The following is a 461,373-nucleotide window of genomic DNA, read 5'->3' as shown; positions in this document are numbered from 1 at the left end:
TGGGATCAATTCCTCGCACCGTATAAACAAGCAGTCGAAGAATTAAAAGTGAAACTAAAAGGCATTCGAAAGCTGTATGAATTCGAGGATGACCATTCACCAGTAGAATTTGTCACAGGCCGAGTGAAACCCGTTGCCAGCATATTAGAAAAGGCAAAGCGTAAAAACATCCCGATGCATGAGATTGAAACGATGCAGGATATTGCTGGGCTTCGCATTATGTGCCAGTTTGTAGAAGATATACAAGTCGTGAAAAAAATGCTCCAGTCACGTAAAGATTTTGTGGTTGTAGATAAACGCGATTATATTGCAGAACATAAAGAAAGCGGATACCGCTCTTACCACCTTGTTGTGTTATATCCGCTGCAAACGATCAACGGAGAGAAGCAGCTCCTTGTCGAAATCCAAATTCGTACGCTTGCGATGAACTTTTGGGCGACCATTGAGCATTCTCTGAATTATAAATATAGCGGGAATATCCCGGAGAAGGTCAAGCTGCGCCTTCAAAGAGCATCTGAGGCAGCATCTCGTCTCGATGAAGAAATGTCCGAAATTAGAGGGGAAATTCAAGAAGCACAAGTGGCATTTTCCCGGAAAAAGAAAAACGACAGCTGAGCCAGTTTGATCAAATATGATGCTGCCCTCTCATAGCAGCAAGGTGAAAAAGGAGAAGAATTCATGAAATTTGCAGTTTCTTCAAAAGGGAATTCTGTATCTGACACGCTCAAAAGTAAAATTCAGACCTACTTATTGGATTTTGGTATGGAACTAAATGAAGAGGAGCCGGATCTTGTCATTACGGTTGGTGGAGACGGCACCCTTCTTTATGCCTTTCACCGCTACAGCAGCCGTCTGAATGAAACAGCCTTTGTCGGTGTTCATACAGGTCATCTTGGCTTCTATGCTGACTGGGTGCCGAGTGAAATTGAAAAGCTCGTCTTAGCCATTGCAAAAACGCCTTATCATATTGTGGAATATCCGATCTTAGAGGTCATTGTCAGATACAACGACGGCGGCAGAGAAGAGAAATATTTAGCAATGAATGAATGTACGATTAAAAGCATGGAAGGGACACTTGTGGCAGATGTTGAAATCAGAGGCCAGCTGTTTGAAACATTCAGAGGTGACGGCCTTTGTTTGTCTACTCCATCAGGCAGTACGGCCTATAATAAGGCACTTGGAGGCGCCATTATTCATCCTTCCATTAGAGCCATTCAGCTGGCAGAAATGGCTTCAATCAACAACAGAGTGTTTCGGACGGTCGGTTCACCGCTTATTTTGCCTGACCACCATACTTGTGTGATTAAGCCGAGAAATGATGTCGATTTTCAGGTGACCATTGATCATTTGACGCTGCTCCATAAAGACGTCAAATCCATTCAATGCCGGGTGGCAGATGAGAATGTCCGTTTTGCTAGATTTAGACCGTTTCCGTTTTGGAAAAGGGTGCAAGATTCCTTTATCGGAAAAGGAGAATAAGAAAGAGGTTGTTCCCGCTGGAATACTTTACGTTAAACAAAACCATGACAGCCAAAGAAGAAGGGCTGCTTTTAAAGGAATATTTAATTGATCTTGGCATTTCGAAAAGAATGCTGACGGATATTAAGTTTGATGGCGGTGACCTCCTCATCAATGGAGAGCATGTTACCGTGAGATATGAGCTGCATGAAGGGGACAGGCTCACCATTTTATTTCCCGAGGAAAAAGTGAGTGAAGGGCTGAAGCCTGCACCGATTCCGCTAGATATTATATTTGAGGACGAGCATGTCCTTGTGCTGAATAAAAGGCCGTATATTCCATCGATCCCTTCTCGGGAGCACCCCGAGCACAGTATTGCGAATGGATTACTGCACCATTATGCTAAGCAGTCTGTTCGGCATACGGTTCATTTGGTGAACCGCCTTGATCGTGATACATCTGGCGTCATGCTTGTGGCAAAGCATCGCTATGCCCATAGCCTTTTATCAAAGGCGCAAAAGAGTGGAGCGGTTAAGCGCACATACAGAGCGTTTACACATGGCATGATCACAGAAAAACATGGAACCATCGCTGCAAAAATTGCCCGAAAAGGGGATAGTATCATCGAGCGTATGGTTGATGATACTGGGCAGGAGGCAGTGACGCATTATACCGTGCGAGCGGTAATCGCTGAGTTGAATATGTCAGATGTGTCTCTCTCGCTTGAAACCGGGAGAACACATCAAATTCGTGTGCATATGCAATTTCTTGGGCATCCGCTCATCGGAGATACGCTGTATGGCGGAAGGGCCGAGCGTATAGACCGGCAGGCACTGCATAGTGAGACCCTTGTGTTTCCTCATCCGATGACAGGTGAGCAAATGACATTTTCAGCTCCGCTTCCTGATGATATGAAATCATTGCTTTTTTAACAAGAGAAACCCGGTCACCTGCAGCGCAGGGCCGGTTTTTTATGATGTGAAATGCTGAAATCTTGACTCATCATAAGGCATGGATGAAGGAACGGATACCGTTTTAAGCTCAGGGTATGTGAGGGCAGACAGCTTGTTGCCAAATACGCAGCCTGTATCAATATTGACCGTTCTGCCAACGAATCGAGGCTCTTTCACAGGTGTATGACCGTACACAATCCACGGTTTTCCGTGATACTCCTTTGCCCAGTCCTTGCGAACAGGCCGTCCATCTGGCCATGTTTCTCCTGTGACGGCACCAAATAATAGATAGGACCGCATCTGTTTATTCGGCTTTTTCCCAATATCCTTTTCCTTCATCGCTGCATGTGCAATGATCAGCTCATCAGGAATGAGGACATCATAAAGCGGAGCCTTCTCGAATAACTGCCTAAATTCATGTGACAATTTGTTTTGTTCATGAATGGGCAGTTTTTTTATTTCGTTCACTGTCGTTTCGATGCCATGAAGCAATTTGACGGGATTTCCTTTTAAATAGCGATAAAGCTTAAAGCAATGGTTGCCAGGCACATAGCGGATTGCGCCGTGTGAATAGGCATGAATGACAAATCGCATGACGTCTACTGACTGAGGCCCTCGATCTGTTAAATCACCGACAAGGGCCAGCGTTCTCTTATCAGGATGGACGGGTAATCCCTGTTTGAGTTCGTATCCTAGTTTGTGTATGAGGGTAAGCAGCTCTTCGTAGCAGCCGTGGATATCGCCAATGATATCAAATTTCATAAGGTTTCCTCCTGATTTTTTTCATCCATTCGTCGGATATAAAGAAGTTTGAATTTTAGAAAATATAACGAATGGCTTTCATTTCATTTAGGCAATTGTTAGAATCAATGCTTTAACGTAAGACTTATAAAATTAAACATGAATGTTAGGAGGCTTTAGCCAATGGAGCATACATCTGTTTCATCACTCGTTGTCGTGATTATTGTCGCCTTTTTCACCCCTATTTTATTGCACCGATTTAAGCTGACCATTCCTGTCGTTGTAGCTGAAATCATCATGGGGCTCATCATTGGAAAAAGCGGTTTTCAATTGGTTGTCGAACATGATGCGTGGTTAGATACATTATCCATGCTCGGTTTTATTTTTCTGATGTTTTTAAGTGGACTTGAAATAGATTTTTCTTCTTTTGAGTCAAAGAAGAAAGCACGAGAACTTCCAAATGGTTTAAAAGAACCAAATACATTTAAAGCAGCCACCATTATTTTTCTTGGGGTATTTTGTATTTCTTTTATTCTGTCCTATGCGTTTGTACTCGCAGGGTTTATCCAAAATGCCTTTTTAATGACGCTCATTATCTCTACCATCTCATTAGGCGTAGTGGTTCCAACCTTAAAAGAGGAAAAGTTGATGCAGACGAATATCGGTCAAATCATTCTGCTTGTAGCTGTCATTGCTGATTTGGTCACGATGATTTTACTTGCAGTGTTTTCCTCCATTTATGGAGATGGAACAGGGAACATGTGGCTTCTGCTCTTATTATTTGCCGCAGGCATTCTTCTTTATTTATTTGGCCGCGTATTTAAGACAAAGTCAATTTTTCAGTCGATGTCAAAAGGAACCGTGCAAATTGGGACAAGGGCAATCTTTACTCTCATTATAGTCTTAGTTGCCTTATCTGAATCACTCGGGGCTGAAAATATTCTAGGGGCGTTTTTAGCTGGCGTGCTTGTGTCCCTTCTTTCGCCAAATAAAGAGCTCGTTCAGCAGCTGGACTCATTTGGCTACGGATTTTTAATCCCGATCTTTTTTGTAATGGTCGGAGTGGATCTGAATATATGGGCACTGTTTAAGGACCCAACGATTATGATCATGATTCCGCTGCTGTTTATTGCATTGCTTATGAGTAAACTCATCCCGATTCTTTATTTGAAAAAATGGTATGACATGAAAAAGGTCATTGGCTCCGGCTTTTTATTAACTTCAACGCTATCACTTGTCATTGCAGCTGCAACGATTGGTGAGCGGCTCGGTGTCATTGATCATAAAATGTCTGGAGCGCTGATTTTAGTTGCTGTGCTAACGAGTATTTTAACACCTGTTTGGTTTAAAGCGCTCTTTAAAAAAGAACAAGCGGCGAGCCATAAGAAGCGTGTGACCTTTATTGGCGCAAATCAGCTGACTTTACCTGTCACACTTGATTTGCATCAGGATGAATATGACATTCGGATTTTGCATGTGTTTCAAGAAAATAAGGAAGCACTGCTGGCAGACTCTATCTTTGAAGTCGAATCAATAGAACAATACGACGATGAGACGCTAAGAAAGGCAGGCGTCGGCCAAGAGGATGTCCTTGTCGTCGCAACAGGCAGTGAGACGAAAAATAAGGAAATTGCTTTATTTGCAAAAGAAGAAGGAGCAAAACAAGTCATTGCAAGTGTCAATAAAGCTGAGGCAGAGCTGACTTTGAAGGAAGCAGGTATTGATACGTTTTCTACTTTCCTTTCATCTAAAACGGTGCTAAGAGCTTTGATTGAAGCACCTGATGCGATTCGATTGCTAACAAATGAGGATTCTTCTTTGTATCAAATTCAAATGAACAATCATCGTTATCATAATGTCATGCTGAGAGAATTTCCTTTTACCGGTGATTTGGTATTTGTTCGGATTTTCAGAGGGGTAGACAGCTTAGTACCGCATGGAGATACGACACTTAGAAGCGGCGACCGTGTGCTTGTATCGGGCTCCCGGGAGTATGTGGCAGGACTAAGAGCCCAATTAGAATGATAATGAACCCTTGACCAATGAACAATTCCTGATTAAGATAGAGGTACAACATCATATATTTGATCCACTAGGGGAGTCCTTTAAAAGGGCTGAGATAAAAGTGTCGACTTTTAGACCCTCATTACCTGAACAGGTTCATACCTGCGTAGGGAAGTGGTGCGGTTTTTGACTATGCTTTTTACAAATTCCAAGCCACTTTCCACGCGGAAAGTGGCTTTTTTATATGGAAAAACAGGAGGAGAGGAACATGACGTTTTCAACAGAATGTAAAGAGGCTGCAGCAACATGGTGGAATGGAAGCTTTACGCATCCTTTTGTCAAAGGGATTGGGGATGGCACACTTTCACTCGATCGTTTCACCTATTACGTGATGCAGGATTCGTATTATTTAACTCATTTTGCAAAGGTGCAGGCATATGGAGCGGCGATTAGTGAGGACTTACATACGACGGGCAGAATGGCGTATCATGCACAGGGCACGTATGAAGCAGAGCTGTCGCTGCATAGGAAATTTACAGAGCTTCTGCAAATTTCTGATGAAGCCATTGAGAACTTTAAGCCTTCCCCCACTGCTTATGCGTATACCTCTCATATGTACCGGTCTGTAAAAAGCGGACGGTTTGAAGAGATTTTAGCCGCGTTATTACCTTGTTACTGGCTCTATTATGAGGTAGGTGAAAAGCTGAAACAAACAACACCTGACCATCCAATTTACCAAGAATGGATTTTGACATATGGAGGCGATTGGTTTAAGGAACTCGTTTTCGAACAGGTGAACCGCTTTGATGAACTAGCAGAAAAAGCACCAGAACATGTACGCGCCAATATGAAAGAAAATTTTGTGATTTCAAGCTATTACGAATATCACTTTTGGGAGATGGCGTATCAAAAAGAATTGTGGCAAACAGCATGCTTAGATGGGGTTGGTGCAAATGGAACTCCACGCAGTGACAAATGATTCGCTTCCTGCGGGTGAACTGATCAAACAAATAAAAGCCATTGCGTCTGAAGTGGATTTTATTCATATTCGGGAACGGTCTAAAACAGCAGGTGAGCTTGTTGATCTCGTGAAGAATCTCCTTTTAGAAGGTGTGCCGAAAGAAAAGCTCGTGATCAATGACCGAGTAGACGTGGCGCTGCTAACCAATATTCACAGGGTGCATCTTCCGGGCCATAGCTTTTCGCCGAAAGAGCTGCGAAGAAAATTCCCTCACCTTCATGCAGGGGTGTCCGTCCATTCGATAGAAGAAGCGAAAGCAGCAGAGAAAAATGGAGCAGAGTATGTCATGTTTGGGCACGTATATGCCACCTCTTGTAAACCAGGACTTCAGGCAAGAGGTGTACAGCTTGTGAAAGAACTGACTACTGCACTAACAATTCCAGTGGTGGCCATCGGCGGGATGACCCCAGAACGAGTTTCAGAATTGAAACACGCTCATGTGAAAGGAATCGCTGTCATGTCTGGGATTTTTGCTCATCATCAGCCGCGTATGATGGCACAAGCATTTTCTGAAAAGGTAAAGGAGAATCCTTATGAAAAAGCATTATGACGTTGCAATCATTGGTGGTGGAATCATAGGGATGTCAATCGCCTATCACCTTGCAAAAGCAGGAAAACAGGTGATCTTATTTGAAGCGAATGAGATAGGGAAGCAAACGACAAGTGCGGCTGCCGGGATGCTCGGTGCACATGCTGAAGGAGAGGGGCATGAGGATATTTTCTTTCAGGCAGGCAGAGCAAGCCAGGCATTATACGAAAAATTAAAGGTCGATCTTTTGCATGAATCAGGCATTGATATTCGGACTTCAGCAGGCGGCATCATGAAGGTCGCCTTTACTGAAGAAGAGAAGCAGGCCCTTTGCCGGATGCAGCATTTGTCTACATTTAAGTGGCTTGACGCAAGCAGCGTAAAAAAATGCATGCCTCAAGTAACAGATCACATGCTGGGAGCGGGTTTGATTGAAGAGGATGTGCATGTGGAGCCTTACGCTGTATGCAGGGCTTTGTGGCAGGCAGCGGTCCGCTACGGAGCAGATGTGAAAGAGTGTACACCTGTGATCGAAGTGAAGCGGGACAAAGAAGTGTTAACTGTCAGAACAACGAAGGGCACATTCACATGTGATGACCTGACAGTCGCAAGTGGTGTATGGTCTGGCCGTTTTTTTGAAGAGCTCGGATTATCGCATTCTCTTTATCCAGTAAAAGGGGAATGTGTGTCTGTATGGAATAATGGTCCGGCGCTCGCACACACCATTTATCATGATCATTGTTATATCGTTCAGCGAGATAGTGGAAAGCTTGTTATCGGTGCAACGATGAAGCCAAACGAGTGGCAGGCTGTTCCAACGCTTGGTGGAGTGGAAACTGTGATTCAAAAGGCGTCTCAGCTTATGCCTTCTATTAAAGAGATGCCGATTGAAGAGTGCTGGGCAGGCCTTCGTCCGGCGACAAACGACCGGCATCCCTATATCGGAAGACATCCAGAAGACAAGCGTATTCTTTTTGCTGCAGGGCATTACAGGAATGGCATTTTACTTGCGCCGATTACTGGAGAAATCATTCGTGACCTCATATTAGACAAACCGGTCAAAGAGGAATGGCTTCACGCATTTCGTATTGGACGAAAGGAGGCACTATTCGTATGAAGATTCAATTGAATGGCAGAATCGTTGACTTCGATCAAGAGAATGGAACGATCTATGATCTTCTATCAGCCTATCAGCTTGAAAACCGTGTGGTGATCGTTGAAAAGAACCAAGAAATCATTGATAAAGAAGCGTTTCAACAAGAAGTAATTCAACCAAATGACACGATTGAAATCGTTCATTTTGTAGGAGGAGGATGATCCAATGCTGCACATTGGCGGAAAAACATTCACATCAAGACTATTACTCGGAACAGGGAAGTACCCATCATTTGAGGTTCAAAAAGAAGCGGTGAACGTATCGGAAGCCGAAATTTTAACCTTTGCTGTCAGAAGAATGAACATATTCGAAGCATCTCAGCCTAATTTTTTGGAGCAGCTTGATTTATCAAGATATACGCTGCTTCCGAATACAGCTGGTGCAAGTACAGCAGAAGAAGCAGTGCGTATTGCCCGTTTAGCAAAGGCTTCTGGGCTGTGTGACATGATCAAGGTAGAAGTCATTGGCTGTTCAAGGTCTCTTTTGCCAGATCCAGTTGAAACATTAAAAGCATCTGAAATGCTGCTCGAAGAAGGATTTATCGTACTGCCATATACATCAGATGATGTGGTGCTGGCAAGAAAATTAGAAGAACTCGGTGTCCATGCCATCATGCCTGGTGCTTCTCCAATTGGTTCAGGCCAAGGCTTACTAAACCCTTTGAATCTCTCATTTATTATCGAGCAGGCGAAGGTGCCGGTCATTATTGATGCTGGCGTAGGTTCTCCGAAGGATGCAGCTTATGCGATGGAGCTTGGAGCTGACGCAGTATTACTAAATACCGCTGTCTCTGGTGCAAAGGATCCTGTGAAAATGGCAAAAGCAATGAAACTGGCGATTGAATCAGGAAGACTAGGCTATGAGGCAGGACGTATTCCGCTGAAAAACTATGGGACAGCGAGTAGTCCACAGGAAGGAATGCCTTCATTTTGAGCACTCGTTATTCACGCCAAGAGCTTTTTCAGCCTATTGGAATAGAGGGACAAAAGCGGCTAAATGACTCAAAGGCGGTCATTATTGGAGCGGGGGCACTTGGAACGGCTAGTGCAGAAATGCTCGTTCGTGCCGGCGTTGGATCTGTCACTATTTTGGACCGAGATTATATTGAATGGAGCAATCTTCAGCGCCAGCAGCTTTACACGGAGCAAGACGTGAAGGATCGGCTGCCAAAGGCTGTGGCGGCTGAAAAAAGACTCAAGCAAGTAAACAGTGACGTGCACGTCAAAGGCATCGTGATCGATGTGACTGCTCACAATATTGACGAACTGGTCAGCGGAGCTTCGATCATTGTCGATGCAGCGGATAATTTTGAGGTAAGAATGATTGCAAATGATGCCGCTGTCAAACACCAAATTCCGTTCCTTTATGGGGCCTGTGTAGCCAGTTATGGTATTCAATTTACTGTGATTCCTGGTGAGACGCCGTGTTTACACTGTCTGCTTGAACATTTACCTGCACAAGGTATGACTTGTGATACAGCAGGTATCATTAGTCCAGTTGTGCAGCAGGTGGCCGCATATCAAGTGGCAGATGCACTTAAATATTTAACAGGACATCAAGTGACGCCAATATTAAAATCCTTCGATTTATGGAAAAATGAACGGTCTGACATTCGGTCGACTGCATCTTTAAAGAAGAAGCAATGTCCAAGCTGTGGACTGAAGACGTATCCATTTCTTTCATATGACAAGAGAGCGAAGGCAGATGTACTATGCGGCCGCAATACGGTACAAATTCGCAGTGCAGCAGAAACCCCGCCGCCTTTACATGAAGTAGCTCTTCGGTTAAAGAAAGCAGGGATGGATGTGCTTGAAAATCCATATTTGCTTTCATGTCAAAAGGATGAATTTAAGCTTGTCTTATTTAAAGATGGCAGAGCGCTTGTTCATGGAACCAATGATATTGCCAAAGCAAGAACGATTTATCATCAATGGATTGGCTAATGAGAGGTGTGAAGAAATGACGATCAAAAAAGCATTCACAATCGCGGGTTCTGATTCTGGCGGCGGAGCAGGCATTCAGGCAGATTTGAAAACTTTTCAGGAGCTCGGTGTGTATGGAATGTCTGCAATCACAGCGATTACTGCGCAAAACACACTAGGTGTTCACGGGATATACCCGCTTTCAATTGAGGCGTTAGAGCGTCAAATAGATGCAGTGGCAGAAGATTTACTGCCAGATGCCGTCAAAACAGGGATGCTGTGGAGTGCAGACATGATCAAGATCGTAGCGGAAAAAACGGTTCAATATGATATGAAGCTGATTGTAGATCCAGTCATGATCGCAAAAGGAGGAGCCTCTTTATTAAATGAAGATGCGGTCGCTGCGATGAAAACACACTTGCTGCCTGTGAGCTATGCTGTAACGCCGAATCTTCCTGAGGCAGAAGTACTGTCAGGTTTACGTATTCAGACGAAAGAGGATCGCTATCTGGCAGCAGAGCGCCTTTATGAGCTCGGTACGAAACATGTCGTGATCAAAGGCGGCCATGGTCCATCTGAGGGGATGATTACAGACCTGCTGTATGATGGAAAAGGCTTTATTGAAATCACAAATGAACATATTGATACACCACATACACATGGCACAGGCTGCACGTTTGCAGCAGCATTAACAGCTGAAGTTGCGAAAGGTTATTCGATAAAGGAAGCCTTTGAAACAGCAGAAACCTTTGTCCATGAAGCGATCAAATTCCCTTTACGAATTGGATCTGGACACGGGCCTACGAACCATTTTGCTTATCAGCAGAACAGAATCAAACGTTAAGGGAATCGAACCGTCTTCCTTGTGAGGGCGGTTTTTTTGCGAAAATGAAACTTTCTTTCAGAGGAAATTGTCATTCTCTTATGATCTGTGATAATATTATGATCAGGTACTAATACTATGTCTTGAAAAAATAGGAGGCTTTATTACATATGAACTTTTCTTTAGAAGGCCGTAATATCGTGGTGATGGGTGTTGCCAATAAACGAAGCATCGCTTGGGGAATTGCCCGCTCACTTCATGAAGCTGGAGCTCGTTTGATTTTTACTTATGTTGGAGATCGTCTTGCTGAATCGGTAAAAGAGCTTGCAAGCACACTTGAGCGTGATGATTCAATTATTCTTCCATGTGATGTGACAAGTGATGAAGAAATCGAAAAATGTTTTGCTGAAATTAAAGAAAAAGTACAAGTCATTCATGGCGTTGCGCATGCCATTGCATTTGCAAATAAGGAAGAGCTTGTTGGCGAATACTTGAACACGAATCGTGAAGGTTTCCTTTTGGCGCACAACATTAGTGCATACTCATTAACTGCTGTAGCAAAAGCAGCACGTCCATTAATGACAGAGGGTGGAAGCATTGTGACGCTTACATACCTAGGCGGAGAGCGTGTTGTATCTAACTACAACGTAATGGGTGTAGCGAAAGCATCACTTGAAGCAAGTGTGAAATATTTAGCAGCTGATTTAGGCGCAGAAGGCATCCGCGTGAACAGTATTTCTGCTGGTCCAATTCGTACGTTATCTGCAAAAGGCATCAGCGGCTTTAATACCATTCTGAAGGATATTGAAGAGCGTGCACCGCTTCGCCGTACAACAACTCCTGAAGAAGTTGGCGATACAGCTCTATTCTTATTCAGTGATCTATCTCGCGGCATGACAGGTGAGAATCTGCATGTTGATTCTGGCTTCCATATCATTGCCCGCTAAACGAATACATGACTTGCAGCATACCGATGAAGGGTATGCTGTTTTTTTATTTTTCTTCTGATTTGAGCCCTCCGTTCATATATATAAGGAATGAATCATTCGGGAGGGATTAGTATGTCAAATAAAGGTGATGAGAATCAAAAGCCGCTGATGTATATTGTTCAGCCGAGCTATCATGAATCAAAGCCGGCCATGCAAAATATTGTGAGAAAGCGAAAAAAATCAGAAAAACAGTCAGAAAGTGATCACAATGCAAAAGGCGAGATCGAAGAAAGCACGCAGCAGGAGCCTGCGGTTCAAGAAATAGAGCAGAAAAAAGAAGCCGATCCGCCTGCACTTCAGCAAGATCGAGATATAAAACAAGAAGCCGAGTTTACAGAAGAACGAGAGATCGCACAAGAGGCTGAGCTTGCAGAGGAACAACAGAATACACAAGAAACCGAGCTTACACAGGAACAAGAGAACATACAGGAACCAGAGCTCATACAAAAGCAAGAGCCTCAGCAAGAAGAGGGGAACCAGCCAGAAGGTGTCTTTCATGAAACAAAAGAAGAACCAAGAAGAAAACGAGTGAAAAAGCCTTTAAGTCAGATGAGTATTGATGAAAAAGTCGATTTTCTCACAAGGCTGCCTCATAATATGCCAAGAGCTCTTTGTCTGATTGAAGCTGATGGTAAAACATATAGAGGAATCATTATGGATAGAAAAGATGATAATGTGATCATTCGTACAGCAGGCGGGGGGAATCCAGTCGAATTAGCGATTGCTGAGATTTCTTCCATCCACCCGCTTGGTTTTTAACAAAGAAAAAAAGTCCCATATAGGGACTTTTTTTGTTAGCAGTTACGGTTGATGAGTCTTGGGTTTAGGCATTCGATTGCGCAGAAGCAGTCAAGGTCTACTTCAATGCAATATTTTGATTTTTCTAATCGGAACACATCACATAAGGAATCTTTATCTGTAAAATCTAAAATATGACGGTCTTTGTCAAATGCGATAAGCAAGCTGAGAGTTGCGCAGTGATCAGAGATGTGTTCGACTCTGAAAAATGCAGTGCTGAAGCAAGGGCCTGGATCTACTTCTCCGACGTTTCCGAATGCGACGAATGGTTTTGATTTGGATGTAAAGAGAACAAATGGGACAGTGTCACCTAAAGAATGTGATGGAGAAAGGAGATTGCTGTAACAGCTGGTCGGGCAATCTTCTTCGACGGCATTTTGTAAGTCGTGAATGTTTTCAACAGCCTCTGCTACACAGTTCCATGAATGTTTGCGGCTCATATTCAACCCTCCTATACTAGGAAATTTGTTTGAGTGTTTGAGCACTGTTATCATCTACAAGCTATTTTTGCCGGTTCGTGCATCTACTTTTAACCAATGCGGAAGCGGCCGCTACTTCTGCCGACTGCTCCGCATAATTGGCTGTCATTCGTAAGGAAGGGGATGCTTTGACTCATGACAAGTTAGATGATCGGCCTGTTGATTTAGCCGTGGTGATGATGCTTTTTATCTTTCGATGGCATGACTCTGTCGACAAGCTCTGGGTTTAAGCATTGGATTGCGCAGAAGCAGTTTAAATCAACCTCAATACAAAAGTCCGTTTTTTCTAGACCAAAGAAGTCAGGGTCACAAGGGTGACACACGCTTAGCGTATGTCCGTGTACATCAACAGGTCTTAATACAGATAACGTAGCACAGCAGTCGTGTAATTTTTCAACCCGGAAGAAAATAGATTCGAAGCATTGGCAATCGTCAACGAATCCTCCAATGTTTCCGAAAGTAGAGAACAACCCGCCCTTTTTATCAAAAAGTAAAAACGGAATCGTATCTTTTCCAGAAACTGTTGGGCTTAATAAATTACTGTAGCAGCTCGTAGGACATTTATCTTCTACAGCTTCCTGCTCTGCTAAAATCTTATCAACCGCATCGCATACACAGTTTTCATCATGTCGGCCATGGTGTTTTCCGCAGCTCATGGATTTCAGCTCCTTTAACAAGGTATTTGACTTTAGTCCTTAACAACATATGTATGCGCCCTCTAGTTGGTGTGGGTAAATGACCATTTATATTTGCTGTATTTTTATAAAAGGAAAAGCAGAGCTTTTCGCTCTGCTTTTGGACATTAGAGGATACCGATTGCAACGATTGTCGCAACAAGAGTTTGTGTAAGTGTTTGGATTGCGATAGAGATGTCCGCATCGATTGTAGATACTGTAACGTTTCTTGAATTTTCGATGACAAGTTTTTGGCGGTTTGTTTGTTTGTGAGTAGCAGCTTGTAAGAGATCCTGCGTGACGCGGTCTGCCAAATCACCGTCTGCGATTGAGATGTTTGTAATGGTGATGATCGCTGTTTGAATCGCTACTTGGATAGATGCTGCAACCTGTGCATCGACAGAAGATACGTTAATGTCACAAGAGTCCCTAACGATAATGACCTCTTCAGATGTCTGCTTTGTGAAGCTTACTTGATCCAAATCTTGTAAGACATCTTCGTCATCATAATAATCGTCACAAAGTGCTTTTCTTTCATAGTTGCAATCGTCGTGGTATCTGTGGTGTCCGTGGTGTCCGTGGTGTGTACAGTTACGATCTAGAGCGACCCAAGAATATGGTTTAGAATCCATTTCTATTCCTCCTTCCGTTTACTTTATTAAATGCTGGAATGCGTTGTTTTGTCTCGGGCATTTACCCTAGCAGGCAACCCATTTTTATTTAATCGTTATTACGCTGCGCATTACGACGCTGCTGAATACGATTTCGAAGTGAATTTCGATTTGGACGTACTTTTGGTTCAGGCACTACTTCTTCTGGCTGTTTTGCTGCCTCAGCCTGCCTTTTTTTCTCCTGCTGCTGTTCTACGAAATCATTTGCTTTCTTTTGTAAGTCCTCGACTAATTTCAAAATCATTTTTCTCTGATCATCTGAAATTTTTGCTTTCTGATCATCAGTGATATTGTTTTTGTTTAACACATCACTGACAAGAAGACTTGTTAATGGATCAATATCCGTATTGATTTGAAACTCCTTTTTTTCGTTCTCTTCAGCCACGATGATTTCACCTCTTTCATACGTCATGTTAGAAAAAGAAAGGGTCAAAGAATGCCGGCTTCAACTAAGAGCACATTCAATGTTTGAGTGAGGATTTGGACGGAGTTCATAATGGATGCATCTGATAATGTAATCGTAATGTTATAGCAGTTGATGATTTGAATCACAGTTTTCTTTTGGACTTCCACTTGTTGCACAGCTAAAAGCTGATCTGTGATGTCAGCAGCCAATTCATCGTCTGGTACAAGAATTTGGATTAAAAGAGTAATGATTGTCGTTACGGTCGCTTGAAGGGAGAGTGCAGCTGTTACATCTGTTTTATGAATTGTGACATTTTCGGAATCTTTGATCTCAATGAAATCATCATAATTGCTGATTAATTCGTTTAACAGTTGTGTATATAATATTTCAGCACTTTCTTCAATAGACAATACTTTCACTCCTTTCTTATCTATACATTATTTAATGCAGCAAGGACTCAAGTTGGAATCAGAAAGTGTGAAAAAGTACAACCCAATTTTATTTCCGCTCGTTCATCATGACGGTCTTTTTTCTTGCATATATAAAGAAAGGACGGAAAAAGAAGAAAGAAGGAGGTGGAGGCTTCTGAGCGGTGCTTTGTCATTTGTCGTGTTTGCCCTCGCATCCTTTAGACTGACGAGACTGATTGTGTTTGATACCATTACTGCGCCATTCCGCCGTCTATTTCATGAAGAACAGGAAGAGGTAAATGAACAAGGTGAGGTCGAAACATATATCATCATTAAAGGTGAAGGACTGCGGTCCTGGGTTGGAGAACTGTTAAGCTGTTATTGGTGTACTGGCATGTGGTGCACTGCTGCCTTACTTCTGATATACATACTTTTTCCTGTCATCAGCATGTGGCTTAATTTACTATTAGCAATTGCCGCAGCAGCAGGCATCATTGAAACGGTCGTCTCGAAGCTTGTGAAATAAACAGGCATTCTGATCAGACACGCTTTCAATAAATGCATATACTATCATGGAACAGGAAAGGAAGGGTTGCGATGAAACCAACTGAAACGCCGTCACATATGCTTCAAGGTTATCCAGCGCAGTCAAATCAACAATCTGTATATACGAAAAAAATCAAGAAAACTGGCTGCGGCTGTGGAAACAAAAAGAAACCTCAATAATAGAAGAGAAAAACAAAAGCCGGATTTATCCGGTTTTTTTGTTGCCCTTTTTTTGAGTGGTGCATATGTAAGAGAGAAGGGGTGACCAGAATGGATGCATTCGAACAATTAATCGGTTCCTTGTTCACTAAACCCCATGATGGGAAAGAACAAGCGCACGAAAAGGCTGAAATGGATCTAACGGATAAAGCGCATGATCTTGAGGAGCACTTAAAAGCATTTGGCGTGAAGATGGAGGCTTTTGCAAAAGAAACAGAAACATTCATGATGCGTCATACAGAGGCAGATTACGTCTTTAAACAGCAGAAATAAAAATTCCGCACTTTTTTATGTGATCGTCCAAACCATTTCTTGCATTTTTCATACTTTGTAAGGGAGAAGAGGAGGTGCTTAAATATGAGTTACGGTTACGGTGGCGGTTCTTGCGGCGGCTACGGTGGTGGCTACGGCGGCGGATATGGATCAACATTTGTTCTTGTTGTCGTGCTTTTCATCCTTCTAATTATCGTTGGTGCTTCTTTCTTTAACTACTAAAAAGTAAGAAGGTGAGGGAAGCAAGGGGGAAGCCTTTTGCTTTCCTTTCTCTTTGGTCAAACAAGGTTTTAGGATAGGCACATATCCCGCCTATTTTCATATAGTAAGGTGATTACTCCACAAAGAGGAGGCAAATGAATGGATAATAAATTCTTTAAAAGCGTAGAAAACAAAACCGGTGTGAATATGAATGATGTGTTTAAACTTGCAGGTTCTTTGCAAAATGCCAACTTTAAAGATGAGAATACCGTTCGAGGTGTCATTAAAAAAGTAGCGCAACTTGCGAACAAACGTGTACCTAAAGAAATGGAAGACAAAATCGTTCAATCCATTACAAGTGGAAAAGAAAAGCTTGATTTCAATACAATCGCTAAAATGATGAATAACAAAAAATAAACAACAGGCTCTCCGTTTAAAGGGGGGCCTGTTGTTTTTGCGCAAATAATTCACGGTTTTTCTTTAGAAGAGGATACAAAAATCGAGAACGATGAGCCGTTTTTCCTCGTCTAAATGAAGGAACAGACAGATAAAGAGATTGTTCAGCTCTTGTCATGGCCACGTATAATAAACGGCGCTCTTCTTCCAGCGCTTCTTCATCACCGTTTCTGAGTTCATCCAGTGAGAAATCATGAGGCAGTGCTCCGTCGACTACACAAGTGATGTATACTGTCTGGAATTCAAGTCCCTTTGCGCGGTGGATCGTCATGAGCTGAACACCAGGTTCATCTGTTTTTTCCTTTTCAGCAGACTTCATATGTTCGGCATGTGCGAGAAAGGCTTCAATCGATTCAAAGCGTTTGGCAGCTGTTTTCACATCACGTACATCATCTGTCCCTTTTTCAAGTACATTCGTATCGTTCACCCGTTTTTTTAAGTAATCACCGAGTCCCATTTTTTGTTCGATAAATGTCACCGCGTCCGATGGCTTTAATGTTCGTAACGTTCGGAACAAAGGAACGATTGATTGCAGCTTTTTCCGTTGAAACGGCTGTATATCTGTCAGCTTTCCGAGCGCATCTACCATTGAACAATCCTCTGTGATGGTCAGTGCCTTTAGTGTATTCAGCGTTTGCTGCTTTAAAAAGAAAACCGGCAGCAGCTGTTTCATGGCGGCCACATCATCTGCATCCTGACTTAAGGAAAGAAAGGCGAGGAGTACCCGAACAATTCGTCTGCTGTAGAAGGCTTTGACGCCAGCATCCGTTTCATACGGAATGGCCGACTGATGCAGCCGTTCATAAATCGCACGGCCGCCTGTATTCGTTCGAAACAGCACGCAGAAGTCATTCGGATTTGCACCATTTTTAATTTTCTCCTGAATATCTGCGACAATCATCGTCGCTTCCTCTTCTTCATCATATGGATAAAAGAGCGTCGGCGGAATTTTCTCTGCTCGAACGGCTTTTAACGTCTTCTCATAGCGATGCTGATTTTTCTTAATAATCGCATCTGCACTTGCGACAATTGTATGATGAGAGCGGTAATTCGCATGTAAATGGACGATCTGAGCCGAAGGATAATCCTGTTTGAATTCAAGGATGAAAGCAGGATTGCTACCCCTAAATGCGTAAATGGCTTGATCATCATCCCCTACACAAAATAACTGCTCTGATTCTCCGGCTAAAAGCTGAATCAAGCGATATTGCACTGGATTAATATCCTGAAATTCATCCACTAAAATATACTGGAATCGTTCTTGATACCTTTTTAGCAGTTCAGGTTGTTCTGTAAACATATGTAAGCAGGCAATCGCCATATCATCAAAGTCAAATTGCTGATTGTCTCGTTTTTGCTGTTCATATGATTGATAGATCGTCCACATGTGTTTTTCCTTATCATCCTTCAAATCAGGAAGTTCACCTGGTAAAAAGGCATTTTTCCAATAGCCGATGGATTGCAGCACTTGATCAGTAGGGTAGTCTTTCTCATCAAGCCCTTCATTCATTATAGCTTTTCGAATGTATTGCTCCTTTTGCCAGTCAAACTTGATCAGATGCTGGCCGTTCCATTTATTTGCGTCATCGTGAAGCAGCATTTTATAAAAAAGACTGTGGAAGGTACCAGTCACCACTTGGCTGGCTTGTGAAGGATGAAGCTGGTATTGCTTGCGTAGTCTATCTTTCATCTCATTGCTCGCTTTTGTAGTAAAAGTTACGAGTAAAATATGGTGAGCAGGAATATGATGATGGGACATGAGATAAGCCGCTCTAGCCGTCAGGACTCTTGTTTTTCCGCTACCGGCACCAGCCAGCACAAGCATCGGACCATCTAAATGTGTGACAGCTTGGAGCTGCGGTGTGCTAAAGGTGATATGCGGGAAGAGGTCGATCGTATGAACTTGTTCATTCTCTTCTAAATGTAAGGCGTCGCTAAATTGAATCGACTTTGGTTCCTGCCAGTCATATGATTCGTTAGTTTGCGAGATGATCTGTTTGCCGGTTGGAAAACGGAAGCCGCCAAGTTCTTTATAGGAAGCCTTTTCCTCCTGTTCAGCCGCTTGATTATGATCTGCTTGCTCTTCAGCTTGTTCACAAATCTCTTGCTGAGACATATGTTTATGAATAAAGGCAGGTTCATCATGTATATTTAATCTAAAAAAGACCGGTTGTCCGCAATATGGGCAGAATAATTGTCCTTTTTTTCCCTCGTCATGGAGGAATTGATAATGTTCTCTCGAATACGTATGTAATGAGATCGTTCGATCATGTCGTCGTGCGCATTTCAAAGCTAGTCCTCCAATAGTCAATCAATCTTAAAATGAAACACATCTAATCATATCAAATAAGGCGTGTTTCAAACAGTCATAATTAGGGAATAGTAGAATAGAAGAGAAGCAAAGGAGGCGTTCTTGATGGGATATATAGCCCCGATTCAGCCGGATCTGTATTTTCAATATATCAATCGTCCAGCTCCTCAGGATAAAGAAGACTATGCGAAAGTAACCAAGGTTACTCGCACCTTTCATGACAAGATTTACAGAGAGCTGGAGAAAAAAGAGGACTTAATGACAGAAGCGGAAACGAAAGTACAGCAAAAAAAGCGGGAACGCTTTGTACGAGATATGTTTATGGAGGAAGGCAAGGGTGTTCATATCAATACGTATATATAAATGATTGCGCTTTCTTCCATTGTCGAACGATAATGAAAAAGAAAAAGCCAGGGCATCTTGAATGCTCTGGCTTTTCTTTTGGTCAAACAGACAGTGTTTTTGTCATTTTGACATGTGTGATTCCCGCTTCTTCAAAAGGTTCAGAAACCACTTTGTAGCCTTTCTTTTCGTAGAACGGAAGAGCATGGACTTGCGCATGCATCACCGCTTCTTTTGCCCCATTAGCAATTGCTTCTGATTCTAGCGCTTCTAATAGCTTGTGGCCAAGGCCGAAGGAGCGCGCCTCTTTTAACACACAAATTCGTTCAAGCTTTGCCTTTGATCCCTCATCAATGATCCGCAGTCTAGCAGCCGCCTGAGGCATTTTGTCATCATTGTAAATGACAAAATGGGTGGCTTTGTCCTCTAGTTCATCTATTTCGATCTCTACTGGAACTTCTTGTTCTTTGACGAATACTTCTTTTCGAACGTAATATGCATCTTCTCGTTGTGTTTGTTCTGTTGCGATGACTGTTTTCAAATGTCTTTAACCCTCTTCTCCTAAAATAAATGTTTCATAGACGGTCCAAGACCCGTTCTCTAATTGATATAAAAGGTGGAAGCGATCCACTGTTTCTTCATGGTCAATCTTTCTCAGCTTTAATGTGCCAAGTACGTCTGAATGCTCATCATCTGATAGTTTTTGAGCCACTGTCACATGCGGAACAAAGGCATATTCAGGTGTACCAGCAAGTGGCTCTGTGTACAATCTTTCATTGAGCGCCATGATGTCCTCGTTCGGTTCTACTTTCATATAAATGACGTTGTTTACAGGAGCGAATGAACTGAATTTTTTAATACGTAACGTAATAGGAGAAGCATTTTTTGCATAATCTCTTAACGTTGAGACGACCTCAGCCGCTTCTAGATCCGTTAATTCAAAAGGTGTTCTTAATGTTAAATGAGGCGGTATGAGTGCATAGTTCGGATCATAACGCTTCCGGTAAGAGTTCGCAATATCTTGCAATTTTTTCGATGGAAATATAACAACTCCGTATTTCATCATGTTCCCTCCTGAATAAGAAAGTATTTATTATTGTTTATTATAACAAAATTCAGTTGATTAACGAATATGGGAGCATTCTTTTTAACGAAGGCGCAATGAGCGGCTGCCAAAACGTCCATTTATGATCCCCTTCGAATGTCTCAAATAAATAATCTGCTCCAGATTGTTCAAGAAGGGCCTTTAAATCTTCGTTCGGCTGAACAAAATCAAGCACCTGGCCATCTGTTGTTTTTACAGCGGTCTCCTCCAGCCCAATTTGATGGATAATGGCATAATGAGAAAGAGCTGTCGACTGTTTGACGGCTTCTAGAACCGACTCGTCAACGTAAGGGGACTGCAAAATCAGCCCGCCAAATAAAGAAGGATAATAAATGGCTGTCATGAGGGAAATCGTCGCACCCAGTGAATCACCAATAAACGTACGTCCTGAACCAATTTGATAGGTTGGATAGTGTTTATCAATATAAGGAACCAGTTCATTGGCTAAAAAGCGTTTATACGCTTCAAACTTTGTGCCGTCTGGATGATACGTGTTCCGTCTTTCCGTGACATTTTCATAAGGGACACCAATGATAATCGAGCGTTCCATTTCTTTGTTCTGCATCAATTCTTCTGCCTGTCTGCCTATTTTGCCTAGGCGGAAATAATCATGACCATCCTGGGCAATGATGACATGATATGTATAAAGGGGGGAGTAATTGACTGGCAAATAGATCAAAATGGTCATGTCCGCCCCAAGTTCTTTTGACTGTAAGGTTTCTTCTTGAATGATTCCTGTTTTCTTCACCATAATCCATTCCTCCAGCTAACCAAATTCATCATAAAGTGAAACGTTTCCATTCATTGTAACACGAAAAACAGCGTTGTTCCTATATGCTAACATGCAATCAAACCGTATAATATCGATTCTGTTATAAAATACAGAAAATTTTAATTAATCATGACATTTCCCCTTGAAAAATGAGATTTAATGGGTTACAGTATTAAGAATTAGAACAGACTGACAACACATTCTTATCGTGAGAGGTGGAGGGACTGGCCCTTTGAAACCTCAGCAACCGGTATGCATCACTTCATGTGATGTACCAAGGTGCTAAATCCAGCAAGCAGCTTTTTTGCTTGGAAGATAAGAGGAAGCGATTAAACCCCTTCTTCTTATGAAGAAGGGGTTTTCTGTTTTGAAATCAGATTTTTACTTAGGATGGTGTCAAATGACAGAACATGTGGAAACGAAATTAGCGCAGATTGGAAACCGTAGCGAAGAGGTGACTGGTACGGTCAGTCCTCCCGTTTATCTTTCGACAGCATACAGACATAGAGGTATAGGGGAATCTACAGGATTTGATTACATTCGAACGAAAAACCCAACAAGACAGCTCGTAGAGGATGCAATTGCTTCACTCGAAGAAGGGACGGCCGGTTTTGCCTTCAGTTCGGGAATGGCTGCGATTCAAACGATCATGGCTCTATTTGAAAGCGGAGATGAACTCATCGTCTCATCAGACCTATATGGCGGTACATACCGTTTGTTTGAAAACGAATGGAAAAAGTACGGCTTGCGTTTTCTTTATGATGATTTTTCAGATGAAGACTGTTTACGCTCTAAAATTACGCCAAACACAAAAGCGGTCTTTATTGAAACACCGACAAATCCATTGATGCAGGAAGCAGATATTCAAAAAATAGCGAAGATTGCAAAAGAGCATGGCGCTTTGGTGATTGTCGATAATACCTTTTACACACCAGTCTTACAAAAGCCGATTACGCTTGGAGCAGACATTGTCATTCATAGCGCAACCAAATATTTAGGCGGACATAACGATGTTCTTGCAGGGCTTGTGGTCACAAAAGGAGAGCAGCTGTCTGAAGACATGTTCCAGCATCAAAACGCGATTGGAGCGGTTCTATCACCATTTGACTCATGGCTTTTAATGAGAGGAATGAAAACACTGGCTCTTAGAATGCGCCAGCACGAGGCAAATGCGAAGGAGCTGGCACATTTTTTAGAAAAGCAGCCAGAAATTCAAGATGTCCTTTATCCAGGAAAGGGAGGCATGCTGTCATTTCGAGTAGCTAAAGAGGACTGGGTCAATCCATTTTTAAAGCAGCTAAAAACGATTTGTTTTGCTGAAAGCCTTGGTGGAGTCGAAAGCTTCATTACGTATCCTGCAACGCAAACGCACATGGATATCCCAGAAGAAATTCGCATTGCAAACGGTGTATGTAACAAGCTGCTCCGTTTCTCTGTTGGCATCGAGCATGTAGATGACTTGAAAGCAGACCTGAAACAGGCACTATCACAAGTAAAAGAGGAGGTACACGCCAAATGACCACAGATTGGACACTCGAAACACAACTCGTTCATAATGCGTTTAAAACAGACCGTTCAACAGGTGCAGTCAGTGTACCGATTCAGCATGCATCCACCTTTCATCAAAGCAGCTTCGATGAATTTGGCCAATATGACTACTCGAGATCGGGGACTCCGACACGTCAAGCATTAGAGGATACGATTGCGGCGCTGGAAGGAGGAACGAGAGGGCTTGCCTTTGCATCAGGCATGGCAGCCATTTCAACTGCTTTTCTTCTATTATCTAAGGGAGATCACGTGCTTGTCACAAGAGATGTGTATGGCGGGACTTTCCGAATGATCACTCAAGTTCTGTCGAGATTTGGAATTGAGCATACCTTTGTGGATATGACGGATTTGAATGAAGTCAAAAGAGGCATTCAATCAAATACAAAGGTCATTTACATGGAAACACCGTCAAATCCAACACTAGGCATTACAGATATTGAAGGTGTCGTACAGATTGCGAAAGAGCATGACTGTTTGACTTTCTTAGATAATACGTTTTTAACGCCTGCCCTTCAGCGTCCGCTGGACCTTGGTGTGGATGTTGTTCTGCATAGTGCAACGAAATTTTTAAGCGGCCACAGTGATGTGCTGTCAGGCTTAGCTGTGGTGAAAGATGAGAAGCTGGGAGACGAACTCTATTCACTGCAAAACTCCTTCGGTGCGGTCCTTGGTGTGCAGGATTGCTGGCTCGTGTTAAGAGGATTAAAAACTCTTCAGGTTAGATTAGAAAAAGCTAGTCAAACGGCCTTCGAGCTAGCTTCATTTCTTAAAGAACATCCTGCGGTCAAAAAAGTATACTACCCAGGCTTAGATGATCACCCGGGTGCAGATATTCAGCGAAAGCAGGCAAGCGGAGCAGGGGCTGTTCTCTCATTTGAACTAGAAAAACAAGCGGCAGTCAAAGAATTGGTGGATGCCGTCACATTACCTGTATTCGCCGTCAGCCTCGGCGCAGTCGAATCGATTCTGTCATATCCAGCCAAAATGTCACATGCAGCTATGCCAAAAGAAGAAAGAGAAAAAAGAGGGATTACAGATGGGCTGCTTCGTTTAAGTGTCGGAGTTGAAAACGGAGAAGACCTCAAACGTGACTTCAAACAAGCACTCGATCAACTAAAACCTGTTCTTGTGAACCAATCATAAAGAAGGAGAGAAAAAAGCCGGCACAGCCGCCGGCTTTTTGACCTTTTTTAAACAAAACCATTGACGCTTTATTATGATGGTTATATAATAGAGACTGTCAGTAACAGAAAGCCCAGTACTGATACATAACCCGATTCCGTAGCTCAGCTGGGAGAGCGCTACCTTGACAGGGTAGAGGTCGCTGGTTCGAGCCCAGTCGGAATCATATAAAAGGACGTTGATACAGAGCCATTCTTGAGATAATCGAGAGTGGCTTTTGTATTTCTAAAAACAAAAATGTAACAAAGATGAAAGCAACGGCTGTAAAGCAAATTCAAGAAGCATTAGCTGCACTCTATTTTTACCCTGATAAAGGTGCTAAAAACAGATACTATGGAACGAAAACAGCTGATGCAGTAACCCGATTCCAGTCTATGCATGGTTTAGTACCTGACGGAATCTATGGTGATAAAACTAGAGCAAAACTTGCATCATTATTGAAGTAAATAAATAGTCCTCTTGAATTGATCGAGAGGACTGGCTTGTTTATTTAGACTTTTTTATATTTGTACATTAGGTGTGAAGCGAAATCATAAAACTCTTTTGAAGCCATAACTTCTTTAAAGAATTTTTGCACTTCTGGTGTTACCTGTATAGTAATCTTATAGTTCTCAATTGCTTCTTTTCTTCTCTTTGGTCTGTTTTCTTGCTGCTTGCTCATGTTGATCACCTGTATAAACAAGTATTTTCAGAGAGGAGAGAGACGTCTATATGTAAATGATGGAAACTCACTACTTTGTACCTTTGAATAAAACAATGACTTTTCCCTATTCACTGTAAAAAATAACCATGTATACTTTGTAGTGATGTGTTTATATAGGAGGATGAGTGATGAAGTTTTGTACAAGGTGGTTAATTAGATTATTAGTTTTAGCTTTATTAGTTAGCGTATTCCCATCTAACACTTTTGCAGAAGAAGTATCTAATGTTAATTATTATCCAGGTGAGAACAAGCAAGATTTAAAGGATCTTGAATTGACGCTTCTAATTGCAATGCCTGAATTTCAAGGAGTGACTAAGGAGCTCGATGGCGATATCCAAACAAAGGCTGGTCAAACTAAGGTAATAAAAGAAGCCGTTAGATATGCGCTTAAAAATAAGCACAAGTTATTTAAAACCGTTGAAATTTTCAGTAATAAGAGAACAGCTCGTTCTCTAGAGATTAGATGGAATAAATATGTTGAACCAGGATTGAAGGAACTTTTAAAATGGGATAAGCTCGTTTGGAGGTCTGTTAAAGATGCCATTTACAGAGCGTTAAGAGCTGGAAAACTTTCTGAAACAACATCTGAGAGTATTTCTTTTTGGGTAGTTGAAGCACTAAAATGGATTGCATAAAAGGAGAGATAAATAATGGCTGGAAATGATATTCATGACATCATTGCACAACAAGCTTTATTAACAAGTGCAGTCGTCAAACTATACGATAAACTTGCGCCAGATGAAATTAATACTGATATTGTCTATCTTAGACAAGGATGGAGAAATGATGAGATAGACGAATTCAGTAGCTATATTGCTAGACTGAAGATGGAAAAAGCATCACCAACACTTAAAGAAGCTAAAGAAAAAATTATAGAAATTAGAACTATAGAGCCTACTAATGATGAAATTAAAGCTTTGTTCCAAGCGTATAAAAATATTAGGATTGTTGGTGCATCAGAAACCAAAAACATATTGAAATAAACTGAGCTGCTTATGCGGCTCTTTTTTTGCGTTCAAAAACCACCTACACATAAATGTAAGTGGTCATTTGAACAATTTACTCAATAGCCTCCCTGTTGCCTTTCCTGCGGCTCTCCTAGCTATTCTCTTGCCTACTGTACCCTTTTGAACAGCGTTCACATCACCAAGTATCTTGGCTGATTTATAAAGCGCAGAACGGATTTTATTGATCTTCATGTACATTACCCCTTTGTTTGATGTACTTGAAAAACTTTTGCTTAAGAGTCATTAGAATCATCTTCTGTAATGTAAAGTAAATCCCCAATTAAGTGCTGAACGAAGGATGGGTGTATCGTTTCTGACGATGCAGGACAAGCCACAAGTATACGAACCCAATTTTGGGTTGGTTGAACCTGTTAGGGACACTTGACACTGTAGGCTTGTTTGGAGAATAACCAACGGCAAATAGGGTGACACATACGGATACCATAAGCTTGATACACTATCAAGTTAGTCAGTGGCCTGTCTGAGTTTGTTTATTTTTTTACAGCAAATTCAGGCAGACAACTTGTCCAGCCGTTGTCCATTGCTTTCAACCTATTAAGCCAAAAAGCAAACGACAAGTCAAGACTAACAGTGAAAGAAAAAGTCTAGTATCTTTACTTATTTGAAAGATAAATATTGTGATATTATGGAATTACTATGAGAAAAGGGGATTTGTAAATGACTACGGTGTTAGAGCAAAAAATAAACAATTTCACATGTGCTGTTATGAAAGCTATTCAAGATGAAAATTGGTATGCTGCACTTGCGATAGCTTTAACCTTACCTGATATATGCGGTAAGCTGCAAAATCCTAGCTTAGGATCAACAAAAAGGTATATTGGTTTCTTTAATGATTTTCTTAAGCCTAAATATGTTCATAAAATAGGTGCTTTAGAGAGGGAACATGAGTTTTTAAATGGAAATGATATGTATGCTCTAAGGTGTTCATTCTTGCATTCAGGAACTATAGAGATTTCAAGTCAACGGGTACAAGAAGTTTTAAACAAATTTGTTTTTTTGGCGCCTGATAAGGTTAATGGTCACATTGTTCATATGCATCAATTGGATAAAACATTACAATTGCAAATTGATATGTTCTGCTTAGAGGTAATTGCTGGAGTTGAAATATGGATAAAGTCTTATAAGAATGATGAAGAGATACAAGCGCGAGCAAATTCAATGATCGATATCATAGATCCTTCCAATGGGGTAAGAATATAGAGTATTACCCAGCTACATAAAGAAAAAATGATAAAATGGTAATGATTATATTGACTTTCGTGAGCAGAGGATGATTATATGAACACCGAAAAAGAAACAAAAAGTGCATCATGGGTTAACGACATAATTAAGATGAGTCCTAAATATCTTATTGCATTTATGCTTTTTTCTGGAGTGAGTTTGTTATTAGGTAATAGTCAGCTAGGTATAAGTCTAGGTTTGAAAGAATCAATTGATGAATATAAAGTTTATTTAGGTATTGTTTTTTTAGCGTCGAGTTGCTTCTTAATATCTCATTTTATTTATTGGTTATACTCCATTTTGAAATTTAAAATAGAAAACAAAGTACGCAACAAAGAAATGATTAATAGACTTAATAATTTAAATGACTATGAAAAACGAATATTGAGAACCTTTGTATTATATAATGAAAGATCGATTCAACTAGAAATTAATGATGGTACTGTTGCTGAGCTTGAACTTTTGAGAATTCTTTTTAGAAGTGCAAATATTAGCAGTGGTGGACTGGTTTTTCCTTATAACTTAAATCCTGTAGCAAGGGATTATTTAACAAAGCATCAAAACCTTCTATCTGATCCAATAGAGCGTGCTTTCTAGAAAAGGGGTTGTCAGTAAATGCTCAAATCAAAATTAGTTGTTTGGACGTTTATTATTGTGACTGGATTCTATATGCTGGTGAGTATATGGAACATTGCTGTATTTCCAGATAAGACATGGACAGATTACGCAGGACAGATTCTGATTGTCGTGTTTGGGAGTATGGTGAATGGTTTAATCGCTGCTTTTTTTATGTACGCAGCAGCTATGTTAGTGAAATATATTAATGGTGATAAAGCTTAAATTTATAGGCAGGCATAGGTTTAAAACAGGCGCATAAAAAGGTAACAAAAAAGGTAACAAAATTTTTGGTTTTTAAAAAATACGAAAGAACACAAGAGGGTACAAAAGGGTAAAGAAAGCTTATGTATCAAGGTTTATAAGTGAATAGAGGATATCGGTGATAATCATAGGATTCTATATATCTACCTTGACAGGGTAGAGGTCGCTGGTTCGAGCCCAGTCGGAATCATCGTTTAAACCCTTGCCTAGCAAGGGTTTTTTGCAGGTTGTTTTTTTAGGTTAAAACGATTAAAGTGTTCTGCAGTGTTAAATTCTAATTTGTTTGTGACATGATGATAAATATCTGAGGTTTTTTTAGCACTAGCATGTCCTGCTCTTTTTTGAATAGATGTACCCCACCTGTTTAGGATGGGGTATCTGCATCAATACATTCAATATTTGTCTGGTGTAATTTAAAAGAATAAAGTTCGTTTATCTTAATATTTAATAATGGTTCTTCCTAAATGTTGGCCATTTTTAATGGCTTCAATTTTTTCAGGTAACGTATCGAGCGTAATCTCATTGACTAGAGTCGTTTGGGAGATATTCCATTCGTTTGCTATCTCGTTCCAAATTACTTTGCGTTTATTGATTGGTACATTTACAGAATCGATCCCTAGAAGGTTGATCCCTCTTAGAATAAAAGGTAACACAGTTGTTGTTAATTTAATTCCGCCTGCATTCCCGCACATGCTCATGCTTCCACCATAAGAAATTTGAGGAATGATCACAGAAGCCACATCTCCTCCTACGGTATCTAAGACGAAGTCAAATTTTTGCTTGTTCAATGGTTTTTTTAGTTCTCCTAATTCGTTTGCAAAAATGATATCAGCTGCTCCTAAAGATTTTGCTATATCAACTTGATTATCTTTACGCACTAAAGCAAAAATATTGTTGTACCCAATTTTAGATAATAATTGTATAGCAATGCTACCAACTCCACCAGTTGACCCTGTAACGAGTATATTAGGTTGATTTTTCGTACTCATACCATTTTCCTGTAAAGCCATGATAGAAAGAGCTGCGGTAAAGCCTGCTGTTCCAAAAATCATTGCTTCTTTTAAAGTCAAGTTATTTGGCAAAGGAACAATCCAATCCGCAGGTACTCTAGCATATTCAGAAAAACCTCCAGTGTGGCTCATGCCCATAGCGAAACCTGTGACAATCACTTGTTGACCCTCTACGAAACGATGATCTGTTGTATGAACGATAGTCCCACTTAGATCAATTCCAGGAATCATTGGATAGTTACGAATAACACCTCCATTTTTTTGAACAGCCAGCATATCTTTATAATTGATTGAAGAATATGCTACTTTAATTAATACTTCTCCTTCAGATAAATCATTAACACTTACATTTTGAAGATCATAACTAACTTGATCATTTTTTTCTGTAACTAGAATCGCTTTAAATGAATCCATTGTGTATCTTCCTCTCTAAAAATATATTACAACAAAATATTTCTGCTCCAAAAGTATTTCAATTAAAAAACTACCATGATATTATAGGTGAAGTCAATGTGGGGGAGATAAAATGGAATTATCAGAGTGCATAAATTTTTTACTAAGTGTTAGTCAAAATAAAGTGTTCAAGTACTTTAGTAAACTTTTAGAGGAAAGTGATTTGACACCCGCTCAATATGGTGTGTTGAACTGTCTATGGAGAGAGGGTCAGTTATCTCCTAAACAAATTGGAGAACTTGTATATTTAGAAGCCTCAACCGTTTCTGGAATATTAGATAAAATGCAAAAAGCTGACTTAATTGAACGCACAATAGATCCAAACAATCGAAGAAATATTTTAGTAGAGGCTACTCAAAAATCTTTAGACATTAGAGATCAAGTTGAAGCAGCAACAATTGAGCTGAACAAGACAGCGCTACAAAACTTGTCAAATGATGATAAGGTTGTACTAAAGAAAGCATTAAGTACCATTATAAATAATTTTCAATGATGTACTTTTATAAAAAACTGAGAGATGGAGGAATCTCAAAACATATAGGCAAAATGAAAACAGACCATGTAGGGTCTGTTTTTTTATGAGGAATTATTTGAGGACCATCAGAAAAAGTATTGATGGAAGGAATCCTTTTTCATACTGATCACACATCTTTTAATAGTATCAGCATATCCAGTTAAAGAGGTTACTTACAAAATATTTAGAATTTTTTTGTAAGAATCCTCCTAAATGTAATACGGTCTTTAAATATTTTCATTTATAATTCTCTATTTGTCTATACTTTTCATATCGCTGTTGTAAAAGCTCTTCCGAGGATAATGGTATCAATTTTTTTAGAGATGATTCGATCACAGATTTAATCATTTGTGCCTGTGATTTTATATCATTTTGTGCTCCACCTTTCATTTCAGGGATGATTTCATCAATCATTCCTAACTGTTTTAAATCTTTTGCTGAAATTTTCATATGTTCAGCAGCTTCTGGAGCATACTTAGCGTCCTTCCATAGGATAGATGCTGCTCCTTCTGGCGAAATTACCGAGTACCATGAATACTCTAACATATGGATATGGTTACCGACACTAATGCCAAGAGCTCCACCACTTGATGCCTCTCCAATTACAATACAAACAATTGGCACTTTAAGCGTAGCCATTTCAAATAGATTTCGAGCTATTGCTTCAGAAATTCCACGTTCTTCAGACCCTTTCCCTGGATAGGCGCCTATTGTATCAATAAATGTAATAATAGGGCGATTAAATTTATCAGCTTGTTTCATCAGTCTTAGCGCTTTTCTATATCCTTCTGGATGAGCCATTCCAAAATTTCTTTCTATATTTTCCTTTGTACTTCTACCTCTTTGATGACCAATAACCGTAACGGGCATTCCTTTAAATTTTGCAATACCACCTATCATTGCTTTATCATCACCATATAATCGATCACCATGAAGTTCGAAAAAGTTTGTAAACAATAAAGGTATATAATCCAATGTCGTGGGCCGGTTACGTAGCCTTGCAATTTGAACTCGTTGAAAAGCTGTAAGATTAGAATAAATTTCATCTTGCATTTTATTTAAACGTTTTTCTAATAAATGAATTTCTGACGATAAATCTACATTATTTTCTTTCATCATTTTCTTTAATTCATCAAATTTCTCTTTTAGTTCAATAATAGGACGTTCAAAATCCAAACTCATTTTATCCTCCAAAGGTTATGATTTACCTCACTCTAATCAAAAGACTTAGAAATAGAATCAATAAATAATTCAAAACCATCCACAACTATTTTTTGTTCTGATTCTGATAAATTATTGAGGATACGTTGATAAAATGTAAGGGATTGTTCTCTTAAGCGATTAACAGTAATGTGACCCTTTTCTGTGAGGTGCAGAAAAAGTTCTCTTCTATTTTTTTCATTTACTTCACGATAAACAAGCCCCATTTTTACTAACTTATCTACCAACCTACTTACAGTTGAAGTCTCTAATCTAAGTTTATTGGATAGTTGCCAAACAGTTAATTTTTCCATCTCTAGTTCCTCTAACGCCATCATTTGAGAAGTTGGTAGAGGTTTTTCAAATGGTCCATTCGGCAAATTTTGAGATTCAAAAACCCCAGTTAATATAATCATTTTCTTAATATCTGTTCTTAGTTTTAAGGCATCTTCTCTTTTCAAAAGGTCACCCTCCTACAATTATTGCATCATACATCAATTGTATTATACATCAATATGGTTTTTTCACAAGCTTAACATAAGCCAATGTGACAACATGGACGAGATATTTCTGCTTGTTAAATGTGTCTAATTTGTGAAAATAACAATTTCCACAAACTAAAATATATGGAAGTTCAGTCTATAGTAGGTAACATAATACTCATTGTTATGGCGGGTACCTAGTCTCGTAAAAGTGACAAGACTAATCATTTTGCATGAATAGAAGGAGGTTTCGTGATTATTGCCATAACTGATGTTACATACGGTAGTAAAGTTAGAGAGCCACAAGGTGCTCTGCGTTACTACTATACACATGCCTTAGAAATCGAAAATTCTAAGGAAGAGCTTCTCATCCAAATGGACTTACAGATAAGCTCTCTAAAAAAATTACACGGAGGTAATAGGAAATGAGAATTAACCACAATATCGCAGCACTTAACACATTAAACCGTTTATCTGCAAACAATGGTGCGAGCCAAAAGAACATGGAGAAACTTTCTTCTGGTCTTAAAATCAACCGTGCAGGAGATGACGCAGCAGGTCTTGCAATCTCTGAAAAAATGCGTGGACAAATCCGCGGATTAGAAATGGCTTCTAAAAACGCCCAAGACGGTATCTCTCTTATCCAAACAGCTGAAGGTGCATTAACTGAAACTCATGCAATCCTACAACGTGTACGTGAACTAGTCGTACAAGCTGGAAATACTGGCACACAACAAGGAGAAGACTTAACTGCAATTAAAGATGAGATCACAGCGCTTGTTGAAGAGGTCGATGGTATTTCTAATCGTACTGAGTTTAACGGAAAAAAATTATTAAATGGTACGTTTAATGGAGTAGGTACACCTGGCACACCAGCAACTCCGCCGACAGATCCAGATGATCCAAGTACAGGTACACCTGCAGTCCCAGCAACTCCTGGTGATGCTTTAGTATTCCAAATTGGTGCAAATGCTACACAACAAATTAAAGTCAACATTCAAGATATGAGCGCTGCTGCTTTAGGCGTTACAGACGCAGATGGTGCAGTTGAGACAGGTAAGTCTGTTAAAGATATCGATGTATCTAAATTTGAAACAATTGCAGCTGATGACGATGGTGGATTTGATGATCAGTTAGCAATCGTTGATGGGGCTATTAAACAAGTTTCTGCACAACGTTCTAAACTTGGTGCAGTTCAAAATCGTCTAGAGCACACAATCAACAACCTTGGTGCATCTTCTGAAAACTTAACGGCTGCTGAGTCTCGTATCCGTGACGTTGACATGGCAAAAGAAATGAGTGAGTTCACTAAGAACAACATTCTTTCTCAAGCGTCTCAAGCAATGCTTGCACAAGCGAATCAACAGCCACAAAACGTACTTCAATTATTACGTTAATAAATCAAAAGCCCCTTTATAAAGGGGCTTTTTTTGTTTGTCTTTATTCGGTTCGATGCCTCATTTTATTGATCGTTCTAAAAGATGCTTCAACGCCAATAAATACGACAAAGAATATTACTATCCAACTGACCAAATATTCGAGAGTGGCTTTTGTATTTCTCAGTGTTGGTTATTATCTTGTTTTTAACAAACAGGGAGCTACATAAAGCAGCTCCCTGACAAGTAATCAATCTTTCTTTTTTTTGTAGTCTTTTATTAAGCTTGAAACAGTTAAACCCATTACACCAAAAGCTACTACATAAAATAAAATATTTGTTACAGGTGTATCAATTTTTCCTAAAATCAACACAATAGCGATAATAGCGGCGGGTAAAGTAATTAACAAACCTTTGGATGCCTTATTTTCCTGTGTCACTAGCCGAGCACCTCCTTGTTGTTTTCCATTTAGGTGTGTTTTAGTTCATTTTAAAAAACGAACAACATGATGGTTTTAGCAACCCACCATGCTGCATTTTCACTTCCAGTCACTTTAAGAGCGCCTAAGTAAATACCATGTTCAAGAGCGCCTGTATAGTGTTCGAGAGTGATTAGAATGGTTTCTAACCCTGTTACACCGCCTATCATTACTTTCAGTTTAGTTGGTAATTGGTCATAAGCTCCTTTTATTGCTTTTATAGCCGAAGTGAATTTACCGTGTAAAGTAGCTTCTCCGTATGTTTTTGACTGAGCTTCTTTTATTACTTTTTTGAACTTTACTGTTTCTTCTTCATTGAGTTTCCAATACTGTGCAATCTCATCTATTGTAGGCTCTTTTGATTGTTCAACAGATGAATAAGAAAAGGACTGTTCTTTTTCGAGAGCTTTAGTAGCATTTGCTTCTGCAAAAAGTGACAATATAAAAACAGAAATTCCTGCAACCGTTGATAAGATTAACCTTTAGGAGAACTTAGTTTTTCCATAATAAACTCCTACTTTTGAATATATTTTAGACATTAGGCTTTCAAGGAATGTAAGGCTTATTTAGTAATACAATATTTTGTTTTAGCTGTTAGAAATATTCCTCCTACTCTAATGAATGTTATCATTTGTAAATAAAAGAAGTAAATAGGTTATTTGTTATAAGGTTTGAACGGTACAATATGTATGCATATTGATGAAAAACATGATTAACAAAGAATCAACAAAGATTAAGAATAAAGAGGTAACATTTTTAGTTCTTAAAAAACGAAGGAATACCGGAGGATAAAAAGCTTCTGTAGTAACGGTAGAAGTGAATTAGAGGGTGTCACTGGTAATGACAGAATTCTATACCTCTACCTTGACTGGGTAGAGGTGACGGTTCGATCCAGCTTAATTAGAGACCATCGTAAAGAACTCTTCTCTGTTAAAGATTAAAGAAGCAAAAAGTAAAAAATATAAAACTATTTTATTTCCTCATCCATCACTTTCTTATATTTTTCAAATTCAGAATCCTTCATTTCTCCGTTCATTTGAAGCAGGAAGTTCCCTTTTGAATATGTGTGAGAGAAGAACATAGATCCAGCATTTCCTAATTCATCATAATAAGATTTGGCCTGGTTAAGGTCAGCTTCATTTCCAAATTTAAAAATCCTTCCACCAGCATTTTCGCCTAAAGAAGGAATGAGAATTCTTTTTCCTTCTTCTCTTATATTTCCAAACTCTTTTTGTTTAAGGTCAGTTGGTTTTTCTGCTTCAAGCCCAGCACTTTTGAAAGCTTCAATGATGTTGTCTGTGGTGAGCTGTTTTTTAGTAGATGCTGCACTGCTACAAGCTGTTAACAATAATAAACCTGTAAAAAATAATACAAAATATTTCTTCATAGTAGATCCTCCTGATTGATAGATGCATAAGGATCTTACACTAAGTAATTCCTGTTTACTATCCTTTCGACAAAAGTAGACAAATATGAAAAAATAAAGGAAGGGTAAAATGATAACATCCAGGTGAATATATATTTGATAAAATATTTAGCGAGGGTAGAAAGATATGAAGTCATTTTTACTACTTGGACAATCAAATATGGCGGGGCGCGGCTTTAAACATGAAGTGCCTCCGATTTATAATGAAAGAATTATGATGCTGCGAAATGGTAGATGGCAAATGATGACTGAGCCCATTCATTTTGATAGGCCGGTAGCTGGCGTAGGACTAGCGGCTTCCTTTGCGGAGGCTTGGTGTAAGGATCATGAAGGAGAGAAGATTGGCCTTATTCCTTGTGCAGAGGGTGGAAGTTCCATTGATGAGTGGTCACAGGATGGAGCATTATTTCGTCATGCTATAAGTGAAGCTAAATTTGCAAAGGAAAATAGCGAATTGGTCGGGATATTATGGCATCAAGGAGAAAGCGACAGCCAAGATGGGAAATACAAAGAATACTATGAAAAAATAATAAGATTATTTCATGAACTAAGAACTGAATTATCTGTACCTAACATTCCGCTTGTAATAGGAGGCTTGGGCGATTTCTTGGGAAAAACAGCATTTGGCGCAGGGTTTGTGGAATATCAACTGATGAATGAAGAACTAAAAAAATATGCACATCATCATGAAAATTGTTATTATGTTACTGCCAAAGGCCTTGCACCTAACCCAGACGGAATTCACATCAATGCGATGTCTCAGAGAATATTTGGTATAAGATATTATGAAGCATTTCGAAAAAAAGAACATATACATGAACCATTACCAAATGAATATGAGTTAGTGAATGAATGTCATAATAGAATGAATACCTCAGCGGAGAAAACATATATAGCACTAGAAAAATTCACGTTGGGCAAGATGACTTACGAAGAGTTGTTGAAGGTTTTATCGTAGGCTAAGTGATAGACTGAAATATAATATATCTCTTGAAAGGATGATCGTGGTGGTGAAAACAGATAAAGTCTCCTCCTGAATACAGTAAATCACATTCAGGAGGAGATAAAAAATGTTTAAAAAAATAGATGAAAATTATCCGAGAAAAGAACACTTCCATCATTATACGAAGGTAACCCGATGCTCATATAGCCTAGTTATCGATTTAGATATCACGAAATTGCATTCAATATTAAAAGAAAAAAAGCTAAAAGTATATCCTGTGCAAATTTATTTGTTAGCAAGAGCTGTGCAAAAAATACCGGAGTTTCGGATGGATATAGTGAACGATGAACTTGGTCACTGGGATCTTCTCCACCCTAGTTATACGATTCTAAATAAAGAAACAAAGACATTTTCAAGTATTTGGACGCCTTATGACGAAAATTTTGCTCGATTTTATAGAAGCTGTGTAGCTGATATTGAAGCTTATAGCGAAAGTAACAAACTATTTCCGAAACCTCATATGCCAGAAAATATGTTCAATATTTCAAGCCTGCCTTGGATTGATTTTACTTCTTTTAACCTTAATGTATCTACAGATGAAACTTATTTGCTGCCGATATTTACGTTAGGAAAATTTAAGGTGGAAGAAGGAAAAATCATCTTGCCAGTCGCCATTCAAGTACATCATGCTGTTTGTGACGGCTTTCATGCCGGTCAATATGTGGAATATTTGAGGTGGCTGATAGAACATTGTGAAGAGTGGTTAAACGAGTCATTGTATACTTAATTTTCAAAAGGTGAAAAAGGCAGACTTTTGCAGAGTCTGCTTTTTCTGTCGTGAGAAGAAATGTGTAAAATCACGTTATGTTACTCAACTGTTCTTTTTGCGGTTTCTTTTCGGTGATTTGTAAACTCATACATGTGATAATAAATGTAATATAAGGGAAATTAGTGGAAGGGGAATAAGGGATGGAGAAAGTTCTTTCTTCACATGTTGGTGTGAAAATAAATGAATGGTATAAAATGATTCGGCAATTCAGCGTTCCAGATGCAGAAATTTTGAAAGCGGAAGTTGAATGGGAAATAGATAGGATGGAAGAAGATCAGGATCTTCTTATCTATTATCAATTAATGTGTTTTCGACATCAACTTATGCTTGATTATATAAAACCTGCATTCGATCAATCAATTTCCGCGCTAGTCGATAAAATAGAGAATTCTAACCATCAACTGTCTGGAATGTTGCAATACTATAATGCCTTTTTTAGAGGTATGCATGAATTCAGTAAGAAAGAGTATGTACAAGCCATTCAATATTATAAGATTGCTGAGAGGCAGCTGGCGCTTGTTGTAGATGAAATTGAACAAGCAGAATTCCATTTTAAAGTTGCTGAAGCATATTACATCATGAAACAAACCCATGTTTCTATGCATCATATTATAAAAGCCCTAGAGATTTATGATCGTTATGATCTTTATAAGGTGAGAAAAATTCAAAGTCTATTTGTGATCGCAGGAAATTATGATGATTTTAAACGATATGAGAAGTCGCTCCCCCACTTACATAAAGCACTAGATCTAGCTGAAGAAATAAATGATCAAAGATTAATCGCTAAAACTTATTTGAATCTTGGAAATACGTATGACAGGCAACAGGATTATATTAAAGCTGCTTCCTTCTATAAAAAAGGGTTGGATAAGATGACTGAAAACAATGAAGATATTAAACCAAGATTATTTTTTAGTTTAAGTTGGACTTTGTTTAAAAGTGATAAAACAAAAGAAGCACTTGAATATATCGCTAAAGGAATAAAAAGTGCAACAGCAGAAAACAATCTGTTTTATAAAACATTGCTCAATTCATTAAAGACAATTTATGTAGATGAAGGTATTGAAAATATACGAAAAATGTTTAAAGGGTTAGAGGAAAAGAAGTTGTATCCTTATATTGAAGAGTTTGCTTTAAGCCTTGCAGATCTTTATGAAAAAAGGAATGATTCGGAGAGGGTAGCAGATTATTATAGAACTGCCATAGAAGCTCAAACCGAAATCCAAAAAGGGGAGTGTTTATATGAATATTAAAATGAAGATATTGATTAGCGCCACTTTATTGGTAGGTGCTGCTTGCCTAGGTTCTTTTAATTACTCACAAGAATCAACTGATCGAAATACCACTGTATTTCCTCAAAAAACCGATCGAAACACGACGATGATCGATCCAAATTCAACATTTGAAAACTAATAGGCAAAACTAAACAGACCTTGAGGGTCTGTTTTTTTTAAATGGGGACAGATTGGGGACGAACCCTTTCAGTTTTTTATCAGAAATTCACTTGCACATTATAGAACCTTATTAAATCAGTCTTTTTCAGAAAACGTCCGTTTGCTTCGGATGAGGTCATTCACCTTGATAGGGTAGAGCTGGTTGGAATCATCTTTGAAACTCTTACGTAGCAGGTTTTTTTTGTTTTTCTGTCAACGAATGTTCTGTTTCTTTTTATTGGCGACAAACTTTTATCTACTAAAATTGTTTTGAGTGTTTTTAGGAAGAGCTAGATATCACTTATTAAAAAACAAGTAACCATAAACACTAGAAAGTGCTCTAGGTCTTGTTTTTGTGTCTTTAATCCTATTTCATGACAAACCCTGTGTTGGTAAAATTGACCTTGTCAATGAATAGGAAGGAGTGAATTCTGCTGGGAAAGATACTTGATGCTAAAGCACTAACCAGTGCCATGGACACAAGGGCAAAACACTATCAGGAACTCCGCGAACAAATGGTAGATTTAAAAAAGGCATTACAAGGTGTGGCCAACCTCGGTGATGATTTTACTGGGAAAGGTGCCGATAACATTAAAAGCTTTTATAAAGAGCTCGCCGGAAATGTAGACATGTTTATCAGCTTAATCGATAAGCAAAAAGCCTTTCATGAAGGTGTTTCTGGGACACTTGATGATACGAGCTTTGGTGGCGATACCTTTGTAGAAGAACACTTTTTAGACAACGCAGTACATATGGGCATTAAAAATGCCAAAAGCATTGTAAAGGATCAAAAAAAGGCACTCAAAACGATTTTTCAAGACATTGATGATCTCATTTCACTAGAGGTATTTGATAGCCAAAACTTTGACGAAAAAATAGAAGATGCGGAAGATGAACGAAAAAAGACAGTCAAAGATCTAAGAGAGCTTGATCAAAATTTAAAAGATGAATATGCTTTGTCAGAGACGGAGCAGCAAGCTACAATGACATTGTACGCTGAAATGATGAATGCGACAAATGACGGAAAAGCGATTTCGCCTATGAATTTTGACAAGAAAGCGTATCAAAATAGCGAAATCTACAAGGCAAAAAGTGATATTGAAAAGCAAACTTCTGAATATCTGAAAATCAAAAAAGAACAAGAAGAAGCCCGAAAGATTGCGAAGGAACAAGAAGCGCTCGCCAACCGTCCTTGGTATGAAAAAGCGCTCGATTACGGTGGAAATATCGTCAATGAACTGACAGGTGTGAACGATGCAAAACGTGCCGCAACAGGCATTGATCCAATCACAGGCGAGGAACTCACCGCAGGACAGCGAGTCGCCGCAGGCGGCATGGCAGCAGCAGGCTACATCCCAATCGTCGGCTGGGCAGGCCGCATTTTCAAAGGCGGAAAAGCTGTCTATAAAACCACCCAAGCCACATCAGCTGCAGTCAGAGCAGTCGACATCTACAAGACATCACAAAAATCCTTTGACGCCCTGAAAACATCTCAAAAAGGCTTATATGGCCTCACCGCCACCAACGGCTTCAGCGAGGCAATCACAGGCCGCGATATGTTTGGAAACAAGATCTCAAAAGAACAGCAGGAAGCGAGTATGAATGTGGCGTTGGGGATGCTTTTGCCGTTTGGTACGAAAGGGTTTCATGGGAAGATGGGGGTAAACCCTCAAAGTCCAGAAGGATTTAATCGAAAAAGGGCATTGCGGCATGCAAAAGATTTAGGTGGGATACCTAGATCGCAACAGCCTACTCGTCAATGGCAAGTAGGAGATAATGTTTTTAAGAAGGGGCAAGAACATAGTAATTATGAGTACAGTTCTAACCATACTCATCATGGGCGATACTATGAATTTGATACCCCAAAAGGAAAAAGAGTTATAGTACAACATACTAATGACGGAAAATTACACACTCATGCAGGGAAACCAAAAGAGGGTGCCAATCCATTTAATTATGATTTTAAAAAAGAAAGATATTCAAATATTTATGGACCAAATGGTGATCATCATATCTATTACAATGAATAGCGGGGCATGAAAATATGGTATATCAAAATGAAAAAATACAGAAGAAAATAGCTTTAATGAATGCTAAGAAGAAAATAAATCAATTAGCGTATCTTGAAGTAATTGATTATGAAGATGATTCTTCTCAATGGCTGAAATTATGTGAAGCAGTACTAAAGCAATTTCGTCAAATAAACTCCACGCCTTCCGACATTTTAACAATTACAGACAGTGAATCTGTTATGGCTTGGTTAAAAAATTCTTTAGATTTTCTGAAAGAGAAAAAAGAATGGTTTATTTTGGTAGTGAATGACCCTTTTCCTGTTTGGGCTAATGTAAAAGCACTCGATTTTGATAAGGCAATTGAAGAGATTTGGCTATTTTCAGAGAATCACAACGTAATTGTAGCGGATAAAGTAACAGGTAAAATCGCTCAAATATATTCAGAAGAAAAACATTTTGAACTTCATATTGGAGAATGCCAAATTTAAATTAAAGTTGATATTAGATGTGGGATAGTATGAAGGATGATAAAATGAATGAGAGTTACAGTTATTTAGAAGAGTTAGAAGATTTTTTAGGTGGCACATTTCATCAGGATATCAATTCACCAGAAGAAGCGATAGATGAGTTTATTCATGAAGCTAGCAAAGAATGTCTGCTGTCTACTATAAAGGATTGTCAGGAATTTTTGAATAGTACTTTAACAATACAGGAAAAAGAAAGCTTTATTGAAAATAATGCAGAAATCTACTTTCCGGCGATCTCATTAAACCCTTTACAGTGGTTTAATAAAATAATAGAGGAAATGAAAGAAGCAGTGAAAATGAAGTAACAAAATGAACCTTGATTGGCTAATGCCTTTCAAGGTTTTTTGGGTCAATTGGTCATCAAATCGAGAAAAAGGGGATCTTTTTTCTATGCGGATCATCGTATGATTTAGATAAACAAAACGAACGTGAATATTTTGTCCAGAAGGAATAACATGCGGATGCTGGCATTGAGCACTTGAAGTGCCTGGTACTTGGCTGGCACTCCAGCCAGATCTTTTTTATATCTACTGATAAATTCTTTATTGGAGGAAGGAATTGAAGGGGTTTGTAATTTGAAGTTTTAAAATGGTAAATGAGTAGTTGGTCAATGATATACTGATCTCAATTAGAAAATAGGAGGTCCCCACTTTGAAACCATTTTGGGAGAAAGAAGAAGAGAGTCCTTTCACTTTAGAAAAGATAGATGAGGAACAAATTCGTGAAGCAGAGGGGACACTTGGTGTCACTTTACCTGCTACATACAAAAAGCTCATTTTAGATTGGAACGGTGGTTTTACAGTGCGTAATGCTTTTCCAACCGAAAAGCCGAATTCATGGGCAGATGATCATGTTCAATTTGACCATCTAAGAGGAATCGCCAAAGGTAATGGAATTATGACTAGCCCTCAGTTAAGTGATGAATTGGAGCTGCCGGAGGGGCTTGTGATCATCAGCGGAGAAGAAGATACATGGATCGCAATGGATTATCGACAAACGAAGGAACATCCTCCTATTCACTATTTTGATTTAGAGATGGGAGTCGATTTTAAACTGGCGGATACTTTCGATGATTTTATTGAGCAGTTATATACAGCTGAAGATGCGATGATCGAGGTTGTAGAGATTGATGAGGTATCTTCGGATTTGTATGTCAGTAAAGAAGAGCTTGAACAAATATTTGAGAGACAAGACCTTCGTCAGCAGAACCTCTTTAAAATGGCACATTATCCAATGGAAGACATTGAAGAGATTGAATGGTTTTTCGATCGCATGAAACAAAGCATCAAACATATAAAAGATCAGAATGTTTTGTATGAGGCGGCCACGACGGTTCACTCCATTCTTTTGTTAAATCCAGATATGCCGAGGAATGACCGTATCAATCAAGAGCTGAAAGAAATAGCGGAGTTTCTAGAAAATAGTGGTGAGTCTAATACCGCTTTTTTGGGAGAAGACATTCATCCAGTGAAAAAACGATAGTGAAAGAATAAAAGCCCCTCAAAAGGGCTTTTAAAACGTGGTTTAAGACCTCTTTTTATTTAAAGTTTTCATGATGAATAATGCTACATATGAAGCAATGAATGAGCCTAAAGTGTAAACAACTGACCACCCTAAGAAAGAGACATTAAAAAGTGTAAATGTCAGGATGAGCAAAATGATAAAGCTCACAACTGGCATAAAATAAACCTTTTGTACAAACAATGTGACGATAAAAGAAGCGATGATCATACTTACTGGAAGCAAGCCGAATGCGAATTCTAAATGAGTCATACCAATTCTCCCTTTAAATAACTTAGCTACATTTGATTTGTTCTAATTGCCTCTCATACACTCAAAATTCATAGTACATCGGGTTTTTGAGTTTAATAAATTTATTAGACAAAAGAATCAATAACCATATCTAAACACAAGTGAATACATTTATTATATTATATGTAATCCATTGGGAATTTAGATGATTTAAAATCCTTCTTTTTGTAGTCTTATTGAAAGTCATATTTAAATAAAGTATAGTAACTTTATATGACAAAGAGGAGGATGGTTAAAGATGATGCATGCAGGAAGATTACGCCAGCAAACTTTGAACAATCAGTAATTTCATATGTTCAAAGGCTCTGTTTTCATCAAACGGAGTAAACGGGGTAGTCTGCACATTTTTAATGATCTTCAGCGGGAAAGTATGCAATTTCACTAGAAGACAGGCAGATAATTGTTCTGTCTTTTTTGTATGTTTTTATAATACAAAGAAGGGCATAAGTCTAGCTTTGTTTACTCTGAACACATAAAGTAGCCTTTTGTGGATTTTTGTGATGATTTTGTTGATGCCTATTGATCATGACTAAATGAGCAATTGGAGGAATGGATATGAATAGACTAGAATTAAAGCAGTTAGCCAATCATCACGGATTAGAAATTTCAGAGAATACCATCAAAATAAATGAATCAGGTGTTGATTTCCGTGTCGCACATGTTGAAGATTCAAATGGTGTTAAATGGATATTAAGAGTGCCTCGCAGACCTGAATCAATGAAACATACCTTACAAGAAAAAAAGACATTAGATCATATTAGTAAGAAGGTTCAATTTCAGATCCCTCAGTGGTCAATCTTTACAGAAAGTCTGATTGCTTATAAACAATTAGAGGGGGTACCGGCGGCTAGTATTGATGTGGAGAAGCAATCGTATGTGTGGAGTTTTGACTCAACGAATGTACCGCAAGTTTATTATGAATCCTTAGGAAGAGTTTTAGCGAATGTACATTCTTTAGATCAACAGCCTTTTAAAACGATCGGTGTGGAGATGCTCAGTGCTCATGAATTAAGAGGATCAATGAAACAGCGAATGGAACTTGTCAAATCGCAATACACCATTAACAGCGGTTTATGGGAGCGCTGGCAAGAATGGCTAGCTAAAGATTCTTTATGGCCGCCTTTCGTGGGAGTGAAGCATGGAGATTTGCATCCTGGCCACATTCTGATTGATGAAAATCATTGTGTGACGGGGGTGATTGATTGGTCTGAAGTGGGGGTTGGTGATGTATCTGCAGACTTTTTGTCGCATCAACTTCTCTTTGGGACAGAAGGGTTAACAAAACTTATCCATGCGTATGAAAAAGCAGGCGGGAGAACTTGGCACGGAATGGATGAACATATAATAGAACTTCTGACTACAAGTGCGATCACTGTGGCCGAGTACGCACAGAGATCAGGATTGAAAGATATGCATGAAGCTGCAGCGTACATGTTGGCAAACGAGAGCTAATCAATCAGAACGAATCCAAAAAAAGCCTCTGAAAAGGGCTTTTTTTAATCTAATTCATGAAAAAAATGTTTGAGTTGATCGATCAAATGATCCATAGTCAAAGAAAATAAAAGGCATAAGCACCTTTATCTGTCTTGAGGTATGAGTTACAATCTATCCAAAATCCATTAGAATAAAGAAAATGGATAAAGGAGCAACCACATGAATTTCAATTTAAATGAAGCTTTGGATATGTTGAGTCGAACTCCTCACACGTTAGAAAGTCTTTTGTCGGGTTTATCGAAGGATTGGCTTCACAGCCGTGAAGGGGAGGGGACGTGGAATCCAGTTGAAGTCATTGAACATTTGATTGAAGCAGAGAAATTCAACTGGATTCCTCGATTAAATGTGATTCTTGCTGATGGAGAGAATACACCATTTCCTGCGTTTGACCGATATTCTCATTTGAACCAATCTGAAAGACAGATAGAACAAGCATTATCTGAGTTTCATCATGTGCGGATGGAGAATGTGGCATACATTCAGCGTATGACACATTCAGGCCTTGATTTAGAGAAAAAGGGCGTCCATCCGGAGTTTGGGGTCGTGAAAGTGAGCGAATTGCTTTCTGCGTGGGTTGTCCATGATTTCACACATATGTCCCAGATTGTTCGGATCATGGCGGAACGATATCGAACCGATGTGGGCCCATGGAGCGCTTATTTAGGGATTTTGAATAGGAAATAAATGTTTAGTGGTGCTTAGCGGCCCACTCAGATTGAAGAATGGCATATTGATATTCATCAACCCAATGTCCCTTCGACATATAATTTTGTAGCAAATGTCCTTCGCGTCTCATTTCTAAACGCTCCAGCACTCGAATGGATTTTTCGTTGCGCACATCTGTAAAGGCAATGATTTTATGTTTGTTTAGTGTCATAAAAATATATTCGAAAATTGCACTTAGAGCTTCGTGAATATAGCCCATTCCTTGGTATTCAGGCGCGAGTGTAAAACCTATTTCAACAATTCTCGGCTCACTGTCAAGTGTATGAATGGCGCAATCTCCTATCAGCTGATTGGATTCAGATAAGGCAATAGCGTATTGAAACCACGTCCCCGGTTGATTAGGTTTTTGTGTCATTTGATGTTGAACAAATGATTCAGCATTTTCGTACGTGTAGTTTTCCCAGGATTGAAATTTTGCAATAGAGGAATTTGCTCGGTATTGATAAAATGCTTCAATATCCTGCCTGTCAAATTGGCGAATAACAACCCGGTTTGTTCTTGTGAATATGCTGTTTGCATTCTTCATGTGTTAACCTCACTTTTTTTAGTTTGTTCTTGATTTGAAAAAGTCTATCAGCCATTCAGATAGCTGCTGTTGTGCTTTGCTGACAAATCGATCTGCATAATAAATTAATTCCAAGTGCCGGACAGGTGCTGGCTCAGCAATAGGAATCGAAACAATATTGGACCACGTCGAATGATGTTTTAGTAATCCTCTTGGCTGAATGGTTGCACCGATCCCGGCTTCAACCAGCTGCAATAGCGAAAACGCGGACCCAACCTCCATGGCAGTGTCTAGTTCAACACCCTGTTCTTTACATACGTCATCTACTAAATCCCTTCCTAGATATCCCTTCGGATACATGACCAACGAATGCTGAGTCAGCTCTTCTAAAGTCACTTCACTCTTTTGGGCTAAATCACTTTCTGAATGAACAAATAATTCGTAAGGCTCACTTCCAAGTGGAATTTGAACGAGCCGTTTATCCGCAGGACCTCGCAGCCCGATGCCGAGATCCACTTTATGCGAAAGGACTTCTTCACGCACGAAGATATTTGAATATGCCTTCAGATTGGTTTCGGGGTAAAGTGTTTTAAATTCTACAAAAAGTGGCACCAGCTGAAAATCAAGATCGGAGGGGAGTACTGCGAGACGAACGGTTCCTCGTTTTTCTGATAATAGTTCTTTCATCGCATTTTTTGCATCTCTTTCAGCTTGAAGCATTTTCATGCCATATTGATAAAGCAGCGAACCAGCTTCAGTAGCCACGACTTTTTTGCCGATTCGATCAAAGAGCGGCATCCCAACTTCTGCTTCAAGCAGTCGAATTTGCTGGCTAAGTGTCGGCTGTGATATGCCTAGCTGCTCAGCAGCCTTTGTAAAATGCAAATGATGATATACAGCCATAAAATAGGTAATATGCCGGGTATCCATTTGTCCTCCTTTCAGAAACGATAGTATTTTCCTATCATCATAATACGATTTATTGTATTGATCAATGGATGCAGCAGTTTTATACTCAAAGTAACCTTAACAAGATGAAAGAAGGGTATTGATGAAAAAAATATATTATTTAGCCGCTTTATTTTTAGCGGCATTAAACTTACGTCCAATCATTACGTCCGTGGCTTCCATGATGAGCATGATTCAATCAGAGCTTGGTGTAAACGCACTGACAGCAAGTCTTTTGACCACTTTGCCTGTCCTTTGTATGGGGGTATTTGCTCCTGTTGCGACGATACTCAGCCGGCGTTTTGGTTTAGAAAGAACTCTGTTTTTCTCAATTCTTCTTATCACGATTGCCACCGCACTGCGTGGTACAAGCCAATCGGTTGCTATCCTTCTCATGACTGCGTTTGCAGGAGGTGTAGGGATTAGCTTTGCGGGTCCTTTATTGTCTAGTTTTATTAAAAAATATTTCCCGAGAAATCCTGGTATTGTCAGTGTCTATTCAATTTCGATGACAATAGGTGCAGCGCTTGCTTCCGGCTTTACCATTCCGATTTATCTACGCAGTGAGCAACACCTTACGTTTGCTTTGTCCTGCTGGGCTTTTCTAGGGGTGATTGCTCTTATTCTATGGGTCGGTTTAGTTCGCAAAAATGAGCAGAGTGATCATGTAACCTTGCCGTTAAAATTGCCGCTGAGAAACAAAAAGGCGATTCAATTCACCTTGTTCTTTGGCTTTATGTCCAGTATGTTTTATTCTTTGACGGCATGGATTTCACCGATTGCTCTTAGCTTTGGAAACAGTCCTCAATATGCTGCCATGCTACTGACCATATTTACACTCATTCAGATTCCAGTGGCACTACTCGTTCCAGCGGTCGTTACTCGATTAGGAAAACCGAAATTATTTCTCATCTTATGCAGTCTGTCTGAACTCATTGGCCTTATCTTTCTTCTTCTGCCAATGCCGATCTTGCCAGCCGTCATTTTCCTAGGTATGGGTGCCGGAGGGTTGTTTCCTTTAGCACTTATGCTCCCGATTATGGAGACGAATACTCCAGAGGAAGCCGGAACCTGGTCTGCGATGTCGCAGATGGGCGGGTACATCGTGGGTGGATTCGGTCCGTTTTTCATTGGCTTGGTTTTCGATCTAAGCGGACATTTTTATGCTTCCATTGTGGCAATGCTTGTCATCGTCTCGTTAATGATTGGCGTTCAGTTATCAATGAAACTTGGAACAAAAGCAGGAGAAGTGTCAAGTTAAATAATGCTGCTTCACATTTCAATAAAAACGGGGGAATTCTATTGCTCATTCGAGAAGCAAAAACGATCGATTATCCACAATTAAGGCAAATCTATTTAGAATCAAGGCGCCAGAGCTTTCACTGGCTCAATCCAGAAGACCTCAATCTGCAAGATTTTGATCAAGATACGCAGGAAGAGCAAATTTTCTTAGCTTAGGAGAACAATAAAATCCTCGGATTCATTTCTCTATATGTACCCGATCGATTTATTCACCTCTTGTTTGTACATCCAGAAGCTGCTGGTCAAGGGGCTGGCGATCTGCTGCTCAAACAAGCGATCAACGTTTTGGGAACACCGGTCACCCTCAAATGTGTCTCCGAAAATCACAAAGCTTTATCTTTTTATCAAAAAAGAGGCTGGAAGGCTGTTGTAGAAGAAGGAGGACCTGGGACAGAATACTGGGTGCTTATTTATGAATAGAAATCATTTTATCTTATCGTTCACAAGGCCCTTTATAGGGCTTTTTTGCGGTTTCTTTTCGGTGTCGAATGGTTCATAAAATGATAATATATGTCATTATAGGAAAAATATAGGAAGTGGTAAGGGCTGATGGAGAAAGTGCTTTCTTCTCACGTCGGTTTGAAAATCAATGAATGGTATTATCATATTCAAAGATTTAACGTACCGGACGCCGAAGCATATAAAGAGGAAATCAAATCAATGCTTGATCATATGGAAGAAAATCAAGATTTATTATTGTATTTCTCACTCATGGAGTTCAGACATAAATTAATGCTTGATTACTTGAATCCTTTAGAAAATGGGAAAGAGCGGGCCAACTTCAAGGAACTCGCAATGAAGATCAAAAGGGACCAAGAGAAATTAACAGGACTGCTCGAGTATTACTTCAATTTTTTCTACGGCATGTATGAATTCGAAAACTATGAATACCTAAATGCGATTACCTTCTATAAACGGGCAGAAAAAAAGCTGTCTCTTGTCAGTGACGATATTGAACGGGCCGAGTTCAATTACAAGATGGCTGAAATCTATTACCACATGAAACAAACCCACATGTCCATGCACCATATCGCACAGGCGATAGAATGTTATCGAGAAAAAGATACATACACAGTAAGAGAAATACAATGTTCTTTTGTGATTGGATTAAACTACATAGATATGGGCTGCCCCGAAAAAGCAATACCCCATTTTCAACACGCACTAGAAAAAGCCGCCGACAACTCAACAAAACGATTAAAAGGATCAGCACTCTATAATTTAGGGTTGAGTTATTTTCATAACAAAGAAATAGCCCAAGCAATAATTCACTTTAATGACTCAATTCGAGCATTTAGAGAGCAGGGATACGAACATTTAAATAGAATCTTAGACCCGCTCATTATGTTGTCAAAAGCCTACTTCAAAAAGAAAGAACAGGATTTAGGTATATATGCTTTAAATAACGGCATAGAACTATCTGAAAAACTGAAAGACCATGTGCTGTTATTGATATTCAAATTTTTAAGATCGCTATACGTTGACAACAATTTTGAACAGTTGGAAAAAATAATGGAATTGCTAGAAATAAAGTCAATGTATCCTGATCTAGAAGATTTAGCAAAAGACGCTGCAAAGTATTATAATGAAATGGGAGATAAAGACAATGCGATGCTTTTTTATGAGAAAATTCTTTATTTCCAAACTCAAGTGAAGCGGGGGGACTGTCAGTATGAAATTTAAAACGTTATCAGTCGTATTTGTGATGATCAGCGTTATCAGTATTGTTGGTTATTTTACATCTGAAGTGACAGCAAGTCATGATGAAGCTAGGAGAGGTCATACTGCAAGTATCGGCTACACTGCTTAAATAAAAAGCCCTTAAAGGGCTTTTTATTTTAAGACGGAATATATGCTATGAATAAAGAATATTTTTTCCATAGAAAAGATATTAAGGAGGAAGTAAAAATGACAATGTTAAAATCAACATTATTTAGAAGGATTTTTATTATATTTTTTGCTTTAACCTTTATGATTAGCTTGTTTAATATGGCTGTGTTTCCGGGGACGCCAGTGTCTTATTATGTTGGCCTGGTTTGTAAGATGTTGTTTATCAGTTTTTTAAATGGTTTGTTTTTCGGAACAATCATCTATTTGATTGGCGTCTTTCTCGGTGCTAAATCTTCAAAGGAAAATCAATAACGAGTGAGCGGCTACAGTCCGTTTTTTTTTATTTTAAAAATGACAGAGAACATGTATGATCTAGATCGCATATTACATTATTTTTAATATCCTACTGCATTCTATTTTAAAGGATGTTACCGTTGTTTGGAAGGAATGATTGGCCAGTCTTCCAATACGAGTTGGAGGGAAATCATGAATTACAAAATTGAAATGTTAACGAATATGAAAATGGTGTATATGAGAAATATAGGATCATATGGTAGCAAAGAGAATTTTGAGATGATGAAGAGATTTAAGAAATGGATCAAGCAACATCAATTAAATGATGAATTAAAGGATTATGGTATATATGGTGTTCCTCAAGATGATCCTGGAAAAATTCCATCAGAAAAATGCAGATACGACCTCATGCGTATGACAAATAGAGATTTCTCAAATGATCAAATGGTTCAGACTGGTCATTTTGAAGGGGGAAAGTATGCTGTGTTTACAGTGACACATACAACCGAAAAAGTGAGGTTGTTTTGGAGACAATTGCCTCAAATGATCCAACACAATCAATTGAACACGCGTCAGGTACATATTATGGAGAGATATAGAGAAGAAGAAGGCGTGTGTGAGTTCTTACTACCTATCTTTTAAATATTTTATCAAACTTTAATGAAAACAGACCTCTTATGGTCTGTTTTCATGAATATGATATGTTTAAATATTCTACGACTCGTTCCTTTAAATAACGATACTGATCCTCATTCGTATCTTGAAATGCTTCTTCTCGATTTGAAGGTACATCCATATAAACGATTTCCTCAGAGAATTGTGAAGAAGTAAAGTCGATTCTTGTTCCATCCACTACGTTATAAAAGTGCCATCCGTTGGGTAGTGCGGTCTTGTTTATTTTCCCGCCTAAAAGATCATGGACCACTAAAGAAGTGACACCACATTGCCCGTTTGCTGGGTTGCTTTTACTCCACTTTGAACTAGATTGAGAGGACCATGCATTATAAAGAGCATCAATGATTTTGTCTGTCGTGTAGAGGTTCATCATAAAAATCCTTTCTATTTAAAGAGTGAAATGAATGGAGTATCTGTTTAGTCTATAGTAGTTTTTTTCTCAATCAAAATCCAGATGCTATACTATGATTAAACCAATATAACAATGAAGGGTTATGACAGGAGGAGCTGGAGTGATATTCATCATAGGCATTGTAATCGCTTTTATTGTTGCTATTTTAGGCTTTACTGTTTTCGTAGATGTAGGTAACGGGTTGGGAACGGTTTTTAGCATCATTGGCGCGATGGTCATTTTATGGATAGCGGGAAGGCTGCAAAGGCAAAAAGAAAAGAATGAGCCAAATATATTATTAGATAAAATGATGATGCTTTTTCAAGAAGACGGGTTTCAGGCTTCAACATACATCTTTTCGCAAAATGTGGATAAAGGCTTTGCGATTGATGATGAGCGAAAGGTCATGCGGTTTATTACCCATCAACCTAGCGGCTCATCTCGAAAATTCAGGTTTGAGGTTACTGAGCTTTCCTTGAAAGAGTTGAAACAAGTTGACATGTTAGAAGATGGTGTGCCGATTGAACAATCTTTTGAGAGTGATAATAATGAAGAGATCTCGACACTTGAATTGAGATTAACTATGAATGATCAGGAATCATCAACGATCACGCTCACCTTTCTGACATTTGATGTGCCTGTTCGTAAGAGCACTGCCGAATATTTGACTGAACGAGAAAATCTGGAGGAGATTTATCATGAAATTGATTCAATGATGAAATCTGCAGATTGACTAAATGACTGTTCATAAAGAAGAAATCACAGTTTAAGGTGGTTTCTTTTTTTATGTCAATCAAGTCAAAGCTGGTTCAGTCATTGCGGTTGAATGTTTTTCTCAAAAATGAATAAAGATAGACTAGACACGAAAACGAACATTGATATCGAAATGACTGGAGGAAACATACATGCAAAAGCTTTGTAGGGAAGTCTGGATCGAGGTCAATCTTGATGCGATTAAAAGAAATATCGAAGCCATTCAAGCGCATATTCCAAAGAAAAGTAAAATCATGGCTGTCGTGAAGGCGAATGCATATGGGCACGGTTCCGTGGAGGTTGCGCGGCAGGCATTAGAAAGCGGTGCGACAGAGCTTGCAGTTGCCAGCTTGGAAGAAGGCATTGTATTGCGGAGAGCAAAAATTGAAGCACCGATTCTCGTCCTTGGATTTACCCCGCTCGACTGTGTGAAAAGAGCTGCAACCTGGAGAATTGACCTATCCGGCCTTCGTGAAGACTGGATTGTTCAAGCAAATGAGATTTTAGCAGAAGAAGAAAGTCTGCCCCGGCTTGGGATTCATGTCAATGTCGATACGGGGATGGGCCGATTAGGTGTACGGACAAAGGAAGAGCTGTTAGAGGTGGTGAGAGCGCTTGAAGAGAGTGAAAACCTGAGATGGGATGGAATATTTACGCATTTTTCCACTGCGGATGAGCCTGACCCTGATTTCACACTGCTTCAGCACAGCATTTTTATTGATTTTCTCCGTTTCTTAAAAAAACAAGACATTACATTGCCCACGGTACATATGAACAATACAGCAGCTGCCATCGCGTTTCCTGAATTTAGCGCAGATATGATTCGGCTCGGCATCGGGCTATATGGACTGTACCCCTCGCAATACATTGAGAGTTTAGACGCTGTTAAGCTAGAGCCCGCTCTCAGTTTAAAAGCAAGAATTGCGTTCGTGAAGGAAATGGTGACAAAGCCAAGGACCGTCAGCTATGGTGCAACCTATGTAGCAAAACCTGATGAAGTTATAGCAACCATACCAATCGGTTATGCAGATGGGTACTCACGAGCCTTATCAAATCGAGGATTTATGCTTTTCCGCGGAAAACGAATGCCGATTGCTGGCCGAGTCACAATGGATATGACCATGATCAGTTTAGGAGAAATGAAAGCAAAGCAAGGCGAGGAAGTCGTTATCTACGGCCGTCAAAAAGGCGGAGAAATTTCTGTCGATGAAATTGCTGAAATGCTCAATACGATCAACTACGAGGTTGTTGCCACCTTAAGCCGCCGCGTTCCTAGGTTTTATCGTCGAGGCGGGAAGATTATTAAAATATCGACACCGGTGATGTATGTGTGAGGCTAAATAACAGGTACAATTTGAGGATATTTGTTCTGGTGTACAATGATAAAAATTAAATTTTATTACAAATATGTCGATAAAAGGAGGGACATTTAAGATATGGAGGAAAGAAACGATGAAAAAAGGTTTATTTTTAGTGCTTTTGACTATTTTTATGATGGTCACAATTCATCCGTTAAAAGCTCATGCAGCTGAGACAAATGGATGGACGAAGCGAGCAGACTTACCGGAAGAGCGTATCGGAGCAAGTGTAGGAGTAGTTGATGGGAAAATATATGTATTCGGTGGAGCAAGTCAACAGTCTAAATTCAATGATTCAACATATATGTATGATCCTAATACTGATTTGTGGACAGAAAAAGCAAGTATGCCTAGAGAAAGAACGGGCGCTGCTTACGCGACTGTAGGTAAAAAAATCTATGTTATTGGCGGTCTTACTGATACAACTAAAACAGTTCACAAAACCATCGATGTTTATGATACGGAACTAGATCAATGGACAGAAGAACCAATTAAGATGCCTGAGAAATTTATATATACATCTTATATAAATGGTTCCTTAAGAGCAGTTACAGTTGGAGAAAAAATTTATATAGTAGCATCTTTATCAAGCTCTCAAGTAAATTTTTATTCCTATGATACGGGAAGTGGAGAGTGGGAAAGCTTAGATAATTCTCAATTAGCTTCTCGTCAGGGAAGAAGTATTTCAGAGATAAATGGAAAGTTGTATATTGCTGGTGGTGAGGCTAATGTTAGCCGAGCGAATGATAAAGATATATTAGAATATGATATGACGCTAGGGAAGTGGCAACGGTTAAAGAATGTTCAATTAAATTCTTTTGCATATGAATCTGCTTATGTGACATACAATCATAAATTATTTATGATTGGCGGTCAGCGAATTGGAGATAGATCGAGTAAATTACTAAAACAAGTTCAGATATTTGATCCACAAACTAGTCAAGTCCAAGATTCTTTATATGAAATTCCTGAAGGTAGAGTTGGATCTGTAGCAGCTATTGCTGATGATCAATTATATGTGATTGGTGGAAGAGATTATGCTGAATCAATTGGTAGTCATTCTGTCAAAAATAATTTTAAATCTGTTATTTCTATTCCATTAAAAGATCTGCAAAAAGTGTCAAAGGATCAGGATGAAACAAAACCAGGTGATGGAACAAGCGAAGAACCGAAAGATCAAGATGGAACAAAACCAGGTGATGGGTCAACAGAAGAACCAAAAGATCAGGACGGAACGAAGCCTGGTGATGGGTCCACGGAAGAGCCAAAAGATCAGGATGGAACAAAGCCAGGTGATGGTACAACAGAAGAACCAAAGGATCAAGACGGAACAAAACCTGGAGAAGAAACAGCGAAAGGTATACTTTCTATAACCATGATCAATGGACTGCAAAAGGATTATCTGCTCTCAATGAAAGAAATCAACGATTTTCTTAACTGGTACAAAGAAAGAAGCTTTGGAATTGGTATGAACTTCTATGAAATCAATGATCAACACAATAAAGGTCCTTTCACAAGTAAGAAGGACTATGTCGTGTACCAAAATATCTTAATGTTTGATATCAAGCAATACTGATATTCATAAATTGTAAAGCTGCTGATAAGAGATCAGCAGCTTTTATTTTTATAAAAATGTTAAAATCAGGATTTACGTCATAAAAAAATACGATATTTTTTTAAAAATCTGCTAAACATCCTATAATCACATCCGATAATAGAATTGTCAGGGTTGATAAGCCCTAGAATAAAGGACTTTTTTCAGACAAGGACGTCTGTCAGGTCCCACATACACGGAGGTAATAGGAAATGAGAATTAACCACAATATCGCAGCACTTAACACATTAAACCGTTTGTCTGCCAACAACGGTGCGAGCCAAAAGAACATGGAGAAACTTTCTTCTGGTCTTAAAATCAACCGTGCAGGAGATGACGCTGCAGGTCTAGCAATCTCTGAAAAAATGCGTGGACAAATCCGCGGATTAGAAATGGCGTCTAAAAACGCACAAGACGGTATCTCTCTTATCCAAACAGCTGAAGGTGCATTGACTGAAACTCATGCGATCCTTCAACGTATGCGTGAACTAACTGTTCAAGCAGGTAACACAGGTACTCAGCAAACTGAGGATTTAACTGCTATTAAAGATGAGATGGATGCACTTGTTGAAGAAATCGATGGAATTTCTAATCGTACTGAATTCAACGGAAAAAAACTATTAGATGGTACTGAAACTACAGGTTTTACTTTCCAAATTGGTGCTAATGCAACTCAAAATATCAATGTTACAATTAGTAGCATGGATGCAACTACTCTAGGCGTAGATACTATTGATGTTGCGGCTACTGGTTTCAGTTTTGACACAGAAATCGCAAAAATCGATACAGCAATTAAAAGTGTATCTTCAGAGCGTTCTAAACTTGGTGCAGTCCAAAACCGTCTAGAGCACACTATCAACAACCTTGGTGCTTCTGGTGAAAACTTAACAGCTGCTGAGTCTCGTATTCGTGACGTTGACATGGCGAAAGAAATGAGTGAGTTCACGAAGAACAACATTCTTTCTCAAGCGTCTCAAGCAATGCTTGCACAAGCGAACCAACAGCCACAAAACGTACTTCAATTACTACGTTAATGAAAGGCCCCTTTATGGGGCTTTTTTTTATGATGTTTTTTCTTCGAATTTCCTCCACTCTTATGATTCTTAACTCCCTCTGATAAATCATGAAAAATGACCTTTAAATTTGACATACTCTAGCGAAACGATCATATTGAATGAGACTTAATCCTTATTTATTCCTTTTTTGTTAAACAAATTCCATTAAAGTTCGATAAATGGATTGTAAGGCTTACAAAAAAATTCTAATTTAGAACTTTTGGATAAGGACGTCCAATTGGTTCAAACACACGGAGGTCATTTAACATGAGAATTAACCACAATATCGCAGCACTTAACACACTGAACCGTTTGTCTGCCAACAATGGTGCAGGGCAAAAGAACATGGAGAAGCTTTCTTCTGGTCTTCGAATCAACCGTGCAGGAGATGACGCAGCAGGTCTTGCCATCTCTGAGAAAATGCGTGGTCAAATCCGCGGATTAGAAATGGCGTCTAAAAACGCACAAGACGGTATCTCTCTTATTCAAACAGCTGAGGGTGCATTAACTGAAACACATGCTATTCTTCAACGTATGCGTGAATTGACAGTTCAAGCGGGTAACGTTGGTACTCAACAAACAGAAGATTTAACAGCTATTCAAGAAGAACTCACTGCTTTGGTGGATGAAATTGATGGTATTTCTCAGCGTACAGCATTTAACGGAAAGAATCTGTTGGATGGTAGCGTTGAGGAAGGATTCCAATTTCAAATTGGTGCAAACATTGAGCAAAATATCAACGTACAGATTGGCAAAATGGATGCAGAAACTTTAACTGTAAAAGATATTGTAGTTAATGAAGAAGGCTTTAACTTTGACACTGAAGTAGCAAAAATCGACGCAGCAATCGGCGCTGTATCTAAACAGCGTTCAGCTCTTGGTGCAGTCCAAAACCGTCTAGAGCACACAATCAATAACCTGGGTGCTTCTGCTGAAAACTTAACAGCTGCTGAGTCTCGTATCCGTGACGTTGACATGGCCAAAGAAATGAGTGAGTTCACAAAGAACAACATTCTTTCTCAAGCATCTCAAGCAATGCTAGCACAAGCAAACCAACAGCCACAAAACGTACTTCAATTATTACGTTAATGAAAAAGCCCCATTAAAGGGGCTTTTTTTATTTCAATCAAATGACAGCAAGTACTCTAGACCAAAGTCAGGAACCGCTTCATGGAAAAAAGCTCGGTTGCCTTCATCGTTCTTTTGATCCCATTGCTTCCACCATTCAGCGATTTCTCCTGAGGTGTCAGCTTGAATCATGTCGTGCAGCTGTTCTAAGTTGATGATGTCTCTCGGTTCTGTTAAGAAAGAATGCATCCGGTGATACACCTCAAGACGTTCAGGCTGTTTTGTGACAATGGCGTATTGTACGTAGCGATTTAAAAATTCTTGTACGAACGTCAAGTGGGGGATGGTTGTTTCTCCTTTTAACTCAACACCGTCCCATGCCATATCAGCAATCGCACAAAGCCACCAGCCAAGTTCACTCGCTTGCTGCATTTGTTGTAATGTGTCCTTTTCAAAAGAGACTCGCTCATTTTTTTGTGCTTGTTTGAGCAAACGGTCAAGTGTTTGTGCCTCAAGAGCGGCCTTTGTCATTCCCTGACCATGTATTGGATCTAATGTGCACAAGGCATCACCCATGACCAATAAGCCGCTTGGCCAATCTTCCATTTGTTCATAGTGGTTTCTGACACAAGCCGGAACTCTAAATCCTTTTGGTTCCGTATAGGGAATTAAATGAGTGATGGCTTCTGCTATCGAGGGATTGGTCAGCCTAGCTGTCTCTACATCAAACTGATCAGCGTCCGTTGTTGGATAATGAGAGCCGCCAGCTGCTGAGAGAAGAACCGCTACTAAATCATGATCTACTCGTTCAAACAGTCCTGTTGGAATTTGCTTATTCGGTTGTCCAACGATGACCATTGGTTCCAGATTCGGTGCCTCAGGTGGTATTTGGTAGTATCTTGTGCTGTAGCCAAGAGACACGATTAGCTCATCTGTCTGCGGCAAGGTTCGTCCTGCGCTTTTCAGCCATTTTGGCAATTTAGACATTCTTCCAGACGTATCAATGACTAAGTCCGCACTCATTTTGTTGATGATTCCAGGCTTTATCCTCCGATCTTTGACCTGTAATCCACTCACTTTAGTCGTTTCTTCTTCAAAAAGAAGAGCGATCGCTTCATGTTTTTCTAAAAATTGAACACGTTCCTCGCGTAACATTCTTTGCATCAGCACCCACTCTAGCATGGCACGTCGTGTGACAGCTGTTTCTTCAGTATCGGTGAGTACTAACTCGCCATCTTTTGTCATAAACCGAGATGTCTGATGCCATGTGTTATACCCGCCCATTGCCAGTAACTCTTTTGTATAACCAGGAAATAGACGTTCCACTATTTGTTTGCCTAGTGGCAGCATTCTATGTGGATGAAAGGCTTGAGGAGTGCCGAGACGATTCTCAGGAGAGTCTGGCAGTTCATCCTTTTCAATAATCAAGACTTGATGATAAAAAGTTGATAAAACTTTTGCAGCGAGCATCCCGGTGATACCTCCGCCAATGACGATCGCCCGCTCATTTTTCATGGGTTGTGTCACAACATGCGCCTCCAATGAATACACAAAATGGTTAAATGACCATTTCATCATATGTTGATTCATTAATTATAGCAAAATTATGTTTGAATATAGAAAGGAAATGTACTACTTTTTACTAGTAAATATGAAGAATCTCTTCAATGATTATGATATTTTTTTAAAAAACAACTACTAATTTAAGTAGAACGACCGATAAACTTAATAAGGGGGTAGAGAAATTGGATATACTACAGAGCATTGTAACAGCAGCACCTTATATCATGCAGATTTTAAAAAATGAAGTGACGCTGGGCGTCACTGATCGAGAGAAATTTTTGCTTTATTTGCCATCGAAAGATCTTGATTTTCAAATTCGGGCTGGCGAACTCATTAAACCAGATGATCTAAATCTGAAAAAGGCGCTGAGAGGTGAGACATCAAATATATCTTTGCCTGAATCGGTGTATGGAACGCCATTAAATTCAATGTGCATGCCTATTATAGATGAAAATCAACAAGTAATTGGTGCATTAGCTTTAGGTTTTCCACTCAAAAATCAGTTAGAGCTTGAAGCGTACATGGAGTCATTAAGTGACATCATTCAAAGTATTCAAGAAAAGGTGCATGTCGTGGCGGCGCATTCAGAAGAGCTTTCTGCAACAAGTGAGGAAATGACCTTACAAACGCAGCAAACACTTGAAAGCTCGAAAAAAACATCTGATATTACAAAAATGATTAAAGGCATTTCGAAACAAACGAGTTTGCTGGGATTGAATGCGTCAATCGAAGCAGCCAGGGCAGGAAAAGAGGGGGCTGGTTTTAGTGTTGTAGCCAGTGAGGTTCAAAAACTTTCAAGTGAAACTTCACGTGCAACAGAAAACATTGAAAGCTCACTGCAAGGGATTTCCTCTAATATACATACATTACTTGAGAGTATGGACCATATGAAAGGTTCATCATCAGAACAGGCTTTACTTGTGACAGAGTTTAGTGAAATTGTAGAGCGATTGACTACGGTTAGTAAAGAGATGAAAGAATTTATGCAGCATGTGATGTCAACGTAAAAAACGAATCCAAGAGGGATTCGTTTTTTTAATACGCTATTTTCTTTTATTCCGATCAAAGCGATAATCGTATGTTTCTCCCTTTACCACATTTAAAAATTCATGCCCAATTTGAACAAGCTGTCCATTTTTCCATTTGATGAGAGGGTCTTTATCAGGGTATTTCCAGTAAATCGTTTTCTTTCGGTGGGTGAGTTTGTTTTCAATTTCTGCTCTAACTGCGTTCTCCTTTAGTTTCCCTCCGCTATGTCGATAGGTGTTGATGATATATGTTCCGTCAGGTGATGTCATCGAGCGGATAAAGGTTCCGTGAGATACGCCTTGAAGAGAAAAGCATTTCCAGTAAATGATGCCAGCGAAGCTAAGGAATAAGATGACAAGGGTGATGGTGGTTTTCTTTTTTAACATGAATTCCTCCAGATGTAGATCACAATATTTCTAATTTATGAGAGAGAATGAAAAAAGATTCATATAGTCCAAAAGTTCTATTCATTTCAATTATCGGTCATTTTTTCTCAAAATTCAACAGATAGCCGTAAAGATAAGGAAATTTTAAGGATGTTTCATCTCGATAGGTCATTCGAAATCCCTTTACAAAAGAATTTAAGATCAGTAGACTTATGCTCATATAGAGAAATGGGGAAGATGGAATGACGCAAATCATTGATACATATCAAAGTTATGAAGAGCTTTCCGCTCATGAAAGAGAAGGAATCGACTATCAAATTCTTCACGAGCGGAAAGGTGACCAGCTTTTGGTTTTGTCCCCTCATGCCGGGGGAATTGAATCTGGCGTAAGTGAGCTCATTCATGAAATCGCAAGTGATCATTCTATGTATTTATTTGAAGGCCTTAAAGTGAAAGGCAATCATGTGCTTCACATTACAAGCACACGTTTCGATGAGCCGGTCTGCCTTTCTCTAGTGCATACCCATCATTACACGTTTGCGCTCCATGGCTACGGTGAAACGGAGATGCTTCAAACATTAGTGGGCGGGACAGACAGAGAAAGAGCGGCGGAAACAGTGAAACGTTTAACGCTTAATGGCTTCCAGGCAGTGCTGCTATCTGAATCTGATCGTTATTCTGGAACACATCCTCACAATATTAATAATCAATGTCTGACGGGAAAAAGTGTACAACTTGAAATCAGTCAGGCGCAAAGAAGAGCATTCTTTCAAGATTTCAGACGGCGCTATCGCCGTGAAACGCAAAATGAGCAATTTTATCGGTACACAAATGTACTCAAGCAAGTATTAAACCTGTATGAATAAACGTCTGTTCCCCTATGCAAAGAGGCTTACGTTTGATAAACAGCTTCTTTTTCCGCGACCTTTTCAGCTTTCATTAAATAAGATGTAAACTCTTGTTGAAAGCGAATGCCTGCTTTCCGCTGTTCGAATAAGGCCAGCCGTTTTTCAGCAAAAGCCCAGGTGACGTGAAATGTTTGCGCAATGTGCAAAATGGCTTGATGCCGAAGGTTTGGAAGCTTCATTTGCATCAGCATAAAGGTCGGTACACAAAAGTGATACATGAATTGTTTAGCCTGAAACTCTTGCAGTTCTCGAAAGAGTTTGTGCATCTTGAAATGATTGCCTGCATGCTTCAGCACATGACAAAGCTCGTGGGCAAAATCCTGCCATTGTTCCTCTGACGATAGAGATCTGTTTAATATAATACTGTAAAGACCTTGATGTTTGATCATCATGCTGCCAGTATCCTCATAGTGGACCCATACATGAAATTCAGAAGCGATCCTTTGCATGTCTCTATAAGCAGGACCGCTTATTTGTAATTTGGCATATAACCGCTTAATCTCTTCTTCTAAATGGGTTAAAAAACCAGTCATTTAAAAACCTCCAAGCAAACGTATGTTCTGTTTTTGGTGTAAAAGAAAAGTCCATATAGGACTAAATAGCTAATGAAGCTATTGCTTACTTTTAATATCGGCTTATTTTTAACAATTTTAACATAAAATCAAGGAAAAATGGAATTAATTCCTGTTTTTTTCTTCATTTTTACGTTTTCCACTACTAAAATGAGTGATTGAATTCAAATTTTACCATAGTCTTATCACTAAAACAAACTCATGTTGTCTTACGAACGCCACCAATTGATGAGAAAGATCAATTCAATCTAGCAAAAGGGAGTGCAGAACATGGTAGAAATTTATCAAGATTTTATTCCAGTTGGAAACGGAAACCGCCCAGGATACGCCATGACACCGATGTATGTGACGGTGCATAACACAGCAAACACGTCAAAGGGAGCAGATGCGAAAAGTCATGCGGCATATGTGAAACGCCCAACGACAGCGGAAAGCTGGCACTTTACAGTGGATGATCATGAAATCTTTCAGCATCTGCCGTTAAATGAAAATGGCTGGCATGCAGGGGACGGACATGGAAATGGAAACCGAAAGTCGATCGGTATTGAAATTTGTGAAAATGAAGATGGGAATTTCCAGCAAGCGGTTAAACATGCGCAATGGCTCATCCAAAAGCTGCTGAAAGAACATAACATTCCACTAGCTAATGTGGTCACACATCAGCACTGGTCTGGAAAAACATGTCCGCGTCTGCTTCTCGCTACATGGGATGAATTTAAAAAAGGAATTGAAACGGCAGGAGAGCCTGAGACGGTCATCACGTATGTTGTCAAAAGCGGGGATACGTTAACGAGTATTGCCAAAGCTCATGACGTCACAGTTCAAGATCTTCAGAAGTGGAATAACATTAGCGACCCGAACAAAATTCAAATTGGACAGGTTCTCAAAATTTATCGAAATGATGGAAAAATGATGTATGAGCTGCCCGATGGGATTTTAAAGGTGACTTCGCCTCTAACGAAGGGAGAGCACGTACGCCTCGTCCAAAAAGCGCTTGCTGCTGTTTATTTTTATCCTGATAAAACGGCTGCAGATAAAGGCATCGATGGTGTTTACGGGGAAAAAACGGCGAATGCTGTGGCACGCTTTCAGCTGGTGAACGGGCTGATAAGTGATGGGGTATATGGTCCTAAAACGAAGGAGAAGCTGCTTAAACTTTTAAATCAGTGAGTGTTTCTGTTTGTATGATTGGATGGCTGTTTCACTTTTTTCAATTAATCGCCGAGTATATGGGGAAGGCTGATATTCGGCAAACTGAACATATCTCAGTTGTTTGATTTTCTTTTTCATTTTGGCACCTCAATTGTTGCAGCGTATGGTGTATTGTATGCAAGTCTATGTAAAAATGGAATCAGGACGCGGATTTCATTCCGCGTCCTTTAGTGTTATCAAGCCTTTTTGTTTTTATACTCATCCAGAAGCTGTTCATTCTTTTTAAAAATTCGCTCAGTATGGGGGCTTACCTTATAATCGGCCATACTGATATGGCGTTTTTTCTTTAAAATCTTAAAAGGGTTTTTCTTGCGATTGTTGTTATCCCCTTGAAGTGCGTGGTCCATCTTCATCACCTTCCTCTTCGTCAGGCAAGATTAGGTCATAAATTGTTGTAAGTGATGTCATTAATAAATAGTCGAACTCCGTGACAATCTCATCGGAGGTGAGTTTAATGACAAAATGAGCATCTGCTACAGAAAATGGGATGAGCACCAAATGACCGAAATCATCGTAATATACTTCCTGCCTGTCAAGCTTCGCCTGAATGAGAGCCCGCTGGTCAAGTGCCCGAAGCAGGTCATCTTTTTGTTCCTGCGTATCGTATGGACAAAGCACCGCTTGAATATTCATCTTGTCGGCAAAAGAATAAATGAGCCGCTCAATTCCCTCTATATATGCCTCTACACTTCCATAATATACATGGATCGGTTCATTTTTCAATAGGTATTGGTACGTTTTTAGTTTATTGAGGTAAGAATGAAGCAGATCGTTATTTTGTTCAAGGAGTTGATGGGTGTCGGTTTCCAGCTCATGATTTCCGAGTTTCTTAATATAGGAGCTAAGAAAGATGAAAGCATCGGTTAATGCGAAAAAAACGGCAATGATCAAGTAGTGCATCCAATCCGTGAAGATAGAAGAAGGGTCATTTGTCCAGTACACGACAGCACCCGCTACATAAATCCAATACCACGTTTTACGAATGGCAAACATCTTTTCTTTTACTTTTTGTTCAAAGCGCCATACCGCAAATACATACACAGCAAGAGCACCTAGCAATAACCAAACAGTCAATTGAAAAAATAATAGCATGTTCTTCTCTCCCATAGACAGATGAATACTTGTTTATTTCTATGGATATGATTGGAAACCCTGCTTCATGAAAAAATGTCCTGCGAGGAAAGGATATTTAAGTGTGCAGACAAATAAAAAAAGACCTGTCAGACAGGTCTTTGAAATTAAAGAATCGCATTTAACACAAAGTATATAAGAGCTCCTAGAGTTCCTGAAATCGGTAATGTAATCACCCAAGTGACAAGCATACGTTTTGCCGTACCCCAGTTTACCCCTTTGACTCTGTGTGCAGAACCTACACCTAGAATAGAAGATGAGATCACGTGAGTCGTACTAACAGGTAAGTGAATAAACGTCGCACCGAAGATAATAGCTGCACCCGTTAAGTCGGCAGATACTCCGTTTACTGGGCGAATTTTCATAATTTTACCGCCGACTGTTTTGATAATCTTCCAGCCGCCAATAGAAGTACCGAGTCCCATTGCAAGTGCACAAGAGAATTGTACCCAGAAAGGAATGTCGTCTGTTGTATGCAAATTACCTGCAATTAAAGCCATCGTAATAATTCCCATCGCTTTTTGCGCATCGTTTGTTCCATGGGTATACGATTGCAGTGCAGCCGTTAAAATTTGAACACGTCGGAATTGTTTATTTGTTTTTGCGAGATTGTTGTTTCTAAATATAATTTTGATAATGGTATACACGATATATCCCAATACGAAAGCTAGGATAGGTGAAAGCAAAAGTGCTTGAATGATTTTAATGAATCCCGAATAGTTTAAAGCGCCAAAACCAGCAGAGGCAATAACCGCTCCTGCAATTGATCCGATTAATGCATGTGAAGAACTACTCGGAATCCCGTAATACCAAGTAAGCAAGTTCCATGTGATGGCCGCAATTAAAGCAGCTAAGATCACAACAGAGCCGTTTTGAAGTGTAAATGGATCTGCGATATCTTTTGTAATGGATTTTGCCACACCTGTAAATGTCATTGCTCCTAAGAAGTTCATGAACGCTGCCATGATAATCGCATGTCTTGGCTTTAATGCCTTCGTTGAAACTGAAGTCGCAATGGCATTTGCTGTATCGTGGAACCCGTTAATGAAATCAAAAGCAAGTGCACAAATGACAATAAGTATGGTAAGGATGAGTAATGTGTCCATGTTTAACTAACCCCGTTACGCATTCTTCATAATGATTGTTTCTAGATTGTTGGCAACACTTTGACAGGAATCAGCGATTTCTTCAAGTGTTTCGTAAATTTCTTTGTATTGAATCACCTTAATTGGATCTGTTTCTTTTCCAAACAAGTTCTTTAATGATTTACGATGAAGATTGTCACAATTATGTTCAATCTCTTTAATCTTGATTGCGTGCGGATGAATATCTTTCAAGCGATTTTCAGCTAGTAAATCAATTGTGATTAAAATTTCTTTCGCACACTCTCTGATGTAGTGGCTGAATTTGTCGATATGTTCGTCAGAGCTTGTAATTGAGTAAATTTCTAATGTTGCGGAAAAATGCTCAATTCCATCTAAAACATCATCGAGGCTATTCGTCAATTGAAGAATGTCTTCACGTTCAATCGGTGTAATAAAGGCTTTGTTCAGCTCTTTAATCATGGTATGAACATGATTATCACCTTTTGTCTCATATTCCTTCAATGTGTCAGAAAATTCTTTCAGAGTGGTTTGATTTGTTACTTTATAGCTAACAAAATACTCAGCAGTTTCATCTAAATTTTTAGCAATTTCCGTTAACAAGACGGAAAACTTGTCTTTTTTCCTTTTTAACATGTAAAAACCCTCCATTGTATAAATGAGACAATGCACACATCAAATAATTATATATTCTTTTGTCGAAAAAAAACAGGTGTAGTCGAAAATTTCTTCACTTTTTCTATTTGATCTTATTCTGACCTAAAGATGTGATCTCAACACACCTTTTTCTAAAAGGGGAAAAGCAACGAAAAAAGCGGGCCATTTTTGGCACCGCTTATAGCCTAAGAAGCCGAATGAATCAGCTTAAACCGTTCACAAACAAGAAGCATATCCTCTTTAAAATCTAAACCGTATGATTGGAGTGCTTCTGTGAAAAATTCTTTATGTTCTCTGTACCAATAGTCATAAGATAAATCGCCCTCACCTTCTGCTTGTGCAAATGATACGGGGACTTCATTCATTGGCATGACATCTACATGTGTAATTTCAATGATGGCTTTTGGCTCTTCCTGGCTGTCTAAAATGACTGCATATTGTCCGGCTTTTGGAAGCGGCTCCTGTTCCTTTTCATAAAACAGGTGTCCAGAACAAGTGGCTGTTTTTTTTCCTTGCTTGACAAGATCAAGCAAATGATCAGGATCTGATCCGAATGCCCACGCCGAAACAAACGCGTCAGCAGGTGCTTTTTCTGATTTCTCTTTCCAATAGTTTTCCCAAAATAATCTGCTTTTGTTGTTCAATGTTTTTCCCCCTCTTTGATGTGTTTATTATACCTTGAAGCTGAGTCGTTGGAAATTCTGTGTCTTTATTCCTAATTATTGAGTGCGTCATATGTTTTGAAAAACAATGTTTGATTTGGGAAATGTAGGATGATAGGATGAAAATTTTTGAAATTTTAGAATAATCTATTGTATTCTGGTCAAGAAGTCGGTAAGGTCAAAGTAAGAATATGGAAGGGGTGTTGTTCATGAAACGCATTTCTCTAACTGTTTTGTCCATATGTCTGTTTGTTTTCTCGTTTTTTCTGCCTGTCAGCCAAGTCAATGCGAACGAATCTCATGGGAGTAAAGTAGCTGTTGGTAAAGATGGCATGGTGGCTACTGCTCACCCGCTGGCATCAGAAGTAGGTGCTGATGTATTGAAGAAAGGTGGAAACGCAGTGGATGCTGCTGTTGCCATCCAGTACGCACTGAATGTGACAGAGCCAATGATGTCTGGAATTGGCGGCGGTGGTTTTATGATGGTTTATGATGGAAAGACAAAAGAAACCTCCATCATCAATAGTAGAGAACGAGCACCACAGGGCGCAACACCTGACATGTTTTTAACGGACGAGGGAAAAGTCATCCCATTTGCTGAGCGGTCTACACACGGTAATGCGGTTGGTGTTCCAGGGACAGTAAAAGGTCTCGAGGCAGCATTGGATAAGTGGGGGACCCGTTCGATGAAGGAATTGATTGAGCCTTCCATTCAGCTTGCAGAGGATGGATTTGAAATCGATTCTGTCCTGGCACAAGCCATTGAAGATCATCAAGGAAAGCTGAAAAAAACGGCTGCAGCTCCAATCTTTCTTCCAGATGATCAGCCGCTTAAAGAAGGCGATCTGCTTGTACAGCCAGGTCTTGCCAAAACATTTAAGCTCATTGCGAAAAAAGGAAGCAAAGCATTTTATGAAGGAAAAGTAGCAAAGGCACTTGCAAATACAGTCCAAGATTTTGGCGGAACGATGACAACTGATGACATTGGTCGTTATGAGGTCAAGACTGACAAGCCTATCTGGGGGGACTATAAAGGATACCAGCTTGCAAGTATGCCTCCACCAAGCTCAGGCGGTGTGTTTATGCTGCAAATACTCAAAATACTAGATCACTTCAATCTATCACAATATGACCCCAAATCATTCGAAAAATATCAGCTGCTTGCTGAAACAATGCATCTCTCCTATGCTGACCGTGCTGCATATGCAGGCGACCCCGAATTCGTAGATGTTCCACTAAAAGGACTACTAGACGATGATTACATTTCAAAAAGAGCTTCTCTCATTCAATTAGATCAAATGAACAAAAACCCGAAAGAAGGAGATCCATGGGCTTATGAGGATGAAAAAAATCCATCCCCGATTGTCCCGCAGCCAGAAGATAAAACCATTGGGGAGACCACTCATTTTACTGTTGCCGATCAGTGGGGAAATGTCGTGTCATTCACAACAACCATTGAACAGTTATTTGGTACAGGGATTCTTGTTCCGGAATATGGCTTTTTCTTAAACAATGAACTAACAGATTTTGACGCAAGACCAGGCGGAGCAAATGAAGTCCAGCCGAATAAACGTCCATTATCCAGTATGACCCCGACGATCATATTCAAAGATAACGAGCCGGTCATGACTGTTGGCTCACCTGGAGGAACGACTATTATTGCTTCTGTTTCACAAACGATCCTGAACTTGCTTGAATATGAAATGGAGCTTCAGGATGCGGTGGAAGAGCCGCGGATTTATACAAACAGTACAACTTCTTATCGTTACGAAGTAGGAGTTCCCCTTGATGTGAGAACGAAGCTAAATGACATGGGTCACCGTTTTGGCAGTTCGCCTATTGATATAGGAAATGTGCAAGCCTTACTCATTGATCGAAAAGCAGGGACATTTACTGGAGTAGCTGACTCCTCGAGAAATGGAACCGCTGTTGGTGTCAATTTAAAGCTATCTGCCGATTAAAACCATTTCCCGGGAAAAGAAGCGCCTCTGCAAGATGGCGTTTCTTTTTTTGTTTAAATAAAAAACAGAGTTGACACCTGTGAATAGTTTGAATAATATATAGACTAACATCAATCATACATAGCTGATCGGACAACCGAAGGCTCTTGGCAATTTGAAGTACAGGACTGTAATGTATTTCAGGTGGCTAAGGGTCTTTTTTGCGCATGAAACGGCAAGGTTGGTGTCACTATTATTTGATAACAGGGGAGCGGGATAACGTGAAAAAGTGGAAATGGATCTCGGTTATAACCATCGTAGTGGTCTTGGCAGTGACGAGTGCATGCTCAAACGCAAACGAAGCCTCAAAGCAAAAGGGGAAGGTTGAGCTGTTAAATGTTTCGTATGATCCTACACGTGAATTGTATCAGGAATACAATCAAGCCTTTCAGACGTATTGGAAAGACAAAACAGGGGAGGATGTCACGATCAAGCAGTCTCACGGTGGATCAGGAAAGCAGGGAAGATCGGTTATTGATGGACTCGAGGCAGATGTGGCAACGCTGGCTTTAGGGTATGACATTGATGCGATTGCAGATCGCGGACTGCTTTCGAAAGATTGGCAAAAAGAATTTCCAAATCAGTCAACTCCGTATACATCCACCATTGTGTTTCTTGTGAAGAAAGGGAACCCCAAAAATATTAAAGACTGGGACGACTTGATTAAACCAGGTGTGTCCATCATTACACCAAATCCGAAAACGTCCGGCGGTGCGAGATGGAATTACTTAGCTGCATGGGCCTATGCCGATAAAACATTTCATGGGAATGAAGACAAAACAAAGGATTTTGTCAAAAAGCTATATGAACATGTCGAAGTCCTTGATTCAGGTGCACGCGGGGCCACAACGACCTTTGTTGAACGCGGTCTTGGGGATGTGTTAATTGCATGGGAAAATGAAGCCTATTTAACGCAGCACGAACTAGGCAAAGACAAATTTGAGATTGTCACCCCATCGATTAGTATTCTAGCAGAGCCGTCTGTTGCGGTCGTCGATCAAAATGTGAAACGTAAAGGAACAGAGAAAGTGGCAAAGGCTTATTTAGATTATTTATATTCTAAAAAAGGGCAGGAAATTGCGGCGAAAAACTATTATCGTCCTAGAAATCAAGAAGTCTTAAACAAATATAAAGACCAGTTTAAAAAGATTGATATGGTGACGATTGATCAAGCATTTGGCGGGTGGAGAAAGGCGCAGAAAAGATTTTTTGATGATGGCGGCTTATTTGATCAAATATACAGCGGACAAAAATAGGGGGCGATGTGATGAAGAAAACACATGCAGCCGCCAATAAAAGAAAACGTATATTGCCTGGATTTGGGCTAAGCCTTGGGGTGACGCTCGTTTATGTGAGTGCGATTGTCGTCATTCCTTTATCCATGGTATTTATTTGGACGGCTTCATTAGGAGCAGAGGGGATTTGGAAGGTGTTTACCGATGCACGAGTATTGAAGTCGCTCCAGCTGACCGTGACGACTTCCTTTGCAGCTGCTCTCATCAATGCAGGGTTTGGTGTACTGATTGCCTGGGTTCTCGCCAGGTACACATTTCCCGGAAAGAAAATTTTAGATGCTCTCATTGATTTGCCTTTTGCGCTCCCAACGGCTGTTGCGGGTATCGCCCTCACCACCCTTTATTCTCCAAATGGGTGGATTGGTCAATTTCTGCATTTAAAGGTGGCATACACACCGATTGGGATTATTTTGGCACTTATTTTTATCGGCATTCCATTCGTTATCCGAACCGTTCAGCCAGTGATAGAAGGGCTGCAGCAGGAAGTGGAAGAGGCTGCGGCGATTCTTGGTGCGACAAGGAGACAGACCTTTTTTCACGTGCTGCTGCCAGCCTTGTTTCCTGCGCTGATGACTGGATTTTCACTTGCGTTTGCAAGAGCGCTAGGTGAATATGGCTCTGTTGTGTTTATTGCTGGAAATATTCCGTTTAAAACAGAAATTACACCGCTGATGATCATGTCCAAGCTTGAACAGTATGATTATCATGGAGCAGCAGCGATTGCGTGCTTGATGCTGCTTCTTTCGTTTTTCATCCTGTTATTGATTCACGGCATTCAGTGGTATGTTGAGCGGAAAAAACAAGTATACGTGAGGTGAAACCATTGGAGAGAGAGCTTAGTCATCGGCATCATGTTCAGTATAAAAGTCCTGTAACCGAATCTAAAACGGTAAAAATCCTATTAATTACGGTGGTGTACGCTTTTTTGATTTTATTTTTACTCATACCGCTGATCGCCGTGTTTTCAAAGGCATTTGAGAAAGGGTGGAGTTCATACCTTCAGGCCATCTCACATCCAGATACACTAGCGGCGATCAAATTGACCGTTTTCATTGTCGTCGTTACCTTGCCGCTTCAAATGATCTTCGGAGTGAGTGCTGCATGGCTTATCACAAAATTTAACTTCCGCGGCAAACGTTTGTTGACGACTGTAATTGACCTCCCGTTTGCCGTTTCGCCTGTGATTGCTGGGCTTGTATTTGTGCTTTTATTTGGTTCAAACGGGCTTTTAGGACCTTGGCTTATGGAGAATGGATGGAAAGTCATTTATTCTGTACCAGGCATGATTCTAGCAACCATATTCGTTACATTTCCATTTATTGCTAGAGAATTAATCCCGTTTATGCAGCATGAAGGCATTCATGAGGAGGAAGCATCACTCACACTTGGTGCAAACGGATGGAAGACTTTTTTCCTTGTGACACTCCCAAATATCAAATGGGCTCTTTTTTACGGCGTTATTTTAGCCGGGGCAAGAGCGATTGGTGAATTTGGTGCTGTGTCGGTTGTATCAGGTCATATTCGAGGGATGACCAATACGATGCCGCTTCATATCGAAATTTTATACAATGAGTACCAATTTCAAGCCGCTTTTGCTGTGGCGTCTCTTATGGCATTTGTGGCAGTCATTACTTTAATCATTAAACAAATCATTCAGCAGAGGGATCACCGGCTTGGCAAGCGGTCAACATAAATGGAGGGATCGGCCTTGGGGATTACAGCAAAACAAATATCAAAACAATTTGGTCAGACAAAGGTTTTGCAAAACGTGGATTTATCGATAAGAAATGGTGAATTGATTTCTTTATTAGGACCATCTGGCTCTGGAAAGACGACGTTATTAAGAATCATTGCAGGTCTTGATTACGCCAATAACGGGCAAGTTTTATTCGGAGATCAGGATTACACACACATTCCAGTACGAAAACGGCAAATCGGTTTTGTGTTTCAGCAATATGCACTTTTTCGAAATATGACGGTTTTTGATAATGTGGCATATGGGCTGAAAATTAAACCTAGAGGAGAAAGACTGCCTAAAAAAGACATCAAAGAGCGGGTACATGAGCTTTTAGAGGTTGTTCAGCTTACGCAGTATGAGCAGCGGTATCCAGATCAGCTGTCAGGCGGGCAAAAGCAGCGTGTAGCACTGGCGCGCGCACTTGCCGTTCAGCCGAAGGCACTCCTCTTAGATGAACCCTTTGGTGCTCTTGATACAAAGGTAAGGAAAGAATTAAGGCATTGGCTGAAAAAAGTTCATCGTGACTTTCAAATGACCACCATTTTTGTGACACATGATCAAGAAGAAGCATTCGATATTGCTGATCGTGTCGTAGTGATGAATGAAGGAAGAATCGAAAAAATTGGTACAAAGGAAGAAATGGCAGTACAGACAGACAATCTATTTGTGTCTGAATTTTTAGATATAGGAAGCCACATTTAACAAGAAGTATAGAAGGCGAGTAGAGAAAGACGCAGCGATCACTGCGTCTTTTTTTATAAAAATTTCCCTAGGAACATTGACTTATAATTTAGAATATTATAATATCTTTACAAAGGTAACAACATTGAACATTTTTTAGAATGTATAATTGTAAGCGCTTTATAAAAGGTTCTATTCTAAAATGTTCATTCTTTTTGTTACATGTGTTCATATTTGTACCAAATGAAAGGGGTGGTTGTTTGAACAGCTTGTTTGAGTTAGATGAACAACTGATTAAGCTGCAGTTCGAAGCTTCTTCGAAAGAGGAGGTGACCACATATTTAGCAGAGCAGCTAGAAGCTGGAGGGTACATTAAATCGAGCTTTTTACCTGCAGTGCTTGAAAGAGAAAAAACATATCCTACAGGTCTCCCGCTTGCAGCCTTTGGGGTAGCGATTCCGCATACAGATCCTGAGCATGTGAACAAACCGGCGATTAGTGTTGCTACATTAAAGGAACCTGTCGTGTTTCATAAGATGGGGAGCCCCGATGAAACAGTGCAAGCCAAAATTGTGTTTGTCCTAGCAATCTCTGAGCCTAGCAAACAGCTTGTGATGCTCGAGAAGCTGATGACACTTTTTAGAAAAGAAGAAGTGATGACAAAGCTGTCTCACATGACCTCTTATGAAGAAGCGGCTCACTTGCTTCAACAAGAGCTAAACCAATAATCATTCATGAAATAATGTAAGCGCTTTATCTGAAAAATTCAGGAGGTGGATGTATGATCAAGCAAGCCGTCGATTTTATATTAGACCTTGGACCAACTATTATGCTCCCGATTATTATGACGCTTTTCGGTATGATTTTAAGACAGGGCTTTAAGAAATCCTTCAGGGCCGGTATTACGATCGGAATTGGATTTGTCGGTGTCAATCTTGTCATTAATTTGCTCGTGAGCGGTCTTGGGCCAGCAGCGAAAGCTATGGTTAATTCCCTTGGACTAAAGCTCGACATTTTGGATGTTGGATGGCCGATTGGCGCTGCCATATCCTTTGGTACACCTGTTGCCCCGCTCATGATTCCTCTTGTGCTTTTGTTAAATGTGATTTTATTGTCCGTAAACTTCACGAAAACACTGAATGTGGATATTTGGAACTTCTGGCATTTAATTTTCGCAGCCTCTGTTACTTACTACGCTTATCATAATATGTTCTTGGCTCTTGCTGTTGGCTTGATTGTTTCTGCGATCACGCTTAAATTAGCCGATTGGACAGCGCCGACAATCGAACACCATTTTGGATTAAAAGGCGTATCGATGGCTCATGCTGAAACGGTCAACTTCGCACCGCTGATGTATGCGTCCAACCGCGTCATTGATAAAATTCCTGGTTTAAACAAAATTCATGCTGATCCAGAAACATTAAAGAAACGCTTTGGTATCTTTGGTGAACCGCTTGTGATGGGTCTCATACTTGGTATCATTATTGGTCTTCTCGGCGGCTATGATGCAAAAGGCGTGATGACACTCGGGATTCAAATGGCAGCAGTTCTTGTCTTAATGCCAAGAATGGTTGCGTTATTAATGGAAGGACTCATTCCAATCTCTGAGGGCGCTCGTTCTTATATTCAAAAGCGTTTCCCAGGGAAAAATGTCTATATTGGTTTAGATACAGCGATTGTTATTGGTCATCCAGCGAATATGGCGGTAGCCCTTTTAATGGTGCCGATTACGATTTTGCTCGCTGTTGTTCTGCCTTACAATGGCATGCTTCCGTTTGCTGACTTATCGGTTCTGCCATTTACAGTTGTCTGGGCAGTAGCAGCCGCTCGTGGAAATATTATTCGCGGCCTTATTAACAGTATTTTTACATTAATGATTGTCTTCTTTATCGCAACGAACCTTGCACCACTTGCAACAACCATGGGGAAAGCCGTCGGCTTTGATTTCCCAGAAGGGGCAAACATGATTTCAGGTATTGACCTTGGTTCTCACGTCATTCCTTGGATCATGGTGAGACTTCTTGATCCGAGCAACCCTTACTTTATTGCAGCGATTATCTGTGCTCTGGCTTATGCGCTTCTATGGTACTGGGTGCGAAATGATATTAAAAAGCAGTATGCAAAAGAAATGGGCTTAGATCAGAAAGAACAATAAATGAGCTGGAGGGATTCTAATGGCGAAGAAAATATTAGTATCATGCGGAACGGCAGTTGCAACATCAACGGTTGTGGCTAAAAAGGTAGAAGAGACGTTAAAGGAAAAAGGATATGATGTCGTGGTGGAACAGTGTAAGGCATCTGAAGTCCCGCAAAAAGCAGAGGGCGCTGATTTAATTGTGACAACAACGCCTGTGAGTGATACAAAAGGGACACCTGTGATTCAAACATTATCCTTTTTAACTGGATTTGGCATTGAAGATGATATCGAGAAAATCATCGATCATATCAAGTAGAGGGCTATTTTCTGGAGGAGCTTTCGCGGCTCCTTCTAGTGATTTGAAAGGAGGAAGTCTCATGCAGCATCATGCTTATAGCCGAACATCTGCAGTGTTGTCTATTTTTCTTCCGGCGGTGCTCATCTGTCTGTTTTTTCTCTGGTCTCTTTATACGTTATGGTCAGCAGGACCTGAGCCGTTAGCTGTGCTGGGCGTTTATACACTGCCGATTCTCATGCTGTCTAGTATCACAGGACTGAACCAGCCGACAAATGTCGTCATTAGTGAAGATCAACTGAAGATAGGGGCTTTTGGCAGATGGCACACATATGCTGTTTCTGATATTAAAGGAAAGCTTTTTTTAAAGCCATATCCTCATATTGGAAAAGTCTATGTCAGGGTGGGACCAGCCCGGATATTCGGAGGGCGTTACTGGATATCAAGTGAGATGAGTGAGTACAAGCAGCTTGTGCAAACGTTACAGGATTTTGCGAAGGGTGATGAAAAGGAGGATGCCGCTACATGAAATCAGCTGTCTTTTATTCTTCAGAGGACATTCGGTATGAGGAGCGGGACCGGCCAGCCATCGGTGATGATGAAGTTCTGTTAAAGCTCCGAGCCTGCGGCTTATGCGGAACAGATATTTATAAAGCAACGCATGAGACAGTCCCTCCTGGAACGGTGCTGGGACATGAAATCGCTGGTGATATTGTCGAGACCGGCACACGCGTGACACATGTCCAGACGGGGGACAGGGTATATGTGGCGCATCATGTGCCTTGTTTCACCTGTGACTTTTGTCAAAAGGGGTTTTATACGATGTGTCCGCAGTTTACAGCCACAAATGTAGAGCCAGGTGGGTTTTCAGAATATATCCGTATACCTGCTTTGCATGTCAAGCACACGATGGGCAAGCTTCCAAAAGACGTATCGTATGAGCAAGGGGCGATGGTAGAACCGGTTGCCTGCTGCCTGCACGGGTTTGAACGAGCACCTGTTCATCCAGGAGATTCCGTCTTGATCCTTGGAGCGGGGCAAATTGGCTGTATTCAATTGCAGCTTGCCAAATATTATTTAGCTGGAAAAGTGATGATAACAGATGTGAATGAGAACAGGCTGCTGCAAGCGAGAAGTTTAGGTGCAGATGCCGCTTTTCATCCAGCCGCTGAGCCAGTGGAAAACCGGGTGATGAAAGAAACAGATGGTAAGGGAGCAGACCTCGTTATTATTTCTGTTGGGAGCAGTGCGCTTTTAAAAGAGGCGTTTCAGGCTGTAGCGCGAGGCGGGACAATTTTGGTATTTGCTCATTTTCCAAAGGGAGATGTGGCCATTCCTGCTGAACGATTTTTCAATGATGAAGTGAAGGTAGTAGGTGCCTATTCATCGCATCCATATCATTATCGTGAAGCTCTTGAGCTTCTGAAAGCAAAAGTGGTCAACACTGAAAAGATGGTGACGCACCGTTATCCGTTAAGCCAGCTGCTTCAGGCGATAGAATGCGCAAGGCATCCTGAGGGTGAGAGTGTCAAAATCATGATGTATCCAGATGAATGAGTGTATGAGATTAAAAGAGAAAGAGAAGTTCTTTGGAAAAGGGCTTTGCCTTTCTCTTTTTTTCTGATAAAAGATGAAACCGCTTAAAAATGAGAGAGAAATGCTTGACTTCGCTGACACTTAAACGTATGATAATTACAAATGTAACACATAAGAACAAATGTAAAGGGGAGAGAAGAAATGCAAAAACAAATCACTTTGCCTGAACAGATTAGTCATGAGAAATTAGCAGATTTATATAAACAAATGTGGTTAGTGAGATATTTTGATGAAAAGGTCGATCAATTCTTTGCAAAAGGACTTATCCATGGCACCACTCATTTATGTGTTGGACAGGAAGCGTCAGCTGTTGGATCGATTGCCGTGTTAAAGGATAAAGATAAGATCGTCAGCACACACCGAGGACATGGTCACTGTATTGCAAAAGGGGCCGAGGTCAATAAAATGATGGCTGAATTGTTTGGACGTGAAACCGGCTATTGTAAAGGAAAAGGCGGCTCCATGCATATCGCGGACTTAGAAAAAGGAAATCTTGGGGCAAATGGAATTGTTGGCGGCGGTATCCCGCTGGCAACAGGTGCAGCGCTCACATCTAAAATGAAGCAGGAAGGCTTTGTTGTTCTTTGTTTCTTCGGAGATGGTGCCACAAATGAAGGCAGCTTCCATGAAGCTTTAAACCTCGCATCCATTTGGGATTTACCGGTTGTGTTTATTTGTGAAAACAACCAGTACGGTATGTCTGGTCCTGTGAAAGAAATGATCAACATTGAAGATATTTCAACAAGAGCAGAAAGCTACGGAATGCCAGGGAAAACAGTTGATGGAAATGACATGGTTGAAATTATGAACACAGTTGATGAAGCAGTCAGCCGTGCGAGAGCGGGAGAAGGCCCATCACTTATTGAAATGAAAACGTACCGCTGGAAGGGTCACTCTAAGAGTGATGCGAAAAAATACCGTACACGTGAAGAAGAGACAGAGTGGAGACAAAAAGACGGCATCAAACGCTTTAAGTCTCTCTTGATTGAACTGAATGTTTTGACAGAAGAGCAGGCAGCAAGCTTACAGGAAGAAGCGAAGCAGGAAATTGAAGCGTCTGTAGAATTCGCCAAAAACAGTAAAGAACCGTCAATCGACACACTATTAGAGGATGTATACGCCTAATTAGGAGGGGAATCACGTGACAAAAACAACAGTGAGAGAGATTTCATATTTAGAAGCCGTTCGAGAGGCTATGAGTCAGGAAATGAGAGAAAACCAAGATGTCTTCATTTTAGGTGAAGATATTGGCGTATATGGAGGTGCTTTTGGGGTCACGCGCGGCATGATTGAAGAATTTGGGCCAGAGCGCGTTCGCAATACACCTATCTCAGAGGCTGCCATCGCAGGTGGGGCAGTCGGAGCGGCTTTAACCGGTATGCGTCCGATTTTAGAACTTCAATTCTCTGACTTTATTACAATCGCAATGGATCAGCTTGTGAACCAAGCAGCCAAAACGCGATACATGTTTGGAGGAAAAGGGAAGGTGCCGCTCGTTGTAAGAACGCCAGCAGGATCGGGAACGGGTGCAGCGGCGCAGCACTCACAAAGCTTAGAAGCGTGGATGGCCCATATTCCAGGACTCAAAGTGGTTCAGCCTTCAACAGCCTATGATGCAAAAGGTCTTTTAAAAGCAGCGATGGATGATGACAACCCTGTCATTTTCTACGAGCACAAGCTTTTATATAAAACAATCGGTGAAGTGCCTGAAGAGCAATATTCAATTCCTCTAGGAAAAGCAGATGTGAAAAGAAGCGGGAAGGACGTCACGATTGTAGCAACAGCGATTATGGTACACAAAGCGTTAGAAGCGGCGAAGGAACTAGAAGCAGAGGGAATCGATGTTGAAATCATTGACCCAAGAACACTTGTCCCATTAGATGAAGAAACGATTATCGAATCTGTGAAGAAAACAGGTAAATGTATCGTGGTTCATGAAGCGGTAAAACGAGGCGGCTATGGCGGAGAGATTGCAAGCATGATAGCGGAAAGTGAAGCCTTTGACTACTTAGATGCTCCAATTAAACGACTTGGCGGTCTTGCGGTTCCAATACCATACAACCCGACGCTGGAAAAAGCGGTCATTCCACAAGTGCCAGATATTATTGAAGCAGCAAAAGAGCTTGTGCGCTCTTAAGTAAAGGGGAGAAGATCATGCCAAAAGAGATATTTATGCCGAAGCTAAGCAGTACGATGGAAGTCGGCACCTTGCTTCAATGGTTTAAAGAAGAAGGAGATTCGGTTGAAATCGGTGAGCCTCTTTTTGAAATTATGACAGACAAGATCAATATCGAGGTGGAAGCCTATGATGATGGTATATTTCTAAAAAAATATTATGAAGCCGATGATCAAATTCCAGTCAATGCTGTCATTGGATACATCGGAGAGGCAAATGAACAGGTGCCAAGCGAACCGCCAGCACAATCAGATGAAGATTCATCCGGCAGCAGCGAATCGGCTTCATCTAGTTCTACTGAAGCCCCAAAAACACCTAATGAAAAAGTGCGTGCCACACCTGCGGCGAGAAAAACGGCAAAGGATCATCATGTAGCGATTCATGAGGTATCTGGCACAGGACCTAAAGGCAGAGTTCAAAAGCGGGACGTCGAGGCGGCTGTCCACTCTAATGAGAAAGATCAGCGCGTGTCACCTCTAGCAGAGAAAGTGGCTGCTCGTGAAGGAATCGATTTAGCGAATGTTGCTGGATCTGGTGCGCACGGAAAAATTATGAAGAGTGATGTAACGGCAGCAGCTGTAAAAACAGCTGAGTCTTCTCCAGTGAAAACACAAAAACTAGCTGGCATGAGAAAAGTGATCGCTGATCGCATGTCACAAAGTGCCTTTACAGCACCTCACGTGACAGTAACAAGTGAAATCGATATGACAAAAGCAAAAGAAGTACGCAAACAGCTATTGCCAGCGATTGAAAAAGAGACAGGCTACAGACTGTCGTTCACAGAAATTATCATTCATGCGGTCAGCAATGTACTCACGCGCCACCCGCATATCAATATGACGTTTGAACAAAATGAGCTCCATTTCCATGATGATGTGCACATTGGTCTCGCTGTCGCTGTAAAAGATGGCTTAATGGTTCCAGTCATTTCTCATGCGAACCAAAAAGGATTAAAACAGCTGACAAAAGAGGCGAAAGAAATCGGCCGAAACGCACGTGACCAAAAACTGCTGCCAGACCAGCTGAAAGGGTCCACTTTTACCATTAGTAACTTAGGTATGTATGCCATTGATACCTTTACCCCGATTATTAATCAGCCAGAAGTGGCGATCTTAGGCGTTGGGCGCATTCAAGAAAAACCTGTTGTGGTAGATGGAGAAATTCAGGTGCGGCCGATGATGGGCGTTAGTTTATCGTTTGATCACCGAGTGGTAGATGGCGCACCAGCTGCTGCCTTTTTAACAGACCTTAAAAAAGTGCTTGAACAACCATTTGAATTGCTAATGTAGGAGATGAATCGGATGACGAAAACGTATGATCTGACAGTCATTGGCGGAGGGCCTGGCGGGTATACTGCCGCCCTTCAAGCAGCTGAGCGTGGACGGAAGGTCGCATTGATTGAAGAGGATTTTCTTGGCGGTACTTGTTTAAATCGGGGCTGCATTCCTTCAAAGACACTGCTTAAACATGCAGAAGTCATTGAATCAATTGAGAAGGCGAAAAGCTGGGGAATTGAAACAGGTAATTTGGTCCTTTCCTTCGATAAAATGAGAAAGCGCAAAGACGACGTCATTGAAAAGCTCAGAGGCGGAATTGCCTTTTTATTAAAGCAAGGAAAGATTGATGTATATAACGGCAGAGGTACAGCTGTGACAAGACACCAGATTGAGATTGAAAAACAAGACGGTTCAGAATCGATTGAAACGAAAGAGCTCATGATTGCCACTGGATCTTCACCTGCCATTCCGCCAATACCCGGCCTTAAAGACATTCAATTTGACACAAGTGATACGATCTTTGACATCCCAGATATTCCTGCTTCTGTCGTCATCATTGGCGGCGGTGTCATTGGACTTGAGCTGGCTTGTATCTTCCAGAGCCTTCAATCAAAAGTCACGATTATTGAAGCAGCTCCGTCCATTATTCCGCAAGAGGATGAGGAAGCATCTAAGCTGCTAGAAAGAGAATTAAAGAAAAAAGGCATCCATATCGCGAAGAAAACCACTGTGACAGAGGTAACGGAAAGTGAAGGAGTCAAAGCGGTTCATGCATCAGACGATAAAGGGGAGACGCATATCTTTACGGCTGAAAGATTGCTTGTTTGTGTAGGAAGAAGACCTACTGTTTCTGCTGTCAGCCAGCTTGACCTGCAGCTGGATGGTCCTTTTATCAAGGTGAACGACAAGATGCAGACAAGCGTTGAAGGTGTCTATGCAGTTGGAGATGTTGCTGGCGGCTATCAACTGGCTCATGCAGCGATGGCAGAGGCAGCTGTTGCGGTCAGTAATATTTGCGGTGTGTCTGAAAAAATGAATGCTGATATCATGCCTAGATGTATTTATACATTACCAGAGGTAGCAAGTGTCGGTCTGACTGAGAAAGAGGCAAAAGCCAAAGGACTTAACGTGCGGGCAGAACGATTTGATTTAGCGGCAAGCGGTAAAGCACTAGCGGCAGGTGAGCAAACAGGCTTTATTAAATTGGTATACGATACAGCCTATGGTGAAGTGATTGGCGCGACGATGGTTGGCCCGCACGTCACAGAGATGATTTCAGAAGCTTCCTCCTTTATGTATTTAGAAGGAACAGCAGAAGAGATGGCGAAAATGATTCATCCGCATCCGACCATCTCAGAAGGTTTTTATGAAGCAGCACTTGATATCGTGAGTAAGCTGAGAAAATAATGGCCAAACAAGGGATAGGGAGGAGATACGTGTGCACGTCCAGCTTCATCAGAAAGCGGCACTTGTGACAGGTAGCACAGATGGATTTGGAGAAGCCATCTGCCTGGCTTTAGCCCGGGCAGGTGCACATGTTTTTTTACACACGTTTCATGATGAATCAAAGGCTAAAACCATTCGTGAAGACATTCAAAAAATGGGCGGTCAAGCGAGTATTATTCAGAACCCGCTGGAAACGCCGCGTGATGCGACACGGATGCTGAGGCAAGTGATTGATACATGCGGTAAACTGGATATTTTGGTCAATCAAGCAGAGCAAGGAGCAGGCGCAGAGCTTGATGACGTCAGCCCTGATGGGTGGGTAGATGAAGTGGAATCGGCTGTGAATACCGTCTTTCTTTCCAGTCAGGCTGCCGTATGGCATATGGTTGATCAGAAGCAAGGCTGCATCATTAATATATCGTCATCAGGCAGTATCACAGGAGATGGCGGGATCTCGCATGCTACTTCGAATTCTATGCTGAATGCCATGACAAAAGGGTTAGCGAGAGAATTTAAAGACAAAGGCATCCGGGTGCTTGCGCTGCTGCCGCCTCCTCTCCATTTGGTTCCTGATACAGAGCAAATCAAGGAGACTGTGGCCCATATGACGGTGTTTCTCAGTACATCCTATGGTGCATTTACAGATGGCGTGGCGATTATGCTTGATGGGGGTGAGAGCGCTGGCTAATGATCAAAAACCAGTTCTCATCGTTGGCGGAGCACAAGGGATCGGAAAAGAAATAGCTGAGCGTTTTTTAAAAGAAGGACAGCTAGTTGCTGTGTCAGATATAGATGAAAAGGGGCTTTCGCTCTTAAAGACACAGTATCCTCAGCTGCTGATATTTCAAGCTGACGTTTCATCGTGGGAAAGTGTTCAGCAAATGATATCAGCAGCTGAAAGGGAGCTGGGCGGTATTGCTCATCTTGTGTATTCAGCAGGAATGACAAAATCTCTGCCTTTTTTAGAAGTCGATTTTTCACTTTGGAAAAAGACACTGGCTGTGAACTTATATGGTCTTTACTATTGCATTAAAGCGTTGGCCCCCTATATGTGTGAGCGTCAGGAAGGCAGTGTTGTCATTATTGGATCGGGATCGGCCATCACCGGCTCAGGCGGCGGTATTCAATATTATGCATCAAAAGCAGGTGCTTTTGGATTGATGCGATCGCTCGTAAAGGAACTAGGCTCCCATCATATACGCATCAATGTGATTGCCCCCCGCGTAATTGAATCTCAAATGCTTGATACGCTCTATCCAACTGTAGAGGAGAAACGGCAGCTGCAATCACTTATTCCCATTGGAAGATTAGGTAAGCCTGAGGATATCGCAGGACTCGCTTTATTTCTCACACGTCGCGAGGGGAGTTATTTGCACGGACAAATTATCCTGTTAGACGGTGGGAGAACGTATCAACCGAAATATACTGAGGGAAAAAGAGCGGAGAGTTAATCGCTCTTTTTGTTATTTTCATAACAATTGTTCCAATTGGAAACGAATGTTTGGTATACTGGTAATCATAGTATATTAAAAGGATGATGTCACATGCTGAATTGGGAAGAAAGACGACAGCTCGTCAAAGTTGCTCATCTTTATTATACAGACGGGTGGACGCAGCAAGAAATTGCAAAAAAGCTCAATGTCTCAAGACCAGTCATTTCAAAGCTCTTACAAAAAGCAAAAGATGTGGGAATCGTTGAAGTGTACATTAAAGATGAAAGCATTCATACAGTGGAACTTGAAAAGCAGCTGGAAACAACCTTTCAATTAACAGATGCGGTCGTTGTCCCAAGTGTTGGGACAATGTCTGAGATGGTGAAGCGGGCAGTCGGTCAAGCAGGTGCCTATTATTTGTCTAAAAACATGAAAAATGCGGAGAAAATCGGGATTTCATGGGGGACAACACTTGCTGAGCTCGTCAAAGAATATCCGTTTGAACGAAGAAATGATGTGAAGGTTATTCCTTTAGAGGGCGGAATGGGCAGGCAGGCGGTCGACATTCATGCCAATCAGCTGGCATACGAGCTGGCAAAGAAAATGAACGGCACGTGTTCCTATTTATATGCTCCTGCGATTTTAGAAACAGAGGAATTAAAAGAACGGCTTATGGCGATGCAGGACATAGAAGCTGTGCTTGAAGAAGGCAGAAATGTGGATATTGCTCTCATCGGTATTGGCAACCCGCATAAAGGGTCGACTTTAAAAACAGTCGGTTATTTAAAAGAAGAGGATTTATCTGGTTTAAGGCAATCAGGCGCTGTCGGTGATATTGGTTTTCGTTTCTTTGATGGAGAAGGAAAACCTGTTCAAGATGAACTGAATCAAAAGGTCATAGGCTTATCGCTGGAACAATTAAAGGGCGTCAAGACGGTCATCGCTGTTGTAGAAGGAACCCATAAAGCTGAAAGTATTTTAGGGGCTTTAAATGGCGGCTTCATCCAAGTACTGGTGACAGACGAACTAACGGCGGCAGCCATTTTAAAGGAAGCATCCGTGCAATAAAAGGCTTGCAGCGTTCGAATGGTATAACAAGAGCAACATCAAACGAGAAAGGAGCTGTGTATCTTGAAGAAAACCGAAATGGAAGCAAACCTACATTGTACTCGGTGCCAAGAAGAGACCCTCCACAGCATCGTTTATGTGAATGATCAGATGAAAAGCGTTGAGTGTACAGAGTGTCATCAAAAGATCAGTGTGCAAGTCGACATCATGAAGGAATTTTACAAAGAAGTATACGAAAAAATAGCGACAAAGCCAAAGCGGATCACGCAGGAATATAAGTCGAACCTGAATGGATTTATCTCAAGGCTCCCAATCCGCGTGCTTAGTAAGCCATACCGGCTCATGAGATATTTAAACGAATCATACAAAGTAATCAAACAATATAAAAAATAAAGCAGAGCACTGCTTAGTGCTCTGCTTTATTTTGTGTTTTTTTCATATAATAATAAATAGGCAGTCCAGCCATTCCGATCAACATGGAGATCAGGCAGCTTTTCCAATCGGTGATCATGGTGCTGATTAAGACGAATAATGAACCGATAATCGCAATGATTGGTGTCAGTGGGTAAAGTGGTACACTGTACGCACGCTTCATTCCGCTGTTTTGTTTTCTCAGCTTAAAGACGGCGAAAAAGGCCATGACATAAAAGATGTAAATCATGAAAATCGATACTTCAGACAGCTTCTCGGGATTACTGACGATCATAAACACAATGGCGATCAAAATTTGCACAAATACAGCGATCCAAGGTGTTTTAAACGTAGGGTGAATACGGGAAATCGCGTTGGCGAAAGGAATCTGCTTTCGTTCTGCCATCGCAAAAATCACACGAGGGAATGAAAGAACCTTTCCGTTCAAACAGCCAAAGATGCTGATGATGATCCCAATACTAATGATTTTCCCGCCAATTGGTCCAAAGAGCATGGTAGCAGCAGTGCTCGTCGCATTTTCACCTAGCTGGACGATTTGATCAGCTGGCAGCACGTGCAAAAGTGCGACATTTATAAAGAGATAACAAGCCGTCACAATTAAAATTCCGCCTGCCATCGCACGAGGAAGCAGTTTCTCAGGGTTTTTCATTTCTCCTCCAAGCGCAGCAAGTAAAATCCAGCCATCATAAGCAAATAACGTAGCCAAAATCGCTGCACCGAAGTTCATTTGAGCGATACTATCGTTGACAGCCATCAAGATGTTTTCGTTACCCTTCCATATGCCAAACACAATTATAGCGGCAATTGGGACAAGCTTTCCAATAGTGGTCAGCCCCTGAACAAATCCGCCGTATTTTGTTCCCATGATGTTGATGATACATAAAAATAAAACGGTGATAATGCCGATCGTTGTAGACCACAAAGCCGAAAGGGAAAATAAATTGGCTAATAATGAACCAAAATAAAGACCAAGTGCACCAATGATGGCGGGTCCGTAAATAATAATCTGCACCCAGCCGCATAAGTAGCCCCAAAATTCACCATACACTTCTTCAAGATAGGCGTACAAACCGCCGGTTCTCGGGATTTGTGTACCAATTTCAGCGACTGTCAGTCCGCCTGCAAGTGTTAAGATTCCACCTAACAGCCAAGCGAATAATGCGATGTCTGAGCTCCCTGAATAGGAAAGGACGTTGCCTGGCTTCATAAAGACGCCTGATCCGATAATGGTCCCGATGACAAGAGATAGGGCGAAAAATAAGCCGATGTCTTGTTTTAACGCTGGTTGTACTTTGTTCATTACACACGACCTCCTGCATCACTTTCGTACGTTACTGTGACATGTATTTTGTTCATTGTAATACGATTTTAGGAAAACAAGAATTAAAAAAATTTTCTGATTTTCGTATTTGTAATTGAAAGTGTTCGTTTATTGGAGATATTAGGGTAAATGTAGTGTTAAAAACGAACAATGAAAGATTATTTTCGATTTAATGTTAATTTAATGACCGGAAACTGAACATCCAGTAAACGTACAGTTAAATGGTTGACTTTTCTTGAAAAATGAACTATTTTATTCATAAGGATATTATCTCGAATTCGAGATAATTTAAAATAGGAGTGAAAATAATGAAAATCAAAGGGATTCACCACGTATCTGCGTTAACAGCCAATGCTCAGAAGAATGTTGATTTCTATCGCCAAATTCTTGGCTTGAAACTTGTAAAGAAAACAGTCAATCAGGATGACCCATCTATGTATCATTTGTTTTATGGAGATGAGGTCGCTTCACCAGGAACAGAGCTTACATTCTTTGAGATTCCAATGCTTGCCCGCCGTTTGGAAGGGACAAATGCGATCACAAGCACAGGCCTTCTCGTTTCTTCTGAAGAGGCACTCACGTTTTGGGAAAAGCGGTTTGAAGATAAAGGCGTACAGCAAGAAACAGCTTCCTTGAGAGGCGGAAGACCTGCCTTACGTTTTAAAGACCCAGAAGGGCAGCAGCTGTTTTTAACAGTAGAACCGAACGCACAAGAAGAAGGATCACCGCCAGTGCATCTCGATATTCCTGCAGAGTATGCAATTAGAGGTTTAGGTCCAGTTGAATTAACCGTTGCAGAAGCTGATAAGACGATCCGTGTCTTAACAGACATCCTTGGTTTCACCGAAAGAGCACGTGAACAATCAAATGATGGTGAGATCGTGACCATTTTTGAGTCAGGAAATGGCGGTGCTGGAACAGAAATTCATGTGATTGAAAAAACAGAAGGGCCTTCTGAACGTTCCGGCAGAGGAAGTGTGCATCATGTCGCATTCCGTGTGAAGGATGCAGAAGAGCTTGAAAAATGGTATGAAAAAATATCAAAAGCAGGCTTTACGAACTCTGGTGTTGTAGAACGTTTTTATTTTAAAGCTCTTTACTTTAGAGAGCCAAATGGTATTTTATTTGAAATTTCAACAGATGGTCCTGGGTTTACAGTTGATGAAGGGGTGGATGTACTTGGCGATCAATTAGCCCTTCCGCCATTCCTAGAGCATAAACGAGCAGAAATTGAACAAAGATTAACGCCGATTCAATCGTCATAAAAAAACAGCTCATAACTGAGCTGTTTTTTCATTAGGAACTGATCTGCTTAGATTCAGATTGTGTTAATGTGACCTGTTTCGTTTCTTGTTTTCCGTTTCGAATGAGGGTGATGCTCACGGTGTCTCCTACTTTTGTATTCGTGTATAGCTCGTGACGTAATTCGCTGCCAGTTTTGATTTGTTTTCCATTGATGGCGGTAATGACATCCTCTGACTTTAAGCCTGCTTTGGCGGCAGGTGAGCCAGCGGCGATTTCTTTGACATACACGCCTTGATCGAGCTGACTGCTTTTAAGTCCGAGTGTTTCTTTCTGATACACATCTGGAACTTGTTCGAGATCCAGCATACTGATACCGATATATGGACGTTCAATTTTTCCTTTTGCGAGAAGCTGATCAGCGATTGGTTTGACATCATTGATTGGCAGCGCGAACCCAATGCCTTCCACACCTGTTTCAGAGATTTTCATACTCGTGATCCCCACAACCTTTCCGTCTGTCGTCAGAAGCGGGCCGCCGCTGTTACCTGGATTAATGGCCGCATCTGTTTGAATGACATTAATGCTGCTTTCGCCTGCTGATGTGTTCATAGAGACTGTTCGGTCGACACCGCTGACAATTCCTTGTGTCACCGTTCTTGAAAGGTCTTCACCAAGCGGGTTTCCGATTGCGATGACAGTTTCTCCAGCACGCAGTGAGGAGGAATTGCCTAATGCCGCCACCTTCGTCACATGACTGCTGCTAATTTCCACAACGGCTAGGTCAGTGAGCGGATCAGCTCCAACCAGTTTTCCTTCAATGGTTTTACCATCGTGTAAGGATACGGTGAGTTTGTTTGCCCCTTCAATGACGTGGTTGTTTGTTAAGATATAGGCTTTATTGCCTGATTTTTTGAAAATCACTCCTGAGCCTGTACCGGTTTTTTCCTCTTGACTGCTTTTGTTTTGCTGTGATTCATCGAAAGGGGTACTGAAATCGCCAAAGCTCGTGTCTGTTTGAGTTTGTGCTTGGTAGTTTGTAATGCCGACAATTGCTGGTGATACATTTTCGACCATGCTGGAAATGCTGTTTGATGAATTTGATGTTTGGACGGCTGTTGTTTTTGACGAATTCGTGTGATTTGTCGATACTGCTTCTGTTTTCGCTGCTGAATCATTTGCGTTGCTGGCTGATGAATGCTGAGCATATGGCGTAAGAACGTACACGCCTAACGCTAATGTACCGCCCACAACACCGCTGACGAATGGCTTAAACCAGCCATTTGGCTTCTTCTGTTTTTGAGGTTGTTCAATAGTTTGTTTGTCATCTTTGTGATGTGTCATTCGAATCACTCTCTTTCATTGATTTTTTCATGTATGTGTTCAATGTGTTTTACCTTATGTGGTGGTGACTGATTTTATCGTAAGAAAAAAGTGTGGGATAAAAATGAAAACATTGTGGGAAATTGTTAAAATAAGTAGTGAATCTTAGCAAATAGAGGAGTTTAAACTGTGGAGACAATCGGAATTATTGGATATGGAAGTATGGCTGATATGATGGTGCAAAAGTGGCTGGAAAATGGGGTACTAGATGCTCATCAAATCATGATCCATACAAGAAGTGAAACGGAACGCCTGCATCAGCTTAAAGAAAAGCACCAAGAAATCAGCATTTGTTCATTAGGTGAACTTTCTGCGTCATGTGATATATTGTTTGTCTGCGTGCCGCCGCTGGCTGTACTAGATGTTCTAGATCAGCTGCCTTCTGCAGCGAGAGCGTTACATATTGTGTCAGTAGCAGCAGCTGTGACATTAGAAAAGTTACAAGCGCATACAACACAGCCAGTGTCTAGATACATCCCAACACTCACGTCAGCTGTTGGCACAGGCGTATCCCTTGTTGCGCATGGTGCAACCGCAGGGCGTGAGGAAAAAGAGCGTTTACACCGTCTGCTTTCAGCTTTTAGCATCGTCAGGGAGGTAGAGGAAGACCGGTTTGATGCGGCGAGCAATTTGACAAGCTCATCTCCTGGTTTTATCGCTGCTCTGTTTGAAGAAATGGCGAAAGCGGCTGTGAGAAATAGCGATCTTTCCTTGGAGGAAGCGAATGAATTTTTAACGTATGCCCTTTTAGGGACAGGCCAGATCCTCGTAGAACGAGGCCTCACCTTTGCTGAAACTGTCGATAGAGTGGCGACAAAAGGGGGAATTACAGGAGAAGGTGCTGAGGTCATTCAACAGCAGGCACCTCAGATGTTTGATGATTTATTTACACAAACCATGAAGAAATATGAACAGCTGAAATCGCAGATCAATGAAGCGGATAAACACCACTAAAGACATAGTTAGTGGTGTTTTATTTGTTAAAAAAATCCTTTCTAAAATAGTCTTTTGACCTGTATTATCTGAGCCTAAATTCCTTATTTTCGGACATTGTATTGAAAAATCAATCAAGTTCTCATATAATTTTTTAGAAAATTTAGAAAAATATACACAAATTTTATGTTTAATTAAAGGGGGATGGGAATGAAGCTCTATCTATCTGTCGATATGGAGGGAATTACTGGTCTAGCTGATCATACATTTGTTGATTCACGCCAGCATAACTATGAGCGGGGCAGACGCATTATGACAGGTGAAGTGAATGCCTGTGTAGAGGCGCTTATTCAGCATGGTGCCACCGACATTTTGGTGAATGACAGTCATTCTAAAATGAATAATCTTTTGATCGAAGAGCTGCATGAAGAGGCAGTTCTCATATCAGGTGATGTAAAGCCTTATTCAATGGTGCAAGGGTTGGATCAAACCTATGATGCAGCTGTTTTTTTAGGCTATCATGCAAGAGCATCAATGAAAGGTGTGATGTCGCACAGTATGATTTTTGGGGTCAGACATTTTTACATAAATGATCATCCAATTGGTGAAATGGGCTTTAATGCGTATGTTGCAGGCTACTATGGTGTTCCAGTGATTCTTGTTTGCGGGGATGATCAAGCAGCACTTGAGGCAGAAAAGCTGATGCCTGGTGTGAAAACAGTAGCGGTGAAAGAAACCATCTCAAGATCTGCTGTGAAATGCTTACCTCCAGCCAAAGTCAATAAACAAATCTCGCAGCAAGTGGAAGCCGCGATGACACAGATTGATCAAATGAAGCCGCTGACGCCTCCTGATCAGCCGCTGCTTAAAATTGAGTTTGCCAATTATGGACAAGCTGAATGGGCGAATTTAATGCCGGGTACTGCCATCATAGAAGGAACAACGACGGTGACGTACCAAGCAGAGAATATATTAGAAGCCTATCAAGCGATGCTTGTCATGACAGAGCTTGCCGCACGTACAACATTTTGTTAAGTGAGGGGGAGACAGCAGATGGCCAGCTTTTTGCTCAAGCGTTTTATTGCGATGATTGCCACGATCTTAACGATTACGACTTTAACGTTTATTTTAATGAAGGTCATCCCAGGATCGCCTTTCAATGAAGAACGAAATACAAACGAAACCGTCCAGCGAAACCTCGAAAGCTACTATCACTTAGACGAGCCACTCTATGTTCAATATGTCATCTATTTAAAATCCATTGTTACCTTTGATTTTGGTCCTTCCATTAAAAAGCCTTCTGAAAGTGTCAATGATCTATTGGCGAGAGGCTTCCCTGTCTCATTAGAACTTGGTCTTATCTCAATATTGATTGCTGTCATCTCTGGCATTCTGCTAGGGGTCATGGCTGCCCTCCGGCATAATGGTTTGATTGATTACATCGCTATGACCATTGCTGTTTTCGGTATATCCATTCCAAACTTTATCTTTGCTACCTTATTAATTCAGCAGCTTGCTGTCAATTTGAAGCTCTTTCCTACAGCGATGTGGACAAGTCCAATGCATATGGTGCTGCCCACAATCGCCCTTGCTGTCGGACCAATGGCCATTATCGCAAGGTTAACGAGATCGAGCATGATTGAAGTGCTGTCGCAAGACTATATCCGTACTGCCAAAGCAAAAGGACTTTCTCCCTTAAAAATTGTATTTAAGCATGCGCTTCGAAATGCACTTTTACCCGTTGTGACCATTCTTGGAACACTTGTCGCAAGTATTTTAACAGGAAGTTTTGTCATTGAAAAAATATTTGCCATTCCTGGAATGGGAAAATATTTTGTCGAGAGCATTAACAACCGTGACTATCCTGTCATCATGGGAACCACTGTTTTTTACAGCATTATTTTAATCACACTTCTCTTCATTGTCGATGTGGCGTATCGTCTCCTTGATCCGAGGATTCAGCTGCATCAGAAAGGAGGAAAGGCATGAGTATACACCTTCAGCATGATCCACCGAACAGGCATCCTGAAGTCCCGGACGAATGGTTTTCTCCTCGAGAGCAAAAGAAAACGGAAGCCCATGCCATTAAAAGACCCTCTCTTTCCTATTGGGCTGATACATGGAGGCGGCTGAAGCAAAATAAGCTTGCGATGTTTAGTCTATCGGTCCTGATTTTTCTTTTTGTCATGGCAATCTTAGGCCCATTGCTTGCGCCAAATAGTGTGACAGAGCAGCGTCTTTCGATGCAAAATCTGCCGCCCTCGGCTGCTCACTGGTTCGGCACAGATGAGCTTGGGCGAGATGTGTTCACACGTACTTGGTACGGAGCACGCATTTCGTTATTTGTGGGCGTCATGGCAGCCCTGATTGATTTTGCCATCGGTGTGATTTATGGGGGCATAGCCGGCTATAAAGGCGGACGCTATGATCATGTCATGATGCGGATTGTCGAGGTGCTCTACGGACTTCCTTATTTACTCGTCGTCATTTTATTGATGGTGCTCATGGGGCCAGGGCTAGTCACCATTATTGTAGCGCTCACTGTCACCGGATGGATTGGAATGGCAAGAATTGTGAGAGGTCAGGTTCTTCAGCTGAAAAGCCAGGAATATGTCCTTGCCTCAAAAACCTTTGGTGCCAAAAGCCTGCGGATCATTCGCCGCAACCTGCTGCCGAATACGATGGGGCCGATTATTGTCCAGATGACCCTCACTGTGCCGACCGCGATATTTGCTGAAGCGTTCCTAAGCTTTCTCGGTTTAGGTATTCAAGCGCCGTTTGCAAGCTGGGGTGTGATGGCTAATGACGCTTTGCCGACTGTGCTGTCAGACAATGGACATTGGTGGCGTTTATTTTTCCCGGCATTTTTTATTTCACTCACGATGTTTTGCTTTAACAATTTAGGTGATGGCTTGCAAGATGCACTTGATCCAAAGATGAAGAGGTGAAGCGCTTTGAAAAAAGTTCTACAAATCATCGATCTGCACGTCAGCTTTCGGACATATGGCGGTTCTGTTCAAGCAGTACGTGGAGTGAATGTCGATGTATATGAAAAAGAAACCTTAGCCATTGTAGGAGAATCAGGCTGCGGAAAAAGTGTGACTTCACAAAGCATTATGAGGCTTCTGCCTGCATACAGCGCACATGTCGATCAGGGAGAAATCTGGTTTCAAGACCGCAACTTGCTGTCATTATCTGAAAAAGAAATGCGCGCCATACGAGGTGTCGATATCTCGATGATCTTCCAAGATCCGATGACGGCACTCAACCCAACCTTGACAATAGGGGATCAGCTGATGGAGGCGGCGAAGGAACATCAAAAGCTGACGAAAAAAGAAGTGAAAGAAGCCGCTATACAGATGCTTGATTTGGTTGGTATTCCGCAGCCGAAGGAGAGATTAAAGCAATACCCGCACCAATTCAGTGGGGGAATGAGGCAGCGGCTCATGATTGCAATGGCACTGATTTGCGAGCCAAAGGTGCTGATTGCAGATGAACCAACGACCGCACTGGATGTCACCATACAGGCACAAATTTTAGAGCTGTTTAAAGAGATTCAAAGGAAAACAGGTGTCACCATTATTTTAATTACACATGACTTAGGGGTCGTAGCCCAGGTTGCCGACCGGGTAGCGGTCATGTACGGAGGGAAAATGGTTGAAGTCGGAACAAGGCGAGATATTTTTTACAGTCCGCAGCACCCTTATACAAAAGGGCTCCTGCAATCCGTTCCAAGACTTGATATGAAAGATGAATTGATTCCGATTGAAGGAAGCCCGCCTGATTTATTTGCTCCGCCAAAGGGCTGTCCGTATACCGAACGCTGCCCGGTGGCCATGAAAGTGTGTGATCATATCATGCCGCACGAAACGCAGCGGTCACCTACCCATACAGTGCATTGCTGGCTCCAGGATGAGCGAGCGAACCAAGCGATTTTATCTTCAACACAAAGGGGGAGTTTTTGATGAGAAAAAAAGGGTGGATCATCAGTGTTTGTTTGTTCATCATCATGCTGCTTGCAGGATGTACAGCGAATGAGCAAGCAGGTAAAGGATCATCAAGTAATAAGGGTGAAAAGAAAATATTAACTTTAAATAACGAAAACGAACCGACCTCATTTGACCCGCCGATTGGTTTTAATAATGTATCGTGGCAAGGGCTAAATAACTTAATGGAAGGATTAACGAGACTGAATGAAAAGCACGAACCATCTCCTGCAATGGCTGAAAAATGGGAGATTTCAGAGGATGGAAAAACGTACACGTTTCATTTAAGAGACAGTATCAAGTGGTCGAATGGTGATCCAGTGAAAGCGAGTGACTTTGAATATGCGTGGAAGCGTCTGCTCGATCCGAAAACAGGCTCCTCTGCATCGTTCTTAGCTTACATGATTGAAGGAGGAGAGGCATTTAACAGCGGAAAAGGAAAGAAAGATGACGTAAAAGTCAGTGCTGAAAATGACAAAACGCTAAAAGTCACACTGGCATACCCGCAGAAGTCATTCTTAAATATGACCGCAAACCCTGCCTTTTTCCCTGTTAATGAGAAGGTAGCTGAGAAGGACCCAAATTGGGCAAAGGATGCCAAAACCTTTGTCGGGAATGGGCCGTTTCAGCTGACAGAATGGAAGCATGATGAGAGCTTCACCATGGAAAAAAGTGAGACGTATTGGGACAAAAAAACAGTCAAGCTGGATCAGGTAAAGTGGCTGATGATCAGTGATCGAAACACTGATTATCAAATGTATCAATCGGGAGATTTAGATACTGCCTTTGTCCCAGCAGAGCAAAGTGAAAATCTGTTGAAAAATAAAGATGTGCAAATTGAAGATCAGGCCGGACTGTTCTTTTATCGTCTGAATGTGAATATGGAACCTTTTCAAAATAAGAACATTCGCAAAGCCTTTCAAATGGCGATCAATCCGAAAGATATCGTGGATTATGTAACAAAGAATAAAGAGAAGCCAGCTCGCGCCTTCGTTTCACCGGGGATTCTAGATTCAAAGGGTGAAGATTTCAGAGAAGCTGGCGGCGATCTTGTCAAACAAGATACGAGTGAAGCAGCGAAGCTATTAGAAAAAGGGCTGAAAGAAGAGAACTATTCGAAACTGCCGCCCGTCACATTAACATATAGCACAAAGCCTGAGAACAAGAAAAAAGCTGAAGCCATCCAGCAGCAATTAAAAGAAGCGCTAGGTGTGGACGTAAAGCTTGCAAACATGGAAGCCAATGTATTTGCAGAAGATCAAAAGGCGCTGAAATTTCAATTCTCGCAAAGTTCATTTTTAGCAGACTATGCAGATCCGATCAATTTCCTAGAGAGCTTCCAAACAGGGAATGCGATGAACCGGACTGGATGGTCAAACGACACCTATGATCAGCTGATTAAAAAGGCGAGCCAGGAAGCAGATGAACAAAAGAGAAACAGCATCCTTCATGATGCAGAGGCACTTCTCATTGAAGAAGCACCGATCATTCCAATTCATTTTTATAACCAAGTCCATTTACAAAAAGAGGGCGTGAAGGGAATTGTCCGCCACCCTGTTGGGTATATCGATTTGAAATGGGCGCAAGTAGATGGAGAGTAGTAAATGAGAAACACGGACGCTTTGGAAAAAAGCGTCTGTTCCTTTATTCGTTCATGTTATGGAGAAGATGCCCATAGATTGAAAGAAACAAAGAGAAAGAGGGGATTGGCATGAACCAGCTGCCAGCAGCGCTTCAAACAGGGGATACGGTGGGGATTATTGCACCAGCAAGCCCGCCTGATGAATTGAAATTAGCAAAAGGGATTGCTTTTTTAGAAAGCCTCGGGCTGAAGGTGAAAAAAGGGAAGTATCTCGATTCTCGGTACGGGTATTTAGCGGGGCGTGATCATGAAAGAGTGGAAGATCTTCATGGCATGTTTCAAGATCCAGAAGTCAAAGCAGTTATTTGTGCCTGCGGAGGGTACGGAACTGGAAGACTTGCGGAAGTCATTGACTATGATCTCATTCGCAGGAATCCAAAAATCTTTTGGGGTTATAGTGACATTACGTTTTTACATACGGCCATCCAGCAGCAGACCGGACTTGTGACCTTTCATGGTCCAATGCTTTCCTCTGATGTGGGACTTGAAGAGGTTCATCCGTATACGAAGGATACTTTTTTGCAGCTGTTCACGCCGAAGGCCTTTACGTATACGCATCACTTTTCACCTCTTCATACCTTCTACCCCGGCACTGCTTCAGGTGACATCATAGGAGGGAATCTTGCCCTCATCGTGACAACACTTGGTACACCTTTTGAAATTGATACGAAGGGTAAGCTGTTGTTCATTGAAGATATTGACGAAGAGCCGTATAAAATCGATCGCATGATGCAGCACCTCACCTCTGCTGGAAAACTGGATGATGCGGCAGGATTCATCATTGGAGATTTTCATCAATGTGAACCAAAAAAGAAAGACCAGTCCTTAACCTTGGAACAGCTGTGGGAAACCTATATTGTGCCGCAAAAGAAACCTGCACTCGGCGGCTTTCGGATCGGTCATTCATCACCGAACTTTGCCATTCCGATGGGCGTTCAGGCTTCACTAGATGCGGCAGGGAAAAAACTGCACATTTCTCCAGGCGTTGCTGCGAAAGAGGCGATCAAATGAAAATCGTGGATGTTCGTACATGCAGAACGAGTGTACCGCTAAAAAAGCCTTTCAAAACCGCTTTAAGAACGGTGTATGACGCAGCATCTCTGATCGTCATCATCACATATGATCAAGGTGACGTCAGCTACGGAGAGGCAGTTCCCACGTCGGTGATTACAGGAGAAACGCTGGAAAGCATCGACTATGCCATCTGTGAAGTGATCAGACCCATTTTGCTCGGGGCTTCCTTGGCAGAGTATGAACAAATCTTTTCTGCTATGAACCGCGTGCTCGCAAGCAACACAAGCGCAAAGGCTGCAATCGATATGGCCATTTATGATGGGTTAGCAAAGCAGGCAGGGCTTCCGCTTTATCAATACCTTGGCGGATATCGTCATCAGCTCGAAACCGACTATACGGTCAGTGTAAACCGTCCGCTCGAAATGGCGGAAGATGCGAAGCAATACGCAGCCGAAGGCTTTCAGACGTTAAAGGTGAAAGTGGGGAAAGATGACATACACACGGATATTCAGCGTATCAAGCGGATTCGAGAAAAAGTCGGACCAGACATTCAGATCAGGCTCGACGCAAACCAAGGATGGACGTGGAAGGAAGCGATCACAGCCATTCGAAAAATGGAAGCACTGAATATTGAATTAATAGAACAGCCAGTGCCGAAAGAAGATATCGAAGGTCTGCGCCGTGTGACAGAAGCAACTGATACATTGATTATGGCAGACGAAAGCATTTTTAGTTTTCATGATGCAATCAAGGTGCTTGAAACGAGAAGCTGTGATCTCATCAATTTAAAATTAATGAAATCGGGCGGCATAAAAGAAGCACTAAAAATCAATGTCCTAGCTGAAGCATACGGTGTTCAGTGCATGGTTGGCAGTATGATTGAGTCAAAGCTTGGCATTACAGCAGCGGCACATTTCGCCGCAAGCCAGCCGAATATCACCCGCTGCGATTTTGATGCCCCGCTTATGCTGAAAGAAGACATGATAGACGGAGGAATCGTGTACAAAGGAAAAGACATATTGTTACCGCTGCATCATGGGTTAGGCATACAAGGGGTGAAAGGAGTCTCGTGATGATATATGAATCAAAGGTTCCAGTCGCTAACGTATGGACAGCACCGCAGTCTCCGCGAGAAATCGATCGAAAGGTACTTCAGGACTCCATCAACATCAAAGAGTGGATTGACCAGCAAACATATGAAGAAAAATTGGCTTTATGTGAAGAAAATTTGATTCAATCTCAAATACTGCTCGGAGAACGAGTGATTGGATTAGAAGAGACAGATGGCTGGATGAAAGTCGTCATACCTCAGCAGGCCAGCCGGAAACATCCGCAAGGTTATCCAGGCTATATACCTGTTGAGCAATTAAACCAAGTAACAGGGGGAAATGGATCAGCAGCATCTCTTATTGTTTCTCAGAAAAAAGCCACGCTCTATCAAAACGGGGAACCCGATATGGAGATTAGTTTTTTAACAGAGCTGGCAGCAGCTAAAGAAACAGATGATCAATTTTATGTTGTCACCCCAGTAGGAATAAGAGAAATCAACAAAGCGGATGTACGCCCAGTTTCACATGCTTACTCTTTGACCGGCAAAGATGTCGTAGACGCAGGAAAACAATTTATTGGACTTTCTTATTTATGGGGAGGTATGAGCAGCTTTGGATATGATTGTTCAGGTTTTGCTTACAGCATGTACAAAGCGTGCGGATATCTTTTGCCGAGAGACGCAAGTGACCAAGCAGTTCAAGGAACCCCGGTGGCATCAAGCCATTTAGAACCAGGCGATTTGCTGTTTTTTGCAAATGAAAACGGAAAGGGAGCGATCCGCCATGTAGGGATCTACGCTGGAGACGGGAAGATGCTTCATTCGCCTAAAACCGGCAGACAAATTGAACTGCTTTCCCTTTCTGGCACTTCATATGAAAAGGAATGGGCAGGTGCAAGGCGGTATTTACCAAGCGAGAGGAGGAGCGATCATGGTAGTTGAACCACTTTTACAAGTAAACAACCTCAAAAAACATTTTCACCTATCAAAAGGGAGAACGTTAAAAGCGCTGGATGGTGTCTCTTTTCAGCTGAAACAAGGTGAAACCTTTGGTCTCGTTGGTGAATCTGGCTGCGGCAAATCCACACTTGGAAAAGTGCTCATGCGTCTTTATGAACCAACAGATGGTGAAGCCTTATATGAAGGGAAAAGTCTTCACCACCTTTCTAAAAAAGAATCATTTGATTTCAACCGGCAAATGCAAATGGTCTTTCAAGATCCGTATTCCTCCTTAAATCCGAGACTGTCAGTAAAAGATATTATGCTAGAGCCAATGGAGATTCATCAGCTTTATGGCAGTCAAAAGAAAAGGATTGCCCGCGTAAAAGAACTGCTCGAAGCGGTAGGGTTAAGCTATGATTTTGCCACCCGCTATCCGCACGAATTTAGCGGAGGACAAAGGCAGAGAATCGGCATTGCAAGAGCACTTGCCTTAGCGCCAAAATTTATTGTGGCAGATGAGCCGATTTCTGCACTAGACGTTTCCGTTCAAGCGCAGGTGGTGAATCTGCTGAAGAAACTGCAAAAAGAGGAAGGATTAACATTTCTCTTTATTGCACATGACTTGTCAATGGTGAAATATATTAGCGACCGGATCGGTGTTATGTATTTAGGCCATCTCGTTGAATTGACGACAAGTGATGCATTATATCAAACACCGCTTCACCCATATACACAAGCCTTGCTGTCTGCTATCCCCATTCCAGATCCTGACGTAGAGGACAAGCGCAAAAGGTTTATTTTAAAAGGAGAAATTCCAAGTCCAGTCAATCCGCCAAGCGGCTGTGTATTTCGAACAAGATGTCCTGCCGCGATGGATGTATGTGCTGAAAAAAAGCCGACATTACAAACGGTGGAAGAAGGACATGAAGTTGCCTGTCACTTATATAATAGAAAATAGGACAAGCTAGACAAAAAGCCAGCAAGTAGACAAGCTGTTCTACACGCTGGCTTTTTTAATAGATGAACGCCGAATAGGCAATGTGCAGCATCTGAACGAGCCACCAGATTTAATAATTTCAGAAAAGTCCACTTCAATAACGGTGTATCCGTGAGCGGTTAACGCAGCATTTGTTTCTTGGTTGCTGGGCAAGCTGATCACTTTTTTCTGCCCAATGGATAAAACATTTGGTCCAAGTGTGAATTGCTCTTGTTCGCTGATTTCAATCAAATCATAATACGTTTTGAGCAGCTGGAGATCCTTTTGCTTGAACGCTTCAGGATAAATGATTATTTCGTCATGAGACAGAATATTCATCACACAATCAAGATGCAAAATGTGAGGAGGAAGGTGAATAGGAATGATGTCATGATCCGGCAGTTCCTTTTTTAGCTGGTAGATAGCGGCTGGACTAGTTCTTTTGCTCGTGCCAACAAACACACGCTTCTGATCCACAAGCACATCGCCGCCTTCAATTGTTCCGTCTGTCAAAGTGACAGCTGACCACCCTTTTGCCTGTGCCCAATCTTTTAGACACTGTTCTTCCCCTTGCCGAACCGGAGCGGCCATCTTTGAAACAAACAGTGTATGTCCAATCGTAAACCCAATATCCCGAGTGAAGACTTGCTCAGGGAAGCGGTCATTCGCTGGGAGCAGGATGGGCCGTACTTGATGATCTTTAAGGGTTTGGATCAATTGCTTATGCTGAGCGACTGCTCTCATTTGAGAAATATTTTCTTTCGCAAAATGTTTCTGGGTTTCGTTGATAATTTGTTTGATTTCCATATAAATAGGACTGCATAAAAGAACTTCTTCTAAATCGTCGTATTCACTCATGCATTGCGGCATTTTGTATAATTGGTCTGCTCTCATCGAATCCATCAAATGGCCTCCTTGTTCGTTCATAGTTCTATTATTCCTTCTTCTTGTCATGGTTGAAACATTTCCGAAAGAAAATCTCTCACATAAGACTAAAGCAAAAAGTTTAGACAAACCTAAAAGAATAGTGTTTAATAAAAGTCGTTCCGCATCTACGAAAACAGCAAGAAGGAGCTATGATGATGAGTGAAGAAAATTTCAAATACTGCAAGGAATCGAAAGTTGTTAAAACCAGCAGGGTATTCCCTCTCGATACGAATAACCACCAAACGTTATTTGGCGGGAAATTAATGAGCTATATAGATGACATTGCCTCCATCTCGGCAGCAAGACACAGCCGCAGTGAAACGGTCACAGCTTCAATGGATTCTGTTGACTTTTTAGAGCCGATTGGACAAAAGGAGTCAGTATGCTTGGAATCCTATGTCACATGGGTCGGCACGTCTTCTATGGAAGTGTTCGTCAAGGTCATTAAAGAAAACTTGATGTCTGGAGAACGCAGGCTCGCAGCGACTTCATTTCTGACATTTGTCTCATTAGATGAAAACGGAAAGCCTAAACGAGTCCCGCAGGTGATGCCGGAAACAGAAGAAGAGATCATGCTTCATCAAACAGCGAAGCAGCGGGCAGAGGAAAGAAAAAGCCGCCGAAAACATAGTAAGGCGCTTGCTGACGCACTTGGGACAGATAAACCTTGGGCGTAAAAATCACCCTTTAAGCGGTGATTTTTTTCTATGTCAGTATCTTGCATGGCAAGATAGTGTATGGTAAGATGAAACTATCTTGTGATGCAAGATACTGAAATCGGAGGAAGAATCATGACAACATCCACACAAATGCTAAAAGGAATTTTAGAAGGCTGTCTGCTGTCGATTATTTCTGAGGGCGAAATTTATGGGTATGAAATGACGAAGAAGCTCGCGCATTATGGGTTTGATCAAATAAGTGAAGGCAGTATCTATCCGATTTTGCTGCGTATGCAAAAGGAGCAGCTGGTGACCACCGTCACAAAAGCGTCAGCGAGCGGTCCGAAAAGGAAATACTATACGCTCACACAAGGGGGAGAACAAGCGCTCAAAGAGTTTATTGCCCGCTGGAATGAGCTCTCGAAAAATGTAAATCGCTTATTACAAAAAGGGAAGTGAGATTATGGTATCAAAAGAAACAAGACACATTCTACTAGAGCTGCAACTTTATCTCATATCAAAGGGAAAAAATCAGGATGAAATCGATGAGCTGATGGACGAACTGACAGCACATGCGGTTGAGGCTGAAAAAGACGGCAAAACAGGTGAGGATGTGTTCGGCGGAGATCCACGGAGCTATGCTGATGAACTGGCAAAAGAGCTGTCAGGAAACCATAAAGACTGGGTGCCATTTGTCAGTGCTTTCTTAATTGGATCACTTTTTTACATGATTTTAGCAGATGCAATCAGCCAAAACTTATCCTATTCTTTTTTTGCTTTGATTGGATATCCGCTCGTTTTAGTGGCCAATGTCATCATGATCATTTTGATGTTTAGAGCGTCCGCCTTTCAAACAAGCGGCCGGGTATTTCTCTACTTTTGGATGTTAGGAATCTTTCAGCTGACAGCGATGGTCACAATCAAACTATTGGATCAAAAACTTGGCACGCCATTACTTGTACTTACTTCAGGACAAAGATGGGGCGTCATTTTGCTTATGCTGCTATGTATCGTTGTATTCAATGCAATCTTAAAGGCGAATGTCGTTTCATTGATTCCGCTCATCTTTTTCGGACCGCAGCTCATATTCGAATGGATTGGCTGGACGTCACCAAGTGTTATTTTACTGCAAAGCCTGCTGTCTATTGTGATTTTAATAGGGCTTATGCTCATTGTCCTGCGCCGGGCAAATAAGAAAAATGAAAATACGAATGTAAACTGAGCACATCCGATCCGATGTGCTTTTCTTTTTCTAAAAAAATGTAGAAATGGAATTGTGTTTTTCATTACAATGGGGAGAGGACAAAAATGAAAAGGGGTTCTGTTTTTGGATATCGTATGGGGATATGTACTCGTTTTTGTATTGGCTGCTTTGCCTTTTTTTGAAGTGATTGGTGTCGTTCCATTCGCAATCTTAAGTGGACTGCATCCTGTGACAACAGCTGTGATTGGATTCATCGGCAACTTTCTCACAGTCTTGTTTCTCATTGTGTTTGTGGACCGGTTTAAAGCATGGTGGTTAAAGAGAAAAGAAGAGAGAGGTGATGAAAAAGGAGAGAAAAAGCAGCTGCGGGCGAGAAAAATTTGGGAACGATACGGTCTGCCTGGATTAGCGCTCATTGGTCCTTTTATCATCGGCAGTCATTTAGCGGCCTTGATGTGTATGAGCTTTGGAACGAAAAGAAAGCAAGTCGCGGTGTGGATGACCGTCAGTTTAATGATGTGGACAGCGCTGGCTGCTAGTTTAACCGGTGCCGGCTTCCATTACTTTGCCCCAGATTCAAATGGTTTGTTCGGAGATATTTTTAGCAAGTAAAAAAAGGGAGGGTCATCAATGACAGTTCAAACAAGGACAGTATTTGAAACAGAGCGCCTGAAACTGAGAACGATGAATGAACATGATGCGTCATTTTTATATACCAAGCTGTTCCAGGATGAAGAAGTGATGAAGTATTATCCTTCTTTGAAGGATGAACAGCAGACAAAAGAGTGGATTGCATGGAATCAAAAAAATGACCGCACGTACCACACCTCGCTATGGATCATTGAAGATAAAGAAACAAATGAGAGACTTGGACAAAGCGGAATTGTTCTGCAAAATATCGAAGGACAAACGGAGCTTGAGATTGGCTATATGCTTAAGAAAGCGGCGTGGGGGAATGGCTATGCTGCTGAGGCTGCAAAAGGCTGTCTCACCTATGGATTTGAAGAAATGAAGGTCAGACGGATGGTCAGCCTAATTCGTCCTGAGAATGAAGCGTCGGTGAAGGTCGCTTTAAAAATGGGCATGAAAAAAGAAAAAACCATTTCAAAATGGGACCAAATCATTGATGTATACAGCATCACCCGTGACGGAGAAAATGGCTCGCTTACTGAATAAGCAGAGCCGTTTTTTTCTTTTATGCACGTTGTTCTAACTGAAGCAAATATTTCTTTCGTTCAATCCCCCCGCCGTAGCCTCCAAGTTCACCACTTGTTTGAATCACGCGGTGGCAAGGAATGATAATCGCCAATTGATTCGCACCATTTGCATTACCAACGGCACGAACCAAATGCGGATCGCCCAGTATTGTGGCTAGATCACGATAGGATCTCGTTTCGCCTGATGGAATGAGTGAGAGCTGCTCCCACACCTTCATTTGAAAAGGGGTGCCATGTAAGGAAAGGGGTACAGTAAACTTTGTCAGCTTTTTCTCAAAATATAAGGCCAATTCCTTTGCTAATTGCTGATGGACGTTTGTTTCTCCAACTAAAATACGGGCATGATGCTTCTTTCTTAATGTTTCGATTTCTTTTTCGAGTCCCCTCCTGTCCATAAACTCCAGTAAATACACATGTGTGGCATCTGTCACGCTGATCATCCGCCCGATCGGTGTGGAAATAAAATTAGCATAGAGAATGTGAATCTGCGCTTTTTTAGGGGGATTTCCCATGATTTTCGTAAATGCATCATTGAAGGCGCTTGAAGATTCATAGCCAAAGGTGACCTGCTGATCGATTACTTTTTTTCCGTTCAAAATTTCTTTAAAGGCAAGTCCCATTCTACGTGATCTTGCATATTGAACAAAGGTCATGCCGTAAATGTCTTTAAATTTTCTTCGAGCTGTGGCAGAGTGAATCCCTAATTGACGGAAGTCCTCTTCCTTCCAGCGTTTCTCAGGATTTTTTTCTACTGCTGAAACGAGTGTTTTGACTTCTTCAGGGATGCTGTTAGGGTATGTTAACGGTGTGCAGCGCTTGCATGGGCGATACCCTGCCAGCAGTGCCTCCTCCGCTGTAAAGAAAAACTCACAGTTTTCATATTTGGGCTTTCTGGCCGTACATGTGGCATGACAGAAGATGCCGGTTGTCTTAATACAGGCAAAGAATGTGCCGTCATATTGCGGATTCTTGTCAACAAGTGCTTGATAAAATTCATGTTTTTGTTCATCGGTCATCATCATATGAATCCACCTCTTGATTTTCTATAAAATGTTTTTCAGCATTCTAAAGTTGAGCGTTCATCACATCAATCTTAATTCATTATATCAGCGATATGATCGTTGCCATACCCGCGCTTTAACGAAGGCGGAATGATCCTTCTTTCTCGTATGCAAGTATGATAAATATGTCGATCTCCTCCTGTTTTAGTTCATATACTTTAGTTACTTCTGTTTCATTTCTTCATAAAATGCTTCAACTTTTTGTTCGTAAAGTACGGCCTCCATGTCCTTGTATTTACGCTTGATCGTCAATGTCATAAAAAATAAATGGATTGTCATATACGCTCATTTCCCTTCAATCCGCAGCAAGCGAAACAGCCCACAAATCTTCTTGATCAGTTGACCTGTTTCTAACACTTAGTATACGGCGGTCCCATAAAAATTCTTTCGAAAAATGAACAAGTATATTTGCAAGAGGAAAGCAAAGTGATAGACCGGTATTTAGGGGTGTGATACAATTTTGGCACACAGAATCTGCTCTAAGTCAGATCTGCTTATCATGAATTGGTTTTCTAGGGTTCCGTGCGGGTGGCGCAGTCTGGACCGAGAGAAAACACATAGGGTCTAGACAAAAGACCGTATGACACGGAGGGATAAAAGCCCGGGAGATTTGATCAAACGATCGATTTCCGGGCTTTTTTTTGTTGGTTGGAATCGTTCAGAAAGGAAGGGATCTAATGAAATGGGGAAATGTTTTGATTGCGGCGGTTTTTGAAGTCGGCTGGGTGATGGGATTGAAATATGCTGACTCTTTATTCGAATGGGCCGCAACCATCGTTTGTATTGTCGTCAGCTTTTATTTACTCCTGAAAGCCACGACTGTACTACCAGTTGGCACACTTTATGCCGTTTTTACCGGACTTGGGACAGCAGGTACTGTCATAGTAGGTATGGTCATGGGGGAGCCGGTACAGCTAGTGAAATTACTTTTAATCATGGTGCTTTTAAGCGGTGTATTAGGGCTCAAACTGACCACAGGAGAAAAGAAAGGAGAGACTGAATCATGAGCTGGCTTTTACTCATTGGGGCAGGCATTTTAGAAATGCTTTGTGTCACCATGATGAATCAATTCCAGAAAGACCGGCATGTCAAATGGATTTTATTCATTGCAGCTGGATTTTCTCTGTCCTTTCTCATGCTCTCTCTTGCGATGAATACAATTCCGATGGGAACGGCGTACGCCATTTGGACTGGCATTGGAGCTGCTGGAGGAGCCATTGTCGGCATGCTGTTTTATGGTGAGTCGAAAGACGCAAAACGTATTTTCTTTATCGCATTGATTTTATCTGCGGCGGTCGGGTTAAAGATTATTGAATAAGAAAAGGGCTGGCATCTGTCTGCCAGCCTTTTTTACATCGAATGATGATTGGAATCGTTTTCATTTTTGCGGTAAAGCTGACTCACTAGCAGAAAACAGACACCAAATGTGAGCAAAGGAATGAGTCTTTCACCGGCCATAAATAGATAAATACCTGTGATCAGACATACGATGCCGAGCCAAAAGCTCACTTTACCAAACAAAGTCATGCTTTTCATCTCCATCACTCCTTTTGTGATAAAAGGTCTACTCACATTATATCACGCTAGGTGCAGAATTGAATGAATATTCAATAAAAAATGGACTCTTCATTGCTTTTTCTCTTTCCAGTCCAGTATAATATTTCATTAGAATGAAAACGTAAATGAGGTCATGATACATGAGAACATTGATTACAGAGAAACTTGAATTACACAGACAAAAGCACGAGCAAAAAGGCAGACTGCTTGTCAGCTGTCCGGATCAGCCTGGTATTGTATCAGCTGTTTCTTCCTTTTTATTTGAGCACGGAGCGAACATCATTGAATCCAGCCAATACACAACCGATCATGAAAGCGGCCGGTTCTTTTTAAGAATTGAATTTGATTGGAAAGACATTTCGGCGAATATGGATCAATTGAAAAATAGTTTTGAGCCAATCGCAGCATCATTTCAAATGACGTGGAGCATGTCGCGTGCAAGTGAGCTTAAAAAGCTGGCAATCTTTGTCTCAAAAGAGCTTCATTGTCTGCATGAACTTCTATGGGAATGGCAAAGCGGAAATTTAATGGCTGAAATCGCAGTTGTGATCAGCAATCATGAAACGGCAAAAGATACAGTAGAAGCGCTTGGGATCCCATTCCATTATGTAAAGGCGAACAAAGACATTCGCAAAGAAGCTGAAAAAGAGCAGCTCGCCTTATTAGAAGAGTACGATATTGATGCGGTTGTACTTGCTAGATACATGCAAATTTTAACGCCTGGATTTATTGAAGAGCATCCGAACAAAATCATTAATATTCATCATTCCTTCCTGCCGGCGTTTATTGGTGCCAACCCATACAAGCGGGCATATGAACGGGGCGTCAAACTAATTGGTGCGACTTCTCATTATGTTACAAATGATTTAGACGAAGGACCGATCATTGAACAAGATATTGAGCGTGTAGATCACCGTGATGATGCGGAAGCCCTAAAAAATATTGGCCGGACAATTGAGCGCAGTGTGCTTGCGCGTGCTGTCAAATGGCACTTGGAAGATCGAATTATTGTTCATGAGAATAAAACGATTGTCTTTAATTGACCGCTTGACTTTTCTTTAGCAATTGGTGATAATATAAAAAAATTAACGAGCGTTGAAAAGGAATAGTAAGCAGGAACTGGTGCGTAAAGAGAGCAAATGATATGCTGAAACATTTGCCGCAGACAGCTGCTGAACCTGCCCTTTGAGCCTTAGAGGAAAAATCTAAGCGCGTGCCTGGCGTTACAGGAGTTGAGTGGAATAAGCATTTCGTATGCTTATTCAATGAAGGTGGTACCACGGAAAATCCCTTTTCGTCCTTTACATAAGGAGAAAAAGGGATTTTTTTGTGCCTAAAGGTATAGCGGAGGGAATCAAGAATGAAAAAGCAAAGGATCGTCATAAAAATTGGCAGCAGTTCATTAACAGAGCAAAAAGGAGCCATTGATGAACAAAAGATGCAGGATCATGTAAGAGCCATAGCAAAGCTCAAAGAAGCAGGGCATGAAATCATTTTAATTTCATCAGGAGCCGTTGCGGCAGGATTTGGAAGCCTAGGCTATCCATCAAGACCTGTGACCTTAAAGGGGAAACAGGCAGCCGCTGCCGTTGGTCAGGGCTTGTTAATGCAAAAATATACAGAGCTTTTTTCACAGTTTCACATGACACCTGCTCAAATGCTTTTAACACGTAATGACTTTTCAGATCGAACAAGATATCGAAATGCTTACGCAACGATGATGGAGCTGCTGGAAAGAAAGATTTTGCCGATCATAAACGAAAATGATTCAGTCTCCATCGAGGAGCTTACCTTTGGGGATAATGACATGCTGTCAGCTCTTGTCAGTGGATTAATCCATGCAGACCAATTGATCATATTAACAGACATCAATGGTATTTATAATGCAAATCCAAATGAGCATCCTGAGGCTCAGCGGTTTGATGTCCTGACTCATATTTCAGAAGAATTGTTTTCATATGCAAAGAGCACTGGTTCAAAGGTTGGAACAGGCGGAATGAAATCGAAGCTGTCTGCTGCACAAACGGCACTTTCACTTGGTGTGAAAGTCTTCATAGGCACAGGCACTGGGGAAGACAAGCTGCTTCGCATTCTTGCGGGTCAAGGGGACGGAACGTATATCGGAGAACAGGACTTATCAGCCGTGAACAACCGCCGTCAATGGATTCAATTCCACTCACCGGTCTCTGGAAAGATCATGATTGATGCAGGAGCGGAAGCGGCGATTTTGCATAATGGCAGAAGTCTTCTTCCGGCAGGAGTCATTGATGTCGCTGGTGACTTTTCTAAAGGAGAGGTTGTAGAAGTCGTCGGGCCAAACGGATTAGTTGGTAAGGGACAAACGTTGTACGCATCCGATGAGCTTCTCGGCATTAAAGGAATGCGAAGTGACGAGCTTTCAAAAGAGAAGCCTGAGGTCATACACCGAGATCACTGGGTACAGCATGTACAAAACTGAGGAGGGAATACGATGAATGAAGTTCTTGAAAAAGCAAAAAAAGCAAGTGTAGCTAAAGATCAGCTGCTTCTAAAAACGACGGAACAAAAAAATGCTGCCCTGCACGCCATTGCGAGTGCACTAAAAGCATCTTCAGCTTATTTAATAGAGGAGAACCAAAAGGATGTTCAAGCGGCTGAGGAAAAGCAGTTCACGCCATCTGTCATTGACCGGATCACACTCACGGAAGAGAGAATTGAAGCCATTGCAGACGCGACTCTTCAACTCATTCAGCTAAAAGACCCAATTGGTGAAACGTTAGAAACCATTCAAAAAGAAAACGGTCTATTCATCGAAAAGGTCCGTGTACCGCTTGGAACGGTTGGCATGATTTATGAAGCAAGACCAAATGTGACAGTCGATGCTGCGACCCTTTGCTTGAAAACTGGGAATGCTGTTATTCTGCGCGGAAGCTCATCTGCTATTCATAGTAATAAAGCGATTGTAAAGGTAATTCATGAAGCGCTTTATACAACGGATATTCCAGTAGACAGTGTGCAATTGATTGAAGATACTGGCCGTGAAACGGCGAAAACGCTGTTCACCTTAAATGAATACCTCGATGTCCTCATTCCGCGCGGTGGGAAGAATTTAATTGATCTTGTAGTGAGAGAGTCTACTGTGCCGGTGCTTGAGACAGGTGCAGGAAATTGTCATATCTACATTGATGAAACAGCGAAAAACGAAATGGCTGAGCGGATTGTGCTGAATGCCAAAACCCAAAGACCATCTGTTTGTAATGCGATTGAGAGCATTGTCATTCATGAAACATGGGCAAAAACATACGGCGCTTCGTTATTTGAAGCCCTTCAATCAAATGGGGTAGAAATACGCGGTGATGAAGCTGTTTGCGCGCTTGCTCCTAGTGCTGCATTAGCGACAACTGAGGACTATGCAACGGAGTTTTTAGCACCGATTGTCAGCATTAAAATAGTAAAAAACATAGAAGAAGCGATTCAGCATATTCAAACATATAGCTCTAAGCACTCTGAAGCGATCATTACAGAAAATGATGAACATGCAGCCCTTTTCTTAACAGCTGTCGATGCAGCCGCTGTTTATCATAATGCTTCTACTCGTTTCACAGATGGCTTTGAATTTGGTTATGGAGCGGAAATAGGTATTAGTACACAAAAACTTCATGCAAGAGGGCCAATGGGTCTGCCAGCCTTAACGTCTGAAAAATTTGTCATTCGTGGACAAGGACAAATAAGAGAATAACGAATTCAAAAGAGAGTCTTGTGACAACAGGCTCTCTTTTTCCTTTCATTTTTGTATTTCTCCGGTCAAGTATGATAAAATATGGTAATGTTTTATATTTTGAGAAGATTGGAGAAGGCAACGTATGGCGAAAATCATTCCCTCTTCGGATATTGGAGTGAAAATCAACAAGTGGTATGAATTAATCCGCAGATTTGATTCAGAACAAGCAGAACAGTTAAAACAGGAAATTCGCACCTCTCTTGATTCAATGGAAGAAGATCAGAATTTGCTTCTCTATTTTTCTTTAATGGAATTTCGGCATGAGGTCATGCTCGATTATTTAAAGCCATTAAAGGAAGGAAAGCTTCGCGCCAACTTTTCCGAGCTTTCGAAAGAAATAGATGAGCATCAAACGCATGTCACAGGCATGCTTGAATACTACTATCATTTTTTCAGAGGCATGTATGAATTCGGACGTAGGGAGTATATTGCTGCCATATCGTCTTATCAAAAGGCAGAGCATAAACTTTCTTTTGTATCAGATGATATTGAACGTGCTGAATTTCATTTTAAAATGTCAGAAATATATTATCACATGAAACAAACACATATCTCGATGCACCATGCTAAACTAGCGCTGGATGTTTATGTTCAGCATGAACTGTATGCGCTTCGCACGATTCAGTGTGAATTTATTGTGGCCGGTAACTACGATGATATGAGAAGGCATGAAAAAGCATTACCACATCTCGAAAGAGCACTTGCGAGGTCAAGAGAGTTTCAGAATGTGCGTTTTATAGCCTCCTCTTTATTTAATATGGGCAACAGTTATTACCGAATGGGAGACTTAGGCCGCGCACTCGAATTAATGAAAGAATCCATCTCGTTATTTGATCAAAATCAATCCGATCATCTTCGTCGATCTATAGACCCTCTTTATACAGCCGCTCAGATATTATACAAACAAGGAAAACACGAAGAAGCATTACACTACAGAGAAGAATGTATGAAGCGAGCAGAAGCTCTTCAGGATGACATTCATATTCAGAAAACCATATTTCTAGAAGCATTGTATTTAAGACAAGATGCTGAGCATATTAAACGAATTTTCCATTTTTTAGAGTCTGCCTATGCATATCCTGATATAGAGGAGCTGGCATTAGATACCGCAAAGTATTATAATGAAATGGGGGATTATGAAAAATCTTCCATGTTCTATGGGGAAGCGGAACATGCTCGAATCTATATTCAGAGAGGGGATTGTTTATATGAATTTTAAAAAATGGGCAGTCGTCTGTACAAGCATCACCATCATGGCATTGTGGCTGGCAGCAGCAAATGCCGATCCAGATAACAGAAACCATACGCTAGAACAACTGAATCCGCAGCATGACACGATCTAAAAGCCCTTGTTAAAGGGCTTTTTTTACTGTCTAACAATTTACGGACATGCTCATAAAAAGAGGTCAGGGAGGAAAACTTAAAAAAGAATATTTATTGATTGACTCCACAATTTAAATTGTGTACAATTTAATTGTAGAAAATATTATTGGAGAGAAAGAGGGTTATATTCATGTCAGACGTTTTATTTACAGCAACGGTATCAGCTGTCGGAGGAAGAGAAGGAAAGGTTGTTTCAACAGATGGTGTACTTGAGCATGATGTAGCAATGCCTGGAACACCAAGAGCAAAAAAACTTGAAAAAGCAACAAATCCAGAGCAATTATTCGCAGCAGGCTACTCTGCATGTTTTGATTCAGCCCTTCAAATGGTAGCAAGACAAGAGCGTATCCGTTTTGAAAGTGAAGTAACAGCACATGTCAGCTTATTAAAAGACAGTTCAGATGGCGGCTTCAAACTAGGCGTTCAATTAGAAGTAAAGGGAACTGGCATTGAGCAGTCAGCATTAGAAGAACTTGTTCATAAAGCACACGGTGTATGTCCATATTCAAAAGCAACTCAAGGAAACATCGAAGTAGAACTAGTAGCTGTCGCACAATAATAGACATCAATAAAAGGCTGAGGGAATGTTCCCTCAGCCTTTTGGTTGTGTTAAATTTTGCAAAAGCTCATGTAAAGAGGCGCGCAGTATTTTTAGCTCTTCTTCTGATCTGCCTGTCCCAGTCAGCATGTGAAACGGAATCGCAGTGGCCTTTTCTTTTAGCTGTTCTCCATATTCCGTTAAACGAATTTGCACAGACCGCTCATCCTCTTTCGAGCGTTCTCGGATAATGAGTCCGTTTTGCTCCATTCGTTTCAGCATGGGTGTGAGTGTACCGGAGTCTAAATAGAGAAGCTCTCCCATCGTTTTCACATTTAATGATCCATGCTCCCACAATAAAAGCAGTGCCAAATATTGCGGATACGTAATGTTTAATTCTTCTAATAACGGTTTATACTGCTTCGTCATCTCTCGTGAACTTGCATATAACAAGAAACAAAGCTGATTTTCCAGCTTCATATGCTCAAATTCATTTGTCATGTCAGTCACCAACTATTTTTTGTCATACTTATCATTGTATAAGATTTTCTTCCTTTTTAAAATAAATACAGACGAAAAATGAAAAATTCTTCAATGTGCGATAAATGTTTGAGAAATGAATAGAACGTGAAAAGGATCAATAGATAAAGGAGGAGATGAAGATGAAACCATTATTCACAGCAAAAGTAAAGGCGCAGCATGGAAGAGCTGGACATGTTCGTTCAGAAGATGGTGTGCTCGATCATAACATTGTCATGCCTAACGCAAAGAAAGATGGAGAGACTGGTACAAACCCAGAGCAATTATTTGCAGCAGGCTATGCAGCTTGTTTCGGAGGAGCACTTGAACAGGTAGCCAAGAAGCAAGGGATAGAAATTGAATCGGAAGTAGAAGGACATGTCAGTCTTTTAAAAGATGAAAGCGACGGGGGCTTTAAGCTTGGCGTAAAGCTGATTGTGTCTGCGAAAGGTCATGATCATGACAAAATGAAAGAGCTTGTCCATGCTGCACATGAATTCTGTCCATATTCAAAAGCAACAAGAGGGAACATTGAAGTAGAGCTTGAAGTGGCGGAGTAATAGTAGAAGACACCTGCTTACGAGCAGGTGTCTTTTTTTAATATTCTTTCTTTTTATCGTATGCTTCCCATGCTTCAAATGGCGCAAGGGTTTTTTGAGGTGTCAGCTTGTAAAATGGTATATTTCTTGATTCGTATTCTTTGTTGATTTCTTCATAAATAAACGAGTCATCAAAACCAGCATCCGCTGCATCCTGATGTCCAGCAGCAAAATACACCGCTTTTGGTCTAGCCCAGTAAATAGCGCCAAGGCACATCGGACAAGGCTCGCAGCTTGTGTATAGAGTACAATCCTCTAATTGGTATGTATGTAGAGTTTGGCATGCTTTTCGAATGGCGGTGACTTCTGCATGTGCAGTAGGGTCATTACTCGTTGTCACATTGTTGCTTCCCTCTGCAATAATCTGACCATCCTTGACAATGACTGCTCCAAAAGGGCCGCCAGTACCACTATTGACTCCTTCTACTGCAAGATCAATTGCGCGTTGTAAAAAATCTTCGTGATTCATTGTCTTCCTCCCTTTGTTCGACTGACTTCTCTAGTATAAACGAATCATGCTAGAAAAGAAATCATCATAGTAGAAGATTGAACAGGCCAATTTGCACATAAAAACCCCTGCCACGTTCAGCAGGGGAGAGGTATTCAATTATGCGTGCTGCGCCAGCTTTTTACGAGCGACTTCAGCAGCTGTAACCATGTTTTTCAAAGCAGCAATAGTTTCAGGCTCTTGTCTAGTTTTTAGACCACAATCCGGATTCACCCAGAAGCGATCTGTTGGACAAACGTTCAGCGCATCATCAATGATTTCGCTCATTTCTTCAACAGATGGAACGCGCGGGCTATGGATGTCATAAACGCCTAGTCCAAGTCCTTTCAAATACGGGTGCTTTTCTAAGTAATCGAGGAATCCGCCATGACTGCGTGAATGTTCAATTGTAATCACGTCAGCATCCAAGTCTTCGATCGTATCGACAATATCCTCGAAGTTACTGTAGCACATATGTGTATGAATTTGTGTGTCATTTTGAACGGATGATGTGGATAAACGGAATGACTCTGCTGCCCAGTTTAAATATTCTGCCCAATCACTTTCTTTGAGCGGAAGTCCTTCTCTTAGCGCAGGCTCATCCACTTGGATCACTTGAATACCAGCTGCCTCTAAAGCTTCTACCTCTTTACGCAAAGCGAAAGCGATTTGGAAAGCAATGTCTTTTCGAGAGATATCCGTTCTTGGGAAAGACCAGTTTAAGATGGTAACAGGTCCTGTCAGCATTCCTTTGACTTTTTTCTCTGTTAAACTTTGTGCGTAAACTGTCTCTTTCACTGTCATTGGCTCTGTAAACTCTACATCTCCATAAATGATTGGCGGCTTCACGCACCGTGATCCATAGGATTGTACCCAAGCAAATTTTGTAAAGGCAAATCCGGCTAGCTTTTCACCGAAGTATTCAACCATGTCTGTCCGTTCAAATTCTCCATGCACGAGCACATCCAGGCCAATTTCTTCTTGAATATCAATCCATCGTTTTGTTTCTTTCTTAATAAATTCATCATACTCTGCATCTGTCCACTCATTTTTGCGCCACTTTTGACGAGCACTGCGCACTTCAGCTGACTGCGGGAAGCTGCCAATCGTTGTGGTTGGAAGAAGCGGGAGCTCAAGAGATTCGTTTTGGATACGTAGGCGTTCTTCAAAGGCAACTGGACGTTTAAAATCTTTCGAAGAAAGATTGTTGCGTTCCGCTGTCAGATCCGCATTTGTTCCTTTTGCGAACTCTTTTAAGGTAAGAAGTGCTTGTACTGCTTCGTTAATGTCGGCATCAATGGCAGCTGCTCCTTTTGTTAAACCTTCTTTTAATAATGTCAATTCAGCCAGCTTTTCAGTGGCATAAGACAGTCCGTTTAATAGTTTTTCTTCAAGCTGTTCACTTGGGTGTTTGGCAACTGGTACATGCAGTAAGCTGCTTGATGGCTGCAGCCACACTTCTTTAGGCTGAGCCTCAGCAATGACTTCAGAAATAAAGGATAATCTTTCCCCAAGATCTGATCTCCAAATATTTCTTCCATCAATGATGCCAGCTGCTAAAATTTTATCTTTCGGGAAGCCGTGCTTTTTCACTTGATCCAGGTTGCGCCCTTGATCGTGGACAAAATCAAGACCAATTGCTTCAACAGGATATGTGACAAGCTCTTCATACGCATCAACTGAATCAAAGTAGGTTTGAAGAAGAATGTTCAAGCCAGGTACGGCTTCTTTGATCGTTTGATAGATTTCTTTTACGGCTTTTACGTCTTCACTTGAAGCTGTGACAAGTGCAGGTTCATCAATTTGAACCCATTTGACGCCGGCTTCTTCAAGTTCTTTTAAAAGCTGAGTATAAAGCGGCACTAGACGCTGCTGAATTTCTTTCACTTCATTTGCTTCATAACCTTTAGAAAGTGAGACAAATGTATAAAGACCGAGTACAACCGGTTTTGTTTCAACACCAAACGCCTTTTTCACCTTTTCGTAAGCTTCAAGCGGTTTGTTGTGTGTGAGTTTAAATTCTGTGCTTTTTTCGTATTCTGGAACGATGTAGTGATAGTTTGTATTAAACCATTTTGTCATTTCACTTGAGACGGCATCTTTTGTTCCTCTTGCCATCGCGAAGTATGTATCTAGCGGGTCTTTTAAGCTGCGGAAGCGCTCTGGAATCCAATTGAACATAACAGCAGTATCCAGCACGTGATCATAGAAGGTAAAGTCTCCAGAAGGAACAACATCAATTTGTTGATCGATTTGTGTTTTAATGGCAGTTAAAAATTGTTCATCCAGTGTGCCTAAGAGGGTTTCGCGGTCTGTTTGACCTTTCCAGTAAGACTCAAGTGCTTTTTTCCATTCTCTGTTTAAACCAATTCGCGGAAAGCCTAGATTACTTGTTTTAACAATTGTCAATTCCCATTCCTCCTCTAAATATAAAAAGACATTTACGCTCATGATCAAGATTGATGAGGTAAATGTCTGGTTTAAAAGACAAAATGTGTGTGCGAAATAAGGCGTGAGTATCACTGACGCTTTTCCGACATCTCCTATCAACCGTAGGGGGTTTGATGTGATAGAGCGGCTGGTATCCTGGCTGGTGAATCTGCAAGCTTTTCATCCTTCCCATCCTAATGACAGTGGATTCATGAGAAAAGCTCTCCTCACTCACAGTGGCGGGACCGCGCCGGATTTTCACCGGTCTTCCCAATTAAAATTCGACGTGTAATCGAATTACCGACTCTCAAACTATGAATTTATTGTGTTCGATTATATAACGTTCACTTCATTTCGTCAAAGTAAATTTTGAATAATTTTAATTAAAAAAATCCTGAGAAAATTCTATCTTTTCTCAGGACCTCTATTTAAGCTATAGAGATAAAAGATCTGCTTCCAATGTTTTTTCTAAAAGGACATCAGGCGCAGTTAAATATAAAAATCCATTCCCCACAAGGGCTTTCGACTGTTTTAATGGAAGGGTTCTTCTGACAAGCTGAGCATAGATTTCAGGCTCTGTCAGCTTGCGCTGGAACGCTTCTTCTTCAGCATTTTTGATAATGGCTAGTGCACCGCTTACGTGAGGGGCAGCCATTGAAGTCCCTGTGAGTCTGCCATATTTATGGTTAGGGAGAGTGGATAAAATGTCTTCTCCTGGAGCGACGAGGTCGATTTCTTTATTGGCATTAGAAAATTCAGAGGATTCTCTAGCAAGGGAAACAGAACCGACGGCAATGACTTCATTGTATGCTGCTGGGTAGGAGAACTCTTCCGTACGCTCGTCCCCGTCCCCTTCATTTCCTGCTGCGCATACAACAAGCACACCGCTTTTCACCGCATTTTGAATGGCTTCCTGCAGGGCAGGCTCATTGCTTGGACCACCGAGAGACATGGAGATAATATCAACCTTCTGCTCTGCAGCATAGTTGATGCCATCAATGATCCATTCATATTTTCCGCTACCATTTTCACCGCCAAGTACTTTCACGATGAGCAGCTTGGCTTCAGGGGCAACCCCTAAAATTCCGCCATTTTGATCTGTTGCGGCAATCGTTCCTGCTACATGGGTACCATGCCCATTGTAGTCTTTGACATTTTCAGCATCTCCATTGTCATCATCGGTAAAGTTCTTTCCTCCGATAATCTGATCTTTTAAGTCGGGATGCTCTGTGTCACAGCCTGTATCAAGGACAGCAATGGTTATGCCTTTTCCTTTGAAGCCACTTGACCAAAGTTCGGGTGCTTTAATCTCCTGAATACTTTCCGGCGTCTCTTTCGCTTCCATCACATTGGCTTTTACTTCATACGGAATTAAGCGAATTTCACCTTTCATAAGAAAGCCCTCCTTATTTTGTTTTCAAAGTAGATTCAGGCTGCGTAATATTATTGTATAAAAGAAACTTTTGATCGGAAAGGGTCAATTGTAATAATTTTTCAAATAATCAATCTATTATCAAAAGTGCAGTTCTCCTCACTTATTGACGAAAGAGCTCACCTTTTGAAGAAAACTCTTGATATCATATGAAAAAGAAGGAAATGCTGCATAGTGAGGTTGCACCTGTTCAGATGAAAATGGGTGAATAGAACTAAAATAGGCAGATTGAAAAATAATCAATAGATGAAAGAAGAAAAGAAAATAGATAAACCATGAGAGCAGATTATTGCTTTTCAATGATAATTTATAAAGAGTAAGAAATGTAAAAAGTATTTGACATTTAAGGGGCTGATGCTATGATTATAAATGTAAAGAGTATTTGACATTTTATTTGGAAGGGGACTAAAGATTGGATTACGTAAAGGTTGTCTATTCAGTTATAATATTATTGATTGGATTGTTCATTTTGATCGCTTCGATGATTCAAAAGGGTGATGAACGAAAGAGATTTATTTACTCGAAAGCTCAATCTTATGCGTTTATTGTGGTTTTCGGTATGCTTTTATTAGAAGTCGCACAAAATATCTTTCTAACGATTCAAGGGAACTCAAATCAGGGCATTGGGATTTCACCTATCGCCTTCCTGTCTGTGGTTATAATAATATATGCATTCACATTCCTCATTTACAGAAAAAAATATGGTGATTAAATGCAGAATCATATTAGAGAACTAAGAAAATCTAATAAATTGTCTCAAGAAGAATTAGCTAAACTTTGTAAGGTGTCGAGACAAACCATTAATGCGATCGAAAATGATAAATATGACCCCACTTTGCAATTAGCTTTTGACATAGCTTTTGTTTTAGGAACTTCAGTAGATCAGCTCTTTGTCAGCAGACCTATAAAGAAGTAATCAACAGGCCTCAAGATGAGGTCTTTTTTTGAGTGGTTAGCCGTTTTATTTTCCTTTCAATTGATGTGCGGTTACTGTGTTAAAAAACAACTTCATTCAATATATTTCTTCTTTCATGAAAAAATAGATGTGAAGATTGTGACTGTTCCAAATGAGAAAGGCAACATATAATAATGGAAAGACAAGCTTGCCTTTCAGATAGGAGAGATAGAGATGAACAAAGGGAAGATACTCGTAGTCGAAGATGAAAAGAAAATCGCAAGGGTGCTGTCACTTGAACTTGAATATGAAGGATATGAGGTGACAGTCAAAGAGACAGGAATGGACGGCCTTCAGGCTCTTGAAGAAGACAGCTTCGATTTGGTGCTGCTTGATGTCATGCTTCCAGAGTTAAGCGGTCTTGAAGTGCTGAGAAGGGTTCGAAAGACAAATACAGCGACACCTATTATTTTGATTACAGCAAGGGGAAGTGTCCCTGATAAAGTAAGCGGGCTCGATCTTGGGGCAAATGATTATATAACAAAACCTTTTGACATAGAAGAATTATTAGCACGAATTCGCGCGCAGCTAAGGTTGAATATATATGCACAAGAAGAAAAGGAGACAGAGCTGAGCATAGCAGATTTAACGGTCAACGAGAAAACAAGAGAAATACAAAGGGCTGGGCAAATGCTTGAACTCACGCCGAGAGAATATGATCTGCTTGTCCACTTACTGAACCATCAGCAGCAAGTGCTCACAAGAGATCAGCTTTTAACAGCGGTTTGGGGCTTTGATTATTTCGGTGATACAAACGTGGTAGATGTCTATATCCGTTATTTAAGGAAAAAAATCGATTACCCATTCGAAAAACAGCTGATTCACACAGTGAGAGGTGTGGGTTATGTGATGAAAGGATAAAGAATGAGATTAAAAAATAAGATTCAGCTTTATACGTCGTTGTCTTTGTTTTTAATGGTGCTCTTGTTTCATACAGCCATTTATTTTATTTTTTCGATGACCTTGACGCAAAAAGATATGTCCCGTTTGTCTGAGGTGGCTGAAAATATTGCCATTGCTTTAAAAAAATCAGAGGAAGAAGGTCTTCCGTCCTCGGAGCTGCTGAAGGCGTACCTGCCTCAAAATGGCATGATCCGTGTCGTGACAGAAACGGGAGAGTCAAAGCTGACTGTCACAAAGGAATCAACGTTTAGCTCACTGCCTTTTACATACGAATCTGGCCAGACGGCTGAAATCAAAGACTACAATAAGCATATGGTTGCGTTCGCTGCTATTCCGGTCATTTGGACAAATGGTGAGATTATGTCGCTTCAAGTATATGAAGAAATCGAAAATACGGAAGAGAACTTAGCGTTATTAAAAATGATTTTAATCACAACCGGCGTTTTGTTTATTGTGCTTTCCTATTTTGCAGGCCACGTGTTAACAAAGCAAATTGTCCGGCCGATTAGCAGAATAACGAGTACCATGAAGGCAAGTATGAAAGAGAAGGCGTTTAAACGAATTGAATTAACAGGCGATTCAAAGGATGAACTATATCAAATGGGACAAACCTTTAATGAAATGTCCGAGATTCTCGAGAAGCATTATGAAAAAGAACAGCAATTTTTGCATGATGCCTCTCATGAATTGAAGACTCCGATTACCGTCATTATGAGCTACAGCAATTTACTCAAACGCTGGGGGCAAACACGTCCAGAGGTTGTAGAAGAATCCTCCCAAGCGATTCATGATGAAGCGAAAAAAATGAAAAGACTGACAGATCAATTACTGACATTGGCGAAAAACGGTCAGCCGTTATACTTGGATATGAAGCCGGTTGATCTTGGTCATTTGTGCAAGCAGCTATGTCATACACTTGAAGTGGCCACCAATCGAACGATTCAATCCCATGTGCAGTCAGATCAGCCGCTTATCGCAGAAGGAGACGAAGAGAAAATCAAACAGCTTTTGACCATCTTAATTGATAATGCGGTCAAATATAGTAGAGAGCCAGTTGATGTGACCTGCGGATGGGCAGGAGACAAGCCATTTATTTCAGTGATTGATCAAGGAATCGGTATAAAAGAGGAAGATCAGCCGAAAATCTTTGACCGCTTTTTCCGTGTGGATGAAGCGAGAAACAGCGAGACGGGCGGAACCGGACTTGGTCTTTCAATTGCGAAGCAAATTGCAGAAGAACATGGGGCCGAGCTGAAGGTAGACAGCCGTATCGGCGAAGGGACAGCCATGACCATTCTTTTTCAGAAATAAATGGGTCTTTTCTCATCAATTTCTCATTTCCTCCTTATAAAATAGGAAATAGGAAGGAGGCGCTGCATGTCTAGAAAAACGAAAATGGTGCTTGCGCTCGCAGGATGTCTTGCGATTCTTGCGGCCTTTGCAATGCTCATGATCCAAACCATTGATCATAAAATATTAAGTGAAGCAGAAATGAAAAAAATGATCTCAAAAGACTACAATGGAAACATTACACATATTGATTTAATCAATCATAAACAGGACTATACATTGACGCTGGAAAATGCAAATGGCATCTATCAAATCATTGCATCTTCTGCAAGCGGTCAGATGAAAGAAATTAGACAGTTAAAAAGCTATCAGAAGCCAAATGAAAAAAATGCTGAGCTCCAGGCAGAAGAGGCGGCTGTTAAAAAGGTGAGCGGAACCGTCATTCAAAAGAAAGAGACATCAGATCGTTTTATTTTTACCATCCAATCAAAAAAAGAATTATATCAAGTCGAGGTCGACAAACAATCATTTAAGGTGCTTGAAGCAGAAAAGAAAAAACCAACCTCTAAAGAAAAGAAGCTCACAAAAATCACCGTCGAGGAAGCGATCCAAATTGCCGTCAAAGAGGTTGGCGGAACAGTGGATGATGCCGATCTTGAAACATTCAGCGGTATGCTCGTATTTGAGGTGGAGCTGGATTTGCCTGACGGCAGAGAGGCAGAGGTGCTTGTGAACGCCTATACAGGAGACATTGAGGGCATTACGTACGAAAACTAATCCTTTTCTCATGATATTCTCATGTTTCTTTCCTTCCTTTATCATCTTGTTTTCTTAAGATATAGAAGAAATCAAAAAGAGGAGGAAATGAACATGATGAAAAAAGTACTAGTAGCTACAGCATTAACGGGAACTCTTGTCGCAGGTGGTTTCACACTTCAAGCGCAAAATACAAATCAAACAGCAAACGCCGAGCAAGTCGTGCAAAAGAAATCGTCTTTTGTTTCAAAGAAACAAGCTGAAAAAGCAGCCTTAAAAGTGGTGAAAGGCTATGTAGACGATGTGGATCTTGAGCGTAAAAAAGGAAAATGGGTGTATGAGGTCGAGATTAAAAAAGGCGGCTTTGAATATAAAGTATATGTCGATGCAAAAACTGGAAAAGCGCTGAATGATCCAGTCAAAGAAAAGAAACAGAATGTGAAGATCACGAAAAAACAGGCTGAAAAAATTGCTCTTGCAAAAGTAAAAGGCACAGTCACCGATTCTGATCTAGATAAAGAAAATGGTGTGTACATCTATGAAGTTGAAATCACAACACCAAGCGGCGAGGAAGTTGATTTTGAAATTTCCGCTAAAACAGGCAAAATCCTGAAGCAAGAATGGGATGATTAAGCCATCTCTAAACCTTACACTTTCATGTGTAAGGTTTTTTCATTGGGACAAACTACGGGAAAGGAGGCGAGAGAATATGAAGAAAAAAGAAGAAGAGCAGACAATGGATCATGCGGAATATGTTCCGCATCCTGATGGAGAAGGATATGCTTTGTTTTTGCATGATTCCTTTCATCTCCTCTCCCAAGAGGATATGAATCAGCCAGAAGAGGAATAAAAAGACATGAAAGGGCGATGGCAAGAGCTGTCCATCGCTCTTTTTTTAAAAAGTAAGCGAATACATAAGGATACTTGGCATCTTGCTTATTGACATCATTCCGCTTTTTCTGTAATCTCAGTGTGTTAACAATATGAGACTTCGTTAGGTGAGGCTCCTGTATGGAGATACGCTGCTGCCCAAAAATGTCCAAAGACGCCAATGGGTCAACAGAAATCATCGACATAAGGTGATTTTTAATGCAGCTGGATTTTATCCTATGCCATACAGTGCTAAAGCTCTACGATTGAAGGAGCAAGTGTTTATTTTGTCATGCTTACAAAGCGCCTTCATTTGGTTGAAGGTGCTTTTTTATGAGAAAAGGAGGTGTGGGGATGGATCATCCCGATTCGAGACACATAGAGAGTATGTCAAAAGATCAGATTGACGCATCAGACAGAGGAGATCCTGACCCCCGCACATTCTAAGGGATTCGGGTATCTCCTGACTTTGGGGAGGTAACAGCGATGATACAGAACATTACGTACGATGAACTCATTTTAAGAATCATTATTTTATTAAGAGATGGCAAACGCAAAGAATTTAAAAACATTATGGAAGAACTTCAGCCATATGATATGGCCTATTTATTTAAAGAACTTCCAGAAAAACACCGAGGCCGCTTCCTCAGCTTTTTAACAGTCGATGATGTGACGGAAATGATGGGTGAGCTTGAGCGCGAGTACCAAGAAATTGTGCTTGAAAAAGTAGGGAAAGACAAAGCCACCTTCGTCACAAACAAAATGGATAACGATGACCTAGCCAACTTGTTTGATGAAATGGATGATGAGCTGAAAGATCAGCTTTTGTCAAACATGGAGGCAGAGGAATCAAAGGCCGTCCAGCTTCTCATGAATTATCCTGCTGAGACAGCAGGCCGAATCATGACCAACCGGTACGTATGGATTCCTCAGCACTATACGGTTCAGGACGCAGTTGTAAAGCTGAAAAGTTTTGCTGAAATTGCTGAATCGATCAACTATTTATATGTCATTAATGATCAAAAGCAGCTTGTAGGGGTTCTTTCGTACCGCGATCTCATTTTAGGTGAACCAGATGAAAAAGTGCAGGATCTTATGTTTACAAGAGTCATTGCCGTTGGAGCCTTTCAAGATCAGGAAGAAATCGCAAAACTGATTGAACGGTATGATTTTCTTGCGATTCCTGTTGTGGAAGAGAACAATGTCCTGGTCGGAATCGTCACAGTCGATGATATCATTGATGTCGTCATTCAAGAGGCAGGAGAAGACTATGAGAAGTTCGCTGCCTCTGGTAAAGATATTACATTCGACACGCCCGCTTTTGTTGCAGCATACCGACGTCTCCCATGGCTCATATTGCTTTTATTCATAGGGCTGATTTCAGGCAGTATTTTAAATTATTTTGAAGATACCCTTCAGCAAGTCGTTGCTTTAGCCTTCTTCATGCCAATGATTGCTGGGATGACAGGGAATACAGGGACACAGTCACTTGCGGTCGTCATTAGAGGACTTTCAAAAGAAGAATTAACGAAAAAAACCATTATGCGCTTGATTTTTAGAGAGCTGCGAACAAGTATTTACATTGGGATTGTCTGTTCCATTATTATTACTGTCGTCGCAATGGTGTGGCAGGGCAATATGATTTTAGGATTTGTTGTCGGTTCCTCACTACTTGCCACACTGATTATTGGAACGATGGCAGGTACGATCGTGCCTATTATTTTACACAGACTAAACGTCGACCCTGCTATTGCATCCGGGCCGCTGATTACAACATTGAATGATATATTATCACTGCTCATCTATTTTGGAATTGCGACAGCATTCCTTCATACACTTATGTAGCAAGAATACTGTAAAAAAGGTAGACAAAGGACCATCCTTTGTCCACAACCTAAGACTGTAAAACATGATGTTTTACAGTCTTTTTTGTATAAAGATTGCATATAGCGCTTCCATCCTTTACATTTTAAGGAGAAGGTGGGAGAGAAATATGAAGAAGTTCTTATTCATTTTGATGTGTATGCTTTTGCTGAGTGCATGTCAAAGGGAAGACGAGGGGAAAGACCGGAGGCTAGTGGCGGCAGAGCATATGCTTGAAGCCATCACCGAAGGAAATAAAAGAAAAATGGAAGAAGTCTACGTCGAAGGTGCGGTCCCGAGCCCGAATGATATTCTGAAACTGAAAAAAGAATGGGGCATAGACACGCTTTCTTATGAGGATTTTCATTTGGAAGAAGCCAGCATTCATGTGTTCCATGCGAATTATGAAGATGCAAAAACCGGGAAGAAAAAGGCACTTGCCCTACGGGTGAAAGAAGACCCTGAAAGAGGCGGCGTGCTGATTGACTTTGTGGGGGTTGTTGAAGGAACTGAAGCTTCCTCTAAATAAAAAGAATCGTTCAAAAGAGCGATTCTTTTTTTGTTTAACGATTTTTATACCGAAAGTGTGCATTAATCTGGCCTTCCAGCATTTTTTTCTTAAATTGTCCGCTTTTAAGCGCTTGTTCTTTTTTCTTCATGTCTTTTAAAATTTCAGCTGTCTGCACACCGTCTTCCCGTTTATTGGCGATGTCCATCAAACGTTCAACATCTGCAAAAGAATATTTCCGTGTGCCTCTTGTTGAGCGCTGGGGGTAGATGAGTTTACGTTCCTCATAATATCGGATTTGCCTGACGGAAAGCCCTGTTAACTCACTGACAATCCCGATTGAAATGACTTTTTTATCTTTATAAGATACATCTTCCTGCGTCATATACTCACCCCTGCAAGTCTTTTCTTCATATTATATAGAACGAGAAGTAAAAAAACCTATCGTTTGTTAGAAAATATAACACAAAAACGAAAAAAATGAAAAAACTATGGAAGGAAAGATAACAGGGGGTGTGCAATACATCTAACGGCGGCATATAATCATGGTGAGTTGACTTAGGAGGAGGAGCATATGATGGAGCAAGCACAGATCATTCGTATGGCAAAAGAAATCATCGCATTAGATGTGAAGAGGGATGAATTGCTCGAGCAATTCATGCAGGCTGCAGGTCAGAATGCACATGCGCTTCTAAGAGCCATGCAAAATGATTTGTATAAGAGGTCTTCATGAGCACCCGATCCAAATCACTTGATAGGAGGGGATAATCGGTGCGGCGTATATTAAAAGAAGCTTTAGCAAAAGAAAGACATTATTATACGAAGCAGCTATGTTCATTAGGGGTTTACAGCCCTGATGCGGCCAAGAACATGACAATTAGTGACTTAAAAAAAGAGTATCATTTCTTTTTCAACAAAACAGAACGCTGTTTGTAAAAATCCCTTGAAATGTGCGTATGTCACATAAAGGGTTCTTTTTTTGTGTTTAATATTATAGCAATATTGAATTTTGTAGAAATTTGGCGAATGAAGTGCAAGAAACCATAGATTCTTTACAGATTATGTTAAAGTGTGTCGCATCTTGATGGTTTGCTGAAAAAGCTTTTTTTCGAGATGATTGTGAAAAATAAGAAGGATTTTAAAAGTTTATATCGAAAACTTATACATAACACGAATGGAGTCACTTATGTGGTTGAAAGGGTTTTCAAAACGTACTTCTATTTTTTACGAAAGGCTCCAACTGCACCGCAAGACAGCCTTGAAGTTAAAAAAATATTATAAGAGGTAGATATGTGATGAGACTATCGTTTAATGAAGAAGAAGTAGAACGCTCAATGACGCTTTACAAGGTTTTTGCAAGAGCATTTAAAAGCGTTTCAGAACACAGTATTAGAGACAGCAAAGAGCATGGGTTTAATCCAACTGAATTTGCCGTACTTGAATTACTGTACACAAGAGGTGCTCAAAAGCTTCAGCAAATCGGCTCAAGACTCCTGCTTGTCAGCGGGAATGTGACGTATGTAATTGACAAATTAGAACGAAATGGTTTCATTGAAAGAGAACAGGACCCCAAGGATAAACGGTCAGTTTATGCCCATTTAACGGATAAAGGGCGAAGCTATCTTGACAAGATTTATCCGATCCACTCTCTTCGGATTGCTCGTGCATTCTCTGGTCTGACGCGTGAAGAACAAGAGCAATTGATTAGTCTATTGAAAAAAGCAGGTATTCACAGTCAGCATTTATTATTTAGATAAAACGAAAAGGTGCCATGATTGGCACCTTTTCGATTGTTGACAAAGGGCTAAAGTGATCCTTATTTTAGACCTTTGTCTTCTTCTCAGCTCAGCGTGACAGAAAACCTTTGAAGTCTAGGAAGGACGAGTACCGGAGCGGAGCGAATTGAGCATTCGTAAGCACCAGCACGTAGGACTGACACCGAATGCGAGGGTTTGTCTGCACGCTGGAAGGTGCCATGATTGGCACCTTTTTTATGTATCAAGATGCGCCGGATAGGCGATGAATTTTTCAATATCGCTTGCTGGTAGCGGCTTGGCATAATAAAACCCTTGCAGGTCGTCACAGCCCTGGGCAGATAATAGCTGGGCCTGTGCAAATGTTTCAACACCTTCTGCTATCACTTCGAGAGATAATTGGTGTCCCATCGCTATAATAGCCCCAGTAATCTGTTCAGACTTTGAATCACTTAAAATATCCTCAATAAAGGATTTATCAATTTTCAGTCGATGAATAGGTAAATCCTTTAAATAGCTTAAGGAGCTGTGGCCTGTACCGAAATCATCAATACTAATGCGGACGCCAAGCTGTTTTAGCGACGTTAGCACTTGTTTTGATTGCTTGATATTGTCCATTGTCATACTTTCTGTGACTTCAAGCTCCAAGAGTGACGGTTTCAGGTCGTATTTTTTCAGTGTCAGCTTGATCAAATCAATTAAGTCTTCAGAATTAAATTGTTTCGCAGATAAATTGACAGCCACAGGGATCTTTAGCCCATCATCATACCACCTTTTTGCCTGCTTGCCAGCCGTATCAATGACCCATCTACCAATATCGATGATCAGGCCTGATTCCTCTGCCAGTTCAATAAAAGCCTCAGGTGACTTTAAGGAACCATCTGGTGCCTTCATTCTTAAAAGGGCTTCAACCCCAGTCATCTTTCTTGTTTTGGCACTGACTTGCGGCTGGTAGTGAAGGACAAATTGTTCTCTTTGAATGGCATCCCTCAGCTCCAGCTCTCGGTTTAACCTGTCCTCACTCAATCTTTCCATGGATTCGGTAAAGAACTCATAACGGCTTTGCTTATGTTTTTTGGATAAATACATGGCCATATCGGCTTTTCTCATCAGCTCCATTCCGTCTTTGCCATTTTGCGGAGAGATAGCGATCCCGATGCTGATCGATGTAATGAGCTGATGGTTCTGGATGAAAAAAGGACGTTCAAATTGATGGATGATATTTTTAGAAAATTGTTCGACTTTATGTGTATCATGATCCATGTGAGGAAAGATCATTAAAAATTCGTCGCCGCCAAGTCTTGCGATAAAGCCATTGTCCGGTAAACATTGTGTCAGTCTATTTGCGGCAGCTTTCAGCAGTAAATCTCCGATGTTATGCCCAAGTGCATCATTAATAATTTTAAAACGATTTAAGTCAAGAAACAGAACCGCTGTTGATGTTTTTGACTTGTCTTGAGAGGAGAGGACATCATTTAAATGATTGATGCCATGGCGGCGGTTAGGAAGCTCTGTTAATGCATCATAATGTGCCATCACATGAATTTCTTTTTCTGCAATCCGCTGCTGTGTTAAATCTTTTAAAACAAGATAAATGCTGTCGAGTGAATTATTCACATGAACAGGTATGTAAGTGACATGATAATAATAAAAACGATCTGCTGCTTTCAGTTCTGCTTCGCGTGTGATGGCTTTTTTTGACTGAGAAATAAATTCTTCCCACAACTCAGTCGGCATCACATATTGGCTGACATCATCACCAATCTTAGAATTGCACAACTCTAAGATTTGTTTACCTGAGTCATTTGCAGAAAGCACCTTTCGATCGACAGATAACACGATAATGCCGTCTATATTATGTTTAATGAGCGATTGAAACCGCTGTTCATTTTCTTTCAGCTGATCTGACTGCGTCATGATCCGGTGATCAATATAGGCACCAAATATCATCAGCGTTTGGACAATAAGTGTCATCAATCCGATGAAAAGCGACAGGCTAAATGGCGACATTTCAAGAAAACCACCTGCATCGGCCTGTCCATTTGAATGATAAAACATGGTAGAGGCAGCCATACCTGTATAATGCATACCTGCTATAGCACCGCCCATCAACATTGAACCAAGACCCTTTAAAAGATAATTCTCCCGTTTACTTTTAGTACGGTCAACACGAAAGAAGAGTTTCAATGAGAAGTAGGAGGTAATGGCAGCAATGAAAAACGAAAGAAAAAAGAGGGCTGGATCATAGCTTATTGAGACCTTGGCCATTGATTCCATTCCAAGATAATGCATGCTGCAAATAGCTGAACCCATGGTGATTGAACTAATGAGCAGCCGTCTTCTAGAGAGCTGCTTTTGAATGCATATTGAAAAAGCGATCAAGGATCCAATAAATGAGGCCAAAATCGATAAAATCAGTAAGGATGTATCATATGTGATGCCAACACGCATTTGAAATGCCATCATGCCAATAAAATGCATCGACCATATCCCCATTCCCATGATCATTGCACCAATGAGCAGCCATACCTTTTTCTTTGCACCGCTTGACTGTGCTACCCTGCTGGCTAAATGAAGAGCTGAGTAGGAGGCGACAGCGGCGACAGCGATTGACAGAAAGACAAGCCATCCATTGTAGCTTCCTGTTAAATGGGTCATGTAAGAAAACCTCCTGTATCTTAAAACAGACATATACTTAATATATCGGATCGAATGGCTTCTGTGTTCACCTTTCCTTCACTTAAATACAACAATCAACGTTTTTTTCACCCTTCTTTTATAGTAAAATCAAATTTAATGTAAAAAAACGATCAAAAGCGAATCGTTTCTTCGGTTTTATTCGTTTAATATATGGTGTGATTCTAAAAGAGATAGAATCAGTCAAATGATTATGTGTGAAAGGGATTGATAAACATCGAAGATTTTATTATTTCTTTAGCTGATGCCTTTAAGAACTTGTCATACTTTGGCATCTTCCTCGCATTATGCATTGAATTTGTACCTGCTGAAGTGGTTTTGCCTCTTGCGGGTTACTGGATCTCAAAAGGGGACATGGCCTTTATAGGTGTTGTGGCGGCCGGCTCCATTGGCGGCGTGGCTGGTCCTTTGACCTTGTACTGGTTAGGACGTTACGGCGGCAGACCCTTTTTAAATAAATATGGAAAGTATATTTTTATAAAACCTGAGTCGCTTGATAAATCTGATGCTTTCTTTGAAAAGCATGGCGGATTCGTCGCATTCAGCGGCCGGTTCATACCAGGAGTCAGAACGCTTATCTCCATCCCGTGCGGTATTGCCAAGATGAATGTGTGGGTCTTTTGCCTGTATACGTTTTTGGCAATTACACCAATTACGTTTGTGTATGTGTATCTTGGGTTTGTGCTCGGAGAGAACTGGAAAGAGGTTGGCGCCATCTTAGATCCATATCTTTTACCAATTGGCATCGGTGTTGTGTTATTGTTTGTTCTCTACTTATTTCTAAAACGAAGAAAAAGAAAAACAGAAACGCCAACTGCCTAATCAATGGATCGAAGCGAAAGTCACCTGTTGACAATCCAGTGTCTATTGATTATGATAGAAGTAATCTAAATATTCTAAATCCCGCCAAAGGGGAGTAGCGTCCGGTTTTTATCGGAAACAAAGTCGTCATTACATGGACTAATGTTCATCGGCTTTGTTGGCATGATTCTACATATCACATGTCTAGCAAGACCTTTGCCATTACAGGCAAAGGTCTTTTTTGCATTCATAAGCCTTTGTCTGTTGTGGGACAATAGATAAAAACAAGGAGGAATGATGATGGATGCAACCATTATTTTAGAGTACGGGTGGGTTCTGCTCGTACTGATTGGATTAGAAGGGATTTTAGCAGCTGATAACGCGCTGGTCATGGCCGTTATGGTCAAACACCTTCCTGAAAAACAAAGAAAAAAGGCACTGTTTTACGGACTTGCAGGTGCGTTTGTTATGCGATTTGGTTCTCTGTTTCTTATTTCGTTTTTAGTGGATGTGTGGCAAGTTCAAGCCATTGGCGCAATTTATCTTCTTTATATTTCCATTCACCATATTTTAAAATCGCACGTATTTAAGAAAAAGGAAACTGAAACAAATATGAAACAAAGCGGTTTCTGGGCAACAGTCGTGAAAGTAGAGCTTGCCGACATTGCTTTTGCTGTTGATTCCATTTTAGCGGCCGTCGCTTTAGCTGTGACACTGCCGAAAACAAGTCTTCCGCAAATCGGTGGACTCGATGGCGGTCAATTTATTGTCATTCTTTTAGGCGGTATAATTGGTCTTGTCATTATGCGATTTGCAGCAACGGTCTTTGTGAAACTGCTCAAAACAAGACCGAGCCTAGAAACAGCAGCATTTGTCATTGTCGGATGGGTTGGTGTGAAGCTCACGCTTTATACACTGTCACATCCAGCCATTGGGGTCGTATCGTCTCATTTTATCCATTCAGCATTATGGAAAGTGATTTTCTGGACAGTGCTTCTCGCAATTGCAGCATTTGGCTGGTTTTTATCAAGTCCATCAAGAAAAGGCGGGCAGGAAAAGGAGGAGAAACAAGAGGCACGCCTGGGAGAGTAGGTTTTTTGAAAGAAATATCATTTCATTTTCATAACACGTATATTACAAATAAGGGGGAGATACCCCCTTATTTCTTTGCTTTTAGACGAAACATTGTAAAGTAGATGATGACATACATGTCATAATTGAGTAACAGGAAATGAATTCCTCATTTCTTCCTTTGCGCTTCCCTCATAAATTAGCTATCATAAATGAGTAATATAGGGAGAACTGAGGTGAAACCATTGCTTAGCCTTTTGTTTAAAAAAGGAAAGAAAAAGCAAACATTAGAGCAGTCGGCTATCAGTATTCAACAAGGTGATATCGAACTGCAAAATGCATTAATAGAGCAATACAAACCATTTGTCGCTAAGACGGTTTCATCCGTTTGTAAACGATATATAGATGAAAAAGATGATGAATTCAGCATAGGCTTAATAGCCTTTAATGAAGCGATAGAAAAATACTCTGCCGAAAAAGGAAACTCACTGCTTGCGTTCGCAGAATTAATTATTAAAAGAAAAGTGATTGACTATATTCGAAAAGAAGCAAGAAATGCACCAACGGTTCAAATGGACCTGCAAGAAAGTGAGAATGGCGAATACTCTCAAAGCATGATTGAAGCAGAGCTCTCTGCAAATGAATATAGGCGTTTAATTGAACAAGAACATAGAAGAGAAGAGATTGAACATTTTAAAGAACGACTGAAAGTATACGGTCTCACGTTTCAAGAGCTACTTGAGCATTCACCAAAGCATGCAGATGCCAGGCAAAATGCCATTAAAGTAGCCCATACACTCGTTGAACACGATGAGCTGAGAACGATTTTATTTCAGAAAAAACAATTGCCGGTCAAACAGCTGGAAAAGCTAGTGGAAGTCAGCCGCAAAACGATTGAGAGAAATAGAAAATATATCATTGCAATGGCGATCATTATGACAGGTGATTATGTGTATTTGAAAGATTACCTTAAAGGGGTGCTTAATTCATGAGAAGAGGCATTATAGTAGAGAAAAACAAAAAATATGTCACGCTGCTGACCCCTGATGGACAATTTCTGCGGACAAAATATGAAGAGCAAAACTATGAAATCGGCCAAGAAGTGACATTTCCAAATGAATCACGTCTCGAAAGAAAAAGAGCCGGTTTTTTTGACCTGCTTCGTTTACGTCCGTTAAATGCAGGAATCCTATCAATAGCAGCGATTATTGTCGTGATTTTTACTATGATGCCATCTTTCTCAAGTCAAAAAGCATATGCGTATATGACAATTGACATTAACCCAAGCTTTGAGCTGAAGCTTGATCACGATTATCAAGTGATCGGTGTCACACCGCTGAATAAAGATGCGAAGCAAGTACTGGCGAGTATGAAGGATTTAGAAAAAAACGACATGACCAAGGTCGTGCAGGAAATTATAGATGACTGTGACAAAAAAGGATATGTGAACGACTCTAAAAGTATTTATATTTCAACCGTTTATGAAAACAAGCAGGACAATACATATAAAACAAACGTAAAAAGCAAAATTAACACCATTTCTGGTGAATATCAAAAACGCAATTATAAGCTGGAAACTGTCGAAAGTGACCTGGAAACAAGAGAAAAAGCTCAAAAGGCAGGCATTTCAACAGGAACCTATATTAGAAATCAAGAAATGCAAGACAAAGAACATGAAGATATCAAAAAGGATGAAGACGCAGCAGAGAACGATGCTGTGAAGGAAGAAGATCCTAAGAAACATGATGAAGAACAAGTAGATAAAGACAAACAAGAAGACGTAAAAACAGACGATAGCAAAGAGATGCAGCCAGATCAAGAGGCTCCAGAAGCTGAGGACAAAGAGCAGAAGGAAGCAGAGAGGGAAGAGCAAGGGTCTGTTCAAAAGCCTCAAAAACCTGAGGATGAAAGCAAAGACAACAAAATAAAGGAAGAAAAGGTTCCTTCTTTCGATAAAGAGCAAAAAAAAAATCACTCAACTGATCCTGATGAAAGAAAACACTGGAACGGCCCAAGACGTGGTGATGCGGAAAAACACGCAAAAAAAAACGGCAGGGATCAGAACAATCCTTCCGCTGAACAAAAAAGAGAACATGCGAAGCAAAAAGGGAAAGGTGCACCGTTTCCTTATCGTGAGAACAGGTATAAGCACACATATGAACAATAAAAAAACGCCAGAATAGCTCCGGCGTATTTCACCATGTCATGATTTAGATTGATTGCCCATTTGTGATTGAGCCTGTTGAACGAGTCTTTTTGTGATTTCACCGCCAACAGAACCGTTAGCACGTGAGACTGTATCTGAACCGAGAGTGACGCCAAATTCTTGAGCGATCTCGTATTTAAATTGATCTAAAGCTTGTTCTACTCCAGGAACAAGAAGTTGATTTCGATTTGCCATGTCCATTCTCCTCCTTTCACCTCATGTTTGTTGCGCCTTCTTATTTTGAAAAAAAAGCCGTGCATTTATGCTGGCAATTGCTGTACAAAAAAACCGAGATGATGAAGGTCACCTCGGTTCTTTTTTATCCCTTATTCAGTTGCAGCGTATTATACATCATTTCTTGAGCTGTACTTTGCAAATGTGAAGTAAAGACAGAGAAGACGGTAGAACTGATAATCCCTTTAATCAAATGCCATTGACTCTTCGCCAATTCTGTAAATTCGTCATGGAGCTTGTCTGTCTGCTCCTCGGTTATTTCTCGCAAATTTGTTTCCTTTAATGGGAATTGTGTATGGTGATAAATAAAATCAAGGACGTGCGCATATGCTTCATAAAAACGGATTGGACTAATAATATCATCTGTTCGATCTGTGATGGTGTTAAATAAGGCAGATAAGATCATACGAATGGTATCGAAGTCAAAAACTGATTTTAAATCCCTGACAATTAATAAAATAACGACCTGATCAATAGAGTATTTTTTGCCAAGCTCTGGATGGCCAATCATATCTTTAATATCTCGTTTGATCCAATTTTGAATCGCCGTCGATTTAAGAGAAGTCAGCTCACACAAGTTGCCAAGCTCAACAATTTCATTTGTAGAAAGACCATGCTCTGATTTTTGCTTCCGCCGTTCAAGCTTCTCAAAAAAAGACGGGATCTTTAATTCATCATAGTGATCCTTGCCATTTTTTACAGATAGTTTCAAAAGCTGAAGCGGAGTCAGATCTCCCTCTCCTTTTAGAGAATACAGAAGTCTTGTCATGTCAATTCTCGTTAATTTAAAAGTAACCATGTTCCACCTCATTTGTACGTCAAAACTTGATTATTGATCTAATTCAACATCATAGTCTCTTTTTGATGAAAATGCAAAATAAACTAAAAAGCAGGCCGGCACGTCACAATTTGTTCACTTTTCTGCTGGGGCAAATGTCTTAAATATTGATGTGACGGGGTTTTAGTCGTTATGATAAACAGAGGAAGTGATTCCTTTTTCCTTGCAATTTGAGACGTTTATTTTTATAATTTTATTAATAAGTTCATTTGAACTTAATATGACAGCGGAGGTTATGTATGGGTAAGAGAATATTTCTGTTTATATTAACGAACATTCTTGTTATCACTACGATTGGTATTGTACTGTCGGTTATTAGTGCAGCAACTGGTGTTGGTTCTTATATAGGAGCAGACGGAAGACTTAATATCCTTTATCTTCTTGTATTCAGTGCAGTAGTTGGTTTTGTTGGCTCGTTTATGTCACTTGCGATGTCTCGCTGGATGGCAAAAATGATGATGGGTGTACGTGTGTTAAATCCAGAAAAGGATTCATTAACATATGATGAGCAGCAGCTTGTTGACCGCGTGCACAGACTATCAAGAGCTGCAGGTCTTTCTAAAATGCCTGAAGTTGGTATTTATCAATCATCTGAAGTAAATGCATTTGCAACAGGTCCTTCTAAGAGAAGATCACTTGTTGCAGTATCAACTGGATTGCTTCATGAAATGGATGATGCAGCAGTTGAAGGTGTCATCGCCCACGAAGTTGCTCACGTTGCGAATGGTGACATGGTCACGATGACGCTGCTTCAAGGAATCGTCAACACATTCGTTGTCTTCCTTTCAAGAATTGCGGCATGGATCGCAAGCCGTTTTGTTTCACGTGAAGAGCTTGTACCGATTGTTCACTTTATCGCTGTGATTGTTTTCCAAATCATTTTCTCTATCCTAGGAAGCCTTGTCGTGTTTGCATATTCTAGACACCGTGAATTCCATGCAGACCGCGGCGGAGCCGACCTTGCGGGTAAAGATAAAATGATTCATGCGCTTCGTTCACTTGAGGCGTACACGTCAAGAATCAAAGATGATGATCAAACAGCAGTCGCTACGCTAAAAATCAGCGGTAAACGAAAAGCTTCTCTTTTCTCAACACACCCTGATTTAAACGAAAGAATCAGAAGACTAGAAGCAAAATAAGAAAGAGGAAAAGACATTCTTTTATTACTGGATGTCTTTTTCTTTTTGATGAAAAAGAAAATAAAGCATAAAATAGCTTTAAAATCATGTCTCTTTTCATTAAAATGATAAAGGTATTCGAAAAGATAGATAAAAGAAGGAATGACAATGAATCCTATAAAAAAGCTAATTGACCGGCTGTCAGCGTTTCAGTTGATTGCCCTTTATTATTTTCTTGCTGTAACCGTGTCGCTTATTCTTCTCAGCCTTCCAGTGGCTCATCAAGAGGGAGTCAAATGGACATTCATTGATGCCTTATTCACAGCGGTGAGTGCTGTAAGTGTCACGGGACTGACTGTTGTCGACACCTCACAAACATTTAGTGTGACAGGGATGTGGATCCTTGCGTTTGTTCTGCAAATTGGAGGCATCGGCATTATGACGCTCGGTACCTTCGTATGGCTTGTCATGCGAAAAAGAATTGGAATTAAAGAAAGAAAGCTCATCATGGCAGATCAAAACCAAAGCAATTTATCAGGAATAGTGAAACTAATGAAGCAGGTTTTATATTTAATTTTGCTGATTGAGTTTGTCGGCGGGCTGATTTTAAGCATGTATTTTCTCAAATATTACGATGTGCAAGGAGCTTTCTTACATGGCTTCTTCTCGAGTATTAGTGCGACAACCAATGGGGGCTTCGATATTACAGGAAGCTCTCTTATCCCTTACAAAGATGATTATTTCGTCCAGTTTATTACGATGCTGTTGATCATCTTTGGTGCGATTGGTTTTCCTGTGCTCGTGGAAGTGAAGGATTATTTGTTCAATCAGGACCGTAAGCACGCATCGTTCTCATTGTTTACAAAAATCACAACGCTCACGTTCGGCGGCCTTGTCGTTGTTGGAGCGATTGGAATCTATGCACTTGAAGCCGGTTTTAGCTTTGTAGGGAAAAGCTGGCATGAAATTTTGTTTTATTCTTTGTTTCAATCGACTGCAACAAGAAGCGGGGGGCTGACAACGTTAGACATTACGCAGCTGACCGAACCGACGCTTTTATTTTTATGTATGCTCATGTTTATCGGGGCTTCCCCAAGCTCTGTGGGGGGCGGAATTCGGACAACTACGTTTGCCCTTAATTTACTCGCATTGTTTCATTATGCTAGGGGAAATAAGTCCATAAAAATCTTCAAGAGGGAGCTTCATCAAGCGGATATTAATAAATCCCTTATGGTGACAATGATGGCTTTTATTTTGGTTTTTGGCGCTACGTTCCTGTTATCCTTAACACAGCATAATACACTTCTTGAAAATTTATTTGAAGTTTGCTCTGCTTTCGGAACAACGGGACTGTCGCTTGGGATCACCTCAGATCTCACTGTGTTTGGTAAATGTATCATCATGGTTGTCATGTTTATTGGACGGATCGGTATTCCAAGCTTTTTATATTTAATCGGCCGAAGGGAAAGCGAAGCAAATTATCATTATCCGAAAGAGCGCGTCATCATTGGCTAAACAGCATTCAATTTGAATGCTGTTTTTTTTATTTTTATTTCCATTATCTAACTGGCTAAATCACATGGGATGTTCGCAATCTATAGGTAAGAGGTGAACGAGACGTGCTGGATGTGTTATGGAAAGCAATTGTCATGCTGCTAGTTGGTACCTTGCTGCTGAGAATAGCAGGGCCTAAATCCATTAGTCAATTAACTGTACAACAAACAGTGATTATGATTTCAATCGGATCGATTATTATCCAACCCTTTATTGAGCATAATTTACTTGAAACCATTTCTGCAGCCGCTATCTTTATTGTGGCACTTGTTATTATGGAAAAGCTGTCAATTCAATCTGATTTCTTTGAAAAATTGGTTTCAGGGAAATCGGTCGTGATTTTACAGGATGGCCAAATGCTTGATCATAAGCTGAAGAAAACAAGGCTCACAAGGGACGAATTTAAAATGCGTTTAAAGCAGCAAGGCATCACTGACATCAGCAGTCTCAAAATAGCCACGCTAGAAGCCAATGGACAAATTGGCTATGAGTTAAAACCTGAGGAAAAGCCAGTGACGGTCAAGCAGATGAAGGAATTCCTTGACCAATTAAGAGAAGAACTAAACCTGTCAAAAAAGGACTGAATTCACATGAAAAGAAAAGCAGCGAAAAATGAAGCATTAACAAATAATATGACGCCGACTGAAAGCATGGCACATGATCAAGGACAAACCCAATTTGACGAACAATCAAGAGATCGTCAGGCAAATCGAAATTCTCATAAAGGGAAACAAGGGGGAGCATCTCGTGACTAAGAAGCATATGAAGAGCAAAGAGATGAAGGACCATAAAAAGCCAATGGACCCAGATATTTTAGAAGAGGAATTTGGCAGTGAGCTTGGAGATATCAACAGCAGCAAATGGATTGATACGTTGATGAAGCCAAAGAAAGATGCTGCATGTAAGCAGAATAAGAAATAGAAAAAACGATCCAATAAGGATCGTTTTCAGCGTGTAGACAAACCCTCGCATTCGTTGTCAGGTCTGCGCTCCGGTGCTCACGAATGTCAAATTCGCTCTGCTCCGGTACTCGCCCTTCCTAGACTGCAAAGATTTTCTATCACGCTGAAAGGAAGACAAAGGGCTAAAATAAAGATTATTTTAGCCCTTTGTCAACAATTTGAAACGATCTATTTGATATAACTCCCTTGCCTGCCGGTGATCGTTCGCATGAAGTTGTTCATTTTGAGTTCAATCACTGGCTGTGCAACGGTTTTAACAAAAGTGCTAGACAGTGTAAAGGTTAACAGAATGGTCAGCAGCAATAAAATGAGTACACTTGCTGCATTTAGTGCCCAGTCATCAAACCAAGTGGTTCTTAGCAGCTTGATCACAAAGCCATGTAATAAATAAACATATAACGTTCTTGTTCCCCATTTTGTAAAGAAGAAACGGCGTGTTGGAACTAATGCAAAGAAGCTGAATGTAGCGCCAAATGCAAGCAAGTACCATGCCATTCGTTTCATCGCCGCAATCATTCCTTCATCTCCTAGAGAAGCATACGACTTTGAACCAAATAAGAAGGAATAATCAAATTCATAGAAGTAGCAAAACAGGAAGACAGCCATTAATACAAAAAGTGCTGCCATTTTTCCTTTGCTTGTACGGATGAATTCAAAATGCTGCTTTTTCAAATAAAATCCAGCTAAAAACATAGGCAAAAAGACAAACGTACGTGATAAGCTGAGTGTATTGCTGATGCTGTCCACATAACCGACAAGTAATGCAATCGATAAACTGACGATCATCGCCCAGTGGAACGGCAGTTTTGAAAAAGGAATGAGCAGCAAGTTCCAAAAGAATAAACTAATTAAAAACCATAAGGACCATTGCGGATCAATTGGATTTAAATTGGCCATGCTTTGTTCCTGTAATAGGTAATAGTAAACCGAATAGATCACCTGAAAGATTAAATATGGGATGATCAGCTTAACGGCGACTTTTTTCATAAAGCCCGGTTTTCTAAACCCTTTTGCAAAAAAGCCAGAAACTAAAATAAAGGCGGGCATGTGAAAGGTATAAATAAATTTGTATAAATAGAGCATCCAATCATTATCATGAATGAATGATCGTAACAAATGACCAAAAACAACTAGAAAAATCAGAAGGAATTTCGCATTATCAAAATAACTGTCTCGTGAAGATGCCATAACATCACCTTTCCTGCTCGATTTCAAACATAAATGTTCTAAGTGCACTGTTCCCTTATTTGCCCCATTCTAAAATACATTTTTGCTTAATTCGCTATTTGATGTGAAATTGTAGAATGGTTGTAAAAGAAGCGTAAGAAAAGTGAATCGTTATACAATCCTGTCATCCAAATGAAATAAATGAGACAGTCTTCGTGTGAAAAGTTATCTTTTTTTATGAGTCGAATGAAGGAACAATGAAAATATTGTAGAAATATTGTAGAGGAATGAGGCTGGAAAAGGAGTGTAAGAGAATGACTGAAACGCTCGATGGCAATAGGTTAATCCCTGCGGGAGATATCAGAAAATTAGAAAAAGAGAACGAATATTTGCGAACTGAGTTGATGCAGCAAAAAATGCTGTTAAATAAGACGCTAGATGCCATTTTTATATTTGATCAGCACCTCAACATCATCCAAGCCAACGAAGCAACATGCAGGCTTGTACAGACACCGAAAGAAGACCTCCTCAATAAATCCGTTCTAGATTTCCTATACGGCATCCCGAAAGATAAAATTGAATGCTCACTCGATCTATTTTTTCGAAAAGGTACGTTAAAAAGAGAAATCTCCATTCAGCTAGAAAATGGCGAAACAAAATACATTGAATTTGTCGCAGAGCATGACACCATGAATCAGCAATATATAGTGGTCATGCGAGACATTTCTTCAAAGAAAATATTAGAGCGAGAACGTTCCATGAATGAGCAGCTGTTCAAAGATTTGTTTGACCGGGCCATTGACGGGATGGTCATTTTTGATCAGGATGGCTGCATGATTGATGCGAATCATTCTTTTTGTCAGAGCTTTGAACTGCAAAAGACTGATTTAACCGATCGATATTTACATGAATTTGTCGAAGAAGGAAATCTTCCCGCCTTGCAGCACCTTTTAACGTCACTTAAAGAAACAGGGAAAGCAAAGGGAGAGCTTCCTGTTACTCTTCAATCTGGCCAGCAAAAATTATTTGAACTCACCATTACATCAAATGTGATGAGTGGTTTTTATATGTCCATCATGCGGGATATTACAGAAAAAAGGCTGATGGAAGAGAAGCTGTTAAAAAGTGAAGAACGCTTTAGAGAAATATTCGAAAATGCAATGGATGCCATCATCATATGGGCGGATGATGGAGAGATTGTGAGAGCCAATGAATCAGCCTGCCGAATTTTTGAATTACCGATGCACTCGCTGATTGGCAAAAAACTCACCGATTTTCTCGTCAAATCTGATAAGAGATATAGACCAACAAGAAGACGTTATATCCGGAATCATGAAATAAGGGAAGAGTTATTGTTTAAAATGGCAAATGGGCAATATAAAGAGCTTGAGTTTACTTCAAAGCATGCGGTATTAGAAGGACAGCACTTAACCATTTTACGTAATGTAAGTGATCGAAAAAGAATGGAGCAGGAGCTGCGCGAAAGTGAGCTCAAATTCCGTAAAGTATTTAATGGGTCAATGGACGGCATTGTTCTTTTTGATAATCAATACCGAATCATTGAAGTCAATCCATCTGCAAGCGAGCTGCTTCAATTGAAGGACGATCATTTAACAGAAATGAATCTTTTCCACATCCTTGCCCCTTATCAAATTGAAAATTTGGCTCAGCCTGCCGAGGCGATGTCATTAGATGAAATGGACAATGAGGTTCCATTTGTGTTGAACCATCCAGACCAGCGTATACTGGAATTCTCTTTTAAACGCAACATTATCCATAATATGAATTTGGCCATCTTTAGAGATGTGACAGAGCGGAAGGAATTAGAAGAGCGGGTGAGAAAATCAGATACCCTTCATGTGGTCGGAGAGCTTGCCGCTGGAATTGCTCATGAAATTAGAAACCCGATGACAGCATTAAAAGGCTTCATTCAGCTGTTAAAAGGAAATATAGAAGGGGAGTATTCGCTCTATTTTAATGTCATCACATCAGAGCTGAAAAGAATTGAATCCATCATCACCGAATTTTTGATTTTAGCGAAACCGCAAGCTATTGTATATGAAGAAAAAAATGTGGTGCAAATTGTGAAGGACACGATGGATCTTCTGCACGCACAGGCGAATCTTGGTAATGTTCAAATGCATCTCAATGTGCTGGACGAGATTCCGCTCATTTATTGTGAACAAAACCAATTAAAGCAGGTCTTTATTAACATTTTAAAAAATGCAATTGAAGTCATGCCGCGTAAAGGAAATGTCTATGTGAGTATTCAGCGGAAGGGCGAGGAGCATATTGTCATTTCATTGCGTGATGAAGGCTGCGGAATGGCAGAGGATAAGCTAAAGCGTCTAGGTGAGCCTTTTTATACCACGAAAGAAAGAGGAACTGGACTTGGTTTAATGGTTAGTTATAAAATTATTGAAGAGCATCAAGGAACCATTGAGGTAGAAAGTGAGGAAGGCGTAGGAACCGTCTTCCATCTCACACTGCCACTTAGGCAGCAGAAACAAGAAGGAGAGCAGTAACGTGTATTATACCGTCTATCACGCACCCATCGGGGCACTATACATACTAGAAAAGGACGGTGCCATCATCGAGGTGATGTTTGATGATGAGCCGTTTTTAGCAAAAAAGCAGGCAGTAAATCTAAAGCAAGTAGATACCTCTGTCTTACAAGAAGCGAAAAAGCAGCTGGATGAATATTTTAAGGGTGAGCGTCAAGTATTCGATCTCCCGCTCAAGCAAACAGGTTCTCCGTTCCAAGAGCAGGTGTGGGAAGCATTGTCGGACATTCCATATGGTGAATCAAAAAGCTATGCAGACATTGCAAAAGCGATTGGCAATCCCAAGGCTGTAAGGGCGATCGGACAAGCTAACAGACGAAATGCACTACCAATTTTTATCCCTTGTCACAGAGTGATTGGAAAAGACCGCTCTCTGACGGGCTATGCAGGATCGAAGACAGACATGAAAGCGATCCTCCTTGAATTAGAAGGCATCCCATTTGTTCAAAAATAAATCGATTGACCTGTTCCAAATGTTTGTCAAGCGACATATCCTTTTATTAAGCTAAAAAAGTTGGTTGAGGGAAAAAGGAGGGCGCTGGGATGTTTTGGGGCAAAAAAGGTAAAATGTATGCCGTTACGTCACTATGTGTCAAAATGAACGTTTTGACGGAAGAACAAAAAAAAGAAATCTTAACAAAAACGAATCAAGAAACAAAAAAGCGCGGTGCTCTTAAATGACAAGAACACGGCGCCTTTTTGCGATTCATTGAGAGATGCTTTCGGCGAAAAGAGCATCAATCTCTTCTGCATAGTTCGATGTGATAATTCCCTTTTCTGTAATGATGCCTGAAATAAGATGATGAGGAGTGACATCAAAGGCGGGATTGAATACTTGAACATCGGGCGGTGCAATGGGGACACCATTTAATTCCTTTACTTCCAGCGGGTCGCGCTCTTCAATTGGGATATCTGACCCGTCGCGGGTGGATACATCAAAAGTGGATAGCGGTGCTGCTACAAAAAATGGAATGTGAAAATGCTTGGCTAGAACGGCAAGACCTAACGTTCCAATCTTATTCGCTGTATCTCCATTCCGGGCGATACGATCAGCTCCAACAATGACAGCAGAAATTTGCTTTTCTTTCATCGTATGGGCGGCCATGTTATCTGTAATGAGCGTCACATCCACGCCGCCTTGCATGAGCTCCCATGTTGTCAGACGAGCGCCTTGAAGAACAGGGCGTGTTTCACATGCATAAATGTGAAGATCAAGATTTTTCTTTTTGGCTAAATAAAAGGGAGCAAGAGCTGTTCCGTACCGGCTCGTTGCGATGGAGCCTGCATTACAAATGGTCATGATACGGTCACCTGATTTAAAGAGCTGAAGTGCATTTTGACCGATTTGTCTGCATGTTTCTTCATCTTCAATTTGAATTTGAATGGCTTCATGGACAAGGTCTGTTTTGGCTGCATTCACTGATGCTGCACGCTGAATGCGCTGTAGCAGCCGGTCTAATGCCCAGGCGAGGTTCACAGCGGTTGGACGAGCACTATTTAAATATTCTTTTATCCGAATGACTTCTTGTTTAAAAGCATCGATTTCTTCTGTCTCAATGGCTTGCGCACTAAGCGCCAATCCAAATGCTGCTGTAATGCCAATCGCAGGCGCTCCGCGTACTTTTAATGTCACAATTGCATCATACACATCCTCTTTCGTATATAAATGCTCAAAGACGGTTTCGGCCGGTAATTTTTGCTGATTTAAAATGTTAATACGGTTTTCTTCCCATTCGACAGAACGGGGGACTTCAAATTCTTTTGACAAAACCCGTCACTCCTTTACAGATGGCTGGAATAATGCGACGAGGTCAGACGCTGTTTCCACTGCATGATATTGTTTGATAAATGTTTTTCCAAGTGTCAGTGCTGCTTTTTTCTGCTGAATCCGTCTAGTTGGTGATGGAATCGCATCAAGATCAGCGGCATGAGCAAGACCGATTGTTCGGCGGACAAGCTCACAGCCGGCAAAGCCTGTCGCTTCTTTTAAAATCCGGTCAAACGTTGTTTCTAAAAAACTGTCCGATACACTAAACGCTTCAATGCTGTCCTCTTTCCAAGCTTTTGTGAACACTTCTTTGAATGTTGCCCATACATTGACGACATGGTCAAAAAGGTGCTGCTGTTCGTGTTCATTCTCGCGAGATAAAGCATTCAAGAACAAATTGGCGATAAAGTGGCCGATATCGAATCCGAAGGGACCGTAAAACGCGAATTCTGGATCAATGATTTTCGTTTCAGTCTCATTTGCAAAAATACTGCCTGTATGAAGATCTCCATGAACCAATGTTTCAGCTGATGTCAGGAAGATACGCTTCAACTCTGCTGCTTTGGCTTGCACTTCAAGGTCTGCCCAAAGCGCTTCTGCTGATTCTCTTAATTCTTCTTCGAAGTCATTTGTTTCACTATCAAAGAAAGGGTCTGTGAAGACGAGTTTTTCTGTGATATCACACAGGTCAGGATTCGTAAATTGCTTCACAAATTGTTTTTTGATTTTAGGATTTGTGGCAAAGTCAGATGTGTAAAAGAGTGTTTTTCCTAAAAATTCTCCGACATGATCAGATAAATGCGGATATTGTTTTCCGGCAATTAGCCCTTTTCTGACGATTTCTAAGTGTGAGAGATCCTCCATGGCTGTCACTGCAAGAGCTGTATCCGAGTAATAGACCGCTGGTACGAGATGTGGCGCATATTCTGACTGTTTGATCAGGGCAGCACTTTCAATTCTTGCCCGGTCTAATGTAAGAGGCCAGCTCTCACCAACCACCTTTGCATAAGGCAGCGCCTGCTTGATGATCAATCCTTTTTCTTGTTTGTGATCATAAATATGAAAGACGTAATTTAAATTCCCGTCGCCGATTTCAGTACAAGTCAAATGACTGCTTTCTTGGATTAAGCCAAGTCTAATTGCAAGTGCAACTGCCGAACTTTCTGTTAGTTCTTCATATGATGCCGTAAGTGTAACCAATTGCTTCCCCTCCAAATCATATAAAAAAGCCTCTTTCTCCTGAGAGAAAGAGGCTTGATGGTGTGTATGCTCAAAGCCTCTCTTATCTCTCAGCACATACGTCTGATGGAATTAGCACCGTGCCCTATAAGACAATTGTCTTGGCGCGTTACTTGCTGCGCCCCACTTCACAGTGGTATTAACGGTCGGTTGCTGTTGGGGTCAAAAGGCCAAATCCCTCGCCCAACTCTCGATAAGAGAAATCAATATGTAATTGTTTCGTGTCTGTTTGCATTTCTTAATTCAAGATATTATCAGAGCTGCGCTTTACATGTCAATCTTTTTTCAAAATTGCTTTACAATTCATAAAACAATCCATTACAGTGTTTGTATTGTCACGTAACTTGAATAGAAGGTGAAGAAATGGAATTCCAGCAATCAGAGGTGTTGAAACAATTACCGAAACAATTTTTTGCGTCCCTTGTCCAAAAGGTGCAGAAAAAAGTGCAGGAAGGGGCAGATATCATTAATTTGGGGCAGGGAAATCCTGATCAGCCAACTCCTCCGCACATTGTAAAAGCCATGCAGGAAGCGGTATTAAAACCTGAAAATCATCAATACTCCTCATTCCGTGGAACAGCGAAATTAAAAAAGGCTGCGGCCGCTTTTTATGAAAGAGAATATGGCGTCACGCTTGATCCAAAGACGGAAATTGCGATTTTATTTGGCGGGAAAGCAGGGCTTGTTGAGCTGCCGCAGTGCCTGCTGAATCCGGGTGATACGCTTCTCGTCCCTGACCCAGGTTATCCTGATTATTGGTCAGGTGCTGTACTTGCTGGAGCTCATATGGTGACCATGCCACTTCTTGAAAAAAATGATTTTTTACCTGACTACGATTTGCTGCCTGAGGATGATAAGAAAAAGGCAAAATTAATGTATTTAAATTATCCCAACAATCCGACGGGGGCTACGGCAAGTCGTTCATTTTTTGAAGAAACCGTTACATTTGCGAAAGATCACAAGCTATGTGTTGTTCATGATTTTGCATATGGCGGCATTGGATTTGATGGGGAAAAGCCGATCAGCTTTCTGCAAATAGATGGAGCGAAAGAGACGGGAATAGAAATTTACACATTGTCTAAAACGTACAATATGGCAGGGTGGAGAGTAGGATTTGCAGCAGGGAATCCGTCTGTTATTGAAGCGATTGAGCTTTATCAGGATCATTTGTTTGTCTCGTTGTTTAAAGCCACGCAGGATGCAGCAGCGGAGGCCCTATTAAGCGATCAAACGTGCGTACGGGTGCAAAATGACCGATATGAGAAAAGGCGGAATGTGTGGATAGCTGCCTGCAAAGAAATTGGCTGGGAAGTCAGTGCACCAAAGGGATCATTTTTTGCTTGGTTAAAGGTGCCAGAAGGATATACATCTGAAGCCTTCTCTGATTTATTATTAGAAAAAGCGCATGTTGTTGTAGCGCCAGGTAATGGCTTTGGTGCTCACGGTGAAGGGTACGTGAGAGTAGGGCTTCTAACAAGCGAGGAGCGGTTACAAGAAGCTGCTCAGCGCATCGCTGCCTTAAAGCTGTTTGAAAAAAAGCCATTGACAACATAAAAAAATGGTGCGATAATTCAGGCAATATTTAAGAAAATTGAATATTCTTATCAAGAGTAGGCAGAGGGACTAGCCCAATGAAGCCCGGCAACCGACTTCCATGAAGCACGGTGCTAATTCTTGCAGCAAGCGCTGAGAGATAAGATTCGGATGAATGACACGAAACAACCTCTTTAAGGCGCTCAAGAAGCACTTGAAGAGGTTTTTTTATTGAACATATGCATGACGCAATCGAAAGGGGATTCCTAGTGAGTGAATTACTGGCAACATACGTATTAACACATCGAGAGGATGAACAAATAAATCGAAAAGCGGAGCAGATCGCGCTTGGTTTAACAGTTGGATCATGGACGGATTTGCCGCAGCTCAAAAAGGAGCAGCTTCAAAAGCATAAAGGCCGAGTTGAAAAAGTATTAGAAAAGGCTGCTCCAGTCGAAAATGGTCTTTATCAATCAGAGGTGACCATTGCTTATCCTGATGCAAACTTTTCAGCAGATTTACCAGCTGTTTTCACGACGATTTTTGGAAAACTTTCACTAGACGGAAAAGTGAAGCTAGTCGATATCCAATTTTCTGAAGAATTTAAAAAAAGCCTGCCAGGACCGGTATTTGGAATTGATGGCATACGTAAAAAGGTAAATGTATTTGATCGTCCATTATTGATGAGTATTTTTAAAGGCGTCATTGGCCGTGATATGGCAGATTTAAAAGAGCAGCTCCGTTTACAGGCATTAGGAGGGGTTGACCTCATCAAAGACGATGAAATTTTATTTGAAAGTCCATTAGCTCCTTTTGAAGAGCGAATCAAAGAAGGAAAAGCGATTTTAAAAGAAACCTATGAAGAGACAGGACACCGCACGCTGTATGCTGTCAATTTAACGGGCAGAACCTTTGACCTGAGGGATAGAGCGAGAAAGGCCGCTGAACTTGGAGCAGATGCACTCTTATTCAATGTCTTTGCTTACGGCCTTGATGTCATGCAAAGCTTAGCTGAGGATCCAGATATTCCACTGCCTATTATGGCGCATCCCGCAGTGAGCGGTGCATTGACATCCTCTCCTGAATATGGATTCTCGCATTCTCTTCTTTTAGGCAAATTAAATCGATATGCTGGCGCTGATTTGAGCCTTTTTCCCTCACCTTATGGATCGGTTGCACTTCCGAAAAAGGATGCCCTTGGAATCTATGAAGCTTGCGTAAAAGAGGATACGGTTCAAAAAACATTCCCTGTCCCGTCAGCAGGCATTCATCCTGGAATGGTTCCAGTATTAATCAAAGATTTTGGAGTTGATCATGTGATTAACGCAGGCGGAGGCATTCACGGACATCCGCGGGGAGCCATCGGCGGAGGGAAGGCATTTCGTTCGATCATTGATGCCGTGATACAGGAAGAGTCCATCCAAGATAAGGCGGCTTCCTGCCAAGACTTAAAAGCGGCACTTGATCTTTGGGGAAGGGTAGCAGAATAAATGAAAAAACCAATTGTATGTTGTGATTTTGATGGAACAATTACGAAAAATGATAATATCATCCGTATCATGAAACAGTTTGCACCAAGTGAATGGGTGAAGCTGAAGGATGGGGTCCTGTCAAAGGAGAACACCATTCAAGAAGGCGTCGGGCAGATGTTTCAATTACTGACGAGTGATCAGAAGGAAGCCATTCAGTCATTTATTTTAGAGGATACGGAGATTCGAGAAGGATTCAAACAATTTGTGGATGAGGTAAAAAAAGCAGACATTCCTTTCTATGTACTTAGCGGCGGTATGGACTTTTTTGTCTACCCCATTCTCGAAGGTCTTGTTGATCGAGACGATATTTTTTGCAACCATGCGTCATTTGGGGAAGACCATATTCAGATTGAATGGCCGCATGCCTGTGATTCACAATGTCAAAATGGCTGCGGATGCTGCAAGCCCTCGATCATTCGAGAGCTGACTCATGAAAATGACTTCATCATCATGATCGGAGATTCAGTGACCGATGTAGAGGCAGCGAAACATGCGGATCTCACGTTTGCGCGAGATTACTTGCTCAATGAATGTAAAGAGCTTGGGCTCGTACATAAGGAGTATGACACATTTGTTGATTTACACACGCAATTTGTTCAAATAAAGGAAGTGAAGGAATGGCAGACGCAAAAAGCAAACGCTGGCAGGAGCTAGCAGACGTTAAACGTGAACTGGCACAAAGAGACTGGTTTTTCGGAACAAGCGGAAATTTATCGATCAAGGTGTCGGATGATCCAATCACGTTTTTGGTGACGGCAAGCGGCAAAGATAAACGAAAAGAAACAAATGAAGATTTTGTGCTAGTAAATGCGGCAGGCCAGCCCGATGATCCGAACGAGACGCTTAGGCCATCAGCTGAAACACTGCTTCACACGTACGTGTATGAGCGGACGAAAGCAGGCTGCTGTCTGCATGTCCATACAATCGATAATAATGTGATGTCAGAGCTGTATGGGGATAAGGGAGAGATTCGTTTTAAAGGCAACGAAATCATCAAAGCGCTTGGTTATTGGGAAGAGGATGCAGAAGTGTCGATTCCGATTATTGAAAATCCAGCTCATATTCCGCATCTTGCAGAGCAATTTGCAAAACACCTGACATTAGAGACGTCATCTGGTGCTGTACTCATTCGCAATCATGGCATCACGGTCTGGGGAAACACAGCCTTTGAAGCAAAACGAGTATTAGAAGCATATGAATTTTTATTTAGCTATCACTTAAAATTAGCGCTGTATCAACAGCAGCTTGTAAGATAAAAAGGAGGAAAAGGACATGGCGACGATTTTGATTCACAATGAAGAGAACACATTACTTGAGAACGAGCAAGAGGTTGCATCATATTTAGAAAACCAAGGGGTTATTTATGAGCATTGGGATATTGAAAAGCTGCCAAACCGTTTATCAGAAAAGTATGATTTAACCGATGAGGAAAAGGAAGAGATTTTGACTGTTTTCCAAAAGGAAATCCAAAGTATTTCTGAAAAAAGAGGATACAAAGCACAGGATGTGATTTCATTATCTGATGCTACGCCAAATCTTGATGAGCTGCTCCAAAACTTTAAACGTGAGCATCACCATACAGATGATGAAGTGCGCTTTATTGTGAGCGGGCACGGAATCTTTGCTATTCAAGGCAAGGATGGCGTCTTTTTTGATGTGAGATTGAACCCAGGTGATTTAATTTCTGTTCCGCCAAACATCCGTCATTACTTTACACTTCAAGAAGATCGCAAAGTGGTCGCAGTTCGCATATTTGTCACAACTGAGGGCTGGGTGCCAATTTACGAAGAAGAAACGGTTTAATGATAGAGCTGATCATTCCGCATGAGGCGGAAGATCAGCTTTTTTTTAGGAGATTAGACATAAAATGAGAAAGAAAATAGTTGATTTTGATCTTCTGTATAGGATAAAATTCTGTTTAATCAATGTGACAGTCCTGTCCAAATTTGAAGTTTACCCCCAAATTTGATTGGGTAAAAGGTCTTTAGGCTGTAAAAAATTAAATAAAATAAGCATATTTAATTTAATTTACAAATAAAGTATAATTTTGGTGTCGGATCATTTTGAGCATAGACAGTCGAATTCATTGCGGGAGCTGAGATCATGAATATTTATGTAAGGAAAGAACAATTGCTGATGTCCATTGATGAGAAGAGAAAACAAATGGTAGAAGCTGCTCAAGTGGAAGGGTACACTGGTGAGATGACAATTAAATATAGTCAAGAACTGGACAACCTGATGAATGAGTATCAGCATCTTCTTTTTCATGAGAAACAATCTGCCCCCTCCTTTCATGATCTTGTGTCTCAAATGAGTCTTTTATCTGTGAACCGCCCCTCTTTTTGACATGAAAAACCGGTCTTGCATAAGCAAAACCGGCTGACATCTTCAGCTATGCTGAGTGAGCAGAAGGAAGCATGATCATAACAGTCGTTCCTTTATTCACTTCGCTATGAATATCAATTGTTCCGCCATACATCGAAATGATTCGTTTACACACGACAAGTCCAAGACCTGTGCCTTTTTCCTTCGACGTAATAAAGGGAAGGAAGATGTGCTTTAACATCTCTTCTGGTATGCCTTCACCTGTATCCGCTACTTTAATGATGACATGTTCTTTTTCAGCTTCGATCACAATCTTCAAATGACCGCCGTTTGGCATCGCTTCTAAAGAGTTCTTTGCTACATTTAAAACGACTTGTTTAATATGATCCTTCGTGCAATACACGCCAACATCTTGAATCGTATTGATTTGTAAATCTACTTCGACATTATAAAGGTTTGCTTCTGAGAAAACGATCGGCATGATCTCACTTACAATTTCTTTTACAGAGTTATTCTGCCATTTTTCTGCTGTTGGTTTTCCTAATACAAGAAATTCACTGACGATTTGGTTGATCCGTTTAATTTCTTCCTCAATGACAGAAAAATAGAGCTGATCTTCTTCTGAATGATACTTCTTTTGCAATAGCTGGATAAAGCCGCTAATCCCTGTTAATGGGTTACGAATTTCGTGTGCTGTACTTGCTGCGAGTGTTCCGATCAATTCAAGCTTTTGCGCTTCGTTTTGATGACGCTCCTGCTGAGTTTGCCGCCTTAACACGATATATTGGACTAGTGTGAATAAAATATTTAATAAAATAAACGCACTGGATAAAGGGATGAGCATCACAGACAGCACTTCACTTGTTGAAGCACGCTGCGGAAAGACCTCCAGCTTCCAGCTGTTTTCATCTAAATATGTAGACACCGTGCTGCCGCCCTCGGGTACTGGCTGTGGACCACTTGTAAACACGACATGTCCATTTTGATTCAGCATCTTAAAATGAAGATCAGGGTTCAATACATTCATAATATTTCTTAAATAATCAATTTGAATGGCGGCAATCAGCACATTGGTGACTTCTTCGTTTTCATCGAGAACAGGCACACAAATGGAAAGAATCCGCTGTTTTGTAATTCGGCTCACATAGTTGTCTGTGATCACGGTCTGCTTGGTCACTTGAATGCGTTTAAAGTAATCTCTGAATGATAGGTTGATTTTTTCCTTTAACGGGGTGGTGCTTGCTGTTACATTTCCTTTTTTGTCTAGGAGATACAGACCTGAAAAACGAGGTTCTTGTTTATAGATTTTCTCTAGGATGATTTGTACTTTTTTCGTATCAAGCGGCTGGTCAAATCCCATAGCAAGGGAAGTTAATCTCGCTTCTGTTTCACTTATTAAATAATTCATTTGATTTTTGTGAATATTTAACATAAGTGTAGCGGTTTGTTTGTTCTTTAAATCAATTTTTTCAGTTTCTTTTTCGTAGATAAAATAACTAATGATTAGGGTTGGAATCATGACCAAAATAAGGTAAAGCCTGATCTTCTTCCAAAACCCTTTGAGTATACTCATCATTCATCGCTCCAACGTATTACCTAATAGACTTATTATAGCATTGAACCTATCTTTATTACGATGACTTGTGTGATTTTTAAAAAATTAGGTGATTCGTTCTGGTCTCATTTTCGTGCTAAAGATGGATCAAAATGTTGACATTTTACTTATTGTTTATTAATGTCACATTAGTGGGTTGCATTTCATAAAGGATGATAAAAAATGGAAAATCATAATGTTGAAAAATCATTGAAATTATTTATCGTATTATCACGTGCCTATCGCTCAATTAATCATCACATGAACAAACATATTGTGAAGCACGGGCTGAATCCGACTGAATTTGCTGTACTAGAATTGCTGTATCATAAAGGTGATCAGCCGCTTCAGCAAATCGGTGATAAGATTTTACTTGCAAGCGGCAGTATCACGTATGTGGTCGATAAATTGGAGAAGAAAGAACTCCTTAGCCGGAAGGCTTGTGCAGAAGACCGCAGGGTGACATTTGCGCATATTACTAAGCAGGGACGAGCTTTGCTTGATGACATCTTCCCAGATCATGCGAAAGAAATTCATGAGATGATCAGTGTCTTGAGCGAAGAAGAGAAAGATGCCTGCATCGATATGCTCAAACATGTGGGGCTGCGTGCAAAGCATTTATATGATCATCAAGAATAAATAAAAAGGAAGCCGCTGGCTTCCTTTTTTATTTCGCTTTTTTCTCAATCGGTAAAATGAGTACTTCTACACGTCGGTTTTTACTTCTGCCTTCTGCTGTATCGTTTGAGGCAATCGGTTTGAATTCGCCATATCCTTTTGTACTAAAGTTCTCTTGGTCTAGATTGCTGTTTTCAAGAAGAATATTTAAAAAGTTCACAGCACGAATGGCGCTTAAATACCAGTTTGATTCAAATTCTGAATTTCTGATCGGTACATTATCTGTATGTCCGCTAATGACAATGTCACGAGCGGGATTAATGACGAGCAGCTTTGAGATTTCTTTTGCTAACGGGACATCCTGAGAGCGAATAACTGCCCGCCCAGAATCAAAGAAGATACTGTCCTCAATCGTAATGAGAAGTCCTTCATCCGTAAGCTTTGTTTCGAGCTTGGAACCAAGTTTTTTATTTGCAATGAATGAATCGACCTGCTGTTTGACCTTTGTGAGAACCGCTTGGTCTCTAGCCTTTGCTTTGGCTTCTTCATCTTTCTCTTCCTCGGCTGCTTTCTTGACTTGGTTGCTGTGTTCAGTTTCTTCCGTGCTTTGCATGCTGGATTGATCCATGACACCAGTACCGCCAGTAAAAACAACATTAAAAGACTTAGCCATCTGTTCATATTTTGCCGCATCAATCGAACTAGATGCAAAAAGCACAATGAAGAGGGCGAGAAGAAGCGTCAGAAGATCGGCATAAGGGATAAGCCAAGATTCATCTACATGGTCTTCATGATCATGTTTTTTACGTTTCCTAGCCATTTTGATTTTCTCCTTCTTCAATGACAAGATTTGCACGTTCTTTTGCTGGTAAGTACATAAGAAGTTTTTGTTCAATGACTTTTGGAGATTGACCTTCAAGAACAGAAAGAATGCCTTCGATCATAATCAGACGAAGTTTTACTTCTTCCTTTGATTTACGCTTCAGCTTGTTGGCAAATGGATGCCATAATACATACCCGGTGAAAATCCCAAGCAGTGTGGCGACGAAGGCAGCACTGATTGCATGTCCAAGTGCTTCAATATCTCCCATGTTGGCAAGTGCGGCAATAAGTCCGACAACGGCGCCAAGTACCCCTAGCGTCGGGGCGTATGTACCTGCTTGTGTAAAGATTAATGCGCCTGACTGATGTCGTTCAGACATGGCGTCGACTTCTTCTGTTAAGACGTCTCGAATAAATTCAGCACTTTGGCCGTCAACTGCCATGCTTAACCCGTTCTTTAGAAAATCATCATCGACTTCCTCAAGACTTGCTTCTAATGCCAAAAGACCTTCACGACGCGCAATTTGTGCCCAGTTTGAAAATAGAGGGATCATTTCTTGAATCGTTGGAAGCTGGCTGTCTTTGAAAATTTTGCCGAACAATTTTGGTGTTTTCTTAATTTCACTAGAAGGGAATGCGATGACAACAGCTGCAACCGTCCCAACAATGATGATTAATATAGCCGCCGGGTTGATAAGAGCGGTTAGACTCACACCTTTCAAAACCATACCGACACCTAGTGCAATAAATGCTAAAATAATACCAATTAACGATGTTTTGTCCATTATCTCACCAAATCCTTTAACTATCTTTTTCTATAGTTAATATCGGTGTGTTCTAGAAGGGTTTTAGTCAGAATATAAAATTAAGACAGTTTCTGTGAAGAATTTTTGACGAAAGCGCTTTCTATATGTAAAAAGAAGAAACTCCCTCTCATATAAAGGGAGTCTCCATTTAATCGTTTTGCGCTGGTTCATCTAAATGAAGCAGCTCTTTTAATTTTTCTTCATACATGATTTTGACAAGATCGTAGCTCCAATTCATCATGTGATCCACCTCTTTTTCTTTTATCCTAAAGGAAAAGAGGCGGGGGAGCGTCAGCGTTCAGATGGAACTTAGACGCCGCAACATGATGGAGAGGCATATCATCCTGAAGATGTAGTTATCCTTTTTTTACAACGATTTCGTCATGTTCAACATCCACAGTAAATCCAGAAAGATGCTCCTCTTCAAGCAGGATCTCCGTCATTTGATCTTCAACATGCTCTTGGATGGTTCTTCGAAGTGGACGAGCACCAAATGCAGGGTGATATCCAAGCTCTGCGATTTTTTCTTTCGCTTCATTTGTGACATGGACTGTTAAATTCTGCTCTTTTAATTGCTCTGACAGCTCATTAAGCAAAAGATCAACAATCTTCACTAAGTCCTCTCTGTCTAGTGAATCAAATTGAATGATGCTGTCAAAACGGTTCAAAAATTCTGGTTTGAAGTAGCTGCTGAGTGAATCAATGAGTGATTGTTCCTCAATTGCTTCCTCCTGATCAGACTGGAAGCCGACCTTGACCGTTTTATCTGCACTGCCTGCGTTACTTGTCATGATGATGACTGTATCTTTAAAGCTGACCGTTCTGCCTTGACTGTCTGTTAAGCGGCCATCTTCCATGATTTGAAGGAACATGTGTTGTACATCAGGGTGTGCTTTTTCAATTTCATCCAGCAAAATGATGCTGTAAGGTTTTCTGCGCACTTTTTCAGTCAACTGGCCAGCTTCATCATGTCCAACGTAACCAGGAGGAGAACCGATGAGTTTGGACACAGAGTGTTTTTCCATGTACTCACTCATATCTAAACGTATGATCGCATCTCTTGAACCGAATAATTCTTCAGCCAGTGTTTTAGACAATTCAGTTTTCCCGACACCTGTTGGTCCAACGAAAAGGAAGGAGCCTGTCGGTCTATCTTTCGATTTTAATCCAGCTCTGCTTCTTTTCACGGCTTTCGCCACTTTATCAACCGCATGCTCCTGCCCGATTACTCGTGCTTTTAGACGGACATCAATTTCTTTCATTTTGGTTTGTTCGTCTGCTTGCAGTTTGCCGACAGGAATGCCTGTTTTTTGTTCCACAATGGCCTGAATGTCCTCTGCTGTGACGATATGCTCTTTGTCAGTTGTTTTGTTTTGAAGTCTTGCTTCAATAGCTTCTTCTTCATCGCGAAGCTTCGCTGCTTTTTCATATTGCTCTTCTTTTAGCGCAGCCTGTTTTTCTGCGGCAATTTGCGCTAGTCGGTTTGTCAGTTCATCTTCACTTGCTGCATCAATGGAGAGGTTCGCTTTTGAACCAGCTTCATCCATTAGATCAATGGCTTTATCCGGCAAATGACGGTCTTGAATATACCGCGAAGATAATTGAACGCACGCTTTGATGGCTTCATCTGAATAGGTGACACCATGATAGGCCTCGTACTTATCTTGAATACCTTTTAAGATGTCGATCGCTTCATCTGGTGTTGGCTCATCCACGATAACGGGCTGGAAGCGTCGTTCGAGTGCAGCATCTTTTTCAATTTGGCGATATTCTTTTAATGTCGTCGCACCTACTAGCTGCAGTTCGCCTCTTGCAAGGGCTGGTTTTAAAATGTTTCCAGCATCCATTGATCCTTCTGCAGATCCTGCGCCCACAAGAAGGTGGATTTCATCTACAAATAAGATGATATTTTTACGGCTCTGCAGTTCTTTAATTAACTGCTTCATTCTTTCCTCAAATTGACCGCGTACACCTGTGTTTGCGACAAGTGAAGAAACATCTAATAAATAGATTTGTTTGTTCTTTAATTTATTTGGTACATCACCGCTCGCAATTTTCAGTGCGAGTCCTTCTGCGATCGCTGTTTTCCCAACACCTGGTTCACCAATAAGAACAGGGTTATTTTTATTTCTTCTATTTAAAATCTCAATGACTCTTGCGACTTCTTCATCACGGCCAATGACTGGATCAATTAAGCCAGCATTTGCTCCATCTGTTAAGTTACGGCCAAGCTCATCGAGTAAGCCTTTTTGCTTTGATTGCTCCATGTTTGGGGCATGACCTGCCTGCTGAGAGAAGAATGAACTTCCTCCAAAAAGCTGAGGTCCCATTTTCATTTTTGACTGCTCCATCAAAGAGGTATAGCAGTCTTCACATAAAACCATTTGGCTCCGGGACGAATTTACTTGCATATTCAGGCGAATAGTTGCTTCATTTACTTGACAATGTTGACAACGCATTTGCCATGACCTCCTTAAAATAAAGTTTGACTTTATTTGACCAATGAATGTTAAAGAAAATGGTCTGTTGTTTGACCATCTTTGACTATAGTATACTCTGACCTATTTTGACTTTCAACTGTTTTGCTCAAAGACAGATAAAAATCCTTTTTTGCATTTAATCATGGTTTGTCCTTCTTTTCAAGGAACTTGTCTCATAGGATAAAAAAGAGACAATCGAAAGTGATGGGTGCGGAGGGGTCACATGAAACGTTCAAATGAATCCGCTTTTCAGCTTGCCTTTGTATATGTAGGAACAGTGGTTGGAGCTGGGTTTGCGACAGGGAAAGAAATCGTAGAATTTTTTGTTCGTTTTGGCTGGGTTGGACTATTAGGAATCCTGATTAGCGGTGTTATTTTTACTGGCCTTGGTGCAAAAATGATGCTGATTTCGAAACGAATCAAAGCAGAATCTTATCAAGATATGAACCGGTTTTTATTTGGCGCAGCTGCGAGTCGATATATTAATATTGTGATGTTTTTTATTTTACTCGGTGTTACCTCAGTCATGATTTCAGGCGCAGGGGCTATTTTTGAAGAACAGCTTGGCATATCGAAGGAGTATGGGATCTTTTTGACGATCATTCTGAGCGTCATTGTACTCTTTAAAGGTTCAAAAGGGCTATTTGGTGTTAACGTCCTTGTCGTTCCAATGCTGATTTTCTTTTCATTGATTGTGTTTCTTGATTCATTTGTTTTTAGCAGCAGTGAAAGTTATGTTCTTGCGCTGCAAATGGGTGAGGGCGAGTGGATACTATCAGCAGTGTCCTATGGTGCCTTTAATTTAGCACTGTCACAGGCAGTGTTAGTACCCGTTGCAAATGAAATGACCTCTGAAGCAGTCATTAAAAAGGGAGCGGTGCTTGGGGGCGTCATGCTGACACTCATTTTGCTTGCTTGCTTTTTATCTCTTTCTTCATTAGATATGCTGGAGGCCTTTGATATTCCAATGGCTCAGGTGGTGTATCAAGTCGCAAACTCCATTCATCTCATTTATTTATTTGTCATCTTCGGTGAAGTTTTTACATCCGTCATAGGCAATTTATACGGGCTGGAGAGACAAGTAAGGGCATATATCCGAATGAACAGCATCTTTACGATATCCCTTATTCTCATATGCTGCTATGTGATTAGTAAAATTGGTTACGGTACACTGATATCAACGGTTTACCCGGTTTTTGGATATGTCAGCATCTTTTTTATTCTCTTTCTTTGTCTAAAAAAAGTGCCTGAACCGCTAGGTAAGTAAAGAAAGGATAGCCTGCATGAAGAATATGTGGTACACTATCCTCTGTGAAAATTGAACAAAAATCCGTGAAGACGGGAGAGGTTCTAGCAAAACCCTCTATAAAAAACTAAGGACTTGCCGTATCCTTGGATGTGGCATTTTTTATTTTTTATGGCTGGGACACCTCATACACATGTAAAGGTGTCTTTTCTTTTGAGAAGAATAGGGGTTTTCAGGAGCCTTTCAGATGCAGTGTTGTACGGTTGTACGCATCTGCAAAAGGAGGAGAACAGAAAATGAAAAATGAAAAAGCAGTCGTTGTCTTCAGCGGGGGACAGGACAGTACGACATGTTTATTATGGGCACTTCAACAATTTGAAGAGGTAGAAACAGTGACCTTTCATTATAATCAGCGTCATCAAGAAGAAATTGATGTCGCCAAAAGAATTGCTGACAAGTTAGGTGTGAAGAATCATCTATTAGATATGTCACTTTTAAATCAGCTGGCACCTAATGCTTTAACAAGAGATGACATTGACATTGAGGAAAAAGAAGGAGAGCTTCCTTCTACATTTGTGCCAGGAAGAAACTTAGTGTTCTTATCCTTTGCCTCTATTTTGGCGTATCAAATTGGAGCAAGACATATTATCACTGGTGTTTGTGAGACAGACTTTAGCGGCTATCCAGATTGCCGTGACGAGTTTGTGAAATCTTGCAACGTCACAGTGAATTTAGCAATGGAAAAACCATTTGTAATTCATACACCACTGATGTGGCTGAATAAAGCAGAAACATGGAAGCTGGCAGATGAGCTCAATGCACTGGATTTTGTGAAAAATGAAACGCTCACTTGCTATAACGGCATTATTTCTGATGGCTGCGGGGAATGTCCTGCGTGTAAGCTGCGGAAAAACGGCTATGACACTTATATGGAAATGAAGGAGGCAAAATAAATGCTTTCTCAAATCTATCCACAAACCGATCATCCATTTTCATTTGAATTGAATAAAGACATGCATGTTTCGGCTGCCCATTTCATCCCACGAGAAGATGCGGGCGCATGCAGCCGTGTTCATGGTCATACGTATACCATCAATATCACAATTGCGGGCGACGACCTAGATGAATCGGGATTCCTTGTCAATTTCAGTACATTGAAGAAGCTCATTCATGGGCAGTACGATCATACGCTGCTCAATGATCATGAGGAATTCTCATCAAACAATCGATACGCGATGCCAACCACTGAGGTGGTGGCAAAGACCGTACATGACAAAGTCGCAGCGTATTTATCGACTTTAGCGAACAAGCCAACTTGTGTACAAGTCTTTGTCAGAGAGACACCAACAAGCTACTGCATTTACCGTCCGAAACGAGTTGAGATCAATGGCTAAAGCGATTCCTGTATTAGAAATCTTCGGTCCAACCATTCAAGGAGAAGGAATGGTGATTGGACAAAAAACGATGTTTGTCAGAACGGCTGGCTGTGACTATTCTTGCAGCTGGTGTGATTCCTCCTTTACATGGGACGGCTCAGCGAAGCATGATATTCAGTGGCTTGAGGCAGAAGACATTGTCAAAGAATTAAAAAGAATAGGCGGACAGGCTTTTTCTCATGTCACCATTTCAGGAGGAAACCCGGCGCTTTTAAAACAAATGGAATCCCTCATTGATTTACTGCATGAAGAAGGGATTGATACAGCGCTTGAAACACAAGGGACGATGTATCAGGAATGGTTTTTGAAAATTGATGATTTAACCATTTCCCCTAAGCCGCCAAGCTCGAATATGAAAACAGACTTTACGAAACTAACACGTATCATAGATGAGCTGAAAAACGGAAATAGATTGAAGCATGCAAGCCTGAAGGTCGTGATCTTTGATGATCGTGATCTAGCCTATGCGAAGGATGTTCATGCGAAATACCCTGAGCTTCCTTTTTATTTGCAGGTAGGAAATGATGACACGACGACAGGTGATGATGCGTACTTATTGACGCATTTATTAAAGAAATATGAAGCGCTTGTAGATCAAGTCGCACAAGATTCAGACTTAAATCGCGTAAGAGTGCTGCCACAGCTGCACACGTTATTGTGGGGAAATAAACGAGGCGTATAGAAAGGAAGAGATGTCATGACGACAAGAAAACCAGAAGAATTAGAAGGTGTCACGTTACTAGGAAACCAAGGAACCAATTATTTGTTTGATTACGCACCACAAGTGCTTGAAACGTTCCCAAATAAACATACAAATAGAGATTACTTTGTGAAATTCAACTGCCCAGAATTTACATCACTTTGTCCGCAAACAGGACAACCGGATTTTGCAACAGTTTATATCAGCTATATCCCAAATGAAATCATGGTCGAAAGTAAATCACTAAAATTATATTTGTTCAGCTTCCGTAACCATGGTGACTTCCATGAGGATTGTATGAACATTATTATGAACGACTTAATCGAATTGATGGATCCAAGATATATTGAAGTTTGGGGCAAATTTACGCCAAGAGGCGGTATTTCAATTGATCCGTATACGAACTACGGAAAACCTGGGACAAAATATGAAGAAATGGCATCGTATCGTATGATGAACCATGATATGTATCCAGAAACGATTGATAATCGCTAATAAATAGGAAAAGACATGCCAGATGCATGTCTTTTTTTATGGGATTGTAGCGATTCAATCATAAAAAAAGAGAAGAGTCATGTCACTCTTCTCATACGAATGGGAATAGAACTTGCTAGGACGGCTGGGGGCTACCAGCTCGTAAATATATTATACATGACAGAACGTATGTTTGTAAAGGTGAATCATGCTTTTTTTGCTTATCTCATTTGATTTAAGATAAAATAGGGGTATTGAATGGTAAATGGAGGCGTTGGATTTGGCAAACAAAGAAGAGCGGGCAGAGCAGCTGCTAATGGAGCTTAGAGAAGAGCTTCAAATGCTTGAACATCAAAACAAAGAACGGTATAAATGGAGTGCCTCCACATTGCTTGGAGTGATTGCCCTCTTGATTGATAAAGGAGTGATCACCCCTGAGGAAGTCGAGATGTACAAGATGAAGGCGGAAATGCAAACCTTTCATACGCAAAAAGACTGATGCTTACTGACATGGTGTATGGTGAGAAAAAGAAAAGGACATAACAAATTGATGACTCAATTGATATTATGTCCTTACTTCTGCAATTCGTTTTCACAGCATTAAACCAGCTTATACATTAAAACATCATCCCAGTATTCATGATCATTTATTTTAAATTCTTTTATTTTACGTCCTTCTTCTATAAACCCCATCTTTTTGTACAAAGAAATGGCCTTTTGATTTGTAGAGAAAACGGCTAAACTAACCTTTTCAATTGAAGGATTCTTTTCTGCCCAATGTAATAAAGCTGTTAGTAACTTTTCCCCTACGCCTAAACCTCTATAACTCTTATGCACCATCAGCCCGAATGATCCCGTATGAGAAGTTCTTTTTCTATTTGATGAATGTTCAAAGGCTATCCACCCAATGACTTTCTCATCAGTTTGAGCAACTATGTACGTCTCGTTTTCATTTTCAATTCTTTTCTGTATCCATTTCCTGTGTTCTATGAGGGTTTTTTTGTTTTCCTCAGGTGATGTAAGTAGATAATCTGATTCAGCAATAACTGATTTCTGTATTTCTAAAGTCATTTCAGTATCTTCCATTTTTCCAAAACGTACAATGATATCATTGGAATTTTGCATATTAGTTTCTCCTGTCTAGAGCTAATACGGCATCTTATCATTTTTTTAAAATGAAAAAGAAGGGTATTGAAATAGAAATCACCATATGGTCAAATCGTGATTAACTTTGCTTTATATATACGTATGTACCGATCGTCTGTATTGAGGATTGCAATTAATGTACGGAGTCTTTGATGATTTTATAGTTTTTATGATTAACGACTGTTAGTGAATCCAGTTCTAAATCTCTATAGTTGTCCATAATGGTGACATCCACAATGACAGAGTTTTCATTCACTTTTTCAACTACACCTGTTAAACCATTTCTAAATTCGATCACATTTCCAATTTTTGCAATCTTCAACCGATCCCTCTCCTTTAAAAACAGATTTCATTCCCTATTAAAAAGTATTTTGCAATATTTTCATACCAATGTAAAGGATAAAGACGTTTTTGTTTTGTTTTCGTTGTATGCTCTTCTAACGAATGGTATATTTAATATTTGATCATGGCTGAAAAGGAGCGGTTTTTTTGACTGAAGAACAAATCCTCACAATCATCGAATCTTTACGGAATGGGACGGAAAAACAGGTGACCATCCAAAAAGATGACTTTTTAACGTTTCGTTCTGTTTTGGTGAATCAAGATGATTTTAAACATTTTCGCGGAATCGCCAAACATGGTGGAGATGTTATTTTTGAATATCTTACAGAAGCAAGAAGCTAAAGCTTTTTCTCATTGATGAGAGAAAGCTTTTTTATTTTCGTTCTTTTGTCACACTTCAAACCACTTTGATACATATGAAAAGAAAATGTAATAACCCATAAACAGGAGCATAAGGATGATGATAGGTGAAAAAGGGACCTTTTTAAGCGCTAACAATTCCATTTTATGTGCGCAAAACTAGGACATGCCATTTAATGACGGAATTTGGACAGGCATGTAAATCTTTGTGCGTGAAAATAGAATGAGGTCTTGTTAGAGTGGACAAGTATCTTACAGCCTACTTTGATTAAAGGAGGAAAAAGGCGAATGATTAAAATTCATACAGCTCTTTTTGTCATCCTTATGCTGGTTGCAGCAATGAAGATGGACAATATACAAGAGCAGCAAGGCACATTAAGTCACGAACTTTCACAAGCACCTGTTAAACATCAGCTTTCATATATAGAGCAAGATCACGATCAAGTCATTCCAGCATTTTCTGAAGAGAAGCGTCAGCCAAAAGTGAAAATGCTAAGTACGTCAACAGAAGAAAAGTCTTCAAAACCGAAGCAAAAGAAAAAAGTAAAATCTGAAACGACGAATAAGGCAAGCGGCAAACAGTATTCTAATGTAGAAATGGACTTGCTTTCTCGATTGGTACACGCTGAAGCGAAAGGTGAATCTTACGAAGGGAAAAAAGCGGTGGCAAGCGTTGTTTTAAACAGAGTAGAGCATCGTTCTTTTCCTGACAGCGTGAAAGGTGTGATTTATCAGCGAAATGCTTTCCAGCCAGTATCGAATGGAAGTATTCATGATAAAGCAGATCAAGATTCCATTAAAGCTGTGAAGCAGGTAGTAAAAGAGCATGACAGAACAACAAAGGCTATCTATTTTTATAATCCAAAAACGGCAACAGATCATTGGATTCGTTCCCGCAAAATTGTAGAACGCATCGGACGTCACGTATTTGCCGTATAAAGAAAAAGAGCGATCAATGAGATTGCTCTCGGCGTGTAGACAAAATTTACACGCTTTTTTGTATAATATGGGCAATAACATATTTCTGTGGAGGATGAACATGCTATCGAAACGTGAAGAAGAAAGAAGAAATCAATTAGAAATAGTGGCCCTAGATGAATTAGTGCCTGAAGATCATTTGATTTCGTTTATGATCTTGTCAAAGGATTATTATAGTTCAGACAATGGCAGATAAAGTGTGGGTATTGTTGTCCTTATGAAAATGGTTTTGATCTAATATCTATTTGGCAGGACTATCTAGATGAAGCAGATCATCTGAGACTCACACAAATGAATAAGGACATCTATGCAAAAGGAAAGAGACAATAGAACGTGTTTTTGCAGATGCAAAAGAAAAACATGGTATGCAATGGGCGAAACTTCAAGACTGAAAAAAGTTTCAATGCAGGCGATGCTTACTTTCGCGGCCATGAATGTTAAGAAATTAGTCAAACTGGACATGGAAAGGACCATGTACAACGTAAGGTAACTTATCAATTTTATCAAAATGAAACCCCCACTTTTACTCGAAGTAAAGGTGGGGCTTGACTACGGTCTTAGACCCTAAAGGTCTGTTTGATTCATCAAGTAGATAACCTAGAATCACGTGTTCCAAAACGAATATCCGGATTTACACTAGAACGTGTTCCATTTCTTACAGCAAAATCGTTATCATGTTGAGATAAAGTTATAAGAGGAAAATCTTGAGTAGTAACGCTACTACCTGTAGCATTTCTTACAGTCAGATCAGTTGATTCTGGAGAAGTAGCATTTCTTGAATTCACATCAAAATTGACAGATGATAAAGAGATCACACCTAGCAATGCTGAAGCACTCAAAAAACCAGTAAGAACCGTTTTAAAATTCATATGAACAGTCGCCCCTTTGGATTTGTTTTCGGGCGTACATCACTATTTCATACATTTTTACAGATTCATCCATACGCCCATTCTCATTATAGTACCGAGCCGCTTCGAGCGCTAGGTCTTCCATGTATGGATAACCCCTCTCATTCTCTAATTTTTCCAACGTGCTCAAGACCTCACTTAGGTTTGCTGTTTTTAAAAATAAAATTTCCAATACCATTAGTAACGATAAAAACAGATCATTTTTTCTATTCTTCGCTTCTTCCAAGCCTCTTTTGAAAAATCTTTCTCCCTCAATAAATTCCTTTTGACTCAAATGAAATAACGATAATTCATAATAAACCAAAAGCAACTCTGTAGCATGAATAGGCTCTCCTTCAAGAATAACCTGATTAAAATAAGCTAGTGCCCTATTAAAATCACCTAATCCTTTATAACAACTACCAATATTAAATAATGACTTCACAATCATTGGCTTATTAGAAATTGCCTTAGATTTTTCTAAAGCTGACAATAAATGAGGAAGCGCCTTTTCTCTGCATTCAAAATCAATGAAATTACCTGCCATAACAGTTAGACAATTAATTTCTCGAATCATATAAAGTGAATTGCTCTTATGTGCCTTATAAGTATCATAAGAAAGACCAACGTAATACATAGACACGTGGGTCTGTTTCATGTGATAAAACACTTCTGATAATTTGTAATAAAATTCCGCTCTTTCTAACTCATCTCCTACTTGCTCCAAGCGCTTTTCCGCGCGCTTATAGAACACAATAGCTCTAATAAACTCACCATTTTTGAATTCATACATTCCTTGAAAAAAATTAAAATAGTATTCAAGAATGGCTGACATTTTCTTTCCTTGTCCTTCTACAGCTTTCAAGTAATCCGACTTTTCAAGTGGTTCTTTAGAAGGCTGCACATAGTCTGTCATCAATTGATGACGGAATTCCATCAACTGAAAATAAAGAACCGCCTGTTCATCTTCTTCCATGACATCGATATCTTTTCTAACCTCTTCTCTTAGCATATGGGCCTCTTTCACATTGAATCTTTTTATATGCTTATACCAATCATTGATCTTGATCGCTACAACTGGAGACGGTATAGACGCCATCTACAATCCCCCCTAGAAAACCAATTTTTAATAAATGTTAGCACAATAATTCCTAATAAAACCCTTTTTAACCATTTATGTGTAAATTTTCGGCATGTCGCAATCACTTTTTAAGCAAGTAGGACACAAGGCATATCTGTTTTTAGATGCTATCGTAGCAGTTAAAATGGCAAACGTTTTTAAATCCCATATAAGCGCACTTAAAGCGTCACACTATTAAAAAATAAACGTGCTTAGAATCGAATATAAACGCTATTGGTGGTGTTTTTGAAATAGGCGCCATGTATTTAAGAAACAAAAAAACAGGCTGAAGAGCCTGTTCTTTATTATCCAGTGATGACCATATTGATGAAAGGGACACTCAGTAAAAAGAAAACAACGGCAAAAAGAACTTTATACCCCATCTCTTTTTCTTTATTATTTTTACGTTTTTTCATATAAACAGCAAAATAAGAAGCACCGATTAACATCATCAATACTGGTACTACAGTCATCATAAATTCTCCCCCAAAATAAAAGAACCTATATTGCGGTCACCGCAACCCAAAAAGAAATTTTCCAATGAATTCCCAAATGTGAATCAATCAATGATAGGATGAAAACATGTCAAAAAAGGAGGGAGAACTATGACTTATGCTGTTTTATTTTTTTACGCCGCCACTTAATAAAAGTCACTGAGAACACAATAAGTAAAATCGCAATAAGCTTGAAAATAAAGCGAGTGAAGAAAGTAGCATCTTCGAACTCCGTTGCAAAAATACAAGCTCCTATGATTATCCCGATCATGCCTACTACCCAATTCCAAAACACATCAACCACTCCCTGATTACCTTTTTTTAAAAGAAAATCATTTTTTATCCATATGTATATTATCGCACAAAAAACAAGGGGGAAATATCCAAATTGAAAAAGTTCATAATCGTGCTTTTAGGCCTGACGCTATTTTTAATATTTCCATTACAAACCGTAGCCGCAGTAACCCATCAACCTCAAGAAATTAAAGAATCTTATCAAACCGAAATTGAAGGTAAGGTACATACTTTCAATTCTGTGACCAAAGGTAGCACTCAAACAATAACGATTGATAATGGCGAACGAGTAGATACCGTCTCTTTTGACCGAGCAAAAAAAGAACTTCGTATCAACAATGAATTAGTTGAGTTAGAGGAATTTGAAGAAGCTGGAAAAGAATTAATCAATGAAGACGGCGAGATTAGCACAAAGTCAAACAAAGATTACCAATGGAGACTTGTAAAAAACTATAAAAACAAATTCAACATCACTGTTGCTATTGTCGCTCTTGTGACAGGTGCTATTTTAGCATTACCAACGGGGACCGGTGCTATAGCTGGCGCAGTCTTGACACTGAAAGCAGTAGCCATAATTGCTACAGCAGTAACATCCGCTTCAGGATCAACAGGTCAAAAAGTCTTTCATTACACATTCAAAACGTACTACAGTCCGAAAAACGGCTACTGGAACAACAAATTTGTCTTATCTGTCTACAAAGATTCAAAGCGCAAAAAACTTCTAAAAAAGGTTAGCCATCAAACACGACTCGGAAAAAAATATTAAAAAAGGAGCAGGCTCCAGTAAGAGTCTGCTTCAGATTGTTGACAAAGGATTAAAATGTTGTTTATTTTAGTCCTTTGTCTTCTTAATTTGTGATATAAATTCCTTAAATTCTAGGAAGGACGAGTATTGGCGCGGAGCAAGTTTGACATTCGTGAGCACCAGCACGTGGGACTGACACCGATAGCGAGGGTTTGTTTACATGCTTAGAGCGATCAATGAGATTGCTCTTTTTTTGTCTTCAATTATTAAAATATTTTTTGGACTTGTCTCATAGAATGTGAAAAGAATTTGCTTTAGACAAGGGGAGGCTACATGAATCGATTTGTAAAAGGGGTCATTCTGCTATCTGTCGCAGCTTTTATTGCGGAGTGTATCGAGTTTTTAGTCAATATGATTTTAGCGAGAGAGCTTGGAGAACATGGAATGGGTTTATATATGAGTATCCTTCCAATCATCATGCTTGTCCTTGTGATCGCCAGCTTAGAGCTGCCAGTCTCCATTTCTAAATTCATTGCAGAATCACATGAGCGTCTCCACAAAAGTATGCTCCGTCATGCCTTTAAAATGACGCTAGTGGTGACAAGTACAACAACAGGTATAGCAGCCATTGTACTGCCTTTCATTCCAGTGTTTCAGTCGTATCATCCGCTTATGAAGGGCCTAGTGCTGTCACTTATCCCGATTATTGCGTTTACCTCCATTGCCCGCGGCTACTTTATGGGAAAGCAGCAAATGGGCAGAATCGCTCTAGCCAATATGATGAAGAAAACGATCCAGCTGATCTGCTTATTTTTGTTTTTTCATTGGTATTCGTTTGATATTGAAACAGCAGTTCTTATCGCCATCGGTGTCATTGTTGCGAGTGATCTTGTCGTCTTTATTTATTTATACTCCCAATACGTCATGGCGAAAAATGCTGTGAATGTCAGGTCTGTTGAATTAAGAGGGATTGATGTGCGAAAGCGCCTATTAGCCGTTTCCATACCGACAACGGGCATGCGCATCTTTCATGCGATCGCTAATGCGGTTGAACCATTTTTAATCAAAGGAGCGCTCGTTGCAGCAGGCATCTCTGGAACACTTGCTGTTGATCATTACGGCATGCTAGCTGGTGTCGCAATGTCGATCGGTTTTTTCCCAGCGTTTATCGCTCATTCCATCATGATTGTGATGATTCCGAGTGTCTCTGAAGCCTATGCTTTAGGTCAGTATGATCTTGTGAAAAAACGTGTCAGACAGGCGATTCTCATAACGTTTGGATACGGGGTGCCGGCAGTGATGGTTATGTATTATTTTGCTTACCCGCTCACACAGCTCTTTTTTGATTCACCGCAAGCTGCTGTCTATTTACAGCTGCTTTGGCCATACTTTTTATGCCACCTGTTTGTGATGCCGTTTCAAGCGTGTTTAATCGGTATGGGGCTCATCAAAGATGTGTTCCTACATAATATATGGGTGCATGTCGTCTCTTTTTCTATGGTGTATTTCCTCGGTTCAATGGAAAGCTTGAATATGATGGGGGTCATTTTAGGGATGAACACAGGCATGCTGCTTTTGACTGCGCTGCATTATGCGACGATTTGTAAGGAGCTCGGCGTTTCAATGTTTCTTACATTGAAAAAAGCTTGAATGTCATCGCCATCGAGAGGGCAAGCTATAAGAAAACTGGGAAGGAAGATCCTGATGAATCGTAAACGTCTACCCGCCAGTCTTCTGATGATGACCATGCTGCTATTTGTAATGAGCGCAGCAGCGGAAGCAAAAGAGCCTGTGATGGCGCCAAGAATAGAGGCACCGACATTAACTGGTGAAATGCAGATGGTTCCCGCAAAAGGGAAAAAGACCATTTTGCATTTTTGGACAACATGGTGTCCGTCCTGCAAAATGGAGCTACCCGAATTTGAACAGATTGTGAAAGAAAATCAGAGTGATGTTGACATCTTGACCGTGAATTTACTAGGTGCTGAACAAAGTAAACATGCTGTTGCCCAATTTGTGAAAGACAGAAGGTTTACATTTCCGATCATACTAGATGAACACGGAGAAATGATGAAGAAATATCAAATTATCACCATTCCAACGACCTTTTTGATTAATGAAAAAGGAGAAGTGGTGAAAAATCATGTAGGTCCACTGACGAAAAAACAAATCAAAGAGTGGACGAATTCGTAGAACAAATCCTTTCTGTTAAAGAACCAATTCTGTTGGTTCTTTTTTTGTGTTCATTTGCTTTTCATCTGAATACACTGTGCTCAGAAGAAGAAGGAACGGTCTATATCAATAATGATAATTATTATCAAAAAGAAATTATAATAATTATTAATTGAAAATTGTTCAGAACCTGTTATAATGAGTTACAGACCAATAAAAAGCTTGAAATAGCAGAAAATATAGATGGAATAAGAAACGGGTAACGATTGATAATATGAAAACGATTATCAATTAGAGAGGAGGAAACAATCATGAATGAGAATACAGCACTTTACCAAACGGCAAATCAAAAGGAATCGAAATGGTCCTTACATAAATGGGCACAGCACGGAGAATTAATTGCAGCAGGGATATCAGGGATTCTCATTTTAATTGGATGGATTCTAAAGGATGAGAGCATGTGGAGCATTCCTCTTTTCATCCTAGCATTTGTCATTGGTGGTTTTGCAAAGGCGAAAGAAGGAATTGAAGAAACGATTTCGTCTAAGACCTTGAATGTGGAACTTTTAATGATTTTCGCAGCAATAGGCTCAGCTCTGATCGGCTATTGGGCAGAAGGCGCTATTTTAATTTTTATTTTCTCACTGAGTGGTGCGCTAGAAACGTATACGTCAAATAAAAGCAAGAAAGATTTAACAGCATTAATGAGCATTGCACCAGATGAAGCAACTTTAATTGAAGAAGATGGTACGACCATTCAAATCGCCGCTTCATCATTAACGCCTGGTGACCGTATTATGATCAAAGCAGGGGAACGCATTGCAGCAGATGGTGTGATTTTAAGCGGGAGAACAAGTGTGGACGAATCTGCACTTACAGGCGAATCTGTTCCACAGGAAAAGGGGCAGGGGGAAGACGTCTTTGCAGGAACAGTGAACTTAAATGGTTCCTTAACAGTGGAAGTCACTAAACATAATGAAGAAACGCTTTTCCATAAAATTATTAAGCTTGTCGAATCCGCTCAAGAAAGTGTTTCGCCAAGCCAAGCATTTATTGAAAAATTTGAGGGTGCCTATGTAAAAGGTGTGCTGATCACCGTCGCGATTTTAATGGTTCTGCCTCATTTTGTACTCGGCTGGAGCATGAGTGAAACCTTCTACCGGGCAATGGTGTTTATGGTCGTTGCTTCACCTTGTGCTCTAGTTGCATCCATAATGCCAGCAGCACTGTCACTGATCTCAAATGGCGCGAGAAATGGAATGCTTGTCAAAGGAAGTGTCTTTTTAGAAAAACTAGGCACAAGCAGCATGATTGCTTTTGATAAAACAGGGACGATTACAAGCGGAGAGCCAGCCGTAGAACAAGTTATCGTGGCTAAAGGGCAGGATGAATCTACTTTTTATCAGGCACTCTATCAAATTGAGAGTCAATCAAACCATCCATTAGCGAAAGCAATTTCTGATATGGCAAAAGAGCACCAAACAGAAAGATCAGTCCATGTCACCATTGAAGAAACCTCTGGATTTGGTGTGAAAGCACAATTAAATGGGGAAACGTGGCGGATTGGGAAGAAAGACTTTGCTGGTAAAGCGTCAATCGACCGCGAGATGGAAGAGACAGGTGATGACCTTTCAGCGCAAGGATATACAGTGGTCTACGTTCAAAAGGGTGAAGAGGTTGTTGGCTGTCTTGGCCTTAAGGATCAAATCAGACCTGAAGCTAAAAAAATGATTCAAGAACTAAATGATTTAGGCATCCAAACCGTCATGCTGACAGGAGATCAGCAAAAAACGGCTGAAGCTATTGCGCAGGAAGCTGGCATCCAAACTGTTGTGGCTGAATGTCTTCCAGATGAAAAGGTACATGAGGTCAATCAATTAAAAAAACAAGGTAATTCAATCATCATGGTAGGAGACGGAATCAATGATGCGCCAGCACTCGCCTCAGCAGATGTTGGGGTTGCGATGGGCGGAGGCACAGACGTTGCCTTAGAAACAGCGGATCTCATCTTAATGAAGAACAATTTAAATAACCTAACAAAGATGATCCGTCTTTCAAGAAAAATGAATCGAATCATTAAGCAAAACATTGTTTTCTCATTAACGGTGATCTGTCTGTTAATTTGTGCGAATTTCTTACAAGTGCTTGATTTGCCTTTTGGCGTCATCGGGCATGAAGGAAGTACGATTTTGGTCATTTTAAATGGTCTGCGTCTGCTTCGTGCATCTTAATTCAATCATCAGGGCGCACTGGATCCATGCCAGTGCGCTTTTGTGCGAAATACAGCAAAAACTGATACAATAGACCAGTAGTAAAACGTGTGAGGAGGATCATGATGAACCGAATGAAGAGCTTGTCTTCCTGGCTTAAGAAAGAAGACATTCAAGGTGCATTTATACATACAAAGGAAAATGTGTTTTATCTATCTGGATACTTCACAGAGCCGCATGAAAGAGTGATGGGGCTGTTTGTGTTTCAAGAGGCAGAACCATTTTTTATTTTGCCTAAAATGGAAGTTGAGCAGGCAAAAAATGCAGGATGGTCCGGCGATATCATTGGATATGAAGATCATGAGAATCCATTTGATTTCATTCAATCAGCGATAGAAAAACGAGGTGTTCATGCCGCGCGTCTTGCGATTGAAAAAGAATCGATACCGCTTCAAAGAGCAGAGCAGCTCCAAGCTGTTACCGGGGCAGAAATGTTCGTCCGGGCTGAAGATGAGCTCAATCAGCTCAGACTGATTAAAGATGAATCTGAAATTGCTACACTCAAAAAAGCGGCACAATTAGCAGATGAAGGTGTAAAAATTGGGGTTAACGCCTTAAAAGAAGGAATCACGGAGACAGAAGTTCTCGCTGTCATTGAATATGAATTAAAGAAAAAAGGCATTCAAGGTATGTCCTTTTCCACCATGGTTCTCTTTGGTGAAAAATCAGGCGAGCCTCATGGAAATCCGGGGCAGGCAGCCTTAAAGAAAGGCGATTTTGTGTTATTTGACCTTGGCGTCATTGTCGATGGATATTGCTCAGACATCACAAGAACATTTATCTATCAGGAAGCTTCTGAAAAACAAAAGGATATTTATCAAACGGTCTTAAATGCAGAAATGGCAGCACTTGAAATGAGTAAGCCCGGCGTGAGAATCGGTGATCTTGACTTAAAAGCTCGCGGGCTGATCACAGAAGCGGGATATGGTGAATATTTCCCGCATCGCCTCGGACATGGGTTAGGGGTTTCTGTTCATGAGTTTCCTTCTATGAGTCAGGCAAATGACGACCTTCTGCAAGAAGGTATGGTGTATACGATTGAACCAGGAATTTATGTTCCGGGAGTCGGCGGCGTAAGAATTGAAGATGATGTTCTTATTACGGCAGATGGTCCAGTCACCTTAACCAATTATCCGAAAGAGCTAACGATCATCAAGTAATGAAAAAATCACGATGAACGTCCAGGTCTTGGAAGCGTCATCGTGATTTTTTATCACTCTTCTCGATCCTTATCAACAAAAAAATCATCAATTGATTGAAACGGTTTGATTTTATGTTCTTTTTCTAAAGGATGTAATGCAAAACGAGCAGAAAACAAAACAGTCATACATAATATAATCCATATGATGAAACCCATCTTGAATTCCCCTTTCCATCCAGTGATTTGTTCAGCTCACATACATCTTAAAGTATGAAACGCTTACCATATCAAGAGAAAGTAGGAGAAAAAATGGCAAACATAAGGGAGATTGCGAAAAGAGCGGGCGTATCTGTGACAACCGTATCACGTGTGTTGAATGAGCATCCTTATGTTAAAGAAGAAAAAAGGGAACGTGTTCTACAAGCGATGGAGGAGCTCAAGTATACGAGAAACATTCAGGCGGTCCATTTAGCGAAGGGCTATTCGAATATGCTTGGCATCGTCCTTCCAAACATTGAACACTCTTATTTCAGCGCACTCGTCACAGGTATTGCAGAAAAAGCACAGGCGCGCGGCATGCATTTTGCTTTATTTCAAACAGGATATGATCCATTAAAAGAAAAAGAAGCGTTAATGAGTTTAAAAGAGCGCCGTGTGGATGGTTTAATATTTTGTTCAAATGCGTTAAGTGATAGGCACATTTTAAAGTGGCAGGAATCAGGACCGATTATATTTTGTCATCCTGCGCCGCACGATCATTGCTCAACCGTGTCGATTGCGCATGATCATGCATTTAAGGAGGGCCTGCATCATTTGGCGGCATGTGGACATCAACGAATTGCGATCGTTCTCGCCAGAACAGAAGGAGCAAATAGTGAGTCGCGCCTTCAGGCTTATCAAGACATGATGCAATCGCTCGGGCAGTCTATTGATAAGGAATGGATCATCGAAGGGAAGTTATCCCTGCTTGATGGGAAGCAATTATTTGCAGAATGGCAGGAAATGAAAAATCGTCCTACAGCTTTATTCATTACAAATGACGAAGTCTCTGCAGGCTTTTTATTAGAGGCACAGCGCCACGACATAAAAGTAGGAGAATCACCAGCCATACTCAGCTTTCAAAATAACCAATTGAGTGAGGCGCTAGGGATTTCCAGTATTCATATTCCCCTCAAACAAATGGGGCAGGAAGCGTTTGACTTGTTTGACCGAGCATTAAAGGGAGAGAAATCAGAAAAAAGAATGCTGCCATATCGCCTGATTGAGCGAACAACTACCGTTTTGAAAAACAATCGTTGACGCACGTTTCATCTGTTTTGTACGATAAGAGGGATTGAAAAAGAAGGAGGTGGGGATGTTCATGGAATCCTTCACCGTTGATAAAGCGTTAAATAATAATGTCATCATCGCAAGGCACCCTTCTTTGGGCGAAGTGGTTCTGATTGGGAAAGGGATTGGCTTCGGTAAAAAATCGGGGGATGTTCTCGATCAAGACGTGTTTGAAAAAATGTTTGTGTTAAAAAATACGAAGGAACAAACAGAATATAAACAACTGCTTCATCATATTGATGAGAACATGATCGAGCTTGCCAATGACGTCATTTATCATATACGAGAAAAAATGGGACAACGCTTGAATGAGCATATTCATGTTGCACTGACCGACCATATTGCGTTTAGTTTTAAGCGGGTGCAGCAAGGCTATGATATCACGAACCCTTTTATGCTTGAGACGCAATCGCTATACCCGAAAGAATACGAGGTTGCAAAGGAAGTCGTTGAACTGATTAACGAGCGGCCAGATGTCAAAACGAAGCTGCCAGAAGGGGAAATTGGCTTTATAGCGCTCCATATCCATTCAGCTTTGACGAATCGGCCTTTATCTGAGGTGAACCGTCATTCGCAGCTGATTACACAAATGGTCCAAGTCATTGAAGATTCATTTCATATGAAAGTAGACAGAGAAAGTATTCATTATTTACGCTTATTACGCCATATTACGTTTTCAATTGAGCGTATTAAACGGGGAGAATCATTAGAGGAGCCAGAAAAATTGCTTCATCTATTGAAAAATGAATATCCTTTATGCTACAATACTGCTTGGAAAATGATCAAAATTTTGCAGCATGCATTGAAAAAGCCTGTACAGGATGCTGAGGCCGTCTACCTGACACTTCATCTGTACAGATTGACAAATAAAATTTCATAGTTTCCTTGAAACGTGTAACTGATTCGATCAGGCATGAGTGACTTAAGGTAAATACAGGATAAGATCCTGTTATTTGCGCAACCTTATATCACCATGTCTTTTTTGCGTTTGAAAGTGAAATGTAAACGGTTAATTATGAAATGTACGTCAGGGAGCAGCCCAAATGTATGTTGTAAGCGAAAACAAAAGGAGGTTCAACCAGTGTTTAAATCACTTTTTGGTGTGTTGCAAAAAATTGGACGAGCTCTTATGCTTCCAGTTGCGATCCTTCCTGCTGCCGGTATTTTACTAGCGCTTGGGAATGCGATGCAAAATCCGCAGCTGATTGATGTAGCTCAATTTTTAAGCAATGATACAATTCAGCTTGTTGCAAGTGTCATGGAGAATGCGGGGAACATCGTCTTCTCGAATCTTCCGCTATTATTTGCTGTAGGGGTTGCCATCGGTCTTGCTAATGGAGACGGAGTGGCAGGGATTGCCGCTATCATCGGTTACCTTGTCATGAACGTAACGATGAGTGCCGTATTAATGGCTAACGGATCTATTCCATCCGATTCAATCAAATTGGCGAAGTTCTTTAAGGAAAGCCATCCAGCATATGTGAATATGCTCGGTATACCGACCTTGTCTACCGGCGTTTTTGGCGGGATTATTGTCGGGGTATTAGCTGCTTATATGTTTAATAAATTTTACAAAATTGAGCTCCCGCAATATCTTGGTTTCTTTGCTGGTAAGCGTTTTGTTCCAATCGTCACTTCTATTTCAGCACTTATTTTAGGGCTTTTGATGCTAGTCATTTGGCCGCCAATCCAAGGTGCATTGAACTCATTTTCAACAGGACTGCTTGCAGCGAATGAGCCGCTGGCTGCCTTTGTATTCGGAGTCATTGAACGCTCATTAATTCCGTTTGGTCTGCACCACATATTCTACGCACCATTCTGGTATGAATTTTTTAGCTATAAGAGCTTATCAGGAGATATTATCCGTGGTGACCAGCGTATTTTCATGGCGCAAATCAAAGATGGTGTTCAGCTGACAGCTGGTACATTCATGACAGGGAAATATCCATTCATGATGTTTGGTCTTCCAGCAGCAGCTCTTGCGATTTACCATGAAGCAAAACCAAAGAATAAAAAGCTTGTAGCAGGAATTATGGGATCAGCGGCCCTTACTTCTTTCCTAACAGGGATCACTGAACCGCTTGAATTCTCATTCTTGTTTGTAGCACCGATATTATTTGCGATTCACTGTGTATTTGCTGGATTATCCTTTATGATAATGGATATTCTAAACGTGAAAATCGGGATGACCTTCTCAGGAGGGTTAATCGACTTCTTCCTATTTGGTATCCTGCCGAATAGAACCGCTTGGTGGCTTGTCATTCCAGTAGGTCTCGTACTTGCTGTCATTTACTACTTCGGATTTAGATTCGCCATTCGCAAATTTAATCTGAAAACGCCAGGCCGCGAGGATGAAGCAGCAGACGGAGCAAGTGAGGCGAAGTCTGAAAAAGGGAATGACTTGCCTTATGAAATCCTTGAAGCAATGGGTGATCAAGAAAACATTAAGCACCTTGATGCTTGTATCACGCGTTTACGTGTTACTGTCAATGATCAGAAGAAAGTGGACAAAGACCGATTGAAAAAGCTTGGCGCTTCTGGTGTTCTCGAAGTAGGGAACAACATCCAGGCAATTTTCGGCCCGCGTTCTGATAATTTAAAAACACAAATGCAGGATATCATTGCAGGCCGCACGCCTCGTCCAGCGAAAGACCCTTCTGCAAAAGAAGAAGTCAGCCAGCAGGTCGAAGAAGTCATTGCAAAGCCGCTTCAAAATGAGCAAGGGGAAGAAATTTTTGCTTCACCAATTACAGGGGAGCTTCATCCAATTACAGATGTACCAGATCAAGTATTCTCAGGGAAAATGATGGGTGACGGTTTCGCTATCTTACCAACAGAAGGAACGGTTGTTTCACCGGTAAGAGGGAAGATCTTAAATGTATTCCCGACGAAACACGCCATTGGCCTGCAATCTGACGGTGGACTTGAAATTTTAATCCACTTCGGAATTGATACGGTCGGCCTCAAAGGAGAAGGATTTGAAGCATTTGTACAAGAGGGAGATCAAGTAGAAATCGGTCAAAAACTTTTAGAGGTTGATATTGATAAAATTAAGTCTGAAGTACCATCTTTGATGACACCAATTGTATTTACCAACTTAAGTGAAGGACAATTTATTGACCTTCAAGAATCCGGTGAAATCAAAGCTGGACAAGAAAACATCATGAAAATTTCAAAATAATTTTCATAACTGCCGTTCTTGTTAGATGACAAGCTCGGCAGTATGATATAATATTGTGGATGTATTAATTGTATAAAAAGGAGATTGATAAAAATGGCTCAACAAACATTCAAAGTAACTGCAGATTCTGGAATTCACGCACGTCCTGCAACAGTTCTTGTACAAACTGCTAGTAAATATGATGCTGATATCAACTTAGAATATAATGGTAAAACAGTGAACCTGAAATCTATTATGGGTGTAATGTCTCTAGGAATTGCGAAAGGTGCTACAATCACAATCTCTGCTTCTGGTTCTGATGAAAATGATGCACTTGCTGCGCTTAAAGACACAATGAAAAGTGAAGGCCTAGGCGAGTAATGCAACAACTGAAAGGAATCGGTGCTTCAGCAGGCGTTGCAATTGCAAAAGCGTATCGTCTGGAAGAACCAGATTTAACAGTTCACCAAAAAGACATCAACGATCCAGAGACAGAAGTGAAGCGTTTTGAAGAAGCAATTCATGTTTCTAAACAAGAACTTGAAGCAATTAAAGAACATGCGCTAAAAGAGCTTGGCCAAGACAAAGCAGATATCTTTTCTGCCCACCTTCTTGTGTTAAGTGATCCTGAACTGCTTAACCCAGTAAAGGATAAAATTAGTGCTGACAAAGTAAATGCTGAATTTGCTTTAAAAGAAACAGCGACGATGTTTGTTACAATGTTCGAAGCAATGGACAATGAATACATGAAGGAACGTGCAGCGGATATTCGCGACGTCACAAAACGTGTTATTGGACATTTGCTAGGCGTTGACATTCCAAATCCAAGCATGATTTCTGAAGAAGTCATCATCATAGCTGAAGATTTAACACCTTCTGATACTGCTCAGCTGAACAGACAATTTGTTAAAGGCTTTGCGACAGATATCGGCGGTCGTACTTCTCACTCAGCGATCATGGCGAGATCTATGGAGATTCCAGCAGTTGTTGGGACAAAAGAAGCAACAAAAACGGTGAAAAACGATGATCTGATCATTGTGGATGGTATTACTGGAGACGTCATCATTCAGCCTTCTGAAGATGAAGTGAAAGCGTATCAAAAAAAGCATGAAGACTACTTAGCTCAAAAAGCGGAATGGGCGAAACTTGTTGACCAGCCAACGGTTACAAAAGACGGCGTTCACGTAGAGCTAGCTGCAAATATCGGAACACCTGAAGATGTAAAAGGTGTACTTGATAATGGCGGCGAAGCAGTCGGATTGTACCGTACTGAATTTTTATACATGGGCAGAGACCAGCTTCCTACAGAAGAAGAGCAGTTCGATGCGTATAAAACCGTTTTAGAGAAGATGGAAGGGAAAGCAGTGGTTGTCCGCACACTAGATATTGGTGGCGATAAAGAACTTCCATACTTGCAGCTTCCAAAAGAAATGAACCCATTCCTTGGCTATAGAGCTATTCGCCTTTGCCTGGAAGAGCAGGAGATTTTCAGAACTCAACTACGCGCCTTACTTCGTGCAAGTACATATGGAAACTTGAAAATCATGTTCCCTATGATTGCGACATTATCAGAATTTAGAGAAGCAAAAGCCATTTTACTTGAAGAAAAAGAAGCATTGGTTGCCGCCGGTACAGACGTTTCTGATTCCATTGAAATCGGAATGATGGTAGAAATTCCATCAACGGCTGTCATCGCAGACCAATTTGCAAAAGAAGTAGATTTCTTCAGTATTGGAACGAATGATTTGATTCAATACACAATGGCTGCTGATCGAATGAACGAACGAGTGTCTTATCTTTACCAGCCTTACAACCCAGCGATTTTACGTCTCATTACGCTTGTGATTGAAGCAGCGCATAAAGAGGGTAAATGGGTCGGCATGTGCGGTGAGATGGCAGGAGATGAAATCGCAATCCCGCTTCTACTTGGATTAGGATTAGATGAATTCTCAATGAGTGCAACATCCATTCTTCCAGCTAGAACACAGCTAAGCAAGCTATCTAAGGAAGAAGCTGCATCATTTAAAGAGCATATTTTATCACTTAGCACAACAGAAGAAGTGGTTGATTTCGTCAAGAAAACATTTCAACAGAACTAAGTGAATGAAAACCAGACAGGTGAAACTGTCTGGTTTTTTTGTCGAATTTTATCATATTGAGTCATATTGGGCAGTGAGAAGGGCACCCTATAATTAAAAAATGGAGGTGACCAGATTGCCTTTCTCAGACTATAAACCGGGTGATCAAGTATATGTCATTTATCGAAATCCACATGCTGCAAACGTAGCACAAATTAAAGAAGCAGAAATTGTTTCACATCCATACAACGAAGAAGAGCTTGCCCTATTTTTACTTGAAACGTATCATCCACTAGCTCCCGATGATGCTGTTTTTCCAACATATGAAGAAGCAGAAGCTCTTTATCAAGACTTGTTTGAATAAGGGAGATTTTAGAAAGGATAAAAGCCATCCTGTGCGGTTAAAGTAACGGTATGAAAACCTTAAAGGTAAGGATGTGCTTAATATGATCAAACCTTTCGTTCCTCAGCTTGTTTACATTGAACCACGGGCGTTAGAGTACCCGTTAGGACGAGAGCTGAAGGAAAAGTTCGAGGGTATGGGAATCGAAATAAGAGAAACGACCTCACACAACCAGGTAAGAAATATTCCGGGAAAAAATGACTTGCAAAAGTATCGTAATGCGAAGTCAACGCTTGTCATTGGTGTGAGAAAGACATTGAAGTTTGACTCGTCTAAACCATCTGCAGAGTATGCGATCCCATTTGCAACAGGATGTATGGGACATTGTCATTATTGCTATTTGCAAACAACAATGGGAAGTAAGCCGTACATTCGAACGTACGTCAATGTAGAAGAAATATTAGATCAGGCTGAGCAGTACATGAACGAGCGAGCACCTGATATCACAAGATTTGAAGCATCTTGTACTTCAGACATCGTAGGAATTGACCATTTGACACATACCCTCAAACGAGCGATTGAATACTTCGGGCAGACTGACTTAGGAAAGCTTCGCTTTGTCACGAAATTCCATCATGTTGATCATCTGTTAGATGCAAAGCATAATGGCCGGACAAGATTCCGTTTTAGTATCAATGCCGACTACGTTATTAAATATTTTGAGCCTGGAACATCACCGCTTGATCAGCGGATTGAAGCGGCTGTAAAGGTCGCTAAGGCAGGCTATCCTCTTGGGTTTATTATTGCTCCCATCTACATCCATGAAGGCTGGCAGGAAGGATATAAAGTTCTATTTGAAAAGCTCGATGCAGCCCTTCCTGAAGATGTGAGAAACGATATCACCTTTGAGATGATTCAGCACCGCTTTACAAAGCCCGCAAAGCGTGTGATTCAAAAAAACTACCCGAAATCAAAATTAGAATTAGATGAAGAAAAAAGAAGATACAAGTGGGGTAGATATGGGATTGGAAAATATATCTACCAAAAAGATGAGGAACAAGAACTAAGAGAGACGTTAGAATCATATATTGATCAGTACTTTCCATCTGCAAAAATTGAATATTTTACTTGAAACAAGCCATAACGGCTTGTTTTTTCTATTTAAATTTTCTTACAACTATTGAATGCGCTATCGATTTTGCCGATATATAAAATAAGGAATGAAAGTAGGATGTAGGGGTGAGGAGATGTTTAAGAAACTTCAAGTGAGAATAGCTGTTTTCATCTCAGTTATTTTAATTTTAACCGTTGTGGCTGTTCAAGTGGGATCCAATTTAGTATTAACACCACTAATTGAACGAGATGCAAAAACCACCGCAGCAGCAACTGCAGAAAGCATGAAAGACATCATTACAGAAAAGCTTGATAATTATGGCAATACTATTAATAAACTCGCAACAAGTAAAATGACTGAAGAATTTGCGCAAAAACAAACAAAACAAACATTGGCTTTTGAAAACGATGAACTAAAAAACCTGCAGGAACAGGATAAACTCATATCGTTTGCCTATATTGGAACAAGTGACGGCAAAATTTTTGGCTTCCCAGAGTTCGATCTTGGCGAAGGGTATGATCCATCTAAACAAGGTTGGTTTAAACAAGCAGCCGAAAAGCCTGATCAGGTCGTTTGGACAGATCCATATATTGATGAAGCAACGAAAAAAATGATTGTCTCAGCCACGAAGGCGATTGTGAAAAATGGAAAGGTTATTGGGGTCGCTGGACTTGATTTGAAGCTAACCTCGATTCAATCCTATATAAATGAGCAAGAGATTCCTTATAAGGGAACCGCTTTTTTAGTTGATGGCAAAGGGACAATTTTGGCGCATCCAACAGAGCAAGGAAAAAATATATCCAAGGTCGCTTCTGTGAAAAAAGCGATCGACAACTCAGGTATTGATGACAGTAAAGAACTGACGGTCACATCTAAAATCAAAGAAGCCAATTGGACGGTTGGTGTCAGCTTTGAGAAAAAGAAACTGCTTTGGGTCACAGAACAAATGAATCAGACAAGTATCATTATATCCGTCATTGCCATTATTCTTGCGATGATTCTCAGTTTCTTACTGGCAAGAAGCATTACAACACCAATCAAGCGTTTAATAGAACATGCTCGTAAGGTGTCAGAAGGAGATTTAACAAGCACGCTTGAAGCGAAGTCCCAAGATGAAATTGGTTTCCTCACGAAAAGCTTTAATCAAATGACCGAGGACATCAGGGAGTTAATTGAAAAAGTGAAAGGGGCTTCAGATCAAGTTGTGGAATCAGCGGATGAAGTGACCCAAATTTCAAATGAGACCTTGCTTTCTAGCGAACAGATTGCAACGGCCATTCAAGAGGTGGCCACAGGGGCGTCTAAGCAGGCATCAGATGCAGAAACGATTAATGAGAAATCAGAGCAATTGTATGAGAAAGTGCGCCATATGGGTGAGCTCGCCACACAAATGCAAACCAACTCAAAATCATCGGAAGATGCAAGCTATAAAGGACTTGATGCACTTGGTGTGCTCGTCCAAAAATCAACACAAGCGAGCGATGAATCGAAAAAGGTTGAGCAAATGCTGCTGGATCTTGAGCATAAAACGAAAAATATTGAAAACGTCGTAACTGCCATCTCTGAAATCTCTGATCAAACGAATTTACTTGCACTGAATGCAAGTATTGAAGCGGCGAGAGCAGGAGAAAGCGGACGAGGATTTGCTGTAGTTGCAGAAGAAGTCAGAAAGCTTGCTGAACAATCTGCACAGTCAACAAAACACATTAGTGAAACCGTCAAACTCATTCAAGATGAATCGAAGAAAGCGGCGGAAGCGATGACAGCAGCAAGTAGAATGAATGAGGAACAAGGTGATGCCATTAATGCAACAGGTGAGGCACTCAGCAGCATCACAATGGAAATGCAGGCACTTGTCGGTTCAATCGATAGCATTCATACACAGATCAATGAAATGACAGAAGAACAGCAGAAGATGAGTGAATCCATTCAAAGTATTGCTGCTATTTCAGAAGAATCTGCTGCCTCAGCTGAGGAAGTGCATGCGTCTACAGATGAACAAGTTCAAGCGTTAGAAAGAACGAAAACCTCAACTGAAATGCTAAACGAATCAAGCCAGGCACTGCGTCAGGCGGTTGACCGATTTAAGGTGTGATTCGCGGAAAGGAACCTTGCGACGTGAGCAAGGTTCTTTTTGTATGATAAAATAAAACTAGAGGAGGTGCTGACATGGATGTCAAACTAACTGGAAAAAAGCATTGGTCGCTGCAAGCAGTCAAGGTATCGGAAAAGCGATTGCCTTTGCTCTAGCAAAAGAGGGAGCGGATGTAATGCTCTCGGGAAGACATGAACAAACGCTGAAAGAAACAGTCAACGAGCTGTCTCCATTTGCCAAAGGACAGCTGACTTATCAAGTATGTGACGTATCTGACGCCAGTCAAATCAAGGCGCTTGTTCAAGCGGCGGCTGGCGATGAGCAGCGTCTAGACATTCTTGTGAACAATACAGGCGGGCCTAAAACAGGAACGCTTGACACCTTAACAGATGAAGATTGGATCGAATCATTTCAACTTCATTTACTCAGCTATATTCGGTTATTAAAAGAGGCATTACCGTATTTGAAAAAACGCGGTGCACGTGTGTTAAACATTGCGTCAATGTCAGTGAAAGAACCGATCCCAGGCTTGATGCTGTCGAATACATTTAGACCAGCTATAGTCGGCTGGACAAAAACAGCCGCTCAGGAGCTTGCAAAGGATGGTATTTTGATCAATACGTTAGCACCGGGAAAAATTGAAACAGACCGCGTCAAACAGCTGGAAAAGCACCGCGCACAAAGAGAGAATCGAACGGTTGAAGAAATCAAAGCACAGGCTGAACAAGCCATCCCGCTTGGCCGCTATGGACAGCCAGAGGAATTTGCAGCATATGCAGCTTTTCTTTTATCTGAAGCCAATACATATATGACAGGTCAAACACTGATCATTGATGGTGGATTGACAAAGTCTCTTTAAGGAGGAACAAGTGATGGCACAAATCAAAACGGTTGGTTTTATAGGAATCGGTGTAATGGGGAGCAGTATGGCAGGACATTTAATGGATGCAGGCTATGAAGTGATCGTTTATACAAGAACGAAAGCAAAAGCAGACGCATTGATTCAAAAAGGGGCGTCATGGAAGCCGGCAGTAAAGGACATTGCAGAAAGTGCAGATGCCGTCATCACAATGGTGGGATATCCATCGGATGTAGAAGAGATCTATTTAGGTGAAGATGGGCTTGTGGCACATGCCGCGCCTGGAACATATCTCATTGATATGACGACCTCGAAGCCTCAGCTTGCAAAAGAAATTGAGTTGAAAGCGAAGGAAAGAGGTGTATTTGCATTAGATGCACCTGTATCAGGCGGAGACATAGGCGCTCAAAATGGCACACTGGCCATTATGATCGGCGGAGAAAGGTCTGCCTATGAAGCCTGTCTGCCGGTATTTGAGCAAATGGGTGAAAACATTCAATACCAAGGACCGGCAGGAAGCGGTCAGCATACAAAAATGTGTAACCAAATTGCCATCGCAGCGGGGATGGTCGGTGTCGCAGAGGCAATGGCCTATGCCGAAAAATCAGGGCTTGATCCAGAGCAGGTGCTCAAAAGCATCACAACAGGTGCAGCCGGCAGCTGGTCTTTGTCAAATCTTGCACCAAGAATGCTAAAAGGCGATTTCGAACCAGGGTTTTATGTGAAGCATTTTATCAAGGATATGGGCATTGCACTTGAAGAAGCAGAGCTGATGGGGGAAGAAATGCCAGGGCTCTCACTTGCGAAGTCACTTTATGAAAAGCTGAGCGAACAGGGCGAAGAAAACAGCGGGACACAGAGCATCTATAAATTATGGGTCAAATAAAAAACTGCCCCGCCTATATGGAACAGTTTGCAGCGTGTAAACAAGCCCTAGCATTGCTGAAAAAGTAGACAAATTAAAAACCTGTCCCAAATAAGGACAGGTTTTTTTGATATTATTTTCCGATGAATTGCTGCGTCCAGTAGTTGCCAGATTTCACATAACCAACACCGATATGTGTATAGCTTTTGTTTAAAATGTTCGCTCTGTGGCCTTCACTGTTCATCCATGCTGTCACAACTTCTTGAGGAGATCTTTGACCTTGGGCAATGTTTTCACCTGCTGATTTGTAAGTGATACCGAATTGCTTCATTTGATCAAATGGAGATCCATAAGTTGGGCTTGTATGAGAGAAATAGTTTTTATCTTTCATATCTTGAGATTTAGCGCGAGCAGATTTGCTTAATTTAGAATCAACAGAAAGTGCCTTTAAACCTTGCTTTGCACGCTCTTTATTTGTAAGCTCGACCACTTCTTTTTCAAATGCATTTAAGCTGCTGTCTGCTTTTGATGCATTTGTGTCTTTTTGGTCAGCTTTTGTGTTGCTATTGCTGTTTGTGTTTTCTTTTGCTGGAGTGCTTGGTTTAGAAGCAGTTGGTTTTTTCACTGATTCTTGTTTTTGTTCTTGTTTTGCTTTGTTTACTTCTTTTACTACTTTTGTTCCAGTAACAGGTTGACCGCTTTTGATCAGCTTGTTTAATAGAGCTTCGATCTCTTTTTGATTTGACTTGCTTAGCTTGTTTACATCTGAAGAGATATGTAATTTTGCTGCTAATGTATGAAGATCAATGGCTTGATGCTGTACGTTTATCACTTGTTTCAGGTTAAGCTCCTTCGCATCAGCTGAATGTCCCCCAGTGAATGTGATGAGTGCAGCAGCTGTCAGCGCTGAAAAAAAGAATGATTTCTTCTTCATATTGTAACTCCTCCTAAAATCTTTGTTTTGTTTTCTCACAAAAAATCATACCATGGACTTTTTGTTATAAACGTACCAGCATCCTCCATTGACAATGCCAGTTTGTCATTTTTGTTAAAGTCATAGTAAGAGCCTCTTCATATCAAAGGATGGGGTATCCTTCCATTTAAAGAAAACGACATAAACATACCAATATTTTAAAGTGTTAGTATATTTTTTTGCAGATTAGGGATTGACAGCTTTTTTTCACTCGTTTCGCTGTAACAACTATTACAAAAGTGTTACAATAATGAGTGGTAATTGTAAAAGATTGAAAAGGATGAGAGGAGCTACATAAGTGGGAGAGAAACAGCATCAAGGTGCTGCCGAGCAAAAAAGATTGAAGCGCCGGAACGCCTGGAGGATTAATCTCTTTTTCTTCGCTGTATTTAGTTTATTTGCTGGACTTGTGATCAAGCTTGGTGTGCTGCAAATCGTCAATGGTGAAGATTATAAAAAGCAAGCCAACCGAACAGAGGTCAAAACGGCATCATACCCATCTCCAAGAGGAAAAATGTATGACGCGAGAGGAAGAGTCGTCGTTGATAACGAAAGTGTACCTGCTATCGTTTATACATCAGAAAGCGGTGTGAAAGCGGAGGATAAGATTAAGGTAGCAAGAAAACTTGCGACTTATATAAAAATGGATACTGATTTTTTGAGAGAGCGTGACATTCGAGATTTTTGGCTGGCGAGCCATCCGAAAGAAGCGGATAAACTCATTTCAAAAGCGGAGAAAAAAGATATCGATGCAAAGGATGTCTATCCGCTTCAAGTAGAGCGTGTCCCAAAGAAAGAAGTCAAGGCGATTGAAAAGGATGCAGAGGAAAAAGCTGTTGCGGCGATCTACCGTAGATTTACAGGCGGATATGCCTTTGAGCCTCAAATCGTGAAGGCAATGGACCCAAACGAAGAGAAAAAAGGGAACGAAAAAGTTGCTTTACTCGATGAAACGAAAGAATCAAAACAGACTTCATCCGTGAGTTTGACCTATGAAGAGATTTCACTTGTCTCAGAGCATCTTGATGAACTGCCAGGTGTGAACGTCATCAATGACTGGACAAGAAAATATCCGTATGAAAAGACCCTTTATAATGTACTTGGCGGTGTGACCACACCAGAGCAAGGAATCATTAAAGAGCGCGAAGATTACTATATGGCAAGAGGCTACTCGCGAAATGACCGTGTAGGGAAGAGCTATTTAGAATATCAATACGAGGATTTTCTAAACCCTGAGAAAGCGACCGTTCAATATACACAGGTTGGCGGGAAGCTGCTCGATGAAATCAATCGGACAGAAGGACGAAGAGGACTTGATCTTGCGCTGACATTTGATATGGAGCTGCAAAAGGAAGTCGACAAAATCGTTGAATCAGAGCTTAGATCCGCCAGCGCGAGAAACTATATGATGGATCGTGCCTTTGTCGTCATGATGGATCCTCACACAGGGGATGTTCTCGCCATGTCGGGCAAGAAAATGGACGGCAGAGACGTCACAGATTATGCGATCGGAACATTTACGACTCAGTATGAAATGGGCTCTGTTGTCAAAGGAGCCACAGTACTTGGCGGTTATCAGGACGGGATGTCACACAACCAAGCCTATATGGATACACCGCTCTATTTTGCAGGAAGTAATGGAAAGCCGAAACAGTCTTACAAAGTTCTTGGATGGGTTAACGACATTCAGGCACTCCAAAAAAGTTCCAACGTGTACATGTTCCAAGTAGCGATGAGAATGGCCGGCATTACCTATCAAAAGGATGGTCCGTTACCTGCAAGGCCAGAGCACTTACAAAAAATGAGAAACTACTATGCGCAATTCGGTCTTGGCGTGAAAACAGGGATCGACCTGCCGCAGGAATCAAGCGGGATGCAGACGCATCCTAAGACGGTCGGCGGACTCTTACTTGATGAAGCAATTGGTCAGTATGACACGTATACACCACTTCAAGTGGCACAATACATGTCGACAATTGCCAATGGAGGCAGCCGTATTCAGCCAAGAGTAGTGAAAAGTGTTCATCTTCCAACGAAGAAGGATGAAGTAGGCCCAGTCGTAAAAAAATATGAGCCGAAGGTGCTGAACACGATTAACAACTCGAAAGCAGATATTGACCGCGTAAAAACGGGTCTGAAAATGGTCACATCAACAGGCGGAACGGCCGCTGGCCGGTTTGGTCAGCATGATGTCGCAGGAAAAACAGGTACGGCGCAAACCTTCTACTATGGTGCCAACCGCAGCTGGTGGGGAAATTCAACGTACAACTTAACCTTTGGAGGATATTATCCTTCTTCTAATCCAGAGGTGGCGTTTAGTGTCGTGACACCTTATGTCTCAGATAAAGATCCTGTTATTAAAAACATCCCAAGTAAAATTGTGGATAAGTACGTTGAATTACAAAAGAAATATGAAAAACAATAAACCGCAGGGAGCACAGCAGCAGAAAGTGCTCCCTTTTTGCTGAAAATATGGACGTTTCCCTCGATGACAGAAGGAAAATACGGGTTTTCTAGCGAATCTTTTTTATACATCAATCTAAGGACAACCCTAAAAAATGAAAAGGAGGGTCGGACGACGATGGAACAACAAATGAAAGATTCGAATCAATTGTATTCGAACATCGATTTACATGCCGTTCTTTCTTCTAATGGCCGCTTTCTCTACATTTCTTCCAACTGTAAGCAGCTTTTGCTCTATGAACAAAAGGATTTACTAGGGTGTTTTTTGAAAGACTTTGTTCATACCGAAGATCAATTTCTCGTCGAAAGTTATTTTTACAATCAGCACATGCTAGAGGTTTGCCACTTTAGACTGCTAAGAAGTGATCTGACAGCTGTATGGATCGAAGCAAGCATTGACTTTGTTGCTTGCGATGGGTTAGACGACGAAGTAAGTAGAGAAATGATCCTGAAAATGAGGGTGCTGGATACTGAGCCCCAAAAAGCAGCATTTCAAGAAGCATCAAAAGTAGTAGAACAGTCGCTAGGCAGTCTGCCGGCTTTCCAAAATGTCGGTGAAGCTGAACAATTGATTGCCATGCTGCCAAATCCGTTATGTATTACGACTTTAGGGAAAATTGTGTATGCGAATGATGCGATGCTGCAATTAATGGGGATAAGTGCAAGAGATGACATGATCGGCAAGTCCGCGTTTGATTTTATTGCTGAAGAGTACCATGATATTGTTAGAAGCCGCATAACAAGGCTGCAGCAAGGCCTTCCAGTCGGAATGATTGAACAGATATGGAAGCGTCAAGATGGGAGCAGTATTCATATTGAGGTAAAGTCATCACCGACGATTTATCAAAATCAGCGGGCAGAGCTTTTGCTGCTCGTGGACATCTCATCCCGTAAAAAATTTCAAACCGTTCTTCAAAAAAGCCGGGAGCGGTATCAGCTGCTCATTCAAAACTCTATTGATACGATTGCAGTCATCCATGATCACAAATGGGTGTTTATGAATGAATCAGGCATTAAATTATTTGAAGCCGAGCATTACGATAAATTAATAGGAAAGGATATCTTTCATCAGATCCATTCCTGCGATCAGCAGAAGGTCAAAAAGAGCTTATCACGTATTATTGAAAGAGCATCAGATTCCGAGATTGTCACGATGAGCTGCCATACGTTTAAACATAAGCTGATTTATACAGAAATGGTATGTATCCCAACTACATTCTTTGGAGAAACAGCGGTTCAAATTATTTTAAGAGATATATCCGAACGTAAGCAGACAGAAGAGCTCATGCTCCGCTCAGAAAAATTATCGATCGCAGGTCAATTGGCGGCTGGCATTGCACATGAAATCAGAAACCCCTTGACCGCCATCAAAGGCTTTTTACAGCTCATTAAACCGAAAACAAAAGATCGAGATCAATACTTTGACATTGTTTTCTCTGAGCTAAGCCGAATAGAAATTATCTTGAGTGAGCTGCTAATGCTGGCGAAACCGCAGCAAACGTCCTCAATGCAGACGCTTGATTTGAAAAAAATCATCAGCGAAGTCACGGCCTTGTTAGAAACACAAGCGAACTTAAATGGCATTTTAATGAACACAAGTGAGATAGAGGATGGTCTTCTGATGAACGGGGATCAAAATCAGCTCAAGCAAGTGTTTATCAATTTAATCAAAAATGCCGTAGAATCCATGCCGGACGGAGGAAAGGTAGACATCACGGCCAAAGCAGAAAGTGATGGAATACTTGTCACCATTCGTGATGAAGGGGTCGGCATTCCTGAAACAGTTATGAAGCGGATTGGAGAGCCCTTTTTAACCACAAAGGAAAAAGGAACCGGACTTGGTCTCATGGTCACATTTAATATTTTAGAAAATCATAACGGGACGATCCGTGTAGATAGTCAGCCTGAAAAGGGCACCGTATTTCACATCATGTTTCCTGCAAAATAAAAACAACGGCAAGAGAGCCGTTGTTTCAATCTAGCGAATGAATGGAACGTTTTTCAAGTACAAATTGTTCTAGCCGGTCAAGTCCTTCTTTCAGCGTTTCAAGTGAATAAGCATAAGACAGGCGCACATACCCTTCGCCGAGTGGAGAGAAAGCAGAGCCTGGGACGACCGCAAGTCTTGTACTTTCTAACAGCTCCATGCAAAAATCAAAGGAACTCATCCCAAACGATTCAATGGATGGAAAAATATAAAAAGCGCCAGAAGGTTTAATCACCGGAAGCCCCATAGAAATGAGCCGATCATATACATAATCGAGTCTTTTCTTATATTGCTCTCTCATGATCAGTGCATCATCCACACCATTTGTCACAGCTTCAAGTGCTGCCTTTTGTGAGACAGCCGAGGCACAAGACACGTTATATTGATGTACTTTTAATACATGTTTAGCAATTGGAGCTGAAGCAAATAAAAAGCCAATTCTCCATCCAGTCATGCTATGAGATTTAGACAGTCCATTGATGACAATGGTCTGTTCTTTTAAGAAAGAGGCAATTGATTGATGCGGCCGGTCAAATGTCAGCTCGCTGTAGATTTCATCGGATAAAATAAAGATGTCTTTTCCTTCAAGGAGCTGGGCAATTTCTTTCAATTCGTCTTCTGAAAGCGTGACACCAGTCGGGTTTGAAGGGTAAGGAAGAACCACACACTTTGTCTTTTCCGTTAATGCATCCTCAATCAGCTTGGCATTCAATTTAAAGCCGGCATTCGTTGTGTCAATATGTACGGGCATGGCACCACACATTCGAATGATCGGTTCATATCCGGGGTATACAGGTCCAGGTAAAATGACCTCGTCTCCTTCTGTTAAAATGGTTCGAAACGCAGCATCAATTGCTTGACTTGCACCTGTTGTCACAATGATTTCTGACTCTGCATCATAATCAAGATTCACTTTCTTCTTGATATAATGCTGAATCGCTTGTCTTAGCTCTAGGAAACCAGCATTGTGAGTGTATGAGGTGAAATTCTCGTCAATGGCTGCTTTGGCAGCTGTTTTGACATGATGCGGCGTATAAAAATCGGGCTGACCTATCGTCAATGAAACGACATCCTCATATGACGATACGAGATTTGAAAATGTTCGAATGCCAGAAATTTCAATATCCTTTACTCTTGGATTCAGCAAATGCTCCATTTCTCATCACCTTAAAAATTTATGTTTTTATCCTATTTTACCATTCACTGCATAAATGTCACCTGCGAAAGGCACTGGATATCGTTATATGTAGTCTATTCTCCTATCCATCACCGCATGAGTGATATATTGAAGAAAGAGCAACATTTATTATAGCGTAACCTCAAGAGAAAATACAGGCTGTGATGAAGATGATTAGAAAACGTCAAAACTGAGTAAACTGAAAGAACGTGAGAATCAGGGTCATGGGAATGGCTTTCATAGACATACGATCTCCTAAAGGAGGACGATAGATGGAACAATCAGCGAAGACATCGAAAATCGCGTTTCTATCCGTGCTGAGCAACACATTTGTTGTCATTTTAAAAATCATTGTGGGTCTCTTAACCGGATCTGTTGCGGTTTTATCAGAAGCCATTCATTCGTTTCTCGATTTAATGGCGTCGTTTATTGCATTTATTTCTGTTCGTATTTCAAGAAAGCCAGCAGATTCTAAACATCCTTATGGACATGGAAAAGTCGAAAATATTTCTGGAACGATTGAGACCCTGCTGATTTTCGTTGCTGGCATTTGGATTATATACGAATGTGTTCACAAATTAATGCATCCAGAGCCAGTTAAGCTGCCCGTGCTTGGCATTGTGGTCATGCTGCTAGGCGCGCTCATCAATTTTGTTGTATCGAGGATTGTGAACAAAGAGGCTGAGCGAGTACATTCAGTCGCCATGAAATCAAATGCATTGCACCTTTTAACGGATGTGTATACGTCACTAGGGGTGGCATTCAGTTTATTGCTTGTAGCATTAACCGACTGGTATTTCCTAGACCCGATCATTGGAATGATTCTGGCCCTCTTTATTATGCGTGAAGCGTTTAAACTCATGAAGGAAGCCTTCCCGCCGCTTGTTGATGCTCGTTTAACACCAGAGGAAGAACAATCAATTGAAGCGATCATTCAAGGATTCAGTCAAGAATTCATTGAATATCATGACTTTCGAACAAGGCGGTCTGGTGCAGAGGAATATATTGATTTCCATTTGATTGTAGATGGAAAGACAACCATTGAAGATGTTCACCAATTATGTGATCGAATTGAAGAGAAGATTCAGCTCGAATTTCCGCATGCGCAAATCTTTATTCATGTGGAACCTGAAAGTGAAAGAAGCTCACAAACGTAAAAAAGGCGATCAACCTATTCTCGAGGTTGTATCGCCTTTTTTTACGCTTCATCTATGAAATGAAATCAATATCCATAAGCAGTATCGTAGTCTTCGTACCAAGAGATATAAACTGTGTCTTCGTTTGACAAACCATGCTTCATATCTAAATAATCAGCTTCGCAAATATCTTCAATTACAGTCATTTCGTTGTTCTTTAATAATACGACAGTTCCCATCATGAACACCTTTCTTTAAAAAATCCTTGACTATTGTACCATTTGAAGAATCATTGTCAACAGAAGAATGGAAACAAGACGAAAATATCACAAAATGTTAAAAAATCAGGAGGTAAAAGAACTAGAAGTGCCATGATTTTCACAAATTTTCAGTATTTATTCACATAAATCATTTAGATCAAACTGATCTAAAATGTATGTAAAAATGTAAAGCTGCATTGATCTTGCTATATTCATAGGATATAATAACGAATGATTATAAGAAATTTATAGAAAACATACATAATAAAGGAGAAATAGGATGGAAACCAACATAACAGAACCACACATTCTAGAAAAGAAGCATCCTGAGCTAGCAGGCGTAGGCTATCGTTTTCTTGCACATCTTTTGGACGGTATCATTATTAGTGTACCATTTTCATTCATTGTATTTATTCTGGCAACACTCTTTTTTGTCTCAAGCCCTGAGGCGGCATTTTTAATGTATGATGATAGCTATTACTATTCTTCAACGGTGATTACGGATGAAGAATGGGCAGTCATTATGGGCCTTATCTTTTTCTATGGCGTAACGATCTTAGTCGGTATCGCGGTGACTTGGCTGTATTATGCGATCATGGAATCATCAAAGCTGCAAGGAACTCTTGGCAAGATGGCTCTTGGAATCAAAGTGACAAAAGTCACGGGTGAAAAGGTCACGTTCGGGCGCGCGACAGGCCGCTTTTTTGCAAAAGGCTTTTTGTCTCCAATCTTATGTATTGGCTACATCATTGCGTTTTTCACAGAAAAAAAACAAGCACTTCACGATTTGATTGCAAGTACCATTGTTGTGAAGAAATAATCAAAAAAGCACCTCTGCTATAAGGGGACTGACCCCATAAAGTGAGACAAATAAAAAACACCTTCAAGTTTGAAAACGGATCGTTGTAATCCGAAATAAAACATGGAGGTGTTTTTTCTATGGGACAAGAATCAGTTATCCGGTTAAAGTCAAACAGAAGGCTGTAGACATGAGATTGGAAGGCGTATCTATGAAAGAGGTCATGGGAATTGGATATGAAGAATAAGACGCAGGTTCAGACATGGGTGAGGTGGCATAAGGCTGGGGATACACACCGGTTCGAACATCCTGTTGGAAAACAATATACTTATGGAAAGGATCCCGAGTACTCTTCCGAATTAGAGAGACTGCAGGCAGAAAATCGCTATCTGAGTCAACAGAATGAAGTTTTAAAAAGTACAATGAATTGGAAAGGAAGTTGATAAGGAAACGTCAATCAAACTAGTAGAAAAATTGTGCAAAATGATGACAGTACAGGACATTTGTGTCCATTTAGACAACTCATGCGCTTCGTACTATAGATGGAAAAATCTGACAAAATCATTCTAAAAAACAAGTAGAGGAACAAATCGGCATGTTGTGCGAGAGCACAAGTATCGATATGGATAACTAAACAACCAATTACCGATCAACTCTCGGCAATTGGCTGTATAAAGGTGTTTTGATCCCTGTCTCAAAAACGGGGGTCAGTCCCCCACTGGAGCCTGCTTTTTTATTTATTGTTGCTTAACAGTAATTTTTAAGGTATTTTTCAGTATATGCTAAATCAACAAACATAATATTTACGCCTACATCAACTTTCTTATATTTGTTTTTAACTGCCCATGCAACAGCACCAGAAGTTCCAGCAGTAATAGCCGCAGCGGCTCCAGCACCCCATGGTCCAGCAGCAGCAATTCGACTTGTGTACCAACCGATATATCCGGCTGCAAATCCACCTGCTACTATGGCATTCATGCTTCTAACTTTCGGTCCTAATTTGAGGTGTAAACCTACAAAACCTAATGTCTGCATGTCACCTTTTTTCTCATTCTCTTCAAAGCTAAATTCTTCTGATTTCATTGAAGTCATTAGTAGACTGTCGTGTTCTGAAATTCCCATTTCCATAAGGGTTTCTTTATCAGCTGTAAAATGAATATTTCCATCCTTATCTAATTCGAAGTAATTAGATAGTTTCTCTGCTAATTCCAATTGTTTTTTATCTATACTGACTGGATGGGTCTCATTATTACCTTGACTGGCATAACTAATCGTTGGAGAAGAGAAACCAAATGTAATAGTAAGCACACATAACACTACTAGAAATTTTTAAAACATACGTACCACTCCTATTTGTTTCTGGGGTAACGCATACATGATATTTCCTTCTATTGGGGTGGAATACTTAGAGGTTAAGGAGAGTAATAAAATGTATTTATTCTTATTCACTTTGATTTACTGTGTAATCACACATATTTTTAATTTGTCCTATGAGATTTCTTTTGGGGTGTATTTTATTGGTCTAGGTTTGATCAAAGGACTTTCCAGTGGGGAAATTAAAGACATCTTTAATTTCAAAAAGACAAGGGATGTGTTCAAAGAAAACAGATTTATAGATTCTTTGATGGAATTGTTTTCTTTGGTAATAGTGTTTATTAATGTATACATAATTGATTATGAACCATTCTCTCCCTTTGAGTTTGTTTATACTTTTTTCTTGATTGTAGTTCTGTACAGGTTCCTATTTTGGGGGATCATAAGAGAGTCTAAAAAATGGTTGCATAAAGAGTCGTAAGAGACATGGACTTATAAAAATCACTCACTTTCTTTGATATATTCCCATGCTACTATTTATTTCTATTTAATTGGTAATATTATGGAAAATTTATTTTTCAGTTGCGGTGTCCGCAATATTGGTTCTTTTAAATGATTCCTAAAATTTGATGGTGAGATACCGTCGAAAATTCAAAAGTGATTGCGAGATGCTGAAAATTTTCAAAATTGGAACGAGTATGGATTTTTTATATTGCAAATTATGCTAGTATTTAACATAAAAAGAGATGTTGAAAGGGGAGAGTTCTTGTATGAAATTTAATGCCTTACTGCTTTCAATCGTTTGTGCTAGTTTATTAATCGTTAGTGGGTCTTCTTTTGTCACCCAGCAAGATTCAAATGTGTCAGTTGCTTCAAGAAAGGCTACATGATGATAAGTCTTATGCGATTTGGTACATGAAAAATGGCAGACCTTTTTGGGTCTGTCTTTTTGTTAAATTGAAATGATACAAATGCGCTTTTACTCTAATGATAACAACATAAAATAAAAAGAAACAGGTCTAGCTGGGACTGACCCCATAAAGTGAGATAAATAAAAAACACTTTCAAGTTTGAAAACGGATCGTTGTAATCCGAAATAAAACATGGAGGTGTTTTTTCTATGGGGACAAGAATCAGCAATTGGCTGTATAAAGGTGTTTTGATCCCTGTCTCAAAAACGGGGGTCAGTCCCGTGTTTTTTTTCATAGATCGCTTGTATGGAAGAGGGAAACAGCACATAAAATAGAATGATAGTGAAAAATGAGGCAGGGAAGGGAGACAATCGATTGAGAACAGGAAAAAAGACCACTCAGAAAAAAGGGGCAGGCTTCGGGCTGTTTTTGACAGCACCTGTGTTAGCCTGGGCGTTTTATGATTTTGCAAATACGATCTTTTCATCAAATATGATCACCATTTTCTTCCCGTTTTACTTGCAGGAAACGATCGGGGACAGTGCGAGAATGGACCAGATCGCAAGTACCTTTATTTCTTATGCAAACGCATTAGCCAGCTTTTTTCTCGTCATTTTTACACCTTTATACGGAGTGCTGATTGATCGAACAGGAAAAAAGAAACGCTACATTACGGTGTTTACGTTCATATGTATTACTTGTACGGTGTTGATGGGGATTTTTGCTGGGATTGATTTCTCAAGTGAGTGGTTTGGGCTGCCTGTTTCTTTATTGGTCGTGGTCACCTTGTTTGTGATCGCAAAGTTTTTTTATCATTCTAGTCTGGTTTTCTATGACACCATTTTGCCCGATCTTGGGACAAAGGAAGAAATCCCGCTTATTTCAGGATTTGGTATCGCCATTGGCTATTTAGGAACACTTGTCGGTCTCTCTGTTTATTTACTTGTTGGCAATGACCAGTTTCATGAAGCATTTATTCCGACAGCTCTTTTATTCCTTCTCTTTTTTCTACCCTTTCTCTTTTTTGTAAAAGATCCTCATCCGCTGCCTCAGCGAGAGAAAAAGGCGTCTTTTTTCAGCGGGTATAAAGAGATTATTCACACGTTTAAAGAGATGAAAAAGTACAAGCCAGCTTTTATTTTTATGATCGCCTTCTTTTTTATGAATGATGCCTTACAAACAGCCATAGCGATGATGGCTGTTTATGCCAAAATCATCATTGGCTTTACCGCTGGGCAATTTATTTTGCTCTATCTTGTGTCGACCATTTCAAGTATCATTGGCTCCTTTCTGTTTGGTTATATCACAAAAGCGATAGGGGCAAAGCGATCGATTACAGTCGTGTATGTCATATTAATTGCTGCGCTTATCTTGGCTGTAACAGCGACAACCGAATGGATATTCTGGATAGCGGGCAGTTTATTTGGGATTTCACTTGGCGCAAGCTGGGGGGCATCACGAATCTTGATTATTGAACTGACACCGAAGGAAAAGAGGGGACAGTTTTTTGGCCTCTTTGCATTCTCAGGGAAGGTGTCTTCCATTATCGGACCCATTATTTATGGCTCAGTTACCCTTCTGTTTGCAGAGCACGGAAATCTCGCAAGCCGCCTTGCATTAGGGTCTTTGCTCATCCTTGCAGCGATAGGACTTGTGATTCATCAATTCGTTCGAGAGAAAGCGTAAAGAAACGTCAACTTTTTACCTATGCTGCCGATATAAAAAGTACAATCTTATATTGAAGAATAGAGGGATTTCCGTGGCTTTAAATAAACAAGAAATTTTACTTGACTCTGGTACCAATGAATTGGAAATTGTGAAGTTTGAAATTGGTGCAAATCAATTCGGCATTAACGTCATGAAAGTAAGAGAAATCATTCAGCCGGTTGAGGTGACGGTTGTACCTCACTCTCACCAAGATGTAGAAGGGATGATTAGTTTACGAGGCGAGATTTTACCAGTCATCAATCTATTTTCCTTTTTTAATGTCGAGTCAGATCAGTCAGAACAAGAGAAATATATTGTGACTGAATTCAACCAACGGAAATTTGTGTTCCATACAGGAACGGTATCACAAATTCACCGCGTCAGCTGGGAAGAGATTGAAAAGCCGACTGCACTCAATCAAGGGATGGACCGTCATTTAACGGGCATCATTAAGCTTGATGAAAAAATGATTTTCCTTCCAGATTACGAAAAAATCATTTATGATATTGAATCCGCTTCTGGTGTTGATACGTATCATATGTTTGACGGTGAGAAAGACGAGAGAAGAACAGGGAAGAAGCTGTATGTCGTTGAAGATTCTCCGCTTCTCATGCGTTTATTAACAAATGAACTAACCGAAGCAGGCTATAAAAACATTGTGACCTTTGAAGATGGCAAACAGGCATATGATCATGTCATGGATCTTGTCAGCAAAGGAATCAGTGTGACAGAAGAAATTGATATGATTATTACGGATATTGAAATGCCTAAAATGGATGGCCACCGGCTAACAAAACTGCTGAAGGACAATCCTTTAACAAATTCCATTCCGATTCTTATTTTCTCTTCGTTAATCACTGAAGATTTGCGTCATAAAGGGGAAACGATCGGTGCAGATGATCAAATCAGTAAACCAGAAATTCATCAGCTGATTGAAAAGGTCGATCATTTTATTATTTAAACAAAAAACCACTCGGCATGAGTGGTTTTTTTCTGTTTAAAAATAACTTTCCCCGAGTCGTTTGAAGACGGGTTTTGTGTAATGTGATTTTTGTTTTGTGGCGGCAGGTTTTTCTTTTAAACCGACATACGCTTGAAGTATTTGCTTTGCTCGGTTTAATGACATATTCGCTTTCGGATTGCGATATGATTGATTTAAATTTCCTAAGTGTGGCAAAAATTCGAAGTCTTCTTTCGTTGGTGGCAGGTGAAAATAATAATCTCCAATTTCAATCAGCACGTCGGACTGTTGTTGACTATACTTGGGATTGTTAGAGAAATGTAGGCCCACTTTTCTTCCTTTACCTTCTTGCAATAGTTTTTGCAGCGCGCGTTTTTTCAAAAGATAAAGAAACTTGGGGTTTGGTGCGGTTTTAGCATGGCGGTTAACAGTATAAATGGCTTTTGCGATGTTTTCTGCTGTAGGTTCTATGTCTTTAGTATGAGCATAATCGTCCATTTTTTCTCTCCTTTGTCTTTCGTCTTCCTGTGCTTAGTATAAATTATACGTTTTAATTAGTAAATTGCAAATAGAGTTATTGTAAAAAGCGATAGCATTCTCATCGCTTGTATTTACAATTGTTATTCATGATGGGTCTAAAACACCTTCTGTATTTTAGAAAACATGCTATCTTGCATTATTTTTCTTCTATCCGTTTTTTTGGAGAGAATCCAGCTGTTTTAATTTTCTATATGCTAAAGGTGTCGTATTTTTTATTCTTTTAAACATATTGATAAAATAGCTTGTGCTGTTGAAGCCTACTTGGTAGGCGATTTCTGTGATATTGAGATCCGTTTCTTGAAGCAGGATGAGGCTTTGCTGAATTCTATATTCATTTACATAATGCATAGGTGATTTCTTTAAAATGTCTTTGAAGGATCTGCAGCATTCTGAGCGGCTAAGCTGTCCTGCACGAGCAATATCTTGAAGAAGGATCTTCTCATGATAATGCTGATGAATCCAATTCAGCATATGTTTCATCCGTTCATTTTTATCGTGTTTACGCGCATCATGTTTCATTTGGAAGCCATTTTGTAATAAGCTTTTCCAAATGGTGATAAGCTGAATATTGAGTTCAAGTTCATAATATGCCGGAGTTTCACCAATTAATTGTTGAATGGTTTGAATACATTGATAAATCTGCTTTGGCCAGTGATCTTTTCGGTTGAATAAAATATAAGGTGTCTGGCTCGCATGCATATAAGGGTGGACAAATGTGGTGAATAATTCATTCGCTGTGATGAAATAGGGAGAGACATTTAAACAAACATAAGTACATGCCGTCCCATTCGCATCTTTTGCCATGTGCAGGCAGCCACTATTGATGAAAATGCCATCTCCTTGCTTTAAACATGATGTCTCTTCATTGATATGAAATTCAGCTTCACCCTCTAAAATAAAGACAAATTGAAACTCGTCATGCCAGTGAAAGAGGGATATAGTCGCTTCTATGATGACGAATTTTCGTATGATAAATAGCAATAGGCCATGTTGTCGTAGAATGCTCTGTTAATTCTTTCAGATTGTAGTCAATCAGAAAATGATGGTTGTGCATAATTCTCCTCAATATTCTTTTATTTTTATGTTCAATTGATATATCAATATGTAACAAAGTGAACTACTATCAACTATATTATCATGATTTGTTGAGAATTGAGGAGAATGAAAATGAATAGGAGAAAGGGAATTTTACTTGTACTCATAGGTGCTATCTGCTGGGGAGTAGGAGGAACAATTTCGCAAAAATTGTTTCAGCAATATGGGATTGATGTCAATTGGCTTGTGACGGTCCGGCTGCTCATTTCAGGAGGATTGCTTTTATTTGTTCATGTTATGACAAAAGAAAAAACACATCTGTTCGGTGTGTGGCAAAAGAAGATGACAGCGATGCAAGTCCTTCTATTTGGGCTAATGGGTATGCTGGCTGTTCAATATACTTATATGGCATCCATTCAACATGGAAATGCTGCTGTGGCAACGCTGCTGCAGTATACAGCCCCTGTCATGATTATCGTGTATTTGGTCATTCGCAGGCAATCAACCTTCACTAGAAGAGATTTGGTCACAGTGGTATTGGCTTTAGCGGGTATGTTTTTCTTATTGACAAATGGTTCTATTTCAACATTAACCGTTCCATTTGTGGCAGTGATTTGGGGAATACTATCGGCTGTGGCGCTCTCGTTTTATACGTTATATCCGATCAGCCTGTTAAAACAATTCGACTCTCTAGTGGTTGTCGGCTGGGCGATGCTTATAGGAGGAGGCGCCCTTAGCTTGATCCATCCTCCATGGAAGGTCAATCTCACTCATTTACCTTTTGAAGCGTATGTCTATTTATTGTTTGTGGTCATATTTGGAACGATGATCGCTTTTTGGTTTTACATAGAAAGTTTGCAATACTTATCACCAAAAGAGTCGAGCTTAATTGGAAGTGTTGAGCCCCTTGCAGCAGTCGTCACGACTGTTTTCTGGTTAAAAGAGCCATTCGGACTTTTCCAATGGATAGGGACAGCTTGTATTGTCTATATGATTTTATTCTTGGCATTGTATCAGCCGAAAAAATGAGCGGGATGGGTGATGAACAATAGAAGGAATGATAAGAAGAATTGACTGAATGAAATATAAACAAAGTGAACTATTAGTTCGTGATAACTACCTATTAATCAAAATGGGTAGCTTCTCAAATGATATTTTTTTATATATGCAGTCCACCATATGCGTGCGTATATGTGATGCATACAGGATAAATTATTTTGTATGAATAGAATAAGCGCAATAAAAACAACCATTAAAGTCAGTTTCATTCGTCATTTGTTTGGCTTCATCCATGGCGCTTTCACCATTCATGTGCAGGCCAATCAACGTACGGCTTGCAGCATCGCCTAAAAATGCACAATCTTCTGTATGTACAACAAACTGTCCCTGTTCATTTTTAGTATGAATAAAATAGTAACTTTTTAGCATTTCTTTCACCTCCAACCTGACTATCCTACTATAAAACATTTAAAGATGTAAAGGGATTTTATTGTGAAAAACAAGAAAAAATGGATCAACAAAACGATAATGGATGGAGGGTTAATGCAGCTCGCGGTATATGTGATAAAAGAAATGAATGTGTAGCTTTTTGTTTATTAGTCTTTACGCATGCTTCGAGCAAATTCTAACAACAGAGGAAATGCATGAAGGACGTTTCAGCCATGAAAAAAGGACTTTCCTGAAAAGAAAGTCCTTTTTGCTATTTACTTATTGAACTCCCTGCCCCTTTAGTTCACGCTGCACGTCTAAGTCGGCAGCTTCTCTGCTGAACTTTGGCAGTGTAATGAAGTAAAAAAGGAAGACGAGTAAAATAATAAAGCCCATTCCGTAATAAATATAAGAAACATTTGTGATGAGTTTTGGAAATAATACCGCAATCAGACCTAATGTCATCGATTGAGCAAACATAGTGAGCGGATCAACCCATCCTGACACACGGCCCATCAATCGAGGATGGACGATTCTAGGCAGCCAGCCGCCAATGACAATGTTGACTGGACCAATACATGTACCAATGACAAATGATGTGACATAAAACAGCCATAATGTATGGGTAGAACCAAGGACAAAAATCAAAATACCTGCGACCAGAATAGGAATCGACATGAGATATTGCATCTTTACCTTTTTAGCGAGGACAGAGCCCATTAAGCTTCCAACGAGCAATCCTGCACCAATCGCAATGGTAAAGAAGGATGTATGCAGTTCAAAATGGTCTGGTGAAAGTCCATATTTCATTGTAAACATCGGAAGAACGGCAAATGCACCATTGACTAGACCGAAAACAAAAAAGCCAAAAATTAAAGAAGCCAATAATTTATTTTTTAAAATATACAGTATGCCTTCTTTAAAATCTTTCAGAGACGTTTTGATGGTCATCCCTCTCCAGCCAGCTTGTCCATTTGGTTGACGCGCTTCAATTGGAATGTTACATGAACGAATCAGGATGCCTGAAATAATAAAGCTGACCAAATCAATTGTAATGGCACCGTGAAGTCCAATCGTCTTATACATAATGGCACCGAGTCCAACGCCAAATACCATAAATAAACTAAACAGCATTTGATTTAAGCCAGCGGCTTTTGCATATTGATCTTTATTTAAAATGGCCTGAACGAGAGAAGCTTCAGCTGGATAGAAGAACTTCGTAATGGCACTTCGAATGAACAAGATCAAGAAAATAAGTGGCAGTGAATTAAAATAAATAACGATAAATAATACAATCGTCAGCCCAGCTCGTATCCAATCACAGTTCTCTGCGACTTTTTTACGATCAAAACGGTCTGCGACCACACCGACCATAAAAAAGACAAAGACGGTAGGAAGAGAATACATAAGTTCAGCCAATGTGGCGTATGCGGGCTGATGACTAAAATGGTCGAGCAAATAAAAGGCAAACGCCATATTGCCGACTGTTGTCCCCATTTGCGAAGCAAGTGCCGCAAAAAAGAGACGAACAAAATTTCTGTTTTTAAAAATATCCATAAATACGCTCCTTAACCTGAAGATCCCACTTTATATCATATAAAATTTTAACCATTCGTACAATTGATTTCATCTACTGGCTAATGGTCACAGGTGTTCCGTTTGGAACGAGTGAAGCAAGCTCGATGACATTCTGATTATACATGCGAATGCATCCTCTAGAAACAGCTTTACCAATTGAAGACGGGTTATTCGTACCGTGAATGCCGTAATGAATTTTTGAGAGGCTCAGCCAATAAGCGCCAAAGGGACCTCCTGGGTTTGGCTGTCTGTTGACAATATAATAAGAACCTGTTGGTGTCATATTTAAAATTTTCCCTGTTGCAATCGGATACGAACGAATAAGCTGTGATCCAGAAAACAAAACGAGACGTTTCGTTGAAATCGAAACAAAGATGCGGTATGGGATCGTATTAGGATCTGGCAAACCAGGTATGATGATGACTTCATTTTGTTCAGGCTCGCGAGCTTGAAGTGACGGATTTGCAGCCTTTAAGGCATCTGTTGTTGTTCGAAAATCAAGCGCTATAGAAGCAAGAGTTTCTCCTCTTTTCACCGTGTATCGCAGCACCAAAGTACACTCCTTTTACTCAAATAAAAGAAGCCATGATGCCGTCACTTGACATACTATATGGACGGAATCAGGCCCAGTAAGGTTTCTCCTAACATTTGTCATGAGAAAGAACTTTGATTATACATATGCAGGAGAGGGCGGTTTGGCTTCTATTTATACGCGAGATGTAAAGGTAAAAAAGGTTAACTCGGGTTTGGCTAAAAACCGAAGCGGCAGCCGCGTTGTCCCAAGTCCACGGTTGACATAGATGCGTTGCTGATCGCTTTCGTATAAACCTTCTACATATGTACGGCCGTAAGGTGCTGTGAGAATCGGTCCATAGAAAGGCAGCTGCACTTGACCACCATGCGTATGCCCGGAAAGCTGCAAGTTAATAGGTGTTGTTTTCAGCTCTAATGCTGCATCAGGCTCATGGACGAGCAGCAACGTAAATAAATCTGATGATACTTCCCGTTTGATCAAATCGTAATCAGGCACGCTCATCATAAGATCATCCAGTGCAGCAATCTGAATATGTGCATGATCTTTTTCTAATAGAAACACATCATTTTTACATAATGTAAATCCACAAGCCTCCATTGTTTTCTCATAAAGCTCCACGCCAAATGGTCCGTAGTCATGATTTCCGTAGATGGCGAGTTTACCGAACGGAGCATGAAGCTTATTCAAATAAGCCTTCGCTTTTTCATGCTCTTGGGTGGATGCTTGAAAATCAACGAGATCACCTGTGAACACAATCAGATCTGGAGATGCAGCATTGATTTTCTGAACGATGGCTTCTAGGTCCTTCGCAGGAAATGTATCACTCAAATGAACGTCACTAAATTGAGCTATTTTAAACTGGTCAAATGAAGCTGGAAGCTGAGCATCTTGAATGGTCAGTGACACGGTATCGATCATGCGCGGCTCAATATACCTGGCATATCCATATCCACAACTTGTAGCCAAAAACCCTAGAATACTCGCACCAGCTGCTCCTTTTAAAAATTGTCTGCGGGAAAGCTGCTTCATATAAGACTCCTTTATAAATAAAATTAAGTATAGCATCATATTTGGATAATCTCCCATATGGTGCATCGAGGGTCAATCATGATATGATAGACAATAATGAATGAATAGTCATTCAAATGATACAGAGGGGGAGAACAAATGACGAAGCAAACAGTGATTGTCACAGGGGGATCAAGCGGTATGGGGAAGGCAATGGCTGCCCATTTGGCAGCTGAAGGCTGGAATGTCGTGATTACTGGTAGAACAGAAGAGACGCTGGAAAAGACGGCAAAAGAAATAAAGCAGAAGGGTGGATCAGTCGCTTACTTCCAAATGGATGTGAGAAACCCAGAGGATGCTGACCAAATGGTCAAGTTTACGGTGGATACATTTGGTGATGTCGATGCCCTCATTAACAACGCAGCAGGAAATTTTTTAGTGCCAGCAGAAAAGCTGTCTCCTAACGGTTGGAAGGCTGTCATTGATATTGTTTTAAATGGTACATTTTTTTGCAGCCATGCAGTGGGCAATTACTGGATTCGGCAAAAGAAAAGGGGAAGTATACTTAACATGGTGGCCACCTATGCATGGGGTGCTGGTGTAGGAGTGGCGCATTCGGCGGCAGCAAAGGCCGGCGTGTTGTCTCTCACTCGAACGCTTGCTGTTGAATGGGGAAAGCAATATCGAATTCGAGTCAATGCCATCGCACCAGGCCCAATTGAGAGAACAGGCGGTGCAGATAAACTATGGGAATCAGAAGAAGCAGCGCAAAGAACATTAGATAGCGTTCCTCTTGGCAGACTGGGCACACCTGAGGAAATTGCAGCGCTTGCGAGCTTTTTATTATCGGAGCATGCGTCTTATATAAATGGAGATTGTATTACGATGGATGGGGGACAATGGCTCAACCAATCACCATTTTGATTGACGATGTAAGACCTGCTTTTGATGTGGTATAATCACACAAAGAGAGAAGCAGGTGATGAAAATGGTCGATCCATTGGATATTTTAACGAATATTGAAGATGTTTTCCCGCACTATCAAGCAATATTCAGTGCGGAAGAGCAAAAAGTGATAGGCTATGAGATTCTAGGAAGAATGAAGCTTGAGTCAGAAACGGTCAGCCTAGGCTCGTTCTTTACGGATTCATCTATTCCTGACGAATATAAATTGGAAGTAGATCACAAAGTACTGACTCAAGCACTTGATCTCTTCACAACAGCAGATGACGATTTGCTCATTTTTATTAATCATGATGCCAATATCCTCATGCTAGATCACGGGGAAAGCTTTTTAGAACTCTTAAAGGAATATGAAGCAAGGGGCATTCAGCTTAACCGATTTGTTATTGAGTTTGCAGAGCATACGTTTAGCGGCGACATTGAACAGCTATACCATACGTTAACGTATTATCGTACATATGGGATTAAAATCGCCGTCTCAAATATAGGAAAGGAAAGCAGTAATCTGGACCGGATTGCCTTGCTTTCACCTGATTTATTAAAAATAGATTTACAGGCATTAAAGGCATCGGCTCCATCTCCTTCCTATGAATATGTCTTGTACAGCATTTCATTGCTTGCAAGAAAAATAGGAGCTGCTCTAATTTATGAGGACATTGAAGCAAATTTCCAGCTTCAGTATGCTTGGAGAAATGGCGGGAGATATTTTCAAGGGTTCTATCTTCATGAGCCTGCAGGAGAATTAATCGATCGAAGCCACCGAAAAGATCAGCTTAGAGAAGAATTCCAGCAATTTATTGCCCATGAGAAAAAGAAGCTGCAAGCTGTATACGAACATTCTGAAACATTTTATAAACGAATTCATCAAGCTGTTACGACTTTAAAGAAATCGTGCAGCACAAATGATGAGCTCATTCAAAAACTGGCACTTGAACTAACAGATTGCAGTTTTCGGATTTATATGTGTAATGAAGAAGGCTTTCAAATCACTGGAAATGTGTTCAAAAAAGAAGAAGAATGGTTGTTTCAGCCGGAGTATATAGAAAAAAACTGGAGTTGGCGTCCTTATTTCCTAGCAAATATTCTTCAAATGAGAATTAGCGGAAAAGGATTTTTCAGCGATATTTATAGTGATTTAGAAACAGGTGAGAGGATACGTACGTTTTCTTATCCTTTAGAGGGAGATATGTATTTGTTTATAGACCTTCCGTATGCCTATTTATATGAGCAAGATGGATTAATTTGAAGACGCGGCGTGAAGAGAAACCCTCGCATTCGTTGTCAGTCCTGCGTGCCAGTGCTCAGAATGTACAATTCGCTCCGCTACGGTACTTGACCTTCCTAGACTTCAAAGTTTTTCTATCACGCTGAAATATAAGCAAAAGAAATTTTAGCCTTTTGTCATCAATCTGAGCAGCCTTGTAGGCTGCTTTTTTTTGATAGAAAAAAGAAATAAAAAATGGTTGACAATGAAACTGATAATCATTATCATTTAGTTATAGAGAGAAGCTACTCTCTGTTCCCCAACCCCTCTATCAGATCAAGATCCAAAAAACTTGGCGCTACCCCCGCCAAGTTTTTTTTGTGCTTCAATCTCTCCCTTCATGCATAGGACAGCCCAAACTTTCCATACATCTTAAGTGATGATAGTTAGACGGTAGGAGGGAAACATCATGATCAAACGTGACACGCGGCTGCTCATTGATTTGCCAAGACCAGATCACCCAGATGCAAATGGTGCCGCTGCTGTGCAAGAATTACTCGGCGGAAAATTCGGTGAAATGTCCACATTAAATAATTATATGTTTCAATCCTTTAACTTTAGAGGAAAACGAAAACTCAAACCGTTTTATGACCTCGTATCCAGTATTACAGCTGAAGAATTCGGTCATGTTGAGCTTGTGACCACAGCCATCAATCTCATGATTACAGGAACCACCCATGGCGGGGACCCAGATACGACGCCGATGAAGGCAGCTGTCGATAAACGAAATACACAGCATTTTATTCAAACAGCCCAAACAGGTTATCCGTTTGATTCAATGGCAAAACCTTGGACCGGAGAGAATGTGTTCTCAAGCGGTAACCTCATTCTTGACCTCCTCCATAATTTCTTTCTTGAATGCGGAGCACGTACGCACAAAATGCGCGTATATGAAATGACGGACCATCCTACAGCAAGAGAGATGATTGGTTATTTACTTGTCAGGGGCGGCGTGCATGTTGTGGCATATGCGAAGGCACTTGAAGTCGCTACAGGAGTCGATGTAGGGAAGATGCTGCCAATCCCAAATCTCGATAACAAATACTTTGATTCAGCGAGGAAATTTGAAGATCAGAATGTTCATACAAAGCTGTATACATTTAGTGATACGGACTACAAGGATATCAATAAAATTTGGAAAGGGAGCCACCCGATTGATGGAAAGCCGCTGACAGTCATTGAGGGCACCCCGCAAGGTGCACCAGTGCCAGATTATAGAGAATTACCGGAAGAGTTTGCTCCAGGCATTTCCAAGGAGGATTTTGATGAAATTGCGAAACGGCTGATGAGATCTGCTGGTTTATAAAAATCATGGTGCATGAGATTAAAAAAAAGACTCAAACTAAAAAAACAGATTCTTTTTCTTTTTTTGAATTCAAGAGGAAAAATATCATCTGAGAACACTTTATGGTATGATGCTTTGTAGGACTTGTGTATAATCAATACGGGTTCATCTTGAGTTGTTTTTTTGAAAGGAGTCTTTTTTTAGAATGTCACAATTAATGGGTATCATTACAAGGCTGCAAAGTCTTCAAGAGACAGCAGAAGCTGCAAACGAGCCGGCACAGCGTTATTTCGAAGTGAACGGTGAGAAAATCTGTAGTGTTAAGTATTTCGAAAAGAATCAAACGTTTGAATTGACTGTTTTTCAACAAGGGGATAAGCCAAACACGTTCCCATTTGACAACATTGATATGATTTCGATTGAGATTTTTGAGCTTCTACAATCCTAAGCTGAATCGTATGAAATGTTTTTTCTGAGGATTCCTTCGTTTATTGCGGCAGCATACATGGATCATCATAGATGATATGTACAAATGGAAGATGATCAATCAGCGCATTTTTCGGATAAGAGACCATTAAAAAGGAGTTCCTTTCTGTGAGTGATTCTTTTTTCTACAATCTTTCTGAAGATCATTTAGCGTTTTCTGATGTCGTCATGAGAATGAAAGACTTTATTTTAAAAGACCCTAGATCCACCTATGTGTTATCAATTGGTACGGACTCTCAGGTCAATCAAAATGTCACAACATTTATGACTGCAATTCATCTCCACCGGATTGGCAAAGGAGCTTGGGGCTGTCTCACACAACAAGTGATCGAGAGGCCCGTGCAAAGTCTTAGAGAAAAAATTTCATTAGAGACAGCGTTTAGCCAAAAGGTATGTGCAGACATCCTTGAGGGGCCTTTAACAGAACTGATGGATTTGCTTCTTCCGTTTGCTGAGGAAGGGGCAGACCTTCGTTTTGAAGCCCATTTGGATATTGGCAAAAAAGGAAGTACGAAAGAGCTGATTCAGGAAATGACCGGAATGATCACAGCTATGGGAATTGAAGCAAAAATAAAACCCGACTCATATGCCGCATTTTGCTATGCCAATCGATACACAAAATAAATTCCGTCATTTTTCTCCAAACCTTGTCGAAACGTGCGGTTGACGATTCGATTCTAGTTCCTTATTCTAGCTGTATAGAGAGGAAGCAGACATTCAAAAGCCTGCTAATCAATATAAAAGCATATATGAAACAGGGGGCCTGATGTTGAATGAGCGTCATCGAAAATCGTTTTAATGAAGAAGAGAAAAAGCTATTATTAAACGTATTGCTGAATCAGGAATATGCTGTCGAATTACTAAGCAGTGAGATCAATGATATAGAATGTGGAACAAAAAATGTCGACGACAATACGTATAAGCAATTGATCACATTGTATGACAGAGTAAGGTTTGAGAATTAATATTGGTTTAACATTCTATTAGATACTCGGGGGCTGAGTATCTTTTTTATGCAGAAAAAATCTTTCGACAAAATTCGTTTTAGTTTATGCTTAATCGTAAAGGGGAATGTATGATTGATGATTGAGAGAAAAGGGGTCGAAGAAACATGATAGAGATAGAACCGACTCAATTGCTTGAGTCCACAGTAGCCGAGCATATGATTGATGCAGATAAAGTCGCACATGTTCAAATTGGAAATAACCTTGAGCATGCCCTATTGGTTCTAACCAAAACAGGATATACAGCCATTCCGGTATTAGACGCTTCCTATCATTTACACGGGTTAATTGGAACGAATATGATTATGGATAAAATCTTCGGTTTAGAACGTATCGAATTCGAGAAGCTCGACCAGTTGAAGGTTGAGGAGGTCATGCTGACGGATATTCCGAGACTCAAAACGACAGATCCTGTTCTAAAAGGCGTTCACGCCGTGACGAATAATGGATTTGTTTGTGTAGAAAATGAGGAGCAAGTCTTTGAAGGCATTTTTACTCGACGAGTTGTATTAAAGCGCTTAAATGAGGTCATTCATTCCGCAAAAAAATGAGCTGCAGCCCAGCTTATTTTTTTTGCCTTCATAAGTTAAAATTTATATAATGAGCATATAAAATAAGAAAAACTTATAGAGAGAAAGGGGACGCCCATGCAGCTTCAGGAGTTACATATGCTTGTTGTGCTAAGTGAAGAATTGAATATGAGGAAGGCCTCGGAACGGCTCTTTGTCTCTCAGCCTGCTTTATCTCAAAGATTGCAGACGATCGAAAAGGAATGGGGAACGAAAATCTTTTTTCGTTCACAAAAGGGGCTGACCGTGACTTCAGCAGGTGAACAGATTATCCAATTTGCAAAAGAGGTGACGGTTGAACAGGATCGAGTGAGAGAACGAATTGATGAACTTGAGGGTGACATTCACGGTACACTCAAGCTTGCGGTGGCGTCGATTATTGGACAGCACTGGCTGCCAAAGGTGTTAAAACGGTATGTCGAAAAATATCCAAATGCCAAGGTGTCACTCGTTACCGGCTGGAGCAGTGAAATGCTCAAAAGCTTGTATGAAGATCACGTGCACATAGGAATCATACGCGGAAACCCTGATTGGAAGGGGACAAAGGAATACTTGATGACAGATCATTTATATTTAGTCGATTCCGTGATCAAGGACGTAGATGAATTAATCAAGACAGAGCGGCCATTTATCCAATTTAAAAGCGACAGCACGTATTATCAGGAAATTCAGCACTGGTGGCACCAAAAGTTTAAAGTGTCTCCAAAGCAGACAATTTTAGTAGACCAAATTGAAACATGTAAACAAATGGCCTACCACGGCATCGGCTACGCCATTTTGCCTTCTGTTACCTTATATGACCACGAAAAAAGTGTTTATAAAACACCGCTTGTTGATGTGAACGGAGAGCAAATCGGCCGTGACACATGGCTGCTAGGCTATGAAGCGTCTTTTCAGTTAAAACAGGTACAAGCATTTGTTGGTGTGGTTAAAGAAATGCTTGAAAATGATGCCGTGTAAGTACCTTCTTGGAATAGAGAGGTACTTTTTTTTATGAAATCATTTGACAATGAAAATCATTATCATTTAAAGTGTACATATAATAATTGAAAATGATTATCATTTAGATGAGGTGACCGATAGATGAAAGCAATAATTGCATTTGCGAGTATGTCTGGAAATACGGAAGATATGGCAGCGATCTTAAAGCAAACACTTGAAGGAAATGGGATAGATACAAAGATGATGGAATTTGATGATACGAACGCAGAGGATCTTTCCACATACGATTACGTATTCATTGGTTCTTATACATGGGGTGATGGAGATTTACCTTATGAAGCGGAGGATTTTTATGAAGAGGTCTCTACTCTTGAACTTAGTCACATAAAAGCAGCTGTCTTTGGATCGGGTGATTACAGCTATCCGAAGTTTTGCGAGGCTGTCCATACATTCCATGACATGCTGAAATCAACGGGTGCATCTGTTTTTCCTGAAACATTAAAAATGGAACTTGCACCGGATACAGATGAAGATGTGGCGTGCTGTCAGGAATTTGCATCGAGCTTTTTAACGTGGGCCTCTTTGTCTGAGAAACGAGTTGAAAATCATGTTTCATAAAGGAGCAACGGCCGTTGCAGCATCTAAAAGTGGTGGATACTTTGTCGCTGTAAAACGTGAAGGTATTTTTCACTATAGTGTGGAGAGTGGATGGCAGCAGCTGTTTAAGCTCAAGCATAAAATTCATGCGATCAGCTATATTGGCCCTTATTTATTCGGTGTTGGTGAAAATGGCACAGTGATTAGATCAGGAGATGAAGGCAATACATGGGCGTTATCTTCATTTCCAACAAATGCAGTCGTCTGGTCTATTACAGGACGCAAAGATGGGTTTGTATGTGCGCATGGAAAACATAGTATCTATGTGTCAAATGATTTCGGAATTTCCTGGGAAATTATGAAGCCATTTGCTCATGTGAATCATCCGCCGGTCATTCGTTCTTTATGTGCTGCAGGTGACCATCTTTATATTGGAACACAGATTCATGAGGTTCACGGGGGAATATGGGTGTATGACTTGCAGAGTGAACAGATTTTTCTTCTAAACAGAGAGGAGCAGCGAATGACAGCTTCTATGCTGCTCTGTCATGAACATCTTCTTGTTTGTGCATTAGGTTCAAAAAAAGGTAAAAAAGGATCTGTTCAAATTTTAGATTTACATACAAATATTCTTCATGATATTCAATCACAGGCTTTTGCTAGAGAAGAATCATTTTTGGATGTATCGGAGGATAATGGCATTGTGTATGTGACTACCTCACAAGACGAACACGGATTTTCTAAAGTGTATCAGCTTGATATTGAGCAAAAAGAGCTCAAATGGTTTGATACGATCAAAGGACACGGTTTTCGTGTAGCCAATCAAAACGAAAACTTTTTCTGTGCGGGTTTATATGAAAGTAAGTTTGTCAGGCCATATGAGGAGCCTGCATTGATTCATTGATAAGGAGGAAGAAAAAGTGACAGAGAAGGTTTTATTAGTGTATGCCACGATGTCTGGAAATACAGAAGCGATGGCAGATTTAATTGAAAAAGGTATAACGGAAGCAGGAGCAAGCGTGGACCGGCATGAAGCGATGGATATTGATGCCGAGCTGCTCAATGATTACTCGCACATTATGTTAGGAGCTTATACATGGGGAGATGGCGATCTTCCGGATGATTTTATTGATTTATATGAAGAAATGGAAGAGCTTGATTTAACGGGAAAAGTATTTGCAGTATTCGGTTCAGGCGATACATCTTACGAACATTTTTGCGGAGCTGTTGACCTAATCGAAGAAAAAGTGAAGGAGCTTGGCGGTGACATTGTCCTGCCATCAGTTAAGATTGAGCTGAATCCAGAAGGAGAGGAAGAAGACGAATTAATTTCTTTTGGCAGACAATTTGTTCAGCTTCACCAGCAAGAAGCGGGATAATCGGTCCCGCTTGTTTTATTTTCCATTGTGGAGATGACTCTTTCACTTGTCATTAAAACACTCCTTTGGTACAGTAATGAAGTATAAATTAAGAGGAGGACATACATACATGAAACAAATGGACGCTAATGAAATTATTTCATTTATTCAAAATAGTACAAAATCAACACCTGTCAAAGTCTATATTAAAGGTGACTTAGAAGGTATTGAGTTTGGTGAACATGCAAAAACATTCATCACAGGAAACACTGGAGTTGTTTTCGGTGAGTGGAGTGAAATTCAAGAAGCGCTAGCATCAAACAAAGACAAAATTGAAGATGTTGTTGTGGAAAATGACCGCCGCAACTCTGCAATTCCGATGTTAGATTTGAAAAACATTAAAGCCCGTATTGAGCCAGGGGCAATCATCCGTGACCAAGTTGAAATCGGTGATAATGCAGTCATTATGATGGGTGCTTCTATTAATATCGGTTCTGTGATCGGCGAAGGTACGATGATTGACATGAACGTGGTGCTTGGCGGCCGTGCGACAGTAGGTAAGAACTGTCATATCGGTGCTGGATCTGTTCTTGCAGGTGTCATTGAGCCGCCGTCTGCTAAACCAGTTGTTGTAGAAGATGACGTTGTCATCGGTGCGAACGCTGTTGTTCTAGAAGGCGTGACAATTGGTAAAGGAGCAGTAGTAGCTGCTGGTGCGATCGTTGTGAACGATGTAGAGCCTTACACAGTTGTAGCAGGTACACCTGCTAAGAAAATCAAAGACATCGATGAAAAAACAAAAGGTAAGACAGAAATCAAACAAGAACTGCGTCAGCTTTAATCATATAATTCGCAGCTGAAGACAAAGACGTGGATGAGATATCCACGTCTTATTCGTATAGAAGAAAGGAAGCGAGTTCACTTGTTAAATCGTGAGCAATTAATATCCATTCGAAGAGATTTACACCAAATCCCTGAGCTTGGTTTCCAAGAATTTAAAACACAAGCGTATCTCATTCAGCATTTGGACACCTATTCAAAAGATCGAGTTGAGATTGAAACGTGGCGTACAGGCCTTTTTGTAAAAGTGAAAGGGACAAATCCAACGCGCGTATTTGCTTATCGTGCAGATATGGACGGCCTGTCTATACCCGAGGAAACAGGGTATCCATTTGAATCTGTGCATGAAGGGAAGATGCATGCATGTGGACATGACCTTCATATGACCATTGCACTTGGTATCATCGATCATTTCGTTCATGAACCGATCAAAGAAGACGTATTATTTATCTTCCAGCCGGCAGAAGAAGGTCCAGGCGGTGCCGAACCAATGCTTACAAGTGATGTTCTCAAAAAATGGACGCCAGACTTTATTACAGCGCTGCATATCGCACCTGAATATCCTGTTGGAACAATTGCTACAAAGCCGGGTTTGTTATTTGCCAATACGAGTGAGCTTGTGATTGAGCTTGAAGGAAAAGGCGGACACGCTGCATATCCTCATTTAGCAAATGATATGGTTGTTGCTGCAAGTGCTCTTGTAGGTCAGCTGCAATCGGTTATTTCGCGTAATGTTGATCCCCTTGATAGTGCGGTCATTACAGTGGGCACGATTACCGGCGGAACGGCTCAAAATATTATTGCGCAGCATGCAAAGCTTGACGGTACCATTCGCACACTTTCGCCAGAGTCTATGGACAAGGTGAGAAAGCGAATTGAAGCATTGGCAAAAGGAATAGAAATTGGCTACGAATGCAAGGCAACCGTTCAATACCCTTCGTCTTATTACGAAGTGGACAATTCAAAGGATTTGACAGAGGAATTTATGTCATATGTAGCTGAAGAAGGACTTGCGAATGTAATTGAATGCAGAGAAGCCATGACAGGAGAAGATTTTGGCTACATGCTGAAAAAATATCCCGGCTTTATGTTTTGGCTAGGGGTCGATTCAGAATACGGCCTGCACCATGCAAAGCTCCAGCCTGATGAAAACGCGATTGAAACAGCTGTGAATGTCATGACGGCTTATTTTAAAAAGCAAGCTGGTGAATGAATAATCGAGCTGCCTCCTGTACACCTTATGAACAGGAGGTGTTCTTGATTATGACAAGAATTGGTGTAGAACAATCTTTATCCGATGTAGAAGAACTATTGAAGCAAAAAGGGTATGATGTCGTACGGATTCAAAATGAACAGCAAATGGACCAGTGTGACTGTTATGTAGTCACAGGACTAGATTCAAATGTTCTTGGCATTTCAGACACAACAACAAAGGCATCTGTTATTACAGCATCAGGTATGACGGCTGATGAAATTTGCCAAGAAGTCGAACAGCGTGTTCAATAACAAGAAAAAGAACCGGTAGATTATGCTCCCGGTTCTTTTTGATCTTTTTCCAAATCGAGTACTTCTTTAATTTTTTTGCGCAAGATTCGTTCTACCCGCCATTGCTCCATTGTTTCGGTTTTCGCTATGATGCGCAGCACAAGGGAAGAAGAACCGAACGCCTCCACGCCGACAACCTGAGGACCTTCGATAATTTGAGGAGTTTCCTCCCGCACCTCATCACAGGCAGCTTGAAGGGCTGCGATCATCTGATCCACATTTTTATCTGGAGACAGCTCAATATCAACGAGTGCCTGCATCGTCCCTCTTGAATGATTGCTCACATTCAGTATGCTACGATTTGGAATGAAATGAAGAGTGCCATCAAAGCTTCGAAGCTGCGTGGTTCTTAGTCCAATTTGTTCGACAATCCCATCAAAGCCAGCGACTGTTATATATTCTCCTACATCAAATTGTTTTTCCAGTAATATAAAGAATCCAGTCACAATATCACTCACTAACCCTTGAGCGCCAAAACCGATCGCAAGTCCTACAACGCCTGCACCTGCCAGCAAAGCAGTTGGGTTATAATGAAATAAGTCGAGGATCATCACAACTAGAATAAAAATCAATAAGTAGGCGAAAATATTTAACGTTAGACTTTGCAGTGTCTGAGCTCTTGATAAAGAGACTTCATGCTTTTCAGCGAATGTGGAATAGGCTCGCTTAATCATTTTGTTTCCAATGGCTCTGATGATAAAGTAAATGGCAAAAATGGCGACTAGTTTTAGCAGAATCATACTGCTATTGAGGATAATGGAAACCCAATCCACTTGTTGAAATGCTCTCATAATCTTCAAAACCTTTCTATGTATGCTCTAAAAGAGAAGCTAATCATTTGTTCCCTTATGCAAGTCATGTTAAACTTTTGATAGGTGAAGCAGGAAATTGTGACAAATCGTTAATTAAATTTATTATTAATTAATATTGACTAAAAATCGCATAAGTATTATAATTGTAATTGTGAAGTTATTAACTAAATGAGAATTTTAAGATTTGATTCTCATTTTATATACAGCTAAGAAGCCTGTATAAAGATATTATTTTTTGGAGGGATTTACATATGGCAGAGCGTTTTGTAGGAAAACAAGCTCCACGTTTTGAAATGGAAGCAGTACTTGCTAACAAGGAATTTGGTAAAGTGAGTTTAGAGGAAAACATGAAGAATGACAAATGGACAGTTCTTTTCTTCTATCCGATGGATTTCACATTTGTTTGCCCAACTGAAATTACAGCAATGAGCGATCGTTATGACGAATTCGAAGATTTAGATGCAGAAATCATTGGTGTATCTACTGATACAATCCACACGCATCTTGCTTGGATCAATACAGACCGTAAAGACAATGGTCTAGGTGAATTAAAATACCCTTTAGCTGCTGATACTAACCACACAGTATCTAGAGAATACGGCGTTTTAATTGAAGAAGAAGGAATTGCTCTTCGCGGTTTATTCATCATTAACCCAGAAGGCGAACTTCAATACCAAACAGTATTCCACAACAATATCGGTCGTGATGTAGATGAGACATTACGTGTTCTTCAAGCATTACAAACTGGTGGACTTTGCCCAGCGAACTGGAAACCTGGTCAAAAAACACTTTAATTGATAACTGAAGAAACAGGAGGGTCTAACTGATGTTAGACCTTTTTGTTTCGACACATACAATGGATGGAGGCGCTTCATAATGAAATTACGTCAACCAATGCCAGAACTAACTGGTGCAAAAGAATGGTTAAATGGAGAAGTAACAAAAGAAGATTTGATTGGTGACAAACCAACATTAATTCATTTCTGGTCAGTCAGCTGTCATCTTTGTAAAGAGGCAATGCCTCAAGTCAATCAATTCCGTGATGAATACAAGGATCAACTAAACGTTGTGGCAGTTCATATGCCTCGTTCAGAGGATGACCTAGATCTAGAAAAAATCAAAGAAGTTGCGAAAGAGCATGAAATCACGCAGCCAATCTTTGTGGACAGTGATCATCACTTAACAGAAGCCTTTGAAAATGAATATGTACCGGCATATTATGTATTTGATAAAACAGGTGCTTTGCGTCACTTTCAAGCTGGCGGAAGCGGAATGAAAATGCTTGAAAAACGTGTGAATCGAGTGCTTTCTGAGTCTGAAAAGGCTGCAGAATAGGCTTTCCCCCATAAATGGGGGTTTTTTCATGGGCAAAAACAGGCGGCATATTGCACTGGACGAGCTTGTATATAGGTGTTATTCCTAAGAAAAGAGAAAATGAGGGAGTTTATTAAAAAATATCCCTGAAACAAAAAGGTATAACGACCTATTTACATTTTTGTTTTGAAATGAAAATGTAAAGATTTTAACTTTTTACTATTCAGAACGTTTTTGCACAAAAGAAATTTCAGTTAGGTAAATAACTATATAAATCAAGTAGTATAAGCGTTTATTCAATTTTTTTACAATATTTTAAGGTTTGTCAAAAGCCTATAGTGGCAATGAAATGGGTGCCGATTTTTCTTCTTTGGCAAAATTTTAGTTGAAAATACCTATCTGTTAGCAAACTGTAAAATGATAAAAAAATAGTTGATAAAATTAGTTTTCTAATCTAATATTTACTATAGAATATTTTTTATATGATGAGGGGGAAATCCATTGTTTAATGAGAGGGAAGCGTTACGTTTACGATTGGAACAATTAAACGAGGCAGAAGTAAAGGTCATCCGTGAATATCAAATTGAGCGCGATGCGATTTATGCAAAATTAAGAGAATTAGACCGTCAAGGAACAGGTCTAGTGTCAGATACAAAAAAAGAAGTACGTACAGAAAGAAAGACAGATTCACTGCCTGTATTAGCTGAGCTTGCTGCGCAAGAAATGAGAAGCTATCAGCAGCCGGCACAACCACAATCATCATCTTTAGCAACAGGACAGCTAAACGGTGCACCTGTAGGTATTCCTGAAGGATCGACAAGACGCAGAAGAGGCACAGCTCGTCCTGGCTCAAAGGCAGCGAAGCTACGTGAAGCTGCGATTAAAACGTTAAAACGTCATAATGCAGCGATTAAAAGCTCAGAGCTTCAAAAAGAGATCGAAAAAGAGAGCGGTCTTGAAATCCCAAATATGACAACGTTTATGCAAAGCTTAATTAAAATGTATCCTGAAGTGAAGAAGCCTTATCGCGGACAGTATATTTTAGAAGGCGACATTCAAACAGAAGACGAATAAATAAAAAAACTGCTGGGCGTCAAGCCAGCAGTTTTTTATTTCATTACTTCTTTTGATCAACTGTATAGACAATTTTGCGTTCCTTAGGCAGGTGATCACGTTGTTTTTTAAAGCCGTCGATTTTGACTGTCATGACTTCTCCATTACGCTGCACAGCATCGACTTGTTCCTGAAGTGTTTGAACTTGTTCGTTGAGTTTCTTCAAAATCGGTTCGATTTCTTCTGTCGTTTGCAGGATGCGGTCTCGTGAGAATGGCTGTGAATTTGTTTGTGCTGACTGGTCAATATCAGCAAAATGAGATGCGATCCATTCCTCGCTTTCTGCTAACTGTTTTTGATAGCTCGTGAGCGTTTCATAAAAAATCGCTTCTTTTGCTTTTTCAATTTGCAGTAATTTCTCCTGCGTTTCATAAAAACGCTCTTGAAGGTGTCTGACGCCTTCCTGTAATACATGGAGCTCTGCGTTTTTATCGCCCAATGTTTGCTGCAGCTTTTCAATCACTGCGGATAAAGTATTTCCTTTTTTCTCCTCTTTTGCAAGTCGTTTATCTTGATCTTCTATCCGTTCATTTAATTGTTGCGAGATTTCCTTATATTTGACAACTTTCAAATGCAGCTTGTGTTTTTCTTCGGTTTCTTTTCTTCTATGATAGGTTTCCTTTTGCAGCATCTCATGGAGAAGGACCATTTTATGTAACAATTCTGATTTGCTGTAGGAGAGATCCTGTATTTTTGAGGCAGCATCATGTTGATCATTGGTCATTTCATCCAATTGTTGTTTTAATTGCGTGAAATCCTTTTTCATCTCATGATATTCTTGAGTTAACTTCTTATTTTTAGAATACGTATATGAGGACTGTAAATCAGAGATCATTTGTTGATATTTCGCAGTTTCAGCTTTTAAGTATAAATTCTCTTGAGATAAATCATGGAATAGGGGAGAAGCATGGCGCCTGTTCATCGATAGACCCTCCTTATTCATGTTACCAATAAAGTATGCGAAAGGAGTGCGATTAGAACAACCATATCAAAGGAGGATGAGAGGATGCACGTAGTGAATGTGATTTTAGCTGGAGGAGCTTCCAGACGTTTTGGAGAGCCAAAGGCAAGCCATATGTTTCAAGGGAAACCATTATATGAGCATGTGAAAGAGCAGCTTTTAGACAGGCAGACTGTCATCATCAGTCATCCATCGCTTCTTCCTTTTTTCAAAGCAAGAGGTGAACAAAGTGTTTGGTTAGATGATGAAGAGGTGCGCGGATGCGGACCGCTTGCCGGCATATATACAGCGATGCAAAAGCAAGAAGCAGATTGGTATTTAGTGACGGCATGTGACATGCCTTTCATACGGAAGGAAACGGCGAAAGTATTATCATCCTATTGCAGTGAGCGCGCAGATGCCATTATCCCGCTTGTTCAGGGCAGATTACAGCCTTTATTTGCACTTTATCACCGCCGCTCTCTGCCGTTTATTTGCGCGTGTTTAAAAGAGAATCAATTAGCCATTAAGGATTTGCTTCAAAAGCTTCAGGTGCGCATCGTTTCAGAGGAAGAGCTGAACGTGACATCAAATGAATTTCGTAATATCAATAAAAGAAGCGATTTACCTGAAAACGGTATGATATGATACATAAAAAACGGTGAGGAGAGAACAGCATTGAATGATCGATATTCAAGACAAATTTTGTTCCCTCCGATTGGGGAAAAAGGACAGCATGCGCTGGCTGAAAGTCATGTTCTGATCGTTGGAGCCGGCGCACTTGGTACCGCTTCTGCGGAAGGGCTTGTCCGGTCTGGCATCGGTACGTTGACGATTGTCGATCGTGATTATGTGGAATTTTCAAATTTACAGCGGCAGCAGCTGTACACGGAACAAGATGCAAAGGCACATGTACCAAAAGCAGTTGCCGCAAAAAAACGTCTCGAGCAGATTAATCATGAAGTGACCATACACGCCCTGATTGAAGATGCAGGGGCGGAGCTGTTAAGACCGTTATTCCAGAGAGCAGATATCGTCATTGATGCAACAGATAATTTTGAGACAAGAATGGTGATGAATGATTTATCACTAGAAACGAAGACGCCGTGGATATATGGCGCTTGTGTGAGCAGTCAGGGGATGTATATGACCATATTGCCGGATAAAACGCCATGTTTATCATGTGTGTTCACGGCAATGCCTGTTGGCGGCTTGACGTGCGATACAGCGGGGATTATTTCACCTGCCGTTCAAATGGTTTCTGCTTATCAGCAAACAGAGGCACTCAAATATTTAACTGGTCATGAAGAGCAAATCGAGCGGAGGTTTGTCACGTTTGATCTTTGGCAGTCTACATCCTTTAAAATGGATTTATCTCGCACTAAAGAGAAGACCTGTCCAACTTGCGGCACGGCAAGAACCTATCCTTATTTACATGATCAGCGTAAAAAATCGACGGTCCTTTGCGGACGTGACACTGTTCAAATTGTTTCAAAGGATTTAGCAAAACTCTCATTTCGGCATATAAAAGAGCGTCTCTCATCTATATGTGAGGTGGAAGTAAACGACTTCTTAATCCATGTACGCTACGAAAATTACCGAATGGTCTGTTTCAAAGGGGGACGTGCATTAATCCATGGAACAAATGATGAAAAAGAAGCCAATTCATTACTAGCGAGACTGCTAGGGATATAGGAGTGAAGTGTGATGGAAAGACGGCAGCCAATATCAGTAGAAGAGGCCATAAAGAAAGTTCACCAATACGAAAAACATGGAGAAATAGAATGGGTCCCTTTAAAGGATAGCCTTGGAAGGTTTATTGCAGAAGATATTTTGGCAGACCATGATGTTCCGGCATTTGATCGTTCTCCGTATGATGGCTTTGCACTTCGGGCAGAAGACACAAAAGAAGCGTCAAGTGCGCACCCAGTTGAATTCGAGGTCATTGATCATATTGGTGCAGGAATGGTCTCAGCAAAAACCATCGGTCCCTTTCAGGCCATCCGTATTATGACAGGAGCAAAAATTCCAAATGGCGCAAATGTCGTCATCATGATTGAGCTGACGAAGACTTTCGAAAAAGAAGGCAAATCATTCATGTCACTGAAAAGACCGCTGAAAAAGGGAGACAATATTTCTCGTCAAGGAGAAGAGGTACTCAAAGGAAACGTGATGGTCAAAAAAGGAACAGGTGTCACTCCTGGCGTCACGGCTCTATTGGCGACATTCGGATATGCGGTAGTGCCAGTTGTCAAAAAAACGATGATTGGAATTATCTCAACGGGCACAGAGCTTCTTCAAGTAAGTGATGCCGTGGTGGACGGCAAGATTAGAAATAGTAATCTTAGTATGGTCTATGCGCAAGTACTTGAGGCCGGAGCTGAACCGCTAGATTTAGGCGGAGTCTCCGATGATTTTGACAAAAGTTATCATGCAGTAAAAGCAGCCATAAGCAAGGTAGACATTCTAATCACAACAGGCGGTGTGTCAGTGGGTGATTTTGACTTTCTGCCTGCCATTTATGAAAAGCTGGGAGCCAAGGTACTGTTTAATAAAGTAGCCATGAGACCTGGAAGTGTGACGACTGTGGCTGCAATGCCGAATGGTCAATTGCTGTTTGGGCTGTCCGGAAACCCTGCTGCCTGTTTTGTAGGCTTTGAATTATTTGTGAAACCGATCATTTATAAATGGTATATGAAAGACAATCCGTTTCCTGCTTTTGCTGAGGCGAAACTCACACATGATTTTCCAAAAGCCAATCCGTTTACTCGTTTTGTCAGGGCGGCTCTTCAATTCACTGGGAGTCAGATCAGTGTGACTCCGACAGGTCTTGATAAATCAAGTGCAGTGACCTCTATTGCAGAGGCTGACTGTTTCATCATGCTGCCTGGGGGAACAAGAGGTTTTCAAGCAGGTGATCAAGTTGATGTTCTGCTGTTTCAGCACAAAGGCGGTGGGTCTCCATGCTGGATGACAAATTAAGCATATTACAGGTAGTCGGTTTTCAAAATAGCGGCAAGACCACATTGATCGAAAAGCTCTGTCAGCTGGCCGAACGTGAAGGACTGAAGCTAGGCTGCTTTAAACACCATGGACATGGCGGGACACCAGATCGACTTTTCAAAGAAAAAGATACTGATCGATATATTCAGGCAGGTGCCTATGCCGCAGGTGTGGAAGGAGAAGGTGAATTTCACTTTTCGATGCAGGACTTCACGTTAGAGCAGCTGCTCAACATGTGTCAGCATCTTCCGTTAGACGCTGTGCTCATAGAGGGGTACAAACAGGCGCCTTATCGCAAAATCGTTTGTGTAAAGAATGAAGAGGAGCTTATTGACCTTTCCACTCTTTCCAATATACAAGCAGCTATTTATTTTTCTCAAGAGGATCAATTAACCGAAAATTACCCGTTTCCTGTGTTTTCAGCTTTTGATAAGCGCGGGATGACATTTGCTTTTCACTTATTGAAGGGAGGCGGCACGTTTTGAGCGAACTTTTTAAAATAACAAAAACGCCGATTGAGGTAAACGAATTGATTCAGCATGTGACAAGACGAAAGGCAGGGGCGATTACGACGTTTATCGGGACGGTCAGAGAATGGACAAACGGCAAGAAAACATTGCGTTTAACCTACGAAGCATACATACCAATGGCGGAAAGCATGCTAAGGCAGATTGGACAAGAAATCAAGAATCGATGGCCTGACACTGAAGCAGCAATTGTGCACCGGATTGGAACACTTGAGATAACGGATATTGCTGTTGCGATCGCCGTTTCGTCTCCTCATAGGAAGGCTGCCTACGAAGCCAATGAATATGCCATTGAACGAATCAAGGAAATCGTTCCCATTTGGAAAAAAGAATATTGGGAAGACGGAGAAGCCTGGATAGGTGATCAGCTTGAAACGGTTTCATATCCAGAAGGTAAACCTAGCAAACTTCAACTTGCAGAGAAAGAAGGTGATCAGCATGATTAATGTATTATTGTTCGCCGGCCTTGCTGAGAAGGCCGGTAAACAACAAATCATCATTCAAAAAGATCAAACAACGGTTGATGAGATTAAAATAGAATTACAGGAGGTATATGGTGTTGATGCTGCACAAAACGTAATGGTTGCAGTCAACGAAATATATATGAGGGAAAATGCTGAAGTGCGTAGCGGGGACACTGTTGCACTCATTCCTCCTGTAAGTGGTGGATAATAGATATTAGAGGATTTGGTTATGGCCACCCGGCTGTAACCAATTTTTTATGTGTGAAAAGTTTTTAGAGGTACTTGGGTGTGATCTTCGTAAATAAAACATCCCCTTCTTGCTTTAGAAATGTGAGGATCGAGCTGCTGAATGAGATCATACAATTCGCTGATTCGTCTCACATTGAAATCTGTTTGGGCTTGAAGCTGTTCCTTTAATTCTTTTGTGCTCACAATGCTTCCCTTTTTCTCTTTAATAATATCTACACATCTTGCAGCGTAGTATATTTTGTCATTAGAAGGTCTGCTTTCTTTCATATCAAGTAATTTGAGCTCATGATAAATCGATTCTCTTTCCTTTCGAAAGTATTGCCATGCTTCTTGTTCCTTTTCATACAGTAAAATCAATTGCATTTTCAATTTTTCTCTTAACATTCACTTGACTCCATTTCCACTATCATTTAACCTACCTCTATTTTACATTATATGAAAAAATAACTTTTGATCAAGTAAAATCCCTTTCTTTTTAATTTTTTAATATGAAAGTATTGATACTAAAGACTTATTTGTTCTATAAAAGAAACCAATCATAGTCCTATAAAGCCGGGATTTGTTGAAATTACTAGGATTATTTTAACAAAAAATTGTTGTGTCTATCTAAGTCCATGCGAATCCAAAAGAAAAGGATATTTATTCCGAAAGACATATTGTTTACTTAATAAAATGTTTTTAAGTCAGTAAAAGCACGATTCTTGATATGAATATGGTCGGATCATAGGGGCATTTGAAGTGTTTCATTCGTGAAAATAGAATAATAGATAAAAATTTTTCTCATTGAAAACAAGAAAATTAAATGATTGATCACTTTTTGGCAATCTTTTGATAAAATAGAAAGAAAAAGAGCGTCATTGTGCGTTTGCATACTTGCTTGACATAGAGAGGATGACATTTGATGAATGAAAACATGCAAAAACCCACGATCATTGGAGTGAGTACAAGACCATCAGAGCACCTGAAAAGAGTGTGGGAAAATCCAGTTGTTTGGTGGCCTTTATCTTGTGTGCTTATTTTAACAGTCGTTGTGACTTATTTGTCTGAGCTCGTAAATAAAGGAATGTGGGCAGATTTAAGTTTGCCGGTACCTGTTGTTTATGTGGTGACGCTCATTGGTCTGGTATTTGGAATTGTCATCAATGCGGCTATATATAAATTCATTGTATTTTTAGCGAAAGGTGATGCATCATTTCGGCAGCTGTTTTCAGCGGTTCTGTTCATTACACCCGTTACGATCATTGGGGCGATTATTTCTCATTTGGCAGTCATCCTTTTTCATGTTCCAAAAGACATCACGATTACCTCGTTAAATGCGCTCATTCGAATTTCTGGTCCATGGCAGGCGGTGTTAGCCAATATCGATCTATTTGTGATCTGGAATCTTGTTTTAACAGGCTTTTTATTCATCCAAGTTGGACGTATATCTCCGAGAATTTCTTGGGTGATTATAGGCGTTTTTTATATCTTATCATTAATTTTCCAATATGTAGGAACGGCAATTAACATATCAGTAAGCTGGGGGTAGAAGGTTTTTATGAGAAAGAAAATCATCATCGGATCAATTTTAATTATTGTGATTGGACTATTTATTGGATTTAATATTGCGAAAAACCAAGCAAAGCCTGCTTCTACAGCAGCGATTGAAACAGTCAAACTCACACCAAAAGAAATCACATCTACCGTGATGACACCCGGGACACTTTCATTCTCTGAAGAGCAGTTCATCTATGAAGAAGAGGAAAAGGGGAAATTGAAGGGAATTGCTGTGAAAGAAGGGGAAAAGGTAAAGGCTGGAACGCCGCTTCTTACATATGAAAATAAGGAACTGGAGCTTGAGGAGCAGCAGCAAGCACTAGCCGCTGAATCAAGTACATTAAAACTGGAACAATTGCAAAATAGGCTGATTGAATTAGATGAGAAAAAAGCAGGAGCTAATGACAATAGCGAGCGAGATCAGCTTCAATTAGAACTGAAAGCGGCTGAATTAGAACAAAAGCAAGCAGAGATCAGCCATGAAAAAGTAAAGGCTCAAATAGAAGATTTAACCGTACATAGTAAAATTGATGGAACAGTGATTTCCATTGAGCAAGAGACCGGGGCAGGTAAGCCGGAAGAAAGGCAGCCAATCATCCATATTGGTAATGAGAAAAAAATGATCGTGCGGGGTTTGATCTCAGAGTATGATGCCATAAAAATCAAAAAGAAACAAAAAGTGAAGGTAACGTCTGATGTCATTCGCGGGAAGAGCTGGCAAGGAGTCGTGAAAAAAGTAGGCGCTGTTCCTGTCCAGACGGCAGCCGAAACAACTTCGAGCGACCAAACGGTTCAATATCCTGTTGTAGTAGAAATAAAGGGAAAGAAACCTGAGGCGAAGCCTGGTTTTAAAATGATCATGGAAATTGAAACAGATAAGCGCCAAGCGCAAACGATTCCTGAAACAGCGGTAAAAAAAGAGACTGATGGACAATACGTTTATGTTGTTGAAAAAAATGAACTGAAAAAAGTAAAAGTGGTCATAGGGGAAACGTCAGGTCATGATCTTGAAGTGACAAAAGGTGTCAAGGCAGAGGATCAAATCATTGCTCATCCAACAGATGACATGTATGACGGAATGGAAGTGAATGCTGAATGATTCAGCTTTCCAACGTGACAAAAAGCTATGAGGTCGCACACGAAACATTTGATGTATTAAGTGACATGAATCTTGTCATTGAAAAAGGCGAGTATATGTCCATTATGGGCCCGTCCGGCTCTGGAAAGTCAACGTTAATGAATATTATTGGCTGTTTAGACCGCCCAACGACAGGACAATATCATTTTCAAGGTACAGAGCTGTCAGCAGCAAAGGATCAAGAGCTTGCAGTCATTCGAAATCAATCTATTGGGTTTGTTTTTCAGCAATTTCACCTGCTGCCAAGGTTAAATGCTAGGCGTAATGTGGAACTGCCGATGATTTACGCTGGGATCAGTCAAAAGGAAAGAAAAGAACGTGCGGAATTGGCACTTGAAAAGGTTGGTTTGGCAGATCGAATGAAACATATGCCAAGTGAGTTGTCAGGAGGACAAAAGCAAAGGGTGGCAATTGCACGAGCGATTGTCAATAAGCCTCAGCTGATTTTAGCAGATGAACCGACTGGTGCTCTCGACTCAAAAACAAGCATCTCAATTATGGAACAGTTTACACAGCTGAATGAGGAAGGGACAACGATTGTGCTTGTCACCCATGAAGAAGAAATAGCTGCGTATACAAATCGGACTGTCGTTTTGAGAGATGGACGGCTTGTTGAAGATAGATGGATACAAGGGGACGCTATGAATGAAACTCTTTGAAAATATAAAAATAGCGCTGAATTCGGTTTTAGCTCATAAATTACGTTCTATTTTAACGATGCTTGGGATTATTATTGGTGTTGGATCAGTCATTGCAGTCGTGGCGATCGGTCAAGGCGGTGAGCAAATGTTAAAAGGATCGATTTCAGGTCCAAACAATACCATTGATATGACATATACGCCTTCTGACGAAGAATTAAATGCAAATCCAAATGCCTTATTCGAAGCCGCATTTACTGAGGAAGACATAAAAAGCATTAGAACAATCGATGGGGTGAAGCAGGTCGCCTCCTCGACTGCACAAGGAATGCAGCTGAGATTTCAAGATACGACAGTTGATGCGACAGTTAACGGTATAAATGAAGGGTATACGAATGTACATTCATTACAAATCGCAGAAGGACAGAATTTAAGAGATATTGACTTTAGAAGCGGCAGAAGAGCTGCTCTCATCTCAGATGGCTTACAAAAAGAACTATTCAACGGACAAAAGGCATTAGGCGAACTGATTTGGATGAACGGACAGCCAGTTGAAGTCATTGGTGTGTTAGCAAAACAGAAAGGGATGTTTTCATTTGATATGAACGAAATATATGTCCCATTTGCAATGCTCACCTCCACATTTGGTATGAATGAATATGATAAGTTGTCTATTCAAGTAGCACATGCTGATCAAATGAAGGAAGTAGGAAAGAGCGCGGCTGCCCTATTAAATGAAAATCATCATACAGAAGATGCTTACGAAATGATCAATATGGAAGAAATCGCAGAAGGTATCGGGCAAATAACGTCCGTCATGACAACGATCATTGGCTCAATAGCTGGTATCTCTTTACTTGTCGGCGGCATCGGTGTGATGAATATTATGCTCGTTTCTGTGACAGAGAGGACGAGAGAAATCGGTATTCGAAAGGCGATGGGAGCAACAAGGGCTCAAATCCTCGTTCAGTTTTTAATTGAGTCTGTTGTTTTAACACTCATAGGCGGGTTGATGGGGATTGCACTTGGCTTAGGCGGTGCTTCGTTAGTATCACTATTTGCCGGCTGGCCGTCTCTTGTATCTTGGCAAGTAGTATGTGGAGGCGTACTGTTTAGTATGCTCATTGGTATTGTTTTTGGGTTAATTCCAGCGAATAAAGCAGCGAGACTAGACCCTATTGAATCGCTCAGGTATGAATAATTCAGAGAAGTAAAAAGCATACAAACGGTTTACATTCGCCTTCATTACCCATCAAAAGCTTTTATGCAAATCGCATAAAAGCTTTTTTTAGTTCCATTGAATGAAATAAAAAATGATAGAAATGCTAATATCATGACTTTCATCTTATTGTCACATATTTTTCAGTTTACAAATGGTACATATAAAGGTAAGATGACCATGGTGAAAGATTTTGATAGTTATTGAATGTATTTGATTGTTTTGTATTGATAATGTTGAAAAAAGCGATTACAATAAAGGTGCGCGCAAAATGAATACGTTTTCAAAAGGGGTGTTCTCATGTTAACACCGGAAAGACATCAACTCATTATCGACAGCTTAGAAGAAAATGATGTCATTAAAATACAGGACTTAACGATGATGACGGATGCGTCTGAATCTACAATTAGAAGAGATTTATCAGCCCTTGAAGAAAAAGGATTTCTTAAAAGGGTTCATGGAGGAGCAGCCAAGATTTCGAGTATTCGCCTTGAACCAGATGTATTTGAGAAATCTGCCAAAAACCTTCAAGAAAAGTCATTGGTAGCAGAGGCAGCGGCATCTCTTTTAAAACAGGGCGACTGTATTTATTTAGATGCTGGTACAACCACACAGCAAATGATTGAATATATCGATCCAGATCAAGATATTGTCGTGGTGACAAACGGTGTGATGCACATTGAAGCACTCATGAGAAAAGGCATTACCTTTTACTTGATAGGCGGCTCAGTGAAACATCGAACAGGAGCCATGGTGGGAGCCGCAGCTTTGACAGCGATGGAAAATTATCGTTTTGACAAAAGCTTTGTTGGGACAAACGGCATTCATCCCGAGGCGGGTTTTACAACACCTGATCCAGAGGAAGCACTCATGAAAAAAAGAGCCATGAAACAGGCGAAAAAAACCTATATCTTATCAGATGCCTCAAAGTTTGGCGAAATATCGTTTTCAACCTTTGCTAGTTTACAGGAAGCCACCATTATCACAAACGACGCAAAAGAAGATTCATTCGATAATTACCATGAAAAAACGGTTATAAAGGTAGTGAAAACATGATTTATACAGTTACTTTAAACCCATCAGTTGATTACATCGTACACGTGGAGGATTTTGCAGTCGGCGGTTTAAATCGTTCAACCTATGATCAAAAATATCCAGGTGGTAAAGGAATCAATGTCTCAAGGCTATTAAAACGTCACGGTGTTGAATCGAAAGCACTTGGATTCATTGGTGGATTTACAGGCAAATATATTCAAGATTTTTTACAGAACGAACAATTACAAACAGCCTTTCATGAGGTGTCAGAAGATACAAGAATCAATGTGAAACTAAAAACAGGTGAAGAGACAGAAATCAACGGACTCGGCCCATCTATTACTGAAGCGCAATTTGAGTCGTTTCTATCTCAATTTTCTTCATTGATTGAAGGAGATGTCGTTGTTTTAGCTGGCAGCATTCCTTCATCATTACCTCATAACACATATGAGCGTATTGCTGAAGTTTGCAGAGAGCAAGGTGTAAGAGTTGTTCTTGACATTTCTGGCGAAGCGTTAAAAAAAGCAGCAGACATGAAACCGTTCTTAATGAAGCCAAATCATCATGAACTCGGCGAAATGTTTGAGACGAGTATTTCATCATCAGCAGAAGCCATTCCTTATGGGAAAAAGCTGTTAGAACAAGGTGCTGAACATGTCATCGTCTCCATGGCTGGTGATGGCGCCCTCTTATTCAGTAAAGAAGGAATCTATCAGTCCAATGTTCCAAAAGGAACGCTCGTTAATTCAGTTGGAGCAGGGGATTCAGTCGTTGCAGGTTTTTTAGCCGGCGTTTCAAAAGGCCTTTCAATTGAAGAGTCATTTAAGCTTGGTGTCACTTCAGGAAGCGCTACAGCCTTTTCTGAGGAGCTTGGCACAAAAGAGCTTGTCGACACACTATTACCACAAGTAAAAGTCACACGCATTTAAAGGAGGAGTCATCATGAAAATTACAGAACTACTCACGAAGCATACCATTAAGCTTCAATTAGACAGCCAGCAGAAAGAAGCAGTCATTGAAGAGCTAGTCACTGTTTTAGATACAGCAGGCAAGTTAAATGATAAAGAGGGCTATAAAGAAGCTGTGATCAATCGCGAAAAACAGAGCTCTACTGGTATTGGTGAAGGAATTGCCATCCCGCACGCTAAAACAGCAAGTGTAAAAGAGCCTGCCATTGCATTTGGCCGCTCAACTGCTGGTGTAGATTATGAATCACTGGACGCGCAGCCGAGTCATCTTGTCTTTATGATTGCCGCAACTGAAGGCGCAAACAACACGCACTTAGAGGCACTTTCTCGTTTATCCACACTTCTTATGCGTGAAGAAATTCGAAAGCAGCTCCTTGAAGCGGCGACTGAAGATGAAATCATTGAGATCATAAATACACATGATCAAGATGATGAAGAAGAAGAGGAAGTTCAAGAAGAGCCGGCTGCAGAAGGAAAACCTGCTAAAATTTTAGCGGTAACAGCTTGCCCGACCGGCATTGCACATACATTTATGGCAGCAGATGCTTTGAAAGAAAAAGCAAAAGAAATGGGCGTTGACATTAAAGTTGAAACAAACGGCTCTGGCGGTATTAAACATGCCCTTACAGCAAAAGAAATTGAAGAAGCACCAGCCATCATTGTGGCAGCGGACAAGCAAGTTGAAATGGAACGCTTTAAAGGCAAACATGTCATTGAAGTCCCTGTAACAGCTGGTATTCGCCGTCCGCAGGAATTAATTGAAAAAGCCATCAATCAAGATGCGCCGATTTATAAAGGTTCAGGCGGCAGTTCTTCTAAAGACGAAAATGAATCATCTGGCAAAGGAAGAAGCGGATTTTACAAGCACTTAATGAGTGGTGTAAGTAACATGCTTCCATTTGTTGTCGGAGGCGGTATCTTAGTTGCGATTTCATTCTTCTGGGGGATTAACTCAGCAGATCCTAAGGATCCTTCATTTAATTCATTTGCAGCTGTCTTAAAAGGAATTGGCGGCGATAATGCACTTGCCTTAATCGTTGCGGTATTAGCTGGATTTATTGCCATGAGTATTGCAGATCGTCCAGGTTTTGCGCCAGGTATGGTCGGTGGATTTATGGCGTCAGCAGCAGGTGCAGGGTTCTTAGGCGGACTGATTGCTGGTTTCCTAGCAGGTTACATTGTTGTGCTGCTCAAAAAAGTATTCACATTCGTACCGCAGACACTCGACGGGATTAAACCGGTTCTGCTGTATCCATTGTTCGGTATTTTCTTCACAGGCATTATCATGCATTATATTGTCAACACACCAGTGAAAATGGTAATGGACGGATTAACACATTGGCTTGAATCATTAGGTACTGGAAACCTTGTTTTAATGGGTATTATTTTAGCTGGTATGATGGCAATTGATATGGGTGGCCCAATTAACAAAGCGGCTTACACATTTGGTCTTGCAATGATTGCTGCTGGCAACTATGCACCGCATGCTGCGATTATGGCAGGCGGAATGGTTCCACCACTAGGTATTGCACTTGCAACAACGATTTTTAGAAATAAGTTCTCAAAACGTGACCGTGAAGCAGGGATTACGTGCTACTTCATGGGAGCAGCCTTCATCACTGAAGGGGCGATCCCATTTGCGGCGGCAGATCCTCTTCGTGTGATTCCTTCAGCTGTTATTGGTGCAGCAGTTGCTGGTGGATTAACGGAATTCTTTAGAGTGACGCTTCCTGCACCGCATGGCGGACTATTTGTTTTCTGGGTAACAAATCATCCAGTTCTTTATATCATCAGCATCTTAATCGGTGCCGTTGTGACAGCGATTTTACTGGGTATTTTGAAAAAACCAGTCAGGCAAGAAGCGTAATGCAGAAGAGAAGCATCGTGAAAAACGGTGCTTCTTTTTGTTTAATCATCAGTGAATTAGGAAAAAATATCTAATTAAATGGTTGTCTTGTGAATTTTTAAATGACATATGATAAAGTAAAGTTATTCAATTCACGTTTCAAGTCTTTTAGCAGAAAGTCTTAGGAGGAAGCAGTATTTTGAACGAAGAAAACAAACAAAACGAAAATGAAATTCAATCTGATGCGAAGCAAGCCAAAACAGAGAAGAAAAGTTCACTGTTTGAATGGATCAAAGCCATTTTAATTGCACTTGCGCTCGTCTTGCTCATCCGTACATTTATATTTGAACCGTATGTGGTGGAAGGAGAGTCAATGGAACCGACACTTCATGACGGGGAAAAGCTGTTTGTCAACAAAACCATTAACTATCTCGGTGGTGTGAAACGCGGTGACATCGTGATTATTAATGGAAAAGATGGTCAGAAGATTCATTATGTCAAACGATTGATCGGCCTTCCAGGTGATACGATTGAAATGAAGGATGATACGCTTTACATTAATGGTAAAAAAGTAGATGAGCCTTATTTAAAAGAGAACAAGGCGCATGCGAAAGAGTATGAAGTGCATTTAACTGGAGATTTTGGTCCAGTGAAAGTACCGAAAAACGATTACTTTGTGATGGGGGACAACAGACTCAATTCCATGGACAGCAGAAATGGACTTGGCCTCATTGAAAAGGATCGGGTTGTCGGGACATCAGAATTTGTTTTCTTCCCGTTTGGCGATATTCGACAGACAAAATAAAAGCACCTTCTCAGAGGCAAGAGAAAGGTGCTTGAACGAGCGACCCTTACAGAAGGGTCGTTTTTAATTTGGCGTGAGCACTGTAACAATGATCACAATGGCTAGTACTGAAGCGAACACAGATCCGGTAATGGCTAAAACGGATCGAAACAATCCGATTTTTTGGTTTTCTTTTCCCCGCTTTTGTAAAAAGCGTTTGGAAAAGATGTGGACCAGTGTGTAAATGAGGACAAGCCCAATATAAAGGCCAAAGTCCTTCGCATTAAAGCCTGTTGCAGATAAATAAATGCCCATAAAGAAAATCAATAAACAGTATTCCATCAGTGTGAGTAATCTCAAATCGCCCGAACTCCTTCAATCAATCATTCCCGTTTATTATACCATAATGGACAAAAAGCCTTCGTTCTTAGCGAGAGACGTTTCTATCAAACGTTATTCATGTTATACTTCATAATGATGAATGAGTGATGGAGGATTAATAAATGATTGCAGTAAATAATGTTAGTTTGCGCTTTGCTGATCGTAAACTATTTGAAGAAGTAAATATTAAATTCACTCCTGGCAACTGCTACGGATTAATTGGTGCCAATGGAGCTGGTAAATCAACGTTTCTAAAGATTCTTTCTGGAGAAATTGAGGCTCAAACGGGTGATGTTCATATGAGCCCTGGTGAGCGTTTAGCAATTTTAAAACAGAACCACTTTGAATATGAAGAGTTTGAAGTATTAAAAGTCGTTATCATGGGTCACAAACGTCTATATGACGTGATGCAGGAGAAAGATGCGATCTATATGAAACCTGATTTCTCAGATGAAGACGGGATTCGTGCAGCGGAGCTTGAAGGTGAGTTTGCTGAATTAAACGGCTGGGAAGCTGAAAGTGAAGCAGCGATCCTATTAAAGGGTCTTGGCATTCCAGAAAGCCTTCAATCGAAGAAAATGTCTGAGCTTGGCGGTTCTGAAAAGGTAAAAGTCCTTTTAGCTCAAGCTTTATTTGGCAAGCCTGACGTTCTTCTTCTCGATGAGCCGACGAACCACTTGGACTTACAAGCAATCCAGTGGCTCGAAGAGTTCCTCATTAACTTTGAAAATACAGTCATCGTCGTTTCGCATGATCGTCATTTCTTAAACAAAGTATGTACACATATTGCGGACCTTGATTTCGGGAAAATCCAAGTATACGTCGGTAACTATGATTTTTGGTATGAGTCCAGCCAGTTAGCGCTGAAACTAAGCCAAGAAGCAAATAAGAAAAAAGAAGAACAAATTAAGCAGCTTCAAGAATTCGTTGCCCGGTTTAGTGCGAACGCTTCTAAATCGAAGCAAGCGACATCAAGAAAGAAATTGCTTGATAAAATCTCTTTAGATGACATTAAGCCGTCTTCACGTAAATATCCGTATGTTCATTTTGCGCCAGAGCGCGAAATCGGAAATGATGTCCTTCAAGTAGAAGGTCTATCAAAAACAATTGACGGTGTGAAAGTACTTGATAATGTCAGCTTTATAATGAACCGCGAAGATAAAATTGCGTTCTTAAGCCGTAATGAGCTTGCTGTGTCAACGTTATTTAAAATCCTTGCTGGTGAAATGGAGCCAGACAGCGGATCATTTAAATGGGGTGTCACAACGTCACAAGCCTTTTTCCCGAAAGACAATAGTGAATATTTTGAAGGAAACGATGTTGATCTCGTTGATTGGCTTCGTCAGTATTCTCCGAATGATCAAAGTGAAAGCTTCCTGCGTGGTTTCTTAGGACGTATGCTTTTCTCTGGGGAAGAAGTGAAGAAAAAAGCAAGTGTCTTATCAGGAGGAGAAAAGGTTCGTTGTATGTTATCAAAAATGATGCTGTCTGGAGCGAATATTTTGCTGCTGGATGAGCCAACGAACCACTTAGACCTAGAATCCATTACAGCGCTGAATAACGGCCTCATGAGCTTTAAAGGAGCAATGCTCTTCTCATCTCATGACCATCAGTTTGTTGAAACAGTCGCAAACCGAATTATCGAAGTGACGCCAAATGGCATCGTCGATAAACAAACAACTTATGATGAGTTCTTATCAGATCAAGACATCCAAAAAAGACTTGAAGAGCTCTACGCATAACAAAGAAAAGACATCCTATGGATGTCTTTTTTTGATTAAATCGCCCAGTTTCCATTTCGGAAGATCGGTTCGCGTTTCCCCTCTTTTGTGATTCCGTCAATATTCATTTCCTTTGAACCGATCATAAAATCAACGTGTGTAATACTGCTGTTCACACCCGCAGCATCCAATTCTTCTCGTTTCATTTCTTTTCCGCCTTCGATATTAAACGCATATCCGCTGCCGATGGCAAGGTGGTTTGATGCATTTTCATCGTAAAGTGTATTGTAATAAAGAATATTTGAGTTAGAAATTGGTGAATCATCTGGTACGAGGGCAACCTCACCTAGATAATGAGAGCCTTCATCTGTTTCAACGAGAGATTTTAAAATATCTTCGCCTTCTTTTGCTTTCACATCCACAATCCGGCCATTTTCAAAGGTTAGTGAAAATTCATCAATGATGTTTCCGGCATAGCTGAGCGGCTTTGTGCTTGAGACTGTCCCATTTACACCGTCTTTTTTCGGTACGGTAAAGACTTCTTCTGTCGGCATGTTGGCCATGAACGAGACGCCGCGTTCACTTACGCTGCCAGCACCTACCCAAATATGCTGCTCTGGAAGCTCAATCGTGAGGTCTGTGCCTGGTGCTTCATAATGAAGCTTGTGGTAGTGGCGTTCATTGAGTATTTTAACCTTTTCATTTAATAACGCATCGTGCTTTTTCCAAGCCTCAACAGGATCTGCTTGATCAGCGCGTGCGACTTTAAAGATTTGATCCCACAATAAAATGACAGCTTCTTCATCTGGATGATCAGGGAAAATCTTTTTCGCCCATTCTTTTGACGCAGCACCTACGACCGTCCAAGCGACTTTGTCAGATTGAACGTATTGACGATATGTATGTAGTGCTGAACCAGCAGCTTTTTGCTGTGTAGCGATTTTTTTCGAGTCAATGCCTCGCAGAAGGTCAGGGCTTTCTGACAGGATGGTAATAAAAGCGCCACCGCGTTTTGCGATGGTTTCCATCATCTGTGCTTCCCATTCTGGGAATTGCTCAAAGACATCCTGTGGCGCATGTTCATATTTTAAACGGGTGAGAACACCATCACTCCAGCGGATATGTACGTTTTTCGCCCCGCGCTCATACGCGTGTTTTGCTACAAGACGAACAAGGTGTGCAGATTCAGTAGATGCGGATACAACCACTTCCTGCCCCTTTTGTACATTCACACCGACTTCAACGATGGTCTTGGCATATTGATCTAGTTGTTTTTCAAATGAACTCATAAAAAACCCTCCTTTAGTCATGTTCATCATATCAGATTTATGACCGAAAAGGAAAATGGGAGCATGTTTAAAGCCAAAATAAAAAAGCCGCTTTCGTGCGGCTTTTTTAGCGGTTCAGTTGTTTCACAGGCTGTGCATTAGAAGGCGGCATATGTGAAAACGACAGGCTCATTCCTCCTAAAATAATACCCGTTAAAATGACTGTGACAACGACCCGTTTACCTAAATCAAGCAACATGTTCTTCCTCCTTCACGTTTATCCATTTCTCACGATATGATCGAAATGACGAAAAAAGAAGTAGAACAAGAAGATTATTTTAAAGTTTTTTGCAATTTGTCGATCACTTCTAATGAACGACCTGTTCCAATTGCAACAGATTCAAGGGGATTGGCTGCAATATGGACTGGAACAACAATCTCTTGAGAAAGCCATTCTTGAATTCCATTTAAAAGAGCGCCTCCGCCAGTTAAAATGACACCGCGATCTACAATATCTCCGCTTAGCTCTGGAGGGCTGTCCTCTAATGTGGCACGGATCGCTTCTAAAATATGAAGAAGTGATTCTCGCATGGCGCCTTGAATTTCATGAGAGACAAGTGTGATCGTTTTTGGCAGACCTGTCACAAGATCGCGACCGCGCACTTCTAATGATTCAGGCTCATGTTCAATAAGACCATACCCAATTTCCATTTTCACCTGCTCGGCAGTCCGTTCGCCGATTAATAGGTTATATTTCTTTCTGACAAACGTAATGATATCTTCATCCAGCTGATCGCCGCCAATTCGAATCGAATGACAAGAGACAACGCCGCCAAATGAAATGATCGCCACTTCTGTTGTTCCGCCGCCAATATCGACTATGACGTTCGCAACAGGCTCGTCTACCGGAAGATCAGCACCGATTGCAGCTGCAACAGGTTCTTCAATTAAATGCACATGTTTTGCTCCGCAGTTTTTTACAGCATCGCTGATGGCGCGGCGCTCAACAGCCGTTGAACCAGAAGGTGTACATACAACGACAGTTGGCTTTCTGAAGGTAAACCCGATATTTTTTCCTGCTTTTTTCATGATTTGTTTAAGTAAATCTGTTGTCATATCATAATCAGCGATGACACCGTCTTTCATCGGACGGATCGCAACAATTTTCCCAGGTGTTTTCCCGATCATTTCTTTTGCTTCTGATCCGACGGCAAGTACAGTCTTTGTTTCTGTATCGACTGCTACGACGGACGGTTCATTTAAAATAATTCCCTTATTTTTACTATAAACCAATATGTTAGCTGTTCCTAAATCAATTCCAATTTCGGCATTTTGAAACATGTTTTCACCCAATCTCTATTTTTGCTGTTTTAAACAATTTTACATTTAAAAGTTCAGAGGGGTGATGTCATTTGTGGGGGTTTGTGATCACCTTGAAATGAATCTGTAAAATTCAAGTATCATTTTGACAATCACAATAAATTTTCCCTTTATTTTTTCTATTATGAAAAAAATTTTTATAGAGGAGAAACCTTTTAAGAATCTCTTACGTCTACGATATATCAATTGGTGAAAAACAGATTGATCTTGAGCTAATGAAAGAAAGAGGGAACGTAATTGAAATCTATCGGAGTCGTAAGAAAAGTAGACGAACTAGGGCGTATTGTGATGCCAATCGAATTGAGAAGAGCACTTGATATCGCTATTAAAGACAGTATGGAATTTTTTATAGATGGAGATAAAATCGTCTTGAAAAAATATCAGCCAGAGGGCGTTTGTCTCATGACTGGTGAGATTACATCAGAGAACCATGAATATGGAAATGGTCAAATTACATTAAGCGCTGAAGGCGCAGAACTGCTGTTAAAAGAGCTGCAAGAAGCTCTTCAGAAGTAATTAAAATAGCCTGCTCTCTTCCTTTGTGCTGAGAACAGGCTATTTTTTCTTTAAAAAAGTTCCTTAAAAATGCCCTATCTCCCTCAAAAATTAAGTGGAAAATGGTACAATTGACAAAGAATCTCAGGGCGGCAGGTGGAATCATTTGAACAAAACATATCAAGTGCGGATCGTGTTATCTGTTCTTGCATTTATCTTAATCATAAGCTGGGATTTCTTTTATTATCTAGGCGGCTATCAAATTAATTGGCCGCTCGATCTAGCCTTTACAGTCGTTGTGTTAGCAGGGATCTGGGTTGTCTCAGGATATGTAGACCGCTTGAATTTACTTGTGTCAGATCTAAATAAGAGAGAAAAAGAGGCACACAAGCTGACAGAGCGGCTGAACCGAATTACAGATAACTTGCAAGAAATTGTCTTTGAAACAGATGAAAAAGGGCACATCATCTTCTTAAATCAAGCATGGAAACAAATGACCGGCTATGAAATAGATGAATGTCTAGGTACGATGTACAATCAGTACTTTGATCAAGAAGAAAGAGTTATTCAGCATTTGTCATCTGTTATCAAAGAGCATAAAGATTCAGGGCGGATCGAGCTGCAGCTTCTTCATAAAGAGGGGAAGAAAGTATGGGGAGACGTTCATTATAAACTCTACTTTGATGAAGAGCACCAGTTTACTGGAGGTATTGGAACAGTTGCAGATATTACAAAACAAAAGTTGGCAAAGCTTGAGCTTGAAAAATCAAATCAACAATTGCAAATGCAGGCGCAAAAGCTGGCCGTTGCAGGACAAATAGCCGCTGGAATCGCCCATGAAGTCAGAAATCCGCTGACCTCAGTAAACGGCTTTTTGCAGCTGATGAAAACGCAATATCCTGAAAGAACCGATTATTTTGACATTATTTTTTCCGAAATTAAACGGATTGATTTTGTTTTAAGTGAGCTGCTAGTACTGGCAAAGCCGCAGTCGGTCCAGTTTCAAGAAGTTCAGCTTCATGCACTGTTAGAGCAGGTCATTACATTGCTAAAAACCAATGCAGTCCTTTCGAATATTGATCTCAAACAGCCATTTAAAAAGCAGGATGCCGGCGCTATATTAGCAGACGCTAACCAAATGAAGCAGCTGTTCATTAATTTAATCAAAAATGCCATTGAGGCAATGCCTGAAGGCGGCAGTATATACATATCAACAGAAAAAGTGATGAATGAATGGAAAATTACCATTCAAGATGAAGGAAAAGGGATGTCTGAAGAGGATATTCAGAAAATATATGATCCTTTCTTCTCCACGAAAACAGAAGGGACGGGACTTGGCCTCACCATCTGTGCAGCGATTTTAAAAGATCATCACGGTAGGATGGATGTGGTCAGTGAGCTGGGAGAAGGTACAGCTTTTCATATCTATTTACCTGTGTGGCAAAAAAGCAGACAGCAGCAAGGCGAGAGGACGTGATTTCATGAAGGCGAAAGCTTTATTTGTATATGGGACGCTTCTGCAGCATGAAGAGCACCACAAGACGTATATGAAAGAAAGCAGGTCATTAGCTAAGTCAGCTTGGATCAGCGGCAGAATCTATGATACAGGTCAAGGATACCCTGCGTGCATTCTAGCAGAGAAAAGCACAGTATATGGAGAATTGTACGAGGTAACCGCAAGCACGCTGAATAAGATAGATTTACTTGAGGAAGGGTATGACAAGCAGGTCGTCGATGTCATGACAGACCGGGGGCTGGTCGCGGCTATTACATACACTTTACCAAAGCAGAAGGTATCAGCGCTGAAGGAAATCGAGAGCGGCTGCTGGAAGGAATATAGAATGTGGCAGCAGAAGCCAGCATCCTTCTATTATTTTGCCTATGGCTCCTGTATGGATGATGCAAGATTTAAGCTGGCGGAAGTCGATCATTATTTTAAACAAATCATCGGCGGCGGTGCACTGAACGGCTTTACAACTAGATTTACATTGGTAAGGGCTGATGGGTCAAGAGCCGATATGGTAGAAGACGGCGGAGAAACAGAGGGCGTTTTATATGAGGTTCCTTTTGATGCCATTCGATATTTGTACAAACGAGAAGGCGTTTATGAGGGCACATATCGTCCAGCTTTTGTCGATGTCAAAATAGGTGATCAAATATATGCGGACTGTTTAACCTTTCTAGTTCTTCAAAAGAGCGAAGAAATTGCTCCTCCAGGTCATTACCGCAGTGAAATTGAAAAAGGAGCAGATCTTTACTTAAGTGAAGCGTTCCGTAAAAAAATTCGCTCGCATATGGATTCATTAATCAAACCGTAGTAAAATGCATGGTAAGTGAGATAAAAGGAGTCTGAACATGAAAAAGGAATATGCAGTCATTGGTCTTGGACGCTTTGGCGGAAGTATTTGCAAGGCGCTCAGCGAAGAAGGACTTGAAGTCATGGCCATGGATATGAATGAAGATCGAGTGAACGAATACGCGAAAATTGCTTCACATGCGGTCATTGGCGATTCGACGGACGAATCTGTTTTAAAAAATCTCGGCATTCGCAATTTTGATCATGTCATCGTTGCGATTGGTGAAAACATTCAGGCCAGTATTTTAACGACGATTATGCTGAAAGAGCTTGGCGTCAAAATGGTCACAGTAAAGGCGCAAAACGACTATCACGAAAAGGTACTAAATAAAATTGGGGCTGATCGCATCGTTCATCCAGAGCGAGACATGGGCAGACGAATTGCACATAAAATCATCTCCAACAACGTATTAGATTATCTGGAGCTGTCAGATGAGTACAGCCTCATTGAAATCGTTGCCAACAGCAGGCTTGCAGGGCATTCTCTTTTAGATCTCGATATTAGAGCGAGATACGGCATTAATATTGTGGCGATTAAGCGTGGTAAAGAAGTGATTGTTTCACCGCTCGCAGATGAAATGATTCAAAAAGAAGATATCCTGATTGTCATCGGGTCAGTAGCCGATATCGGACGCTTTGAAAAACGAGAAATGCAGAACGATTATTAAACACTCCTGGGCGGGGTGTTTTTTTATGTGATTGTGTACACTTGAGGTGGACAGTGAAGAGGAAAGAAGACATTTAAAAGGGCTGTTTTGTTCTGCATAAACATTAAAGTCAATCATCATATTTTTCATGCAATTATCACTATTCGGAAATAAAAATCAGTCTTTTTATCTGGATGATTTTCTCTAAATGTCATTGACTGGGCAAACAGATTCGTTTACGATAAGAAACATTATATTGTTTACTTGGAGGAGGCAGTGTCGTTGGATAAGGAGCTTTTCAGACATCAAATTGAGGTAGCTGCAAAGAGAAAAAAAGCAGCCCTCGTGATTAAACATGCGAAGATTATGGACGTGTTTAACCAGGAATGGATAGACGCTGATGTCGCTGTTGAAAATGGACAAATAGTAGGGATTGGAGAGTACGAGGGAGAACAGGAGCTGGATGCAGCAGGTCAAATGCTTGTACCCGGTTTTATTGATGGCCATGTTCATATCGAGTCCTCTATGGTTACCCCTGCTGAATTCTCCAAAGCTGTCGTCCCGCGCGGTGTGACAACTGTCGTAACAGACCCACATGAAATTGCCAATGTTTCAGGGATCACAGGCATCCGTTTTATGCTGGAAGAAGCGAGAAAAGCTGCCTTAAATATTTATTTCATGCTGCCATCCTGCGTACCGGCAGTTAGTTTTGAGCGATCAGGTGCTGTTTTAAAAGCGAAAGATTTAAAGCCTTTGTATCAAGAGAAAGAGGTTCTTGGTCTTGCCGAGGTGATGGATTACGTCGGTGTGGAGCAGGCAGAAGAAGATATGCTTCAAAAGCTGCTTGATGCTCAAAATGAGAATAAATTGATTGATGGTCATCTAGCAGGCTTAACAGACCGATTAATAAACGTTTACCGCACAGCGAGTGTTCAAACAGATCATGAGGTAACAACAGCCGAAGAAGCCCTTGAACGTGTAAAACGAGGCATGTATGTCATGCTGAGAGAAGGCTCTGTTGCCAAAAACGTGAAAAACGTTTTACCAGCTGTGAATGAAAAGAATGTGAGACGCTTTTTCTTTTGTACCGATGACAAACATTTAGATGATTTAATGGCGGAGGGAAGTATTGACGAACAAGTACGAATGTCTATAAAAGAAGGGTTAGACCCATTTTTAGCATATCAAATGGCAAGTTTAAACGCAGCTGAGTGCTTTGGCCTCAAAACAAAGGGAGCCATTGCGCCAGGTTTTGATGCTGATTTTATGCTCGTCTCTGATCTTCATCAAGTCGACATCACCAGCGTATTTATTGCAGGAGAATTGGTGGCGCAGCATGGAGAGTACAAGCCAGGTGTCGAAAAAATTGCACCGAGTCCAGTCTTATTACAATCTGTTCATACTATAGATGTTCAAGAGCAAGATCTGGCTCTGCCTATCACAGCTCATCAAAAAATGAATGTGATCCGTATTATTCCGAATCAGCTAGAAACAAAATTAGAACAAGCCTCTCCCTCAGAAACGAACGGACAATTCACTAGCGATACAGAAAGAGATGTATTAAAAATGGTGCTTGTCGAACGTCATCAAGGCTTATCTGAAATGGGGATAGGGATTGTCAGCGGCTTTGGGTTAGAAAAGGGTGCAATTGCAACAACGGTTGCGCATGATTCTCACAATTTAATTGCGGTTGGCACAAATGATGCTGATATCGTGAAAGCCATTGACGCGTTAAAAGAAGCAGGGGGCGGTTTAACTGTTGTCAAAGATGGCCAGTCTCTTCATACGCTTCCATTACCGATCTCTGGTTTATTGTCAGATCAGCCGGCACATCTTGTAAATGAAAGCCTTCATGCGCTCCATGAAGCGTTAAAAGAAACAGGCTTTACTTTAGATTTTAATCCGTTTTTGACGCTGTCCTTCTTGGCACTCCCAGTCATTCCTGATGTGAAAATGACGACAAAGGGTTTGTTTGATGTCAGAAGCTTTCAGCATCTCCCAATTCAATCATAAAAAAACCGCATAGGTATATATGCGGTTTTATGAATGGTGAAAAAAAGAGACACAGCCAAGCGGCATGTGTCTCTTTTTGTGATTACACTTCCATAATAATCGGTAAGATCATTGGACGGCGTCTTGTTTTTTCATAAAGGAAAGGTGCAAGGGTGTCTGTAATTTCGTTCTTAATTTCAGACCACTGAGTTGTCTTACGTTCCATTACTTTTTCAAGATGCTTTGAAATTAAATCCTGTGCATCGTTGATAAGGTCTCCAGATTCTCTCATGTAGACAAAACCTCTTGAGATCAAATCAGGACCAGCAGAGATTTTGAATTCTTTCATGTCCATGCTGACAACCACAATAACGAGGCCCTCTTCAGAAAGAATGCGGCGGTCTCTTAAAACGATGTTTCCGATATCGCCAATACCGCTTCCGTCGATATACACGTTGCCTGATGGAATTTTGCCAGCGACACTTGCTTCGTCACCTTTCAGTGCAAGAACTTCACCGTTATCCATGATAAAGCAGTTTTCCTCAGGGATGCCGCAGTCATTCGCGAGCTTGATATGCGTTTTTTGCATGCGGTATTCACCGTGAATCGGCATAAAGAATTTTGGTTTAATTAAACGGAGCATCAGTTTTTGTTCTTCTTGTCCGCCGTGACCAGATGTATGAATATTATTAAGCGAGCCATGAATGACCTCAGCGCCTGCACGATAAAGCTGGTTAATGGTGCGGCTTACGCTAATATTGTTACCTGGGATCGGTGAAGATGAGAAGACAACAGTGTCTCCAGGGTTAATAGAAATCTGGCGGTGAGTACCGTTCGCAATACGAGAAAGAGCTGCCATCGGTTCACCCTGGCTACCAGTACAAAGAATGGTTACTTTGTTTGCTGGAAGGCGGTTGATTTCATTATGTTCAATAAACGTGTTTTTTGGACATTTAATATAGCCAAGATCTTGTCCAATATCAATAGCAGACTCCATACTGCGTCCAAATACAGCGACTTTTCTGCCGTTGGCAACAGCAGACTCAATCACTTGCTGAAGTCTGTGAATGTTTGAAGCAAACGTGGCAAAAATGATACGTCCATCGACTTTTCTAAAGATGTCATCAATGCTTTCACCTACGCGTCTTTCAGACATCGTAAATTCTGGGATTTCACTGTTTGTACTATCAGATAAAAGACAAAGAACGCCTTCTTTTCCGATCTCAGCCATTTTGGTTAAATTGGCAGGCTCGCCAACAGGAGTAAAGTCAAACTTGAAATCACCTGTATGTACGATGTTACCAGGAGGTGTCTTGACGACAATTCCATAAGAATCTGGAATACTGTGTGTCGTTCTAAAGAAAGACACAGCTGTTTTTCTAAATTTAATGGTATCTTCTTCTTCAAAAATGTGAAGTTTTGTTTGTCTCAAGAGACCATGCTCTTCCAATTTATTACGAAGTAGGCCGATTGCGAGTTTGCCGCCGTAAACTGGAATATTCACTTGCTTGAGAAGGTAAGGGATACCGCCGATGTGGTCTTCATGTCCGTGAGTAATGAAAAGACCTTTGATTTTATCTTCGTTTTTAACTAAGTACGTATAGTCAGGGATGACGTAGTCAATTCCAAGAAGCTCATCTTCAGGAAACTTAATACCAGCATCAATTAAAATGATTTCATCTTGAAATTGAACGCCATACGTGTTTTTACCGATCTCGCCTAAACCGCCGAGCGCAAAAACTGCCGCCTGATCATTTTTAACAAATTTCATTCCTCTCATAGCTCCAATACTTTAAAATTTTCACTTTCTCGTTCATAGTCTAAAAAAGCACCGTCTACAGGCTGAATGAATTCAATGTTGTAGTTATGTTTTTTCAACTTATCGCGTACGTCTCTTTCAGAAACCGCTTCAACGTATAGTGAATCTGTGTGTTCTCTTACAGGTACCTCAGTAGTACTTGCCTGAAAAAATACCTTATATATCATCCAAATCTCTCCTTAAATACCGTATGTTACACTCGCTTATTCTATTATATTAAAAAAACGCGCATAAGAAAAGTCTCTGAGAAAAAAGGACCTTCGGCGGATGTGCGGAAGATCCCTTTAAGCAATCGATTTTTTACGAAGCATGTCCTTCCATTGTCTTCGAATTTTCTTGCGCAGACGACGAAGCATCACATGCCGCCTCCTTTCGGTTTGAAGTAAGCTTAAACAGCGTATTCCGGTCTCTCTATATACTTGTATTATATGATGTTTCCAATGAATGTTACATGGATATATGTGGGAAATAGGCGTTTTCAAAAGGAATTGGTTTCGAAAGCGGAAATCTTTCTGTATGATGAAAGGGAGTGTGTATACATATAACAAAGGGCAGGAGGGCGAGATATGAATAAAAAAGTCATCTTTTTTGATATCGATGGTACTTTATATGATCATGATAAAAAAATACCTGAGTCAGCGAAGCGAGCGGTTCATTTATTAAAAGAAAAAGGCCATCATCTCTTTATAGCATCTGGGCGTTCTCCTTTTCTGATTGAGCCCATTTTAGAAGAATTAGGGCTTGACTCATTCATTGCTTATAACGGTCAGTATGTCATGTATGAGGGAGACGTTATTTACGGCAATCCGCTGAAGCAGGAGCTGATGGAGCGGATTTATGAGACAGCGGATCGTCATGATCATCCGCTTGTTTTTATGGGAGAAGAAACGATGAAGGCGTCTGTGCCGAACCATCCGTTTATCCATGAAGGAATCGGTACTTTAAAAACAGAGCATCCTGAGCACGATTTATCTTTCTTTAAAGAAAACGACATTTTTCAAATGCTCCTATTTTGTAAGGCAGAAGAGGAAGAGCAGTATAAGGCATTCCACGATGAAATTGACCTTGTCAGATGGCATGAGCTGTCAACAGATGTTCTGCCAAAAGGCGGATCAAAAGCTGAAGGGATCAAACGAGTCATCGAAAGACTTCCTTACGATCAAAAGGATACCATTGCCTTTGGAGACGGACTGAACGATAGAGAAATGATTTCGTTTGCTGGAACAGGCGTTGCGATGGGAAATGCTGTGAGTGAACTGAAAGCATTGGCTGATTTTGTGACAAAGCCAGTAGATGAGGACGGCATATTCCATGCAGTGACCCATCTTGGCCTTATGGAAGAATAAAAAAGAAGACCCTTAGATGCTGGGTCTTCTTTTTATGTTATGATCTGCCGATCGCAACAGAGTTTTCTGGCTCAGCGAATGGCTGATCCTTTTGAATATGATCATAAAACATAATGCCATTTAAATGGTCAATTTCATGCTGAAAGACAATAGCGGGGAAACCTTTTAGACGGATATCAATGTCCTCTCCTTCAAGCGTTGTGGCCTTGACCCTGATTTTTTGATATCGAGGAACAAATCCAGGGATGGCTTCATCGACTGATAAGCAGCCTTCACCAGTAGCTAAATAAGCTCTTTTGACTGAATGACTGACAATACGCGGGTTGAATAGAGCATAGCTATATTCTTCTCCGTCTTCATCCTCACAGTGAACTGCGATCATCCGTTTACTAATATTGATCTGCGGAGCAGCTAATCCAACGCCGGGTCTTAGGTCGTATTTTTCAGCAATGTCAGCATCTTGACTGTTTTTGACGAATTCAATCATATCAGCTAATTGCTGTTTTTCCTCTTCTGTTGGCGGGAGCTCGACCGCTTCAGCTGTTTGTCTTAAGACGGGATGTCCGTCCCTTACGATATCATCCATGGTAATCACAAAACTTCACTCCTATTTCCTTTGTATGTAAAGTATATAAAATGATACACAACATATGCAATGAAATAAAGAAGACCGGTCTATGAGACCGGTCAAAGGCTTATAACAGCCTTAGCAGCAGCCACCGCCGCCTAAGAATGCTGCGCCAACGATGATTAATAGGATGAAAAGCACAACGATTAAAGCGAATGTACGTCCGCCGCCGTATCCGCATCCGTATCCACCGCCATAACTTGGGTAACAACAGCCGCCGCCGTATCCATACCCGTAACCGCCGTATCCACCATACATACTTCCATGACTATAATTAGACATACTTTTGACCTCCTTTGGAAATACACTCAGCCTCTCATAAGTGAAGGCGAAGCGTGTAATATAAACTATGTATGAATGCACTATTTGTATAGTCATGAGCCTATTGCTTGAAAAAAATCTTCTCCGCCTCATCTGATTGACCTCTTTCCTTGTCACAAACGCCTTTAAAAATTATAGTGGTATGTGGAGATGTAAAGGGGGACCTTGTGATGAGACAGATGAAAAGAAGCATGAAAGCAGGTGCTGCTTTAGCGGGGATATGTACCCTTTTGCTGGCAGGATGCGGAGGTCAAAGTCCATTCAATGACATGCAAGATGCGATGACGAAAATGAGTGAAAAAGAAGCAACCTTTGAAAAAGAGCAAGGTACACTTCAAAGCTATGAGAAAAAAGAGCAGAAGCTGTATACAAAAATGATTCAAACAACAAAGGACCATCCAAAAACAGTATCAAACCTTTCTGATCAGGCGTTAGCATCGGCAGCGAAACGAGAAGAACATTTAAAAACAGAAAAAGACAGCATGGATGAATCAAAAAAAGAATTGAAAACGGTAAAAGAATCTGCCGCACGATTGCAAGATGCGGAGTTAAAAGAGAAAGCAGACCAAACGGTTAAATCGATCGAGAAACGATATGCGTCATATGATCAGCTTTACAAAGAGTATCAAAAGGCGCTAAAACAAGATCAGCATTTGTATCAATCTTTAAAGAAAAAGGATCTAGGATATGAAGAGCTGAAGTCTAAGTTGAAGACAGTGAATCGTTCATATAGCAAAGTAAGAAAAGAAAGTAAGAAGTTCAATCAATATACAGATCAATTGAATGATCATAAAAAGGCTTTGTATAAAGCAGCAGATCAAGAGTCAAAAAAGAGCTGAAAAACAGCTCTTTTTTTATTTTTCGACAAAAACAAACATTTTCTATTGTAGTACAGTAGTACACTCTATACTAGTACAGATTGGGTTGTTTGTTAAACAGATTGATACAGTTCACCATAAAAAGTAAAGCGAATACATTTATTTAAATAAAGCCGTTAAATCAATTGACGGACTATTTTTCTTGTTGTAAACTATTCCTTGTTAACAGAAGTTGTATTAGTTTTTTGTGAACTATCGTTAATACAGTTAGAAGGACTCAAAAACGAGTGGTCAACCAATGTTTCGACAACGATCTTAGTGGCTATTATATACAGGAGTCATATGAGTATTTTGGGTTATCCTATATCTGTATGTATAAATGGATTCACGACAAATGGACTGTTAAAAGAAAGGAAGAGGTGACTTTAGAATGGCTGCAAAAACAAAAAAAGCAATTGTTGATAGCAAAAAGCAATTTGATGCCATCAAAAAGCAGTTTGAAACGTTTCAAATTTTAAACGAAAAAGGCGAAGTCGTAAACGAAGCGGCAATGCCGGATCTTTCAGATGACCAATTAAAAGAATTAATGCGCCGTATGGTGTTTACACGTGTATTAGATCAACGTTCAATTTCATTGAACCGTCAAGGACGTCTTGGCTTCTATGCGCCAACAGCTGGACAAGAGGCTTCTCAGCTTGCAACTCACTTTGCACTTGAGAAAGAAGATTTCATTCTTCCAGGATATCGTGATGTACCACAATTAATCTGGCACGGTCTTCCGCTAACAAAAGCATTTTTGTTCTCTCGCGGACACTTTGTTGGTAACCAAATGCCTGAAGATGTGAATGCACTTTCACCGCAAATCATTATCGGTGCACAAATCATTCAAGCTGCTGGTGTAGCTCTTGGTTTGAAAAAACGCGGTAAAAAAGCTGTTGCAATCACTTACACTGGTGACGGTGGAGCTTCACAAGGTGATTTCTACGAAGGTATTAACTTTGCAGGGGCTTACAAAGCGCCAGCGATTTTTGTTGTCCAAAACAACAGATATGCGATCTCTACACCTGTTGAAAAGCAGTCTGCTGCACAAACAATTGCACAAAAAGCAGCTGCAGCTGGTATCGTAGGCGTACAAGTTGACGGTATGGATGCATTAGCTGTTTATGCAGCAACTGCTGAAGCTCGTGAGCGCGCTGTAAATGGTGAAGGTCCAACATTAATCGAAACTCTTACATTCCGTTACGGCCCACATACAATGGCTGGTGACGATCCAACAAGATATCGTACAAAAGAAGACGAAAACGAGTGGGAGCAAAAAGATCCATTGGTACGCTACCGCAAATTCTTGGAAAACAAAGGCCTATGGTCTGAAGAAGAAGAGAATAAAGTGATCGAAGATGCAAAAGAACAAATCAAACAAGCGATCAAAGAAGCTGACGAACAGCCTAAGCAAAAAGTCACTGACTTGATTGAAAACATGTACGACGTGAAACCATTCAACTTAGTTGAACAGCTTGAAATTTACAAACAGAAGGAGTCGAAGTAAGCCATGGCGCAAATGACAATGATTCAAGCGATCACTGATGCGTTACGCACAGAACTGAAAAATGACGAAAACGTTCTCGTTTTCGGAGAAGACGTTGGTAAAAACGGCGGCGTATTCCGTGCGACTGAAGGATTGCAAAAAGAGTTTGGTGAGGATCGTGTATTCGATACTCCACTTGCTGAATCTGGTATTGGCGGTCTTGCAATTGGCCTTGGACTACAAGAATTCCGCCCAGTAATGGAAATTCAATTCTTCGGATTCGTTTACGAAGTATTAGATTCTGTTTCTGGACAAATGGCTCGTATGCGTTACCGTTCTGGCGGACGCTGGCATTCTCCAGTGACAATCCGTTCTCCATTCGGAGGGGGAGTTCACACACCTGAGCTTCACGCTGACAGCTTAGAAGGTCTTATCGCACAACAGCCTGGTATCAAGGTTGTCATTCCTTCAACACCTTATGATGCAAAAGGACTTTTAATTTCTGCAATTCGTGACAACGATCCTGTAGTGTTCCTTGAGCATATGAAACTTTATCGTTCTTTCCGTCAGGAAGTTCCTGAAGAAGAGTACACAATTGAAATCGGAAAAGCTGACGTGAAACGTGAAGGTTCTGACCTTTCAATCATCACTTACGGTGCAATGGTTCACGAATCACTAAAAGCTGCTGAAGAGCTAGAAAAAGAAGGCGTTTCTGCTGAAGTTATCGACCTTCGCACAGTAAGCCCGCTTGATATTGAAACAATCATCGCTTCTGTTGAAAAAACAGGCCGTGCGATCGTTGTTCAAGAAGCACAAAAACAAGCTGGTATTGCTGCAAACGTAGTAGCTGAAATCAATGACAGAGCGATCCTTAGCCTGGAAGCACCAGTACTTCGTGTAGCTGCACCTGATACTGTATTTGCTTTCTCTCAAGCTGAGAGCGTATGGCTTCCAAACCATAAAGATGTACTTGAAACAGCGAAGAAAGTTCTTGAATTTTAATTAAATGACAGAGGGGAAAAGAATTTATTTCTCTTCCCCTTTATCAATTACATGACCGTGTAAATATACACAACAAGGGTTCAACAAAATCTAGGAGGCGAAAAACAGTGGCATTTGAATTTAAACTTCCGGACATCGGAGAAGGTATCCACGAAGGTGAGATCGTTAAGTGGTTTGTTAAACCAAACGACGAAATCAATGAAGATGACGTTTTAGCAGAGGTACAAAATGATAAAGCAGTTGTAGAAATTCCTTCACCTGTTAAAGGAAAAGTATTAGAATTAAAAGTTGAAGAGGGAACAGTTGCAACTGTAGGACAAACAATCATTACGTTTGATGCACCTGGTTACGAAAATCTTCAATTTAAAGGCAGCGAAGAAAAAGGCGAAGCAAAAACTGAAGCTCAAGTACAAGGTACTGCTGAAGCTGGTAACGAGCCAGAGAAGAAAGAAGTAGCACAAGAAGAAGCGGCAGCAGCAACTGGTGCAGGCGCACAAGAGCAAGTAGATGCTGATCCAAACAAACGCGTTATCGCTATGCCATCTGTACGTAAATATGCTCGCGAAAAAGGCGTTGAAATTTACAAAGTTGCAGGTTCTGGTAAAAACGGACGTGTATTAAAAGAAGATATCGACAGCTTCGTTAATGGTGGTTCTGCAGCTCAAGAAGCAGCACCTCAAGCAGCTGAAAGTGTGAAAGAAGAAGCAGCTCCTAAAGCGGCAGCAGCTCCAGTTCTTGAAGGAGAATTCCCAGAAACTCGCGAGAAAATGAGCGGAATCCGCAAAGCAATCGCGAAAGCAATGGTGAACTCTAAGCATACAGCTCCTCACGTAACATTAATGGATGAAGTTGATGTAACAAACCTTGTTGCACATCGTAAACAATTCAAACAAGTTGCAGCTGATCAAGGAATCAAGTTAACTTACTTGCCTTACGTTGTAAAAGCTCTAACTTCTGCTTTGAAAAAGTACCCAGTACTTAACACTTCTATCGATGATAAAACAGATGAAGTTGTTCAAAAGCATTACTACAACATCGGAATTGCAGCTGACACTGAAAAAGGCTTGCTCGTTCCAGTTGTGAAAAATGCAGATCGCAAAGCGATTTTCGAAGTTTCTAACGAAATCAATGAGCTTGCAACAAAAGCACGTGATGGTAAATTGGCTCCAGCTGAAATGAAAGGTGCATCTTGCACAATCACAAACATCGGTTCTGCTGGTGGACAATGGTTTACTCCAGTCATCAACCACCCAGAAGTAGCGATTCTTGGTATTGGCCGTATCGCTGAAAAAGCGGTTGTTCGTGATGGCGAAATCGTTGCAGCTCCAGTCTTAGCTCTTTCCCTAAGCTTTGACCACCGTATGATTGACGGAGCTACTGCGCAAAATGCCCTTAACCACATCAAGCGTTTATTGAATGATCCACAATTAATTTTAATGGAGGCGTAATGTCATGGTAGTAGGAGATTTCCCAATCGAAACAGATACTCTTGTCATCGGTGCAGGTCCTGGTGGATATGTAGCTGCTATTCGTGCTGCACAGCTTGGACAAAAAGTAACAATCGTTGAAAAAGGAACACTTGGCGGTGTATGTCTAAACGTTGGCTGTATCCCTTCAAAAGCATTAATCAATGCTGGCCATCGTTTTGAAAATGCTAAGCATTCTGAAGACATGGGTATCAAAGCTGAAAACGTAACAGTTGATTTCACAAAAGTTCAAGAGTGGAAAGCTTCTGTTGTTAATAAGTTAACAGGTGGAGTTCAAGGTCTTCTTAAAGGAAATAAAGTAGACATCGTCAAAGGTGAAGCTTATTTCGTAGACAGCAACTCTGTACGTGTGATGGATGATAATTCAGCACAGACTTACACTTTCAAAAATGCAATTCTTGCAACTGGATCTCGTCCAATTGAATTGCCTACTTTTAAATACACAGACCGCGTGATCAACTCAACTGGTGCTTTAGCGCTTAAAGAAGTACCTAAAAAGTTAGTTGTCATCGGTGGTGGATACATCGGTACTGAGCTTGGTACTGCTTATGCAAACTTTGGAACAGAAGTTGTGATCCTTGAAGGTGGAGACGAAATCCTTCCAGGTTTCGAAAAGCAAATGAGCTCATTGGTTAAACGTAACCTGAAGAAAAAAGGAAACGTTGAAATCCATACAAACGCTCTTGCAAAAGGCGTTGAAGAAAAATCTGATGGTGTCACTGTTACGTTCGAAGTAAAAGGCGAAGAGAAAACAGTTGATGCTGATTACGTACTTGTGACTGTTGGTCGTCGTCCAAACACTGATGAGCTTGGTCTTGAGCAAGTTGGTGTTGAATTGACTGACCGCGGAGTTGTCAAAACAGACAAACAATGCCGTACAAGCGTATCTAACATCTATGCAATTGGTGACATCGTTGATGGACCACCACTTGCTCACAAAGCTTCTTACGAAGGTAAAATTGCAGCTGAAGCAATCGCTGGAGAGCCAGCTGAAATTGATTACCTTGGTATTCCTGCTGTTGTATTCTCTGAGCCAGAACTTGCAACTGTTGGATACACTGAAGCAGAAGCAAAAGCAGAAGGAATCGAAATCGTTGCAGCGAAATTCCCATTCGCAGCGAACGGACGTGCACTTTCTCTTGATGCAACTGATGGCTTCATGAAAATGATCACTCGTAAAGAGGATGGTCTAGTTATCGGTGCACAAATTGCAGGTGTTGGCGCTTCTGATATGATTTCAGAGCTTAGCCTTGCAATCGAAGCTGGAGTGACTGCTGAAGATATCGCTATGACAATTCACGCTCACCCAACATTAGGTGAAATTACAATGGAAACGGCTGAAGTAGCAATCGGAAGCCCAATCCACATCGTAAAATAATGAAGCCTATGAAACCCTCTCCTTGATGGAGAGGGTTTTTTTGCGTTTGAACTCCATATGAAAAACCCCTCATGAGGTGAGGGGTTTTTTCATATGGATATATATAAGTGCAAGGTAAATATCATTAGTTTGTATTGACGCGGTCTAAAGCATGGCATAAAGGAGATAAGATTTCCTGTTTACTGCGGACATTTCCTTCCACCTTCACGATCACTTTTTCATCATTGACAAGTAAAATAGCCGGTAATTCGTCAACTTCATTTTTCCAGCCTTTACGATCTTCTTTCACAATCATTTTTGACATTTCCTTAGGATATTCATTTTTTAAATCGAGGACTGCATCATAATATGGGCTTTCTTTATCAAGGTTTTCTGCATCAGTAAAAAAGAGAATTCTCGGTTTTTGAATATGACTGACTTGGTCGGTCTGATTCGGTATGATATAAGCAAATGAGCATGAACTAAGTACAAAGAGCATGGGGAATATAATGAGAAGTGTCCTCAAAAAATTCAATCTATTCACCTCAAAATCATTTGGGGTTGTCCCAACATTTTTAGGAGCTTGTTCCCTGTTAGTCACTCTAGTGTATCATGTCCCTTTTGACAATTTTCGATTGTTACTCAATTGTTACAGAATTGATATGAAGCAAAATACAATTGAAACGTTCCCTCAATATGATGTGAAAAAAGCACATATTTATAAAAAATGATTAATTGTGTCATACAATTAACCGTTGACAACTTAAATGTGACATCATATTATAGAAATAAGAAATAGATCAAACGCTTTCAAACTATGAATGAAGAAAAGGGGAATGTACGTGGGTACAATTATTTGTCAAGATTGCAATGAAACCATTGATCAATTTGAAAATGAAAAAGTGACAACGCTATACGGAACGTGCGGTCACTGTCATTGCTGTGATGAAGCCTCTGAATAAATAAAAAAAGCATGCAGCTCCATTTGGGGCTGCATGTTTCTTTTTTATAAAATTGGTTTTTGTTCCTTAATCACACGTATCATTTCAAGCGTTGAATCTTCAGGTCCTTGGACAGGGAGGCCAATTTCAATATTTTTAAAGATATACGATATATTTTCTTCTGTGATAATTTCACCTGGTATAAAAATTGGAATACCTGGCGGATACACCATCACAAACTCTGCGATGATACGGCCGACTGCTTCCTTAAAAGGAACGACTTCTGTTGTGGCATAAAAGGCGTCACGCGGCGTCATAGCAAGCGATGGGATCTCAGGCAGCAGCACTTCCGTTACCGCTTGTTTGCCGCCGTCACGAGTAGAGACTGTGGCAATTTCCTGCATCGCCGTCACGAGCGTATTAATTGTCTCATCTGAATCGCCAGGGGTTACGATACATAAAATATTGTAAAGGTCAGAGAGCTCTACTTCAATTCGATAGCTTTCTCTCAGCCATTTTTCGACATCATGTCCGTTTAACCCAAGGTCTTTAATGGAGATAATTAATTTCGTTGGGTCATAATCGTAAGTAGAAGCTGAACCGAGTATTTCCTTGCCAATGCAGCTAATGCCGTCAATTTGATTCAAGCGGTCTCTCGCTGATTCAGCCAAACGAATGGCTTCATCAGCTAGTGCCTTTCCTTCAGTAGCTAATCTTTTTCTAGCGACATCAAGTGATGCTAAGAGCAAATAAGAAGTGGACGTTGTCGTCAGCATACTCAAAATCGATTGCACGCGGTCTTTTGAAACAAGCCCTTCCTTCATATTTAAAATAGAGCTCTGCGTAAGAGAGCCGCCGAGTTTATGGACACTTGTTGCTGCCATGTCGGCACCTGCCTGCATCGCAGAAAGGGGAAGATCATCATGAAAATGGATATGCACACCGTGTGCTTCATCGACAAGGACAGGCACATCAAATGAATGGGCAATGTCTACGATTGATTTTAAGTCTGCTGAAATACCAAAATACGTTGGATTAATGACAAGTAAACCTTTCGCATCCGGATGCTCAGTGAGCGCCTTTTTGGCTGATTCAGGTGTAATACCGTGAGAGATACCAAGCTCTTTGTCTATTTCTGGGTGAATAAAAACAGGAACTGCGCCAGAAAATACAATCGCGGACATAATAGATTTATGGACGTTACGCGGAACGATAATTTTATCTCCAGGCCCGCATACCGTCATCACCATTGTCATGATAGCGCCGCTTGTGCCTTGAATGGAGAAAAACGTATGATCAGCACCGAAGGCTTCAGCAGCAAGCTCCTGTGCTTCCTTTATCATCCCTCGAGGTGAATGTAAATCATCGAGAGGTTCTATATTAATGAGGTCAATGCTTAATGCATTGTCGCCAATGAATGCTCTAAATTCAGGATCCATTCCGGCTCCTTTTTTATGGCCTGGAATGTGAAATTGGACTGGATTGGTTGCTGCGTGTTTTTTTAGTCCAGTGTATAAGGGTGTATCATGTTGTGACAATTGCTTTCCCACCTTCATCGAAATACCTGCTATTATTGTGCCAATTACAGCAGATTTCATTGCATAAAACAAAAGAATTATATTATGAACTGATCGGAATGTAAAGCATAAAATCAATCGGTTTCTGATCAAACAGATGCTATAATAAAAGTTCAAATCAGAAATGAGTGTTAAAGTGAGGGACAAGTAAATGGAATATCAATATCCAATGGATGTCGACTGGACGACAGAGGAAAAAATTGCAGTCATTTCATTTTTTCAGGCTGTTGAAAAAGCCTATGAAAAAGGAATTGCGAAGCAGGAGTTATTAGACGCTTATAAACGATTTAAAGAGGTTGTGCCATCAAAAGCAGAGGAAAAAACGCATTGTGCGGCGTTTGAAAAGGGAAGCGGGTATTCCCCTTATCGTGCAGTGAAAACCGCAAGAGAGGCAGAAGAGACAGCCGTTATACGCATGTAAAAAACGAGCCTATAAGGGCTCGTTTTTTCATACAGATTCTTTCTGTGTAAAACGGTATAGATACGTCAGTGTGCGGAAGGCATTTTCGATTTTCGATAGGAATTCTTCATTGTTCATTTGAACGACTTCCTCTCTAGGCAGCTGAATGCCGCAAAGAAGCTCGGCTTTCTTGACTGTTTGGACACGTTCAAAAAGCGTTTTCAGCTGTTCGGAATCTAGTTCGCTGTGACGCATGACATCTGGTTTCATATGATCTTTAGACCAAACAAAATCTTGCGGTATTTTCTGCTGGATGGTGTCTAGCTCTTTTTCAAATAGCTGGCCGTACTCACCTTTTACTGGAGATTCATAAATGAGCGCAAACCAGACAAAGACATGTGTTTTCCAAAGCCCAATTTGAAAATGAGGGAGTTTTTTATATCCGCGCTTACTGTTTGCAAAAGCAACCCACGTATCATTTGGCGGGTTAACAGATCTTCTAGCATGCTTTGCGACGTGTACAAACATTTCGTCTCCTGTAATAGAAGAAAGAAGTGGTGCAAAATGTTCGCCAAGTGCCTCAAGCTTTGGACGGACTCTTTCTTTTAATACAGTCATTCGTTCATCTAAACCATCAACTGTGAATGTTTCAAAATCTTCATCTCTAAAACGCATTTCACTCATGTTATGCCTCCTGTATCTTTTCGCTGATCATATTTTATCATAGCTTGGGTCAAGCTCAAAAAAAGATGCACCGTCAGATTAAAGAATGTAAAGGACGTTGTGCAGCGTTTAAAACCTTTCATTTTGTGGTACATCATTAATAGGTAAAGACACAATTTTCAGAATGTCGTTGCGGTTATGCGATCGCTTCATACGATATAAGCAAGAACCATTTCTCTTATCGATTGAATTTTTTATCAATGAAAACTGACAAGGAATGAATCATTCTCTGGAAGGGGCGTTGACCAATGAAGCAAATCGTGAAGCAGGGGTATAGACAGGAGAAGAAAAATCGCATCGCTGTGTGGAGATTAGAGGTTGATTATGAGCTTTCTACGCTTCATGAAGCCATCGAGAATAAAGATGACATCCAAATCGAACGCAGCAAACGAAAGCTTGAGCGCCTAAGAAAAGAATGGGAGCAGCTTCAAGGGTAAAACAGCGTGAGGTAAAAACGAACCAATTCATCGGTTCGTTTTTGTATGAAGCTGCTTTTTTCTTGCTTTTACGTACATAATATCAGTATGCTATTACAAATAGGTCCTACATAGAAAAGAGGTTTACAATCTGATGACAAACTGGGTGGAAATTGACCGTCTTGCAAAGCTCTGGGTAAAAGAAGCAGGAAGCCGTATAAAAGCGTCCATGCAGGAAGGTCTATCAATTGAAACAAAATCAAATCCAAATGATCTTGTCACGAATATCGATAAAGAAACAGAACGTTTTTTTATTGAAAAAATACAGTCGACATTTTCAGATCACCACATTTTAGGAGAAGAGGGACAAGGGGAAGAGGTGACCTCACTCGATGGGATTGTGTGGATCATTGATCCGATTGATGGCACAATGAACTTTGTCCATCAAAAACGCAACTTTGCCATTTCAATCGGGATATTTGAAAATGGTGTGGGGAAAATCGGTCTTATTTATGACGTCATTCATGACGAGCTCTACCATGCCATCAAAGGAGAAGGAGCTTATATGAACGATATCCTGCTCCCTCCATTAAAAGATGTGGAGATTGAAAAAGCTATTGTGGGTATTAATCCGACATGGGCGATTGAAAGCCCTTATTTTGACGCCGAACCATTTGCCCGTCTTGTGCGTGACGTGAGAGGGACACGAACGATTGGATCAGCTGCCCTTGAGCTTGCTTATATTGCAAGCGGCAGAAGTGACGCATATGTCACGTTGAGACTTGCGCCATGGGATTATGCAGCGGGTTGCGTACTGCTTGATGAAGTAGGGGCTGTTTACTCAAATATTCACGGAGAACGTCTTACGTTTCTAGATAAAAACAGCATAGTCGCCGGAAATCGATCCATTTGTGAAAAAATCTTGAATGATTACATAAAAGGAAGCGGACATAAAAAATAAACGGAATCACTTCATGAGAATGAAGTGATTTTTTGTTTTTCCTGAAACTTTTTGGTAAGGCGAATGTCTTATTGGCTGAAATAAAAAACCCCCATCTGGATAAACCAGGTGGGGGTTTTTCTGAGCTTAGCTTAATTTTTCTTTTGCAATTTGAACTGCATCATAAAACGTTTTTAATTGCTCTTGAGGAATTTTCTTAAGCATTTGGTTGAAAACAAGTAATTCAGTAGAGCTGAATCCAAGACCTTTTGCGATTTTAGAATCAATCACAACGTTTCCTTTTTTGTCTAGAACAAGGGCATCACCAGCAAGATCAGCAATTCTGATCACTGATTTGAAAAGCTTTTCGAATTTAGCCGCTTCTTCTTTTGTAAGACCAAGTTCAACAGCTTTTGCTGCATCAAAAACCAATTTCCCTTTTTCGTTTTTAGTGATGCTTTCACTGAAAACGATTGTAAGAACAGCTGCGCGATCTAAGAATTTCTCAGCAGTCGCCGCTTCTTCTTCAGTTAGTCCGAGCTCAACAGCTTTTTTCACATCAAATGTGTAGTTGTTGTCTTCCTCAACAAATGAATTGATGAGAATGTTGATGACACGCTCGTTTTTCTCCAATAATTCTTTAATGATTTGCTGCTGTTCAAAAGGAATTCCTTTGAAAGTTGCAGCGCTTGCTTGCCCAGGAGCTACTGTTGTGAAAGTAAGAATGATAGCTAAAGCGAAAAATACAACAGAGCTGAGCGATTTGCTCAAAAACTTCTTCATGCTTCTTTTCTCTCCCTTTTCTGTTAAATTTTGTTGCAAGAAAAGCATACCATGAGAAACTTTGTGGAAGAATAGGAAAATTGTAACTTTATGTTTGATTTTGGAGAACTATAAAAGTTCTTGTCGAAAAATGGAGGGGTTCAGATTGCTTATTTTTGTCAATCTTTCAAGATACGTTTCGTCTGATGAATGGAGCTTTCATAGGTGAATTGTCTTGTTTTTACTCAAAATAAAAAGCCTTCTACATGTAGAATGTAAAAGGCTATTACCTAATTTTATGATTGCACGTTTAATTTTCTTTTTAATGTAAATCCTGTACCCATGAAAATCATGGCGAATACAATGCTTAGACATATACCCAGTATGTTTTTTTCTGCAAGAGTTACCCCAATAAACGCCATACTGACAACTGCAAGTAATGCACATAATAATAGAAGCCATTTGATTTGTTTCATATGTCCCCATCCCTTTTTTTAGAGTTAATATAAGTTTACAGAAAAACGATCGGCATTTAAAGGGGATTGTGATATAATATGAAAGTTATCTAATTATTTTAGGAGATGAAAATGTGAAACTTCGAAAAGACCTTCGCAACATCGCAATTATTGCCCACGTTGACCATGGTAAAACGACGCTTGTTGACCAATTGCTCCATCAAGCTGGTACTTTCCGTGCGAATGAAAATATCGCTGAGAGAGCCATGGATTCAAATGATTTAGAGCGAGAGCGCGGTATTACGATTTTAGCTAAAAATACTGCGATCCATTATAAAGATACACGCATTAATATTTTAGATACACCAGGACACGCCGATTTCGGTGGTGAAGTTGAGCGTATCATGAAAATGGTAGATGGTGTACTCCTCGTTGTGGATGCTTATGAAGGCTGTATGCCTCAAACACGCTTTGTGCTGAAAAAAGCACTTGAGCAAAACTTAACACCAATCGTTGTCGTCAATAAAATTGACCGCGACTTTGCTCGTCCGGCTGAAGTAGTCGATGAAGTGATCGACTTGTTCATTGAATTGGATGCAACAGAAGAACAGCTTGAATTCCCAGTTGTCTATGCATCAGCAATCAATGGTACAGCAAGTAACGATGCGAGCAAGCAAGATGAAAACATGGAATCTTTGTTTGAAGCCATTGTAAACCATATTCCTTGCCCAGTTGATAACCATGAAGAGCCGCTTCAATTCCAAGTGGCACTACTTGATTACAATGATTATGTTGGCAGAATTGGAATCGGCCGTGTATTCAGAGGAACAATGCAAGTAGGACAGCAAGTGGCCTTGATGAAAGTCGACGGCACTGTGAAACAATTCCGTGTAACAAAGATCTTTGGTTTCCAAGGGTTAAAACGAGTGGAAATCAACGAAGCGAAAGCGGGAGATCTTGTCGCTGTATCTGGAATGGAAGACATCAACGTAGGTGAAACGGTTTGTCCGGTAGAACACCAAGAAGCACTTCCAATCCTTCGTATTGATGAGCCGACACTTCAAATGACGTTTGTTGTAAACAACAGCCCATTTGCAGGCCGTGAAGGGAAATACGTGACATCACGTAAAATCGAAGAGCGTTTAGAGCAGCAGCTTCAAACAGACGTCAGTCTTCGTGTGGATCCAACTGATTCACCTGATGCTTGGGTTGTTTCTGGACGCGGAGAGCTTCACTTATCCATTCTCATTGAGAATATGAGACGTGAAGGTTTTGAATTACAAGTATCGAAGCCAGAAGTTATTGTAAAAGAAGTTGATGGTGTTCGATGTGAGCCTGTAGAGCGCGTTCAAATTGATGTACCAGAAGAGCATACTGGCTCTGTTATGGAATCAATGGGTGCAAGAAAAGGTGAAATGATTGACATGATCAACAATGGTAACGGTCAAGTTCGCCTAATCTTTACAGTGCCATCACGTGGTTTAATTGGATATACAACTGAATTTCTTTCATTAACTCGTGGTTTTGGTATTTTGAACCATACGTTTGACAGCTACCAGCCAATGCAGTCTGGTCAAGTTGGCGGACGCCGTCAAGGTGTACTTGTTTCAATGGAAACAGGTAAAGCGACTGCTTACGGAATCCAAGGTGTTGAAGAGCGCGGTGTGATCTTCGTTGAGCCGGGTACTGAAGTATACCAAGGGATGATTGTTGGGGAGCATAACCGTGAGAACGACCTTGTTGTAAACGTAAGCCGTATGAAACAACAAACAAACGTACGTTCAGCGACGAAAGATCAAACGGTTAGCATGAAAAAGCCTCGTATTATGTCACTTGAGGAATCTCTTGAGTACTTGAATGAAGACGAATACTGTGAGGTTACACCTGAATCAATTCGTCTTAGAAAGAAAATTTTAGATAAAAACGAACGTGAGAAAGCAGCGAAGAAGAAAAAGCTAGCAGGATTATCTTAATTCCATGAAGAATTAAAAAGATAGAACCCTGAAAGATAAGGGGAGGGAATCTTTTTGAATGATCAGGAAGTAAGTGAAAATCTATCCTTTTTCGCGATGCTGTTTCGTGTCGATGAAAATCCGCAAACAGGGATGTGGCTCCTATATGGCACCATCCTTGTTCTAGCGATTATTGTTTTTAAGCTCGGCTTTGCAAGACGTTTACCGATTTTAAAAGCGCTCGTGATTTATTTGTTTTTGATTTTTGGCTGCACGTTTCTCACATTTCTAGGAATCTTCCTGCCAGTAGCGGAAGGACTCGTTGTGGCAGCTGCCATTTTGATTATTTATAAAATACGGCTGCATCGTGCGAAAAAAGAAGGAACAGTCAATACGTAAAAAAAGACCTGAACATGTGTCAGGTCTTTTTTTATGTCTTTTGTTCTTTCTTTCCTTTTTTCTTCTTTTTCTCTTTCGTCGCAGGATCTTGATAAAGAGAGAATCTGCCAGTTTTGATGCGAGCTTCAGTCTTTATTTTAATGCGTTCTTGGCAGTCATCGCACATGTATGTATGAATGGGCCGGTTTCTTAACCGTTTAGCAACAAGTGTATCATCATCAATGGTTTCAAGTTTTTCACATAATGAGCACTTCACTCTCATTATTTTCACCTCACTTTATTGCATTTATTATAGCATGTTTTCCAGCCACTTAAAATCAGCGTAGAAAAAGGCTTATATCACAGGAGATATAAGCCGTTCTCATTAGTTCTTCTGATTCATATGATGGTTTGATTGGTCGTTTTGATTTTTTTCTAACTGCTTTTGATCATGTTCTTTGAGCTGATTATTCGGATCATTTGTCGGATCCTTTTCGTTACGCTCGATCTCATTTCTCGGCATCTCTGGCATCACGCGGCCGACAATGGCAGCTAGTTCATCCATAATACCGCTTACAGGACGGCCTGCTTGAATTTCTTTGCCCATTTCTTTTAAACGGCTGACTGTATCCGGATCAGCAACCACAACAGCATTTGCACCTTCTGGGTCATTTCTCAGCGCTTTTGCAACTGAATATTTAATGGTTTCTACTTTGCTTCTATCTAAATCATCTTTAACATCAATACCAACAACAGCATAACGGCCGATGACGATTGCTGTTGCATCATTGACATCTGCTACGTGCTCTGTCACATTGACAAGATGCTGCGCAACATCTGTGGATGGGCGGGCTTGATTTGTCTTTTTCTTCGATGAGTCTGATACCCGTACTAAGTGCTGGCGTCCATCTTGCTTGTCCAGCGCTTCTGGCTTTTCCTGCTGCTGGCAAGCGCCTAACAGAATGATCGTTTGAATCATGAATAATGTTAAAAATAGTCGCATTTATATTCCCTCCTTCACAAACTGCATGATTTATTTTATTGTTGAATTAACCTTCTAACTTTATTCATGAAAACATATATTTTAACAATCGTTTTGGGAAAGACAAGGATGAATGAAACCCCGATCAGGAGGCGAAGGACCTGAGTAAAATTTATGTATTAGACACAAATGTGTTATTACAGGATCCGAATTCAATCTTTTCATTTGAAGACAACGAGGTCGTCATTCCGGCCGTTGTGTTAGAAGAAGTAGACTCGAAAAAGAGATACATGGACGAGGTTGGGCAAAACGCTCGGCGCGTCTCACGTTTAATCGACGGTTTGAGATCGAAAGGGAAACTCCATGAAAAAATTACGCTAGAGTCAAAAGGGACGCTGCGCATCGAGCTGAATCATCGCTCTTTCCATGAACTTCAAGAAATTTTCATTGAAAAAACGAACGATAATCGGATTTTGGCTGTCGCGAAAAATTTGAGCTTAGAGGAAGAAACAAAGCCTCACGGCCGGCCAGTTATTTTGGTCAGTAAGGATGTCTTAGTCCGGGTAAAGGCAGATGCTATAGGCCTCCAAGCTGAAGACTTCTTAAGTGACCGTGTGCTGCAAAACGAAGACATTGATAACGGCTATCATGAGCTCTATATTCCGACGGAGCAATTGAATACATTTTATAAACAAAGCCAATTGCCGATAAAAGAAGTCACGAGTGTACCATTAAATCCTCATCAGTTTGTCATTATGAAGGGGAATGAAGGCGGCTCTGCTTTAGGAATGCTTGATCAAAAAGCAGAGAATGTGAAACGGCTCATTTATGATCAAGAGCATGTTTGGGGAATTCGTCCGAAAAATGTTCAGCAGACGATGGCACTAGAGCTGCTATTGCGCCGTGATATTCCCCTCGTGACATTGATCGGAAAAGCGGGAACTGGTAAAACACTCCTTGCACTGGCTGCCGGATTAATGCAGACAGAGGATCTCGGCATGTTTAAAAAACTGATCGTAGCCCGTTCAATTGTTCCTGTCGGCAAGGACTTAGGCTACTTGCCAGGTGAAAAGGAAGAGAAACTCAGACCATGGATGCAGCCGATCTATGACAATCTAGAATTTTTATTTAATACAAAAAAACCTGGTGAACTTGATGCGATTTTGGCGGGAATTGGTTCGATTCAAGTGGAAGCTTTAACGTATATCCGCGGAAGAAGTATCCCTGATCAATTTATTATCATTGATGAGGCGCAGAATTTAACGAAACACGAGGTGAAAACATTATTAACACGAGTCGGAGAGGGAAGTAAAATTGTGCTGATGGGAGACCCAGAGCAGATCGATCATCCTTATTTAGACAGCTTAAATAATGGACTTACGTATGTCATTGAGCGGTTCAAAGGACAGCAAATATCTGGACATGTCAAGCTTGTCAAAGGAGAAAGGTCTGGACTTGCACAGCTTGCAGCTGATTTGCTATAGTCCAGACCCTCTGTCTTATGTAATGATGAGCTCTTTGACACCTTTTATCGGCTGAGTGAGGTTGGACTGATCCGCGAAATAAACGTGGATTGGTCCTTCTTCAGTCATAGGCTTCCCATTTTGGCTGAAGTGTGCAATGCTTTCCATTGCCTGAGAAAGCGGAACAGCAATTGTTCCTGTTTCTGTGACAAATTCGCATGTATCTGCATGTTCAAGCGGTTCTGCATTTTTCAGCATATTACCCAGCTTCATTCCGAAGCTGCCTGTGACGAGCCTTTCCTTTTCGTACTTCTTCTCTGTTTTTAAAGTGGGTGGAAGTGTTTGCCCTTCTCTGATTACCCGCTCTTGGTCAAGCTCCTGGTCCAGCTGATTTTCTTCATTTGCTGCGCTTTTTTCAAAAAATGAATCCATTAAAAATTTGCGGTCATCAAAAATCCATACACTTGGATCAATGGTGATCTTGTACTTTACGTTCCCCTTAATTTGAATGATGCTCATGTTCAAGACAACCCCTTTCCACCATAAATTATAGAAGTTTTCGCCTGCTTTGTCACTTTCATAAACATGCATCTCCTTGTACACACTAATCTTACATGAAAGATAGGGAGGATATTGGGCATGGCATGTCGCGACAATGAAGAGCTTCAGCGATTTGTAAAAGAAGCAAAAAAAGTGGCCAAAGATGGCAAAGTAGCATCCTATATTCCCGCTCTCGCCAAAGCGGATCAGACGGATTTATCTGTGGCTGTGTACCATGTGAGTAATACTTGCCACTCGGCAGGAGATGTAGATAAACGCTTTACCCTTCAAAGTATTTCAAAAGTATTAGCCCTTGCGCTCGTGCTTTCTGAAGAAGGTCCTAGAAAAGTCTTTCAATTTGTTGGACAAGAACCAACAGGTGACCCGTTTAATTCTATGATTAAGCTGGAAACAGCAAGTCCGAATAAGCCGCTGAATCCAATGATTAATGCAGGAGCGCTTGCAGTCACAAGCTTAATAAGAGGCGCGACGCCGCAAGATCAGCTGAACCGCCTGCTTGGCTTTATTAGAGAGCTTGCAAATGACAAAAGCATTACATACTGCAAGGAAACAGCAGCATCCGAATTTGAGACATCGATGATTAACAGGGCTATGTGCTATTATATGAAGCAATATCATATTATTAGAGGGAATGTAGAAGAGGTCATGGACGTGTATACGAAACAATGTGCCATCATGATGAACAGTTTAGATTTAGCGAAAATTGCTTGTGTTTTTTCATTAGATGGCAGACATCCAGAGACGGGGCAGCAAATTCTTTCAAAAGATGTCGCTAGAATTTGTAAAACCTTTATGGTGACGTGCGGAATGTACAATGCAAGCGGAGAATTTGCCATTAATATCGGCATACCTGCTAAAAGCGGTGTTTCAGGCGGGATTATGGGAGCGGCACCATATGATTTTGGAATCGGAATTTTCGGTCCTGCGCTGGATGAAAAAGGGAATAGTATTGCTGGGATTAAGCTGCTTGAGCTCATGAGTGAAAAATATGAGATGAGTATCTTTTAATGAGGAATGTCTTCTTTTTATTTTTACAAAGCGAACTGTACAAATCTGCTTGCAATTTTGGGCGTTTCGCTTTATGATAAATAGAAGAATTAGGTACTCGCCTGGGGAACGGAGGGATACTTTTGGCGTCAGAAATTTTAGTCGATCATCGGCAAAAAGCACTGGCTTTATTAAAATTGGATGCAGATAAAATTTTAAAATTGATCCAAGTGCAAATGGACAACTTAACGATGCCGCAATGTCCTCTTTATGAAGAGGTTTTAGATACTCAAATGTTCGGATTATCGAGAGAAATTGATTTTGCTGTCCGGCTTGGATTAGTTGATCAACATGAAGGCAAAAAACTACTCGATAAACTTGAGAGAGAGCTTTCCGCACTTCATGATGCGTTCACAAAAAAATAATGATTAAAAACTCAAACTTCCACAACACAAGTTTGAGTTTTTTTGTCCTCTATTTTCTTTTGATGGATTGACGGCAAACGGACTTGATTCTTTCATGAATGACGAACAATATAAAAGAGGTAAAACGGGATCAAACGGAGAAAATGTAGTAGAATAAGAACAGCTAAGAAGATATCAAGCAGTAGAAACAGACGTTAGGAAGAGGATTATATGTTAAAGAGAATGCTAAAATCGTATGACTACTCATTATTGTTCGCCATTATCTTAATCAGCGCATTCGGTTTGGTTATGGTGTATAGCTCAAGTATGATTACATCTGTTATCAGATACGATGCCGCGCCAGATAACTTTTTTAAGAAACAGCTTTTATTTATGATTGTTGGAGCAGCCATCTTGATCTTTACAGCATTAGTTCCATATCAGCTGTTTTCAAATAAGAAATTCCAGATTGGTATGCTGCTGCTTTCAGTATTTTCCCTCATCTATGTGTATTTTGGCGGTCATATTGCAGGGAACGCAAGAAGCTGGATCAAATTAGGACCTTTTAGTCTTCAGCCAGCTGAATTTGTGAAGATTGTCGTCATCATCTATCTTGCTGCGGTGTATGCCAAAAAGCAGCATTATATTGATCATATTTTACGAGGTGTTACGCCTCCGATCGTGATTGTCTCTATCCTGTGCGGATTTATCATTTTGCAGCCAGACTATGGGACAGCCTTTATCATTGGCATGATTGCCCTTGCGATGATTTTATGCTCAGGTTTTAGCGGCAAAACGCTTGCGAAGCTGCTGGCGCTATTTAGTGCAGTGATGGTCGTCGTGACCCCATTTATTATTCTTTTTTGGGATAAAATTTTCACGCAAAATCGTCTCGGACGTTTTGAGAGTTTCCAAGATCCGTTTAAAGATGCAGGGGCTACTGGGCATCAATTGATTAATTCATATTATGCCATTGGATCAGGCGGCTTTTTTGGACTCGGTCTAGGAGAAAGCGTTCAAAAGTACGGGTATCTGCCAGAACCGCACACAGACTTTATCATGGCAATTATCTCAGAAGAGCTTGGCTTTTTCGGCGTATTTTTCGTTCTCGCTCTTCTTGGTTTCATCGTCGTGAAAGGTTTTTATATTGCGAGAAAGTGTGAAGATCCGTTTGGAAGTTTGCTTGCAATAGGAATTTCCTCCATGATTGCGATCCAAACTTGTATCAATTTAGGCGGTGTTTCAGGTCTTATTCCAATTACTGGGGTGACACTTCCGTTTATCAGCTACGGGGGATCGTCTATCATTTTACTTAGCATCTGTATGGGAATGCTGCTGAATATCAGCATGTTCACTGAATATAAAGAGCGTTACAAAAAGAAAAAATCAATGAGCAAACCATCGATTGAAAAAAATGGATTGCAGAAAACTTTGAATCTTTAGAAAACAAAAGTGTACAGTTTTCATTTCTTCCTTTATTATAGAGTACATATAAAATTTTAAGGGATATGGAGGAGTGAGAATGTCACAGAGAACAATTCAAAAGGTTCTAGTTGCAAACAGAGGGGAAATCGCTATCAGAGTCTTCAGGGCCTGTACGGAGCTCAATTTACGTACAGTGGCCATTTATTCCAAAGAAGACTCTGGCTCTTATCATCGCTATAAAGCAGATGAAGCATATCTAGTTGGAGAAGGGAAAAAACCGATTGATGCCTACCTCGATATCGAGGGGATCATCGAAATTGCAAAACGAAATGACGTGGATGCGATTCATCCAGGCTACGGATTTTTATCCGAAAACATTCATTTTGCAAGACGATGCGAAGAGGAAGGCATTCAATTTATCGGTCCAACTTCTCAGCATTTAGATATGTTTGGAGATAAAGTAAAGGCGAGAGATGAAGCGAAAAAAGCTGGTATTCCAGTCATTCCAGGAAGTGACGGACCAGTTGATTCGGTCGAAGAAGTCGAAAAATTCGGTGAAGAATACGGTTACCCGTTTATTATTAAAGCTTCACTAGGCGGCGGCGGCCGGGGTATGCGGATTGTCAGATCAAAAGAAGAGCTGAAGGAGGCCTATGACCGTGCGAAGTCAGAGGCAAAAGCTGCTTTTGGAAATGACGAAGTATACGTTGAAAAGCTGATAGAGAATCCAAAACATATTGAAGTGCAGGTGATTGGTGACAATCACGGCAATATCATTCATTTATATGAGCGTGACTGCTCTGTTCAAAGGCGGCATCAAAAGGTCATTGAAGTAGCGCCAAGTGTGTCTCTAACAGATCAATTGCGTGAAGATATTTGTGAAGCAGCTGTCAAGCTGGCCCAGAATGTATCGTACATTAATGCTGGGACTGTAGAATTCCTTGTTGCAAATGGAGAGTTTTACTTTATTGAAGTTAATCCAAGGGTGCAGGTAGAACACACGATTACAGAAATGATCACAGGTGTCGATATCGTTCAAACCCAAATTCTTGTTGCAAAGGGTCATAACCTTCACAGCAAAGAAGTTGGTATACCAAAGCAGGAAGATATCTTTACACACGGCTTTGCCATTCAATCAAGGGTCACAACAGAAGATCCTCTCAATGACTTTATGCCAGATACAGGAAAAATTATGGCCTACCGTTCAGGTGGGGGATTTGGTGTACGTCTTGATACAGGGAACAGCTTCCAAGGTGCGGTCATTACACCTTATTACGATTCACTATTGGTCAAGCTGTCCACATGGGCGCTCACATTTGATCAAGCGGCTGCTAAAATGGTACGAAATTTACAAGAATTCAGGATTCGCGGGATTAAAACAAACATCCCATTTCTTGAAAACGTCGCAAAGCATGAGAAGTTCCTAAAAGGGGAATATGATACGTCGTTTATCGACTCAACGCCAGAGCTATTTAATTTCCCTAAGCAAAAAGACCGCGGAACGAAGATGCTTACTTATATTGGTAACGTTACCATTAACGGGTTTCCGGGTATTGCGGAGAAAAAGAAGCCTCATTTTGACAAGCCGGATGTACCGAAGCTTCCTCTCAATCAAGAGATCCCGTCTGGGACAAAACAATTGTTAGATACGCATGGACCTGAGGGCCTTGCGAACTGGGTGAAAGAACAAAATAACGTCCTTTTAACTGATACAACCTTTAGAGATGCGCATCAGTCTCTGCTTGCAACACGCTTCAGAACACATGATTTAAAGAAAGCTGCCCAGCCAACAGCAGGTTTATGGCCAGAGCTGTTTAGTATGGAAATGTGGGGCGGGGCTACATTTGATGTTGCGTACCGTTTCTTAAAAGAAGATCCTTGGCAACGATTGAAAGAGCTTCGTCAAGAAGTGCCAAACACGCTGTTCCAAATGCTATTAAGATCATCAAACGCTGTTGGATATACAAACTATCCGGATAATGTGATCAAAGCATTTGTAAAAGAATCAGCCGAGGCAGGCATCGACGTGTTCCGTATTTTCGACAGCTTAAACTGGGTCAAAGGCATGACGCTTGCCATTGATTCTGTTCGGGAATCAGGCAAAGTGGCAGAGGCGGCCATCTGTTATACGGGGGATATTCTTGATCCATCTCGTCCAAAATATGATCTTGGGTACTATGTATCTCTTGCAAAAGAGCTTGAATCTGCCGGCGCACATATTTTAGGTATTAAAGATATGGCGGGGTTATTAAAACCGCAGGCAGCCTACGAATTAGTCTCTGCTTTAAAAGATGAGCTTACGATCCCTATCCATCTTCATACGCATGACACGAGTGGAAATGGACTGTTCACCTATGCAAGGGCGATTGATGCAGGTGTTGATATTGTGGATGTTGCCGTCAGCTCTATGGCAGGACTCACATCGCAGCCAAGTGCAAGCTCACTTTATTATGCTTTAGATGGACATGAAAGAAAGCCAGACATGAATGTTCAATCTGTCGAACGCCTTTCTCAATACTGGGATTCTGTCAGAAAATACTATCATGAATTCGAAAGCGGCATGAATTCGCCTCATACAGAAATTTATGAGCATGAAATGCCTGGCGGTCAATATAGTAACTTGCAGCAGCAGGCGAAAGGTGTCGGGCTAGGCGAACGCTGGAATGAAGTAAAGGAAATGTACAGACGTGTGAATGACATGTTTGGTGATATTGTAAAAGTAACACCATCCTCTAAAGTAGTTGGAGATATGGCACTTTATATGGTGCAAAATGATCTAACAGAAGAAGATGTCTATGAAAAAGGAGCAACACTAGACTTCCCGGATTCTGTTGTGGAATTATTTAAAGGCTATTTAGGCCAGCCGCATGGCGGCTTCCCAGAAAAACTACAAAAGCTGATTTTAAAAGGGGAAGAGCCTCTTACTGTCAGACCTGGTGAAAAGCTAAAGCCAGTGGACTTTGAAGACATTAAGAAGCAGTTCAAAGAATCTCATGACCTGGCGTTAACAGAGCAAGACGCGATTGCGTATGCCTTATATCCGAAAGTCTTTTCTGAATTTGTCCAAACAGCAGAAAGCTATGGTGACATCTCTGTTCTTGATACACCAACGTTCTTCTACGGGATGAGGCTCGGAGAAGAGATTGAGGTAGAAATCGAAAAAGGAAAAACCCTAATTGTCAAACTCGTATCAATTGGTGAACCGAATCCAGATGCTACAAGAGTTCTTTACTTTGAGTTAAATGGTCAGCCGCGTGAAGTGGTGATTAAGGATGAAAGCATCAAATCCTCCGTTCAAGAAAAAATGAAGGCGGACCGCTCGAATCCAAATCACATCGCCGCATCGATGCCAGGCACTGTCATCAAAGTACTCGTGGAAAAAGGGCAGAAAATTTCACAAGGCGAGCATTTGATGATCAATGAAGCCATGAAAATGGAAACGACTGTACAAGCCCCATTTTCTGCGGTCGTAGATGAAATACATGTGACAAATGGAGAACCAATTCAAACCGGTGATCTGCTCATTGTATTAAAGCCTGAATAAGAAGTGAGACACATCCACCGTGATGTGTCTCAGCGTGTAGACAAACCCTCGCATTCGCCCGCAGGTATGCGCGCCGGTACTCACGAATGTCCAATTCGCTCCGTTCCGGTGCTCACCCTTCCTATAGGATTGCAAAGGTTTTCTATCACGCTGAAAAGAAGACAAAGGTCTAAAAAAGATCATTTTAAACCTTTGTCAACTATCGGAGACACATCCACTGTGATGTGTCTTTTTTTTGAGCGCATTAAAATGTGCAGCAGCAAGTGAGAGTGATTACACTATAGAGTGAGGTGAAGAAGGTTGGACAAAATTGTTGTGATTTGGTTTCGCCGGGATATGCGATTACATGATCATATCGCCTTATCAAAAGCGATCACATATGCAAAAAAACACGAGTACAAATTATTTGCTCTTTATCATCTAGATCCATTTTTTACTGAAATGGACCTCGATTTAAACAACGAACATTTTTTTCAAAACTTGGCGTATTTCATCAGGGAAGCAAGAGAATCTCAAATGTATGTTCACCTTCTCCATGACGATGTCTTGCGCGCCTTTCAGCAAGTTATCGATGTGTATGACATCAAAGCTGTCTTTTTTAATGAAGATCAAGTGGGAATCGGACAAAGGCGTGACCATCACGTAACCGCTTTTTTAGAAAAGAAGGGCATTCATGTGTCAAAATGGCAAGATACTCATCTTCACGGGGCGCAAGATATTTTAAAAGCGGATGGCACTCATTATCAAGTGTTTACTCCATACTATCAATCATGGCGAAAGCCAGAGAAGCAGCCTGTGATAAAAGTTGACAAATCATTTCTCAGCAGCGCTCATACGATTTGTGATGAGTCACTTTCGCACAAAGGAAACGTCAAACTACGCAGCATGATCAAGAGATGCTCAAGGAAATTTGATCAAATTGGCTCACACAAAGCGATGAACACGCTGCATGACTTTATTCAAAAAAGACTAGCGCGTTACCATGAGAAAAGAGATATTCCATCTGTTTTTGGAACGAGCAAGCTGTCACGATTCTTAAAAACAGGGACCATCTCAATTCGAACGATCTTTCATGCGGTTCATGAGGAAGCGCTGTTTGAAGACGAGGGCAGAGAAACCTTTATCAAAGAGCTGGCATGGCGAGATTTTTACCATATGATTTATGCTCATTATCCAGAGATGAAAGAAAAAGAAATTAATTCGGCGTTTCAAGGAATGAAATGGAATGAAGATGAGACGCTGTTTAACGCATGGTGTAAAGGTGAAACAGGCTTTCCCCTCGTTGATGCAGGGATGCGGCAGTTAAATGAGGAAGGCTGGATGCATAACCGTTTAAGAATGGTCACCGCCTCATTTTTAACAAAGGACTATTTGATTGATTGGAGAAAGGGAGAAGCGTATTTTGCAAAAAAGCTTGTGGATTATGATGAGGCTTCGAATATCGGAGGATTTCAGTGGGCAGCTTCTGTTGGGACAGATGCCGTACCGTACTTCCGTATTTTTAACCCAACGACTCAGTCAAAGCGATTTGATCCGAGCGGGGAATATATTAAAAGATATGTACCAGAGCTTAAGCATGTCGATGAAAAATGGATTCATGAACCAAGTAAATTGCCGATCGATGAACAACTGAAATCGAGCTGTGTACTAGGGGATACATACCCGCTGCCAACAGTTGATCACGGGGAAAGACGCAAAAAAGCCATCTCGCTATTCGAAGAAGCTAAACAACAATAAAAAAATCCCCCTCTCGGCATGATTGGGGGATACAAATCTTATTTAAATGGCTCTTTGCTTTCATATTTAAACCGGGCAATCAGTAAGCAGAAGTAGCATAGTACCCCAAACAAACAAGAAATAAAGAATGAATGAGCCAGCGCGTAACCAAGTGCAAGCTGAGAATAAACAGACATCACACCTGAAATGGCTTGAAGTGTAATCAGAATGGCAGAGATGATCCATCCATAATACAGCTGCTTCTGTTCTTTATAATGTTTCATGGCATGGAACATAGCGACAAATATCCAGACGAATAAAAGAAGTGCTGCTGCTCGGTGAGACATTTGAACCCACTGATTAAAATACGTTGGAAGTGCACCGTCTTTTGAACAAAACGGGAAGACAGAACAAGCAAGGCTTGACTTTGTATGTCTCACATAAGCGCCCGTATAGACCACGATATACGTATACGTGATCAACCCATAAATATGGAACTGCATTTTTTTGCCAATATGAAGCGGCTTCACAAGCTTTGTTTCAGATCTGGTTGCTTCAAAGACAAGAAGGGCAAGCAGTAATACTGAAGCAAATGAAATGAGTGAAATACCGAAGTGCAGTGCCATCACAAGTGCGTTAGAACCAAATACGACGGCAAGAGCTCCTAACAGCGCTTGAAGCATTAAGAATATAATGGACATGATGACCAAAAATTTGGTTTCACGGAATACTGGACTGATTTTTTTCCAGCATAAGACCGCCAGTGCCAGAACAAGAATGGTGGAAACCCCTGTTGACATGCGGTGACTCCATTCGATGATGGAAGCGGGGTTCATTTCAGGAAAGAAACGACCGTGGCAAAGGGGCCACTGTCTACCGCAGCCAAGACCCGAACCGGTTTTCGTAACAAGCGCACCGCCAATCAGTACGATCAGCATCACAAACGTTGTGATCACGCTCAATAGCCTTAAAGCAAATTTCATCAAATTATTTCACCTTCTCTAAAAAACTTCTGATGTAAATGAAAACCTCACATGCTCTCAAGTTTAAGCCAAATGCGTGTTCTGTTGCAATTCATAATGACCAAAGTTCACAAAAAAATGATATGTTAGTTCACAAAGTTTACAGATTTAGAGTGCTTGATCTTTCTTTGACAGTCTGATAGAAATAGAGGAGAGAATATTTCATTTTGCACCACCTTCTGAAACACACATATATCCTAATAAATTCACGAAAAGTTCACAAATAACTTCAAGTTTGTCGTTTATTATTTAATAGGATGTTTTTTTACAGCTGTTTATCTTGTATGATAGAGTTGTAATGATTTTACGTGTCATTCGTTCGTTTGAAGGTTTGGGCAAGGGAGGTTATACACATTGGCAAATTCCAAAACAGCCGCGGAAGCAGCTATTCATGGACAAATAGAAGAAACAACAGCGTGGAAAGATTTTCTTGCTCTGATTAAAATGGGCATCGTCAATTCCAATTTCATTACGACATTTACTGGAATGTGGCTTGCTTTTTATTTTACAGGTATGAGTTTTCTTGGAAATCTTGATATTGTGCTGTTAACAATGATTGGTTCTTCTCTTATTATTGCCGGTTCATGCGCGATTAATAATGCGTTTGACCGTGATATTGATATATTAATGGAAAGAACAAAAACAAGACCGACGGTTACAGGTAAAATTCAGCCGGGGCAAGCGTATGCATTTGGCATTTTGCTTGTTGTATTAGGACTTATTATGCTTCTGATGACGACCATTACATCAGCAGTGATTGGATTTATTGGAGTCTTTACTTATGCGGTTCTTTACACCATGTGGTCTAAACGCCATTACACCATCAATACAGTTATCGGAAGTGTATCTGGTGCGGTTCCGCCATTAATCGGCTGGACAGCGGTCACAGGAACAATTGATACAACGGCTTGGGTTTTGTTTATGATTATGTTCATTTGGCAAATCCCGCACTTCCTGTCACTTGCGATTAAGAAAACGGAAGATTACCGTAAGGCGGGCATTCCAATGCTGCCAGTTGTTTACGGCTTTGAAGTCACAAAACGCCAGATCATCATTTGGACAGCATGTCTTCTTCCACTTCCATTTTTCTTAGGTGGATTAGGATGGCCGATTGTCGCACTTGGTACACTGCTTAATATTGGATGGCTTGTTATTGGCCTTATGGGCTTTAAAATGAAAGACATCATGAAGTGGTCAACACTCATGTTCGTTTATTCATTAAACTACTTAACTATCTTTTTCGTAGCGATGATTATTATTACACTATTCTAGAGTAAAATACACTTTGATCACATCAAAACAATGGCTATATCTTATAACACAACATTTTCTAACAACTATGAAAGCCGCCTGATATTCAGTTCTATTTAGGCGGCTTTCTGTTTATACATAGATGGTATTTTGAGTAAAAACATCATTTTTTTATGAAAAGAGGAAATGTAAGTGCTTTTATAAGAGGCGGGGGTTATCGATGGGTGAGAAGTGATTTTATAAATAAGAGGTAAAAAGCGAAAGGCAAAGGAGATCAAGCAAAAGGGGTTGGGACAAATTATGATAAGAAAATGGCGTGTTTATTCACTGTTTCTCTTACTGACGCTCGTTTTAGCGGGCTGTGGTGAACCATACTTATCAACACTCAAGCCAGTTGGGGAAGTAGCAGATAAACAGTTTTTCCTAACGGTACTGAGTACACTCATTATGGTTCTTGTCGTCATTGTTGTATCGATCATTTTCTTTTACGTCATCATTAAATTCAAACGTTCTAAAGTGGGAGAAGATACGATTCCAAAGCAGGTGGAAGGGAACCGCAACCTAGAAATCACATGGACAGCGATTCCGATTCTTCTACTCATTATTCTCGTTGTACCTGTTGTGGCATACACGCTTGAACTAGGGGATACAAGCGCTATGGATAAGAAAAAACGAGATCCTGAAAAGACACTTGTTGTCAATGTAAGAGCAAGCTTATATTGGTGGGAATTTGAATACCCTGATTATGGGATTGTCACAAGTCAGGAATTGATCGTACCAACAGATCAAAAGGTGTACTTTAAGCTGAAAGCATCCGATGTCAAACACTCATTCTGGATTCCATCGGCTGGTGGTAAAATTGATACAAACACAGAAAATGAGAACAAATTTTATTTAACCTTTGACTCGAAACGAACGAAAGATGCAGGGGAATATTTCTACGGGAAATGTGCGGAGCTTTGCGGACCGTCACATGCTTTAATGGACTTTAAAGTTAAAACGCTTTCTCAAGATGAGTTTTTAGGATGGACGAAAAAAATGGCTGATTACAAGAAGCCTAAATCCACAAAAGATCTCGCTTTAGAGGGTGAAAAGCTATTTAAAGAGAAAAACTGCTTGAGCTGTCACGCAGTAGAGCCTGGTGACGAACGGCCGGAAGCAGCAAGGACAGCACCAAACCTTGCGACCTTCGGAGAGCGGACGAAAGTAGCTGGAATCAAAGACATGAACAAAGAAAATGTGAAAGCATGGCTGAAAGATCCAGAAAGCTTTAAACCAGGGAATAAGATGACAGGAACGTACCCTAAATTAAATGACTCAGAAGCAGATGCACTTTACGAGTATTTAAAAGGTCTTAAAGTCGAGTAACAACTAGAGCAGATATGCAAGAGGGTATGTGATCGATGTGAAGTTTTTGTTAAGAGCTCCCGAATATGTCTCTACAACCGAGAAGTCGTCATCTGTCAGACATAGTCTGTTTAAAGGATCGTTAAGAAAGACATCTATATGAAAAGGGGCAAATGGGAGATAAGAGGGGGATTTCATGGTGAGTACAATAGCTAAAAAGCGGGGGTTTGGCGCTGTCTTATGGGATTACTTGACAACGGTTGACCACAAAAAAATTGCCATATTATATTTAGTGGCAGGGGGATTTTTCTTTTTGGTTGGCGGAATCGAAGCGATGTTTATCCGTATTCAGCTAGCCATCCCTGAAAGTGATTTTGTCAGTGCAGGGGTTTACAATGAAATCATGACGATGCATGGAACGACAATGATTTTCCTGGCAGCTATGCCGCTTTTATTTGCATTAATGAATGCGGTTGTACCAATTCAAATTGGTGCACGTGACGTAGCATTTCCGTTTGTGAATTCACTTGGTTTTTGGTTATTCTTTTTCGGAGGAATTTTCTTAAACCTTGGATGGTTTATGGGTGGAGCACCTGATGCAGGCTGGACTGCATACGCTTCGCTCACGCTGAATTCAGAAGGGCATGGAATGGATTTCTATATTTTAGGTTTGCAGATAGCGGGTATTGGTACGCTGATTGCCGGGATTAACTTTCTTGCAACGATTATTAATATGAGAGCGCCTGGTATGACGTATATGAGAATGCCGCTCTTTACTTGGACGACATTTGTCGCCTCCGCACTTATTTTATTCGCATTCCCGCCGCTGACAGCAGGGCTTGCGATGCTGATGCTTGATAGAATGTTTGACACGAGCTTTTTCAATCCAGAGCTTGGAGGAAATACAATCATCTGGGAGCATTTGTTCTGGATTTTCGGACACCCAGAAGTATATATCTTGATCCTGCCGGCATTCGGAATCTTCTCTGAGATCATTCCAGTGTTTGCAAGAAAAAGACTGTTTGGCTACTCGTCCATGGTGTTTGCTACTGTATTGATTGGTTTCCTTGGATTCATGGTGTGGGCGCATCACATGTTCACAACGGGGCTTGGACCTATCGCCAATGCGATTTTTGCCGTAGCGACCATGGCAATTGCGGTGCCAACAGGAATTAAAGTGTTCAACTGGCTGCTCACGATATGGGGCGGTAATGTGAAGTTTACAACGCCGATGCTTTATTCTGTTGCCTTTATTCCGTCTTTCTTACTTGGCGGGGTAACCGGGGTCATGCTTGCGGCAGCAGCAGCGGATTATCAGTTCCATGATACGTATTTTGTTGTGGCGCATTTCCATTACGTCATTATCGGCGGGGTTGTTTTCGGTATTCTAGCAGGTGTACATTACTGGTGGCCGAAGATGTTTGGAAAAATACTGAATGAGAAACTTGGGAAAATTGGTTTTGTGCTGTTTTTCATCGGTTTCCATTTAACTTTCTTTATCCAGCATTTTCTCGGTCTATGGGGCATGCCGCGCCGGGTCTTTACGTTCCTGCCAGGTCAGGGTCTCGAGCTTGGGAACTTGATCAGTACGATTGGGGCACTGTTTATGTTTGTAGCTGTTGTGATCATGCTGATTAATATCATCTGGACAACAGCAAAAGGGGAGCGTGTATCGAGCGATCCTTGGGGAGATGGAAGAACACTTGAATGGGCAGTGTCTTCGCCTCCGCCAGAATACAACTTTAAACAGCTTCCGCTTGTCAGAGGACTAGATCCATTATGGATTGAAAAAATGGATGGTAAAAAAGGAATGACAGCATCTGAACCGCTCGATGATATTCACATGCCGAATAACTCCATTTTGCCTGTCATTATCTCATTCGGTCTATTTGTGTCAGCGTTTGGTTTCATGTATCGTCAAGAGCACGACTGGGGGCTTCCAGTGATCTTCATTGGTCTTGGTATTACGTTTGCGACCATGCTCGTTAGGTCTCTGAAAGATGATCATGGATACCATATTCACAAAGAAGATTTGACCGACGACGATGATAAAGGGGTGAAAGCATAATGGAACCACAAAAAATGACGGCGGAAACCTTTCCGGCTTCTCCTGAGAAAGCCACGTTAGAAGGGAAGAATAAGTTTGTCGGGTTCTGGCTGTTTCTTGGAGGAGAAACCGTTCTGTTTGCATCGCTTTTCGCCACGTATTTGGCGCTGAAAAACTCAAATGCAGGCGGAGCAAAAACAACTGATATGTTTGACCTCACACTTGTCTTTATTGCCACAATGCTTCTATTAACGAGCAGTTTAACGAGTGTGTATGCCATGTATCATATGAAAAACTTTGCCTTTAAAAAGATGCAGCTTTGGCTTGGTATCACGGTCCTTTTAGGTGCTGGATTTTTAGGGGTTGAGATTTATGAGTTTTATCACTACGTGCATGCGTATGAATTTACGATTACCAGCTCAGCTCTTGGTTCTTCCTTCTATACACTTGTAGGAACTCACGGAGCTCACGTTGCCTTCGGACTTTGCTGGATTACCGCTCTCATGATCCGAAATATGAGACGCGGACTTGATTTATACAATGCGCCGAAATATTATGTGGCAAGTCTCTATTGGCACTTCATTGATGTTGTGTGGGTCTTCATCTTTACCGTTGTATATTTAATGGGAATGGTGGGATAAGAATGGGAAATAAAAACACAAATCAGTCCAAAGTCGACCTTGTATATCGTAAAAAGAAAAATGCCGAAGAAATGAAGCATCAGCTCATTTCTTTCGGCTTGATGATTGGATTAACATTTGTTGCGTTTTTAACGATCGCCTCAGAAGACGTTGGAAACTGGTTCGCTGTACCGTTTATTTTACTGCTTGCAGGCATTCAGGTGGCTTTTCAGCTTTATTATTTTATGCACATGAACCAAAAAGGGCATGAAACACCCGCCTTGTTTCTATACTCAGGTGTGTTTGTTGCGTTTATTACCGTATTAGCCTTTTTGACCATTATATGGTGGTAAACCCGCTTTGCCCTTGAAGGAGGCGCAGCAATGGAAAACTTAGAAATATTCGGATTTCGGGCATTATGGAGCCCTTATTATTTGACATGTATTGTGATAGCAGCTGCTCTTTATCTGCTTCTTGTGACAAAGGGGAAGCACCGTGCGACCGTGAAAGAGAAAACGTTATTTCTGACCGGGCTTGTTCTATTATATGCTGTGAAAGGGAGCCCAATTGATTTAATGGGGCATATTATGTTTAGTGCACATATGGCGCAAATGGCAGTGCTCTATTTAGTTATCCCGCCTCTCCTTATTACAGGATTGCCTGCAGCCATCTGGGAGCGGATCATTCAAACACCAGGTATTCAAGCCGTTTTCCGTTTGTTTTCCAAGCCTTTAATTGCACTGCTTGGGTTTAACGGCTTGTTTTCGCTGTATCACATTCCACTTGTGTTTGATTTTGTGAAAACAGATCCGTTTTACCATGCATTGATGACGGTTGTTATTTTTATCGCTGCCTTTTTCATGTGGTGGCCGCTTGTCCATAAAGTTCAAAGTCTGCCGCAGATCACAGGCATTTTGAAGCTTGGATATATCATGGCAGACGGGATATTGATGACTCCGGCCTGTGCACTTATCATGTTTAGTGAGGCTCCGATCTATGCAACCTATTCTAATGCAGGTGCATGGATACAAGCACTGCATTTATGTGTGCCAAGTGATATGCTTGCAGGCCTTGCTCTCACTGGCCCTGAAATGTTCCACACCTTGCCGCTGCTAGAGGACCAGCAGCTAGGAGCCATTTTGATGAAAATTATTCAGGAGATTGTGTACGGCTCTATTCTTGCTGTTGTCTTTTTTGACTGGGCAAGAAAAGAAAGGGCGAAAGATGCCGTACCAGATGCGCTTATTCCGAAATATGAATAAAAAAAGCACAGCCAGATGGCTGTGCTTTCATCTTAGAAAAAGGGCTAAAAGATATTTTTGCCCTTTGTTTTATGCTTCAGCCGTCATGGCTTCTAGTTTTTCCTTCAGCTGTGCAAGTGTTTTTTTGCTTGATTGGATGAGAGACTTAGGGAATTCTTCGCCTTCGCCATATTCAACGCCATGTGGATAATAGTGTTTTCCAAGTAATGGTGTTAGAAGCTGGATGTGTGCCTTTTTGGCACCGACATCTCCTTCGGTGGCGTAGCCGGAAATTCGTAAATAAAAGGTTCCTTCTACCATGCTGTACTTTCTGTCGTACGTCACACGCTCATAATCCCATTGATCGGCTCGTACAAATCCTTCACTTTCCATAATGAAATCTAATTTATTTAAGTCAGCTGATACCTCTTCAATCCCCGTACCTTCAAACTTCACCCAAAACCCCTCCTTATAAAATTTCCCTTTACTGACAATCATAGTATGAAAGCGTTAAACTTTCAACTGTGAAAGGTATGTTCTTTTATAAGCTGGTTACAGTAATAAAGAAAATAACGGATGGAGGAATCAACGTGAAAACGAAAAAAATCAAAGATATTATGACAAAAAAAGTAGTGACATGTCAGCAAGATGACAATACGTATGAAGCAGCAGTCAAAATGAGAGATGCTGATATCGGTGCCATTCCAGTGGTTGACGGAGATCAGCTCGTTGGAATAGTGACAGACCGTGACCTTGTGCTCAGAGGCATTGCAGAAAAAAAGCCAAACTCACAGGAAGTGGGCTCGCTGATGACGAAGGAAGTACTAACAGCTGAAGAAGATGCAACACTTGAAGAAATTGTCCGACTCATGTCAGAGCATCAGCTCCGCCGCATTCCCGTTGTAAAAAACGGCGCATTAACAGGGATTGTCGCTCTTGGAGATTTATCAGTCGAAGATTTATCAAATGATCGCGCGGGAGAGGCACTGACAGAAATCTCTCAACAGGATCAAAATCATGGGCAAGGATTTCTTCATTAAGAGGGGCATATTTTAAATTCGTGTTAAATAGGCTGTATTGTCGTTGATAAATGGAGCAAGTTTTGTTTAAATGACAGTAGAAGGTACTTTTTGTACCTTGCCAATTTAACGGAGGTGTTTATTTGAAAACTGTGCTCAAAACACTCCTCATCCTCCTGATTATATCTGGAACGTACGTTCTGTTTATTCAATATGGATCTTCACCAGAAAAAGAAAACAGCAATGAACCGAAGGTGTCTAATGAAGAAACATCTAGCGATAAGCCGATCAATATCCCAAAGAAGGGGCTCATGTCCTTTATGGGGAAATCTTCAAACGAAGTGCTTAAACAGCTGGGAGAACCAGATCGCATTGATCCTTCCGCATATGATTATGACTGGTGGATTTACAACCAATCGAAGAAGCACTATATTCAAGTAGGGGTAAAGGATAGTAAAGTGGTGACCTTGTTTGCAACAGGAGACGGACTGAATGTTGAACCATTTAAAATCGGTCAAGCCACGAGTGAAGTATTTAAGAAAACACAAATTGCACCTTACATTCATGTAGAGGATGAACAAAATTCATACCGCTTTGAATTCTCAGAAGATGATATGAATACAAGACCCACTGTGAAAGTGGGAGATGATGTGTATGTTCAGCTTTACATGGATAAGTTTGAAAGCACCCTTTCAAGTATCAGGGCCTTCAACGCAGATACATTTGTGAAACAAAAGCCGTATGAGGTGGTCTACCGAGGTCAATTGGTAGAACCTGAGCCGATATCAGGCGAAAAGTGGAAAGATATCGAGGCTTCCAGTCAAAAACAAATTTTTGATATGACCAATATTATCCGCCATAAGTACAACCTGCCGATCTTAAAGTGGGATGATGAAACCTCTGAAGTGGCTTTTATGCATAGTGAGGACATGAAAGAGAATCATTATTTCTCCCATGAATCTAAAAAATACGGTACGCTGAAAGATCGGTTAGAAAGAGGCGAGGTGGGCTTTCAGCTCGCAGGTGAAAACATTGCCTATAACTATGTCGATGGACCTGCAGCGGTAGAGGGCTGGCTCAATAGTGAAGGTCACAGGAAGGCGTTATTAAATAAAGATTACACGCATCTTGGCGTAGGGGTGAAAGAAAAATATTACACCCAGAATTTCATCAAGAAAACATCTTAAACGAAAGCAGCTGCATAAGTCGCAGCTGTTTTTTTGATGTTTAAAAAGAGGCTCACCAAAATAGATGCTGGTGTATATAGTATAGTAGGCATTTGTATGGGGGGTGAGGATATGACAAACAAGCAAAAACAAACATCCATTGATGAATTTAAACAATTCGTCAGACGCCATCCGAAGTTAATTCAAGAAGTGCAAACGCAAGAAAAAAGCTGGCAAAGTGTCTACGAGAATTGGGTCATGTTTGGTGAAGAAGATGAAATGTGGTCACCTTACCGGCAAACGAAATCTGAAGACGCTAAAGAAGAAAAAGCCTCTAAGCCAAGTGAAGCAGGAAAAGCAGATTTTATGTCTAAAATGGTTTCTGCTGTGAAAAAAATGGACGCTGATCAAATGAATGAACAGATTAACAAAATGAGCCAGTCTATTTCCTCTTTACAAAGCTTACTCGGCCAATTTTCATCCAATGGTTCAAAGAAAGGTTCATCTGGAGGCAGTCAGCACCCATTCTCCTTCAGGAAAGATTAAGTGAAAGGGGATGCTTCTGGTGCGAAAAGAAGTACAGGAATTTGTCATGGCCGAAGAGGATCGAATCAAATTCATAAGGCAGCGTCCTCTCTGGTACAGACAGCTGACGCGACATCCTGAAAATCTATCGTCCTTTGAATTAGATAAAATGAACTTTTACGAAAAAACCATTCCTCATCGTGTAAGTCAGTTGAGCAATAGCGTCCAAATGGCTGAAATGATGATTCAAATGTTCCAAGCAATGCGCAATCAAAATGGAGCCGGTTGAGGCTTTTTTGAGTTGATTAAGATGTCTATTTCCTGAGCATCCTATAAAAGTAGATGAAAGGAGAATCAGATGATGAAATGGATGCTGTCAATAGGCGCATTGCTTTTTCTTGTTACCGGGTGTCAAAGTCAACATGGAGAAGAGCAAGTGAACAAGCAAGACCCAGCATTACCAGTCATGCAGCAAACCCAAAGCGAAATGAAACAGCAAGGCTTTTTGAAATACAAAGTGCAGGGATCGTCTGTCTATATAGAAAGTACACTTCAAGATTTTCATCTTCAGCCAGAGCGTCTAAAAAAGAACGAGAAGGCGGGATATTTCACAGTGTATGTAGACGGGAAACGTGCAGGGAATGAGTATACTGCGGCATTTGTGGTCAAGCATCTTTCAAAAGGAAAGCATAAAATGACCGTTGTGCTGAATTCCCGTCATCCAGAATATAAACAGAAAAGAGAAACATGGGATGTATTTGTCACGTAAAAGCATTTTCTGATCCATAGGTTTCGTGGTAAACTATGAATTGGAGGTGCAACATTTATGTATGCGACAATCGAATCTGTGGAGCTCCAAGAGGAAGCAAATCAATTGGCTGCCATGATTCTTCAGTCGGAGGAGGCTGAACATTACCGCAACTGCTTTAAGCGTCTCCAGCAAGACGAAGAAGCCCAACAAATTATTGCCCATTTTACAAAAGTAAAAGAGCAATATGAGGATGTGCAGCGGTTCGGCAAATACCATCCGGACTATAGAACGATCTCAAAGGAAATGCGTGAGGTCAAAAGAAAGCTAGATCTTCACGATACAGTGGTTGATTTCAAAAAAGCAGAAACAGCGATTCAATCCATCTTAGATGAGATTAGTATTGAAATCGGTCAAGCTGTATCAGCATATATTAAAGTTCCAACAGGGAACCCATATTTTGATGGTCTATCATCATGCGGCGGTGGCTGTGGATCAGGTGGCAGCTGCGGCTGTAAAGTATCTTGACGAGACTTGAATGTCTCGTCTTTTACATAATGAATGAAAAGAATTGAAAAGCGGCAGGTGAAAAGATGGAAACCAAACGTCAAGGGATGGTCGTCTGGCTGCATTCGTTAAAGCAGTCAAAAGCGCTAAGAAAATTCGGGAATGTTCACTATATTTCAAGGAAAATGAAATATGCGGTGATCTATTGTGATATGAATGATCTTGAGCGCTATATGGCTAAGCTTAGCTCGTTACCATTTGTGAAACGTGTTGAGCCTTCATATAAACCTTTTATTAAGTTAGAGTACGAGTCCAAATTGGACAAAGCAAAAGAGTATGATTATAAGGTGGGCTTTTAAAGACACAAAAAAATCCCCGCGGCATCACCCGCGGGGTCCTTCTATTCTTAATGATTCATTAAGGAGAAGGCAAAGGGAGAGGAGAAACCGGAGGAAGAACTTATGGGGAAACGTAAGTCTTCTCCGCGGTTGGCAACAGCACCACATCAGATGCTGTTATAAGTAGTATGACCCCGGATTTCTTGATCTATACATAGAAAATGAATGAAAATCCGCGCATTGTTCCTTGAGGAGTGATGTGGTAAGATAATGTTGAATTTTTTGTCATCAACAATGACCAATAGAAGCAAGCAGAAAAAGTGGTGGAAAAATGAGAGTCATCTCTGGAACGAGAAAAGGCCGCACACTTAAAGCGGTACCAGGTCAATCAACACGACCGACGACAGATAAAGTAAAAGAATCGATATTTAATATGATCGGGCCGTATTTCGATGGCGGATGGGCCCTTGATTTATTTGCAGGAAGCGGTGGTTTAGGAATTGAAGCGCTTTCTAGAGGATTCGATCATTGCATATTTGTTGATCGAGATATGAAGGCGATTCAGACGATTAAAGGGAACCTGAATCAATTGTCGCTAATGGATCAAAGTGAAGTGTTTCGAAATGAAGCAAAGCGTGCACTCGCAGCTGTTGTGAAACGAGAGGAATCCTTTCAAGCCATTTTCCTTGATCCGCCCTATAAAGATCAACAGCTAAAAGCACTTCTTGAAATGATTGACGATCACGCCTTGTTAACAGATGACGGCGTGATCGTGTGTGAGCACGACAAAGATGTGAAACTGCCAGAGGAAGCAGGACAGCTCCACATTACAAGACAGGAACTGTACGGATTGACTGGTATTACGATCTATAGAAAGCGGGGAAATTAATATGGGGAACATAGCCGTTTGTCCGGGCAGCTTCGATCCAGTCACATTGGGGCATTTGGATATCATCAAAAGAGGTGCAAAGATTTTTGATGAAGTGTATGTATGTGTATTAAATAATTCATCTAAAAAACCATTATTTACTGTTGAAGAACGGTGTGAGCTTATTCGCCAAGCGACGAAGGAGCTGCCAAATATCAAAGTTGAATCCTTTCACGGCCTGCTCGTTGATTACGCGAAACAAAAAGAAGCCAAAGTTATTTTACGCGGACTAAGGGCTGTGACGGACTTTGAGTATGAGATGCAAGGCACCTCAATGAACAAAGTGTTAGACGATGAAATTGAAACGTTTTTTATGATGACCAACAATCAATATTCCTTCTTAAGCTCCAGCATTGTCAAAGAAGTAGCGAAATATCATGGGGCAGTCAAAGATCTTGTACCAAAAGAGGTAGAAGCAGCGCTGAAGGAAAAATTTAATGGATGAGTGCACCTGGCACTCATCCATTTTTTAATTTCCGATAGTATAGCGCGATATACACAATCAAGCTGCAAAGTGTGATTAAGGGCCCAGCTGTCACAAGCTGATTCCAAAGCACGCTGCTGAACATGACGACCTGCTGGCCTGCATCAAAGGCACCCGCCGGGAGAGCGATGTCTGATCGAGAGACATAAAGAGGCCTGAATAATAAAAAGGCAAAAACAGCTGCATAAATCCCGTGAAGCAAACGGGCGAAGAAAAACGGTTTAAAGCGGATATCGGTTGCCGCTAGAATGCCGGCGACTTGGGCTTGAACAGAAAACCCGCTGAATCCTAAAATAAAGCTGACGACAATGGTTTTAGCGAGAAGGGTGACTTCCTGTGACCCTGTCATCTGGCTTCCTAATGTGATTTCAAATAAACCAGCAATCATGGCAAGGTCTAATTCTGGGGGAAGGTGCATCGTTTGCAGCATATATCCGAGCCCTATGGATAAAAGGTCTGTCACATGGACAACTGACAGCATTTTGCTAAACACAGAAAATAAGATAATAAAGCCGCCAATCATAAAGAGTGTTTGGACTGATGACATGACTGCATCACTTAAAATTTGGCCGAGCGGTCTTTTCTCTGCGAGTCTTGCTGTATGAAGAGCATTGAAAGCCTCTTTAAACGGCGGGATTAAAAATTTCTTGCGGCTTCTTAGATGCGCATCATGCCGCGCTTTATATCCCCGCATCGTCACACCAACAGCAAGGTTCCCTAAATAATGTGCGCTTGCCAATACAATGCCTAAAGCTGGGTGATGAAAAAAACCAACAGCCACCGCACCGAAAATAAACAATGGATTCGATGAATTTGTAAAGGAAACGAGACGCTCTGCTTCGATCCGCGTCAGCTGCCTTTCCTGCCTCAGTCTTGTCGTTAATTTCGCACCGGAAGGAAACCCTGAAGCCATTCCCATTGCTAGGACAAATCCGCCTACACCTGGCACCCGGAAGATGGGGCGCATAAATGGCTCTAATAATACCCCGACAAATCTGACAATCCCAAAACTAATTAATAGCTCGGACAAAATAAAAAAAGGAAGCAATGATGGAAATACAACCTCCCACCACATTGCAAGTCCATTTTTCGACGCTTGCAAAGAGGCTTGTGGGTGTGTAATCACAGTGGCTGTTAAAAAAATAAAAAAAGCAGCGATGAACAGAGTGTTCCATTTTTTCATGGAGATTTCGCCCCTTGCCGTTATGATCTATTGGCGAGCTCGTGATTGTAGAAAAAGAAATTAGCCGAGCCTGTCTTCTATTACTATACGAGCAGTAGGGGCATGTTTAGACCTATAGATTCGTATATATGCATAGAAAGAGGAGGGTGGATTTTCATGAAGCGACCGATCATCGGGCTTGCACTAGGCTCCGGGGGTGCGAGGGGAATGGCGCATATCGGGGTATTGTCTAGTCTTGAGAAGCAAGGGATACAGGTAGATATGATCGCAGGAAGCAGTATTGGCGCACTTGTTGGGAGCTTTTATGCGGCAGGACAAGACGTAGAAAAAATGAAAAAACTTGCACTTGTCTTCAGAAGAAAGTATTATGCTGACTATACACTGCCAAAAATCGGTCTTTTAAAAGGAAATCGAATTTTGCAGCTGATTCACACGTTTACATATGGGAAAACATTCGAAGAATTAAGAATGCCCCTTGCGGTGGTTGCCTGTGACCTCGAAACAGGGGAAAAGGTTGTGTTTAAAGAAGGGTCTGTCTCACAAGCAGTCAGAGCAAGCATCAGCATTCCAGGCGTGTTTGTTCCTCACGAAATGGGCGGCAGACAGCTAGTGGATGGAGCGGTTGTTGACCGCATTCCTGTGTCTGTTTTAAAAGAAATGGGCGCAGACCTTATTATCGCCTCTGATGTATCAAGGGTGAAAAAAACAGAAAAGGCGACGAGATTATCGGATGTGATCATGCAAAGTTTGGACATCCTTCAAAATGAATTGGTCCGTCATCAAACCATTCATGCAGATCTCATGATTCGGCCGAGGCTTGAAACATTTAGCTCCAGTTCGTTCACACAGGTTCAGGAGATGATTGAAGCTGGTGAGCTCGCCGCAGACCAATTAACAGGTAAACTGAAAGATGTCATTGATAAATGGGAGTGTTAATCGAATGAAAAAATTGAATATTCGCTGGCTCAGCTTTTTTGTCGTTGTTCTTGTCTTATTTGGCTTAACTTTTGTCAAACTACCGTATTACGTGACAAAGCCAGGTGATGCAACAGAGATTGCCCCTCACATTCAAGTGGACGGTGGATACGGTGAGAAGGGCAGCTTCTCTCTTATGACGATTAAAGTAGGTCCAGCCAATCCGTATACGTATTTGCTTGCGAAAATGAATAAATATGACGAGATCGTCCCAGAAGAAAATATTAAAGCGGACGGAGAGTCGGATGAAGATTATATGAAAAGACAGCTTCAGCTGATGAAAAGCTCTCAAGAAAATGCCATGATTGCAGCGTATACAAAAGCAGGTAAAAAAGTAGATTATACGTTTAATGGGGTATATGCGAGCTACGTCATGAAAGGCATGCCTGCTTACGGTAAAATTGAAGTGGGCGACCGGATTAAAAGCGTTGATGGCAAGACGTATGACTCTGCTGATAAAATGGTGTCGTATATCAGCCGTCAAAAAGCAGGTACATCTGTCCGTTTTGTCCTTGAACGAAACGGCAAGGATATCACGCAGCAAGTGAAGTTAAAACCTTTTAAAGAAGAGCCGAATCGAGTCGGAATTGGCGTATCATTATTTACAGACCGAAATGTGAAAGTCTCGCCTTCTATTAAGGTGGATATTGAAAATATCGGCGGCCCGTCGGCAGGTTTAATGATGTCACTTGAAATTTATAACCAGCTAACAAAAGAAGACGAAACTCATGGCTATGCGATTGCAGGGACCGGAACGATTGACGCTGATGGTACGGTCGGGCCAATTGGCGGAATTGATCAAAAGGTCGTTGCAGCAGATAAAGCAGGAAAAGATATCTTCTTTGCACCAAACGATAAAGGTGATCCAAACTCCGACTACAAAAATGCAGTGAAAACAGCGAAAGATATTAAAAGTGATATGAAAATCGTTCCTGTAGACACAATGCAGGACGCACTGAACTATTTAAATAAGTTAAAAGAGAAAGCATCTTAAGTAAAAAAAGAGCAGCCCTTATCAAGGCTGCTCTCAGCGTGTAGACAAACCCTCGCATTCGGTGTCAGGTCTCTGCGCCGGTACTCACGAATGTCAAATTCGCTCCGTTCCGGTGCTCGCCCTTCCTAGACTTCAAAGGTTTTCTATCACGCTGAAAAGAAGACAAAGGACTAAAATAAAGATCATTTTAGCCCTTTGTCAACAATCAGAGAGCAGCCCTTATCAAGGCTGCTCTTTTTATCAAGATTGGAAGAGACCAGTCTCTTCATCATAGCGGATCGGTGAGGTTTTAAATTCTGCTTCTGTTAACTTTGTTTGCATTGGTTCGCTGATAGGAAGGCTGAAGACGCGGGAAGCGCGAATGTCAAGATCAAGGGCAGGGTGTGAAAAGGAAGACAGCTTGCTGATGAGCGGTACGTCCAATTCTTTTTTGACAAGTGATAAGTATTGCTGTCCTTTCTTTGACATACCAAGTAAACGAATGTATGGCGTGTGTTTCTCGTTTAGCAGCTCATGCATGACAGTTTTCTTTACCCTCATTAAAAGGTGCGTATTCATCCGCTGCAGCCTTGTCCAGGTATATCGTTTTGTTTTCAAAAGTGATAGATATTCCTCGTAGGAGGACGCATGTGTGATCGCCTTTTGCATGCGGTGTTCGATGCCTTCTTCGATTTCATAGATGCCTTCTAGTTCCGCTGTATCCATTGTGTGAAACACATGTTTTAAGAAGCTGAAATAGTCTTCTTGTGTATGTAAAAGATCATAAGAAGAATAATAGTCATGTAATTGCTTAAGCGAAGCTTCCGGGAGATAAGAGGCAACAGTCTCAAATGATCCATTCTCTTTTAAGGCTTTTCGGATGCTTGTTGCGCTTGCGATTTTCTGATGTTCAGGAAGCTCTTGATCATGATAGCCTGATGCAATTCTTTGAGAGGTAAAGGGCTCTATGTGAGGAGATCTCTCTAAGATGGCTTTGACATAATGGAAGCCTAAAATGTTATTGGGCTTAGACAAATCCAGTAAGTGTTTAGGATCAATGATCTCTTGAAACGCAGCGGCAGAGGCAGCTGGATAACTAAGCCCTTCTTTGACCTTTGCTTTTGTGAAAAGATCAATTTCTTCTTTTTTCTCATGCCAAGCGTGAGCTGTTCGCTCAAATGCTTTGATATCTCCGTCCTCGCTTCCGAAAAAAAGGGAGCGGCATTTTAAAGCGTCTAGAATGGACACAGCGCCGTTTGCAAAGGTTTCTGCCTTTTGCACTGCATATATGTATGGAAGCTCACATACGATGTCTACACCGTTTTGCAATGCCATTTTAGTACGTGCCCATTTAGAGACGATGGCAGGCTCTCCGCGCTGGAGGAAGGAACCGCTCATGACGGCAATGGCTACATCTGAGGAGGTATGTGTTTTCGCCTGACGAACATGGTAGGCATGTCCATAATGAAATGGATTATACTCGACAACGACTCCTGTTGCTTTCAATAGATGTTCCGCCTTTCTTGCTATGGTTAAATGGTCTATGCTACAGTAGCATAAGGGAAAAATGAAGCCCATTTTTTTCAGTGTAGGCATTCCGTGAACTGATGTCAAACAACGCTTTGACATCACAAAGGACTGTAAAGAAAAAATATTGACAAATAGCATGATGAAAGCTATAATCATGTTTGTTGCTCTTAGAGGTGATACAATTGAAATGGACAGTTTATCAGTTACATCAAAAAGCTAAAAACAGCTTCGATTTTCATGAGACGGTTGACTTAAATGAACTTACTAGCCTTCATTCAGATATACGTCGCATTTCACCAGTAGAGGTGAAAGGGACTGGAGTGATCGAATCAAAGCAAGTCGCATTTGATTTAACCATCACAGGTGAAATGACATTGCCTTGTTCAAGAACGCTTGTTGATGTAAATTATCCATTTGCGATTTCAACGAAAGAACTATTTGTACTTCATAAGACAGACGATATAGAAGATGAAGACGTATCTGTTGTAGAAGACGATATCATCGACTTAACGCCTATTGTCAAGGAAGAAATTCTTCTTGAAGTGCCGATGCAAATCTTTTGCGATCAAACAGACGTAAAAGGTGCTGCACCACAGGAAGGGAATGACTGGGCGGTCATTTCGGAAGATGCACATCAAAACCGAATTGATCCGCGTCTGGAAGGCTTGAAGAAGCTCTTAGAAGAAAATAATGAATCTTAACTCTTTAAGGAGGTGGGAATAATGGCTGTACCTTTTAGAAGAACTTCTAAAATGAAAAAAAGATTGCGTCGTACGCATTTCAAACTACAAGTACCTGGTATGGTAGCTTGCCCAGAATGCGGTGAAATGAAAATTTCTCATCGTGTCTGCAAATCTTGCGGAACATACAAAGGCAAAGACGTAAAAAGCAACTAATGCTTGATAAAAAAGCGTAAGGGAATCTTCCCTTGCGTTTTTTTATTTGTCTATTTTTTTAGGTTTCTCTCCTGCAAATAGTCTATCTACTCTAGTAAGCGCATATGATGTGGTATTCAGATTCAGGGGGGATGATCAATTGACGATTACAAGGCAGGATGCATGGACACAAGATGAAGATTTACTTTTAGCAGAAGTCGTCTTAAGACACATTCGTGATGGAGGAACGCAGCTTTCCGCATTTGAGGAAGTTGGGAAAGCATTGTCAAGAACAGCTGCAGCATGTGGATTCAGATGGAACTCATACGTCAGAAAACAATATCAGGCCGGCATTGAGCTGGCGAAAAAACAGCGAAAAGAACTGCGTAAAAAGATTGGGATTCATTCCTCGGGTTTACCACAGAATACGTTAACGATAGAAGAGAAGGCATCTTCAGATCAGGCTGAATTGACCTTGCGAGAAGTGATTCAGTTCTTAGAGCAGCTTGAAAAAGAACCTGCTGGCTCTGCTTATTTACGGGAAGAACTAGCGGATGCACAGCATCAACTGAAATCGCTCACGGAAGAAAATGAACATTTGAAGCGGCAATTAAAAATGACAGAAGAAGATTACCGGGCACTCATTGGGATTGTTGAAAGAGTCAAACAGAATATCAACTTAAAAGAATATGCTAAATAAGAAAACGCCCCTCACAGAGAAAGGAGGGGCGTTTTGCCATCAGTATTAAGCAGATTCACCTGTATTCTTCTGAATATGGGCAGGCTCCCAGATGAGTGGATTTTCGCCTTTGTCGCGTTCCATATCATATTTCACCGCTTCAAAGCCCATTTTATCCCAAAAACCGGCAGATTTGACGCGTGGATTGGTTCGGATAGGCAACCCGAAAGATTTGGCGAAATCAACAAGTGCCTCGCCGTACCCTTTACGCTGATACCCAGGAAGCACTTCCAGCTTCCATAGCTCTAAATAATCATGATTGTGGTCAAAATACGTTGTCGTCGAGCCGTCCACTTGATATAGGCTCATACGTGCGACCAGCTTATCTCCAAAATAAATCCCGTAAAATGGAGAGTTGCTGTCATTTTCAATCATATTACTTTCAAGGTCTTCAAGCATGGATAGTTCTTGTATCCCATATTCTTTAAATTGTTTAAATTCCTCTAAAGTTTTGTAATTGATTAGAAGTCGTTTTACTTGTGTCATATGATCTTCCCCCTTACACACATAATGTCGACAGTGATGTCATTGAAGGCGTTTTCAACCCATCCGCCTCAAAAAGTTTTTACACTTATTATTATAGTTTTTAAATTAAAAAAATTCAATCGCGGCGCGCCAACTGCTTTTTGCATCACGGCATGAAACTGTTAAAATGGTTGATATGATGAAGTAAACAGAAAAAGGGAAGTGCGGCAGTTGAACATTGGAATCATTGGCGGCGGTGCGATTGGTCTGCTTTGTGCCAGTTATTTATCACAGCATCATGACATCACTGTTTTAACAAGAAGAAAAGAACAAGCAGAGGAGATTCAAACATCAGGAATTAAGCGAATGGTAAAAGGAGAGACATTCCGGTCGGCTGCTCAGGCACGGGCAGGCATTACAGGACGATTTGATCTGCTGATTGTGACAGTGAAATATCATCATTTGCAAGAGGTGCTTGATGAACTATCGACATTACCTCGTCAGCGAATCTTATTTTTACAAAATGGCATGGCCCACTTATTAGATTTAGAAAACTGGAAAACGGCGCATACAATTTATATAGGTGTCGTAGAGCACGGGGCCATGAAGGTATCAGATCATGCAGTAAACCATACAGGGATTGGTGTCATCAAGTGGGGGGCTTTTCATCCTGAGGATGCAGCTGATGTGAGAAATGCTTTAAACGGAACGCCGGCTCATTTTCAGATGATTTATACGGATGAATGGAAAAAAGTGCTGGAGGAAAAACTGCTAGTCAATGTCTGCATTAACCCGCTCACGGCATTATTGCATGTGAAAAATGGGGAATTGATCGCAAATCCTTCATATGAATACATGATGAAATGTGCATTTGAAGAAGCATTGTCCATTTTAGGTCTGGCTGAAAAAGAGCAGCTCTGGTCACACGTCGTTTCAATTTGTAAGAAAACGGCCGCCAATCAATCGTCGATGCTTCAAGATATCGTCAAAGGCCGTGAAACCGAAAGAAAAGCCATCGTTGGCTATCTTTTAAAAAAGGCTCAAGCTCAAGAGATTCTGGCGCCTCATCTTACTTTCTTCAATCGAAGCTTGGAAGTATTGGAAAAAAAGCAAACAAAATCTTTTGAGTGAGCTCATTTACATGCTATACTTTTTTCGGGAAACTAACTATTTATTGAAGAAAGGAAGTTCTAAACATGCAATTGACTGAACTTTCCATCCGAAGTCAGAATTTATTCATACGTGATTATATAGAAGAAAAAAAAGAGATGACTGCTTTTTTTGATTATGATATACATTCTGAGCACACATGGAAAAAGAGATACGACGATCTCATGGAAATGAGCTTCCCGCGGGAGGCTTTAGCAGATTATATGAGCGCATACCACGCAAAGTTTGAATCGGCAGCGATGCGTCAGAACATTGAAAAGATCCGTGACAAGCGGAGTGTCATGGTGGTTGGAGGGCAGCAGGCAGGCCTACTTTCAGGACCGCTTTATACCATACATAAAATCATATCCATTATTCAGTTCGCAAAAGAAAAAGAATCAGCGCTTGGCGTTCCTGTGATTCCAGTCTTTTGGGTAGCAGGTGAGGATCATGACGTAGATGAAATTAATTTTGTCTACACATCTGGCGAAAAAGGTCCAGTCAAGCAAAAGCTGCCATTACATAACGTCAAAAAAACTGCTGCAAAAAGAACAGCGCTGCATCAAGAAAAAACAGAGAAATGGCTACGTGACGTGTTTTCAACGTATGAGGAATCTGCATATACAAATGGCTTGCTTGATCAGCTTCTTCGATGTTTACGCAAATCACAAACGTTTACGGATTTCTTTGAATGGATTGTATGCGACCTTTTTGAAGAAGATGGACTTCTTCTATTTAATTCAGGAGACTTAGGCGTTAAACCACTTGAGCGTACGTTGTTCAAGCACATTGTCGAGACAAATGATGCGGTCACAGCTCGTTTGAATGAAACGCAGGCTGCCATGAAACGAGCGGGATATCAGCCGATCATTGAAGCTGGTGACAATCAGGCGAACCTGTTTTACGAATATGATGAGGAGCGTTTCCTTATTGAAAAAGAAAACGGCCAGTTTTCTATATCAGAAGTGGGGCTTACATGGACAAAAGAAGAGCTTTTGCAGGAAATTGAGGAGCACCCAGAACGGTTCAGCAACAATGTGGTGACGCGCCCCTTAATGCAGGAAACCCTTCTCCCGACACTTGCTTTTATGGCAGGACACGGTGAAGTCAACTATTGGGGAGAGCTGAAAGGAATCTTTGAGCATTTTAAATTAAAGATGGCACCTGTTCTTCCAAGACTGCACGTGACCATTCTTGAAAGGCACATCGATAAGAAGCTGCCGGCTAGAGAACTTTCTGTAGAAGAAGTGCTCACAAGCGGAGTAAAAGAAAAGAAAGAGGCTCACTTTGAGCAGAGCCTTCCAGACAGCTTTGTTCAAGCCGTTGATCATGCAAAACGTGAATTAGCGAAAGTTCACGGTGTATTGAGAAAAGAAGCACTGGAGGTTGAACCAAACTTCGAGCAGCTGCTAGATAAAAATGCCAAATTTATCGAAGACCAGCTTCAATTTGTTTATCAAAAGGTGGCGCAGCGTGTGGAAGAGAAGGAAGGATATATCCTTCGGGATTTTGAACGGATTGAAAACAGCTTAAAGCCACTAGATGCCCCGCAAGAAAGAATTTGGAATATCATGTACTTTTTAAACAAATATGGTCCAGAATTCTTCAAAACGTTCAAAAATCTGCCATTTTCATTTCAAAACAAGCAGCAAATTGTCAAACTTTGAAATAAAGTTTTAATGAACCCTGACTAGTTCAGGGTTTTTTTTTATGTAGAAACAGTGTAAAATAAGTTTTGTGGAGAGAAGTGGTGGATAGTGGAGAGTAAGGGTGAGAAAGTGGGGCTCTGATTATCATGTTCATGGGTGAATACCAACATACGATTGATACAAAAGGGCGCATGATCATCCCTGCTAAATTTAGAGACGGTCTCGGAGAACAGTTTGTGCTGACGAGAGGGCTTGATCAATGTTTATTTGGCTACCCTATGAGTGAGTGGAAACTAATCGAAGAGAAACTCAAAGCACTGCCGCTAACGAAAAAAGATGCACGTGCGTTTACCCGGTTCTTCTTCTCCGGCGCAGTTGAATGCGATCTGGACAAGCAGGGGCGTATTAACATCGCATCAAACCTACTCCAATATGCAAAACTCGAAAAAGAATGTGTGGTCATCGGCGTTTCAAATCGAATTGAGTTGTGGAGTAAGTCGATCTGGGAACAATATACAGAAGAGCAAGAAGATTCTTTTGCTGAAATTGCTGAAAACATGATTGGGTTTGATATATAATAATCCCTTGTGCAGCAAGCTTTCTACACATTCATTTCTATTTGAAAAAGGTGGGACCATAACATCATGTTTCAACATGAGACAGTATTATTAAAAGAAACAGTTGACGGTTTAAACGTCAAAGAAGACGGTACATATGTAGACTGCACGCTGGGCGGAGCAGGTCATAGCTCATATTTACTATCTCAACTATCAGAAAAAGGTACATTGATTGGATTTGACCAAGACGATGCTGCACTGGATCATGCACGAGAGAAGCTCGCGGATGCTAAAGCGAACATTCTTTTCATAAAAAGCAACTTCCGATATTTAAAAGAACGTCTGAATGAACAAGGCATTACAAGCGTAGACGGTGTGATTTTTGATCTTGGGGTTTCATCTCCTCAGCTCGACACACCAGAGAGAGGCTTTAGTTATCACCATGATGCACCTCTTGACATGCGAATGGATCAAACAGCCGCATTGTCGGCAAAGCAAGTGGTGAATGAATGGCCATTTGAAGATCTAGTTCGGATTTTCTACAAATATGGGGAAGAAAAATTCAGCAAGCAAATCGCACGCAAAATTGAAGAAGCTAGAAAAAAAGCGCCAATTGAAACAACAGGTGAGCTTGTCGACATTATCAAAGAAGGAATTCCCGCACCTGCAAGACGAACTGGCGGACATCCAGCAAAAAGAGTGTTTCAAGCGATCCGAATTGCCGTAAATGATGAATTGAAAGTTTTTGAAGAAGCACTAGAACAAGCAATAGAGTTACTCAATCCGAAGGGGAGAATTTCTGTCATTACATTCCATTCACTTGAAGACCGGATTTGTAAAAGTACATTTAAAGAAATGTCTTCTCTTCCAGAACTTCCGCACGGACTACCAGTGATTCCAGAAGGACTTGAACCAAAGCTGAAGCTGATCACGAGAAAACCAATCGTTGCATCAGAACAAGAGCTGGAACATAACAACCGTGCCCGTTCAGCGAAGCTCCGAATTGCAGAAAAAAAGTAAAACGACACCATAGATGATGATAAAAAGGAGGTTTCTTATGAGTAATTTGGCTTACCAAAGAGAAGTAAAACAATATCAAACAGAGCAGCAAGGCCAATCGGTTGTTATTAAAAGAAGAGGTTCTATCACACTTGGTGAAAAAATCTTACTTGTCATGTTTGTCATGGCTCTTATGTGCAGCTCCATTCTCATCATTTCTAAAGCCTTTGCTGTCTATCACGCCAATATCGAGGTGCAGAAATTAGAGCAGCAAGTATCTTTAGAATCGAAGAAGATTACTGAGCTTCAAAAGGAAAAAGACTTGCTGAGTGAACCAGAAAGAATTATCGAAGCTGCGAAAAAAGCAGGCTTAAGCATTTCGAAAGATGTTAAGAAGGTCGATTAAGATGGCGATGCCTAAAAAGAATAAAATGATGAACAGAGGCGCGGCAATTGCGAGTATTTGCTTCGCCCTGTTTTTCTTTATCATCCTTGCACGTTTTATTTATATTCAGATTACAGGAACGGTCGATGGTCAAGTGTTAGCCGCAAAGGCAAATGAACAATATCAATCGAAGAAAACACTTGAAGCCAAAAGAGGGTCTATTTTAGACCGAAATGGGAATGTGATTGCCGAGGATACATCTGTCTATAAACTCATTGCGATCATGAGCAAGAAAATGACGGTCGATCCAAAGCACCCAATGCATGTCGTCGACAAAGAAAAGACAGCAAAAGAGCTGTCAAAAGTAATTGATATGAGCGAAAGCGAAATTTTAAAGCGTCTGAATACTAAAGGTGCGTTCCAAGTTGAGTTTGGTAAAGCTGGGAAAGACATCAGTTTTTCAACAAAGGAAAAAATTGAAAAGCTAAAGCTGCCAGGGATCGCATTTGAAAAAGACACGAAGCGATATTATCCAAACGGCATGTTTGCTTCAAATCTGATCGGTTATGCAAGATTAGATGAGGCGACAAAGGACATGTCAGGCGCGATGGGACTTGAGAAGGCGCTGAACAAATTTTTAAAAGAAAAAGACGGCTATGTGACATATAACAGTGACAGAAGTGGATGGGCTCTTCCAAATAGTAAAGAAGACATTGTCGCTCCGAAGGATGGAAAAAATGTCACGCTGACAATCGATCAAAAAATCCAAGCGTTCCTTGAAGAAAGTATGACGCAGGTTGCCAAAAAATATAAACCGAAGAAAATCATTGCTACAGTCGTTGACCCAAAAACGGGCAAGGTGCTCGCGATGGGACAGCGGCCAAGCTTTAATTTAAATGAATTAGACATTACGAATTATAACAATGATGTCATTTCATATGCGTTTGAACCAGGTTCAACGATGAAAATCTTTACACTTGCTGCGGCAATCCAAGAAGGGGTCTACCAAGGCAATGATAAATATCAATCTGGTACTTATAAAGTAGGCGGCGGCCTTGTAAGAGACCATAACAACGGAAATGGCTGGGGGAAAATTGACTTTCATGAAGGTGTTCTCCGTTCGTCAAACGTAGCCTTTGCAAAGCTGGCAAAAGAAAAGTTAGGCTTCACGCGCTACGAACAATATTTGCAGAAGTTCCATTTCTACGACAAAACAGGTATTGACTTGCCGAACGAAGCGTCTAGTAAAATCAATTACAGATACGAATATGACAAAGCATCGACAGCTTACGGTCAAGCGTCTGCTATTACACCGATTCAACAAATCGAAGCAGCGACAGCGATAGCAAACGGCGGAACGATGATGAAGCCATATGTCATTGATCATATTACAGACCCGAACACAAACAAAACGATTTTACAGCACGAACCAACAGTAGCTGGAAAACCAATTTCCTCAGATACAGCAAAGCAAGTACGTGACATTTTAGGTGAGGTTGTTTCATCGAAGATTGGAACAGGTCAGCCTTATCAAATCAAAGGCTTTGACGTTGCTGGAAAAACAGGAACAGGACAAATTGGCGGTGCCGGCGGTTACCTCCAAGGAAGAAATGATTACGTCTTTTCATTTATGGGAATGGCGCCAAAAGATGATCCAAAGCTGCTCGTTTATGTAGCTGTACAGCAGCCGCAGCTGTCTGACACAGAAACTGGCTCTGCCCCAGTTGCACAAATCTTTAACCCAGTGATGAAAAATAGTCTGCTATATTTAAATATTGCACCAACAAAAACAGACGATAAAAAATCAGGCGAACAAAAAGTGAAGCAAGAAACAATGCCTTCATTCTTAGATTTAGAAGTGAAGCAGGCGGAAACTGAAGCCAAAAACAAAAACTTAACGCCTGTTGTCATCGGCGACGGCCTCTCCATTAAACGACAGTGGCCAAGTGCAGGTTCTGAATTCTCTGAAAGCCAGAAAGTTTTCTTGAAAACAGCAGGAAAAACCATCAAAATGCCTGATATGACAGGCTGGTCGAGAAGAGAAGTCCTTCAATATGCATCCATTTCCGGTGTGCATATCGAAACAAAGGGACAAGGATATGCTGTCAAACAAAGTGTTAAAAGTGGAGCGGAGATTTCAGATAAAGTTGTCACTGTGACATTTAAAAGCCCGAATTAATTGCAAAACCTAGCAAACGACTTGCTAGGTTTTTTCTTTTGCCGAGCGGGATAGACGAGACGTTCTACATAAGGACGGGCCTGCATATGATGGAAACAAGCCATATGTATGTAAGGAGTGAACCGGGCGTGCGAGTATCAAGTGTAACAGTGAGAAAACGATTGCTTTTCGTGCTGCTGATTGGGGTGATCATTTTTTTCATCATAGATACTAGATTAGGATATGTACAGTTTATTATGGGTGAAAAGCTCACAAGCTTAGCAAAAGATTCATGGAGCCGGAACCTCCCGTTCGAACCAGAAAGGGGAGATATTTTGGACCGAAATGGGGTGGAACTTGCGACGAACAAAAGTGCCCCATCTATATTGGTCGTTCCGCGGCAAATTAAAGATCCCGCAGAAACAAGCAAGAAACTGGCGGCAGTACTGAATATGTCTGAGGAGAAAGCGTACAAGCATGTCACAAAGAAAACATCAATCGAACGAATTTCTCCAGAGGGGAGAAAAGTATCTCATGAAAAAGCAAAAGAAGTCAGAGAGCTTGATTTAGATGGCGTTTATGTTGCGGAAGACAGCATCAGACACTATCCCTTCGGCAGTTTTCTTTCTCATGTGCTTGGCTTCGCTGGAATTGATAATCAAGGGTTACTTGGACTGGAAGCCTATTATGATGATGACCTAAAAGGTGAAAAAGGCTCTGTAAAGTTCTATTCCGATGCAAAAGGGCAGAAAATGCCAGATGAAGCAGATGATTATACACCGCCTAAAGATGGCCTTGATATGAAGTTAACTGTCGATGCGAAAGTACAAACCATCATAGAGCGGGAATTAGACAACGCGCAGGCAAAATATAACCCAGACGGCATGATTGCAATTGCGATGAATCCGAAGAACGGTGAAGTGCTTGGGATGTCGAGCAGACCGGATTTTGATCCAGCGGATTATCAATCAGTTGACTCGAAAGTGTTTAACCGAAATCTACCGGTGTGGAGCACATATGAGCCAGGTTCAACGTTTAAAATAATTACACTTGCAGCAGCACTAGAAGAGAAAAAAGTCAATTTAAAACGCGATCATTTTTTTGACAGCGGATCTGTAACAGTAGATGGTGCAAGGCTTAGGTGCTGGAAAAAAGGCGGGCACGGATCACAGTCATTTTTAGAAGTGGTGCAAAACTCATGTAACCCTGGCTTTGTTGAACTAGGCGACCGTCTAGGAAAGGATAAATTATTTTCCTATATTAAAAATTTCGGGTTTGGCCAAAAAACAGGAATTGATCTTCAAGGGGAAGGGCGAGGCATTTTGTTCCCGCTGGACCGAGTTGGCCCTGTAGAGCAGGCGACAACTGCCTTTGGTCAAGGTGTATCTGTTACGCCGATACAGCAAGTAGCTGCCGTAGCCGCAGCGGTAAATGGCGGAACACTTTACACGCCGTACATTGCAAAAGAATGGATAGATCCAATCACAAAAGAGGTTGTGAAAAAGCAATCACCGATTGCCAAAAAGAAAGTGATTTCAGCAGAAACATCAAAAGAAATCAGATATGCGCTTGAAAGTGTAGTCGCTCAAGGGACTGGCCGAAATGCATTTGTTGAAGGATATCGAGTTGGCGGAAAAACAGGGACAGCACAGAAGGTAAAAGACGGCAAGTACATGGAAAATAACCACATTGTGTCGTTTATCGGCTTTGCGCCTGCTGATGATCCAAGTATCGTTGTATATGTGGCTGTAGATAACCCGAAAGGCACCATTCAATTTGGCGGGACAGTTGCTGCACCAATTGTGGGTCATATTATGCGGGACAGCCTGCCTGAAATGGGTGTGAAAAAAAGAAAAGGACAAATTGAAAAGAAGTACCAGTGGCTGGACACAAAAACCATTGAGGTACCGAATCTTGTAGGGGGATCTGTTTCAGACCTTGAATCCCTCCTGATTAATCTTAAGATCGATGCTTCTGGAACTGGCAGTAAAGTGGTGAAGCAATCACCTGCTGCTGGGACGAAGGTCAAAGAAGGCTCCACCATCAGATTATACTTAAACGATGAATAATAAAGAATGAACAGAGGGTAGCCGCACTCATTCGGCTGCCTCTTTTTGTTGAAAGAGAAGGTCTGTTTGAAAAAAAGAACCTAAAGTGTGTTTTTTCCAAGAGAAACTTAAGGAATACGCTGGATGTATCCTTTTTTTTACGATAAAATATAGACTGTGTGTTTTTTTCGCAAGACATGCACGTGAACGAATTTGAGAGGTTTGATATGAAATGAAATTACAAGAACTCCTTACATACTTTAAAAGTGAAAACAACGAATTAATAAACGAAAATCCTGATATCACTTCCATCGAAATGGATTCTAGAGAGGTGAAAAAAGGAAGCCTTTTTGTCTGTATAAAAGGCTATACAGTAGATGGACACGATTATGCTGAAAAAGCGGTGAAAAGCGGGGCTGCAGCGATTGTAGCAGAACACCCTCTTAACATAACAGATGTACCAGTCATTATTGTGAAACACTCTCAAAGAGCTCTTGCAAGAATAGCTGATGCGTTTTACGAACAGCCAACTCATAAGCTGAATCTCATCGGGATCACAGGCACAAACGGAAAAACTTCCACAACACACATGATTGAACAAATGATGAGAAAAGCCGAAAAGAAAACAGGCTTAATCGGTACGATGTATATGAAGGTGAATGATGACATTCTCGATGTGAAAAACACGACACCTGAAAGTGTCACACTTCAGAAGACCTTTAAACAGATGCTTGATCAAGATGTAGACATAGCCATTATGGAAGTATCATCACACGCACTGCATCTTGGCAGGGTACATGGATGTGATTATGATATTGCCGTTTTCACAAACCTTTCGCAGGACCATCTTGACTACCACAACACAATGGAAGAATATAAACATGCGAAAAGCTTGCTGTTTTCACAGCTGGGCAGTGCCTTTCATCACGATAAGCCAAAGCATGCGATTTTAAATGCGGATGATGATGCTTCGAGTTACTATGAAAAAGTGACAGCTGCTGAAGTCATGACATATGGCTTAGAGCAAAAAGCAGATGTCATGGCAAAGAATATTCAAATCAAGCCGAAGGGAACTCAATTTGATTTAATCACTCCAATTGGCACAAAAAATGTGACAGTTGCCCTCATCGGTAAGTTTAATGTGTACAACATCCTAGCAGCTGTATCAGTAGGGATCGTATCTGGCCTAACATTTGAAACGATTGTGAGTGCTATTGAAGAGCTGGAGGGAGTCAAAGGCCGATTTGAACTTGTGAACTGTGATCAAGATTTCCCTGTCATCGTCGATTACGCCCATACACCTGACAGCTTAGAAAATGTCCTGACAACGTGTAGAGAATTAACAGAGGGCAAAATTTTCTGTGTGATAGGCTGCGGCGGCGACCGTGATAAAACAAAGCGTCCTCAAATGGCCCAAATCGCTGTGAAGTATGCAGATGAGCCTGTATTTACATCAGACAACCCAAGAAGCGAAGATCCTTCAGCTATCTTAAAGGATATGGAAAATGGTGTGCCAGACGCATATTATCATAGCTTTGTGAATCGCAAACAAGCCATCTTTTTTGCAATTGCCAATGCGAAAAAAGGCGATACAGTCTTAATAGCGGGTAAAGGCCATGAGACATATCAAATCGTTGGCGATCAAGTGTACGACTTTGATGATGCAAAGGTTGCTATGGACGCTATTTTAGATCTAAACAAATCTTAAAATGATGAAAAGAGTGTAATGAAATGAAGCATTTTGTACAAAAACAACATACGAAGAACGCGAATGAATACCTTAATAATGAATGCAATTTTCTGATGGAAAACGGCTTTGGAAATTCGGAAGGAGTAAAGAACGATGCTTGAACAGGTGATATTGTTTACAATCATAATGGGATTTTTAATCAGTGTTCTTTTATCCCCGATTTTTATTCCGTTTTTAAGAAGACTTAAATTTGGTCAAAGTATTAGAGAAGAAGGACCACAGTCTCACCAAAAGAAATCAGGTACTCCGACAATGGGCGGAATTATGATTATCTTTTCTATCACAATTACGACGATTGTGATGATCAACAAATTTTCTGAGATTAGTCCAGAAATGTTTTTATTGTTATTTGTCACGCTTGGCTACGGTCTATTAGGATTTTTAGATGATTATATTAAAGTAGCGATGAAACGAAACCTAGGTTTAACATCGAAACAGAAATTAATCGGTCAAATTGTGATCGCAGTGATTTTTTATGCAGTCTTCCATTATTATCAGTTTGCAACGACGATTCGTATTCCAGGAACAGATGTCAGCTTCGATTTAGGATGGGCTTACTTTATTCTTGTTATTTTCATGCTTGTCGGAGGTTCTAATGCTGTGAACTTAACGGATGGACTGGATGGTCTATTATCTGGAACCGCTGCTATTGCCTTTGGAGCCTTTGCTATACTGGCTTGGAATCAATCACAGTACGATGTAGCGATCTTTTCAGTAGCTGTTGCTGGAGCCGTTCTTGGGTTTCTTGTGTTTAACGCGCATCCTGCAAAAGTATTTATGGGTGATACAGGGTCGCTTGCTTTAGGCGGAGCGATTGTAGCGATTGCCATTTTAACAAAGCTTGAAATTTTACTTGTCATTATTGGAGGAGTATTTGTTGTCGAAACGTTATCCGTTATTCTTCAAGTGATCTCCTTTAAAACAACTGGAAAAAGAATCTTTAAGATGAGTCCGCTTCACCACCACTATGAGTTAGTTGGCTGGTCTGAGTGGAGAGTAGTTGTCACCTTCTGGACAGCTGGTTTATTACTTGCTGTTTTAGGAATTTACATCGAGGTGTGGTTATAATTGAATAAGATGCAAATGTTAAAAAACGAACATGTACTAGTATTAGGTCTTGCAAAAAGCGGATATGCGGCAGCTTCAATTCTTCATGAGCATGGAGTGAATGTTATAGTAAATGACCAAAAGCCGTTTGAAGAAAATGAACCTGCTCAACTTCTTTCTGAAAAGGGGATTGATGTCATTTGTGGCAGCCATCCTCTTCGTATGTTCGATGATAATGAAATAACGATTTTAATTAAAAATCCAGGAATTCCATATGAAAATGTGATGGTTCAAGAGGCGATTCGACGCCAAATTCCAGTTTGGACGGAAATTGAATTAGCTTATCATTTAACCTCAGCTCCTTTTATAGGGATTACTGGATCAAATGGAAAAACCACTACCACGACTTTGATTTATGAAATGCTGAAACACGACAGTCAAAAAACTTTAGTGGCAGGTAATATTGGCACAGTTGCCAGCGAAGTCGCTGCAAAGGCAGCTGGCGATGAGTGGATTGTAACTGAGCTGTCTTCTTTTCAGTTAATGGGAACAGTTGATTTTAGACCTAAAATCAGCTTAATATTAAATATTTTTGATGCACATTTAGACTATCACCACACTCGTGATGAATATGAAAAAGCAAAGCAGAAAGTATACGCACATCAACTTGAAGATGACATAGCTGTCATTAACCTTGATGATCCATCAGTCGTAAAACTGGCCGAAGCTTCAAAAGCAAAAAAAGTATTTTTCTCGGTAAAAGAGCAAGTAGAACATGGTGCGTATATTAAAAATGGTGCGATCTACTACCTAAATGAACATATCATTGATTTAAAGGATGTTGTTCTTCCTGGTGAGCATAACCAAGAAAATATTTTGGCAGCTATTTGTGTTGTGAAAAATGCAGGCTGTTCAAATGAAGCGATCGCACACGTTCTCATGACATTTAGTGGAGTGAAGCATCGTCTGCAGTTTGTAGATACAATTCAAAGCAGAAAATTTTATAACGATAGTAAAGCCACCAATATACTAGCAACAAGTAAAGCATTGTCAGCTTTTAAGCAGCCGACCATTTTACTAGCCGGCGGGCTTGATCGCGGTAATGAATTTGATGAATTGAAGCCTTTTATGAAAAATGTAAAAGGAATCATCACATTTGGTGAGACGGCACCTAAGTTTGTGAAGCTTGGTGAAGAACTGGGAATACATCACGTAAAACATGTCGATAATGTTGAACAAGCAGTACCTGCGGCGTTTAACATTTCTGAAGAAGAAGACGTGATTTTATTATCCCCGGCTTGTGCAAGCTGGGATCAACATAAAACATTTGAAGAACGTGGAGACATGTTTGTAAACGCCGTGCATATGCTTAAATAAGGGCTTGTCTCTCATAATGACTGACAGCCCAAATGAATTATGCTTGGGGTGTCGGTCTCTTGACGAATAAGAAAACTTCTCCGGACTTTTTGCTTGTTGTCATTACGTTACTTTTATTGACGATTGGTTTAATTATGGTGTACAGCGCTAGTGCTGTGTGGGCATCGTATAAATTTGATGATTCGTTTTATTTTGCAAAAAGACAGCTTTTGTTTGCCGGAATCGGAGTTATCGCGATGTTTTTCATTATGCGAGTCGATTATTGGACGTGGCGGACGTGGTCAAAGATATTGATTGCTGTTTGTTTTCTCCTTTTACTGCTTGTACTTATTCCAGGTATTGGTATGGAGAGAAATGGATCAAGAAGCTGGATCGGTGTCGGTGCGTTTAGTATTCAGCCCTCTGAATTTATGAAGCTTGCGATGATTGCGTTTCTTGCAAAATTCTTATCTGAAAAACAAAAAAATATCACATCCTTTCGTAAAGGTTTCGCACCAGCATTAGGCATTGTGTTTTCTGCATTTGCCATCATAATGCTGCAGCCAGATTTGGGAACAGGGACGGTAATGGTTGGAACCTGTATTATTATGATATTTGTTTCAGGTGCGAGAATTGCTCACTTTATATTTCTCGGTCTTTTAGGGCTCAGCGGATTTGCTGCACTCGTCTTATCAGCGCCCTACCGCATAAAACGAATTACATCGTACTTAAATCCTTGGGAAGATCCACTAGGCAGTGGGTTTCAAATTATTCAATCCTTATACGCTGTTGGTCCAGGCGGTCTGTTCGGAATGGGTCTCGGTCAAAGTAGACAGAAATTCTTTTATTTACCTGAGCCTCAAACAGACTTCATCTTTGCGATATTGTCTGAAGAGCTTGGCTTTATAGGAGGATCACTCATTTTGCTGCTCTTTAGTGTTCTATTATGGAGAGGCATACGAATAGCACTTGGAGCCCCAGACTTATACGGAAGTTTCCTAGCAGTTGGCATCATTTCAATGGTTGCCATTCAAGTGATGATTAATATCGCAGTTGTTACTGGACTCATCCCTGTGACAGGTATCACGCTCCCATTCCTAAGTTATGGCGGCTCATCACTGACATTAATGCTGATGGCAATTGGCGTACTTTTGAATGTAAGCAGATACGCTAGATATTAATGTGCTGCTAGTTCATGAAACCATGATGATATTTATTTTGCAAAAGTACAAAAAAATGATTTGAAGAGTGAAAAAGACAGCTTTCGTATTGAAAACATGTTTTCTGACTCTTCTTTACAGGTTTTAACGGAGCCCTGTTGTTTAAAACAGGGTTTATACTTTGTTCAGAGCAGAAAAAAATTGAGGGGAAATGGTATAATGCGTATAGTAATCAGTGGAGGCGGAACAGGCGGACATATTTATCCGGCCTTAGCTTTTATTAAAGAAGTGAAAAGACTGCATCCTAATGTAGAATTTTTATATATTGGTACTGAAAATGGACTTGAAAAGAAAATTGTAGAAAGAGAAAATATCCCTTTCAAGTCCATAGAAATTACAGGTTTTAAAAGAAAGCTTTCCTTTGATAACGTAAAAACGGTGATGAGATTTCTAAAGGGCGTTCAAAAAAGCAAATCTTACTTAAAAGAATTCAAACCAGATGCGGTCATTGGAACAGGTGGTTATGTGTGCGGCCCTGTTGTTTATGCAGCTTCTAAGCTGAAAATCCCGACTATTATTCACGAACAGAACAGTCTGCCTGGAATCACAAATAAGTTTCTGGCGAGATATGTTGATAAGGTAGCCATCTGCTTTGAAGAAGCAAAGGCACATTTTCCTTCTGAAAAGGTTGTATTTACGGGAAACCCTAGAGCCTCTGAAGTCGTCTCTATAAAAGAGGGGAAATCTCTGAAGGAGTTTGGGCTGGATGAAACGAAAAAAACGGTTCTTATTTTTGGCGGGAGCCGGGGTGCTGCGCCGATTAATAGAGCTGTCATTGACATGCAAGATGAATTAAAGGCTAAGAACTATCAGCTTTTATATATCACAGGTGAGGTTCATTATGAAAAAGTGCTGAACGAACTAAAGGAAAAAGGTGCAGCACCTAATATGATTACGAAGCCTTTCTTGCATCAAATGCCGGAGTACTTGAAATCAATTGATGTGATTGTTGCAAGAGCGGGTGCCACGACAATTGCTGAAGTAACAGCCCTTGGAATTCCAACTATTTTTATTCCAAGCCCATACGTGACGGCAAATCACCAGGAAATCAATGCAAGATCACTAGAAAAGCATGATGCTGCAATCGTTTTAAGAGAATCAGAGCTTTCTGGAGAGAGCCTCCTTCATGCCATTGATGAAATTGCTGGTAATGAAGAAAAATTAAACGAAATGAGCCGTTTAACAAAAGAACTTGGAGTACCAGATGCGGCTGGACGTTTATATAATGTATTAAAAGAAATTACGACTACATGATGGAATGATATTAGGTAAGGCGGAGGGTAATATGGAGAACTTGAAGAATGAATTATTAGAAGCGCAAGTCGGTAAAGTGCTTGAAAATGAGCCGCTTGCAAATCATACGACAATGAAAATAGGCGGACCGGCAGATCTATTGATCGTTCCTAAAGATATCGATGCAGTTAAAACGATCATGGATCAGATAAAAAAACACCACGCGGACTGGACGGTTATTGGGAGAGGATCGAATTTACTCGTACTTGATAAAGGAATACGTGGCGTTGTCCTGAAGTTAGGCGCTGGACTTGATCATTTAACTGTAAATGATGAAGAGATTACAGTTGGCGGCGGCTATTCTGTTGTAAGGCTTGCAACGTCTCTTAGTAAGCAGGGTCTTTCAGGGCTGGAGTTTGCAGCTGGTATCCCGGGATCTATCGGCGGTGCTGTTTATATGAACGCAGGTGCGCACGGATCTGATATCAGTAAGATCCTTGTGAAAGCGAGAATCTTATTTGAAGATGGAAGCATCGAGTGGTTAACAAATGAGCAGATGAACTTTAGCTACAGAACATCTGTCCTTCAAAAGGAACGACCAGGCATTGTTCTCGAGGCCGTGTTTAAGCTCAAACAGGATGATCGCGAGAAAATCACAAAGAAAATGCACCAAAATAAAGACTATCGCAAGGAAACACAGCCTTATAATCGACCATGTGCCGGAAGTATTTTTCGAAATCCGCTGCCTGAATATGCAGGACAGCTTGTAGAAAAAGCGAATTTAAAAGGGTATCAAATTGGCGGTGCAAGAATCTCTGATATGCATGGCAACTTTATTGTGAACGCTGGCGGGGCTACTGCTCAAGACGTGCTGGACTTAATTCAGTACATCCAAAAGAAAATTAAAGATGACTACAATGTAGATATGCATACAGAAGTAGAAATTATCGGTGAAGCAAATTAAAAGCTAGTTTTTATGAATGATGGCATCACAGGAAAACAAACGGCATGAAAGAATGCCGTTTGTTTTCTCATCAAAATGATGACCCAAAGGTGTGGACAAGCAGCTTTGAATGGGGTGAAGAATATATATGCGGCCTGATCATGAAAATGAAAAGATCGTCAATATAGAAGAACGAATTCCTAAAATTAAAGAACAAAGGAAGCAGAAAGCGAATCGGAGACTAATTTCTTTTATTCTACTGTTTTTTATCATGGTTCTAATCATTATTTATTTGCAGACACCAATCAGTAAAATCTCTTCTTTAACTATTACGGGTAACGAGCATGTCCCTACAAAACAGCTTGTGAAACTTTCCCAAATTAAAGAAGGCGAAACAGAGTTTTGGAATTTAAATAAAGATTTAACAGCAGATCATATTAAACAAAACAAACTGATTAAAAGTGTCAGTATCAAAAAACATTTTCCGAATAAGGTCAGTATTGCTGTCAAAGAATATGCCAATATTGCGTATCTTCAAAAGGGAAATCTATACTATGAGCTTCTTGAAAATGGGACAGCATTACCAGAAGAAGTCACACCAAGTCATGCAGGACCTATTTTTGTGGATTGGGACAATAAAGAGAAGCTGAAGCAAACTGTAAGATCTTTAAATCAGCTGCCAGCCTCTATTCAGGAACTCATCTCTGAAATATATTATGTGCCGACAAGCTCAAACCAATGGCTCGTTAAATTTTATATGAATGACGGGAACACTGTGATTGCATCGATTAAAACATTCGCTGATAAAATGAAAACCTATCCTGCCATTGTAAAAGAACTTTCTCCTTCTGAAAAAGGCACAATCCATATGGAAGTGGCGACGTATTTTGAATCGTTTAAATCTAAGAAAAAGGAAGATGAACGTTGAGAGGCAAAACAGTTATTTTCTCAATTGTAATGCTTGTTCTTGGTTTTCTGATTTCTTTTTCATACCAATATACTAAGCAGCATCAGGCAGATGTCATTCGCACAGAGCAATGGAAAAAAGAATACTCCTTGAAAAGTCAGCTGACAAAGCAAGAAAAGGCGAATCAGAAACTTGAAAAAGAATTATACAGTCTTCAATCACAGGTTCAAGCCACTGAGTCCAATTTGAAAAATGAAAAAGAGCAGTATTTTAATGTATTGGAAGATGTTGAGAAATACAGGATGTTTACAGGAGAGATCGGCGTAAAAGGAAAAGGGGTAAAAGTATCCCTTGAAGATGCATCTTATATCCCGAGTGGACAAAATGTCAATAATTACATTGTTCATGAGAGCCACATTTTTCATGTGATAAACGAACTATTTATATCAGGGGCCTCTGCCGTATCTATTAATGGACAGAGAATTACACACCAATCATACATACATTGTAACGGCCCAGTTGTCACAGTTGACGGTGTTCAGCATCCAGCGCCGTTTGTCATTTCTGCTATCGGTGATCCGGCTGTGTTAATACCTGCATTAAATATTGCAGGAGGAGTGGTCGATCAGCTGACAAGTGATCACATTTCGATGACGATTGAAAAAAAGGATATTCGTATGAATCCTCTTTTAAAACACAAAGATTAAAAGTGAAAAGGTGAGTGGTGTTGAGGAAAAAGAAGCCTTTACTTAGTTTGACAGCCTTAATGGTGATATTCGGCATCATGGTCTCCATCCAATTTAATTCATTGCAAAAGCCCAAAGTTCGTGATACTCGCGATGTGTGGGAGCTAAGAGAGGATTTATCTGCATCTAAAAGTAAAGAATTGGATTTACTGAAAGAAATTGATAAATACGATGAAATGCTGAAAAAGTATGGTCATCAAGGTGATCAATCAAAAGAAGCTCAACTAACAAAAACATTAAAAGATTTAAAAGAAAAGGCTGGTTTTACAGAAGTAACAGGGGAGGGAATTGAAGTTGACATCTCTCAGCTCTTCTCTAAGGATCTGACCGGAGAAGAAGTGAAAAATATCCCACCTGATCTTCTGAAAAAGCTAATCAACGAGGCCAATATGTATGGGGCAAAACATATTTCCATTAATGAACATCGTGTGATTAATACAAGTGTGATTCGAGATATTAATGGCACGACAAAAATGGATGGCTACAGCTTAGATGGTGATGAAGTGACCATCAAGATGATCAGCGATCAGGCTGACAAATTATACAGCCGTTTAAATGTATCAGATATTGGTGATTTGTTTGCTCAGGAAAATTTCGGCTTAAGTATTAGCCAGCCGAAGCAACAAATTCAATTAAAAGCATATGACGGTGCAATTCAGGTAAACGAGTTGAAGCCTCTTGACGATGTAAAGGAGGGAAAATCTTAATGTGGCTTCCTGTACTTGGCTTAATCATAGGAGTTGCGATCGGTTTCTTAACAAATTTTACGATACCGAATGAGTATTCTAATTATCTTTCCCTCGCTGTACTTGCTGCACTTGATACATTGATTGGTGGAATCAGGGCACATCTGCAAGGGGCATACGATGAACTAGTGTTTGTATCAGGCTTCTTCTTTAATATTATACTTGCAATAAGTTTAGCTTTTCTGGGCGTCCATCTTGGTGTAGACTTGTATTTAGTCGGAATGTTTGCTTTCGGCGTTAGATTGTTTCAAAATATAGCAGTTATTCGAAGAATTCTACTAACTAAATGGACAATTTCTAGAGAAAAAAAGAAAAAAAGTGAGTCATAAAAAAGGATATACATATGATGTAACGAATATTTTCAGTAATCCTAATAAAAAATGTTGATTTTTTAAGTTTTGTTACACACTTGTAAAAACACATTCATTGTATTGTTGTTCAGCAAATAATAGAATAGAAAGTATTGATATGTGAGGAGGTGCCATAGAATGAACAACAATGAAATTTACGTCAGCCTTGACATCGGTACATCCAATATTAAAGTCATCGTCGGAGAAATGGCGGATGATTCGCTTAACATTATAGGTGTTGGAAATGTCCCTTCAGAAGGGTTAAAAAAAGGATCGATTGTTGATATAGATGAGACAGTTCATTCTATTAGACAAGCATTTGAACAGGCTGAAAGAATGGTAGGTTTTCCTTTACAAAAGGCGATTGTCGGAATTAACGGAAACCACATTCATATTCAGAATACGAGTGGCGTGGTCGCAGTATCTAGTGAAAACAAAGAAATACATGCTGAAGATGTGAGACGTGTCTTAGATGCTGCACAGGTAGTATCTATTCCTCAAGAACATCTCGTCGTAGACGTCATCCCGAGACAATTTATCGTCGACGGAAGAGATGAGATCACTGATCCGAAAAAAATGCTTGGTGTTCGGCTAGAGGTGGATGGATCGTTAATTACAGGTTCTAAAACGATTCTACATAACTGGCTCCGATGTGTAGAGAGAGCTGGAATTGAAATTATGGATATTTGCTTGCAGCCGCTCGCATCGGGCTCAGCAGCATTATCGAAAGATGAAAAAAATCTAGGGGTAGCTCTCGTCGATATTGGCGGCGGATCTACAACGATTTCCGTATTTGAAAACGGGCATCTCTATTCTACTCACAGTATCCCTTTGGGCGGAGAGAACATTACAAAAGATTTGTCTATAGGACTTAGAACTTCTACTGAAGAAGCTGAACGAATCAAAAAACAATTTGGACATGCATTTTATGATGAGGCATCGTCTGAGGAAACATTTGAAGTTTCTGTCATCGGTACCGATCAGAAACAGACGTATACACAGCTTGAAGCGGCTAATATCATCGAAGCTCGGCTGGAAGAAATCTTGCTCTTTGTGGCAGAGGAATTAAGAAATATGGGTGTCCATGATTTGCCTGGCGGATTCGTTCTAACAGGTGGACAGGCGGCTATACCAGGTATCCTTTCTCTTGCACAAACGGTCTTGCAAAACAATGTTAGAATTGCGAGTCCAAATTATATTGGGGTGAGAGAACCTCAGTATATGACAGGAGTGGGTCTGATCCACTTTGCTTATCGCAATGCAAAGATTCAGGGCAGACAGGTTGGATTCCAAATGCCGGATGAGGCGTTTCATGAAGTAGGCGCATCCATGGAGCCGGTTTCTTCTGCACCACAAGTGAAAGAAGCGCAGCCAAGACCGAAAGTAAAACAAAAAGCACAAGAAGAGACAAATAAAAAACCGGGCAAAATGAAAAAACTATTTAATATGTTCTGGGAATAGAATTAGATTTTCGACGGATTAGGAGGATTCAGCATGTTGGAGTTTGAAACAAATATAGACGGCCTAGCATCAATTAAAGTAATCGGAGTAGGTGGAGGCGGAAATAACGCTGTCAACCGAATGATCGAAAATGACGTACAAGGTGTCGATTTCATTGCAGTCAATACAGATGCACAGGCGTTAAATCTATCAAAAGCAGAAACGAAAATGCAAATCGGTGCTAAGCTGACAAGAGGGCTTGGAGCAGGTGCGAATCCTGAAGTCGGTAAAAAAGCTGCTGAGGAAAGCAAAGAACAGATTGAAGAAGTATTAAAAGGCGCAGACATGGTCTTTGTTACTGCTGGTATGGGCGGTGGAACTGGTACGGGTGCTGCACCTGTCATTGCAAAGATCGCAAAAGATTCTGGTGCATTGACAGTTGGAGTCGTGACTCGTCCTTTCACATTTGAAGGAAGAAAACGTCAGCTTCAAGCAGTCGAAGGAATTGCTTCTATGAAAGAAGCAGTTGACACATTAATCGTCATTCCAAACGATCGCTTGCTTGAAATTGTTGATAAAAACACGCCAATGCTTGAAGCATTCCGTGCAGCAGATAACGTGCTAAGACAAGGTGTTCAAGGAATCTCAGACCTTATTGCCACACCAGGTTTAATCAACCTTGACTTTGCTGACGTGAAAACGATCATGTCCAATAAAGGTTCTGCTCTTATGGGTATTGGTGTTGCAACAGGTGAAAATCGTGCCGCTGAAGCTGCGAAGAAAGCTATTTCTTCACCACTTCTGGAAACGGCAATCGACGGTGCACAAGGTGTTATCATGAATATTACTGGTGGTACGAACCTAAGTCTTTATGAGGTACAAGAAGCAGCGGACATTGTGGCTTCTGCATCTGATGAAGATGTAAACATGATTTTCGGTTCTGTCATTAATGATAACTTGAAGGATGAAATTGTGGTAACCGTGATCGCAACTGGATTTATTGAGCAAGAGCCAGAGGTGTCAAAACCACAAAGAAATCCATTAGGGCAAGGATTAAAGCAAAATCAATCCATTCCTCAAAAACGTGAAGTCAAACGTGAGGAACATCAGCAGTCATCATCTCAGCCGAGACAAAATACACAATCAAGCGATGATACGCTGGATATCCCAACGTTCTTGCGCAATCGAAATAAACGCTAATCGAGTATCACTCATCCCCTTCCACCGGAAGGGGATTTTTTCATGTCTCATATATAAAGAAACCCGTATCACTACTAATCAAAAAGTCTTAAATCTGTCTGGATTACTTTATTTAACATGTGTATTTAGACTTAGGATGGTTAAGTAAAAAGAATCATTTTTAAATCCTATTACAAAAAGCGACAAAATGATGAACTTTATTTGACTACATTAAATAGAACACCATGAATTTTGTCATGAACAAAGGAAAGGGAGGAGTGAGACCCGCACTCTGTTTGACCATTTGAGGAGGAGGGATTTGATTGAAAGTGAAGTTTCGCAAAACCGCCGGCTATCGTTTGATGAGTCTTTTGGTGATTGGTACTTTAACGATGACAAGCTTTGGGATGGTTCAAGCAAAATCGACTTCTACCTCATATCAAGAGGAAGCTGTATCCTCCAAGAAAACAAAAGCAAAGATATCATCTAGATTAATGAAACAGTTTCAACAAGAAGACAAGGTGACCTTTTTAGTCAAAATGAAGGAACAAACAAATGTCAAAGAAGTGGCGAAGGATGCTGTGTCAAAAGCCAAAAAACAGAAGTTAACAGCTGCTAAAACGCAGTACACAAAAAGATCAGCTGTTGTATCAGAACTAAGAGCAACATCTGAAGAGACGCAGGAAGCGCTGCTTGCTTATTTACAAAAGGCACAAAAGAAAAAGCAAGTAAAGGATATTCATTCGTACTATATTGTGAATGGTCTCGCTGTGACGGGAACGAAAGAAGTCATGGAAAAGGTGGCTTCCTTCCCAGAAGTAGATCAAGTGCTGCCAAATGAAATCCGTCAAATTCATCGTCCTGTTGATTTGAAGACTTCAAAGCCGAACAAACAAATCAAAGCAGCAGATGGAATCGAGTGGAATATTTCTCAAGTTCATGCCCCAGAAGCATGGGCTTTAGGCTATGACGGTACTGGTACCGTTGTGGCAAGTATTGATACAGGTGTGGAATGGGATCATCCTGCATTAAAAGAAAAGTACCGCGGATTTGATCCTGCACGTCCGAATGAACCTTCTCATGAATTCAATTGGTACGATGCAACGACAGGTTCTGAAACGCCATACGATGATTTAGAGCATGGTACACATGTGACGGGAACGATGGTTGGCTCTGAGCCAAATGGAGAGAATCAAATTGGCGTCGCACCAGGTGCAAAATGGATTGCGGTGAAAGCTTTCTCAGAAGATGGTGGATCAGATGCTGATCTGCTTGACGCAGGTGAATGGATTTTAGCTCCAAAAGATGAAAACGGAAACCCTCATCCAGAAAAGGCACCAGATGTAGTCAATAATTCTTGGGGCGGCGGGCCTGGTCTTGATGATTGGTATAAAGATGTGGTCAATGCTTGGAGAGCGGCAGATATCTTCCCAGAGTTTTCAGCTGGTAATACGGATTTATTTAACCCTGGCGGTGAGGGATCTATTGCAAATCCTGCGAACTATCCAGAAGCCTTTGCGACGGGTGCAACAGATCAAAACAACAAATTGGGTTCTTTCTCTTTGCAAGGTCCCTCTCCCTATGGCGTCATGAAACCAGATATCGCGGCCCCAGGGGTAAACATTCGTTCTTCTATACCTGGAAAAGGGTATGAGGATGGCTGGAATGGAACCTCGATGGCAGGTCCGCATGTTTCAGCTGTTGTGGCTCTTCTTCGCCAAGCACAGTCAGATCTGTCTGTTGAAGAGATCGAAGAAATTCTCATTGATACTGCAAAGCCGCTGACAGATCAGCAATTCCCGGAATCCCCTAACAATGGCTATGGGGCAGGATTAGTTGATGCAAGAGAGGCGATCACAGCATTAACAGATGGAATTGGCAAGATTGAAGGACAGGTAACAAAAGAAGGGGAAGATACGGAACGACCTGTTTTTTCTCATAAAGGACCGAATGAAATTTTTGCCTCTACGCCAACTCCTCTAAGCATCACAGCCGAAGATGAAGTAGCTGTGACAAATGTCTCCTTGAGCTATCAAGTGGATCAAGGGAAAAGGGAGACGCTGCAAGCAAAACGTACGGATGGAAATCATTTAAAGGGGACATATGTTGTCCAGCTACCAGAACTTGAGGGAGAAAACGTCACGTACCGATGGATTGTGAAAGATTTTGGAGAAAATGAAGCCGCATCAGAACCGTATACGCTTCCGATTAGAACATCCATCACGACTGGCTACTCGCAAGATTTTGAAGCATGGCCTAGTGGATGGTTCAGTGGTGGAACAAAAGATCCTTGGCAGTGGGGAAAACCGACCACAGGTCCGAAACAAGCCTTTACTGGAGATCATGTCTATGCCACAAACCTAGACAGTCCTTATGAAAATTCAACAGATGCTCATTTATCTATGCCGATGATTGCTGTACCTGAGTCAGGCTCCTCCTTTTTACAATATCAATACTGGCATGACCTTGAAGCAAATTATGACTATGTGCATATTCATGTGCAGCCTGAGGGGGAAGATGCTGTCCAGGTGGCAGCCTATACAGGTAAAACAAGTGCATGGACAAAAGGAGAAGTTGATTTATCTGCCTACAAAGGTCAGAACGTGAGAGTTATTTTTCAGCTAAGAACAGATGGCAGTGTGACAAAAGACGGTTTTTATTTAGATGATGTGAAAATAACAGATGAAGCCTTGCCTCAAAAGGCAAAGAAACAACTTGGCGTCATCAAAAAAGAAAAGCCTGCACACGAGCAGAAGAAACCCGTTGATCCGAAAAGGGCAAAGCCTGCTAAAATAAAAGAAAAACATGTCCAGATGAAAAAGGAAAAAAGCTTAGATGCTCCGTCAATCAAAGCTCTTCCGATGAAGGCAGAAATCAGTGTGCTTGAAAGCGGCAAGTCCACGTACACAGATGAAGCGACAGGGAGATATCAGCTTTCTCATGGTGCAGGGGAGTTTACAGTGAAAGCTGAAGCATATGGGTTTGAATCACGCACCCAAAAAGTCAATATTTCCTCAAGTGACACGGCAGAGGCGAATTTCTCTTTGCAGCCACTTGAGAAACGAACGATCTCCGGGACAATTGTAAACGAAACAACGGGTGAAAAAGTCAAGGATGCTACGGTTTATCTTGTAGAGGATGCGAAAATTGAGCCGGTCAAAACAGATGAATCTGGCGAGTTTTCTCTAGAGGCATTGAGCGGTGTGTATACAGTCAAAGTATTTGCGAAAGGGTTTAAAGGATATTCGTTTACAGCGGATGTGACAGAAAAGCCGCTTGAAAAAGCAATTAACCTGGAACCTTTCATTGGTTTTGCTGGCGAAATTGGCTACGATGACGGAACAGCTGAAAATGCACGAGCGTTCTATGATCCTGGCAATGGCTGGGCGGTGAAATTTTCATTAGAAAAGGGGAAGAAACAAGCGCAAGTCACAGGTGGGCTTTTCCGTTTCTGGACAACAGAGTGGCCAGCTCCTGGCGGGAATGAATTTGCGGTTGAAGTGTATGATGCGTCCGGGAAGGACGGCGCTCCCGGTGAGAAAGTCGCTGGACCTTTCAAAGCGAATGCGCTGCGCAATGGTGAATGGACAAAAGTAGATTTAGAGGATCAAGCCATTACGGTGGAGGGAGATTTCTATCTTGTCTATATTCAAACGAAAAAGAATACGGAATCTCCAGGCCTTGCAACAGATGAAGATGGACCAAATGCTGAAAGAAGCTGGCAGCTGACAAGCGGTTCCTTTTCTCCTTCTCCAAAAGAAGAGGGAAATTATATGATTCGTGCGCTTGTCCAATATGAAGCTGATGTACCAGAAATAACATCTCCAAAAGCAGGAACGATCACGAGCAAAGATGAACTGGAGATTGAAGGAAAAGCCTCTCCAGGGCTTGATGTAGCGATCTATCAAAACGATGAAGAGATTGCCAAAGTGAAAGCAGACCAGTCAGGTGTTTTCAAAGAGGAGGTCACAGTGTCAAGCGGAGAGCATGTATTCACGGCTGCCACTGTTACAGATAAAGGTGCAACGAAAAAATCCAAATCAGTAAAGGTGATCATTGATCAAACAGCCCCAGCGTTAACGATAGATACACCGAAAAAAGGGGAAAAGTCTAACAAAGAATCTCTCACTGTAGAAGGAAAGGTAACGGATGCTCATCTTGATCAAGTCACTGTGAATGGAAAAAAGGCAGCAATAAAAGGTGGGAAATATTCTGTAAGAATACTGCTTGAAAACGGGAAAAATACGATCAAAGTAACAGCGAAAGATGCAGCAGGAAACAAAACGACTAAAAAAGTCGATATCGATGTTCAATACGAAGCACCTGAGATTTCGAAGCTGACACCAGCAGAGAATGTCAATCTATCATCAGGTGAGTCTGTTAAAATTTCATTTAGCAGCAGAGAAAAGCTAGACGCAACGTTTGTCATTCATATGCCGCTGACAAACGCTAGATCAAAGCTGCAAAATACAACAGAGCTGCCGCTTCGCGAGGTAGCTAACGGAACATATGAAGGCTACTGGACAGCTACCTCTACCGCCAAAGCAAAAGGTGCAGTCATTGAAGTGATTGTGCGGGATGATTATGGAAATGTCACACGACAAAAGGCTCCAGGCACATTAAATATCAATGAAAAATAAACCTTAAAAAAAGGCACGACTCCTTGGAGCGTGTCTTTTTCGTTTCGAACAATTGTTTGGAGGCTTGTCCGGTAGAACACTCTCTTGCTTTGTGCTCTCATTCCTCGACAAAAACAATAACAATCCACCAAAAGTTCTCTATCATCCCCAACAAGAATTGACAGACTTCCATCTCTTGGCTGTTTTATACTGGTACAAACAAGTGCAAGTACTGCTTTTGATTCTTTGTTTCAGATGAAAGGAGCAGAAGGTGGTCATTTATTTAGATGTGATTTGGCTGTTAAACTTTTGTTTTGATCTATTGCTTCTCTTACTCACTGCATTTATTCTCAAACGACAAGTAAAAAAACGGCGATATATGTTAGGAGCTCTGATTGGATCGAGCATTGTTCTCTTGCTCTTTACACCATTTGCAATGTTTGTGTCACACCCTATAGGCAAACTGCTTTTTTCTGTCTTGATCGTGCTTGCAACTTTTGGATTTCAAAGATTTCGTTCCTTTTTTCAAAACTTGTTTGCTTTTTACTTTGTCACATTTTTGATGGGAGGAGGCATGATCGGGGTTCATTCGTTTTTACAAACCAATACTGTTATTCAAAACGGCCTGCTGATTTCACAAAATGATGGCTTTGGTGATCCCGTTAGCTGGCTTTTCGTTTTAACTGGCTTTCCTGCGATTTGGCTCTTTTCAAAGAAAAGATTAGGAGAGGTCGGTGCGAAAAAAAGACAGTTTGATGAACAAGTACTTGTGGAGATACACATTCACGGAGAGACCATCCGGCTAAAGGGACTCGTCGATTCTGGTAATCAGCTGTATGATCCTATGACGAAAACACCTGTGATGATCGTTCAGGCCGATCAGCTCATGTCCATTTGCGGAGAGCCTTTTATAGAGCTTATGAAGCAGTCTCATCCTGTTGAAGTGATGCAAAAGCTCGATGAGCGATTTCCGCTTCTTGATCGTTTACGACTTGTTCCATATCGAGCGGTCGGGCATGATCACGGGTTTCTTCTATGCTTAAAACCAGATACGGTCTTCATTTATTCAAAAACGCATATGATCCAGCCAGCCAAGTGTTTTGTAGGCATGAGTCTAAGCGGTTTATCAGCAGATCAGGAATTTCAATCCATCATTCATCCAGATATGTTAGACGGAAAAATCATCCAAGGGGTGTCTTAAGTTTTGGTGATGTCTTTTATCTTACGAGGTCAACTTGACATTTAGAAGGGAGAAGAAGATGAAAAAATTAAAATTTAAATTCACTTACTACTGGTATAAACTCCTCATGAAGCTAGGTATAAAGAGTGATGAGATTTATTATATTGGTGGTAGTGAGGCGCTGCCGCCTCCATTATCAAAGGATGAAGAGCAGGAACTGCTTGTCAAATTACCAAAAGGTGATCAAACAGCAAGGGCCATTCTGATCGAAAGAAATTTGCGGTTGGTTGTTTACATCGCAAGAAAATTTGAAAATACAGGGATTAATATTGAGGATTTAATTAGTATTGGAACCATTGGCCTCATTAAGGCAGTCAATACATTTAACCCAGAAAAAAAGATCAAGCTTGCGACATATGCTTCGAGATGTATTGAAAATGAGATTTTGATGTATTTGCGCCGAAATAATAAAATTCGTTCAGAAGTGTCGTTTGATGAACCGCTCAACATTGATTGGGACGGAAATGAACTGCTTTTATCAGACGTACTTGGAACAGATGATGATATTATCACGCGGGATATTGAAGCAAATGTAGATAAAAAACTTTTGAAAAAAGCGTTAGAGCAATTAAATGACCGCGAAAAGCAGATCATGGAGCTCAGGTTCGGATTGGTCGGCGGTGAAGAAAAAACCCAAAAAGATGTCGCTGACATGCTAGGAATTTCTCAGTCGTATATTTCAAGGCTTGAAAAAAGAATTATTAAACGATTACAAAAAGAATTTAACAAAATGGTCTAAAAAAATTTTTTTGAAAGCTCTGTCCCTTTGCTGTCAAAGGAATCAACTTCTTTTCTCATGATTCTCATCATCACTCGTGCATATTTTTCCATCCCAAGGAGATACTGAACTTTGTACAACAGCTCCTGTAGGGAGGGAAAAAAGTGTCCAGAAATAAAGTGGAAATCTGCGGAGTCGACACCTCCAAACTGCCTGTTCTGAAAAACGACGAGATGAGAAAATTGTTCAGACAGCTGCAAGATGAAGGTGACGATACAGCAAGAGAAAAGCTAGTCAATGGCAATTTGCGGTTGGTTTTAAGTGTGATTCAGCGTTTTAACAACAGAGGCGAGTATGTGGATGATCTCTTCCAAGTAGGCTGTATCGGATTAATGAAATCAATTGATAATTTTGATTTAAGCCACAATGTCAGATTTTCAACTTATGCGGTCCCTATGATCATAGGAGAAATCCGTCGATACTTGCGTGATAACAACCCAATTCGGGTGTCTCGTTCACTAAGAGATATTGCCTATAAAGCACTTCAGGTCCGTGAGAGGCTGATCAGTGAGACAAGCAAGGAGCCAACGGCAGAAGACATTGCCAAAGTGCTGGAAGTGCCTCATGAGGAAATTGTCTTTGCCCTAGATGCGATTCAAGATCCTGTTTCTTTGTTCGAACCGATCTATAATGACGGAGGAGATCCGATTTATGTGATGGATCAAATTAGTGATGATCGGAACAAAGACACACAATGGGTAGAAGAATTGGCCTTAAAAGAGGGAATGCGCCGATTGAATGATCGAGAAAAAATGATTCTCCGCAAACGCTTCTTCCAGGGAAAAACGCAAATGGAAGTCGCTGAAGAAATCGGGATTTCTCAAGCACAAGTCTCAAGACTTGAAAAAGCAGCCATCAAACAAATGAATAAAAATATCTTTTAAAGCCGCCGCTTCATGTGCGGCTTTTTTCATTCTTGTGAGAGAGCACGTCTCTAGTATTGACTCTGTTATTTTTTTCATTTAATCTGTTTCTAACAAATGTTATTTTAGATATCATTTGTTAGGGAACACTTAAGCGGAAAGAAGGGTTATTATGACATTCCATGATGAAAGAAGGCTGCTCATAAAGGTTGCGCATATGTATTATGAAGAAGGCGCCACTCAATCTAAAATAGCAGAAGCTGTTGGGGTTAGCCGTTCGCTCATATCGAAATATTTGGCAAAAGCACGTGAAGCAGGAATCGTGGAAATCATTATTCATGATGAAGTGAATCAACAATATGGATCATTAGAAAGAAAAATAGAGCGGAAATATGGGCTGCGAGAAGTCGTCTGTGTGGAAACGCTCAGCCAAGAAACAACAAAAAGCCGAATCGGCGCTGCAGCGGCAGGCTTTTTGTTAAAAGTGATAAAGGATGGACAAGTTATCGGTTTTTCTTCAGGAACCACTTTGCATGAAATGGCGAAAGCGCTTACGTCAGTTCAGCACTTTCCATCCGTGACATTTGTTCCGCTTGTCGGGGGTGTGGGAAACGAAGATGTTGATATCCACGCCAACTATATTATTGCAAGGTGCACAGAAGCACTCAAATCTAAATGTGAGTTTTTACATGTGCCTGTTATGCTTGATACGAAAGAAGCGAAGGACGTACTAATCCGGCAGCCATCAATCAAAAAAGTGATTAAACTAGGAGAATCATCAAATATTGCGGTTGTCGGAATTGGCGGGGTTCCGCAGCATTCAACGATGGTGAAATCTTATATGACAAGCGGTGAGGAGGATATTCTTCAAGCGAAGGATGTAGTGGGTGACATTTGCTATAACTTTATTGATCATCAAGGGGAAGTGTATCCCCACCCGTGGAACGACCGGGTAATGGGCATAAGCCCGCAAAAGCTGAAGGAAATCCCGCTAGTCATTGGTGTCGCTGGAGGAGAAGAGAAAATTGAAGCGATCAGGGCAGCATTAGAAGGTGGATTAATTCATGTATTAATTACGGATGAACGAACAGGAGATGCCTTGTTAAAGTAACTACCTAATCATATTAGGTAGTTTTTTTGAGTCTTTAGACTCAAAAAGATTGAAAATTTTATCGATTTTAGCTTGACACAAAGTTGACACATCATATAAACTAAGTTCATAACAAATGATAAATAAAATAACAAATGTTACAATAAACAGATTTTTGTTAATTTTTATAACATTTGTTAAAAGTTTCAGATTATTTTTCTAGCAATCTACCCGAGAAGCAAGAAAACCTGAAAGGATGATTTTTATGTCAATCTATCAACAATTGTTAGCTCGAGAACGCAGTGGAGATCCAATCAAAGTAGGAATTATTGGGGCAGGCCAAATGGGCTTTGGACTCATTTCACAAATTTCTAAAATTCCAGGCATGATTGTAGCAGGTGTTTGTGATATTCACCTTAGTGCAGCAGAGAAGGCAGCGAATTTTTACAAGCAGCATGCGAAGCCGCATCAAATGGTCGTCACAAATGATTATAGAGAAGTGATTCAATCAGATTTTGTGGAAGTTGTCGTAGATGCAACAGGAGTGCCAGAGGTCGGAGCAAACATTTCTTTGGAAGCGCTTAATTCAAAAAAACATCTCGTTCTTTTAAATGTAGAAGTTGATATTACCATCGGTTTGGTGATGCATAAATTATTCACAAATGCAGGACTTGTTTACTCAGGATCAGCTGGAGACGAACCGGCAGCAACACTAGAATTATATGAATTTGCAAAAACAATGGGACTTGAGGTGCTCGTTGCTGGGAAAGGCAAGAACAACCCATTCTTCCCAGAAGCAAATCCAGATACGTGTAAAGCAGAAGCAGATAGTAAACATATGAGTGCACATATGCTCGCTGCCTTCCAAGACGGAACAAAAACAATGGCAGAAATGAACTTATTAAGTAACGCGACAGGGCTTTTGCCAGATAAAGTCGGTATGCACGGGGTCGAAGCAAATTTAGAGAATGTAGCAGATAAATTGAATCAAAAACAACAAGGCGGCGTGCTTGATAACTTCGGAGTCGTTGAATATGTAAACGGACTTGCGCCAGGCGTATTCGTTATCGTCAAGAGTGATCTTGAGCCAGTAGATGAAGAGCTTCGTTACTTAAAAGTTGGAAAAGGTCCTCACTACACGCTTTACCGTCCTTTCCACTTAGCGAGTCTTGAAACACCTGTTACCATCGCAAAAGCAGTCTTACAGCATGACTCATCGATCCACCCGATTGGTGTACCAGTGTCAGAAACAGTCGCTGTTGCGAAAAGAGATATTCAAGCAGGGGAATCACTTGACGGAATTGGCGGATACTCCGTAAGAGGTGTACTTGAAACGCATCAAGACATGAAAACGAACGGTCACATTCCGATTGGCTTAATCAGCGGAAAAGTCGTAGCGAAAAAAGACATCAAATTAGGACAGTTCCTCACTCATGATGATGTAGAGCTTGATTCAAACACAACCGTTTGGAAGCTGCGTTCATTACAAGATCACTTATTTCAATCTTAAGGACGTGAAGCTATGGAAAAATTAGCAATCGTACTTTGTATCATTCTCATCGTGCAGTATGGATTATCTTTTATTCAAATCAAGTATTACCGCAAAAGCATGGACTCACTAATTGATGACTACAGAGGGAAACAGGGTTATCACTTATTTTCAGGAATGGAACGGCGCAAAGTTGGCCCTGGGGCCATTGCGCTCATCATTGTGGATGAATCGTATATCATTCAGAAATGTCATGTGCTTGGCGGCGTGTCGATCTTATCTAAATTTAAAGAAGTTCCTTCATATGAAGGCAAGCATGTAGGGGCTGTGCTGGACGAGCACCACATGATGAAGAAAACGTTGAAAAAACGTAAAAAGGCGCCAGCTGTCATGCAAGCACTTTCCATGGCGGCTGAGCAGGCACTTGTCTCGATTTCGAAAAAAAATATAACAAATGTGAACTAAAGAAAGGGGAGATGAAACATGGAATGGATTCAATGGTTTGGAGAGCACTTTATCGGAATGTTTGAAGCCGGCGGAAAGCAATTCATGGGTCTTGTTACAGGTATCGTTCCAACACTTGTTGTGTTACTTACTTTCACTTATGCTGTCATGAAATTTATTGGAGAAGAGCGAGTGAATAGAGCCATTCAGTTTGCAGCGAAGTATACCATTTTGCGCTACACGTTAATGCCGATCTTATCCGTCCTTATTTTGACAAACCCAATGGCTTATACGTTTGGCCGCTTCTTACCTGAAAAACAAAAACCAGCATTCTATGATTCAGCTGTTTCATTTGTTCATCCGGTGACATCACTGTTCCCGTATGCCAACGCAGGAGAACTATTTGTCTACTTAGGAATTGCGAACGGGATTAAAGAAGCTGGATATTCAATGTCAGAGCTTGCTGTTCGTTACTTCTTAGTCGGGATCGTCGTCATTTTACTACGCGGAATCATTACTGAATGGATTACAAAATATTTAGCAGGAAAAATGAAAGCGAATTCACAATAGGGGAGGGTTAGACATGACAAACCACAAAGTATTTGTTGCAAAAGGTGCTGGCGGATGGGGAGAAGGCTTAGAGCTTGAACCAACTGGTAAAAGAAGAAAGGTTGTTTCCATTACAGGTGGAGGCATTCACCCGGTTGCACGTAAAATTGCAGAAATGACAGGGACAGAAGCATGTGACGGCTTTAAAAACTCCATACCAGAAGATGAAATGATGTGTGTTGTCATTGACTGCGGAGGAACAGCGCGAATCGGACTTTATCCAATGAAACGCATTCCTACTGTAGACGTTTTGGCATCCTCTCCTTCTGGACCGCTTGCTAAACATATTACAGAAGATATCTTCGTATCAGGCGTAACAGAAAAAGATATTTCCTATGCAGAAGCATCTGATGGTGAGGAAAAAGCAGAAGGTCAGGAAAACAGTGAGTCGATTGACAAAGAGAATTTCAAAGAGACGTATGCAAAGCTGAAAGAGGAAAATATCGAGCGGCAGGAAAAAGGCAATTTCCTGATGAGATTCTCGCGTGGAATTGGGAAAGTCACCGGTACGTTCTATCAGGCTGGCCGTGATTCTGTTGATATGCTTTTGAAAAACATTATTCCATTCATGGCATTTGTCAGTATGTTAATTGGAATTATCAATTATACAAAAATTGGTGACCTGATTGCCCATTTTCTATCACCTTTGGCAGGATCTCTTTGGGGGCTCTTACTGCTCGTAGTGGTCTGTACATTGCCGTTCCTATCACCTGTCTTAGGACCTGGAGCAGTCATTGCCCAAGTCATCGGTGTTCTGATTGGTAGTCAAATCGCACTAGGAAACATTCCGCCTCAATTTGCACTTCCTGCACTATTTGCCATCAACGGTCAAGTAGGGTGTGATTTTATTCCAGTGGGGCTGTCACTTGGTGAAGCGAAGCCGGAAACGGTACAATATGGGGTACCAGCTGTTTTGTATAGTCGTCTAATTACAGGGGTTCTATCTGTTGTGATCGCATACGTTGCTAGCTTCGGTATGTATTAAACGTATTTAAGGAGGAATCGAGATACATGGTAACACAATCTGTCGTAAAGGAAATTGGGATCTTAGTCCCGCAATTTAAAGAAGATAAGCTGATTGTATTATTTGGACCCGCAGCGCCGCAGGAATTAAGAGATATGTCTGTCATTCATGAGTTCGAACACCTAGAAGAAGAGCCGCTGAAGCTGGGCGGAACCATTCAAGTAGGCGATCAAACGTACACGATCACAGCCCTCGGCAATAAAGCAAATGACAACTTTAAAGAACTCGGCCATATTTCGATCTACTTCCAAGAGCCGTTTGATGATGTATTACCAGGAGCTGTATTTGCATCCCCTCACACGTTTCCTGATATAAAAGAAGGCGTACGAATTGAAATTTCGTAACCGTGTAAAAAAAGCTGTTCCTAATAAGGAGCAGCTTTTTTATATGAGGTTTACCAGAAAGAGCATTTACGATATGCTGTAAACATTCATTATTTGTATATTCAGAATTTTTACTCAGGAGGAAGTTATCGTGTCACTTGAATTGAAGAATGTTTCATTAAAACGAAATGGGAAATGGCTGCTTGAGTCTATTGACTGGCAGGTGAACAAGCAGGAACACTGGGTACTTTACGGTTTAAATGGTGCGGGGAAAACCGCATTATTAAATATGCTCTGCTCTTATTATTTCCCCACGTCAGGCGAAATGACAGTGCTGGGACATGTCTTTGGCAAGGAGGCTCTTGGTGAAAAGCTCAGGAGGAAAATTGGTCTCATCTCAGCAGGACTTGAAAAGAAATTGCACAGAGACGACAATGCTTTTGAAATTGTGCTGAGCGGCGCATTTGCTTCTATCGGGCTTTATGAAACCCCGACAGATGAAATGAGAGAGAAAGCCATTGATCTATTAAAAGCATTCGGTTCATTCAAATATGCCAACAGAACTTATGAAACACTCTCACAGGGAGAGAAGCAAAAAGTCTTGATTGCGAGGGCTTTAATGAATGATCCGCAGCTCTTGATTTTAGATGAACCTGTGACGGGTCTTGATTTTCTAGCAAGAGAGCAAGTGCTGGAGTCCATCTCATTTATTGCAGCAAAGCCTGATGCGCCTACTTTGCTCTATACGACCCATCATGCAGAGGAGATTCTGCCTGTTTTTCAGCATACCTTATTATTAAAAAATGGATCTGTTTTTGATCAAGGAGAAACAAAAGAGATGATGACAAGCGGCCTGCTTTCTTCTTTTTTTGAATGTCCGGTAGATGTCATGTGGAGAAATGGCCGTCCGCATTTAAGTAAATTGTAGATAAAAGAAACTATTGGTCTGCGTCCCTGCTTTTCCATCATACATATTATAGTAGAAAACGAAAGGCGGGGAAGGACAGATGATCAGCATTTCTGAATTCCAAATCAAGGATGTCGTCGATGTATCCAGCGGGAAAAAACTAGGTACCATTGGGGACATTGATATTAATGTCACAAGCGGCAAAATCCAAGCGATTATTATTGGCGGCACAGGTAAAATGATGGGATTTTTCGGAAAAGAAGAGGAAATGATTGTCCCATGGCGAAATATAGTAAAAATTGGCGAAGATGTGATACTCGTCCGCTTGTCTTCTTAATTCGTATAACTCCTCAATGAATCATTCAATTTTTCCTTAAAATAAACTCTTCATTCTTAGCAAACAATGTCTTTTTCGGGTAAAAAGATTACGTTTTCATATCAATTTGAAAAAAAACCTGCAGAAAGTGCACATTTGAGTGTAATATTTAATGAATCCCACTAACTGTCTATGTATGTCTTGTGGTAAAATAGGAGCGAAATAAAGAGAGATGAATGAAAGGTGGGAGGCAGCTTTGACACACAAATATGACCCCTTTCAGCAGAAATCACCATATGCAATGACCATTCATGATTGGACGAACATGACATGTTCTGGTAAAGAGGTATTGGCCGGATTTACAACAAAAAATGGCGGCTTCAGCCTACCTCCATATCAATCATTGAACACTGGACTCCATGTAGGAGACGATGCTTCTAGTGTTCAAATGAATCGTCAAGTCATAGCAGATGCTGCTGCTGTGCCGCTCTCTGATTGGGTGTTTGCAGACCAAACACACGAGGATCGCATCCTGAAAGTCACCAAGGAGCAAAGAGGAAGAGGAAGTCTTCATTATGATGAGGCACTGCCTGGTACAGACGGTTTATATACGTCTGAGACGAACATGATGCTCGCTCTTTGTTTCGCTGATTGTGTTCCGCTTTATTTTCTAGCTCCGCAAAACGGATTAATTGGAACGGCTCATGCCGGCTGGAAAGGAACCGTCAAGCAAATTGGTGCAAAGATGGTTGATGTATGGGTCAGCCAAGAAGGTGCCAAGGCCGATCAGATTCAAGTCGTCATTGGACCATCCATTGGCAGTTGTTGCTACATAGTCGATGACGTCGTCATGGATCAAGTGAAACAGCTTCCTTTTTCAACAGAGGATGTGTATTCCGAGATTTCACAAGGACAATATAAAATTGATTTGAAAACACTAAACAAAAACGTATTGCTTCATGCAGGAATAAAAGAAGAAAACATACATGTCAGTTCGATGTGCACAAGCTGCAATGATCAGCTTTTCTTCTCACACCGGCGTGATCAAGGGAAAACAGGACGTATGATGTCTTTTGTCGGGTTTAAGGAGGCATAAGTGCAATTGAATGTACGAGAGAATCTCAGACAAATAAATGAACAAATAAACGAAGCATGTAAAAGAGCCGGTAGACAACCAGCAGATGTATCAGTCGTCGCTGTGACAAAATATGTTTCGATTGAACGAGCACTAGAAGCCAAGGAAGCAGGGATTGTGCACTTTGGTGAAAATCGAGACCAAGGGTTACTTGAAAAGCAGGCGGCCATAACCGATGAAAACATTAACTGGCACTTTATCGGCAGTTTACAAACACGAAAAGTGAAATCAGTCATTCAGACAATTGACTACTTACATTCGCTCGACAGGATGTCTCTTGCGAATGAAATTGAAAAAAGAGCGGATCACACAGTTCGCTGTTTTGTACAAGTGAACACATCACTTGAGGAGTCAAAACACGGCTTGAAAAGTGAAGACGTCATTCCATTTGTGAAACAGCTCGCTGATTTCAAACAGATTGAAATTGCAGGACTGATGACGATGGCTCCATTTACAGAGGATCACACTGTGATTCGCAACTGTTTTAAAGCATTAAAAAACCTTCAAGAAGAAGTAAAACATCTTAACCAAGTAAATGCACCTTGTCAGCATTTATCGATGGGCATGTCAAATGATTTTGAAATCGCAATTGAAGAAGGTGCGACATTCGTTCGGATTGGCTCTTCACTTGTTGGAAATGAAACAGGAGGTGCGTGACATGAGCATAAAAAATAAGTTTAAAAGCTTTTTCACTCTCGACGATGAAGAGTATGAGTACGAATATATTGATGAAGAAAGAGAACCCGTTCAAGAAGAAAAAGGAACGAAGGACAAAGCAGCATTTCAAGAGCGCCCGCAGACAGGAAAACAAAATGTTGTCAGCTTGCAAAGCGTGCAGAAATCCTCTAAAGTGGTGTTAAGTGAGCCGCGTGTTTATGCAGAAGCGCAGGAGATTGCAGACCATATTAAAAACAGACGTGCAGTCGTCGTGAATTTGCAGCGCATTCAGCATGATCAAGCAAAGCGAATCATTGACTTCTTAAGCGGAACCGTTTATGCAATCGGTGGAGACATCCAGCGTATTGGCTCGAATATATTCCTCTGCACACCTGATAATGTAGATGTATCTGGCACAATATCAGAGCTATTGACAGAGGAAGAACCTCAGAGGTGGTAAATCATAGTGATTCTATATTACATTTTCCAGCTTTTACAGACTGTATTAACGATTTACTCATTCGCGATTATTATTTACATCTTTATGTCATGGGTGCCATCTGCAAGAGAAACTGTAGTTGGCCGTTTCCTGACAAATATATGCGAACCGTATTTAGAACCATTTCGTAAAATTATTCCGCCAATCGGTATGATTGACATCTCGCCGATTGTGGCATTGCTTGTGATTCGTTTTGCATCTTCATATGGACTAACTGGTCTTTACAATATGATTTTGCGCTTCATGTAAACAGGCTGCCGGGCTTGGCACTGCCAGGCTCTTTTACATAAGAGGGGTACAAAATGAGCGATATCTATCAGCATTTTAGAAAAGACGAACAGCCATTTGTCGACCAAGTGTTAGGCTGGAAAAAAATTGCACTCGACCAATATCGAATGAAATTAACAGACTTCCTTGATCCGCGTGAGCAATTTATTACCGAGTCCGTCATCCAGCATGCTGAAGAACTTGGGATCATGTTTTTTGGCGGGTATGAGGGAGCGGAGCGCAAAAGAGCTCTCATTTATCCTGATTATTTAGAACCTTCTATTGAAGATGTTGAGCTGTCATATTTTCAGGTGAACTATGCGAAAAAGTTTATTTCACTAGAACACCCGAAGCTTCTCGGCTCATTGATTGGGACAGGCTTGAAGCGTCAAAAATTCGGAGATCTATTATTTTCAGAGGAAGATGTGCAGTTTATTTGTACAAGTGATGTCGCTGATTTTGTGCGGGCGCAGCTGACACATGTCGGCAGAGCATCCGTTTCATTAGAGGAAATCACACAGGCAGATATAAAGCCAGTGATGACGAAGACTGATATCAAAGAAGATACCATTTCTTCACTTCGGCTTGATGCTGTATGTGCTGCTGTCAGCCGTCAGTCTCGGCAAAAAGCACAGCTTTTAGTCAAAAATGGGCTTGTCAAAGTCAATTGGAAAGTCACTGAGGACCCTTCCTTTACAATCGGTGAAGGCGATCAGCTCTCTGTTCGGGGATTTGGCCGCTTTAGCCTCAAAACGATTGATGGGAAGACCAAAAAAGATAAATTCAAAGTAACATTTGAGCTTATGACATAACGAACTTGAATCTGGAGGTGGCGAGGTTGCCATTAACACCTAATGATATTCATAATAAAACGTTCACAAAAAGCTTTCGCGGCTATGACGAAGATGAAGTAAACGAGTTTTTAAGCCAAGTACGTAAAGACTACGAGATCGTGCTTCGTAAAAAGAACGAGCTTGAAGACAAAGTAAACGAGCTTGACGAAAGACTAGGTCATTTTGCAACAATTGAAGAAACATTAAACAAATCGATTCTTGTGGCGCAGGAAGCAGCAGAAGACGTTAAGCGTCATTCTGATAAAGAAGCAAAATTGATTATTCGTGAAGCAGAGAAAAATGCTGACCGAATTATTAACGAAGCGCTGTCAAAATCAAGAAAGATTGCAATGGAAATCGAAGAACTGAAGAAACAATCGAAGGTCTTTAGAACTCGTTTCCAAATGCTCATCGAAGCGCAGCTTGATCTTCTGAAAAATGATGATTGGGATCATTTACTGGAATATGAAGTGGACGCTGTCTTTGACGAAAAAGAATAAGCGCATCATCTTGACATGACGTGCTCATGTTGCATATAATACCATCATAAATTAACAAGAGATAAACGTTTGAAAGGGACACTCGCAGCTGTCACATGCGTAATTAAGCGAATCAGGGATGGTGGAAGCCTGACATTACGAGACGCTGCAATGAGATCACCCCTTTAGTTCCTTTTCTGAAAAAAACAGTAAGAAAAGGCGTCTGATCACGTTACGATTTTAGAGTGGATAAGCGGCTGCTTAAATAGCGCTTGTCTAAAAGGGTGGTACCGCGAGACAAGCCTTCTCGTCCCTTATGGGATGAGAGGGCTTTTTTTATTGTTTTTTAATCAGAATTTGCATGTGGAGGAATGGGTATGAACTACAAAGACACCTTATTAATGCCGAAAACAGAATTCCCGATGAGAGGGAACTTGCCGAACAAAGAGCCTGAAATCCAAGAGGAGTGGGCAGAGAAAGACATCTATCAAATGGTTTTAGAGCGGACAAAAGGACGCCCAACGTTTATTTTGCATGATGGGCCTCCATATGCGAATGGTGACATTCATATGGGGCATGCACTTAATAAAATCCTAAAAGATTTTATCGTCCGTTTTAAATCAATGAACGGGTATCATGCACCGTACGTACCGGGCTGGGATACACACGGGCTGCCAATTGAAACAGCTCTCACTAAAAATAAAAAAGTAAAACGCAAAGAAATGTCTACAGCAGAATTCCGCAAACTTTGTGAGGAGTATGCTTGGAAGCAAATTGAAGGTCAGCGTAGCCAGTTTAAGCGATTAGGCGTCAGAGCAGACTGGGACAATCCATATGTCACATTAAAGCCTGAATACGAAGCGCAGCAAATCCTTGTCTTTGGTGAAATGGCGAAGAGAGGCTATATCTATAAAGGATTAAAGCCTGTTAACTGGTCTCCTTCAAGTGAATCAGCCCTCGCTGAAGCGGAAATTGAATATAAAGACAAACGTTCACCATCGATTTACGTTTCGTTTAAAGTAAAAGATGGAAAAGGCGTTCTTGAAAACGGCGAACAATTCATAATCTGGACAACAACACCTTGGACGCTTCCTGCAAACCTTGGCATTTGTGTTCATCCAAACTTAGAGTACAGTGTTCTTCAAGTGGGTGATGAGCGTTATGTCGTTGCATCTGAACTTGTTGAACAAGTAGTAAAAACACTCGGCTTTGAAGAGTACGAAGTTGTGAAAACGCTAAAAGGTAAAGAATTAGATAAGATCGTTGCAGCACATCCAATTTACGATAGAGATTCTCTGGTGATGCTTGGCGATCACGTGACAACTGATGCGGGAACAGGCTGTGTTCACACTGCACCAGGCCACGGGGAAGATGACTTTATTGTCGGTATGAAATACGGCCTTGATGTGCTCTGTCCAGTAGATGAAAAAGGTGTGATGACAGATGAGGCACCTGGTTTTGAAGGACTATTCTATGAGGATGCCAATAAAGCCATCACAGAACAGCTTGAAGCAAAAGGCGCGCTGAAAAAGCTCGACTTTATCACGCACTCCTACCCGCATGACTGGAGAACGAAAAAACCAACGATTTATCGTGCGACAGCTCAGTGGTTTGCATCCATTAAAGATTTTAGAGAAGCGTTATTAGACAATATTAAAGAAACGAAATGGGTTCCAGCATGGGGTGAAACACGCCTGTTCAATATGGTGCGTGACAGAGGTGACTGGTGCATTTCAAGACAGCGTGTATGGGGCGTTCCAATTCCTGTGTTTTATGCGGAAAATGGTGAGCCGATCATCACGGACGAAACAATCCAGCATGTATCTCAATTGTTTAGAGAGCATGGCTCGAATATTTGGTTTGAAAAAGAAGCGAAAGAGCTATTGCCAGAAGGCTTTACACATCCAGGCAGCCCGAATGGTGAATTCACTAAAGAGCAGGACATCATGGATGTATGGTTTGATTCCGGTTCTTCTCACCAAGCCGTTTTAGAAGAAAGAGATGACCTAGTCCGTCCGGCAGATTTATACCTTGAAGGCTCTGACCAATATCGCGGCTGGTTTAACTCCTCTTTATCAACAGCAGTTGCTGTCACTGGAAAAGCGCCGTATAAAGGTGTCCTAAGCCACGGCTTTACGCTTGATAAAGAAGGACGTAAGATGAGTAAATCATTAGGCAACACGATTGACCCAACGAAGGTTGCGAAGCAGCTCGGTGCAGAAATTCTTAGACTTTGGGTATCTTCTGTCAACTATCAAGCCGACCATCCAGTGTCTGATGATATTTTGAAACAAGTAGCAGAAGTCTATCGTAAGATCCGTAACACCTTCCGCTTCCTGCATGGAAACCTATTTGACTTTGATCCAGCAGTAAATGCTGTGCCAGTAGAAGAGCTTCGCGAAGTGGATCAATACATCTTGATCAAATTAAACAAATTGATTGATAAAGTGAAAAAAGCTTATGATGATTACGAATTTGCGGTCGTCTATCATGCGATTCACAATTTCTGTACGATTGAGCTCAGCTCTTTCTATCTCGATTTTGCAAAGGATGTCGTCTACATTGAGCATGCGGATCATCCAGACCGCCGCAGCATGCAGACTGTCTTCTACGAAACATTAATGGCATTAGTGAAGCTGACTGCACCAATTCTTCCGCATACAGCAGATGAATTATGGAGCCACTTAAGCTTTGTTGAAGAGCCAAGTGTTCAGTTAACAGATATGCCAGAAGGTGTGGCAGTTCCTCAAGCTGAAGTGACAGAAGCGAAGTTTGACCGCTTTATGGAGGTACGTGACGATGTGCTAAAAGCGCTGGAGATTGCGCGTAACGAGAAAGTCATCGGACGTTCACTTGAAGCAAGTGTGACGCTTTATGCGACAGACGAAGTGAAAACCCTTCTTGCATCCATTAAAGAAGATGTGAAGCAGCTCTTTATCATCTCTGAATTAACGGTAGAGGATAAGCAGCATGCAGATACATCGGCGCCTGAATATACATCAGGAAGAATTGTGGTTCAAAAAGCAGAAGGAGAATTGTGCGAACGTTCCCGTATTATTTCAAAAGATGTTGGTGCAAATCCGAAATACCCAACATTGTCGCTGAAAAATGCTGAAATCGTGGAGAAATATTACCAAAATTAACAGTGCGATAATCACAAGCTAGCGCCCCGTCATATGCGGGGCGTTTTCTTTTTTGAGAAAATGACAGCGTTTAGAACGAAAGGAAAAATCTTATGGCTTTAAAGTAACCAGGCAGGGCAACAATATGATTATCACGACAGGGCAGGAGTTGAAATTGCGACATGAATGGCGATCTAGAGACGATTTACACGGAACTCCTTCAAATAAAAGAAGAGCTGCAATCTAAACTGTTTGAATACGCATCATTTCGTTCACCCGCTGAGCATGTCTCGTTGAATGACGTTAAAACGACCACACTTCTTTATCACATCAAAGAAGAGCTGCAAGATGTGTCTCTCGCTATTGCGAAAATCGAACAAGGAAACTATGGCATATGTGAGGCAACAGGAGATGTGATTCCGCTTGAACAAATGAGCATTCTTCCTACCGCCCGCACGGCTGACGACTTTTTATATCATAAGCAATACGAGAAAAAAGCATTCACTCCTTATCCTTCCGAATCAAATGATTCTCATTTTGAAGCCTTCCACATGTAGGGAGGTTTTTGTCTGTCAACTAAAGTTTCTTTACTCCTTCCTGTTTTCTTGATAAAATGCTTAAAGATCAAAGTATGAAGATGGAGGAACGTGTGTGTTCTATTACATAATCGCATTCGTTATCATTTGTTTAGACCAATTAACAAAATGGCTCATTGTCAAAAATATGATGCTCGGAGATTCTGTTCCAGTCATTGATGGATTCTTTTATATCACGTCTCACCGAAATTCAGGAGCCGCATGGGGAATTCTCCAAGGGCAAATGTGGTTTTTCTATGTGATCACACTCGTTGTTATTGCGGGAATTGTTTATTACTTACAAAAACATGGACAAAAGGACAAGCTGCTTGGAGTAGCGCTGGCCTTAATGCTTGGCGGAGCGATCGGAAACTTTATCGACCGTATTTTCCGTCAGGAAGTGGTTGATTTTGCTCATTTCGTATTTGGGGATTATCACTACCCAATCTTTAATATTGCAGATTCTTCTCTCTGTGTAGGGGTTATTCTGCTCTTCATTCAAATGCTGTTAGATGGAAAGAAAAATAAGGAGTCAACTACATGAATCAAGTAAATATTGCCGTTTCAGAAGAACAAACGAGTGAACGGCTAGATAAATTTCTAAGCACAACAGAACCAGAATGGTCAAGAACCCAAGTCCAGCAATGGGTTAAAGATGGGCTGATCGAAGTAAACGGGAAACAAGTAAAGGCCAATTACAAAGTACAAGCTGGGGATCAAATCAAAGTGGAGATTCCAGATCCGGAAGCGCTAGATGTAGAAGCAGAACCAATGGATCTTGATATTTATTATGAGGATGCAGATGTGTTAGTCGTAAATAAGCCTCGAGGAATGGTCGTTCATCCAGCCCCAGGTCATGTGTCAGGTACACTTGTAAATGGTCTGATGGCACATTGTACGGATTTATCAGGGATTAACGGTGTGATGCGTCCTGGAATTGTCCACCGAATTGATAAAGATACGTCTGGGCTGTTAATGGTCGCGAAAAACGATATGGCACATGAGTCACTCGTCAATCAGCTGGTGGCTAAAACTGTCACAAGAAAGTATACGGCTGTTGTCCACGGTATTATCCAGCATGATACAGGCACAATTGATGCACCAATTGGCAGAGACAAAAAAGACCGCCAAAGCATGACGGTCACAAAAGAAAATGCAAAACAGGCCGTCACTCACTTCGATGTGATTGAACGCTTTAAAGACTTCACAGTTGTCGAGTGCCGTCTTGAAACAGGAAGAACACACCAAATTCGTGTTCATATGAAATATATCGGCTACCCTCTTGCAGGAGATCCGAAATATGGACCGAGAAAAACAGTCGATTTTAATGGACAGCTTCTGCATGCAGGTGTTTTAGGATTTGATCATCCTAGAACAGGAGAATATATCGAGTTCACAGCACCAATTCCAGCTGATATGCGGGGCTTTATCGATTCATTAAGAAATAACGATTGACAGGCCGTTCTTTTTTTGAAATAATAAACGAAGAAATTGAGATTCTTTAAAACAGTCCAGAGAGGCTGAGAAGGATAACGGATCAATTTGTGCACGAGTATGCACAAATGAACGCCCCTCTCTGCCCTTTGCAGAAGGGGCTTTTTATTTGTCAAAAAGAGGTGTAAAAGATGGAACAAAAAGCAGTCATTCTTGATGAACAAGCGATCAGACGAGCGCTTACCCGAATTGCACATGAAATGATTGAGCGCAACAAAGGGATGAAGGATGTCATACTTGCCGGGATCAAGACAAGAGGCATACATCTTGCAAAGCGCCTTGCAGAGCGCATCGAGCAAATTGAGGGAAATCCAGTCACTGTGGGTGAACTTGATATTACGCTATACCGTGATGACCTGACAAAAAAGACAGACAACCAAGAACCGCTTGTAAAGGGTGCAGACATACCAGCTGACATTAATGACAAAACTCTCATTGTCGTTGACGATGTCCTGTTTACAGGCAGAACCGTCAGAGCAGCTATGGATGCCCTTGTGGATGTAGGAAGACCTTCTTCCATTCAGCTGGCTGTGCTCGTCGACCGGGGACACCGGGAGCTGCCGATTCGAGCGGATTATATCGGGAAAAACATTCCGACATCAAAAGCAGAGACCGTTATGGTTCAACTGAATGAAGTAGATCAAAACGACCTTGTCGCTATATATGAAAAATAACCTTTTTAAATGCATTCCAGAGAGTTTGCAAAGAGGGCAAAAACAGAGACACCGAGCACACGGCTAACATGACGTGTCCGGTTTTTCTAGGCCTCTTTGCGCATACTCGCAAAGAGGCTTTTTTAATGAAAAAGGACACATCTAGGAGGAAAATCATGAGTCAGCAAAAAGCCAATTTAGGCATTCGAGATATCCCAAAACCATTCACATGGCTATCACTTAGCCTGCAGCATTTGTTTGCGATGTTTGGTGCAACCATTCTTGTACCAAAAATCATTGATATGAGTCCAGCCGTCGCGCTCATCTCAAGCGGTGTGGGAACAATTGTTTACTTAATCATCACAAGAGGACAAATTCCGGCGTATCTTGGATCGTCCTTTGCCTTCATCGCCCCCATACTGAATGTGAAAGCAACGGGCGGCCCCGGAGCCGCAATGGTTGGCGCCTTCATGGCGGGTGTCGCTTATGCGCTCATTGCCCTGTTCATTAAATGGCTCGGCACAGGCTGGCTGATGAAGCTTCTGCCGCCGGTCGTCGTAGGACCAGTCATTATGGTCATTGGACTTGGACTCGCTGGAACAGCAGTCAACATGGCGATGTATGTTGATCCGAATGCAACCGAGCTTGTTTACAGCCTTAAGCACTTAATGGTCGCTGGCTTCACACTGGCTGTCACGATTATCAGTATGATTTTCCTAAGAGGATTCCTTAGCTTAATCCCAGTATTAATCGGCATTATCAGCGGCTATCTCTTTGCCTTAACACAAGGCATTGTGAACTTCCAGCCGGTCATTGACGCAAAATGGTTTGCCGTACCAGACTTCGTCGTACCATTTGTCGACTATACACCTGCTGTGACCTTAAGCATTCTCACAGTGATGGTGCCGGTTGCCTTTGTCACAATGTCTGAGCATATCGGTCATCAAGTGGTGTTAAGTAAGGTCGTAGGACAAGATTTTATTAAAAAACCAGGTCTTCACCGCTCCATTTTAGGAGACAGTGCGGCGACCATCTTCGCTTCACTTATTGGCGGACCACCAACAACAACTTATGGAGAGAACATTGGCGTACTTGCCATCACAAGAGTGTTCAGTATCTTCGTCATCGGCGGAGCAGCAGTGTTTGCAATCTGCTTCGGTTTTGTAGGGAAAATTTCAGCATTAATCAGTACAGTGCCGTCCGCGGTGATGGGAGGCGTTTCGTTCCTGCTCTTTGGAATCATTGCCTCAAGCGGCCTGAGAATCCTGATTGATCATAAAGTGAATTTTGAAGAAAAGCGTAATCTCATTATCGCATCAGTCATCCTAGTCATCGGAATTGGCGGGGCATTCATTCAGGTGAAACAAATCAATCTCACCCTATCTGGAATGGCACTTGCTGCGATTACGGGTGTCCTGTTAAACCTGATCCTGCCGCATCAAAAAGCGGAAGATGACGAGTCAAATGAATCAAATACAGAAAACCTTTTAAAAGAAGTCCAGTGAGGCTGACAAGGGTTCTAAATGGAGCAGAATGCACGAAAGTGCCGCTGCTTCTTTTGGAGAACCCTAAGCTGCCGATGCTTAGGGTTTTTTTGAACCTGAAAGTGATGAAAAACTAGAGGGGGAAGAAAAAATGAATGATTTATCGACAATGAGCAGCTTATCAAAAGATGAGATTTTACAGCTGATTGAAGAAGCAGCTGCACTCAAAAAGGGGAAACAAGAACATGGATTAGCCGGAGAATTTGTGGCAAACCTCTTCTTTGAGCCTAGCACAAGAACACGTTTTAGCTTCGAAGTAGCCGAGAAGAAATTAGGGATGAATGTCCTGAGCTTAGATGCAGCAAGCACCTCCGTTCAAAAGGGCGAAACACTTTACGATACGGTAAAAACACTGGAATCGATCGGAGTAAAGGCATGTGTGATCAGAGACAGCACCGATGAATATTATAACGAGCTGATCGGGAAGGTTGGAATTCCTATCATCAATGCAGGAGATGGCTGCGGACAGCATCCAACCCAATCACTGCTTGACCTCATGACCATCTTTGAAGAGTTTGGCGGTTTTGAAGGCTTAACGATTTCGATTCATGGAGACATCAAACATAGCAGGGTAGCAAGGTCAAATGCTGAGGTTCTCTCAAGGCTGGGAGCGACAGTCCTCTTTTCAGGACCTGCTTCCTTCCAGGATGAACAAAACCCTCACGGAACGTACGTCCAAGTAGATGAAGCCATCGCACAATCTGATGTGGTGATGCTGCTCAGAATCCAGCATGAACGGCACGCTGAAAAAATGGGCAGTGAAGATTACTTATCAACTTATGGATTATCAGTAGATAGAGCCAACAAGATGAAAGAACGCGCGATTATTATGCATCCAGCCCCAGTAAACAGAGGTGTTGAAATAGATGATTCATTAGTAGAGTCCAAGCAGTCAAGGATTTTCAAGCAAATGGAAAATGGTGTTTATATCCGAATGGCCGTATTAAAAAGAGCTTTTCAAAATAGCACACTACATCAAAAAGGGAGAGATTCTGTCTATGTCATATCTCATTAAAAACGGTTTTATCTTAACAAGCACAGGTGAAAGAGTGCAGCAGGATATTAGGGTAAAAGGAAAAGTGATTCAAGCGATTGGTCACCTAGAAAGAGAAGACGGAGAAGAGGTTATTGATGCAGCAGGGCTATTTGTGTCACCAGGCTTGATCGATCTGCATGTGCATTTAAGAGAGCCAGGCGGAGAGAAAAAGGAAACAATTGAAACAGGCTCTAAAGCAGCCGCAAGAGGCGGATATACGACGATTGCAGCGATGCCGAATACACGTCCAGTTCCAGATACAAAAGAGCAAATGGAATGGCTCATGAATCGAATCGAAGAAATCTCATCTGTTAGAGTGCTGCCATACGCCTCCATCACAACGAGACAAATTGGGGAAGAGATGACGGATTTTGCAGCACTAAAAGAAGCAGGCGCCTTTGCTTTTACAGATGACGGTGTCGGTATCCAAACAGCAGGCATGATGTACGAAGCGATGAAACAGGCAGCAAGTCTTGATCAAGCGATTGTGGCGCACTGCGAAGATAACTCGCTCATTTACGGCGGGTGCGTTCATGAAGGAGAATTTTCAAAAGCAAATGGATTAAACGGAATACCGTCCATTTGTGAATCGGTGCATATTGCAAGAGATGTTCTTTTAGCAGAAGCAGCGAACTGTCATTATCATGTATGTCATATCAGTACGAAAGAATCTGTGCGGGTCGTACGCGATGCAAAAAAAGCAGGTATCCGTGTGACGGCTGAGGTGTCACCGCATCACCTGCTGTTGTGTGATACGGACATTCCAGGTCTTGATACAAATTATAAAATGAACCCGCCGCTCAGAGGAAAAGAGGATCGCGAGGCATTGATCGAGGGACTGTTAGATGGAACGATTGATTTCATCGCAACAGACCATGCGCCGCATACAGAAGAAGAAAAGAACGAAACCATGCAGCGTGCCCCGTTTGGAATTGTGGGACTTGAAACAGCGTTCCCGCTTCTGTATACACGATTTGTCAAAACAGGCGAATGGACATTAAAAGAACTCGTTGATTATATGACAATCAAACCAGCAGAAGCCTTTTCCCTTCCATACGGAAAGCTTGAAGAAGGACACATAGCTGATATTACACTCATTGATTTAAACAAAGAAATGGCAATCGATAAAACAAGCTTCTTATCTAAAGGACAAAATACACCGTTTGACAAATTGACTGTATCAGGATGGCCGGTCATGACACTTGCATCTGGGAAAGTCGTTTATGAAGAGGGGAGACTAGTAAAATGAAGAGACGCTTAGTGCTAGAAAACGGAACAGTATTCGAAGGAACAGGCTTTGGCAGCTTAGAACCATCAGTGGGAGAAGTCGTCTTTAATACAGGGATGACAGGCTATCAAGAAATTTTATCTGATCCATCATACTGCGGACAAATTGTCACACTCACTTACCCGCTTATCGGCAACTACGGCATTAACCGTGATGATTTTGAATCGATCACACCGTTTGTGAAAGGGCTGATTGTGAAAGAGCTTTGTGAAAAGCCCTCAAACTGGCGCTCTTCATACTCACTCGATGAATATTTAAAAATGAAAAACATTCCGGGGCTGAGCGGAATCGATACACGGAAGCTGACTAGAATGATTCGAAGTGCAGGGACTTTAAGAGGGGCGTTTGCAGGACCTGATGAACAAGTGGAAGACGTTGTGCGCCGCCTTCAAACATTGCAGCTGCCAACTGATCAGGTGAGTCAAGTATCTGTGAAAAATGCGTACCCAAGCCCAGGCAGAGGAAAAAGAATTGTCCTTGTCGATTTCGGCATGAAGCACGGCATTTTGCGCGAGCTCAATAAACGTGATTGCGACGTCATTGTGGTGCCATACAACATCACTGCAGATGAAGTGCTGCAGCTAAAGCCTGATGGCATCATGCTTTCAAACGGACCTGGAGATCCTGTGGATGTACCAGAAGCCGTTGAGATGATTCAGCAATTGATTGGAAAGGTGCCGCTCTTTGGTATTTGCCTCGGACATCAATTATTTGCTCTAGCGTGCGGTGCAAGTACAGAAAAAATGAAATTTGGTCACAGAGGATCAAACCATCCGGTGAAAGAACTAGCAACTGGCAAGGTAACACTGACGTCTCAAAACCATGGCTACACGGTTAGCAGTATTAACGAAGACGTGCTCGAAGTCACACATATTGCCCTAAACGACAATACGATTGAAGGATTAAAACATAAAGAAGCACCAGCATTCACTGTTCAGTACCACCCAGAAGCATCACCGGGTCCAGAAGATGCAAACTACTTATTTGACCAGTTCATGGAAATGATTCATACGACTGAGAAAGAAGGGGAAGAAGTATGCCAAAACGCGTAGACATCAAAAAGATTTTAGTAATCGGATCAGGTCCTATCATCATCGGTCAGGCAGCGGAGTTTGACTATGCAGGTACACAGGCTTGCTTAGCACTAAAAGAAGAGGGCTATGAAGTCGTTCTTGTGAACTCTAACCCTGCGACCATCATGACAGATACAGAAATGGCCGACAAGGTATACATCGAACCACTGACACCAGAATTTTTAACACGAATCATTCGAAAAGAACGCCCTGATGCGATCTTGCCAACACTTGGCGGGCAAACTGGATTAAACCTTGCTGTTGAATTGTCAGAGCTTGGTGTATTAGCTGAATGCGGCGTTGAAGTACTCGGTACAAAGCTGTCAGCCATCCAAAAAGCAGAGGATAGAGATTTATTCCGTAATTTGATGAATGAACTAAATGAGCCTGTACCAGAAAGTGAAATCATTCATAACCTGGAAGAAGCAATGGCGTTTACGGATCAAATCGGTTTCCCTGTCATCGTCAGACCAGCCTATACATTAGGTGGAACGGGCGGCGGAATTTGTACAAACGAGCAAGAACTGAAGGAAATCGTTGAAAACGGCCTGAAGCTAAGCCCAGTTACACAATGCTTACTTGAAAAAAGCATTGCAGGCTTTAAAGAAATTGAATATGAAGTCATGCGAGACAGCGGTGACCATGCAATCGTTGTTTGTAACATGGAAAACTTTGACCCTGTCGGTATCCATACAGGTGACAGTATTGTTGTAGCACCAAGCCAAACGTTAAGTGATCGTGAATATCAGCTGCTTCGCAATGTGTCGCTTAAGCTGATCCGCGCACTTGGCATAGAAGGCGGCTGTAACGTTCAGCTGGCACTTGATCCAAACAGCTTTCAATACTATATCATCGAAGTAAACCCGCGTGTGAGCCGTTCCTCTGCGCTTGCGTCAAAAGCGACAGGCTATCCAATTGCCAAATTGGCAGCGAAAATTGCAGTCGGGTTAACGCTTGATGAAATGATGAACCCAGTCACAGGTAAAACCTATGCAGCCTTCGAGCCGGCACTTGACTATATCGTTTCAAAAATACCGCGATGGCCGTTCGATAAATTTGAATCTGCCAACAGACGTCTTGGTACGCAAATGAAGGCAACTGGTGAAGTCATGGCGATCGGCCGCACATTAGAAGAGTCTCTTCTAAAGGCTGTACGTTCACTTGAAGCCGATGTGCATCACATTGAATTAAAAGATGAAGCAGACATCACAAATGAAGTGCTTGAAAAACGGATTATTAAAGCGGGAGACGAACGATTATTTTATATCGCTGAGGCGCTCAGAAGAGGCTATACAGTCGAACAAATACACGAATTCTCAAAAATTGATTACTTCTTCCTTCATAAACTGGAAGGCATCATCGCCTTTGAGAAGACATTAAAAGAAAACAAAGGCAATACAGACGTATTAAAAGAAGCGAAAGAAAAAGGCTTCTCAGATATCTACATTAGCCGCGAGTGGAATATGAACGAAGCGGATGTCTACAAGCTAAGACAAGAAGCAGGCATTGTACCTGTATACAAGATGGTGGATACATGTGCGGCAGAATTTGAATCAGAGACACCTTATTTCTACAGCACGTATGAAGATGAAAATGAATCAGAACGTACAGACAAGAAAAGCGTTATCGTATTAGGTTCAGGTCCTATCCGAATTGGACAAGGGGTTGAATTTGATTATGCGACCGTTCACTCTGTGTGGGCAATTAAACAAGCAGGCTATGAAGCGATCATTATTAACAACAACCCTGAAACGGTCTCAACAGACTTTAGTATTTCAGATAAGCTCTACTTTGAACCACTTACTGTAGAAGATGTGATGCATATCATCGACCTTGAACAGCCTGAAGGGGTTGTCGTTCAGTTCGGCGGGCAAACAGCGATCAACTTAGCAGATGAATTATCAAATAGAGGGGTTAAAATTCTTGGAACTTCTCTAGAAGACCTAGACCGCGCAGAAAACCGGGACAAGTTTGAACAAACGTTAGAAACACTCGGCGTGCCCCAGCCTAAAGGGAAAACAGCAACATCTGTGCCTGAAGCAGTAGCGATTGCCAATCAAATTGGCTACCCAGTCCTTGTCCGTCCTTCCTATGTATTAGGCGGCCGCGCGATGGAAATTGTGTATCAAGAAGCTGAGCTTCTTCACTACATGGAGAATGCGGTGAAGGTCAATCCGCAGCATCCAGTGTTAATTGACAAGTATTTGACAGGAAAAGAAATTGAAGTAGATGCCGTGTCTGATGGCGAAACTGTCGTGATCCCAGGCATTATGGAACACATTGAAAGAGCCGGAGTTCACTCTGGTGACTCGATTGCGGTCTATCCGCCGCAAACATTGTCTGAGGACATCAAAGCGAAGATCGCAGAATACACGATCAAGCTTGCAAAAGGACTCAACATTATTGGGCTTTTGAACATCCAATTTGTCCTATCAAAAGGCGAAGTGTATGTACTTGAAGTGAACCCGCGATCAAGCCGGACGGTTCCTTTCTTAAGTAAAATTACAGGCATCCCGATGGCCAACCTTGCGACAAAAGTCATCTTAGGAGAGAAGCTCAAAAATTATGGCTACGAAGAAGGGCTTCACACAGAGCAAGAAGGAGTGTACGTTAAAGTCCCAGTCTTCTCTTTTGCTAAATTAAGAAGAGTCGATATTACACTTGGACCTGAAATGAAATCAACAGGTGAAGTCATGGGGAAAGATGTCACGATCGAAAAAGCCCTATATAAAGGATTGATTGCGTCAGGCATTCAAATTCCTAATGACGGAACAGTACTTCTGACAGTCGCTGATAAGGATAAAGAAGAAGGACTTGAGATCGCAAGAAGATTCCATTCTATCGGCTATCATATTTTAGCAACGGAAGGAACGGCGAATTATTTAAAACAAGCCTCCATTCCATCAAGTGTGGTCGGCAAAATCGGAGAGGAAGGCAAAAATCTTCTCGATGTCATTCGAAACGGGGAAGCGCAATTTGTCATCAACACCTTAACAAAAGGAAAACAGCCGGCAAGAGACGGCTTTAGAATTAGACGTGAATCTGTTGAAAACGGAGTGGCCTGCTTAACGTCCCTAGATACTGCAGAAGCCATTTTAAGAGTGCTTGAGAGCATGACATTTAGAGCGGATGAAATGCCAGAAGTGAAAACGAATGCTGAGGTGACAGTAACGATATGAAAAAAGCATACTTGACGGTCGTCTCGAACCGAGAGATCGCTGATCATATTTACGAAATGACATTAAAAGGTGACCTTGTGAACTCCTTTCAAACGGCTGGACAATTTCTTCATCTAAAGGTCAGTGAATCCATGACACCGCTGCTGAGAAGACCGATCAGTATTGCCAACATTCATGCCGAGCAAAAAGAAGCAACCATCATTTACCGCGCAGAGGGAGACGGCACAAAGCTCCTCTCCCAAAAGCGGGAGGGAGAATCAGTCGATGTATTAGGTCCGCTTGGAAACGGGTACGATCCTTCAGTCGTCCAGCCCGGAGAGACGGCTTTACTAGTCGGCGGCGGAATTGGCGTACCGCCTCTATATGAACTGTCCAAGCGTTTAACGAAAAAAGGCGTCATCGTGAAGCATGTCCTCGGCTTTCAATCGAAAAAGGATGTATTTTACGAGGAGAAATTTCAAGCACTCGGCGATACGTTTATTGCAACGGTTGATGGCACATACGGTGCTAAAGGCTTTGTAACAGATGTGATAAAAGAGCAAAACCTGAGCTTTGATGTGCTGCTTTCCTGCGGTCCAACACCTATGCTAAAAGCGCTGAAAGACACGTATCCTGATAAGCCCGTCTACATTTCGATGGAAGAACGAATGGGCTGCGGAATTGGTGCCTGCTTTGCATGTGTCTGTCACACCGATCAGCTCGACAAACCTTACGTCAAAGTGTGTCTTGATGGACCTGTTTTTAAAGCAGAGGAGGTGGCATTGTCATGCTAAACGTTGAGTTACCCGGATTATCTTTAAAAAATCCAATTATCCCTGCATCAGGCTGCTTTGGATTCGGGAGAGAATTTGCATCCTTATATGACCTATCATTGCTGGGCGGTATCATGATCAAAGCCACAACCCTTGAACCGAGATTTGGCAATCCGACTCCAAGGGTAGCCGAGACAGGAGCCGGTATGCTCAATGCAATCGGCCTTCAAAACCCAGGTCTAAAAGGCGTGCTTGAAAATGAGCTGCCTTGGCTTGAGCAATTTGATACGCCTATTATTGCGAATGTTGCTGGCTCACAGGTTGATGATTATGTGGAAGTAGCCAAGCAAATCAGCCAAGCAAAAAATGTTCATGCCCTTGAACTGAATATTTCTTGCCCAAATGTGAAAACAGGCGGGATTGCCTTTGGTACAGATCCAAATATGGCGGCGTCATTGACAAAAGCGGTCAAGGAAGTCTCTTCCGTACCTGTCTATGTCAAGCTGTCACCTAACGTAGCCAATGTTGTGGATATTGCTCAAGCGATTGAAGCTGCTGGAGCGGATGGACTCACCATGATTAACACATTAATCGGTATGCGTTTAGATTTAAAAACGGGGAAACCCATCCTTGCCAATAAAACAGGTGGATTATCAGGACCAGCTGTCAAACCTGTCGCTGTGCGCATGGTACATGAGGTGAGTCAAGCGGTTTCTATTCCGATTATCGGGATGGGCGGGGTGCAAAGTGCTGAAGATGTACTTGAATTTTTACTAGCAGGTGCAAGTGCAGTAGCTGTCGGCACAGCCAATTTTGTAAATCCATTTATTTGCCCGGAAATCATTGAAGAGCTGCCAAATGTGTTAGCAGCATATGGTTATTCATCTGTAGAGGAATGCATCGGAAGGAGCTGGAAACATGAAGCACTTGCCCATCATCGCGCTTGATTTTCCATCAGGACAGGAGGCCCACGCCTTTTTAGATCGTTTTGAAGGCACTCCATTATTCGTAAAGGTTGGCATGGAGCTGTTTTACCAAGAAGGTCCTGCCATCATTGACGCACTAAAAGAAAAAAATTGCCGTATTTTCCTTGATCTGAAGCTTCATGATATTCCAACAACCGTGCAAAAAGCGATGAACCGGCTTGCTACACTTGGTGTTGATTTGGTGAATGTGCATGCAGCCGGCGGGAAAAAAATGATGCAGGCTGCCGTAGAGGGGCTTGAAAGCGGGACCCCTGCCGGGCAAAATCGCCCGGGCATTATTGCAGTGACCCAGCTGACTAGTACGTCAGAAGACATGATGAGAAACGAATTACTCATTGACCGTCCGCTGCAAGAGACTGTTATCCGGTACGGACAATTAGCATATGAAAGTGGGCTGGACGGGGTTGTTTGCTCTGTTCATGAATCTAAAGCACTTCATGAACATATTTCACCATCCTTTCTCACTGTAACGCCAGGAATTCGCATGTCGAATGATCAAACCGATGACCAACAGCGCGTGGCGACACCTGCCTATGCAAAGGAGCAAGGTGTTTCACAAATCGTTGTCGGAAGATCAATCACAAAAGCTGATAAACCAATAGAAGCCTATCATCAAATTTTGAAAGAGTGGGAGTGACTGCCAGATGAAATCAAAAATCGCGAAACATCTATTACAAATCAAAGCGGTCTCATTAAAACCAGACGAACCGTTTACATGGGCGAGCGGTATAAAATCACCGATCTATTGTGATAACCGCCTGACATTGTCATATCCAGAAGTGAGACACGACATTGCTGAAGGTCTAAAAGATTTGATTCTCACTCATTTCAAGGGAGCAGAGGTTGTCGCGGGTACTGCAACAGCAGGCATTCCTCATGCGGCATTAGCAGCAGACCGCTTGAATATTCCTATGTGTTATGTTAGAAGTAAGCCGAAAGCACACGGAAAAGGAAATCAAATTGAAGGGGCCGTATCTAAAGGACAAAAGGTTGTCGTCGTCGAAGACCTGATTTCCACAGGAGGCAGTGTGCTTGAAGTGGTCGCTGCTCTTCAAGATGAGGGCTGCGAGGTACTAGGAGTTGCCGCGATCTTCACATACGGACTGCCAAAAGCAGCGGCAGCATTTCAAGAAAAAAATATTCCATATGTCACCCTAACAGACTATGACACATTGACAGACGTGGCACTTGAACTGAAAGCGATTGAGCCTGCTGCGATGAACAAACTAAAACGCTGGAGGCAAGATCCTTCCTCTGAATCTTGGATGGAAGAAACGGTCTGAAAAGTGAAAGCTCATCGTTAACAAAAGCTGTGCCTGCCCGCACGGCTTTTGTTATTTGGGTAAAAATAGTAAAATAGACTCAAATTTTAATAAAAACTAATCCTATCAACAAAGTCGGGTTGACTTTTGTTTGAATTGTGTTAATATTTAAGACAAATTGAAACTCTTATCCAGAGAGGTGGAGGGACTGGCCCGATGAAACCCGGCAACCTGCGATTCGCAAGGTGCTACTTCCTGCAAAATGATTCTATTTTGAAAGATAAGGAAATCGTGAGCTTCCTCATCTTTCTTTCGGACTGAAAGAAAGTTTTTTTATTTTAACGGTGAGGGGGAAGAGGAGATGGAAGTGAAACAAAATCAGGATGAGGACTTAGTAAAGCATATGCAAGAACTGATTGGGGATATGAAATTCGGTTCAATTATGTTAATTGTTCAGGACGGTCAAGTGATTCAGGTGGAAAAAAACGAAAAAATTAGATTAAAGTAGTGCGGAAAATAGCAATATGAGCGGTACTCCGGAAGGGGAGAAATCATGTTAACTTATGAAAATTGGCAAGAGCCGTCCATTACATTTCAAGAGGATGATTTGTATAAAGGAGCCCTGTCTGTACTGAAATGGGCGTACGGTCATTATGGTGACCAGCTCGTATATGCGTGCAGCTTTGGGATTGAGGGCATCGTTCTAATTGATCTGATTGCAAAAGTAAAAAAAGATGCGAAAATTGTCTTTTTAGATACAGGTCTGCATTTTAAAGAAACATACGACACAATTGATGCGGTAAAGGAAAGATACCCAGGTTTAGACATTGAACTGAAAACGCCTGAGCTGACGGTTGAACAGCAAAATGAGCAGCACGGTGATCAATTATGGAAAACAAATCCCCAAAGCTGCTGCCATATGCGTAAGGTCATTCCGTTGCAAGAAGCCCTCTCTGGTTATCCAGCATGGCTTTCAGGTTTAAGAAGAGAGCAGTCACCAAAACGAGCAGGGACGAATTTCTTAAATAAGGATGAAAAATTCAAATCAGTAAAAGTATGTCCGCTCATCCATTGGACGTGGAAGGACATATGGAGATATGCATCTAGAGAGGAACTTGCTTATAATCCGCTGCATGACCAAGGATATCCAAGTATCGGCTGTGCACCGTGTACACAACCAGCATTTACTGCAGATGATCTGCGTTCTGGCAGATGGTCAGGCACAGCAAAGACAGAGTGCGGATTACATGAGTAAGGGAGCATAATGTATGGAAATCGCCGCAATTTTATTTAGTCTATTCTTTGCTTTAAACATAGGCGCAAGCGGAGCAGCTGCTTCTATGGGCATTGCGTATGGATCAGGTGCCATTCAAAAGCCCATTTATGCACTCAGTTTTTGTGCAGTTGGGATTTTAGCAGGTTCAGTGATTGGCGGCGGTGAGGTCGTCAAAACGATCAGCTCTGGTATTATGCCAGAATCAGTCATTACACTTGAAATCGTTTGTATTATCATTGGTTCTGCTGCACTATCACTTTTCATAGCGAATCTGATAGCGATTCCTTTATCAACAAGTGAGGTCACAGTAGGGGCTGTGGTTGGTGTGGCAGTCGCGTATAAAGTACTGTTTGTGAAATCCATTTTAGTGATTGTGGCATTTTGGGTCATCATCCCGCTTTTCGCCTTTCTTTTTACCTTTGCTGTCGTCAAAATCATCAGAATGTTCCCTAAACGAAAGTTGTCTAAAAAAAGCACAGTTATTTTATCTGTCGTCTTAATCCTCAGCGGATTTTTAGAAGCATTTTCAGCCGGGATGAACAATGTGGCAAATGCGGTCGGCCCGCTCGTCGCTTCAGGCGTTTTGTCAGTTGGGCAGGGAACACTTTACGGTGGAATTTTCGTCGCAGCAGGGGCCCTCTTGCTAGGCAGAAGAGTGCTGGAAACAAACGGAAAGAAAATTACCCGCTATCAAACAGGCGAAGGGATTTTACTTTCGAGTACCGGTGCCGGGCTTGTCATCGTCAGCTCTATTTTTGGTCTGCCCGTTCCGCTTACGCAAATCACCTCCTCGTCTATTATCGGACTTGGAATGGCAAAAGGCGGGCCTAACATTTTTCACAAACATGTTGTGAAAAAAATGCTGAAAGTGTGGGTGGTGTCACCCTTCTTATCACTCAGCCTATCGTATTTGCTGGTGAGCCTTTTCTTAAAAGGAGACTATTACTCTATCTTTATCATGATGAGTGTACTGCTTGCCTCACTTGGTGCGCTGAGTCTGATGAAGGCAGTCAAAAATGAGAGCAGCTCTATTCATGAACAGGGCGGCGGGATTTAATCACAAATCCGACTATTAACATCTAATAAATAAGAACATTGAGAGGAAGATGAACAAATGAGTTTAACACCACATGGTGGCGTATTAATTAATCGAGTAAACGAAGAATATGATCTCAGCACAGCTGCAAAGGAAATTGAACTAGATGCAATCTCCTTTGCAGACCTTGAACTCATTGCAATTGGCGGATATAGTCCAATTGAAGGGTTTTTAACAAAAGCTGATTATGAAGCAGTTGTGAGCAGTATGCGGCTAGCAAGTGGTGTCGTTTGGTCTCTTCCTATTACACTGCCAGTGACAAAAGAAAAGGCGGCGGAAATCCATCAAGGCGATATCGTACGCTTATCCTATAATGGAACTGTATATGGGGTCATTGAAGTAGAGGATCAATACACACCAGATAAGGAAAAAGAAGCGGTGAATATCTATAAAACTGATGACCGCAATCATCCAGGTGTGAAAAAATTATTTGAACGCGGCGATACTTATATTGGCGGGAAAATTACACTGACGAAACGCAGTGAAAAACCATTCCCTCAATTTACGTATGAGCCAGAAGAAACAAGACGTCATTTTAAAGAAAACGGCTGGAAAACCATTGTTGGTTTCCAAACGAGAAACCCGGTTCATCGTGCACATGAATATATTCAAAAAACAGCATTAGAAACGGTCGATGGTTTATTTTTAAATCCGCTTGTCGGTGAAACAAAATCTGACGACATCCCGGCAGATGTGAGAATGAAAAGCTATCAAGTGTTATTGAATGGTTATTATCCAAAAGACCGCGTCTTTTTAGGTGTTTTTCCTGCTGCAATGCGTTATGCTGGACCAAAGGAAGCGATATTTCACGCGCTTGTTCGGAAAAATTATGGCTGCACCCATTTTATTGTCGGAAGAGATCATGCAGGTGTTGGTGACTATTACGGCACATACGAGGCGCAGGAACTATTTGATCAATTTACAAGCGAAGAAATCGGCATTACTCCATTAAAATTTGAACACAGCTTCTACTGTAATACATGTGAATCGATGGCCACACCAAAAACGTGTCCTCACGACAAAAGCGAGCATGTCATTCTTTCAGGTACAAAAGTTCGAACGATGCTAAGAAACGGTGAATTACCACCAAGCACATTCAGCCGAAAAGAAGTCATTGAAACATTAATCGAAGGATTAAAAACGACGGTATCTTAATGGGAGGGTATGACATGAGCAACGAACATATCGTGTGGCATGATTCATCTATTACGAAAAAAGAATATCAACAGAAAAACAATCATACGAGCGGCATTATCTGGCTTACAGGTTTAAGCGGATCAGGTAAATCAACGATCGCAAATGCAGCTGCAAGAGAGCTGTTTGAACAAGGCTACCAAGTCACAGTTCTTGACGGCGATAACGTGCGGCACGGACTCAATAAAGATCTAGGGTTTTCAGATGATGACAGAAAAGAAAACATCCGCCGGATCGGAGAAGTGGCGAAATTATTTGTGGAGCAAGGAACGATTGTCATCACTGCTTTTATTTCTCCATTTCAGGCAGACCGCCATATTGTCAGACAGTTAGTCGAAGATGGGGAATTTCACGAAGTGTTTGTCAAATGTGATCTGAACGTGTGTGAAGAGCGTGATCCAAAAGGGTTATATAAAAAGGCGAGAAACGGCGAAATTCCATTTTTTACTGGAATTGATTCACCGTATGAAGAGCCCGCTGCGCCTGAGCTCGTATTAGATACAGGTGAATTATCCCGTGAGGAATCAAAACAGCGTCTTGTTGATTATGTAAAAGGAACAACGAAATAATCGCCTGATGGCAGGGGGAGAAAAGCAAGATGGGGAAAGTATACATTGTGGGTGCTGGACCCGGGGATCCAGATTTAATTACATTAAAGGCCCATAAGGCAATACAGCAGGCAGATGTCATCTTATATGATCGTCTTGTCAATCAAGACATTCTCGCCCACGCCAAACCAGATGCGGAATTGATTTATTGCGGCAAGCTGCCAAATCATCATACAATGAGACAGGAAGCCATCAATGAAGCGCTTGTGGCTCATGCAAAGGAAGGGAGTATTGTCGTTCGGCTGAAAGGCGGAGACCCCTTTGTCTTTGGACGTGGCGGTGAAGAAATCGAATGCTTAGCTGAGCACGGAATTCCGTATGAGGTCGTCCCGGGAATTACTTCTGGAATTGCAGCGGCTGCTTATGCGGGCATCCCTGTGACACATCGTGAATTCAGCTCAAATGTTGCTTTTGTCACGGGTCACTATCAAAAGGATGAACATTTTGAAGAAAAGTGGGAGGCGCTGGCTACAGGAATTGATACTCTTGTGATTTACATGGGTGTCAAAAACGTGGAAAGGGTGCAGCGCCTGCTTTTGAAAAATGGACGGGACCCTGAAACTCCCGCTGCATTTATACACTGGGGAACCACAACGAGGCAAAAGACAACTTGCTGCACGGTGGCGACATTGTCTGAAACCGTTGAAAAAGAAGGGATCGAGCATCCAAGTTTAATTGTTGTTGGAGATGTCGTTCATTTTCATCAAAAGCTGAACTGGTTTGAACCCGCATTAATCGAGAAATGAGAATGATAGAGAAAAGACACGTGCATACATCGTGTCTTTTCGTCTGATGAAAACAAGTGAGAGGGAGGAGCCGCATGAAACAAGCTGTCCTTTATGTTGGGCATGGAAGCCGAGTAAAAGAAGCACAAGATAAGGCCATTTCTTTTATGAAGAGCTGTATGCCGTTGGTGAAAGCAGATATACAAGAAATTTGTTTTTTAGAGCTGACGGACCCATCTATAGAAGAAGGATTTGAGGCCTGTGTGAAAAAAGGAGCGACACACATTGCCATTGTCCCGCTCCTCCTATTAACTGCCATGCATGCCAAATCGGATATCCCTGTCGAAATTGAGAAAGTGCGCGCACGTTTCCCGCAAGTGAAGGTCACATATGGAAAGCCAATCGGGGTGAATCAAGAAGTAACAAAAGCGGTTGCCGCAAGAATTGAAGAAGCAGGATATCAAGGCGAGCGGGCGCGGATTCTTTTAATTGGCCGCGGGAGCTCTGATCCGGATGTGAAGCGAGATGTGTTTGGCATTGCAGACGATGTCCGAAGTCTGCTTCCGCATGCAGAGGTTCTTCCGTGTTTTATTACAGCATGTGAGCCCAATTATCGAGATGTTCTCGCGCAGTTATCAGCAGATGACGATGGGCCTGTCTATATCGTTCCTTACTTGCTGTTTACCGGAATTTTAATGAAAGAAATTGAAAGTGAAGCCGCTCAGGCGAGAAAGCGGCTGAAAGATGTCCGGGTATGCCGGTATATTGGCTTTCATCCGTATGTTAAAGCGGCTTATATTGAACGCGTGCAAGAAACCATTTTAAACAAAGACGATGCGTTTCGTTTCCGAGGAGAAAGCCATGCTTCCAGTCCATCTTGATTTAACCAATAAACAAGTGGTCATTGCCGGCGGCGGATCGGTGGCGTTAAGAAGAGCAAAGGCGCTGTGCGCGGAGCCTTGCCATATAACCGTTGTGAGTCCTAATCTTTCTGAAGAGATGGCACACTTCATTGATACATACCAATTGAATTGGAAGGAAAAGAAGGTAGATGCTGAAGATTTGAAGGATGCATTTTTCATTGTAGCTGCGACAAATGACCCTTCGGTAAATGAATGGATCGCACAAATAGCACAGCCTCACCAGCTCGTGAATTGTGTGAGCCAATCAGAGCTAGGCAATGTGATGGTGCCGAAGGTTGTCAAAGCAGGAAAAGTGACGATTTCAGTCTCTACAAGTGGTGCAAGCCCCGCCCGGACAAAACAGCTGGCTGCGGCAATTGAATCCTTGCTTGAACAAGAGGATATTGACGCACTTGATGCCCTTTACATCGAAAGAAAAAAACGACAAAGAAAAAGCCGATAAATCCTCATGTCAGGATTTTATCGGCTTTTCTTATTTATTTTCTCAGCTTGAGCACAAGATCTTCGTCAGGCGTGACAAATAATGTTTGCTGCTGATCATACGTAACAAAGCCAGGCTTTGCTCCATTTGGTTTTTTCACATGCCGGATTTTTGTATAGTCGACAGGAACGGAACCAGACTCTTTGGCTTTCGAAAAGTAGGCGGCAATTTGAGCCGCTTCAAGCAGCGTTTGTTCATCAGGTGCTTGGTGACGAATGACGACATGTGATCCAGGAATATCCTTTGTATGCAGCCAAATATCATCACGAGTAGCTGCCTTTGTAGTCAAATACTCGTTTTGTTTGTTGTTTTTTCCGACTAAAATTGGAATGCCTTGGGACGACTCGTACGTTTCGAGCTGAATGGCCGCCGGTTTTTTCTTTTTGGCGTGGCGCTTTTGTTTGGCGCGCAAATATTTTCCTTCAACAAGCTCTTCTCTCATTTCCTCTAAATCCTTTGGCGAAGCAGAGGACAGCTGCTGAATCAGCTCTTCAAAATAAGCAATTTCTTCATGTGTCCGCTTAATTTGTTCATTTACAGCTTCTACTGCATTTTTTGCCTTTTGATATTTTGTAAAGTATGCCTGTGCATTTTCAGAAGGGGTTTTGTTTGTTTTAAGCGGGATCGTGATTTCTCCGCCGTCTTCATCGTAATAATTGATGACAGTCGCTTCTTTATCCCCTTTATTGATCGCATATAAATTGGCTGTTAACAATTCGCCATAGAGCTGATATTTGTGTGCATCCTGAGATTCTTCAAGGGTTCTTTTTAGCTTTTTCAGCTTGTGTTCATTTTTCTTTTTTTCATTGACGACAAACCGTTCAAGGTCAGCTGCCTGTTGTTTGACTCTGTCTCTCTCAGCTTTTCCAAAATAAAAGCGGTCAAGCAGCTGGCTGAGTGAGTCGAATGTCTTCATCTCGCCTTGGACATGCTGAAGCTCTAATAAATAGAAATACTCTTTCCCATCTTTTCTTGTAAGCTGCGGCGTAAAAGAATGCATGCGAATGAGCTGAAACATGTCGAGCAGTGTATTTGGGATCGTTTCTTGATTGGCAAGACCGGCCCGGTGTACTGCTTCCTTTGCAAACAGAGGGGAAACCCCAGAGAAGGTATCGACAATTTGATTGGCGATCTTTCCTTCTTGAAAGCGTAAATGCTTCAAAATATCATCCTTTGTCACGTCAAAAGGATTCAATTTTTGCTGCGCAGGCGGCAGTAGGTATTCATAACCAGGAAGCACCGTTCGATAGCTGTTCACAGATGGTGAAAGGTGTTTCAGACCATCAATGATCTGCTGCGTTCCATCCTCTACAAGAATGAAGTTGCTATGACGTCCCATGATTTCAATGTAAAGCTTACGCGTCTGTTCATCGCCGATTTCATTTCGGCTTCGCACATGAAGCACGATCACCCGGTCAAATCCCATCTGTTCAAAACGTTCAATGAAGCCGCCCTCAAGATGCTTTCTGAGAAGCATACAAAACATTGGCGGCTCACTTGGATTGTCGTAATGAAGCTCGGTGAGCTGCACTCTCGCATAGCTCGGATGAGCCGATAAAAGGAGCTTATGATTTTTCCCGTTTGCTCGAATATGAAAAATCAGCTCGTGCTTATATGGCTGATGGATTTTTGAAATCCTTCCGCCAGTTAATGCCTTTTGCAATTCATTTGTCATACCATATGTAAAAATGCCGTCAAATGACATGTTAGATACACCCTCTTCTTTCACACAAATCTACTGAAAGAACCTTCCGTTTTCTCGTTCTTTAGGCAGTCTTATTATTATAGCATGATTTAGGACGAGTCTGAATAAACTGGCTTATAGAACACTGCATATGAGAGAGAACAAAAGAGGAGTGGACGAGGTCAAATGAATTGGCATGAACTGAACCAAACCGATTTATTAAAAACAATGAATACATCGATAGGTGACGGACTGTCAGAAAAAGATGTACAAAAGCGGCTTGAAAAACACGGGCCAAATGAATTGCAGGAAGGAAAAAAGGCGTCGGCTCTGATCATTTTTTTAGCACAGTTTAAAGATTTCATGGTGTTAATCTTGCTTGCAGCAACAATCATTTCTGCCTTTTTAGGAGAATACATTGATGCTGTTGCGATTGTGGCCATTGTTTTGATTAATGGTGTACTCGGCTTTTATCAAGAACGCCGGGCGGAAAAATCCCTTCAAGCGTTAAAGGAATTATCAACTCCGCACGTGTATGCAAGGAGAAATAATGAATGGGTCAAGATCCCGTCTAAACATCTCGTGCCAGGGGATATTGTGAAATTTTCAAGCGGAGATCGGATTGGGGCAGATATTAGATTACTAGATACAAAGAGCTTAGAAATTGAGGAGTCCGCTCTCACTGGTGAGTCTATCCCAGCGGTCAAACACGCAAGTCCGCTTTCAAGCGGCCATGTTTCGCTTGGGGATTTAACGAACATGGCCTTTATGGGGACGCTTGTTACTAGAGGCAGCGGCGTAGGGGTTGTCATTGGTACAGGAATGAATACAGCGATGGGACAAATTGCCGGTATGCTGGATGCAGCAGGTAATATGGAAACGCCGCTGCAAAGGCGTCTCGAGCAGCTTGGAAAAATTCTGATTGTGGCTGCTTTGTTTTTAACGGTGCTCGTTGTTGTTCTTGGTGTAGTGCAAGGACATGAATTGTATCATATGTTCCTAGCGGGAGTATCTCTTGCTGTGGCGGCGATTCCAGAAGGACTGCCGGCGATCGTCACTGTCGCCCTTTCCCTAGGGGTGCAGCGGATGATCAAACAAAAATCGATTGTCAGAAAGCTCCCGGCAGTGGAAACACTCGGCTGCGCGTCAATCATTTGCTCTGATAAAACAGGAACGATGACGCAAAATAAAATGACCGTGACCCATGTATGGGCGGAGGGAAAAACGTGGAATATTTCTGGCACAGGCTACGAGCCATCCGGTGACTTTACCTTAAACGGTGAAATCGTCCATGCCGACAAGCACCCAAGCTTGCAAAAGGTGTTATTATACGGGGCGCTTTGTAATACATCGACCATTGTTGAAAAAGACGGGGAGATGAGGCTTGATGGCGATCCGACAGAGGGAGCGCTCCTTACCGCAGCACGTAAAGCGGGTTTTACAGAGCAATTCATCGAAGCTGGATTTCATGTCATTGAGGAGTTTCCTTTTGACTCAGAAAGAAAGATGATGTCAGTCGTCGTTGAAACGAATCAAAAAGAGCGGTATGTCATTGCAAAAGGTGCGCCGGATGTACTAATGAACCGTTCAAGTTATATCATGCACGGCGGACGCACAGCTTCTTTTTCAACCACTCACAGGCAAGAAACAGAAGCAGCGATTCAAGGCTTAGCAAGACAGGCGCTTAGAACCATTGCCATTGCGTATAAAAAAGTCGGTCTGACAGAAAAAATCACCTCTGTACAGCAGGCTGAAACCGATTTAACATTTATCGGGTTAGAGGGCATGATCGATCCACCGCGTCCTGAAGTCAGACGAGCGATTAAAGAGTGCCGGGATGCTGGCATTAAAACGGTCATGATTACAGGGGACCACGTGGAAACGGCCAAAGCGATCGCCAAAGACTTGAGCCTTTTACCGAAGCAAGGACAGGTGCTCGACGGAAAAGCGCTTGATCAGATGAGCGACAAAGAGCTTGAGCAAACGGCTGAAAATGTATATGTCTTTGCCCGGGTTTCCCCTGAGCATAAGCTGAGAATTGTCAAAGCCTATCAAAAAAATGGTCATGTTGTGGCGATGACAGGTGACGGGGTCAATGATGCGCCTGCCATTAAACAAGCAGATATCGGCATCTCCATGGGCATCACAGGAACAGACGTAGCCAAAGAGGCGTCTTCTCTTATTTTACTTGACGACAACTTTGCGACCATTAAATCCGCCATTAAAGAAGGCCGGAATATTTATGAAAACATTCGTAAGTTTGTTCGTTATTTGCTGGCATCAAATGTCGGAGAAATTTTGGTCATGCTGTTTGCGATGCTCCTCGCGCTGCCGCTGCCACTCGTTCCTATACAAATCTTATGGGTAAACCTTGTCACAGATGGTCTCCCGGCTATGGCACTTGGCATGGATAAGCCAGAAGGCGATGTCATGAAGAGAAAGCCGCGGAATGTGAAAGAGGGCATTTTTGCTAGAGGGCTTGGGTGGAAGGTGATCTCAAGAGGATTCCTCATCGGCCTTGCGACCCTTTTGGCATTTATATTTGTGTATCACCGCGATCCAAACAACCTGCAATATGCGCAGACTGTCGCATTTAGTACGCTTGTATTGGCGCAGCTCATTCATGTATTTGACTGCCGCAGTGAACGGTCCATTTTTGAACGTAATCCATTTGGGAACCTCTATTTGATCGGTGCGGTTTTGTCATCACTTTTACTCATGCTTGTGGTTATTTATTACCCGCCGCTTCAACCAATTTTCAAAACGGTCGCGGTTGCACCAATTGATTGGCTGCTGATCATCGGGATGTCTGCACTGCCAACTTTTTTACTGGCAGGATCACTTTTGACAAGAAAAAAATAATTCATTATGGTATAATTTTGAGGTAATAGTGTCTGCTATTACCTTTTTCATTTTATTAATATGAAAGAATTGGGTGTTTTAACATGATACGCAGTATGACGGGATTCGGCCAAGCGAGTAAAACGGATGGAGAACTGACAGTGTCAGTTGAGCTAAAATCGGTCAATCACCGTTTTAAAGAGGTTCATGCCCGTTTGCCGAGGCCGCTTTTATATTTCGAAGATACATTAAAAAAGATCATTCTTCGTCACGTGCAGCGCGGTAGGATTGAGCTGTTTGTCACGATTGAAGGCGGTAAACTAGCAAGCCGGTCCTTACAGATCGACTGGCCGCTGCTTGATGAATACATGAAAGCCGCAAAAGACCTCGAAGAACGCTATCACATTTCAGGCATTCAGCATGCACATGACTTACTGGGGCTGGAGCTTGCCGTTCAGGTGGAAGAGTCAGCCAGCCGAAATGAACAGTTAGAGCAGCTGCTGATGGAAGCTTGCGAGGCTGCTGTCAAGGAGCTTTGCTTCATGAGAGAGCAAGAGGGAGCATCACTACAAAAAGACTGTGAACTGAGGCTTTCTGAACTAGAGGCCTATACAGAAGAAATCAAAGTCTTTGCACCAGAGGTTGTGAGTCAGTACAAAGAACGATTGAATCAGCGATTGCAAGAATGGATCGGAGAGGCGCTTGACGAGAGCAGACTGACTACAGAGGCTGCCATCTTTGCTGACCGGTGTGACATTACAGAAGAGATTACGAGATTAAAAAGTCATTTTCAGCAGTTTCAGCAAATCTTGCTGCAAGGCGGTGCTGCCGGCCGAAAACTTGACTTCCTTGTACAGGAGCTCAACCGTGAAGTGAACACCATTGGATCAAAAGCAAACCATCACCATTTAACAAAGCTGGTGGTTGAAATGAAAAGTGCTATTGAAAAAATAAAAGAACAAGTGCAAAATATAGAATAGTCATTGTGTATGCTGTTTACAGTGCGTCTCTTTCGGCGAGACTAGAGACGTTTATATTACAGGGGGACGAAAGAAGATGACCATAAAGTTGATCAATATCGGATTTGGAAACATCATTTCAGCGAATCGGATGATTTCGATCGTCAGTCCGGAATCAGCACCGATTAAACGAATGATACAAGACGCAAGAGATCGAGGCATGCTCATAGATGCTACATACGGAAGAAGAACCCGTGCTGTTGTCATTATGGACAGTGACCATGTCATCTTATCTGCCGTTCAGCCTGAGACTGTCGCGCAAAGACTTTCTGTAAAAGAAGAAATCATAGATGAAGGGCAGGGGTAATACGCCATTATGAAAGAAAGAGGACTTTTAATCGTTCTCTCTGGACCTTCGGGAGTTGGAAAAGGAACGGTCAGACAAGCCATTTTCTCCCAGGAAGATACGAAATTTGAATACTCTATTTCTGTGACGACACGCAAACCGCGTGAAGGTGAAAGAAATGGTGTCGATTATTTCTTTAAAACCAGGGAAGAATTTGAACATATGATTGAAAACAAAAAGCTGTTAGAATGGGCAGAGTACGTCGGGAATTACTACGGCACGCCTGTTGACTATGTAGAACAGACATTAAGCGAAGGAAAAGATGTTTTCCTTGAAATTGAAGTGCAAGGTGCACTTCAAGTAAGAGAAGCATTCCCGGAAGGTCTATTTATTTTCCTTGCACCGCCTAGTCTTTCAGAACTTCAAAACCGTATCATTACACGCGGTACAGAATCTGAAGAGCTCATTCGAAACCGAATGGCCGCTGCGAAAGAAGAAATTGAAATGATGGATGCTTACGATTATGTCGTTGAAAACGATGATGTCGAGCTTGCTTGTGAAAGAATCAAAGCGATCGTCCTTGCCGAACATCTGCGCAGAGACAGAGTCGCACCAAGATATAAAAAAATGCTGGGGGTAGAATAAACCATGTTAGATCCTTCAATTGACTCATTGATGAACAAACTTGATTCAAAATATACACTTGTAACAGTGTCTGCACGCCGTGCACGTGAAATGCAGATCCACCAAGATCAGCAAATTGAAAACACAAAGTCTTACAAATTTGTAGGTAAAGCACTAGAAGAAATCGACGCTGGTCTTTTGACATTTGAAAAAGAGGATCAAGAATAACACATCGCTTCTGCTATGCAGATACGATACGTTCAAAAAAGTCAAAACTATGATTGGTTTTGACTTTTTTGAATTGTAGACGAATTTGTGAAAAAGGCCGTTAAGGGGGACAAACAAATGTTACAGTCAAAAAATATTTTGCTCGGTGTCAGCGGAGGAATCGCCGTATATAAAGCAGCAGCACTTACTAGTAAACTTGTACAAGCAGGCGCAAATGTCAGAGTGATTATGACGGAATCTGCTCGTGAGTTTGTGTCTCCGCTTACCTTCCAAGCACTGTCTCGGCATGAGGTATATGTGGATACATTCAAAGAAAACAATCCAAAAGTCATTGCGCATATTGACGTAGCTGACTGGGCCGATCTCATTCTTGTTGCCCCTGCAACAGCACATACAATTGGTAAAATGGCCGCTGGACTTGCAGATGATATGCTCACGACGACTTTGCTTGCTTCAACAGCACCTGTATGGATCGCACCAGCGATGAATGTGCATATGTACGATCACCCGGCTGTGAAACGGAACATTCGCACATTATATGAAGACGGGTACCGGTTTATTGAGCCAAGTGAAGGTTATTTAGCCTGCGGGTACATTGGAAAAGGGCGATTAGAAGAGCCTGAAAAAATTGTAGAACACATCCGTGCTTTTTTTGAAGAGCCAAAAAGCTTACCGCTCTCAGGAAAAAAAGTTGTCGTGACAGCAGGCCCTACACGTGAAGTCATCGACCCTGTCCGGTTCTTTACAAACCGTTCTAGTGGAAAAATGGGCTATGCGATTGCAGAGGCTGCTCAGCAAATGGGGGCAGATGTTACGCTGATTTCTGGACCTGTTTCTTTAACTGAACCTGACCACGTACATGTAGTGCACGTTGAATCAGCTGAGGAGATGTATCAAGCTGCGCTAGATGTATACGGAGAAGCTGATCTTGTCATTAAATCAGCAGCTGTCGCCGATTACACCCCTGTCACGACATATGCTCATAAAATGAAAAAACAGGACGGCGCTCTGGACATTGAATTCACCCGGACAAAAGATATTTTAAAAGAGCTGGGGAAAAGAAAAGAGCATCAAGTGCTGGTCGGTTTTGCAGCTGAAACGCAGGATGTAGAATATTATGCGAAAAAGAAAATTGAATCAAAGCATCTAGATATGATTGTCGCCAATAACGTCACAAAAGAGGGTGCCGGCTTTGGTACAGATACCAATGTGGCAGCGATGATCAAAGCAGATGGTACGAAAAAAGAGCTGCCGATGATGAGCAAAAAAGACCTCGCTTTTGAAATTTTAAAGGAGGCAATACAGCTGCTTCCAGAAGAGCGTGATCGAGCATGATTGCTGAAGTCATCGTAGATGTCACAACGAAAGCCATTGACCGGCCATTTGATTACCGTGTACCAGATCGATTCAAAGATCTCGTCAAAGCGGGAATGAGGGTGGTCGTTCCCTTTGGCCCGAGGAAGATTCAAGGGTTTGTGACAAAAGTCAAAGATGAAACAGACATCAAGACAGGAAACATCAAAGAGATTGTCGATTTATTTGATTTATCACCTGTTCTGACAGATGAGCTATTGGAGCTTTCCCACTGGCTGACGGAAAAAACATTGTCCTATCATATCACGGCACTTCAATCGATGCTGCCCGCAGCCATGAAGGCAAAGTATGAAAAAGAAATTCAGGTGCTTTCAGAGGAAGAACTTCCGCAGTCATTGAAAGAGCTTTTCGGTCAGCGAGAAAGCATTCTTTATGCTGACATCCCGGCTGAACAATTAAAACAGATTCAAAAGCATGTCCAAAAAGGTCATCTAGAGGTGAGATACCATGTTTCGCAAAAATCTGGAAAGAAAAAGGTCCGCATGCTCCAGATGGCTGTATCGAAAGAAAAACTTGCAGAAAAACAGCAGCAGCTAAAGAAAAATGCGGTGAAACAAAAAGCACTGATCTCCTATCTGCTTGAAGCGGGAGAGACAACCTTTTTAGCGAAAGACTTGCAGCAGCAAACAGGCGCAAGTTCTCAAACGCTTAAAACCTTTATTCAAGAAGGGCTGTTAACAGAAAGCTATGAAGAGGTCTATCGAGACCCTTATCGTGACAGGGAGTTTACACCATCAGCTTCACTTGATCTCACGCCAGAGCAAAAAGAGGCGGCCAAGCATATTCATCAAGCAGTGAGTGAGGATCAGCACGAAACCTTTCTTTTGCACGGGGTGACAGGAAGCGGCAAAACGGAGATTTACTTGCAGACAATCGATCATGTTCTTCAAAAAGGAAAAGAAGCGATCGTTTTAGTTCCTGAAATCTCGTTAACCCCTCAAATGGTGCAGCGATTTAAAGAACGATTTGGCTCAAATGTGGCCGTTCTTCACAGCGGCTTATCGACAGGAGAAAAATATGATGAATGGCGGAAAATCCATCGCAAGGAAGTGAAGCTTGTCGTTGGCGCAAGATCTGCTGTTTTCGCTCCATTTGAAAATCTAGGCATGATTATTATAGATGAAGAGCATGAATCCTCTTATAAACAAGAAGAAATGCCTCGTTACCATGCCAAGGATGTCGCCATTGAACGAGCAGGTCGGCATCAATGTCCAGTCGTATTAGGCAGTGCAACACCTTCACTTGAAACCTATGCACGTGCGAAAAAAGGCGTCTATACATTGCTGTCGCTCAAACACCGCGTCAACCAGCAGCAGCTGCCGCACGTTTCGTTAATTGATATGAGAGAAGAACTAAGAAACGGCAACCGCTCCATGTTTTCAGAGGAATTGATGCTCAGGTTAAAGGAAGTGCTTGAAAGAAAAGAACAAGCCGTTTTATTTCTGAACAAAAGAGGCTATTCATCCTTTGTCATGTGCCGTGATTGCGGATATGTAGAGCAATGTCCTCATTGCGAAATTTCTCTCACCTATCACCGCTATCAAAAACGGCTGAAGTGCCATTATTGTGGTCACGAAGCTCCAGTACCTGCTGAATGTCCAGAATGTCACAGTGAGCATATTCGCTACTTTGGAACTGGCACGCAGCGAGTAGAAGAAGAACTGACAAAAGTACTGCCAGAGGCAAAAGTCATCCGAATGGATGTGGATACAACGTCTCGTAAAGGTGCTCACGAAAAGCTTCTTACCTCTTTTGGCAATAAAGAGGCGGACATTTTACTCGGGACGCAAATGATTGCAAAGGGACTGGATTTCCCAGATGTCACACTTGTTGGTGTTCTCAGTGCGGATACATCCCTTCACATCCCTGATTTCCGTTCAAGTGAAAAAACATTTCAGCTTCTCACACAGGTCAGCGGCAGGGCAGGGCGACATGAAAAAGCGGGCTCGGTTATTATTCAATCTTATACGCCTTCTCACTATAGTATTGAATTAACGAAGCAGCATGACTACGAAGCCTTTTATGAACAGGAGATGCTGCATCGCCGCCACCAGTCCTATCCGCCGTATTACTTTTTGGCGATGGTGACAGTGTCACATGAGGAAGTGACGAAGGCAGCACATGTGACTGATCAAATTGTCCAGTTCCTAAAAATGAATTGTGCACCGAATACGCGAATCCTTGGTCCGGCTGCATCACCAATCGCTAAGATCAAAGATAGATATCGCTATCAATGCGTGATAAAATACAAAAGGGAAAATGAACTGGCAAGTTTACTACGGAAAATACAAGACCATTATCAAAAGGAAATGGAACAAAAACAATTGATGATTTCAATAGATATGAATCCATATATGATGATGTAAAACGGAGGGCTATAAGTGGCAGTAAAACCAATAGTCATACATCCGGCAGAAGTGCTTGAACAAAAGACAGAGCGTGTTGATACGTTCGATAAAAAGCTTAAAAAACTGCTGGATGATATGTATGATACAATGCTTGAGCTGGATGGAGTTGGACTAGCAGCACCACAAATCGGTGTTTCAAAAAGAATCGCTGTTGTAGATATCGGAGAAGAATCTGGCAGAATTGACTTAGTGAACCCCGAGGTGCTTGAAGTAGAAGGAAGCCAGACAGATATTGAAGGCTGCCTGAGCTTTCCATCTTTATACGGCACTGTAGAGAGACCGAACTATGTGAAGGTAAAAGCCTATGATAAGAAAGGCAAACCATTTACAATAGAAGCAGACGGATTTTTAGCAAGAGCTTTATTGCACGAAATTGATCATTTAGACGGCATTTTATTTACGTCAAAAATCATTGAAACCTATACAGAAAAAGAACTTGCGGAAATGGAAGGGTGAAGAAAATGGCACGTATCGTATTTATGGGAACCCCTGATTTCTCAGTACCTGTGCTGCAAACACTAATAACAGAAGGATACGAAGTGGTAGGGGTCGTCACGCAGCCAGACCGCCCGAAAGGAAGAAAGCGAGTGCTCACACCGCCTCCTGTGAAAGTGGAAGCCTTAAAACACGGCATTCCTGTGTTGCAGCCTGAAAAGGTACGCCTAGATGAAGAAATTGATAAAGTGCTTGCATTACAGCCGGATTTAATCGTCACAGCGGCATTTGGACAAATTCTACCTAAACGGTTACTTGATGAACCTAAGTTTGGCTGTATCAATGTTCATGCCTCGCTCCTGCCAGAACTAAGAGGCGGCGCGCCGATTCATTATGCGATCCTTCAAGGCAAAAAGAAAACAGGCGTTACGATCATGTACATGGTGGAAAGGCTCGATGCAGGTGACATGATCAGTAAAGTAGAAGTGGAAATCGATGAATTAGACAATGTTGGAACACTGCATGACAAATTAAGTACAGCTGGTGCCGCACTTCTAAAAGATACGGTGCCAAATGTTCTGAGCGGGTCTATTTCTCCGATTCCGCAAAATGAAGAAGCCGCCACATACGCACCAAATATTAAGCGGGAGCAAGAAAGATTAGACTGGACAAAAACCGGTGAAGAGCTTTACAACCAAGTTCGCGGGCTAAATCCATGGCCAGTTGCCTATACTGAATGGAACGGCGCTCATCTAAAAGTATGGGAAGCGAAAAAGGTTCCGCTGCAAGCGCAAGAAGAACCTGGGAAAGTGATTGAGCTTCAAAAAGAAGGTCCAGTCATTGGAACGGGGAATAAGCAAGGCCTCTTGTTAACAGGTGTGCAGCCGGCTGGTAAGAAAAAAATGAGCGGCGAAGACTTCTTAAGAGGCGCAAATATCGAAATTGGACAGAAATTAGGGTTAATGAATGAAGAAAAGTAATGTGAGAGAAGTAGCGCTGGACGCTTTAATCAAACTCGAACAAAACCAAGCTTACAGTAATTTGCTTTTGCAGTCAGTCATGAAAGATAAAGACTTAGCTGATCAGGACAAACCGCTGTTAACAGAGCTTGTGTATGGTACACTGCAAAATAAATTGGCATTAGATTATATGCTTGCGCCCTTTGTGAAAAAACCGCAAAAGGTCGCTCCATGGGTGATGCAGCTTTTACGGATGTCTCTTTATCAAATGGTGTACCTTGAAAAAATACCAGATCGTGCAGCCATTCATGAAGCTGTCGAGCTAACGAAAAAGCGCGGGCACAAAGGCATTTCTTCACTTGTGAACGGTGTTCTTCGTTCCGTACAAAGAGAAGGCGTTCCGTCATTTGATGCGATCAAAGATCCAGTAAAACGGCTGTCCATTGAGACAAGCCACCCATTATGGCTTGTGCAGGAATGGGTTCAGGCGTACGGATTTGAAGCGGCAGAAAACATGTGCCGCATTCATTTAGTCCCGCCAAAGCAAACCCTTCGCGTCAATCGAATGAAAACTGACCGCACGGCACTGCAGCAAAAGCTAATGGATGCAGGCATCGAAACGGAGCTTGGCGACTTATCTGAAGATGCACTTAAGCTCATGAAAGGGTCCATCGTCTCAACCCCTTCTTTTCAAGAAGGCTATGTTACGATACAAGACGAAAGCTCTATGCTTGTTGCAAGAGCGCTTGACCCTCAGCCAGGAGAAACGGTGCTTGACGCCTGTGCGGCTCCTGGCGGAAAATCAACACATATTGCAGAACGTATGAATGATGAGGGGAAAATTGTTTCACTTGATTTACATGAACATAAAGTGAAACTCATCAAACAAGCAGCAAAACGTCTGAACCTTACTCAGATTGAGGCAAAAGCACTTGATGCAAGGAAAGCAGCAGACTATTACAGCGAAGCTTCGTTTGACCGCATTCTCATTGATGCGCCGTGTTCCGGTTTTGGCGTCATTAGACGAAAACCAGATATGAAATATACAAAGTCACAAGAAGACTCAGCAAGGCTTGCAGCTATCCAGCAGGCCATTTTAAAGGAAGCGGCCCCGCTTTTAAAACCGGGCGGAACCCTTGTATACAGTACATGTACAATGGATCCAACAGAAAATCAACAAGTGATTCATGCGTTTTTACAAGAACACCAAGACTTCGAACCCGATCTATCTCTTAATGAACGGCTGCCTGAGCAGGTTGCTCCGTTTGTTCAAAACGGAAGTGTACAAATTCTTCCTCATTATTTCGGAACAGATGGTTTCTTTATTTGCAGCATGAGAAAGAAGGGATAAAAAATGACAGAACAAAAAGTAAGAAAAGAACTGAAGACAGAAATGCCGTCGATTTACTCATTTGAGCTTCACGAAATGAAAGAATGGTTAAAAGAACAAGGCGAAAAGCCTTTCCGCGCAGCTCAAATTTTCGAGTGGCTTTATGAGAAACGTGTGACATCCTTTGACGATATGTCTAACCTTTCAAAGGATTTAAGAGAAAAATTAAAAAATCAATTTGCGATCACCACATTAAAAACTGTCATCAAACAAACGTCTCAAGACGGAACGATCAAGTTTTTATTTGAATTACATGATGGCTATACCATTGAAACAGTGCTGATGCGCCACGAATACGGAAACTCTGTCTGTGTCACAACTCAGGTTGGCTGTAGAATTGGCTGTACATTCTGTGCATCTACACTTGGCGGGTTAAAACGAAACCTTGAAGCAGGAGAAATCGTTGCTCAAGTATTGAAAGTGCAGCAGGCACTTGACGAAACAGATGAGAGAGTCAGCTCGGTTGTCATCATGGGAATTGGCGAACCGTTTGATAACTTTGACGAAATGCTTGCCTTCCTTAAAATCATCAACCATGACAACGGCTTAAATATTGGCGCACGTCATATTACAGTGTCGACAAGCGGAATCATTCCAAAGATCTATCAATTCGCTGATGAGCAAATGCAAATCAATTTTGCTGTTTCCCTGCATGCACCGAACACAGAAATCAGAAGCCGTTTAATGCCGATCAATAAGGCATATAAGCTGCCGAAATTAATGGAAGCCATTGAATACTACATTCAAAAAACAGGAAGACGTGTCAGCTTTGAATACGGCCTGTTTGGCGGAGTAAATGATCAAGTTCATCATGCAGAAGAGCTTGCAGACTTATTAAAAGGAATCAAGTGCCACGTGAACCTCATTCCAGTGAACTATGTACCGGAAAGGGATTATGTAAGAACACCGAGAGAACAAATCTTCCTATTTGAAAAAACGCTGAAAGAACGCGGCGTAAACGTAACGATTAGACGAGAGCAAGGCCATGACATTGATGCTGCTTGCGGTCAGCTAAGAGCGAAGGAGCGTCAGGAAGAGACGAGGTGACGAATGTTGATAAGGGCAGCCTTTCAAACCGATACAGGAAAAGTCCGTCAGCATAATGAAGATGATGCAGGTATTTTTGAAGCAAAAGAAGACACCCTTCTAGCTGTTGTAGCAGATGGAATGGGAGGTCATCTTGCTGGTGATGTCGCCAGCAGGATGGCCGTCTCTTCTTTAAAAGAATACTGGGAAGAAACATCTTCAATCCCAGCAAAACCAGCAGAGCAAGAAAGCTGGTTAATCTCAAAAATTAGTGACATTAATGATCAAGTATATGAACATGCGAAAAACAATGAGGAGTGCCAAGGAATGGGGACGACCATTGTTTGTGCGCTTGTTCATTTGCAAACGGTCACAATTGCCCATATTGGAGACAGCCGCTGCTACTTGCTAAGAGAAGGAGCACTGACCCAGCTAACGGATGACCATTCACTTGTAAATGAGCTTGTGAAAACAGGTGAAATTTCTAAAGAAGATGCAGAATATCATCCAAGAAAAAATGTGCTCACGAAAGCACTAGGAACAGATAAACACGTTCAAATCGATGCACATACTTTTGAAGTGGACCCAGGAGATCAAATCCTGCTTTGCTCAGATGGTTTATCAAATAAAGTAGAAGAAGAGAATTTGATTGAAATTTTAACGCAAACGACCGCACCAGATGAAAAAGTAACAGCATTAATCCAAACAGCGAATGACAACGGCGGTGAAGATAACATTACAGCAGTATTGTTAGAAATCTCCTCCCAGCCAGAGGAGGGTGACAGCAAGTGTTGATCGGAAAACGGATCAGCGGCCGTTATCAGATTCTTCGCGTCATAGGCGGAGGCGGAATGGCAAACGTTTATTTGGCGGAGGATATGATTTTAGATCGCGAAGTCGCGATTAAAATTTTGCGCTTTGATTTTGCAAGCGATGATGATTTTATTAGACGTTTCCGGCGCGAGGCGCAATCAGCCGCAAGCTTAGATCATTCAAATATTGTCAGCATCTACGATGTAGGGGAAGAAGATGACATTTATTATATTGTCATGGAATATGTCGAGGGGATGACGCTAAAAGAATACATACACGCCAATGGCCCGCTTCATCCGAAAGAAGCCGTTCGCATTATGGAGCAAGTCGTTGCAGCGATGGAAGAAGCTCATGCGAAACAGATCGTCCACCGGGACATTAAGCCTCACAATATATTAATAGACAACATGGGTAATATTAAAGTGACTGATTTTGGGATTGCCATAGCACTCAGCTCAGCGACCATCACCCACACAAATTCGGTCCTAGGATCCGTGCACTATTTGTCTCCAGAACAAGCACGCGGAGGTCTTGCGACGAAAAAGTCAGACATCTATTCACTTGGCATTGTGCTCTATGAACTCATTTCTGGACGCATGCCATTTGAAGGAGAATCAGCTGTCAGTGTTGCGCTGAAGCATTTGCAATCAGAGCCGCCATCTGTGAGAAGGTGGAATCCTTCTGTTCCACAAAGCGTGGAAAACATCATTTTAAAGGCGATGGCCAAAGACCCATTTTATCGATATGAAGATGCATCTGAAATGCAAAAAGATTTACAAACTGCTTTCGACCCTTCAAGACTAAAAGAAAAACGCTTTGTGATTGAAGAAGATCATGAAGCAACGAAAGCGATCCCAATCATTCAAGATCATCAAGTCGATCAAGACAATGAAAAAACAGCTGTCCATCCAGTGAAAAAACCGAAGAAAAAAAAGGAACAAAAGCCGAAAAAGAAACGGAAAAAATGGCCTTGGATTGTAGCATCCATCCTATTTATTCTGACTGCTGCGACCATTTTAGCCATCACTGTGTTTCCGGGACTGCTTTTTCCAAAAGATGTTGAGGTCACTGATGTATCTGGCATGACGATTGATAAAGCCGAGGACACCTTGAAGAAAGCTGGCTTTACCGTCGCCTCTGATCCAATTGAGATCGCTGATGAAAAAATTGAAAAAGGGCTTGTCGTCAAAACAGACCCGAAAATCGGCACAAAGGTAAAAGAAGGAACCGAAATTCAGCTTTACCAAAGTACGGGCAAGGAAAAAACCGAATTACCTGATGTAACAGGTGAAAAGGTCGATAAAGCAAAAGAATTATTAGAGAAAAAAGGGTTTAAGCAAGTTGTTGTGGAGGAAGTAAATGATAATGACACCGAATCTGGAATTGTCATGGAACAGAAACCTTCAGCGAGTACTGAGCTTGTGGCAGCAGATGAAGAAGTGACGTTGACGGTCAGCATAGGTCCTGCCGATATTACTTTGCGGGATTTAACGACATATAGTAAACAGGCTGCATCGAATTATTTAGAGGATAACGGATTAAAGCTTGATGAAAAAGAAGCGTATTCTGATGATGTGCCAAAAGGTGAAGTGATGAAACAGGAGCCAGGAGCTGGTACTGCTGTGAAACCAGGTGATACGGTTAAGATCACCTTCTCACTCGGACCGAAGAAAAAACCGGCTAAAACAGTGACTGAGAAGATTGCCATCCCGTATGAACCAGTAACAGAAGGGCAAGAGATGACCGTTCAGATTTCCATTGACGATGCTGAGCATAGCATTTCTGATTCATATGAAACCTTTAACATCACTGCACCAACTGAACGGACCATTAAATTTAAGATTGAACCAGGTCAAAAAGGATACTATCAAGTGACGGTTGATGATAAAGTCGTAAGCTCTAAAACAATCGAATACCCTGAAGATGAATAAAGGAGGGACTTTATGCCTGAGGGCAAAATTATTAAAGCATTAAGCGGATTTTATTATGTGCTCGATGAGTCTTTAGAAACTGGAAAAGTGATTCAGTGCAGAGCGAGAGGCATTTTTCGGAAAAACAAAATCACACCTCTTGTTGGAGATTATGTCGTGTATCAAGCAGACAACGATAAAGAAGGCTACTTATTAGAAGTAAAAGAGCGGACAAACGAACTTGTTCGTCCGCCTATTAGTAACGTCGATCAAGCGGTGCTCGTTTTCTCTGCGACAGAACCAACCTTTAGCACATCGCTTTTAGACAGATTTCTAGTGCTTGTAGAAGCAAATGATATTGAGCCGATTATCTGTATCACAAAAGTGGACTTATTGAAAACAGATGAAGAGCGTGAAAGTATCCAAGGCTATGCAGAGGACTATCGGCAAATTGGATATGATGTTCATTTAACATCCACGATCGAGGGAGACGGAATTGAAAAGCTGACCCCGCATTTTCACAATAAGATCACTGTATTTGCTGGTCAGTCTGGTGTAGGCAAGTCCTCTCTTTTAAATGCGATGAGTCCTGATCTGGCGCTGAAAACCAATGATATTTCCTCCCATCTTGGAAGAGGGAAACATACGACAAGACATGTCGAACTCATTCGTACAGCAGAAGGACTTATTGCAGATACACCTGGCTTTAGCTCACTCGAATTTACCGGCATCGAAGCGGAAGATTTAGGTCTTTACTTTTTAGAAATCAAAGAGCGGAGTGCAGATTGTAAGTTTAGAGGCTGCCTGCACGTGAAAGAGCCAGGCTGTGCGGTAAAAGATGCGGTCGAACAAGAGCAAATCAGAGAGTATCGCTATCAGCATTATTTAGAGTTTTTAACTGAAATCAAAGACAGAAAGCCGAGGTACTAAATCATGGTTTATATTGCCCCTTCCATTTTATCAGCAGATTTCTCCAATTTGGAGAAAGATATCCGAGATGTGGAACAAGGCGGAGCGGATTACATTCATATCGATGTGATGGACGGCCATTTTGTACCGAATATCACATTTGGGCCGAATGTTGTGGAAGCAATCAGACCGCATACAAAGTTGCCGCTCGATGTTCACTTAATGATTGAGCAGCCAGACCGGTATATTCCTGCATTCGCCAAAGCAGGTGCTGACATTATTTCTGTCCATGTAGAGGCTTGTCCGCACTTGCACCGAACGATACAGCACATAAAAGAACAAGGTGTAAAAGCAGGTGTTGTCTTGAACCCACACACACCTGTTTCCCACATTGAGCATGTATTAGAAGATGTAGACCTTGTCTTATTCATGACGGTGAATCCTGGTTTTGGCGGTCAGGCGTTTATTCCATCTGTCCTCACGAAGGTAAAAGAAGTGAAGACCCTTAGTGAACAAAAGGGCTTGTCAGATTTACTCATAGAAATAGACGGCGGTGTCAATGTAGAGACTGCAAAGAGCTGTAAAGAGGCGGGCGCTAACTTACTTGTGGCCGGCTCAGCGGTATACGGTAAAGACAACCGTGCAGCAGCCATTCAGGCCATTCGAGAAGCGTAAAAAAAGGAACCAAAGTCATTGTGATCTTTGGTTCTTTTTACATGGAAAGGAGCGTATATCATGCACATACATATCGTAGCCGGCGGTCCTTTTGAATACATTCCGCCCCTTGAACATGAAGCATCACAGGATGATATTCTCTGGGTTGGTGTAGACCGGGGAACCCTCTTTTTACTAGAGCACGGCATCATGCCTGCCAAGGCTTTTGGTGATTTTGACAGTGTGACAGAAGAAGAGCTTTGTGAGCTGAAAAAGAAATTGCCTGCCCTGAATGTATTTCAGGCTGAAAAGGATGAAACCGATTTAGAGCTTGCGCTGAACTGGGCCATGCGCCAGCACCCAGCGCATATTTACATCTACGGCATTACAGGAGGAAGGGCTGATCATTTTCTAGGAAATATTCACCTTCTATATCAAGGCATTCAGCGCAAGCAGAACATGACTCTTGTAGATAAACAAAATATCATTCAAATGTTTGGGCCTGGTACATACGAAATAAAAGAAGACCCGGATAAAAAATATGTGTCGTTTCTGCCCTTTGGTACATCGGTTGAAAAGCTGACATTAAAAGGTTTCAAATATCCTCTGAAAAATTGTCATATTGAGCCTGGTTCCACACTATGTATTAGTAACGAACTCATCCACTCAAATGGTACTTTTTCTTTTCATGAAGGCATATTAATAATGGTAAGAAGCAAAGATTGACCAACCTATCAATGTGGATGGCTGATTAAGCTCAATTGTGCTGCAAGCGGTACTTTTAGGAGGGGGACAAAATGAAATTTTATACAATCAAACTGCCTAGATTTCTTGGGGGCATTGTCCGTGCGATGCTTGGTTCATTTAAAAAAGATTAATGAGTAATCTCCTTTATTTCCACATAAAAACGCCTGCTACAGTTTATTGTAGCAGGCGTTTACTCTTGCTTATACACGCTCAACTTTACCAGATTTCAAAGCTCGAGCTGATACATATACTCTTTTAGGCTTACCGTCCACTAGAATACGAACTTTTTGAAGGTTCGCGCCCCATGTACGTTTTGTAGAGTTCATTGCGTGAGAACGGTTGTTCCCAGCTTTTGTTTTTCTGCCTGTAATAACGCATTTACGTGCCATTTGTTTCCCTCCTAACTGCGAAAACATCATCATATTCTTCATATACGTACTTAGAGATGCCTCAAGATACTTTAATAATTTACCACAGCTTCAAGGGGTTTGCAAGGATTGTTTACTCCTCTTTCAAGAAAAATACCTTGACATCTTGATAAAAAATCAAGGCTATAGTATAAGTAGGATTGGGTCGGATTGAATGATTTCTTTTAAAAAGAAGGGTCTTATAGTAAAATAGTGATAACTCAGGGCAATTTCTCAAAAAGGGGGAACCAATGTGTCCATTGAACTTAGAACGAAATACGGACAAATTGATATATCAAATGAAGTCATTGCAATGGTGGCAGGAGGCGCTGCGATCGATTGCTATGGTATTGTTGGCATGGCGTCCAAAAATCAAATCAAGGACGGCTTGACGGATATTCTCCGCAAAGAGAACTTCAGCCGGGGTGTTCTTGTGCGTCAAAAAGAAGACCGCATTCATATTGATATGTACATCATCGTCAGCTACGGTACAAAAATATCAGAAGTCGCACATAATGTTCAAACGAAAGTCAAATACACGATTCATCACACAATTGGACTTTCTGTTGACTCGGTCAACATTTATGTACAAGGAGTAAAAGTTACGAACCCGTAGTAAGGAGGAAATATATTGTCTATTAGAAATCTTGATGGCCGCTCATTTGCAAAAATGATTCTTGCAGGTGCTCACCATCTTTCTCAAAACGCACAAATTGTGGATGCGTTAAATGTTTTTCCAGTGCCAGACGGAGACACGGGGACAAATATGAATTTGTCGATGACTTCAGGGGCCAAAGCAGTTGAAGAAATAAATACCGATCATATTGGGAAGGTCGGCGTGGCTCTCTCGAAAGGGCTATTGATGGGCGCAAGAGGAAACTCAGGCGTGATCCTGTCACAGCTCTTTAGAGGTTTCAGTAAACATATTGAGCAAAAAGAAACGATTGATGCAAAAGAATTTGCTCTTGCCTTACAGGCGGGTGTTGATACAGCATATAAAGCCGTAATGAAACCGATTGAAGGGACCATCTTAACGGTTGCAAAGGATGCAGCAAAGAAAGCGGTTGCTGTGTCAGCAGCAGAGGATCAAATTGACCGCGTTCTAGAGTTAACGATTGAGGAAGCAAGAGCATCACTTGATCGAACGCCAGATCTGCTTCCTGTCTTAAAAGAAGTGGGCGTTGTCGATAGTGGGGGTAAAGGACTTCTATGCGTATATGAAGGTTTCCTTGCTTCATTAAGAGGAGAAGAGCTTCCTCCTAAAGCGGCTTCTTTACCGACGCTAAAAGAACTTGTCAGTGCAGAGCATCATAAAAGTGCACAAAGCCATATGAACACAGAAGATATCGAATTTGGCTACTGTACTGAATTTATGGTGAAATTTGAAGAAGACAAACAGTCCTTTGATGAGAATGCCTTCAGAGAAGACTTAAGTGAATTCGGAGATTCACTTCTTGTGGTGTCTGACGATACACTTGCGAAAGTTCATATTCATGCAGAGCAGCCAGGAGATGTCTTATCATATGCACAGCGCTACGGTAGCTTGATTAATATGAAAATTGAAAACATGAGAGAGCAGCATAGTTCAATCGTGAACGAAGAAAGAGAAAACGCGCCTGCTGCACCAAAAGCACCTGCTGCTGAAAAACAGCGCTTTGGCGTCGTCAGTGTCGCAATGGGAGAAGGAATTGCTGAATTGTTCAAAAGCATCGGAGCTTCCGTCGTCATTGAAGGCGGGCAGACGATGAATCCGAGCACAGAAGACATTGTCACAGCAATAGAAAGCGTACATGCCGAAACCGTCTTTATTTTACCTAATAATTCTAATATTGTCATGGCAGCTAAACAGGCGGCAACTGTCTCAAGTCGTGAGGTCGTTGTCATTCCGACGAAGACCGTTCCTCAAGGAATGTCGGCACTTCTTTCTCTCAATGAAGCAGCTTCAAATGAAGATAACGAAAGAGCGATGCTAGAAGCGATTGACCATGTGAAAAGCGGGCAAATTACCTTTGCAGTGAGAGATACTCAAATTGATGGAATCGACATTGCAAAAGGTGACTATATGGGTCTGTTCAACGGGAAAATCACCTTAACAGCGAAAAATCAATTAGATGCAGCAAAAGAACTTCTCGCCAAAATGGTGACAGAAGATGATGAGATTGTCACAATCATTAAAGGGGAAGATGCCTCATCTGATGAGCTGGATGCGTTACAAGCCTTTATTGAAGAAACATTTGAAGATGTAGAAGTTGAAGTCCACGATGGAAAACAGCCGCTTTATTCATATATTTTGGCGGTTGAATAACGAAAGAAGGGCAAATAAAGCCCTTCTTCTTCTTTTGCAATTTTTTACTAGCCATTCCACGGTGAAATGAGTTGCGGGAAACGAATGAATCCATTAGTCTAAAGAAAGAACCAAACCATACGTGAGTGGTGATGAGAGGGGAAGACCTATGAAATTTAGAAGTGTGTTTGATATTATTGGACCTGTCATGATTGGGCCATCAAGTTCGCACACAGCGGGTGCGGCTCGTATCGGGAGAGTAGCTCGCAGCTTATTTGGAAGAGAGCCGAAACGAATTGTCATTTCATTTTATGGTTCCTTTAAAGATACGTATAAAGGACACGGTACAGATGTCGCCATTATCGGCGGTGTTCTTGACTTTGATACATTTGATGAGCGAATCAAAACAGCGATCGATATTGCTAAAAGCAAAGAGATCGATATTGAATTTAAAGAAGAAGAGGCAGTGCCGGCGCATCCGAATACAGCAAAAGTAGAGATTTCAGATGCGAATGGAAGCCTTGAATTAATCGGCATTTCCATCGGCGGAGGTAAAATTGAAATCACAGAATTAAATGGCTTTGAGCTCAGGCTTTCAGGGAATCATCCTGCCATTCTTGTGGTTCATAACGATCGCTACGGGACGATTGCGGCAGTTGCCAATGTCTTAGCGAAATTCGCCATCAACATCGGTCATATGGAAGTGGCGCGTAAAGATGTCGGGCAAGAGGCACTGATGACGATTGAAGTGGATCAAAATATTGACCCAGCTGTCCTATCAGAGCTTGAAACCCTGCCAAACATTATTCAAGTCACACAAATTGCAGAGTAACAACAAGGAGGTTATGAATGATGTTTAAAAACGTCAAAGAACTCGTGCAGCTAACAGAAGAACGGAATACCTCCATTTCAGAAATTATGATTGTGCAAGAAATGGAAGTGACAGGGAAGTCACGTGAAGAAATTTTCTCCCAGATGTACCGCAACTTAGAAGTGATGGAGCAGGCTGTTGAAAACGGGCTGAAAGGTGTGAAATCATTATCAGGCTTAACAGGCGGAGATGCAGTCAAACTTCAAGCCTATATCGCATCAGGCAAAACGCTGTCTGGTCATACGATATTAGATGCTGTCAGTAAAGCAGTTGCAACAAATGAAGTCAATGCCGCAATGGGAACCATTTGTGCAACGCCTACAGCAGGTTCAGCAGGAGTTGTACCCGGTACGTTATTTGCAGTAAAAGAAACATTAAAGCCAACAAAGGAACAAATGGTCAGATTCCTATTTACTTCTGGCGCATTTGGTTTTGTTGTGGCGAATAACGCCAGCATTTCCGGTGCAGCAGGCGGCTGTCAGGCAGAGGTAGGTTCTGCATCAGGTATGGCAGCAGCAGCTATAGTTGAAATGGCAGGCGGTACACCGCAGCAATCTGCAGAAGCGATGGCAATTACACTCAAAAACATGCTTGGACTTGTTTGCGATCCAGTAGCGGGACTTGTCGAAGTGCCGTGCGTGAAACGAAATGCAATGGGTGCATCTAACGCTATGATCGCAGCAGACATGGCTCTTGCTGGCATCACAAGCCGCATTCCTTGTGATGAAGTCATTGATGCGATGTACAAAATCGGTCAAACGATGCCAACAGCTCTTCGTGAAACAGCCCAAGGCGGTCTCGCTGCGACACCGACAGCAAGAGAGCTTGAAAAGAAGATTTTCGGAGGTGTGACCTCATCTCGTGATACAGAAACTGCAAGATAATGTCTCTGTCCTGAAGGGGATTGGAGAGGAAACCGAAAAAACACTCAATGAACTTGGAATCTACACAGTAGCCGATTTACTCGGCTACTTTCCTTATCGATATGACGACTATGAGCTTCGTAACTTAGAAGAAGTAAGGCATGACGAACGAGTCACAGTTGAAGGGAAAGTACATAGTGAGCCCGTTCTCACCTATTATGGAAAAAAACGAAGCAGGCTGACATTCAGGCTGCTTGTCGGGCGTTTTCTCATTACAGCGATTTGTTTCAATCGCCCATATTTAAAACGAAGCCTTGTGTTAGGTGATACAGTTTCCGTCACAGGAAAATGGGATAAAAACCGTCAATCTATCATGGTGCAGGAATTTAAAAAAGGGACGCACGAGCAAGATGGCAGCATAGAGCCCGTTTATTCAGTAAAAGAAAATGTGACCGTGAAAATGATGAGACGCTTTGTGAAACAAGCCTTGTCACTTTATGCAGACAAAGCTGAAGATCCATTGCCAAAGCAGCTTGTCTCTGCCTATAAACTCATGTCCTATCAAGAAGCATTAAAAACCATTCATCTCCCAGAAACAAGAGACTCACTCAAGCAAGCAAGACGACGTTTTGTGTACGAGGAATTTCTCATCTTTCAGCTGAAGATGCAGGCGATTAGAAAGAAAGAGCGAGAGAGAACGTCAGGCATCCAGCATCCTTTTTCCAAAGAAGCTGTTTTTGAGTTTGTTCACAGCCTGCCATTTCCATTGACGAAGGCACAATCAAGAGTGCTTGATGAAATCATGTCGGACATGGCGTCTCCATATCGAATGAACCGGCTGCTCCAAGGAGATGTAGGTTCTGGGAAAACAGCTGTTGCAGCCATTGCGCTTTATGCCGCTCATTTATCAGGTTTTCAAGGTGCATTAATGGTCCCAACAGAAATTTTGGCAGAACAGCATGCTGATTCGCTTTACCAGCTGTTTGAAAAATGGGGACTGAATATCGCCCTTTTGACAAGCTCTGTGAAAGGAAAGCGCCGTAGAGAATTGCTTGAACGTCTAAAAGAAGGCGAGATTGACATTTTAGTCGGCACGCACGCACTCATTCAAGACGAAGTCGAATTTCAGCAGCTTGGTCTTGTCATAACAGATGAACAGCACCGGTTTGGCGTAGAGCAGCGGAAAAAACTGCGAAGTAAAGGTCAGGACCCAGATGTCTTGTTTATGACTGCCACACCTATTCCGCGAACACTTGCGATCACTGTTTTTGGAGAAATGGACGTATCCGTCATTGATGAATTGCCAGCTGGCAGAAAACAAATCGAAACGTATTGGGTGAAGCATGACATGCTTGAGAGAATTCTTGCTTTTGTGGATAAAGAGCTGAGAAAAGGCAGACAGGCATATATTATTTGTCCGCTCATTGAAGAATCAGACAAGCTGGACGTCCAAAATGCGCTTGATGTCCATAGCATGCTGACTGAAGCATACCGCGGTAAGTGGTCGATTGGCTTAATGCATGGGAAACTGGCAAGTGATGAAAAAGATCAAGTAATGAGAGCCTTTACCGCAAATGAAGTGCAAATTCTTGTTTCAACCACAGTCGTTGAAGTCGGGGTCAACGTACCGAATGCAACCATCATGGTCATTTATGATGCAGACCGTTTTGGACTGTCTCAGCTTCATCAGCTTAGAGGCCGGGTCGGCCGAGGAGAGCATCAATCATTTTGTATTTTAATGGCTGATCCAAAGTCAGAAACGGGGAAAGAGCGGATGCGGATCATGTCCGAAACAACCGATGGCTTTGAGCTGTCTGAAAAGGACTTAGAACTAAGAGGACCCGGCGACTTCTTCGGTAAAAAACAAAGCGGGATGCCTGAATTTAAGGTAGCAGATATGGTTCACGACTATAGAGCATTGGAAACGGCTAGAAAAGACGCAGCTGACCTTGTCCAATCTGACGTTTTTTGGACTGATCCCGAATACAAAGAACTCCGGCAAACACTGATAGACAGCGGTGTGCTAGGCGGGGATAAATTAAGCTGATCAAACGCTGGAGGAATTTTCTTGTCTTTTTGAAACAAGGATTGATTTCTCATCTATGAGATTATATACTACTATTAGTACCTAGTCATAAATGTACGGATGGTGTCTGCATATGAAACTAAATAAAAAAGAACGTCAAAAGCTCCTCCAGCAAACGATCAGCTCGACTCCATTCATTACTGATGAAGAATTGGCAAGTAAATTCGGTGTCAGCATACAAACGGTTCGTCTTGATCGTTTAGAGCTGTCGATCCCTGAATTACGCGAAAGAATTAAGCATGTGGCCGAAAAGACATTAGAGGATGAAGTAAAGTCACTTCCACTGGATGAAGTGATTGGAGAAATGATTGATGTAGAACTTGATGACCAAGCCATTTCCATTTTAGAAGTGAGAAAAGAGCATGTATTCAGCCGAAACCAAATTGCCAGGGGACATCATCTCTTCGCCCAGGCAAATTCGCTGGCAGTTGCCGTCATTGACGATGAACTGGCTTTGACAGCAAAAGCGAATATCAGGTTTACAAGGCAGGTGAAACAAGGCGAAAGAGTTGTCTCTAAAGCCAAAGTAGCCTCACATGATAAAGAAAAAGGAAGAACCGTAGTTGAAGTAAACAGCTATGTTGGTGAGGAAGTTGTCTTCTCAGGTGACTTCGTCATGTATCGCTCAAAACAAAAGTAAAAGGTGGCACGTAATATGAGAATTGCAGTCGATGCAATGGGGGGAGATCATGCCCCTAAAGCCATTATTGACGGTGTGCAAAAAAGCTTAACGGCATTTTCAGATATCGAGATTACACTTGTCGGCGATGAAAACAAAATCAAACCATACATAACAAACAACGACCGCATCACGATTTTAGATGCAAAAGAAGTCATTGAACCGACGGATGAACCAGTGCGTGCAGTCAGACGTAAAAAGGATTCATCCATGGTCAAAATGGCGCAGGAAGTCTCCGAGGGACGAGCAGATGCCTGCATCTCAGCAGGAAATACCGGCGCCCTCATGACAGCTGGGCTGTTTATCGTAGGCAGAATTGACGGTATTGACAGACCAGCCCTTGCCCCAACTTTGCCAACACTGGATGGTAGCGGCTTCTTATTACTAGATGTTGGTGCCAACGTTGATGCAAAACCAGAACATCTCGTGCAATATGCCATGATGGGATCCATCTACGCAGAGCGTGTCTTTCCAAAGAGCAATCCGCGTGTTGGACTGTTAAATGTAGGAACAGAAGATAAAAAAGGCAACGATTTAACGAAAAAAACCTTTGAATTATTAAAAGCATCAGACTTGAATTTCGTAGGAAATGTAGAGTCCCGTGACTTATTAGAAGGTGTTGCTGACGTTGTTGTCACAGATGGTTTCACAGGAAATATCGCGCTTAAAACGATTGAAGGCACAGCCCTTTCTGTCTTTAAAATGCTGAAAGAAACATTAACATCCAGTTTCACAGCAAAAATAGCAGCAGGCATGATGAAGCCGAAATTGATGCAGATGAAATCTAAAATGGATTACTCTGAATATGGCGGTGCCGCTTTATTTGGTTTAAAGGCACCTGTTATTAAAGCGCACGGCTCCTCTGATGAAAATGCCATTTTCCATGCAATTCGTCAGGCACGTGATATCGTAGAAAAAGACGTTTCAGCTATCATTCATCAAGAAGTCCAAAAAGAAACGACGAATGAGTCTTAATGGAGGTAAAGCAGCATGACTAAAATTGCATTTTTATTCCCTGGCCAAGGCTCTCAAAAAATTGGCATGGGAAAAGATTTATTTGACCAAGAAGCAGTATCTAAAGCTGTATTTGAAGAAGCAGACAATACCCTCGGGTTTGATTTATCTTCTATGATTTTTGAAGGGGATGCAGAAGAACTGACGCTCACTTATAACGCGCAGCCAGCTCTTTTAACAACAAGTATCGCCATCTTAAAGAAATTTGAAGAGAGCGGAATCAAAGCAGATTATGCAGCAGGACACAGTCTTGGCGAATACACTGCCCTCGTTGCAGCAGGCGCACTTTCGTTTAAAGATGCTGTTTATGCAGTCAGAAAGCGCGGAGAATTAATGAATGAAGCTGTTCCAGCAGGAGAAGGCGCCATGGCAGCGATTCTCGGCTTAGACAAAGCGGCACTTGTAGAAGTGACAAAAGAAGTGACAGAAAGCGGTCACCTTGTAGAGCTCGCTAACTTAAACTGTCCTGGTCAAATCGTCATCTCTGGTACAGCAAAAGGGGTAGAACTTGCTTCAGAAAAAGCGAAAGAAAAAGGCGCAAAACGTGCAATTGCCCTTGAAGTGAGCGGACCTTTCCATTCTGCATTAATGAAACCAGCCGCTGAAAAATTTACAGATGTTTTGTCAAAGCTGGATATTAAGGATGCGAAAACTCCGGTCATCTCAAATGTAACAGCAGACATCGTGACATCTCGTGATGACATTGAGACAAAGCTCATTGAACAACTGTATTCTCCAGTTCGTTTTGAAGAAAGTGTGGAGCGCCTTATTGATTTAGGCGTCACAACATTTATTGAAATTGGTCCTGGCAAAGTGCTTTCAGGTCTTGTGAAAAAAGTGAATCGCCGCCTGACGACGATTTCCGTTTCAGATCAAGAAACAATTGAAGCAGCTATTCAAACACTCAAGGGGGATTCTTGATGCTTACAAATAAAACAGCCGTTGTAACAGGAGCATCACGCGGGATTGGCCGTTCCATCGCGATCGATCTAGCAAAAAGTGGTGCAAATGTTGTCGTGAACTATTCTGGAAACGAAGCAAAAGCAAATGAAGTCGTAGATGAAATCAAAGCACTCGGCCAGCAGGCATTTGCAGTTAAAGCTGATGTCTCAAATGCTGAAGAAGTACAAGCTATGATGAAACAAGCGATTGATACCTTTGGTTCAATTGACATTCTTGTGAATAATGCAGGCATCACAAAGGACAACCTGCTCATGAGAATGAAAGAGAATGAATGGGATGATGTCATTAACATAAACTTAAAGGGTGTCTTTAACTGTACAAAAGCCGTGACACGTCAAATGATGAAGCAAAGAAGCGGAAGAATCATCAATTTGGCTTCAGTCGTTGGTGTATGTGGAAACCCTGGACAAGCAAACTATGTTGCAGCAAAAGCTGGCGTCATCGGATTAACGAAAACAACAGCAAAAGAGCTGGCAACTCGTCACATTACAGTTAATGCAGTAGCACCAGGCTTTATTTCAACAGATATGACAGACAAGCTTGATGACAATGTACAGACGGAAATGCTCAAACAAATCCCGCTCGCACGCTTTGGTGCACCTGAAGATATTAGCAACGTCGTTGTCTTTTTAGCTTCAGAAGGAGCAGGTTATATTACAGGCCAAACCATCCAAGTAGATGGCGGAATGGTCATGTCCTAAGAAATATCAAAATTTCATTAGGTTTTCTCTAGTTTTTTAAAAACGAATCAACTATAATACTTTGAGGGGAGGTGAAAGGCAATGGCAGACGTATTAGAGCGTGTATCAAAAATTATTGTAGACCGCCTTGGCGTTGATGAGGCTGACGTGAAAATGGAAGCTTCATTTAAAGAAGATTTAGGCGCTGATTCCCTTGATGTAGTTGAGCTAGTTATGGAACTTGAAGATGAGTTCGATATGGAAATTTCTGACGAAGATGCTGAAAAAATTGCAACAGTCGGTGACGCTGTGAACTACATAAATAACCAGCAATAAGCGTAACAAAGTCCCGTCTACTTTCGACGGGACTTTGAAAATTTATGTTAGTTTCAACACATTCAGCTGATCAATTGTCAGCCTTTTTCAGATGCTGGGAGCAATGTTTCCCTGCATGTAGAAAGAGAGACTCCATATAATCAGTATCCTTAAAGGCGATTACGCCTACCTGGAGGTTGCTATGCCAAAACAATATAAAGACAAACAGAAACAGAGCAAAAAACTAGAGCAATTTAGAGAATTCCAGCAGCGCATTTCTGTACACTTCAAAAATGAAAAGCTTCTATATCAAGCTTTTACCCATTCCTCTTATGTGAATGAACACCGGAAAAAGCCATACGAGGACAATGAAAGACTTGAATTTTTAGGAGATGCTGTTTTAGAATTGACCATCTCTCAATTCTTATTTGCAAAATATCCAGCGATGAGCGAGGGAGATTTAACGAAACTAAGAGCGGCTATCGTATGTGAACCGTCACTTGTATCACTAGCGCATGAGTTGTCCTTCGGTGACCTTGTTCTTTTAGGAAAAGGCGAAGAAATGACAGGCGGCAGAAAACGCCCAGCACTCTTAGCGGACGTATTCGAGGCGTTTATCGGCGCACTTTATTTAGATCAGGGACTGGAGCCAGTTGAACGGTTCCTAGAAGCGTACGTTTATCCGAAAATTAATGATGGAGCGTTCTCGCACGTCATGGACTTTAAAAGCCAGCTGCAAGAATTTGTCCAGCGCGATGGAAAAGGTGTGCTTGAATACCGCATCCTGCATGAAAAAGGGCCCGCACATAACCGGGAATTTGAAGCAAATGTATCCCTTCGAGGTGAAGTGCTCGGAATCGGAAATGGACGCTCTAAAAAAGAAGCAGAACAGCACGCTGCACAGGAAGCACTTGCTAAATTGCAGAAACATCATATGAACCAATAAAATCCCCCTCGTTATTCAGGGGGATTTCACTCTGTTTTCCATCATCTTTTTACACTTCATATGGTAAGATGATAGTACTTTAAATACATAAGGAGGATCACTCTCATGTTCCTCAAACGTTTAGACGTGATAGGATTCAAATCATTTGCACAGCGAGTGACCGTGGACTTTGTCAAAGGGGTCACAGCTGTTGTTGGACCAAACGGAAGCGGCAAAAGCAATATTACCGATGCCATCCGCTGGGTACTTGGAGAACAATCAGCGAAAAGCCTCCGCGGAGGAAAAATGGAAGATATCATTTTTGCAGGCAGTGACTCAAGGAAAAGAGTCAATCTAGCAGAGGTGACTTTAACATTAGATAACGAAGACCACTTTTTACCGATCGATTTTCACGAAGTCAGTGTGACAAGAAGGGTTTATCGTTCAGGAGAAAGTGAATTTCTCATAAACAATCAATCTGTCCGCTTAAAGGATATTATTGATCTTTTCATGGATTCAGGTCTTGGAAAGGAAGCTTTTTCAATCATCAGCCAAGGAAAGGTAGAAGAAATTCTATCAAGCAAGGCAGAAGAGAGAAGAAGCATCTTTGAAGAAGCGGCTGGCGTTTTAAAATATAAAACAAGAAAGAAAAAAGCCGAAAATAAACTGTTTGAAACGCAGGACAACTTAAACCGAGTAGAAGATATTCTGCATGAACTAGAAGATCAAGTAGAACCATTAAGAATGCAAGCCTCTATTGCAAAGGACTATTTGCAAAAAAAAGAAGAGCTTGAAAATGTCGAAATCGCCCTCACTGTCCATGACATCGAAGCACTTCATGAAAAATGGACAACACTTGGTGAAGCAGTCGAGCGCTTCAAACAAGATGAAATGAAGCAGTCTACAGATATCCAAGCAAAAGAAGCCAAAATTGAAGAGTCGAGAGACCGTATTCAAGCTCTGGATGAATCAATTAATGACCTGCAAGAAGTTCTTCTTTTCACAAGTGAAGAATTAGAAAAGCTTGAAGGAAAAAAAGAAGTGCTAAAAGAACGGAAAAAAAATGCTGCTGCAAATCAAGGGCAGCTAGAAGAAACGCTCGTTCGCTTAACTGAAAAGCAGGCACTGTTAACCGAAAAGATTGAGCAGCAGAAAATTACGCGGGACAGCCTGCAAAAAGAAGTGCAGCAGCTAAAAGATGAAGTGAACACAAAGCAGCATCAACTGTCGCTTCATAGTGAAGATGTGGAAGGCCAAATTGAACAGCTGAAAAGCGATTATTTTGATCTGCTCAATGAACAGGCTTCCATCCGTAATGAACGTAAATTACTAGAAGAACAGCAGCGACAAGCGGCGATGCAGCTAGAGCGGCTGACGCAAAATAACCAAAAACATATCGAAGAACGAGTGTCTGTCAAAGAAAAGAAAACAGAAGCTGAGCAGCAGCTTTCAGTACTGGAAGAAGACATTCTGGCTCAAGTCAAACGTTTTAGAGAAGCAGAACAAAAGCTTGAGCAAATGAAACGTCAATACGAGAAAAAAGAAACGGCTCTTTACCAAGCCTATCAATACGTACAGCAGGCAAAATCCAAAAAAGAGATGCTTGAATCCATGCAGGAAGACTTCTCAGGCTTTTTCCAAGGAGTGAAAGAGGTCTTAAAGGCAAAAGAACGGTTAGGCGGTATTCACGGTGCCATTGCAGAGCTGATTCAAACGGATCAGCAGTATGAGACAGCGATTGAAATTGCGCTAGGTGCAGCCACGCAGCACGTCGTCACAGAAAATGAAGCAGCTGCGAGACAAGCGATTGGATACTTAAAGCAGCATTCCTTTGGACGTGCAACCTTCCTGCCAATGAACGTCATCAAAGAAAGAACCATTCAGCTCAGAGATGTCCAAACAGCAGAGCAGCACGCTGCATTTATCGGCGTAGCGAGTCACCTCGTTTCCTTTGACGAAAAGTATCAAAAGGTGATTCAGAATTTACTTGGCACTGTGCTGATCGTTAGGGATTTAAAAGGCGCCAATGAATTGGCAAAAATGCTTGGACATCGTTACCGTATCGTGACCCTTGATGGAGATGTCGTAAACCCCGGCGGTTCAATGACCGGTGGCGGCGTAAAGAAAAAGAACAACTCTCTTCTTTCAAGAAACCGGGAGATCGAAACGTTAACAAAGCAGCTCGTTGAAATGGAAGAGAAAACAACGATCCTTGAAAAAGAAACAAAAGAAACGAAGCAATTGATCGGAGCAAACGAAAGCCAATTAAACGAACTGCGCCAGCGCGGCGAAATGCTTCGTGAAAAGCAGCAAGAGCTCAAAGGGAAGCTATACGAACTGCAAGTTGCAGAAAAAAATATCAATGCTCACCTTGAACTCTATGATCAAGAAAAAGAAGAATTGCAGCAGCGTTCTACTGAACTTGCGGATAAGGACAAAAAGCAGGTCGCTCTTGAAGCCTCTATAGGTGAAAAATTGACGACTCTTGATCAAGAGATCAATACATTAACAAAGCGTAAGCAGACGCAAAGCTCAACGAAAGAAACCATTTCTGCCGAATTAACAGAGCTGAAAATCTCGCTTGCGAAAAAAGAGCAGTCCTTAGCCAATGAACAAGAAAAGCTTTCGAGCTTAATGGCTGAATTAGAAGAGGCTGAACAGACGCTGAAGGAAACAAAAGAAGATCTGTCACTCTTAACAAGTGAAATGTCATCTAGTTCAAGCGGAGCCGAACAACTGGAAGAAGCGGCGAAAGAGAAGCTGGAAAACAAAAACAAAACAACCGCACTCATTTCAGAGCGGCGTAAGCAGCGTCTCGCTCTTTCTGAAACATTAGAATTTGCTGAACGTGAACTTAAAGAACAAAAGCGTTTGTACAAGCAGCTCACCACAAGCTTAAAAGATGAAGAGATTAAGCTAGGCCGTATGGAAGTCGAGCTCGATAACCTGATTGCTTATCTGAACGATGAATATGCTCTTTCGTTTGAAGGAGCAAAAGAGATGTATCAGTTGACGTTATCGCCAGATGAAGCAAGAAAACGAGTGAAGCTGATCAAACTAGCGATTGAAGAACTTGGAACAGTGAACTTAGGCAGCATTGACGAGTATGAACGTGTCAATGAACGCTATCTCTTCTTAACAGAACAGCGAAATGATCTGACAGAAGCGAAAAATACATTATTCCAAGTCATCGAAGAAATGGATCAAGAGATGACAAAGCGCTTCTCTGAGACATTCTCTCAAATTCGCGGGCACTTTGAATCTGTTTTCCAAGCATTATTTGGCGGCGGAAGAGCCGATCTTAAGCTGACAGATCCAAATGATTTGCTCAACTCTGGCGTTGATATTGTCGCGCAGCCGCCAGGGAAAAAACTGCAAAACTTAAGCCTGCTTTCAGGCGGAGAGAGAGCCTTAACAGCGATCGCTTTACTATTCTCTATTTTAAAAGTGAGACCTGTTCCATTCTGCGTATTAGATGAGGTAGAAGCGGCGCTTGATGAAGCAAATGTTTTCCGTTTTGCGCAATATTTAAAGAAATACAGCCAGGAAACACAGTTCATTGTCATTACGCACCGCAAGGGAACAATGGAAGAAGCCGATGTGCTCTACGGCGTGACCATGCAGGAATCAGGTGTTTCTAAGCTTGTATCTGTCAAACTAGAAGAAACGAAAGCGCTTGTCCAGTAATTAAAGGAGGTTTTTGAACCAATGAGCTTTTTTAAGAAATTAAAAGAAAAATTTACGCAGCAAACCGATTCAGTATCAGAAAAGTTTAAAGATGGACTCGAAAAAACGAGAAACTCCTTCCAAGGAAAAGTAAATGAACTGATTTCTCGCTACCGCAAAGTCGATGAAGACTTTTTTGAAGAGCTCGAAGAGGTTCTAATCGGCGCTGATGTCGGTTTCACAACTGTGATGGAACTGATTGATGAGCTGAAAAAAGAAGTGAAATTAAGAAACATTCAAGACCCAAGTGAAGTACAAGCGGTGATTTCTGAAAAATTGGTTGACATCTACAATAGTGGAGAGGAACAAATCTCTGCGCTGAACATTGAAGCCGGGCGTTTGAATATCATTTTGTTTGTAGGCGTCAACGGTGTTGGGAAAACAACGACTATCGGTAAGCTTGCAAACAAGCTGAAAAATGAAGGGAAATCCGTCATTTTAGCAGCAGGTGATACGTTCCGTGCCGGTGCGATCGAGCAGCTTGAAGTTTGGGGAGAGCGTTCAGGTGTTCCTGTCGTCAAACAAACAGCAGGCTCTGATCCAGCAGCAGTGATCTATGATGCCGTTCAATCAGCAAAAGCGAAAAATGCAGATGTCCTCATCTGCGATACAGCAGGAAGACTTCAAAACAAAGTCAACTTGATGAAAGAGCTGGAGAAAGTCAAGAGAGTCATTGAACGTGAGGTTCCAGATGCACCTCATGAAGTATTGCTCGCTCTTGATGCGACAACAGGTCAAAACGCCATGGCACAAGCCAAGGAATTTTCTAAAGCGACAAATGTGACAGGGATTGCTTTAACAAAGCTTGACGGTACTGCAAAAGGCGGAATCGTTCTTGCAATTCGAAATGAGCTGAACATCCCAGTAAAGCTTGTCGGTTTAGGTGAAAAGGTGGACGATCTGCAAGAGTTTGATGCAGAATCGTATGTGTATGGATTATTCTCAGACGTAATTGATCAACAAGACTAACAAAAAAATGCCGGCAAAACTGCTGGCATTTTTATTTATACGTAGCTTCATGAAGTGACAAGATAAAAACTTGACACACAGAAGAGAACCGTGTAAACTTAGTTGATGTAAAGGGAATGAACTTAACAAAGGGGAGAGAGCCCATGACGCTTGAAAAAACAACGAGAATGAATTACTTGTTTGACTTCTATCAATCGTTGTTGACCGCAAAGCAAAAGAGCTACATGTCGCTTTACTACCTAGACGATTTTTCCCTCGGTGAAATTGCGGATGAATATGAAGTATCAAGGCAGGCTGTTTATGATAATATTAAACGGACTGAAGCGATGCTTGAACAATATGAAGAAAAGCTGCTCTTGTTTAAGAAATTTAAAGAGCGTAAAGAACTTCTCAAAAAAATGAGAGAGCTTGTAGCTGATTCTGCGCAAACGGAAGAAGCAGAAGCTTTAATTGAATCGCTTGAGAAATTAGATTAGGAGGCGGCACAGTATGGCATTTGAAGGATTAGCCGACCGACTGCAGCAGACGATTTCAAAAATCCGCGGCAAAGGAAAAGTGTCAGAGCAAGATGTAAAAGAAATGATGCGCGAGGTACGCCTTGCCCTTCTTGAAGCTGACGTCAATTTTAAAGTAGTCAAAGACTTTGTGAAAAAAGTAAGTGAGCGGGCAGTTGGACAAGAGGTCATGAAAAGCCTTACCCCTGGACAACAGGTCATTAAAGTTGTAAAAGAAGAACTCACTGAATTAATGGGTGGAGAAGAGAGTAAGATCGCTGTAGCGAAAAAATCTCCAACAGTCATTATGATGGTTGGTCTTCAAGGGGCAGGTAAAACAACCACAACTGGAAAGCTTGCCAATTTACTTCGCAAAAAACATAATCGCAAGCCGATGATGGTGGCTGCTGATATTTACAGACCAGCAGCGATCCAGCAGCTTCAAACGCTTGGGAAACAGCTTGATATGCCGGTGTTTTCATTAGGTGATCAAGTCAGTCCTGTCGAAATTGCCAAACAGGCAATTGAAAAAGCGAAAGAAGAACACCATGATTATGTCATTTTAGATACAGCAGGACGTCTTCATATTGATGAAGAATTAATGGATGAACTTCAGAAAGTAAAAGAAGTAGCGAATCCAGAAGAAATTTTCCTAGTTGTTGACTCTATGACAGGTCAAGATGCGGTCAATGTCGCAAAAAGCTTTAATGAACAGCTTGGTTTAACAGGTGTTGTTCTAACAAAACTAGACGGTGATACAAGAGGCGGTGCAGCACTTTCTATTCGAGCTGTCACTAATACGCCGATTAAATTCGCTGCACTAGGAGAAAAGCTTGATGCAATTGAACCATTCCATCCGGAGCGGATGGCATCAAGAATTCTTGGCATGGGAGATGTGCTGACCCTTATTGAAAAAGCACAGGCAAACGTCGACCAAGATAAAGCGAAAGAGCTTGAGCAAAAAATGCGGACAATGAGCTTCACGCTCGATGATTTCCTCGAGCAGCTTGGCCAAGTTCGGAATATGGGTCCTCTTGATGAACTGATCCAAATGATGCCGGGAGCCGGTAAAATGAAAGGGCTCAAAAACGTCCAAGTGGACGAAAAGCAGCTCAATCACATCGAAGCAATCATTAAATCAATGACGACTCAGGAAAAAGAACAGCCAGAGGTCATCAATGCAAGCCGAAGAAAACGGATTGCAAAAGGAAGCGGAACATCTGTACAGGAAGTCAATCGCCTTTTAAAGCAATTTGATGAAATGAAAAAGATGATGAAGCAAATGACCAACATGTCCAAAGGAAAGAAAAAGGGCTTTAAATTACCATTTATGTAATTGGTTATACATGATAAAACCGTTGTTAAGAAAAAACACTTTACAAACCCTTTTATCATTGTTAATATACTATCTTGTTGAAATATTTTCGGAGGTGCTAGTAAAATGGCAGTAAAAATTCGTTTAAAACGTATGGGAGCAAAAAAATCTCCTTTCTATCGTATTGTTGTAGCAGATTCTCGTTCACCACGTGACGGTCGTTTCATCGAAACAGTTGGAACTTACAACCCAGTGGTATCACCAGCTGAGGTGAAAATCAACGAAGAATTAGCGCTTAAATGGCTTCAAAATGGTGCGAAACCATCTGATACAGTTCGCAACCTTTTCTCAAGCCAAGGAATTCTTGAAAAATTTCATAATGCGAAAAACAGCAAATAATGAATGAGCTGTCCTTGGAAGAATTGATTGTGTCCATCGTCGAGCCACTTGTTGATTTCCCAGAAGATATTCACGTATCTTCATTAGAAAAAGATGAGCAGGTGATTTACACACTGTCTGTCAATGCTGAAGATACCGGAAAAGTGATCGGAAAGCAGGGACGTACAGCAAAAGCGATACGAACAGTCATTTTTGCAGCAAGTGCAGAGTCTTCTAAGAAAGTTCAACTTGAGATTGCTGACTAAAAAGGGAGAGGGCTTAGGACCTCCCCTTTTTTTACACGTTTAAATCTATTTTTCGTTATACTGTAGAGGACAAATGCCTTCGGATAGGGGGACAAAAAGGAAGATGCAGATCATTCAACATGTCACCGTGATGCAAGTATTAACTGAAAGCAGTAAGGACAAACTGTTAACGACTTTTTTGGAGAAAAAAGAAAGACTAGAACGTGAATGCAATCAATTATATTTTCAACTAAAAAAACATGAAAAAGAACCACATCAGCAAGAAGCCATCCCTCAATTTCAAAAAGCGATCGATAAAAGGCAAGAGAAGATCAGGCAGATTGATTTTCAAGTAGAGCAGCTTCATATTTTGCCGCTTGGAAGTGAAATGAAAGAAACAGAAGTGGATGCACTGGTTGAAGTAAAAATAGGTGATAAATGGGATGACAAAATGCAAGATAATGTCATCGTCGTGAAAGACGGCACCATTGTGGAAATACGTCAGGGGTGATTGAGAACATGGAGCTAGAATGGTTGAATGTAGGGAAAATCGTCAATACACACGGAGTGCGCGGAGAAGTACGCGTCGTGTCAAAGACGGATTTCCCAGAAGAGCGCTACAAAAAGGGAAGCGTGCTCTATATTTTTAAACAAGGTCAAAAAGAGCCGCTGAAAGTGACTGTTGCATCACACCGCCAGCACAAACAGTTTGATTTGCTCACATTTGAAGAAATCAACTCATTAAATGAAGCAGAGCTTCTGAAAGAGTCGATCTTAAAGGTAGAAAAAGAACATCTTGGGTCATTAGACGAAGGAGAATTTTATTTCCACCAAATCATTGGCTGTGAAGTATACGATGAAGAGGACAAGCTGATCGGTCAAATCAAAGAAATTCTTACACCAGGGGCAAATGATGTGTGGGTGATTGGAAGAAAAGGCAAAAAAGATGCCCTCATTCCATATATTCCATCTGTCGTCAAAAACATTGATATCTCATCCAAAACTGTACACATTGAAGTGATGGAAGGACTCATTGACGAATGAAAATCGACTTCTTAACCCTTTTTCCTGAAATGTTCGAAGGTGTGCTTCACTCATCAATCTTAAAAAAAGCACAGGAGAAAGAAGCTGTCTCATTTCATGTTGTCAATTTTAGAGAGTATTCGGATCATAAGCATAAAACAGTGGATGACTATCCGTATGGCGGCGGTGCTGGTATGGTACTGAAAGCACAGCCCGTATTTGATGCGGTAGAAGATTTAACGAAGAAAGCAAGCACGAAGCCCCGAGTTATTCTTGTCTGTCCTCAAGGGGAAAGATATACACAAAAGAAGGCAGAAGAACTTGCAAAAGAAGAGCATCTTATGTTCATTTGCGGCCACTATGAAGGCTACGATGAGCGCATCAGGGAGCATCTTGTCACAGATGAGATCTCAATCGGAGATTTCGTCCTCACAGGCGGAGAGCTGCCAGCGATGATGATTGCAGACAGTGTGGTCAGGCTTTTGCCTCATGTGCTTGGAAAAGAAGCGTCTCACATCGAAGATTCATTCAGTACAGGTCTGCTTGAGCACCCGCACTATACAAGGCCAGCGGATTATAAAGGACTAAAAGTGCCGGATGTGCTCCTCTCTGGAAATCATGCCAAAATAGAAGAGTGGCGGCGCAAAGAATCATTGAAGCGAACCTATACAAGACGGCCAGATTTGATCGATTCGTGCAAAACGTTAACGGAAGAAGAAAAAAGATGGCTTTGGCAGCTTCATAATGACTAGATTGTATTGCACACGGCATAGAGGTATGGTATGATACTACTTGTGACTTGGACGGCTTGCTGATCCAAGTTTGAAAACGATGTTCCGCTGCAATGAAGAAAGAGGACATGAGCATCTGTTGGAAGGAGTTGAAAACGATGCAACATTTGATTGAAGAAATCACAAAAGAACAATTACGCACTGATCTTCCTGCGTTCCGTCCTGGTGACACTTTACGTGTACACGTTAAAGTTGTCGAGGGTACTCGTGAGCGTATCCAGATCTTTGAAGGTGTTGTAATTAAGCGTCGTGGTGGTGGAATCAGCGAAACTTTCACAGTTCGTAAGATCTCTTACGGTGTAGGCGTTGAGCGTACATTCCCTGTACACACACCAAAAATCGCTAAGATCGAAGTTGTACGTCACGGTAAGGTACGTCGTGCGAAACTTTACTACCTACGTGAACTTCGCGGTAAAGCGGCTCGTATCAAAGAAATCAGACGATAATGATATCAAAGGAAAGAGCTTGTTACCTGTAACAGGCTCTTTTTTTGTACAATGTATAAAGATAACAGGTAGAAGAGAGAAGGTGCACATATGACGATTCAATGGTTTCCAGGCCATATGGCAAAAGCAAGACGTGAAGTCACAGAAAAATTAAAGCTCATCGACATCGTATTTGAATTAACCGATGCAAGAATTCCGATGTCCTCTAGAAACCCAATGATCGAAGAAATCCTTCAAAACAAACCCAAAATCATGCTATTAAACAAAGCTGATAAAGCAGATCCTCGTATGACAAAGGAGTGGCAGGCGCATTTTGAGCAGCAAGGCGTTCGGTCACTGGCTATTAACTCTGTCGATGGACAAGGGTTAAATCAGATCATCACAACTTCAAAAGAAATTTTAAAAGAAAAGTTCGACCGCATGAAAGCAAAAGGCGTCAAACCACGTGCCATTCGAGCACTGATTATCGGGATTCCCAATGTCGGAAAATCGACCTTAATCAATCGTTTAGCGAAAAAGAACATTGCCAAAACAGGAGACCGCCCTGGTATAACGACATCACAGCAATGGGTAAAGGTAGGGAAAGAATTAGAACTGCTCGATACCCCTGGAATCCTCTGGCCGAAGTTTGAAGATGAACAAGTAGGACTCAGACTTGCGGTGACTGGAGCGATCAAAGATTCGATCATCAACTTACAGGATGTCGCTGTGTATGCACTTCGTTTTCTAGAAGAGAACTACCCAGAGCGATTAAAAAAACGCTATGACCTAGCGGAGATACCTGAAGATACGGTTGAGCTGTTTGATGCAATTGGTACTAAGCGCGGCTGTCTAATGAGCGGGGGATTCATTAACTATGACAAAACCACCGAAATCATTATTCGGGATATTCGAACAGAAAAATTTGGTCCCCTCACTTTTGAGAAGCCTGAAAGCTAAAAGACACGCAGCTCATGCGGGTCTTTATTTTTTGCGAAAAACTGCCGATATAAAGAAGGAGGCTGCGAAAAAGCCTATGTACACGGTGAAACAAATAAAAGAACTAATAGAAAAGCATGCAGGCGACGAGTCATACATTCGTGAGCTTGTAAAAGGTGATACGAGAAAAAGTGTCCAAAAACTCATAGAAAAGTGGCACAAAGAGAGAGAAAAGCAGCAAGCACTTCGCGTGGCATGGGATGACATGCTGCAATTTGAAAACAAAGCAAAGGCGCAGGGATACACGTGTATTGCTGGAATAGATGAAGCAGGAAGAGGACCGCTCGCCGGCCCAGTTGTGGCAGCAGCCGTCATATTAAAGGAAGATACAGTCCTGCTCGGTTTAAACGACTCAAAGCAATTATCTGAGAAAAAAAGATTGGCTTATTATGATTTAATTCAAAAAGAAGCACTTGATATCGGAATCGGCATTGTTGATGCAGCTACGATTGACGAAATCAATATTTATGAAGCATCAAGACTGGCGATGGTGAGAGCTGTGGAGCAGTTAACTTATACACCAGATTATCTACTCATAGATGCCATGACACTCCCGCTTTCAACTCACCAGGAGAATATCATAAAAGGAGATGCAAAGAGTGCATCCATTGCAGCAGGTGCATGTATTGCGAAGGTGACTAGGGATCAGATCATGGAAGAGTATGGGCGTAAGTATCCTGAGTATCAATTTGAAAAACATAAAGGATACGGAACGAAAGAGCACTTGGCTGCGATTCAAACACATGGTGCGGTCCCAATCCACCGATTATCGTTTGCGCCAGTGAAATCTGTTATATCATAAATTTTAATCTAAGGAGGCTGCCTGTGATGACAAGAGTTGAGGACATACATACAGCACTGAATAGCCGGCTGAATACGGCTGAATCTGTTCCATTAAACACCGAAGGGAAGGAAAATGTTCATCGGCTGATTCTCGGTAAAGTACTAAAAATGCTTGGAGATGATACAGCCCTTGTCCAAATAGGCTCAACGAAAATAAAAGCGCAGCTGGCGGCCCAGCTTAAAGCAGACGCATTTTATTGGTTCCAATTTGAACAAGAGGGCGGCGGCAGCCTCAATAAACTAAGACCCGTTCAGCAATTTGATCAAGATCCTAAGACGTTAAAGGATGCAGCAGCCAAACTATTAGAAGGACTTTCACTTAAAAATGGGCTTGAAAACATGCTGACAGCTACAGCTTTTTTAAAGGAAAAGTCCGTCATTAACGAAGGAGAGTTAAAAACGGCAGTGAAATGGATCGAACAGCTTCAAGGAGCTGATGTGAAGAAAGGGCTCCAAGCACTCCTCTTTGCTTTAAAGAAAGATTTACCGATCCAGCAAGGGGTACTTCAATCTATTTTAGCCGTGAAATCATCCTCTGCTCTTCATCAGGATATAACAGCGCTGCTAAATCAATTAACACAGCTTCCGAAGCACACAGATGCTACACAGACCCTTACACAAGCCGTTCGGTCAGTTGTAGATGCAGAGACAGCCGTCCATGCAGAAAAGCTCTTATCAGTCCTTCTAGCAGCGAGAGAAGGCGAGGCGAAGCAAGGCGGCAGTTTACCAGTAACGACTCAGCTCAATCCGTCTCAGCAAAAAGAAAATAGCCATGCCCCAATCGTTCAAGAGCGTCTGCCGTCCCAAGTTCTTCAGACAAACGTGCAGCAGCAGTCAACAAGTCCAAAAGAGCTGCAAATCCCGCTTCAGCAAATTGAGCGGATACTGGCCAGCTTGATGAAACAAGGTGCAGACGGGCAGCAAGAACCAAACTTAAAACAGCTCACAGCATTGCTGCACGGACTCCAGCAGGCAGGCTCTCAGCCTGACGCAAAAGCAGCTGTATTGCAAAAAGAGTTTCCATTCCTTTCGAAACCGGAGGCGAAAGCATTGGCTCAGGCGGTGCAGCAGACTGAACCAACATTAAGCAATAAAACTGATGTGCTCGATTTACTAATGACGATGAAAAAGGCAATCGGTGTGCGTGATGAAATTGGTATGCTAAAACTGCTTGAAAAAGGCAGCCAGGATGTCAAAAGTCAGGAGCTGCACCAATTAAAGCTTACCTTAAATGATGTGAGACAGGCTGATTTACCAGAGCACGTTAAAAAAGAAGTGGATCAATTATTTCATAGATTGAATGGACAGTTATTTGTGCAGCAGGAGAACCAAACCGTCAGTCAAATGATGGTTTCCTATCCTCTTTTCTCAAAACATAGTGTTCAAGATTTAACCTTTATACTAAAGGGACATAAGAAAAAAGATGGCTCTATTGATATTTCTCAGTGCCGCCTGATGTTTTATTTAAACATGGAAAACCTTGAAGAAACCTTAATAGACTGTACGATTCAGCAAAAGGTCATGTCCATTACTGTCGAGACAGCTCATGAACTGCAAGGAACCATTAATCCGATGATTCCGGCTGTTCGGGAGAATTTAAATGCTCTAGGATACAGTTTAACGGGAATTACAGCAAAAAAGAGACAAGAGCCAGTAGATCCGTCTCAATTTCTAGATGAACACTTTCATAAAATCAGCGAGAAAGGGCTGGACTTACGAGTATGAAGGATTCGAAACCGCTTAGAAGAGCGGTCGCTCTGCATTACGATGAAGAAAAACAAAAGGCGCCAAAAGTCGTTGCAACAGGCAGCGGCTATGTGGCAGATCATATTATTGAAGAAGCAAAAAAGTCGGGAGTCCCTATCCAGGAAGACCGCAATTTAGTCGAACTCATGCGCCACTTAACATTAGATGAGGAGATCCCTGAAGCGTTATACGATACTGTAGCAGAAATTTTTTCGTTTATCTACAGGTTAGATCAAAAAATGAAAAAATAAGGTAAAATAAGTGATTTGACTGAAAAATTTATATTTTTAATAAAATAAAAGTTTGAATGTTTAGAAGGATTTTACGATTTTACATAGAACCCTAGACATTCTCTTTTTTATTCTTTAAAATGAAAGCGCAGTCTATTTTATAATTTTTGTTTCTACATATGTTGGGAGGATGGGAAATGAATATCCATGAGTACCAAGGAAAAGAAATCCTAAGAAAATATGGGGTTTCAGTTCCAAATGGTAAAGTAGCATTTACACCTGATGAAGCAGTGAAAGCATCAGAAGAGCTAGGGAGCTCTGTATATGTCGTAAAAGCACAGATTCATGCAGGCGGCCGTGGTAAAGCAGGCGGGGTAAAAATTGCAAAAACGAAAGATGAAGTGAAAGGGTTTGCAGAGGAATTACTCGGCAAGACACTTGTCACACATCAAACAGGGCCTGAAGGGCGCGAAATAAAACGCTTACTTATTGAAGAAGGCTGCGATATTCAAAAGGAATACTATGTTGGACTAGTTTTGGACAGAGCGACATCAAGAATTGTATTGATGGCATCTGAAGAAGGCGGTACTGAAATTGAAGAAGTAGCAGAAAAAACGCCAGAAAAAATCGTGAAAGTTGTTATCGATCCAGCGATTGGCTTGCAAGGCTATCAGGCGAGAGAAGTAGCATTTAAAATTAATATTCCAACAAAATTAGTTGGCCAAGCTGTTAAGTTTATGACAAGCCTTTACAATGCGTTTATTGAAAAAGATTGTTCAATTGCTGAGATTAATCCACTGGTTGTAACAGGCGATGGAAAAGTCATGGCACTTGATGCAAAATTAAACTTTGATAGCAATGCCTTATATAGACAAAAAGATATATTAGAATACCGTGACCTTGATGAAGAGGATCCAAAAGAAATTGAAGCATCTAAATATGACTTAAGCTACATTTCTCTAGATGGAAATATTGGCTGTATGGTCAATGGAGCAGGTCTTGCGATGTCTACAATGGATATCATCAAGCATTACGGCGGGGACCCTGCAAACTTCCTAGATGTTGGCGGCGGTGCAACAGCTGAAAAAGTAACGGAAGCATTTAAAATCATCTTATCTGATCAAAATGTAAAAGGGATTTTCGTGAACATTTTTGGCGGCATCATGAAATGTGATGTCATTGCAGAAGGTGTTGTTGAAGCGACGAAACAAGTCGGCTTAACATTACCACTTGTTGTACGTCTTGAAGGAACAAACGTTGAATTAGGGAAGAAAATCCTGAGTGATTCAGGCTTAAATATCACTTCTGCTGAGTCTATGGCTGACGGGGCAGAAAAGATTGTATCTTTAGTCAAGTAGAGCAGAAAGGCAGGGAACCTAAATGAGTGTATTTATTAATAAAAATACGAGAGTAATTGTTCAGGGGATTACCGGTTCAACCGCATTATTCCATACAAAACAAATGATTGAGTACGGAACAAATATTGTTGGCGGTGTCACACCTGGAAAAGGTGGAACTGAAGTAGAAGGAGTTCCTGTATTTAATACTGTATCTGAAGCAGTTCAAACAACTGGAGCGAACGCTTCTGTTATCTATGTACCAGCACCATTTGCGGCGGATGCCATTTTAGAGGCTGTTGACGCAGAAGTCGATCTCGTCATTTGTATTACTGAACATATTCCAGTGCTTGACATGGTCAAAGTGAAGCGTTACATGGAAGGTAAGAAAACAAGACTTGTTGGACCAAACTGCCCAGGTGTCATTACACCTGAAGAATGTAAAATTGGTATCATGCCTGGCTACATTCATAAAAAAGGTCATGTGGGTGTTGTTTCTCGTTCTGGAACGCTTACATATGAAGCGGTACATCAGCTTTCAGAAGCTGGCGTTGGTCAATCGACAGCTGTAGGAATCGGGGGGGACCCGGTAAATGGGACAAACTTTATTGATGTGTTAAAAGCATTCAATGAAGACCCTGAAACGCATGCTGTGATTATGATCGGTGAAATCGGCGGTACGGCTGAAGAAGAAGCAGCTGAATGGGTAAAAGCAAATATGACTAAACCAGTCGTAGGCTTTATTGGCGGTAAAACGGCGCCTCCAGGAAAACGTATGGGACATGCTGGTGCCATTATTTCTGGTGGTAAAGGAACAGCTGATGAAAAGGTAAAAACAATGCGTGAATGTGGAATTGAAGTGGCAGAAACACCATCTGTCATGGGAGAAACGTTGATTAAAGTATTAAAAGAGAAGAATCTCTTCGAAGCTTGTAAAACGCATTAATGACACAAGAAGACTTGTTCTTTGACAAGTCTTCTTCTTTCTATCTTATACTGGAGGAATGGTATGTACAACGTGTCCGAAAGAATGATTTTTCACCGCTTAAAAGGCCTCATCTCACCCTCTTTACTTACAAAATGGTGGAAAGTCGATCCTGAGCTATATATAAATGAAGAAACACATCATTTTAAACAGGATCGAGCATTCCAAACGATCGACTTTACCCGCTTAAAACAAGCTGAAGAAAATGAATTCCCCATTTTTCAACACATCGTTCAAGCCTATTTAGAGCAAAACATTCACATGATTCCCATCACATCACCCTTATATCCAAGCACACTAAAAAATATTTATGATCCTCCCCCTGTGTTATTCCTAAAAGGAAACGTATCATATTTAAATGAAGAAAAAAGTTTAGGTGTAGTCGGTACGCGACTTCCATCGTCTTATGGAGAAGCATGTGTGAAAAAAATTGTTGGTGAGCTTGTCAAAGAAGAGTGGATGATTGTTAGTGGTCTAGCTAAAGGAATCGATGGACTTGCACATAAAGAGTGCATCAGGAACAAAGGGAAAACGATCGGCATTATAGCAGGCGGCTTTCAGCATTTATACCCAAAAGAGCATGTGCAAATGGCTCAATATATGGGCGAGCATCATTTGCTTTTGTCAGAGCATCCGCCTTATGTCAAGCCAGAAAAGTGGCATTTTCCAATGAGAAATCGTTTAATTAGTGCATTGACGAAAGGGACCATCGTGATTCAGTGCAAAGAAAAGAGCGGTTCTCTTATTACAGCCTATCAAGCGCTTGAGCAAGGCAAAGAAGTATTTGCGGTTGCCGGATCCATATTTGATTCTAATTCCACAGGTCCGGCAAGACTCATTCAGCAGGGGGCAAAGCTTGTTCATTCCACAAAGGATATTTTAGAGGAATTCTCCTTCAGCAACGTTCAATATACTGAACTCTCATAAAAATATCGTTTGACAAAAGACATCGGAATATTTAATAATAGTGAGGATTTAAGTTTACACTTTGTTTTTCGTGTTTATAATGATGTTCATCATAAAGAATTTTTAACGATTGCCTGTTAGATAGGTGCAATTAACATAAATATGAATTGTGAAATGTATAAAGAGAGAACACCTCTTAAGGGGGATTTTGAGTATGGCTGATTATTTAGTCATCGTTGAGTCGCCAGCAAAGGCGAAAACGATTGAGCGTTATTTAGGAAAGAAGTATAAAGTAAAAGCTTCAATGGGGCACGTAAGGGATTTACCGAAAAGTCAGCTCGGTGTTGACACTGAGCATGACTTCGAACCGAGATATATTACGATTCGCGGGAAAGGCCCAGTTTTAAAAGAATTAAAAACAGCGGCGAAAAAAGCAAAGAAAGTCTATCTCGCAGCTGACCCCGATAGAGAGGGAGAAGCGATTGCTTGGCATTTAGCACACAGCCTTGACCTTGACCTCTCTTCTGACTGCCGCGTTGTTTTTAACGAGATTACAAAGGATGCGATTAAAGATTCCTTTAAGCATCCACGTATGATCAATATGGACTTAGTTGATGCGCAGCAGGCAAGACGGATTTTAGATCGTCTCGTTGGGTATAAAATCAGTCCGATTTTATGGAAGAAAGTGAAAAAGGGCTTAAGTGCCGGACGTGTTCAATCAGTTGCACTCCGCCTGATTATTGATCGCGAGAATGAAATTAATGAATTTAAACCAGAAGAATACTGGACAATTGACGGTACATTCCTTAAAGGAAAAGAAAGCTTCGAAGCAAGTTTCTTTGGCCTCAATGGCAAAAAACATCCATTGAAAACAAAAGAAGATGTAAAAGAAATCCTTTCGAAATTAAAGGGAAGCAAATTCTCTGTAGAGAAAGTAACGAAAAAAGAGCGTAAACGTAATCCAGCTGTTCCGTTTACGACTTCTACTTTACAGCAGGAAGCTGCAAGAAAATTAAACTTCCGTGCGAAAAAGACAATGATGATTGCACAGCAATTATATGAAGGAATTGATCTTGGTAAAGAAGGTACAGTCGGTCTCATTACATATATGAGAACGGACTCAACACGTATTTCCAATACGGCGATTGAAGAAGTATCTGCCTTCATTGATCAGACGTACGGCAAAAATTTCTTAAACACAACAAAACGAACAGCTAAAAAGAATGAAAATGCACAAGATGCTCACGAAGCCATCCGCCCAACTTCTACGTTAAGAAAACCGGCAGATGTCAAGCACGTGCTAAGCCGTGATCAGCTTCGCCTGTACAAATTGATTTGGGAACGATTCGTGGCAAGCCAAATGGCGCCGGCTGTTCTTGATACAATGAGTGTGGATCTTGATCATAACGGTCTTACTTTCCGTGCGAATGGAAGTAAAGTCAAATTCCCTGGATTTATGAAGGTTTATGTGGAAGGAAAGGACGACCAGCTCGAGGAAAAGGACAAAATGCTTCCTGATCTGAAAGAAGGAGATACAGTTCTTTCAAAAGATATCGAACCTGAACAGCACTTCACACAGCCGCCTCCGCGCTACACTGAGGCAAGACTGGTCAAAACACTTGAAGAGCTCGGTATAGGCCGTCCATCTACGTATGCACCAACATTAGATACGATTCAAAAGCGCGGTTATGTCGCACTTGATAATAAACGATTTACTCCGACAGAGCTTGGAGAGATTGTACTTAACTTAATCATCGAATTCTTCCCTGAAATCATTAACGTTGAATTTACAGCGAAAATGGAAAAGGAACTTGACAGTGTTGAAGAAGGTACGATCGAATGGGTTCGTATTATCGACAGCTTCTATCAAGACTTTGCAAAACGGGTAGAAAAAGCAGAAGCAGAAATGCAAGAAGTTGAGATTGAGCCGGAATACGCAGGTGTTGATTGTGAAGAGTGCGGACATCCGATGGTGTACAAAATGGGGAGATACGGTAAGTTCATGGCATGCTCTAACTTTCCTGACTGCCGTAACACAAAACCAATTGTCAAAGATATCGGTGTCAAATGCCCATCATGTCATGAAGGAAACATCGTTGAACGAAAATCGAAGAAACGCCGCATTTTTTACGGCTGTGATCGTTTTCCAGAGTGTGAATTCGTCTCTTGGGACAAACCAATAGAAAGAAAGTGTCCAAAATGCGAAAATATGCTTGTAGAGAAAAAGCTGAAAAAAGGCGTTCAAGTTCAATGTGTGAACTGTGATTATAAAGAGGAACAACAAAAATAGCGGTGAGCAGCCTTGTTCACCTGCTTTTTTATGTCATCAAACAGAACTTACGAAATAGGAGAGTTGTACAATGAGTCAATTTGTAAATGTGATCGGAGCAGGGTTAGCTGGAAGTGAAGCTGCATGGCAAATCGCTAAAAGAGGTATTAAAGTCAATTTATATGAAATGAGACCTGTTAAACAAACCCCGGCTCACCACACAGATAAATTTGCGGAGCTTGTATGCAGCAACTCATTGCGTGCGAATGCTTTGACAAATGCAGTAGGTGTATTAAAGGAAGAAATGCGTCATTTAGATTCAGCCATTATCGCAGCGGCAGATGAAAGCTCAGTTCCTGCAGGGGGCGCGCTTGCAGTAGACCGTCATGAATTTGCAGCAAACGTGACAGACCGCGTGAAAAATCATCCGAATGTTACGGTCTTTCAAGAAGAAGTGCAAAGCATTCCAGAAGGTCCGACAATTATCGCGACTGGCCCGCTGACATCAGAAGCACTTTCAAAAGAATTAAAATCGTTAACAGGAGAAGAATATCTCTATTTCTACGATGCAGCGGCACCTATTTTAGAGAAAGATAGCATTGATATGGATAAGGTGTACTTGAAATCACGCTATGACAAAGGAGAAGCCGCTTATTTAAACTGTCCAATGACAGAAGAAGAATTCGATCGTTTTTATGAGGCGCTCATTTCTGCTGAAACTGTGCCATTAAAAGAATTTGAAAAAGAAATCTTCTTTGAAGGCTGCATGCCAATTGAAGTAATGGCGAAAAGAGGAAAGAAAACGATGCTGTTTGGTCCGATGAAGCCAGTAGGACTTGAAGATCCGAAAACAGGAAAAAGACCTTACGCTGTTGTTCAATTAAGACAGGATGATGCAGCAGGTACTCTATATAACATCGTTGGCTTCCAGACACATCTGAAGTGGGGCGATCAAAAGGAAGTATTCCGTTTGATTCCAGGTCTTGAAGAAGCGGAGATTGTTCGTTACGGCGTAATGCACCGTAATACATTTATTAACTCGCCAAGCCTTTTAAGACCGACTTATCAGTTTAAAAATAGAGATGACCTGTTCTTTGCCGGACAAATGACAGGTGTTGAAGGGTATGTCGAGTCAGCAGCGTCCGGGCTTGTGGCTGGCATTAACGCTGCTCGTTTTGTCAAAGGAGAAGAGCTTGTAACACTTCCTGAGGAGACGGCGATTGGCAGTATGGCTCATTACATTACATCGACAAACAAGAAAAGCTTCCAGCCGATGAATGCGAATTTTGGTTTGCTGAAAGATCTAGGTGTTCGAATTAAAAACAAACAAGAACGTTATGCGGAGTATGCTAAGCGCGCAATCGAAACTATTCAAACTATTTCGAAATCTCTGTAGTAAAACATTGCACGGAAAGCAAGATATGTGATACCATTTAAAAGCCTTAAAGAGGTGTAAAAATGACGAATAAACAGCGTCTTGTCCACTTATTCATTGAATATCTGCAAATTGAAAAAAACTATTCAGCTTTAACGATCTCAGGATATACAGAAGCCATTGAAGAGTTTGTCAGATTTATGAACATTCAAGGAATAGACGGTTTTGAAGAGGTATCCTATCAAGATACGAGAATTTATTTAACAGAAGCTTATGAAAAAGGCCTGACAAGAAGAACGATTAGTAAGAAAGTCTCTGCGCTTCGCAGCTTTTATAAATTTTTATTAAGAGAACAGCTTGTGAAAGAAAATCCTTTTTTACTCGTTAGCTTACCAAAACAGGATAAGCGGATTCCTTCATTTTTGTATGAGGAGGAACTAAAAGAGCTTTTTTCAGTTTCTGATGTCAGCACACCGCTGGGGCAAAGAAATCAAGCCATTTTAGAACTTCTTTATGCAACAGGTATGAGGGTCAGTGAGTTATGTTCATTAAAAGAATCTGATCTTGATTTATCGATGGATACAGTGCTTGTTCATGGGAAAGGCAGCAAGCAGCGATATGTTCCTTTCGGGTCATATGCTCATGAAGCGCTCATTACTTATTTAGAGGATGGAAGGCAGAAGCTGAAGTATAAGGGGAAAGACCGCGCTGATGCACATGTGTTTTTGAATCAGCGCGGGACGCCTCTTACAGACCGAGGTGTTCGATTCATTCTCACTGAATTAATGAAAAAGGCGTCAGGTACATTACATATCCATCCTCATATGTTAAGGCACACCTTTGCCACGCATCTCTTAAACGAGGGGGCGGATTTGAGAAGTGTTCAAGAACTTCTCGGTCATTCAAATTTATCATCTACACAGGTGTACACGCATGTATCAAAAGATTCTTTAAGAAACACGTACATGTCTCACCACCCAAGGGCTTTTAAACGATCCTAAAAGGAGGTTTTTTCATGTCATCATTTCATGCAACAACCATCTTTGCCGTTCAACATAAAGGAAAAAGTGCAATGGCTGGCGACGGTCAAGTGACTTTCGGGCAGGCTGTCGTGATGAAACACACAGCAAAAAAAGTGCGTCGTCTTTTCGGAGGCAAGGTGCTTGCAGGTTTTGCAGGTTCAGTAGCAGATGCTTTTACACTCTTTGAAAAGTTTGAAACAAAGCTTGAAGAATATGGTGGTAATTTAAAGCGGGCAGCCGTAGAACTAGCGAAGGAATGGCGAAGTGATAAGATGCTAAGGCAGCTTGAGGCCATGCTCATCGTCATGAACAAAGAAAGCATCCTGCTCGTCTCTGGAACTGGAGAGGTCATCGAACCAGATGATGGGATTTTGGCAATTGGCTCAGGCGGCAACTATGCGCTTAGCGCCGGGAGAGCACTCAAAACCCATGCAGGCGATCATCTCTCAGCGAGAGAAATTGCAAAGGCCGCTCTTGAAACGGCCGGAGAAATCTGTGTCTACACGAACGATCAAATCACTTTAGAAGAGCTTGAATAGAAAGGACATGAGACGTATGGAGAAAAAGCCGTTCACCCCAAGAGAGATAGTTGAAAAGCTTGATCAATACATCATTGGTCAGCTTGATGCAAAAAAAGCAGTGGCGGTGGCTTTAAGAAACCGTTACAGAAGAAGTCTTTTACATGATAAGCTAAAGGATGAAGTCGTTCCTAAAAACATTTTAATGATTGGCCCAACAGGTGTGGGGAAAACAGAAATTGCCCGCAGAATTGCTCGAATTTCTGGAGCGCCTTTTATTAAAGTGGAAGCGACGAAATTTACTGAAGTGGGTTATGTTGGCCGTGATGTAGAGTCCATGGTGAGAGATTTAGTTGAAACAGCGATTAGACTTGTCAAAGAAGAAAAGATGAAAGATGTTCAAGAAGAAGCAGAAAAGCAAGCAAATAAACGTCTTGTTCATTTGCTTGTTCCTGGTAAGAAAAAAAGCCAGTCTGTGAAAAATCCTTTTGAGATGCTGTTTGGCGGTTCAGATGAAGATGACCGTGATCGAGATCATTCAAATGAAGAAGTGGAACTCGAATCGACAAGAAAGCGAATCGCTCATCAGCTGGCTATGGGAGAACTTGAAGATCATTACGTCACGATTGAAGTAGAAGAACAGCAGCCTTCCATGTTTGATATGCTTCAAGGCTCGGGTATGGAGCAAATGGGTATGAACATGCAGGATGCGCTCGGCAATCTCATGCCTAAAAAGAAAAAACGCAGAAAGCTGACTGTTAGAGAAGCAAGAAAGGCGTTAACGGCTGAGGAAGCTTCAAAACTGATTGATATGGATGAAGTCAGTCAGGAAGCGGTCTACAAAGCAGAGCAGCAAGGAATTATTTTTATCGATGAAATCGACAAAATCGCCAAAAGCGGCGGTGCATCATCTGCAGATGTTTCTCGTGAAGGGGTTCAGCGTGATATTTTACCGATTGTAGAAGGTTCAACTGTGATGACGAAATATGGTGCTGTTAAAACAGATCATGTGCTTTTTGTTGCAGCAGGTGCATTTCATATGGCAAAGCCATCAGATTTGATTCCAGAGCTTCAGGGGCGCTTCCCAATCCGTGTAGAATTAGATAAATTAAGTATAGAAGACTTTGTGAAAATCTTAACGGAACCAGATAATGCATTATTAAAGCAATATAAAGCTTTACTTGAAACAGAAGGTATATCTCTTGAATTTTCTGACGATGCTATTCATAAGATTGCCGAAGTGGCTTATCATGTCAATCAGGAGACAGATAACATCGGTGCAAGAAGGCTTCATACCATACTTGAGAAGCTGCTTGAAGAGCTTTCATTTGAGGCGCCTGATATTACGATGGAGACAGTGACCATTACCCCTCAGTATGTCGAAGAGAAGCTAGGAAAGATTGCAAATAACAAAGATTTAAGTCAATTTATACTTTAACAAATGAATAAAGTAATCTAGGAGGATCATTATTATGGCGTTACTACAAAAAACAAGGATTATTAACTCAATGCTGCAAGATGCAGCGGGGAAACCAGTTAATTTCAAAGAAATGGCAGAAACACTGAGAGATGTCATTGATTCAAACATTTTCGTATTAAGCAGAAGAGGAAAGCTTCTTGGCTACTCCATTAATCAACAGATCGAAAATGCACGTATGAAAAAAATGCTTGAAGATCGTCAGTTCCCTGAAGAATATACAAAGAGTCTATTCAATGTCCCAGAAACGTCTTCAAACCTTGATATTAACAGTGAATATACAGCTTTCCCGATTGAGAACCGTGACTTATTCCAATCAGGTTTAACAACAATTGTTCCAATTATCGGCGGAGGAGATCGTTTAGGTACGTTAATCCTGTCCCGCTTACAAGATACATTCACAGATGATGATTTAATTCTTGCTGAATACGGGGCAACAGTTGTTGGAATGGAGATTCTTCGCGAGAAAGCAGAGGAAATTGAAGAAGAAGCAAGAAGTAAAGCGGTTGTCCAAATGGCGATTAGCTCTCTTTCATACAGTGAGCTTGAAGCGATTGAACACATTTTTGAAGAGCTTGATGGAAACGAAGGTCTTCTTGTCGCAAGTAAAATTGCAGACCGTGTAGGGATCACTCGATCAGTGATCGTAAACGCCTTACGTAAGTTAGAAAGTGCAGGCGTAATCGAATCTCGTTCTCTTGGAATGAAGGGAACGTACATCAAAGTGTTAAATAACAAATTTTTAATTGAACTCGAAAATTTAAAATCTCATTAATCAAAAACCCTTTTTGGCCGAAATAAATGCTGAAAAGGGTTTTTTTATGTGAAAAAATGAGGATTTGTCCGAAAAATGTCACTCTTTTTTCCAAGAAACCCCTTACAAATCTGTAGTGCTTTGAATCTAGGCCTTTGTACCTATTCGTAAAATAGATATATATTACGAGTTTTTTTTACATATACATCATAGACTTTAATCCTATTATTTCTTACAATGAACATATGGTTTTACAAATCTCGACATGATTAAATGGAATGAAATACATATGATTGGAGGTATATGGTTTTGGATATATTTTCTGGAACGATAAGCAACCTTGAGAATGCCTTGGGCAGAGCGAATGTTAAGCAAAAAGTCATAAGCAATAATATCGCGAATATAGACACACCGAACTACAAGTCGAAAAACGTCGCATTCCATGACATGCTAAATGATGCATCGAACAAATTAGATGCTAAAAAAACATACCAAGGTCACATTGATTTTTCGAAAACAGGGTCTAATTATTCAGTTGTTTCTAGCAACCGTACTTCATATCAAGAAAACGGAAATAATGTCGATATTGATCAAGAGATGAGTGAACTCGCTAAAAACCAAATTCAGTATAATGCTTTGGTGGAAAGAATGAGCGGGAAATTTAATTCTCTTAAAACAGTTTTGACAGGAGGTAAGTGATGTCGATTTTTTCAGGAGTGAACGCTTCGGCCTCAGCATTAACGGCACAGAGGCTCAGAATGGACGTTGTATCCTCAAACCTTGCAAATATGGATACAACAAGAGCTAAACAGGTTGATGGTAACTGGGAGCCATATAGACGTAAGCTTGTCACATTACAGCCGTCAGGTGAATCATTTTCATCTATATTGAACTCAAGTATGAATTCAAGCGGCAAATTAGGAAACGGCGTCAAAGTAACAAAGATTACTGAAGACGAAACTCCATTCAACCTTCAATATGATCCTACAAATCCCGATGCCAATGAAAATGGATATGTTCAAACACCAAATGTCGATCCATTAAAAGAAATGGTCGACCTCATCAGCAGCTCAAGATCATATGAAGCAAACGTGACTGCTCTAAATGCGAACAAAAGCATGCTGATGAAAGCTTTAGAAATAGGAAAGTAAGGTGAAAAGAATTGGTTAATGCAATATCTCCTTTCCAGCTTCAAACCGCTCAGCAAGCAAGTGAATTGACGAATGCATCGTCCTTGCAGGCGGCTGCACCTAAAAGTCAAACGAATTTCTCTGATGTGCTGAAGAATTCCATTGAGGCATTAAATCAATCACAGCTGAAATCAGACCAGTATACAAATGCGCTTGCACAAGGAAAAGATGTCAATCTCGATGAAGTCATGATTGCTTCACAAAAAGCGAGTGTCACACTCACAGCTGCGACAGAGTTTCGAAATAAAGCAGTCGAAGCGTACCAAGAGATTATGAGAATGCAGATGTAGGAGGTGCTGGTGGACAAAAAAAGACTGAATGGAATGACCGGGGGTTAAGATGAATCGTACTTTAATGCAATTAAGAACAAAAACAGTTGAGTTTTGGCGAAATCGATCAAAATTACAAAAAATACTCATGATTGGCGGCGTTGCTGCCCTAGCAATCATTATTACGGTTGTTAGCATCTTTGCTTCTTCTGAAAAAATGGTTCCGCTCTTTAGAGACTTGTCTGAGGCAGAAGCTGGACAAATCAAACAGGAACTAGATGGCAAAAACGTTAAATCGGAACTTGCAAACAATGGAACAACGATTCTCGTTCCAGAAAAGCAAGCAGACTCTTTAAAAGTAACACTCGCATCTGAAGGGCTTCCTAAGACAGGCAACATTGATTATTCCTTCTTTGCAAACAATTCAGGCTTCGGTTTAACAGATAATGAATTTGATGTTCTGAAAGTAGACGCAACTCAGACAGAACTATCCAATCTGATCAACACAATTGATGGGATTAAAGATTCAAAAGTGATGATTAACCTGCCAAAAGATTCCGTTTTTGTTGGAGAAGAGCAAAGTAATGCATCAGCATCCATTGTGCTGCAAGTTGAGCCTGGCTACACGCTTACGCCGCAGCAAGTAAAAGGCCTTTATCATCTTATTTCAAAAAGTGTGCCGAATTTAAAAACAGAAAACATTGTCATTATGGACCAAGATTCCAACTACTACGACTTAAACACCAGCTCCGATTCTTATGCAAGTGGAATGGATGCACAGCAGCAGAAAAAAGAGGAAATCGAAAAGAATCTTCAAAGAAAAATTCAGCAGCTGCTCGGAACAATGATGGGTCAAGATAAAGTGGCTGTATCGGTCACAACAGACATTGATTTTACTGAAGAAAAAAGAAAAGAAGATCTTGTAGAACCTGTTGATAAAGAAAACATGCAGGGGATTGCTGTCAGCGCTGAAAAGATTGCTGAAACATATTCAGGCAATGGAGCAGCAGCTGGAGGCACAGCTGGAACAGGTGACGATGATGTCACAAATTATCAAGGTGCCGATGGAGCGAATGGAAGCGGAGATTACGAAAAGAGTGAAGATCGTATCAATTATGAAGTCAACCGCATTCATAAAGATATCAAAGAAAGCCCTTATAAAATTAGAGATGTTGGCATTCAAGCGTTGGTCGAACCACCAACTGCAAACGATGCAAACTCTTTAACAGCTGAAAGACAAGATGATATCAAAAAGATTCTTTCAACGATCATTAGCACATCGATTGATAAAGAATACACAAATGGTCAAGCGCTCACTCAAGCAGACTTAGATAACAAAATCGTTTTATCAGTATCAAAATTAGACGGTAAACAGCAAACTGCGGCAGATAACCCTTCAAACAATATTCCAATCTGGGTTTATATTGTAGGCGGTGTGCTCCTACTTGCAATTATCGCTCTTATCATTCTTCTTGTACGCAAGCGTAGAAGAGATGAGGAAGAAGAGTTTGAGTTTGATGAACGTACACCAATCGATGTTCCTGATATCGACACTGAACCAGAAACAGAAGAAATGGTGAGAAAAAATCAGCTTGAAAAAATGGCAAAAGAAAAACCAGAAGACTTTGCTAAATTGCTACGCAGCTGGCTGTCCGAGGATTAGGAGGAATACACATGTCGAGAAAAGATCCAAATCGACTAACAGGCAGACAAAAAGCAGCAATCCTAATGATTTCCTTAGGGCTAGACGTGTCAGCATCTGTATACAAACATCTGTCTGAAGACGAAATAGAAAAGTTAACATTAGAAATTTCCAATGTACGAAGTGTAGATACTGCTAAAAAAGATGAAGTCATCGAAGAGTTTCACAGCATTGCCATCGCGCAGGACTACATATCACAGGGTGGTCTTATGTACGCAAGACAAGTGCTTGAAAAAGCGCTTGGTGAGGACAAAGCGGACAGCATCTTAAACCGGTTAACATCCTCTCTTCAAGTAAAACCATTTGATTTTGCTCGAAAGGCTGATCCAGAACAAATTTTAAACTTTATCCAGCATGAGCATCCACAAACGATTGCGCTCATCCTTTCCTACCTGGATCCAGTGCAGGCTGGGCAAATTTTATCTGAGTTAGGCGAGGAAGTACAAACTGAGGTTGCGAGACGTATTGCCTTAATGGACCGCACATCTCCAGAGATCATCAATGAGGTGGAACGCATTCTTGAACAAAAGCTGTCTTCAACCTTTACGCAGGACTACACGCAAACAGGCGGAGTCGAAGCAGTGGTGGAAGTGCTAAATGGTGTAGACCGTGCTACGGAGAAGACCATTTTAGACACACTTGAAATTCAAGATCCTGAACTTGCTGATGAAATTAAGAAACGTATGTTTGTCTTTGAAGATATTGTCACTCTTGACAGCAGAGCGATTCAGCGCGTCATCAGAGATGTTGAAAATGATGACTTATTGCTCGCACTCAAAGTGGCAAGCGAAGAGGTCAAAGAAATTGTCTTCCGCAACATGTCACAGCGGATGGTCGAAACATTCAAAGAAGAAATGGAGTTTATGGGTCCTGTCCGGCTTAGAGATGTCGAGGAAGCACAAACCCGTATTGTCAGCATCGTAAGACGACTTGAGGAAGCTGGAGAAATCGTCATAGCTCGAGGCGGAGGAGACGATATCATTGTCTAGGATTATCAAACATGAAACATCTGTTATTCCTGAACAAGGACGGCAAACGATTCCTTTACAGCAAGTGGAGTTTAAAAGAGAACATCACGAAGAAGAGCTTGTCAATGAAACCGAAGCATCGCAGCTTGTACTTAGTGATGCAGAAGATCAGGCGAGCCGCATATTAGAACAAGCAAACAGTGAGCTGGAAAAAACAATGGCTGAAATCAATCAGCGCAGAACTGATTTTGAAGAAGAAAGAATACAGCTCATTGAAGAAGCGAAACAAACAGGTTATCAAGACGGCTTTCAAAAGGGCGAAGCAGATGCGAAAATGCAGTACCAAGCTATTCTTGATCAAGCAAATGACATCGCCGGTCTTGCAAGGCAGGACTACGAAGAAAAAATTGAAAGCTCTGCTGAGCAAATTGTGGAACTCGCTTTTGAACTCGCCAAACGCGTTTGGAATGCAGCTGAGGAGACGAACGATCAATTTTTGGCTCTTGTGAAGCAGGTCATTTCAGAAGTGAAAGAATATGACGATATTTCCATCTATGTTGACCCTGAACATTACGAGCATGTGATGGAATATAAAGACGAATTGATTAGAATCCTTCAAAAGGATACACATCTTGCCATTTACTCGGATGAAAAAGCGCCAAAAGGAACTTGTTACGTAGAAACAAGTTTTGGAAAAGTGGAAGCGAGTGTTGATACCCAAATGAATCAGTTGAAAGAAAAATTATTAGAAGTCATTGATTCAGGTGATCACAAATGAAAATGGATGTGTTAAAAGAAACGATTGAAACCGCTGATCCTTATAAACGATTTGGTAAAGTCAACCGAGTGGTTGGATTGATGATTGAATCGAAGGGGCCGGAAAGTTCGATCGGTGACGTGTGTCTCATTCATAAAAAAGGGAGCAAGCACCATCCGATAAAAGCAGAGGTCGTTGGGTTTAGAGATGAAAACATTCTGCTCATGCCTTATGTAGAAGCATCCAATATTTCACCAGGAAGTCTTGTGGAAGCGACGGGTGAGTCGCTGAAGGTCAAAGTAGGGACTGGATTAATTGGTGAAGTCGTTGATGCCTTCGGTGATCCGCTTGATGGCAGTATGCTTCCAAAAGGACTTGCACCTGTTTCGACAGATCAGTCACCCCCAAATCCGATGGACAGACCACCTATTCGAGAAAAGATGGGTGTCGGCGTTAGAGTCATCGACAGTCTGCTCACAGTTGGCACTGGTCAAAGGATCGGGATTTTTGCCGGAAGTGGTGTTGGAAAAAGTACCTTAATGGGGATGATTGCAAAGCAGACAGAAGCAGACCTCAATGTCATTGCCCTTGTTGGAGAGCGTGGCCGTGAAGTTCGTGAGTTTATTGAAAAGGATTTAGGTGCTGAAGGACTGAAGCGATCAATTGTTGTCGTCGCAACTTCTGACCAGCCTGCACTGACGAGACTGAAAGCTGCGTATACAGCAACAGCCATTGCGGAGTATTTCAGGGACAGAGGCAAAAATGTCATGTTTATGATGGATTCTGTTACGAGGGTTGCCATGGCGCAAAGGGAAATAGGTCTTGCAACTGGCGAGCCGCCCACAACTAAAGGATATACACCATCAGTGTTCGCTATACTGCCAAAATTGCTCGAACGAACTGGGACAAATCAGCTTGGTTCGATCACAGCGTTTTACACAGTGCTTGTTGATGGGGACGATATGAATGAACCGATCGCTGATACAGTGAGGGGGATCCTGGATGGCCACATTGTACTTGATCGTGCTTTAGCCAATAAAGGACAATTTCCCGCTGTTAATATTCTAAAAAGTATCAGCCGTGTCATGAGCAATATCGCAAGTCATGATCACAAGGAAGCGGCTAACCGGTTCCGCCAGCTTTTATCCACTTATCAAAACGCTGAAGACCTCATAAATATTGGAGCATATAAAAAAGGCTCCTCTAAAGATATTGATGAGGCCATGCAGGCTTACCCTCATCTGATTTCATTTTTGAAGCAGGATGTAGAAGAGGCTGTATCTATTGAAGACAGTGTGAGTTTATTGCTCAGTTTGATGAATAGAGAGGATTGACAAAAACAGTGAGATATCAATACAAATTTCAAAAGCTCTTAGAACTGAAAGAAAGTGAAAAAGACAAGTCACTCGCAGCGTACCAACAATCCGTTTCGGCATTTGAGCAAGTCGCTGAAAAACTCTATGAAAATATGAGTAAAAAAGAGCTAATGGAAAAAAGCAAAGAAGAAAAGCTGAGAAGTGGAATGAGTGTTCAAGAAATGCGTCATTACCAGCAATTTGTGACCAACTTAGATAACACCATTCAGCATTATCAGCAGCTTGTGATCATGAAACGCCATCAAATGAATGAAAAACAATCTGATTTAACTGAAAAAAACATTGAGTTTAAAAAGTTTGAAAAAATGAAAGAAAAGCAATTTGAAAAGTTCTCCCTTGAACATAAGGCAATTGAAATGAAAGAAATGGATGATATCTCTATCAGCCAATTCATGTTTCAAGGACATTAGGAGTCGAGATGAATGCCTAAGAAGGAAAAAACGAAGGAATCAGGCGGCGGGAAATTTCAATGGATCTTGTTTATTGTCATCATCCCATTGATTGTGCTTGTGATTGTCACTGGCACGATCCTTTATATGGCAGGTTTTGATCTAAAAAAACCGCTCCAAAACATTCCGGGGATCAGCAGTTTGGTTGGTTCAGAAGACAGCTCAAAAACGTCATCTTCACCTAATAATCAAAGTGATGCAGAGCTGAAAGAACTGAAAAAGACCATTAAAGAGCAAAAAAATGAGCTCGAAATTGCACAAAAAGATTTGAAAACAAGTGATGAGGAGATTAAAAGGCTAAATCAAAAAATCAACTCACTTGAAAAAACATCTGAAAATGATTCAAAGAATACGTCAGCCAATGACAGTTCATCGAATAACAGCTCATCAAATAACACGTCAGGTAATAACTCAGCAGGGGCTTCCTCTGATGCAGCTTCATCCTCTAATCAGCAGACAAAAGGAAAGGTCGCCAGCATTTATGAAAGCATGGACCCAGGGAAATCCGCAAAAATTTTATCAGAATTAAGTGATAAAGAGGCGTTAAAAATCCTTGAAGAGCTGAGCAAAAATAAACTGACAGACATATTAGCAAAACTGACACCTCAGAAGGCAGCAACGTTTACAAAAGAGCTCGCCAAAAAAGAAGAAAGTGAAAATGGGGGTGGACAATAAGTGAAGCTATTGGATATTGCAGCCTTACAGCAATCTTCTCAAGGTCTCTCGGGAACAAAGGGAGGCGGCGCGGCAACTGCCAGCGGTTTGTTTAAACAATTACTTAGCGGAGCAGGCGCCCAAAGCGGTCCTGTTGATGCTGAGACAGCCGCTTCTGCCTCTCTTTCTATCAATGATGCGATGCAGATCATTGAAAAATGGATGCAATCACCTGAAGAAGGAATGAGCGCAGACCTACTAAGAGCGCTTCAAACACTACAAGGTCAAACACTTAAAGCAACTGATCTCAAGTCACTTGAAGAATTATTTCAAAAAATGGAATCTTCCATTTACGGTGATCAAGCTGAAAAGCCAGGTTCTGAACATAGTGAACAACTCATACAAGTCCACTTTTTCATCTATCAATTGTTCAATCAACAGCCGCTCAGCTTTGATGCGAAACTTGTGCAGGATATTGAAGGAAAAGGTCAAGACTTCATCGACTTTCTTTCGAAAAACGAGGTAGATGAGAAACTCATTCAACAAGTAAAAGAGCAGGTCTTTTCGCAGGGTTCAGCACCAAAGCTGAATTCGATGACTCAAAGTGAGCTAAAGCACTTTAATCAGTTAATCGATCATATGATGGCGAGTGCGAAAGGATCTGACAAAGAGTGGAAAATTTCACTAGGAGAGTTGAAGGAACTAGTCTCTCCAAAACAAGAATCTACTCTCGCTTCTCCGGCAAAAGGGAATGCATCTCTTGAGTGGCTCATCAAAAAAGAAGTTGTAAAAGGACAAAGCACAGCTGCACCAGCTTCTGAAAAAATAATGACCCATACTCTTTTGCCAGGTCATAAGCAGTTTTTCCAACTGCAGTCAGCGGCTCCTGTTCAGCAGACACAAACGACTGATGAAAAGCCAGGAACGGTTGATCAGCAAATTCTAAACACGTGGAAGCAAATGAAATTCACGCCGTTTGGCAATTCAAGCGGACGCTTTACCGTTCGATTAAATCCTGAAAATCTTGGGTTTATTACCATTCAGCTAACGAAGCAAAACGGTATGTATGCGAGTAAAATTACAGCCTCGACACAAGCAGCGAAAGAGCTGTTAGAGCATCATCTGCCGCAGCTCAAGCAGGCGCTTCCGAATATGTCGGTTCAAGTGGACCGTTTCCATATACCGCTTCAATCAAATGAGCAGCCGTTATTTGGACAGTTTAGTGAAGAAAACAAGCAGCAGCAGCCAAAAGGACAGAATTTCCAGCAGACTGATGAACAGGAAGCAGAATTCCAAGATGTTCTGGATGCTCTTGTTGGGTCAGATGAAGAAGAGGAGGAGATCTAATGGCAACAGTCGATGCTACGAATAGAACAGCCGCACAAACAGACACTTCTTCAAAAGCAGAAAAGAAAACAGATACGCTCGGCAAAGATCAATTTTTGAAAATTTTGCTCACGCAGCTTCAAAACCAAGATCCGACAAATCCGCTTGATGACCGTGAGTTTGTCACACAGCTTGCAACTTTTTCATCTTTAGAACAGCAAACCAATATGAACGATTCGATCACCAAGCTGAATCAGCTCATGTCTACATTTGTTGCACACCAAGATCCGTTTACGACGTATGTAGGCTGGATTGGTAAAGAAGTATCGGGCAAGCTGGATGATAAAGAGATATCGGGCACTGTGAAGTCTGTTAAAAACATAGACAACGAGTACTTCTTGATTTTAGAAGATGGAACGAAAATCAGCCCTTGGGATGTTACAGCAGTTGGAGAAAAAACGAAGTAATTAGAGGAGGAAAATAAATGTTACGCTCACTTTACTCAGGAATTAGCGGAATGAAAAACTTCCAAACAAAATTAGATGTGGTAGCCAATAACGTAGCCAACGTCAATACACACGGATACAAAAAAAGCCGTATCACGTTTAAAGATATGGTCAGTCAGACAATTGCAAGTTCTGGTGGACCAACGAACAACTCTGGTTCAATCAACTCAAAACAAGTTGGTTTAGGCTCAGCTTTATCTTCTATTGATAAAGTTATGTCAGCGGGATCTTCTCAAAATACAGATGAACCTTACGACTTCTATATCAATGGAGATGGATTTTTCCGTATTGAAAGTCAAGGAGAAATTCTTTATACAAGAACAGGGAACTTTAGATGTGATTCAGAGGGGAATTTAACCACTACTGACGGAAATTACCTCCTTGGAATGGATGGACAAAAGATAACGATTCCAGATGGCATTTCAAGTGTCAGTGTTGGTTCAGATGGAACGATTTCGGTTGTTGAAAACAACGTATCTAGAAATGTTGGGCAGGTTTCACTCGTATCTTTCAGTAACGCAGGAGGGTTAGACAAAGTTGGCGACAACCTTTACCGCCAAACGTTAAGCTCAGGTGCACCAAGTAACCCTATCGTACCTGGTGAACAAGGAACTGGTGTGATCCAACCAGGGAAACTTGAAATGTCAAACGTTGATTTAACAGACGAGTTTACCGAAATGATTATCGCGCAACGCGGATTCCAATCGAATGCAAAGACGATCACAACTTCTGATGAAATTCTGCAAGAGCTTGTGAATCTGAAACGATAGGAGGTAGGAGGAGCGGATGATCGCTTCTCTGCTCAATATGATTGAAGTGACAAGATTAAATGGCAAAGGATTTATGCTGAACGCTCTCCATATCGAGCAAATTGAAAGCTTTCCAGACACGACCATTACTTTGGCCAATGGAAAGAAATTCGTTGTGAAAGAAGATGAAGAGCAGCTTCAAGAGAAAATCATTTCTTTCTACAGAAAAATCCAAGTCATTTCATTGAATCAAGGAATAGAGGAGTTTGAATGAAGAAGAAATTAGTCGTAGTAATGCTAATCATGATTATTGCCATCGCCGGAATTGGAGCAGGCATCGTTTTTCTGCTGAATGGGTCAGACGAAGCAAAAGCTGAAAAAGAGCCAACAGCAGATGAAGTCGTAAAAGCTTCTGTTGAAATTCCTGAGATTATCACCAATTTAAAATCTGAAGGAAATGCTGTCAAACTTGTCCTGAATATTGAAACTGACTCTGAAAAAGCAAAAGAAGAGCTTGAGAAAAGAAGTTTCCAAGTAAAAGATGCTGTAATCGACATTTTATCAGACACGAATGCAGATGAACTTGATGGTAAGAAAGGCAGAGAACATTTTAAAACACAAGTCAAAAACAAAGTGAATAACTATTTGCAAGATGGCAAGGTGAAAGAAGTATATATAACCTCCTTTAATCTGCAATAGAGGCGATTAATTAACGCGATGGAGGTGAAGAAATGTCAGGAGAAGTGCTTTCCCAGAATGAGATCGACGCATTATTATCCGCCATCTCAACAGGCGAAATGGATGCAGAAGAGCTGAAAAAAGAAGAAACGACGAAAAAAGTGAAGGTGTATGACTTTAAACGTGCACTGCGCTTTTCAAAAGACCAGATTCGAAGTTTAACAAGGATTCATGATAACTTCGCTAGACTGCTCACCACGCATTTTTCAGCGCAGCTAAGATCATATATTCAAATTACTGTCAGCTCGGTTGACCAAGTACCATACGAAGAATTTATTCGTTCGATTCCTAATATGACATTATTAAACTTATTTTATGTCAGCCCGCTTGAAGGAAGAATCATGCTTGAAGTAAACCCAACAATCGGCTATGCGATGATGGACAGGCTGATGGGCGGGATTGGCATTAGTCATAATAAGACAGAATCACTTACAGAAATCGAAACAAAGATTATCTCAAACATGTTTGAGGGAGCTTTGGAAAATTACAGAGAAGCGTGGCAGTCCATAACCGACATCGAGCCTGAAATGGCAGATTTCGAGGTAAATCCCCAGTTTGTTCAAATGGTGTCACCAAACGAAACAGTTGTCGTCATTTCGCTTAATACACAAATTGGCGAGGTAAGCGGGGTTATTAACCTTTGTATCCCTCACGTTGTATTAGAGCCTATTATTCCGAAGCTGTCTGTACACTACTGGATGCAGTCTGAACGAAATGAACCAAAACAGCAAGAAACAAAGGCCATTGAAAAACGGATTATGAAGGCAAAAATACCGGTAGTCGCAGAGCTGGGACAATCGGAAATGACGGTGGAAGAGTTTTTGAATTTGGAAATTGGTGATTGTATTGCCTTGGACAAACCAGTAAATGCGCCTCTTACTGTTATGGTCGGAAATAAACCGAAATTCTTGGGACAGGCCGGCCGCGTGAATCGGAAACAGGCGATTCAAATTCTAGATCACGACATAAGAGGTGAAGAAGATGGAGAATAACGGAAGTAAATTATCACAAGATGAAATCGATGCGCTCCTTAAAGGAGGCAGCAATGACGATATAGAGCCTGATACAATCCTTTCTGCAATGGAGCAAGATGCCATTGGAGAAATCGGAAATATTTCATTTGGCAGCTCTGCAACAGCACTTTCAACCCTATTAAATCAAAAAGTGGAGATTACAACTCCAACTGTTACAGTGATTCAAAAAAGTAAGCTGAATGAGGAATTTCCTCATCCGTATGTCGCTATTGAAGTGAATTATACAGAAGGCTTCAGCGCAAGTAACCTGCTTGTTATCCAGCAAACAGATGCAGCAGTCATTGCGGACTTAATGATGGGCGGAGACGGGACAAATGCTGACCCTTCTTTAAGCGAAATTCATTTAAGTGCAGTGCAAGAAGCGATGAACCAAATGATGGGTTCTGCTGCGACGTCTATGTCGACTGTCTTTAATAAAAAGATTGATATTTCTCCGCCGCGCGTCGAATTACTTGATGTGAAAGAAGGAGAAGGGACAGACCGTATTCCAGCTGAAGAAATGCTTGTCAAAGTATCCTTCAGATTAACAATAGGTGAACTGATCGATTCAAATATTATGCAGCTTTATCCTATTACATTTGCGAAGGATTTAATCGCAGAATTAACAGTCCCTGCGCAAGAAGAAGAGCCTGTTCAAGAAGCTCAAGTGAGCACACCTGAACCTCAGCAGTCAGCCCCGCAAACGCAGTCTGCTCCAGCGCAGCAAGCAGCACCGCCGAAAAGACAGGCGAAACCAAAGCCGGCAGCACCTGTAAATGTGGCGCCAGTTGAATTTGAAGCGTTCAGTGAGCCTCAGCATACAACAAGCCAGCTTGGAAACCTTGATATGCTGATGGACATTCCGCTTTCTATTACGGTGGAACTTGGAAGAACTCAGCGCAGTGTGAAAGAAGTTCTTGAGCTTTCAGCTGGAAGTATCATTGAACTGGACAAGCTTGCTGGTGAGCCAGTCGACATTCTAGTTAACAAACGTATCGTCGCCAAAGGGGAAGTCGTTGTCATTGATGAGAACTTTGGTGTTCGTGTGACTGACATTTTAAGTCAGTCAGAAAGACTTTCTAATTTAAAATAAACAAACATACAGGGAGAGAATAAGTAAATGGCTACTAAGGTATTAATCGTAGATGATGCAGCATTCATGAGAATGATGATCAAGGATATTCTTGTAAAAAACGGATTTGATGTAGTAGGAGAAGCAGAAAACGGCGCACAAGCAGTTGAAAAATACAAAGAAACATCTCCTGATCTTGTCACAATGGATATCACAATGCCAGAAATGGACGGAATCACTGCACTAAAAGAAATTAAACAAATCGATGCTTCTGCAAAAATCATCATGTGTTCTGCAATGGGACAGCAATCAATGGTTATTGATGCGATCCAAGCAGGTGCAAAAGACTTTATCGTGAAGCCATTCCAGGCAGACCGTGTACTTGAAGCAATTAATAAAACGTTAGGCTAAAAAAGGGTGTAAGATTTGTTGAAAAAACGTTTGATATGTATAGCAATGATCAGTTTTATGCTTTTCTTGACGATGCAGCCTGCCTCACTGTTTGCTGAAACGAAAGATCCTGAGAATGGCACAGTGAATGACTGGCTCAAAGATGGGAAAGAAAGCAAAAAGGATACAGAGAAGAAAACCACTGACAATCAAACGAATCCGGCAGAAGAAGTTCCCTCTTCTTCTGTCTCCATTATGGATTTTGTCAAAATGATTGGTGCCTTACTATTTGTCATCCTGCTTATTTATGGATTGGTGAGATTTGTTGGTAAGCAAAACCGCTTACTCAAACCATTTCGCTATGTTGAAAATATTGGCGGAACGACAGTCGGACAAAACCGTTCAGTCCAGCTGATCAAGGTGGGCAAACGAGTATTAGTTGTCGGCGTAGCAGACTCAATCCAGCTGCTAAAAGAAATTGATGATGAACAAGAATGTGAAGCAATCGTAAAACAATATGAAGAAGCGATGGAGAGTAAGACCGATTTACCAAAAATGGTTCAAAAATTCACATCGCAGGTAAAGAAACATGATCAGCCGACCACTTCTTCTTTTTCAGCCAATTTAAAGGCGCAGCTAGCCGAATTGAAAAAGACCCAATCAGAAGTCAGAAAGAAAGGCCCGAAACAAAATGAATGAGTTTATCGATTTATTTAATTCCAGCGGTGCAGGAAATATCAGCACATCTGTCCGTCTTCTATTACTTTTAACTGTATTTTCGGTTGCACCGGGCATTCTCATTTTAATGACGTGTTTTACACGGATTGTGATTGTTCTTTCATTTGTCAGAACATCACTTGCAACCAACTCAATGCCGCCAAACCAAGTGCTTGTTGGACTTGCTTTGTTTCTCACATTTTTTATCATGGCACCCACGTTCTCACAGATTAATAAAGAGGCGCTGACGCCGCTTTTAAATGATGACATCACGTTAAATCAGGCGTATGAAAAAGCCGAAGTGCCCATTAAAGAGTTTATGAGTAAACATACAAGACAGAAAGATTTGGCTTTATTTCTTAGCTACGCAAAAATGGATACACCTGAATCGATTAAAGATATTCCTTTAACGGCGATGGTTCCCGCTTTTGCCATTTCAGAATTAAAGACGGCATTTCAAATTGGTTTTATGATCTTTATTCCATTTTTAATTATTGACATGGTGGTCGCAAGTGTTCTGATGTCAATGGGGATGATGATGCTTCCGCCGGTTATGATATCACTCCCTTTCAAAATATTGTTATTTGTTTTAGTCGATGGATGGTATTTGATAGTTAAATCTTTGCTGCAAAGCTTTTAGAGTAGGTGCTTAAAACATGAGTTCAGAATTTGTCATTACGATGGCTGAAAGATCAGTGTATGTAGTATTGCTTGTGAGTGGGCCGCTTCTAGCGCTCGCACTCATTGTGGGACTGATTGTCAGTGTGTTTCAGGCGACAACCCAAATTCAAGAACAAACGCTTGCGTTTATTCCTAAGATTGTTGCTGTACTCATTGGGCTTGTTGTGTTTGGTCCATGGATGCTTTCAACAATCGTGTCCTTTACGACAGAGCTGTTCTCGAATTTAGATCGATTTGCAGGTTAACCAGCGATGTCAATCATAGAATTATTTCCTGCTTTTCTATTAGTTTTTATTCGGATCACCGCTTTTTTTGTGACAGTACCACTTTTAGCGCATAGAACGATCCCAGCTGTACACAGAGTTGGATTCTCACTGTTTTTAGCCGTCATTAGTTTTAGCACCATAAAAGAACCGCCAGCACTCGACATCGACGGTCTTTATATGATGCTTGCGGTGAAAGAAGCAATGGTCGGTCTGCTGCTTGGGCTGATTGCATACATCATGGTGTCCGCTGTTCAAATTGCCGGCTCATTCATTGATTTTCAAATGGGTTTTGCGATTGCCAATATTATTGATCCGCAAACAGGGGCGCAGACGCCGCTGATGGGACAGTTTTTTTATACGGTCACATTGCTGTTGATGCTGGCAACAAACGCGCATCACCTGCTGCTTGATGGAATCTATTACAGCTTTCAATACATTGCAGTTGATCAATACGCGCTGAATTTTGGCAGTGAATCCTTTGCTTACTTTATCGCAAAGAGCTTCAACCAAATGTTTATCATCGCCTTTCAAATCTCGGCACCTGTAGTGGCAAGTCTGTTTTTAGTCGATTTGGCACTGGGGATTGTGGCACGTACAGTTCCGCAAATGAACGTTTTTGTGGTTGGACTTCCTATTAAAATGGGTGTGAGTTTTATCATGATCATCATCTGTATGGGCGTCATTTTCGGTGTTGTCCAAAATACATTTGAAACGATCGTACTCACCATGAGGAATTTCTTAGCATTGGTCGGTGGTTCGTCATGATGACAAGGCTTAGACTAGACTTGCAATTTTTCGCAGGTGAAAAAACAGAAAAAGCAACGCCGAAAAAAAGGCGGGATTCACGTAAAAAAGGACAGGTTGCCAAAAGTACCGACGTCAATACAGCCATCTCATTTCTATTAATCTTTTTATCATTCTTTTTTATTGGGCCTTTTATGAAAGAGCGGATTATCGCGCTCATTGAACGTTTTTATTCAACAACCATGCTAATGAAGGTTAGCACATCTAATATTCATCAATTATTCTTGGAATTGCTTCAGGAAACAGGGCTCCTCCTCATGCCAATCCTTGGTGTTGGTATGCTGGCAGGCGTTATCAGTAACTATTTACAAGTCGGCTTTCTCTTTTCGACAGAAGTGATTCAACCGAAATTAGAAAAGCTTGACCCAATCAAAGGGTTTAAACGGATATACAGTATTCGAGCCCTCGTAGAGCTATTAAAATCGATTTTGAAAATAGGCTTTGTTGGCTTTGCGACATTTATTGCTCTTTGGATGCACTTTGACGAAATTCTGCGGCTTCCTTTATTAACTGCAGAGGAAACCCTTCATTTCGTCGCAAATATGACCTTGATTATGGGGCTGTATGCTGCTGGTGCTCTTCTCATCTTGGCAGGGCTTGATTATATGTATCAGAAATTTGATTATGAAAAAAACTTGCGGATGTCCAAACAAGACATCAAAGATGAGTATAAAAAATCAGAGGGTGACCCGCTCATCAAGTCAAAGATTAAACAGCGTCAGCGGGAAATGGCCATGAGACGGATGATGCAAGAAGTCCCAAAAGCGGACGTCATCATTACAAACCCAACCCACTATGCCATTGCTTTAAAGTATGACGAAGAAAAAATGGACGCGCCCTATGTTGTGGCAAAGGGAACGGATATTTTGGCTTTGAAAATTAGAACAATTGCGAAAGAACACGATGTCATGACTGTAGAAAACAGGCCGCTCGCCCGCGCGCTATATGATCAAGTCGACATCAACCAAGCGGTGCCAGAAGATTACTTTAAGGCCATCGCAGAAATTTTAGCTTACGTCTATAAAACGAAACAAAAGATTTTATGAATTTTTGGTTTTAAAAGGAGAGAACAGGCATGTCAGCAAGAGATTTATCTGTTTTATTCAGTGTTATTTTAATTGTGGCGATGCTGGTCATACCGTTTCCGCCCGTTTTATTAAGTATTTTAATTATTATTAATATTTCTCTTGCGCTTATCGTGCTTCTCACCACAATGAACATGCAAGAACCATTGCAATTTTCAATTTTTCCATCGTTGCTTTTGCTCTTAACGCTGTTTCGTTTAGGGCTTAACATCTCTACAACACGTTCTATTCTTTCAACAGGAGATGCTGGAAAGGTTGTCGAAACGTTCGGTTCATTTGTTGTTGGAGGAAATGTCCTCGTTGGTCTTGTTGTTTTCCTTATCCTGATCATCATTCAGTTTATTGTTATCACAAAAGGGGCAGAGCGTGTATCAGAGGTTGCGGCAAGATTTACACTCGATGCGATGCCAGGTAAACAAATGAGTATTGACGCAGATTTAAATGCAGGAATGCTGACAGAAAGTGAAGCAAGAAATCGCCGTGAAAAAGTAGCGAGAGAAGCAGACTTTTATGGAGCGATGGATGGTGCCAGTAAGTTCGTTAAAGGGGACGCCATCGCAGGTATTATCATCGTCATCATCAATATTATATTTGGAATCATTATCGGGATGCTTCAGCAAGGTATGTCGATTCAAGAATCAGCTTCCCACTTTACGCTATTAACGGTAGGGGACGGAATTGTTTCGCAAATTCCAGCACTCCTCATCTCAACGGCAACAGGGATTGTTGTTACTAGAGCCGCTTCTAACGGAAATCTAGGGTCAGACATTACAGGGCAGCTCTTTGCATTCCCAGCCATGCTTTATGTGACAGCGGGCACGATCTTCCTTCTTGGGCTGTTTACACCAATCGGCATACTTTTGACAGGACCGATCGCAGGTTTACTAGCACTTGGCGCATACATGATGTCGAAAAACAAACAAGACCAAGAAGAAATTGAAGAGGTGCTGGAGGAACAGGCAGAGGTAGAAGAGATGAAAAGTCCAGAAAGCGTCATTCATCTCCTGCAAATGGATGCCATTGAATTTGAATTTGGCTACGGTCTCATCCCGCTCGCTGATGCAAATCAGGGCGGTGATCTGTTAGACCGAATTGTGATGATCCGAAGGCAGCTTGCCCTTGAACTAGGTCTTGTCATTCCAGTTGTCCGGATCCGTGACAATATTGCACTGAACCCAAATGAATACCGATTGAAAATTAAAGGGAACGAAGTAGCAAAAGGGGAGCTGCTGCTTGATCACTACTTAGCGATGTCCCCAACGCCTGATGATGATCCAATTGAAGGTATTGAAACAATCGAACCATCCTTTGGCCTGCCAGCTAAATGGATATCCGAAGCAGAAAAAGATCAGGCTGAGATGCTAGGCTATACGGTTGTAGACCCAGCATCTGTCGTGTCTACTCATATCACAGAGAAGATTAGACAAAACACACACGAACTGCTCGGACGCCAAGAAACGAAGCAATTAATCGATCATCTGAAAGAAAGTTATCCTGTCTTAGTGGATGAGGTAACGCCAAATCCGCTGGCAGTCGGTGATATTCAAAAAGTACTGGCGAAGCTGCTGAAAGAAAAGGTTTCTATCCGAAACCTTGTCACCATTTTTGAGACGCTTGCAGACTACGGAAAATTAACGACTGATACAGATTTATTAACAGAGTATGTCAGACAGGCGCTGGCAAGACAGATTACCGCACAGTATGCAAGAGAAGATGAATCACTCAAAGTCGTGACATGCTCAGGCCGAGTAGAAAAGGTGATTGCAGACAGCGTTCAGCAGACAGAGCATGGCAACTACTTATCGTTAGATCCAGAATCCTCTGAAAGTGTGATTCAATCAGTGGCGAGAGAAATTGAACAGCTTTCGCTTCGTCAGGAAACGCCGGTTCTATTATGCTCACCTCCTATAAGAATGTACGTTAAGCAGTTGTTAGAAAGATATTTCCCAGATTTACCGGTACTATCTTATAACGAACTAGAAGCGAATGTGGAAGTACAGAGCATCGGAGTGGTGGATATCTAATGAAAATGAAAAAAATCACAGCAAATTCTATGCAGGAGGCAACGATTCAAATCAGGCAGCAGCTTGGGAAAGATGCCGTCATTTTAAATTCCAAAACCGTTGTCAAACGCAAACTGTTCGGTTTAAAGAAACAGCAAATGGTCGAAGTGATTGCAGTGCTGGATCAAGATTTCGAGGAAAGAGCTGGCAAAGGGTTAAACCCTGCGCCGCCTCTTCCAGTGTTACCAAAAAAGGAACAAGTTCAAAAGCAGCCCGAAGAGCCATCCTTTGCTCCCAAGGCGGCTAAACCAGCGCCTTCTCATACTCAGCCTTTAGAATATGTGAGGAATGAACGGCATGCGGGTATTCTGCCTGAACCTCTCATAGCAATCGATCAAAAGCTAAAGGATAAAGGTCTTGATGATGCCATTCGAGACGAATGCCTGAAAGGTCTTTTAACAAAGGGCGCGGTTAAAGAAGATCACATAGAAAAAGAACTTGAACAACTGCTGACAGATATGCTGCCAGCTAAAACCTCTGATGAGCCGATGATTTCTTCAAAATACATTGTACTGTTCGGTTCAACTGGAGCTGGTAAAACGACAACGATTGCAAAGCTGGCTGCTAAAACGGCCATCCAGCAGCAAAAAAAGATCGCTTTTATTACAACCGATACGTACCGGATTGCAGCGATCGAACAGCTGAAAACATATGCTGAACTGCTGAATGCACCACTTGAGGTTTGTTATTCGAGAGAGGATTTTGTAAAAGCTCAAGAGACCTTTAAAGAGTATGATCATATTTTCATCGACACAGCAGGCCGTAACTTTAAAGAAGAATCGTATATCAAAGAGCTGACCGACATTATTCCATTTGATGAGAGCATTCAAAGTTTCCTTGTGATGAGTGCTACATCGAAGTATCAAGACATGAAAGCCATGGTCAAACGCTTTGAACACGTTCCAATCGATCAATTCATTTTTACAAAAGTAGATGAAACGGATACGATGGGAACCATTTTTCAAATCATTGCAGACTCTCAAATCAAACTTGGTTTTTTAACAAATGGCCAAAATGTGCCTGAGGATATTCTTGAAGGTTCTCCTCTTGAACTTACAAGGATGGTTTTACAATCATGAAGCCCGACCAAGCAGAAGGGTTAAGAAAACTAGTTCAGCAGAGTCAAATGATCACACCGGCTCCTCTTAACGTCAGCGGACAGGCAAAAACCATTGCCGTCATGAGCGGTAAAGGCGGGGTAGGTAAATCGAATTTGACACTGAATATGGCACTGTCAATCGCAAGCACAGGTAAAAGAGTGTTAGTGATCGATCTTGATTTTGGGATGGGGAATATTGATATTTTACTAGGGAAAACATCGACTAGCTCTATATTAGATGTTCTCGTTAGAAAAAAATCCTTCCAAGCAGCTATGACAAAAGGAACGGATAACCTATATTACATTTCTGGCGGAAGTGGACTTGAACAGCTCTTTTCTTTAGATAAAGATCAATGGTCGTTCTTTTTGGAAGAGATGGAAAAAATGATGCAGGGCTTCGATTGTATTTTCTTTGATATGGGTGCCGGCCTGTCAAAAGATCAGCTGCCATTTGTCTTATCAGCGGGAGAAGTGGTCGTTGTGACTACGCCAGAGCCAACATCCATCATGGATGCCTACAGCGCGATTAAGCACTTAGCCATTCATCAGTTTGAACGGTCTGTGCAAATCATTGTCAACCGGTGCAAAACACCATCTGAAGGATCTGAAACCTACCGGAAATTAGCAGGAGTGGTTACATCTTTTCTTCACAGAAAACTTGTATTTGCTGGCGCTGTGCCTGATGATCCTGCGGTTCCTAAAGCAGTATCAGAACAAATTCCATTTTATATGAAGCAGCCTCATTCAAGGCTGAGTAAAACCATTAAGATGCTGGCAGAAACACTATATCATCAGCAGATAAGAGAGGCACAGAGAGAACAGCATACGTTTATAGATAAGTTGTCCTCTTTTTTTAAAAGGAGGAAGGTGGACTCATGATTAGAGTGCTAGTAGTAGATGACTCGGCCTTTATGAGAAAGCTCATTAGTGATTTTCTAAGTGCTGAGCAAGAAATTGAAGTCGTCGGGACGGCGCGAAATGGGGAAGATGCTTTAAAACGGATCAAGGAACTGAATCCAGATGTTGTCACATTAGATGTGGAAATGCCTGTTTTAAATGGAACAGAAGCATTAAAACAAATTCTGGCTGAACACGACCTTGCCGTGATTATGGTGTCAAGCCAGACAAAGCAAGGGAAAGATTTAACCATCCATTGCTTAGAACTCGGTGCTTTCGACTTTGTGACAAAACCTTCGGGAAGTATTTCGCTCGATTTGCACAAAGTGAGGGGGCAAATTGTAGAGCGGGTACTTGCTGCAGGGCTGTCAAGGAAACGCACTGAAGAGAAGGTTTCTCCTAAGCCAGTGATAAAGCCGCCAAGTCCAGTCGCTGCACCCCGTCTGCAAACAGTAAAAGGAGCTTCACTCCGAAAGATTATTTCTATCGGAACATCTACTGGAGGGCCAAGGGCACTTCAACGAGTCGTAACGAAGCTGCCTAAGGACATAGAGGCACCTATATTGATTGTGCAGCATATGCCGGCAGGATTCACGGCATCACTTGCTGCTAGGTTAGACCATTTATCACAAATTACGATTAAAGAAGCACAAGATGGAGACATCGCGAAAAATGGAGTGGCTTACATAGCTCCTGGTGGAATGAATATGTCACTTCATGACCAAGGGGGGTCACTCGTTATCAGGCTGTCCCCTGAAGATACTGAAAGCCGGCACAAACCATCTGTTAACTATTTATTTGAATCCATCAGCAACATAAAGGGTTACGAGAAAATCGCTGTCATTATGACAGGTATGGGCAGTGACGGTACCGAAGGTGTCAAAAAAATGGTCGCAAGCGGTCATACGAAAGTCATTGCAGAAAAAGAAGAATCATGTGTTGTTTTCGGAATGCCTAAATCAGTCATTAAAGCAGGCCTTGTACATGAAACAAGGCATGTGGATGACATCGCACATGCAATTATAAGCTCCATGAAAAAAGAGAGGGCGTGAACACGTTGGATGTAAACCAATACTTAGATATCTTTTTAGATGAAAGCAGAGAACACTTACAAACTTGTAATGAAAAACTTCTTGATTTAGAAAAGAACCCAACCGACTTGCAGCTAGTGAATGATATATTCAGAGCAGCTCATACATTGAAAGGCATGAGTGCAACGATGGGCTTTGATGATATGGCTCACTTAACGCATCATTTAGAAAACATGTTTGATGCTATCCGCAATGAACAAATGATTGTCACTCCTGAGTCAATGGATACGATGTTCGAAGCACTCGATCATCTTGAAGCAATGGTTCAATCGATTGCAGAAGGAGGAGACGGGAAACGTGATGTCACAGAGATTAGTAAAAAGCTAGATGTGACAGGAAGCCATGCTGAGGCAGCTTCTAGCGTTGAAACAGCAGATGCATCAGCAGCTGCTAATGACTTAGATTATAATGAATTTGAACGAACGGTTCTTGATGAAGCGAGAGAGCAAGGCTTCAAATGCTATGAACTCAACGTGACATTAAGCGAAGCGTGCCTACTAAAAGCCGTTCGTGTCTATATGATTTTTGAAAGACTAAATGAAGCAGGCGAGGTTGTCAAAACCGTTCCAAATGCAGAGCTGTTAGAATCAGAAGATTTCGAATCAGAATTCAGCATTTCTTATCTTTCTAAACTGCCGATGGACGAAGTGCAGAAAATCGTCACGGCGATCTCAGAGGTTGAGAAGGTTGAGATATCTGAAGTCTCTGCATTTGAAGATGCAGCTCCGGCTGAAAAACAAGAGGCGCAGATTGAACAGAAAAAAGAAGAAGAATCCGTTCCTGCTGCGAAAGCGCCAGCAAACGATGCGCCAAAAGCAAATGGTAATAACGGTGCAGCTGCCGGCGGCACAAAAACAATTCGTGTCAACATCGACCGTCTAGATTCTCTAATGAATCTATTTGAAGAACTTGTGATTGATAGAGGCCGATTAGAACAGATTGCCAAAGAACTAGAAAATAACGAACTCACAGATACAGTCGAAAGAATGACACGTATTTCTGGAGACCTGCAATCAATCATCCTGAACATGAGAATGGTACCTGTGGAAACTGTCTTTAACAGATTCCCGCGTATGATTCGTCAGTTGACGAAAGAGCTTAATAAGAAAATCGAACTTATTATTGAGGGTGCTGAGACAGAGCTTGATCGAACAGTGATCGACGAGATTGGAGATCCGCTCTTGCACTTACTTAGAAACAGTCTAGATCATGGGATTGAATCACCAGAAGAACGTGTGAAAAAAGGCAAGCCGGAAAAAGGTACGGTTCTATTAAAAGCGTATCATAGCGGAAACCATGTCTTCATTGAAGTAGAAGATGATGGAGGCGGGATTAACCGTAAAAAGGTGCTTGAAAAAGCATTAGAGCGCGGAGTTATTACAGAAAGAGAAGCAGAAACGCTTGAAGATCATCAAATTGATTCATTGATCTTTGCAGCAGGATTCTCTACAGCTGATACGATTTCTGACATCTCAGGCCGCGGTGTAGGTCTTGACGTTGTGAAAAACAAGCTGGAATCACTTGGCGGATCTGTGAGCATTAACTCAACAGAGGGGCAGGGCTCACTATTCTCGATCCAGCTTCCGCTGACACTATCGATTATTTCCGTTCTTCTTGTAAAACTAGAAGATGAAACATTTGCGATTCCGATTTCTTCTATTATTGAAACGGCTGTCATTAAGAAAAGTGACATCTTGCAAACGCATGATCGTGAAGTGATTGATTTCCGCGGATTTATCGTACCGGTCGTGTACTTGAAGAAACAATTCCACGTACCAAATGCGAATGAATTAGAGGAAGAACTGCACATCATTGTTGTTCGTAAAGGAGACAAGTTGACAGCGTTTGTGGTCGATTCATTTATTGGTCAGCAAGAGGTTGTATTGAAATCACTAGGAGATTATCTGCCAAACGTATTTGCGATATCCGGCGCAACGATCCTAGGTGACGGTCAAGTTGCACTCATCGTTGACTGTAATGCACTGATCAAGTAAAAAACAATAGAGGAGCGGTCTGAAATGAGTACAGATATCAAAACTGGCGAAAAGATGATTGTGTTTATCGTAAACAAAAAAGAATACGCCATTTCAGTATCAGAAGTAAAGTCCATTGAAAAATGGCAGCAGCCGACAAGAGTTCCTGGCGTTGCCCCTTATATATGCGGTGTTATTAATTTACGCGGTGTCGTAACTCCTGTCATTGACCTGAGAGTCAGACTTGGTTCTACTGACAACGAGATTACAGATGAAACAAGAATGATCATTGTACAAGTTGGTGACATTGAAGTCGGCTGGATTGTTGATGAAGCAAATGATGTCATAACCGTCCATCAGGAAGAAGTAGAATCTTCTCCTGAATCAGCTGAAAAAGAAGGACAGTCATGGGTGACAGGGATCATTAAGCATGATCAGCGTCTTTTCAATATCATTCATGCCGGTGCTGTCCTCGACAAGAGTGTTCAAGATGCACCTGTTCATTAAGGGGGATGTGAAATGAGCATTTTCAACCAAATTAAAGATGAACAGCTAGATATTTTAGGAGAGGTTGGGAATATCGGGGCAGGCCACGCAGCGTCTGCTCTTGCCAACCTATTGGATCGCAAAATCGATATGGCTGTTCCTTTTGTCAAGGTTCTCTCGTTTGAAGATTTAATGGATTTCTTTGGCGGTGCGGACCTTCCTGTTGCAAGCATTTTCCTGCGAATGGAAGGGGATTTAACCGGCTCAATCTTTTTCATTATGCCATTTGAGCAAGCGGAGCAATTTGTAAGAGAGCTTGTCCAGGACCCGGCATTTGATATAGATACGATTCATGAACATGAGATGGGGACGTCAGCACTACATGAACTAGGAAATATTTTAGCGGGCTCTTATTTATCAGCCCTTGCCGATTTAACAAAATTGCAGCTTTACCCAAGTGTTCCAGATGTCACGCTCGATATGTTCGGGGCTGTCATTAGTGAAGGGTTAATGCAATTCAGTCCTCTTGGTGATCAGGCGATTGTGATTGATACATCTATTTTTGATGATCAAAACAAGCAAGAGCTGAAAGGAAATATGTTTCTATTACCAGACTTTGAATCGTTTGAAAAACTATTCAAAGCATTAGGTAACCTATAATGAACGTGCAAATTCCGGCAGTTGTAAAGGTTGGTATTGCGGATGTTCAGCTAGTCAAATCACCGGATCGCATTCGGACATCCGGTCTTGGTTCTTGCGTAGGGCTTGTCTTGTTTGATCAAGACAAAAAGCTGGCAGGCCTTGTCCATGTTATGCTTCCAGATTCCTCTCTTTCAAAAGGGGCGGTGGAGAACTTGGCTAAATATGCAGATACAGGTGTCAAGCATACAATTGATCTGCTCCTAAAAGCAGGCGCACGCAAACATGCGCTAAAGGCAAAACTTGCTGGCGGGGCGGAAATGTTTAAGTTTAAGTCAACCAATGATCTTATGAGAATTGGACCTAGAAACGTTTCAGCTGTGAAAGAACATCTGTCTCTTCATCATATCCCGATTATTAGTGAGGATACAGGCGGAAATAGTGGCCGTACGATTGAATTCGATCCGCTTACGGCAGAGCTGGAGATCCGTACTGTGAAGCAAGGCATTATGAAGATATAACTAAGGAAGTATAGGGGGATAAAGATGCAATCCTTAAATTACGAAGATCAGGCGCTATGGGCTAGATGGAAAGAGTGGAAAGACCCAGCTGCTGGAGATGATCTTATGCGCCGCTATATGCCGCTCGTCACATATCATGTTGGAAGAATTTCCATCGGTCTCCCGAAGTCAGTGCATAAAGAAGACTTGATCAGTCTAGGGATGCTCGGTTTATATGATGCCCTTGAAAAATTTGATCCCGGAAGAGATCTGAAGTTTGATACATATGCATCCTTCAGAATCCGCGGGGCCATCATCGACGGTCTTCGTAAAGAGGACTGGCTGCCTCGTACATCAAGAGAAAAAACAAAAAAAGTAGAAGCGGCTATAGAAAAGCTTGAACAGCGTTATTTGCGTAATGTGACGCCGACAGAGGTGGCTGAGGAACTCGGCATGAGTGAACAGGATGTCGTCACAACGATGAATGAAGGATTCTTTGCAAATCTGCTCTCAATCGATGAGAAGCTGCATGATCAAGAAGACGGAGAAAACGTCCAAGTCATGATTCGCGACGAGAAGTCTGTGACTCCAGAAGAGAAAATGCTGAAAGATGAATTAATTGAACAGCTTTCTGAAAAAATCACTGAGCTTTCTGAAAAAGAAAAGCTCGTGATCAGTCTTTTCTATAAAGAAGAATTGACATTAACGGAAATCGGTCAAGTGCTCAATTTATCTACCTCGCGCATTTCGCAAATTCATTCAAAGGCCTTGTTCAAGCTTAAGCATCTGCTTGATAAAGCCATTCAATCTTAAAGAGTTAGTGAGTGAAAAAATATGTTATGGCTGATTAGCTTCATGCTTCATGCTGCACTTATTTATTTTGTGATTATTTTATATACGAGAATGAATTCGCTGAAGGCAACAGAACAAAAGCAGCGAGAACTTCTAGAAGAAACGGAAAATACCCTGGCTGCATTTTTGATGGAAGTCAAAGAAGAGAATGACAAACTGTCAAAAGTGGCAGCCGCTTCCCCTGATTTTTCTGCTGAAGAGCTGAAATCGGATCTTCAGACACCAAAGCAGCCACAACCACCAATTGAATCCCAGCAATCGGTCGAAAGTGAAGATCCCGTACCAGAGCACCTGTCGGCTCTCCTTAGCGAAGTTGAGGTGCAGGAAGAGAAGGTAAACGAACCCGTTCCACAACTTGAAACAGAGACTTCTCTGCCTTCTGAAAGTGAAATAGAAGAAACATTCGAGAACCAAGTGAAGACCCTATATGATGAAGGGCGATCACTAGAAGAAATAGCGAAAGAAATGAAAACTGGTAAGACAGAAATCGAGCTTTTATTAAAATTTAGCGGAAAGCTGTAAAGGATTCTTGATTGTCAGTCCATCATGTGTTATATTATTTCTTGGTGTTAAATACACACGCTTAATGATTCGTATGAAGGTGCTGCCGTGGCGCAGTTTTATGTGAACATGATTTAAGCGGAGGAAAAAAAACCATTATATTAGGAGGCAACAAAATGTCAGTTATTTCTATGAAACAATTGCTAGAAGCTGGTGTTCACTTCGGTCACCAAACTCGCCGTTGGAACCCAAAAATGAAGCGTTACATCTTTACAGAGCGTAACGGTATCTACATCATCGACCTTCAAAAAACGGTGAAAAAAGTAGAGGAAGCTTACAACTTCACGAAAAACCTTGCTGCTGACGGAGGAAAAATCCTTTTCGTTGGTACGAAAAAGCAAGCACAAGATTCAGTGAAAGAAGAAGCAATCCGTTCTGGTATGTTCTATGTGAACCAACGCTGGCTTGGTGGAACTTTAACAAACTTTGAAACAATCCAAAAACGTATCAAACGTTTAAAAGATATTGAAAAAATGCAAGAAAACGGTACATTCGAAGTTCTTCCTAAGAAAGAAGTCGTTCAACTGAAAAAAGAATTAGAGCGTCTTGAAAAATTCCTAGGCGGAATCAAAGATATGAAGAGTCTTCCGGATGCACTTTTCATTATCGACCCTCGTAAAGAGCGTATTGCAGTTGCAGAAGCTCGTAAATTGAATATCCCAATCATCGGTATCGTTGACACAAACTGTGATCCAGACGAAATTGATGTTGTGATCCCTGCAAACGATGATGCAATCCGTGCTGTAAAACTTCTAACTGCTAAAATGGCAGATGCGATTCTTGAGTCTAAACAAGGCGAAGAAGAAGCTGTTGTAGAAGAAACGACAGAAACTGAAACAACAACTGCGTAACCTATTCAAAAGGTGATAAGAGGGAAATGCCTTTTATCACCTTTTTTTCACCTAGTAATCCGTGTTTTAACATAGAAGGAGGAAATGTAAAATGGCAATTACTGCTCAATTAGTTAAAGAACTGCGTCAAAAAACTGGTGCAGGTATGATGGACTGTAAAAAAGCGTTAACAGAAACTGATGGTGACATCGAGAAAGCAATCGACCTTCTAAGAGAAAAAGGAATCGCAAAAGCTGCGAAAAAAGCAGATCGTATTGCAGCAGAAGGATTAACTCTTATCAAAACTGACGGCAACACAGGCGTCATCCTAGAAGTGAACTCTGAGACTGATTTCGTTGCAAAAAACGAAGGATTCCAAGCACTTCTTAACGAACTTGCTGATCATTTGCTTGCTGCTAAACCTGCAACAATTGAAGAAGCTCATGCTTCTAAAATGGAAAACGGTTCAACAGTTGAAGAGCATATCACATCTGCAATTGCGAAAATCGGAGAAAAAATCACTCTACGCCGTTTCTCAGTCATCACAAAAGAAGATAATGCTGCATTCGGTTCTTACCTGCACATGGGCGGACGTATCGGTGTGTTAGCTGTTCTTAACGGAACAACTGACGAAGAGCTTGCAAGAGACATCGCAATGCACGTTGCAGCTGTAAACCCTAAATACATTTCTCGTGACCAAGTGTCAGAAGAAGAAGCAAACCGTGAGCGTGAAGTATTGACTCAGCAAGCGCTTCAAGAAGGAAAGCCTGAAAACATCGTAGCTAAAATGGTAGAAGGCCGTCTAAACAAATTCTTCGAAGAAATTTGCTTGCTTGACCAAGCGTTCGTTAAAAACCCAGATGAAAAAGTGAAACAAGTTGTAGCTGCGAAAAACGCAACTGTTCAAACTTATGTTCGCTATGAAGTGGGCGAAGGTATCGAAAAACGTCAAGACAACTTTGCTGAAGAAGTTATGAGCCAAGTGAAAAAATAATGTTTGAAAAGCTCTCTGGGGCTTTTTTAGGGAGCACAAGCACTGTGTTCCCTATTTTTTAGAGGATATTGATTTACAAAAGGCAGTTTCTTACGCATAATAAGAGACGGTATAGTATACACTTGGAGGTTATCATGAGCAAACCGAAATATAATCGCATTGTACTGAAGCTAAGTGGCGAAGCACTAGCGGGTGATGCTGGAAATGGAATTAACCCAACTGTCATTCAATCAATTGCAAAGCAAGTAAAGGAAATTGCAGAGCTTGATGTTGAAGTTGCAGTCGTTGTAGGCGGAGGAAACCTTTGGCGCGGAAAGACAGGCAGTGATCTAGGAATGGACCGTGCAACAGCAGACTACATGGGGATGCTGGCAACAGTGATGAACTCACTGGCGTTACAGGACAGCCTAGAAACGCTTGGCATTCAGTCTAGAGTGCAAACCTCTATCGAAATGAGACAGGTTGCAGAACCATACATAAGAAGAAAAGCGATCCGTCATCTTGAGAAGAAACGTGTTGTCATTTTTGCTGCTGGAACAGGTAACCCTTATTTCTCTACAGATACTACGGCAGCACTTCGTGCAGCAGAAATTGAAGCAGATGTCATTTTAATGGCGAAAAATAATGTAGATGGTGTCTACAGTGCTGATCCTCGTACAGATGCGGATGCAGTAAAATATGATAAGCTTTCATATCTTGATGTACTTAAAGAAGGGCTTGCTGTAATGGATTCTACTGCGTCCTCATTATGTATGGACAATGACATTCCATTAATTGTCTTCTCGATTATGGAAGAAGGAAATATTAAACGTGCCGTAAATGGCGAATCAATCGGAACGATCGTGAGGGGGAAATAACGTGTCAAAAGAAGTGTTGAACCAAACGAAAGAAAAAATGGAAAAAGCCGTACAAGCATACGGACGTGAGCTTGCAACTGTTCGTGCAGGCCGTGCAAATGCTTCACTGCTTGATAAAGTGACAGTTGATTATTACGGTGCACAAACACCTCTTAACCAAATTGCGTCAATCACAGTGCCAGAAGCACGTATGCTGATTATCACACCTTACGATAAAACAGCAATCGGTGATATCGAAAAAGCGATCCAAAAGTCTGATCTTGGCATCACGCCAACAAGTGACGGAAATGTGATCCGCATTGCGATTCCTGCGCTGACAGAAGAAAGACGTAAAGAGCTTGTGAAAGTAGTGAAAAAATACTCAGAAGAAGCAAAAGTAGCTGTTCGTAACGTTCGTCGTGATGCAAACGATGATTTGAAAAAGCTTGAGAAAAATGGGGAGATCACTGAAGATGAATTAAGATCATCGACAGAGGATGTTCAAAAATTGACAGATGAATATGTCGCTAAAATTGATGAAGTGACGAAAGATAAAGAAAAAGAAATCATGGAAGTTTAAGAAAAAACTATGTACAATAGATAATAGTGAAAAGACCCTCTTCATGTTTACAGGGGGTTTTTTTGTTAATACTGTTGATGACTATATTATTAGCGGGAACGCAACCTTTTTGGGTGATGGAGGAATCTCATGCTCAATATACTCAAAAATTGGAAGAATCAGCAAACAGCAGCTTCCAACTTAGAAAGCCTGACAAAAGAAGACATATTAAATGGAGAAATTCCTGAACATATCGCCATTATCATGGATGGGAACGGAAGATGGGCGAAAAAACGTGCTCTTCCACGGGTAGCAGGTCATCATGAAGGAATGAAAGTCGTCAAGCGCATGACAAAGCTTGCAAATGAGCTGAATGTCAAAGTGCTGACTTTGTATGCTTTCTCTACGGAAAATTGGAAACGTCCAAAACTAGAAGTAGACTTTTTAATGAAACTTCCTGAAGAATTTTTAAACATCTACCTGCCTGAACTCATCGAGGAAAATGTCCGTGTGCGTTTAACAGGTGATCCAGACGGCCTCCCGCAGCATACGAAAAAAGCGGTAGAGAATGCAGTAAAGAGTACGGCAAATAACGACGGACTCGTTTTGAACTTTGCGCTCAACTATGGGGGGCGCACAGAAATCGTCTCCGCATGCAGACAAATTTCTGAAATGGTCAAAGAAGGTAAGCTTCAAGCAGAAGACATCACAGAAGAGATGTTTTCAGCTTATTTAATGACAGAATCTCTTCAAGATCCGGATTTGCTCATTCGCACGAGTGGAGAAATTAGATTAAGCAACTTTATGCTTTGGCAAATTGCTTACAGCGAGTTTGTCTTTACGGATGTGCTTTGGCCTGACTTTTCTGATGAGCACCTTATAGGCGCTATTGGAGAGTACCAGCGCCGCGGCCGGAGGTTCGGTGGAATTTAGAGGGTGGTGCAGATGAAACAAAGAATTTTGACGGGTGTTTTGGCAGCTGCAGTCTTTTTACTTGCTGTTATATATGGACAGATGCCATTTACCCTGCTGATTTATTTAATGGGAAGTGTCGCTCTCTTTGAGCTTTTAAGAATGAAAAAGATCTCGATTTTCAGCTTTCCTGGTATTGTCAGCTTAATATTGCTTTGGCTTTTAATGGGCGGAGACAACAGCTTCTTCCCAAACGTGGACGCATCAAAAATGCAGATTGCTTTATTCGCAGTCTTAATACTTTTAACTTATACAGTTTTGAGCAAAAACTCTTTCACATTCGATGAGGTTGCTTTTGTTGTATTAGCCACATTATATATTGGCGTTAGTTTCTATTATTTTATCCAAATTAGAGGCTTATATGGCATGAGTGCGATCTTCTTCGCAGCAGTGATAATTTGGTCTACTGACTCAGGAGCCTACTTTATTGGGAAATCTATGGGGAAACGAAAGCTTTGGCCAGAAATCAGCCCAAACAAAACAGTAGAAGGATTTATCGGCGGAATCGTCACAGCGGTCGTGTTGTCACTTGTGTTTCAGGCGGTTACAGGATTTTTGCCATCATATCTGCTTGTGATGTTTATTACTCTTTTACTCAGTATCTTTGGACAGCTTGGCGACCTAGTGGAATCTGCTTTAAAGCGTCATTATCACGTGAAGGATTCAGGGACAATTCTCCCTGGCCATGGCGGGATTTTGGACAGGTTTGACAGCTTTTTATTCGTTCTGCCGTTTTTATACTTACTGCTCGCAACGTTTGCCAGCTAACCTCATAGAAACTTATTGAACGAGAGAAGGAGTGGCAATTTGAAATATATTTCGCTATTAGGCGCAACAGGATCAATTGGAGAACAAACGTTAGATGTGATCAGGCAGCACCCGGACAATTTTAAGCTGAAAGCCATGACCTTTGGCAGAAATATAGCAAAGGCGATTCCGATCATTGAGCGCTTTCAGCCTGAATTCGTCGGCTGTGTAGACGAGGAAACCTATCACATGCTAAAAAATCATTCATTTGCATACGGTGTGAAGCTGGCTGCTGGTCATGAAGCCAACATCGAGGCAGCGACCTATGATGCAGTGGACGTAGTGGTCAATGCACTTGTAGGAAGTGTTGGACTTGTTCCAACATTAAAGGCCATTGAACAAAAAAAGACAATTGCACTCGCAAATAAGGAAACACTTGTAACAGCTGGTCATATAGTAAAAGAGTACGCTAAAACATATGATGTACCTTTACTTCCTGTCGATAGTGAGCATTCCGCTATTTTTCAATGCCTGCAAGGTGAACAAGCTAAAAACATTGAACGCTTAATCGTGACAGCTTCAGGTGGTAGTTTCCGAGATAAAAAACGAACTGAACTTGAAGGTGTTACGGTTGAAGAAGCGCTGAACCACCCGAACTGGTCGATGGGAGCGAAAATCACCATTGATTCAGCGACGATGATGAATAAAGGGCTCGAGGTGATCGAGGCACATTGGCTGTTTGATATCCCTTATGAACAAATTGATGTGCTGCTACATAAAGAGAGCATTATCCATTCGATGGTGGAATTTCACGACAAAAGCGTCATGGCTCAGTTAGGGACACCTGACATGAGAGTGCCTATTCAATATGCACTCACATACCCTGACAGGGCGCCGTTACAAGAAGCGAAATCATTGAACCTTTGGGAGATTGGACAATTGAATTTCCAAAAAGCGGATTTTGACAGGTATCGCTGCTTACATTTTGCTTATGAATCAGGTAAAATAGGAGGGACAATGCCTGCTGTACTGAATGCAGCTAATGAAATGGCAGTCGATGCATTTCTAAAAGGCAAAGTAACGTTCCTGCAAATTGAAGAATTGATTGAAAAGGCACTAATTAGACATCATGTGATTTCAACGCCTAGTTTGCAAGATATCCATGAAGTGGACAAAGATACACGAGACTTTGTTCAATCAATCCTCACATAAGGTGGTATGTTCGTGAATACAGTGATTGCGTTTATTATTATTTTTGGAACGCTCGTTTTTTTCCACGAGCTTGGCCATTTAATTATGGCGCAGCGCGCGGGGATTTTATGCCGCGAGTTCGCAATTGGTTTTGGGCCGAAGATTTTCTCCTTTAAACGAAAAGAAACCGTTTATACCATTAGACTCCTCCCTATTGGCGGATTTGTGAAAATGGCTGGAGAAGACCCTGAAGTCATCGAAATTAAACCAGGTCATACAGTGGGGCTCTTATTCAATGAGCAAAATGAAGTAGAAAAGATCATTTTAAATGATAAAGAAAAATATCCTGATGCACTTGTCATCGAAGTTGAGCAGATCGATTTAGATCATGCCATGAGAATTTCGGGATACGAAGCTGGAAATGAAGATATTCTGACTGGCTACAATGTCAGTCAAACAAGCTTCTATATTGCAGATGGTGAAGAAATTCAAATCGCACCATACAATCGTCAATTTGGTTCAAAAACAGTTTGGCAGCGAATTAAAGCCATCGCAGCTGGGCCGATTATGAACTTTATTCTGGCGTATGTGATTTTGGTTGCTTTAGGTTTTATTCAAGGGGTAACCGTTGATGATCCTGTACTCGGTAAGCTGACGAAAGACGGCCGAGCGGCTGAAGCTGGACTGATGCAGGGAGATCACATCGTGTCCATTAACGGCGAGAAAATGAATTCTTGGACAGACGTCGTTCAAACAGTTCAAAAGAACCCTGAGAAAAAAATGAATGTCGTCATTGACCGAGACGGCAAAGAAAGCACTGTGCAGGTTGTACCAGAAGCTGTGAAAGCAGATGGAAAAAGCATTGGCCGTTTCGGATCATATCCGCCAACGGAAAATGGGTTTTTGAAAGTCATTTCATCTTCAGGAACAACTGTCATTTCAACGGCAGGACTGATTTTAACGAACTTGCAAAAAATTGTCACAGGACAATTTTCACTAGATATGTTAGCAGGTCCTGTTGGAATTTATGACATGACAGGAGAAGTAGCCAAACAAGGTGTGTTAACATTAATGCAGTTTGCGGCGTTCCTCAGTATCAACCTAGGCATCGTGAATTTATTACCGATTCCTGCACTAGACGGAGGACGTTTACTATTCTTATTTGTTGAAGCCATTCGCGGTAAACCAATTAATCGTGAGAAAGAAGCACTTGTTGTCTTTATTGGTGTTGCTTTCCTCATGCTGTTAATGTTAGTGGTAACGTGGAATGACATCCAGCGGTTATTTTTATAAAAACCATTCTCTCTTGTTTCTCATTCCGGGAAACAAGAGTTTTTGTGAGAAGTCCTATTTCATAAATGAGGTGTAACGACATGAGACAATCCCTGACTTTCATTCCAACTCTTCGAGAGGTGCCGGCAGATGCTGAGGCAAAAAGCCATCAACTCTTAGTAAGAGCTGGGTTTATTAGACAAAATACAAGTGGAATCTATCATTATCTGCCGCTTGCACATAAAGTCATTCAGCATATTCAATCCATCGTCCGCAAGGAAATGGAAAAAGCAGGCGCAGCTGAGCTGTTAATGCCAGTGCTTCAGCAGGCAGAAATGTGGCAGGAGTCAGGCAGATGGTATACATACGGTCCAGAACTGATGCGTATGAAGGACCGCCATGGCCGCGAATTTGCGCTTGGTCCAACCCACGAAGAAGTGATTACATCACTCGTACGCAGTGAAGTAAAATCGTATAAGAAGCTTCCATTAACTCTTTATCAAATTCAATCAAAATTCCGTGATGAACAGAGACCACGTTTTGGGCTGCTGCGCGGACGTGAATTTATTATGAAGGATGCATACTCATTCCATTCTTCATCAGAAAGCCTTGACGAGACATATAACAAAATGTTTACAGCTTACTCTAATGTGTTCACAAAAGTAGGTCTCAATTTTAGACCAGTCATTGCAGATTCTGGGGCAATGGGCGGAAAAGATACACATGAATTCATGGCACTCTCAGAGGTCGGAGAGGATACCATCGCTTATTCTGATACTTCCTCATATGCTGCGAACATTGAAATGGCTGAGGCTGTATATCACGGAGAAGAAGCAAATCCTGCGGACTTCAAAGAGCTTGAAAAAGTCCACACACCGCAAGCGAAAACAATCCAAGATGTGGCTGGATTTTTAGAAGTTGATCCTTCTGCATGCATGAAATCTGTTTTGTTTAAAGCAGATGATGCGTATGTTCTCATCCTTACTAGAGGCGATCATGAAGTAAATGATGTGAAAGTGAAAAACTTAGTAGGAGCACAGCTTGTCGAACTAGCATCACGCGAAGAAGTGCTAGAAGTCATTGGAACTGAGCCTGGATTTGTTGGACCTGTTAAACTGGAAGCAGAAGTCGATATTTATGCGGACCTTGCTGTGAAGGGAATGACAAATGCAGTCGCTGGTGCAAACGAAGCGGATTATCACTATGTCAATGTCAACCCTGCACGTGATGTGTCAGTGAAAGAATTCACAGATCTTCGCTTGATTCAAGAAGGAGATGTTTCTCCAGACGGGGAAGGCACCATCCAGTTTGCAAAAGGGATTGAAGTAGGACAAGTCTTTAAACTCGGCACTCGTTATTCTGAGTCAATGGATGCAACGTACCTTGATGAGAATGGACGGGCGCAGCCAATGATTATGGGCTGCTATGGCATCGGCATCTCTAGAACTCTTTCAGCGATTGTTGAACAGCATCATGATGAGAAAGGAATCATTTGGCCGGAAACAGTGGCACCATATGACCTTCACCTCCTTGCATTAAATATGAAAAACGATGCGCAAAAAGAACTGGCTGAAACGTTGTACGAGCGCTTAGAAGATGAAGGCTTTGACGTACTTTTCGATGACCGCCAGGAGCGTGCAGGAGTGAAATTTGCAGACAGTGATTTAATTGGACTGCCAATTCGCATTAGCTGCGGTAAACGTTCAGAAGAAGGTATTGTTGAAGTGAAGTTTAGAAAATCAGGTGAATCACATGAAGTATCTGTTGATGATCTGATTTCATTTATACGCCAAGCATAAAACGAACAAAAAAATGAAGGTACCTCCTGTAGAAAAGAGGTACCTTTCTGATTGACAAAAGGAGGGTCCTGTCTTGGATGAACAATTACCGATCACACGGCGGCAATTTCATATATTACTCAATCAGATTCAAATGACAGATGATGACCTCAGTCGTTACTTTGAAGAAGGGGAAATCGTCAAATTGACGGTGCACAAAGCGACGAAAACATGGCATTTCCTTTTTAAATTTAAGGCTCTTTTGCCTTACAAAGTATACGCCATGTTTCTCAGCAGATTGACTAATGCATTTTCTCATATTGCACAAATTACTTGTACGATTGAAGTAAGTGATCCGCACATCTCTGAAGAACTCGTGCAATCGTACTGGTCACATTGTGTGGAAGAACTTCAAGGAATTTCTCCCCCAATCATCAGTTTGCTTCAGCAGCAAAAGCCATCGCTGTCTGGTCATAAAATCATCATTAAAACGAAAAGCGAAACAGAGGCACTCGCTATTAAGAAGAAGTACAGCCCGATGCTCCAGGCCTCATTTAAACAAGTAGGTTTTCCAGAGCTGCAATTCGATACAGAAATTTTTGTATCAGATCAAGAGATTCAGAAGTTCAGAGAACAAAAGCTTGCTGAAGATCAAGAAAGAGCCATGCAAGCCCTCACTGAGATGGAGAAGAAAGAAAGTGAGGAGCAGGATGAAGCTCCATCAGGCCCTCTGATGATTGGCTATCAAATCAAAGACAATGAAGAAATTCGTACGCTTGACAGTATCATGGACGAGGAAAGAAGAATCACCGTTCAAGGCTACGTATTCGATGCAGAAACGCGTGAGCTGAAAAGCGGGAGAACGCTTTGTATCTTTAAGATCACTGATTATACAAATAGTATATTGATCAAAATGTTTGCAAGAGAAAAAGAAGATGCTCAGCTGATGAAATCATTGAAAAAAGGCATGTGGGTGAAAGCAAGAGGAAGCATTCAAAATGATACGTTTGTCAGAGATCTTGTCATGATCGCTAATGATGTCAATGAAATGAAACCGCAGCTGAAAGAAGATACAGCACCTGAGGGTGAAAAGCGTGTGGAGCTTCATTTACATTCACCTATGAGCCAAATGGATGCTGTCACTGGCATCGGCAGGCTTGTTGAACAAGCAAAAAAATGGGGACATGAAGCCATTGCTCTGACAGATCATGCCGTTGTACAATCCTTCCCGGATGCGTATGCAGCAAGTAAAAAGCATGGCATCAAAATGATGTACGGTGTGGAAATCAATTTAGTGGACGACGGGGTACCGATTGCGTATAACCCAGAGCACCGCTTGTTAGAGGATGCGACATATGTCGTATTTGACGTAGAGACAACTGGACTTTCAGCCGTTTATGACACGATCATTGAGCTGGCAGCAGTGAAAATCAAAGGCGGGGAAATCATTGACCGCTTTGAGGCGTTTGCAAATCCCCATCACCCGTTATCAGCGACAACCATCGAATTAACAGGTATCACCGATGATATGGTGAGAGATGCACCAGATGTCGTCGACGTCGTACGGGATTTCAAAGAATGGATTGGACAAGATATTCTTGTTGCGCACAATGCGAGTTTTGATATGGGCTTTTTAAATGCAGCGTATAAACGCCTCTTAAAAACAGATAAAGCGTCAAACCCTGTCATTGATACACTTGAACTTGGCCGTTTCCTTTACCCAGAATTTAAAAATCACCGGCTGAACACCCTCTGTAAAAAGTTTGATATTGAACTAACGCAGCATCACCGAGCGATTTATGATGCAGAGGCGACAGGCTATCTCATGCTGAAGATGCTAAAAGATGCGGCTGAAAAAGAGATTGCCTATCACGATCAATTGAATGAAAACATGGGGCAGTCGAATGCTTACCAGCGCTCACGTCCTTACCATGCAACTTTGATTGCTCAAAATGAGACAGGTCTTAAGAATTTATTTAAGCTTGTTTCACTTTCTCATATTCATTATTTCTACCGGGTTCCGCGTATTCCGCGCTCACAGCTTGAGAAATATCGAGAAGGTTTAATTGTTGGGTCTGCTTGTGATAAGGGTGAGGTATTTGAAGGAATGATGCAAAAGTCACCTGATGAGGTGGAAGACATTGCAGCATTTTATGACTATTTAGAGGTACATCCGCCAGAAGTGTATCAGCACCTGCTACAGCTTGAGCTAGTTCGAGATGAACGTGCGTTAAAAGAAATCATCACAAACATTGTCAAACTTGGCGAAAAGCTGAATAAACCAGTTGTGGCGACTGGGAATGTACATTACCTGCATCCAGAAGACAAAATTTATCGTAAAATCTTAATTTCATCACAGGGTGGAGCGAATCCGCTGAACCGACATGAACTGCCAAAAGTTCATTTTAGAACGACAGATGAAATGCTCGAAGCGTTCTCCTTCCTAGGAGAAGAAAAAGCGAAAGAGATCGTCGTAACGAATACGCAAAAAGTATCTGAGATGGTCGAAAGCATTAAACCTATCAAAGATGATCTTTACACACCAAAAATTGAAGGTGCAGATGAAGAAATACGGGAAATGAGCTATCAAATGGCGCGCAGTATCTACGGAGATGACCTGCCGAAAATCGTAGAAGACCGCATTGAGAAAGAATTAAAAAGTATTATCGGTCATGGCTTCGCCGTTATTTACTTAATCTCTCATAAGCTCGTAAAAAAATCACTTGATGATGGATATCTTGTTGGTTCAAGGGGATCTGTCGGCTCATCTCTTGTTGCGACATTAACAGAGATTACTGAAGTGAATCCACTTGCACCTCATTATGTATGCCCAAGCTGTAAGCACTCTGAGTTCTTTAATGACGGATCTGTTGGGTCAGGCTTTGACCTTCCTGATAAAGATTGTCCTGAATGTGGTACGCCGTATAAAAAAGACGGACATGATATTCCGTTTGAAACGTTCCTAGGTTTTAAAGGAGACAAAGTACCTGATATTGACTTGAACTTCTCAGGTGAATATCAGCCGATAGCGCATAACTATACGAAAGAATTGTTCGGTGAAGAGTATGTATACCGAGCAGGTACGATTGGAACCGTTGCAGAAAAAACAGCATATGGTTACGTAAAAGGCTATGCAGGAGATCATAACCTTCATATGAGAGGCGCTGAAATCGACCGACTTGTACAAGGTTGTACAGGGGTAAAACGGACAACAGGCCAGCATCCAGGCGGGATTATCGTTGTGCCGGATTATATGGACATTTACGATTTCTCACCTATTCAATACCCAGCAGATGCGACAGGTTCTGATTGGAAGACGACACATTTTGATTTCCATTCGATCCACGATAACTTGCTCAAGCTGGATATTCTTGGGCACGATGATCCAACGGTCATTCGTATGCTTCAAGATTTAAGCGGAATCGATCCAAAAACGATTCCAACAGATGACCCTGAAGTCATGAAGATTTTCCAAGGAACAGAGCCTCTAGGTGTAACAGAAGAGCAAATTGGCTGTAAAACAGGTACACTCGGTATCCCGGAATTTGGGACAAGATTTGTTCGGCAAATGCTAGAGGATACAAAACCAACGACCTTCTCAGAGCTTGTTCAGATTTCTGGACTATCACATGGTACGGATGTATGGCTCGGAAACGCGCAAGAGCTCATTCACAATAAAACGTGTGAACTAAGTGAAGTAATTGGGTGCCGTGATGATATTATGGTCTATCTCATCTATCAAGGCTTAGAGCCGTCACTTGCCTTTAAAATCATGGAATCTGTTCGTAAAGGAAAGGGACTTCCTCCTGAATGGGAAGAAGAAATGAAGAATAATAATGTACCAAACTGGTATATTGATTCTTGTAAAAAAATCAAATACATGTTCCCTAAAGCCCACGCGGCTGCTTATGTATTGATGGCTGTTCGTATTGCTTATTTCAAGGTGCATCATGCACTCCTGTACTATGCGGCTTACTTTACCGTTCGTGCGGATGACTTTGATATTGAAACGATGACAAAAGGATCGAATGCGATTCGAGCCGTTATGGACGATATTAATTCAAAAGGTTTAGATGCATCACCGAAAGAAAAGAACCTATTAACTGTACTAGAGCTTGCCCTTGAAATGTGCGAAAGAGGCTACCATTTCAAAAAAGTTGACCTCTATCGCTCAAGTGCAACAGAGTTTATCATTGATGGAGACGGACTAATTCCACCATTCAACTCGATCCCTGGACTCGGAACAAACGTTGCGTTAAATATTGTTCGCGCGCGGCAAGATGGGGAATTCCTCTCAAAAGAAGATTTACAAAAACGCGGAAAAGTGTCGAAAACCATCCTTGAGTATTTAGATCGTCAAGGCTGTTTAGAAGCACTTCCTGATCAAAACCAGCTTTCTTTATTTTAATTTGAAGAGCGCCCTAAAAGGGCGTTCTTTTTTATATCTACAATAATTTTATTATGTTAACTAATAAAGATTTCTCATCAACTGGAATTATTTTCTTGTTCGTTCATATATCTTGATTTAGCGTGATGTTTTAAGAGAAGAGATTGTATGTCATTCTTTCTACCCAAATAGAGCTCAAAAGAGAATTTCGCCGTCTGAAATGTTCTCAAGCGACATATGATCATTCTGGGTACAGTCAGAAGGAGAATCAAGAGAAAACTTCGATGAGCGTAAGGCTGATTGCTGTTTACTATGCTTATTTTTGAAACATATTTGATTCTTTTCAAAACTGTACAGATCACGAAACGAAGTATCAAAAGGAGGCGGTGCGTCTATTGATTAATGTTTCACTAAAAAGAAGGGGTGAGCAATAAAGAAATGGCATCTTACAACTATGTAGAGGTTTTACAAAAATCCATGCTTTTTTATGAAGCGCAGCGGTCAGGCCGGCTTCCGGAAAACAATCGTCTTAACTGGCGGGGAGATTCTGGACTAGAGGACGGGAAGGATGTTGGGCATGACTTAACTGGCGGCTGGTATGATGCAGGAGATCATGTGAAATTTGGACTTCCGATGGCTTATTCAGCAGCCGTGCTTGCATGGACAGTATATGAATACCGAGAAGCTTATGAAGAGGCGGAGCTGCTTGATGAGATACTAGATCAAATCAAGTGGGCAACGGATTATTTCTTGAAAGCACATACAGGGCCGAATGAATTTTGGGCGCAAGTAGGTGATGGAAACGCCGATCATGCTTGGTGGGGGCCAGCAGAAGTGATGCCGATGAACCGGCCAGCTTTTAAAATTGATGAACATTGTCCTGGAACAGAAGTAGCTGCACAAACTGCGGCGGCTTTAGCAGCAGGTTCTATCATTTTTAAAGAAACAGATGCGCCTTATGCGGCAAAGCTTTTGACGCACGCCAAACAGCTATATGCATTTGCTGACAGGTATCGCGGCAAATATACAGATTGTGTTACCAATGCGCAGCCATTTTACAACTCCTGGAGCGGCTATGTTGACGAACTTATTTGGGGCGGAATCTGGCTGTACTTGGCGACAAATGAAGAAACTTATTTAAACCAAGCATTAAAAGCGGTAGAGGAATGGCCGGAGGATTGGGATTATACGTTTACCATGTCATGGGACAATACTTTTTTTGCTTCACAAATCTTACTTGCAAGAATCACGAAAGAGAACAGATTTATAGAATCCACTGAGCGCAATCTTGATTACTGGACCACAGGCCTCGTTCAAAATGGAAAAGTAGAAAGAATCACCTATACGCCTGGTGGTTTGGCATGGCTAGATCAATGGGGTTCACTTCGTTATGCCGCCAATGCAGCATTTTTAGCCTTTGTTTATGCTGATTGGGTATCTGATCAAGAAAAGAAGAATCGATACCAATCGTTTGCGATCAAGCAAACTCACTATATGTTAGGTGATAATCCGCTGAATAGAAGCTACGTCGTTGGGTTTGGCCAGAATCCGCCGAAGCACCCGCACCATCGTACTGCACATGGCTCATGGTCTAACCAGCTGACAAACCCTTCAAATCACCGGCACACACTTTATGGAGCGCTTGTTGGAGGTCCTAATGCACAGGATCAATATGACGATGACATCTCTGATTATATATCTAACGAAGTGGCGACTGATTATAATGCCGCCTTTACTGGAAATATCGCCAAAATGGTGCAGCTCTTTGGTCAAGGCCAATCAAAGCTGCCAAATTTCCCGCCTAAAGAACAGGTGGAGGATGAGTTCTTTGTAGAGGCAGCTGTGATGCATAACGATACAACATCTACTCAAGTGAAAGCAGTGCTGTACAACAGGTCCGGCTGGCCGGCAAGAACCAGTCAAACACTCTCCTTCAGATATTACGTTAATCTGAGCGAGGTCTTTGCAAAGGGATTGACTGAAAAGGATATTCAAGTGACAGCAGCCTACAATGAAGGCGCTTCCTTATCGCCTTTAAAGGTATATGACGCATCAGCTCGCGTCTATTTTGCAGAAATCGATTTTACCGGCGTAGCTATTTCTCCTAGAGGTGAATCTGAGCATAAGAAGGAAATACAATTTCGATTATCTGCTCCAAATGGATCGAATATATGGGATGCCTCAAATGATTATTCCTATCAAGGATTAACATCCACTATGCAAAAAACAACGAAGATTCCTGTCTTTGACGATGGTGCTTTAGTATTTGGCACACTTCCAGACAAATAAAAATCAACGATTTTATTGAAAGGGTGAAGGACTTGTCAAATAAAGAACGGTTTTTAACGCTTTATCATCAAATCAAAAGCGATGCGAATGGATATTTTTCACCAGAAGGAATTCCGTATCATTCAATCGAGACGCTCATTTGTGAAGCGCCTGATTACGGACATATGACAACTTCGGAAGCGTATAGCTATTGGCTATGGCTTGAGGTGCTGTACGGACATTACACAGGGGATTGGAGCAAATTAGAGGCAGCTTGGGACAATATGGAGAAGTACATCATCCCAGTCAATGAAGATGGGCATGATGAGCAGCCGCATATGAATGCTTATAATCCGTCCAGTCCAGCCACATATGCAGCAGAGAAACCATTTCCGGATCAATACCCAAGCCAATTAACCGGTGCCCGTCCTGCTGGTCAAGATCCAATTGATGGTGAATTAAAATCAACCTATGGATCAAATGAAACGTATTTAATGCACTGGCTCCTTGACGTAGATAACTGGTATGGCTATGGGAACTTGCTCAACCCATCACATACAGCCGCATATGTGAACACATTCCAGCGTGGTCCACAGGAATCTGTATGGGAGTCCATCCCTCATCCATCACAAGACGATAAATCTTTTGGTAAGCCGAATGAAGGCTTTATGAGCTTGTTCACAAAAGAAAATCAAGATCCAGCTGCTCAGTGGCGTTATACGAATGCAACAGATGCTGATGCACGTGCGATACAAGCGATGTATTGGGCGAAGGAGCTCGGCTATAATCAGACAGCTTATCTTGATAAAGCGAAAAAAATGGGGGATTTCCTCCGTTACGGTATGTACGATAAATATTTTCAAACGATTGGAAGCGGGAAGCAGGGGAATCCGTATCCTGGAAACGGAAAGGGTGCCTGTCATTACTTAATGGCTTGGTATACCTCTTGGGGCGGAGGACTCGGGGATTATGCAAACTGGTCATGGCGTATCGGCGCGAGCCATTGTCATCAGGGATATCAAAATCCTGTTGCTGCTTATGCTTTATCCTCAGATAAAGGAGGCCTAAAGCCATCTTCTGCTACTGGGGCAAGCGATTGGGAAAAAACATTAAAGAGGCAGCTTGAATTTTACGTATGGCTTCAATCGAAAGAGGGAGCCATAGCAGGAGGCGCAACTAATAGCTGGAATGGAGACTATAGCGCTTATCCAGCAGGAAGAAGTACTTTTTACGATATGGCATATGAAGATGCGCCTGTTTACCTTGATCCGCCATCAAATAACTGGTTTGGGATGCAGGCGTGGCCAATGGAGCGCGTAGCAGAGCTTTATTATATTTTTGTCAAAGATGGCGACAAAACATCTGAAAATGTCCAAATGGCCAAATCTGCCATAACAAAATGGGTCAACTATGCATTAGATTACATTTTTATCGGCAGCCGTCCAGTGTCGGATGAAGAGGGTTATTTCTTAGATGAGCAAGGACAGAGAATTCTAGGAGGAACAAATGTTTCGGTTGCTACAACAAGTGCGCCTGGAGAGTTTTGGCTTCCTGGAAATATTGCTTGGAGCGGACAGCCTGATACTTGGAATGGATTCCAGTCTGCAACAGGAAATCCAAATTTAACAGCTGTCACAAAAGATCCGACTCAGGATACGGGCGTATTAGGAAGTCTTGCCAAGGCTTTGATATTCTTTGCTGCAGCCACAAAGCTGGAAACAGGTGATTATACAGCGCTTGGTGCAAGAGCGAAAGATGCAGCTGCGCAGCTCCTAGAGGTTGCATGGAATTACAATGATGGCGTCGGCATAGTGACCGAGGAAGATAGAGAAGACTATGACCGTTTCTTTAGAAAAGAAGTGTATTTCCCAAATGGATGGAACGGGACATTTGGTCAAGGAAATCAGATTCCTGGAGCCAGCACCGTTCCTTCTGACCCGCAGCGAGGAGGGAATGGGGTCTATACGAGTTTTGCTGACCTTCGTCCGAAGATTAAACAAGATCCAGCGTGGTCTTCACTCGAAAGTAAATATCAGTCTTCATTTAATGAAGCTACAGGCAAATGGGAGAATGGCGCACCAGTTTTCACTTATCACCGCTTCTGGTCTCAAGTGGATATGGCCACTGCCTATGCTGAATATCATCGTCTGATCAACTAAGAGATCAAAGGTCAAATTCAAGCTGTCGGCTTCTAGCCGGCAGTTTGAATAGAAAATATCAAGAATCCAATGAAGATAAGGGTGAGTTTATATGGTCAAAGAAAGAAGTTTTCTTCATCATTCATTCAATAGGGGCGAAAATGGACAGGACAGTCTGATGTGGAAAAAAGAGGCGGATGATCGAATCTCAGAGCATAGACAAAGAGATCTTGTGATCAACGTAACAAACGGTGAAAAAAAGCCAATAGCAGGTATAGAGGTTGAAATAAAGCAAATCAGACATGAATTCGCCTTTGGTTCAGCGATGAATGATCAAGTGTTATTTAATCAACAATATGCTGATTTTTTCGTGAAACATTTTAATTGGGCTGTTTTTGAAAATGAGGCAAAATGGTATGCGAATGAGCCACAAAGAGGGAGAATCACCTACGAAAAAGCAGATGCGATGCTGAATTTTGCAGATCGACATCAGCTTCCAGTGAGAGGGCACGCTTTGTTTTGGGAGGTAGAGGATGCGAATCCAAGCTGGCTAAGGTCACTGCCAAATCATGAAGTATATGAAGCCATGAAAAACCGGCTTGAGCATGCGGGCAATCACTTTAAGGGAAGGTTCCGTCATTGGGATGTAAACAATGAAATGATGCATGGTTCATTTTTTAAAGATCGCTTTGGGAAAAATATTTGGAAGTGGATGTATGAAGAAACGAAAAAAATTGACCCTCAAGCACTATTGTTTGTGAATGATTATAATGTGATCTCATATGGTGAACACCATGCCTATAAAGCGCATATCAATGAACTGCGTCAGTTAGGCGCACCTATTGAGGCGATTGGGGTTCAAGGCCATTTTGAAGAACGGGTCGATCCAGTCATTGTCAAAGAGAGACTCGATGTGCTTGCTGAGCTAGGTCTTCCAATATGGGTCACAGAGTACGATTCGGTTCACCCTGACCCTAATCGAAGAGCGGATAACCTGGAAGCTTTATATCGCGTCGCATTTAGTCATCCAGCCGTAAAAGGAGTGCTGATGTGGGGATTTTGGGCAGGTGCCCATTGGAGAGGGGAAAATGCAGCCATCGTGAATTATGATTGGTCTTTAAATGAAGCAGGAAGACGTTATGAAAAGCTTCTAAATGAGTGGACGACCCAAAGAGTTGAAAAAACAGATGCTAATGGCCATGTGAGATGTCCAGCATTTCACGGAACATATGAGGTTCGAATCGGTAAAGAAAGTAAAATGTTGAAACAGCAGACGATTGAACTTGATTCAAATGAACAAACACCGTTTCAACTAGACGTGATCCTGCCTCAAGAAGGATAGAGATAGATTGTGAGGAGAATGTAAATGAAAAAGTGGGCTCAAAGAGTATCTTGCTTCATACTTGTGGCCGCTATATGGTCCGGCTGGTTTTCACTTACGATTAAAGCCGCCGCTTATGTGCAGACGTCTGGTACACAATTTACGCTGAACAATCAACCATTTTACTTCGCCGGCACAAATAATTACTATTTCCATTACAAATCTAAAAAGATGGTAGATGCTGTGTTCGATGATATGAAGGCAATGAATTTAAAGGTCATACGGATTTGGGGCTTTCACGACGGGGCCCCTCAAGAAAACTCAGTCTTACAATCTAGTCCAGGGGTCTATGAAGAATCGGGTTTTCAAAAACTAGATTATGCCATTTATAAAGCTGGACAGGAAGGAATAAAGCTTGTCATCCCACTAGTGAATAATTGGGATGACTTTGGCGGTATGAATCAATATGTGAAGTGGTTCGGGGCAGGATCGCATGATGCCTTTTATACAGATCCTCGTATTCAAAAAGCTTACAAAAATTATGTCCGCTATGTATTAGAAAGGACCAATACGTATACAGGTGTTCAATATAAAGACGATCCAGCTATTATGACGTGGGAATTAGCCAACGAGCCGCGGATGCAGTCAGATCCAACCGGAAATGTACTAGTCAAATGGGCAGATGAAATGAGTACATGGATCAAATCGCTTGATCGTCACCATCTTGTTGCAGTAGGAGATGAAGGATTCTTTCGTATACCAGGACATGAAGATTGGTTTTACGGAGGAGGGGAAGGTGTCGATTGGGACCGTTTAACATCTCTTCCTAATATCGATTATGGAACCTATCATCTGTACCCAGATCACTGGAACAAGTCTGCTGTCTGGGGAGTGAAATGGATCGAAAACCATATCACCCGCGGAAATTCAATTGGAAAACCAGTTGTGCTAGAAGAGTTTGGCTACCAAAATCAATCAGCTCGTCCCGACGTATATCAAAGCTGGCTGTCAGCGGTAGAGCGGCTTGGAGGTGCTGGCAGTCAATTTTGGATTTTAACAAGCATTCAGGACGATGACTCGCTCTATCCCGATTATGACGGATTCCGCATCATAAAAGGGAGCAGGGAGGCAGCACTTATCAGTGAACATGCGAAAAGAATGAATGAAAAAAACCGATGATGAATGCCTGCTGAATAAGGAACTTCATTTGCATAAAAAAATTGGATATGGTATAGTTTTTATGGAAATGCTAACGATTACCGAGACAAGAGTGGGGAAACCCGCTCTTTTGTATTGAACAGGCAATTTTTGTCTCGACATTATTCATCCGTTTTCTGCTCCCCCTGCTCACATAAAGCAGGGTTTTTATGCAGAATGATTGATAAGAGCGTTTATCGAAAGCACAAGGAGGAAGAGAATGAGCAAAAAAGTAGTGGATGTCGTAAGCGAAATGGTGCAGCCAATTTTAGATGGCTTACAGCTTGAACTCGTTGATGTTGAATTTGTCAAAGAGGGTCAAAACTGGTTCCTTCGCGTGTTTATTGACTCTGATAAAGGTGTCGATATCGAAGAGTGTGCCAAAGTGAGCGAAGCCTTGAGCGAAAAGCTTGATGAGGCAGATCCGATTAGCCAAAACTACTTTCTTGAAGTATCCTCTCCTGGAGCGGAGCGCCCATTAAAGAAAAAAGCTGATTTTGAAAAAGCACTTGGAAAAAATGTTTTCATGAAAACATATGAACCAATTGATGGTGAAAAAGCATTTGAAGGTGAGCTTACAAGCTTTGATGGTGAGATTGCAACAGTGACAGTGAAGATCAAGACAAGAAAGAAAGAGATCAATATTCCATACGAAAAAATAGCTAACGCAAGATTAGCAGTTTCGTTCAATTAACCTTTTCATTGATATAAGGGGGAACCATAAAAATGAGTAGTGAGTTGTTAGATGCCCTGACTGTTCTTGAGAAAGAGAAGGGTATTAGTAAAGAAATTATAATTGAAGCGATAGAAGCTGCACTCATTTCTGCATATAAGCGTAATTTTAATCAAGCACAAAATGTTCGTGTTGATTTAAACCGCGAAACGGGAACGATTCGTGTGTTCGCAAGAAAAGATGTTGTAGATGAAGTGTATGATTCTCGCCTTGAAATCTCTGTAGATGATGCAGCCAATATTAACCCGAATTACATGGTTGGTGACGTCGTTGAGATTGAAGTCACACCAAAAGATTTCGGACGCATTGCAGCTCAGACAGCGAAACAAGTTGTGACGCAGCGTGTGAGAGAAGCAGAGCGTGGTGTGATCTACACTGAGTTCATCGACCGCGAGGAAGACATTATGACGGGAATCGTTCAGCGAATTGACAGTAAATTCATTTACGTGTCACTTGGCAAAATCGAAGCCCTTCTTCCTGTCAATGAACAAATGCCAAATGAAGAATACAAACCACATGACCGCATTAAAGTGTTCATTACAAAAGTAGAAAAAACAACAAAAGGACCACAAATTTATGTGTCTAGAACACATCCAGGTCTTTTAAAGCGTTTATTTGAAATTGAAGTACCAGAAATTTATGATGGTACTGTAGAGCTTAAATCGGTTGCTAGAGAAGCTGGGGACCGTTCTAAAATATCTGTTCGTACAGATGATCCTGATGTTGATCCAGTTGGCTCCTGTGTTGGACCAAAAGGCCAGCGTGTACAAGCAATTGTCAATGAGCTAAAAGGCGAAAAAATTGATATTGTCCATTGGTCTAATGACCCGGTTGAATTTGTTGCCAATGCGCTGAGTCCATCAAAAGTACTTGATGTCATTGTGAATGAAGAAGACAAGGCGACAACAGTCATTGTCCCTGATTATCAGTTGTCATTAGCGATTGGTAAAAGAGGTCAAAATGCTCGTCTTGCAGCAAAGCTGACCAGCTGGAAAATCGACATTAAAAGCGAAACAGATGCAAGGGAACTCGGTATTTTCCCAAGAACTGAAGACTCTGAATCTCTTTTCTTAGAGGCTGAACCAGTAGCTGAGGAATCTGACGAATAAGAGGTGATATAAAAGGTGAAAAGCCGAAAAAAAATCCCGCTTAGAAAATGCGTCGTGACGGGAGAAATGAAACCAAAGAAAGAACTGATCCGGGTTGTTCGTTCGAAAGAAGGAGAAGTGTCTGTTGACGCTACCGGAAAAATGAACGGACGCGGAGCTTACCTTTCTCTCGATAAAGAAACCATTCTTGCGGCAAAGAACAAACGCAGTTTACAGCAGCAATTTCAGACACAGATTGACGAACACATATTTGAAGAATTACTAGAACTAGCTGAAAAGGTGAAAAAACCTAATGAATGAATCTGAATGGTATCCTTTGCTTGGTCTAGCAAATCGAGCTCGTAAAGTCGTGTCAGGAGAAGATCTGGTGATCAAAGAAATTAGACATGCGCGTGCTAAGCTGGTTCTTCTTGCAGCAGATGCCTCACCAAACACAGAAAAAAAGGTATCTGACAAATGCAAATTTTATAATGTTCCGGTTAGAAAAGTTGAAGACCGTTCCGTTCTCGGACGTTCTATTGGGAAAGAAGCTCGCGTAGTTGTCGCTGTCACTGACCAAGGCTTCGCTAAGAAGCTCATAAGCTTGCTCGATTAATTTATTTGGGGGTGAACGAATGGCTAAAGTGAGAGTATATGAATACGCAAAAGCCATAGATGTTTCAAGTAAAGATATTATAGCAGCGCTTAAGGATATGAACGTGGAAGTGAACAACCACATGGCGACGCTTGAAGACGACACTGTGAAAAAGCTAGACGCTATCTATAAAAAAGCCAAAGCAAAAGAGACAACTAACGAGAAACCCGCAGAACAAAAAAAACAATCATCTAACAAAAACAATGATAGAAAGAAGAATGACGTGCAGAATAATCAATTTAATAAAAACAAAAAAAACAACAACCAAAATAAAAACAAAAATAAACGCGGTGGAAATAACAAACCGCAGCATCAGCAAGCTAGACCTGTGAAGCCTAAAAAAGAGCTTCCTGAAAAAATTGAATTTACAAATTCAATGACCGTCGGCCAGCTGGCTGATGAGCTTGGAAAAGAAACAGCTGAAATCATCAAAAAGCTGATGATGCTTGGTGTCATGGCAACGATCAACCAAGAACTTGATAAAGATACAGTTGAATTAATCGCTTCTGAATATGGTGTTCCAGTAGAGGAAGTCATTATTTTAGAAGAAACTGAACTTGAAAAGTATGAAGTTGAAGATAAAGAAGAAGATATGCAAGTACGCCCTCCAGTTGTAACGATCATGGGACACGTTGACCACGGGAAAACAACACTTCTTGACAGCATTCGTAAGACAAAAGTCGTCGAAGGCGAAGCAGGTGGAATCACGCAGCATATCGGTGCATACCAAATCGAAGAAAACGGCAAAAAAATTACGTTCCTTGATACACCTGGACACGCAGCATTTACAACGATGCGTGCACGTGGTGCCGAAGTAACGGATACGACAATTCTGGTTGTTGCAGCAGATGATGGTGTCATGCCTCAAACAATTGAAGCGATTAACCATGCGAAAGCGGCAGAAGTGCCAATCATTGTCGCTGTCAATAAAATTGACAAACCAACAGCAAACCCTGACCGCGTGATGCAGGAATTAACTGAGCATGGTCTTGTACCAGAAGCTTGGGGCGGCGAAACGATCTTTGTTCCGCTATCTGCGAAAACAGGTGAAGGCATTGATGAATTGATCGAAATGATCCTTCTTGTCAGCGAAGTAGCAGAATTGAAAGCCAACCCAAATCGTGCGGCAAAAGGGACTGTTATCGAGGCTGAGCTTGATAAAGGAAGAGGTTCTGTTGCAACCCTTCTTGTTCAAACAGGTACACTTCATGTAGGTGACCCAATCGTCGTCGGAAATACATTTGGCCGTGTACGTGCAATGGTCAATGATATCGGCCGCCGCGTGAAAACAGCAGGACCATCTACACCTGTTGAAATCACTGGTTTAAACGATGTACCAAATGCAGGGGATCAGTTCCTCGTATTCAAAGATGAAAAAACAGCTCGTCAAGTCGGTGAGGCGCGTGCTTCTAAGCAGCTGGACGAACAGCGTTCAGACAAAGCAAAATTATCTCTAGACGATCTATTTGAGCAAATCAAACAAGGTGACGTAAAAGATATCAACTTGATCGTGAAAGCAGACGTACAAGGCTCTGCTGAAGCATTAACAGCAGCTCTTCAAAAAATTGAAGTCGAAGGCGTAAAAGTGAAAATCATCCATACGGGTGTTGGAGCGATTACAGAATCAGATATCATTTTAGCAAGTGCTTCTAATGCCATCGTGATTGGCTTTAACGTACGTCCTGATGGAAATGCGAAGAGCACAGCTGAGACTGAAAACGTTGATATCCGCTTGCACCGCATTATCTATAAAGTCATCGATGAAATTGAAGCTGCGATGAAAGGGATGCTTGACCCTGAATATGAAGAAAAAGTCATCGGTCAAGTTGAAGTTCGTCAAACGTTCAAAGTATCTAAAATCGGTACAATTGCGGGTGGCTATGTGACTGAAGGAACGATTACAAGAGATAGCGGAATCCGCTTAATCCGTGACGGCGTCGTTATTTTCGAAGGCGAAGTTGACGTGTTAAAACGATTTAAAGATGATGTGAAAGAAGTTTCACAAGGCTATGAATGTGGTATTACCATTAAGAAATACAATGATATCCGTGAAGGTGATGTCATGGAATCATTCGTTATGCAAGAAATCGAAAGAAAATGATCGGTTATACCGAATGTGAGTGCATGATCTATGATGCATCCTCACTGAAGGAAAAGCGTGCGGTTCTTCAGCGTATATTGACAAGAACGCGTCATAAATTCAATGTAACCATTGCTGAAATGGATTACCAGGATACATGGCAGCGTACATCAATTGGAATCGCCGTGATTTCCTCATCTCGGGTTCAAGTGGAAAAGGAGCTTCAGCGTGTATTAAGCTTTATCGATTCTTTTCCTGAAATTGAACGAACGATCACGAAAACTGAGTGGTTTTAATTAGAGGTGATAAGATCATGAGTATGAGAGCAACCCGTGTGGGTGAGCAAATGAAAAAAGAATTGGGCGACATCCTAGGCAGAAAGTTAAAAGATCCAAGAATTGGCTTTTTGACTGTAACCGATGTCGAAGTATCCGGTGATTTGCAAATTGCCAAAGTCTACATTTCTGTTCTTGGCGACGAGAAGAAAAGAGAGGAAACCTTAAAAGGTCTTGCAAAGGCTAAAGGGTACATCCGCTCTGAAATTGGCAATCGAATCAGACTTCGCAAAACACCAGAACTGCATTTTGAATTCGACGAATCCGTAGATTACGGAAACCGAATTGAAAGCCTGATTGCAGAATTAAACACAAAAGATCACGAATAAGACGTTGAAATAAGGATAGGCGATGATCGTCTGTCCTTTTTCATCGTTTATGAAAGGAGAGAACGCAGATGATAAATGGTGTTCTTTTATTACATAAAGAAAGAGGTATGACCTCTCACGACTGTGTGTTTAAGGTAAGAAAAATATTGCACACAAAAAAAGTCGGACATACAGGCACCCTCGACCCAGAGGTTTCAGGTGTTCTGCCTATTTGTATCGGAAGAGCAACGAAGATTGTAGAATACTTAACAGATAAATCGAAAACGTATGATGCAGAAATCACGATTGGTTTTTCTACAACAACAGAAGACCAAACAGGTGAGATCGTAGAAGAAAAAAAAGTGGAAAACCCGATCTTAGAAAAAGACATTGATGCGGCGCTGAAGCAGTTTGAAGGAACCATTGAACAAATTCCTCCCATGTTTTCTGCTGTGAAAATTGGCGGGAAAAAGCTCTATGAATATGCTAGAGAAGGCATTGAAATTGAGCGGCCGGCCCGTGAAATTACCATTCACCGTATCGAGCGGACTACACCTGTCACATATGAGGATGGCAGCGTGTCATTTAGATTCACCGTACTATGCTCAAAGGGAACATATGTGAGAACTTTAGCGGTTGATATCGGGAAGAAACTAGGGTTTCCAGCCCACATGTCACATCTCATTCGTACAGGATCTGGTGATTTTACACTTGATGAATGTATCACGCTGGATCAGTTGCGAGAGATAAGCGAGGAAGGAACTTTAGATGAGCACCTTGTCCCGATCGAGCGTGCGCTCAATCATTTGCCGAAATGGGAGATAAATGATACATTAGCAAGTAAAGTGGAAAACGGTGCAGTCCTGCCAATGCCTGATGAATTTGCTCATTTCGCAGAGGAGGATCGTGTCGCTGTTTTTGCTCCTTCAGGTCGTTGTCTGGCGATATATATGAAGCACCCGACCAAACCGAACCTGATGAAGCCGGCGAAGATCTTATCTCAGGACAAGCAATCTTAAAGAAAAGGTGACATCTCGTGAAGACTATACATATTTCACACCCACATACATTGAATCAAAAGGATCAAGTCCCGTCTGTCATGGCTTTAGGGTACTTTGACGGTGTTCACCTCGGGCATCAAAAAGTCATTGACGAAGCGAAAAGTATTGCAAAAAAAGAAGGATTGGCCTTAGCGGTCATGACATTCCATCCACATCCATCACATGTTTTGCAAAAGGCACGGGAACCAAAAGACTTAATTACACCGCTTGAGGATAAAATTGATTTCATCGAACAGCTGGGCGCTGACTATTTATACATCGTACAATTCAGCGAGAGCTTTGCAGCTCTATCTCCTCAAGAGTTTGTGGATCAATATTTGGATGAATTGAATGTGAAGCACGCAGTAGCGGGGTTTGATTTTACGTTTGGCCGTTTTGGTGCAGGCACAATGGAAACGTTCGATGAATACGGAAAAGGCCGTATCAAGGCAACCATCGTCCCTAAGCTGTCCAATCAAGACCGAAAAGTCAGCTCCACTCTTATCCGTTCTGCATTAAAGAATGGGGATGTTGAATATGTGAGCGAGCTTTTAGGAAAACCTTATCAGCTTCGCGGCATTGTCATCCATGGAGACAAACGCGGA

At 41.2% G+C, this 461,373-nt stretch carries 488 protein-coding genes, 1 tRNA gene, 5 pseudogenes, 10 riboswitches and 2 other annotated features (2 of these 506 only partly in view); of the genes and pseudogenes, 401 read left to right on the top strand and 93 right to left on the bottom strand.

Annotated features, from left to right (window positions below; all coding sequences use genetic code 11):
- The 3 genes from ACP69X_RS08525 to ACP69X_RS08515 form a co-directional block, all read left to right on the top strand.
- Positions 1-615, top strand: partial view of a GTP pyrophosphokinase gene (locus ACP69X_RS08525; RefSeq protein ID WP_039177834.1) — the 3' portion only. It extends 15 nt beyond the left edge of the window; only the last 615 of its 630 coding nucleotides appear in the window; its start codon lies off the left edge, out of view; the stop codon is at positions 613-615.
- Between the two features lie 63 nt (positions 616-678).
- The gene (locus ACP69X_RS08520; RefSeq protein ID WP_041089854.1) at positions 679-1,479 is read left to right on the top strand and encodes an NAD kinase; all 801 of its coding nucleotides are present in this window, start codon (positions 679-681) and stop codon (positions 1,477-1,479) included.
- Positions 1,480-1,496: 17 nt separating this feature from the next.
- Entirely contained in the window at positions 1,497-2,390 is an 894-nt protein-coding gene (locus ACP69X_RS08515; protein ID WP_338527957.1) for an RluA family pseudouridine synthase, read from the top strand.
- 39 nt (positions 2,391-2,429) lie between these two features.
- Here ACP69X_RS08515 and prpE read toward each other — a convergent pair whose 3' ends face one another.
- A complete protein-coding gene (gene prpE / locus ACP69X_RS08510) occupies positions 2,430-3,173 on the bottom strand; it encodes a bis(5'-nucleosyl)-tetraphosphatase PrpE (RefSeq protein WP_041089856.1) in 744 nt (247 codons plus the stop codon).
- A gap of 162 nt (positions 3,174-3,335) precedes the next feature.
- On the opposite strand from prpE, the gene ACP69X_RS08505 reads away from it, so the two are divergent.
- The 10 genes from ACP69X_RS08505 (at position 3,336) to ACP69X_RS08460 (ending at position 12,355) form a co-directional block, all read left to right on the top strand.
- Positions 3,336-5,177, top strand: a complete 1,842-nt coding sequence (locus ACP69X_RS08505; protein ID WP_041089858.1) for a monovalent cation:proton antiporter family protein — start codon at positions 3,336-3,338, stop codon at positions 5,175-5,177.
- A gap of 59 nt (positions 5,178-5,236) precedes the next feature.
- A riboswitch (TPP riboswitch) is annotated at positions 5,237-5,346 on the top strand.
- A gap of 78 nt (positions 5,347-5,424) precedes the next feature.
- Positions 5,425-6,135, top strand: coding sequence for a thiaminase II (gene tenA / locus ACP69X_RS08500; protein ID WP_039177838.1), 711 nt, complete (start codon positions 5,425-5,427; stop codon positions 6,133-6,135).
- Positions 6,110-6,727: a thiazole tautomerase TenI gene (gene tenI / locus ACP69X_RS08495; RefSeq protein WP_269103938.1), complete on the top strand. Its 618-nt coding sequence runs from the start codon at positions 6,110-6,112 to the stop codon at positions 6,725-6,727. Before tenA ends, tenI begins: the two co-directional genes overlap by 26 nt.
- Positions 6,711-7,823 (top strand): glycine oxidase ThiO, encoded by a 1,113-nt coding sequence (thiO, locus tag ACP69X_RS08490; RefSeq protein ID WP_268473848.1) that lies wholly within the window; start codon positions 6,711-6,713, stop codon positions 7,821-7,823. The genes tenI and thiO overlap by 17 nt, the downstream gene beginning before the upstream one ends.
- Positions 7,820-8,023, top strand: a complete 204-nt coding sequence (thiS, locus tag ACP69X_RS08485; RefSeq protein ID WP_041089862.1) for a sulfur carrier protein ThiS — start codon at positions 7,820-7,822, stop codon at positions 8,021-8,023. The genes thiO and thiS overlap by 4 nt, the downstream gene beginning before the upstream one ends.
- A gap of 4 nt (positions 8,024-8,027) precedes the next feature.
- On the top strand, positions 8,028-8,795 hold the full coding sequence (locus ACP69X_RS08480) for a thiazole synthase (RefSeq protein WP_034282033.1): 768 nt from the start codon (positions 8,028-8,030) through the stop codon (positions 8,793-8,795).
- Entirely contained in the window at positions 8,792-9,805 is a 1,014-nt protein-coding gene (locus tag ACP69X_RS08475; RefSeq protein ID WP_041089865.1) for a thiazole biosynthesis adenylyltransferase ThiF, read from the top strand. Before ACP69X_RS08480 ends, ACP69X_RS08475 begins: the two co-directional genes overlap by 4 nt.
- 16 nt (positions 9,806-9,821) lie before the next feature.
- Positions 9,822-10,628 (top strand): bifunctional hydroxymethylpyrimidine kinase/phosphomethylpyrimidine kinase, encoded by an 807-nt coding sequence (gene thiD, locus ACP69X_RS08470; protein ID WP_269103934.1) that lies wholly within the window; start codon positions 9,822-9,824, stop codon positions 10,626-10,628.
- 149 nt (positions 10,629-10,777) lie between these two features.
- Positions 10,778-11,554 (top strand): enoyl-ACP reductase FabI, encoded by a 777-nt coding sequence (gene fabI / locus ACP69X_RS08465; RefSeq protein ID WP_039177844.1) that lies wholly within the window; start codon positions 10,778-10,780, stop codon positions 11,552-11,554.
- 114 nt (positions 11,555-11,668) lie between these two features.
- Positions 11,669-12,355, top strand: coding sequence for a CotO family spore coat protein (locus tag ACP69X_RS08460; protein WP_075611253.1), 687 nt, complete (start codon positions 11,669-11,671; stop codon positions 12,353-12,355).
- Positions 12,356-12,390: 35 nt separating this feature from the next.
- Here the strand turns inward: ACP69X_RS08460 and ACP69X_RS08455 are convergent, their stop codons facing one another.
- The 5 genes from ACP69X_RS08455 to ACP69X_RS08435 form a co-directional block, all read right to left on the bottom strand.
- Positions 12,391-12,834, bottom strand: a complete 444-nt coding sequence (locus tag ACP69X_RS08455) for a CotY/CotZ family spore coat protein (RefSeq protein WP_039177847.1) — start codon at positions 12,832-12,834, stop codon at positions 12,391-12,393.
- A 203-nt stretch (positions 12,835-13,037) separates the two neighbouring features.
- Positions 13,038-13,529, bottom strand: a complete 492-nt coding sequence (locus ACP69X_RS08450) for a CotY/CotZ family spore coat protein (protein WP_003211658.1) — start codon at positions 13,527-13,529, stop codon at positions 13,038-13,040.
- 146 nt (positions 13,530-13,675) lie between these two features.
- Positions 13,676-14,179, bottom strand: coding sequence for a spore coat protein (locus tag ACP69X_RS08445; protein WP_073979836.1), 504 nt, complete (start codon positions 14,177-14,179; stop codon positions 13,676-13,678).
- Between the two features lie 88 nt (positions 14,180-14,267).
- Positions 14,268-14,603 carry a hypothetical protein gene (locus ACP69X_RS08440; protein ID WP_039183064.1) on the bottom strand — a complete coding sequence of 112 codons (336 nt, stop codon included), beginning with the start codon at positions 14,601-14,603 and terminating at the stop codon, positions 14,268-14,270.
- Between the two features lie 44 nt (positions 14,604-14,647).
- Positions 14,648-15,043: a spore coat protein gene (locus ACP69X_RS08435; protein ID WP_224426357.1), complete on the bottom strand. Its 396-nt coding sequence runs from the start codon at positions 15,041-15,043 to the stop codon at positions 14,648-14,650.
- A gap of 166 nt (positions 15,044-15,209) precedes the next feature.
- Between ACP69X_RS08435 and ACP69X_RS08430 the strand changes: the two genes are divergently transcribed.
- The 5 genes from ACP69X_RS08430 (at position 15,210) to ACP69X_RS08410 (ending at position 16,690) form a co-directional block, all read left to right on the top strand.
- Positions 15,210-15,560, top strand: a complete 351-nt coding sequence (locus tag ACP69X_RS08430) for a DUF1360 domain-containing protein (RefSeq protein ID WP_047201814.1) — start codon at positions 15,210-15,212, stop codon at positions 15,558-15,560.
- Positions 15,561-15,631: 71 nt separating this feature from the next.
- Positions 15,632-15,760 (top strand): hypothetical protein, encoded by a 129-nt coding sequence (locus ACP69X_RS08425; protein ID WP_254967544.1) that lies wholly within the window; start codon positions 15,632-15,634, stop codon positions 15,758-15,760.
- A gap of 90 nt (positions 15,761-15,850) precedes the next feature.
- A complete protein-coding gene (locus tag ACP69X_RS08420) occupies positions 15,851-16,072 on the top strand; it encodes a hypothetical protein (RefSeq protein WP_073979835.1) in 222 nt (73 codons plus the stop codon).
- A gap of 84 nt (positions 16,073-16,156) precedes the next feature.
- A complete protein-coding gene (locus tag ACP69X_RS08415; RefSeq protein WP_024426457.1) occupies positions 16,157-16,294 on the top strand; it encodes a YjcZ family sporulation protein in 138 nt (45 codons plus the stop codon).
- Between the two features lie 138 nt (positions 16,295-16,432).
- Positions 16,433-16,690: a stage VI sporulation protein F gene (locus ACP69X_RS08410; protein WP_008348417.1), complete on the top strand. Its 258-nt coding sequence runs from the start codon at positions 16,433-16,435 to the stop codon at positions 16,688-16,690.
- Positions 16,691-16,706: 16 nt separating this feature from the next.
- Here ACP69X_RS08410 and ACP69X_RS08405 read toward each other — a convergent pair whose 3' ends face one another.
- On the bottom strand, positions 16,707-19,019 hold the full coding sequence (locus tag ACP69X_RS08405; RefSeq protein WP_426052590.1) for a UvrD-helicase domain-containing protein: 2,313 nt from the start codon (positions 19,017-19,019) through the stop codon (positions 16,707-16,709).
- A 126-nt stretch (positions 19,020-19,145) separates the two neighbouring features.
- Here ACP69X_RS08405 and ACP69X_RS08400 point away from each other — a divergent pair, with 126 nt between their 5' ends.
- Positions 19,146-19,403: a hypothetical protein gene (locus ACP69X_RS08400; protein ID WP_073979833.1), complete on the top strand. Its 258-nt coding sequence runs from the start codon at positions 19,146-19,148 to the stop codon at positions 19,401-19,403.
- 82 nt (positions 19,404-19,485) lie between these two features.
- On the opposite strand, the gene ACP69X_RS08395 is transcribed toward ACP69X_RS08400, so the two are convergent.
- The 3 genes from ACP69X_RS08395 to ACP69X_RS08385 are packed head-to-tail and all read right to left on the bottom strand — an operon-like array spanning position 19,486 to position 21,238.
- Positions 19,486-19,923 (bottom strand): GNAT family N-acetyltransferase, encoded by a 438-nt coding sequence (locus tag ACP69X_RS08395; RefSeq protein ID WP_041089882.1) that lies wholly within the window; start codon positions 19,921-19,923, stop codon positions 19,486-19,488.
- A 6-nt stretch (positions 19,924-19,929) separates the two neighbouring features.
- Complete coding sequence (locus ACP69X_RS08390) at positions 19,930-20,445, bottom strand: YjcG family protein (protein ID WP_338527633.1); 516 nt, start codon at positions 20,443-20,445, stop codon at positions 19,930-19,932.
- 52 nt (positions 20,446-20,497) lie between these two features.
- A complete protein-coding gene (locus tag ACP69X_RS08385; RefSeq protein WP_426052589.1) occupies positions 20,498-21,238 on the bottom strand; it encodes an alpha/beta hydrolase in 741 nt (246 codons plus the stop codon).
- A 221-nt stretch (positions 21,239-21,459) separates the two neighbouring features.
- A riboswitch (SAM riboswitch) is annotated at positions 21,460-21,581 on the top strand.
- A gap of 78 nt (positions 21,582-21,659) precedes the next feature.
- Between ACP69X_RS08385 and ACP69X_RS08380 the strand changes: the two genes are divergently transcribed.
- The 4 genes and pseudogenes from ACP69X_RS08380 to ACP69X_RS08365 all read left to right on the top strand — a co-directional run.
- Entirely contained in the window at positions 21,660-22,778 is a 1,119-nt protein-coding gene (locus ACP69X_RS08380) for a methionine biosynthesis PLP-dependent protein (protein WP_269103914.1), read from the top strand.
- Entirely contained in the window at positions 22,775-23,950 is a 1,176-nt protein-coding gene (metC, locus tag ACP69X_RS08375; protein WP_426052588.1) for a cystathionine beta-lyase, read from the top strand. The genes ACP69X_RS08380 and metC overlap by 4 nt, the downstream gene beginning before the upstream one ends.
- Before the next feature lie 132 nt (positions 23,951-24,082).
- Positions 24,083-24,155, top strand: a tRNA-Val gene (locus ACP69X_RS08370).
- 97 nt (positions 24,156-24,252) lie between these two features.
- Positions 24,253-24,435, top strand: a pseudogene (locus tag ACP69X_RS08365) (peptidoglycan-binding domain-containing protein); the annotation flags it as partial.
- A gap of 44 nt (positions 24,436-24,479) precedes the next feature.
- On the opposite strand, the gene ACP69X_RS08360 reads toward ACP69X_RS08365, so the two are convergent.
- Positions 24,480-24,650 (bottom strand): hypothetical protein, encoded by a 171-nt coding sequence (locus ACP69X_RS08360; RefSeq protein ID WP_426052587.1) that lies wholly within the window; start codon positions 24,648-24,650, stop codon positions 24,480-24,482.
- A gap of 170 nt (positions 24,651-24,820) precedes the next feature.
- Here ACP69X_RS08360 and ACP69X_RS08355 point away from each other — a divergent pair, with 170 nt between their 5' ends.
- Both ACP69X_RS08355 and ACP69X_RS08350 read left to right on the top strand, forming a co-directional pair.
- A complete protein-coding gene (locus ACP69X_RS08355; RefSeq protein WP_212043396.1) occupies positions 24,821-25,327 on the top strand; it encodes a hypothetical protein in 507 nt (168 codons plus the stop codon).
- 15 nt (positions 25,328-25,342) lie between these two features.
- The gene (locus tag ACP69X_RS08350) at positions 25,343-25,675 is read left to right on the top strand and encodes a hypothetical protein (protein WP_212043398.1); all 333 of its coding nucleotides are present in this window, start codon (positions 25,343-25,345) and stop codon (positions 25,673-25,675) included.
- A gap of 63 nt (positions 25,676-25,738) precedes the next feature.
- On the opposite strand, the gene ACP69X_RS08345 is transcribed toward ACP69X_RS08350, so the two are convergent.
- The gene (locus ACP69X_RS08345) at positions 25,739-25,891 is read right to left on the bottom strand and encodes a hypothetical protein (protein WP_212043400.1); all 153 of its coding nucleotides are present in this window, start codon (positions 25,889-25,891) and stop codon (positions 25,739-25,741) included.
- Between the two features lie 486 nt (positions 25,892-26,377).
- Between ACP69X_RS08345 and ACP69X_RS08340 the strand changes: the two genes are divergently transcribed.
- The 3 genes from ACP69X_RS08340 to ACP69X_RS08330 all read left to right on the top strand — a co-directional run bounded on the left by ACP69X_RS08340 (position 26,378) and on the right by ACP69X_RS08330 (position 27,781).
- Positions 26,378-26,920 carry a hypothetical protein gene (locus tag ACP69X_RS08340; RefSeq protein WP_426052586.1) on the top strand — a complete coding sequence of 181 codons (543 nt, stop codon included), beginning with the start codon at positions 26,378-26,380 and terminating at the stop codon, positions 26,918-26,920.
- Positions 26,921-26,998: 78 nt separating this feature from the next.
- A complete protein-coding gene (locus ACP69X_RS08335) occupies positions 26,999-27,538 on the top strand; it encodes a superinfection exclusion B family protein (RefSeq protein WP_426052585.1) in 540 nt (179 codons plus the stop codon).
- Between the two features lie 18 nt (positions 27,539-27,556).
- On the top strand, positions 27,557-27,781 hold the full coding sequence (locus ACP69X_RS08330) for a hypothetical protein (RefSeq protein WP_088003149.1): 225 nt from the start codon (positions 27,557-27,559) through the stop codon (positions 27,779-27,781).
- 476 nt (positions 27,782-28,257) lie between these two features.
- On the opposite strand, the gene ACP69X_RS08325 is transcribed toward ACP69X_RS08330, so the two are convergent.
- On the bottom strand, positions 28,258-29,244 hold the full coding sequence (locus tag ACP69X_RS08325; RefSeq protein WP_338527629.1) for a YhdH/YhfP family quinone oxidoreductase: 987 nt from the start codon (positions 29,242-29,244) through the stop codon (positions 28,258-28,260).
- 112 nt (positions 29,245-29,356) lie between these two features.
- Here ACP69X_RS08325 and ACP69X_RS08320 point away from each other — a divergent pair, with 112 nt between their 5' ends.
- A complete protein-coding gene (locus ACP69X_RS08320; protein WP_041089896.1) occupies positions 29,357-29,776 on the top strand; it encodes a MarR family winged helix-turn-helix transcriptional regulator in 420 nt (139 codons plus the stop codon).
- Positions 29,777-30,034: 258 nt separating this feature from the next.
- On the opposite strand, the gene ACP69X_RS08315 is transcribed toward ACP69X_RS08320, so the two are convergent.
- Both ACP69X_RS08315 and ACP69X_RS08310 read right to left on the bottom strand, forming a co-directional pair.
- On the bottom strand, positions 30,035-30,979 hold the full coding sequence (locus ACP69X_RS08315; RefSeq protein ID WP_426052584.1) for an acetyl-CoA carboxylase carboxyltransferase subunit alpha: 945 nt from the start codon (positions 30,977-30,979) through the stop codon (positions 30,035-30,037).
- A gap of 32 nt (positions 30,980-31,011) precedes the next feature.
- On the bottom strand, positions 31,012-31,458 hold the full coding sequence (locus ACP69X_RS08310) for a MarR family winged helix-turn-helix transcriptional regulator (RefSeq protein ID WP_039177872.1): 447 nt from the start codon (positions 31,456-31,458) through the stop codon (positions 31,012-31,014).
- 446 nt (positions 31,459-31,904) lie between these two features.
- Here ACP69X_RS08310 and hag (ACP69X_RS08305) point away from each other — a divergent pair, with 446 nt between their 5' ends.
- Complete coding sequence (gene hag / locus ACP69X_RS08305) at positions 31,905-32,876, top strand: flagellin Hag (RefSeq protein ID WP_426052583.1); 972 nt, start codon at positions 31,905-31,907, stop codon at positions 32,874-32,876.
- Between the two features lie 229 nt (positions 32,877-33,105).
- Here hag (ACP69X_RS08305) and ACP69X_RS08300 read toward each other — a convergent pair whose 3' ends face one another.
- The 3 genes from ACP69X_RS08300 to ACP69X_RS08290 all read right to left on the bottom strand — a co-directional run bounded on the left by ACP69X_RS08300 (position 33,106) and on the right by ACP69X_RS08290 (position 34,720).
- A complete protein-coding gene (locus tag ACP69X_RS08300; RefSeq protein WP_059377832.1) occupies positions 33,106-33,294 on the bottom strand; it encodes a hypothetical protein in 189 nt (62 codons plus the stop codon).
- A gap of 50 nt (positions 33,295-33,344) precedes the next feature.
- Entirely contained in the window at positions 33,345-33,773 is a 429-nt protein-coding gene (locus ACP69X_RS08295) for a hypothetical protein (protein ID WP_426052582.1), read from the bottom strand.
- Positions 33,774-34,300: 527 nt separating this feature from the next.
- Entirely contained in the window at positions 34,301-34,720 is a 420-nt protein-coding gene (locus tag ACP69X_RS08290) for a hypothetical protein (protein ID WP_041089899.1), read from the bottom strand.
- A 166-nt stretch (positions 34,721-34,886) separates the two neighbouring features.
- Here ACP69X_RS08290 and ACP69X_RS08285 point away from each other — a divergent pair, with 166 nt between their 5' ends.
- The 8 genes from ACP69X_RS08285 (at position 34,887) to ACP69X_RS08250 (ending at position 41,985) form a co-directional block, all read left to right on the top strand.
- Entirely contained in the window at positions 34,887-35,717 is an 831-nt protein-coding gene (locus ACP69X_RS08285; RefSeq protein WP_423359519.1) for a sialate O-acetylesterase, read from the top strand.
- A 112-nt stretch (positions 35,718-35,829) separates the two neighbouring features.
- Positions 35,830-36,489 carry a type A chloramphenicol O-acetyltransferase gene (catA, locus tag ACP69X_RS08280; protein WP_073979173.1) on the top strand — a complete coding sequence of 220 codons (660 nt, stop codon included), beginning with the start codon at positions 35,830-35,832 and terminating at the stop codon, positions 36,487-36,489.
- Between the two features lie 182 nt (positions 36,490-36,671).
- On the top strand, positions 36,672-37,784 hold the full coding sequence (locus ACP69X_RS08275) for a Rap family tetratricopeptide repeat protein (protein WP_269104399.1): 1,113 nt from the start codon (positions 36,672-36,674) through the stop codon (positions 37,782-37,784).
- Positions 37,774-37,944, top strand: a complete 171-nt coding sequence (locus tag ACP69X_RS08270; RefSeq protein ID WP_101677288.1) for a RapH phosphatase inhibitor — start codon at positions 37,774-37,776, stop codon at positions 37,942-37,944. Before ACP69X_RS08275 ends, ACP69X_RS08270 begins: the two co-directional genes overlap by 11 nt.
- A gap of 493 nt (positions 37,945-38,437) precedes the next feature.
- Positions 38,438-39,994 (top strand): T7SS effector LXG polymorphic toxin, encoded by a 1,557-nt coding sequence (locus ACP69X_RS08265; protein WP_426052581.1) that lies wholly within the window; start codon positions 38,438-38,440, stop codon positions 39,992-39,994.
- A gap of 14 nt (positions 39,995-40,008) precedes the next feature.
- On the top strand, positions 40,009-40,464 hold the full coding sequence (locus tag ACP69X_RS08260) for a hypothetical protein (protein ID WP_080772247.1): 456 nt from the start codon (positions 40,009-40,011) through the stop codon (positions 40,462-40,464).
- Between the two features lie 44 nt (positions 40,465-40,508).
- Positions 40,509-40,808 (top strand): contact-dependent growth inhibition system immunity protein, encoded by a 300-nt coding sequence (locus ACP69X_RS08255; protein ID WP_041085223.1) that lies wholly within the window; start codon positions 40,509-40,511, stop codon positions 40,806-40,808.
- A gap of 346 nt (positions 40,809-41,154) precedes the next feature.
- Positions 41,155-41,985, top strand: coding sequence for an SMI1/KNR4 family protein (locus ACP69X_RS08250; protein ID WP_073980050.1), 831 nt, complete (start codon positions 41,155-41,157; stop codon positions 41,983-41,985).
- A 42-nt stretch (positions 41,986-42,027) separates the two neighbouring features.
- Here the strand turns inward: ACP69X_RS08250 and ACP69X_RS08245 are convergent, their stop codons facing one another.
- Positions 42,028-42,276, bottom strand: coding sequence for a DUF2651 family protein (locus ACP69X_RS08245; RefSeq protein WP_073980051.1), 249 nt, complete (start codon positions 42,274-42,276; stop codon positions 42,028-42,030).
- A gap of 594 nt (positions 42,277-42,870) precedes the next feature.
- On the opposite strand from ACP69X_RS08245, the gene ACP69X_RS08240 reads away from it, so the two are divergent.
- Both ACP69X_RS08240 and ACP69X_RS08235 read left to right on the top strand, forming a co-directional pair.
- On the top strand, positions 42,871-43,767 hold the full coding sequence (locus ACP69X_RS08240) for a macrolide 2'-phosphotransferase (RefSeq protein ID WP_305960378.1): 897 nt from the start codon (positions 42,871-42,873) through the stop codon (positions 43,765-43,767).
- 201 nt (positions 43,768-43,968) lie between these two features.
- A complete protein-coding gene (locus ACP69X_RS08235; RefSeq protein ID WP_073980053.1) occupies positions 43,969-44,493 on the top strand; it encodes a DinB family protein in 525 nt (174 codons plus the stop codon).
- A 4-nt stretch (positions 44,494-44,497) separates the two neighbouring features.
- Here the strand turns inward: ACP69X_RS08235 and ACP69X_RS08230 are convergent, their stop codons facing one another.
- Complete coding sequence (locus ACP69X_RS08230) at positions 44,498-45,061, bottom strand: GNAT family N-acetyltransferase (RefSeq protein WP_041085107.1); 564 nt, start codon at positions 45,059-45,061, stop codon at positions 44,498-44,500.
- An 18-nt stretch (positions 45,062-45,079) separates the two neighbouring features.
- On the bottom strand, positions 45,080-45,970 hold the full coding sequence (locus tag ACP69X_RS08225) for a LysR family transcriptional regulator (protein ID WP_073980055.1): 891 nt from the start codon (positions 45,968-45,970) through the stop codon (positions 45,080-45,082).
- Between the two features lie 121 nt (positions 45,971-46,091).
- On the opposite strand from ACP69X_RS08225, the gene ACP69X_RS08220 reads away from it, so the two are divergent.
- The 6 genes and pseudogenes from ACP69X_RS08220 to ACP69X_RS08195 all read left to right on the top strand — a co-directional run bounded on the left by ACP69X_RS08220 (position 46,092) and on the right by ACP69X_RS08195 (position 50,056).
- Complete coding sequence (locus ACP69X_RS08220) at positions 46,092-47,249, top strand: CynX/NimT family MFS transporter (protein WP_041085105.1); 1,158 nt, start codon at positions 46,092-46,094, stop codon at positions 47,247-47,249.
- Positions 47,250-47,290: 41 nt separating this feature from the next.
- Positions 47,291-47,710 (top strand): annotated as a pseudogene (locus ACP69X_RS08215) (GNAT family N-acetyltransferase).
- Between the two features lie 129 nt (positions 47,711-47,839).
- Positions 47,840-48,973 (top strand): Rap family tetratricopeptide repeat protein, encoded by a 1,134-nt coding sequence (locus tag ACP69X_RS08210; RefSeq protein WP_039177907.1) that lies wholly within the window; start codon positions 47,840-47,842, stop codon positions 48,971-48,973.
- Complete coding sequence (locus ACP69X_RS08205; protein WP_095408252.1) at positions 48,963-49,100, top strand: aspartate phosphatase; 138 nt, start codon at positions 48,963-48,965, stop codon at positions 49,098-49,100. The genes ACP69X_RS08210 and ACP69X_RS08205 overlap by 11 nt, the downstream gene beginning before the upstream one ends.
- Positions 49,101-49,198: 98 nt before the next feature.
- Positions 49,199-49,432, top strand: coding sequence for a hypothetical protein (locus ACP69X_RS08200; RefSeq protein ID WP_041085103.1), 234 nt, complete (start codon positions 49,199-49,201; stop codon positions 49,430-49,432).
- 174 nt (positions 49,433-49,606) lie between these two features.
- Positions 49,607-50,056 (top strand): GyrI-like domain-containing protein, encoded by a 450-nt coding sequence (locus tag ACP69X_RS08195; protein WP_041085102.1) that lies wholly within the window; start codon positions 49,607-49,609, stop codon positions 50,054-50,056.
- A gap of 46 nt (positions 50,057-50,102) precedes the next feature.
- Here the strand turns inward: ACP69X_RS08195 and ACP69X_RS08190 are convergent, their stop codons facing one another.
- A complete protein-coding gene (locus ACP69X_RS08190; protein WP_241768880.1) occupies positions 50,103-50,459 on the bottom strand; it encodes a YunG family protein in 357 nt (118 codons plus the stop codon).
- Positions 50,460-50,583: 124 nt separating this feature from the next.
- Here ACP69X_RS08190 and ACP69X_RS08185 point away from each other — a divergent pair, with 124 nt between their 5' ends.
- The 5 genes from ACP69X_RS08185 (at position 50,584) to hag (ACP69X_RS08165) (ending at position 56,329) form a co-directional block, all read left to right on the top strand.
- Positions 50,584-51,213, top strand: a complete 630-nt coding sequence (locus tag ACP69X_RS08185; protein WP_426052580.1) for a hypothetical protein — start codon at positions 50,584-50,586, stop codon at positions 51,211-51,213.
- A gap of 172 nt (positions 51,214-51,385) precedes the next feature.
- Complete coding sequence (alr, locus tag ACP69X_RS08180; RefSeq protein ID WP_426052579.1) at positions 51,386-52,567, top strand: alanine racemase; 1,182 nt, start codon at positions 51,386-51,388, stop codon at positions 52,565-52,567.
- A gap of 118 nt (positions 52,568-52,685) precedes the next feature.
- Positions 52,686-54,167: a Kelch repeat-containing protein gene (locus ACP69X_RS08175; protein ID WP_426052578.1), complete on the top strand. Its 1,482-nt coding sequence runs from the start codon at positions 52,686-52,688 to the stop codon at positions 54,165-54,167.
- Between the two features lie 230 nt (positions 54,168-54,397).
- Positions 54,398-55,219: a flagellin Hag gene (gene hag, locus ACP69X_RS08170; protein ID WP_041105913.1), complete on the top strand. Its 822-nt coding sequence runs from the start codon at positions 54,398-54,400 to the stop codon at positions 55,217-55,219.
- Between the two features lie 288 nt (positions 55,220-55,507).
- Entirely contained in the window at positions 55,508-56,329 is an 822-nt protein-coding gene (gene hag, locus ACP69X_RS08165; RefSeq protein ID WP_025093449.1) for a flagellin Hag, read from the top strand.
- A gap of 33 nt (positions 56,330-56,362) precedes the next feature.
- On the opposite strand, the gene ACP69X_RS08160 is transcribed toward hag (ACP69X_RS08165), so the two are convergent.
- A complete protein-coding gene (locus tag ACP69X_RS08160) occupies positions 56,363-57,835 on the bottom strand; it encodes an NAD(P)/FAD-dependent oxidoreductase (RefSeq protein WP_426052577.1) in 1,473 nt (490 codons plus the stop codon).
- Positions 57,836-58,053: 218 nt separating this feature from the next.
- On the opposite strand from ACP69X_RS08160, the gene ACP69X_RS08155 reads away from it, so the two are divergent.
- Positions 58,054-58,878, top strand: a complete 825-nt coding sequence (locus tag ACP69X_RS08155; RefSeq protein ID WP_041085096.1) for a methyl-accepting chemotaxis protein — start codon at positions 58,054-58,056, stop codon at positions 58,876-58,878.
- Between the two features lie 36 nt (positions 58,879-58,914).
- Here ACP69X_RS08155 and ACP69X_RS08150 read toward each other — a convergent pair whose 3' ends face one another.
- The gene (locus ACP69X_RS08150; protein WP_039177928.1) at positions 58,915-59,286 is read right to left on the bottom strand and encodes a DUF5412 domain-containing protein; all 372 of its coding nucleotides are present in this window, start codon (positions 59,284-59,286) and stop codon (positions 58,915-58,917) included.
- Positions 59,287-59,528: 242 nt separating this feature from the next.
- Here ACP69X_RS08150 and ACP69X_RS08145 point away from each other — a divergent pair, with 242 nt between their 5' ends.
- Positions 59,529-60,152 carry a poly-gamma-glutamate hydrolase family protein gene (locus ACP69X_RS08145; protein ID WP_041085094.1) on the top strand — a complete coding sequence of 208 codons (624 nt, stop codon included), beginning with the start codon at positions 59,529-59,531 and terminating at the stop codon, positions 60,150-60,152.
- 26 nt (positions 60,153-60,178) lie between these two features.
- Here ACP69X_RS08145 and ACP69X_RS08140 read toward each other — a convergent pair whose 3' ends face one another.
- Positions 60,179-60,727, bottom strand: coding sequence for an ImmA/IrrE family metallo-endopeptidase (locus ACP69X_RS08140; RefSeq protein ID WP_073980064.1), 549 nt, complete (start codon positions 60,725-60,727; stop codon positions 60,179-60,181).
- Positions 60,728-61,036: 309 nt separating this feature from the next.
- Here ACP69X_RS08140 and ACP69X_RS08135 point away from each other — a divergent pair, with 309 nt between their 5' ends.
- A complete protein-coding gene (locus ACP69X_RS08135) occupies positions 61,037-61,936 on the top strand; it encodes an N-acetylmuramoyl-L-alanine amidase (RefSeq protein ID WP_041085092.1) in 900 nt (299 codons plus the stop codon).
- A 218-nt stretch (positions 61,937-62,154) separates the two neighbouring features.
- On the opposite strand, the gene ACP69X_RS08130 is transcribed toward ACP69X_RS08135, so the two are convergent.
- The 5 genes from ACP69X_RS08130 to ACP69X_RS08110 all read right to left on the bottom strand — a co-directional run bounded on the left by ACP69X_RS08130 (position 62,155) and on the right by ACP69X_RS08110 (position 65,513).
- Positions 62,155-62,325, bottom strand: a complete 171-nt coding sequence (locus ACP69X_RS08130; protein ID WP_008358858.1) for a type II toxin-antitoxin system SpoIISB family antitoxin — start codon at positions 62,323-62,325, stop codon at positions 62,155-62,157.
- Entirely contained in the window at positions 62,300-63,070 is a 771-nt protein-coding gene (locus tag ACP69X_RS08125) for a type II toxin-antitoxin system SpoIISA family toxin (protein WP_265193463.1), read from the bottom strand. Before ACP69X_RS08125 ends, ACP69X_RS08130 begins: the two co-directional genes overlap by 26 nt.
- Before the next feature lie 146 nt (positions 63,071-63,216).
- The gene (locus ACP69X_RS08120) at positions 63,217-64,215 is read right to left on the bottom strand and encodes an inorganic phosphate transporter (RefSeq protein WP_017359158.1); all 999 of its coding nucleotides are present in this window, start codon (positions 64,213-64,215) and stop codon (positions 63,217-63,219) included.
- A gap of 15 nt (positions 64,216-64,230) precedes the next feature.
- A complete protein-coding gene (locus tag ACP69X_RS08115) occupies positions 64,231-64,848 on the bottom strand; it encodes a DUF47 domain-containing protein (protein WP_024426775.1) in 618 nt (205 codons plus the stop codon).
- Positions 64,849-65,054: 206 nt separating this feature from the next.
- Complete coding sequence (locus ACP69X_RS08110) at positions 65,055-65,513, bottom strand: ASCH domain-containing protein (protein ID WP_073980066.1); 459 nt, start codon at positions 65,511-65,513, stop codon at positions 65,055-65,057.
- 227 nt (positions 65,514-65,740) lie between these two features.
- Here ACP69X_RS08110 and ggt point away from each other — a divergent pair, with 227 nt between their 5' ends.
- The 18 genes from ggt to ACP69X_RS08020 all read left to right on the top strand — a co-directional run bounded on the left by ggt (position 65,741) and on the right by ACP69X_RS08020 (position 83,066).
- Positions 65,741-67,492 (top strand): gamma-glutamyltransferase, encoded by a 1,752-nt coding sequence (gene ggt / locus ACP69X_RS08105; protein WP_411242308.1) that lies wholly within the window; start codon positions 65,741-65,743, stop codon positions 67,490-67,492.
- Between the two features lie 260 nt (positions 67,493-67,752).
- The gene (locus ACP69X_RS08100) at positions 67,753-68,787 is read left to right on the top strand and encodes a sulfate ABC transporter substrate-binding protein (RefSeq protein WP_426052576.1); all 1,035 of its coding nucleotides are present in this window, start codon (positions 67,753-67,755) and stop codon (positions 68,785-68,787) included.
- Positions 68,788-68,798: 11 nt separating this feature from the next.
- Positions 68,799-69,644 carry a sulfate ABC transporter permease subunit CysT gene (gene cysT / locus ACP69X_RS08095; protein ID WP_426052575.1) on the top strand — a complete coding sequence of 282 codons (846 nt, stop codon included), beginning with the start codon at positions 68,799-68,801 and terminating at the stop codon, positions 69,642-69,644.
- A gap of 5 nt (positions 69,645-69,649) precedes the next feature.
- Positions 69,650-70,519 (top strand): sulfate ABC transporter permease subunit CysW, encoded by an 870-nt coding sequence (cysW, locus tag ACP69X_RS08090; RefSeq protein WP_423359157.1) that lies wholly within the window; start codon positions 69,650-69,652, stop codon positions 70,517-70,519.
- A gap of 15 nt (positions 70,520-70,534) precedes the next feature.
- A complete protein-coding gene (locus tag ACP69X_RS08085; protein ID WP_426052574.1) occupies positions 70,535-71,266 on the top strand; it encodes a sulfate/molybdate ABC transporter ATP-binding protein in 732 nt (243 codons plus the stop codon).
- 239 nt (positions 71,267-71,505) lie between these two features.
- Positions 71,506-71,973, top strand: coding sequence for a PTS sugar transporter subunit IIA (locus ACP69X_RS08080; RefSeq protein WP_426052573.1), 468 nt, complete (start codon positions 71,506-71,508; stop codon positions 71,971-71,973).
- Positions 71,974-72,026: 53 nt separating this feature from the next.
- A complete protein-coding gene (locus ACP69X_RS08075) occupies positions 72,027-73,400 on the top strand; it encodes a PTS galactitol transporter subunit IIC (protein ID WP_025093457.1) in 1,374 nt (457 codons plus the stop codon).
- Between the two features lie 19 nt (positions 73,401-73,419).
- The gene (locus ACP69X_RS08070; RefSeq protein WP_003212259.1) at positions 73,420-73,698 is read left to right on the top strand and encodes a PTS sugar transporter subunit IIB; all 279 of its coding nucleotides are present in this window, start codon (positions 73,420-73,422) and stop codon (positions 73,696-73,698) included.
- A gap of 61 nt (positions 73,699-73,759) precedes the next feature.
- Complete coding sequence (locus ACP69X_RS08065) at positions 73,760-74,206, top strand: hypothetical protein (RefSeq protein ID WP_041085086.1); 447 nt, start codon at positions 73,760-73,762, stop codon at positions 74,204-74,206.
- Positions 74,203-75,234, top strand: coding sequence for an alcohol dehydrogenase catalytic domain-containing protein (locus tag ACP69X_RS08060; protein ID WP_426052572.1), 1,032 nt, complete (start codon positions 74,203-74,205; stop codon positions 75,232-75,234). Before ACP69X_RS08065 ends, ACP69X_RS08060 begins: the two co-directional genes overlap by 4 nt.
- Positions 75,235-75,414: 180 nt before the next feature.
- Positions 75,415-76,398 carry a pyruvate dehydrogenase (acetyl-transferring) E1 component subunit alpha gene (gene pdhA, locus ACP69X_RS08055; protein ID WP_039177954.1) on the top strand — a complete coding sequence of 328 codons (984 nt, stop codon included), beginning with the start codon at positions 75,415-75,417 and terminating at the stop codon, positions 76,396-76,398.
- Positions 76,399-76,429: 31 nt separating this feature from the next.
- Positions 76,430-77,410 (top strand): alpha-ketoacid dehydrogenase subunit beta, encoded by a 981-nt coding sequence (locus tag ACP69X_RS08050; RefSeq protein WP_034281944.1) that lies wholly within the window; start codon positions 76,430-76,432, stop codon positions 77,408-77,410.
- Between the two features lie 17 nt (positions 77,411-77,427).
- A complete protein-coding gene (locus tag ACP69X_RS08045) occupies positions 77,428-78,738 on the top strand; it encodes a dihydrolipoamide acetyltransferase family protein (protein WP_426052571.1) in 1,311 nt (436 codons plus the stop codon).
- A gap of 12 nt (positions 78,739-78,750) precedes the next feature.
- Positions 78,751-80,133, top strand: coding sequence for a dihydrolipoyl dehydrogenase (lpdA, locus tag ACP69X_RS08040; RefSeq protein WP_426052570.1), 1,383 nt, complete (start codon positions 78,751-78,753; stop codon positions 80,131-80,133).
- A 31-nt stretch (positions 80,134-80,164) separates the two neighbouring features.
- Positions 80,165-80,860, top strand: a complete 696-nt coding sequence (locus ACP69X_RS08035) for an SDR family NAD(P)-dependent oxidoreductase (protein ID WP_041085082.1) — start codon at positions 80,165-80,167, stop codon at positions 80,858-80,860.
- The gene (locus ACP69X_RS08030; protein WP_041085081.1) at positions 80,838-81,623 is read left to right on the top strand and encodes an SDR family NAD(P)-dependent oxidoreductase; all 786 of its coding nucleotides are present in this window, start codon (positions 80,838-80,840) and stop codon (positions 81,621-81,623) included. Before ACP69X_RS08035 ends, ACP69X_RS08030 begins: the two co-directional genes overlap by 23 nt.
- A 93-nt stretch (positions 81,624-81,716) precedes the next feature.
- The gene (locus ACP69X_RS08025; RefSeq protein WP_041085080.1) at positions 81,717-82,673 is read left to right on the top strand and encodes a sugar-binding transcriptional regulator; all 957 of its coding nucleotides are present in this window, start codon (positions 81,717-81,719) and stop codon (positions 82,671-82,673) included.
- 63 nt (positions 82,674-82,736) lie between these two features.
- The gene (locus ACP69X_RS08020) at positions 82,737-83,066 is read left to right on the top strand and encodes a hypothetical protein (RefSeq protein ID WP_024426788.1); all 330 of its coding nucleotides are present in this window, start codon (positions 82,737-82,739) and stop codon (positions 83,064-83,066) included.
- Between the two features lie 13 nt (positions 83,067-83,079).
- On the opposite strand, the gene ACP69X_RS08015 is transcribed toward ACP69X_RS08020, so the two are convergent.
- On the bottom strand, positions 83,080-84,405 hold the full coding sequence (locus ACP69X_RS08015) for an APC family permease (RefSeq protein ID WP_426052569.1): 1,326 nt from the start codon (positions 84,403-84,405) through the stop codon (positions 83,080-83,082).
- Between the two features lie 329 nt (positions 84,406-84,734).
- Here ACP69X_RS08015 and ACP69X_RS08010 point away from each other — a divergent pair, with 329 nt between their 5' ends.
- The gene (locus ACP69X_RS08010) at positions 84,735-85,691 is read left to right on the top strand and encodes a ring-cleaving dioxygenase (protein ID WP_075611293.1); all 957 of its coding nucleotides are present in this window, start codon (positions 84,735-84,737) and stop codon (positions 85,689-85,691) included.
- 31 nt (positions 85,692-85,722) lie between these two features.
- On the opposite strand, the gene ACP69X_RS08005 is transcribed toward ACP69X_RS08010, so the two are convergent.
- A complete protein-coding gene (locus ACP69X_RS08005) occupies positions 85,723-87,012 on the bottom strand; it encodes a S1C family serine protease (protein ID WP_269103740.1) in 1,290 nt (429 codons plus the stop codon).
- A 168-nt stretch (positions 87,013-87,180) separates the two neighbouring features.
- On the opposite strand from ACP69X_RS08005, the gene proG reads away from it, so the two are divergent.
- The 10 genes from proG to ACP69X_RS07955 all read left to right on the top strand — a co-directional run bounded on the left by proG (position 87,181) and on the right by ACP69X_RS07955 (position 97,574).
- On the top strand, positions 87,181-88,005 hold the full coding sequence (gene proG, locus ACP69X_RS08000) for a pyrroline-5-carboxylate reductase ProG (RefSeq protein ID WP_426052568.1): 825 nt from the start codon (positions 87,181-87,183) through the stop codon (positions 88,003-88,005).
- 189 nt (positions 88,006-88,194) lie between these two features.
- Entirely contained in the window at positions 88,195-89,019 is an 825-nt protein-coding gene (locus ACP69X_RS07995; RefSeq protein WP_041085075.1) for a M55 family metallopeptidase, read from the top strand.
- 18 nt (positions 89,020-89,037) lie between these two features.
- The gene (locus tag ACP69X_RS07990) at positions 89,038-89,973 is read left to right on the top strand and encodes an ABC transporter permease (RefSeq protein WP_039177974.1); all 936 of its coding nucleotides are present in this window, start codon (positions 89,038-89,040) and stop codon (positions 89,971-89,973) included.
- Complete coding sequence (locus ACP69X_RS07985) at positions 89,970-90,932, top strand: ABC transporter permease (RefSeq protein ID WP_041085074.1); 963 nt, start codon at positions 89,970-89,972, stop codon at positions 90,930-90,932. Before ACP69X_RS07990 ends, ACP69X_RS07985 begins: the two co-directional genes overlap by 4 nt.
- A gap of 6 nt (positions 90,933-90,938) precedes the next feature.
- Positions 90,939-91,949, top strand: a complete 1,011-nt coding sequence (locus ACP69X_RS07980) for an ABC transporter ATP-binding protein (protein ID WP_041085073.1) — start codon at positions 90,939-90,941, stop codon at positions 91,947-91,949.
- Positions 91,949-93,571, top strand: coding sequence for a peptide ABC transporter substrate-binding protein (locus ACP69X_RS07975; protein WP_041085072.1), 1,623 nt, complete (start codon positions 91,949-91,951; stop codon positions 93,569-93,571). Before ACP69X_RS07980 ends, ACP69X_RS07975 begins: the two co-directional genes overlap by 1 nt.
- A 110-nt stretch (positions 93,572-93,681) precedes the next feature.
- Complete coding sequence (locus ACP69X_RS07970; protein ID WP_041085070.1) at positions 93,682-94,623, top strand: S66 peptidase family protein; 942 nt, start codon at positions 93,682-93,684, stop codon at positions 94,621-94,623.
- A complete protein-coding gene (locus ACP69X_RS07965; protein WP_073979383.1) occupies positions 94,620-95,699 on the top strand; it encodes a mandelate racemase/muconate lactonizing enzyme family protein in 1,080 nt (359 codons plus the stop codon). The genes ACP69X_RS07970 and ACP69X_RS07965 overlap by 4 nt, the downstream gene beginning before the upstream one ends.
- Positions 95,699-96,616 (top strand): C40 family peptidase, encoded by a 918-nt coding sequence (locus ACP69X_RS07960; protein WP_073979384.1) that lies wholly within the window; start codon positions 95,699-95,701, stop codon positions 96,614-96,616. The genes ACP69X_RS07965 and ACP69X_RS07960 overlap by 1 nt, the downstream gene beginning before the upstream one ends.
- Positions 96,606-97,574, top strand: a complete 969-nt coding sequence (locus tag ACP69X_RS07955; protein ID WP_073979385.1) for an ABC transporter ATP-binding protein — start codon at positions 96,606-96,608, stop codon at positions 97,572-97,574. The genes ACP69X_RS07960 and ACP69X_RS07955 overlap by 11 nt, the downstream gene beginning before the upstream one ends.
- A 39-nt stretch (positions 97,575-97,613) precedes the next feature.
- On the opposite strand, the gene ACP69X_RS07950 is transcribed toward ACP69X_RS07955, so the two are convergent.
- A complete protein-coding gene (locus tag ACP69X_RS07950; RefSeq protein ID WP_073979386.1) occupies positions 97,614-98,495 on the bottom strand; it encodes a dimethylarginine dimethylaminohydrolase family protein in 882 nt (293 codons plus the stop codon).
- A 179-nt stretch (positions 98,496-98,674) separates the two neighbouring features.
- Between ACP69X_RS07950 and ACP69X_RS07945 the strand changes: the two genes are divergently transcribed.
- From ACP69X_RS07945 to ACP69X_RS07925, 5 genes are all read left to right on the top strand, one after another.
- On the top strand, positions 98,675-99,196 hold the full coding sequence (locus ACP69X_RS07945; RefSeq protein WP_008346212.1) for an acyl-CoA thioesterase: 522 nt from the start codon (positions 98,675-98,677) through the stop codon (positions 99,194-99,196).
- Between the two features lie 114 nt (positions 99,197-99,310).
- A complete protein-coding gene (locus ACP69X_RS07940) occupies positions 99,311-99,637 on the top strand; it encodes a PadR family transcriptional regulator (protein WP_073979387.1) in 327 nt (108 codons plus the stop codon).
- A gap of 4 nt (positions 99,638-99,641) precedes the next feature.
- Complete coding sequence (locus ACP69X_RS07935) at positions 99,642-100,400, top strand: HAAS domain-containing protein (protein ID WP_073979388.1); 759 nt, start codon at positions 99,642-99,644, stop codon at positions 100,398-100,400.
- 105 nt (positions 100,401-100,505) lie between these two features.
- The gene (locus ACP69X_RS07930) at positions 100,506-100,994 is read left to right on the top strand and encodes a small multi-drug export protein (protein WP_041085062.1); all 489 of its coding nucleotides are present in this window, start codon (positions 100,506-100,508) and stop codon (positions 100,992-100,994) included.
- A gap of 18 nt (positions 100,995-101,012) precedes the next feature.
- Positions 101,013-101,558 carry a GNAT family N-acetyltransferase gene (locus ACP69X_RS07925; protein ID WP_041085061.1) on the top strand — a complete coding sequence of 182 codons (546 nt, stop codon included), beginning with the start codon at positions 101,013-101,015 and terminating at the stop codon, positions 101,556-101,558.
- A 19-nt stretch (positions 101,559-101,577) separates the two neighbouring features.
- On the opposite strand, the gene ACP69X_RS07920 is transcribed toward ACP69X_RS07925, so the two are convergent.
- Both ACP69X_RS07920 and ACP69X_RS07915 read right to left on the bottom strand, forming a co-directional pair.
- A complete protein-coding gene (locus ACP69X_RS07920) occupies positions 101,578-102,621 on the bottom strand; it encodes a bifunctional transcriptional activator/DNA repair enzyme AdaA (protein WP_041085060.1) in 1,044 nt (347 codons plus the stop codon).
- 201 nt (positions 102,622-102,822) lie between these two features.
- Positions 102,823-102,939, bottom strand: coding sequence for a YrzI family small protein (locus ACP69X_RS07915; protein WP_075611302.1), 117 nt, complete (start codon positions 102,937-102,939; stop codon positions 102,823-102,825).
- A 222-nt stretch (positions 102,940-103,161) separates the two neighbouring features.
- A riboswitch (guanidine-I (ykkC/yxkD leader) is annotated at positions 103,162-103,270 on the top strand.
- A 67-nt stretch (positions 103,271-103,337) separates the two neighbouring features.
- Between ACP69X_RS07915 and ACP69X_RS07910 the strand changes: the two genes are divergently transcribed.
- A complete protein-coding gene (locus tag ACP69X_RS07910; protein WP_041085059.1) occupies positions 103,338-103,667 on the top strand; it encodes a DMT family transporter in 330 nt (109 codons plus the stop codon).
- Complete coding sequence (locus tag ACP69X_RS07905) at positions 103,664-103,978, top strand: DMT family transporter (RefSeq protein ID WP_024424636.1); 315 nt, start codon at positions 103,664-103,666, stop codon at positions 103,976-103,978. The genes ACP69X_RS07910 and ACP69X_RS07905 overlap by 4 nt, the downstream gene beginning before the upstream one ends.
- 32 nt (positions 103,979-104,010) lie before the next feature.
- On the opposite strand, the gene ACP69X_RS07900 is transcribed toward ACP69X_RS07905, so the two are convergent.
- A complete protein-coding gene (locus tag ACP69X_RS07900; RefSeq protein WP_024424637.1) occupies positions 104,011-104,196 on the bottom strand; it encodes a hypothetical protein in 186 nt (61 codons plus the stop codon).
- Positions 104,197-104,357: 161 nt separating this feature from the next.
- On the opposite strand from ACP69X_RS07900, the gene purU reads away from it, so the two are divergent.
- The 6 genes from purU to ACP69X_RS07870 all read left to right on the top strand — a co-directional run bounded on the left by purU (position 104,358) and on the right by ACP69X_RS07870 (position 109,919).
- Positions 104,358-105,260 (top strand): formyltetrahydrofolate deformylase, encoded by a 903-nt coding sequence (gene purU, locus ACP69X_RS07895; protein ID WP_075611304.1) that lies wholly within the window; start codon positions 104,358-104,360, stop codon positions 105,258-105,260.
- Between the two features lie 43 nt (positions 105,261-105,303).
- Positions 105,304-105,522 (top strand) — a binding site (T-box leader).
- Positions 105,523-105,577: 55 nt separating this feature from the next.
- Positions 105,578-106,675, top strand: a complete 1,098-nt coding sequence (proB, locus tag ACP69X_RS07890; protein ID WP_073979396.1) for a glutamate 5-kinase — start codon at positions 105,578-105,580, stop codon at positions 106,673-106,675.
- Between the two features lie 12 nt (positions 106,676-106,687).
- Positions 106,688-107,935, top strand: coding sequence for a glutamate-5-semialdehyde dehydrogenase (locus ACP69X_RS07885; RefSeq protein WP_041085057.1), 1,248 nt, complete (start codon positions 106,688-106,690; stop codon positions 107,933-107,935).
- 124 nt (positions 107,936-108,059) lie between these two features.
- Positions 108,060-109,196, top strand: coding sequence for a Rap family tetratricopeptide repeat protein (locus ACP69X_RS07880; RefSeq protein WP_024426809.1), 1,137 nt, complete (start codon positions 108,060-108,062; stop codon positions 109,194-109,196).
- Positions 109,186-109,320 carry a hypothetical protein gene (locus ACP69X_RS07875; RefSeq protein ID WP_041085055.1) on the top strand — a complete coding sequence of 45 codons (135 nt, stop codon included), beginning with the start codon at positions 109,186-109,188 and terminating at the stop codon, positions 109,318-109,320. Before ACP69X_RS07880 ends, ACP69X_RS07875 begins: the two co-directional genes overlap by 11 nt.
- Positions 109,321-109,490: 170 nt before the next feature.
- Entirely contained in the window at positions 109,491-109,919 is a 429-nt protein-coding gene (locus ACP69X_RS07870) for an organic hydroperoxide resistance protein (RefSeq protein ID WP_024424643.1), read from the top strand.
- Between the two features lie 33 nt (positions 109,920-109,952).
- Here ACP69X_RS07870 and ACP69X_RS07865 read toward each other — a convergent pair whose 3' ends face one another.
- Positions 109,953-110,399, bottom strand: a complete 447-nt coding sequence (locus ACP69X_RS07865; protein ID WP_041085053.1) for a MarR family winged helix-turn-helix transcriptional regulator — start codon at positions 110,397-110,399, stop codon at positions 109,953-109,955.
- Positions 110,400-110,560: 161 nt separating this feature from the next.
- Here ACP69X_RS07865 and ACP69X_RS07860 point away from each other — a divergent pair, with 161 nt between their 5' ends.
- Positions 110,561-110,977 carry an organic hydroperoxide resistance protein gene (locus ACP69X_RS07860; RefSeq protein WP_041085052.1) on the top strand — a complete coding sequence of 139 codons (417 nt, stop codon included), beginning with the start codon at positions 110,561-110,563 and terminating at the stop codon, positions 110,975-110,977.
- A 37-nt stretch (positions 110,978-111,014) separates the two neighbouring features.
- Here the strand turns inward: ACP69X_RS07860 and ACP69X_RS07855 are convergent, their stop codons facing one another.
- From ACP69X_RS07855 to ACP69X_RS07845, 3 genes are all read right to left on the bottom strand, one after another.
- Positions 111,015-111,485, bottom strand: a complete 471-nt coding sequence (locus ACP69X_RS07855) for a nucleoside deaminase (protein ID WP_041085051.1) — start codon at positions 111,483-111,485, stop codon at positions 111,015-111,017.
- Between the two features lie 138 nt (positions 111,486-111,623).
- Positions 111,624-113,912, bottom strand: a complete 2,289-nt coding sequence (gene metE / locus ACP69X_RS07850; protein WP_426052567.1) for a 5-methyltetrahydropteroyltriglutamate--homocysteine S-methyltransferase — start codon at positions 113,910-113,912, stop codon at positions 111,624-111,626.
- A gap of 150 nt (positions 113,913-114,062) precedes the next feature.
- A riboswitch (cobalamin riboswitch) is annotated at positions 114,063-114,254 on the bottom strand.
- 112 nt (positions 114,255-114,366) lie between these two features.
- The gene (locus tag ACP69X_RS07845) at positions 114,367-115,326 is read right to left on the bottom strand and encodes a S8 family peptidase (RefSeq protein ID WP_041085049.1); all 960 of its coding nucleotides are present in this window, start codon (positions 115,324-115,326) and stop codon (positions 114,367-114,369) included.
- A 451-nt stretch (positions 115,327-115,777) separates the two neighbouring features.
- Here ACP69X_RS07845 and ACP69X_RS07840 point away from each other — a divergent pair, with 451 nt between their 5' ends.
- The 9 genes from ACP69X_RS07840 (at position 115,778) to ACP69X_RS07800 (ending at position 122,531) form a co-directional block, all read left to right on the top strand.
- Positions 115,778-116,077 (top strand): hypothetical protein, encoded by a 300-nt coding sequence (locus ACP69X_RS07840; protein WP_041085048.1) that lies wholly within the window; start codon positions 115,778-115,780, stop codon positions 116,075-116,077.
- Positions 116,078-116,281, top strand: coding sequence for a helix-turn-helix transcriptional regulator (locus ACP69X_RS07835; RefSeq protein ID WP_039178022.1), 204 nt, complete (start codon positions 116,078-116,080; stop codon positions 116,279-116,281).
- Between the two features lie 213 nt (positions 116,282-116,494).
- Complete coding sequence (locus tag ACP69X_RS07830) at positions 116,495-117,181, top strand: response regulator transcription factor (RefSeq protein WP_073979401.1); 687 nt, start codon at positions 116,495-116,497, stop codon at positions 117,179-117,181.
- A 3-nt stretch (positions 117,182-117,184) separates the two neighbouring features.
- A complete protein-coding gene (locus tag ACP69X_RS07825; protein WP_426052566.1) occupies positions 117,185-118,534 on the top strand; it encodes a HAMP domain-containing sensor histidine kinase in 1,350 nt (449 codons plus the stop codon).
- 66 nt (positions 118,535-118,600) lie between these two features.
- Complete coding sequence (locus tag ACP69X_RS07820) at positions 118,601-119,290, top strand: PepSY domain-containing protein (RefSeq protein WP_073204932.1); 690 nt, start codon at positions 118,601-118,603, stop codon at positions 119,288-119,290.
- Between the two features lie 93 nt (positions 119,291-119,383).
- Positions 119,384-119,902, top strand: coding sequence for a PepSY domain-containing protein (locus tag ACP69X_RS07815; protein ID WP_039178030.1), 519 nt, complete (start codon positions 119,384-119,386; stop codon positions 119,900-119,902).
- A gap of 76 nt (positions 119,903-119,978) precedes the next feature.
- Positions 119,979-120,119, top strand: a complete 141-nt coding sequence (locus ACP69X_RS07810; RefSeq protein WP_003212346.1) for a hypothetical protein — start codon at positions 119,979-119,981, stop codon at positions 120,117-120,119.
- Between the two features lie 133 nt (positions 120,120-120,252).
- Positions 120,253-120,417, top strand: a riboswitch (M-box (ykoK) riboswitch).
- 208 nt (positions 120,418-120,625) lie between these two features.
- On the top strand, positions 120,626-121,984 hold the full coding sequence (mgtE, locus tag ACP69X_RS07805) for a magnesium transporter (protein WP_039178033.1): 1,359 nt from the start codon (positions 120,626-120,628) through the stop codon (positions 121,982-121,984).
- Positions 121,985-122,132: 148 nt separating this feature from the next.
- A complete protein-coding gene (locus ACP69X_RS07800) occupies positions 122,133-122,531 on the top strand; it encodes a hypothetical protein (RefSeq protein ID WP_041085044.1) in 399 nt (132 codons plus the stop codon).
- Positions 122,532-122,565: 34 nt separating this feature from the next.
- Here the strand turns inward: ACP69X_RS07800 and ACP69X_RS07795 are convergent, their stop codons facing one another.
- Positions 122,566-122,895: a MerR family transcriptional regulator gene (locus ACP69X_RS07795; RefSeq protein ID WP_024424656.1), complete on the bottom strand. Its 330-nt coding sequence runs from the start codon at positions 122,893-122,895 to the stop codon at positions 122,566-122,568.
- Between the two features lie 192 nt (positions 122,896-123,087).
- Here ACP69X_RS07795 and ACP69X_RS07790 point away from each other — a divergent pair, with 192 nt between their 5' ends.
- From ACP69X_RS07790 to ACP69X_RS07780, 3 genes are all read left to right on the top strand, one after another.
- Positions 123,088-123,243, top strand: coding sequence for a hypothetical protein (locus ACP69X_RS07790; protein WP_099663201.1), 156 nt, complete (start codon positions 123,088-123,090; stop codon positions 123,241-123,243).
- 38 nt (positions 123,244-123,281) lie between these two features.
- A complete protein-coding gene (locus tag ACP69X_RS07785; protein ID WP_024426818.1) occupies positions 123,282-123,446 on the top strand; it encodes a hypothetical protein in 165 nt (54 codons plus the stop codon).
- 356 nt (positions 123,447-123,802) lie between these two features.
- A complete protein-coding gene (locus tag ACP69X_RS07780) occupies positions 123,803-124,267 on the top strand; it encodes a MarR family winged helix-turn-helix transcriptional regulator (RefSeq protein ID WP_095408317.1) in 465 nt (154 codons plus the stop codon).
- A 234-nt stretch (positions 124,268-124,501) separates the two neighbouring features.
- Here the strand turns inward: ACP69X_RS07780 and ACP69X_RS07775 are convergent, their stop codons facing one another.
- Entirely contained in the window at positions 124,502-126,922 is a 2,421-nt protein-coding gene (locus tag ACP69X_RS07775; protein WP_426052565.1) for a bifunctional diguanylate cyclase/phosphodiesterase, read from the bottom strand.
- Between the two features lie 246 nt (positions 126,923-127,168).
- On the opposite strand from ACP69X_RS07775, the gene ACP69X_RS07770 reads away from it, so the two are divergent.
- From ACP69X_RS07770 to ACP69X_RS07755, 4 genes are all read left to right on the top strand, one after another.
- Positions 127,169-127,783: a DedA family protein gene (locus ACP69X_RS07770; RefSeq protein ID WP_041085042.1), complete on the top strand. Its 615-nt coding sequence runs from the start codon at positions 127,169-127,171 to the stop codon at positions 127,781-127,783.
- Positions 127,784-127,860: 77 nt separating this feature from the next.
- Positions 127,861-128,031: riboswitch (yybP-ykoY riboswitch) on the top strand.
- Positions 128,032-128,062: 31 nt separating this feature from the next.
- On the top strand, positions 128,063-128,854 hold the full coding sequence (locus ACP69X_RS07765; RefSeq protein ID WP_411264404.1) for a TerC family protein: 792 nt from the start codon (positions 128,063-128,065) through the stop codon (positions 128,852-128,854).
- 215 nt (positions 128,855-129,069) lie between these two features.
- Positions 129,070-129,825, top strand: coding sequence for an RNA polymerase sigma factor SigI (sigI, locus tag ACP69X_RS07760; protein WP_003210952.1), 756 nt, complete (start codon positions 129,070-129,072; stop codon positions 129,823-129,825).
- A complete protein-coding gene (locus ACP69X_RS07755; protein WP_073979405.1) occupies positions 129,822-131,000 on the top strand; it encodes an anti-sigma factor domain-containing protein in 1,179 nt (392 codons plus the stop codon). The genes sigI and ACP69X_RS07755 overlap by 4 nt, the downstream gene beginning before the upstream one ends.
- Before the next feature lie 36 nt (positions 131,001-131,036).
- Here ACP69X_RS07755 and ACP69X_RS07750 read toward each other — a convergent pair whose 3' ends face one another.
- On the bottom strand, positions 131,037-131,234 hold the full coding sequence (locus tag ACP69X_RS07750) for an alpha/beta-type small acid-soluble spore protein (RefSeq protein WP_034281522.1): 198 nt from the start codon (positions 131,232-131,234) through the stop codon (positions 131,037-131,039).
- 124 nt (positions 131,235-131,358) lie between these two features.
- Positions 131,359-132,072, bottom strand: a complete 714-nt coding sequence (locus ACP69X_RS07745; protein ID WP_041085039.1) for a DUF1836 domain-containing protein — start codon at positions 132,070-132,072, stop codon at positions 131,359-131,361.
- A 278-nt stretch (positions 132,073-132,350) separates the two neighbouring features.
- Between ACP69X_RS07745 and htpX the strand changes: the two genes are divergently transcribed.
- The 5 genes from htpX (at position 132,351) to ACP69X_RS07720 (ending at position 135,704) form a co-directional block, all read left to right on the top strand.
- Positions 132,351-133,250, top strand: coding sequence for a protease HtpX (gene htpX / locus ACP69X_RS07740; protein WP_024424664.1), 900 nt, complete (start codon positions 132,351-132,353; stop codon positions 133,248-133,250).
- A gap of 147 nt (positions 133,251-133,397) precedes the next feature.
- Positions 133,398-134,744 (top strand): TrkH family potassium uptake protein, encoded by a 1,347-nt coding sequence (locus tag ACP69X_RS07735; RefSeq protein WP_041085038.1) that lies wholly within the window; start codon positions 133,398-133,400, stop codon positions 134,742-134,744.
- A gap of 104 nt (positions 134,745-134,848) precedes the next feature.
- Positions 134,849-135,367 carry a DUF421 domain-containing protein gene (locus tag ACP69X_RS07730; protein ID WP_041085037.1) on the top strand — a complete coding sequence of 173 codons (519 nt, stop codon included), beginning with the start codon at positions 134,849-134,851 and terminating at the stop codon, positions 135,365-135,367.
- Positions 135,368-135,373: 6 nt separating this feature from the next.
- A complete protein-coding gene (locus ACP69X_RS07725) occupies positions 135,374-135,538 on the top strand; it encodes a hypothetical protein (RefSeq protein ID WP_087975542.1) in 165 nt (54 codons plus the stop codon).
- Positions 135,531-135,704, top strand: a complete 174-nt coding sequence (locus ACP69X_RS07720; protein ID WP_175297136.1) for a hypothetical protein — start codon at positions 135,531-135,533, stop codon at positions 135,702-135,704. Before ACP69X_RS07725 ends, ACP69X_RS07720 begins: the two co-directional genes overlap by 8 nt.
- A gap of 209 nt (positions 135,705-135,913) precedes the next feature.
- On the opposite strand, the gene ACP69X_RS07715 is transcribed toward ACP69X_RS07720, so the two are convergent.
- Positions 135,914-136,933, bottom strand: coding sequence for an acyltransferase family protein (locus tag ACP69X_RS07715; protein ID WP_041085036.1), 1,020 nt, complete (start codon positions 136,931-136,933; stop codon positions 135,914-135,916).
- Positions 136,934-137,226: 293 nt separating this feature from the next.
- Here ACP69X_RS07715 and ACP69X_RS07710 point away from each other — a divergent pair, with 293 nt between their 5' ends.
- The 3 genes from ACP69X_RS07710 (at position 137,227) to ACP69X_RS07700 (ending at position 140,157) form a co-directional block, all read left to right on the top strand.
- Complete coding sequence (locus ACP69X_RS07710) at positions 137,227-139,437, top strand: PAS domain-containing sensor histidine kinase (RefSeq protein ID WP_041085035.1); 2,211 nt, start codon at positions 137,227-137,229, stop codon at positions 139,435-139,437.
- 1 nt (position 139,438) lies between these two features.
- Complete coding sequence (locus ACP69X_RS07705) at positions 139,439-139,930, top strand: methylated-DNA--[protein]-cysteine S-methyltransferase (protein WP_041085034.1); 492 nt, start codon at positions 139,439-139,441, stop codon at positions 139,928-139,930.
- 89 nt (positions 139,931-140,019) lie between these two features.
- A complete protein-coding gene (locus ACP69X_RS07700) occupies positions 140,020-140,157 on the top strand; it encodes a hypothetical protein (protein ID WP_162860203.1) in 138 nt (45 codons plus the stop codon).
- 25 nt (positions 140,158-140,182) lie between these two features.
- Here ACP69X_RS07700 and mtnA read toward each other — a convergent pair whose 3' ends face one another.
- Together mtnA and mtnK are read right to left on the bottom strand one after the other, a co-directional pair.
- Positions 140,183-141,244 (bottom strand): S-methyl-5-thioribose-1-phosphate isomerase, encoded by a 1,062-nt coding sequence (gene mtnA / locus ACP69X_RS07695; RefSeq protein ID WP_073979408.1) that lies wholly within the window; start codon positions 141,242-141,244, stop codon positions 140,183-140,185.
- A gap of 6 nt (positions 141,245-141,250) precedes the next feature.
- Positions 141,251-142,444 (bottom strand): S-methyl-5-thioribose kinase, encoded by a 1,194-nt coding sequence (gene mtnK / locus ACP69X_RS07690; protein ID WP_039178063.1) that lies wholly within the window; start codon positions 142,442-142,444, stop codon positions 141,251-141,253.
- Positions 142,445-142,524: 80 nt separating this feature from the next.
- Positions 142,525-142,682, bottom strand: a riboswitch (SAM riboswitch).
- A 164-nt stretch (positions 142,683-142,846) separates the two neighbouring features.
- On the opposite strand from mtnK, the gene ACP69X_RS07685 reads away from it, so the two are divergent.
- From ACP69X_RS07685 to ACP69X_RS07660, 6 genes are all read left to right on the top strand, one after another.
- Positions 142,847-144,037, top strand: coding sequence for a pyridoxal phosphate-dependent aminotransferase (locus ACP69X_RS07685; RefSeq protein WP_426052564.1), 1,191 nt, complete (start codon positions 142,847-142,849; stop codon positions 144,035-144,037).
- Positions 144,038-144,081: 44 nt separating this feature from the next.
- A riboswitch (SAM riboswitch) is annotated at positions 144,082-144,183 on the top strand.
- A gap of 102 nt (positions 144,184-144,285) precedes the next feature.
- Positions 144,286-145,506: a 2,3-diketo-5-methylthiopentyl-1-phosphate enolase gene (gene mtnW, locus ACP69X_RS07680; RefSeq protein WP_426052563.1), complete on the top strand. Its 1,221-nt coding sequence runs from the start codon at positions 144,286-144,288 to the stop codon at positions 145,504-145,506.
- A complete protein-coding gene (locus ACP69X_RS07675) occupies positions 145,507-146,202 on the top strand; it encodes a 2-hydroxy-3-keto-5-methylthiopentenyl-1-phosphate phosphatase (protein ID WP_426052562.1) in 696 nt (231 codons plus the stop codon). It begins immediately after the preceding gene.
- Positions 146,166-146,804, top strand: a complete 639-nt coding sequence (locus tag ACP69X_RS07670; RefSeq protein WP_041085029.1) for a methylthioribulose 1-phosphate dehydratase — start codon at positions 146,166-146,168, stop codon at positions 146,802-146,804. The genes ACP69X_RS07675 and ACP69X_RS07670 overlap by 37 nt, the downstream gene beginning before the upstream one ends.
- 16 nt (positions 146,805-146,820) lie before the next feature.
- Positions 146,821-147,351 carry a 1,2-dihydroxy-3-keto-5-methylthiopentene dioxygenase gene (locus tag ACP69X_RS07665; RefSeq protein ID WP_024426834.1) on the top strand — a complete coding sequence of 177 codons (531 nt, stop codon included), beginning with the start codon at positions 146,821-146,823 and terminating at the stop codon, positions 147,349-147,351.
- A gap of 300 nt (positions 147,352-147,651) precedes the next feature.
- Positions 147,652-147,894 carry an aspartyl-phosphate phosphatase Spo0E family protein gene (locus ACP69X_RS07660; RefSeq protein ID WP_041085027.1) on the top strand — a complete coding sequence of 81 codons (243 nt, stop codon included), beginning with the start codon at positions 147,652-147,654 and terminating at the stop codon, positions 147,892-147,894.
- 46 nt (positions 147,895-147,940) lie between these two features.
- Here ACP69X_RS07660 and gerPC read toward each other — a convergent pair whose 3' ends face one another.
- Entirely contained in the window at positions 147,941-149,446 is a 1,506-nt protein-coding gene (gerPC, locus tag ACP69X_RS07655; protein WP_218676918.1) for a spore germination protein GerPC, read from the bottom strand.
- A 204-nt stretch (positions 149,447-149,650) separates the two neighbouring features.
- On the opposite strand from gerPC, the gene ACP69X_RS07650 reads away from it, so the two are divergent.
- Positions 149,651-150,106, top strand: a complete 456-nt coding sequence (locus ACP69X_RS07650; protein ID WP_034281539.1) for a MarR family winged helix-turn-helix transcriptional regulator — start codon at positions 149,651-149,653, stop codon at positions 150,104-150,106.
- Between the two features lie 28 nt (positions 150,107-150,134).
- Here the strand turns inward: ACP69X_RS07650 and motB are convergent, their stop codons facing one another.
- The 3 genes from motB to ACP69X_RS07635 form a co-directional block, all read right to left on the bottom strand.
- Complete coding sequence (gene motB, locus ACP69X_RS07645; protein WP_041085025.1) at positions 150,135-150,905, bottom strand: flagellar motor protein MotB; 771 nt, start codon at positions 150,903-150,905, stop codon at positions 150,135-150,137.
- The gene (motA, locus tag ACP69X_RS07640; RefSeq protein WP_041085024.1) at positions 150,898-151,692 is read right to left on the bottom strand and encodes a flagellar motor stator protein MotA; all 795 of its coding nucleotides are present in this window, start codon (positions 151,690-151,692) and stop codon (positions 150,898-150,900) included. Before motA ends, motB begins: the two co-directional genes overlap by 8 nt.
- Positions 151,693-152,069: 377 nt before the next feature.
- Entirely contained in the window at positions 152,070-154,172 is a 2,103-nt protein-coding gene (locus ACP69X_RS07635; RefSeq protein WP_269103719.1) for an ATP-dependent Clp protease ATP-binding subunit, read from the bottom strand.
- 244 nt (positions 154,173-154,416) lie between these two features.
- On the opposite strand from ACP69X_RS07635, the gene ACP69X_RS07630 reads away from it, so the two are divergent.
- The 6 genes from ACP69X_RS07630 to ACP69X_RS07605 all read left to right on the top strand — a co-directional run bounded on the left by ACP69X_RS07630 (position 154,417) and on the right by ACP69X_RS07605 (position 158,548).
- Positions 154,417-155,460: a YkvI family membrane protein gene (locus ACP69X_RS07630; protein ID WP_073979416.1), complete on the top strand. Its 1,044-nt coding sequence runs from the start codon at positions 154,417-154,419 to the stop codon at positions 155,458-155,460.
- A gap of 71 nt (positions 155,461-155,531) precedes the next feature.
- Positions 155,532-155,576: riboswitch (PreQ1 riboswitch) on the top strand.
- Positions 155,577-155,735: 159 nt separating this feature from the next.
- Positions 155,736-156,392 carry a 7-cyano-7-deazaguanine synthase QueC gene (queC, locus tag ACP69X_RS07625; protein WP_024424683.1) on the top strand — a complete coding sequence of 219 codons (657 nt, stop codon included), beginning with the start codon at positions 155,736-155,738 and terminating at the stop codon, positions 156,390-156,392.
- Positions 156,393-156,833, top strand: a complete 441-nt coding sequence (queD, locus tag ACP69X_RS07620; RefSeq protein WP_269103717.1) for a 6-carboxytetrahydropterin synthase QueD — start codon at positions 156,393-156,395, stop codon at positions 156,831-156,833.
- Positions 156,826-157,557, top strand: coding sequence for a 7-carboxy-7-deazaguanine synthase QueE (queE, locus tag ACP69X_RS07615; protein ID WP_338527605.1), 732 nt, complete (start codon positions 156,826-156,828; stop codon positions 157,555-157,557). The genes queD and queE overlap by 8 nt, the downstream gene beginning before the upstream one ends.
- Positions 157,558-157,572: 15 nt before the next feature.
- A complete protein-coding gene (gene queF, locus ACP69X_RS07610) occupies positions 157,573-158,070 on the top strand; it encodes a preQ(1) synthase (RefSeq protein WP_003211403.1) in 498 nt (165 codons plus the stop codon).
- Between the two features lie 259 nt (positions 158,071-158,329).
- The gene (locus ACP69X_RS07605) at positions 158,330-158,548 is read left to right on the top strand and encodes a hypothetical protein (protein WP_041085018.1); all 219 of its coding nucleotides are present in this window, start codon (positions 158,330-158,332) and stop codon (positions 158,546-158,548) included.
- 101 nt (positions 158,549-158,649) lie between these two features.
- Here the strand turns inward: ACP69X_RS07605 and ACP69X_RS07600 are convergent, their stop codons facing one another.
- Both ACP69X_RS07600 and ACP69X_RS07595 read right to left on the bottom strand, forming a co-directional pair.
- Positions 158,650-159,174, bottom strand: a complete 525-nt coding sequence (locus ACP69X_RS07600; RefSeq protein WP_041085017.1) for a GNAT family N-acetyltransferase — start codon at positions 159,172-159,174, stop codon at positions 158,650-158,652.
- A 154-nt stretch (positions 159,175-159,328) separates the two neighbouring features.
- Positions 159,329-159,517: a YkvS family protein gene (locus tag ACP69X_RS07595; protein ID WP_003211747.1), complete on the bottom strand. Its 189-nt coding sequence runs from the start codon at positions 159,515-159,517 to the stop codon at positions 159,329-159,331.
- Between the two features lie 167 nt (positions 159,518-159,684).
- Here ACP69X_RS07595 and ACP69X_RS07590 point away from each other — a divergent pair, with 167 nt between their 5' ends.
- The 4 genes and pseudogenes from ACP69X_RS07590 to ACP69X_RS07575 form a co-directional block, all read left to right on the top strand.
- On the top strand, positions 159,685-159,879 hold the full coding sequence (locus ACP69X_RS07590) for a hypothetical protein (protein WP_039178090.1): 195 nt from the start codon (positions 159,685-159,687) through the stop codon (positions 159,877-159,879).
- 306 nt (positions 159,880-160,185) lie between these two features.
- Positions 160,186-160,836: a cell wall hydrolase gene (locus tag ACP69X_RS07585; protein WP_041085016.1), complete on the top strand. Its 651-nt coding sequence runs from the start codon at positions 160,186-160,188 to the stop codon at positions 160,834-160,836.
- Positions 160,837-160,936: 100 nt separating this feature from the next.
- On the top strand, positions 160,937-161,071 hold the full coding sequence (locus tag ACP69X_RS07580) for a hypothetical protein (RefSeq protein ID WP_258954563.1): 135 nt from the start codon (positions 160,937-160,939) through the stop codon (positions 161,069-161,071).
- A 47-nt stretch (positions 161,072-161,118) separates the two neighbouring features.
- Positions 161,119-161,360 (top strand): annotated as a pseudogene (locus ACP69X_RS07575) (transposase); the annotation flags it as partial.
- Between the two features lie 99 nt (positions 161,361-161,459).
- On the opposite strand, the gene ACP69X_RS07570 reads toward ACP69X_RS07575, so the two are convergent.
- From ACP69X_RS07570 to ACP69X_RS07560, 3 genes are all read right to left on the bottom strand, one after another.
- Entirely contained in the window at positions 161,460-161,744 is a 285-nt protein-coding gene (locus ACP69X_RS07570; RefSeq protein WP_041085015.1) for a hypothetical protein, read from the bottom strand.
- Positions 161,734-162,861 carry a Rap family tetratricopeptide repeat protein gene (locus tag ACP69X_RS07565; protein ID WP_338527604.1) on the bottom strand — a complete coding sequence of 376 codons (1,128 nt, stop codon included), beginning with the start codon at positions 162,859-162,861 and terminating at the stop codon, positions 161,734-161,736. The genes ACP69X_RS07570 and ACP69X_RS07565 overlap by 11 nt, the downstream gene beginning before the upstream one ends.
- 326 nt (positions 162,862-163,187) lie before the next feature.
- Positions 163,188-163,355 (bottom strand): hypothetical protein, encoded by a 168-nt coding sequence (locus tag ACP69X_RS07560; protein ID WP_175297137.1) that lies wholly within the window; start codon positions 163,353-163,355, stop codon positions 163,188-163,190.
- 409 nt (positions 163,356-163,764) lie between these two features.
- Here ACP69X_RS07560 and ACP69X_RS07555 point away from each other — a divergent pair, with 409 nt between their 5' ends.
- From ACP69X_RS07555 to ACP69X_RS07535, 5 genes are all read left to right on the top strand, one after another.
- Complete coding sequence (locus tag ACP69X_RS07555; RefSeq protein ID WP_073979418.1) at positions 163,765-164,436, top strand: hypothetical protein; 672 nt, start codon at positions 163,765-163,767, stop codon at positions 164,434-164,436.
- A 312-nt stretch (positions 164,437-164,748) separates the two neighbouring features.
- A complete protein-coding gene (locus tag ACP69X_RS07550; protein WP_039178095.1) occupies positions 164,749-166,065 on the top strand; it encodes a polysaccharide biosynthesis protein in 1,317 nt (438 codons plus the stop codon).
- Positions 166,066-166,119: 54 nt separating this feature from the next.
- Positions 166,120-166,608, top strand: a complete 489-nt coding sequence (stoA, locus tag ACP69X_RS07545; protein ID WP_041085014.1) for an endospore biogenesis thiol-disulfide oxidoreductase StoA — start codon at positions 166,120-166,122, stop codon at positions 166,606-166,608.
- A 290-nt stretch (positions 166,609-166,898) separates the two neighbouring features.
- Entirely contained in the window at positions 166,899-168,818 is a 1,920-nt protein-coding gene (locus ACP69X_RS07540) for a heavy metal translocating P-type ATPase (protein WP_426052561.1), read from the top strand.
- Between the two features lie 104 nt (positions 168,819-168,922).
- Entirely contained in the window at positions 168,923-170,017 is a 1,095-nt protein-coding gene (locus tag ACP69X_RS07535) for a M24 family metallopeptidase (RefSeq protein WP_075611328.1), read from the top strand.
- Positions 170,018-170,070: 53 nt separating this feature from the next.
- On the opposite strand, the gene ACP69X_RS07530 is transcribed toward ACP69X_RS07535, so the two are convergent.
- On the bottom strand, positions 170,071-170,214 hold the full coding sequence (locus tag ACP69X_RS07530) for a hypothetical protein (RefSeq protein ID WP_426052560.1): 144 nt from the start codon (positions 170,212-170,214) through the stop codon (positions 170,071-170,073).
- 93 nt (positions 170,215-170,307) lie between these two features.
- On the opposite strand from ACP69X_RS07530, the gene ACP69X_RS07525 reads away from it, so the two are divergent.
- The 10 genes from ACP69X_RS07525 to ACP69X_RS07480 all read left to right on the top strand — a co-directional run bounded on the left by ACP69X_RS07525 (position 170,308) and on the right by ACP69X_RS07480 (position 181,862).
- Positions 170,308-171,297, top strand: a complete 990-nt coding sequence (locus ACP69X_RS07525; protein WP_073979421.1) for a LacI family DNA-binding transcriptional regulator — start codon at positions 170,308-170,310, stop codon at positions 171,295-171,297.
- Between the two features lie 55 nt (positions 171,298-171,352).
- Positions 171,353-172,207: a glucose PTS transporter transcription antiterminator GlcT gene (gene glcT, locus ACP69X_RS07520; RefSeq protein WP_039178106.1), complete on the top strand. Its 855-nt coding sequence runs from the start codon at positions 171,353-171,355 to the stop codon at positions 172,205-172,207.
- 201 nt (positions 172,208-172,408) lie between these two features.
- Positions 172,409-174,508, top strand: coding sequence for a glucose-specific PTS transporter subunit IIBC (gene ptsG / locus ACP69X_RS07515; protein ID WP_041085010.1), 2,100 nt, complete (start codon positions 172,409-172,411; stop codon positions 174,506-174,508).
- Positions 174,509-174,601: 93 nt separating this feature from the next.
- Complete coding sequence (locus ACP69X_RS07510; RefSeq protein ID WP_003211078.1) at positions 174,602-174,868, top strand: phosphocarrier protein HPr; 267 nt, start codon at positions 174,602-174,604, stop codon at positions 174,866-174,868.
- Positions 174,868-176,586, top strand: a complete 1,719-nt coding sequence (ptsP, locus tag ACP69X_RS07505; protein WP_041085009.1) for a phosphoenolpyruvate--protein phosphotransferase — start codon at positions 174,868-174,870, stop codon at positions 176,584-176,586. The genes ACP69X_RS07510 and ptsP overlap by 1 nt, the downstream gene beginning before the upstream one ends.
- A gap of 115 nt (positions 176,587-176,701) precedes the next feature.
- Entirely contained in the window at positions 176,702-176,929 is a 228-nt protein-coding gene (locus ACP69X_RS07500; protein WP_003211490.1) for a transcriptional regulator SplA domain-containing protein, read from the top strand.
- 82 nt (positions 176,930-177,011) lie between these two features.
- Complete coding sequence (gene splB, locus ACP69X_RS07495) at positions 177,012-178,040, top strand: spore photoproduct lyase (RefSeq protein ID WP_041085008.1); 1,029 nt, start codon at positions 177,012-177,014, stop codon at positions 178,038-178,040.
- A 115-nt stretch (positions 178,041-178,155) separates the two neighbouring features.
- Positions 178,156-180,117: a methyl-accepting chemotaxis protein gene (locus tag ACP69X_RS07490; protein ID WP_269103706.1), complete on the top strand. Its 1,962-nt coding sequence runs from the start codon at positions 178,156-178,158 to the stop codon at positions 180,115-180,117.
- Positions 180,118-180,220: 103 nt separating this feature from the next.
- Positions 180,221-180,976, top strand: coding sequence for an SDR family oxidoreductase (locus ACP69X_RS07485; protein ID WP_426052559.1), 756 nt, complete (start codon positions 180,221-180,223; stop codon positions 180,974-180,976).
- A 13-nt stretch (positions 180,977-180,989) separates the two neighbouring features.
- The gene (locus ACP69X_RS07480; protein ID WP_073979423.1) at positions 180,990-181,862 is read left to right on the top strand and encodes an NAD(P)-dependent oxidoreductase; all 873 of its coding nucleotides are present in this window, start codon (positions 180,990-180,992) and stop codon (positions 181,860-181,862) included.
- A gap of 112 nt (positions 181,863-181,974) precedes the next feature.
- On the opposite strand, the gene ACP69X_RS07475 is transcribed toward ACP69X_RS07480, so the two are convergent.
- On the bottom strand, positions 181,975-182,775 hold the full coding sequence (locus ACP69X_RS07475; RefSeq protein ID WP_039178119.1) for a CAP domain-containing protein: 801 nt from the start codon (positions 182,773-182,775) through the stop codon (positions 181,975-181,977).
- 337 nt (positions 182,776-183,112) lie between these two features.
- Between ACP69X_RS07475 and ACP69X_RS07470 the strand changes: the two genes are divergently transcribed.
- Both ACP69X_RS07470 and ACP69X_RS07465 read left to right on the top strand, forming a co-directional pair.
- Positions 183,113-185,239 (top strand): peptidoglycan D,D-transpeptidase FtsI family protein, encoded by a 2,127-nt coding sequence (locus tag ACP69X_RS07470; protein ID WP_426052558.1) that lies wholly within the window; start codon positions 183,113-183,115, stop codon positions 185,237-185,239.
- Positions 185,240-185,395: 156 nt separating this feature from the next.
- Complete coding sequence (locus tag ACP69X_RS07465; RefSeq protein ID WP_426052557.1) at positions 185,396-187,225, top strand: PAS domain-containing protein; 1,830 nt, start codon at positions 185,396-185,398, stop codon at positions 187,223-187,225.
- 25 nt (positions 187,226-187,250) lie between these two features.
- On the opposite strand, the gene ACP69X_RS07460 is transcribed toward ACP69X_RS07465, so the two are convergent.
- On the bottom strand, positions 187,251-188,420 hold the full coding sequence (locus ACP69X_RS07460) for an aminotransferase A (protein WP_041085002.1): 1,170 nt from the start codon (positions 188,418-188,420) through the stop codon (positions 187,251-187,253).
- A 293-nt stretch (positions 188,421-188,713) separates the two neighbouring features.
- Here ACP69X_RS07460 and ACP69X_RS07455 point away from each other — a divergent pair, with 293 nt between their 5' ends.
- Positions 188,714-189,598 carry a cation diffusion facilitator family transporter gene (locus tag ACP69X_RS07455; RefSeq protein ID WP_039178125.1) on the top strand — a complete coding sequence of 295 codons (885 nt, stop codon included), beginning with the start codon at positions 188,714-188,716 and terminating at the stop codon, positions 189,596-189,598.
- A 65-nt stretch (positions 189,599-189,663) separates the two neighbouring features.
- On the opposite strand, the gene ACP69X_RS07450 is transcribed toward ACP69X_RS07455, so the two are convergent.
- On the bottom strand, positions 189,664-189,816 hold the full coding sequence (locus ACP69X_RS07450; RefSeq protein ID WP_269103701.1) for a hypothetical protein: 153 nt from the start codon (positions 189,814-189,816) through the stop codon (positions 189,664-189,666).
- 301 nt (positions 189,817-190,117) lie between these two features.
- Here ACP69X_RS07450 and ACP69X_RS07445 point away from each other — a divergent pair, with 301 nt between their 5' ends.
- Entirely contained in the window at positions 190,118-190,657 is a 540-nt protein-coding gene (locus ACP69X_RS07445; RefSeq protein WP_073979427.1) for an RDD family protein, read from the top strand.
- 169 nt (positions 190,658-190,826) lie between these two features.
- Positions 190,827-191,263: pseudogene (locus ACP69X_RS07440) on the top strand (IS3 family transposase); the annotation flags it as partial.
- A gap of 120 nt (positions 191,264-191,383) precedes the next feature.
- Here the strand turns inward: ACP69X_RS07440 and ACP69X_RS07435 are convergent.
- Positions 191,384-191,944: a hypothetical protein gene (locus ACP69X_RS07435; protein ID WP_426052556.1), complete on the bottom strand. Its 561-nt coding sequence runs from the start codon at positions 191,942-191,944 to the stop codon at positions 191,384-191,386.
- Positions 191,945-193,236: 1,292 nt separating this feature from the next.
- On the opposite strand from ACP69X_RS07435, the gene ACP69X_RS07430 reads away from it, so the two are divergent.
- Positions 193,237-194,547 carry an MFS transporter gene (locus ACP69X_RS07430; protein ID WP_269103696.1) on the top strand — a complete coding sequence of 437 codons (1,311 nt, stop codon included), beginning with the start codon at positions 193,237-193,239 and terminating at the stop codon, positions 194,545-194,547.
- Between the two features lie 73 nt (positions 194,548-194,620).
- Positions 194,621-195,529 (top strand): chemotaxis protein, encoded by a 909-nt coding sequence (locus tag ACP69X_RS07425; protein WP_024424709.1) that lies wholly within the window; start codon positions 194,621-194,623, stop codon positions 195,527-195,529.
- Between the two features lie 36 nt (positions 195,530-195,565).
- On the opposite strand, the gene ACP69X_RS07420 is transcribed toward ACP69X_RS07425, so the two are convergent.
- A complete protein-coding gene (locus tag ACP69X_RS07420; protein WP_041084999.1) occupies positions 195,566-196,027 on the bottom strand; it encodes a YkyB family protein in 462 nt (153 codons plus the stop codon).
- A 189-nt stretch (positions 196,028-196,216) separates the two neighbouring features.
- A pseudogene (locus ACP69X_RS07415) lies at positions 196,217-197,123 on the bottom strand (AraC family transcriptional regulator).
- A gap of 113 nt (positions 197,124-197,236) precedes the next feature.
- On the opposite strand from ACP69X_RS07415, the gene ACP69X_RS07410 reads away from it, so the two are divergent.
- Entirely contained in the window at positions 197,237-198,133 is an 897-nt protein-coding gene (locus tag ACP69X_RS07410) for a DMT family transporter (protein ID WP_041084997.1), read from the top strand.
- Between the two features lie 183 nt (positions 198,134-198,316).
- Here the strand turns inward: ACP69X_RS07410 and ACP69X_RS07405 are convergent, their stop codons facing one another.
- The 4 genes from ACP69X_RS07405 to ACP69X_RS07390 all read right to left on the bottom strand — a co-directional run bounded on the left by ACP69X_RS07405 (position 198,317) and on the right by ACP69X_RS07390 (position 201,674).
- Positions 198,317-198,532: a hypothetical protein gene (locus ACP69X_RS07405; protein WP_039178134.1), complete on the bottom strand. Its 216-nt coding sequence runs from the start codon at positions 198,530-198,532 to the stop codon at positions 198,317-198,319.
- Positions 198,533-198,811: 279 nt separating this feature from the next.
- Positions 198,812-200,089, bottom strand: a complete 1,278-nt coding sequence (locus ACP69X_RS07400; protein WP_024426859.1) for an MFS transporter — start codon at positions 200,087-200,089, stop codon at positions 198,812-198,814.
- A gap of 73 nt (positions 200,090-200,162) precedes the next feature.
- A complete protein-coding gene (locus ACP69X_RS07395) occupies positions 200,163-200,660 on the bottom strand; it encodes a L,D-transpeptidase family protein (RefSeq protein WP_039178139.1) in 498 nt (165 codons plus the stop codon).
- A gap of 156 nt (positions 200,661-200,816) precedes the next feature.
- Positions 200,817-201,674, bottom strand: coding sequence for a metallophosphoesterase (locus ACP69X_RS07390; RefSeq protein WP_041084996.1), 858 nt, complete (start codon positions 201,672-201,674; stop codon positions 200,817-200,819).
- Between the two features lie 138 nt (positions 201,675-201,812).
- On the opposite strand from ACP69X_RS07390, the gene fadH reads away from it, so the two are divergent.
- The 14 genes from fadH (at position 201,813) to ACP69X_RS07320 (ending at position 212,467) form a co-directional block, all read left to right on the top strand.
- Positions 201,813-202,577 carry a 2,4-dienoyl-CoA reductase gene (gene fadH, locus ACP69X_RS07385; protein WP_073979432.1) on the top strand — a complete coding sequence of 255 codons (765 nt, stop codon included), beginning with the start codon at positions 201,813-201,815 and terminating at the stop codon, positions 202,575-202,577.
- 64 nt (positions 202,578-202,641) lie between these two features.
- Positions 202,642-203,862 carry an EAL domain-containing protein gene (locus ACP69X_RS07380; RefSeq protein WP_024426863.1) on the top strand — a complete coding sequence of 407 codons (1,221 nt, stop codon included), beginning with the start codon at positions 202,642-202,644 and terminating at the stop codon, positions 203,860-203,862.
- A 427-nt stretch (positions 203,863-204,289) separates the two neighbouring features.
- Entirely contained in the window at positions 204,290-205,186 is an 897-nt protein-coding gene (locus ACP69X_RS07375; RefSeq protein ID WP_041084994.1) for a manganese catalase family protein, read from the top strand.
- A 184-nt stretch (positions 205,187-205,370) separates the two neighbouring features.
- Positions 205,371-205,613 (top strand): YkuJ family protein, encoded by a 243-nt coding sequence (locus ACP69X_RS07370; RefSeq protein ID WP_003212254.1) that lies wholly within the window; start codon positions 205,371-205,373, stop codon positions 205,611-205,613.
- 146 nt (positions 205,614-205,759) lie between these two features.
- Positions 205,760-206,275 carry a ribonuclease H-like YkuK family protein gene (locus ACP69X_RS07365; RefSeq protein ID WP_041084993.1) on the top strand — a complete coding sequence of 172 codons (516 nt, stop codon included), beginning with the start codon at positions 205,760-205,762 and terminating at the stop codon, positions 206,273-206,275.
- Between the two features lie 149 nt (positions 206,276-206,424).
- Positions 206,425-206,616, top strand: a complete 192-nt coding sequence (gene abbA / locus ACP69X_RS07360) for an antirepressor AbbA (protein WP_003210802.1) — start codon at positions 206,425-206,427, stop codon at positions 206,614-206,616.
- A gap of 146 nt (positions 206,617-206,762) precedes the next feature.
- Positions 206,763-207,206 carry a cyclic-di-AMP-binding protein CbpB gene (gene cbpB, locus ACP69X_RS07355; RefSeq protein WP_034281593.1) on the top strand — a complete coding sequence of 148 codons (444 nt, stop codon included), beginning with the start codon at positions 206,763-206,765 and terminating at the stop codon, positions 207,204-207,206.
- 96 nt (positions 207,207-207,302) lie between these two features.
- Positions 207,303-208,184, top strand: coding sequence for a LysR family transcriptional regulator (locus tag ACP69X_RS07350; RefSeq protein WP_024424721.1), 882 nt, complete (start codon positions 207,303-207,305; stop codon positions 208,182-208,184).
- A 123-nt stretch (positions 208,185-208,307) separates the two neighbouring features.
- Positions 208,308-208,784 carry a flavodoxin gene (locus ACP69X_RS07345; RefSeq protein ID WP_269103681.1) on the top strand — a complete coding sequence of 159 codons (477 nt, stop codon included), beginning with the start codon at positions 208,308-208,310 and terminating at the stop codon, positions 208,782-208,784.
- A complete protein-coding gene (locus ACP69X_RS07340; protein WP_041084991.1) occupies positions 208,774-209,667 on the top strand; it encodes a WD40/YVTN/BNR-like repeat-containing protein in 894 nt (297 codons plus the stop codon). The genes ACP69X_RS07345 and ACP69X_RS07340 overlap by 11 nt, the downstream gene beginning before the upstream one ends.
- A gap of 16 nt (positions 209,668-209,683) precedes the next feature.
- Complete coding sequence (locus ACP69X_RS07335) at positions 209,684-210,142, top strand: flavodoxin (RefSeq protein WP_073979434.1); 459 nt, start codon at positions 209,684-209,686, stop codon at positions 210,140-210,142.
- A 109-nt stretch (positions 210,143-210,251) separates the two neighbouring features.
- On the top strand, positions 210,252-210,962 hold the full coding sequence (dapD, locus tag ACP69X_RS07330) for a 2,3,4,5-tetrahydropyridine-2,6-dicarboxylate N-acetyltransferase (protein WP_008347987.1): 711 nt from the start codon (positions 210,252-210,254) through the stop codon (positions 210,960-210,962).
- Between the two features lie 33 nt (positions 210,963-210,995).
- Positions 210,996-212,174 (top strand): N-acetyldiaminopimelate deacetylase, encoded by a 1,179-nt coding sequence (locus tag ACP69X_RS07325; protein WP_052468207.1) that lies wholly within the window; start codon positions 210,996-210,998, stop codon positions 212,172-212,174.
- A gap of 50 nt (positions 212,175-212,224) precedes the next feature.
- Entirely contained in the window at positions 212,225-212,467 is a 243-nt protein-coding gene (locus ACP69X_RS07320) for a YkuS family protein (protein WP_024424725.1), read from the top strand.
- Between the two features lie 20 nt (positions 212,468-212,487).
- On the opposite strand, the gene ACP69X_RS07315 is transcribed toward ACP69X_RS07320, so the two are convergent.
- On the bottom strand, positions 212,488-213,297 hold the full coding sequence (locus tag ACP69X_RS07315; protein WP_426052555.1) for a mechanosensitive ion channel family protein: 810 nt from the start codon (positions 213,295-213,297) through the stop codon (positions 212,488-212,490).
- A gap of 272 nt (positions 213,298-213,569) precedes the next feature.
- Here ACP69X_RS07315 and ahpA point away from each other — a divergent pair, with 272 nt between their 5' ends.
- The 3 genes from ahpA (at position 213,570) to rok (ending at position 215,706) form a co-directional block, all read left to right on the top strand.
- On the top strand, positions 213,570-214,112 hold the full coding sequence (gene ahpA, locus ACP69X_RS07310; protein ID WP_003211758.1) for a biofilm-specific peroxidase AhpA: 543 nt from the start codon (positions 213,570-213,572) through the stop codon (positions 214,110-214,112).
- Between the two features lie 82 nt (positions 214,113-214,194).
- Positions 214,195-214,653, top strand: a complete 459-nt coding sequence (locus ACP69X_RS07305; RefSeq protein WP_024424727.1) for a TlpA family protein disulfide reductase — start codon at positions 214,195-214,197, stop codon at positions 214,651-214,653.
- A 480-nt stretch (positions 214,654-215,133) separates the two neighbouring features.
- On the top strand, positions 215,134-215,706 hold the full coding sequence (rok, locus tag ACP69X_RS07300; protein ID WP_075611339.1) for a transcriptional regulator Rok: 573 nt from the start codon (positions 215,134-215,136) through the stop codon (positions 215,704-215,706).
- A gap of 43 nt (positions 215,707-215,749) precedes the next feature.
- Here the strand turns inward: rok and ACP69X_RS07295 are convergent, their stop codons facing one another.
- Positions 215,750-216,667 carry a sigmaE regulated sporulation protein gene (locus tag ACP69X_RS07295; protein WP_075611340.1) on the bottom strand — a complete coding sequence of 306 codons (918 nt, stop codon included), beginning with the start codon at positions 216,665-216,667 and terminating at the stop codon, positions 215,750-215,752.
- A gap of 84 nt (positions 216,668-216,751) precedes the next feature.
- Here ACP69X_RS07295 and ACP69X_RS07290 point away from each other — a divergent pair, with 84 nt between their 5' ends.
- The 6 genes from ACP69X_RS07290 to moaD are packed head-to-tail and all read left to right on the top strand — an operon-like array spanning position 216,752 to position 220,887.
- Positions 216,752-217,333 carry a molybdenum cofactor guanylyltransferase gene (locus tag ACP69X_RS07290; protein ID WP_305960415.1) on the top strand — a complete coding sequence of 194 codons (582 nt, stop codon included), beginning with the start codon at positions 216,752-216,754 and terminating at the stop codon, positions 217,331-217,333.
- A 30-nt stretch (positions 217,334-217,363) separates the two neighbouring features.
- Positions 217,364-218,380, top strand: coding sequence for a thiazole biosynthesis adenylyltransferase ThiF (locus ACP69X_RS07285; RefSeq protein ID WP_426052554.1), 1,017 nt, complete (start codon positions 217,364-217,366; stop codon positions 218,378-218,380).
- Positions 218,381-218,389: 9 nt separating this feature from the next.
- Positions 218,390-219,667 carry a gephyrin-like molybdotransferase Glp gene (gene glp / locus ACP69X_RS07280; protein WP_426052553.1) on the top strand — a complete coding sequence of 426 codons (1,278 nt, stop codon included), beginning with the start codon at positions 218,390-218,392 and terminating at the stop codon, positions 219,665-219,667.
- The gene (gene mobB / locus ACP69X_RS07275) at positions 219,649-220,173 is read left to right on the top strand and encodes a molybdopterin-guanine dinucleotide biosynthesis protein B (protein ID WP_041084984.1); all 525 of its coding nucleotides are present in this window, start codon (positions 219,649-219,651) and stop codon (positions 220,171-220,173) included. The genes glp and mobB overlap by 19 nt, the downstream gene beginning before the upstream one ends.
- On the top strand, positions 220,170-220,661 hold the full coding sequence (locus ACP69X_RS07270; RefSeq protein ID WP_075611343.1) for a molybdenum cofactor biosynthesis protein MoaE: 492 nt from the start codon (positions 220,170-220,172) through the stop codon (positions 220,659-220,661). Before mobB ends, ACP69X_RS07270 begins: the two co-directional genes overlap by 4 nt.
- Complete coding sequence (moaD, locus tag ACP69X_RS07265; RefSeq protein WP_426052552.1) at positions 220,654-220,887, top strand: molybdopterin converting factor subunit 1; 234 nt, start codon at positions 220,654-220,656, stop codon at positions 220,885-220,887. The genes ACP69X_RS07270 and moaD overlap by 8 nt, the downstream gene beginning before the upstream one ends.
- 47 nt (positions 220,888-220,934) lie before the next feature.
- Here moaD and ACP69X_RS07260 read toward each other — a convergent pair whose 3' ends face one another.
- A complete protein-coding gene (locus tag ACP69X_RS07260) occupies positions 220,935-221,312 on the bottom strand; it encodes a hypothetical protein (protein ID WP_426052551.1) in 378 nt (125 codons plus the stop codon).
- Between the two features lie 517 nt (positions 221,313-221,829).
- Here ACP69X_RS07260 and ACP69X_RS07255 point away from each other — a divergent pair.
- The 8 genes from ACP69X_RS07255 to lepB all read left to right on the top strand — a co-directional run bounded on the left by ACP69X_RS07255 (position 221,830) and on the right by lepB (position 230,113).
- Positions 221,830-222,456 carry a YIP1 family protein gene (locus tag ACP69X_RS07255; RefSeq protein WP_426052550.1) on the top strand — a complete coding sequence of 209 codons (627 nt, stop codon included), beginning with the start codon at positions 221,830-221,832 and terminating at the stop codon, positions 222,454-222,456.
- Between the two features lie 9 nt (positions 222,457-222,465).
- Positions 222,466-223,563: an efflux RND transporter periplasmic adaptor subunit gene (locus ACP69X_RS07250; protein ID WP_305960418.1), complete on the top strand. Its 1,098-nt coding sequence runs from the start codon at positions 222,466-222,468 to the stop codon at positions 223,561-223,563.
- Positions 223,560-224,261 carry an ABC transporter ATP-binding protein gene (locus ACP69X_RS07245; protein ID WP_041084979.1) on the top strand — a complete coding sequence of 234 codons (702 nt, stop codon included), beginning with the start codon at positions 223,560-223,562 and terminating at the stop codon, positions 224,259-224,261. The genes ACP69X_RS07250 and ACP69X_RS07245 overlap by 4 nt, the downstream gene beginning before the upstream one ends.
- Positions 224,248-225,441 carry an ABC transporter permease gene (locus tag ACP69X_RS07240; protein WP_041084978.1) on the top strand — a complete coding sequence of 398 codons (1,194 nt, stop codon included), beginning with the start codon at positions 224,248-224,250 and terminating at the stop codon, positions 225,439-225,441. The genes ACP69X_RS07245 and ACP69X_RS07240 overlap by 14 nt, the downstream gene beginning before the upstream one ends.
- A 318-nt stretch (positions 225,442-225,759) precedes the next feature.
- Positions 225,760-226,515, top strand: a complete 756-nt coding sequence (locus tag ACP69X_RS07235; RefSeq protein WP_039178192.1) for a DeoR/GlpR family DNA-binding transcription regulator — start codon at positions 225,760-225,762, stop codon at positions 226,513-226,515.
- Positions 226,512-227,423, top strand: a complete 912-nt coding sequence (pfkB, locus tag ACP69X_RS07230) for a 1-phosphofructokinase (RefSeq protein WP_305960420.1) — start codon at positions 226,512-226,514, stop codon at positions 227,421-227,423. Before ACP69X_RS07235 ends, pfkB begins: the two co-directional genes overlap by 4 nt.
- Before the next feature lie 13 nt (positions 227,424-227,436).
- A complete protein-coding gene (locus ACP69X_RS07225) occupies positions 227,437-229,329 on the top strand; it encodes a PTS fructose transporter subunit IIABC (protein ID WP_041084976.1) in 1,893 nt (630 codons plus the stop codon).
- A 211-nt stretch (positions 229,330-229,540) separates the two neighbouring features.
- The gene (gene lepB, locus ACP69X_RS07220) at positions 229,541-230,113 is read left to right on the top strand and encodes a signal peptidase I (protein ID WP_029706712.1); all 573 of its coding nucleotides are present in this window, start codon (positions 229,541-229,543) and stop codon (positions 230,111-230,113) included.
- A 63-nt stretch (positions 230,114-230,176) separates the two neighbouring features.
- Here the strand turns inward: lepB and ACP69X_RS07215 are convergent, their stop codons facing one another.
- The gene (locus ACP69X_RS07215; RefSeq protein WP_041084975.1) at positions 230,177-230,452 is read right to left on the bottom strand and encodes a hypothetical protein; all 276 of its coding nucleotides are present in this window, start codon (positions 230,450-230,452) and stop codon (positions 230,177-230,179) included.
- Positions 230,453-230,595: 143 nt separating this feature from the next.
- Between ACP69X_RS07215 and ACP69X_RS07210 the strand changes: the two genes are divergently transcribed.
- The gene (locus ACP69X_RS07210; protein WP_041084974.1) at positions 230,596-232,215 is read left to right on the top strand and encodes an ABC-F family ATP-binding cassette domain-containing protein; all 1,620 of its coding nucleotides are present in this window, start codon (positions 230,596-230,598) and stop codon (positions 232,213-232,215) included.
- Between the two features lie 35 nt (positions 232,216-232,250).
- Here ACP69X_RS07210 and ACP69X_RS07205 read toward each other — a convergent pair whose 3' ends face one another.
- The 3 genes from ACP69X_RS07205 to mreBH all read right to left on the bottom strand — a co-directional run bounded on the left by ACP69X_RS07205 (position 232,251) and on the right by mreBH (position 234,803).
- Positions 232,251-233,483 carry an aminopeptidase gene (locus tag ACP69X_RS07205; RefSeq protein ID WP_041084973.1) on the bottom strand — a complete coding sequence of 411 codons (1,233 nt, stop codon included), beginning with the start codon at positions 233,481-233,483 and terminating at the stop codon, positions 232,251-232,253.
- Positions 233,484-233,589: 106 nt separating this feature from the next.
- Positions 233,590-233,721 carry a protein YkpC gene (locus ACP69X_RS07200; RefSeq protein ID WP_003210922.1) on the bottom strand — a complete coding sequence of 44 codons (132 nt, stop codon included), beginning with the start codon at positions 233,719-233,721 and terminating at the stop codon, positions 233,590-233,592.
- A 74-nt stretch (positions 233,722-233,795) separates the two neighbouring features.
- Positions 233,796-234,803, bottom strand: a complete 1,008-nt coding sequence (gene mreBH, locus ACP69X_RS07195; protein WP_041084972.1) for a rod-share determining protein MreBH — start codon at positions 234,801-234,803, stop codon at positions 233,796-233,798.
- A 276-nt stretch (positions 234,804-235,079) separates the two neighbouring features.
- Here mreBH and ACP69X_RS07190 point away from each other — a divergent pair, with 276 nt between their 5' ends.
- From ACP69X_RS07190 to ade, 5 genes are all read left to right on the top strand, one after another.
- Positions 235,080-235,358: an AbrB/MazE/SpoVT family DNA-binding domain-containing protein gene (locus ACP69X_RS07190; RefSeq protein ID WP_024424746.1), complete on the top strand. Its 279-nt coding sequence runs from the start codon at positions 235,080-235,082 to the stop codon at positions 235,356-235,358.
- 145 nt (positions 235,359-235,503) lie between these two features.
- A complete protein-coding gene (locus ACP69X_RS07185) occupies positions 235,504-236,814 on the top strand; it encodes an ATP-binding protein (protein WP_073979444.1) in 1,311 nt (436 codons plus the stop codon).
- Between the two features lie 4 nt (positions 236,815-236,818).
- Positions 236,819-237,655 carry a gamma-glutamylcyclotransferase gene (locus ACP69X_RS07180; protein WP_041084970.1) on the top strand — a complete coding sequence of 279 codons (837 nt, stop codon included), beginning with the start codon at positions 236,819-236,821 and terminating at the stop codon, positions 237,653-237,655.
- A gap of 37 nt (positions 237,656-237,692) precedes the next feature.
- Positions 237,693-238,361: a potassium channel family protein gene (locus tag ACP69X_RS07175; RefSeq protein ID WP_041084969.1), complete on the top strand. Its 669-nt coding sequence runs from the start codon at positions 237,693-237,695 to the stop codon at positions 238,359-238,361.
- Between the two features lie 261 nt (positions 238,362-238,622).
- Positions 238,623-240,353 (top strand): adenine deaminase, encoded by a 1,731-nt coding sequence (gene ade, locus ACP69X_RS07170; protein WP_041084968.1) that lies wholly within the window; start codon positions 238,623-238,625, stop codon positions 240,351-240,353.
- An 82-nt stretch (positions 240,354-240,435) separates the two neighbouring features.
- Here the strand turns inward: ade and rnjA are convergent, their stop codons facing one another.
- Positions 240,436-242,103, bottom strand: a complete 1,668-nt coding sequence (gene rnjA / locus ACP69X_RS07165) for a ribonuclease J1 (protein ID WP_012009818.1) — start codon at positions 242,101-242,103, stop codon at positions 240,436-240,438.
- Positions 242,104-242,108: 5 nt separating this feature from the next.
- A complete protein-coding gene (locus tag ACP69X_RS07160) occupies positions 242,109-242,318 on the bottom strand; it encodes a DNA-dependent RNA polymerase subunit epsilon (protein WP_008345114.1) in 210 nt (69 codons plus the stop codon).
- Positions 242,319-242,717: 399 nt separating this feature from the next.
- On the opposite strand from ACP69X_RS07160, the gene ACP69X_RS07155 reads away from it, so the two are divergent.
- Positions 242,718-243,497, top strand: a complete 780-nt coding sequence (locus tag ACP69X_RS07155; protein ID WP_075611350.1) for a Cof-type HAD-IIB family hydrolase — start codon at positions 242,718-242,720, stop codon at positions 243,495-243,497.
- A gap of 37 nt (positions 243,498-243,534) precedes the next feature.
- Here ACP69X_RS07155 and def (ACP69X_RS07150) read toward each other — a convergent pair whose 3' ends face one another.
- Positions 243,535-244,092, bottom strand: coding sequence for a peptide deformylase (gene def, locus ACP69X_RS07150; RefSeq protein WP_041084966.1), 558 nt, complete (start codon positions 244,090-244,092; stop codon positions 243,535-243,537).
- Positions 244,093-244,203: 111 nt separating this feature from the next.
- Positions 244,204-244,383 carry a YjcZ family sporulation protein gene (locus ACP69X_RS07145; RefSeq protein ID WP_026050085.1) on the bottom strand — a complete coding sequence of 60 codons (180 nt, stop codon included), beginning with the start codon at positions 244,381-244,383 and terminating at the stop codon, positions 244,204-244,206.
- Positions 244,384-244,616: 233 nt separating this feature from the next.
- On the opposite strand from ACP69X_RS07145, the gene ACP69X_RS07140 reads away from it, so the two are divergent.
- The 5 genes from ACP69X_RS07140 (at position 244,617) to lpdA (ACP69X_RS07120) (ending at position 250,656) form a co-directional block, all read left to right on the top strand.
- On the top strand, positions 244,617-245,285 hold the full coding sequence (locus ACP69X_RS07140) for a YkyA family protein (protein ID WP_041084965.1): 669 nt from the start codon (positions 244,617-244,619) through the stop codon (positions 245,283-245,285).
- Between the two features lie 409 nt (positions 245,286-245,694).
- Complete coding sequence (gene pdhA / locus ACP69X_RS07135) at positions 245,695-246,810, top strand: pyruvate dehydrogenase (acetyl-transferring) E1 component subunit alpha (RefSeq protein ID WP_024424754.1); 1,116 nt, start codon at positions 245,695-245,697, stop codon at positions 246,808-246,810.
- A 3-nt stretch (positions 246,811-246,813) separates the two neighbouring features.
- Positions 246,814-247,791: a pyruvate dehydrogenase complex E1 component subunit beta gene (gene pdhB / locus ACP69X_RS07130; protein ID WP_012009824.1), complete on the top strand. Its 978-nt coding sequence runs from the start codon at positions 246,814-246,816 to the stop codon at positions 247,789-247,791.
- Positions 247,792-247,898: 107 nt separating this feature from the next.
- Positions 247,899-249,239: a dihydrolipoamide acetyltransferase family protein gene (locus ACP69X_RS07125; protein ID WP_426052549.1), complete on the top strand. Its 1,341-nt coding sequence runs from the start codon at positions 247,899-247,901 to the stop codon at positions 249,237-249,239.
- A 4-nt stretch (positions 249,240-249,243) separates the two neighbouring features.
- Positions 249,244-250,656 carry a dihydrolipoyl dehydrogenase gene (gene lpdA, locus ACP69X_RS07120; protein ID WP_024426892.1) on the top strand — a complete coding sequence of 471 codons (1,413 nt, stop codon included), beginning with the start codon at positions 249,244-249,246 and terminating at the stop codon, positions 250,654-250,656.
- Between the two features lie 124 nt (positions 250,657-250,780).
- Here lpdA (ACP69X_RS07120) and ACP69X_RS07115 read toward each other — a convergent pair whose 3' ends face one another.
- Positions 250,781-251,179 (bottom strand): hypothetical protein, encoded by a 399-nt coding sequence (locus ACP69X_RS07115; protein ID WP_258954564.1) that lies wholly within the window; start codon positions 251,177-251,179, stop codon positions 250,781-250,783.
- A gap of 298 nt (positions 251,180-251,477) precedes the next feature.
- On the opposite strand from ACP69X_RS07115, the gene ACP69X_RS07110 reads away from it, so the two are divergent.
- Entirely contained in the window at positions 251,478-251,597 is a 120-nt protein-coding gene (locus ACP69X_RS07110; RefSeq protein ID WP_003212464.1) for a GapA-binding peptide SR1P, read from the top strand.
- Positions 251,598-251,641: 44 nt separating this feature from the next.
- On the opposite strand, the gene ACP69X_RS07105 is transcribed toward ACP69X_RS07110, so the two are convergent.
- The gene (locus ACP69X_RS07105; protein WP_411264391.1) at positions 251,642-253,114 is read right to left on the bottom strand and encodes an aminotransferase class I/II-fold pyridoxal phosphate-dependent enzyme; all 1,473 of its coding nucleotides are present in this window, start codon (positions 253,112-253,114) and stop codon (positions 251,642-251,644) included.
- 190 nt (positions 253,115-253,304) lie between these two features.
- Between ACP69X_RS07105 and ACP69X_RS07100 the strand changes: the two genes are divergently transcribed.
- Complete coding sequence (locus tag ACP69X_RS07100) at positions 253,305-253,574, top strand: UPF0223 family protein (RefSeq protein ID WP_034281639.1); 270 nt, start codon at positions 253,305-253,307, stop codon at positions 253,572-253,574.
- A gap of 27 nt (positions 253,575-253,601) precedes the next feature.
- On the opposite strand, the gene ACP69X_RS07095 is transcribed toward ACP69X_RS07100, so the two are convergent.
- Positions 253,602-254,237: a DUF1054 domain-containing protein gene (locus ACP69X_RS07095; RefSeq protein ID WP_024426894.1), complete on the bottom strand. Its 636-nt coding sequence runs from the start codon at positions 254,235-254,237 to the stop codon at positions 253,602-253,604.
- 287 nt (positions 254,238-254,524) lie between these two features.
- Between ACP69X_RS07095 and ACP69X_RS07090 the strand changes: the two genes are divergently transcribed.
- Positions 254,525-254,713, top strand: a complete 189-nt coding sequence (locus tag ACP69X_RS07090) for a hypothetical protein (protein ID WP_041084960.1) — start codon at positions 254,525-254,527, stop codon at positions 254,711-254,713.
- 133 nt (positions 254,714-254,846) lie between these two features.
- Positions 254,847-255,653, top strand: coding sequence for an inositol monophosphatase family protein (locus ACP69X_RS07085; RefSeq protein WP_411264390.1), 807 nt, complete (start codon positions 254,847-254,849; stop codon positions 255,651-255,653).
- Positions 255,654-255,779: 126 nt separating this feature from the next.
- On the opposite strand, the gene ACP69X_RS07080 is transcribed toward ACP69X_RS07085, so the two are convergent.
- A complete protein-coding gene (locus ACP69X_RS07080) occupies positions 255,780-256,415 on the bottom strand; it encodes a hypothetical protein (protein WP_024424766.1) in 636 nt (211 codons plus the stop codon).
- Between the two features lie 275 nt (positions 256,416-256,690).
- A complete protein-coding gene (locus ACP69X_RS07075) occupies positions 256,691-256,870 on the bottom strand; it encodes a DUF5325 family protein (RefSeq protein ID WP_024426900.1) in 180 nt (59 codons plus the stop codon).
- A 113-nt stretch (positions 256,871-256,983) separates the two neighbouring features.
- Between ACP69X_RS07075 and typA the strand changes: the two genes are divergently transcribed.
- Positions 256,984-258,822, top strand: a complete 1,839-nt coding sequence (gene typA / locus ACP69X_RS07070; RefSeq protein ID WP_041084955.1) for a translational GTPase TypA — start codon at positions 256,984-256,986, stop codon at positions 258,820-258,822.
- A gap of 96 nt (positions 258,823-258,918) precedes the next feature.
- Complete coding sequence (locus ACP69X_RS07065) at positions 258,919-259,200, top strand: YlaH-like family protein (RefSeq protein WP_044334035.1); 282 nt, start codon at positions 258,919-258,921, stop codon at positions 259,198-259,200.
- 31 nt (positions 259,201-259,231) lie between these two features.
- On the opposite strand, the gene ACP69X_RS07060 is transcribed toward ACP69X_RS07065, so the two are convergent.
- Both ACP69X_RS07060 and ACP69X_RS07055 read right to left on the bottom strand, forming a co-directional pair.
- Complete coding sequence (locus tag ACP69X_RS07060) at positions 259,232-259,462, bottom strand: YlaI family protein (protein WP_024424769.1); 231 nt, start codon at positions 259,460-259,462, stop codon at positions 259,232-259,234.
- Positions 259,463-259,564: 102 nt separating this feature from the next.
- On the bottom strand, positions 259,565-260,182 hold the full coding sequence (locus ACP69X_RS07055) for a YhcN/YlaJ family sporulation lipoprotein (RefSeq protein WP_041084954.1): 618 nt from the start codon (positions 260,180-260,182) through the stop codon (positions 259,565-259,567).
- A 140-nt stretch (positions 260,183-260,322) separates the two neighbouring features.
- On the opposite strand from ACP69X_RS07055, the gene ACP69X_RS07050 reads away from it, so the two are divergent.
- On the top strand, positions 260,323-261,645 hold the full coding sequence (locus tag ACP69X_RS07050; protein ID WP_039178271.1) for a PhoH family protein: 1,323 nt from the start codon (positions 260,323-260,325) through the stop codon (positions 261,643-261,645).
- A gap of 15 nt (positions 261,646-261,660) precedes the next feature.
- Here the strand turns inward: ACP69X_RS07050 and ACP69X_RS07045 are convergent, their stop codons facing one another.
- Entirely contained in the window at positions 261,661-262,143 is a 483-nt protein-coding gene (locus tag ACP69X_RS07045) for a hypothetical protein (RefSeq protein WP_041085217.1), read from the bottom strand.
- 120 nt (positions 262,144-262,263) lie between these two features.
- On the opposite strand from ACP69X_RS07045, the gene glsA reads away from it, so the two are divergent.
- From glsA to ACP69X_RS07020, 5 genes are all read left to right on the top strand, one after another.
- A complete protein-coding gene (glsA, locus tag ACP69X_RS07040; RefSeq protein ID WP_426052548.1) occupies positions 262,264-263,193 on the top strand; it encodes a glutaminase A in 930 nt (309 codons plus the stop codon).
- Positions 263,194-263,315: 122 nt separating this feature from the next.
- Positions 263,316-263,597: a YlaN family protein gene (locus ACP69X_RS07035; RefSeq protein WP_003212509.1), complete on the top strand. Its 282-nt coding sequence runs from the start codon at positions 263,316-263,318 to the stop codon at positions 263,595-263,597.
- A 210-nt stretch (positions 263,598-263,807) separates the two neighbouring features.
- Entirely contained in the window at positions 263,808-265,019 is a 1,212-nt protein-coding gene (gene ftsW / locus ACP69X_RS07030; RefSeq protein WP_041084952.1) for a putative lipid II flippase FtsW, read from the top strand.
- 79 nt (positions 265,020-265,098) lie between these two features.
- Positions 265,099-268,545 carry a pyruvate carboxylase gene (gene pyc / locus ACP69X_RS07025; RefSeq protein WP_426052547.1) on the top strand — a complete coding sequence of 1,149 codons (3,447 nt, stop codon included), beginning with the start codon at positions 265,099-265,101 and terminating at the stop codon, positions 268,543-268,545.
- Positions 268,546-268,845: 300 nt separating this feature from the next.
- Positions 268,846-270,282, top strand: coding sequence for a cryptochrome/photolyase family protein (locus ACP69X_RS07020; RefSeq protein WP_426052546.1), 1,437 nt, complete (start codon positions 268,846-268,848; stop codon positions 270,280-270,282).
- Positions 270,283-270,320: 38 nt separating this feature from the next.
- On the opposite strand, the gene ACP69X_RS07015 is transcribed toward ACP69X_RS07020, so the two are convergent.
- Positions 270,321-271,244, bottom strand: coding sequence for a COX15/CtaA family protein (locus ACP69X_RS07015; protein ID WP_041084950.1), 924 nt, complete (start codon positions 271,242-271,244; stop codon positions 270,321-270,323).
- 393 nt (positions 271,245-271,637) lie between these two features.
- Here ACP69X_RS07015 and cyoE point away from each other — a divergent pair, with 393 nt between their 5' ends.
- From cyoE to ctaG, 6 genes are all read left to right on the top strand, one after another.
- Entirely contained in the window at positions 271,638-272,555 is a 918-nt protein-coding gene (gene cyoE / locus ACP69X_RS07010) for a heme o synthase (RefSeq protein ID WP_034281660.1), read from the top strand.
- A 279-nt stretch (positions 272,556-272,834) separates the two neighbouring features.
- Positions 272,835-273,902 (top strand): cytochrome c oxidase subunit II, encoded by a 1,068-nt coding sequence (coxB, locus tag ACP69X_RS07005; RefSeq protein WP_041084948.1) that lies wholly within the window; start codon positions 272,835-272,837, stop codon positions 273,900-273,902.
- A 175-nt stretch (positions 273,903-274,077) separates the two neighbouring features.
- Entirely contained in the window at positions 274,078-275,949 is a 1,872-nt protein-coding gene (ctaD, locus tag ACP69X_RS07000; RefSeq protein WP_039178285.1) for a cytochrome c oxidase subunit I, read from the top strand.
- Entirely contained in the window at positions 275,949-276,569 is a 621-nt protein-coding gene (gene ctaE, locus ACP69X_RS06995; protein ID WP_024424780.1) for a cytochrome c oxidase subunit III, read from the top strand. Before ctaD ends, ctaE begins: the two co-directional genes overlap by 1 nt.
- Positions 276,570-276,571: 2 nt before the next feature.
- Positions 276,572-276,901, top strand: a complete 330-nt coding sequence (ctaF, locus tag ACP69X_RS06990; RefSeq protein WP_024426910.1) for a cytochrome c oxidase subunit IVB — start codon at positions 276,572-276,574, stop codon at positions 276,899-276,901.
- A 30-nt stretch (positions 276,902-276,931) separates the two neighbouring features.
- On the top strand, positions 276,932-277,810 hold the full coding sequence (gene ctaG, locus ACP69X_RS06985; RefSeq protein WP_338527581.1) for a cytochrome c oxidase assembly factor CtaG: 879 nt from the start codon (positions 276,932-276,934) through the stop codon (positions 277,808-277,810).
- A gap of 69 nt (positions 277,811-277,879) precedes the next feature.
- On the opposite strand, the gene ACP69X_RS06980 is transcribed toward ctaG, so the two are convergent.
- Positions 277,880-278,245, bottom strand: coding sequence for a YugN family protein (locus tag ACP69X_RS06980; protein WP_024426911.1), 366 nt, complete (start codon positions 278,243-278,245; stop codon positions 277,880-277,882).
- 161 nt (positions 278,246-278,406) lie between these two features.
- Between ACP69X_RS06980 and ACP69X_RS06975 the strand changes: the two genes are divergently transcribed.
- The 9 genes from ACP69X_RS06975 (at position 278,407) to coaD (ending at position 283,465) form a co-directional block, all read left to right on the top strand.
- A complete protein-coding gene (locus ACP69X_RS06975; RefSeq protein ID WP_075612378.1) occupies positions 278,407-278,829 on the top strand; it encodes a CBS domain-containing protein in 423 nt (140 codons plus the stop codon).
- 122 nt (positions 278,830-278,951) lie between these two features.
- A complete protein-coding gene (locus tag ACP69X_RS06970; protein WP_041084945.1) occupies positions 278,952-279,995 on the top strand; it encodes a CAP domain-containing protein in 1,044 nt (347 codons plus the stop codon).
- A 111-nt stretch (positions 279,996-280,106) separates the two neighbouring features.
- Positions 280,107-280,520, top strand: a complete 414-nt coding sequence (locus ACP69X_RS06965) for a YlbD family protein (RefSeq protein ID WP_041084944.1) — start codon at positions 280,107-280,109, stop codon at positions 280,518-280,520.
- Positions 280,521-280,539: 19 nt separating this feature from the next.
- Positions 280,540-280,788, top strand: coding sequence for a YlbE-like family protein (locus ACP69X_RS06960; protein ID WP_039178297.1), 249 nt, complete (start codon positions 280,540-280,542; stop codon positions 280,786-280,788).
- 72 nt (positions 280,789-280,860) lie between these two features.
- A complete protein-coding gene (locus ACP69X_RS06955; RefSeq protein ID WP_073979455.1) occupies positions 280,861-281,268 on the top strand; it encodes a hypothetical protein in 408 nt (135 codons plus the stop codon).
- A gap of 57 nt (positions 281,269-281,325) precedes the next feature.
- Entirely contained in the window at positions 281,326-281,775 is a 450-nt protein-coding gene (locus ACP69X_RS06950) for a YlbF family regulator (protein ID WP_007499807.1), read from the top strand.
- A 65-nt stretch (positions 281,776-281,840) separates the two neighbouring features.
- On the top strand, positions 281,841-282,113 hold the full coding sequence (locus ACP69X_RS06945) for a YlbG family protein (RefSeq protein WP_426052545.1): 273 nt from the start codon (positions 281,841-281,843) through the stop codon (positions 282,111-282,113).
- A gap of 310 nt (positions 282,114-282,423) precedes the next feature.
- Entirely contained in the window at positions 282,424-282,981 is a 558-nt protein-coding gene (gene rsmD / locus ACP69X_RS06940) for a 16S rRNA (guanine(966)-N(2))-methyltransferase RsmD (protein ID WP_075611355.1), read from the top strand.
- Position 282,982: 1 nt separating this feature from the next.
- Positions 282,983-283,465: a pantetheine-phosphate adenylyltransferase gene (gene coaD, locus ACP69X_RS06935; RefSeq protein ID WP_024426917.1), complete on the top strand. Its 483-nt coding sequence runs from the start codon at positions 282,983-282,985 to the stop codon at positions 283,463-283,465.
- A gap of 13 nt (positions 283,466-283,478) precedes the next feature.
- On the opposite strand, the gene ylbJ is transcribed toward coaD, so the two are convergent.
- Positions 283,479-284,687 (bottom strand): sporulation integral membrane protein YlbJ, encoded by a 1,209-nt coding sequence (ylbJ, locus tag ACP69X_RS06930; RefSeq protein ID WP_426052544.1) that lies wholly within the window; start codon positions 284,685-284,687, stop codon positions 283,479-283,481.
- Positions 284,688-284,843: 156 nt separating this feature from the next.
- Here ylbJ and ACP69X_RS06925 point away from each other — a divergent pair, with 156 nt between their 5' ends.
- Positions 284,844-285,623, top strand: a complete 780-nt coding sequence (locus tag ACP69X_RS06925) for a patatin-like phospholipase family protein (protein WP_041084940.1) — start codon at positions 284,844-284,846, stop codon at positions 285,621-285,623.
- A gap of 4 nt (positions 285,624-285,627) precedes the next feature.
- Complete coding sequence (locus ACP69X_RS06920; protein ID WP_039178313.1) at positions 285,628-286,656, top strand: SepM family pheromone-processing serine protease; 1,029 nt, start codon at positions 285,628-285,630, stop codon at positions 286,654-286,656.
- A 240-nt stretch (positions 286,657-286,896) separates the two neighbouring features.
- Here the strand turns inward: ACP69X_RS06920 and ACP69X_RS06915 are convergent, their stop codons facing one another.
- Positions 286,897-288,141: a nucleotidyltransferase gene (locus tag ACP69X_RS06915; RefSeq protein WP_041085215.1), complete on the bottom strand. Its 1,245-nt coding sequence runs from the start codon at positions 288,139-288,141 to the stop codon at positions 286,897-286,899.
- Positions 288,142-288,347: 206 nt separating this feature from the next.
- On the opposite strand from ACP69X_RS06915, the gene ACP69X_RS06910 reads away from it, so the two are divergent.
- From ACP69X_RS06910 to gerR, 3 genes are all read left to right on the top strand, one after another.
- Positions 288,348-288,866, top strand: coding sequence for a YceD family protein (locus tag ACP69X_RS06910; protein ID WP_019743276.1), 519 nt, complete (start codon positions 288,348-288,350; stop codon positions 288,864-288,866).
- Positions 288,867-288,887: 21 nt separating this feature from the next.
- Positions 288,888-289,061 (top strand): 50S ribosomal protein L32, encoded by a 174-nt coding sequence (gene rpmF, locus ACP69X_RS06905; RefSeq protein ID WP_008354700.1) that lies wholly within the window; start codon positions 288,888-288,890, stop codon positions 289,059-289,061.
- Positions 289,062-289,200: 139 nt separating this feature from the next.
- Positions 289,201-289,740 carry a sporulation-specific transcriptional regulator GerR gene (gene gerR / locus ACP69X_RS06900; RefSeq protein ID WP_041084939.1) on the top strand — a complete coding sequence of 180 codons (540 nt, stop codon included), beginning with the start codon at positions 289,201-289,203 and terminating at the stop codon, positions 289,738-289,740.
- A gap of 45 nt (positions 289,741-289,785) precedes the next feature.
- Here gerR and ACP69X_RS06895 read toward each other — a convergent pair whose 3' ends face one another.
- On the bottom strand, positions 289,786-290,265 hold the full coding sequence (locus ACP69X_RS06895) for an N-acetyltransferase (protein ID WP_007499784.1): 480 nt from the start codon (positions 290,263-290,265) through the stop codon (positions 289,786-289,788).
- A 210-nt stretch (positions 290,266-290,475) separates the two neighbouring features.
- Between ACP69X_RS06895 and ACP69X_RS06890 the strand changes: the two genes are divergently transcribed.
- The 59 genes from ACP69X_RS06890 (at position 290,476) to ACP69X_RS06600 (ending at position 352,906) form a co-directional block, all read left to right on the top strand.
- The gene (locus ACP69X_RS06890) at positions 290,476-291,375 is read left to right on the top strand and encodes a 2-dehydropantoate 2-reductase (RefSeq protein ID WP_426052543.1); all 900 of its coding nucleotides are present in this window, start codon (positions 290,476-290,478) and stop codon (positions 291,373-291,375) included.
- A gap of 65 nt (positions 291,376-291,440) precedes the next feature.
- The gene (bshC, locus tag ACP69X_RS06885; protein ID WP_426052542.1) at positions 291,441-293,060 is read left to right on the top strand and encodes a bacillithiol biosynthesis cysteine-adding enzyme BshC; all 1,620 of its coding nucleotides are present in this window, start codon (positions 291,441-291,443) and stop codon (positions 293,058-293,060) included.
- A gap of 128 nt (positions 293,061-293,188) precedes the next feature.
- Positions 293,189-293,620 (top strand): division/cell wall cluster transcriptional repressor MraZ, encoded by a 432-nt coding sequence (gene mraZ, locus ACP69X_RS06880; RefSeq protein ID WP_003211163.1) that lies wholly within the window; start codon positions 293,189-293,191, stop codon positions 293,618-293,620.
- Between the two features lie 66 nt (positions 293,621-293,686).
- On the top strand, positions 293,687-294,619 hold the full coding sequence (gene rsmH, locus ACP69X_RS06875) for a 16S rRNA (cytosine(1402)-N(4))-methyltransferase RsmH (RefSeq protein ID WP_060699162.1): 933 nt from the start codon (positions 293,687-293,689) through the stop codon (positions 294,617-294,619).
- A gap of 37 nt (positions 294,620-294,656) precedes the next feature.
- Positions 294,657-295,004 (top strand): cell division protein FtsL, encoded by a 348-nt coding sequence (gene ftsL / locus ACP69X_RS06870; RefSeq protein ID WP_039178324.1) that lies wholly within the window; start codon positions 294,657-294,659, stop codon positions 295,002-295,004.
- 7 nt (positions 295,005-295,011) lie between these two features.
- On the top strand, positions 295,012-297,162 hold the full coding sequence (locus ACP69X_RS06865; protein WP_041085214.1) for a penicillin-binding protein: 2,151 nt from the start codon (positions 295,012-295,014) through the stop codon (positions 297,160-297,162).
- Between the two features lie 128 nt (positions 297,163-297,290).
- The gene (locus ACP69X_RS06860) at positions 297,291-299,210 is read left to right on the top strand and encodes a stage V sporulation protein D (RefSeq protein WP_039178327.1); all 1,920 of its coding nucleotides are present in this window, start codon (positions 297,291-297,293) and stop codon (positions 299,208-299,210) included.
- Between the two features lie 211 nt (positions 299,211-299,421).
- Positions 299,422-300,897 carry a UDP-N-acetylmuramoyl-L-alanyl-D-glutamate--2,6-diaminopimelate ligase gene (locus ACP69X_RS06855; protein WP_426052541.1) on the top strand — a complete coding sequence of 492 codons (1,476 nt, stop codon included), beginning with the start codon at positions 299,422-299,424 and terminating at the stop codon, positions 300,895-300,897.
- A 135-nt stretch (positions 300,898-301,032) separates the two neighbouring features.
- Entirely contained in the window at positions 301,033-302,007 is a 975-nt protein-coding gene (gene mraY / locus ACP69X_RS06850) for a phospho-N-acetylmuramoyl-pentapeptide-transferase (RefSeq protein WP_034317997.1), read from the top strand.
- A 9-nt stretch (positions 302,008-302,016) separates the two neighbouring features.
- Complete coding sequence (gene murD / locus ACP69X_RS06845; RefSeq protein ID WP_041085213.1) at positions 302,017-303,363, top strand: UDP-N-acetylmuramoyl-L-alanine--D-glutamate ligase; 1,347 nt, start codon at positions 302,017-302,019, stop codon at positions 303,361-303,363.
- Between the two features lie 59 nt (positions 303,364-303,422).
- The gene (gene spoVE / locus ACP69X_RS06840) at positions 303,423-304,523 is read left to right on the top strand and encodes a stage V sporulation protein E (RefSeq protein ID WP_024424259.1); all 1,101 of its coding nucleotides are present in this window, start codon (positions 303,423-303,425) and stop codon (positions 304,521-304,523) included.
- Positions 304,524-304,721: 198 nt separating this feature from the next.
- A complete protein-coding gene (gene murG, locus ACP69X_RS06835) occupies positions 304,722-305,816 on the top strand; it encodes an undecaprenyldiphospho-muramoylpentapeptide beta-N-acetylglucosaminyltransferase (RefSeq protein WP_073979461.1) in 1,095 nt (364 codons plus the stop codon).
- 31 nt (positions 305,817-305,847) lie between these two features.
- Positions 305,848-306,759 (top strand): UDP-N-acetylmuramate dehydrogenase, encoded by a 912-nt coding sequence (gene murB / locus ACP69X_RS06830; protein WP_338527578.1) that lies wholly within the window; start codon positions 305,848-305,850, stop codon positions 306,757-306,759.
- Positions 306,760-306,886: 127 nt separating this feature from the next.
- Positions 306,887-307,666, top strand: coding sequence for a cell division protein FtsQ/DivIB (locus tag ACP69X_RS06825; RefSeq protein ID WP_073979462.1), 780 nt, complete (start codon positions 306,887-306,889; stop codon positions 307,664-307,666).
- On the top strand, positions 307,663-308,352 hold the full coding sequence (locus ACP69X_RS06820) for a DUF881 domain-containing protein (RefSeq protein ID WP_024424255.1): 690 nt from the start codon (positions 307,663-307,665) through the stop codon (positions 308,350-308,352). The genes ACP69X_RS06825 and ACP69X_RS06820 overlap by 4 nt, the downstream gene beginning before the upstream one ends.
- Before the next feature lie 20 nt (positions 308,353-308,372).
- The gene (locus ACP69X_RS06815) at positions 308,373-309,098 is read left to right on the top strand and encodes a DUF881 domain-containing protein (protein ID WP_426052540.1); all 726 of its coding nucleotides are present in this window, start codon (positions 308,373-308,375) and stop codon (positions 309,096-309,098) included.
- Complete coding sequence (locus tag ACP69X_RS06810; protein WP_003210988.1) at positions 309,098-309,466, top strand: small basic family protein; 369 nt, start codon at positions 309,098-309,100, stop codon at positions 309,464-309,466. The genes ACP69X_RS06815 and ACP69X_RS06810 overlap by 1 nt, the downstream gene beginning before the upstream one ends.
- 159 nt (positions 309,467-309,625) lie before the next feature.
- Positions 309,626-310,948 (top strand): cell division protein FtsA, encoded by a 1,323-nt coding sequence (gene ftsA / locus ACP69X_RS06805; protein WP_024424253.1) that lies wholly within the window; start codon positions 309,626-309,628, stop codon positions 310,946-310,948.
- 33 nt (positions 310,949-310,981) lie between these two features.
- Positions 310,982-312,127, top strand: a complete 1,146-nt coding sequence (ftsZ, locus tag ACP69X_RS06800) for a cell division protein FtsZ (RefSeq protein ID WP_024426931.1) — start codon at positions 310,982-310,984, stop codon at positions 312,125-312,127.
- 302 nt (positions 312,128-312,429) lie between these two features.
- The gene (locus ACP69X_RS06795; RefSeq protein WP_426052539.1) at positions 312,430-316,746 is read left to right on the top strand and encodes a S8 family serine peptidase; all 4,317 of its coding nucleotides are present in this window, start codon (positions 312,430-312,432) and stop codon (positions 316,744-316,746) included.
- A gap of 250 nt (positions 316,747-316,996) precedes the next feature.
- Complete coding sequence (spoIIGA, locus tag ACP69X_RS06790; protein WP_423359048.1) at positions 316,997-317,926, top strand: sigma-E processing peptidase SpoIIGA; 930 nt, start codon at positions 316,997-316,999, stop codon at positions 317,924-317,926.
- 58 nt (positions 317,927-317,984) lie between these two features.
- Complete coding sequence (gene sigE / locus ACP69X_RS06785; protein WP_041084928.1) at positions 317,985-318,704, top strand: RNA polymerase sporulation sigma factor SigE; 720 nt, start codon at positions 317,985-317,987, stop codon at positions 318,702-318,704.
- A gap of 143 nt (positions 318,705-318,847) precedes the next feature.
- Positions 318,848-319,627 carry an RNA polymerase sporulation sigma factor SigG gene (gene sigG, locus ACP69X_RS06780; protein WP_041084927.1) on the top strand — a complete coding sequence of 260 codons (780 nt, stop codon included), beginning with the start codon at positions 318,848-318,850 and terminating at the stop codon, positions 319,625-319,627.
- Positions 319,628-319,778: 151 nt separating this feature from the next.
- The gene (locus ACP69X_RS06775) at positions 319,779-320,717 is read left to right on the top strand and encodes a sugar-binding transcriptional regulator (protein WP_041084926.1); all 939 of its coding nucleotides are present in this window, start codon (positions 319,779-319,781) and stop codon (positions 320,715-320,717) included.
- 244 nt (positions 320,718-320,961) lie between these two features.
- On the top strand, positions 320,962-322,206 hold the full coding sequence (locus tag ACP69X_RS06770) for an NAD(P)H-dependent oxidoreductase (RefSeq protein WP_041084925.1): 1,245 nt from the start codon (positions 320,962-320,964) through the stop codon (positions 322,204-322,206).
- A gap of 12 nt (positions 322,207-322,218) precedes the next feature.
- Positions 322,219-322,650 (top strand): transcriptional regulator GutM, encoded by a 432-nt coding sequence (locus ACP69X_RS06765; protein WP_041084924.1) that lies wholly within the window; start codon positions 322,219-322,221, stop codon positions 322,648-322,650.
- Positions 322,651-322,668: 18 nt separating this feature from the next.
- Positions 322,669-323,199 (top strand): PTS glucitol/sorbitol transporter subunit IIC, encoded by a 531-nt coding sequence (gene srlA / locus ACP69X_RS06760; protein ID WP_003210918.1) that lies wholly within the window; start codon positions 322,669-322,671, stop codon positions 323,197-323,199.
- Positions 323,200-323,212: 13 nt separating this feature from the next.
- Positions 323,213-324,223 carry a PTS glucitol/sorbitol transporter subunit IIB gene (srlE, locus tag ACP69X_RS06755; protein ID WP_254805786.1) on the top strand — a complete coding sequence of 337 codons (1,011 nt, stop codon included), beginning with the start codon at positions 323,213-323,215 and terminating at the stop codon, positions 324,221-324,223.
- Between the two features lie 26 nt (positions 324,224-324,249).
- Positions 324,250-324,606 (top strand): PTS glucitol/sorbitol transporter subunit IIA, encoded by a 357-nt coding sequence (locus ACP69X_RS06750; protein WP_007499733.1) that lies wholly within the window; start codon positions 324,250-324,252, stop codon positions 324,604-324,606.
- Positions 324,607-324,736: 130 nt separating this feature from the next.
- On the top strand, positions 324,737-325,513 hold the full coding sequence (locus ACP69X_RS06745) for an ABC transporter ATP-binding protein (protein ID WP_426052538.1): 777 nt from the start codon (positions 324,737-324,739) through the stop codon (positions 325,511-325,513).
- A gap of 79 nt (positions 325,514-325,592) precedes the next feature.
- Positions 325,593-325,829, top strand: a complete 237-nt coding sequence (locus tag ACP69X_RS06740; protein WP_008344958.1) for a YlmC/YmxH family sporulation protein — start codon at positions 325,593-325,595, stop codon at positions 325,827-325,829.
- A gap of 211 nt (positions 325,830-326,040) precedes the next feature.
- Positions 326,041-326,904 carry a peptidoglycan editing factor PgeF gene (gene pgeF, locus ACP69X_RS06735; protein WP_212039794.1) on the top strand — a complete coding sequence of 288 codons (864 nt, stop codon included), beginning with the start codon at positions 326,041-326,043 and terminating at the stop codon, positions 326,902-326,904.
- 6 nt (positions 326,905-326,910) lie between these two features.
- A complete protein-coding gene (locus ACP69X_RS06730; RefSeq protein WP_039183105.1) occupies positions 326,911-327,600 on the top strand; it encodes a YggS family pyridoxal phosphate-dependent enzyme in 690 nt (229 codons plus the stop codon).
- A 1-nt stretch (position 327,601) separates the two neighbouring features.
- Positions 327,602-328,060 (top strand): cell division protein SepF, encoded by a 459-nt coding sequence (gene sepF / locus ACP69X_RS06725; RefSeq protein WP_003212271.1) that lies wholly within the window; start codon positions 327,602-327,604, stop codon positions 328,058-328,060.
- 6 nt (positions 328,061-328,066) lie between these two features.
- Positions 328,067-328,348 carry a YggT family protein gene (locus ACP69X_RS06720; RefSeq protein WP_073979465.1) on the top strand — a complete coding sequence of 94 codons (282 nt, stop codon included), beginning with the start codon at positions 328,067-328,069 and terminating at the stop codon, positions 328,346-328,348.
- Between the two features lie 53 nt (positions 328,349-328,401).
- Positions 328,402-329,178: an RNA-binding protein gene (locus ACP69X_RS06715; protein WP_041084920.1), complete on the top strand. Its 777-nt coding sequence runs from the start codon at positions 328,402-328,404 to the stop codon at positions 329,176-329,178.
- 26 nt (positions 329,179-329,204) lie between these two features.
- Entirely contained in the window at positions 329,205-329,699 is a 495-nt protein-coding gene (locus ACP69X_RS06710) for a DivIVA domain-containing protein (RefSeq protein WP_008344947.1), read from the top strand.
- Between the two features lie 59 nt (positions 329,700-329,758).
- Positions 329,759-329,996: a binding site (T-box leader), on the top strand.
- A 59-nt stretch (positions 329,997-330,055) separates the two neighbouring features.
- The gene (gene ileS / locus ACP69X_RS06705) at positions 330,056-332,821 is read left to right on the top strand and encodes an isoleucine--tRNA ligase (protein ID WP_426052537.1); all 2,766 of its coding nucleotides are present in this window, start codon (positions 330,056-330,058) and stop codon (positions 332,819-332,821) included.
- 161 nt (positions 332,822-332,982) lie between these two features.
- Entirely contained in the window at positions 332,983-333,357 is a 375-nt protein-coding gene (locus ACP69X_RS06700) for a TraR/DksA family transcriptional regulator (RefSeq protein WP_338527572.1), read from the top strand.
- Between the two features lie 94 nt (positions 333,358-333,451).
- Positions 333,452-333,919 carry a signal peptidase II gene (gene lspA / locus ACP69X_RS06695; protein WP_024424236.1) on the top strand — a complete coding sequence of 156 codons (468 nt, stop codon included), beginning with the start codon at positions 333,452-333,454 and terminating at the stop codon, positions 333,917-333,919.
- Complete coding sequence (locus ACP69X_RS06690) at positions 333,916-334,830, top strand: RluA family pseudouridine synthase (RefSeq protein ID WP_041084915.1); 915 nt, start codon at positions 333,916-333,918, stop codon at positions 334,828-334,830. The genes lspA and ACP69X_RS06690 overlap by 4 nt, the downstream gene beginning before the upstream one ends.
- Before the next feature lie 170 nt (positions 334,831-335,000).
- Entirely contained in the window at positions 335,001-335,543 is a 543-nt protein-coding gene (gene pyrR / locus ACP69X_RS06685; protein ID WP_073979467.1) for a bifunctional pyr operon transcriptional regulator/uracil phosphoribosyltransferase PyrR, read from the top strand.
- Between the two features lie 155 nt (positions 335,544-335,698).
- A complete protein-coding gene (locus ACP69X_RS06680; protein ID WP_269103627.1) occupies positions 335,699-337,027 on the top strand; it encodes a solute carrier family 23 protein in 1,329 nt (442 codons plus the stop codon).
- A gap of 130 nt (positions 337,028-337,157) precedes the next feature.
- Positions 337,158-338,081 carry an aspartate carbamoyltransferase catalytic subunit gene (locus ACP69X_RS06675; RefSeq protein ID WP_426052536.1) on the top strand — a complete coding sequence of 308 codons (924 nt, stop codon included), beginning with the start codon at positions 337,158-337,160 and terminating at the stop codon, positions 338,079-338,081.
- Positions 338,065-339,351: a dihydroorotase gene (locus ACP69X_RS06670; protein ID WP_041084910.1), complete on the top strand. Its 1,287-nt coding sequence runs from the start codon at positions 338,065-338,067 to the stop codon at positions 339,349-339,351. The genes ACP69X_RS06675 and ACP69X_RS06670 overlap by 17 nt, the downstream gene beginning before the upstream one ends.
- Positions 339,348-340,442, top strand: coding sequence for a carbamoyl phosphate synthase small subunit (locus ACP69X_RS06665; protein ID WP_024424230.1), 1,095 nt, complete (start codon positions 339,348-339,350; stop codon positions 340,440-340,442). Before ACP69X_RS06670 ends, ACP69X_RS06665 begins: the two co-directional genes overlap by 4 nt.
- Positions 340,427-343,642: a carbamoyl-phosphate synthase (glutamine-hydrolyzing) large subunit gene (gene carB / locus ACP69X_RS06660; protein WP_269103623.1), complete on the top strand. Its 3,216-nt coding sequence runs from the start codon at positions 340,427-340,429 to the stop codon at positions 343,640-343,642. The genes ACP69X_RS06665 and carB overlap by 16 nt, the downstream gene beginning before the upstream one ends.
- Entirely contained in the window at positions 343,639-344,415 is a 777-nt protein-coding gene (locus tag ACP69X_RS06655; RefSeq protein WP_218677151.1) for a dihydroorotate dehydrogenase electron transfer subunit, read from the top strand. Before carB ends, ACP69X_RS06655 begins: the two co-directional genes overlap by 4 nt.
- Positions 344,409-345,341: a dihydroorotate dehydrogenase gene (locus ACP69X_RS06650; protein ID WP_269103622.1), complete on the top strand. Its 933-nt coding sequence runs from the start codon at positions 344,409-344,411 to the stop codon at positions 345,339-345,341. The genes ACP69X_RS06655 and ACP69X_RS06650 overlap by 7 nt, the downstream gene beginning before the upstream one ends.
- Complete coding sequence (gene pyrF, locus ACP69X_RS06645) at positions 345,313-346,017, top strand: orotidine-5'-phosphate decarboxylase (RefSeq protein WP_041084905.1); 705 nt, start codon at positions 345,313-345,315, stop codon at positions 346,015-346,017. The genes ACP69X_RS06650 and pyrF overlap by 29 nt, the downstream gene beginning before the upstream one ends.
- Before the next feature lie 7 nt (positions 346,018-346,024).
- Positions 346,025-346,663: an orotate phosphoribosyltransferase gene (gene pyrE / locus ACP69X_RS06640; RefSeq protein ID WP_039178408.1), complete on the top strand. Its 639-nt coding sequence runs from the start codon at positions 346,025-346,027 to the stop codon at positions 346,661-346,663.
- Positions 346,664-346,826: 163 nt separating this feature from the next.
- Positions 346,827-346,929, top strand: a riboswitch (SAM riboswitch).
- 116 nt (positions 346,930-347,045) lie between these two features.
- Positions 347,046-347,150: a DUF2292 domain-containing protein gene (locus tag ACP69X_RS06635; protein WP_370333184.1), complete on the top strand. Its 105-nt coding sequence runs from the start codon at positions 347,046-347,048 to the stop codon at positions 347,148-347,150.
- Positions 347,151-347,195: 45 nt separating this feature from the next.
- On the top strand, positions 347,196-347,897 hold the full coding sequence (locus ACP69X_RS06630) for a phosphoadenylyl-sulfate reductase (RefSeq protein ID WP_041084902.1): 702 nt from the start codon (positions 347,196-347,198) through the stop codon (positions 347,895-347,897).
- A 13-nt stretch (positions 347,898-347,910) separates the two neighbouring features.
- Entirely contained in the window at positions 347,911-348,975 is a 1,065-nt protein-coding gene (locus ACP69X_RS06625; RefSeq protein ID WP_041084900.1) for an inorganic phosphate transporter, read from the top strand.
- A gap of 57 nt (positions 348,976-349,032) precedes the next feature.
- Complete coding sequence (gene sat / locus ACP69X_RS06620) at positions 349,033-350,169, top strand: sulfate adenylyltransferase (protein WP_075611371.1); 1,137 nt, start codon at positions 349,033-349,035, stop codon at positions 350,167-350,169.
- Between the two features lie 14 nt (positions 350,170-350,183).
- Positions 350,184-350,777 (top strand): adenylyl-sulfate kinase, encoded by a 594-nt coding sequence (gene cysC, locus ACP69X_RS06615; RefSeq protein WP_269103618.1) that lies wholly within the window; start codon positions 350,184-350,186, stop codon positions 350,775-350,777.
- Between the two features lie 29 nt (positions 350,778-350,806).
- The gene (cobA, locus tag ACP69X_RS06610; protein WP_073979475.1) at positions 350,807-351,562 is read left to right on the top strand and encodes a uroporphyrinogen-III C-methyltransferase; all 756 of its coding nucleotides are present in this window, start codon (positions 350,807-350,809) and stop codon (positions 351,560-351,562) included.
- A 74-nt stretch (positions 351,563-351,636) separates the two neighbouring features.
- A complete protein-coding gene (locus tag ACP69X_RS06605; RefSeq protein WP_073979476.1) occupies positions 351,637-352,422 on the top strand; it encodes a sirohydrochlorin chelatase in 786 nt (261 codons plus the stop codon).
- The gene (locus ACP69X_RS06600) at positions 352,403-352,906 is read left to right on the top strand and encodes a precorrin-2 dehydrogenase/sirohydrochlorin ferrochelatase family protein (protein WP_041084894.1); all 504 of its coding nucleotides are present in this window, start codon (positions 352,403-352,405) and stop codon (positions 352,904-352,906) included. The genes ACP69X_RS06605 and ACP69X_RS06600 overlap by 20 nt, the downstream gene beginning before the upstream one ends.
- A gap of 34 nt (positions 352,907-352,940) precedes the next feature.
- Here the strand turns inward: ACP69X_RS06600 and ACP69X_RS06595 are convergent, their stop codons facing one another.
- Positions 352,941-354,650 carry an Rqc2 family fibronectin-binding protein gene (locus ACP69X_RS06595; RefSeq protein WP_426052535.1) on the bottom strand — a complete coding sequence of 570 codons (1,710 nt, stop codon included), beginning with the start codon at positions 354,648-354,650 and terminating at the stop codon, positions 352,941-352,943.
- Between the two features lie 165 nt (positions 354,651-354,815).
- Between ACP69X_RS06595 and ACP69X_RS06590 the strand changes: the two genes are divergently transcribed.
- From ACP69X_RS06590 to spoVM, 17 genes are all read left to right on the top strand, one after another.
- Entirely contained in the window at positions 354,816-357,491 is a 2,676-nt protein-coding gene (locus ACP69X_RS06590) for a calcium-translocating P-type ATPase, SERCA-type (RefSeq protein ID WP_041084891.1), read from the top strand.
- Positions 357,492-357,574: 83 nt separating this feature from the next.
- The gene (locus ACP69X_RS06585) at positions 357,575-358,450 is read left to right on the top strand and encodes a YicC/YloC family endoribonuclease (protein WP_034281735.1); all 876 of its coding nucleotides are present in this window, start codon (positions 357,575-357,577) and stop codon (positions 358,448-358,450) included.
- Between the two features lie 76 nt (positions 358,451-358,526).
- Positions 358,527-358,796: an extracellular matrix/biofilm regulator RemA gene (gene remA, locus ACP69X_RS06580; RefSeq protein ID WP_008344898.1), complete on the top strand. Its 270-nt coding sequence runs from the start codon at positions 358,527-358,529 to the stop codon at positions 358,794-358,796.
- A 9-nt stretch (positions 358,797-358,805) separates the two neighbouring features.
- On the top strand, positions 358,806-359,420 hold the full coding sequence (gene gmk, locus ACP69X_RS06575) for a guanylate kinase (protein WP_024424214.1): 615 nt from the start codon (positions 358,806-358,808) through the stop codon (positions 359,418-359,420).
- 3 nt (positions 359,421-359,423) lie between these two features.
- Positions 359,424-359,627: a DNA-directed RNA polymerase subunit omega gene (gene rpoZ / locus ACP69X_RS06570; protein WP_003211647.1), complete on the top strand. Its 204-nt coding sequence runs from the start codon at positions 359,424-359,426 to the stop codon at positions 359,625-359,627.
- Between the two features lie 117 nt (positions 359,628-359,744).
- A complete protein-coding gene (gene coaBC, locus ACP69X_RS06565) occupies positions 359,745-360,962 on the top strand; it encodes a bifunctional phosphopantothenoylcysteine decarboxylase/phosphopantothenate--cysteine ligase CoaBC (protein WP_411264379.1) in 1,218 nt (405 codons plus the stop codon).
- Positions 360,959-363,367, top strand: a complete 2,409-nt coding sequence (gene priA, locus ACP69X_RS06560; RefSeq protein ID WP_426052534.1) for a primosomal protein N' — start codon at positions 360,959-360,961, stop codon at positions 363,365-363,367. The genes coaBC and priA overlap by 4 nt, the downstream gene beginning before the upstream one ends.
- A gap of 15 nt (positions 363,368-363,382) precedes the next feature.
- Complete coding sequence (def, locus tag ACP69X_RS06555; RefSeq protein WP_041084886.1) at positions 363,383-363,865, top strand: peptide deformylase; 483 nt, start codon at positions 363,383-363,385, stop codon at positions 363,863-363,865.
- A 5-nt stretch (positions 363,866-363,870) separates the two neighbouring features.
- On the top strand, positions 363,871-364,824 hold the full coding sequence (gene fmt, locus ACP69X_RS06550) for a methionyl-tRNA formyltransferase (protein WP_039178449.1): 954 nt from the start codon (positions 363,871-363,873) through the stop codon (positions 364,822-364,824).
- A complete protein-coding gene (gene rsmB / locus ACP69X_RS06545; RefSeq protein WP_212039810.1) occupies positions 364,811-366,154 on the top strand; it encodes a 16S rRNA (cytosine(967)-C(5))-methyltransferase RsmB in 1,344 nt (447 codons plus the stop codon). The genes fmt and rsmB overlap by 14 nt, the downstream gene beginning before the upstream one ends.
- Before the next feature lie 3 nt (positions 366,155-366,157).
- The gene (rlmN, locus tag ACP69X_RS06540) at positions 366,158-367,240 is read left to right on the top strand and encodes a 23S rRNA (adenine(2503)-C(2))-methyltransferase RlmN (RefSeq protein WP_024424208.1); all 1,083 of its coding nucleotides are present in this window, start codon (positions 366,158-366,160) and stop codon (positions 367,238-367,240) included.
- 3 nt (positions 367,241-367,243) lie between these two features.
- On the top strand, positions 367,244-368,014 hold the full coding sequence (locus ACP69X_RS06535; RefSeq protein WP_041084883.1) for a Stp1/IreP family PP2C-type Ser/Thr phosphatase: 771 nt from the start codon (positions 367,244-367,246) through the stop codon (positions 368,012-368,014).
- Positions 368,008-369,963, top strand: a complete 1,956-nt coding sequence (pknB, locus tag ACP69X_RS06530) for a Stk1 family PASTA domain-containing Ser/Thr kinase (RefSeq protein WP_305960441.1) — start codon at positions 368,008-368,010, stop codon at positions 369,961-369,963. The genes ACP69X_RS06535 and pknB overlap by 7 nt, the downstream gene beginning before the upstream one ends.
- Positions 369,964-369,975: 12 nt before the next feature.
- Positions 369,976-370,872 carry a ribosome small subunit-dependent GTPase A gene (gene rsgA, locus ACP69X_RS06525; protein ID WP_039178462.1) on the top strand — a complete coding sequence of 299 codons (897 nt, stop codon included), beginning with the start codon at positions 369,976-369,978 and terminating at the stop codon, positions 370,870-370,872.
- Between the two features lie 3 nt (positions 370,873-370,875).
- The gene (rpe, locus tag ACP69X_RS06520) at positions 370,876-371,526 is read left to right on the top strand and encodes a ribulose-phosphate 3-epimerase (RefSeq protein WP_041084879.1); all 651 of its coding nucleotides are present in this window, start codon (positions 370,876-370,878) and stop codon (positions 371,524-371,526) included.
- Positions 371,527-371,586: 60 nt separating this feature from the next.
- Positions 371,587-372,231, top strand: coding sequence for a thiamine diphosphokinase (locus ACP69X_RS06515; RefSeq protein WP_041084878.1), 645 nt, complete (start codon positions 371,587-371,589; stop codon positions 372,229-372,231).
- Between the two features lie 71 nt (positions 372,232-372,302).
- Positions 372,303-372,383 (top strand): stage V sporulation protein SpoVM, encoded by an 81-nt coding sequence (gene spoVM / locus ACP69X_RS06510; RefSeq protein WP_008354550.1) that lies wholly within the window; start codon positions 372,303-372,305, stop codon positions 372,381-372,383.
- A 69-nt stretch (positions 372,384-372,452) separates the two neighbouring features.
- On the opposite strand, the gene rpmB is transcribed toward spoVM, so the two are convergent.
- Positions 372,453-372,641, bottom strand: coding sequence for a 50S ribosomal protein L28 (gene rpmB / locus ACP69X_RS06505; RefSeq protein WP_003212514.1), 189 nt, complete (start codon positions 372,639-372,641; stop codon positions 372,453-372,455).
- 271 nt (positions 372,642-372,912) lie between these two features.
- Between rpmB and ACP69X_RS06500 the strand changes: the two genes are divergently transcribed.
- The 89 genes from ACP69X_RS06500 to ribF all read left to right on the top strand — a co-directional run.
- Entirely contained in the window at positions 372,913-373,275 is a 363-nt protein-coding gene (locus ACP69X_RS06500; RefSeq protein ID WP_008344871.1) for an Asp23/Gls24 family envelope stress response protein, read from the top strand.
- A 15-nt stretch (positions 373,276-373,290) separates the two neighbouring features.
- The gene (locus ACP69X_RS06495) at positions 373,291-374,964 is read left to right on the top strand and encodes a DAK2 domain-containing protein (protein WP_305960442.1); all 1,674 of its coding nucleotides are present in this window, start codon (positions 373,291-373,293) and stop codon (positions 374,962-374,964) included.
- Between the two features lie 148 nt (positions 374,965-375,112).
- Positions 375,113-375,775 (top strand): L-serine ammonia-lyase, iron-sulfur-dependent subunit beta, encoded by a 663-nt coding sequence (gene sdaAB, locus ACP69X_RS06490; RefSeq protein WP_041084875.1) that lies wholly within the window; start codon positions 375,113-375,115, stop codon positions 375,773-375,775.
- Positions 375,776-375,795: 20 nt separating this feature from the next.
- Entirely contained in the window at positions 375,796-376,698 is a 903-nt protein-coding gene (gene sdaAA / locus ACP69X_RS06485; RefSeq protein WP_024424200.1) for an L-serine ammonia-lyase, iron-sulfur-dependent, subunit alpha, read from the top strand.
- Positions 376,676-378,724, top strand: a complete 2,049-nt coding sequence (gene recG / locus ACP69X_RS06480) for an ATP-dependent DNA helicase RecG (protein WP_041084874.1) — start codon at positions 376,676-376,678, stop codon at positions 378,722-378,724. Before sdaAA ends, recG begins: the two co-directional genes overlap by 23 nt.
- Before the next feature lie 112 nt (positions 378,725-378,836).
- Positions 378,837-379,403, top strand: a complete 567-nt coding sequence (gene fapR, locus ACP69X_RS06475) for a transcription factor FapR (RefSeq protein ID WP_024424199.1) — start codon at positions 378,837-378,839, stop codon at positions 379,401-379,403.
- Between the two features lie 15 nt (positions 379,404-379,418).
- On the top strand, positions 379,419-380,417 hold the full coding sequence (gene plsX, locus ACP69X_RS06470; RefSeq protein WP_034281756.1) for a phosphate acyltransferase PlsX: 999 nt from the start codon (positions 379,419-379,421) through the stop codon (positions 380,415-380,417).
- A gap of 15 nt (positions 380,418-380,432) precedes the next feature.
- Positions 380,433-381,377 carry an ACP S-malonyltransferase gene (fabD, locus tag ACP69X_RS06465; protein WP_041084873.1) on the top strand — a complete coding sequence of 315 codons (945 nt, stop codon included), beginning with the start codon at positions 380,433-380,435 and terminating at the stop codon, positions 381,375-381,377.
- Positions 381,377-382,120, top strand: coding sequence for a 3-oxoacyl-[acyl-carrier-protein] reductase (gene fabG / locus ACP69X_RS06460; protein WP_039178486.1), 744 nt, complete (start codon positions 381,377-381,379; stop codon positions 382,118-382,120). The genes fabD and fabG overlap by 1 nt, the downstream gene beginning before the upstream one ends.
- An 81-nt stretch (positions 382,121-382,201) precedes the next feature.
- A complete protein-coding gene (gene acpP / locus ACP69X_RS06455; RefSeq protein ID WP_008344853.1) occupies positions 382,202-382,435 on the top strand; it encodes an acyl carrier protein in 234 nt (77 codons plus the stop codon).
- Between the two features lie 181 nt (positions 382,436-382,616).
- On the top strand, positions 382,617-383,360 hold the full coding sequence (gene rnc / locus ACP69X_RS06450) for a ribonuclease III (RefSeq protein WP_008344850.1): 744 nt from the start codon (positions 382,617-382,619) through the stop codon (positions 383,358-383,360).
- Positions 383,361-383,465: 105 nt separating this feature from the next.
- Positions 383,466-387,026: a chromosome segregation protein SMC gene (gene smc, locus ACP69X_RS06445; protein ID WP_426052533.1), complete on the top strand. Its 3,561-nt coding sequence runs from the start codon at positions 383,466-383,468 to the stop codon at positions 387,024-387,026.
- A 21-nt stretch (positions 387,027-387,047) separates the two neighbouring features.
- Positions 387,048-388,034: a signal recognition particle-docking protein FtsY gene (gene ftsY / locus ACP69X_RS06440; RefSeq protein WP_041084870.1), complete on the top strand. Its 987-nt coding sequence runs from the start codon at positions 387,048-387,050 to the stop codon at positions 388,032-388,034.
- 143 nt (positions 388,035-388,177) lie between these two features.
- Positions 388,178-388,510 carry a putative DNA-binding protein gene (locus ACP69X_RS06435; protein WP_012009935.1) on the top strand — a complete coding sequence of 111 codons (333 nt, stop codon included), beginning with the start codon at positions 388,178-388,180 and terminating at the stop codon, positions 388,508-388,510.
- A 13-nt stretch (positions 388,511-388,523) separates the two neighbouring features.
- Entirely contained in the window at positions 388,524-389,864 is a 1,341-nt protein-coding gene (gene ffh / locus ACP69X_RS06430) for a signal recognition particle protein (protein WP_024426967.1), read from the top strand.
- A gap of 105 nt (positions 389,865-389,969) precedes the next feature.
- Positions 389,970-390,242 (top strand): 30S ribosomal protein S16, encoded by a 273-nt coding sequence (gene rpsP / locus ACP69X_RS06425; RefSeq protein WP_008344841.1) that lies wholly within the window; start codon positions 389,970-389,972, stop codon positions 390,240-390,242.
- The gene (locus ACP69X_RS06420; protein WP_024424192.1) at positions 390,242-390,487 is read left to right on the top strand and encodes a KH domain-containing protein; all 246 of its coding nucleotides are present in this window, start codon (positions 390,242-390,244) and stop codon (positions 390,485-390,487) included. The genes rpsP and ACP69X_RS06420 overlap by 1 nt, the downstream gene beginning before the upstream one ends.
- A gap of 103 nt (positions 390,488-390,590) precedes the next feature.
- Positions 390,591-390,977, top strand: coding sequence for a YlqD family protein (locus tag ACP69X_RS06415; RefSeq protein WP_024424191.1), 387 nt, complete (start codon positions 390,591-390,593; stop codon positions 390,975-390,977).
- Between the two features lie 8 nt (positions 390,978-390,985).
- The gene (gene rimM, locus ACP69X_RS06410) at positions 390,986-391,510 is read left to right on the top strand and encodes a ribosome maturation factor RimM (protein ID WP_047202151.1); all 525 of its coding nucleotides are present in this window, start codon (positions 390,986-390,988) and stop codon (positions 391,508-391,510) included.
- Positions 391,507-392,241, top strand: a complete 735-nt coding sequence (gene trmD, locus ACP69X_RS06405) for a tRNA (guanosine(37)-N1)-methyltransferase TrmD (RefSeq protein ID WP_041084868.1) — start codon at positions 391,507-391,509, stop codon at positions 392,239-392,241. The genes rimM and trmD overlap by 4 nt, the downstream gene beginning before the upstream one ends.
- A 137-nt stretch (positions 392,242-392,378) precedes the next feature.
- Complete coding sequence (gene rplS, locus ACP69X_RS06400) at positions 392,379-392,726, top strand: 50S ribosomal protein L19 (protein WP_008354510.1); 348 nt, start codon at positions 392,379-392,381, stop codon at positions 392,724-392,726.
- A 90-nt stretch (positions 392,727-392,816) separates the two neighbouring features.
- Positions 392,817-393,665, top strand: coding sequence for a ribosome biogenesis GTPase YlqF (gene ylqF, locus ACP69X_RS06395; protein WP_024424188.1), 849 nt, complete (start codon positions 392,817-392,819; stop codon positions 393,663-393,665).
- A 76-nt stretch (positions 393,666-393,741) separates the two neighbouring features.
- Positions 393,742-394,506 carry a ribonuclease HII gene (locus ACP69X_RS06390; protein WP_305960443.1) on the top strand — a complete coding sequence of 255 codons (765 nt, stop codon included), beginning with the start codon at positions 393,742-393,744 and terminating at the stop codon, positions 394,504-394,506.
- A 26-nt stretch (positions 394,507-394,532) separates the two neighbouring features.
- Positions 394,533-396,272: a hypothetical protein gene (locus ACP69X_RS06385; RefSeq protein ID WP_041084866.1), complete on the top strand. Its 1,740-nt coding sequence runs from the start codon at positions 394,533-394,535 to the stop codon at positions 396,270-396,272.
- Positions 396,269-396,544 carry a FlhB-like flagellar biosynthesis protein gene (locus ACP69X_RS06380; RefSeq protein ID WP_003211418.1) on the top strand — a complete coding sequence of 92 codons (276 nt, stop codon included), beginning with the start codon at positions 396,269-396,271 and terminating at the stop codon, positions 396,542-396,544. The genes ACP69X_RS06385 and ACP69X_RS06380 overlap by 4 nt, the downstream gene beginning before the upstream one ends.
- A gap of 176 nt (positions 396,545-396,720) precedes the next feature.
- The gene (gene sucC, locus ACP69X_RS06375; protein WP_024426972.1) at positions 396,721-397,881 is read left to right on the top strand and encodes an ADP-forming succinate--CoA ligase subunit beta; all 1,161 of its coding nucleotides are present in this window, start codon (positions 396,721-396,723) and stop codon (positions 397,879-397,881) included.
- A 22-nt stretch (positions 397,882-397,903) separates the two neighbouring features.
- The gene (gene sucD, locus ACP69X_RS06370; protein ID WP_007499624.1) at positions 397,904-398,806 is read left to right on the top strand and encodes a succinate--CoA ligase subunit alpha; all 903 of its coding nucleotides are present in this window, start codon (positions 397,904-397,906) and stop codon (positions 398,804-398,806) included.
- A gap of 63 nt (positions 398,807-398,869) precedes the next feature.
- Positions 398,870-399,772: a DNA-processing protein DprA gene (dprA, locus tag ACP69X_RS06365; RefSeq protein WP_041084865.1), complete on the top strand. Its 903-nt coding sequence runs from the start codon at positions 398,870-398,872 to the stop codon at positions 399,770-399,772.
- 193 nt (positions 399,773-399,965) lie between these two features.
- Entirely contained in the window at positions 399,966-402,041 is a 2,076-nt protein-coding gene (gene topA / locus ACP69X_RS06360; protein ID WP_024424184.1) for a type I DNA topoisomerase, read from the top strand.
- A gap of 70 nt (positions 402,042-402,111) precedes the next feature.
- Positions 402,112-403,416 (top strand): FADH(2)-oxidizing methylenetetrahydrofolate--tRNA-(uracil(54)-C(5))-methyltransferase TrmFO, encoded by a 1,305-nt coding sequence (trmFO, locus tag ACP69X_RS06355; RefSeq protein ID WP_024424183.1) that lies wholly within the window; start codon positions 402,112-402,114, stop codon positions 403,414-403,416.
- 62 nt (positions 403,417-403,478) lie between these two features.
- A complete protein-coding gene (gene xerC / locus ACP69X_RS06350) occupies positions 403,479-404,396 on the top strand; it encodes a tyrosine recombinase XerC (RefSeq protein ID WP_041084864.1) in 918 nt (305 codons plus the stop codon).
- 14 nt (positions 404,397-404,410) lie between these two features.
- Positions 404,411-404,956, top strand: a complete 546-nt coding sequence (gene hslV / locus ACP69X_RS06345; protein ID WP_024424181.1) for an ATP-dependent protease subunit HslV — start codon at positions 404,411-404,413, stop codon at positions 404,954-404,956.
- 16 nt (positions 404,957-404,972) lie between these two features.
- Positions 404,973-406,373 carry an HslU--HslV peptidase ATPase subunit gene (gene hslU / locus ACP69X_RS06340; protein WP_024424180.1) on the top strand — a complete coding sequence of 467 codons (1,401 nt, stop codon included), beginning with the start codon at positions 404,973-404,975 and terminating at the stop codon, positions 406,371-406,373.
- 34 nt (positions 406,374-406,407) lie between these two features.
- A complete protein-coding gene (gene codY / locus ACP69X_RS06335; RefSeq protein WP_007499612.1) occupies positions 406,408-407,187 on the top strand; it encodes a GTP-sensing pleiotropic transcriptional regulator CodY in 780 nt (259 codons plus the stop codon).
- A 288-nt stretch (positions 407,188-407,475) separates the two neighbouring features.
- The gene (gene flgB, locus ACP69X_RS06330) at positions 407,476-407,865 is read left to right on the top strand and encodes a flagellar basal body rod protein FlgB (protein ID WP_039178512.1); all 390 of its coding nucleotides are present in this window, start codon (positions 407,476-407,478) and stop codon (positions 407,863-407,865) included.
- Entirely contained in the window at positions 407,865-408,317 is a 453-nt protein-coding gene (gene flgC / locus ACP69X_RS06325) for a flagellar basal body rod protein FlgC (RefSeq protein ID WP_024424179.1), read from the top strand. The genes flgB and flgC overlap by 1 nt, the downstream gene beginning before the upstream one ends.
- 11 nt (positions 408,318-408,328) lie before the next feature.
- Entirely contained in the window at positions 408,329-408,646 is a 318-nt protein-coding gene (fliE, locus tag ACP69X_RS06320) for a flagellar hook-basal body complex protein FliE (protein ID WP_039178515.1), read from the top strand.
- A gap of 49 nt (positions 408,647-408,695) precedes the next feature.
- Positions 408,696-410,288: a flagellar basal-body MS-ring/collar protein FliF gene (gene fliF / locus ACP69X_RS06315; RefSeq protein ID WP_039178517.1), complete on the top strand. Its 1,593-nt coding sequence runs from the start codon at positions 408,696-408,698 to the stop codon at positions 410,286-410,288.
- Between the two features lie 11 nt (positions 410,289-410,299).
- Entirely contained in the window at positions 410,300-411,316 is a 1,017-nt protein-coding gene (gene fliG / locus ACP69X_RS06310; protein ID WP_034281776.1) for a flagellar motor switch protein FliG, read from the top strand.
- On the top strand, positions 411,309-412,073 hold the full coding sequence (fliH, locus tag ACP69X_RS06305) for a flagellar assembly protein FliH (protein WP_411264373.1): 765 nt from the start codon (positions 411,309-411,311) through the stop codon (positions 412,071-412,073). The genes fliG and fliH overlap by 8 nt, the downstream gene beginning before the upstream one ends.
- Positions 412,070-413,386, top strand: coding sequence for a flagellar protein export ATPase FliI (gene fliI / locus ACP69X_RS06300; protein ID WP_024424174.1), 1,317 nt, complete (start codon positions 412,070-412,072; stop codon positions 413,384-413,386). Before fliH ends, fliI begins: the two co-directional genes overlap by 4 nt.
- Positions 413,387-413,394: 8 nt before the next feature.
- Positions 413,395-413,838, top strand: a complete 444-nt coding sequence (gene fliJ, locus ACP69X_RS06295; protein ID WP_024424173.1) for a flagellar export protein FliJ — start codon at positions 413,395-413,397, stop codon at positions 413,836-413,838.
- Between the two features lie 12 nt (positions 413,839-413,850).
- Positions 413,851-414,552: a MotE family protein gene (locus ACP69X_RS06290; RefSeq protein ID WP_041084861.1), complete on the top strand. Its 702-nt coding sequence runs from the start codon at positions 413,851-413,853 to the stop codon at positions 414,550-414,552.
- On the top strand, positions 414,553-415,878 hold the full coding sequence (locus ACP69X_RS06285; RefSeq protein ID WP_073979490.1) for a flagellar hook-length control protein FliK: 1,326 nt from the start codon (positions 414,553-414,555) through the stop codon (positions 415,876-415,878).
- The gene (flgD, locus tag ACP69X_RS06280; protein ID WP_041084858.1) at positions 415,878-416,324 is read left to right on the top strand and encodes a flagellar hook assembly protein FlgD; all 447 of its coding nucleotides are present in this window, start codon (positions 415,878-415,880) and stop codon (positions 416,322-416,324) included. Before ACP69X_RS06285 ends, flgD begins: the two co-directional genes overlap by 1 nt.
- Before the next feature lie 17 nt (positions 416,325-416,341).
- Positions 416,342-417,133, top strand: a complete 792-nt coding sequence (gene flgG / locus ACP69X_RS06275) for a flagellar basal body rod protein FlgG (RefSeq protein ID WP_426052532.1) — start codon at positions 416,342-416,344, stop codon at positions 417,131-417,133.
- 37 nt (positions 417,134-417,170) lie between these two features.
- Positions 417,171-417,386, top strand: coding sequence for a flagellar FlbD family protein (locus ACP69X_RS06270; RefSeq protein WP_008344794.1), 216 nt, complete (start codon positions 417,171-417,173; stop codon positions 417,384-417,386).
- Positions 417,383-417,811, top strand: coding sequence for a flagellar basal body-associated protein FliL (gene fliL, locus ACP69X_RS06265; RefSeq protein WP_041084856.1), 429 nt, complete (start codon positions 417,383-417,385; stop codon positions 417,809-417,811). Before ACP69X_RS06270 ends, fliL begins: the two co-directional genes overlap by 4 nt.
- A 32-nt stretch (positions 417,812-417,843) precedes the next feature.
- The gene (fliM, locus tag ACP69X_RS06260; RefSeq protein ID WP_024424167.1) at positions 417,844-418,842 is read left to right on the top strand and encodes a flagellar motor switch protein FliM; all 999 of its coding nucleotides are present in this window, start codon (positions 417,844-417,846) and stop codon (positions 418,840-418,842) included.
- Positions 418,832-419,956, top strand: coding sequence for a flagellar motor switch phosphatase FliY (gene fliY / locus ACP69X_RS06255; RefSeq protein ID WP_041084855.1), 1,125 nt, complete (start codon positions 418,832-418,834; stop codon positions 419,954-419,956). The genes fliM and fliY overlap by 11 nt, the downstream gene beginning before the upstream one ends.
- Before the next feature lie 27 nt (positions 419,957-419,983).
- Positions 419,984-420,346, top strand: a complete 363-nt coding sequence (locus ACP69X_RS06250) for a response regulator (RefSeq protein WP_007499584.1) — start codon at positions 419,984-419,986, stop codon at positions 420,344-420,346.
- An 18-nt stretch (positions 420,347-420,364) separates the two neighbouring features.
- Entirely contained in the window at positions 420,365-421,024 is a 660-nt protein-coding gene (gene fliZ / locus ACP69X_RS06245; protein WP_041084854.1) for a flagella biosynthesis regulatory protein FliZ, read from the top strand.
- A complete protein-coding gene (gene fliP, locus ACP69X_RS06240; protein WP_008354479.1) occupies positions 421,017-421,682 on the top strand; it encodes a flagellar type III secretion system pore protein FliP in 666 nt (221 codons plus the stop codon). Before fliZ ends, fliP begins: the two co-directional genes overlap by 8 nt.
- Before the next feature lie 16 nt (positions 421,683-421,698).
- Positions 421,699-421,968 (top strand): flagellar biosynthesis protein FliQ, encoded by a 270-nt coding sequence (gene fliQ, locus ACP69X_RS06235; protein ID WP_003211206.1) that lies wholly within the window; start codon positions 421,699-421,701, stop codon positions 421,966-421,968.
- A 6-nt stretch (positions 421,969-421,974) separates the two neighbouring features.
- Positions 421,975-422,754, top strand: a complete 780-nt coding sequence (gene fliR, locus ACP69X_RS06230) for a flagellar biosynthetic protein FliR (RefSeq protein ID WP_024426982.1) — start codon at positions 421,975-421,977, stop codon at positions 422,752-422,754.
- Positions 422,751-423,839: a flagellar biosynthesis protein FlhB gene (gene flhB / locus ACP69X_RS06225; protein ID WP_073979491.1), complete on the top strand. Its 1,089-nt coding sequence runs from the start codon at positions 422,751-422,753 to the stop codon at positions 423,837-423,839. The genes fliR and flhB overlap by 4 nt, the downstream gene beginning before the upstream one ends.
- A 29-nt stretch (positions 423,840-423,868) precedes the next feature.
- Positions 423,869-425,902 carry a flagellar biosynthesis protein FlhA gene (flhA, locus tag ACP69X_RS06220; RefSeq protein WP_073979492.1) on the top strand — a complete coding sequence of 678 codons (2,034 nt, stop codon included), beginning with the start codon at positions 423,869-423,871 and terminating at the stop codon, positions 425,900-425,902.
- Positions 425,902-427,020 carry a flagellar biosynthesis protein FlhF gene (gene flhF, locus ACP69X_RS06215; protein WP_426052531.1) on the top strand — a complete coding sequence of 373 codons (1,119 nt, stop codon included), beginning with the start codon at positions 425,902-425,904 and terminating at the stop codon, positions 427,018-427,020. Before flhA ends, flhF begins: the two co-directional genes overlap by 1 nt.
- Positions 427,014-427,919 carry a MinD/ParA family protein gene (locus ACP69X_RS06210; protein ID WP_073979493.1) on the top strand — a complete coding sequence of 302 codons (906 nt, stop codon included), beginning with the start codon at positions 427,014-427,016 and terminating at the stop codon, positions 427,917-427,919. Before flhF ends, ACP69X_RS06210 begins: the two co-directional genes overlap by 7 nt.
- Complete coding sequence (locus tag ACP69X_RS06205) at positions 427,916-428,989, top strand: protein-glutamate methylesterase/protein-glutamine glutaminase (RefSeq protein WP_041084850.1); 1,074 nt, start codon at positions 427,916-427,918, stop codon at positions 428,987-428,989. The genes ACP69X_RS06210 and ACP69X_RS06205 overlap by 4 nt, the downstream gene beginning before the upstream one ends.
- Positions 428,990-428,994: 5 nt before the next feature.
- Positions 428,995-431,022 (top strand): chemotaxis protein CheW, encoded by a 2,028-nt coding sequence (locus ACP69X_RS06200; protein WP_426052530.1) that lies wholly within the window; start codon positions 428,995-428,997, stop codon positions 431,020-431,022.
- A 24-nt stretch (positions 431,023-431,046) separates the two neighbouring features.
- Positions 431,047-431,508 carry a chemotaxis protein CheW gene (locus ACP69X_RS06195; RefSeq protein WP_041084847.1) on the top strand — a complete coding sequence of 154 codons (462 nt, stop codon included), beginning with the start codon at positions 431,047-431,049 and terminating at the stop codon, positions 431,506-431,508.
- Positions 431,509-431,520: 12 nt separating this feature from the next.
- Complete coding sequence (locus ACP69X_RS06190) at positions 431,521-432,147, top strand: chemotaxis protein CheC (protein WP_041084846.1); 627 nt, start codon at positions 431,521-431,523, stop codon at positions 432,145-432,147.
- Positions 432,147-432,647, top strand: coding sequence for a chemotaxis protein CheD (locus ACP69X_RS06185; protein ID WP_024424155.1), 501 nt, complete (start codon positions 432,147-432,149; stop codon positions 432,645-432,647). The genes ACP69X_RS06190 and ACP69X_RS06185 overlap by 1 nt, the downstream gene beginning before the upstream one ends.
- Before the next feature lie 24 nt (positions 432,648-432,671).
- On the top strand, positions 432,672-433,439 hold the full coding sequence (locus ACP69X_RS06180) for a FliA/WhiG family RNA polymerase sigma factor (protein WP_024424154.1): 768 nt from the start codon (positions 432,672-432,674) through the stop codon (positions 433,437-433,439).
- Between the two features lie 21 nt (positions 433,440-433,460).
- Complete coding sequence (locus ACP69X_RS06175; protein WP_041084845.1) at positions 433,461-434,000, top strand: hypothetical protein; 540 nt, start codon at positions 433,461-433,463, stop codon at positions 433,998-434,000.
- A gap of 155 nt (positions 434,001-434,155) precedes the next feature.
- Positions 434,156-434,890, top strand: a complete 735-nt coding sequence (gene rpsB, locus ACP69X_RS06170; protein ID WP_024426991.1) for a 30S ribosomal protein S2 — start codon at positions 434,156-434,158, stop codon at positions 434,888-434,890.
- Positions 434,891-434,981: 91 nt separating this feature from the next.
- On the top strand, positions 434,982-435,863 hold the full coding sequence (gene tsf / locus ACP69X_RS06165; RefSeq protein ID WP_034281801.1) for a translation elongation factor Ts: 882 nt from the start codon (positions 434,982-434,984) through the stop codon (positions 435,861-435,863).
- 134 nt (positions 435,864-435,997) lie between these two features.
- Positions 435,998-436,720: a UMP kinase gene (pyrH, locus tag ACP69X_RS06160; RefSeq protein WP_008344767.1), complete on the top strand. Its 723-nt coding sequence runs from the start codon at positions 435,998-436,000 to the stop codon at positions 436,718-436,720.
- 1 nt (position 436,721) lies between these two features.
- Positions 436,722-437,279 carry a ribosome recycling factor gene (gene frr / locus ACP69X_RS06155; RefSeq protein ID WP_041084844.1) on the top strand — a complete coding sequence of 186 codons (558 nt, stop codon included), beginning with the start codon at positions 436,722-436,724 and terminating at the stop codon, positions 437,277-437,279.
- A gap of 129 nt (positions 437,280-437,408) precedes the next feature.
- Complete coding sequence (locus ACP69X_RS06150) at positions 437,409-438,191, top strand: isoprenyl transferase (protein WP_039178577.1); 783 nt, start codon at positions 437,409-437,411, stop codon at positions 438,189-438,191.
- Positions 438,192-438,203: 12 nt separating this feature from the next.
- Positions 438,204-438,998, top strand: a complete 795-nt coding sequence (locus tag ACP69X_RS06145) for a phosphatidate cytidylyltransferase (protein ID WP_024424148.1) — start codon at positions 438,204-438,206, stop codon at positions 438,996-438,998.
- A 39-nt stretch (positions 438,999-439,037) separates the two neighbouring features.
- Entirely contained in the window at positions 439,038-440,189 is a 1,152-nt protein-coding gene (dxr, locus tag ACP69X_RS06140) for a 1-deoxy-D-xylulose-5-phosphate reductoisomerase (protein ID WP_073979495.1), read from the top strand.
- A gap of 6 nt (positions 440,190-440,195) precedes the next feature.
- Complete coding sequence (rseP, locus tag ACP69X_RS06135; protein ID WP_087975441.1) at positions 440,196-441,461, top strand: RIP metalloprotease RseP; 1,266 nt, start codon at positions 440,196-440,198, stop codon at positions 441,459-441,461.
- Between the two features lie 80 nt (positions 441,462-441,541).
- Entirely contained in the window at positions 441,542-443,239 is a 1,698-nt protein-coding gene (locus tag ACP69X_RS06130; RefSeq protein WP_041084842.1) for a proline--tRNA ligase, read from the top strand.
- 73 nt (positions 443,240-443,312) lie between these two features.
- Positions 443,313-447,626 carry a PolC-type DNA polymerase III gene (locus ACP69X_RS06125; protein WP_426052529.1) on the top strand — a complete coding sequence of 1,438 codons (4,314 nt, stop codon included), beginning with the start codon at positions 443,313-443,315 and terminating at the stop codon, positions 447,624-447,626.
- Between the two features lie 417 nt (positions 447,627-448,043).
- Complete coding sequence (locus ACP69X_RS06120; RefSeq protein WP_426052643.1) at positions 448,044-449,894, top strand: glycoside hydrolase family 9 protein; 1,851 nt, start codon at positions 448,044-448,046, stop codon at positions 449,892-449,894.
- A gap of 32 nt (positions 449,895-449,926) precedes the next feature.
- The gene (locus ACP69X_RS06115; RefSeq protein ID WP_251180748.1) at positions 449,927-452,032 is read left to right on the top strand and encodes a glycoside hydrolase family 48 protein; all 2,106 of its coding nucleotides are present in this window, start codon (positions 449,927-449,929) and stop codon (positions 452,030-452,032) included.
- Between the two features lie 91 nt (positions 452,033-452,123).
- A complete protein-coding gene (locus ACP69X_RS06110; protein WP_058837692.1) occupies positions 452,124-453,353 on the top strand; it encodes an endo-1,4-beta-xylanase in 1,230 nt (409 codons plus the stop codon).
- A gap of 24 nt (positions 453,354-453,377) precedes the next feature.
- Positions 453,378-454,511 (top strand): glycoside hydrolase 5 family protein, encoded by a 1,134-nt coding sequence (locus ACP69X_RS06105; protein ID WP_423358998.1) that lies wholly within the window; start codon positions 453,378-453,380, stop codon positions 454,509-454,511.
- A gap of 238 nt (positions 454,512-454,749) precedes the next feature.
- Positions 454,750-455,223 carry a ribosome maturation factor RimP gene (rimP, locus tag ACP69X_RS06100; RefSeq protein WP_003211398.1) on the top strand — a complete coding sequence of 158 codons (474 nt, stop codon included), beginning with the start codon at positions 454,750-454,752 and terminating at the stop codon, positions 455,221-455,223.
- A gap of 32 nt (positions 455,224-455,255) precedes the next feature.
- Positions 455,256-456,371: a transcription termination factor NusA gene (gene nusA, locus ACP69X_RS06095; protein WP_024424140.1), complete on the top strand. Its 1,116-nt coding sequence runs from the start codon at positions 455,256-455,258 to the stop codon at positions 456,369-456,371.
- Between the two features lie 15 nt (positions 456,372-456,386).
- Positions 456,387-456,671, top strand: coding sequence for an RNase P modulator RnpM (gene rnpM, locus ACP69X_RS06090; protein ID WP_024424139.1), 285 nt, complete (start codon positions 456,387-456,389; stop codon positions 456,669-456,671).
- Positions 456,664-456,966, top strand: a complete 303-nt coding sequence (locus ACP69X_RS06085; RefSeq protein ID WP_039178647.1) for a YlxQ family RNA-binding protein — start codon at positions 456,664-456,666, stop codon at positions 456,964-456,966. The genes rnpM and ACP69X_RS06085 overlap by 8 nt, the downstream gene beginning before the upstream one ends.
- A 19-nt stretch (positions 456,967-456,985) precedes the next feature.
- Complete coding sequence (infB, locus tag ACP69X_RS06080; RefSeq protein ID WP_041084836.1) at positions 456,986-459,106, top strand: translation initiation factor IF-2; 2,121 nt, start codon at positions 456,986-456,988, stop codon at positions 459,104-459,106.
- Positions 459,103-459,381 carry a DUF503 domain-containing protein gene (locus tag ACP69X_RS06075; protein ID WP_024424137.1) on the top strand — a complete coding sequence of 93 codons (279 nt, stop codon included), beginning with the start codon at positions 459,103-459,105 and terminating at the stop codon, positions 459,379-459,381. Before infB ends, ACP69X_RS06075 begins: the two co-directional genes overlap by 4 nt.
- Before the next feature lie 17 nt (positions 459,382-459,398).
- On the top strand, positions 459,399-459,749 hold the full coding sequence (gene rbfA / locus ACP69X_RS06070; protein WP_007499525.1) for a 30S ribosome-binding factor RbfA: 351 nt from the start codon (positions 459,399-459,401) through the stop codon (positions 459,747-459,749).
- 68 nt (positions 459,750-459,817) lie between these two features.
- Entirely contained in the window at positions 459,818-460,747 is a 930-nt protein-coding gene (truB, locus tag ACP69X_RS06065) for a tRNA pseudouridine(55) synthase TruB (protein ID WP_269103559.1), read from the top strand.
- Positions 460,748-460,764: 17 nt separating this feature from the next.
- Positions 460,765-461,373: the 5' portion of a bifunctional riboflavin kinase/FAD synthetase gene (gene ribF / locus ACP69X_RS06060; protein ID WP_041084834.1), read on the top strand. It continues 357 nt past the right edge of the window; only the first 609 of its 966 coding nucleotides appear in the window; its start codon is at positions 460,765-460,767; its stop codon lies beyond the right edge, outside the window.

The sequence above is a fragment of the Bacillus sp. DC4300-2b2 genome (assembly GCF_049895685.1).
Taxonomy (GTDB): domain Bacteria; phylum Bacillota; class Bacilli; order Bacillales; family Bacillaceae; genus Bacillus; species Bacillus safensis.
This window is presented reverse-complemented; position numbering and strand designations above follow the sequence as displayed.

Excerpts from the sequence above, each read along its gene's own strand:
- ACP69X_RS08195 (WP_041085102.1), top strand. The coding sequence starts at position 49,607 with ATGAATTACAAAATTGAAATGTTAACGAATATGAAAATGGTGTATATG.
- ACP69X_RS07295 (WP_075611340.1), bottom strand. The coding sequence starts at position 216,667 with ATGAACAGGCGCCATGCTTCTCCCCTATTCCATGATTTATCTCAAGAG.
- remA (WP_008344898.1), top strand. The coding sequence starts at position 358,527 with ATGACCATAAAGTTGATCAATATCGGATTTGGAAACATCATTTCAGCG.
- ACP69X_RS06130 (WP_041084842.1), top strand. The coding sequence starts at position 441,542 with ATGAGACAATCCCTGACTTTCATTCCAACTCTTCGAGAGGTGCCGGCA.
- ACP69X_RS07935 (WP_073979388.1), top strand. The coding sequence starts at position 99,642 with ATGGTATCAAAAGAAACAAGACACATTCTACTAGAGCTGCAACTTTAT.
- ACP69X_RS06825 (WP_073979462.1), top strand. The coding sequence starts at position 306,887 with ATGCGGCCTGATCATGAAAATGAAAAGATCGTCAATATAGAAGAACGA.
- motA (WP_041085024.1), bottom strand. The coding sequence starts at position 151,692 with ATGGACAAAACATCGTTAATTGGTATTATTTTAGCATTTATTGCACTA.
- rsgA (WP_039178462.1), top strand. The coding sequence starts at position 369,976 with ATGCCTGAGGGCAAAATTATTAAAGCATTAAGCGGATTTTATTATGTG.
- ACP69X_RS06950 (WP_007499807.1), top strand. The coding sequence starts at position 281,326 with ATGTATGCGACAATCGAATCTGTGGAGCTCCAAGAGGAAGCAAATCAA.
- ACP69X_RS06590 (WP_041084891.1), top strand. The coding sequence starts at position 354,816 with ATGAATTGGCATGAACTGAACCAAACCGATTTATTAAAAACAATGAAT.
- pyrH (WP_008344767.1), top strand. The coding sequence starts at position 435,998 with ATGAGCAAACCGAAATATAATCGCATTGTACTGAAGCTAAGTGGCGAA.
- ACP69X_RS07510 (WP_003211078.1), top strand. The coding sequence starts at position 174,602 with ATGGCTCAACAAACATTCAAAGTAACTGCAGATTCTGGAATTCACGCA.
- ACP69X_RS06605 (WP_073979476.1), top strand. The coding sequence starts at position 351,637 with ATGAAACAAGCTGTCCTTTATGTTGGGCATGGAAGCCGAGTAAAAGAA.
- ACP69X_RS07085 (WP_411264390.1), top strand. The coding sequence starts at position 254,847 with ATGACAAACTGGGTGGAAATTGACCGTCTTGCAAAGCTCTGGGTAAAA.
- ACP69X_RS06700 (WP_338527572.1), top strand. The coding sequence starts at position 332,983 with ATGAATGGCGATCTAGAGACGATTTACACGGAACTCCTTCAAATAAAA.
- hag (WP_426052583.1), top strand. The coding sequence starts at position 31,905 with ATGAGAATTAACCACAATATCGCAGCACTTAACACATTAAACCGTTTA.
- ffh (WP_024426967.1), top strand. The coding sequence starts at position 388,524 with ATGGCATTTGAAGGATTAGCCGACCGACTGCAGCAGACGATTTCAAAA.
- hslV (WP_024424181.1), top strand. The coding sequence starts at position 404,411 with ATGTCATCATTTCATGCAACAACCATCTTTGCCGTTCAACATAAAGGA.
- gerPC (WP_218676918.1), bottom strand. The coding sequence starts at position 149,446 with ATGAGTATACTCAAAGGGTTTTGGAAGAAGATCAGGCTTTACCTTATT.
- sepF (WP_003212271.1), top strand. The coding sequence starts at position 327,602 with ATGAGCATAAAAAATAAGTTTAAAAGCTTTTTCACTCTCGACGATGAA.
- ACP69X_RS06595 (WP_426052535.1), bottom strand. The coding sequence starts at position 354,650 with ATGTCATTTGACGGCATTTTTACATATGGTATGACAAATGAATTGCAA.
- ACP69X_RS07535 (WP_075611328.1), top strand. The coding sequence starts at position 168,923 with ATGAACCGAATGAAGAGCTTGTCTTCCTGGCTTAAGAAAGAAGACATT.
- ACP69X_RS07320 (WP_024424725.1), top strand. The coding sequence starts at position 212,225 with ATGACAAGAATTGGTGTAGAACAATCTTTATCCGATGTAGAAGAACTA.
- ACP69X_RS07580 (WP_258954563.1), top strand. The coding sequence starts at position 160,937 with ATGCTATCGAAACGTGAAGAAGAAAGAAGAAATCAATTAGAAATAGTG.
- ACP69X_RS07240 (WP_041084978.1), top strand. The coding sequence starts at position 224,248 with ATGAAACTCTTTGAAAATATAAAAATAGCGCTGAATTCGGTTTTAGCT.
- ACP69X_RS07660 (WP_041085027.1), top strand. The coding sequence starts at position 147,652 with ATGAATATTTATGTAAGGAAAGAACAATTGCTGATGTCCATTGATGAG.
- ftsW (WP_041084952.1), top strand. The coding sequence starts at position 263,808 with ATGTTAAAGAGAATGCTAAAATCGTATGACTACTCATTATTGTTCGCC.
- rplS (WP_008354510.1), top strand. The coding sequence starts at position 392,379 with ATGCAACATTTGATTGAAGAAATCACAAAAGAACAATTACGCACTGAT.
- ACP69X_RS06150 (WP_039178577.1), top strand. The coding sequence starts at position 437,409 with ATGCTCAATATACTCAAAAATTGGAAGAATCAGCAAACAGCAGCTTCC.
- ctaF (WP_024426910.1), top strand. The coding sequence starts at position 276,572 with ATGGGAAATAAAAACACAAATCAGTCCAAAGTCGACCTTGTATATCGT.
- ACP69X_RS08145 (WP_041085094.1), top strand. The coding sequence starts at position 59,529 with ATGACGCAAATCATTGATACATATCAAAGTTATGAAGAGCTTTCCGCT.
- mobB (WP_041084984.1), top strand. The coding sequence starts at position 219,649 with ATGCTGGATGACAAATTAAGCATATTACAGGTAGTCGGTTTTCAAAAT.
- ACP69X_RS07925 (WP_041085061.1), top strand. The coding sequence starts at position 101,013 with ATGACAGTTCAAACAAGGACAGTATTTGAAACAGAGCGCCTGAAACTG.
- splB (WP_041085008.1), top strand. The coding sequence starts at position 177,012 with ATGATCAAACCTTTCGTTCCTCAGCTTGTTTACATTGAACCACGGGCG.
- fliI (WP_024424174.1), top strand. The coding sequence starts at position 412,070 with ATGAAAATGGATGTGTTAAAAGAAACGATTGAAACCGCTGATCCTTAT.
- ACP69X_RS08030 (WP_041085081.1), top strand. The coding sequence starts at position 80,838 with ATGGGGGTGAGAGCGCTGGCTAATGATCAAAAACCAGTTCTCATCGTT.
- srlE (WP_254805786.1), top strand. The coding sequence starts at position 323,213 with ATGACAAACCACAAAGTATTTGTTGCAAAAGGTGCTGGCGGATGGGGA.
- ACP69X_RS08200 (WP_041085103.1), top strand. The coding sequence starts at position 49,199 with ATGACAATGTTAAAATCAACATTATTTAGAAGGATTTTTATTATATTT.
- ACP69X_RS07225 (WP_041084976.1), top strand. The coding sequence starts at position 227,437 with ATGAAAATTACAGAACTACTCACGAAGCATACCATTAAGCTTCAATTA.
- ACP69X_RS08380 (WP_269103914.1), top strand. The coding sequence starts at position 21,660 with ATGACAGAACATGTGGAAACGAAATTAGCGCAGATTGGAAACCGTAGC.
- ACP69X_RS08045 (WP_426052571.1), top strand. The coding sequence starts at position 77,428 with ATGCCAAAAGAGATATTTATGCCGAAGCTAAGCAGTACGATGGAAGTC.
- purU (WP_075611304.1), top strand. The coding sequence starts at position 104,358 with ATGAGAACATTGATTACAGAGAAACTTGAATTACACAGACAAAAGCAC.
- ACP69X_RS08260 (WP_080772247.1), top strand. The coding sequence starts at position 40,009 with ATGGTATATCAAAATGAAAAAATACAGAAGAAAATAGCTTTAATGAAT.
- ACP69X_RS06435 (WP_012009935.1), top strand. The coding sequence starts at position 388,178 with ATGACGCTTGAAAAAACAACGAGAATGAATTACTTGTTTGACTTCTAT.
- ACP69X_RS06515 (WP_041084878.1), top strand. The coding sequence starts at position 371,587 with ATGCACATACATATCGTAGCCGGCGGTCCTTTTGAATACATTCCGCCC.
- ACP69X_RS08285 (WP_423359519.1), top strand. The coding sequence starts at position 34,887 with ATGAAGTCATTTTTACTACTTGGACAATCAAATATGGCGGGGCGCGGC.
- sigE (WP_041084928.1), top strand. The coding sequence starts at position 317,985 with ATGAAAAAATTAAAATTTAAATTCACTTACTACTGGTATAAACTCCTC.
- ACP69X_RS08075 (WP_025093457.1), top strand. The coding sequence starts at position 72,027 with ATGATCAAGCAAGCCGTCGATTTTATATTAGACCTTGGACCAACTATT.
- prpE (WP_041089856.1), bottom strand. The coding sequence starts at position 3,173 with ATGAAATTTGATATCATTGGCGATATCCACGGCTGCTACGAAGAGCTG.
- rimP (WP_003211398.1), top strand. The coding sequence starts at position 454,750 with ATGAGCAAAAAAGTAGTGGATGTCGTAAGCGAAATGGTGCAGCCAATT.
- ACP69X_RS06120 (WP_426052643.1), top strand. The coding sequence starts at position 448,044 with ATGGCATCTTACAACTATGTAGAGGTTTTACAAAAATCCATGCTTTTT.
- ACP69X_RS07160 (WP_008345114.1), bottom strand. The coding sequence starts at position 242,318 with ATGATATATAAGGTATTTTTTCAGGCAAGTACTACTGAGGTACCTGTA.
- ACP69X_RS08175 (WP_426052578.1), top strand. The coding sequence starts at position 52,686 with ATGAAAAAAGGTTTATTTTTAGTGCTTTTGACTATTTTTATGATGGTC.
- fliM (WP_024424167.1), top strand. The coding sequence starts at position 417,844 with ATGTCAGGAGAAGTGCTTTCCCAGAATGAGATCGACGCATTATTATCC.
- tenA (WP_039177838.1), top strand. The coding sequence starts at position 5,425 with ATGACGTTTTCAACAGAATGTAAAGAGGCTGCAGCAACATGGTGGAAT.
- ACP69X_RS07550 (WP_039178095.1), top strand. The coding sequence starts at position 164,749 with ATGAATCGATTTGTAAAAGGGGTCATTCTGCTATCTGTCGCAGCTTTT.
- ACP69X_RS07870 (WP_024424643.1), top strand. The coding sequence starts at position 109,491 with ATGTCAGACGTTTTATTTACAGCAACGGTATCAGCTGTCGGAGGAAGA.
- ACP69X_RS06690 (WP_041084915.1), top strand. The coding sequence starts at position 333,916 with ATGAATCAAGTAAATATTGCCGTTTCAGAAGAACAAACGAGTGAACGG.
- ACP69X_RS08010 (WP_075611293.1), top strand. The coding sequence starts at position 84,735 with ATGAAAATCAAAGGGATTCACCACGTATCTGCGTTAACAGCCAATGCT.
- tenI (WP_269103938.1), top strand. The coding sequence starts at position 6,110 with ATGGAACTCCACGCAGTGACAAATGATTCGCTTCCTGCGGGTGAACTG.
- murG (WP_073979461.1), top strand. The coding sequence starts at position 304,722 with ATGCGTATAGTAATCAGTGGAGGCGGAACAGGCGGACATATTTATCCG.
- pdhA (WP_039177954.1), top strand. The coding sequence starts at position 75,415 with ATGCAAAAACAAATCACTTTGCCTGAACAGATTAGTCATGAGAAATTA.
- ACP69X_RS07210 (WP_041084974.1), top strand. The coding sequence starts at position 230,596 with ATGATTGCAGTAAATAATGTTAGTTTGCGCTTTGCTGATCGTAAACTA.
- ACP69X_RS07090 (WP_041084960.1), top strand. The coding sequence starts at position 254,525 with ATGAAGCAAATCGTGAAGCAGGGGTATAGACAGGAGAAGAAAAATCGC.
- ACP69X_RS08410 (WP_008348417.1), top strand. The coding sequence starts at position 16,433 with ATGGATAATAAATTCTTTAAAAGCGTAGAAAACAAAACCGGTGTGAAT.
- ACP69X_RS07940 (WP_073979387.1), top strand. The coding sequence starts at position 99,311 with ATGACAACATCCACACAAATGCTAAAAGGAATTTTAGAAGGCTGTCTG.
- rseP (WP_087975441.1), top strand. The coding sequence starts at position 440,196 with ATGTTCGTGAATACAGTGATTGCGTTTATTATTATTTTTGGAACGCTC.
- ACP69X_RS07060 (WP_024424769.1), bottom strand. The coding sequence starts at position 259,462 with ATGAGAGTGAAGTGCTCATTATGTGAAAAACTTGAAACCATTGATGAT.
- ACP69X_RS07390 (WP_041084996.1), bottom strand. The coding sequence starts at position 201,674 with ATGAAGCAGCTTTCCCGCAGACAATTTTTAAAAGGAGCAGCTGGTGCG.
- ACP69X_RS08255 (WP_041085223.1), top strand. The coding sequence starts at position 40,509 with ATGAATGAGAGTTACAGTTATTTAGAAGAGTTAGAAGATTTTTTAGGT.
- ACP69X_RS08335 (WP_426052585.1), top strand. The coding sequence starts at position 26,999 with ATGAACACCGAAAAAGAAACAAAAAGTGCATCATGGGTTAACGACATA.
- xerC (WP_041084864.1), top strand. The coding sequence starts at position 403,479 with ATGACGAATAAACAGCGTCTTGTCCACTTATTCATTGAATATCTGCAA.
- ACP69X_RS08225 (WP_073980055.1), bottom strand. The coding sequence starts at position 45,970 with ATGGATACCCGGCATATTACCTATTTTATGGCTGTATATCATCATTTG.
- dprA (WP_041084865.1), top strand. The coding sequence starts at position 398,870 with ATGTACAACGTGTCCGAAAGAATGATTTTTCACCGCTTAAAAGGCCTC.
- priA (WP_426052534.1), top strand. The coding sequence starts at position 360,959 with ATGATTGCTGAAGTCATCGTAGATGTCACAACGAAAGCCATTGACCGG.
- ACP69X_RS07305 (WP_024424727.1), top strand. The coding sequence starts at position 214,195 with ATGAAATTACGTCAACCAATGCCAGAACTAACTGGTGCAAAAGAATGG.
- ACP69X_RS06775 (WP_041084926.1), top strand. The coding sequence starts at position 319,779 with ATGACATTCCATGATGAAAGAAGGCTGCTCATAAAGGTTGCGCATATG.
- ACP69X_RS06535 (WP_041084883.1), top strand. The coding sequence starts at position 367,244 with ATGTTGATAAGGGCAGCCTTTCAAACCGATACAGGAAAAGTCCGTCAG.
- ACP69X_RS08070 (WP_003212259.1), top strand. The coding sequence starts at position 73,420 with ATGGCGAAGAAAATATTAGTATCATGCGGAACGGCAGTTGCAACATCA.
- ACP69X_RS07480 (WP_073979423.1), top strand. The coding sequence starts at position 180,990 with ATGGCACAAATCAAAACGGTTGGTTTTATAGGAATCGGTGTAATGGGG.
- ACP69X_RS07255 (WP_426052550.1), top strand. The coding sequence starts at position 221,830 with ATGAATGAAAACATGCAAAAACCCACGATCATTGGAGTGAGTACAAGA.
- ACP69X_RS07970 (WP_041085070.1), top strand. The coding sequence starts at position 93,682 with ATGAACCAGCTGCCAGCAGCGCTTCAAACAGGGGATACGGTGGGGATT.
- pdhB (WP_012009824.1), top strand. The coding sequence starts at position 246,814 with ATGGCGCAAATGACAATGATTCAAGCGATCACTGATGCGTTACGCACA.
- ACP69X_RS07145 (WP_026050085.1), bottom strand. The coding sequence starts at position 244,383 with ATGTATGGTGGATACGGCGGTTACGGGTATGGATACGGCGGCGGCTGT.
- ACP69X_RS07830 (WP_073979401.1), top strand. The coding sequence starts at position 116,495 with ATGAACAAAGGGAAGATACTCGTAGTCGAAGATGAAAAGAAAATCGCA.
- hag (WP_041105913.1), top strand. The coding sequence starts at position 54,398 with ATGAGAATTAACCACAATATCGCAGCACTTAACACATTAAACCGTTTG.
- cysC (WP_269103618.1), top strand. The coding sequence starts at position 350,184 with ATGAGCAACGAACATATCGTGTGGCATGATTCATCTATTACGAAAAAA.
- smc (WP_426052533.1), top strand. The coding sequence starts at position 383,466 with ATGTTCCTCAAACGTTTAGACGTGATAGGATTCAAATCATTTGCACAG.
- ACP69X_RS08450 (WP_003211658.1), bottom strand. The coding sequence starts at position 13,529 with ATGAGCTGCGGAAAACACCATGGCCGACATGATGAAAACTGTGTATGC.
- bshC (WP_426052542.1), top strand. The coding sequence starts at position 291,441 with ATGCAATTGACTGAACTTTCCATCCGAAGTCAGAATTTATTCATACGT.
- glcT (WP_039178106.1), top strand. The coding sequence starts at position 171,353 with ATGTTCATGGAATCCTTCACCGTTGATAAAGCGTTAAATAATAATGTC.
- topA (WP_024424184.1), top strand. The coding sequence starts at position 399,966 with ATGGCTGATTATTTAGTCATCGTTGAGTCGCCAGCAAAGGCGAAAACG.
- ACP69X_RS08065 (WP_041085086.1), top strand. The coding sequence starts at position 73,760 with ATGCAGCATCATGCTTATAGCCGAACATCTGCAGTGTTGTCTATTTTT.
- rpmF (WP_008354700.1), top strand. The coding sequence starts at position 288,888 with ATGGCTGTACCTTTTAGAAGAACTTCTAAAATGAAAAAAAGATTGCGT.
- proB (WP_073979396.1), top strand. The coding sequence starts at position 105,578 with ATGAAAAAGCAAAGGATCGTCATAAAAATTGGCAGCAGTTCATTAACA.
- rnjA (WP_012009818.1), bottom strand. The coding sequence starts at position 242,103 with ATGAAATTTGTTAAAAATGATCAGGCGGCAGTTTTTGCGCTCGGCGGT.
- ACP69X_RS06415 (WP_024424191.1), top strand. The coding sequence starts at position 390,591 with ATGCAGATCATTCAACATGTCACCGTGATGCAAGTATTAACTGAAAGC.
- cbpB (WP_034281593.1), top strand. The coding sequence starts at position 206,763 with ATGATAGAGATAGAACCGACTCAATTGCTTGAGTCCACAGTAGCCGAG.
- ACP69X_RS08330 (WP_088003149.1), top strand. The coding sequence starts at position 27,557 with ATGCTCAAATCAAAATTAGTTGTTTGGACGTTTATTATTGTGACTGGA.
- sdaAA (WP_024424200.1), top strand. The coding sequence starts at position 375,796 with ATGTTTAAAAACGTCAAAGAACTCGTGCAGCTAACAGAAGAACGGAAT.
- htpX (WP_024424664.1), top strand. The coding sequence starts at position 132,351 with ATGGGTAAGAGAATATTTCTGTTTATATTAACGAACATTCTTGTTATC.
- codY (WP_007499612.1), top strand. The coding sequence starts at position 406,408 with ATGGCGTTACTACAAAAAACAAGGATTATTAACTCAATGCTGCAAGAT.
- alr (WP_426052579.1), top strand. The coding sequence starts at position 51,386 with ATGCAAAAGCTTTGTAGGGAAGTCTGGATCGAGGTCAATCTTGATGCG.
- fliG (WP_034281776.1), top strand. The coding sequence starts at position 410,300 with ATGTCGAGAAAAGATCCAAATCGACTAACAGGCAGACAAAAAGCAGCA.
- ACP69X_RS07350 (WP_024424721.1), top strand. The coding sequence starts at position 207,303 with ATGCAGCTTCAGGAGTTACATATGCTTGTTGTGCTAAGTGAAGAATTG.
- ACP69X_RS07685 (WP_426052564.1), top strand. The coding sequence starts at position 142,847 with ATGGAATTCCAGCAATCAGAGGTGTTGAAACAATTACCGAAACAATTT.
- hslU (WP_024424180.1), top strand. The coding sequence starts at position 404,973 with ATGGAGAAAAAGCCGTTCACCCCAAGAGAGATAGTTGAAAAGCTTGAT.
- ACP69X_RS08015 (WP_426052569.1), bottom strand. The coding sequence starts at position 84,405 with ATGAACAAAGTACAACCAGCGTTAAAACAAGACATCGGCTTATTTTTC.
- ACP69X_RS07585 (WP_041085016.1), top strand. The coding sequence starts at position 160,186 with ATGATTAAAATTCATACAGCTCTTTTTGTCATCCTTATGCTGGTTGCA.
- ACP69X_RS08275 (WP_269104399.1), top strand. The coding sequence starts at position 36,672 with ATGGAGAAAGTTCTTTCTTCACATGTTGGTGTGAAAATAAATGAATGG.
- ACP69X_RS08235 (WP_073980053.1), top strand. The coding sequence starts at position 43,969 with ATGAATTTCAATTTAAATGAAGCTTTGGATATGTTGAGTCGAACTCCT.
- ACP69X_RS07915 (WP_075611302.1), bottom strand. The coding sequence starts at position 102,939 with ATGACAATCCATTTATTTTTTATGACATTGACGATCAAGCGTAAATAC.
- ACP69X_RS06250 (WP_007499584.1), top strand. The coding sequence starts at position 419,984 with ATGGCTACTAAGGTATTAATCGTAGATGATGCAGCATTCATGAGAATG.
- ACP69X_RS08125 (WP_265193463.1), bottom strand. The coding sequence starts at position 63,070 with ATGCTATTATTTTTTCAATTGACTGTTTGGTTATTGCTAGGTGCTCTT.
- ACP69X_RS06630 (WP_041084902.1), top strand. The coding sequence starts at position 347,196 with ATGTTAACTTATGAAAATTGGCAAGAGCCGTCCATTACATTTCAAGAG.
- ACP69X_RS06955 (WP_073979455.1), top strand. The coding sequence starts at position 280,861 with ATGAAATGGATGCTGTCAATAGGCGCATTGCTTTTTCTTGTTACCGGG.
- ACP69X_RS06655 (WP_218677151.1), top strand. The coding sequence starts at position 343,639 with ATGAAAAAAGCATACTTGACGGTCGTCTCGAACCGAGAGATCGCTGAT.
- truB (WP_269103559.1), top strand. The coding sequence starts at position 459,818 with ATGATAAATGGTGTTCTTTTATTACATAAAGAAAGAGGTATGACCTCT.
- ACP69X_RS07700 (WP_162860203.1), top strand. The coding sequence starts at position 140,020 with ATGTTTTGGGGCAAAAAAGGTAAAATGTATGCCGTTACGTCACTATGT.
- rsmB (WP_212039810.1), top strand. The coding sequence starts at position 364,811 with ATGAAGAAAAGTAATGTGAGAGAAGTAGCGCTGGACGCTTTAATCAAA.
- ACP69X_RS07155 (WP_075611350.1), top strand. The coding sequence starts at position 242,718 with ATGAATAAAAAAGTCATCTTTTTTGATATCGATGGTACTTTATATGAT.
- ACP69X_RS06715 (WP_041084920.1), top strand. The coding sequence starts at position 328,402 with ATGAGCGATATCTATCAGCATTTTAGAAAAGACGAACAGCCATTTGTC.
- ACP69X_RS06190 (WP_041084846.1), top strand. The coding sequence starts at position 431,521 with ATGAGCATTTTCAACCAAATTAAAGATGAACAGCTAGATATTTTAGGA.
- fmt (WP_039178449.1), top strand. The coding sequence starts at position 363,871 with ATGGCACGTATCGTATTTATGGGAACCCCTGATTTCTCAGTACCTGTG.
- ACP69X_RS06770 (WP_041084925.1), top strand. The coding sequence starts at position 320,962 with ATGTCAATCTATCAACAATTGTTAGCTCGAGAACGCAGTGGAGATCCA.
- ACP69X_RS07175 (WP_041084969.1), top strand. The coding sequence starts at position 237,693 with ATGAAAAAGGAATATGCAGTCATTGGTCTTGGACGCTTTGGCGGAAGT.
- ACP69X_RS07570 (WP_041085015.1), bottom strand. The coding sequence starts at position 161,744 with ATGAATTTTAAAACGGTTCTTACTGGTTTTTTGAGTGCTTCAGCATTG.
- rsmD (WP_075611355.1), top strand. The coding sequence starts at position 282,424 with ATGAGAGTCATCTCTGGAACGAGAAAAGGCCGCACACTTAAAGCGGTA.
- ACP69X_RS08060 (WP_426052572.1), top strand. The coding sequence starts at position 74,203 with ATGAAATCAGCTGTCTTTTATTCTTCAGAGGACATTCGGTATGAGGAG.
- ACP69X_RS08210 (WP_039177907.1), top strand. The coding sequence starts at position 47,840 with ATGGAGAAAGTGCTTTCTTCTCACGTCGGTTTGAAAATCAATGAATGG.
- moaD (WP_426052552.1), top strand. The coding sequence starts at position 220,654 with ATGATTAATGTATTATTGTTCGCCGGCCTTGCTGAGAAGGCCGGTAAA.
- fliQ (WP_003211206.1), top strand. The coding sequence starts at position 421,699 with ATGAGTTCAGAATTTGTCATTACGATGGCTGAAAGATCAGTGTATGTA.
- flhA (WP_073979492.1), top strand. The coding sequence starts at position 423,869 with ATGTCAGCAAGAGATTTATCTGTTTTATTCAGTGTTATTTTAATTGTG.
- ACP69X_RS08240 (WP_305960378.1), top strand. The coding sequence starts at position 42,871 with ATGAATAGACTAGAATTAAAGCAGTTAGCCAATCATCACGGATTAGAA.
- flgD (WP_041084858.1), top strand. The coding sequence starts at position 415,878 with ATGGCAACAGTCGATGCTACGAATAGAACAGCCGCACAAACAGACACT.
- ACP69X_RS08425 (WP_254967544.1), top strand. The coding sequence starts at position 15,632 with ATGAAACCAACTGAAACGCCGTCACATATGCTTCAAGGTTATCCAGCG.
- ACP69X_RS07180 (WP_041084970.1), top strand. The coding sequence starts at position 236,819 with ATGAAGGCGAAAGCTTTATTTGTATATGGGACGCTTCTGCAGCATGAA.
- pyrF (WP_041084905.1), top strand. The coding sequence starts at position 345,313 with ATGAAGCACTTGCCCATCATCGCGCTTGATTTTCCATCAGGACAGGAG.
- mgtE (WP_039178033.1), top strand. The coding sequence starts at position 120,626 with ATGATACAGAACATTACGTACGATGAACTCATTTTAAGAATCATTATT.
- queD (WP_269103717.1), top strand. The coding sequence starts at position 156,393 with ATGCTTTCTCAAATCTATCCACAAACCGATCATCCATTTTCATTTGAA.
- catA (WP_073979173.1), top strand. The coding sequence starts at position 35,830 with ATGTTTAAAAAAATAGATGAAAATTATCCGAGAAAAGAACACTTCCAT.
- ACP69X_RS07370 (WP_003212254.1), top strand. The coding sequence starts at position 205,371 with ATGTCACAATTAATGGGTATCATTACAAGGCTGCAAAGTCTTCAAGAG.
- infB (WP_041084836.1), top strand. The coding sequence starts at position 456,986 with ATGGCTAAAGTGAGAGTATATGAATACGCAAAAGCCATAGATGTTTCA.
- fadH (WP_073979432.1), top strand. The coding sequence starts at position 201,813 with ATGACGAAGCAAACAGTGATTGTCACAGGGGGATCAAGCGGTATGGGG.
- coaBC (WP_411264379.1), top strand. The coding sequence starts at position 359,745 with ATGTTACAGTCAAAAAATATTTTGCTCGGTGTCAGCGGAGGAATCGCC.
- ACP69X_RS07290 (WP_305960415.1), top strand. The coding sequence starts at position 216,752 with ATGCACGTAGTGAATGTGATTTTAGCTGGAGGAGCTTCCAGACGTTTT.
- ACP69X_RS07775 (WP_426052565.1), bottom strand. The coding sequence starts at position 126,922 with ATGACCCATTTAACAGGAAGCTACAATGGATGGCTTGTCTTTCTGTCA.
- ACP69X_RS06600 (WP_041084894.1), top strand. The coding sequence starts at position 352,403 with ATGCTTCCAGTCCATCTTGATTTAACCAATAAACAAGTGGTCATTGCC.
- dapD (WP_008347987.1), top strand. The coding sequence starts at position 210,252 with ATGAAACAAATGGACGCTAATGAAATTATTTCATTTATTCAAAATAGT.
- fabG (WP_039178486.1), top strand. The coding sequence starts at position 381,377 with ATGCTTACAAATAAAACAGCCGTTGTAACAGGAGCATCACGCGGGATT.
- pdhA (WP_024424754.1), top strand. The coding sequence starts at position 245,695 with ATGGCTGCAAAAACAAAAAAAGCAATTGTTGATAGCAAAAAGCAATTT.
- ACP69X_RS07200 (WP_003210922.1), bottom strand. The coding sequence starts at position 233,721 with ATGTTGCTTGATTTAGGTAAACGGGTCGTTGTCACAGTCATTTTAACG.
- ACP69X_RS07995 (WP_041085075.1), top strand. The coding sequence starts at position 88,195 with ATGAAGCTCTATCTATCTGTCGATATGGAGGGAATTACTGGTCTAGCT.
- ACP69X_RS06920 (WP_039178313.1), top strand. The coding sequence starts at position 285,628 with ATGAAAAAATTGAATATTCGCTGGCTCAGCTTTTTTGTCGTTGTTCTT.
- mraY (WP_034317997.1), top strand. The coding sequence starts at position 301,033 with ATGCTTGAACAGGTGATATTGTTTACAATCATAATGGGATTTTTAATC.
- ACP69X_RS08340 (WP_426052586.1), top strand. The coding sequence starts at position 26,378 with ATGACTACGGTGTTAGAGCAAAAAATAAACAATTTCACATGTGCTGTT.
- ACP69X_RS07540 (WP_426052561.1), top strand. The coding sequence starts at position 166,899 with ATGAATGAGAATACAGCACTTTACCAAACGGCAAATCAAAAGGAATCG.
- ACP69X_RS07410 (WP_041084997.1), top strand. The coding sequence starts at position 197,237 with ATGAATAGGAGAAAGGGAATTTTACTTGTACTCATAGGTGCTATCTGC.
- gmk (WP_024424214.1), top strand. The coding sequence starts at position 358,806 with ATGAAAGAAAGAGGACTTTTAATCGTTCTCTCTGGACCTTCGGGAGTT.
- thiD (WP_269103934.1), top strand. The coding sequence starts at position 9,822 with ATGACGATCAAAAAAGCATTCACAATCGCGGGTTCTGATTCTGGCGGC.
- ACP69X_RS07315 (WP_426052555.1), bottom strand. The coding sequence starts at position 213,297 with ATGAGAGCATTTCAACAAGTGGATTGGGTTTCCATTATCCTCAATAGC.
- stoA (WP_041085014.1), top strand. The coding sequence starts at position 166,120 with ATGAATCGTAAACGTCTACCCGCCAGTCTTCTGATGATGACCATGCTG.
- ACP69X_RS08245 (WP_073980051.1), bottom strand. The coding sequence starts at position 42,276 with ATGACTCATTTAGAATTCGCATTCGGCTTGCTTCCAGTAAGTATGATC.
- ACP69X_RS08350 (WP_212043398.1), top strand. The coding sequence starts at position 25,343 with ATGGCTGGAAATGATATTCATGACATCATTGCACAACAAGCTTTATTA.
- srlA (WP_003210918.1), top strand. The coding sequence starts at position 322,669 with ATGGAATGGATTCAATGGTTTGGAGAGCACTTTATCGGAATGTTTGAA.
- ACP69X_RS06385 (WP_041084866.1), top strand. The coding sequence starts at position 394,533 with ATGACAAGAGTTGAGGACATACATACAGCACTGAATAGCCGGCTGAAT.
- ACP69X_RS07080 (WP_024424766.1), bottom strand. The coding sequence starts at position 256,415 with ATGAAGAAGTTTTTGAGCAAATCGCTCAGCTCTGTTGTATTTTTCGCT.
- ACP69X_RS06965 (WP_041084944.1), top strand. The coding sequence starts at position 280,107 with ATGACAAACAAGCAAAAACAAACATCCATTGATGAATTTAAACAATTC.
- ACP69X_RS06625 (WP_041084900.1), top strand. The coding sequence starts at position 347,911 with ATGGAAATCGCCGCAATTTTATTTAGTCTATTCTTTGCTTTAAACATA.
- rlmN (WP_024424208.1), top strand. The coding sequence starts at position 366,158 with ATGACAGAACAAAAAGTAAGAAAAGAACTGAAGACAGAAATGCCGTCG.
- ACP69X_RS08320 (WP_041089896.1), top strand. The coding sequence starts at position 29,357 with ATGGAATTATCAGAGTGCATAAATTTTTTACTAAGTGTTAGTCAAAAT.
- lpdA (WP_024426892.1), top strand. The coding sequence starts at position 249,244 with ATGGTAGTAGGAGATTTCCCAATCGAAACAGATACTCTTGTCATCGGT.
- nusA (WP_024424140.1), top strand. The coding sequence starts at position 455,256 with ATGAGTAGTGAGTTGTTAGATGCCCTGACTGTTCTTGAGAAAGAGAAG.
- ACP69X_RS08270 (WP_101677288.1), top strand. The coding sequence starts at position 37,774 with ATGAATATTAAAATGAAGATATTGATTAGCGCCACTTTATTGGTAGGT.
- ACP69X_RS07245 (WP_041084979.1), top strand. The coding sequence starts at position 223,560 with ATGATTCAGCTTTCCAACGTGACAAAAAGCTATGAGGTCGCACACGAA.
- ACP69X_RS08190 (WP_241768880.1), bottom strand. The coding sequence starts at position 50,459 with ATGAACCTCTACACGACAGACAAAATCATTGATGCTCTTTATAATGCA.
- ptsP (WP_041085009.1), top strand. The coding sequence starts at position 174,868 with ATGCAACAACTGAAAGGAATCGGTGCTTCAGCAGGCGTTGCAATTGCA.
- fabI (WP_039177844.1), top strand. The coding sequence starts at position 10,778 with ATGAACTTTTCTTTAGAAGGCCGTAATATCGTGGTGATGGGTGTTGCC.
- ACP69X_RS07820 (WP_073204932.1), top strand. The coding sequence starts at position 118,601 with ATGTCTAGAAAAACGAAAATGGTGCTTGCGCTCGCAGGATGTCTTGCG.
- ACP69X_RS06945 (WP_426052545.1), top strand. The coding sequence starts at position 281,841 with ATGGAAACCAAACGTCAAGGGATGGTCGTCTGGCTGCATTCGTTAAAG.
- ACP69X_RS07065 (WP_044334035.1), top strand. The coding sequence starts at position 258,919 with ATGCTGTTTCGTGTCGATGAAAATCCGCAAACAGGGATGTGGCTCCTA.
- fapR (WP_024424199.1), top strand. The coding sequence starts at position 378,837 with ATGAAACTAAATAAAAAAGAACGTCAAAAGCTCCTCCAGCAAACGATC.
- ACP69X_RS07975 (WP_041085072.1), top strand. The coding sequence starts at position 91,949 with ATGAGAAAAAAAGGGTGGATCATCAGTGTTTGTTTGTTCATCATCATG.
- ACP69X_RS07765 (WP_411264404.1), top strand. The coding sequence starts at position 128,063 with ATGGATGCAACCATTATTTTAGAGTACGGGTGGGTTCTGCTCGTACTG.
- ACP69X_RS07790 (WP_099663201.1), top strand. The coding sequence starts at position 123,088 with ATGGAGCAAGCACAGATCATTCGTATGGCAAAAGAAATCATCGCATTA.
- ACP69X_RS08205 (WP_095408252.1), top strand. The coding sequence starts at position 48,963 with ATGAAATTTAAAACGTTATCAGTCGTATTTGTGATGATCAGCGTTATC.
- ACP69X_RS08135 (WP_041085092.1), top strand. The coding sequence starts at position 61,037 with ATGGTAGAAATTTATCAAGATTTTATTCCAGTTGGAAACGGAAACCGC.
- ACP69X_RS07465 (WP_426052557.1), top strand. The coding sequence starts at position 185,396 with ATGGAACAACAAATGAAAGATTCGAATCAATTGTATTCGAACATCGAT.
- ACP69X_RS08265 (WP_426052581.1), top strand. The coding sequence starts at position 38,438 with ATGGACACAAGGGCAAAACACTATCAGGAACTCCGCGAACAAATGGTA.
- ACP69X_RS07900 (WP_024424637.1), bottom strand. The coding sequence starts at position 104,196 with ATGAAAAGCATGACTTTGTTTGGTAAAGTGAGCTTTTGGCTCGGCATC.
- ACP69X_RS08140 (WP_073980064.1), bottom strand. The coding sequence starts at position 60,727 with ATGACTGGTTTTTTAACCCATTTAGAAGAAGAGATTAAGCGGTTATAT.
- ACP69X_RS06110 (WP_058837692.1), top strand. The coding sequence starts at position 452,124 with ATGGTCAAAGAAAGAAGTTTTCTTCATCATTCATTCAATAGGGGCGAA.
- ACP69X_RS08360 (WP_426052587.1), bottom strand. The coding sequence starts at position 24,650 with ATGAGCAAGCAGCAAGAAAACAGACCAAAGAGAAGAAAAGAAGCAATT.
- cobA (WP_073979475.1), top strand. The coding sequence starts at position 350,807 with ATGGGGAAAGTATACATTGTGGGTGCTGGACCCGGGGATCCAGATTTA.
- fabD (WP_041084873.1), top strand. The coding sequence starts at position 380,433 with ATGACTAAAATTGCATTTTTATTCCCTGGCCAAGGCTCTCAAAAAATT.
- rnc (WP_008344850.1), top strand. The coding sequence starts at position 382,617 with ATGCCAAAACAATATAAAGACAAACAGAAACAGAGCAAAAAACTAGAG.
- ACP69X_RS06175 (WP_041084845.1), top strand. The coding sequence starts at position 433,461 with ATGTTATGGCTGATTAGCTTCATGCTTCATGCTGCACTTATTTATTTT.
- carB (WP_269103623.1), top strand. The coding sequence starts at position 340,427 with ATGCCAAAACGCGTAGACATCAAAAAGATTTTAGTAATCGGATCAGGT.
- abbA (WP_003210802.1), top strand. The coding sequence starts at position 206,425 with ATGAGCGTCATCGAAAATCGTTTTAATGAAGAAGAGAAAAAGCTATTA.
- ACP69X_RS07860 (WP_041085052.1), top strand. The coding sequence starts at position 110,561 with ATGAAACCATTATTCACAGCAAAAGTAAAGGCGCAGCATGGAAGAGCT.
- sucC (WP_024426972.1), top strand. The coding sequence starts at position 396,721 with ATGAATATCCATGAGTACCAAGGAAAAGAAATCCTAAGAAAATATGGG.
- rbfA (WP_007499525.1), top strand. The coding sequence starts at position 459,399 with ATGAGTATGAGAGCAACCCGTGTGGGTGAGCAAATGAAAAAAGAATTG.
- ACP69X_RS07630 (WP_073979416.1), top strand. The coding sequence starts at position 154,417 with ATGAAACGTTCAAATGAATCCGCTTTTCAGCTTGCCTTTGTATATGTA.
- ACP69X_RS08185 (WP_426052580.1), top strand. The coding sequence starts at position 50,584 with ATGACAGGAGGAGCTGGAGTGATATTCATCATAGGCATTGTAATCGCT.
- ftsA (WP_024424253.1), top strand. The coding sequence starts at position 309,626 with ATGAACAACAATGAAATTTACGTCAGCCTTGACATCGGTACATCCAAT.
- ACP69X_RS07710 (WP_041085035.1), top strand. The coding sequence starts at position 137,227 with ATGACTGAAACGCTCGATGGCAATAGGTTAATCCCTGCGGGAGATATC.
- ggt (WP_411242308.1), top strand. The coding sequence starts at position 65,741 with ATGAAACGCATTTCTCTAACTGTTTTGTCCATATGTCTGTTTGTTTTC.
- ileS (WP_426052537.1), top strand. The coding sequence starts at position 330,056 with ATGAACTACAAAGACACCTTATTAATGCCGAAAACAGAATTCCCGATG.
- fliP (WP_008354479.1), top strand. The coding sequence starts at position 421,017 with ATGAATGAGTTTATCGATTTATTTAATTCCAGCGGTGCAGGAAATATC.
- ACP69X_RS08355 (WP_212043396.1), top strand. The coding sequence starts at position 24,821 with ATGAAGTTTTGTACAAGGTGGTTAATTAGATTATTAGTTTTAGCTTTA.
- ACP69X_RS06585 (WP_034281735.1), top strand. The coding sequence starts at position 357,575 with ATGATACGCAGTATGACGGGATTCGGCCAAGCGAGTAAAACGGATGGA.
- spoVM (WP_008354550.1), top strand. The coding sequence starts at position 372,303 with ATGAAATTTTATACAATCAAACTGCCTAGATTTCTTGGGGGCATTGTC.
- ACP69X_RS07650 (WP_034281539.1), top strand. The coding sequence starts at position 149,651 with ATGGAAAATCATAATGTTGAAAAATCATTGAAATTATTTATCGTATTA.
- ACP69X_RS07960 (WP_073979384.1), top strand. The coding sequence starts at position 95,699 with ATGATATATGAATCAAAGGTTCCAGTCGCTAACGTATGGACAGCACCG.
- ACP69X_RS07865 (WP_041085053.1), bottom strand. The coding sequence starts at position 110,399 with ATGACAAATGAATTTGAGCATATGAAGCTGGAAAATCAGCTTTGTTTC.
- pgeF (WP_212039794.1), top strand. The coding sequence starts at position 326,041 with ATGAATGAAAGGTGGGAGGCAGCTTTGACACACAAATATGACCCCTTT.
- ahpA (WP_003211758.1), top strand. The coding sequence starts at position 213,570 with ATGGCAGAGCGTTTTGTAGGAAAACAAGCTCCACGTTTTGAAATGGAA.
- ACP69X_RS06180 (WP_024424154.1), top strand. The coding sequence starts at position 432,672 with ATGCAATCCTTAAATTACGAAGATCAGGCGCTATGGGCTAGATGGAAA.
- ACP69X_RS06675 (WP_426052536.1), top strand. The coding sequence starts at position 337,158 with ATGAATGATTTATCGACAATGAGCAGCTTATCAAAAGATGAGATTTTA.
- pfkB (WP_305960420.1), top strand. The coding sequence starts at position 226,512 with ATGATTTATACAGTTACTTTAAACCCATCAGTTGATTACATCGTACAC.
- ctaE (WP_024424780.1), top strand. The coding sequence starts at position 275,949 with ATGGAACCACAAAAAATGACGGCGGAAACCTTTCCGGCTTCTCCTGAG.
- ACP69X_RS07905 (WP_024424636.1), top strand. The coding sequence starts at position 103,664 with ATGAGCTGGCTTTTACTCATTGGGGCAGGCATTTTAGAAATGCTTTGT.
- ACP69X_RS07205 (WP_041084973.1), bottom strand. The coding sequence starts at position 233,483 with ATGAGTTCATTTGAAAAACAACTAGATCAATATGCCAAGACCATCGTT.
- pyc (WP_426052547.1), top strand. The coding sequence starts at position 265,099 with ATGTCACAGAGAACAATTCAAAAGGTTCTAGTTGCAAACAGAGGGGAA.
- ACP69X_RS07525 (WP_073979421.1), top strand. The coding sequence starts at position 170,308 with ATGGCAAACATAAGGGAGATTGCGAAAAGAGCGGGCGTATCTGTGACA.
- hag (WP_025093449.1), top strand. The coding sequence starts at position 55,508 with ATGAGAATTAACCACAATATCGCAGCACTTAACACACTGAACCGTTTG.
- ACP69X_RS07530 (WP_426052560.1), bottom strand. The coding sequence starts at position 170,214 with ATGGGTTTCATCATATGGATTATATTATGTATGACTGTTTTGTTTTCT.
- ACP69X_RS07565 (WP_338527604.1), bottom strand. The coding sequence starts at position 162,861 with ATGGCGTCTATACCGTCTCCAGTTGTAGCGATCAAGATCAATGATTGG.
- ACP69X_RS07750 (WP_034281522.1), bottom strand. The coding sequence starts at position 131,234 with ATGGCAAATCGAAATCAACTTCTTGTTCCTGGAGTAGAACAAGCTTTA.
- ACP69X_RS06925 (WP_041084940.1), top strand. The coding sequence starts at position 284,844 with ATGAAGCGACCGATCATCGGGCTTGCACTAGGCTCCGGGGGTGCGAGG.
- ACP69X_RS06390 (WP_305960443.1), top strand. The coding sequence starts at position 393,742 with ATGTACACGGTGAAACAAATAAAAGAACTAATAGAAAAGCATGCAGGC.
- ACP69X_RS07670 (WP_041085029.1), top strand. The coding sequence starts at position 146,166 with ATGGCAGACGCAAAAAGCAAACGCTGGCAGGAGCTAGCAGACGTTAAA.
- ACP69X_RS06185 (WP_024424155.1), top strand. The coding sequence starts at position 432,147 with ATGAACGTGCAAATTCCGGCAGTTGTAAAGGTTGGTATTGCGGATGTT.
- ACP69X_RS06665 (WP_024424230.1), top strand. The coding sequence starts at position 339,348 with ATGAAGAGACGCTTAGTGCTAGAAAACGGAACAGTATTCGAAGGAACA.
- ACP69X_RS07405 (WP_039178134.1), bottom strand. The coding sequence starts at position 198,532 with ATGCTAAAAAGTTACTATTTTATTCATACTAAAAATGAACAGGGACAG.
- ACP69X_RS07965 (WP_073979383.1), top strand. The coding sequence starts at position 94,620 with ATGAAAATCGTGGATGTTCGTACATGCAGAACGAGTGTACCGCTAAAA.
- ACP69X_RS06895 (WP_007499784.1), bottom strand. The coding sequence starts at position 290,265 with ATGACACAAGTAAAACGACTTCTAATCAATTACAAAACTTTAGAGGAA.
- ACP69X_RS07955 (WP_073979385.1), top strand. The coding sequence starts at position 96,606 with ATGGTAGTTGAACCACTTTTACAAGTAAACAACCTCAAAAAACATTTT.
- ftsY (WP_041084870.1), top strand. The coding sequence starts at position 387,048 with ATGAGCTTTTTTAAGAAATTAAAAGAAAAATTTACGCAGCAAACCGAT.
- mreBH (WP_041084972.1), bottom strand. The coding sequence starts at position 234,803 with ATGTTTCAAAATGCCGAAATTGGAATTGATTTAGGAACAGCTAACATA.
- ACP69X_RS08150 (WP_039177928.1), bottom strand. The coding sequence starts at position 59,286 with ATGTTAAAAAAGAAAACCACCATCACCCTTGTCATCTTATTCCTTAGC.
- ACP69X_RS07715 (WP_041085036.1), bottom strand. The coding sequence starts at position 136,933 with ATGGCATCTTCACGAGACAGTTATTTTGATAATGCGAAATTCCTTCTG.
- ACP69X_RS07345 (WP_269103681.1), top strand. The coding sequence starts at position 208,308 with ATGAAAGCAATAATTGCATTTGCGAGTATGTCTGGAAATACGGAAGAT.
- ACP69X_RS08460 (WP_075611253.1), top strand. The coding sequence starts at position 11,669 with ATGTCAAATAAAGGTGATGAGAATCAAAAGCCGCTGATGTATATTGTT.
- ACP69X_RS07140 (WP_041084965.1), top strand. The coding sequence starts at position 244,617 with ATGAGACAGATGAAAAGAAGCATGAAAGCAGGTGCTGCTTTAGCGGGG.
- ACP69X_RS07325 (WP_052468207.1), top strand. The coding sequence starts at position 210,996 with ATGAGATATCCACGTCTTATTCGTATAGAAGAAAGGAAGCGAGTTCAC.
- ACP69X_RS06270 (WP_008344794.1), top strand. The coding sequence starts at position 417,171 with ATGATTGAAGTGACAAGATTAAATGGCAAAGGATTTATGCTGAACGCT.
- ACP69X_RS07880 (WP_024426809.1), top strand. The coding sequence starts at position 108,060 with ATGGCGAAAATCATTCCCTCTTCGGATATTGGAGTGAAAATCAACAAG.
- ACP69X_RS06765 (WP_041084924.1), top strand. The coding sequence starts at position 322,219 with ATGGAAAAATTAGCAATCGTACTTTGTATCATTCTCATCGTGCAGTAT.
- coxB (WP_041084948.1), top strand. The coding sequence starts at position 272,835 with ATGATAAGAAAATGGCGTGTTTATTCACTGTTTCTCTTACTGACGCTC.
- ACP69X_RS07665 (WP_024426834.1), top strand. The coding sequence starts at position 146,821 with ATGGCGACGATTTTGATTCACAATGAAGAGAACACATTACTTGAGAAC.
- rpsP (WP_008344841.1), top strand. The coding sequence starts at position 389,970 with ATGGCAGTAAAAATTCGTTTAAAACGTATGGGAGCAAAAAAATCTCCT.
- flgC (WP_024424179.1), top strand. The coding sequence starts at position 407,865 with ATGTCGATTTTTTCAGGAGTGAACGCTTCGGCCTCAGCATTAACGGCA.
- ACP69X_RS07420 (WP_041084999.1), bottom strand. The coding sequence starts at position 196,027 with ATGGACGATTATGCTCATACTAAAGACATAGAACCTACAGCAGAAAAC.
- ACP69X_RS08005 (WP_269103740.1), bottom strand. The coding sequence starts at position 87,012 with ATGACACATCACAAAGATGACAAACAAACTATTGAACAACCTCAAAAA.
- ACP69X_RS06145 (WP_024424148.1), top strand. The coding sequence starts at position 438,204 with ATGAAACAAAGAATTTTGACGGGTGTTTTGGCAGCTGCAGTCTTTTTA.
- ACP69X_RS07375 (WP_041084994.1), top strand. The coding sequence starts at position 204,290 with ATGATCAAACGTGACACGCGGCTGCTCATTGATTTGCCAAGACCAGAT.
- rpsB (WP_024426991.1), top strand. The coding sequence starts at position 434,156 with ATGTCAGTTATTTCTATGAAACAATTGCTAGAAGCTGGTGTTCACTTC.
- rpoZ (WP_003211647.1), top strand. The coding sequence starts at position 359,424 with ATGTTAGATCCTTCAATTGACTCATTGATGAACAAACTTGATTCAAAA.
- ACP69X_RS07745 (WP_041085039.1), bottom strand. The coding sequence starts at position 132,072 with ATGGTTACTTTTAAATTAACGAGAATTGACATGACAAGACTTCTGTAT.
- ACP69X_RS06195 (WP_041084847.1), top strand. The coding sequence starts at position 431,047 with ATGAGTACAGATATCAAAACTGGCGAAAAGATGATTGTGTTTATCGTA.
- flhF (WP_426052531.1), top strand. The coding sequence starts at position 425,902 with ATGAAAATGAAAAAAATCACAGCAAATTCTATGCAGGAGGCAACGATT.
- acpP (WP_008344853.1), top strand. The coding sequence starts at position 382,202 with ATGGCAGACGTATTAGAGCGTGTATCAAAAATTATTGTAGACCGCCTT.
- ACP69X_RS07475 (WP_039178119.1), bottom strand. The coding sequence starts at position 182,775 with ATGAAGAAGAAATCATTCTTTTTTTCAGCGCTGACAGCTGCTGCACTC.
- plsX (WP_034281756.1), top strand. The coding sequence starts at position 379,419 with ATGAGAATTGCAGTCGATGCAATGGGGGGAGATCATGCCCCTAAAGCC.
- ACP69X_RS07260 (WP_426052551.1), bottom strand. The coding sequence starts at position 221,312 with ATGTTAAGAGAAAAATTGAAAATGCAATTGATTTTACTGTATGAAAAG.
- ACP69X_RS06855 (WP_426052541.1), top strand. The coding sequence starts at position 299,422 with ATGAAATTACAAGAACTCCTTACATACTTTAAAAGTGAAAACAACGAA.
- ACP69X_RS07795 (WP_024424656.1), bottom strand. The coding sequence starts at position 122,895 with ATGACGCAGGAAGATGTATCTTATAAAGATAAAAAAGTCATTTCAATC.
- ACP69X_RS06810 (WP_003210988.1), top strand. The coding sequence starts at position 309,098 with ATGTGGCTTCCTGTACTTGGCTTAATCATAGGAGTTGCGATCGGTTTC.
- ACP69X_RS07445 (WP_073979427.1), top strand. The coding sequence starts at position 190,118 with ATGGAAACCAACATAACAGAACCACACATTCTAGAAAAGAAGCATCCT.
- ACP69X_RS06085 (WP_039178647.1), top strand. The coding sequence starts at position 456,664 with ATGAATGAATCTGAATGGTATCCTTTGCTTGGTCTAGCAAATCGAGCT.
- ACP69X_RS06740 (WP_008344958.1), top strand. The coding sequence starts at position 325,593 with ATGATCAGCATTTCTGAATTCCAAATCAAGGATGTCGTCGATGTATCC.
- ctaG (WP_338527581.1), top strand. The coding sequence starts at position 276,932 with ATGGAAAACTTAGAAATATTCGGATTTCGGGCATTATGGAGCCCTTAT.
- coaD (WP_024426917.1), top strand. The coding sequence starts at position 282,983 with ATGGGGAACATAGCCGTTTGTCCGGGCAGCTTCGATCCAGTCACATTG.
- ACP69X_RS07560 (WP_175297137.1), bottom strand. The coding sequence starts at position 163,355 with ATGACTGTAGTACCAGTATTGATGATGTTAATCGGTGCTTCTTATTTT.
- ACP69X_RS07055 (WP_041084954.1), bottom strand. The coding sequence starts at position 260,182 with ATGCGACTATTTTTAACATTATTCATGATTCAAACGATCATTCTGTTA.
- ACP69X_RS07950 (WP_073979386.1), bottom strand. The coding sequence starts at position 98,495 with ATGGATTCGATGAGAGCAGACCAATTATACAAAATGCCGCAATGCATG.
- ACP69X_RS06635 (WP_370333184.1), top strand. The coding sequence starts at position 347,046 with ATGCAAGAACTGATTGGGGATATGAAATTCGGTTCAATTATGTTAATT.
- ACP69X_RS07235 (WP_039178192.1), top strand. The coding sequence starts at position 225,760 with ATGTTAACACCGGAAAGACATCAACTCATTATCGACAGCTTAGAAGAA.
- queE (WP_338527605.1), top strand. The coding sequence starts at position 156,826 with ATGGCTAAAGCGATTCCTGTATTAGAAATCTTCGGTCCAACCATTCAA.
- ACP69X_RS08420 (WP_073979835.1), top strand. The coding sequence starts at position 15,851 with ATGGATGCATTCGAACAATTAATCGGTTCCTTGTTCACTAAACCCCAT.
- rpmB (WP_003212514.1), bottom strand. The coding sequence starts at position 372,641 with ATGGCACGTAAATGCGTTATTACAGGCAGAAAAACAAAAGCTGGGAAC.
- ACP69X_RS07800 (WP_041085044.1), top strand. The coding sequence starts at position 122,133 with ATGAAGAAGTTCTTATTCATTTTGATGTGTATGCTTTTGCTGAGTGCA.
- ACP69X_RS07825 (WP_426052566.1), top strand. The coding sequence starts at position 117,185 with ATGAGATTAAAAAATAAGATTCAGCTTTATACGTCGTTGTCTTTGTTT.
- ACP69X_RS07845 (WP_041085049.1), bottom strand. The coding sequence starts at position 115,326 with ATGAAAGGTGAAATTCGCTTAATTCCGTATGAAGTAAAAGCCAATGTG.
- ACP69X_RS07400 (WP_024426859.1), bottom strand. The coding sequence starts at position 200,089 with ATGGATATTTTTAAAAACAGAAATTTTGTTCGTCTCTTTTTTGCGGCA.
- thiO (WP_268473848.1), top strand. The coding sequence starts at position 6,711 with ATGAAAAAGCATTATGACGTTGCAATCATTGGTGGTGGAATCATAGGG.
- ACP69X_RS06075 (WP_024424137.1), top strand. The coding sequence starts at position 459,103 with ATGATCGGTTATACCGAATGTGAGTGCATGATCTATGATGCATCCTCA.
- ACP69X_RS08115 (WP_024426775.1), bottom strand. The coding sequence starts at position 64,848 with ATGTTAAAAAGGAAAAAAGACAAGTTTTCCGTCTTGTTAACGGAAATT.
- fliY (WP_041084855.1), top strand. The coding sequence starts at position 418,832 with ATGGAGAATAACGGAAGTAAATTATCACAAGATGAAATCGATGCGCTC.
- ACP69X_RS07490 (WP_269103706.1), top strand. The coding sequence starts at position 178,156 with ATGTTTAAGAAACTTCAAGTGAGAATAGCTGTTTTCATCTCAGTTATT.
- ACP69X_RS08400 (WP_073979833.1), top strand. The coding sequence starts at position 19,146 with ATGGGATATATAGCCCCGATTCAGCCGGATCTGTATTTTCAATATATC.
- ACP69X_RS07990 (WP_039177974.1), top strand. The coding sequence starts at position 89,038 with ATGGCCAGCTTTTTGCTCAAGCGTTTTATTGCGATGATTGCCACGATC.
- sat (WP_075611371.1), top strand. The coding sequence starts at position 349,033 with ATGAGTTTAACACCACATGGTGGCGTATTAATTAATCGAGTAAACGAA.
- lpdA (WP_426052570.1), top strand. The coding sequence starts at position 78,751 with ATGACGAAAACGTATGATCTGACAGTCATTGGCGGAGGGCCTGGCGGG.
- thiS (WP_041089862.1), top strand. The coding sequence starts at position 7,820 with ATGAAGATTCAATTGAATGGCAGAATCGTTGACTTCGATCAAGAGAAT.
- ACP69X_RS07755 (WP_073979405.1), top strand. The coding sequence starts at position 129,822 with ATGAGAAGAGGCATTATAGTAGAGAAAAACAAAAAATATGTCACGCTG.
- ACP69X_RS07835 (WP_039178022.1), top strand. The coding sequence starts at position 116,078 with ATGCAGAATCATATTAGAGAACTAAGAAAATCTAATAAATTGTCTCAA.
- ACP69X_RS07815 (WP_039178030.1), top strand. The coding sequence starts at position 119,384 with ATGATGAAAAAAGTACTAGTAGCTACAGCATTAACGGGAACTCTTGTC.
- ACP69X_RS08025 (WP_041085080.1), top strand. The coding sequence starts at position 81,717 with ATGCTGAATTGGGAAGAAAGACGACAGCTCGTCAAAGTTGCTCATCTT.
- fliR (WP_024426982.1), top strand. The coding sequence starts at position 421,975 with ATGTCAATCATAGAATTATTTCCTGCTTTTCTATTAGTTTTTATTCGG.
- glsA (WP_426052548.1), top strand. The coding sequence starts at position 262,264 with ATGGCATGTCGCGACAATGAAGAGCTTCAGCGATTTGTAAAAGAAGCA.
- ACP69X_RS07600 (WP_041085017.1), bottom strand. The coding sequence starts at position 159,174 with ATGCAAAATTCCAATGATATCATTGTACGTTTTGGAAAAATGGAAGAT.
- sucD (WP_007499624.1), top strand. The coding sequence starts at position 397,904 with ATGAGTGTATTTATTAATAAAAATACGAGAGTAATTGTTCAGGGGATT.
- murB (WP_338527578.1), top strand. The coding sequence starts at position 305,848 with ATGGAGAACTTGAAGAATGAATTATTAGAAGCGCAAGTCGGTAAAGTG.
- ftsZ (WP_024426931.1), top strand. The coding sequence starts at position 310,982 with ATGTTGGAGTTTGAAACAAATATAGACGGCCTAGCATCAATTAAAGTA.
- ACP69X_RS07945 (WP_008346212.1), top strand. The coding sequence starts at position 98,675 with ATGAGTGAAGAAAATTTCAAATACTGCAAGGAATCGAAAGTTGTTAAA.
- fliL (WP_041084856.1), top strand. The coding sequence starts at position 417,383 with ATGAAGAAGAAATTAGTCGTAGTAATGCTAATCATGATTATTGCCATC.
- ACP69X_RS06380 (WP_003211418.1), top strand. The coding sequence starts at position 396,269 with ATGAAGGATTCGAAACCGCTTAGAAGAGCGGTCGCTCTGCATTACGAT.
- ACP69X_RS06105 (WP_423358998.1), top strand. The coding sequence starts at position 453,378 with ATGAAAAAGTGGGCTCAAAGAGTATCTTGCTTCATACTTGTGGCCGCT.
- ftsL (WP_039178324.1), top strand. The coding sequence starts at position 294,657 with ATGAGTAATTTGGCTTACCAAAGAGAAGTAAAACAATATCAAACAGAG.
- ACP69X_RS06975 (WP_075612378.1), top strand. The coding sequence starts at position 278,407 with ATGACAAAAAAAGTAGTGACATGTCAGCAAGATGACAATACGTATGAA.
- ACP69X_RS08345 (WP_212043400.1), bottom strand. The coding sequence starts at position 25,891 with ATGAAGATCAATAAAATCCGTTCTGCGCTTTATAAATCAGCCAAGATA.
- rsmH (WP_060699162.1), top strand. The coding sequence starts at position 293,687 with ATGTTTCAACATGAGACAGTATTATTAAAAGAAACAGTTGACGGTTTA.
- ACP69X_RS07875 (WP_041085055.1), top strand. The coding sequence starts at position 109,186 with ATGAATTTTAAAAAATGGGCAGTCGTCTGTACAAGCATCACCATCATG.
- ACP69X_RS06750 (WP_007499733.1), top strand. The coding sequence starts at position 324,250 with ATGGTAACACAATCTGTCGTAAAGGAAATTGGGATCTTAGTCCCGCAA.
- ACP69X_RS08220 (WP_041085105.1), top strand. The coding sequence starts at position 46,092 with ATGAAAAAAATATATTATTTAGCCGCTTTATTTTTAGCGGCATTAAAC.
- ACP69X_RS07100 (WP_034281639.1), top strand. The coding sequence starts at position 253,305 with ATGGAATATCAATATCCAATGGATGTCGACTGGACGACAGAGGAAAAA.
- ACP69X_RS07460 (WP_041085002.1), bottom strand. The coding sequence starts at position 188,420 with ATGGAGCATTTGCTGAATCCAAGAGTAAAGGATATTGAAATTTCTGGC.
- ACP69X_RS07455 (WP_039178125.1), top strand. The coding sequence starts at position 188,714 with ATGGAACAATCAGCGAAGACATCGAAAATCGCGTTTCTATCCGTGCTG.
- ACP69X_RS06650 (WP_269103622.1), top strand. The coding sequence starts at position 344,409 with ATGCTAAACGTTGAGTTACCCGGATTATCTTTAAAAAATCCAATTATC.
- sdaAB (WP_041084875.1), top strand. The coding sequence starts at position 375,113 with ATGAAATTTAGAAGTGTGTTTGATATTATTGGACCTGTCATGATTGGG.
- ACP69X_RS07675 (WP_426052562.1), top strand. The coding sequence starts at position 145,507 with ATGAAAAAACCAATTGTATGTTGTGATTTTGATGGAACAATTACGAAA.
- flgG (WP_426052532.1), top strand. The coding sequence starts at position 416,342 with ATGTTACGCTCACTTTACTCAGGAATTAGCGGAATGAAAAACTTCCAA.
- ACP69X_RS06205 (WP_041084850.1), top strand. The coding sequence starts at position 427,916 with ATGATTAGAGTGCTAGTAGTAGATGACTCGGCCTTTATGAGAAAGCTC.
- ACP69X_RS08385 (WP_426052589.1), bottom strand. The coding sequence starts at position 21,238 with ATGGTGAAGAAAACAGGAATCATTCAAGAAGAAACCTTACAGTCAAAA.
- ACP69X_RS08455 (WP_039177847.1), bottom strand. The coding sequence starts at position 12,834 with ATGAGCCGCAAACATTCATGGAACTGTGTAGCAGAGGCTGTTGAAAAC.
- ylbJ (WP_426052544.1), bottom strand. The coding sequence starts at position 284,687 with ATGAAAAAATGGAACACTCTGTTCATCGCTGCTTTTTTTATTTTTTTA.
- ctaD (WP_039178285.1), top strand. The coding sequence starts at position 274,078 with ATGGTGAGTACAATAGCTAAAAAGCGGGGGTTTGGCGCTGTCTTATGG.
- tsf (WP_034281801.1), top strand. The coding sequence starts at position 434,982 with ATGGCAATTACTGCTCAATTAGTTAAAGAACTGCGTCAAAAAACTGGT.
- ACP69X_RS08130 (WP_008358858.1), bottom strand. The coding sequence starts at position 62,325 with ATGGACCACGCACTTCAAGGGGATAACAACAATCGCAAGAAAAACCCT.
- ACP69X_RS07810 (WP_003212346.1), top strand. The coding sequence starts at position 119,979 with ATGAAGAAAAAAGAAGAAGAGCAGACAATGGATCATGCGGAATATGTT.
- ACP69X_RS07910 (WP_041085059.1), top strand. The coding sequence starts at position 103,338 with ATGAAATGGGGAAATGTTTTGATTGCGGCGGTTTTTGAAGTCGGCTGG.
- queF (WP_003211403.1), top strand. The coding sequence starts at position 157,573 with ATGACGACAAGAAAACCAGAAGAATTAGAAGGTGTCACGTTACTAGGA.
- ACP69X_RS07340 (WP_041084991.1), top strand. The coding sequence starts at position 208,774 with ATGTTTCATAAAGGAGCAACGGCCGTTGCAGCATCTAAAAGTGGTGGA.
- ACP69X_RS07380 (WP_024426863.1), top strand. The coding sequence starts at position 202,642 with ATGGTCGATCCATTGGATATTTTAACGAATATTGAAGATGTTTTCCCG.
- ACP69X_RS07045 (WP_041085217.1), bottom strand. The coding sequence starts at position 262,143 with ATGAGCATCATTCAAATTAAGGGGAACGTAAAGTACAAGATCACCATT.
- ACP69X_RS06670 (WP_041084910.1), top strand. The coding sequence starts at position 338,065 with ATGTCATATCTCATTAAAAACGGTTTTATCTTAACAAGCACAGGTGAA.
- trmD (WP_041084868.1), top strand. The coding sequence starts at position 391,507 with ATGAAAATCGACTTCTTAACCCTTTTTCCTGAAATGTTCGAAGGTGTG.
- ACP69X_RS07015 (WP_041084950.1), bottom strand. The coding sequence starts at position 271,244 with ATGAAATTTGCTTTAAGGCTATTGAGCGTGATCACAACGTTTGTGATG.
- ACP69X_RS07635 (WP_269103719.1), bottom strand. The coding sequence starts at position 154,172 with ATGCGTTGTCAACATTGTCAAGTAAATGAAGCAACTATTCGCCTGAAT.
- ACP69X_RS07075 (WP_024426900.1), bottom strand. The coding sequence starts at position 256,870 with ATGAAACAAATCAAATGGCTTCTATTATTATGTGCATTACTTGCAGTT.
- ACP69X_RS08415 (WP_024426457.1), top strand. The coding sequence starts at position 16,157 with ATGAGTTACGGTTACGGTGGCGGTTCTTGCGGCGGCTACGGTGGTGGC.
- ACP69X_RS08290 (WP_041089899.1), bottom strand. The coding sequence starts at position 34,720 with ATGAAGAAATATTTTGTATTATTTTTTACAGGTTTATTATTGTTAACA.
- motB (WP_041085025.1), bottom strand. The coding sequence starts at position 150,905 with ATGGCTAGGAAACGTAAAAAACATGATCATGAAGACCATGTAGATGAA.
- ACP69X_RS08120 (WP_017359158.1), bottom strand. The coding sequence starts at position 64,215 with ATGGACACATTACTCATCCTTACCATACTTATTGTCATTTGTGCACTT.
- ACP69X_RS07985 (WP_041085074.1), top strand. The coding sequence starts at position 89,970 with ATGAGTATACACCTTCAGCATGATCCACCGAACAGGCATCCTGAAGTC.
- rpe (WP_041084879.1), top strand. The coding sequence starts at position 370,876 with ATGGTTTATATTGCCCCTTCCATTTTATCAGCAGATTTCTCCAATTTG.
- ACP69X_RS08390 (WP_338527633.1), bottom strand. The coding sequence starts at position 20,445 with ATGAAATACGGAGTTGTTATATTTCCATCGAAAAAATTGCAAGATATT.
- ACP69X_RS08315 (WP_426052584.1), bottom strand. The coding sequence starts at position 30,979 with ATGAGTTTGGATTTTGAACGTCCTATTATTGAACTAAAAGAGAAATTT.
- ACP69X_RS08325 (WP_338527629.1), bottom strand. The coding sequence starts at position 29,244 with ATGGATTCATTTAAAGCGATTCTAGTTACAGAAAAAAATGATCAAGTT.
- ACP69X_RS08445 (WP_073979836.1), bottom strand. The coding sequence starts at position 14,179 with ATGGATTCTAAACCATATTCTTGGGTCGCTCTAGATCGTAACTGTACA.
- ACP69X_RS08230 (WP_041085107.1), bottom strand. The coding sequence starts at position 45,061 with ATGAAGAATGCAAACAGCATATTCACAAGAACAAACCGGGTTGTTATT.
- ACP69X_RS07855 (WP_041085051.1), bottom strand. The coding sequence starts at position 111,485 with ATGAATCACGAAGATTTTTTACAACGCGCAATTGATCTTGCAGTAGAA.
- ylqF (WP_024424188.1), top strand. The coding sequence starts at position 392,817 with ATGACGATTCAATGGTTTCCAGGCCATATGGCAAAAGCAAGACGTGAA.
- ACP69X_RS07450 (WP_269103701.1), bottom strand. The coding sequence starts at position 189,816 with ATGGGAACTGTCGTATTATTAAAGAACAACGAAATGACTGTAATTGAA.
- cysT (WP_426052575.1), top strand. The coding sequence starts at position 68,799 with ATGAAGAAAACACATGCAGCCGCCAATAAAAGAAAACGTATATTGCCT.
- ACP69X_RS08480 (WP_034282033.1), top strand. The coding sequence starts at position 8,028 with ATGCTGCACATTGGCGGAAAAACATTCACATCAAGACTATTACTCGGA.
- ACP69X_RS07885 (WP_041085057.1), top strand. The coding sequence starts at position 106,688 with ATGAATGAAGTTCTTGAAAAAGCAAAAAAAGCAAGTGTAGCTAAAGAT.
- rimM (WP_047202151.1), top strand. The coding sequence starts at position 390,986 with ATGGAGCTAGAATGGTTGAATGTAGGGAAAATCGTCAATACACACGGA.
- murD (WP_041085213.1), top strand. The coding sequence starts at position 302,017 with ATGCAAATGTTAAAAAACGAACATGTACTAGTATTAGGTCTTGCAAAA.
- metC (WP_426052588.1), top strand. The coding sequence starts at position 22,775 with ATGACCACAGATTGGACACTCGAAACACAACTCGTTCATAATGCGTTT.
- ACP69X_RS07735 (WP_041085038.1), top strand. The coding sequence starts at position 133,398 with ATGAATCCTATAAAAAAGCTAATTGACCGGCTGTCAGCGTTTCAGTTG.
- flhB (WP_073979491.1), top strand. The coding sequence starts at position 422,751 with ATGATGACAAGGCTTAGACTAGACTTGCAATTTTTCGCAGGTGAAAAA.
- ACP69X_RS07250 (WP_305960418.1), top strand. The coding sequence starts at position 222,466 with ATGAGAAAGAAAATCATCATCGGATCAATTTTAATTATTGTGATTGGA.
- ACP69X_RS07095 (WP_024426894.1), bottom strand. The coding sequence starts at position 254,237 with ATGAGTGAAATGCGTTTTAGAGATGAAGATTTTGAAACATTCACAGTT.
- ACP69X_RS06290 (WP_041084861.1), top strand. The coding sequence starts at position 413,851 with ATGCCTAAGAAGGAAAAAACGAAGGAATCAGGCGGCGGGAAATTTCAA.
- mraZ (WP_003211163.1), top strand. The coding sequence starts at position 293,189 with ATGTTCATGGGTGAATACCAACATACGATTGATACAAAAGGGCGCATG.
- ACP69X_RS07920 (WP_041085060.1), bottom strand. The coding sequence starts at position 102,621 with ATGATGATGACCGATGAACAAAAACATGAATTTTATCAAGCACTTGTT.
- fliF (WP_039178517.1), top strand. The coding sequence starts at position 408,696 with ATGAATCGTACTTTAATGCAATTAAGAACAAAAACAGTTGAGTTTTGG.
- queC (WP_024424683.1), top strand. The coding sequence starts at position 155,736 with ATGAAAAATGAAAAAGCAGTCGTTGTCTTCAGCGGGGGACAGGACAGT.
- ACP69X_RS06420 (WP_024424192.1), top strand. The coding sequence starts at position 390,242 with ATGAATGAGCTGTCCTTGGAAGAATTGATTGTGTCCATCGTCGAGCCA.
- pyrE (WP_039178408.1), top strand. The coding sequence starts at position 346,025 with ATGAAATCAAAAATCGCGAAACATCTATTACAAATCAAAGCGGTCTCA.
- ACP69X_RS08520 (WP_041089854.1), top strand. The coding sequence starts at position 679 with ATGAAATTTGCAGTTTCTTCAAAAGGGAATTCTGTATCTGACACGCTC.
- ACP69X_RS06865 (WP_041085214.1), top strand. The coding sequence starts at position 295,012 with ATGCCTAAAAAGAATAAAATGATGAACAGAGGCGCGGCAATTGCGAGT.
- ACP69X_RS07725 (WP_087975542.1), top strand. The coding sequence starts at position 135,374 with ATGAAAAGAAAAGCAGCGAAAAATGAAGCATTAACAAATAATATGACG.
- ACP69X_RS08505 (WP_041089858.1), top strand. The coding sequence starts at position 3,336 with ATGGAGCATACATCTGTTTCATCACTCGTTGTCGTGATTATTGTCGCC.
- trmFO (WP_024424183.1), top strand. The coding sequence starts at position 402,112 with ATGAGTCAATTTGTAAATGTGATCGGAGCAGGGTTAGCTGGAAGTGAA.
- ACP69X_RS06680 (WP_269103627.1), top strand. The coding sequence starts at position 335,699 with ATGAGTCAGCAAAAAGCCAATTTAGGCATTCGAGATATCCCAAAACCA.
- pyrR (WP_073979467.1), top strand. The coding sequence starts at position 335,001 with ATGGAACAAAAAGCAGTCATTCTTGATGAACAAGCGATCAGACGAGCG.